Source organism: Methylobacillus arboreus (assembly GCF_020532725.1).
GTDB classification, from domain to species: Bacteria; Pseudomonadota; Gammaproteobacteria; order Burkholderiales; family Methylophilaceae; genus Methylobacillus; species Methylobacillus arboreus.
In genome coordinates this window covers 1-408299 of record NZ_JAJAVC010000011.1, presented here as the reverse complement: position 1 = coordinate 408299, position 408299 = coordinate 1, and the positions used below count along the sequence as shown (strand labels likewise).

Sequence of the window (408299 nt, the reverse complement as noted above, 5' to 3'; positions counted from 1 at the left end):
GACTGGAAACTTTGCACCGCATCATTGCACGTGACGCCAATGCACGTCTGATCATTTTCAGCATGCATAACGACAACATCTATGCTGCTCGCGCCATGCAGGCTGGCGCCAAGGGATATGTCGTCAAGACAGACGCGCCGGAAGTATTACTGGAAGCCGTGAAGCAAGTCCTGCGTGGCGGGCGCTACATCGGCCATGAATTGGCACAACATCTTGCCATGGACCGATTCATCCCTACCGAGAATCCACTGGAAAAGCTCTCTCCGCGCGAGTTTGAAGTGTTCCGCCGTATTGCAGAGGGAGTTTCATTGAGCGGCATCGCCGAACAGCTGCATATTGGTTATAAAACAGCGGCCAATATACAGACCCAGGTACGACAAAAACTCAATGTGCAAACCACAGGCCAGTTAGTGCATATGGCCATCCGCTTTGGCATCACCCAGCAGCGCGATTAAGGCACAAAAAAAAACCAGGTGATCGCCTGGTTTTGACTAAACCTTAGTGGTATGGAGTTGAACAACAGGCTTGATGGGGAAACCGCTATCTACAAAATACCAAGCTGTTGATTAACATCGTATGCCTAAGCCCATAAACCATCTATACATTAATTCCCCAAAATATCTGGGATTTATTCCCGACAAGGATAAAGTCTGCCGATTTTCGGGAAATTACATCTACAAATCCTGGAATCCTGCTTCACCCTTCAATGACGCCATGCTTAATTGCTAAACGTACCAGTTCGATCGGACTGGTGATGCCTAGCTTTTGTTTTAACAAGGTCTGGTAATTGGCCACTGTTTTCTGACTGATTTTCAGTATCGTGGCAATTTCCTCTATTCCCTTCCCTGCGGCCAATAGGCGGAATACTTCAAACTCGCGTGCAGACAACAGGCGCGTCGGATCATCACTGCCGGAAAGTGTTTGCAATGCGATCTGTTGGGCAATGCCAGGACTCAGATAACCCTTGCCTTGCGCGACTTCGCGTACGGCCTGAACCAAGTCGTCGGCAGCACCCGATTTAGCAACATAGGCTCTTGCCCCTGCCCCCAGGGCCTGTGATGCAAAAGCTGCATTTTCATGCATGGAAAAAATAATGATGCGTGCCTGCGGGTAACGCGCAATAATGCGCCGCAAGGCTTCCAGCCCACCCATGCCAGGCATGGACATATCCATCACGACCACATCGGGCAAATGCTCGCCGTAAAACTGGTATGCCTGCTCACCACTATCCGCTTCAGCAATGACTTCCACCCCCTCATTCTGCTCAAGCAGGCGTCGCAAACCAGAGCGGACGACTTCATGGTCATCCACCAGCATGACGCTAATATTGGCACTCATTGCTTTCCCTCTATTGATTCTTGTAATGGCAATTCAACATTAATCCGTACTCCCGCCGCCAAGGCGCTTTCCAGCGAGAAGCGTCCTCCCAGGCCTTCCACGCGCTCACGCATGCCAGCAAGCCCGAAGCCCGATGGCAACTGTGCGGTATTAAACCCCCGACCATCATCCATCACCGCGATGCTGAGCATAGCATTCTCGATACTGATCCGTATACCTACCCTGCTCGCATGAGAATGCCGGGTCACATTGGTCAGGCATTCCTGCACAATGCGATACACCGCAATGGCTGTGGTTTCATCCTGCACGTCATCCAGGTCTTCCTGGATATCCAGATCAACTTCCACCTGCTGGTTCCGCTGCTTCCAGGTATTCACGAGATCGGTCACGGCAGTGGTAAGGCCGAAGGCATCCAGGCCGGACGGGCGCAATTTCTGCAACATGTCATGCACAATATCCATCATTTGCCGCGCCACAACGCTGATCGCCTTGGCACTCTCCTTCGCACCCTCTATGTTTTTGGCATTGAGGATGGCAGAGGCGTCAACATGGACAGCGGTCAGGTACTGGCCGATTTCGTCGTGGAGGTCGCGTGCGAGATTCTTGCGTTCATCCTCCTGCAGCCGGATCATCTGCTGGGTGAGCTTATGGTTGTTGTGGATGCTTTTCTCCAGCGTTTCTGCCATGGCATTGAATTTTCGGCTGATTCCAGCCAGCTCGGGCAACTCAAACTCAGGCAGCCTGGCTTTCAAGTTTCCCTGTTCCAGCTCGTTCAAGGCTGTCATGACGCTATCCACTGGCCGCATCGCACGGCCAACAGCCCAATACACCAATGCATTCACGGCCACAAAAAAGACTGCCACCAGCATTAGCAGCCCCATGATGTCACCCAGCACTTCCTGGATTTCATAAGTTGGGTCAGGCGTGACCACCAGCTCGCCAATCATGCGACCATTGGCAAAAATCTTACGGCGGATTTCCGGCATTGACGGGGAGATGAACCCCATCGTGCGGACGAGCCAGGATACGGGCTCCTGCTTGTCATCCTCGATATTGCTGTCACGCAGGCGGCCATGCGCATCAAAGAACTCAATGCGAAGATGGCGGACATTACCGAGGCTATGCAAACGGAACATCGAGTTGGAATTCTGACCGTCGGTTTCACGCAACCAGCCGAAATCAGAGGTGTAATGCAATATTTCCGCATCCAGCAAATGCATGGCCAGCGTGGCAGTGGATTGCACTTCGGCACGCACGTCATCGCGCGCATTGTGGATCATCAATGCGGCAGCAAGTACCAATACCAATGCCAGCAGCAGGGTAATGATCAGGTTAAGACGTAACTTAAGATTCATCGGTGAACTGGACCGGGCAGGCGGTTGCGAGTGATTGCGCAATTTAAATCAGTTCTCCGAAAACAGAAACGGGAAAAAGTCCCGACACTCATATATCCAACACGAAATCTTAATGAACATTTCCCCTATTCCAAATGACACATTCCTACAGCCACCTGCCAGCCCACCCTCTAGAATGTATCTCAGAAGTTAAGAGTTCACTCCATGTTCTTTGCAACTTCTCCATAGTGTAACGCCAGCGTGGAAACCCACGCTGGCTTTTTTTCTTTTATAAACCCGCCTCGCGATTGGCAGCTATCAGCTGCACTTCAGCATCAATCTTTTAGATCATCGACCTTTAGGCGTTTTCAATGCATCCGTCAGATGCGGAGCCAGGGTTTGCAGCATCTGGGCAAACACCTTGGGATTGGCTGCCACGATATTGCCGCTTTCCAGGAAGCCCTCATTACCCTCAAAGTCCCCGACCAATCCACCCGCCTCATGCACCAGCAAGGCCCCTGCAGCAATATCCCAGGTAGAAAGGCCAATTTCCCAGAAACCGTCAAACCAGCCGGCAGCAACGTAAGCCAGGTCTAGGGCGGCAGAGCCGGGACGGCGCAGGCCAGCAGTCTTTTTCACCATATCCTTGAACATGCCCAGATAGGTTTCGAGATGGCTAAAGTCGCGGAACGGAAAGCCTGTACCAATCAGGGAGTCCTGCAATTTGGGACGATTGGTGACACGGATGCGCTTGTTATTGAGGAAGGCGCCGCCGCCGCGGATCGCAGTAAACAAGTCATTACGGCTCGGGTCATAAACCACGGCGCGCGTGATCTGGCCCTTCTGCCGCAGGGCAATGGATACTGAATACTGTTGAAAACCGTGCAGAAAGTTGGTTGTTCCATCCAGAGGGTCAATAATCCAGACATTCTCCGCATCGTCGCCCTGACGTCCGCTTTCCTCGCCAAAGAAGCCATGGTCAGGATAAGCATGCTTGAGGATGTCGATGATCGCCGCCTCTGCAGCATGGTCGACCTCGCTGACAAAATCATTGTAATCCTTGCTGCGTACAGTCAACGCGCCAATATCCAGAGAGGCGCGATTAATAATATCGCCAGCACGGCGGGCGGCCTTGACCGCATTATTCAACAAATGCATAGATTCTTTCCGTTATGATATCCCGGTGACCGGGCGGGTTAAAGAGCAGGAGAGATACGGACATGCCCGACTTCACGAGCATACATCCCGAAACTGGTAAAATGACATTTTAATGCCTTATTGCCATGACATCCAAACCTAACCTGCTTGAACAAATCCGCATTGTGCTCTGCCAAACCAGCCATCCTGGCAATATAGGCGCAGCTGCCCGGGCAATGAAGACCATGGGCCTGTCTCAGCTCATGCTGGTCAAACCAAAATCTTTCCCGCATGCCGATGCCGTTGCCATGGCATCGGGAGCGTCTGACATCCTGGAAAGCGCCCAAATATCCGAAACCCTGGCCGAGGCGCTGCATGGCACCACATTGGCAATTGGCATGAGCGCGCGCAGGCGCGAACTTTCGCATGAACTGGTCTCGGCACGCATAGGCGTGCAACGCGCCATTAGCACAGCCCACCATGCACCAGTAGCGATTGTATTTGGCACGGAAATGAGCGGACTATCCAACGAGGAACTTGGCCACTGCCAACTGCTCGCCATGATTCCAGCCAACCCCGAATACTCCTCTCTCAATCTTGCCGCTGCCGTACAAGTAATCAGCTATGAATTACGCATGGCTGCGCTGGACAATCCACAACCCGCAGGCTTGGAAGCTGTGCCATTGGCAGCCAGCGAAGATGTGGAACGCTTCTATTCCCACCTGGAGCAAGTCCTGGTTGAAATCGGCTTTCTCAATCCGGCACAGCCCAAGCGCCTGATGCAACGCTTGCGCCGCCTGTACGGGCGTACCAAGCTGGAAAAAGAAGAAGTCAATATCCTGCGCGGTATCTTGAGCGCTACCCAGGCCCCGCGCCCACCGGAGCCCCCAAGCTCCTGAAACATGCTGTTTAAGTTAATTCAGAGTAAAATACTCGGATGTTCAGCCACATCAAAGAAGACATCAGCGTGGTGTTTGAGCGCGACCCTGCCGCTCGTACCCGCTGGGAAATCCTGACTACCTATCCAGGTGTACATGCCCTGCTAATCCATAGAGCCTCCCATTCGCTCTGGAAAATACATTTTTACTGGCTGGCAAGGCTCTGCTCCCATATCGCGCGCTGGTTCACCGGTATTGAAATCCATCCAGGGGCCGTCATTGGCCGCCGCGTATTCATCGACCATGGCATGGGAGTCGTCATCGGCGAAACCGCCGTCATCGGCAACAACTGCACCCTGTATCACGGTGTCACCCTTGGCGGCACTTCATGGAACAAAGGCAAACGCCATCCCACCCTGCTGGAAGGGGTCGTGATCGGTGCAGGTGCAAAAGTACTTGGCCCGATCACCATTGGCGCCAACGCCAAGATTGGCTCCAACGCAGTGGTCGTCAAGGATATTCCGGACAGTGCCACCGCAGTCGGCATCCCTGCACGGATTGTAGACCAGGAAAAACCGCACCAACAGGATAGTACGGAAGAAAACATCGGATTCGCCGCCTATGCCGTCAGCGAGAATATGAATGACCCCATGGCCAAGGCGATCCACGCCCTGATCGAGCATATCGTCCATCAAGATACCCAGCTGCAGGAAGTCAAGCAACAGCTTGCAAAGCTAGGCGCAGACGTCGAAACAGACGCCGAGGTAGGCCATGCTTTTGATGTGAACTACATCAACAAAATAGTTGACTAAAGTGTTCAAGTATTCTAGAATTCCATCCTAGAATCATGCTATGCGAAAGCTGCGCCAAACCCAATAGTGGCGCGTTATCCGAACAACTTTAGGAACTAAACATGCGATTAACCACAAAAGGCCGTTTTGCAGTTACTGCAATGTTGGATCTGGCCCTCAATGAAGAGGAAAAGCCGGTCACCCTCGCGGGCATCAGTGAGCGCCAGGGCATTTCCCTCTCCTATCTGGAACAGCTTTTCAGCCGCCTCCGTCGCAACGGCCTGGTCAAGAGCGTACGCGGACCAGGTGGCGGTTATCGACTGGCAAAAAGCCATAACGATATTTCCGTTTCGGACATCATTACTGCCGTCGATGAACTGATAGATGCAACGCAATGCGGCGGCAAGGAAAACTGCCACGAAGGCAAGCCCTGCATGACGCACGACCTTTGGTCCAGCCTGAACAGCAAGATACTGGAATACCTCTCTGGTGTTGCGCTTGCAGACCTGGTGGCTTCTCAACGCGAAGGCAAGGAAATTCGCTTTACTGTGCGCCGTGAAAACTCGCGCGCCCCGGTACAAGCCGCAGCCTAACTTCAGGATTGCAGAATGAATCGCTCTGTTTACTTCGACAACAACGGCACTACCGCCCTTCACCCCAAGGTGTTGCAGGCAATGCTGCCCTATTTGTCGGAGCAACAAGGCAATGCAACCAGTCGGCATATCTTTGGCCGCGCAGCCCGTAATGCCATAGACCAGGCACGTGAGCAAGTCGCCGAGGCAGTAGGCGCGCATCCATCGCAAGTGATTTTTACCAGTGGCGGTACCGAGTCAGACAATCTTGCCATCACCGGTGTGGCAAATGCCCTGGGGGCAGGCCGGATTGCCGTCAGCAGGATAGAGCATCCTGCTGTTTCCAGGCCGGCTGAAGCATTGAAATGGCAGGGTTGGAAGTTAGATCGAATTGGCAGCAATCGGCATGGTCAGGTTGAAAAAACCTCCTTGGAAACCATATTGGAAAATAAAACCGACATGGTGTCGGTCATGCTGGCAAATAACGAAACCGGTGTCATCCAGGATGTTGCAGTCCTGGGAGAGCTTGCCCGCCGGCACAAGGCTTACATGCACACGGATGCGGTGCAGGCCCTGGGCAAGATTGATGTGGATTTCGCCAGTCTGAATATTCATGCGATGAGTTTGTCCTCGCACAAGATCAACGGCCCACAGGGCGCCGGTGCATTGATTTTGGACAAGCGCATTGATATCCAGCCACTCCTCTATGGCGGTGGTCAGGAAAAAGGACTGAGAAGCGGTAGCGAAAATATCGCGGCAATTGTCGGCTTTGGTGCCGCCTGCAACCTGGCAGCGACCGAGGCGCGTAATCGTCAAAGTAAGCTGATTTCCTTGCGTACGCGCCTTGAACAAGGCATTCAGAAGCTGGACGCCATTATTTTCGGTGCGGAAGCAGAACGCTTGCCCAACACCAGCTTTTTTGCCTTTGACGGCATTGAGGGCGAAACCCTGGTGATGGCACTGGACAAACAAGGGTTTGCTGTTGCCAGCGGCTCTGCCTGCTCCAGCGATAACACAGAGCCTAGCCATGTCTTGCTGGCAATGGGTATTCACCCGGATATCGCGCGCGGTGCGATCAGAGTAAGTCTGGGCAACAATAATGAAGCACAAGAGGTAGACGCCTTCCTGCAAGCGCTGGAACGCGAGCTCTCACGATTGAGAAAGTTAACTGCAATCGCAGTTTAGGAAAACGGAAAATGACAGTACGTACGCCAATTTATCTGGATTATTCAGCCACCACCCCGGTTGACCCGCGTGTGGCGGAAAAAATGATTCCTTACATCACCGAGCATTTCGGCAACCCGGCCTCACGCAGCCATGCCTTCGGCTGGACCGCGGAAAAGGCCGTGGAGAATGCCCGTGAGGAAGTGGCCAAGCTGGTCAATGCCGACCCGCGTGAAATTGTCTGGACTTCGGGTGCGACCGAGTCCAACAACCTGGCCATCAAGGGAGCAGCGAATTTTTACAGCCCCAACAAGGGCAGGCATATCGTCACCGTGCAGACTGAGCACAAGGCCGTGATTGATACGGTGCGCGAACTGGAACGCCTTGGTTATGAAGCCACTTACCTGATACCGGAACCCGACGGCCTGGTAGACCTGGAGAAATTCAGGGCCGCCCTGCGCCCGGATACTGTGCTGGCTTCTGTCATGCTGGTGAATAACGAAATCGGCGTGATTCAGGATATTGAGGCACTAGGCAACATCTGCCGCGAACAGGGCGTGATCTTCCATGTGGATGCGGCACAGGCGACCGGCAAGGTGCATATTGACCTGCAAAAGCTTCCTGTGGACTTGATGAGTTTCTCTGCGCACAAGACCTACGGCCCCAAAGGTATCGGCGCCCTGTATGTGCGTCGCAAACCACGCGTACGCATTGAAGCGCAAATGCATGGCGGCGGCCATGAGCGCGGCATGCGCTCTGGCACCCTGGCGACACACCAGATTGTCGGCATGGGTGAAGCCTTCCGCATAGCACGTGAAGAAATGGACAGCGAAAACCTGCGGATTCGCCAGTTGCGCGACCGCTTGCTCAAGGGCCTGGAAGAGATCGACGAGGTGTATGTCAATGGTGACCTTGAACACCGCGTGGCGCACAATCTGAACATTAGCTTCAACTTTGTTGAAGGCGAATCGCTGATCATGGCTGTCAAGGATATTGCGGTATCCAGCGGTTCCGCCTGCACTTCGGCAAGCCTGGAGCCCTCTTATGTCCTGCGTGCGCTTGGTCGGTCGGACGAGCTTGCTCACAGTTCCATCCGTTTCTCGATCGGGCGTTTCACGACAGAAGAGGATATTGATTACACCATAGAGCTCATGAAGAGCAAGATCGGCAAGTTGCGTGAATTATCCCCACTCTGGGAGATGCATCTGGACGGAGTGGATTTGAACACCTTGCAATGGGCAGCGCACTAACAGCCGCCCACCTTAACCAAGGCTTGTGACTACTGAAGTTAGCAAAATAGTTATAGGCACCTGCAACTGCCGCGCAGGTACAACCCAAGCAGCGGCATGTGTTGCACACATTTGAGGAGTAGAAAAATGGCTTATTCAGACAAAGTACTCGATCACTACGAAAATCCACGTAATGTGGGTTCCCTGGACAAGAACGACCCATCTGTCGGCACCGGCATGGTGGGCGCCCCAGCCTGCGGCGACGTCATGAAGCTGCAAATCAAGGTCAATGAGCAAGGCATCATTGAGGATGCCAAGTTCAAAACCTATGGCTGCGGTTCGGCCATTGCTTCCAGTTCACTGGTAACTGAGTGGATCAAGGGCAAGTCGCTTGACCAGGTCATGGAAATCAAGAACTCCGACATTGCAGAAGAGCTGGCCTTACCTCCCGTCAAGATCCATTGCTCGGTGCTGGCAGAAGATGCAATCCGCGCAGCGGTTGCCGACCTCAAGGCCAAGCAGGGCACCAAGGACGAACACGAACAGGCAGCGTAAAGGGTTTTCATATGGCAATCTCGCTCACCGAAACTGCAGCTCAACGTGTGCAGAAGTTTCTTGCCAATCGCGGCAAGGGCGTAGGCCTGCGCCTTGGCGTCAAGACCACCGGCTGTTCCGGCATGGCGTATACCCTGGAATTTGTCGATGAAATCAACACAGAGGACCTCGTGTTTGAAAGTCATGACGTCAAGGTCATCGTCGATCCCAAAAGCCTGGTCTATATTGATGGCACCGAGCTGGATTTTGCCAAGGAAGGCATCAATGAAGGGTTTAAGTTCAACAACCCGAATGTCAAGGACGAGTGCGGCTGCGGCGAAAGTTTTACCGTCTAGCTTGCTCACGCTCATTCCCGGTAGCTGGGGATAACCCGGCTGCCCGCCCCTGTTTAACCGCCGCCCTTTTATGTCTGACCTACAAAAGAATCATTTTGAGCTCCTTGGCATGCCTGCACAGTTCGCACTGGATATGGCGTTGCTGGATCAACACTATCGCAAGTTGCAAGCAGAGGTTCACCCGGATCGTTTTGCAGCTGCGTCTCCCGGTGAACGCATGCAATCCATGCAATGGGCAACCCAGGCTAACGAAGCCTACCGCACCCTCAAGCATCCCACTACAAGGGCTCGCTACCTGCTGGCACTGCATGGTGTGGACACCGAAGAGGAAAACAACACCGCCATGCCAGCCGACTTTCTGATGCTGCAGATGGAATGGCGTGAAACCGTGGAAGAAGCCTATGACGAGCGAAATATTGCCGCACTGGACGCATCGCTCAAGCAGATGCGCGAGCAGGCGCAAGCGCTGGAGCAAAAGCTCGTTGCCATCCTTGATCAGCAACAGGCATGGCAGGAAGCTGCCGGCATCGTGCGTAAATTGAGTTTCATCGACAAGATACGTGCAGATGTCGAACACAAAATAAGCAAACTGGAAGACGAATAAAATCAAGTTATGGCTTTATTACAGATATCAGAACCCGGCATGAGCACCGCCCCCCACCAGCACCGCTTGGCGGTGGGCATAGACCTGGGCACGACCAACTCGCTGGTGGCCACCGTACGCAGCGGCCTGAGCACCGTGTTGCTTGATGAAACCGGGCATGCATTGCTGCCTTCTGTCGTCCATTACACTGCCGACAATCAAATTGAAGTCGGTTATCCAGCCCAATTACAGCAAAGCCAGGATCCGCAAAATACCATTGTTTCGGTCAAGCGCTTCTTGGGTCGCGGACTCAATGATATCGGCGATACCAGCCATCTGCCTTATCGCTTTGTTGAATCGCCAGGCATGGTGCAAATTCAAACCCGTGCAGGCATCAAGAGCCCGGTGGAGGTTTCTGCGGAAATCCTGAAAACGCTCAAGGCGCGTGCAGAACAGGCGCTGGGCGGAGAGCTGACCGGTGCCGTCATTACCGTGCCCGCCTATTTTGACGATGCGCAACGTCAAGCCACCAAGGATGCCGCCCGCCTTGCCGGCCTCAATGTGCTGCGCCTGCTGAACGAACCCACGGCCGCCGCAGTCGCCTATGGCCTGGACAATGCATCGGAAGGCATTTACGTCATTTATGACCTGGGTGGAGGCACCTTTGATATTTCCATCCTGCGCTTGGCCAAAGGCGTATTTGAAGTACTCGCCACCAATGGCGATTCTGCCCTGGGAGGCGATGACTTTGACCGCCGCATTTTCTGCTGGATATTGGAACAGGCCAGCCTACAACCACTTAGTCCGGCCGACACGCGCCTACTGATGACCAAGGCCCGTGAAGCCAAGGAGTGGCTCACTGAACATGCCAGTGCCAGCATTACCGCAGTATTGAGCCAAGGGGACATCATTAACCTCAACCTGAGCCAAGCCGAATTTCACGCTTTAAGCCAGCAGCTCATCAACCGCACATTAAACCCAATCCGCAAGGCATTGCGCGATGCCGAGCTTTCAATAGAGGAAATCAAGGGCGTTGTGCTGGTAGGGGGTGCCACGCGCATGCCGCAGGTACGCAAGGCCGTCGCCAGCTTTTTTGGCCAGGCGCCCCTGACTAACCTGGATCCCGACCAGGTCGTCGCGCTCGGCGCTGCCATCCAGGCCAATATTCTTGCCGGCAACCGCAGCGACGATGACCTGCTGTTGCTGGATGTCATCCCGCTTTCCCTTGGCCTGGAAACCATGGGCGGCCTGGTGGAAAAAGTCATTCCCCGCAACTCCACCCTGCCGATTGCGCGCGCGCAGGACTTCACCACCTTCAAGGACGGCCAGACCGCCATGAGCATCCACGTGCTGCAGGGCGAACGCGAACTGGTGACGGACTGCCGCTCGCTGGGCCGCTTCGAGCTGCGTGGCATCCCGCCTATGGCTGCTGGCGCTGCACGTATCCGCGTGACTTTCCAGGTGGATGCCGACGGCTTGCTCTCGGTTTCTGCCCAGGAACAAACCAGTGGCGCTCACGCCAATATCGTGGTCAAACCCTCTTATGGCCTGAGCGAAGACCAGATCACCCACATGCTGCAAACCTCCTTCAATTCTGCCGAAGCAGACAAGCATGCCCGCGCAGTGCAGGAAGTCCGGGTGGATGCTGCGCGATTGCTGGAAGCCATTGATGCTGCCTTGCGCCAGGACGGCGACAAGCTATTGAATACCGAAGAAAAAGCCGCCATCACAGCAGAAATGGAAAACCTGCGCCAGCTCGCACAACAAGACGACAGCGATGCGATCCAGAAGGCGGTCGATGCGCTCAACCACGCTACCGAAGCCTTTGCGGCACGCCGTATGGATGCCTCGGTCAGGCAAGCGCTTGCCGGGCAAACCTTGAATACACTGGAACTTTAGGTCATGGCAAAAATTACCGTTCTTCCTCATCCGGAATACTGTCCTGAAGGCAAGACATTTGAAGCACAACCGGACCGCTCAATCTGCCATAACCTGCACAAGCAGCATATCGATATTGACAGCGCGTGTGGCGGTGTTTGTGCATGCACCACTTGCCATGTCTACATCCAGAAGGGTTACAACTCCTTACCGGAACCAGATGAGAACGAGGAAGACATGCTGGACCAGGCCTGGGGCCTGAAACCCAATTCCCGCCTTTCCTGCCAGGCCATTGTGGGAGACGAGGATATTGTGGTGGAAATCCCAACCTACTCACTCAACCTTGCCAAGGAACCACCTCACTAGTCTGGCGCTGGCTAAGCTCCGGCCATCCCAACTTCGGCAAGCCGCAAACCACGCACATGGGTACGCCCAGCACGTTTTGCAGTATCAAAACGCAGCATGCCGATAAAATCGTCCGCGCTCAGCGGGCGGCTAAAGATATAGCCCTGCAACTGGTCACATCTTTGCGCACGCAGAAAATCAAGCTGCGCCTGGGTTTCGACCCCCTCAGCCACAACCTTGATCTTGAGGCTGTGCGCCATGGCGATAATGGCCTGCGTGATTGCCATATCATCGCTATCCTGCGGAATGTCCCGCACAAAGGAACGGTCGATTTTCAGCGAATCAATCGGGAAGTGTTTGAGATAGCCCAATGACGAGTAGCCAGTACCAAAGTCATCAATCAGCACATGACTGCCCAAATTACGGAAATGCTGCAGCATTTGGCTTGCACGTTCCGCATTCTGCATGATCATGCTTTCAGTGATTTCCAGCTCCAGACAATCAGGCGTCAGGCCACTTTGCGCCAATGCATCGCTGATTGCCTCATGCAGGCTATCCTCGCGGAATTGGCGGGCTGAAAGATTCACCGCCACCCGGACTGGCCTGCCCGCTATTGCCTGCCAATGGTAAGCATCCCGGCATGCCTGATTCAGCACCCACTCACCAATATCAATAATCAGCCCGGTTTCTTCTGCAATCGGGATAAAATCTTGTGGCGACACCATGCCAAGCTCGGCGCTATGCCAGCGAATTAACGCCTCGGCGCCAATGATGCTCTGGTCGGCCAAATCAAGCTTCGCCTGGTACAGCAGCGTGAACTCCTCCCGCTCCAAGGCACGGCGCAAGCTATTCTCCAACGTAAGGCGGCTGACACTGTTGGCATTGCTCTCTGCAGAATAAAAATGAAAGGTATTCTTGCCGTTATCCTTGGCACGATACATGGCCATATCGGCATTCTTGAGCAGCGAGAAAATTTCTACCCCATCCTCGGGATAGACGCTGATCCCAATGCTTGCACTGATGTATAACTCCTGCTGCATCAGGATGAAAGGCTGGGCCAGCGTATCCATGATCTTGCGTGCGACCTTCACCAGGTATTGCTGCTCGGTAAAATCTTCCACCAGCACCACAAACTCGTCACCGCCCTGGCGGGCAACCGTATCAGTTTGACGCAGGCACTCCCTGAGCCGCCCCGCGGCCTCCTGCAACAGCAGATCGCCAGCCTGGTGCCCCAAGGTGTCGTTAATGATCTTGAACCGGTCCAGATCAATGAAAAGCACGCCTATCCGCTGCTGATAGCGCTGTGCCCGCAACAAGCCCAGCTCCATACGCTCCTGTAGCAACGCACGATTGGGAAGGCCAGTCAGGCCATCATGCGTGGCGAGGAACTGCAAGCGTTCTTCAGATTGCTTGCGCTGGCTGATATCAGTGAGCACCACGACATAGTTCTGCAGAATGCCATTGTTGTCATGCACGGTGCTGATCGACACCCATTCCGGATAATATTCGCCGCTCTTTTTGCGTGCGAGCAATTCTCCCATCCATTTCCCGTGCTGTTGCACCAGATTTCCAATGACCTGATCGCCCTCGCTGATTTCGTCGAGCAGAGATAACCGTGTACCGATGCAGTCTTCGCGTGTATAGCCGGTCATTGCCAGATAGGCCTCGTTTACCTCCAGGACATGACGATTCCGGTCCGCAATCAGGATGGCCTCGCTCGTATTGTCGAACACCTGTTTGGAAAGATTGAGGCCGGTCTCGGCTACCTTGCGCGCGGTAATATCCAGCATCACGCCCAGCAGCTCTTGGGGATTGCCGAAACGATCCGGAATGACACGCACAATATCTTGCAGCCAAACTACCCTGCCATCAGCAGCCAGCATCCTGTATTCGAATACATGGTCCTTGAGCTGTTTCGATTCCCGGGCGCAGAAATCAACGACCCACTCCCGATCATCCGCATGCATCTTTTCCATCCAGAATTTCGGGTTGTCGGTCCACTCTTCCAACGGATATCCAAGCAGGCTCTCCGCTTCCTGGCTGACAAAGGTAAATGCCGTGTCCGGCTTCGCCCGCCATACCACGGCATGCACAGACTCCACCAACTCGCGATATTCGGCACGGCTTTGCAACAAAGCCTCTTCCGCCTGCTTGCGGCTGCTGATATCGATGATCAATACCACGACTCTTTCGCTGCCATCACGATAGTTGGCGGCAGCCACCTCGATCGGGATCGGTTTTCCCGCCTTGCTGATCGCGGTCGCTTCATATCGGCTGGGAGCGTATTCCCCATGCATCCGGTGTGCATAATGTTGCGCCACACGCTCCCGGTCACTGGGATGAATCAAGGTAAGAAAATTCGAGCCCATGGGAATATCGCGCGCATCATATCCTCCTATCTCCCATACAGCCTCGTTGGCATAGATGATCTTGCCATGTTCGATCACCATCACGCCCTCTCCTGCATCGGACTGGGCATTGCTCAAGGCGTTATAAAATCCTAGCCGGCGTTTCAGCTGCTCATCGGCGCGCAAGCGCCCAACATACAAACCCGACAGGCCAACGCCTATAGACACCGTCACCAGTGCAAACAACCAATAATTGAAAAGATCCGCGCTACTAATCCCCATGCTGAAATAACCGCGATATCCCCCGCCGCCCCACAAGGCAGCGATCGCAATCACCAGGGAAGCAATGGCGGCTCCGCGCTGATGAAAGCTCAACGCAGCCCAGATCACCAGTGGAAATACGAGAAAAGCCTTGGCTTCCAGTTCGGCCAACGTTTGAGACAAGACGCCATTAACTGCCAGCAGGACCAGGCCAAGCAGAAGCGCGCCTAATACGATAGCCTCAAGTATCTTGGCACGTGTCCAGCGCACAGGCTCGTAGTGAAAGCAAGCCAATATTGCAGGGGTCAGGAGAATGATGCCCAAGGCATCCCCCATCCACCATTGCAGCCAGATTTCATATAATGCGGGGCCTTGCACAACACCAAACGACTTCAGGCTCAAACACCCGAAAGTAGCGCTTAGCAAAGGGCTAAGAATCGCACCCGTCAGTATCATGCCCAACAGATCGCGCAGGCGGGTCATCGCTGCTTCAAACTTGATATACCGGGTCAGTATGTAATATCCGAAAGCGGCACTGGCAATGCTGCTAAACGCAATAGTGACTGCGCCCAAAACAGGCAAATTCGCACTGTATTGCGTCATCACCGCCCCCACCAGCAAACCAGGCAGCATACGCAGGCCGCCAAGGATCAAGACCGCCAGGGCAAACCCGGCAGGCGGCCATATGAAGGTGGCAAAGGTCTCGGGAATTCCGAGCTGCATGGTGCTATGCCCAAGCAGAAAATAACCCAAGGCTATCGCAATTGAGATCAGCAGATATCGAATCGGCCTGGCTTTTTGGGCAGACTGGTGGCTTGATATGTACATAATCTGGGATTGTAGTAGCAAATTCCTACAATTGCGGATAAAAATCCCTTAAGCAATAAAAAGCCCGCTCGAAGCGGGCTCAAATCACTGCTAGACCAGTTTAGAAATTGTATTGCAACTGAAAGCGCAGAATATCGGTGTTGTATTTTGAATAAGGCGCTGTTGCGAGATTGTTGCGATCCAGCTTGGAGTAATACGCCGTAAACTCGATCTCAGGCACCGGCTGCCACTCAAAGCCAGCTTCCCAGTCGTTGACATTGTTTTGCGGCGCATTGGTTTCAAACTTCTGTGCGCCGTCAAAATATTGCCACTTCACAAAAGGCGTCATGATGCCATACCCATAGAAATCCTTGATGCGGTACATGGCCTGGATATAACCGCCATTAAGCGAGCTTTCCTCGATCATCGTTCCTGCATCGTTAAGCGAAGGTCCTTTACCCCAGTTCCATTCCGCCTGTAGACCGAAAGGCTGTGGATAAAGCACGGCATGCAGGCCTACGCGCTGGTCCTTGAAACCGTCCGTCTTGGAGTCGGCAACGACAGCGCCGCTCGTGCTTGGCTTAAACGTACCGTAAATCCCCTGAATGCCAGCTTCGAAAATCTGGCCATTCTCGAACTTGACCGGATAAGTGAAACGCGACACCAGGTGCAGGTTATCGTTGTTCTCCGAACGGTTCGCACCAGTACCGTTATAGGCACCGAAAGCAAAGACACCGTAGTTGCCTGAACCCTTGAGTCCGCTATCCACCAGATACTTGAACATTTCCTGCTGGTCTTTTGGTGTGTAGTAGTAGAACACACCCAAGTCACGCTCGTCCTTACAACAGCTGTTCAACGCATCGTTACGGTCCAGCGCGATACGGTTCTGGCTCGACTGCAAGTTTTCAAAGCTGTATGGAATCTTGGATTGACCAACACGCAAACGGTGCACCCTGTCCTTGGTCAGGTAGACATCGCCGTAGGCATCGCGCAACTGCGCAAGGTTGCCGGTACCATCGCCGCTCCGGCTGGCAAAATCCGGCTGAATGTAATAAGAAAGACGCTCACCGATATCGCCGTAAAAAATCAGGCGCATACGGCGAATGAGGAAATTAGTATTGTCCCCAATGGAACGGTCAGCCTGGTGGGCAATCTGCTTGTCACCGCCAACAATGGGATTACTGCGGAGCTGCATATAACCACGTACCTTCATGGTGTCAGCCCAATTTTTGCTAGAACTGGCCGGCTTGGGTGCCGGGGCCATGGCGATCTTGTCGAGCTTTTCTTCCAGTTCACGCTGCTTGAGCTCCAGCTCCTGCCTCATTTCGACCAGGTCTACGCTGGCAGGATTCTCGCTTTTGGCTTCAGCAGCGCTATCAACAGATTTGAAAGTTCCCATTTTCACCCGGTTAGGCCCGGGCTCGGCAAAAATTTGCTTGGTAGTGGAATCCACATATAACTCTAGGACTTGTGCATCTGCCATTGCAGTAGCAGATGCGGTGGCAAGAATAACAGCTGCCACTATGGCTTTGGGGGTCATCTTCCCTGTTGTCATCGCAATCACTTTTAAATATGCACTTATTAAGATGTGTACCAATATTGGTACTTGCCAATTGGCGGTGTAGCCGCCTATTACTTAAGGAAGAACTAGTCCCGTAAGTAATATGGTGTGCAGTATGTGCATGCAATGTGACTGAATGATGTACTGAAAATGACACTTTTATGACAACCATATAAAGTGCAGCATCAAAAAAGAACTAGAAACCTGTGACCCCTTCGATTATTTTCATGAAGCCGTCATGATTTAACTCCATGATGCATTGAATTTTTTGCCAAATCCTTGCAAAACCTTACATTTACTTACAATATGTTTTTTATAGAAATAATGAGAATTGCCTATAATAATCATATTTATACGGAACGAAATGATTCTTCTCCTGTCTTTTTTAAGACCGTTTATTTCGGAAACCATCTATAAATATGCTGATTTTTAACTTATTAGGGGAAGCTAGAATATGTACAAACATCCGCTAAAAGATCGTGAGAAGATGTCGCCACAAGAGGCCTTGGCCATCTTGCTGGAGGGCAATGAACGTTTTACCCAGAACATCTCCGCCCATCGCGATTTGCTCAATGTGGTCAACATCACCAAGGATAAACAACATCCTTTTGCCGCCATCCTGAGTTGTAGCGACTCCCGCACTTCCACGGAACTGATCTTCGATCAGGGCCTGGGTGATCTTTTCAGTGTACGCCTGGCTGGCAACATCGCTTCCCGCAAGGCCATTGGCAGCCTGGAATATTCATGCAAATACCTCGGAAGCAAACTGATCGTGGTACTGGGCCATTCCAATTGCGGTGCCGTCAAAGCGGCTTGTGACGGCTTTTCCGGCGGTCATATCGGCGAAATTACCAAGATGATCTTCCCTGCCGTGGAAGCCGAAACCACCACCAAGGAAAACCGCTCCTCGTCAAATGATGTTTTTGTAAACCATGTATGTGAACTCAACGTCAAGACTCAAATCGACGCCATCTGGAACTCCAGTGAAATCCTGCGTGAACTTTTGAACAAGAGCGAAATCGGCATTGTAGGTGGCGTTTACGATCTGGCAACTGCCACAGTGTCATTCCCTGAGCACTACCAGATTTTCAGCTCAGACCATCCCATGGTGCAGAACTAGCATCCTCAGGATGAAACCCTCTCAGGACAAATTAGCATGACAACTCAAACCACCACAGATGCTGTGAAAACTGGCAGCTTCAGCAAAGATTTCTTTGCCTCCATTGTTGTATTCCTGGTGGCAGTGCCGCTATGCCTGGGCATTGCAATTGCCTCAGGCTTGCCGCCAACGGCCGGCATCATTACAGGCATTATCGGCGGCTTGATTGTAGGCGCGATTTCAGGCTCCCCATTGACAGTGAGCGGCCCTGCGGCCGGCCTGGTCGTGATCGTGGCCGATATTGTGGCCGAATTCGGCATTGCCATTTATGGCGTCATCGTATTGCTGGCAGGCCTGGTGCAGGTGCTCGCTGGCGTATTCAAGCTGGGCGTATGGTTCCGCGCCATCTCGCCTGCCGTGATCCACGGCATGCTGGGCGGCATCGGCATTCTGATCATAGGCTCGCAATTCCATATCATGCTTGATCGGGATCCGCTATCCAGCGGCATCAAAAATCTGCTGGACATCCCCAATGCGCTGATCGAGATATTTTCATCACATGATGGCGCCAATATCTATGCCGCGGTTACTGGCCTGCTTACCATCGCCTCCATTGTGCTCTGGACTCGCTATGCCCCGGCCAAATTCAAACTGATTCCGGGTGCATTGATCGGCGTAGTGCTGGCAGTGATTATTGCCAACCTGTTTGGCTTCGATATCAAATACCTGACCGACCTGTTTGACGGCCCAACCAACCTGCAGAACATTCTGGGCACGATCATCACGCCAACACTGAGTACAGTAGAGGCCTCCATGACGGTCGGCGTGCTGCTGGCCGTTGTTTCACTCGCATTCATTGCCAGTGCCGAGTCGCTACTGTCTTGCGCAGCCGTGGACCAGATGCATCAAGGAGTACGCACCAAGTACGACCGCGAACTGATGGCGCAAGGCGCAGGTAACGCCATTTGCGGCTTCTTGAGCGCATTGCCGATGACAGGTGTTATCGTGCGTTCCAGCGCCAACGTGGAAGCAGGTGCCACCACTCGCGCCTCCACCATCTTGCATGGCCTTTGGTTGCTGCTGTTCATCAGCGTATTCCTGTTCACACTGGAATACATCCCGGTCGCCACCCTGGCCGGCGTATTGGTCTATACCGGCTACAAGCTGGCTTACCCCAAAGTGGCCAAGGAACTACTGTCCTACGGCAAGGCTGAACTGGCAATCTACATCATCACCATCGTCACTATTGTCAGCTTCAACCTGCTGGCCGGCGTTGTGACTGGCTTGTTATTGTCTATCGCCAAGCTACTGTATGTGTTCTCCCATGTTTCCATCAAGGCCGAGCATAAACCCAACAGCAAGAACACAACCCTGCATCTCAAGGGTTCTGCCACGCAGCTTGGCATCCCCAAGCTGGTTGCCGTGCTGGACAATTTGGAATCGGGCCGTGACGTCCATGTGCAATTCAATGACCTGGAATACATCGACCATGCTTGCATTGAGCTATTGAGTGGCTGGCAAAAGCAATACCAGATGACAGGCGGCAATGTCACCATTGAATGGGATAGCCTGATCAGCAAGTACCACACCAAGGGAGCAGCTGCCGCCAGCGGCACTTGATCCCTGTTGCCAGTAGTTTGCAGCAATAAAAAAGCCCCATCCGGGGCTTTTTTATTTAGCCAAAGTCATTACTTTATGCTGACTGAATACGCTTCACTTTGCTGCTACCCTCTTCAACAGAGAGTGAGGCAATATCGCCAGAAAGCTCTCCACCTTCTTCAATGAGGATCTTGCCATAGCGGATTTTCCCGCTGACGCGGCCGGTAGAGTGAATGATCAATTGGCTGCGCGCAGTCAGCTCACCTTCAAAATTGCCATGCACCTCGGCTACATCAATGCCGACCTTGCCAGAAAACGAGCCGTGCTCTGCGATCTGGATCACGCGGCTATCCATCGTCGCCTCTACACGCCCTTCCACGACAAGAATGTCACAATCCTGGATCTCGGCACCCTTCAGCTTGACGTCAGGCCCAACAATCAGACGGCTGCCAGTCTGGCTATCAGCATGCACGCCTGCATTGGCTGTCGTTTCGTTTTTCGCGGCAGTGGTATTGCTTGCTGCGGCTACGTGATGTGATACAGGGGTTGGTTCAGGCTTGCTATTCAAAGGAGAAGAAGACACTGGATTGACACTACTACCTTGAGGACTGGGAGTACGGCTGAATAAACCTTGCTTGTTTAACATGAATCGAACCTCTCGTTTGATATGACAAATAGACCCATTCTGGGAATGAGCCGAGACCACCGAGAGTCAGCAAAGTGTGTGCCATCTAGAATTAATGATTAAAAATCATGATATTGAAAAAATAATTTCATAATCAACACGAGATTCCCAAGAAAAACGTCGCCTATCTACGACGCAACACATTGACTCCTCCAATTACTCAGCCCTACAAGTCATCAATAAACAAAGCATGCAGCCTTCAAACAATGCGATATCAGGCATACAGCAGAGGCCATCAAAATACGTCATCCACTCCTACAGGAAAAACGCTTGTCGCCTACAAGCAACAATCGCAAAAGTATGCACATAAATAAAAAAAGCTGGGAAAACCCAGCCTTGGCCTTACAGAGACTTAATGTTCTGGCCGCATATGCGGGAACAGAATCACGTCCCGGATGCTTGGACTATCCGTCAATAACATGACCAGGCGATCGATACCGATGCCGCATCCACCAGTCGGCGGCAGGCCGTATTCCAGCGCACGGATGAAGTCCGCATCGTAATACATGGCCTCATCATCGCCTGCCTCCTTGGCAGCTACCTGGGCATGGAAGCGTGCCGCCTGATCTTCGGCATCGTTCAACTCGGAGAAACCATTGGCAATTTCACGGCCTGTAATAAACAGCTCGTAACGCTCAGTGATTTCTGGGTTGCTATCTGAAGCACGCGCAAGTGGCGAAACCTCTACCGGGTAATCAATGATATAGGTGGGGTTCCAGAGCTGGCTTTCCGCAGTTTCTTCAAACAGGGCCAGTTGCAACGCACCCAGGCCCAGATGGGCAAAGGCCTCCACGCCAAACTTCTTGAGTTCCTGGCGCAGGAAGGCTTGGTCATTGAGCTGCTCGAGCGTGTATTGCGGCGCATATTTCTGGATGGCGCCGACAATGGTCAAGCGCTCAAACGGCTTGCCCAGGTCAAGCTCGCGTCCCTGGTACTGCACCACGGCAGAACCACAGGCGGCAATTGCCGCTGCGCGGATGCAACTCTCGGTAAAGTCCATCAGCCACTTGTAGTCAGTGTAAGCCGCATAGAATTCCATCATGGTGAACTCGGGGTTATGGCGTACGCTCAAGCCCTCGTTACGGAAATTGCGGTTAATCTCGAACACGCGGTCAAACCCGCCCACGACCAGGCGCTTCAAATAGAGCTCGGGCGCAATGCGCATATACATCTGCATATCCAGCGCATTGTGATGCGTGATGAACGGCTTGGCAGAAGCGCCGCCTGGAATCGGGTGCAACATAGGAGTTTCAACTTCAAGAAACTCGTTGCTGAGCATGAAAGCCCGTATGGCCGCCACGATTTTACTACGTGCGATAAAGGTCTTGCGGGTCTCGTCGGAAACAATCAGGTCAACATAACGCTGACGGTACTTGGTCTCCTGATCGGCCAGGCCATGAAACTTTTCCGGCAGCGGACGTAAAGACTTGGTCAGCAAACGCAGCTCATTCACCTTAACGGACAACTCGCCAGTCTTGGTCTTGAACAGCACGCCGCGTGCCGCAACGATGTCACCCAAGTCCCATTTCTTGAATGCGTCATACAGCTCTTCGCCAATATTTTCCCTGGTGACAAACACCTGGAGACGGCCACTCTTGTCCTGCACGGTCGCAAAACTGGCCTTGCCCATCACGCGCTTCAACATCATGCGCCCGGCAATGGATACCTGTACGGCCTGCGCATCCAGCGCTTCGCCCTCCTGGGCATCGTAGAGGTCATGCAGGCTTTGGGCGGCATGCTCGGGTCTGAAGTCATTGGGGAAAGCAACACCTTTTTCACGAATCGCCTTGAGCTTCTCGCGACGCTCGGCGATCACGTGGTTTTCGTCCTGCTGCACACTGGCTGCCTCATTAATAGGCTTGGAATTTTGTGCGTCACTCACCCTTACACTCCCTGCTTCAAACTTTCAGAAATAAACGGATCCAGGTCGCCATCCAGCACACCCTGGGTATTGCCGACCTCAACATTGGTACGCAAATCCTTGATGCGCGACTGGTCGAGCACGTAGGAGCGGATCTGGTGGCCCCAGCCGATGTCGGTCTTGGCATCTTCCATCGCCTGCTTTTCTTCATTGCGTTTGCGCAATTCCAGTGCATACAACTGCGCCTTCAGCATGTTCATCGCCTCATCCTTGTTGCGATGTTGCGAACGGTCATTCTGGCACTGCACCACAGTATTGGTCGGCAAATGGGTAATACGCACCGCGGAATCGGTCTTGTTGATGTGCTGCCCGCCTGCGCCGGAGGCACGGTAGGTATCAATGCGCAGATCAGCCGGGTTGATCTCCACGACGATGGAGTCATCTACCTCGGGATAGACGAACACGCTGGCGAACGAGGTATGCCGGCGATTGCCGGAATCAAATGGCGACTTGCGCACCAGGCGATGCACGCCGCTCTCGGTGCGCAGATAGCCATAGGCGTAATCGCCGGAAATCTTGAGCGATGCGCTCTTGATACCGGCCACGTCGCCTTCCGATTCTTCCAGCACCTCGACTTTCAGGCCCCGGCGCTCGCAATAGCGCAAATACATGCGCAACAGCATGGAGGCCCAATCCTGCGCCTCGGTCCCGCCAGAGCCGGACTGTATGTCAAGGAAACAGTTGTTCGGATCCATCGGATGGGCAAACATACGGCGGAACTCCATTTCCGCCACGACCTTTTCCAGTGCCTGGGTGTCGCTGTCTATGCTTTGCAATGTATCGTCATCGTTTTCCTCGCGTGCCATCTCGAACAGCTCGCGGCTATCGCGCACGCCGTTATCAACCTCAACCAGGGACTTGACGATAAACTCCAGCTCGCGACGCTCCTTGCCTAGCTTTTGCGAGCGCTCGTTGTCATTCCAGATGTTGGGGTCTTCCAGCAGTTGCGAGACTTCTTCTAGGCGCTGTTGCTTGGTTTCGAAGTCAAAGATACCCCCGAAGGGCCTGCTGACGCTCGATAAGGTCATCCAGGCGATTGGCAATTAGATTGAGTTGTTCCGCTTCCATGAAATGTCCGAACCTGCTGAATTCAAAGCCGGTAATTATACATTAATGCCTTGCTGGCCGCTGTTCACAATACCCAGACAAGGCCTTATGTATTCCAGCACTCGGGTTTTATGTAGAATAATTCTCATTTATATAAAATCGGAGTCAGCTATGCGTCATTCAAACCTCGGCCGCATATTGTTACTTGCAGGCATGCTATCCAGCACACCTGTATTTGCCCTGGTTGGTAGCACTCCAACCACCGATTTCGGCATGGTCGGCCAGATTATTGGAGGCGTTGATGGCGTACTGATCGCGCCCAACTGGGTGCTGACCGCAGGACATGCAGCCACCACGAACAAACTGTTTTCTTCCGGCCAGGGCGAAGCGATGATAGATGCGCAATTCATACTGCCCGGCTACCGCTTCCCAGGCAACGACCTGGCATTGCTGCACCTTGCCACGCCAATCGAGGCAGATAGCTACACTTCGCTCAACCTGACCTATATCGACGCCAGCAATCTCGGCCAATACGATACGGTTACCCTTGCCAATGCCAGCGGCAGTGGTAACGGACACTATGTTGAAACCACGCTGGTCGACAGTTCGGCCCGCTATGGCAGCCAGATTGTCCACTGGATACTCACCGACAGGTCACCCACAGGCAGCGCAATCGTGCAAGGTGGCGACAGTGGCAGCGGTCTGTTCATGGACCCGGCCAGTATGGAAAACCTGGTATTGGGGGGCATTGCCTCCGCCATCTGCCGCGCCAATAATTCTTGCTATGTGCAGCCGACGGCCTACCGCGACTGGATAGATATCACCATGTTGCTATACGTCCCGACCGATCCGGATGAAGTACGAAGGCAGCTCCCGACCTGGATAGACACTGCCACCAGCGAAGGTCTTACCCTGGGCACCGCTATTGGCAATGTTAGTGCCGTACCTGAGCCCGGCCTGTCGGCATTACTCGCATCAGGCCTGCTTTTGCTGGCAGGACTGGGCGCAGGGCCTGATTCCCGGTTTGCCCAACACGCCTGGCATCCATGGTTTGCATCAGGCAAAATGGCGTTTTTGCTGAATTGTCACAAACCTGCAACATTTCATCTTTATATTTGCCACGTTGCCATCAAAGCGGAGCTGGACTTCAGATGCGAGGCAACACCAGACCAATCACGGAGCCCATATGCCATCCCACTTTGTTCCAAACCAGTTACTGAAGGCAGCAGGCGTTGCTGCCCTCGTTGCCGTTGCATTTTCCATGCCACAAGCCAATGCAGCCGCAAACAAGAATGACATTATCCGCATCGACGGCTCCAGCACTGTTTACCCCATTACCGAGGCTGTGGCCGAGGAATTCCAGAAGGCAAAACGCATCAAGGTGACCGTGGGCATTTCCGGCACCGGCGGCGGCTTCAAGAAGTTCTGTCGCGGTGAAACAGACATCTCCGAAGCTTCACGCCCCATCCTGACCAAGGAGATGGAAGCCTGTAAGGCAGCAGGGATTGATTACATCGAATTGCCGGTTGCCTATGACGCCCTCACTGTTGTGGTCAACCCCAAAAACACCTTTATCAAAAGCTTTACCGTTGAAGAACTGAAGAAGCTGTGGGGGCCGGAAGCCCAAGGCAAGGTCAAGACCTGGAAACAAGTCAACCCAACCTGGCCTGATACACCTGTGAAGCTGTTTGGCGCAGGCTCAGACTCCGGTACATTTGATTACTTTACTGAGGCCATCGTCGGCAAGGCCAAGTCAAGCCGCGGCGACTTTACCGCATCGGAAGACGACAACGTCCTGGTGCAAGGCGTTGCCAGCGATGTCGCCGCCACCGGCTATTTCGGCTTTGCCTACTATGAAGAGAACAGCAAGCGCGTCAGGGCTGTACCTATCGTCGCCAAGGCTGGGGCGCCTGCTGTGCTGCCATCGCGTGAAACGGTGATGAACGGTACCTACCAGCCCTTGTCACGCCCATTGTTCATCTATGTCAGCGCCAACGCTGCCAAGAACAATCCCAACGTCAAGGCATTCATCGACTTTTACCTGGCAAACAGCAAGGAACTGGTAGAAGAGGTGAAGTATGTCGCCCTGCCCGCGCATGAATATGCAGCAGTGGCTGAACACTGGAAAGCACAGAAGGTAGGCACTGGTTTTGGCGGCGAGCCTGAAGTTGGCGTCAAGATCACTGACCTGTTGAAACGTATCAAGTAATCCCTTAGTGACGGGAAGCCAGGCTTTTTTCAGGCTTCCCGTCATCGCCCGCATAACTGCATTCCGTTACAATGCACGAATCATTAATGTGATCATGGTCTCTCAAGTGTTACAAAAACCTGCAGAACTTCCCATCAGTGCCCGCCTGGCCAAGAATGTGCGCCGCCACATCCTGGAGCGCGTCATTGAGTTCATCCTGATGCTGGCAGCGCTTTCTGCCGTTGCTACCACCATTTCGATTGTCGTGATTCTGCTCTACGAGTCCTACACCTTCTTTGAACATGTATCACTGTTCGACTTCCTCACTGACACAGAGTGGACGCCATTATTCGAGAATGCCCACTACGGCATTCTGCCGCTGGTTTCCGGCACATTGACGACATCGGCGATTGCGCTGGCTGTGGCAATCCCGCTTGGCACCATAGGCGCGATCTACCTCTCGGAATTCGCCTCTCACCGCACCAGGGAAATCGTCAAGCCCATCCTTGAACTGCTGGTTGGCGTGCCGACCGTGGTATTCGGCTATTTCGCGCTGTTGTTCGTGACACCACTGCTGCAGAAAATTTTCCCTGAACTGCCTGGTTTCAATATGCTGGGGCCCGGCATCGTCATGGGCATCATGATCATCCCGTATATCAGCTCCATGGCGGAAGACGCCATGCGCGCCGTTCCGATGAGCATGCGCGAAGGCTCCTACGCCATGGGTGCGACCCGCTTCCAGACTGCCATCCGCGTCGTCACGCCAGCGGCAATCTCCGGCATCATCGCCGCCTATATCCTGGGCATCTCGCGTGCTGTAGGTGAAACCATGGTGGTAGCGCTGGCGGCCGGCCAGCAACCTAACCTCACATTCAACCCGATGGAAAGCGCCGCCACGATTACGGCCTACATCGTACAAGTCGCCATGGGCGACTTGCCGCACGGCAGCATCGGCTATCAAAGTATTTTTGCGGCCGGCCTGGTGCTGATGCTGATGACGCTGACCTTCAACATCATCGGCCACCTCACCCGCAAGAGATTCCGCGAGGTATATTGATCATGACAACACAAGCATCCGTACTGGAAAACCTCGCCGAAGTGCGGGCAATGATCCGCAAGCACAAGCGCAACGACTTTATCTTTTCGATTGTCGGTTTGCTGGCATTAATGATCGGCCTGCTCACCCTGCTCACCCTGTTTATCGATTTGGTGATAGATGGCTATCCCCGTTTCAACCTAGACTTCCTGACCAATTACCCTTCACGTCGCGCCGCCAGCGCTGGCCTGCTATCCGCCTGGGTAGGCTCATTGCTGGTCATGCTGGTCACCTTCTTCTCTGCCGTGCCCATGGGAGTTGCAGCCGGTGTCTATCTGGAAGAGTACGCCCCCAAGAACTGGTTCTCCGACCTCATTGAGATCAACGTCACAAACCTGGCTGGCGTACCTTCGATTGTCTATGGCCTGCTCGCGCTCGGCCTGTTCGTCTACGGATTGAATCTTGGTGAAAGCATCCTGACCGCAGGCCTCACGCTGGGCCTGCTCATCCTGCCTATCGTCATCGTGACGACACGCGAATCCATACGCGGCATTCCGGTTTCAATCCGTGAGGCAGCTTATGCAGTAGGCGCCACCAAATGGCAGGTCGTGTTCCACCATGTATTGCATTACTCCTCCGGCGGTATCCTGACTGGCATCATTATCGGCATGGCACGCGCACTGGGTGAAACCGCGCCTATCATCACTATTGGCGCACTCACATTTATTGCCTTCCTGCCGCCATCTCCAGTGAGCGATGTCGCGCCATTCATCAATTTCGAATGGCTGGAATCCGGCTTCACTGTGCTGCCCATCCAGATGTTCAACTGGCTATCACGCCCGGATCATGCCTTCCATATCAATGCCGCCGCCACTGGCGCCTTGATCATCGTCGTGACCTTGCTCATGAACGGCACCGCCATCTGGCTGCGTTACCGCATCCGCAAGAACATCAAGTGGTAAGCCGCTTATCAAGTAGAACAAACCAGAATCAGGATATTTAAATCATGGTGACAACAACTAGCCCGGTCAAAGCCGAATCACGCGACCTGAATTTTTATTACAACGGCGGTCACAAAGCGCTCAAAGGCATCACCATGCCACTGTACGAGAAGCGCATCACCGCCCTGATCGGCCCATCCGGCTGTGGCAAGTCCACGTTCCTGCGTTGCTTCAACCGCATGCACGACCTCTACCCGGGCAACAAGTACGATGGCCAGATCGTCATGCATCCCGACAACACCAATATTCTCGACAACGGCGTAGACCCGATCGAAGTGCGTATGCGCATCAGCATGGTGTTCCAGAAGCCCAACCCATTCCCCAAGTCCATTTACGAGAATGTCGCCTACGGCCTGCGCGTGCGCGGCGAACGCAGCAAGCGCGTGGTGGACGACAAGGTGGAAGAAGCGCTCAAGGGCGCTGCCCTTTGGGACGAGGTAAAAAACCGCCTACACGACCTGGCTTTCAACCTGTCCGGCGGTCAGCAACAGCGTCTGTGCATTGCACGTGCACTGGCTACTGATCCGGAAATCATGCTGTTCGATGAACCAACCTCTGCACTGGACCCCATTGCCACCGCCAACATCGAAGAATTGATGTCTGAACTGCGCAACAAGCTCACTATCCTGGTGGTGACCCACAATATGCAACAGGCAGCACGGGTCTCCGATTACACCGCTTACATGTACCTGGGTGAATTGATCGAGTATGACGATACCGATAGGATTTTTACCAACCCCAGCCGCAAGGAAACTGAAGACTACATTACCGGGAAATTCGGTTAAGTATTTTTAAGTATTTGCTGCATCAATAAAAAGCCGGAGCAATCCGGCTTTTTATTGAATAGTCTTCTCCTTATCCGCTGTAACGACTGATCCCAAGATCATCATGCTGAATATCGCTTTCACGTCCGGAAATGATATCTGTCAGCAACTTCGCAGAACCACAAGCCATGGTCCAGCCCAGAGTGCCATGACCGGTATTCAGGTACAGGTTGCGCAGATGAGTCCCGCCTACGATAGGCGTACCATCGGGGGTCATGGGGCGCAGGCCGGTCCAGAAGCTGGTTTGGCTCAAGTCAGCAGCCCCGGGAAACAGATCATCAACAATCATCCGCAAGGTAGTTTCCCGGCTTGAACTCAGGCTGCGGTCAAATCCGACGAGTTCAGCCATGCCGCCAACCCGGATGCGGTTGTCGAAGCGTGTAACCGCAGTTTTGTAGGTTTCATCCAGCACGGTGGATACTGGTGCATTGGCTTCTTCAATAATCGGCACGGTAATCGAGTATCCCTTGACCGGGTAGACTGGCAGATCAACGATACCTTTTAACAAATCACCCGAATACGCTGCCAGCGCAACGATATAGGCATCCGCCTGCAGGCATTGTCCATTCACCACCACGCCCGCAACCCTGCCGCTCTCAATCTGCAGTTGGCTAACCTCCTGCCCATAGAGAAACTGCACGCCCTTGGGAGCCGCCATTTCCGCCAAACGGGTAGTGAAAAGATGGCAATCGCCGGTCTCATCATGCGGCAGCCATAATCCGCCGGTCAGCCTGTGCTTTACATGCGCCAAGGCGGGCTCTGCCTTGGTCAGCAATGAGCTTGGCAGTAGTTCGAATGGCACATGCGCAAAGCGCAGGACTTCAATATCGCGCAAGGCACCATCGAGTTGTTCCTGGGTACGGAAAAGCTGCAGGGTGCCGCGCTGCCGCCCTTCATATTCGATACCGGTATCTGAACGGAGCTGATCAAGGCAATCGCGGCTGTATTCAGCCAGCCGCACCATACGCGCCTTGTTTTGCTCGTAACGTGCGGCAGTACAGTTTTGCAGTAATTGCCACATCCAGCGCAACTGCTGCCACGTGCCGTCCGGCTTGATGAACAGCGGCGCGTGGCGTCGCAGCATCCATTTGATTGCCTTGAGAGGAACGCCCGGCGCGGCCCAGGGGCTTGAATAGCCAGGGGAAACTTGTCCGGCATTGGCAAAACTGGTTTCCAGTGCCGGGCCGGGCTGGCGATCCAGCACAGTGACTGCATGACCTGCCTGTGCAAGATACCAGGCAGTGGTAACACCAATGACGCCACTGCCCATGACGATGATATGCACATTGAGTCCTCATCAAACGAGATGAGCTTAGCTTAGCATCAAGCCGACATATTGGGTGAGGCTGGCTGATTAACCGTTCTTGGCATTGAGGTTATTCATGCTGAGCACATGGAATGCACTACGGCTTTGCACACGCTGGTAAAACTGCAGCATGCGCTCTGCCTGCAGACGGGAAGTCCAGTGCTTGGCTGCATAGCGCCGGGCTGTCTCTCCCAGATTTGTACGTCGGCTCGGATTGGCAAACAGGCTGAATACTTTGGCGGCAAAGATGCGCTCGTCTTCAGGCGCAATCATGGCGCCTTCTCCCTCAATGAGGATAGACTCGGTGCCGAGCTCGGCCAATGCAACCACCGGGACGCCTTGCGCCATGGCTTCCAGCAGTACCAAGCCCTGGGTCTCGGTCTTGGAGGAGAATACAAACACATCGGCCGCCTTGTAGCAGGCATTCAACTCGGTATTGCGATCCAGATAGCCGATAAATTTGATGTTATCTCCCAACGCAAGCTCCTCGCTGACGGCCTCAAGATGTTTTTGCGCAGGACCTTCTCCGGCAATCACGAGCAACATATCGGGCTGCTGGCGCCTCAACTCGTTGGCCATGCGCAGCAGGAAATCAATGTTTTTTTCATGCGCCACGCGGCCGACAAACAATGCCACGGGGCGCAAGCGCGAGATACCGTATTTATCGCGGAAAGCCTCACCGTCAGCTTCGTGAAAACTACTGTCCTGCAAGCCCGTGGGAATCACTTCAGCGCTGGCCTTGACGCCATAGTTGCGCAAGGCATTGAGCATAGGCTGCGAAGGCGCAATCACAGCACTGACCGCATTGCACTGGCGCCTGGAGATGCTGATGGCCATCTTGCGTGCCATTGATTGCGGCATCCATGGCAAGTAATGATGCATGTAATCTTCGAAGAAGGTGTGATAAGTCTCCAGGCAGGGAATATCCAGCATGCGCGCAAGCTTGAGACCCAGGTAATGGGCAACAAAAGGCGTATGGATATGGATCACGTCATAATTCTCGTCACGCAACTCGGGTAGCAACTTCAGTGCCTCACCGTACCGCATCAGCTTGTCTTCAGGATCGAAATAAATACTGCGCGCCGGGATACGCTTGATCCAGGCCTCGTCTTCAGTGGCGATACCATAATCGGGTGCAATCAGGTGCACTTCATGCCCGAGAGACTGCATCTGGGCCGCAAAAGTGCGAATCGATGTTGAAACCCCGTTAACACGGGGAAAGTACACATCCGAGATGAATAATATCTTCACGCGATTCCTCTCCAGTCTTGAGAATACACAGCAATGAAGATACCTGCGGATTATGACGCTTCAATGAATTGCCATGCGCACGTCACATTTTTTGGCTAGACTTGTCCCATGGTAAACATCCGTTCCTTACTGTTATTGCTACCCGCACTGCTGCCGTCCGTCGCACTGGCTGCCCGCCCCATGATCACCGACGATGCACGTGTTGTGGATCCGCAAAGCTGCCAGCTCGAATCGTGGGCCAAGCGCAACCGGGACAGTACTGAGTATTGGGCGCTACCGGGGTGTAGCCCGACGGAGAATCTGGAGCTCACATTAGGCGGTGCCATGACGCGTGAAGATCGCGCCTCGCAGAATACCGACCTGATGATGCAGGCAAAGGCACTATTCAAGCCGCTGGAAACCAATGGCTATGGTTATGGCCTGGTGCTAGGCTATGCCCAGCATCCGAGGCTGGATAACAATTCCAGCATGGTAGGCAGTACCTATGCCTATATGCCGGTCAGCGCTTCTTTCTTCAGCGACAAACTGATCCTGCACACTAACTTGGGAGCATTGCACGATAAGGAAAAACGCCGTACCGACCTTACATGGGGACTAGGTTCGGAAATCCCGCTTTCAAACACCGTGGAACTGATTGCGGAAACCTATGGCGACCATCGCTCACGTCCTTACTACCAGGCAGGTGTACGCTACTGGGTTGTACGGGACCGGATACAGATAGACACCACCTACGGCAACCGCATGCACAACAGCGAGGACCGCTGGTTCAGCATCGGCTTGCGCCTGCTGTCTGCGCCGCTCTGGTAAAAAAACACTACCCGAATATCAGCAGCCCCCAGACCACGACCAGGTTGATCAAGGTCAGCAGCACAGCAGCACTGCCAATATCCTTGGCACGTTTGGCAAGCTGGTGGTTTTCCAGCGAGATGCGGTCCACAGTGGCTTCAATTGCAGAATTAAGCAGCTCGACGATGATCACAAGCAACACACTGCCTATCATGAGCGCCCTGGCAACTGCGTCATTGCCCAGATAGAGCGCCAGGGGAATAAGGACGATTGCCATCAGTACTTCTTGGCGGAAAGCGTCCTCATTTCGATAGGCCGCCTTAATGCCATCGACCGAGTAGCCAAACGCATTGATCAAGCGGCGCAAGCCGGTCTTGCCCTTGTATGGACTTTCCATGAATTCCCCAGAACGGTACGTTTGCAATTGAGCGCGGCAGTATAGCAAATCCCCTGCAGCCACTGCCATTGTCACAATAAAATCACGGATTTGCCACAAACCATTCATCGCCAGCCCGCACATTATGCGGCATGGAAACCGGCAAACTGCTCAAGCACATACTATGGCTGATTCCGCTGACCAGCTACAGCGCAGATGCCCAGGCCTGGGGCCTGGTCACCCATGTCTACTTTGCCCACTCCCTGCTCTGGGCCATGCCCTTGCTCGACCCGCGCCTGCAACGCGCCATCCGCCGCTTCCCGCAACTCGTCATGGCAGGTGCCTGCCTGCCGGACCTTGCCATCGTCTCGCGCCGCTTCAGCCATAGCCACTACTGGGAAAACGCCCACCAAATGCTCGCCAGCGCACAAGATGATGAAGAAACTGCTATCGCCATCGGTTACGCCAGCCACTTATACATAGACGTCATCGCCCACAACCACTTTGTTCCGGCACATGAGGCCATGTGGCTGGAAAACAGCATAATCACGCACATAGGCGCCGAATGGGCCATGGATGCCTACCTCGCACCCTTGCTGGAAAGCTCCCCTACGCAATTGCTACTTAAGCACCGGCATTGCCTGGGCCGTTTTATCGCGCCCTACTTCAACTGTCGTCCAACTGAAGCGATCCAGGCAATCTCAAGGCTAGGGCATGCCGACCGCGTATTGCGCTTATCGCGCCTGCCCGGAATGATCTACCATGGCATGCGGTTCATGGATAAGCGCCTATTTCGTAATTTCAGCTTCTACATCGCCAGAACCCAGACAGCGCTTTCCCATATCGGTACATTATTGCAGGGAGGCCGTCCACACTGGGAACCAGAGCTAAACCATATTTCTGGTGAACAAATGCAACGCTGGCGTAAACGCTGCCTTACCGACCTCAAACGGCGGTTGAATAGCCCGATTGAATATTTTTACTAAGCCCGCTCCGCAGCCCCCCCCCAAATCAAGGGCGAGCGCAGCGATGCCAAGTCCGGGTTTGACCTTCGCTCCCATGTGACCGCGCCGAGCAGCGGAGCTTGTAGCGGAAACAGGCTGGCAGCTGTTTGAGCGACGCGAGTTCTGTCAGCCCCGCTATAAGCGAGCAGCGCAGGGGATGTCGCGGGCAGTTGGGGAACCTAAGGTCAAAAGCAACTTGGCTTTGCTACGCTCGCCCTTAAATTAAGAGGTGCCATCCTGACCTTAAATCGGTTGGTAATGCTCAGGATGATTGCAAAAGCGATGCAGAATATGAAAGATGCCGGGAAGCCCAGCATGACATATCAACTAGACCAGCATGAAAGACATCGAAGCGATCAGGGCGCCAATTCCTGCCCCGGCAAGCACATCACTTGGATAGTGGAGTCCCAGCACCACACGCGACATCGCCACCAGGGCAGCAAACGGCAGGATCAACAAGTTGAGTTCAGGATAATAACTTAGCGCAACCACGCTGAATGCGACGGCATGCAATGTATGGCCGGAAGGAAAGCTGAATTTGTCGAGTGGTTTGCCCGCAAGCCAGATATCCTGGTGGACGGCATATGGCCTGGGGCGCAACGTCTTGCCTTTGAGCCATTTGTAGATAAGCGTGCCGGTGAGGCCGACGGCAATCATATGCAGGCAAGGGACAACGCCTGCCTCCCCCTGTGTCAATATGATCCCGAGCATGACGGCATACCAGAACACGCCATCGCCCAGCCGACTCACCAAACGGAAGCTCCAGCGCACCAGCCGGTAATGGCTGCTGCGGTTGGCCTTGATGCACAGGGCGCTGTCGAGCGCACAGATACGGTCAAGATAAGTTGTCAGCGGACGGTTTTGCATGCGTGCAGATTCGCACGCCTCGATGACAAAACCGTGTCACTCCGCTGAATTTATGATGACAGCATTTAGCCTCCAGCCACTTGCTGCACCACCGCGGCAATGTCTTCGGCAAGGCGCTGCACCAATGCTCTATCCTGGCCTTCGACCATGACGCGGATCTTGGGCTCAGTACCGGAAGCACGCAACAGCACCCGGCCGCTGCCGTTCAATGTATCTTCTGCAGATTTAACCGCAGCCTGTAGCTGGGGATGTTCATCCAGTGCGATGCGTTCCGCCACCTTGACGTTGATGAGCACCTGTGGATAAAGCGGCAAGCGCTTGCCCCAGTCCGCCAGTGTCAGGCTGGATGCCCGCAAGGCATGCAGCACCTGCAAGGCAGCAATGATGCCGTCGCCGCTGCTGTGCTTGTCCAGACAGAGGATATGCCCGGAGTTCTCCCCACCCAGTTGCCAGTTGTTGGCATTGAGCAGCTCCAGAACGTAACGGTCACCCACCTTGGCACGCTGGAACAGAATACCGGCTTTGCCGAGGGCATGCTCCAGCGCGAGGTTGGTCATCAGGGTGCCAACTACGCCACCCTCAAGCTGGCCGCGCTCATACCGATGGCTGGCAATGATATAAAGCAGTTGGTCGCCATCCAGCAACTGGCCATCGCCATCCACCATGAGCACGCGGTCACCATCACCGTCGAATGCAATGCCGAGGTCGGCCTGGTTTTCCACCACGGCCTTTTGCAATGTCTCTGGGTGTGTGGAACCCACATTGAGGTTGATATTAAGGCCATTCGGGTTCGTGCCTATGCTGATCACTTCTGCGCCCAACTCGTGGAACACCGGTGGTGCCACGTGATAAGTCGCGCCGTGGGCACAATCGAGCACGATCTTGAGGCCGCGCAAATCCAGCGCATTAGGAAATGTGCTTTTGCAGAATTCAATATAACGCCCCGCGGCATCATCAATACGCTTGACCCTGCCTATTTGCTCAGCCGGAACCAGTTCCATGGGTTGATCCAATTCAGCCTCGATTGCCAGTTCCACTTCATCAGGCAGTTTGGTGCCCTGTGCCGAGAAGAATTTGATGCCATTGTCATCAAACGGGTTATGCGATGCGGAAATGACAATGCCCGCCTGCGCACGCTGCGCACGGGTGACATGGGCAATGGCCGGCGTCGGCAACGGCCCAGTGATGCGGACATTAACACCGCCGGCACATAGGCCCGAGACCAGTGCAGTCTCGAACATGTAGCCCGAGATGCGGGTATCTTTACCAATAATTACCAACGGCTTGGTGCCTGGCGCCAGGTGATGGTCCATGCGTGTCAGCACGCGCCCGGCAGCATAACCGAGCCGCATGACAAAATCCGGAGTGATAGGGAATGTCCCTACCTTGCCGCGCACACCATCGGTACCAAAATACTTTCTGCTCATCATTCACTCTTTTTCTTTTATAAGCCGCGCTCAGGCATTGACCACGGCATCCACCACCTTGAGCGCATCAACGGTCGCCTTCACATCATGCACACGGACAATCCGAGCACCTTTCATGACAGAAACCACGGAGGCTGCGAGGCTGCCATGCAACCGCTGGTCGACATCACTGCCGAGAATCTGCCCGAGTACCGATTTGCGTGACAATCCCACAAGCAAGGGACGCCCCAAACTCAACACCTCGGGAAGGCCGTTTAACAAGGCAATATTATGCACAGTACGCTTGCCGAAACCAAAGCCCGGGTCGAGGACGATACGCTCGGCAGCAATACCCGCAGCCTGGCTTGCCTGCAAACGCTCCTCTAGAAAGGCTTTTACCTCCTGCACGACATCCCCATAAGTTGGGTTTTGCTGCATGGTTTGCGGCGTGCCCTGCATATGCATCAAACAAACTCCGGCATTGCCTTCAGCCGCGGCGTCCAACGCCCCCGGCGCTTGCAAGCCACAAATATCGTTAATGATGGCAGCGCCTGCATTGACCGCCTCGCGCATCACTTCCGGCTTATAGGTATCAATCGACAGCGGCACTTCCACCTCTCGCACCAAACGTTCTATCACCGGAATCACCCGGCTCAACTCCTCATCCAGGCTGACAGGCGTGGCATTGGGCCGGGTGGATTCGCCGCCGATATCGAGGATATCGGCGCCCTCGGCCACTAGTTGCAACGCGTGCGCCACTGCAAGTTCTGCCGAGGCATAACGGCCCCCATCGGAAAAGGAGTCCGGTGTGACATTGACAATGCCCATGACGTGCGGGCGCATGAGGTCAAGCTGAAACTTGCCGCAAATGAATTGATTGGAGTTATGCATACATTGATTAAAAAACGGAAATAATAAAGGCCACAAGTCCCGAAGTCATTGCTTTCGAGTGGCTTGTGGCCTTGGAACTTGAATCAGATTTAGGTTTTAGCGGCAGGCTGCGGTGCAGGCTCTGTCGTAGTGCCGCCGCCGCTATCATTATCTGCGGCAGGCTTGTTGCTTGGCGGCGCAGGCTTAGGCGGACGGGGCTGGTTGCCTTTCATGATGTCCTGGATCTGCTCGGCATCGATGGTTTCCCATTCCAGCAAAGCTGCCGTCATGACTTCCACCTTGTCACGGTTTTCTTCCAACAACCTGCGTGCCACGGCATATTGCTCATCCAGGATACGTCGGATTTCCGCATCCACCTTCTGCTGGGTCGCCTCGGACACAGTCTTGGAAGACATGCTGCCGAAGAACGAATCCTGCTCGCTACCCGCATACACCATGGTACCCAATACATCGGACATGCCGTATTTGGTCACCATGTCGCGCGCGATCTTGGTGGCCCGCTCAAAGTCGTTAGAAGCACCGGTGGACATCTGGTGCATGAAGATTTCTTCCGCAATACGACCGCCGAACAGGATGGAAATTTCTTCCAGCATCTTGTCCTTGTAGTTGCTGATGCGGTCATGCTCGGGCAATTGCCAGGTCAGGCCCAGCGCCCAGCCGCGAGGCATGATGGTCACCTTGTGCACAGGATCGGCATGCGGCAGCAGGGCAGCCACGACGGCATGGCCAGATTCGTGGTAAGCCGTGTTGCGGCGCTCTTCCTCGCGCATGATCATGGATTTGCGCTCAGGCCCCATGAATATCTTGTCCTTGGCATCCTCGAAATCTTGCATATCGACAGTGCGCTTGTTGCGGCGTGCCGCAAACAATGCAGCCTCGTTCACTAGGTTGGCCAAGTCGGCACCAGAGAAACCTGGCGTACCGCGCGCAAGGATATCGGCCTTGACGTCGGCATCAATCGGCACCTTGCGCATATGCACCTTGAGAATCTGCTCACGACCACGGATATCGGGCAGGCCGACCATCACTTGGCGGTCAAAACGCCCAGGACGCAGCAGCGCCTTGTCCAGCACATCAGCACGGTTGGTAGCAGCAATGACAATGACGCCGGAATTGGCCTCGAAGCCATCCATTTCCACCAGCATCTGGTTGAGCGTCTGCTCACGCTCATCATTACCACCGCCAGTACCAGCACCACGATGACGGCCTACAGCATCAATTTCATCAATAAAGATGATGCAAGGCGCATTTTTCTTGGCCTGTTCAAACATGTCGCGCACACGGGCTGCACCCACGCCAACGAACATTTCAACGAAGTCGGAACCGGAAATCGTAAAGAAAGGCACCTTGGCTTCGCCGGCAATCGCCTTGGCAAGCAGGGTTTTACCTGTACCGGGAGGGCCAACCATCAATACGCCGCGTGGAATGCGTCCACCCAGCTTCTGGAACTTGGTCGGGTCACGCAGGAATTCCACCAGCTCGGAAACCTCTTCCTTGGCTTCGTCGCAACCGGCGACATCGGCAAAGGTCGTGTGGTTGGAATTTTCATCCAGTTGGCGCGCCTTGCTCTTGCCGAACGAGAACGCACCGCCCTTGCCGCCACCTTGCATCTGGCGCATGAAGAATACCCAGACGCCGATCAGCAACAGCATAGGGAACCATGAGACAAAAATACTCATGAGGAGAGAAGGCTCTTCGTCTGGCTTGGCTTCCACGGTCACGTTGTGCTTGAGGAGATCGGATACCAACCATGGATCAGACGGCGCATAAGTATTGAATTTACGGCCTTCATTGGTAACACCCCGTAGCACGCGGCCGTCTATCGTGACCTTGGCGATCCTGCCGTCTTTCACCTCATTGATGAACTGGGAGTACACCACCTGGCTTTCCGAAGAACCCTTGGGGCCGAACTGGTTGAAAACCGTCATGAGCACCAGAGCCACAATCAGCCAGATAGCAATGTTCTTTACGATGTTATTCAAAGTCCCGATCCTTATTCATATGGGAATTTACTGCTTTATTCTAAACCTATTTTAGCTGCCCTGCCCCAATATTCAGGCATTCTTGCGTTTCAGGCCGAGAAGATAAACCTCACTGCTACGGTCGCGGGAAGCCTTGGGTTTGCGCGTTACCACCTTTTCAAAACTGTCGCGCATGGCAAGCACAATCTCGTCAAATCCGGAACCGATGAACACTTTGACCAGGAAATTGCCGCCCGGTTTCAACCAATCGCGGCTGAATTCAAGTGCCAACTCGGTCAAATGCGCCGCATTGGCTTGATCAACTACACTGATGCCACTGATATTGGGGGCCATATCGGCAATTACAAGGTCTACCGGCTTTCCATCCAGACTTTTTTCCAGCTGGGCCAATACCGCATCTTCACGGAAGTCCCCCTGAATGAACTCCACGCCGGGAACCGGCGGCATTTCAAGAATATCCAGCGCAATCACGCGTCCTTTACCTCCAAGGCGGTGCATGGCGACCTGCGACCAGCTTCCCGGGGCTGATCCCAGATCAACGATGGTCATGCCCGGCTTGATCAGTTGATCCTTTTCATCAATTTCAATTAGTTTGTAAGCTGCGCGTGCGCGGTAACCATCCCGCTGCGCACGCTTGACGAACTCGTCATTCACGTGCTCTTGCAGCCAAGCTTTACTGGTAGGTCGGCGCTTCATCTGCTAAACTGCGAGCCTTTTCGAATCAACAAGATAAATCAATTGAATTCCAAACAAATCAGTTTTCTGCGTGGCTTGGGCCACGATCTGAACCCAGTCGTGATGATTGGTAATAACGGCCTGACAGAACAGGTTCTGAAGGAAATCGACGTCAGCCTGAAATCCCATGAATTGATCAAGATCAAGGTATTCGGCGACGATCGCGCAGCCCGTACTGCAATGTTGCAGGAAATATGCGAGAAGACCAACGCCATTCCTGTGCACCATATCGGCAAGCAGCTGGTTATCTACCGCCGGGCAGAACAACCCAAGATTATAATTCCCAAATAAATATTCTTAGAAAAGAAGCCGCAACCTTGGCCAGCTAGGCTTGAGTGCGGCTTTTCTTTATTGCCTGCCCTTGAAAATCAGGACCAATCCCAGCAGGCTCTGAACCAGATAGCCTACGCTGGCGATACCATGGATAAGGCTGAATTGATCCGCAAAGTCGCTATGCATTACATCTGAAGGCAAAGCTTGCGCCTTCAGATCCGCCATCATCGGCTGTATGCCGAACTGCCCAGCAATCGCGATCAGGAGCATGATGACCACGGCCCAGAAAAAGCCCTGCTTCAATGCAAAAATCCCTGAACGCAGCAAGCGGTGTAGCAACAAGTAGGCCGCGCTTGCAAAGCCTATATAGGCCACCAGCTCGAACAAACGCCCGGCAAGGTTGCCGGCCAATGGCTTATCTGCTGCCAGTTGGCTGAACAGGCTGGGCGCCACGACATAGCCAACGACCCACAAGGCCCCTACCCACAAGGTAATGACGATCAATGCCAACCTGTCCGACCATGCGTTCATACCGGGACCTCGTTAGATATACTGCACATTGAGCACTTCATAGGAACGCAAGCCGCCGGGGGCTACTACTTCTGCAATATCCCCTTCGACCTTGCCGATCAATGCACGGGCAATCGGCGAACCGATTGAAATCTTGCCGCCTTTGATATCGGCCTCATCATCCCCCACAATCTGGTAAGTGGCAATATCGCCGCTATCCAGATCCTCAACCTCAACCGTGGCACCGAATACACAACGGCCATCCGCATTAAGGGTCTTCGGGTCGATCACCATGGCATTGGAAAGCTTGGCCTCGACTTCGGCAATCCGGCCCTCGATAAAGCTCTGGCGCTCCTTGGCGGCATCATATTCCGCATTTTCAGAAAGATCACCCTGCGCGCGCGCTTCCGCAATCGCCTGGATCACTGCTGGCCGGTCTACGCTACGCAGGCGTTGCAGTTCGGCTTTGAGGAGTTCGGCGCCTTTGACTGTAATTGGAATTTGATTCATTTGCTATTCCCTGGAATTCCACAACTTGCTAATTTAAAGATGCACCATCACCGGGCCCCTAGCCACGGACATGCATGCCATGAATAAAAATAAAAACCACACCTGTAACACAGGCGTGGTCTGGTTAACGACTATATTATTACTTAGGAAGCTGCTTGTGCAAGCTTTGCAGGGACTGTACTTCCAGCTCCTGCATATGCGCCATGCCAATACAGGCCGCCTTGGCCCCAGCCAGCGTCGTGTAGTACGTCACCTTCTGCTGCAGGGCGCTGCGCCGGATTTCATAGGAGTCCGCCACGGCGCGCTTGTCTTCCGTGACATTGACAATAAAACTGATCTCGCCGTTCTTGATCATGTCCACAATATGCGGACGCCCTTCGGCAACCTTATTGACAGGGGTAACGCTCAGGCCAGCCTCAGTCAGAGCGCCGGCAGTACCCCGGGTAGCAACAAGCTGGAAGCCAAGATCAGCCAGTGCCTGGGCAATTTCCACCACCCGCTCGCGATCCTCGCGCCGCACGCTGATGAATGCCCTGCCGCTCTTGGGCAGCTTGGTGCCGGAACCCAGCTGTGACTTCACAAAGGCTTCGGCAAACGTCTTGCCTACCCCCATGACCTCGCCCGTGGATTTCATTTCCGGGCCAAGAATGGTGTCGACACCCGGGAACTTGATAAAGGGGAACACCGCCTCCTTCACCGAGTAGTAAGGCGGCACGATTTCATGCGTGACACCCTGCTCCTTGAGTGTGCGGCCCGTCATGCAGCGTGCAGCAATCTTGGCAAGCTGCAAGCCACAGGCCTTGGAAACGAATGGCACAGTGCGCGAGGCACGAGGGTTCACTTCCAGCACGTAAACAGTATTCCCCTGAATGGCGAACTGCACATTCATGAGCCCGACCACGCCCAGCGCCTTGGCCATCTTCACGGTCTGCTCGCGCAATTCATCCTGCATCGCGGCAGTCAGGCTGTAAGGCGGCAAGGAACAGGCAGAGTCTCCAGAGTGTACGCCGGCCTGCTCCACGTGCTCCATGATGCCGCCAATGATGACATCCTCGCCATCAGAAAGTGCATCAACATCCACCTCGAGCGCATCATTGAGGAAGCGGTCCAGCAACACGGGAGACTCGTTCGACACCTTGACTGCCTCGCGCATGTAGCGCTCAAGCTGAGCCTGTTCATGCACGATTTCCATCGCACGACCGCCCAGCACATAGGATGGACGCACGACCAGCGGATAACCAATTTCCTGCGCCAGGCGAATCGCTTCTTCAGGTGTACGTGCGGTGCGGTTTGGCGGCTGCTTCAGCTCCAGTTCCTGCAACATCTTCTGGAAGCGTTCTCGGTCTTCCGCACGGTCAATCGCATCCGGGCTGGTGCCAATGATAGGCACGCCGGCCTTTTCCAGATCGCGTGCCAGCTTGAGTGGCGTCTGCCCGCCATACTGCACGATCACGCCTTCCGGCTTTTCCAACGCGACGATTTCGAGCACATCTTCGAGTGTCAGCGGCTCGAAGTAGAGGCGGTCGGAAGTATCGTAATCCGTAGAAACGGTTTCCGGGTTACAGTTGACCATGATGGTCTCGTAACCATCTTCGCGCATGGCAAATGCCGCGTGCACGCAGCAATAGTCAAACTCGATGCCCTGGCCAATACGGTTGGGGCCGCCGCCGAGCACCATGATCTTTTTCCTGTTGGTGGGCTGCGCCTCGCACTCTTCCTCATAGGTGGAGTACATATAGGCAGTGTCGGTAGAAAACTCGGCAGCACAGGTATCGACACGCTTGTAAACCGGACGTACATTCAATGCCTGACGATAGGCGCGCACGGCATGCTGGTCGGTACCCAGCAGCTTGGCCAATCGCTTGTCGGAGAAACCACGGCGCTTGAGCTGGAACAGGGCGTCGCGGTCAAGATCGGCGAGATGGCGGCCCTTGAGTGCCTGCTCGCGCTTGATAATGTCCTCGATCTGCACCAGGAACCAGCGGTCGATCTTGGAAAAATCAAACACCTGGTCGACACTAAGACCAGCGCGGAAAGCATCGCCAACGTACCAAATACGTTCAGGGCCGGGCTCACCCAACTCCTTTTGAATTTCATCGATGTCAGTGGTTTTCTCGTCCAGACCGTCAACACCGACTTCCAGGCCGCGCAGGGCTTTCTGGAAAGATTCTTGGAAGGTGCGGCCAATCGCCATCACCTCGCCCACCGATTTCATTTGCGTCGTCAGGCGTGAATCGGCCTGCGGGAATTTCTCGAACGCAAAGCGTGGAATCTTGGTAACGACATAGTCAATCGTAGGCTCGAAGGACGCAGGCGTTGCGCCGCCAGTAATCTCATTACGCAGTTCATCCAGGGTAAAGCCCACTGCCAACTTGGCTGCCACCTTGGCAATCGGGAAACCAGTCGCCTTGGAAGCCAGCGCTGAGGAACGCGACACGCGCGGATTCATCTCGATCACGATCATGCGGCCGTCATCCGGGTTGATCGCAAACTGCACATTGGAACCGCCAGTATCGACGCCAATCTCGCGCAGTACCGCGAGAGAGGCATTGCGCATGATCTGGTATTCCTTGTCCGTTAGGGTCTGCGCTGGTGCCACGGTGATGGAGTCGCCAGTATGCACCCCCATTGGGTCAAGATTCTCGATCGAGCAGATGATGATGCAGTTGTCCTTGCTGTCGCGGACAACTTCCATCTCGTATTCTTTCCAGCCGAGCAGGGACTCTTCAATCAGCAGTTCGCTGGTAGGCGAAGCCTCCAGGCCGCGCTCGCAGATGGTGATGAATTCCTCGCGGTTGTAGGCGATACCGCCACCACTGCCGCCCATGGTGAATGATGGGCGGATAATTGCGGGATAGCCTATGGAAGCTTGTACCTGCAAGGCTTCTTCCATGCTGTGGGCAACTGCTGAGCGCGCAGAGCCAAGGCCAATCTTGGTCATGGCAGTCTTGAACTTCTCGCGGTCCTCGGCCTTGTCGATTGCTTCCTTGGAAGCACCGATCAGCTCGACATTGTATTTTTCCAGCACGCCATGCTTGGCGAGATCCAGCGCACAGTTAAGCGCAGTCTGGCCACCCATGGTCGGCAATAAGGCGTCCGGACGTTCGATGTCGATGATCTTCTCGACGATCTGCCAGGTCACAGGTTCGATGTAGGTAGCATCTGCCATATCCGGATCGGTCATGATAGTCGCCGGATTGGAGTTGACCAGAATGACGCGGTAACCTTCCTCGCGTAGCGCCTTACAGGCCTGGGCGCCAGAATAGTCGAACTCACAGGCCTGGCCGATCACGATCGGGCCCGCGCCTATGATGAGAATGGATTTGATATCGGTACGTTTTGCCATGGTAATTATTGCTTTTGCTGTTCCATCAGGTTGATGAAGCGGTCAAACAGATAGCTCATCTCGTTCGGGCCAGGGCTGGCTTCCGGGTGACCCTGGAAGCTGAATGCAGGCTTGTCGGTGCGGGCAATGCCTTGCAGGCTGCCATCAAACAGTGAAACATGGGTAGATTTGACATTGGCCGGCAGGCTGTCAGGATCAACCGCAAACCCATGGTTCTGGCTGGTAATGAAAACGCGCTTGTCGTCCAGGTCCTGCACCGGATGATTGGCACCGTGATGGCCGAACTTCATTTTGACCGTTTTGGCACCGCTGGCAAGGGCCAACAATTGATGGCCGAGGCAAATCCCAAATACAGGAATGCCAGTATCCACAAGGGTGCTGATTGCATTGGTCGCATAATCACATGGCTCCGGGTCACCAGGGCCATTGGACAGGAAGATACCGTCAGGATTCAGCGCCAGCGCATCCTCAGCGGTTGCCTGCGCCGGCAGGATCGTCACCTGGCAGCCGCGTTCCACCAGCATACGCAGAATGTTGTTTTTGACACCGTAGTCGAATGCCACCACATTGAACCTGGCATGATCCGGCGCGGCATAACCTTCACCTAGCTTCCACTCTCCCAGGTCGAAGGTACCAACCTCTTTGCGGCTCACCACCTTGGCGAGGTCCATGCCAGCAAGGCCCGGGAAGCCGCGCGCCAATTCCAGCGCACTTTCTTCATCCACCTCGCCGGCGATGATACAGCCGGCCTGCGCGCCTTTTTCACGCAGGATACGGGTCAGCTTGCGAGTATCGATATCGGCAATCGCAACCACGTTATTTTCGGCAAGGTAATCGGAGAGGGATTTTTCACTACGCCAGTTGCTGCTGAGCAGCGGCAAATCACGAATCACGAGGCCGCTTGCATAGACACGCTCAGACTCGACATCCTCGACATTCACGCCGACATTGCCGATGTGCGGATATGTCAGCGTGACGATTTGCTTGGTATAGGATGGATCGGTAAGAATTTCCTGGTAACCGGTAATCGAGGTGTTGAACACCACCTCGCCCACAGTCTGACCCAAGGCACCGATTGAAATGCCCCTGAACACTGTCCCGTCTGCGAGTACAAGTACGGCTGGGCTTTGCGGCAATTCTAACTCCTTGTAACTGTTTGATATTCCGCCCCCTGGCAGGCACGGAAAGCGGATGTGCAAAGCGGGACGAGCTTCCGCTCATCCCGCTTGAAATTTTGTGGAATTATAGCCTAAAGCGGTATCGCCTTCAACGCGCGCTTTAAACAATTTTCGCATCACGGTCATTCTGCATGACCGTACTGCCACCAGCCAACTATTTTTTCAGGCCAAGCACATCCTGCATATCATACAAGCCACGCTGGTGCGCCGCGAGGAACTTGGCTGCCCGCAACGCTCCCAGTGCGAAAGTGGCACGGCTTGATGCCTTGTGTGTCAACTCCACACGCTCGCCCGTACCGGCAAACAACACAGTATGGTCACCCACCACATCGCCTCCACGTACGGTGGCAAAGCCGATAGTATTGGCATCACGCTCTCCTGTCACACCCTCACGACCGTATACCGCGCATTCTTCAAGATTGCGCCCCAACGCTTCCGCGGCGGCCTCACCCAGGCGCAATGCGGTGCCGGATGGCGCATCCACCTTGAAACGGTGATGCGCCTCAATGATTTCCACATCGTAGCCCTGGTCAAGCACCTTGGCTGCAGCCTGTACCAGATTGATCAGCAAGGTCACGCCCACACTCATATTAGGTGCAAACACAATTGCGACATCCTGTGCCGCACGTTCTATCTGCTGCTTCTGTTCAGCACTGAAACCCGTCGTGCCGATCACCAGCTTCACGCCCGCCTGGCGGCAAGCTTCCAGGTATTCCAGGCTTGGCTCAGGGCGCGTAAAGTCCACCAGCACATCTGCGCCGCTAATGGCGGCGGCCACATCCGCGGTTATCTTGACACCGGTCTCGCGGCCAAACTGCTCACCGGCATCGCGGCCTATCTGCGGACTGCCTTCGCGATCCAACGCACCATGCAATACCAGTTCAGCGTCTGCAAACACACCCTCAAGCAGGGTATGGCCCATACGGCCGGAGCAACCGGCAATCACAATTTTTTGCATCTTCAAACCATATTCATCAATTGATTAAACCAGCAGCACATGCTTTAGAAGCCGATTTTTTCCAGCATGCGCTCGAAATAGCCGGGTTCGTCTTCTGGCGGCAAGTCATCATCTTCATCCTCGTCCGCATCTGGTGCCGACTGGCTGGCAGCAGCGCCCAACCCTTCCTGTGCCGCTGGCCTGGCTTGCGCAGGCTGACTGGATTGAGGTGTGGTTGGCTGGGACTGGGCAGGAACTGCCGCTGGCGCAGCAGGCGACACCAACTCAGGCACCACCTTGCTTGGCGCCTTGGGATCATCCTTAGCCAATGGCACGACGGGCTTGGTATCATAATATTCGGCACCCGTAGCAGGCTGGTCTTTATCGCTCTTCCAGAATTTCAGACGGTCAAGCACACCCTTCTTTTCCGGCGCCTTGGGTTCCACCACGATAGGCGCGGCAGGAGGAGCCTCGATTGCTGTATCGCCTGGCGCCGCAGGAATGACATCGCCACGCACACGCTTCAAGGCGTCATTTTCAAATTCCATGATCACGCGGCGCTGCTCTAATATCTTGCCATCCTTGCGCATCTGGTAGAAATAATCCCAGCGATCGCGATGGAAACTATCTTGGATCAAGGGCGTACCCATGATGAAGCGCACCTGGGACTTGGTCATGCCTGGCCGCAATTGCAACATCATCTTGGATGTCACGACATTGCCTTGCTGGATGTCCATCTTGTAAGGCTTGAAGGAAGGCAGCGCAGAACTGCAGGCCACGCACAGCAACGCAGCTAAAAGGATTATATGACGCATCACACCACGACTTTGGCAGGAAATTGCGTAATATACCACGACATTAAAGTCGCCTTTCACGCATATTCACGCTGTCCCCGATTTTAATGCGCAAAACGACAAGAGTTGGTTGCAATGCAAGCTCAAGCACTTGCGGCCAGCATCTCACTGGCATGCTGCAACGTAGTGTCGGTGATCTCAACCCCGCCCAACATGCGGGCCACCTCGTCCACCCGCTGTTCGTGGCTCAAGGCATCAATCCGGCTCAATGTCTGCCCATCCTGCAAGTGCTTGCTGACACGCAAGTGCTGGCGGCCTTGCGCCGCCACTTGCGGCAGATGGGTGATGACCAGCACCTGGCGCTGATGCCCCAGGGTCTTGAGCAATTGCCCCACCACCTCGGCCACGCCGCCGCCAATCCCGACATCGACCTCGTCGAAAATCATGGTTGGCACATCGCCCTGCTGGGCAGTGACGACACGAATCGCCAGGCTGATACGCGACAACTCGCCGCCCGAAGCCACCTTGGACAAAGGCCGCGGCGCCACGCCCGCATGGCCTGCCACCAGGAATTCCACCTGCTCATTGCCACTCGCAGCAGGCTCCTGCGCATTGAGCGCAACAGCAAATCGTCCGCCGCTCAATGACAAGCGCTGCATCTCGGTACTGATTTTCTCACTCAGGCTTTCTGCCGCCTGCTCGCGTCCCGCACTTAGGCGCTGCGCCAACGCATCATATTCTGCACGCGCTTGCGCCTCGTCCTGCTGCAACTGTCCGTTATCGTGGGCAGACTCAAGCTCTTGCATGCGCAACTGCCAGGATCCAAGCAATACAGCAAGCTCCTCAGGTCGCGCCCTGTATTTGCGTGCAGTTGCATGCAAGGCATGAATACGGGCTTCTACCTCTTGCAGGCGCTCAGGATCAAGGTCGGCACGCTGCAAATACCGGTTGAGAAAACGATCGGTTTCCTCCAGCTGGATCACGGCGCTATCCAGCGTGTCCAATGCCTCCTGCAAACCACTGTCATACACTGCAAGCTCCTGCAATTTATGCTGAACCCGGCTCAATTGCCGGACAGCCGCCAGCTCGCCTTCGCTCAACAGTTCACGGCACTCTTCGCCACCGGCAAGAATGCTGGCGCCATGCGAAAGGCGCACGTGCTCCTGCTGCAAGGGCTCCCACTCATCGCTGCTTGGTGCAAGTGCTGCGAGTTCACGCACCTGGTCCCGCAGTTCGGCAAGCTCCACAGCATAGGCTTCCGCATTCCGTTCGGCATCCACACGCTTGCGGTACAGCAATTGCCAGGCCTGGTAGGCATTGGCAACCTCTTCCGCAAGGCCCTGCAAACCGGCATATGCATCCAGCACCTGCCGCTGGGATGCCGCTTTCAGCAAAGAGTGATGGGCATGCTGGCTGTAGATATCGACGAGAAATTCACCGATTTCACGCAACTGCTGGATGGTGGCAGGCGAACCATTGATAAAGGCACGCGAGCGGCCATCGGCATAAATCACGCGGCGTAACAGCAGCTGTGATTCATCCAGGTCAATCTCGTTTTCCCTCAGCCATACCTGTAAGCCGGATAATGCCGCAATATCGAATACGGCATTGATCTCCGCCTTCTCGCAACCAACACGCGTAATGCCGCCTTCGCCGCGCGCGCCCAGCACCAGGGACAACGCATCGATCAGGATGGACTTGCCTGCGCCCGTCTCTCCGGTCAATACGGTAAAGCCGGACTCAAAATCGAGCTCTAACTTATCGACGATGACAAAATCACGGATGGAAAGTGTTTGCAGCATGTTAGGGTCTGTTCATAGTAAATTCACGCCCTAGCCCCAGTGCAGCTTTTCGCGCAGGACGTCATAATGATTATGTCCGGACGGATGTAACAGTGTGATGGTGTTTTTTGCACGCCTGACTTGCACGCGATCACCTGGCTGCAATGCCATTTTCATTTGTCCATCCAGATGCACGCTGGCATCCTCGGCATGCACGATCTGGATCAGCACCTCGCTTGCGCTATTGATGGCAATCGGACGGTTGCTCAAGGTGTGTGGGCAAATGGGCACCAGCGCTATCGCATCCAATGTGGGATGCAGAATAGGGCCGCCGGCAGACAATGAATATGCGGTAGTGCCAGTAGGCGTCGCCACGATCAGGCCGTCCGAGCGCTGCCTCTGCACAAATTGTCCATCAATGTGAATTTCAAGCTCGATCAGGCGCGCCAAGCCATTCTTGTTCACCACCACGTCATTCAGCGCATAGCCCTGCCCAACCGTCTTGCCATCGCGCACAATGCATGCCTCGAGCAGGATGCGCTGTTCGGTGTCGTATTTACCGTCAAGAATGCCCGCAACCCCTTCCAGCATATGGTCAGAATTGATATCAGTGAGAAACCCGAAACGGCCACGATTGACGCCGACAAGCGGAATCTTGTAATCCACCAGGGCGCGCGCCACTGTCAACATGGTGCCGTCGCCGCCAAGCACGATCGCCAGATCGGCATAAGCACCGATGGCATTCATCTGCAGCGTGGTATAACGCTTGATATTGGAGTGCTGGGCAGTTTTCTCTTCAATAAACACGCCTACCTGGCGCTCGGCAAGAAAACGCGCCAAGGCAAGTATCTGCTCCCGGGTTTCCGGGTTCATATACTTGCCGATCAATGCCACTGTCTGAAATGCGCTTTGCATGGCAGGCATTAAATCATAGAAGATTGAGGTATAAAACCCTTGCCGTGTGTCAAATCAATTATCGAGATCAATAATAGATTGCGCGAGATTGGCCGGTATCGGATAATTTTTTCATCCAGGATCAGAGTCATCAAGCATATATTGAATTAGAAATGCCATATCCCCACCTATAAGACTATGCTAGATAAACGCGCCCAGATATTGCTCAAGACCCTGATTGAACATTACATCAGCGACGGCCAGCCTGTAGGCTCGCGCACGCTTTCTGTGGCTTCGGGGCTCGACCTCAGCCCCGCATCGATCCGCAATATCATGTCAGAACTCGAGGAGCATGGCTTCATCGCCAGCCCCCATACCTCGGCCGGACGCGTCCCCACGCAGCGCGGCTACCGCCTGTTCGTAGACAGCTTGCTCACGGTACAACCACTGCAAAGCCAGGAAATCCGCCAGCTTAAAAACGAGCTTTCTTCGCCAGACCCTCAGGAACTGATCAACTCCACTGCGGAACTGCTATCCAACCTCACCCATTTTGCTGGCCTGGTCATGATCCCCAAGCGCCAGAGTATCGCATTCCGCCACCTGGAATTCCTGCCCCTGTCGGAAAAGCGCATACTGGTGATTATCGTCAGTACAGACGGTAATGTGCAGAACCGTATCATCCTGGCAGACAAGCCCTATAACGCATCTGAACTCACCCAGGCCAGCAACTTCTTCAACCAGCACTATGCCGGCAATACCTTCGATGAGGTCAAGCAGAAACTGCATGAGGAATTGAAGCAAATGCAGTCGGATATGACGCGTCTGATGGCCGCTGCACTGGAAGCCAGCAGCAAGACGGCGGAAAACAGCAAGGATGGCGTGGTGATCGCCGGGGAACGCAATCTGCTCAATGTGCAGGATCTTTCCTCGAATGTGAGCTCCCTGCGCAAGCTGTTCGAGATGTTCGAGCGCCGCACTTCGCTTATGCAATTGCTGGATAACAGCCAGCGCGCCGCTGGCGTACAGATTTTCATCGGCGGTGAGTCCGGCTACCTGCCACTTGATGAATGCAGCATGGTCACAGCCCCTTACGAAGCAAATGGTCAGACACTGGGCACATTGGGCGTGATTGGCCCAACCCGTATGGCCTATGAACGGGTAATCCCGATTGTGGACATCACCGCCAGACTGCTGTCCAATGCCCTATCCAACAATTAACCACAACCCGGCATACATAAGAGCAGCTAACAAAACTCAGCAAAGCAATCCTGGCTAGGCGCTTTGCCGCAGGCAGTACAAGTAGTTTGACAAGGCAAAGCAACAGCGCCGGGAGAGTTTTGTTAGCCGCTCTAAACGCCACTTGAGGAGAATGAATGTCTTTTTACCTGAAAGAACCCAGCATTCCCGAACAGGAAGCGGAACATACCGGTATTCTGGTCATGAACCTGGGCACGCCGACTGCGCCGACTGCCAAGGCGCTACGCCCCTACCTGCGCCAATTCCTCAGTGACCGTCGCGTGATCGAGATTCCGCGCACCATCTGGTGGTTCATTCTCAACCTTTTCATTCTCCCGTTGCGTCCGCGGCAGTCTGCCCACAAATATGCCCAGATATGGCAACCTGAAGGGTCGCCACTGATGGTGAATAGCCAAAAACAGGCCAAATTGCTGGCAGGCTACCTGCATGAGCGCATTGCCTCACCTTATGCCGTTGAGCTTGGCATGCGCTACGGCCAACCCTCGATTGGTTCGGCCATTGCAAAACTCAAGGCAAGGAACTGTAACCGCATCCTTCTATTCCCGCTTTACCCGCAATATGCTGCCAGCAGCAGCGCCTCGGCCATTGACGATGCCATGCGTACCCTGCTGCGCACGCGCAACATGCCTGAAATACGCACCATACGCGACTATCACGCCCACCCGGCTTATATCTCCGCAGTAGCAGAAAGCATCCGGCTCTATTGGCAGGAGCACGGCAAACCGGAAAAACTGGTGCTGAGCTTTCACGGCGTGCCACGACGCACACGCGACCTGGGCGATCCCTACCATGGGCAGTGCCTGGTAAGCGGCAGATTGATTGCAGAAGCGCTGGGCTTAAGCACAGACCAATATTTGATCGCGTTCCAGTCCCGCTTTGGCGCAGCCGAATGGTTGCAGCCTTATTTCGCGCCCAGCATTGAAGAGCTAGGACGACAGAAATTGCGCCGGGTCGATGTGGTTTGCCCCGGCTTTTCCAGCGACTGCCTGGAAACCCTGGAAGAAATCGCCATGGAGGGCAAAAGCCTGTTCCTGGAGGCAGGCGGCGGTGAGTACCACTACATTCCCGCCCTCAATGACCGTGATACCTGGATCAAGGCCATGTGCGAGATCGCAATCGACAATCTGCAAGGCTGGGTTACACCTCGCTAAACAGCGTAAAGCCCACGCCCAAGCGGTGGGCATTTGATATAATCCCGAATTAGCTATAAACGGACTCAAGCAATGATAGTCATCACCGGCGGCGCAGGCATGATAGGCAGCATGATGGCCTGGCATCTCAATACCGTGCATCAACGCGACGATATTGTGATCGTGGACAGCCTCTCACATCCTGACCAGTGGCAGAACCTGTGCCACAGGCGTTATGCCAATTACTTGGATAAGGACGAGCTCCTAGGCTGGCTGCCCAAGATAGGCAAAATAGACGCCATCATCCACATGGGCGCCATCAGTGCGACCACCGAACGAGACTTCAACAAACTGGTTCAGGACAACATTCGCTACAGCCAATTGCTGTGGGGCTGGTGTGCCGAGAACGAGGTGCCTTTTCTCTATGCCAGTTCGGCAGCCACTTACGGCGGCGGAGAATTTGGCTATGACGACGAAGAATCCGCCATCGACCAGTTGCGCCCCCTCAACGGCTACGGCTATTCCAAGCAGTTCTTCGACCAATGGGCGCTGCGGCAGTGCTCTGAAGGATTGGCCACGCCGCCGCAATGGTGCGGCTTCAAGTTCTTCAACGTCTACGGCCCCAACGAATACCACAAGGAGCGTATGGCCAGTGTCGCCTTCCATACCTTCAACCAGGTCCGCGACCAAGGACATGTCAAGCTGTTCAAGAGCCACAAACCCGGCTTTGAGGATGGCATGCAGTTGCGCGACTTTGTTTACGTCAAGGATGCGGTTGCCGTGATGGCACATTTCCTTGAGCAACCGCAACATTCCGGCCTGTTCAATATCGGTACGGGCGAGGCGCGAGCTTTCAAGGACCTGGCCACTGCGGTGATGACCAGCATGGGCCGTGAGCCCGCCATCGAATACATCAACATGCCGCAAGACCTCATGGGCAAGTATCAATACTTCACCGAGGCCAATATCAGCAAGCTAAGACATACTGGCTATAACACACCGTTCCATACCCTGGAACAAGGCGTGCAGGATTATGTCCAGCAATACCTTCTGCAAGCAGACCCTTATTGCTGAGCCTATCCAGGAGAACATCATGAGCGCTGTTGACACACTGAAACAAGCCATTAGCGAACACCAGGCCGTGATTGCGGCGCTGGAACCGCTGCTGCCCGAAATTGCCGCCGTGGCCGAGGCCATGCGCGCCTGCCTGGCGCGCGGCGGCAAAATCCTGCTGTTCGGCAACGGCGGCAGCGCGGCAGACAGCCAGCATATCGCCGCCGAGATCGTAGGCCGCTACAAAAAGGAGCGCCGTGGCCTGCCAGCCATTGCACTGACCACCGACACATCCATCCTCACTTCGGTAGGCAATGACTATGGCTTCGATTTCATTTTCTCGCGCCAGGTCGAGGCGCTCTGTACGCCGCATGACCTCGTCATTGGTTTTTCCACTTCTGGCAACAGCAAGAACGTGGTGGCAGGCATTGAAAAAGCCCGTGAAATCGGTGCAGTGACTATAGGCATGACAGGCGGCACCGGCGGCAAGCTAGCCGGCCTGTGCGACCAGGTATTGATCATGCCGACCAGTGACACGCCCCGCATCCAGGAAGCGCACATCCTGATCGGGCACAGCCTGTGTGACCTGGTTGAAGCTGACTAAAATATTTTGACATGACGACACTCAATACACGCGAGTCTTTCCTCAATACTATTCAACATCATTTTGGTCACGATCCCGTGTGGGTCCTGGTCGTTGGCGACCTTATGCTGGATCGCTACCTGTTCGGCGATGTACAACGTATCTCGCCTGAAGCGCCTGTTCCGGTTGTGCTCCTCACGTCGCAGGACGAACGGGCTGGCGGCGCTGCCAATGTAGCGGCAAACCTGGTCGGCCTGGGCATCAAGACTAAAATTGCGGGGGTGATAGGTGAAGACAATGAGGCCGCAACCCTGCTCAGCCTGATGAAGCACATTGACGTGGATACGCAATATATCCATCACAGCCGGCAAAGACCGACCATCACCAAGACGCGCATTCTGGGTGGACACCAGCAAATGATGCGCCTAGATCAAGAAGATGCTTCGGCACTCACGGCAGAAGAGCATTCTGCCCTACAAGCGACCATTGCCACTGCGCTTGCAGAGCGCCCGGCAGCCATTATCCTATCCGACTATGCCAAAGGCGTCCTCAGTGAAACGCTGAGCCAGTTTGTGATTCATCAGGCGCGTGAAGCCGGCATTCCCGTCCTGGTTGACCCGAAAGGGCGCGATTACAGCAAATATCGAGGCGCAACTGGCCTCACTCCCAATAAACGTGAAACCACTGAAGCCTGCAATCTGTCGATCACTGACAACGCCACCCTGCTCGCTTCGGCAGAGCAGTTACGTAAGACGCTCAACCTCGAATTCCTGGCCGTCACACGCGGTGAGGAAGGGATCAGCGTGCTGGATAACCACGGCAGCGCCCATCTGGCAGCCACGGCTCGCCAGGTATACGACGTTTCTGGCGCTGGCGATACCGTGATCGCCACCCTGACCGCAGGCTTGGCCCATGGCCTCCCATTGCATGACGCCATTGAACTCGCTAATATCGCTGCCGGCATCGTGGTGGGCAAGGTCGGCACCGTGCCCATCAGCAAGGCCGAACTTGAAAGCGAGCTGCATTCGCAGCAGTCCGCAGCCCAGGCAGACAAAGTCTGCCCCACGCTGGAAACCCTGCTCGCCCGAGTGAAAACCTGGCGTCAGCAGGGTGAACGCATCGTCTTCACCAATGGTTGTTTCGACCTTCTGCACGCAGGCCACGTCACCTACCTGGAAGCCGCACACAAAACCGGTGACCGCTTGGTGCTGGGCCTCAATACCGACCGCTCAGTCGGCGCGCTCAAGGGACCAAGCCGTCCCGTCATCCACGAATCCGACCGCGCACGGGTGCTGGCCGCGCTGGAGTCCGTGGATGCAGTCATCCTGTTTGATGAAGACACACCGATGGAGCTGATCAAGGCCGTGCGTCCGGATGTTATCGTCAAGGGCAGCGACTATACCGAAGATCAGGTAGTGGGCGGCGCAGAAGTCAAGTCATGGGGCGGCAAGGTCGCCCTGATCGATGTCGTACCCGGCCGCAGCACCAGCAACATCATCCAGAAACTCGCATCCTGATGGCAGAGGCCCATAAAGATAAAATTCTGGTCATGGGCCCTTCCTGGGTAGGCGATATGGTGCTTGCGCAAAGCCTGTTCAAAACCCTGAAACAGCAAAACCCCGATTGCGAGATTGAGGTTGCCGCTCCGGCCTGGACGCTACCGCTGCTGGACCGCATGCCTGAGGTTAGTGCAGGCATCGCCCTGCCCTTCAAGCATGGTGAGCTTGCACTGAAGGAGCGCATCCGCTTTGGGCGCAGCCTGAAAGAGCGCCACTACACCCAATCCATCATGCTTACCAACTCCTTGAAATCCGCGATACTGCCTGCCGCAACCGGTATCAAGCAGCGCACGGGTTTCCTGGGTGAAATGCGTTATGGCCTGCTCAATGACATTCGTCCCCTGGATAAAACTAAGCTGCCCCGCACTGTAGACCGCTTCGTTGCACTGGGAATGACGAAACATACCGCATCTACCAGTCCGATCCCGAACCCAAGTTTGGTTGCCAACCGTGACAATGCCGTTGCTTGCTTGCAAAAACTAGGCATATCCCAACCGCAAACGCCGATCCTCGGGCTTTGCCCAGGGGCAGAATATGGCGAGGCCAAACGCTGGCCAATCGAATATTATGCCGAGGTTGCAAGGGCTGCGCATGCCAGGGGCTGGGCAGTCTGGCTGTTTGGTTCTGAGAAGGATGTCCCTTTCACCGCCCAAATCAATCGTCTGAGCAATATGATTTGCCTGGACTTGGGTGGAAGAACCAAGCTCGGAGATGCCATCGACCTGATGTCGCTCTGCGATGCCGTGGTCAGCAATGACTCCGGCCTAATGCATGTCGCAGCCGCATTGGATAAAAAATTAGTGGCCATTTACGGCTCCTCAGACCCGCACCACACACCGCCAATGACCAGCAAGGCTGTGATCGAATATCTCGGGTTGGAATGCAGCCCATGCTTTCAGCGCAAATGTCCGTTGGGGCATTTGAATTGCTTAAAACAAATTCTGCCTCAAGTAGTTATTTCAGAACTGCTATCTTCAACACCTTCCGGCCAATGAAACAACGAATAAAAGTTTTACAGCTTCATCCAGATTACAACGTCAAAACAAACGATGTTTCCGACCTTGGGGAGCAAATTGTCAAAAGCCTGCCAACAGACCAATTTGAGGTCACTTGTGCTTATCTCTCGGGGAAACCTACAGGGAGCCAACCACACAGTATTGCCGAGCATGAGCACTATTTTGAACTTCCCGACACAAAGATGCACGGGCTCAGGCTCAGCGCTCTTTGGCAACTCTACAAGTTCTGCAAGGCAAACCAATTTGATGTCGTCATCTGCAACCGTTTCAAAGTGGTTAGCATGGTGCTGCAACTTAATAAAATACTGCATATCCCATTGTGCGTTGGGGTCTCACATGTTCTGAATGAGTATCACCGTCCCTACCGCAGGTTCCAAGTCAGACTGCTGACTGACAAACACTGGCATTTTGTCGGTGTATCCGATGCTGTAAAGAATTGCTTGATAGCGTATAAAAGCGGATTCAATGAACATAATACGCATGCAATCCCCAATGCGATCGACATCACCAAAGCTGAAGCATCCCAATTGGACAAACAAGGTGCACGGCAAGCACTCAACCTTCCTCAAGACAAACTCATTGTTGGTGCTATTGGGCAGCTTTTTGCACGGAAGGGTCATCGTTTCCTGATTGCGGCATTAGCAAACATTCAGCACCAATTTCCTGATCTGCACATTGGCATCATCGGCAAAGGCCCGGAAGAGCAAAACCTAAGAAATCAGATCGCATCTCTGGGACTAAATGACAAAGTCCACTTGCTTGGATTTCGAGAAAATGCCTTGCAATACGTTAGAGCCTTCGATATTTGGGCAATGCCATCATTAAAAGAAGGGCTGCCACTCGCGCTGATGGAAGGCATCAGTGGCCACCTGCCGGTTATCGCTTCAGACATTCCTGAAATGCACGATGTGATCGTTGGCGCTGGAGGAATAACGGTAGCGCCTGAGGATATTGATGCGTTAACACAAGCACTCACAGAATATGCGACGCTTGATGCATCCGAGTTAGAGAACAAGGGACAACAAGCATTTCGGTTCCTTTCAAATCATCACAGTATTGACACTTACCGCTTCAACTACCGTACATTGATTGAAAGCCACTTAAAGAAAAATATGAGCTAATGAAATTTATTGAATTTTTACGCAGCCCTACTTTTGCCTTATACGCAGTAGGTGTCTGGATGATCAGCTTTTTAGTGGTCTCAGGCTCCCAAGCGCACAACAATGTAAGTTACCTGATTTTATTCCTTCCCGCCTTGATCTCATTGCGCTTCAGCGACATCAAGAGGCTATTCAGCAATCGACTGGCGCAAGGTTTACTGTTCGTCATCCTGAGCTTGGTACTGGCTGCATTCCTAGGTAGCGGTGATCCGCTCCGGCAAGCCAAATTCAGCCTGATTGTCCTGCTGTTCTTCATTGCCGTCGCAAGGTTGCCAGAAATCAATGACCGCACTGCTTACATCGCCTCCTGGGGATATTTGGGCCTGATCATTGCATATGTAATTTTCAATATGCTTTGGCAATACCATCAAGGAAGATGGATCCCGGGAGATCGCCTGGGAGACCTTAGTTCAAAACTGGAAAATGTCATCTATGCCACCAATGCCATGGGAGGCATGCTCGCAATCATTACACTACTGGGTATGCAAGCAAAAAAATATCGCAGCGTATTGCTTGCTCATATATTGGTATTAGGCGTTAGCCTCACCCTCCTGCAAACTCGCAGCATCCTGGTCATCTGGGCTGTCATCAGCCTAATAACCTATATCAGCCTTTATCGGCATCACCTCAATTCCCGCCAGACCCAGCTTGCTATTGCAGGGACCAGTTTGGCTGCACTGCTCGCCGTTGTGTGCTTATTTGCATTTACTTCTATCGGCGACAGCCTGCTATCCCGGAATGTCTATCGTCCAGAGATTTGGACAGGATATATTACAGAAACCTTGCGCTGCGGCCTCTTGCTGGGATGCGGGCCTGATCACGCATTCCAGTACATTTCGCATGATGGTTTCACAATGGTGCACCCGCACAGTGTATTTGTGACCCAGTTTTATAAGGCAGGCCTTATTGGCCTCATTCCTTTAGTCATGCTTACCTTCTGGGCTGCCATCAAGGGCTATCAAACCCAGTCATGGGCTGCTTGGTATTTTATTGCGGGTGTGGCAGGACTCTGTTTTGACGGCAGCAGCCTGGTTCACAGCCCTAACCAGCGCTGGCTGGTATTCCACCTGCCACTGGCATTACTGATTTCACAGCAATTACACCAAGCAGCCAGGGCAAAGTTAACGCAACCTTAAAGGTTCATACACATCAAGACTGCATGGTTTCCAGCATCGCTCGCGCCCGATGCTCCCAGGAAAAATGCTTGAGAAATGCTTCATGACCATGCTTGGCAATTTGCATTCTTTGCTCGGGGTGGTCCAGATAAAAACGCACTTTTTCCTGCAATTCCACTGGCCCATTAAAGGTTTCGATTTCTTCGCCCGGTTTGAATAACCCAGCGATCTCATCGCAATAATCGGTCATGAGAAAACAACCTGCGGCCAAAGCCTCAAAGATTCGTAAATTAATCCCTGTCCCTGCCGCATAATAAGGACCGCGAGTAATATTCAGCACAATCTTGGCACTGGTCAACAATTTATACAGCTCATCCCCCCATACAGGACGGTCATCCACTCGCTCAATCAGCACCTTGGACATTAACGGGAAATTGCGTTTCCACCGATTCCCAAAAATCGACACATGCTCACGAATGCTCTCCAGCACCAGGATTCTACGCAAATCACCACTTCCAACGAACACAACATCTTGGGCCTTGTTATCATCTGATGTTGTTGGAGATGCAATAAAATTCGAGCCAAATGGGGCAAAACTTGCATCCAGTTTCCTGGTTTTCTTGAAAAAATCAGCGGTCACTTTCGAACATGAGAATATCTTTTTATACACCGGCAGTTCACGCTCGAGGAAGAAAACAAACTCTCGACGCTTGGTGTACAAATTACAACTATCGGTATCATACAAATACAAATCTGCGTGATGCTGGTCTGCCAATGAGCGTAGTACTGCTGGATCAATGAATTTGTATAGAAAACCAACTACCAGAATTACATCGGGCCTGCTTTCCTGTATCAGTCGCTCAATCGTTTTCTGATCCCCTTTGGGCAGATAGAAAAACGTATCCCCGCTTTTATCCTGCATTCTGTTCGCCAATTTAGCGAGTCCGGATTTAACGCCATAAAGCGCAATCCGCGGTATTTTTGCCAAATCATAATATTCAGCATTGATGCCTATATTTAGAAAAGCACGTTTCAAATCCCCGCCCAAGGGTACCCCTGAGATACCATCAAGAATCAATAGTTTTTTCATGGCTAGACCTTTACTTTGGTGAGCATCTATTTTTTCTGGATCAACTCTTGTAAAGCACGCAATACATCAACAGGACGAATGAAAGGACGCCAAATATCTTCTCCTAACCATGGCAATACAAACCGCGGGGTTACAACGATCCCTTTACCCCAACTTGGACGCCATAAAAACTCACGGTTACGCTTGCGATAAACGGTCACTACCGGAACACGCAGGATTGAAGCAAGATGCCCGCTGCCCGAGTCATTGCAAATGAGAGCCCCTGATTCATAAATAAACGAAGCAAGCTCATTAATATTGCTGAACTTTGCATGCATGAATTCGCCCTGAAGAATTTCGTCCCAACGCTGATGATTGAGCGGCGCGACAGTGAATACTGGTTGATACCCATGTGCCTGCAATAATCTTGCAGTTTTCACGAAAGACGATGGCATCCAGTCTTTTTTTTCCGGCCAGGCAGAATCCGGACTAATGACCACGCGCTGAGGATGGCGCCTATATATCAGGTGTTCCGGCGCATGCAAGCTGACATCTCTCGTTGCATGCTGCAACCCCAGCCTCTCTCGCATAAAGGCTACACAGACATCAACTAGAGAGCTGCCTCGGGGAAATTTCCTGAAGCGAATCGACGACCCGCAAGCCAGCATTGGCTCAAGCTGGGAAAACACGCTTGCGGGAAGTTTTTGCTTGAGGTCTTGGATTAAATGATCATAGCACCATGCCTGCGGCGCTTTCTGGCATAGCAAAAGCCATTTTCTCTTGGCCTGTTCCAGATACTCCCCAGATAAAACTCTACGAAGCGAATTGGGCGGGCTCATGATGACATGATGATATTGGCTCATGGCAACATCAAACTTACCATCAACCGGGTATGGCCTGACTTTTAAGTGAGGCATCCAATCGCGTAACTGGTAGGCAATGTCTCCATACAAAGTAATGTCATATCCATGTTGCCGTAGATTCTCTGCCAGCATGTAATAGACCAACCCATCACCTAAGGAACTGAATGATACCAGCGCAATACGGGCAGTTATCGTTTTTTGTCGATCATCCATGATGTATTGATTAACTGAAAGAATCTAACTCTTGCCGCATCGTCCGAAAACTTACTCGACAATATCTCAGATGACGTCTTTAGCGGATACTCGTCAATGGCTGTCACAACCTCCACCATTGCTTTGGACAGCGATTCCTCATTGCCCAATGTAAAAAATTTGGCAAAATCCCTAACTACCTCGGCCCCTCCTCCGCTATCGCTACAGATGATAGGCAATTCAGCCGCCATGGCCTCAAGCAAGACCATGCCGAAGGGCTCGTGATCCGAGGCCAATACAAACAAGTCGAATGCCTTGAAATAACGTCTGGCATCCGGCACCTGTCCTGCGAACCTGACCTTTTCAGCAATCTCCAGTGTCTTGGCTAGTGCCTTAAGCTCCTGCTCAAGCGGCCCTTTACCCAAAATGAGGAGCAATGCATTTGCAGGCAAACTAGGCAATGCCTGCGAAAATCCGCGCAGCAAGGTGGCTTGATCCTTGTCCCGATGCAAGCGCCCGACATTGGCAATGACATAGGCATCATCATCCAACTCAAGAACCTGACGCGCCTGCCCTCTTGGCAACAAGGACTGCTTTACCGCATCAAGGTCGATACGGTTATACAACGTCTGGATTTGCTCGGCAGGCCAATGCCTGAGATGTCGGCGCATTTCATCACGGACAGAGTTTGATACACAGAGCATCAATAAGCGTTTCCGGCAAAGATTGACCAACAGGCGACGCGAAACACGTCCGAAGTCATTGTAGTTGTGGTGTACGCTCACCACTGGCAAATTGGTCGCCAGCAAAGCCACATAGGTTGGTTTGGCGCGGTGGGCAATACAAAATGCAAAGTTCCGACTTTTTACCAGCTTACGGATACGCGCAATCGCCCCCAGTTTGAGTCCTCTCACTTGCTTGCTGCTATATCCGAGGAAAATCACTTCATCAGAGGCACTACCCCGCTCGACTTCGGGATCAGGCCTGCCGGTAAGATAGACGGTTACAACCTTGTAAGGGCTATCTTTGAACAAGGCAGCATATTGACGGGCGCAATCAAGAAAAGGCGGGTAATAGCTGTGACAGATGTGCAGAACGTACATATCAACCGCCGGACAAGAATTGAAATTCGGCCTGAGGATGGATTCCATCTTGGCCGGTAATTGACTGGTTGAGAAATAGCTGTCTGCAAACGCTTTCCGGCTAGCAATCGGCAATACCATCCAGTCGTCGCGATAGCGCTGCAAATGGCGGAAGTTACGGGCGCGCTGCGATTCAGTTAGGCTATACCGATACGCATTGAGGTCAGCGATATCAATCAGGCCAAACTCCCCTTGTGGGGTTCTCACCACATTGCCGAAATGCAGGGAACGGAAATATATGCCATCTTGATGCAAGCGCGCGACAAAGCGGCCAAAATCCTGCATCAATTCCAGACTCAACAAGCTAGACATACTGAGTTGACGCAAGGTATGTCCAGGCAAAGGCTTGTAGAGTACGGCGGTATCACTGGTTTCCTCGAAATGGAACAGCTGCATGACTTCAACAGTAGGTATTGCCAGCGTCTTGAGCCGATCCGCATTGTGACAGAACTGGCGCGCATAGGAATATACCCGGGCAAGGCTAAAGATATGGCGCACACGAAATACCTTGAAGATATGCCCGTTCTCCAGTTGCAGTACCTTGATACCGCGCTCATCCTGCTCTAGTACCTCGGCATTCATGCACAATTGTGCAAAGTTCTCCCGAGACAGGATCTGGCTACTGCGGATATTCCAACCGGGTATCAATTGCATGCTTGTGTTAGCAAGGTGTTGATATCGGGGAGCACTTTGATGTCATGGCTGGAGCAATACGCCTGCCAATCAGGGAAATCTGTCCAGGCATACAGGAAGACAAAATCAAGCCCGGCACGGCTTGAGGATTCATGATCATAGCGGCTATCCCCGATAAACATTGCACGCTGACGGATATTATCATGTCCGATCTCGCGTGCCATGATCTGGTCCTTGTTATCTGGACTGCCGAAAATGCCACCATCAAAAAGTGACATTAGATTACGTTCGGCAAAAATCGCCCGTAACTCCTCCTGGTCACCACCGGAAATCACCAGCCAATTGCTTGCAGCCGTCTTTTCACGCAATTGCTCAAGCCCCGGTGCAATCTCACAAGTAGCCAGGCGCTTGCGCACTTCACGGCCAAAATCCTCCAGCAAAAAATCCACATCCGCCTGCGTTGATGGTTTTTTCAGGATTTCATTGAGGAAATACTCGAATTTGACGAAGCGGGAAATACCGCCCAGCTTGATATGGTAGTCAACCAGCGCCTGGGCCGCCTGATCACTCGCGCCAAAGTTCTTGGCGGTGGCAAAGTAGGCCTCAATTTTCAGATGATTGGAATTGAGGATGACGCCATCACAATCAAACACCAAGGTACGATATTGGTCGAGATTCAGCATATAACTACCTGAGGTTCAGATGACACCCGCTAAGCGCGACCACAGACTCTGGCCGCATTGATGTAATACACACGCCCCATCGGGGCCTGTAATACATTAAGACTAAGCTGCCTTGATTGCGCTGGCTTCACGTGCCAGCTTGGTGATGTGCGCCCAATCCTTGCGTGCCACGGCATCTGCCGGCGTCAACCACGTGCCACCGCAAACCACCACGTTAGGCAATGCAAGAAATTGCGGAGCAGAATCCACCGTCACCCCGCCAGTCGGGCAGAATTTCACGTCGCCGAACGGGCCGGCAAAGCCCTTGAGCAGGTTGATACCGCCCACGGCAACGGCTGGGAACAATTTGAGGAAGTAATAATCATCGGCATTGGCCTGCATGATTTCACTGCCGGTAGACACGCCCGGCAACAATGGCAAGCCGATTTCACGTGCAGCGCGACCCAACTCACTAATATAGCCAGGGCTGACCGCAAACTGACAGCCCACATCCTTGCTGGCCTGGGCATCCTTGATGCTGCGTACCGTACCGGCACCGAGAATAGCATCCGGCACAGCCTTGGCAATGGCTTCCATCGCTTGCAGGGCCACTGGGGTACGCAAGGTCACTTCCAGCACCTTGATGCCGCCTTCAAGCAAGGCTTCTGCCATAGGCACAGCATCTTCCACCTTGTTGATGACGATGACCGGGATTACGGGGCCATGGTTGGCTAAATCTAGTGTGCTCATATTCAATACCTATGGGTTAATTATTAAAAAGCTGCGAATGTTGTTCAACATCGTTGAGACCGGAATATCTGAATAAATCTGTAGTTACGTCAATTCTGAAGCAGAAATACAGGCCATTTCAAAATCGCGGCGGACGAGGCGTTTGAGCGCAGACAGTACGTTAGTACGGCAAGCGAAAAACAACGAAGTCCCCCGCGTATTTTCAAATGGCTTACAACCAGGTGACGGCGCCTTCTTCGGCCGAATGTACATTCCTGCGCATCCCGCCAAACAGCTCACGGCCAATGCCATGGCCATTGTTATTGCGTTGCGCCTCAGTCATGACGGCCACAGAACGGGCCTGCCATTCTTCGTCATCCACCAGGGCATTCAGGGTGCCGACAATCGCATTGAGGCGGATCAGGTCGCCAGTGCGAATCTTGCCGATTGCCCCACCAGCCAAGGCCTCGGGGCTCAAGTGGATCGCGGCGGGCACTTTGCCAGAAGCGCCACTCATACGGCCATCAGTCACAATGGCAACACGGTAGCCCTTGCCTTGCAACACGGACAACGGAGGTGTCAATTTATGCAACTCCGGCATGCCATTGGCACGCGGGCCTTGGAAGCGAACGACAGCGATAAAGTCTTTTTCTAGCTCGCCACGCTCAAACGCAGCCAGCAGTTCTTCCTGGCCATTGAAAACAATCGCAGGCGCTTCAATGATCTGCCGATCTTCCGGCACAGCAGAACTCTTGATCACGGACCGGCCCAGGTTGCCGGTCAGCAAGCGCAGGCCGCCGGATTCGCTGAATGGCTTGGAGGTATTGCGCACAATGGTTTCGTCCGGGCTTTCCTTGGGCAAGTCTACCCAGATCAGGCCATCGTCGGACTTGACCGGCTTCTTGCCGAAATCACGCAAGCCGCCGATTACCACTGAATTCACATCGCCGTGCATATAGCCAGCATCAACCAGCTCACGGATCACGAAGCTGGGGCCGCCTGCAGTCTGGAACTGGTTCACGTCTGCAGTACCATTAGGGTAAACACGCGCCAGCAATGGCGTATTTTGCGACAGCTTGGAGAAGTCAGACCAGTCGATGATGATACCGGCCGCACGCGCCACCGCGACCCAGTGGATCAGGTGATTGGTACTGCCGCCGGTAGCCAGCAGCGCCACGATGGCATTGACGATGACACGTTCATCCACCATCTTGCCAATTGGCGTGAAACGCTGTCCCTTGGTGATGGATAGCACCGTCTTGACCGATTCACGGGTCAATAATTCACGCATGTCGTCATGCGGGTGAACAAAGGCAGCGCCAGGCACATGCAGGCCCATGGCTTCGATCAGCATCTGGTTGCTGTTGGCAGTGCCGAAGAAAGTACAGGTGCCAGCGCCGTGATAGGCCGCAGACTCGGAGGCAAGCAACTCTTCACGGCCCACCAGGCCCTGGGCGTATTTCTCGCGCACCTTGGACTTGGTAGTGTTATCAATCCCTGTTGCCATCGGGCCGGCAGGGACAAACACACAGGGCAGATGACCGAAATGCAACGCACCGATAAGCAAGCCGGGCACAATCTTGTCACAGATGCCCAGTAGCAAAGCCGCATCGAATACATCATGAGACAGGGAAATTGCCGTACTCATGGCAATGGTATCGCGGGAGAACAAGCTGAGTTCCATGCCCGGCTCCCCTTGCGTAATGCCATCACACATGGCAGGAACACCGCCCGCAACCTGTACCGTTGCACCATATTTGCGAGCTTCATCACGAATAATGGCAGGGTAGGTTTCATAAGGCTGGTGCGCCGACAACATATCGTTGTAAGCCGTGACAATGCCGATATGCGGCGCTTTTTCTGCCACAACTCGGAATTTGTCGTTATTGGGCATGGCAGCGAAAGCGTGCGCCACATTCGCACAGCCGAGACGATCAGCGCCGCGTGTGCGGTTGATGATCTGGTCTATGCGTTGCAGGTAGGCCTTACGGGTGGGCGCACTGCGCTCACGAATGCGCTCAGTGACTTCTATCAGGGTTTGTGTCATTAATTTTATGCTGCTGGAAAGTTGAGTTTAGCCAGGAATTATCGCTGAAAGCGCTAGGCATCGTCAAATTAACCACGACTGGGATAAGGTAAAAAAACCATGGGTTTGCAGCGGACAAACCCCCACTGCAAACCTTATCCGGCCTAACCCTTAGTTACAAGGACATCTTCCATGAGGAGATATTCGAGATCGCAACCGTAAAACATATTGAGTGCGTCTGTAGGACTGCAAATCATGGGCTCGCCACGGCGGTTAAGTGAGGTGTTGAGTATCACAGGCACATTGCGCAGGCGTTCCAATTCTTCAATCAACGCGTAGTAGCGTGGATTGGTGTCCTTGCTGACGATCTGCGCGCGCGCCGTGCCGTCTTCATGCACCACTTCGGGAATACGCGGCTTCCAGTGTTCGGCCACATCAAAAGTGAATGTCATGTAAGGCGCGGGGTGATCCGTCTGCAGGATATCCGCCGCCACACGGTCCAGCATGCTGGGGCAGAATGGCCGCCAGCGCTCGCGGTACTTGATCTGGGCGTTGATGCGGTCTGCCACGCCCGGATGGCTGGGGTCACCGAGGATGCTGCGGCAGCCCAATGCGCGCGGGCCGAACTCCATGCGTCCCTGGAACCAGGCAAGCGGATTGCCCTGGGAAAGAATCTCAGCACCCTTCTGCGGCGCATTTTCCACACGCTGGAACTTGGGCTTGGCAGGATGCGCCTCACAGGCTGCAATACATTCCTCAGTGGTAAAGGACGGGCCAAGGTAGGCATGACGCATCGGCTCCAACGGCTCGCCCGACTCAGCAGCCACATAGCTTGCCGCACCGAGTGACGTGCCGTTATCGCCTGAGGCGGGCTGCACGAACAGCTCCTTCACATGCGGCAAGCCGATGATGCGCTGGTTGAGCTTGACGTTGAGCGCCACGCCACCCGCCATGGCAATGCGGCCCGTCTCGCGGATGATGTCGCCGAGGTAATACTCGATCATCTCCAGCGCAATGTCTTCGAGCAACTGCTGTATGGAGGCTGCGTAGTGGATATAGGGGTCGTCAATCTCGTCGCCCTGGCGCTTGGGCCCTAGCCATTCCACCAGTTTGGGCGTGAAGTAATACCCTTTGCCCTTCTCCTTGTAGCGGCGCAGGCCCACCACATTGACGTAATCGGTATTGATCTTGAGTTCGCCATTCTCGAACTTGGCCAGGCGCGACAAGTCGTAACGCTTGGGATCGCCATACGGCGCCATGCCCATCACCTTGAACTCGCCGTCCAGCATCTCGAAACCAAGGTACTCGGTAATCGCGCCATACATGCCGCCCAGGGAATCCGGATCGTAGAATTCCTTGATCTTGTGAATCTTGCCATTCTCGCCATAGCCGAAGAATGTAGTGGCATACTCTCCCTTGCCGTCAATGCCAACAATCGCGGTTTTTTCCTTGAACCCGCTTAAGTGATAGGCGCTACTTGCATGGGCCAGGTGGTGTTCCACTGGCACGAAGCGCGCCTTGGTCAGGCCCAGCTCGCGCATCAGGGCAAGCGATTTGTCACGATTTCGGCGGAAGCGGCGGTTGCCATTGAACAAGGCATCCAATGCACGGTCAGGCGCATACCAGTAGCGCTTGGCATAATGCCAGCGCGCGCCACTGCTCAAGGGAATCTCGCCATAGGGGAACGCGACGATATCAACCTGTTCAGGCCGCACGCCGGCCTCGCGCAAGCAGTAGCGGGCAGCTTCCAGCGGAAACTTGTTCTTGGCATGCTTGTCGCGGATGAAGCGCTCTTCCTCTGCCGCCGCCACGATTTTTCCATCGACAATAATAGCGGCCGAGGCATCATGCCCCAACGCGCCTGATAAACCTAGAATGATCATTCGTCTTTCGCTTTACTTAATACCAGCTTTGTCCAACAAGCCTTGGTCTGTATAAACCGCCCTGAACGCCTTACTGAGAAGATGACGGGTAGCCTCGTCAGATTGCCAGTTCTTCATGAACCGCCGCAGGTCCCGCACATGCCTGCGCCGGAAGCACTTGACGCAGCCATGCTGCTTCATGCTGTCGAGGTCGATCAGCACCGGCTGCAAGCTCTGCACCAGCAGATTGGTCGCCTTGAAGTCCCCATGCTCCAGCTGCAGGCAGCAAAGTTGGTAAAACAACCGGGCAACAGCCGTGGCAACCTGCTGTCTTGCAGTCGCATCCAGGGTTGCATCGGCAAAAAACGCCACGGCATCGCGCGCCTCAACAAACTCGGCGAGTAAATACGCCTCGCGGCGCACTCCCCAAACCCGGCGCTCCAGCACCGCAGTCACAGCAGGCGTGGCAATGCCCTTCAATTGCAGGCGGAAGGCATTGGCCCAGGCTTGCACCGCCCTTGAAGGCCGCCACGCACGGCCCAGCCCATGCCAAAAACTCTTGATATTGTACCGTTTGATCACCAGTTTGCGCTGATCAATTTGCACCGCGGCCACCGTGCAGGTATTGCCACTCTTGAGTCGCTCCGCTTCCGGCAGTGAAAACAGCAGGTCTGGCGACTTCAATGCATGGCGCAGGCCAGCGCTGTCATAGGGGCGGTTGATTGCAGTAAAAGTACGGGAACTATGCCATGCCACAACATCACTGCAGGTGCGCTGTACTTTCTCGGCATACTGTCGCATCTCGTATTGCCAGTGCCGCGTAATGCGCTGCTGCATGGCAGCCAAGTCAGGCGATTCATCCTCTTCCAGGATTTCCGCGTAATGCTGCAACAAGCCGGGCAGCCAGGCCTGAACAGCATTCACATCGAACTTGGAAATCAGGCGGGCAAGGTTATCCAGCCGCTGGCGGCTTTTACCCCAATAGCGCTCGCGGCGTATGCCATCACCATCCAGGGTATATACCGTGCCCGCATCGACCAAAAAGTTTTTCAGGTATAAATCAGTTTGCAGCAACCCTGCCCGGTGATGCCGTGCCACCTCGGCCACCAGCCGTTTTGACAAAGCATGTCTGGCTTCCTTATCCAATTCTTGCCAAGCATACTCCGCATTGTCCGCAGCAATTGCCGCATACAACAACACTTGGCTGCCCTGCGTCGCCACGCTGGATTCCAGCAGCAATGCAGGAGTGGCAATGCCGGCAGCTGCCAGCCACTTGCTACCACGCCTGTCACGCGCAGCATATTTTCCGGCTTGGCTGCCGATAAAAAATTTGGCATAGATTGCCTGTTCGCCCCAAAACCCGCGACAGACAATGCGCTTGCCCGGTACTCGCCGCACAATTTCTAGCGCATGCAAGCGGTTGCCGTCATCCAGCACCACGTTGAATGGCGAAGCAACAGCCTCGCGGGAATATTGCTGCAAGTCTGGTACGACAATCCCGCCGGGATTACTCATGGGCATGCAGGTCCAATGTGCGGATAGTGCTTGGCTCGTACGGGTCGCCTATCAGCAATGGATGCTCCTTGAACTGGGAATTGACCAGACTTAGCGTAGGGTCAAAACCGTCAAAACTCAAGCCTACGAGATCGGCCCAGGTATGGATGAAATGCGCATTGCTGTAAGGGCGATCCATCATGCCGTCGAAATGCACATCATGATTGACCTTCCATTGCTCGGAGGTCCAGATAATAAAAGGCACAGCATACATGGGCAGGGTTGGCTTGCCCTCATTGCGCCCCAGCATGTTGTGGCCGGGCGCGTCATAGACATCCTCGCCATGGTCGGAGAAATAGACCATCAGGCTGTTTGGAGCATGCTCGCGCAAATTGCCGATCAAGGTAGACATGACATAGTCATTGTAACGCACGGCATTGTCGTAATTGTTGTAGACCTGCACCTGATCATGGTTCAACACGGCAGGGACACCCTCACGGTCCTTGAAATAATCGAACTCGGCCGGATAGCGGTATTCATATTTCATATGCGTGCCAAGCAAATGGACGACAATGAATTTCCTTGGCGCGGGATCACGCAATGCCTCTTCAAACGGGGCAAACACATTGGCATCGTATTCGCGCGAATTCTGCGCCCGGCTGTTGTTCATATAGAACTGCTCATCGGTCTGCTTGGAGAAATTCGCCAGCATCGTATTGCGCTTGGTGATGGTCTGGTGGTTGGTGATCCAGTAAGACTTGTATCCAGCCTGATGCATCATGTTCATGAGCGATGGCTTGGTGAGGTACAGGTCGGGATGCTCCTGGTCGGCAAAGGTCAACACCTGCATCAGGGATTCGATCGTATGCGGGCGCGAGGAGACTACATTCTGGAATACGCTCAGCTCGCCACGTATCGCATCGAGATTGGGCGTGGTATTGCGCTGATAGCCATACAGGCTCATGCGCTGGCGGTTGGTTGACTCGCCAATCACCAGGACCAGCGTTGCGGGTTGGCCGGCATTGGCATCCTGGAGGTTGGCAAGCGGGGGAATCCTGCTGTTTTGCTCCAGCAGCGCTTCCATGTTCGCAAGCTGTTTGCGGTAGTGCGCATAGCCTATTACCATCTGCCACGGCACAGCAGGCTCCATGCGGTCATGCAGTTTTTCCACGGCGTGATCCAGGCTTGCGCCATTGATCACCAGTTGCTTGAACATCGGCTGCACAAACAACAAGACCAGAATAAGTGCCGTGACTGCCCAAGCTGCCCGCTGGCTGATGGCCAGTCTGCCCAGCCGACGCCACAACCAATAGGCCGCCAGGCTATGCAACAACAAGACCGGGATCATCCACCAGACAAAGTAATGGGCAATGAACTCGCTCGACTCCACGGCATTGGACTCGAAAATGGTAAACAGCACGCCTTGCGAGAACTCCTGCCCATAAATACAGAAATAGCCGAGGGTAACGAGGGAGAAAGCCCAGAGCACAATGCCGATTACCGCTGCGATCTGGCGGGCAAAGCGTGGCACCAGCATGACCGGAATCAGCCACAACAGGCTCATCACGATGGCCTGGCGCATGCCGACAAAGATGGTCGTGCCGCTTATTTGCAGCAGGATATGGGTGATGCCGGAAAAATAGAAGAAAAACAGGTAGTAACTGAACAAGGCGCCCCAGTCCGAGCGCCTCCATGAAAGCTTGAATGGTAATTGCATAAATATCCCGGCTGTAGGCCGGCCTGCCACAACTTAGGCGATGATGCCGCCAAGTTGGCGCAGGCTGGGCGCAACCTTGTGTAATTTGATATAAAGCTTGATGGCACGGGCTTGCACCTGACGCCAAAACTCACGCTCGTCCTGCATAAGCTGCCTGATCGGCTTGCCCCGGTACCGGCGCAGGAAGCGCAGGTAATCCCGCTGTGTCAGCCCCGCATCCATCGCGGAAAAATACAATGCCGCCATATCCTTCATGCGGTCACGGGGGCGAATTGTCTCACGAATTCCGACGCGATGCAGGTCTATCAAATACAAGTGGATATCGCCCTGCCGCAGCCTGGGCAGATCAAGACAGATATGGCAGATATAGAAATCGCGGTGGTTGAGGCCATTGTCATGCAACCGTGCAGCCAGCGCCGCCACCTCAAGCAGCAAATGCCGCTTGAATACCGCATCGGGCGGGGTTTTCCCCCACTGCTCCGCCAGAGTTTCCAGCGAAACAATCTCGCCAAGGTCACGCGTAATGAGAAAAGACTGACGCCGGGCCGGATTACAGCCCCTGCTGCCAAACCCGGCAAGCGGTGTGGTCGCAATACCAATCTCTCCCAGCTTTTCTATCGCCTGTTTTTCCGTGCGCGCACTGACCACAGGCACCTTGAATGCCAGCAAATTCTTGAAAATCTCCCCCCAGCCGACACCGAAATGCTGCTTGATGAAATAGGGCTGTCCGGCAAGCTGCACGCGTACGGTCTTGCGGCCCGGTACATCGCGGAACACCTCGCCCTCAAGCGACATCACACGGTCAAAGGCCTCTCCAGCGCCCAGCGCTCGGCTGATTTCGCCCGGCAGTTGTACTTGATTGCAGGCCATTACGTCCTCTCCTGCTTTTGCTGGGCCAGGCGCTGCATAATCAGCGCCTCCGCACTGCCATCATTGGCCACCATCAGCCCGCGGGTGTAATGCAGGCCATTGTCGCGCCAGGCATCAAGCTGCGCGTCTCGCCCTTGAACTAGGGACAGCATCTCCTGCAGCATACGGTTGAGCGTCGCCTGCTCAAACGGCACCGGCACTACGCTCCCGGCCTCTGCCGCCTGGACATGCAAGGCATAGCCGCAGCTCGCCGTCGCCAGCACCGGCAGGCCGCTTGCCATGGCTTCAAGAATCACCAGGCCGGTATTTTCTCGGTAGGCAGGATGCAGGTAAAAATCCGCGCCTTGCATCAGTTGTGGAATATCCGGGCGGCCGCGGGAAATAATCAGGTTATCGCCCACACCCAGCTTGCGCGCCATGTTGATAAAAGGTCCGGGCTTGTCCTGCCCGATGGCAATCAGCTTGAAGTGCTTGCGCATGGCTTCAGGCAGGCTTGCCAGGGCCTGCACCGCCCGGTCCAGGCCTTTCATATAAAAGCCCGACCCTACCAGCAAGGCCAGGATAGTATCCTGCGGCAAGTCGAAGGCATTGCGTAAATAAGCACGCATTTCAGCACGGTCATGCAATTGCAACCGCTCGGTGGAAAGATAAGGCGGAATATAGTGGAAACGATCATCCTGGGTTTGGTACCAACGCTGGAATACGGCTTTCTCCGCCATATCGACCATCAGTATCTGGGTATCCGCCTGCGGCGAGAAAATCGCCTGTTCGATACCCTGAAACCACCGATACCGCGGCGTCAGGCGATACAACCAGCTACGCTGCCTGTGAGCGCGCTCGATGAAACAGGGGTCGGCAGCAAAATACACATCCAGCCCACCCATGCGGTTATAGCCCACCACCAGGTCGAACTTGAACTCATGCGCTATGCGAGTTTGAACTTGCCTGATGAAGTCCTGATATTTCTGGAAATTGAACCACCCGGAACCCGGCAGGATATGCACCTGGATATTGCCCTGAGGTACTTCCCCGTCCCACGACATCGCAAAAATGTCGACCGTATGCCCGGCCGCAGCCAGCCGGCTGGCAGTACGCGCCATGTCACGCTGCATACCGCCATAAGGAAAATACTTGAAGATCAGGAAGGCAAACTTCAATGCGACCACTTTCAATTGGGAAAAGAAGCTGAATTGTATGCGAAAATGCCGCCCATGCCTCGTTTGCTCATGATCAAAACCACTTCGCTTGGCGATGTCATCCACAACCTGCCGGTGATCACCGACATCAAGGCCGCATTTCCGAACATGGAGATCGACTGGGTTGTCGAGGAAAGTTTTGCCGATATTCCACGCCTGCATCCCGGTGTAGACCAAGTCATTACCGTTGCAGTTCGGCGCTGGCGCAAGCATCTATTTCAGGCCAGCACCTGGCGGGAAATCCGCAACCTGCGCCACCACCTGCGTGCACGCCCCTATAACTACATCATCGACACGCAAGGCTTGCTGAAAAGTGCATTGATCGGCTGGCAGGCAACAGGCGCCTATCATGGGCAAGACAGCGCTTCTGCACGTGAGTCATGGGCCGCAGCCTTTTATCAGCACAGGCATCCGGTCGCACGCAACCAGCACGCCGTCACCCGCAACCGCGAGCTTACAGCACATGCGCTCGGCTACACAATTCCATCCTCTGCTCCGGATTACGGCATTACCGCAAGCAGCCCTGATCCAGCTTTAAGGCTACCGGCACATTATGTCGTCGGCCTGCATGCCACCAGCCGGGATTCCAAGCTCTGGCCGGAAGAAAACTGGATAACGCTGGGCAATACATTGCATCAGCAGGGTTTTACACTAGCGCTCCCCTGGGGCAACGCCAATGAGCAAGCACGGGCGCAACGCATTGCCAGCGCCATTCCTGCCGGCATGGTGCTGCCGCGGCTTTCGCTGAATGCACTTGCTGCAGTGATTGCCCATGGCCATGCCGCCATCGGCGTGGATACCGGCCTGGTCCATCTTGCCGCCGCACTAAACCTGCCAACCGTGGCGATTTACACCGACACCGACCCAAAACTCACTGGCGTATTTGCCCATGACAAAAACAAAGTGCGCAACCTCGGCGGCCAAGGCCAAATACCCGACGTGGAAACCGTTTTGAAGGCATTGGCACAAATCACCAGTAAAAAATAATCAATAAAATCAAATTTATAAAATAATACCGTTGCACCCTCGAATTAAAATCCCACACGTCCTCTTGTAATTTCCGCATATACCCCCATTTGCTTCGTTGTTACATCATTACCAACAGGGACTATCATGCAGCAAGAAGACAAGACGCCAGAAACCGACCTGACCGGAAATATAGAGGCAGCGCCACAAGAAGCGGGTGCTGCGGGTTCGATTGATGACAGGATTGCCGAGCTGGAAGCCCAATTGGCCGAGCAACAGGCCGCGGTGCTTTATGCCAAGGCCGAGGGCGAAAACATCCGCCGCCGAGCGGCAGATGATATCGACAAGGCACGCAAGTTTGCGCTGGAAAAATTCTCCAATGAACTCCTCTCCGTCAAGGACAGCCTGGATGCTGCCCTCAGCGTAGGCTCGGCCACACTGGAAAGCTACCGTGATGGCGTGGAGCTCACCGCCAAGCAGCTGACCTCCGTATTCGAAAAATTCAGCATTGTCGAAATCAACCCGGTGGGCGAGAAATTCGATCCCAACAAACACCAGGCGATCGGCACTGTGGAAAGCAATCAAGAAGCCAACACCGTCGTCACTGTCCTGCAAAAGGGCTACACGCTGAATGAGCGCGTATTGCGCCCGGCACTGGTCATGGTGGCCAAGTAAGCAATTCAATCTGCCACCGGGGTTTTGCAGAACATTTTTGCAAATCAGGCTTGAAATCGACTCGCCTATCCCCACTTTGGCAACATAGTTATCCACTTTGAGTCATTTAAAGAACACAAGGAATCAAGACAATGGGAAAAATTATTGGTATCGACTTGGGCACCACCAACTCCTGCGTAGCTGTCATGGAAGGTGGCAAGCCACGCGTGATTGAAAACGCAGAAGGTACACGCACCACACCATCCATCATCGCCTACCAGGAAGATGGCGAAATCCTGGTTGGTGCGCCAGCCAAGCGTCAGGCTGTGACCAACCCAAAGAACACATTGTATGCAGTTAAGCGCCTGATCGGCCGTCGCTTTGAAGAAAAGGAAGTGCAAAAGGACATCGGCCTGATGCCCTACACCATTACCAAGGCTGACAATGGCGACGCCTGGGTGGAAGTGCGCAACGAAAAACTGGCACCACCGCAAATCTCCGCAGAAGTGCTGCGCAAGATGAAGAAGACTGCCGAAGACTACCTGGGTGAAGAAGTCACCGAGGCGGTGATCACCGTGCCGGCCTATTTCAACGACAGCCAGCGCCAAGCCACCAAGGATGCAGGCCGCATTGCCGGCCTGGAAGTCAAGCGCATCATCAACGAGCCTACCGCTGCTGCACTGGCATTCGGCCTGGACAAGCAGGAAGGTGACCGCAAGATTGCGGTGTATGACTTGGGCGGTGGTACCTTCGACATCTCCATCATCGAAATCTCCGAGATCGATGGCGAACACCAGTTTGAAGTGCTCTCCACCAACGGTGACACCTTCCTTGGCGGCGAAGACTTCGACAACCGCTTGATCGACTTCCTAGCTGACGAGTTCAAGAAGGAAAACGGCCTCGACCTGCGCAATGACCTGCTGGCCAAGCAGCGCCTGAAGGAAGCTGCCGAAAAGGCCAAGATCGAGTTGTCCTCTAGCACCCAGACTGAAGTCAACCTGCCTTACATCACAGCAGATGCCTCTGGCCCCAAGCACTTGGTCGTGAAGATCACCCGTGCCAAGTTCGAAAGCCTGGTGGAAGACCTGATCGAACGCTCCATCAAGCCTTGCGAAACCGCACTCAAGGATGCCGGCGTCAAGATTTCCGACATTCAGGACGTCATCCTGGTGGGCGGCCAGACCCGCATGCCCAAGGTGCAGGAAAAGGTGAAGGAATTCTTCGGCAAGGAACCACGTAAGGATGTAAACCCAGATGAAGCCGTGGCTGTAGGTGCTTCCATCCAGGGCGGCGTGCTGCAAGGCGATGTGAAGGATGTGCTGCTGCTGGACGTGACACCATTGTCCCTGGGTATTGAAACCCTGGGTGGCGTGATGACCAAGCTGATCCAGAAAAACACCACGATCCCGACCAAGGCATCGCAAGTGTTCTCGACCGCTGACGACAACCAGTCCGCCGTGACCATCCACGTGCTGCAGGGCGAGCGCGAAGTCGCTTCCGGCAACAAGAGCCTGGGCCAGTTCAACCTGTCCGACATTCCGCCGGCACCACGCGGCGCACCGCAGATCGAAGTGACCTTTGACATCGATGCCAACGGCATCCTGCACGTATCCGCCAAGGACAAGGCGACCGGCAAGGAAAACAAGATCACCATCAAGGCCAACTCCGGTTTGTCTGATGAGGAAATCCAGCGCATGGAAGAAGATGCGGCCAAGTACGCAGATGAAGACAAGAAAGTGCGTGAACTGGTTGAAGCCCGTAACAGTGCTGACGGTGCCGTCCACAACGTGAAGAAATCCCTGGCTGACCATGGCGACAAACTGGATGCCAGTGAAAAGGAAAGCATCGAAAACGCCATCAAGGACCTGGAAGACGTCATCAAGGGCGACGACAAGGAAGCCATTGAGAGCAAAACCAACGCCCTCATTGAAGCCTCCCAGAAGCTGGGCGAGAAGGTTTACGCTGCCAGCCAGGCTGAAGCCAATACCGAACAAGGCGAACCGCAGGAAAAGACTGTGGATGCCGAAGTGGTGGACGCCGAGTTTGAGGAAGTCAAGGATGATAAAAAGTAAGTCCTTTTCCATGTAACATCATGAGGCGCACAGGGAAATTCCCTGTTGTGCCTTATTTATTTTTAGCAGAAGAAAATGGCAAAAAGAGATTATTACGAGATACTTGGCGTCAATCGCGATGCGTCGGATGATGAAATCAAGAAGGCTTACCGCAAGCTGGCAATGAAATACCATCCGGACCGCAACCCGGACAACCCCAAGGCCGAAGAAAGCTTCAAGGAAGCCAAGGAAGCTTACGAAGTTCTTTCCGATGACCAGAAACGCGGCGCTTACGACCAGTATGGCCATGCGGGCGTTGACCCGAGTGCAGGCGCAGGTGCCGCGGGTGCCGGATTCGGCAACTTTGCCGATGCATTTGGCGACATTTTTGGCGATATTTTCGGTGGCGGAGGCGGCGGTGGCCGTCGCTCCAACGTCTATCGTGGTGCAGACCTGCGCTACAACATGGAAATATCGCTGGAAGACGCAGCGCGCGGCACAGAAACCAAGATCCGCATCCCCGTCATGGCCGAATGCGAAACCTGCCACGGCTCCGGCGCACGTCCCGGTACACAACCCGTCACCTGCACCACTTGCGGCGGCCACGGCCAGGTGCGCATGCAGCAAGGCTTCTTCTCGGTACAGCAAACCTGCCCGAAATGTCATGGCTCCGGCAAGATGGTCAAGGAACCCTGCCCGACCTGCCACGGCGGCGGCCGCGTCAAGCAGCACAAGACCCTTTCAGTCAAGATTCCGGCTGGTGTGGATGAAGGCGACCGTATCCGCCTATCCGGCGAGGGCGAAGCCGGCGTCAATGGCGGACCATCGGGTGACCTCTACGTTGTCGTGCATATCAAACAGCACGAAATCTTCCAACGCGAAGGCGCCAACCTGCATTGCGAAATGCCGATCAGCTTCACGACGGCAGCCCTGGGCGGCGAAATCGAAATCCCGACCCTCGATGGCCATGCCAAGATGAAAGTGCCGCCAGAAACCCAGACCGGCGCCGTGTTCCGCCTGCGCGGCAAAGGCATCAAGCCACTGCGCAGCAGCGAGCTGGGCGACCTCATGTGCCACGTCGTGGTGGAAACGCCGGTCAAGCTCACCGAGCGTCAGAAGGAACTGTTGCGTGAGATGGAAGATATCAATCAACAGGATTCAGGGAAACACAGTCCTCGGGCTAAATCCTGGATGACGAAGGTGAAGGATTTCTTTCAGTAAACTCAACATAGCAGGCTCGTTTATCCAGCCTGCTATGTTCTAAAAGAACACTTCTACTATCAATCAATTGTTTGTTTGGATGCGTTTTATATTATTTATTTACGGAGAAGTATAGTTCTAAGCTTTTCAATTGATACCCATGGACGCTTTCTATGTAGCATGCGATGACAATTAGCACAAACAAAAGTGAAATCTTCGACTTGAGTATCCCGCACTTCCCCTTCATCCAAATCACTTAACGGAAGAGTATGATGTGCCTCAATATATGAGGCTCCAAGTTCGCCATATCTTTCGGAAAAGTCAAACCCACAAACCTCGCACGGCAACACGCCGCCATTTCGCTCTGCATAAGTCTTTTTTGCTTGACGAACTATTTGAGAATCCCTTTCTCTATACTTATGTAACCTTTCAATTCTTCTGCCCTCTGGGAAAGATGAGCGAGTAACCTCCCTCTTAAGCACAGTTTCATCAAGATCATCTGCAGCCATTCGATAGAAAGCAAGGTTAAAAATATCATCTAAGAAATCTTCAAGCGATACCAACGCGCTAGGCAACGATACGATATAGTCAATACTACCAACCGCCTCCACAAACGCACGTTTTCTCAAAGCGTTTTGTTCATCCCTTTTGCGAGGACTATATGTCCAAATCAAATCGACTGAGTCACGATTATTTTGCTGATCATGCAATTCAGCTATTGGAGCCAGATTGTGATTTTCTGGATATATGACTATGTAATAGTTTCCACTATCCTTCCAATCAATCACTAATAACCAAAGTTTCAAGCCTTTCTCTGAGGCACGCCCAATCTTAAACGCCCCTAAACAAGGTTTACCATTAGCAAATGTATGAAATCCTTCTAGAGGAAGCTTTTCCTTGCGTTCTATCACCTGAAACTCAGTACAGTTTTCAAGCTGGCCAATCAAAATATTTCCAACGTCGATAGCAGTTTTTTTGTTCATATGTAGCTTCCATAGCGATAACACTGAATTAAACAATAATAGTTGAATCTACATCAAGAAACCTCACCAATCCATTTATCTCTATCCGCAGCATATTCTGTGCAACTCAACCTAGACGCGTTAATATTGAACCTTAAAAAACTGCAACTTTTCATGAAAAAAAACAACAGCGTCCCGCCCTCCACTCTATCCCTACTTAGCGGCTGGCTGCTCCTACTAGGCGCCCTCACCGGCCTCGCACCGCTATCCATCGACATGTACCTGCCGGGCTTTCCCGCGATTGAGAAAAGCCTGTTGGCACATGCGGGCAGTGCAGAACTGACGCTCGCAAGCTATTTCGTCGGGCTAGCGTTGGGACAGTTGTTTTATGGACCGCTCAGCGACCGATTCGGGCGCCGCCTGCCGTTGATGGTAGGGTTGGTGATTTACATCATCGCCTCAATTGGGTGTGCTTTCACAGGCAGCATCCCCGAACTGATTATCTGGCGTTTTTTGCAGGCATTAGGCGGTTGTGCGGGCATGGTGATAACGCTGGCAATCATTCGCGACCGATGTAGTGCCAATGATGCTGCACGGGCTCTATCCATGCTGATGTTGGTCATGGGCCTGGCCCCCATCCTGGCGCCGCTGGTTGGTGGCTGGATTGTGACGGTATTCGACTGGCGCGCCCTCTTCATCACATTGGCCATTGCGGGCAGCGTGGGGCTGGTTGCCGTGTATTTTCACCTGGAAGAAACCCATGACGTCCGCAACGAGCCACCATTGGTATTCACCCGCATATTGCGCGATTACGGCAGGCTGCTGATTGATCGCAGTTTTATCGGCTACACATTGAGCGGCGGCTTTGCCCGCGCCGGCATGTTTGCCTATATCGCCGGCTCGCCTTTTGTCTTTATCGAGTATTACCAGATTCCTGCCCAGCATTACGGTTGGATTTTCGGCGCCAATGCTGCGGGGTTGATCCTGTTCAGCCAGATCAATGCCTGGCGCCTGAAAAAGCACGATGCCACCGTGCTGCTTTCGCGTGCTTTGTGGCTGCCGGGTGGCATTGGCATCGCCCTGCTCGCCCTGTCACTGACAGGGCACATCACCCTGCCTTTGCTGCTGACCGGCATTTTCTGCTTTGTCGCCAGCATCGGCTATATCGGCCCCAATTCCAGCGCAGCCACGCTCGCCACCCATGGTCAGCAGGCTGGCACAGCATCCGCGCTCATGGGCTCGCTACAGTTCTGCCTGGCTACCCTCGCAGGCGGATTGGTCAACCTGCTGCATGACGGCAGCACCTTCCCGATGGCGATGGTAATGGCTGGCTGCGGCATAGGTGCCTGGCTGAGTCACCGCCTGATTATTACCACCCTCAGGTAAACCAACAAAAAAGCCCACGAGCATCGGCTCGTGGGCTGCTTTCAATCCCTCAATTGCTTAACAGGACAGGAATGCTTGCCGCTCGGACGCTTCCAAGCGATGATACAAGCGGTTGATGCCACTGATTACGGCCAGGATGGAAGCAGTAACGAGGTTGTCATGAATACCAGCGCCATAGACAGTGCCTGGCTGGTCACCCTTGCCCAGTTCGGCAAATGCCACTGCTTTCGCGCCTGCCCCGGCCCCCATCGCACGTTCTTCATAGTCATGGATAGTGAATTTCCGGCCAAATGCCTGTACCAGCGCATCAATGGGGCCATTGCCAGTGCCTTCAAGCACGGTCTCCACCCCATGAATCCGGGCCGTCAGCTTGATATGTTGTATATCATCACGTTCATCCAGTTCATGATCGACATAATGCACCGGCTCATCCGCCGCAATATATTCGTCATTGAACAATTGCCAGATACCCTCTGCGCTGACCTCTTGCCCGCTACTGTCAGTAAGTCGCTGCACGGCGCCGCTGAACTCCACCTGCATGCGGCGCGGCATGGCGAGGCCGTAGCCGGTTTCAAGCAAGTAGGCAATGCCACCCTTGCCTGACTGACTGTTGACACGGATGATGGAGTCGTAAGTGCGGCCCACATCATGCGGGTCTATCGGCAGGTAGGGCACTTCCCAGACAGCGTCCGGATCCTGCACCGCAAAGCCTTTCTTGATTGCATCCTGGTGCGAGCCGGAAAATGCAGTGAATACCAGATCGCCGGCATAAGGGTAGCGTGGGTGCACCGGCAATTGGGTACAGTCCTCCACAGTGCGCGCAATGGTATTGATATGGGAGAAATCCAGACCCGGGTCCACGCCCTGGGTGTACAGGTTAAGCGCAAGCGTGACCAGGTCTACATTGCCGGTGCGTTCACCATGGCCGAACAGGCAACCCTCGATACGATCGGCACCGGCCATCACCGCAAGCTCGGCAGCGGCCACGGCCGTGCCGCGGTCATTGTGCGGATGCACGCTGATGATGATGCTATCGCGGCGTTCGAGATTGGTATGCATCCATTCGATCTGGTCGGCATAGTAATTGGGCGTGCCCACTTCGACCGTCGCCGGCAGGTTGAGAATCACCTTGCGTTCGGGGGTGGCTTGCCAGATTTCCGTCACGGAATCGCAAACCTCCTTGGCAAAATCAAGTTCGGTCGCGGTAAAAGTCTCCGGGCTGTACTGAAATACCCACTCCGTTTCGGGTTGCTCGTCGGCCAATTGCTTCATCAGGCGCGCACTATCCGTCGCAATTTTCTTGACGCCGGCCTTGTCGGTCTTGAACACCGTCTTGCGGAACGCGGGCGATGTTGCATTGTACACATGCACAATGGCCCGGCGCGCGCCGCGCAGGGATTCAAACGTGCGGCGGATCAGGTCTTCGCGTGCCTGGGTCAATACTTCAATGGTCACATCAGCGGGAATATGGCCGTTCTCAATCAGGTTGCGCACAAAGTCAAAATCCGTCTGTGACGCCGAGGGAAATGCCACCTCGATTTCCTTGAAGCCGATTTCCACCAGCATCTTGAACATGCGCAGCTTGCGCTCGGCATTCATCGGCTCGAACAAGGCCTGGTTGCCATCGCGCAGGTCGGTGCTCATCCAGATCGGCGCATGTGTGATGGTACGCGTCGGCCACTGACGGCTGGGTAAATCAATCGGTGTAAATGGGCGGTATTTGCTGCTGGGATTTTTCAACATCATGTTCTCTCAAATTATCAATTCAATTGCCGGCATCGAAGGCTGGCAGGCTGCCGTTCACGCAAGGCCTGCCAACCGCAGGGCAGTCGAAACTGGCTGAAAAAACATGGTTCGCTGTACATCATGCAGAATGCTCTTTTGGAAAATGGATAAAACATATTGCCCTTGGCAAACAAGGGCAATCAACTAAAACCGGCAGGAGGGAAGTAGATTAGATGCGCGCGAAGCGCAGCAGCAGGCCGAGGCTCAGGAGAGCCTTGGAGGATAATAGCAATGTGGTCTGCTGGATAGCCATAATGAGGCAATCATAAACAGAAGACACCGTCCGTGTCAATCCAGGAAAGCTTGGCGGCCAGGTGGATGCACAGCAAGATGCCGGATCAAAATCCGGCCTGACATGCATAGGCGAAAGTTGGATCATTCTGGGCAAGGCCCGGAATCTTGTGGCACACAGGAATATAAGCTGTTTTATATCCCTGCCCTAGACTAGATATGTTTCCGTATCTCGCCCGCAGCCTGCATGATCGCCGCATGCACCTGCGGCGCCTTTGCCAGCGGGTTGAGCAGGCCGAAATCGTGAATCGCGCCAAGGTAGCGCGTGCAGGTCACATCGACCCCGGCATCAGTCAGCAAGTGCGCATAGGCTTCCGCTTCATCGCGCAATACGTCGAATTCCGCGGTCTGGATCAAGGCCGGCGGCAAGTCGCTCAATTGTTCCAACTCGGCACCGCCGGGCGAGGCATAGAGGTCGTTGCGCACATCATCATTTTCCAGGTATTGGTCCCAGAACCATTTCATCATATTGCGGGTGAGGAAATAGCCGTCGGCATAATCGTCATAGGACCCGGTATCGAAATGCCCATTGGTCACCGGCCAGAACAAAGTCTGGTGGCGGATGAACGGTTCGCGCTTGTCTTTGGCCATCAGACAGACCACGGTGGCCATATTGCCGCCTGCACTGTTACCGGCAACCGCAAGACGCGCGCCATCCACGCCAATCTCGGTGCCATTCTGCGCCACCCACTTGGTGGCAAGGTAGCATTCGTTCACCGCAGTCGGGTATTTGGCCTCGGGGGAGCGGGTGTAATCCACGAACACAACGGCGCAATTGGAGGCGACAGATAGGTCGCGCACCAAACGTTCGTGGGTGGGGAAATCCCCCAGCACCCAGCCCCCGCCATGAAAGAACACGATCACGGGGGGATCACTGGCAATATCCTCGGGCTTGACGATCACAAGACGGATGGAATGCCCCTCGATTGCCACTTCTTTCTCTTCAACCGTGACACCGGCAATATCGACCTCGATACTGGCCTGCAAATCGCTCAGGACTCCTCTCGCCTCATCAGGACTCAGCTCCTCCACAGGCTTGCTGTCAGAGGCCGCCAGCTCCTCAAGGAATGCCCTGGTGCGAGGCTCTACTCCACTATATTGAGTATTGTCGGAAGCAAAGGTGTTAAGGATAGGATCCAGGATATTCACGATACATCTCCCATGCAGGTGGTAGTGAACCCTGATTCTGCATGAACGATGTATCGCAGTCTGTCAGCCTGCTGCTGACAGACTTGTAGGAGTCTAGGGTCTGTTCCCGTTATATTCGAGTCCGCGCCGGTGCCGGTTTTAGTGCGGAGCAAGGCATGAGGAGTGATGTTTGGCTATTCCAAATGAACGACGAATAACGCAGCACCGTGCGAAAACCGGCACCGGCCCTTCGGGTTGCAATGGCAAATGGCCCCATGCTGCGTTGCGGGACTTGGCAATGGAATCACCATTACCTGCGTCCCGCGCCTTGCCTGGCACCATTTGCCACTGCAACGCGGACTCGAATATAACGGGAACAGACCCTGGCTAATCCTGCGCAGGCAAGCCTTCCCATCCCCCGCCCAGCGCCGCGATCAGCTGCACACTGCTGATCAGGCGGCTTTGCTGCAAGGTCAGCAAGGTGCGCTCGGTGTTGAGGGCCGTGGTTTGCGCGGTCACGACATCAAGGAAACCAATCAGGCCAACGCGGTATTGGTTGGTGTATTGCCTGAGTGCCTGCTTGGCGGCTGCCACTGACTCCTCCCGCAACGCCGACTCTTCACCCAGGGTATGCAATGTCACCAAGTAATCCTCCACCTCGCGAAAGGCGGCCAATACCGTCTGGCGGTAGCCGGCCACTGCCGCATCGTAACTGGCCTCCGACTGCACAACGTTGTACTTATTCTGCAAACCGTCAAACAAGGTCATGGCAAGCTGCGGCCCAACCGACCAATAGCGGTTAGGCATGGTCATCCAGTCGTTGAAGGTGCTGCTTCTATAGCCGCCACTGGCAGAAAGGCTCAGGCTGGGATAATAGGCCGACTTGGCAACCCCGATATTGGCATTTGCCGCCATGACGGAGCGCTCGGCAGCCGCTACATCCGGCCTGCGCTCAAGCAGCTGGCTGGGGACGGCAGCAGGAACTACCGGCAAGTTTGGCACCTTGTCACTCTCAGCCAGGTTGAAATTGGCGGGCGCCTCACCCATCAACACGGCAATGGCATTTTCGAGCTGGGCGCGCTGCCATACCAAATCCACCAGGTCGGCTTCCGCATTCTTGAGTTGGGTGGTCGCCGCTGCCACATCGGCACTGGCCACCACACCGCGTTTATATTGGCTTTCAGTGAGCTGCACCACGCGCCGGTAGGTCTCGACGGTTTCAGTCAGCAGCCGCTTTTGCTGATCCAGCACGCGTATCTGCAGATAGTTCTGCACCAGCTCGGACTGCATGCTGAGGCGCATGGCCGCCAGGGTTGCGAAACTGGCATCGGCATTGGCCCGGTTTGCCTCCAGCGTGCGCCGCAGGCGGCCCCAGATGTCGATTTCCCAACTCGCATTGAGTGCAGCATTGTAGGTTGTGCGGATGCCGCTCACCTGCACGGCCTGGCTGGAAGTGGAACTGCCCGCCCCTTGGCCCGCGCGGGTCTTGCCCATCGTCGCATTTAATTGCGGCCATAGGGCGCCGCGGGCACTTTGCGCCAGGGCAAAGGCCTGGCGATATTGGGCTTCATACTGCGCGACAGTCAGGTTACCGTTGTTAAGCTTGTCAACGAGCTGGTTGAGTTCCTGGTCGCCATAGCGCTCCCACCACTCCCCTTTGGGGGCCTCATCTGCAGGCGCCGCGATACTCCAGCCTTGCTCATGCTTGAATGTAGCAGGCACCGCGGTCTGTGGCCGGTGGTAATCCGGCCCCACCATGCAGGCAGACAATAGTAAGGGCAAGCTGATAATGCCAAGCTTGGCAAATGCTCTCATTCCATTTTCTCCAACATTGCGCCTCGGGGCTTGTGCCGATTGAGGGCCCAAAGGCGTAAACGATCCAGATAAAGATAGACCACAGGTGTGGTGTAAAGCGTCAGCAGCTGGCTCAGCAGCAAACCGCCTACAATCGCAATCCCGAGCGGACGGCGCAGGGGAGCGTCACCATCCGTGCCCATAATCAGCGGCAAGGCACCAAGCAATGCCGCCATGGTGGTCATGAGGATAGGGCGCAGGCGCTGCTGGCAAGCCTCCATGATGGCCTCCTTTGAGGACAAGCCGCGCTCGCGTTCGGCCACCAGCGCAAAATCGATCATGAGAATGGCATTCTTCTTCACGATGCCGATCAGCAGGATGATGCCGATCAGGGCGATCAGGGTCAGCGGCGTATCGAACAGGATCAATGCCAGCAATGCCCCCACACCGGCGGATGGCAAGGTCGAGAGGATGGTCAGCGGATGGACATAGCTCTCGTACAACATGCCGAGCACGATATACACAGAAACCAGCGCTGCCAGGATCAGCCATGGCATCTGCTTCAATACCTTATCCTGGGCACTGGCCGTGCCGGCAAAAGTCGCCTGCACATTGAGCGGCATCTTGAGGTCGGCTAGCGCATGCCTGATCTGCTGCTTGGCATTTTCGAGATTACCGCCTTCGGGCAGGTTAAAGGAATAGGTAATGGAAGCGAACTGCCCTTCATGCTGCACCGAGGCCGGCGCCGTGTTGTACCCCAGTGTCACGAAGTTGGATAACGGCACACGGGCGCCGCTACCCGTCAGGACATACAAACTGGAAAGAATGTCAGGGCTTTGCATGTATTGGTCGGCCACCCCCATCACGACACGATACTGATTCTGCTCCTGGTAGATCGTGGAAATCTGGCGCTGGGCATAGGAGTTGTTCAACAGTGCAATCACCATTTCCACATCTATCCCCAAACGCTTGGCTGCATCGCGGTCTATGTTGAGGTACACCTGCACCGCGCGGCTGCGTCCACCGCCACCCACATCCACAATCTCCGGCACGGACTGCAAGGTTTCCAATACCTTGTTTTCCCAAGTGCGCAAGTCTTTTATGTCGTCGCTTTTCAGCGTCATCTGGTAGTTGGAATCAGCGGAGCGCCCACCTACGCGCAAGTCCTGCATATTGACGAGAAACATCGAGGCGCCAGGCACCTGCGCCAGCTTGGGTCGCAACCGTGCAATGATCGTTTCTGCCGGTTCACGCTCGCGGATATCCTTGAGAATAATAATAAAATTACCGGAATTGCTGGAGGCGCCAGGCCCGCGTCCGCTGCCAGACATCCCCATCACCTGGTCCACAGCCGGGTCGGTCAGCAGGATGCTGCGGAACGCTTCCAGCTTCTTCTGTAATTCGGTGAATGAAACCCCCTGGTCAGCTCGTGCATTGCCGAACAGACGACCAGTGTCCTGGTCCGGGAACATCCCCTTGGGAATCGCGGTATAGAGATACACATTGACGGCAATCGTGAACAGCAGGATCGCCAGCATCAATGCGGAGTGATCAAGCGCCCAGGCCAGGCTCTTGCGGTATCCATGCTGCACGCGCTGGAAAATCCCCAGCTTGGCCTGCCCTGCTACAGCCTCGCCTTCCACCGCCTGGGCATCCTTGCGTCTGAGCAGATAGGCGCAGAGCATAGGTGTCAGCGTCAATGAGACAAACAGTGAAATCAGGATGGCAACCGAGAGTGTCACCGCAAACTCGCGGAACAGGCGGCCCGTAATATCCCCCATAAACAGCAGCGGGATAAATACCGCCACCAGCGACAGGCTCATGGAGATGACGGTAAACCCGACTTCGCGCGCACCGCGCAACGACGCCTTCAAGGGGGGCTCGCCCTGCTCGATGCGCTTGCCGATGTGCTCCACGACGACAATCGCATCATCGACGACAAAACCGGTAGAAATGATCAAGGCCATCAAGGTCAGGTTATTGAGCGAATAATCACAAAGATACATCGCGGCAAAAGTGGCAACCAGCGACACCGGCACGGCAAGCGCGGGAATCAAGGTGGCGCGGCCGTTCCTGAGGAAGAGGAACACCACGAGGATGACCAGTGCCACCGCAATCGCCAGCGTCAACTCAGCCTCATGCAGCGAGGCGCGGATATTTGGGCTCCTGTCTTCCACCACCGTAAGCTTGATGTCGTCTCCCAGGCTGCTTTGAATGCTGGGCAGCTCCGCACGGATGCGGTCTATCATTTCGATGATATTGGCACCCGGCTCGCGACTGACCATGAGCAGGATGGCGCGCTGGTTATTGTGGAAACCGACATTACGGATATCTTCCACCGAGTCATACACACGGGCGACATCGCTCAGGCGCGTCACCGCACCATTGTTGCTGGCGATGATGAGCGAGCGGTAATCCTTGGCGCGCAACAAGCGGTCATCTGCATCCAGTTGCCAGCTATATTCATCACTTTGCAAATAGCCTTTTGGCCCACTGCCATTGGCGGCATTGATAACGTTGCGCACATCATCAAGTGACAGGCCTTGCTGCACCAAGGCATCCGGATTGATATCCACACGCACCGCAGGCAGGGAACTGCCTGCCACATTCACCTGGCTGACGCCCTGCACCTGCGAAATCTTGCGTGACACCATATTGGATCCCAGGTCGTACAACTCCCCCATGCTCTTGGTTCGAGAGGTCATGGTGAGCACCAGGCTGGGCATATTGGCCGGGTTCATCTTGCGGTAGCTGGGCCGGTTGGGCATGCCGCTGGGCAGCATGCCTGCCGCAGCATTGATCGCCGCCTGCACTTCACGCGCCGCCACGTCGATATCCTTATCGAGGTCAAATTGCAGGGTGATGGAAGTGCTACCCTGCGAACTCGAAGAGGTCATTTCGCTGATGCCGGAAATACGCCCCAGGCTGCGCTCCAGCGGCGTCGCCACCGAGGAAGCCATGGTTTCCGGACTGGCGCCCGCCAAGCTGGCAGTAACATTAATGGTCGGGAAATCCACTTGCGGCAGCGGCGCGATCGGCAGCAAGCCGAACGCCAGCCAGCCAGCCAGCATCATGCCCATTGAAACCAGCAAGGTCATCACCGGCCGCAGGATGAACAGCGACGCAGGCCCCCGCTCACTCGGCTTCAACTGGGACCAGGACAGCATCCGCTTCATGGCTTGCCGCGCTCCCGCATCAGGCCAGTTCCTCATCTGCATCGCTGATGCGGGCCTTGATCCTGGCACGGCGACGCGTCAGGCGGTCAAACAACAGGTAAATCACCGGCGTGGTAAAAATGGTCAGCAGTTGGGAAAGCAATAAGCCCCCCACCATCGTAATACCCAATGGCTGCCGCAATTCCGCCCCCGCCCCACTGGCAAACATGAGCGGCAAGGCGCCAAACAATGCCGCCATGGTCGTCATCAGGATGGGACGGAAACGCAACAGGCAAGCCTGATAGATGGCATCCACCGGCTTGAGCCCCTGCTCCCGCTCAGCGGCAAGCGCAAAGTCGATCATCATGATCGCGTTTTTCTTCACAATACCGATCAGGAGAATGATGCCGATAATGGCCACCATGCCCACTTCGTGCCCGTAAAACCACAAGGCAAGCAAGGCCCCGACCGTTGCCGACGGCAAGGTCGAGAGGATGGTGACCGGATGGATGAAGCTTTCATAGAGGATGCCAAGCACGATATACATGCAAAGCAAGGCAGCCAGGATCAGGTAAAGGGTATTCGACAGCGAAGCCTCAAACGCCAGTGCCGCGCCCTGGAAGCGTGTCTGCACGCTGCCAGGCAGTTGCAGTTCCCCCACAGACTCGCGAATGGCCGCCACGGCATCACCCAACGCGACATTGTCAGCCAGGTTGAACGACACCGTGGCGGCCGGGAACTGGCTGATATGGTTGATCGTCAGCAAGGTATTGCGCTCTTCCACCCGCACCAGGGAGTTGAGCGGCACCTGCGTCGTGACGGTATTGCCTGCACTATCGACGCTGCTGCCCGGCACATAGAGATTCGACAACGCTGCCGGACTATTGCGGTAGTTGGGCGGCACTTCCATCACCACGCGATATTGGCTGGCCTGGGTATAAATCGTGGAAATCAGGCGCTGGCCAAAGGCGTTATAAAGCGCGGCATTGATGCTGGAGACAGTCACGCCGAGGCGTGCAGCATTGTCGCGGTCTATCACCAGATAGGCCTGCAAGCCCTTGTCCTGCAAGTCGCTCGCCACATCGGTCAGTTGCGGGAGCTGGCGCAGCTTTTCCATCACGCGCGGCATGGCCGATTGCAGCACAGCAATATCGGGGTCGGTGAGCAGGAAGCGGTATTGCGTACGGCTGGTCTTGTCCTCGATCGTCAGGTCCTGCACGGGCTGCAGATAGAGCTTCAAATCAGGGATATCCGCCGTTGCCTGTTTCAGGCGTGCAATCACCTGGTTGGCGGTCACGTCGCGTTCCGCATGCGGCTTGAGGTTGATCAGGAGGCGCCCGGTATTGAGCGCTTCGTTGGTACCATCGACACCGATGTAGGATGAGACGCTATCCACTGCCGGGTCACGCTTGATGACCCTGGCAAGCACCTCCTGCTTCCTTGACATCGCCGCAAACGAGACCGACTGCGGCGCCTCGCTGATGCCCTGGATCAGGCCGGTATCCTGGCTTGGGAAGAAACCCTTGGGCAGGTAGAGATAAAGCAATACCGTAATCACCAGGGTAAACACCGTGGCGGCCAGCGTCAGCCCCTGGTGCGCCAGCACCCATTTCAAGGCGCGTCCATAACGCTCAATCAGCCCCTGTATCATGCGGCCGCCGGTCTTGGCGAACCGGCTTTTCTCGGTATTTGGCACATGCTTGAGCCACAATGCGCACAGCATGGGCGTCAATGTCAGCGAAATCAGCATGGAGACCAGGATGGCAATCGCCAGCGTCAAGGCAAACTCCCGGAACAACCGGCCCGCAATATCGCTCATGAACAATAGCGGAATCAGCACCGCAACCAGTGAAATGGTCAGTGAGATAATGGTGAAGCTGATCTGCTTGGAGCCTTTCAAAGCCGCCTGCAGTGGATGGTCGCCTTGCTCTATGTAGCGCTCGATGTTCTCGAGCATCACGATCGCATCATCAATCACAAAACCGGTCGCAATGGTCAGCGCCATCAAGGTCAGGTTGTTGATGGAAAAACCGGCGATGTACATGACGCCAAAAGTGCCGATCAGCGACAATGGCACAGCAATCGACGGAATCAGGGTCGCGCGCGCGTCCTGCAAGAAGAGGAAAGTCACGAGCACCACCAGCCCGATGGCGAGCAAAAGCTCGATCTGGGTATCCTTGACTGAAGCCTGGATGGTATGGCTGCGGTCGCTCAGGACGGAAACCTGGACGTTCTCCGGCAGGCTTTCTTCCAGGTCAGGTAATAGGTCTCGAATGCGCTCGACCACGTCGATCACGTTGGCGCCGGGCTGGCGCTGGATATTGACGATCACGGCAGGCTTGTCGTCGGCCCAGGCGGCAAGGTACTCGTTCTCCGCGCCGTCGTAAGCTCGCGCCACATCCTTGAGGCGTACCGGCGCGCCGTTCTGGTAGCTCACGATCAGCTCACGGTATTCATCCGCACTGCGCATCTGGTCGTTGGCATCAATGGTGGTGGAACGTGTTGCGCCATTGAAGCTGCCCTTGGAACCATTGAGGTTGTTGCTGGCAATTGCCGTGCGTATGGATTCCAGGCTAAGGCCATAGGAGGCCAGGGCGGTGGAATTGGCGCTCACGCGCACGGCAGGGCGCTGCCCGCCGCTGATGCTCACCATGCCCACGCCAGAAATCTGCGCTATTTTCTGCGCAAGCCGCGTATCCACCAGGTCTTGCACCTTGGGCAGCGGCAATGCGTCAGAAGTCACCGCCAGGGTCAGGATAGGCACATCTGCGGGATTGACCTTGCTATAGACCGGCTGGCTGGGAAGGTCATTAGGCAATAAGTTGGACGCGGTATTAATCGCTGCCTGCACACCCTGCTCGGCAATGCCCAGGCTGGTATCCAGGTTGAAACGCAAGGTAATGACCGACGCTCCGCCTGCACTGCTGGATGACATTTCATCCAAGCCGGCGATTCTGCCTAGCTGGCTTTCCAGCGGCGCGGTGATCATGGAATTGATCACTTCCGGACTCGCGCCCGGGTACAAGGTCTTGACCTGGATTGTCGGGTATTCCACCTCCGGCAGCGATGCCACCGGCAACAGCCGGTAGGCCAGGATGCCGGAAATAAGCAAGGCCAGCATCAGCAGCGTAGTCGCCACCGGCCTTTCGATGAAAATCCGCGAGGGATTCATGAACGCGGGCCCCGACCCTGATCTGTCCTGCCCTGCCCTGCCTGGCCATTCTGCTGCTGCCAGGCCCCGCGCCTGCCTTCACCCGAATCACCAGCCGCTGGCTGGATGTTCTCCTCGCCTGCAACACGTACCACCATGCCGTCCGACAGCCTGTCCGCGCCATCGATCACGATACGCTGGCCGGCATTCAGGCCCTTACGGATTTCCACCTGTTCAGCCTGGCTGATGCCTACCGTAACACGCTGCTTGGATACTTTCTTTTCCCCGTCAATCGTATAGACATAGGTTCCCTCATCGTCACGCTGCAAGGCGCCGCTTGGTATCAGCAAGGCTTTGCTGACCTCGGCGGCATGTAGGCGCACATTGACGAACTGGTTCGGGTACAGGCTATCGTCAGCATTGTCGAAGCGCGCGCGCAACTTGAATGTACCTGTGGTCGTATCGATCTGGTTGTCTATACTTGCCACTTTGCCTGTGGCAAGGCGCACCTGGCGCTGGCGGTCAAGCGCTTCAACCACCAGCTTGTCGGGATTGCGCTTGAGTTGCTGACGAACCGTGGATAGCTGCTGCTCAGGCAGGCTGAATACCACACTGATTGGCCGCGTTTGCGTCAGCACCGTGATCGGCGTGGTGGCATTCACCGACACCTGGTTGCCCATATCCACCTGGCGCAGGCCAATGCGCCCGTTGATGGGCGCACGCACCTTGGTGAACTCCAGGTTAAGCTTGGCAGCCTCGAGCTGGCCCAGCGCATTTTCCAGGTTGCCCTGATACTGGCGCACCAAGGCTGTCTGGGTATCCAGCGTCTGGATTGCAATAGAGTCCTCATCGCGCAGTTCCTGGTAGCGCGCTAGGTCGATTTCGGCATTCCTGAGCTGCGCACGGTACTGGCTCACCACGCCTTCCACCTGCTTGAGGGCGGCCTGGTAAGGCCGGGGGTCAATTTCGGCCAGCACATCGCCCTGCTTGACTTCCTGCCCTTCCGTGAACAGGATCTTGCTTAATTGCCCTTCCACGCGTGCCGTGACATTCACAGTATTAAGCGAAGTCACCGTGCCGACAGCCTCCAATTGCACAGAGAGCGGCGCTTCCGTCACTGAGCCCACACTCACCAGCATGCTTTCCCCAAACATGCCGCGACGCCCGCCGGGAAAACCTCCGCCTCCCGGCGGCCCTGGCCTGCCGGCTCCTGGTCCGCCTGGGCCACCGGGAGGCATGCCCTGTCCCATGCCGGGAGGCCCCTGGTTAGCGCCTGAAGAGGATAATGGCACGTATTTCCACAGCACATAAGCCACGATTGCCAGGAGGGCAAGCAGGATGAGCCAGGGACGTAGGGTTCTTAATATTGAACTGGACATAGGATATGGTGCATATGAATTGGAAAATTAAATCAGCTTCGCATGCCCTGCCGGCAGACGCAAACCTGCCAAGGGGGCACTAACCGTGAGAACAATATTATTGTTCAGAATGAATCGCCGCAAACTAATTTACACAACCCTACATAGTTCACGGCTTACCTCTATGACCGTTTACAAAGCCTTACAATCCGTCCTGCTTTGCTTGTAACAATGCCTGGGTATGGTGCGCTGCCATCCACTCCTCATTAGTGAAAGCAACAGCTGCCATTACCTGGCTTTCTGCAAGCGAAATCACTCGCGCGTGCGCCTGGTTTGCCGCCTCATCCAGCTTCAGGCCAAGAAAGCCCAGCCCCTGGATCACGCGCTGACGGATATCGGCATTGTGCTCGCCTATGCCCGCCGTGAATACGAGCAGCTCAAGCCCGCCCAGCACAGCCACCAGCGAGCCTATCTCACGCACGATTCGCCTGACATATAAATCCAGCGCCAGCCGGGCGCGCGGCTCATCGGCTTCCCGCTGCAACAATACCCTGGGGTCGGAAGAAATCCCCGAAACCCCCAACAGCCCGGATTCATGGTAAAGCATTTCCCCCACCCTGGCCGGGCTCAGGTGCTCCACTTCCATCATGTGCAGCAGCACGCCCGGGTCGAGCGCGCCGCAGCGTGTCCCCATCATCAGGCCGTCCAGCGCAGAAAAGCTCATGGTGGTGGCAACGCTTTGCAAGCCTTGCATGCCGCAGAGGCTGGCGCCGCTGCCGAGGTGCGCGACGATAGTGCGGCCTTTTGCCTGCTCGCCGAAAAGCTCGGGCAGGTGCAGGGCCATATACTCGTAGGACAAGCCATGAAAACCGTAACGGCGGATGCCGCGCTCGAAAGCCGCATAGGGCAATGGCAATACTTGCTCAACTTCAGGCAGGGTATGGTGGAAAGCCGTATCAAAGCACGCCACCTGGGGCAGCGCTGGGTCGAAGCGCAACAAGCGCTCTATCGCCTCCAGTGCAAACGGTTGGTGCAAGGGTGCCAACGGGATATAGCTGCGCAAATCACGCAACACTTCCGCATCAACACGCACCGGCTTGAAGTATTGGCTGCCACCATGCACGACGCGATGCGCGATCGCCACCAGCGTGCCGCCGTGCAACTGCTGCTGCGTTTGGTCAATGATCTGGCGCAAAGCATCCGAATAGGGATGCTCGCTGCCAAGTGCAATTGGGTGCGGCTCAGTGAGACTGTCACCATAGGTAGGATTGCTGCCGAGTATGCCGTCCACCTTGCCGTTCCATCGCGGTTTGCGCGGGATTTCGGCCTTGCTGATGTCAAACAGGCCGAACTTGATGCTGGAGGAGCCGCAATTCAATACCAACACCAGCTTGCTCATGGCGGATTATCCTTGTAGTGCTGGGCGAGGATGGCAGCGACCGCGCAGGAAGCAAGACGGCTCTGCTTGGGGTCTGCCCGGCTGGTCAGCACTACAGGCACCTTGGCTCCGAGCACGATACCTGCGCTCTGCGCATTGCCAAGATATTCAAGCTGCTTGGCAAGCATATTGCCGCTTTCAAGGTCAGGCGCCACCAGGATATCGGCAGCCCCTGCCACTTCCGAGCGTATGCCTTTGATCTTCGCCGCTTCGATGGAAATGGCGTTATCAAACGCAAGCGGCCCATCGAGCACGCCGCCGCTGATCTGCCCACGATCCGCCATCTTGCAGAGAATGGCGGCATCCAGCGTGGCAGGCATATGCGTCGACACCGTCTCCACAGCTGCCAGCAGCGCCACCCTGGGAGACTCCAGGCCAAGCACCGCGGCAAGGTCTATCGCATTCTGCACGATATCTGCCTTGGCCAGCAGGTCGGGCGCGATATTGATAGCGGCATCCGTGATAATGAATGCACGCGGGTAAGTCAGCACCTGCATGATAAAGCAATGCGAAACCCGGCGCTTCGTCCGCAGGCCGGCTGCGGAAGGCAGGATAGCCGACATCAGCTCATCGGTATGCAGACTGCCCTTCATGATCGCATGCACCTCGCCAGCCGCGGCAAGCTCCGCACCCTTGGCCGCGGCAGCATGGCTGTGCGGCACATCAATGATCTCAATGCCGTCAAGTGCCAGGCCTTCCTGCCCGGCAACTGCCTCAATGCGTGCGCGAGGCCCGATCAGCAAAGGGTCGATCAAGTTCAAGCTTCTGGCCTCAAGCGCCGCACCCAGGCTTACCGCATCACAAGGATGCACCACGCCCGTGCGCACCGTCGGCAGGGTTTGCGCATAGGCAATCAGGTCTTGCAGCAAATTCAGAGACTTCCCCGGGCGGACCAGGGGCAGGGCTTGTGACATCGGTTGCTCCTTCAGGAATTCATTCGACTGACGTTTACCGCATGGCCGGCTCATGCATGACATGTAAGGCTCTAACCATCAAGACCAGCAAAACAGGCAAATAATTCAAGCGGTCTCAAGCAGGCGTCCAGGTACCCTTCTGGATAAATTCCACCTTGTATCCATCCGGGTCTTCAATGAAGGCAATCACGGTAGTACCGTGCATCATAGGCCCAGCCTCGCGCACCACCTTTCCGCCCGCCTGCTTGACCGCCTCGCAGGCAGCATAGGCATCTTCTACCTCGATGGCGATATGCCCGTAGGCATTGCCCTTGTCATAGCTGGCGGTATCCCAGTTATAGGTAAGCTCAATCACGGCCTGGTCGCGCTCGCTGCCATAACCAACAAACGCCAGCGTGAATTTTCCCTCTGGATACTCATGGCGGCGCAACAGCTTCATCCCAAGCACATTGGTATAAAACGCCAGCGACTTTTCCAGGTCACCGACACGTAACATGGTATGCAATATCCGCACGGCTCACTCCTTGAACGATGAAAGGGAAGAAAGCCATTATAGCTTTAAGGAATTATCTGCGTGCAGGCTCCCAATGGCATGAATACTAATGTACCCACCACCGAAACTGACTAGGATTCTTTTACCAGCATAATCTGAAGATATTTCTGGTAAAGCTGATCATGGGTTTCCACGCGGTTGGGATCATGCGGAATGCAGGCGACTGGGCAAACATCCTGGCACTGCGGATTATTGAAATGGCCTACGCACTCGGTGCACAAGCTGGGGTTGATCTCGTAGATTTCCTCGCCTTGGTAGATCGCACCGTTCGGGCATTCCGGCTCGCAAACATCGCAGTTGATGCATTCGTCGGTGATCATCAAGGCCATGGCTGATTCCCCGCCGCGCTCAAGCCAGCTTGAGCGCAATGCGCTCCTGCACCAGGGGCGAGACAAACTGGCTGACATCGCCCTTGAGCTGGGCGATCTCGCGCACCAGGCTTGCCGAGACGAACATATACTGCTCGGCTGGGGTGAGGAAAATGGTTTCCATCTCGGGAAATAACTGGCGGTTCATGCCTGCAAGTTGGAATTCGTACTCGAAGTCGGACACCGCACGCAGTCCACGCACCACGGCACGCGCGCCTTGCTCGCGCACAAACTGCATCAATAATCCTGAAAATCCCTGCACCTGCACATTAGGACAATCCGCAAGCACGCTGGAAGCCAGTTCCACGCGTTCTTCAAGCGAAAACATCGGGTGCTTGCCCGGGCTGCGGGCAACCGCGACGATCACATGGTCGAACAACCCGGCGGCACGGCGCACGATATCCTCGTGACCGCGCGTAATCGGGTCGAAGGTGCCTGGGTATACGACTTTCAGCTGGCTCAAATAAACAATCCTTGCAAGGCGAAGCAGGCACGCAGCCTGTCAATCGGTTGATCTATCTGCCAATTTTAACAGGTGATAGAAAACATTGCCCGCCTTGCCATGCTTGATGACCTGCCAAGGCAGCTCATCATCGAGGGCAAACTCGGCCTCCACATAGACTACGCCGTCCTCAGCCAGATGCCCTTGCAGATGGGGCAGAAGCTTGGGCAGCCAGCCCTGCTGGTAGGGCGGGTCAAGAAAGATCACGTCGAAGCGTTCGCGGTTCTGCGCAAGGAATTGCACGGCGTCCTGCTGCAATATGCGCGCGGCGCCAGCATTGAGCAAGGACTGGTTCTGCTGCAGGGATTTGGTGGCAGGCGTGGATTTCTCCACCAGCACCACGGCGCTCGCGCCGCGCGACAATGCCTCGAACCCCATCGCGCCGGTGCCAGCAAACAGGTCGAGACAGCGCCGCCCATACATGTCCTGCCCCAGCCAGTTGAACACAGTCTGGCGCACCCGGTCTGGCGTGGGGCGCAAACCGGGCACATCGGGAAAGCTTAAGAGGCGGCTGCGCCATTCACCGCCGCTGATGCGTACACGGTTAGTTGCTGCCACCCACCACCACCGTCACCAGCTTGTCCGGGTCTATGCGGCGGCTGAAAGCATCCTTGATCTGCGCTGCCGTCACTGCGTCCACCTTGCCATTGAACTCCTCAAGATAGGTAAGCGGCAGCTTGTAAAAGCCGATCACGGCAAGGTAATCCAAGATCCTGCTGTTGCTGTCGATGCGCAACGGAAAACCACCGATGATGTTCTGCTTGGCCGCCTTGAGCTCGGCCTCGGTCACGCCCTTGCTGATGAAGTTGGCCAGGGTTTCCCTCACCAGCTTGAGCGCATCCTCGGCCTGGTCGCGCTTGGTTTGCAGGCCCACCTGAAACTGGCCCAGCTGCTGCATCGGCAGGAAATAACTGTAAACGCTGTACGCCAAGCCACGCTTCTCGCGCACCTCTTCCGTCAGACGTGACACGAAACCGCCGCCGCCCAGGATGTAATTGCCGACATACAGTGCGAAGTAGTCAGGATCGCCGCGCTTGGCACCAGGATAGCCGAGCATGATGTGGGACTGGCTGGCCGGATGCGCAATACGCCGCTCAACCGCCGCCTGTGGATAGCCTACCTCGGGCAGAGCCGCCGCCGCGGGGCTATCAGGCAGGCCTGAGGAAATCCGCTCGGCAATCGTGCGCGCCTGCTCCGGGGTCAAGTCCCCCATCAGCGCGATGACCGCATTTTTTGCGCCGTAATACTGATGGTAGAACTGTTGCAGGTCGTCACGCACCAGAGCATTGACCGATTCCGGCTCCCCATCCTCCTCTACCGCATAGGGATGATTGCCGTACAAAGCCTTGAGGAAAGCCCGGTTCGCAATGCTCGCAGGCTGGGTGGCCGCTTCCTTGAGGCCGGCAATAATACGTGCTTTTTCCCGCGTCAGGGTAGCTTCGGGGAAATCCGGCTGATGCAGTATCTTGGTATAGATATCCAGCGCCGCCTTTTGCTCGCGCTCGCTGCTCAGGGTGCGCAGCTTGAGCGCGGCACGGTCTGCATCAAGCTCACCCCCCAATATTGCACCGACATCGGCGATGCCGTTGGAAATCTGCTGGTCGGTCAGGCCGCCTGCCCCCAGCGTCATGAGATAACGGGTAATGCCGGAAAGCCCGGACTTGTCGCCATCACGCGCGCCTCCTGCGGCGAAGTTGGTACTGATATCAATGATCGGCAGGTCGTGGTTTTCCACGAAATAGACAGCGCTGCCCTTGCTGGTTTGCCAATGTTGGATATTAAGAGCTGCCTGTGCCTGCACGGCCAGTAACAGCCCGGTCGCAATGACGAGCGCCTGCTGCGCGCGCCGGACAAAAGAAAGATTAATGCGCATGTGGCTTGCCTTTTGGTTTTGCATTTGGGTCTATGGGTTGCGGATCGAGAATTGCCACGCTCAGGCTGTCCTTGACCAGGTATTTACGGGCAACATCCTGTACCTGCTGTGGCGTTACGGCCTTCAGCTTGGCTGGATAGCTTTCCAGCGTGCGCCATGAAAAACCGGTGGTTTCCAGGCGGCCAATCCGCATTGCCTGATAAAACACGGAGTCGCGCTGGTAAACATCTGCCGCAATGACTTGCGCCTTGACGCGCTGCAACTCCTCTTCAGTCACCCCTTCCTGTTTGATGTGCTCGATCTCATTCAACAAGGCGGTTTCCAGCTCGGCCACGGTCTTGCCTTCGCTAGGCGTGCCCTCAAGCTCGAACAGCCCAACCTGCCCGCGCTGGATCAGGTCGTAGCCTGCCCCGACATCCACAGCCAGTTGCTGCTGGCGCACCAGGTTCTGGTTAAGCCGTGCGGACGCATTGCCGTCGAGCACGCCTGCGAGGATTTCAAGCGCGTAAGGCTCCCAGTCTTTTTCCGCATCCTGCAGCACAGGCACATGGAAGCCCAGTCGTACATAAGGCAGCTCAGCCGGCACTTTCACCACTGTGCGGCGCTCGCCTATCTGCTTGGGCTCCAGTTGCGGTTTGCGCGCTGGTAATGCATGCGGCTTGATCACGCCAAAATGATGCTCGGCCAGCTTGAGGACGGCCTGGGGATCGACATCCCCTGCCACCACCAGAATCGCGTTGCTTGGTGTGTACCAGGTCTGGTACCACTCGCGTGCATCCTCCACCGTCATGTTTTCCAGGTCGTTCATCCAGCCGACGATAGGCCGGCCATAAGGATGGGCCTGGAAGGCAATCGCATTGAATTGCTCGTTGAGCATACCTTGCGGCTTGTCATCCGTACGCCAGCGGCGTTCTTCCATCACTACGCGGATTTCCTTGGAGAATTCTTCTTTGGTCAATTGGAGATTGGCCATGCGGTCGGCTTCCAACTTGATCGCCAATGGCAGTTGTGACTTTTCCAGTTGCTGGTAATAACCCGTGTAATCATTGCCGGTAAAGGCATTCTCACGCCCACCCGCAGCGGCAATTAGCCGCGAAAACTGGCCAGGAGGAACAGTCTTGGTGCCTTTGAACATCATGTGCTCGAGCACATGGGCGACACCGGTCTTGCCATTGACTTCATCCACACTGCCAGCGCGGTACCATACCTGTGACACCACCACCGGCGCCCGGTGGTCTTCCTGTACGATCACCCGCAAGCCATTGTCCAGCTTGAACTCATGCGTACCTGCTGCTTGGGCTGCCATCGGCATCAATGCCAGGGCCAGCCACACTCCTCGAATAAACACCTTGTGATTCTCCTTTAGCCGCATTATTCATGCATTATAGCGGTAGTTTAATGCTGAATTGCCGCCACCACGCTGTTGTCTGACCGCACCCGGATGGCAAATATCAATTCAACGATGCTCTGACAGAACCATTTCAAAATTAGTTCTTATGATTGAGGCAGATATATGCCTGGGATATATAGCCACTATTTCGTCTCCTGGTGAAAATACGTTGAAGATATGCACAGATATCCTGCTTGAGCCGCGGCAAGCGCTTTGTTTTGCTTTAAAATATCTGCTTACTGGTAAAAACACACCCCATGTTCGATTTTTTCAAAAAAGATAAGTCCCCACCGGCTGCTATTCCTGAACCGGAACAAGCAGCGCCTGTCACGCCCCAGGTGCCGACCCAGGAAAAACCGACCCTGAGCTGGGCCGAGCGGCTCAAGCGCGGCCTGGCGAAGACCCGTAGCCAGCTTGGCCTGCAATTGGCCAGCCTGTTCGGTGGTGGCAAGATTGATGAGGATGTATACGAGGAGCTGGAAACCATCCTGCTCACCTCGGATGTCGGTATCGCTGCAACGCAGGCCCTGCTCGAACAGATCCGCACCCGCGTGAAGCGCCAGAACCTCAGCGATACCACCCAGCTCAAGGATGCGCTCAAGCAATCCTTGCTCGAGTTGCTCGCCCCACTGGAAAAACCGCTGGACACCTCCACGGCCCAGCCCTTCGTTATCATGCTGGCTGGGGTCAATGGCGCTGGTAAAACCACCACCATCGGCAAGCTCGCCAACCTGTTCCAGTCGCAGGGCAAGTCGGTACTGATTGCAGCAGGCGACACCTTCCGCGCTGCCGCGCGTGAGCAGTTGCAAGCCTGGGGCGAGCGTAACAATGTGCACGTCGTTGCCCAGGAAAGCGGTGATCCTGCTGCCGTCATCTTCGATGCAGTGAATTCGGCCAAGGCGCGTGGCATTGATATCGTCCTGGCCGATACTGCTGGCCGCCTGCCCACCCAGCTCAACCTCATGGAAGAAATCCGCAAGGTGCAACGGGTAATCGACAAGGCATTGCCTGGCGCACCTCATGAGGTGTTGCTGGTACTCGATTCCAACACCGGCCAGAACGCCGTCACCCAGGTCAAGGCGTTCGACGATGCACTGGGCGTGACAGGCCTGGTGCTCAGCAAACTGGATGGTACCGCCAAGGGCGGTGTGATTGCCGCAATTGCCCAAGCGCGCCCCGTCCCCATCCGCTTCATCGGCGTGGGCGAATCCATAGATGACTTGCGTGCGTTCAAAACCAGCGAGTTTGTTGATGCATTGTTTGAATAAGGAATCGCGCCGCGCATGATACGTTTCGACCAGGTCATCAAGCGCTACCGCGGCAGCGACGAGATTTTGCGCAACGTTTCCTTCGAGATCGCCGCAGGCGAGCTGGCGTTCGTCACCGGTCACTCCGGCGCGGGCAAGAGCACCCTGCTCAAGCTCATGGCAGGCATAGAACGGCCAAGCAGCGGCACGGTGCTGATCGGCAACCAGAACGTCAGCAAGCTGCGCCCGCGCATGCTGCCTTACCTCAGGCGCAAGTTCGGCCTGGTGTTCCAGGACCACAAACTGCTGTACGACCGCAACTGCTTCGAAAACGTGGCTTTGCCGCTCTACATCAATGGCGTCACCGGTCAGGAAGCCGCCAGGCGCATCCGCGCCGCGCTGGACAAGGTTGGCCTGCTCGGCAAGGAAAAAGCCATGCCGATCACGCTCTCAGGCGGCGAGCAGCAACGACTGGCCATCGCCCGCGCAGTTGTCAGCCGGCCTGCCATCCTGATTGCGGACGAGCCGACAGGCAACCTGGACGAGGAATATGCCACAGACATCATGCGCCTGTTCCATGCCTTTCAGCAGGTCGGCGTCACCGTCATCATCGCCACCCATGATGCCCACGGCATCCAGAGCATACCGGCCAAGCTGCTGCACCTCGACCATGGGAAACTCACCGCATCATGAAACATTGGATCAACCAGCATACCCTGGTCTGGCGCCTTGTCCTCTCGCGCATTCTGCGGGCCAAGCTATCTACCCTGATGATCTGGAGCGTGATTGGTATTGCCCTGAGCCTGCCAGCCATCCTTTATGTAGTCATCGACAATCTCAACCAGTTGGCCGGACAGGTCAAGAATGAGCCGCAGGTCAGCGTGTTCATGAAACTGGATGCCGAACCGGCGACCGTTGAGGCATTCAGGAAAAACCTGGAGCAGCACAAGGGCATCGCAAAACAGCAATTTGTCAGCAAGGAAGTCGCCTGGCAGGAAATGCAGGAACTAAGCCAGAATGTTGCCAGCCAATTGGACCGCAACCCGCTGCCTGATGCCTTCTTCATCGAGCCCAAGGATCATTCACCTGAGGCCATCTCCCAACTGCAACGTGAAATTGAAGGCTGGCCAGGCGTAGAGCATGTGCTGGCCGATGCCGACTGGGCAAAACGACTCTATGCCTTGCTGCAGCTGGGCCAGAAAGCCGTCCTGGTGCTTTCCGGCCTACTCGGCTTTGCCCTGGTGGCAGTCATCGGCAATACCATACGCCTGCAAATTGCGACCCAGCGCGAGGAAATCGAAGTCAGCAAACTGATCGGCGCCACCGATGGTTTCATCCGCCGGCCGTTCCTGTACGCAGGCACCCTGTATGGCCTGGGCGGCAGCCTGATCGCCCTGCTGTTCGTCAACGGCATTCTTACAATCTTTAACCTCTCGGTTGCTGATTTGGCAGAACTTTATGGCAGCAGCTTCATCTTAACTTTACCGGGCTGGGAAATCAGCCTGGGGGTAATCGCATGCGCTGTTACATTGGGTTGGATAGGCTCCTATATCGCCGTCAACCGCTCACTGGCGCGCCTCAATCCCAACTAATCAAAACCAACAATGCCGGACTAATTAACCGTGGCTGCACCGCGTCTGTTTCGCCATATCATCGCATTCATCGCGAGCCACCTCGGCCAGGCACGTCCACAGCCAGACGCGTCCGACCTTCCTTGGCAGCCGCCTGCGTACCACGAGCAATATATCGAGTTCCGTATCAGCCGCCGCACGCTGTATGCGCTTATCTTTTCATTGATTCTGCACTTGATCCTGTTCTTCGGCTTTATCATGCCTACCTTGGACCAGGGAGAGGAATCAGGCAGCGAAGGCGGCCAAAAAGAACTGGTCGTTAGCCTGGCCCAACCAGAGAAAAAACCACAACCGGAAATGGCACCGCCACCAGCGGCAGCGCCGCCACCGCCTCCGGCAGCCCGCAAACCGACCCCACAGCCACGCAGGCAAAGCACGCCCACTCCGCCCGTGGTCACAGGCAAGGATAAGCCGGTACCCCAGCCCGAACAAAAACCTGAGCCACGTCCTGCGCCAGCGCCGACGCCTGCACCACCAAGACCACAGGAGCCAGATCCATCTCAGTATTCAGACATGTCTTCCTACATGAATGCCATGCGTGAATACCGCAGTTCCACCGACAACAACTATGCCGCAATGATGGAAAACCAGCGCGCCCAGCGCGAATCCGGCAACCGTTCGCTGTCAGATGAAGAAAAGCGTGATGAAACCATCAAGAAAAACCTGTCATCCGGCGCGAGCGGCGTATTCCGCATCATGAGCTTAAGCACCTACACCTCCACCTTCGAGTTCCGCGGCTGGGTCAACGACTTCAGCACCGCCAAGCGCGAAGTGTTCCAGATCGAAGCCAAAGCCGGCGAAGACATTCACCGCGCCACCGTGCGCAAGATGATTGAGCTAATACGCCGCCACTACAGCGGCGACTTCAACTGGGAATCACGGCAACTGGGGCGGGTGGTGGTATTGTCTGCACGCACGGAAGACAGCGCGGGCCTGGAGGATTTCTTGATCAAGGAATTCTTCGGAGATGGCGACATGCGCTACCTGGATACGCAGCGCCGTAGGCCGCCACCGGGGCCGCCGAGGTATCCGGTGCCTTAAGTCACCTTTATTTATAATAACTTAACGAGTTTAAAAACGACGTGGCCGCGGTAATTGTTGAACAAATTACTTGGTTTGGTATTCAAGAGCTAGACTCTAAACCACCAGGCTATGCTGATATTATTTTTGCATATCCAATTTAGCGAAGCTTTTCTAATCCTTGAGTTAAAAGTCGTACAAAATCTTTCGCGTCAGAAAAGTAGTTTTTAAATGCCATTCTTATTTCTTCATTAGTATCTGCTTTCACCAACACAATATCCAAACCTGGATGTTCATTTTCTAGTTTGAACAACTCCTTTAAAGCATCGGTTGCCTCTCGGAAACTTCTTACTTCTAGTTCACCAGAAGGAGAAAATATCAAAATGGCATTCCGATTATTAGTCGCGGCCGACTCTGCAGAATTTAGGCCACTGAGAGTCCTAACCAAATTCAGATCATTATTTAATGCGTCAAAATTCTCAATCAGCTCTTGATCTGAAAGGTTTGGATAAGGTCCTTTAAGACCCTCGTGAGTCCTAGCAAGAATTTCACTAGCCAGAGCCATACAATGCTCATAACGCTTATCTCCTTGCTGAAACTTTGGCTGACTCTCAGTAATAAAACCAATCACTTCGACTGCTGTAGCCCATGCATGCTGAACTAATGTTCGGTATTGAATTTCAACTTGAAGCCCCTTGAAGTCTTTACCCGCTATTGAATTAACATCATATGAATACACATCATGTATCCCCCGATATCCTGTTACCTTTGGATTCGCAATATAATCATATTTTGTAGATTCATTTCGCCGCTTATGCTTAAAACGGGCTTTATGAAAATCTCGTCTAAAATTATTTAACTCATCAATAGATTTAAAAATAAGTCGGCAACCAGCCACATCATCCATACGCGCCAGCTCCATTGAAGGCAGCCTTTTTAATTTATTAAAAATAGTATTACGACGCTTATGTCTTTGCGCTACTACAATTTCTGTTAACTTTGTTCTGTTTCTCAAGCTAGCCTGAAATGTATTTAAAACTGCCCGGTGTGCAGCTCGCCACTCCTCAATTACAGCTAGATCTTCTTTCGTCGCCACTTCATTTCTAATATTATTTCCAGCGCGATTCACCCTCGATTTTGACCCACCAGGAAATTTACTCTCGTACACTATAATTCCTTCCAATTGAAGCGTCATGAAAATGTCATTGCTCATGTAAATAATATATATTACAAAATAAAAAAAGCTGGCATATCAAATATGCCAGCTTTTATTCAATATACACTTATAAGTTTACTTCTCGGCAAACGCCCGCTCAATCACATAATCTCCCACATCACCAATCCGCTCAGACACCTTGAGACCAGCGGCATCAAGAATCTTGCAGGTATCAATCAACATTTGCGGGCTACCGCACAACATGGCACGGTCTGTTTCGGGACTAAGTGGTGGCAGGCCAATATCCTCATACAGCTTGCCGTTTTCCATCAAGTCGGTCAGGCGGCCCTGATAGCGGAATTCTTCACGCGTCACGGTAGGGTAATAGATCAATTGGTTCTTCACCTGCTCACCGAAGAATTCGTTCTCGGGCAACTCCTTGGTGATGAAGTCTTCATAAGCCAGGTCATTCACGCGGCGTACGCCATGCACCAGGATCACTTTTTCGAAGCGCTCATAGATTTCAGGATCCTGGATCAGGCTGATGAACGGGGCAAGGCCGGTGCCGGTAGACAGTAGGTACAGGTTCTTGCCGGGCTTGAGGTCGGACAGCAGCAGCGTGCCAGTGGGCTTGCGGCTCACCAGCAAGTCGTCGCCGACCTTCAGGTGTTGTAAACGGGAAGTCAGCGGGCCATTGGGCACCTTGATGCTGAAGAACTCCAGGTTCTCGGCATAGTTGGCGCTGGCGATACTGTAAGCACGCATCAACGGCTTGCCGTCGACTTGCAGGCCGATCATGACAAACTGGCCGTTTTCAAAGCGCAACGCTTCGTTGCGGGTGGTGGTGAAGCTGAACAAGCTGTCGTTCCAGTGCCTGACGCTCAACACTTTCTCGGTATTAAATGCACTCATTTAGATTCTATTCTCTTTAAGATTTTGAATTATTGGTTCAGGGCTGTGGTCAGCTCAGGCACTGCATCAAACAGGTTGGCTACCAGGCCGAAATCCGCATGCTGGAAGATAGGGGCATCAGGATCATGGTTGATCGCGACGATGATCTTGCTGTCCTTCATCCCGGCCAAGTGCTGCATCGCGCCGGAGATGCCAATCGCGAAATACAGCTCAGGCGCAACGATGGTGCCGGTCTGGCCGACCTGGATATCGTTTGGAGCAAAACCGGCATCCACAGCCGCACGGGTTGCGCCCAGTGCACCGCCAAAGCGATGTGCCAAAGGCTCCAGCAGTTCGTCGAAACGCTCAGCCAGACTACGACCACCAGAGACTACAACGCGTGCAGAAGACAGTTCGGGACGGTCAGAAACAGTCTTGTCTTCCTTGATCCAACGGCTCAAGCCACTGCTTGCGGGCGCACTCACCGTAGCCACTTCTGCGCTGCCGCCAGCTGCGGCTGCAGCGAATGAAGTGGCACGAATGGTGACCACCTGGATGGCATCGCTGCTTTCAACGGTGGAAAGCACGTTACCTGCATAGATAGGGCGCACATAAGTCGCGGGCGCGGTGATGCTGACAGCATCGGACACCATGCCGACGTCAAGCAAGGCGGCTACGCGGGGCAATACGCTCTTGCTGAATGCAGTGTGGGCGGACAAGATAACCTTGTAGTCAGCGCCCAGTTGCACCAGCAATGCGGCCACATCTTCTGCCAGGGGATGCTCGAAATGCGCCGCATCTGCATGCAGCACCTTGGCAACGCTAGCGATTTCCGAGGCTTCCCGGGCAATGTCTGCGCTATTGGCGCCTGTCACTACCAAGTGGATGGGCAGTTGCCATGCACCGGCAGCGGCCACTGCCTGGCGGGTGGATTGCTTGATATGTTTGCCGTCGTGTTCGGCCAGAATCAGGATACTCATTACAGGACTTCCGCAAGACGTAGTTTTTCGACAAGTTCAGCAACATTGGCAACCTTGATGCCGGGCTTGCGCGGCTCGGGGTCGGCGACCTTGAGTTGCTTCAGGCGCGGGCTGATGTCGATGCCGAGATCAGCCGCCTTGATAGTCTCGATCGGCTTCTTCTTCGCCATCATGAGGTTAGGCAGCTTGATGAAGCGCGGCTCGTTAAGGCGCAGGTCGGTAGTGACTACTGCAGGCAGCTTGAGCGCAACCACATCGGTACCGCCATCGATTTCGCGGGTCACTTCAATTTCGTCGCCCTTGATGTCGATCACGGAAGCAAACGTGCCCTGGCCAACATTAGCCAATGCGGCGAGCATCTGGCCGGTCTGGCCAAGGTCGTCGTCAATGGCCTGCTTGCCAAGTATGATCAGGCTGGGCTGCTCGCGCTCGACCACGTACTTCAGCAACTTGGCAACGCCCAAGGGCTGCAACTCGACATCGGTTTCAATCAACACGGCCTTGTCCACACCCATGGCCAATGCATGGCGCAAGCTGTCCTGGCTGTTGGTCTTGCCGATGGTCACGGCAATCACTTCGGTGGCAACACCACGCTCCTTGAGACGCACCGCTTCTTCAACGGCAATCTCATCGAACGGGTTGATGCTCAGCTTGACACCGGCGATATCCACATCAGAACCATCGGGCTTTACACGTGGCTTGATGTTGTAATCAACCACATGTTTGACAGCAACTAAAACTTTCATATTCGCGATCTCACTCCATCATTTGCCGCGTATTTTAATCGGCGGTAAAATATCTGTTAAATCAATTATTACTATATCACATATCTATCACATCGATATGAGAATCATTCTCAGGTGAAGCACACATTAAGACAACTGGAAGTATTTGTTGCCATTGCACGCCTGGAGAATGTGTCACGAGCGGCCGAGGCATTGTCGTTGTCACAATCTGCCGCGAGCACCGCACTTGCCGAACTGGAACGACAGTTTGACTGCAAACTGTTTGACCGCATGGGTAAAGTGCTGAAACTCAACGAACTCGGGCGCAGCCTGCTGCCGATGGCAGCAGCCTTGCTTGACCGGGCCGCTGAAATAGAGAGCATTTTACAGGGAAAATCCGCCTTTGGCTTGCTAAAAGTGGGTGCAACACTCACCATCGGCAATTACCTCGCCACCCTGCTCATCGGCTCGTTCATGAAGCAGCACAAGGATTGCCAGGTGCAACTGCATGTGCAGAACACCAATTCCGTGATGCACCAGGTGGCGCAATATGACCTCGACCTGGGCTTGATCGAGGGCGACTGCCATCATACGGAGCTTGAGGTAGAGCCGTGGATAGAAGATGAACTCACGGTTTTCTGCACACCGCAACATCCACTGGCAAAGCAGAAAAAAGCTACATTGGAAGACCTGTTCAAGGAAAGCTGGGTATTGCGTGAACACGGTTCCGGCACGCGTGAAACCTTCGACCATGCCTTGCGCCACCATCATACCCGCCTCAATGTAAAACTGGTGCTGGAGCATACCGAAGCCATCAAGCGGGCAGTAGAATCCGGGCTGGGACTTGGGTGCGTCTCGCGACTGGCACTCAAGGATGATATTGCCCGTGGCCACCTGGTGGCGATTGAAACCCCCGAACTGGATTTAAAGCGCCAGTTCATGTTTGTCTGGCACAAAAAGAAATACCAGACTGCCGCCGTACGTGAATTCCTCAACCATTGTCGGCTGCTGACCCGCAACGTGCGGCGCAGCGACGAAATCAACATACCGTATATCCCATGAAAGCTTTAGCATGCAACGCGATGTAATGAATTATGACGTACTGATCGTCGGTGCCGGCCCGTCCGGCCTGTCTGCGGCGATCCGCATCAAGCAACTGGCCTTGGAGCAGGAGCGCGAGATCAATGTATGCGTGCTGGAAAAAGGCGCCGAAGTCGGTGCGCATATCCTGTCTGGCGCCGTCATCGACCCAATCGCGCTCAACGAACTGATCCCGGACTGGAAGGAAAAAGGCGCCCCGCTCAATACCCCGGTGACTGATGACCAGTTCCTGGTACTCGGCAAGGAAAAAAGCTTCAATATCCCAACCAAGCTTATGCCGCCGCTCATGAACAACCACGGCAACTACATAGTCAGCCTGGGCGACGTCTGCCGCTGGCTGGGCGAGCAGGCAGAAGCGCTAGGGGTGGAAATCTATCCCGGCTTCAGCGCTGCCGAGGTGATCTACGATGAAGCTGGCGTGGTGCAAGGCGTGATCACGGGCGACATGGGCCGCGACAAGGAGGGCAACGAAAAATCGGGATTTGCCCTGGGCATGGAACTGCGCGCGCACTATACCCTGTTTGCCGAGGGCGCCCGCGGCTCCCTCACCAAGGACTTGACTGAGCACTTCCAGCTGCGCGCGCTGGCCGAGCCGCAAAAATACGGCATTGGTTTCAAGGAAATCTGGCAGATTGCGCCTGAGCAGTCCAAGCCGGGCCTGGTGCAGCATTCGCAGGGCTGGCCGCTGGACAACAGCACCGGCGGCGGCTCGTTTATCTACCACCTTAAGGAAAACATCCTTGTCATCGGCTTTGTCGTGCACCTCAACTACAGCAATCCGCACCTGAGCCCGTTCGACGAATTCCAGCGTTTCAAGACCCATCCGGCCATCCGCCCGCTGCTGGAAAACGGCAAGCGCCTGAGCTATGGCGCCCGCGCGCTGACCGAAGGCGGCCTGCAATCCATCCCGAGGCTGGTGTTCCCGGGCGGCCTGCTGATCGGCTGCACCGCCGGCTTCATGAATGTGCCGCGCATCAAGGGGTCGCACAACGCCATGAAATCCGGCATGCTCGCAGCAGAAACCGTGGTGGAAGCCCTAGCCAAGGAAACCTTTGGCGCCACGCTGGAAGCTTATCCGCAGAAAATTCGCGATTCGTGGATATGGAAGGACCTGTATGCCGTGCGCAACATCAAGCCCGCCCTCTCCCGCTTCGGCAACCTGCTGGGCAGCATTTATGGCGGCACGGAAATGTGGCTAACCTCTTTCGGCATCAACGTGCCCTGGACCCTGAAGCATGGCAAGGCCGACCACGAGACTTTGAAGAAGGTCAGCGAATCGAGAAAGATAGACTACCCCAAGCCAGATGGCGTTGTGAGCTTCGACAAGCTGTCGTCGGTCTACCTCACTAACGTTTATCACGAGGAAGACCAGCCCTGCCACCTCGTGCTGCGCGACCAGAGCATCCCGGTCGACATCAACCTGCCCCAATACGACGCACCGGAACAACGCTATTGCCCGGCCGGGGTATACGAAATCGTCACCACCGAAGGCAACCCGCGCCTGCAGATCAACGCTTCCAACTGCATCCACTGCAAGACCTGCGATATTAAGGATCCCTTGCAGAACATTAATTGGCGCACGCCAGAAGGTAGCGGCGGGCCAAACTATGTAGGTATGTAAATGAAAACTTCCACCAAAACCAAGGGCGAGCGTAGCAAAGCCAAGTCGCCATGGTTTTTCCTCCCGTCTGGCTGCGCCGAGTAGCACAGCTTTTAATGGAAAGAGGACTGGCGTCTGTCTGAGCGTCAGCGAGTTCAGCCAGTCCCCATTAAAAGCGAGCAACGCAGGTTGCCCGGAGCGCAGCGTAGGGACGCAGACAATCGGGTCGCCTTTTCTTTCGTCTATTTTCTTTTGGCGAGACAAAAGAAATGGACTCGCCCGGCGGGGCGAAACCCGTCCTCTCGCAATTCACAGTATGGATGACTATTACAATCTTTGATTTGTGAATGTAAGCCATATCTGCGGCATGACTTGATGGTCTTGACTACTTGCCGTTAGAGATTGGATCGTTGCCTTTCGCTTGCCAGCGAGTATCTTTCTTTTGCGTCGCCAAAAGAAAGATACCAAAGAAAAGGCGACCCTGGAGTCTGCGCCGGGAGCTGTGCTCCCGGTTCCCTGCGTTGCTCAATCTGTCTGGGAGCTTGCTGAACTCGCTACGCTCAAACAGACGCAAGCTCCCAGACAGATTTGTGCTACTCGGCGCAGCCAGACGGGGAATCTAAGGTCAAAAAGGTCAAACCCGTACTTGGCATCGCTGCGCTCGCCCTAATAAAAAAGCACACTCGAAAGTGTGCTTTTTGGCCTGACTAGAACGACAGCGCACTTTAGAGCGGCTAACAGAGCTCAACGAAGCGCTCCTGGCTAGGCGCTTTGCTGCAGGCAGTACAAGTAAACGCCAGGAGAGTTTTGTTAGCCGCTCTTAGTACAATACCCGCGTCCTGATCGTCCCCTCAACCGTCTGCAACGCCTCAATCGCCGCATCGGAAGCAGAAGCCTCCACATCCATGATCATGTAGCCGATGTCGCCTCTGGTCAGCATGCTTTGCGCGGAGATATTGATGTTATTGCGCGCGAACAGGCTGTTCACTGCAGACAATACACCCGGCACATTGCGGTGGATATGCAGCAGGCGGTGGGTGCCAGGCTGCTGTGGAATCGCGACTTCTGGGAAGTTGACAGCAGTAATCGTAGAACCGGCATCGGAGTAACGCACAAATTTCTCGCCCACTTCAATCCCGATATTGGCTTGCGCCTCCTGCGTCGACCCCCCGATATGCGGCGTGAGGATGACGTTCTCGAACGCGCGCAGTGGGGAAATGAACTCCTCATCGTTCCCCTTGGGCTCGACAGGGAATACATCAATCGCCGCACCGCTCAGATGTTTTGAGCCAAGCGCATCGGCTAATGCATCGATATCCACGCACGTGCCTCGCGCCGCATTGATGAAAATGGCGCCCTTCTTCATTTTGGCAAAGTCTTCGGCGCGCATCATGTTCTTGGTGGATGGCAACTCCGGCACATGCAGGGACACCACGTCAGCCTCTGCCAGCAGCTCGTCCATACTGGCTACCTGGCGGGCATTGCCCAAAGGCAGCTTGGCAATCACGTCGAAGTAGATCACCTTCATGCCCAGGCTTTCCGCCAGCACTGACAACTGGGAGCCAATCGAGCCATAACCCACAATTCCCAGGGTCTTGCCGCGCGCCTCATATGACCCCTCGGCCGACTTTGTCCAGCCCCCCTTATGCACCAGCGCATTTTTTTCGGGGATGCCGCGCAACAGCAGGATAGTCTGCGCCAGCACCAGCTCGGCAACAGAACGGGTATTGGAATAAGGCGCATTGAACACGGGAATGCCGCGCTCCAGCGCACCGTCAAGGTCAACCTGGTTGGTACCGATGCAGAAGCAGCCAATCGCCGTCAGTTTGTTGGCTGCGTCCAGCACGCGGCTGGTGATCTGGGTACGCGAGCGTATGCCAATGAAATGCACATCCTTGATCGCTTCAACCAGGACATCTTCATCCAATGCGGTCTTGCGGTAGTCGATATTGCGATAGCCAGCAGCATTCAGTACATCAACAGCGTTTTGGTGCACGCCTTCAAGCAGCAAAAAGCGAATCTTGTCCTTTGGCAGGGAAAGTTGTTGGGTCATTACAGCTCCGGAAAAGGCCAAAAATCAGTGATCGTAGCATACCGGCAAACTTATTAAACCCCTATTAAATCAGGGGTACGCACATAATAAAGCTTGAACACAGGTGACACGAGCAGACTGAGATCAGGAATCAATATCAATTGTAAAAACTGCTAGAATAACCGATTCGGTCGCTTGACCGTTGACTATTTCGCACTGGACATCCGGTGCTATTTTTACAGGTAAATGTTTGATGAATGCACCCGCCAGCCTCCCCTCAGCCCTCTTGGAACAATTGCAGTCCATTGTGGGTGAACAACGCGTCAAGACCGATGAGGACAGCCTCAAGACCTGGGGCGTAGACTGGACCAAGCATTTCGAGCCCAGGCCGTCTGTGATTGTCTTCCCGGCCAGCACCGAGGAAGTGCAGGCTGTCGTTAAGCTGGCCAACGAGCACAGCATTCCGGTGACACCAAGCGGCGGCCGCACCGGACTTTCTGCCGGGGCGGTCGCCGCCAATGGCGAGATCGTCATCAGCCTGGACCGCATGAACAAGGTCTTGTCTTTCCTGCATGCCGATCGTTTGGTGCGCATCCAGGCCGGCGTGGTAACCGAGCAATTGCAGCAATATGCCGAGCAGCAGGGCCTCTACTATCCGGTGGATTTTGCCGCTGCGGGCTCCAGCCAGATGGGCGGCAATATCGGCACCAATGCCGGCGGCATCAAGGTCATCCACTACGGCATGACGCGCGAATGGGTGCTGGGCCTCACTGTCGTCACCGGCAAGGGCGACATCCTTCACCTCAACAAGGGCATGGTCAAGAATGCCACCGGCTACGCCCTGCACCAGTTATTCATCGGCTCGGAAGGCACCCTGGGCATCGTCACCGAAGCGGAAATCAAGCTCACGCGGCAACCGCAGGACCTCAAGGTATTGGTGCTGAGCGTGCCCGACTTTGCCGCGGTCATGCCTATCCTTCACGCGTTCCAGCAGCGCATCGACCTCACCGCATTCGAGTTCTTCAACCAGGTGGCGCTGGAGAAAGTATTGGCGCATGGTCACGCAACACGCCCGTTCGAGACCGAATCTCCGCTCTACGTACTGCTGGAGTTCGAGGGCCGCTTCGAAGCGGTCGTTGATGATGCCATGAACATCTTCGAGCACTGTATGGAGCAAGGCTGGATACTGGATGGCGTCATGAGCCAGTCTCAGGCGCAAGCCGAAGCGCTATGGCACTTGCGTGAAGGCATTTCCGAGACGATTGCCCCATTCACGCCATACAAGAACGACATTTCGGTATTGATTACCCATGTGCCAGCCTTCATTGCCGATATTGATGCGATCGTCGCCGCAAACTACCCGGACTTCGAAATCTGCTGGTTTGGCCATATCGGCGATGGCAACCTGCACCTCAATATCCTCAAGCCTGCCGACCTGACCAAGGATGAATTCTTCGAGAAATGCAAGGTGGTCAACCAGTCCGTCTTTGAAACCGTGCAGAAATACAATGGCTCCATCTCGGCGGAACACGGCGTCGGTATGACCAAAAAGGATTACCTTGGCTACACCCGCGATGCGGTGGAAATCGGCTATATGCGCGAACTCAAGAAGGTATTCGACCCGAATGGGATCATGAATCCAGGCAAGATCTTCGACCTGTAGCACAATCAGCCCCAGCATGGGCTGCATCTGGCATGTAGCGCCGGGTTGCGGCCCAAAACACCAATGCCAGCAGGCTGACCGTCGCGCCCAGGATGCACACGCCTTGCCAGCCCGCATGGACATAGGTCGCGGTCGTGCCGATCGCCCCCAGCCCGCTGCCGACTGCATAGAACAGCATATAAAGGCCGACCAATCGGCTATGCGCTTCCGGACGGGTGCGCAGAATCATGCTTTGGTTGGTGACATGCAGCGCCTGGCCGCCGAGGTCCAGCAGCACAATACCGATGACCAACGCCCACAACGACCATTCCATCAACGACAGCGGCCACCAAGCCAACAGCAGCAGCACCAACGCGGCGGCACTGGTGCGCTGACCAAATCCACGGTCTGCCCATTGCCCGGCACGAGCAGCAGCAAGGGCCCCCGCTACGCCAACCAGCGCGAAAGCACCGATCACGATATGCGAGAAACCGTAAGGCGGCATGCTCAACGGCAGTACTATTGCAGCCCAGAAGATGTTGAAAGCAGCGAACATCAGCAGCGCGAGCATGCCGCGGATTTGCAGCACCCGCTCCTCCCGCAGCAAAACCAGCATTGAGGCAATCAGGCGCGGGTAACTCATGGCATCTGGATTGACCGTAAACCTCGGCAACATCCGCCACAACGGCAGCGCGATTGCCAACATCAACGCCGCAGAACAGAAATACACACCACGCCAGCCGAGCAGGTCGCTAACGCCGCCAGCGAATACGCGGGCCAGCAACAAGCCGATAAATACGCCGCTTTGCGCCGCGCCGACCACGCGCCCTTGCTCATGCGGCGCAGAGGCAGAAGCCGCATAGGCAATCAGTCCCTGCGTCATCGCCGTGCCCAGCAGACCGACGCCAAGCACTCCAACCAGCAGCATCACGGTGGATTGCGCCAGTCCCACTATCCCGAGCATAACGGCCAGTACCATTAGCTGCGTCAGCATCAGGCGGCGGCGGTCCAGGCGGTCACCCAGCGGCACCAGCAGCAGCAAAGCCAGTGCGCATCCCACTTGAGTAGCCATGATAACACCGCCAATAGCCGCATGGCCGATGCCAAAATCCAGGGATAGCGCATCCAGCAGCGGCTGGGCGTAATAGACATTGGCCACGCTCAACCCGCTGGCAGCAGCGAACAGCAGCACCAGGCCGGGAGGCATGTTCGCTTGCGGCTCAACCGCATTGCCATGGTACAACGATGCAGATGCAAAACAGGGAGTTCTCATTATTATCAATCCAGTTTTAAAATAAAACCAATTGAATCATAGGCAATCTAGTTTTAAAATGCAACCAATAACTGCCGAACCTGACCAGAAGGGAACACCATGCCCCGCCGCAACCCAATGCACGATGAAACCTGTCCCGTAGCGCGCTCCGTCGATGTAGTTGGCGATCGATGGTCGCTGCTTATCGTGCGCGATGCTTTCGATGGTATGCACCGTTTCGGCGATTTCCAGCGCAGCCTGGGTGTGGCCCGCAACATCCTGTCCGACCGTTTGCGCCGGTTGGTTGATGCCGGCATCCTGGAAACCCAACCAGCCTCAGATGGCACTGCTTATCAGGAATACGTGCTGACAGCCAAGGGAGAAAGTCTGTTTCCCGTTGTGGTAGCTTTGCGGCAATGGGGGGAACGCCATTTGTTTGCACGCGATGAACATCACTCGTTACTGATTGAGAAGAAAACGAAGAAGCCTGTATCTTTTATGGCCCCACAGGCCAACAATGGCAATCCCCTGACTCCCGGTGAAACAGTGGTCAAGAAGCTGTAACACCAGCCCCATGCCTCATGAAAATGATGCCGCAGACAATTTCAAACCATTGCTGAATTTTTCTGTCTTATTTTTACACGGGCAGGTATAGCAACCCTAACGGGTGATTTTCACGACCAAACGCTTGGATATTCTCAATTGTTGCCCTGAAAACCGTTATTTATGGCTATAAATAGCCCTACTCTGCATAGTAGTTTTTATTGTGAGCCCGTGTACAATTCGGTATATAGTTCGTACTATAAGCAAAGCAAGCATAATAACAACGTAGTCTGTAGTTAGTATGGATTCGAGGAGAAAGTAATGCATGACCAACAGGCACGCATTAAATCGCATATCGAATCTCATCGACATATGGCCGGTGCGTTAATGCCTTTGTTGCATGCGATTCAGGACGATTTAGGCTATATCCCGGAAGAGTGCTACAACCTAGTTGCCAAGGCGCTCAACCTTTCTATCGCAGAAGTGCACGGCGTGGTGACATTTTATCACCACTTCCGTACCAAGCCGCCAGGGCGCCATGTCCTGCAGGTATGCCGTGCGGAATCCTGCCAGGCCATGGGTTGCACCGCGCTGGAAACCCATGTGAAGTCCGCCCTGGGTATCGACTACCACGAAACCACCAGCGACGGCACCATTACCTTGGAGCCGGTCTACTGCCTTGGCAACTGTGCCTGTTCCCCCGCCATCATGTTGGATGACCAGGTCTACGGACGCGTCAGCCCGCAGCAAGTCGAGCACCTGCTGGCCAGTGCCAGGGAGGTGTCATGAACACTGTATACATCCCTCGCGACTCAAGCGCGCTCTCGCTGGGCGCCAACCAGGTTGCCGCAGCCATCGCCAAGAAAGCGGCAGCGCGCCACTTGCCGATCCAGATTGCGCGCAATGGCTCTCGCGGCATGTTCTGGCTGGAGCCACTGGTCGAGGTTGCCACCCCGCATGGACGTATGGCCTATGGCCCCGTCACACCTGAGCAGGTGAGCTCCCTGTTTGACGCTGGTTTTCTTGATGGTGGGGATCATGCCCTCTGTCTTGGGTTGACAGACGAACTGCCTTGGATGAAACACCAGGAGCGCCTGACGTTCGCCCGCGTTGGCATCACCGACCCGGTTTCATTGCAGGACTATATTGCCCACGACGGCTACAAGGGGCTGCGCAATGCCATCGCCATGGCGCCGCAGGATATCGTGCAGCAAGTCACCGACTCCGGGTTGCGCGGACGCGGCGGCGCGGCCTTCCCGACCGGCATCAAGTGGAAGACCGTGCTCGAGGCGACTGCAGAACAAAAATATATTGTCTGCAATGCAGATGAAGGCGACTCCGGCACTTTCTCTGACCGCATGATCATGGAAGGCGATCCCTTTGTCCTGATCGAGGGCATGACGATTGCCGGTATCGCAGTTGGCGCCACGCAGGGATATATCTATGTGCGTTCGGAATATCCGCACTCCATTGCCGCACTCAACCTCGCCATCAAGAGCGCTTATGAAGCAGGCTACCTTGGCCGGGGAATACTGGGCAGCCAACTTGATTTTTACCTGGAAGTCAGGCGTGCCGCGGGCGCCTATGTCTGCGGTGAAGAAACCGCCCTGCTGGAAAGCCTCGAAGGCAAGCGTGGCCTGGTCAGGTTCAAGCCGCCACTGCCGGCAATCTCAGGGCTGTTCGGCAAGCCGACCGTCATCAACAACGTTATCTCGCTCGCCACCGTACCCATCATCCTGGACAAGGGCAGTGCCTATTACCGCGATTACGGCATGGGCCGCTCGCGCGGCACCCTGCCTATTCAATTGGCTGGCAATATCAAGCACGGTGGCCTGGTAGAAAAAGCGTTCGGCATTACCCTGCGCGAACTGTTATACGACTATGGCGGCGGCTCAGCCACAGGCAGGCCGATCAAGGCAGTGCAGGTGGGCGGTCCGCTCGGCGCTTATTTGCCCGAGTCGCAATTCGACACGCCACTTGATTACGAGGAATTCAGCAAACTGTGGGCAGTGCTTGGCCACGGCGGCATCGTCGCCTTTGACGACACCGTGGACATGGCGCATATGGCGCGTTATGCCTTCGAGTTCTGCGCCATCGAATCGTGCGGCAAATGCACGCCCTGCCGCATAGGTTCCACGCGCGGCGTGGAAGTCATGGACAAGATTATCGCAGGCACAGAGCATGCGCAAAGTGTCGCGCTGGTGCGCGACCTCAGCGACACCATGCTCAACGGGTCGCTCTGTGCGCTGGGCGGCATGACGCCCTACCCGGTGTTGAGCGCGCTCAACCATTTTCCCGAGGATTTCGGTTTACTCAAGAAAGAACAGGCAGCATGAATTAGCAGCAATTGAAAACCGGCAGGACACCTGCATAGCGCTCATATAAAAATGCAGGGTCCTGCCTCAAGGAAGCAAGAGGAGAAAGTGATGGACAAGCAAGCAGACTACGGCACCCCAGCGAGCCGCGTAACTGATAGGCAAGTCACGCTGGAAATTGACGGTAAAAGCATCACCGTTGCCGCAGGCACATCGATCATGCATGCCGCTGTCGAGGCCGGTATCAGCATCCCCAAACTGTGCGCCACCGACAGCCTGGAGCCTTTCGGTTCCTGCCGCCTCTGCCTGGTGGAGGTTGAAGGCAGGCGCGGTTATCCCGCCTCTTGCACCACGCCGGTCGATGAGGGGCTCAAGGTGCATACGCAAACCCCCAAGCTGGCCGATATACGCCGCGGCGTGATGGAGCTTTATATCTCCGACCACCCGCTGGACTGCCTCACCTGCTCAGCCAATGGCGATTGCGAACTACAGGACATGGCGGGCGCCGTAGGCCTGCGCGAGGTACGCTACGGCTATGACGGCAGCAACCACCTGGATGCAGAAAAAGATGTCTCCAACCCCTATTTCCAGTTCGATGCCTCCAAGTGCATCGTCTGCTCACGCTGCGTGCGTGCCTGCGAGGAAACCCAGGGCACGTTTGCGCTCACCATTTCCGGGCGCGGCTTTGATTCAAAGGTAGCTGCCGGCAACTTCGACAACTTCCTTGAGTCGGAATGCGTGTCATGCGGTGCCTGCGTTGCCGCCTGCCCTACCGCAACCCTCATGGAAAAAACCGTCATAGATCATGGCCAGCCCGAGCACAGCGTCATCACCACCTGCGCCTATTGCGGTGTGGGCTGCTCGTTCCGCGCCGAAATGAAGGGCGAACAGGTGGTGCGCATGGTGCCGGACAAGAATGGCGGCGCCAACCACGGCCACTCCTGCGTCAAGGGGCGTTTTGCCTGGGGCTATGCCACCCACAGGGACCGCATCACCACCCCCATGATCCGCAAGAGCATCAAGGACCCCTGGCAGGAAGTCTCCTGGGAGGAGGCCATCAGCTACGCCGCCAGCGAGCTCAAGCGCATCCAGGCCAAGCACGGCCGCAACTCCATCGGCGCCATCACTTCATCGCGCTGCACCAACGAGGAAACGTATCTGGTACAGAAACTGGTACGCGCTGCTTTCGGCAACAACAATGTGGATACCTGCGCCCGCGTCTGCCACTCGCCCACCGGCTACGGCCTCAAGCAGACCCTGGGCGAATCCGCGGGCACCCAGACCTTTGACTCGGTGATGAAGTCGGACGTTATCATGGTCATAGGCGCCAATCCCACTGACGGCCACCCGGTATTCGGCTCGCAGATGAAGCGCCGTCTGCGTGAAGGCGCCAAGCTGATTATCGCCGACCCCAGGGAAATCGACCTGGTATCCGGCCCGCACGTCCAGGCCGATTACCACCTCAAGCTGCGCCCAGGCACCAACGTGGCGCTGATTACCGCCATGGCGCACGTAGTCGTTACGGAAGGCCTGGTGGACGAGGAGTTTGTCCGCAGCCGCTGCGAGTGGGATTCCTTTGAATACTGGAGCGAATTTGTCGCTCAGCCCGAGCATTCACCGGAAGCAATGCAAGCAGCCACCGGCGTGCCTGCGGCCGATGTGCGTGCGGCAGCCCGCCTGTTTGCCACCGACGGCAATGCCGCCATCTACTACGGCCTGGGCGTCACCGAGCACAGCCAGGGCTCCACCATGGTCATGGGCATCGCCAACCTCGCCATGGCCACCGGCAACATAGGCCGCGAAGGCGTGGGCGTAAACCCACTGCGCGGACAGAACAACGTTCAAGGCTCATGCGACATGGGTTCCTTCCCGCATGAATTCCCCGGCTACCGACACGTATCGGACGATGCCACCCGCGCCTTGTTCGAAGCTGCCTGGGGCAGGCCGTTGGACAACGAGCCGGGACTGCGCATCCCCAATATGCTGGACTTTGCGATCGACGGCAGCTTCAAGGCGCTGTACTGCGAAGGCGAGGATATTGCACAATCCGACCCCAACACGCAGCATGTCACCCATGCGCTGTCGTCCATGGAGTGCGTGATCGTGCAGGACTTGTTCCTCAACGAAACCGCGATGTATGCGCATGTATTCTTGCCCGGATGCTCCTTCCTGGAGAAAAGCGGCACCTTCACCAATGCCGAGCGCCGCATTTCGCCGGTAAGGCGCGTGATGACCCCCAAGAACGGCTACGAGGACTGGCAGGTGACCGCCATGCTGTCCGAGGCGCTGGGCTACCCCATGCCTTACCGGCATGCCTCCGAGATCATGGACGAGATCGCCCGCCTCACACCGACCTTCCATGGCGTCAGCTTCAAGCGCCTGGAAGAACTGGGCAGCATACAGTGGCCATGCAACGAACAGCATCCCACCGGCACCCCGATCATGCATGTGGACGAGTTCGTGCGCGGCAAGGGCCGATTCATGGTCACCGAATACGTGCCCACCTCGGAAAAAGTCAACGCCAAGTACCCGCTCATCCTCACCACCGGGCGTATACTGTCGCAATACAACGTTGGCGCGCAGACACGGCGAACTGATAACGTGGCATGGCATCCGGAAGACCAGGTGGAAATCCATCCGCACGATGCCGAGGACCGGGGTATACAGGACGGAGACTGGGTAGGCATCACCAGCCGCGCAGGCAATACGGTGCAGCGTGCCAGGATATCGGAACGCGTGCAGCCTGGCGTAATCTACACCACCTTCCACCATCCGGAGTCCGGCGCCAACGTGATTACCACCGACAACTCGGACTGGGCAACCAACTGCCCTGAATTCAAGGTGACTGCGGTTGAGGTCACCCGGGTAACGCAGCTTTCCGAATGGCAGCGCAACTACCAGGAATTCAGCGACGAGCAGATTGCCCTGGCCCAACAGCGGGATGAAGCCCGCGTGGAATAGCGATGAAGCAGACGGAATTCTTGATAGAAAGCGAGGCCACTGACAGTGCGATCACCGCCCTCAAGTATGAGGACGGGCAATTGCGCGAGGTTGAGGACAGGGTAGCAGAGGAAGTCCCGGTTGCCATGATCTACAACGGCATTTCACATGCCGTCATGCTGGCAACCCCCGACGACCTGGCCGACTTCGCATTGGGATTCTCACTGTGCGAAGGCATACTCTCCAGCGCCAGGGATCTGTATGACATGGAAATCGTGCACAGGGTCAACGGCATAGAGCTGCAGATGGAGATCGCCTCCGAAAATTTCCTGCACTTGAAGGAACGCCGACGCAGCATGGCCGGCCGTACCGGTTGCGGCCTCTGCGGCTCGGAAAGCCTGGACCAGGCCATCCGCATTCCCAACCGCATACAGGCGCATGATATCCACTTCGACGCCGAGGCCATCTACCTGGCCCAGCGCAACATGCAGACATTGCAGGCATTACAAGGCCGCACTGGCGCTACACATGCCTGCGCCTGGGTCAACCCGGAAGGCGAAGTACTCATGGTACGTGAAGATGTCGGGCGCCATAATGCACTGGACAAGCTGATAGGCGCGCGTGCGCGGCAACAGCAGCAAACAGCAGGGTTTGTGCTGACATCCAGCCGGGCCAGCTATGAAATGGTGCAAAAAGCCGCCAGCGCCGATATTCCCATGCTGGTCGCAATCTCTGCCCCCACCGGGCTGGCGATCCGCATGGCGCAAGGCTGCGGTGTTACCTTGGTGGGCTTTGCACGCAAACAGCAACATGTGGTTTACAGTTGTCCAGAACGCCTATTGCACAAGGAATTGGCATGAACATAGAACACCTGGTGAAGATGGCCAACCAGATCGGCGACTTCTTCCGCTCCTATCCTGACCATGAGCAGGCCAAGAAAGATATCGCCAGCCACCTCACACGTTTCTGGGCACCGCAAATGCGCCAGCAGATTCTCGACTACGTTGCCGAAACGCCTGATACCGGACTACATCCGCTGGTATTGAGCGCAATCAGGGAGTATGTGAAAGTAAAGTCGGCAAAGAGTGAAGCTTAAGGGCGGCTAACAAAACTCTCCTGGCGTTTTTGCTCTGCCTTGTCGTACCACCGGTTTTGCCTTCAAGCGTAGAACAAGGCGACCCAACGCGGTTATGCGCTTGAAGGCAAAACCGCATCACTCCTTCCAGCCTCCTCCCAATACCTTGTACAAGCTGAACTGATTGGCGGCATCCGCCAGTTGCAGGCTGATCAGGTTTTGCTGGGCAATATACATGGTGCGCTGGGAGTCCAGCACTGTCAGGTAGCTGTCCACCCCGTTCCTGAAGCGGGCATCGGATAACTCAAACGCCTCGGTCGAGGCTTGCAGCAGCGATTGCTGCGCCTCTATCTGCTCCCCCAGGTTTTGCCTCACCGCCAGCACATCTGCCACTTCACGGAAGGCAATCTGTATTGATTGCTCGTATTGCGCAAGCAGGATATCGCGGTCGATCTTAGCCACCTCAAGGTTGGCTCGGTTACGCCCGGCGTTGAAGATAGGTACATTGATGGAAGGCGCAAATGACCAGACGCGCGACCCTGGGCCGAACAGGCCGGAAAGCTCGGTGCTGGCGCTGCCAAAACTGGAAGTCAGGCTGACGAGGGGAAAGAAAGCGGCACGTGCCGCGCCTATATTGGCATTGGCCGCCTGCAAGGCATGTTCGGCCTGCAACACGTCGGGACGCTGCTGCAGGACTTCCGAGTTGAGATTGGCAGGCACCTGGTAGCGGCTTACCGGCTGGTCATGGCTGCCCGCCAGGGGCAACAGCTCATCGGCCACCGGCTTGCCCGCCAGCAGGTCCAATGCGTTCCTGTCCAGCGTCACCTGACTTTTATAGGTGGCCACGTCCACACGTGCGCTATCCACGCTGGTCTGGATCTGGCGCAAGGCCAGTGCTGAACTCACGCCCAGTTCAAAGCTGCGTTTGCTCAGTTCATACGTCTGCTGCTGGCTTTGCAGGGTTTCCTGCGCCACTTTGAGCCTGGCCTGGTCGGCGGCCAGCGTGGCCCAGGCGGTTGCCACCTCGGCCACCAGCGAAATCTGCGTGCTGCGACGCGCCTCCTCAGTAGCGAAGAAGGTTTGCAGCGCCTGCTCGTTCAGGCTGCGTATGCGGCCAAACACGTCAAGCTCATAAGCGCTGAAACCCACCGTGGCACGATAACTGTGTGAAACGCCGGCAGCCTGCTGGCTTACGCCTACCGCTGCCACATTACCGCTGGTCTGCTGGGCAGTACTGCTCATGATGGCGTTGATTGTGGGAAACAGGTTGGAGCGCTGCACCTGGTATTGAGCACGGGCGCGTTCAATGTTGAGGGCGGCCACCCGCAGGTCGCGGTTATTATCCAGGGTTTGGGCAATCAGTTGCTGCAGGCGCGTATCTAGGAAGAACTCGTGCCAACCTATCTCGGCAAGCGGATAGTCCTCTATCCCCTGCGCCAAGCCCTGCCAATTTTGCGCCACTGGGGAAGCGGGACGCTGATAGCCGGGCATCAGGCTGCAAGCGGACAATGCCGAACCCAGCCATAGCATGCACAGGATGGTTCGGGCCGCAGGCCATTTCATCTGTTTCATGGCTGCGACTCCTGCTTTGCTGGCTGGAGATCATGCCGATATGGAAACCAGCTGCGTATCATGACGAAAAACACCGGCACAAAGAAAATGCCCAGGAAGGTTGCAGTCAGCATGCCGCCCAATACGCCGGTGCCTATGGCCTGGCGTCCCGCAGCGCCAGCACCGGTGCTGAATGCCAAAGGCAACACACCGAACACGAAGGCGAGCGAAGTCATGATGATGGGGCGCAAACGCAACCTGACTGCCTGCAAAGTAGCTTCCAACAGCGGCAAGCCTTGCTCCTGCATATGCTTGGCGAACTCGACGATCAGTATGGCGTTCTTGGCGGCAAGCCCTACCGTGGTCAGCAAGCCCACCTGGAAATAAACATCGCCAGACAAGCCGCGCAGGCTGGTCGTCAATACCGCGCCAATAACGCCCAGCGGCACCACCAGAATCACCGAGAACGGCACTGCCCAGCTTTCATAGAGCGCCGCCAGGCACAGGAAGACGAATACGATGGATACCGCATACAGCAGCGGCGCCTGGGCGCCCGAGAGACGTTCCTGGTAGGATTGCCCGCTCCATTCCAGGCCTATGCCCTCGGGCAATTGCCCGACGATGGCTTCCGCTATATCCATGGCAGTACCGGAGCTGACGCCCGGGGCCGGCTCGCCGGAAATCTCGATCGACGGCATGCCATTGTAACGTTCCAGCAGTGGCGAACCGTAATCCCAGCGGCTGCTGGAGAAAGAGGAAAACGGCACCATCTCGCCATTGGCATTGCGCACAAACCAGCGATTGATGTCTTCCGGCAGCATGCGGTAAGGTGCATCGCCCTGCATGTAGACGCGCTTGATACGGCCCTTGTCGAGAAAGTCGTTCACATAGGTGCCGCCCATGGCTACCGAAAGGGTCTGGTTGATGTCGCTGGCGGCAAGGTTGTAGGGACCGGTCTTTTCATCATCGATATCAATGCGGAAGATAGGCGTATCGCTCAGACCGATGGCCCGTACCTTGGTTAGGCGCGGATCGGCCGAGGCCAGCGCGAGGAACTGATCCCTGGCCTCGACCAGTGCATCATGGCCCAGCCCGCCAAGGTCCTTGATGCGCAGGTTGAAGCCGGTGCTCTGTCCCAGCCCGTTGACAGTGGGCGGCTGGGTGACAAATACCTTGGCGTCGCGAATCTGGGCAAAGGCACGAGTCGCCTGGCGCGCAATCGCCGCGGCAGACTGGTCCGGGCCAGTACGCTCCGACCAGTCGCGCAGGCGGATGAAGACCCGTCCCGAGTTCTGGCTGGTGCCTCCGCCCTGCCCGAGCCCTGAAAGGGTGACGAACTGCGACACAACGTCGTTACGTGACAGCAGGTATTGTTCCACCTGTCCCATCACCTCCTGCATGCGCGCATCGGTAGCGCCGGTCGGCAACTCTACCTGCGCCTGCAATATGCCCTGATCTTCATCAGGCAGGAAAGAAGTGGGCAGCCGCGCGAACAGCCATACCAGCAGCGCGGCGACCAACACGTATATCACCATCGCCAGGGCCTTCCTCCGCAGCAAGCCGCTGACCGATCGCTGATAACCACCGGCAGCGCGCTGGAAGCTACGGTTGAACCAGTCAAAAAAACCTTGCAGCCATTTGCCATGCCTAGCGCCATGGCTTTCCGGCTTGAGCAGCGTGGCGCACAACGCCGGAGTCAGGGTCAGCGCAACGACCACGGACAACAGCATGGACGAAACAATGGTGATGGAGAACTGCCGGTAAATCACGCCGGTCGAGCCACCAAAAAACGCCATCGGCACAAACACCGCAGACAGAACCAGGGCAATGCCTACCAATGCGCCGGTGATCTCCCCCATGGATTTGCGCGTTGCCTCGCGCGGGCTGAGGCCTTCCTCGCTCATCACCCGCTCAACGTTTTCCACTACCACGATCGCGTCGTCCACCAGCAGGCCTATGGCGAGCACCAGGCCGAACATGGTCAGGGTATTGATGGAAAATCCGAACACGGCCAGCACGCCGAATGTTCCCAGCAATACCACGGGCACCGCAATGGCGGGGATCAGGGTGGCGCGCCAGCTCTGCAGGAAGACATACATGATGAGCACGACAAGTAGCACAGCTTCTATCATGGTCTTGACCACTTCGCGGATGGAAACCCGCACAAAGGGCGTGGTGTCGTTAGGCACCTCGACGCTGAGCTGCATGTCCTGCGGGAAATAGGGCTTGATTTCCTCCAGCTTCTGCATCACGGCCTTGGCAGTATCGAGCGCATTGGCGCCTGATGCCAGCCGGATGCCCATGCCTGCGGAAGTGCGGCCGTTGTAATTGGTGGTCGGCGAATAGCTTTCCGCGCCCAGCTCCACCCGGGCAACATCGCGCAGGCGCACAACGGCGCCGTCGGTGGTGGACCTGACCACGATATTTTCGAACTGTGCCACGCTCTCCAGGCGGGTGCGGGTCGTAATCGTGGCATTTAGCTGCTGGCCTTCGACAATCGGCAGGGCACCAATCTGGCCCGACGACACATCCGCATTCTGCGCCTGGATCGCCGCATCGATGTCAGAAGGCATGAGGCCATAATTCTGCAGCTTGGCCGGATCCAGCCAGACACGCATGGCATAGCCCGAGCCCAGGGTCTGCACATCGCCCACGCCATCCACCCGGCTGATTTGGTCTACCACCGTGCTGGTGATGTAATCGCCGATATCCACCGACTTTACCTCCGGATTGTCGGAGATAAAGGAAATCACCATGAAGAAATCGATGCTGGACTTGTTGGCAGTCACGCCCAGGCTCTGCACGATTTGCGGCAAGCGCGGCATAGCCTGCTGCAGCTTGTTCTGCACTTGCATTTGCGCCACGTCGGGATCGGCGCCGGCGTCAAACGTGAGCGAGATGCGCGCAGTGCCTGCCGAGGTGCTGTTGGAGGAAATATAAATGAGGTTGTCCAGCCCCTTCATGTACTGCTCGATTACCTGCGTCACCGAGTTTTCCACGGTCTGCGCGGAGGCGCCGGTATAGTTGGCATAGATCGAGATGCGCGGGGGCGCGATATCCGGATACTGCTCAAGCGCCAGGCGATTGATGGCGCCTATGCCGGCCAGCATGATGACGATGGCGATGACCCAGGCAAAGATGGGACGGTCGATGAAAAAGCCTGCCATGCGCCGCCTATTTCCCGCCGCTTGCTACAGGGGCGGATACCGTATCCTGCCAAGGCACAGGACGCACACTGTCACCTACTCTCACCTTCTGCAGGCCGTCGACAATCACGCGCTCCCCTTCCGCCAGCCCTTCATTCACCAGCCAGTTCTGGCCTACGGTGCGGCTTAAGGCGATGGTCTTGATCTGCACCTGGTCATTGCCGTCCACAACCAGCACCGTGGCTTCACCACGGGTATTGCGGCTGACGCCGCGCTGCGGCACCAGGATGGCGTCCTCATCCACGCCCTCGTCCAACAAGGCATGCACATACATACCTGGCATCAGCAGGCCATCGGGGTTGGGAACCACGGCGCGCAAGGTCACGGCGCCGGTCGTCGGGTTGACGCTGACCCCGTGCACCTTGAGGCGGCCCGGGTGAGGATAATGCTGGCCATTTTCCAGCACCACGCGGATCGGGGTTTCCATATTGTTGATGCGCTTGATGTTGCCCTGCGCCAGTTCATGCTTGAGCCGCAGTAGCTCGCTGCTGGGCTGCACCACATCGACATAGATAGGGTCCAGCTGCTGCACGCGGGTCAGCGCGGTTTCCTGGTTGGCGGTCACCAGCGCGCCCGGGGTGACGGCAGAGGCAGCGGTCAATCCGGAAATGGGGGCGGTGATGCGGGTAAAGCCCAGGTTGATGCGTGCAGTGTCCAGCGCCGCCTTTGCCAACGCCAGGTCGGCTTCCGCCTGCTTGAACAGCGCCTGGTTGTCATCGTTATCCTGGCGGCTCACGGCATTGATCTTGGCCAATTCGGCATAGCGCTCCGCCTTGAGACGTACCGACACCAAGTTGGCCTCCGCCTTTTGCACCGAGGCAGCGGCACTGTCATACACAGCCTGGAATGGCGCGGGCTCTATCTGGTACAACAGGTCGCCCGCTTTGACCACCGCACCCTCGACAAATGCACGCTGCTTGATAATACCGCCGACCTGCGGCCTGATCTCCGACACCAGGTAGGCAGTGGTTCGCCCGGGCAGGTCTGTGCTGATGACCTGTGAGGTCTTGCTGACTGTGAAGACTGCGACTTCCATCCGCTCCTTGGCCTTTTCCGGCGCGGAAGTCTGGCTACAGCCTAGCGCAAGGCTAATAGCCCCCAACATGAAAAACCTGCCTAACATACTGTCCCTTGCTCTCCTGGCTGAATTATCCCGCCAGTTATTATAATTTTTTATTGCCAATAAAAAATAAATACCCAGGGGGTTTAAAAATCCCCTGGGTATTTACCTTAGAACATTACGCCTTGCCGGCGTGTTTGGCTTTTACTTTGGATTCAAACTCTGCCCACTTTTGCTTCTGCTCCGGCGTCAACACCTGGTAGACCTCATGCATGGTATTGGTACGCAGCACAATCAGGTCCGCCTGTATCTTGGCCTGCTCGCCTGCGAGTTGCTGCACGCTTTTTTCGTCATAGCTCTCGCTGCCGGAAGCGGCTGCCAGCGCCTTGTGGGAATCATGGATAGCCTGGCGCTTCTCGGCAAACACAGGCTTCTGTTTTTCCACGATCTGTTTCACTTGCGCCTGCTGCTCGCTACTCAGGTTGAGCGGGCGCAGTTTGTGGGCAAGAAACCTGCCCTCGGAGAACCCGTGCCGCCCATCAAATGAGGCGTGCTTTTTATCCTTGTCGCATTTCTTGTCGCCAGAGTCCGCATAACTGGTCGCTATATTCAGCGCCAGCAGGGAAGAGGCCAGAATGGCGGAAGATACCAATAATTTACGTGCCTTGAACATTTTGATGCTCCTTATAGAGTAACCTTAAAATGGCGAACACATCTGATTGTGCTGCCTGAATGTTACGAGTCCTATTCTCGTCCGTTGTTTGTATGCTTGCGTCTGGTCGGTGTAATACTTGGTAAAAGTTTGTAATATGCGATTTTTGCAGTGCTTTCATGCGACAAAATTACCACCTGTTATTTTTTAGAAGGGCAACATACCGTGCTACGTGTACTGCTCATTGACGACGATGTCGAGCTTTGTCAGATGATGGAAGAGTATCTGGGCGCCGAGGATTTCACCCTGACAACGGCTCATGACGGCGAACAGGGTGCACGTATGGCATTGTCAGGCGATTTTGACCTCGTGGTGCTCGATGTCATGATGCCGCGCTTCAATGGCTTTGACACCTTGCGCCTGATTCGCGCCAGCAGCCAGATTCCGGTCATCATGCTTACCGCCAAGGGAGATGAGATTGACCGCATCGTCGGGCTGGAGCTGGGCGCCGACGATTACCTGTCCAAGCCATTCAACCCGCGGGAACTCGTTGCGCGCCTGCGGGCCATCCAGCGCCGTGTCGTTATCCGCGACGAAACCCTGCAAAACCAGCACACCCCTAATATCACGCGCGTAGGCAAGATCGCGATTTACCCGTCCGAGCGCATTATTGAGTGGAAAGGCGAATCACTGGACATCACCACCAGCGAATACGCCCTGCTGGAAGTGCTTGCGCGCAATGCGGGGCGCGTAGTGAGCAAGGCAGACCTCTTCGCCCAAGCGCTAGGACGGCCAGAAACCCGCTATGACCGCAGCATTGACGTGCATGTCAGCAACCTGCGCCAGAAACTGGGACTTCTTGAGGACGGCCGCTCCCCGATCCAGACCGTGCGCGGTGTGGGCTACCAGTTTATTGCTGGCTGATCATTTCAGGAACTCCATATGGGCAAGCTGTTCTGGAAAATATTTCTAGGTTTCTCCCTTACCCTGCTTGTCAGTGTCGCAGGCGTGGGCGGTGCCATTTACCTGAATGAAAGGTCTGCCACCGGGGAGGAAGGCTTCCTGCGCGATCGCAGGGCTGACTTCGTTGTCGGCATTGCTGCCAATGCATTGCAATATGGCGGTGAGGCCGGGGCCAAGGCACTGTTTGAAACATGGCCTGGGCAGAGAACCCCGACTGTCCTGGTAATTGATCAGCATAATCAGGATATTCTGGGCCGCACTGTCAAGCCTGACACCTTGCGCCAGGCCATCGAGGCGCTAGAGCACATACCGCCTATCCCTAGTGTGCGTCGCGTCCAGGCCAGCAATGGCAACGAATACACCCTTTTCGTTCCGGCCACCAGCGCAGATTCTGCCGGCCCTCCCCGCTACAACCTGCAGTTGCAGATATTCATTGCCCTGCTCGCCAGCCTGCTCTTCAGTGCAGGGTTCGCAGTCTATTTGAGCCGTCCGATCAAACTGTTGAGAAAAGCCAGTCGCAAACTTGCTGAGGGCGACTTGAGCACACGCGTTAGCCCGGAATTGAATCGCCGCAATGACGAGCTGACCGAGCTGGGTGAGGATTTTGATTACATGGCGACCCGCCTGCAGACCCTGCTCGACGCCCAGCGCCTGCTCCTGCATGACGTATCCCATGAGCTGCGTTCCCCGGTCGCCCGCATGCGCCTGGCAGTCGGTCTGGCACAACAGCAGCCTGACAAGCTGGCCTCGGCGCTCAGTCGAATCGAACGCGAAACTGAAAGGCTGGATGAACTCCTGGGACAGATGCTCACGCTTTCGCGCCTGGAATCCGGCATTGGTAGCGAAGGCAGCGAAAATCTCAACCTGAACGACCTGCTGGCCACCATTGTCCAGGATGCCAATTTCGAAGCCCAATCCATGGGTAGCAGCATTCAGTTCCACGCCCCGCAGGAAATCATGCTGCAAGGTCATTATGAGCTGCTCAGGCGGGCATTCGAGAACATCATTCGCAATGCGCTCAAATACAACAAGGCAGGCGAGACGATAGAAGTTTCAATCAAAAAAGACGACAAATCGCTGATAGTGGAAGTCCGCGACCATGGCCCGGGTTTGCCTGAAGCCGAGATTGCGAATGTGTTCCAGCCGTTTTATCGCGTCGCTGGCACAGACAAACCGGGCAGCATGGGATACGGCCTTGGGCTGGCGATTGCCAAGCGAGCTATTGAACGCCACCAGGGCAGCATAGAGCTCAGCAACTGCAGCGACGGCGGCTTGTGCGTACGCTGCCTGTTTCCTGCCAGTACCTGAACAATTGGGCCTCATCTCTAGCGGCAGCCTTTAAGAGCCTTTTCAAAGTCTTTTCATAGGGCACGTTGCCCCGGCAGGGTAGTCGAAGCAAGGCGCAAACCGCAGGCAGGCTTATTGCCCGGCGAGGATTTGCAACGCAGCAGCGGCTGCACTGCCGGGGCAACCCGAAGGGCATGGCTTCAAAACGCGCCCGCTCTGCGTTGCAGTCCTTGGCAAGGCAATGAGCATTACCTGCAGACTGCGCCTTGACCGGACACGTTTTGATAGCCATGCGTACCCTATGAAAAGACTTTGAACAGGCTCTAAGCCATACGCAAGTGTATGAAACTCAGCAAGCCCAGCACCAGCAAAAACAGGAACAGGCTGGTGCAGCGCCAGAACAGCAGAGGATCGCGCTCAAGCCAGGGGATATGGTTGCGCGTCTCCCGGCGCGGATGACGCAAGGCATGGATAAACTCGGATAAAGCCTCATAACGCTTGTCTGGCAATGGATGTACCGCTTTTCGCAACACAGCGTCCAGCCAGCCTGGCACCAGGACTCCCTCGTTATCCAGGGAGCGATAACGCAGGTTTTGCAACGCAGCGCGGCTCCTGACCCTCACCAGCTGGGTCCCATAGGGCAAATGCCCGCTCACCATCTGGTAAGCGATCACGCCAAGGGAAAATACTTCAGAACGCAGCGAAGCCGGCTCACCCAGCAGGCACTCGGGTGCCGCATATTGCATGGTGCCCGGCCAACCTTCCGCAGACAAGGAATCCGCCAGTCCGGCCACTTGCGTCGAAGCAAGATCAATCAGCTTGATGCTGCCATGCTGGTCTATCATGAGGTTTTCAGGCCGTAGATCCTGATACAGCATTTCCAGGTGATGGAAGGCCTGCAAAGCCTTGGCGGTTTGCTCCACGATGCTGCGCACTTGCTCCAAGCTAGGATTGGGATGATCGCGCATCCATTGCGCCAGTGTCTGCCCTTCAATGAACTCAAGCGCGACATAAAGATAGGCTCGCTTGCGTGTCAAGCAAGTAGATCGCACCACATGCGGATGATGCAGACGGCGCGCCACCCAGTCCTCAAGTACAAAGCGATCCAGATAATCACTGTCCGCGCTCATATCCACAGACGGGGTCTTGATGACGACCTGTTCTCCGCTTTCCTGATCGCTTGCAAGGTAGAGATGGCTACGGCTACTGCGATGCAGGTCGCGCAATATCTTGTAGCCATCAAACAGCATGCCTGCCTCCAGCATTGGTGGCAATGGCAGCTCAATGCGCTGCTGCTGGATTTCTCCAATACCCTGCTCCGGCAGTTGCTCTATACGCACGATCTGCAGGGTCTGGTTATCCCGGCTGCCGCGACGCCCGGCTTCCTCAACGATACGCTGCGCCGCCAGATTGAGGTCGTCAGCATGTTCCCGCAGCATGCGGCCCACAAATACGCCATCCATATGCTCGTGAACACCGTCCGAGCTCAGCAGCAAGCACTCCCCTACCTCCAGGCCCCAGGACTGGTAATCGATCTCCAATTGTGGCGCCATGCCCAAGGCGCGCCCGAGGTAACTCTCCCCGCCGCCCACAGAAACCCGATGGTCGGTCGTCAGTTGCTCAAGCGCCGTACCGTGCAGGCGGTACACCCGGGTATCGCCGACGTGCAGCAGGTGCGCGCGCGTGGATTTGATGACCAGGGCACTAAAGGTACAAACGTAGCCCTTGTCTCGCTCAAAGCGGTATTGGCTACGCTGGCTCTGGGCATATAGCCAGGAGTTGGTTGCCAGCAAAACGGTTTGTGCCGAGCGGCTCACGCTCCAGGCATCGGAAGTGCAATAGTAGTCATCCAGAAAGCTGCGTACCGCCATGGCACTCGCTTCCTGGCTGACCATGCTGCTGCTGATGCCATCCGCAATGGCCACTACGGCACCCTTGCGGCTGAGCAGCGGCTCTGCGGGGACGATGGCTGCATGAAAATCCTGATTGACTGGCTTGGCTCCGCAAGCAGAATATTGCCCCAGCGCGATTTCCAGCCTTGCGCCCATGCCTGGCAGCTCCTTCGGTAGATTAACGCACGCTGCGCTTGGCGGCGGTGCGTATATGGGTGGCATACAGTGTCAGGCCGGTAAACGCCAGGCCGCCCACCAGGTTGCCCAGCACCACCGGCAATTCGTTCCAGATAATGTAATCCATGATGGAAAAATCACCCCCCATCAACATGGCGGAGGGAAACAGGAACATATTAACAATGGAGTGCTCGAACGTCATACCGAAGAACACCATGATCGGCATCCACATCGCCACCACCTTGCCGGTCACGCTGGTGGAAATCATGGCGCCGACCACGCCGGTGGACACCATCCAGTTGCACAACATCCCGCGCACAAACACCGTCAGCATGCCTGCCGCGCCGTACTGGGCATAGCCAAGCGTACGCTTCTCGCCAATTCCCGCAATGATGCTACCCACCTTGTCAGGCTCTGTCGAAAAGCCAAAAGTAAAGACGATCGCCATCAATAGTGCCACGGTAAACGCCCCGAGGAAGTTGCCGGCGAACACCAATCCCCAGTTGCGCAACACGCCCTTCAATGTCACGCCGGGACGCTTGTCGATCAAGGCCAGCGGAGTCAGCACAAATACGCCGGTCAAAAGATCAAAGCCCAACAGGTATAGCATGCAAAAACCGACAGGGAACAGGATTGCGCCGATGATCGGATAACCGGTTTGTACCGTGACCGTCACGGCGAATACTGCTGCGAGCGCCAGGATGGCACCTGCCATATAAGCGCGAATCACTGTATCCCGGGTGGACATCAGCACCTTGGACTCGCCGGCATCCACCATTTTTGTGACGAATTCCGAGGGTAAAAGATAAGCCATAACAGCTCCTATATTGAGTAAGTAAATGAACAAAAAAAAGCCCACCCCCGGCTACCCGTTTACGGGAGCCAGGGATGGACTTCGTTATCCAGAATATGTCTGCCAAATGCGTCGTTGCTATTGGCCTTGATTTTCAAGCAACAAGTACGCCAGAAAGCAAAAACCCGCATCCAGGCTTCAATTCATTGCAATAGGCAACCTTCTTCCGGCCGCATCTCGCTCAAAATTAGTGCCAATCCCTGAAGGCAACGCCCTATTGGGGCGCATGGCTGCCCCCGCACCTCCTGGATATGGGCTATCCACCCGTCACGTTATCACTGTTGAGTGCGACCGAAGTGATAGCAGGATTACTGTTTGCACAGTTGACGGCACGTTCGCCCGACCACAGGCCATGGCTGATAATCGCCATATTATTGGCAATCAGTGGGTTGCTCTGTCTTGCAACCAAGTCCGGCACACGCCTGGCTGGGCGTCGTGCTGGCAGGATGTGGCGTACGCGCATTGTTCCCGCTGAGCCTGATCGTATGGATAGATCACTTGCCTGACCCGCATGCCTCCGGCGTACTAACGGCACGCGTGCAAGGCATCGGCTATCTCCTCGCGGGCACCATGCCCATGATCGCAGGTCTTCTGCGCGACCATCTGCAAACCTTCAACATCACATGGGGATTGCTGGCAGGGCTATTTGTGTTGCTCCTGCCCTTGGCGGCGAGCTTCAATCCGCGCCACTATGCGGAACGTATTGTGCGCCGCATAGTGGTTACAGGGAAATTAACGTGTAAAGAACAGCTTGGCGCGGCGGTAGAGTCGACCAATCAAGGTGCCGTCGAGCTGGTAATGCTTGCGCAAAGGTTGCTTGACCTCCCAGGTGCAGCGCAGCCCGGCAGGGAAGGTCACCAGATCACCCTTGCGGAAAGTGACAGGCGCGCTGCCGTCATCAGGCGTAATCACCACTTCACCGTCCAGCACATAAGCAATCTCCTGCTCCGGGAATACCCAGGGAAAAGTGGAAACCTCCTTGGACCAGGTTGGCCATTTAGTCACTCCCAAAGAATCAAGGCGCGACGCAGCGGGATTGCTTTCAACAATAATCTTGCTCATACCAAACTTTCAGTTTTGCACTAAGGCGTTACAATTCAGGATATCCGGCGGGGCTAAGGCCTTGCCAGCGAAAGGCGTATGGTACCGGCAGCAGCCGCAGAAGACCAGCCGCCCACCAATTTAACGCACACCGAACAGGATACATGTCGACACCCACGCCCATTCACTGGCCGGCACTCATTCAATATCCAGGTGATGACGAGCTGGAATACCTGCATGACCAGACAGCCTGGGATGCCTGGAAACCCGGACTATCCAGCGCGAAACTGATTGATAGTAATGGCGTTCTATACCAGCTTGCACCAGCCAAGGCATTGACAGAGCAAGGCAAGGTTTCCTTGGCAGAGGTCCTCAACTTGATAAGAGCGCATGCAGCACAAGAGGGCGTCTGCTGCACCCCCAAGATAGGGGCCGTCAGTATCTCATCGGCGATCCGGCTACTTGAAAACCTGTAAGAGAAATAACCCCATGCAAACAAAAGACCTCGAACTCCTGGTTACCCGCACCATGCCCTATGGCAAATACAAAGGCAGGCTGATTGCCGACTTGCCGGGCAACTATCTCAACTGGTTTGCGCGCAATGGCTTTCCGCCGGGCGAAATAGGAAGGTTGCTGACCTTGATGCAAGAGCTGGATCACAATGGCCTCAAGCCATTATTGGATCCATTGCGACAAACATCAACTTGATGCTGCTACGCGCGCACAAGGCAAAATAGAAATAAAAACGCCGGGCATAAAGCCCGGCGTTGGATTTTGAGTCTTCCGCCAGGGGGGGATGGCTTGGACTCGTAAAGCAGCCCTATTAACGGGCTTGTACTTCAGCTCATATAAAGCACTCTTCATGCCAATTATTATAAATTATTGATTTATATATACTTTAAACCAATCCATCTGATATTCCCAAACCTTAATCTGTCTCAAATTTGAGACACCAATTCTCACCACTTTATGAGAAATTTTAACTAACCTATTGTTTTTTAAATTAATTAAACCGTCTCCATAAAGAGACATTTATCTCCTTATCAAGAATATTATGCAACGTCACCCTTTCCTCCTGCTTCCCAGCCAGCATCAACAAAAAAGCAAAAACTCAGAGTGCTCCGTTAATTGACAGAGGTTCTATTCGCCAAGTGTGCGTTTTGCACCAGCCACTGTTTCTCCTGCTCACGCACTTGCGCCACACGCTCACGCCACTCACTTAATTGTTCATCCTCGATTTCTAGCTGTATTGCCATGATCTGCACCGGCGAATAGCCCTCCTGCATCAGCTGGGCATGCAAATGGACACTCATGCGCGACATCAAGCGTTCCGCTTTTTTGTCACTCAATTCCCGGGCCTTTTCCAGATACTGCGCATTGCATGTATGAAATTTCACGACAATCCTCCTTGATTAAATTCAACGTCCCATTACGGACCAATCTGTAGGAAAATTAACTCAGCTACATGTCACTGGCATGACAGAAATATGTCACGAGCACTAGTCTCATTATCTCCAACAGCTTTACTCAAGCACAAGCGAGAATCGCAGGTACAACACCATCCTCATTATGGAGCAATGAAGGCAACAGTACAGGCGTGGATCTCGGTAATCAAAAATCCCAAACTAAAGCGCTTCACTCTTGCTCGGCTTGGTCAATCCTGTCCTTAAGCGCTTGCGCCAGCTTTTTCCCCATATTGATAGTCGTACCCTTGTCAGTCCAGGAGCTTTCGAGCTGGGCTGATTTCGACATCATGACTTTTCCAGTATTGACATCAACCAGGAGCAATCGCGGATATACAAAGAGATAAGTAGGCTTGAAAGCCACCGCAATAATCAAATACTTCACCCCGGAGGCTTTTGCTGTTGAAGCAGCCAGATCAGGATGGTCATACAGATAATTAGAAGATTGACTGGCGATGATATTTTTGAGCTCATCATTGGCAGGGATTACCTTCACACCCTTTTCAGCAAGCATTTGCTCAAAAGTCTCAGTCAAGAGCTGAATACGTGCAAGCTCTTCCGGAGGGTCAGGCAGACCAGTGCGATCATCAAGCTGAAATTCGGTAAACATGACAGAGGGAAGCCCTTCCCCTGCTGCTGCAGGGACGACCATATTGATGCAAAAAAGAAATACAATAAATCTCAAGAACAAGCGATACATAACAGCACTACCTTGCAATATACAGACTTGTATATGCTACACCTTTATCTCTTCAGCCGCGCCGATTACAAGAAAATAACGACAAGGAGCAGTTTGACGAGAAAGGCACCCTTTTCTCTCCCACCGACCCTTGGCAATAATTCCCACCTGGCTATCGCAACATCACCTTTAAGACAAGGTCAGCCAAAGTTCCAAAAGGCGGCTTCAGTAAATTGCTCATATTCCATCGTCTGAACACTAGCGTTCCTTTTGCATGGCTCATGGATTTAAATCCTTCAACCCCATGATATGCGCCGATGCCGCTCGGCCCCACTCCGCCGAACGGCAAATCATCCAGCGCATAATGCAATATGGTGGTATTGATCGTGAGATTTCCAGAGGTTGTTCGTGTCATGACTTTTTGCCGGTCATCATTGTCGTCACCAAAATAGTAGAGCGCCAAAGGTCGCGGGCGGGCATTGACAAAGGCAATTGCGCCCTCGATATCTTGGTAAGTCACCACAGGCAAGAGCGGCCCGAAGATTTCCTCCTGCATGATACTCATCTCATCAGACACATCCAGCACAACCACCGGCGGGAGGCTATGGGGACGTTGTACTGCCTCATGTGGGTTTATGCCTACTTCGACAACTCTCGCTTTCTTGTCGCGGGCATCGTCGACCAGGCTGGAAAGCCGCCTGAAGTGATGCTCGTTGATGATGGAGGTGTATTGATCCGATAAGGGTCCTGCCGGATAAAACTTGCGAACGGCATGATCATAGGCTTGCAAGAATTGATCGGCCTGGCTTTCATGCACCATCACGTAATCTGGAGCAATGCATGTTTGTCCGCAGTTGGCCAACTTTCCCTGCGCAATTTCCCTGGCGGCATGCTCCAGCGGATGATTGGGCGCAATAATGACAGGTGATTTTCCGCCAAGCTCAAGCGTGACAGGCACCAAATTTTCGCTGGCGGCTTTCATGACCATACGGCCAACTTGGGTGCTACCAGTAAAGAATAGGTGATCGAAAGCAAGTTTTGAAAAAGCCGCTCCTACTGTTGCATCGCCGGTAAACACCGCCACTTCCTCCACCGTGAAAATCTCGCCCAGCATCTGGGTTATCAAGGAGCTGGAAACAGGCGTCATTTCAGATGGCTTGATCATCGCGCGATTTCCCGCTGCAATGGCAGTCGCCAGCGGCATGAGCGCCAACGCGATGGGATAATTCCAGGGAGACATGATACCGATGACCCCCAATGGCTGATAGGCGACATAAGCATTCGCCGGCTGGAAAGGCAGCGGCACGTGCCTTTTTTGCGGACGCATGAAGCGTCGTAGATTGGCATGAAGATAATCAATTCCCTGAATCATCGTCATGACCTCCATGATGGCCGTTTCATGGGATGCGCGATTGCCGAAATCAGCGATCAAGGCCCTCTCGATCTCGGGCTTGCGGGCAAGAATGGCGCCCCGCAATTTCTTTAGCTTGGCCCGACGTTCGGCCAACGTGGGAGGGCTTTCTTTCAAAAACGCGGCCCGTTGCCTTAGTAGGCAATCATTCAAAAGCCCAACTTCAGGCTGCAGATCAGTAGGAAAGCTCATTTCCATTCTCCTTAATTCAAAAATGATTTCAGTGAATTACTCAGAGCACATAAGGACATTCAATGTTTCTCATGTAAACATAGAACATTGTACGCCATATGTTTACACTGTCAACTATGTTTTCAATGAAAACATATGGCAGGATGCGTATAATTCAAGAAGACAGTCGGGCAAAGATTATTCAAAACTTTCAAGGAAGCTGTGCAGCATGTCTGAAATGAATGAGATAAAGCGCCCCTATCATCATGGAGACCTGAAGAGAACCATTATTGAAACGGCGCTTCAGATGCTGAGAGAAAGCGAGGGATGGCAATTCACATTACGCGAAATAGCCAGGCGGGCCGAGGTCAGCCATGCCGCACCATACAAGCACTTCCCGGACAAGAGTGCCTTGCTGGCGGAACTGGCATTAATCGGGTTCGACCAACTACGGGCAGACCTGGAAAATTCAATCGCCCCTTTTCCGGACTCGCCCATCAAGCAGCTATCTTCAGCATCGAGGGCTTATATCCAGTTCGGCGAAACAAATCCTTCACATTACAAATTAATGTTTAGCTCAGATGCGGGCGTCAAACCCAACCAGGTGCACTTAAACGAAAGAGCAATGTCAACGTTAGGTGTGTTGCTTGATATTTTGAGGCGCGGGCAAATTGTGGGAGCCTTCAAGAAAAAGCCTGTAGAGGCACAAGCAGCTGCGTGCTGGGCACAAGTGCATGGACTTACCCTACTTTCCATTGATGGGCTGTTACTTAAGGAAAAGGTAGGCGAAAATGCAGCTGAGGCCGCCCTTAGAACGTTGCTGGAAGGGCTACAGCAGTAAATTGGATTTAAGAACTTTCATGTCACGGAATATTATCCAACTCCGGCAGCGAAACTTTTTTACGCTAGCACTCTCAAAGAGTGAGTGCTAGAATCATTTTCATGAGAGAGGTTTCAAACATGACCAACACCATGACATTACCAGCAATATCATCTGACAGCCTTGATCAATACATGCGTATGATCAAGAGCTTCCCCCTGCTCAGCGCAGAAGAAGAATACAAGTTGGCAACCCGCCTCAACAAGGAAAACGACCTTGATGCGGCCAAGACACTGGTCGTCTCACACTTGCGCCTGGTTGCCAGCATCGCCCGCAACTATTCAGGCTATGGCCTGCCGCAGTCGGACCTGATCCAGGAAGGTAATATCGGTCTCATGAAAGCTGTACGCCGCTTTGACCCTGAGCGTGGCGTACGCCTGGTTTCATTCGCGATGCACTGGATCAAAGCCGAGATTCATGAATACATCGTGCGCAACTGGCGTCTGGTCAAGGTTGCCACCACCAAGGCACAACGCAAGCTGTTCTTCAACTTGCGCAGCATGAAGAGTGGACAATCCGCCAGCCTGCAATCAGAGGAAGTGGCCCATATTGCCCGTGAGCTTAACGTCAAGCCCGAGGAAGTGCTGGAGATGGAGTCGCGCATGTCCGGGCATGAGATTTCCCTCGAAGGCAATGCGGATGACGACAACGAGGATGTGTTCAGCCCAATCTCCTATTTACAGGCATCGCATGCCGAACCTTCCGAGATTCTGGCCGAGCAGGAAAGCGAGCAGTTGCAGGCCTCGGGCTTGTCCACAGCACTTGCCAAGCTGGATGACCGCAGCCGCCGCATCGTAGAGGCGCGCTGGCTTCAGGAAGGCAGCGGTGCCACCCTGCATGACTTGGCAGAAGAGTTTGGCGTATCCGCGGAGCGTATCCGTCAGATCGAGCAAAAGGCAATGAAGCAGATGAAAGGCTTTTTACGCCCGGCCTAAAGCTCAAACCCACGCAATAAAAAAGGCTGCAATTGCAGCCTTTTTTATTGAAATAGTGTCTGTCCGCTTAACCGAAAAAGATCACCGATAATGCGCTCAACCAAGACATGGCAATCAAACCAATCGTGATCGTCAGCGGAAAGTTCTCGAAAGTGAAATAAGACTTGATCCCTTCATCTGCCTGATTTGTAGTACCCATTAAAATTCCCCAGCAAGTTATTTGCCGATTTTATTCGGATTAGCCCCAGGCTTCAAGTGGTTAAATGGAATCATGGGGTCATCGTCGTCCATCAGGATGCGCTGCGCAGGGCCTTCAAGGTCGTCGTACTGACCACTCTTGATCGCCCATAGAATCCCTACTGCGGCAAAACCGATAAAAACAAACGTCAGGCCGAGCTGCAACAGTAGGCTTGATAGGTTCATGCCGCCACTTCCTCCGTTATCTCTTCAAAAATCAGGGCGTTGTGCATATGCTGGCGCAGCACCTTGAGGTCTGCCATCTGGCCCTTGATACTTTTCTCAATCGCCTCCAGCTCACCGATGCGGTCTTCGAGGGTGTCGGTTGCCTTATAGATGCGCTTGATGCTTTCAAGCCGCCGCCGCAATTGCAGCTGATGTTCGCGCACCTGCGACTCCATCGGCGCAATCACCGCCTTGAGCCAATTCTCCACATCGTGGTTCGCTACTTCGTATACATGAATCACGCGGCTCGCCAGTGTCTCAAAGAATTTAGACGTCAATGTCATCTTTTCGTTCGTAATCATGTTCAATGCGGTATTGAACTGTTCACGATAGGCGCGCTCGAGCTTGCCTAGCTCCTTCTGATAGCGCAGAGTGGAAAATGCAGGCGGCTCGGCCTTGCGCAAACCATGTTCCAAGGCGAACTTTTCATACATGGCATCCATCATGCGCTTGATCTCGTCAATCTGCGTCTCGGATTTCACCAGACGATCTCGCAGATCGGCAAAAAAGCCATCCATCGCACTGCGTATACTCTTGGTAAAGCTAGCGTTAATCATGGTACTGCGGGTGTTGGTCACCTGCACGCGCAGCGCCTCCATCCCTAAGAGGGTGAACAACTTGTTGGTCTGCTGCGAGAATACGCTACGCAACGCCTGAAAGCGCTGCAAGCCCTTCTCGAAAATTTCCTTGTCCGCCTTGACCTTGTTCATCATGTGCTCAATGACGTCCTCGTTCTTGCCACGCAAGCCGCGCAGTTCTTCCAGCTGCTCGTTGAGGCTGGCAAGACGGGCATCCAGGATCAGGCTGGAATTTTTCACCAGGTCGTTGATCTCGCTCATGGTGTTGTCGCGAACGATTTCGCGCTTGGAAGGAATCAACTCTTCGGAAAGCGCCTTCTCCAGGGCTGGCAAACCGCTACGCGTCAGCAAGGCATCGTCCCCTGCAATCTTGGCCAACAGGCCTTTCTGTGCAGAAATCGGGAAAATCTGGGCCTGCTCAAGACCAAGCAGCTCGGCGCTGGAGTATATTTGCTTGGCAATCTCGCGGCCGATTTCAGCCTCATTGCGCAGCTCATCCCACAGCCCATCGATCTTGTTCAATACCGCCAGCCTGCCCTTTTGCTTCCAGCGCGTTCCGCTGATGTACTGGCGCCAGACATCAATCTCCGACTTGGTCACCCCGGTATCGGCCGCCAGGATAAACAGCACGGCATGCGCATTCGGCAACATGTTGAGGGTGAGCTCCGGCTCGGTACCAATGGCATTGAGCCCGGGCGTATCCAGAATCACCAGGCCCTGCTCCAGCAAGGGGTGCGGAAAATTGATGACCGCATAGCGCCAGCAGGGAATATCCACGGTACCATCGGAATTGATGGCCAGTGCATCATCTGCACTATTGGTATCAAACAGGCCATAACGTTCCGCCTCTTCCACCGTCACACGCTTGGTGCGGCTGACTTCCTTGAATACCTCGACCATGTTGTCGCTATCGGCGACATCAAACGGCAGGATGGTCCACTCATCAGGGTAGCGCTTATATTCTGTCGTGGTGGCATCCGAAGTCCGGGTTTCCACCGGCAGAAGCTGGAGGGAGGTTGGCTTGGAGGGGTCGTACAACAACTCCGTAGGACACATGGTTGTGCGCCCTGCGCTGGATGGCAGCAGACGCTGCCCGTAAGCCGAAAAGAAAATGGCGTTGATCAACTCTGATTTGCCACGGGAAAATTCAGCCACGAATGCAACATTGAGTTTGTCCTCACGCAAGCGTTCCAACAGTTGCTGCAGGCGCAGGTCGATTTGCGCATCATTGAGTTCCTGCTCGTTCAGCCAGTTGCGATAGTCACAGATCGTTTCTACCAAGGCCTTACGCCATTCGGTATATGCCTGGAAATGACGTTCGAGCTTATTGTTAGTCATAGCACCCCCCGATGCTTATTATTCAAGCGCTACTCTAGCATGCTTATGTAAATTATCAAATGAATCAGCCGACTAAGAACGGCTAACAAAACTCAGCGAAACGATCCTCGCTGAAATACGCATCAGAACATCATGCATCACAATAATGACGGTATTTTGAAGCCCGCTTGCACATTCTGCTATCATCGCTTTTTGAGTAAATTCCGGCATTTGGCACATGAGCGGCTTGACTCCAGACTCTCCACGCCCCACAGATATCCGCCTGCACCAGGTTTCGCGCAAGCTGGAAATTGCCTTCGACAATGGCGTCAGCGGTATATTGCCGTGCGAATTCCTACGGGTGCACTCCCCTTCGGCAGAGGTACAAGGGCATGGCAACCCGGTGTTGCAAACGGGCAAGCGGGACGTGAATATCACCGCCATCGAGCCTGTCGGCCACTACGCCGTGAAACTGAGCTTCAGCGATGGTCACAATACCGGTCTTTACTCGTGGGATTATTTATATGAATTGCTACAGCAACAGGACACCCTGTGGCAAAAATACCTGGACCGCCTCGCCGAAGCGGGCGCGAGCCGGGATGCTGACAATTAGGACAAGACAAACATCATGAGCGACGACACTAAAACACACTTCGGCTTCCAGACCGTGGACGAGAGCGAGAAAGCGCGCAAGGTAGGCGAAGTGTTCCACTCGGTGGCCCGCAAGTACGACCTCATGAACGATGTCATGTCCGCCGGCCTGCACCGCGCCTGGAAGCGCTTCACCGTGGAAGTCAGCGGCGTGAGGCCGGGCGACCGTGTGCTGGACGTCGCCGGCGGCAGCGGCGACCTTTCGCGCCTGTTCTCGAACAAGGTCGGCCCGACAGGCCAGGTGGTCCTCACCGACATCAATGCCTCCATGCTTGCCGTCGGGCGCGACCGCCTGATCGATGATGGCAAGGCTGTGCCTGCCCTGCAATGCGATGCCGAGAAACTGCCGTTTCCCGACCAATATTTCGATTGTGTCATCGTCGCCTTCGGCCTGCGCAACATGACGCACAAGGACAAGGCGCTAGCCGAGATGCAGCGCGTGCTCAAACCCGGCGGCCGCCTTCTGGTGCTGGAGTTCTCCCAGGTATGGAAGCCGCTGGCTCCGCTCTATGATGCCTACTCCTTCAAGCTGCTCCCCATCATGGGCAAGCTGTTTGCCAATGATGCAGACAGCTATCGCTACCTGGCCGAATCAATCCGCATGCACCCGGATCAGGAAACCCTGAAGCAGATGATGCTGGATGCGGGCTTAAGCAAGGTGGACTACTACAATCTGGCTGCAGGCGTTGTCGCCCTGCACAAAGGCTGGAAAACCTGATCAGAACTTGCCCAACCCGCCGGAATTGAAGTCATCATGCTAAAGCCGCTCCTCCCCCGACTGCTAAACCACCTTCTCGCCCAGAACAGCTGGGCAGCCCCCCTGCTGCAACCTTTTGGCGGTAAGCATGCCCGCCTGATCCTGCCTCCCTTTAGCGCCACGATTACAGTGCTTGAGGATGGCGGGCTGGCGCTTGCCGGCGAAACAGCCAGCGCAGATGCCACCATTACGGTCCCTCCATCCGTGGCATTGCGGCTTCTCGCTGGTGACGAGGCAGCAGGCGCTGCGGCTTCTGTCACGGGCGATACCGAGTTCGCCAGCGCATTGGCAAAGGTACTGCAAGGCATCTCCTGGGAATATGAGGAAGACCTGAGCCGGATGGTGGGCGATGCGCCTGCGCATGAGATTGCCAGGTTCGGCCGCGCCGCAGTCAATGAAGCCAGGCGTAAAACCTTGAGCGTGGCGGGCATGTTTGCGGAATACTGGCAGGAAGAGCAGCCGCTGATCGCGAAAAAGCGCCATGTCGAGCAATTCGTGCGCGACGTCGATACGCTGCGCGAGGATGCAGAGAGGCTGCAAAAACGTATCGAAAAGCTGAAAACCCGCCTGCAGGCGGATCACTGAGAAAGAATCCTGAATGCATTGGTTGCGCCTGCTGAAAATCATCTTTGTCACCCTGCGCTTCGGCCTGGATGAATTCGTCCTCGGTCACACCCGCCTGCGGCCCCTACAACGGCCGGTGCAACTCATCCTGTTCTGGCGCAACACCTCTCGGCCACGCGGCGAGCGGCTACGGCTGGCGCTGGAGTCGCTGGGGCCTATCTTCGTCAAGTTCGGCCAGATGCTGTCTACACGACGCGACCTCATTCCACTCGACCTTGCCGACGAACTCGCCAAGCTGCAAGACCGGGTGCCCGCGTTTCCCTATGAAGATGTCGAAACCATCCTGATCAAAGCCTATGGCAAACCTGTAATTGAAGTATTCGAGAGTTTCGATGTTGAGCCGGTGGCAAGCGCCTCGGTCGCCCAGGTGCATTTTGCGCAACTGCCTGGGGGAACGCCTGTCGCAGTGAAGATCCTGCGTCCAGGCATAGCCACCGTGATCGAGAAAGACCTCAAGCTGCTTGACGGCGCGGCATGGCTACTGCAAACACTTTCTTCGGACGGCAAGCGCCTCAAGCCGCGCGAAGTGGTCGCCGAATTCGCACGCCATATCCACAGCGAGCTGGACCTCATGCTCGAAGCCGCCAACTGCAGCCTGCTTGGCCGCAACTTTGCCGATAAAACACTATTGCTGGTGCCTGAAGTCCATTGGGACTGGTGCCATGAGCAAGTAATGGTGATGGAGCGCATGAACGGCACGCCCATTAGCCAAGTCGCCTATCTGCGAGAAATCGGCGTCGACATCCCCAAGCTTGCGCGCGACGGCGTGGAGATATTTTTCACCCAGGTTTTCCGCGACGGTTTCTTTCATGCCGACATGCATCCGGGCAATGTGCAGGTGGCCGATGACGGCCGATATGTAGCATTGGATTTCGGCATCATGGGCACGCTCAACGAAGAGGATAAGCAATACCTCGCGCGCAACTTCCTAGCCTTCTTCCGCCGCGACTACAGAGAGGTGGCGCGCGCGCACATCGAATCCGGCTGGGCGCCCAAGGACACGCCGGTAGACGAATTCGAGACCGCGATCCGCGCCGTATGCGAACCGATCTTCGACAAGCCTCTCAAGGAAATCTCGTTCGGCAAGGTATTGCTGCGCCTGTTCCAGACCTCGCGCCGCTTCGGCGTGGAAATCCAGCCCCAGCTCGCCATGCTGCAGAAAACCCTGCTCAATGTCGAAGGGCTAGGCCGCGACCTCGACCCCAACCTTGACCTATGGAAGACCGCGCGCCCCTATTTGGAGCGCTGGATGTCGGAACAGGTCGGCTGGCGCAGTGCGCTGGACAACCTGAAAGCTGAGCTACCTTACTGGGGCAAGATATTGCCGCAGATGCCGCGCCTGATCCACCAGCAGCTTGAGCGCGGCCTGCAACTCCCGCCCACCAATGCCGAACTGCAGCTAATGCTCAACGAGCACCAGCGCCAGACGCGCTGGCTGCGCCTGATTTCCGTGGCATTGATCTTGCTGGTGCTATTGCAAAGCGCCGCAATATTGTTCTGGTGGCTAAGTCGAAACTGATACGCCATCAAAACATTCCGCCAAACCCATTGATTTTCAGCGATTAAAACCTGTTGCATGGATAAGTTTTTGCTAAAATCTGCCTGCCTTTGAACAGGCAAGACATTTTTTCATCTTCATTCACAGTAAAGGGCCGGTTTAGTGCTGATCTGGTTTGTCATTCTCTACGTCATGGTGTCCATCAGCATCGGCCTGTTTGCCGCCACCAGGGTCAAGACAACAAAGGATTATGCCGTGGCCGGCCGCCACCTGCCCTTGCCTGTGGTCATGGCAACCGTTTTTGCCACCTGGTTCGGTGCAGAGGCAGTATTCGGCGTCTCCGCCACTTTCGTCAAGGACGGCCTCAACGGCATTGTCGCCGACCCATTTGGCTCCAGCATGTGCCTGGTCATCGCAGGGTTCTTTTTTGCCACCCAGCTCTACAAGCTCAACATCATCACCCTGGGTGATTTCTACCGCATGCGCTACAACCGCACTGTGGAAGTCCTCACCACCATCGCCATCGTCATTTCCTACCTGGGTTGGGTTGCCGCGCAGATCAAGGCGCTGGGACTGATTTTCCACATCATTACGGATGGTGCTGTGAGCGAGGAAATCGGCATGATCCTGGGCACCGCCATTGTGCTCACCTACACCACGCTGGGCGGCATGCTCTCGGTGGCAATCCTTGATTTCGTGCAGATGAGCGTGATTATCGGCGGCATGCTTTATATCGGCTATATGGTGTCCGACATGACAGGCGGCGTGGCGCCGGTGATAGAACATGCGCGCCTTGCCGGCAAGCTCGACTTCTTCCCCCCGGCCGACCCCTGGCTCTGGCTCACTTTCATCGGCGCCTGGATGACCATGATGCTGGGCTCCATCCCGCAGCAGGATGTATTTCAGCGTATCACCTCGGCCAAGAGCGCGAAAGTGGCAATTTGGGGTTCCGTGCTGGGCGCCTCGATTTATTTCTGCTTCACCTTCGTGCCGATGTTCATTGCCTATTCGGCCACCATCATCGATCCGGCCTTCTTTAACAACCTGATCGACCAGGATTCACAGCGCGTACTGCCTACTCTTGTGTTGCAACATATGCCGGTTGCGGCCCAGGTGATCTTCTTCGGTGCGGTATTATCCGCCATCATGAGCTGCTCTTCCGCCACCCTGCTCGCGCCATCGGTCTCCTTTGCAGAAAACATCGTGCGCGCTTACTTCCCGCACCTGGATGACAGGGGCTTCCTCAAGGTCATGCGCATCTGCCTGGTCGGCTTTGCCGGCTGCGTGCTGTTGTACGCCCTCAATACCGAGCTATCCATCTTCCGCATGGTTGAATCCGCCTATAAGATCACCCTGGCTGGCGCGTTCGTCCCCTTGTTCTTCGGCGTATTCTGGAAGCGTGCCACCAACCAGGGCGCGCTTGCCGCCATTATCGGCGGCATCGGCGCCTGGGTGCTGGTTGAGGTGTTGGTCGGGGAGGAAGGACTGATCCCGCCACAATTGATAGGGCTGGGCGTCAGCATCATCGGCATGGTGGCAGGCTCGCTATTGCCGCAGAAGATTGCGCACAACCGCCACGATCAGCCCAGCTACCTGCACCGCCATGCAGCGCATGGCCATGTGCCGCATAAATAAAAATCAGGCCGCTTGTGACTTCCGCCACTGGCGGATATATGGCCAGTAGGCTGCAGGGATCAATGCCAGGGCCAGCGACAGGTATAGCCAGCGCACCGAGTAGGCAGTGACAAAACTGGCCGCCGGCTTCTGCTTTTGCACAAAGGCGTAAAACTCCGGCCTGTCGTCGCCATGCACATACTGGCCGCCGATCTCCTCTGCAAGCTCCTTCAAGTATCCCTCCTCTAGCTTGGAGAGATAGCGGTCATAATCCGCAGAGGCCACCACCGGGTCAGGATCGTCGCGGCTGGTATCGTTGTAGGTCACGCCCACCGCCCCCGCGGAATTCTCCTTGGCATCCGACGACCAGTAACCTACCCACTGGTTGCTCGAGTTGTAGCGCGGAATAGGCACATCCTCGCTGCCGCCCACGCCCACAAAAACCATATGCTCGCCGATCTGGACATCGTCGAGGTTGAGCTTATTGATGGCGTTCACCTTGGGCGCTTCGTCGCCATCGGTGAAAAACAGCAGGCGTGCCGGCGCATTCAATGAGTCAAAGGCTTTCGCAGCCCCTTTGACGCCGAAACTGATGCGGCTGTTGCCGCGCCAGGACATGCGCCACTCAAGATGCGCGATCGCATCGACGATCACATCGTAATTGGCGCAGACCTCGAGCGGCATGAACAACAACGCGACGTCCTCGGCCGAGAACACGCCCAGGCTGAAATAGGTACCGCAAGCGGAACTCTCGACCAGACGGCGCATAAGGTGGCGCGTATACTCCATACGGCTCACCTGTTTGCCGTTGAGGCTCACGTCCTCCGCATTCATGCTTTGCGAGACATCCGCGATCAGCAGGGTGTTGTGCACCTGTTGCTTGAGCTGGATTTGCGGCTTGAAGACGGCAAGCAACAGCAGCAATACTACCGCGAGATACAGCCAGGCTTCATAACGATCCTTGACCCAGCGCCAGGCATGGCGCCATCGAACCACCCGCCTCATGGCAGGCCTACCGGTATATTGCTGAGCTCCATGCCTTCCTGTTCCTTTTTCAGCCCGTCGATCCCATTCGGTTGCACCAGCAGCATGAGGCTGAGGTTGAACTTGGCCTGGCGGAATCCCGGATCGAGCCGCAAGGCCTGTTCATAGGCAATACGGGCCTGCGACAAATCGTACTTTGCCTCGTCCTTGAGGCTGCCGTCGTCGTTCAGGCGTCGCATCAGCCCGGATTGCAGGAGGTTATTGCCGATGTTGTACTGCACCAGCGCTTGCTGCGGCTGGGCCAGGCCGGTTTCCAGCAATTGGCTGTAGCTTTGCACCGCGTGCTTATGGTCGCCCGATTCGCCCAGCTTGTATGCCGCCATGAATTTCTGTTCAAACATGTAGGCATCGCTACGCACCAACTCCCCGGCCTTGATCTGCCGGTTGACATCATGTCGCTGCAACAGCGCGCTGCCTTCATAGATGCTGCCAGCCAGGCCGGCCACTGCCAGCAGGCCAAACAGCAGGTTGAGGCCTTTTATGCGGATTCCCATGGTTGTACCCTGAAATTTTTAATGACAAGCATGCCCATGCTCAACACCAGGGCCGCCACGATCAAGTCGCGCGCATAATCGTGCCCCGGCACGGTAATGGCATACTGGATAATGTTCTTCTCGCGGCTGTCGATATCCTGGATCGCAGTCTGCAAGGCCACAGGATTGTCAGCCTCATACGCCTTGTAGGTAATCTTGAGCGACTTGAAGAAACGGTCGAGCTGGATCGCTGCGGGGCCGCGGTCTTCCTCGAACACGCGGTCGCCGAAAATGCTCACGTCGTCCGGCTCGCGCAGCACGATCCAGTAGAGCTTGATATCCTTTTCCTTGAGCTCCTCACTGATCCTCGCCTTGACCCGGGGGCTCAGTTTGCCCGCGCCGTCCGACAACAGGATGATGGCGCGTGAGCCGGAGCTCTGGATATTGTCGAACAGGCTGGCCGCCTGGGTAATACCCGCGCCGATGTTGGTCTGGTTGATGCCGGAACTGGTAGCGGCGTTGATCGCGGCATGGATGGCGTCGCGGTTGGAGGTGATCTTGACGCCATACAATGCGGAATTGGTAAAGGCGACCACGCCCATCATGTCATCTGGCCGCGAATCGATGAACTGGGAAATCAAGCGCCGGGCGGCACCGGACTTGATTTCCCCGGCGCGCCCGCTGGTGGCGTCGCCGGCAAAAGGATGATCCATGCTCACGCTGCGGTCTATCACCATCACGGTTTGCGCGCCCTTGCCCACGCGGTTGACCACCTTGTCGCTGCCTTGCGGGGCGGCCAGCGCCAGGACGATGCAGGCAATGATGAGCGCGGTGACGATCTTGAGCGAACGTACAATGTTGTCCGAGAAGGGATCGTCCGGCACCATTTCCAGCCAGGAATAACGCTGCCCCTGCAAGCTCTTGAGCCAGAATGGCAGGAGCGCCAGTGGCAACAGCAGCAATGCCCATGGATTTAGGAAGCTCATGCGATTTTCCGCTCGCAGTCGCGCAGGCGGCGGCAAAGCTGCTGCAAGTCCTTGATCAGAGCGGCGCTATCCGCATTTCCATGCGCAAACAGCAGCGCTTCGGAACGCTGGAAGAAACCGTCTATTTCCCCAGCCAGGGACTGATATTGCGGATGCTGCGCAAGAAACTCCCCCAGCTGTCGGCGGAACAATGCACGCCCGTACACCCGGTTGAAGGCTTGGTGCAAATATCCCAGCGCCTGGGCATTGCTCCCCGCTTGCGGCGGTAATCTGCGCAATTTGCGGTAGGCCTGGGCAAAGCTGCCGCCCATCCAGGGCAGCCAGCGCCGGTCGGCATTGATATAGACCAGCCCGCCCAAGCCAAGCAGCAGCACAGCCAACGTAAGCCCCAAGGGCTCCATGCCGGTATCCAGCAGCGCAGGCTTGCGTTGCGGTTGCGCATTGCTGCGTGCCGTATGGATATTCCCCGCCACCAGCGGCGAATACCAGAAATGCCAGGCAGGAATGCTCACCTCGACCGGTGTGTTGCCGCCAGCCAGGTTGAGCGTTGCCGCCGGCAGCCGCATCACGCGCGGTTTGTCCGATGCCGCGAATACCTGGTAGCTCAGCTTGACCTGGTACCGATGGCCGTCGCCTGCCTTTTCGCTTTGCAACGACACATCCATTACCTCGATGCCATCCACCCGCTCCCCCTTGAGCGGCAGGGCCGATGCGGGTAATTCGTATGGTGATTTGGCCTCGATCACCAGCTTGCGTTCCAGTACATCGCCTATTGCTATGCCTGTGCTCACACGCGGGTTTTCAAGTGCTACCAGGGTCGCTTCCGCCGCATTGGCTGCGGTTGCGCTCAACAGGCATATGCAGAATAAAATCGTCGCTTTTTTCATGCTGTCATAGTTTTTCAAAATAATGCGTCATCGACTCAGCCTCGAATGTCCCGCTGACAAAATGCGGCGGGCTTTCAAATGCCAGGAGCAGGTCTTCGAGCGCGGCCTTGCGCTGCTCGAATGCAGTAATGAACTTGGCGCGGATGGACTCGCGGAAAAAGATGGTGCGGTCACGCCCGGTTTCCGGGTCCAGCATCGTGCCCAGCCCGAAGCGCGGCAGACGGCGGTATTCCTCTTCCTCCCAAAGCACGACAGGCACGACCTGGTGCCGGGAAAGCATGTTCATGGTCTGGATGATGGTGTCGAACGGCAAATGGAAATCCGATATCCAGAACACCAATCCCCTGTTCTGGCTCAATAAAGGCGCCACTTCGAGGATGCCTGCCGAACTGCGGCCCAAGGTTTCTATCCCGGCAAAGGCATCGATACGCTCCAATGCCTCGTGCACCTGGTAGCTGAGCGGCAGCACATAGTCGTCCAGCACATGCCGGTCGTAACCTATGAGCCCGAATACGTCGTTTTCCACCGAAACCGAATAGGCCACCGACGCGGCCACTTCCTGTACCAGCTCGATCTTGCGGCGCGCGCCCTTGTATTGCATGGAGCTGGAGAGGTCGCATACGGCATAGATTGGCGTAATCGAGTCATGGTTGAACAGACGCACCTGCACCTGCTCATAGGGATCGCGCAGGCTCTGGCGCAGGTCCATACGGCGCAGGTCGGGGTAGTCGATCAGTGAGGTATTGCCCTTGTACTCGAACCCCAGCCCGCGCTGCACGCCAAGGTGGTCTCCTGCATGCACGCTGGAGGACTTCCACGGAATCTGGTAAGAGAACGGCTTGATATAAGACGGCAGCATGGTTTAAAGCATGCTCCTAAGCCGGCACGGCCACCGTTTGCAGGATTTTTGCCGTCAGCTCGCGTGCAAGCACGGTGCGGCGGCTCTCGTACATCGAGTTGAACACCAGGCGGTGGGCGATTACCTCATGGAATACCGCATGAATATCCTCCGGGTAGAGGTAGTCGCGCTCCATGAGCCAGGCATGCACGCGCGCAGCCTTGAGCAGCATGCCCATGCCGCGCGGGCTTGCACCGGCCTGGATCAGGCGCTGCATGTCCACGCCTTCGAGCGTAATGCCGAAATCCTGCGGCTTTTGCGTGGCATCCCAGAGGTCAATGACGTAATCCTCCAGGGCTGGGGAGGATTGCACATGGTTCTGCACGACATCAGAAAAATCATTGAGCATATTGAACGGCAGCAAACCCGACTCCACGCGGCGCGCCAGTTGCTCCGCATGCTGGAAGCGCGTGTCGAACACCAGTGATTTACGCAGGGTCTTGTCTTCCGGCACATGGATCGGGATTTCCATCATGAAGCGGTCGCGTGCAGCAGCAGGAATCTCAAAGGTTTCGTTCTTCTCCACCTGGTTGCGGTCAGCAAACACTATCATGTGCGGCAAGCGGTATTCGCGCTTGAAGGCATGCAGATGACGCTCCGCCATCACGCGCAACATCAGGGCATGCACTTGCGGACGGGCGCGGTTGATTTCATTGAAAAAGAATACGGAAAGATTTTCCCCAGCACGCAGCAAAGGCCCCTCGTCTATCTGCGGGCGGCCTTCAGGCCCAAGGAATGTGTGGTAGACCAGGTCATTGGGCATCAGGTCCACCGTCCCCTCTATCCGCTCATAAGCGCCGCCGATGCCGCGCGCCACCGATTGCAGCAACGTGGTCTTGCCGACGCCGACTCCGCCTTCCAGCATGACATGCCCGCGTGCGAAGATCGCAATATTGATCAAGCGTATGGCCGCATCCTGGCCTACAATCACGCTCTTGACCTCTTCTTCGAGCTTCAAGGCGCGCATTCTCCAGTCCGCTAACTGGCCATCCGTTGCTGTACTTGCCATATCCATCCTCAACCCGCGTCAATAAATATACAGATCTGTATATTCTGAGGATTAAATTAACTTTTGGCAATGTTTTTTAGAAAAATTCCCAGGTCGCGTGATCAAAAAATTTCAGCGTTTCCGCCCAGGAAATACCGCTAATCAACTGAAGTAAAAAGGCATATAGCCGACCAAAACACTATTTAAACGCCAAGCTGCAAGCTGAAGTGATACCCAATAAAAAAGGCTCTTTCGAGCCTTTTTTATTCATGCAGGATTGATCCAGGTTATTTGCGTTTGCGCCTTGCAGCGACTCCTAGCAATCCCAATCCTGCCAATAGCATTGCAAGGTTTGCCGGTTCAGGTACTGCTGAGACAGTCACAACAAAATCGTTATAGTCAGAGCCACCGTAAATCCAATCTTCATAGGCCAATGCATAAGTGCCGCTCGCACTCAACCAGACTTGCAAATCTCCTGCATCTCCCCCTGGAGCCAGTTGGTCAGCATTGATACTGGAATTAAACAGGATCCGGCTAGCGACGCTTTCCAACGTCACGGTCAACGTGGCGCCAGGAACATCCGCACCACTGAAGATCACCGAAGAATATCCATAAGGGTCAGGCGTAAAGGTTGCATCCAACCAGAATTCCTGGGTTGCTGCATGTGCAGTGTGCTCAGCCACAAACGTGAAAGTCAGCTGCTGGCCGACCTGGTTCCAGCTGCCACCGATAAAATCTGCGTAATCTATTTGGGTCCAGCTAGTCGCCTCTACTCCCTGCAAAATATCAGCCAATGTCGGCTCTGCCGCTTGAGCCGAAGGCGCTGCAATCCCCGCTACTACAAGAAGAGGTACCAATTTCGCGACCATTGCTCTCATGATGACTCCCTTTTGATGAATGGATTTCCATCATAAGCAATAAAGATATATCCAAATATAGTCCAAACAGACTAATTTACTTGAAAGTTTAAAATTAATTATATCAATATTATTTCTGGCAAGAAGCGCAGTAAAAGGTGGAGCGCTGGCCCAGGCGCAATGTTTCAACCGGTTTCTTGCATACCCGGCAAGGTTCGCCGGTACGGGCATAGACAAAATAGGTTTGTTGGAAATAGCCAGGGTTGCCATCTGCGCCAAAGAAATCGCGCAAACTGCTGCCCCCTGCCTGCAGGGCATCCTGCAAAGTAGCCTTGATTTCCTGCACCAAACGCTCGCATTGCACTAGGCTAAGTGCACGTGCAGGTGTCTGCGGATGAATGCCGGCACGGAACAAGGACTCGCTGGCGTAGATATTGCCCACGCCCACCACCAGGTGGCTATCCATGATCACGGTCTTGATCGGAGATGATCGAGTGCGTATGGCGCGGCGGAGAAATTCACCATTGAAAGACTCATCAAGCGGCTCGGGGCCCAGCACACTGAGCAGGCTATGCGCCTCCGGGTGTTCACCTGCCCACAAAACCGCGCCAAAGCGGCGCGGATCACGCAAGCGCATCACACGGCCATCGGCAAAATGCAGGTCGAAGTGGTCATGCTTTTCGGGTGGCGTATCTCGCTCCAGCAGGCATAGACGCCCTGACATGCCCAGGTGCAGGATCAGGCAGCCGCTCTCAAAGCGGGCAATGATGTATTTCCCGCGGCGCTTGAGTTCAAGCAATTTGATATTTTGCAAGGTTTGCGGCAGATGGGATGGAATCGGCCAGCGCATGGATGGCTGGCGTATCACCACCCGGGTTACTGTCGCGCCCCGCAACGGTTCCAGCCCGCGGCGCGTTACCTCAACTTCTGGTAATTCTGGCATCAGTCACAGCCGGGCAACATGGCTACTTGCCCACCCCTGCTGGCGGGTTGAGCAAGCTAAAGCCTACATCTGCCGGGAAGATATAACGCATACCTTCGTCCGGCCGGCCCAGGATGAGCTGAGGGGACTCCTGCAGCTTGTCAAAATGTACTTGCTTGCCGTCCTTGAGCTTGACTGAAAATGAAGGATAACTGGCATTGCGTTCCGGCGTGTACGGCTCCACTGAACTCGCGCGCACCTTCTCCCAAAAACTATCGAACCATTCATTGATTTCTTCCTGCTGCGGCTTGGCATTAGGGACTGACACCTGCCATTTGCCCTGCTCATTCAGGATGAGCTGCAAACGTACCTCTTCCCACTGTTCCAAACGGGAAAAGTCAAAACCCGCAATCTGTTCTCCGGGCTTCAACGGGCTCTTGTCCAGCATTTCCAGTATCTGGGTTGAGGCGGTTTCGGAATACAGCCTGGACAACAGGAATACTGAATCCTTGTACGCCACATACTGCTCAGAAGTCACCGGGTTGTAGATGCCAAAGGTGAACTCTTCATCATTGAGCTTGATCTTCAAGCGTGGATTATCCAGGCCGAAGCGCGCCGGGTCGTCAGCAGGGAATTTCTCGTGGCTGCTGGCAGCCACAATGGAGACGATACGTTGCATCGTGACTTGGTCGGCCCTGGCGGCATAAGGCTGCGCCAGGTACCAGTAACCGTCTTTTTTCTCAAACACCACTGGCGCCTTGGCGGGAAACTCTATACTGAGCTTGTCGAAATCCGCCAGCTTGAGGGTGGACACCTCATATTCCGGCACTGCCTCCTGCTCATCCGCAGGTTTAAGGTAAAGGAATGCCACAATCCCTGCCACCAGTATCAGCAGCAGCAGGTTAACCAGCCATCTCGCCTTCATGCCTTGCGACGCCTCCACCAGATCACCACGCCAATCACGATCAGGCCAAGCGGCAGGATGCGGCTGAAGCCGATAAACACCAACTGGGCCAACAGGTTGGACAAGCCCTCGGATGGAATAACGACATTAATATCCTTGCGTGGCTTGGGCTGGATGGTGATGAGCTTGTCATCGCCCGCCAGCCAGTTGATGATATTCAGGCCAAGATCAAGGTTGCCGCCATTGGAGAGGAAGGTGTTCGCAAGGAAATTACCATTACCCACCACCACAACACGCTGGCCTTTTTCATCATATTTACGTTCCAGCGCCACGGCAATATTGATTGGGCCGGGCAAGTCCTTCTTGCTGTCGAAACTGACGTTATCATCCACCTTGCCAGTCTCTAGCCAGCCATTCGGCGCAACCTCGACCAGGTTGGAAACCCGCCAGCCGTTTTCGTAGGAATCCTCGGCATGCACCATGCGTGCCTCGGGGAACAGGGTACGCAGCATGAAGTTCTGGGTAATGGCATGCACGCCATACTGGTTGGCAAAGGCCACCTTGGAATCCGCACCATAGCGCGTTGCTGAGAGATCAACCACCATGCCAGGGGTCAGTTGCAGACCCAGGTATTCGGCAATCGGCTGCAAGCCACGCAGGTTGACCTCGTCATCGATCAGCCACAGCAGGTTGCCGCCCTTTTCCAGGTATTGCTTGATCTTCTGGACCTCAACCTCGGTCACCTCCACTTGCGGGCTTGCAATCACCAGCATGGAGCCATTGCTCGGCACCTCCTGCGCAAGCAGCAAATCAGGATTGGAAAGCTTAAAGCCTTTCTTCTCCAAATGCCGCCCAAAATCGCCCAAGTCGTGGTTCTTGACCCCCATCAGGCTGCGCTCGCCATGGCCGTCGAGGAACATGATGGCATTCTGGTTGGTACGCGACAGGCGCACCAGCAGGTTGGTCATCTCCTGCTCGGCAAACGCCTGCGGCGGCACAATATGCTCGGTACGCTGGTTATATTCCACCACCAGCTCGATCTCGGCCTTCACCCCGGCGTCCTGGGTCGCCTTCGGCTCCTCGGTCGGGCTGATGAAGCTCAAGTGGATATCCGGCTTGACGCGCTGATAGCGCTCGACAAACTTGTTGATGTACTTGCGAGTTTCGTTATCCTTCACCACATAGGCCGTGATATTGATCGGCCCTTCCATCTGCTTCAGGACATTGACACTGCCCTCGGTCAGCGTATTGCGGCCGCCTTGCGTCACGTCACGGCTGACATGGTATTGATAGGTCAGGAAGCCAAGCAGGAATACCAGCACCAGGAACAGCAGCACAAAGAAGCTGTTCTGCACGAACAATTGAAAGCGTAGTTTGCGATTGGTTTTCATAGAGTCTCTCGATCAGCCACGCAAGCGATCTGCATCCAGCCGACGGATAGTCAGGGTCAGAAAGGTAATGATGAACAACAGGAAATAAGCAATATCGCGCGTATCCAGAAGACCTCGCGAGAGCGGCTCGAAGTGGCGCATCAGGGACAGGGTAGCCACCGTGTTGCTTGGATCTCCCGCGAGAAAATACTCAATCAACTGCAGGGCAAGCAATGCCACAAAGGTGATGATGGCGGCCACCACCGGCTGTTGCGTGGTGCTCGAAACATACGTCCCCAAGGCACAGTAGCTCGCGAGCAGCAGGAAAAGGCCTAGCAGATTGGAAAGCGCATAACCGAAGTCGATATCGGCCCACAAATTGAGCGAGAATACCATGACACCGATCAGCAACACGCTGACGCCAAGGAAAACCAGCAGGCCGAGAAACTTGCCGAGCACGATTTCAGTCAGCGACAATGGCGCGCTGAACAGGAAAGGCAGGGTCTGCTGGCGACGTTCTTCACTAATCAGGCGCATCGAGAGCAAAGGCACGGCAAACAGCATGATGAAAGGCGCAATGCCGAATACGCTGCCACCGACAAACTCGGTCACACCGATGCGCTGATCCGGCCTGATGGAGCCGGACATGGTCAGGAAGTATTGATCTACCCCCATCAGGAAAAACGTGGCAAAGACAAACTGCAACAGGGCAAGGATCACCCAGCCCATGGGCGAGGAAAACAGCCCTTTCAGTTCTTTTCTGGCTATATTGACGATCATGAGGGAATCACCTTCAAACGCATGCTGTCCGCGATCAGGCGGCAACTGCTTCCTGGAATGTTAGCTGGACGAAAACCTCTTCAAGCGAGGTCTGGTCAGGATTGATCTGGAACAGGCCCCAGTTCTGGCTTACCGCCGCCTGCACCAAGGCTTCTGACGGTGTTGCACCAGGCGTGTGGTGGATGCGCAGCAAGTTATCCCCCAGCGCTTCCACGCTTTCAACGCCAGGAATACTCAACAAGGCGTCATGCGCAGGAGGCTGCCTGAGCCCCAGCAACAAACGGTTACCATGGCGCTGCTGCTTCAGCACATCAATGCCGCCATTGAATACCAACGAGCCCTTATGGATGATCTGTACGCGATCACACACCATCTCCACCTCTGGCAGGATATGGGTGGAAAGAATGACGCTATGCTCGCCACCCAGCTCCTTGATCAGCGCCCGGATATCCCGGATCTGGATCGGGTCAAGGCCAACTGTCGGCTCGTCCAGAATGACAACCATGGGGTTATGGATAATGGCCTGGGCAATGCCCACACGCTGTTGGTAGCCTTTTGACAGGTTCTCAATCAGGCGTTTGCCCATCTCGGTCAGGCCACAGCGTTGCTTGGCAACGTCGACAGCTTTCTTGATGTGCTGGCGGCTGACCCGATGCAAACGCGCGGCGATGGTGAGGAACTCGTCCACAGTCAATTCGCGGTACAAAGGCGGCTGCTCGGGCAGGTAGCCGATCAATGCCTTGGCATCCTTGGGCCTTTCCATCATATCGATGCCGCAAATCTTCACCGAACCGTTGCTGGGTGCCAGGTTGCCTGTCAGCATCTTCATAGTGGTGGATTTTCCAGCGCCATTGGGGCCGAGGAAACCTAACACTTCGCCCTTGTTCAGGGTAAAACTGACATCATTGACCGCTGCACGACCACCATACTTGCGGGTTAACTCTGATGCCTCTACGGTAATAGTCGTCATAAGTTGAACTGGATTATCCGGTTTTAAGGGGTGCTACGTTAAAAAAACACCACTCACCTGTCAAGTTTGTAACATCCCCACACCACTGCGAAGGGAACAAAATTCGACGCTGATTCTATTGAAATATCGCGCTCAAACCAGCTATAGTCGAACTGAAAACATCAATGGAAAGCATACAGGTATGTAAACCTCCTGCAATCCATTTTTTAGCATCGCGCATTATGGGTGAACTTGCAAACGCTGTCACTGACTAAGAAACAGGAACAGACCCTAAGGTGCAAAATGATGCAAAACTTGCATTTGCCCCATTGAAAACGGGCGCGGCAGGCCTCAATATGCCATTTATCAACCTGAATGAGATTTCCTTGAAAATGCCTATCAGCAAAAAAATCGCAATCGCAGTTGCCTGCGCAGCACTGTCAGTGGGCATGGGAAACGCCGCCACCGCAGCGACCAAGGGTGAAACAAGTCCGCCTCAACCTGCACTCACCGGCGAATTTGTCTATAAATACCTGATTGGAGAAATTGCAGGGCAGCGCGGCCAGTTTGACCTCGCAAGCGCCCTGTTCCTTGACCTGGCCAAGCTTAACCAGGATTCCCGCCTTGCCGAGCGCGCCGCTAAAACCGCCGTCCTGGGCAATGATGGCCGCACCGCGATTGATGCGGCAAATCTCTGGTCGCAGCTTGACCCAGGCTCTACCGAGGCACACCAGGCATTGACCCAGATGTTGATCAACACAGGGCAATTCAATGCAGCCAAGCCCCATCTCAAGCACCTGCTCGCCAATGAAGAAGGCCGTGCCAGCGGCTTCATGTTCCTGAACAACCTGCTCTCGCGCCAGCAAGACAAGGGCGCGGTACTGAGCCTGGTGCAAGAGCTTGCGCGCGACTATCCCGAGCTTCCCGAGGCGCATTTTGCGATTGCCCATGCAGCCTGGAATGCCGGCAACACCGAGCTTTCCCTCGCGGAACTCAACCAGGCCAACAAGCTACGCCCGGGCTGGGAAATGGCAGCGCTGATGCAAGGGCAGGTGCTGCTTGGAAAATCGCCCGAGGAAGCAGTGAGTTTCTATCGCAGCTTCCTGGCCCAGCACAACAGCGCCAATGAAGTCAGGCTTGCCCTGGCGCGCATCCTGGCTGGACAAAAGAAGTTCGATGAAGCCAAGAACGAGTTCATCAAACTGATTGAAGCCTCCAACGGCAATCCGGAAATCCTCGTCGTCGTCGGCCTGCTATCTTTACAGGCCAATGAGCTGCCAGATGCCGAGAAATACTTCAAGGAGGCGCTGGGCAAGGGATTCAAGGATAAAGACCAGGTTTATATCTACCTGGGCCAGATCGCGGAGAAAAAGCAGAACGACAATGAAGCCCTGCAATGGTATAGCAAGGTATCCCCAGGCGAAGTCCGCTATGTGGATGCCCAGCTCGGTGTAGCCAATGTGATATCACGCCGAGAAGGCATTGACGCTGCCATCCAGTCCCTGGAAAAGCTGCCTGACCTGACAGACGCACAGCGCGCCGCGGTCGTTCACGCGCAAGCCAACGTGCTGACCCAGGCCAGACGCCACGAGGAAGCATACTCCCGCCTGGAAAACGCGATCAACACACTGCCGAATTCACCTGAACTGGTTTACGATTTCGCCATGGCCGCAGAACGGGTCAACAAACTGGATGTCATGGAGCGCGAGTTACGCAAGCTGATCAAGATACAGCCCGAGTTCTCCCAGGCCTACAATGCCCTTGGCTATTCCCTGGCCGACCGTGACATCCGCCTGGACGAAGCCAAGACTCTCATCGAGAAGGCCCATGAGTTGAGCCCCGATGACCATTATATTCTCGACAGCCTGGGCTGGGTGCATTACCGCCTGGGCAACCTGGACCAGGCGCTTGACTACCTGAGCCGCGCATACTCCCAGCAGCCAGACCCGGAAATTGCTGCCCACCTGGGCGAAGTGCTCTGGAAACAAGGCAAGCGGGATGAAGCCGTCAAAACCTGGGAAGCAGCGCTTTCCGCCTTTCCTGAAAATGAAGTCCTGATCAGCACCAACAGGAAGTTCAACCGTTAAGATGCAGGTTGTGAAATGCTGGCTGCTGGGCGCCACCCTGGCGCTTGCCGGCTGCGCCAGCCTTCCTCCCGCTGTCAGCCCAAGCACAGCGGAAGTACACCAACAACACCTGACCAGCCTGGCCGGCATTGACAGCTTCGGCCTCAAGGGCCGCATTGGCATGCAAACCGAAGCCAAGGGCTTTTCCGGCTCCACGCAGTGGCAGCACAGCCAGGCGCAAGATGACATCTCCTTGTTTTCGCCCCTGGGCAGCCAAGTGGCGTCCATCAACCGCACAGCTGATGGCGTCAGCCTCGTCACCAGCGATAACAAACGCTACGAAGCCGCAGATGCAGAAACGCTTACCGAGCAAAACCTGGGCTGGCGCCTGCCTATGAGTGGACTATCCGACTGGGTGCTGGGCCGGCCGAATCAACATGCAATCGAGGCAGCACAATGGGATGAGGCCGGACGGCTCATCAAGCTCAAACAGGATGGCTGGGATATCGAATACGGCCAATACATCACGACAAGCGCTTACCAATTGCCAACCAGGATTACGCTGCGCAATGCAAGCAGGCTTACGCTCAAACTTATCGTGCAGCAATGGCAGATAGACTAAGAAAATTAACTCACAACGCCATTTTACGGTTTTGTATTCAAGCGTAGAATAAGGCGGGTTGCCGCAGACAGTGCTGATACACGGCAAAGCGACCCAACGCAATTATACGTTTGAAGACAAAGCCGCATTACATTCATGCAAGACTTCCAGCCCTACCCCGCTCCTGCCAAGATCAACCTATTCCTGCACATCACAGGCAGGCGTCCAGATGGCTATCACCTGCTGCAGAGCGTGTTCCGGCTGCTGGATCATGGCGATACCGTGCATATCCGCCCGCGGCTGGATGGCCTCATCCGCCGCACAGAAGATATTCCCGGCGTGCCAGAGGCTGAAGACCTGTGCATACGTGCAGCAAGACTGCTCAAGCAACATACTGCCAGCCCGCTGGGTGCCGATATTTATGTCACCAAGCGAACCCCCATGGGCGGCGGACTGGGCGGCGGCAGCTCGGATGCCGCCACCGTCCTGCTGGCCTTGAACCGCCTATGGAACCTCAACCTGAGCCGTGAGAAACTGATTGCACTGGGATTGGCACTGGGGGCAGATGTGCCTTTTTTCATTTTTGGCGAAAATGCCTGGGTAGAGGGAATTGGTGAGAAACTCAAATCAATTCAGCTGCCTCCCGCCAATTACCTGGTCATCACGCCTCAAATCCATATCTCGACCGCAGAAATTTTTGCATCAAAGCAATTGACAAGGGACACGAATCCCACGACAATAGCGGCCTTTCTGAGGGACTTGGTTCACAACGATCTCGAAACCGTGGTTAGCCGGCAATACCCGGAAGTTGCAAAAAGCCTGGATTGGTTATCGCAATTTTCCAAAGCTCGCATGAGTGGTTCTGGCGCTTCGGTATTCGCAGCATTCGAGAACCGGGAAAAAGCAGAGGCTGTACTGGCAAGACTGAATACAACATGCGAGCTGCAACAAGCCGCAGGGTGTGAGATTTCAGGATTCTATGCAGCAGGGTTGAATAAACACCCCTTACACAGCTACGCAACCTGAAGAATATAACGATCAATTGGGGAGTCGCCAAGCTGGTTAAGGCACCGGATTTTGATTCCGGCATGCGAAGGTTCGAATCCTTCCTCCCCAGCCAGAATGAAAGCGTGTAACTTAAAAAATTACACGCTTTTGTTTTTTGCACGCGATTTATGCAGTTTACTTAGACATAAGGATTCCAACTGTGGCCAGGGGCGACATGATGGTATTTACCGGCAACGCCAACCGTGCGCTTGCCGAAGAAGTAGTAGGCCACCTGGGCATTGAGCTGGGCAGGGCCACAGTTGACCGCTTCAGTGACGGCGAAGTCATGATCGAGTTGCTGGACAATGTCCGTGGCAAGGATGTCTTCATCCTGCAATCCACCTGCATGCCCACCAATGACAACCTGATGGAAGTCATGGTCATGGTGGATGCCTTGCGTCGCTCATCTGCTGGCCGCATCACCGCCGCCATCCCTTATTTCGGTTATGCCCGCCAGGACAGGCGCCCGCGTTCCGCCCGCGTCGCGATCACTGCCAAGGTCATTGCCAACATGCTCACCACAGTGGGCGTCAACCGTCTGCTGACCATGGACTTGCACTCAGACCAGATCCAGGGCTTCTTTGATATTCCAGTCGATAACATCTACGCCACCCCTATACTGCTGCACGATCTGGCGCAACAGAAACACGATAACCTCGTAGTTGTGTCGCCTGATGTCGGCGGCGTGGTGCGCGCCCGTGCCGCAGCCAAGCATTTGAATGTAGACCTGGCGATTATCGACAAGCGCCGCCCCAAGCCCAATGTCGCCAAGGTGATGAACATCATTGGTGATGTCTCAGGCCGCACCTGTGTGCTCATGGATGACATGGTGGATACCGCCAACACATTGTGCGAGGCAGCCATCGCCCTGAAGCAGCAAGGTGCGCTCAAGGTCGTGGCCTACTGTACCCACCCCGTACTTTCGGGTGAGGCAGTCTCACGCATTACCAATTCCGAACTGGACGAACTAGTCGTCACCAACACAATCCCGTTGCGTCCCAATGCGCAGCAATCGCCGAAGATTCGCGTGGTCAGCGCAGGCGAGCTGTTTGCGGAAACCATACGCCGCATCAGCAATGAAGATTCAGTCAGTTCCCTGTTTGTAGAATAAACAGGGGCATAGTTCCGGCGGATGCACAAGCATCCGCCCTTTCTGTTATCTGGTCGCGGATAACAGGCAAACCCAAGGCCGGTTGGCCTTTTTTAGGAGTAGTAAAATGGCAATTGTAATTAAAGCAACCACGCGCGAAGGCAAAGGTACGGGTGCGAGCCGCCGTCTCCGTCGCGCTGGTAACGTTCCCGGTGTTGTTTACGGTGGCGATAAAGAAGCGGTAAGCCTTGAATTCAACCACAAGGAACTGTTCCTGGAGTTTCGTCATGAAACATTCCACGCTTCCATCCTGAACCTGGAAGTGGACGGCAAGAAGGAACAAGTCGTTCTGCGTGACTACCAACTGCACCCAGTCCGCAACACCATTCAGCACATCGACTTCCAGCGCGTAAGCGCCAGCGAGAAGGTGCACGTGAAGGTGCCTCTGCACTTCGTCAATGCTGACGTTGCACCTGGCGTCAAACTGGGTGGCGGTATTGTGACTCACATCCTGACAGAAGCAGACGTAAGCTGCCTGCCTAAGGACCTGCCTGAGTTCATTGAAGTTGACCTGAGCAACCTGGAAACCGGCCAATCCATCCACCTGTCCGAAATCAAGCTGCCTAAGGGCGTTGAGTTCGTACAACTGGCGCATGACAACGATGCCGCTGTTGCATCGGTCACCAAGCCACGTGGCGCCGCCGCAGCTGAAGGCGAAGCTGAAGCAGGTGAAGGCGAAGCTGCCGAGTAATCCTGGCCGTTAGAGCTTGAACGCGCGCTTCGGGTAACCGGGGCGCGCGTATTCATTTTAAAGAGTCACAATATGAACGGTATCCGGCTTTTTGTTGGCTTGGGCAATCCCGGCGCCCAATATGAAGACACCCGCCACAATGCAGGCTTCTGGTGGATAGACCAGGTCTGCGTGCAAACTGCCAGCAAGACCAGCCCAGAAGCCAAGTTCTTCGGCCTAAGTGGACGGCTCAATGGCCATACCGATACCTGGCTGCTCAAGCCCACGACTTTTATGAATGCCAGCGGGCGTGCCGTTGCAGCATTGGCACGTTTTTACAAGATTTCAGCAGAAGAAATCCTGGTCATCCATGACGAGTTGGATTTACCCCCTGGTGCTGCCCGCCTCAAGAAAGGCGGCGGCCATGGCGGCCATAACGGCCTCAAGGACATCTCCGCACAACTGGGCACTAACGATTTCTGGCGCCTGCGGCTGGGCATTGGTCATCCCGGTGACCGCAGCGCAGTGGTCAATTATGTGCTGCACGCACCGTTGCGCGATGAATTGCAACAAATAGAATATGCCATCGACGGCAGCACCCTGGTGTTGCCACAATTGCTGGACGGCAAGTTTGAGGAAGCCATGCTCAAACTGCACACCAAACCGAAACAGAATTAACCCTTAACCAAGAACAGGCAGATCATCATGAAATGCGGAATTGTTGGCCTACCCAATGTAGGCAAATCCACCCTCTTCAATGCGATTACCCGCGCAGGTATCGAAGCTGCCAATTACCCGTTCTGCACCATAGAACCCAATGTCGGCATCGTTGAAGTCCCAGACCCGCGCCTCAAACCGCTCATCGAGATCGTCAACCCGCAGAAAATCCAGCCTGCGATCGTCGAGTTCGTCGATATCGCCGGCCTGGTGGCCGGCGCCTCCAAGGGCGAAGGCCTGGGCAACAAGTTCCTCGCCAACATCCGCGAAACGGATGCAATCGCCCATGTAGTGCGCTGCTTTGACGATGGCAACATCGTCCATGTCGCAGGCAAGGTAGACCCGCTTGCCGATGTCGAGACCATCAACACCGAGCTGGCGCTTGCCGACATGGAAACCGTGGAAAAGACCTTCCAGCGCGAAAGCAAGAAAGCAAAGTCCGGCGACAAGGAAGCCATCGCGCTGTGCAACGTACTGGAAAAAGTGCAGAAACACCTCGACCAGGGCCATCCCGTGCGCACCCTGGGGCTGGACGAAGACCAGCTCAAGCTGATCAAGCCGCTTTGTCTCATCACCGTCAAGCCCGTGATGTACCTCGCCAATGTCGATGAAGGCGGCTTCGAGAACAATCCGCTGCTGGAAAAGGTGGCAGAACTTGGCAAAAAAGAAGGCGCTCCCGTCGTTGCCATTTGTGCCAAGATCGAAAGCGAAATCGCCGACCTGGAAGACGAAGACAAGGCCATGTTCCTATCGGAACTAGGCCTGGAAGAACCCGGCCTGGACCGTGTCATCCGCGCCGCCTACGATCTGCTAGGCTTGCAGACCTACTTCACCGCCGGCGTGAAGGAAGTGCGGGCCTGGACCGTGCGCAAAGGCTCAACCGCCCCGCAAGCTGCCGGTGTCATCCATACCGACTTCGAGCGCGGCTTCATCCGTGCAGAAGTAATTGCCTATGCCGAATACGTCAAGCACAAAGGCGAGAAAGGCTCACAGGAAGCCGGCAAGATGCGCCTGGAAGGCAAGGACTACATTGTGCAGGACGGTGATGTCATGCATTTCAGGTTTAACGTCTGATCTTCTGCCTGGATCACACCACAAACAAGAGTTGTGATCTTTCCCTTTTAAAATCCGCGTGTCTACGCGGATTTTTATTTCTGCAAGCAAGCGCCATCCTTCAAGCAGAAAGTCGGATAACACTGATCCGACCATCAGGCTCCAATCGCATTTCCTTGACTTCATCCATGTGCTCCAGCCCTTCCTCACGCAGCTTGGACATCAACTCCTCCTTGGTGATCCACTCCCGACGCAGGTTGCGCCACTGTATCTCGCCATTGCTCACCAGCATCATGCTGGATGACTCGGTGAAGCGCCTTACTATGGGGAATCGGTAGCCTAGATAGTCGAATAGCAGATTCCAGCCTAACAGGGTCGCCACCAGCAATGCACCATCCAGAAAAGTTTTGGCATCGCCACTCATAGCGTTCTGCGACGCATCGGCCACAATTACCACAAACAGGAAATCTCCTATTCCGAGGTTGCCGACATCGCGGCGCAATACAAAACGGAAGATGCAAAACAGCAGCAAGAACACGAGTGATCCGCGCAATATGATTTCCCATGGGGAAACGCTGAAGCTAAACAGGGCCATTGCAGCCTTTCATGTCACGATGACAGCCAGAATATAAGCGCATAGCGCGACAGTTGCCTGTAGTCCAACCACGCAAAAGATTGTAGGAAAATAACTAAAGCCGCCCCTCCCTGTCTATCGCCCGTCAGTTTTGTAGCAGCTGCTCCTACATTAAAATCAGCATTCTCTGATTCTCGATATAAATCGTTTGCCTGCATCATGCAAGATCCAAGGTTAACTGGAGCCCAACAATGAGTTCTCAAGTTGAACAATGGTTGCGTGTGCAATCGCCAAGCCTGCTGGCGCTATTGCTGATCGCCTTGCCCATGTTTGTCATCGACTCCATGGCGGCAGAAAGCCTTTCTGCACGGGATCAAGGATATCTCAAGGATATTGGTCGGCTGAATGTGCTGCAAATAGAAGCCAGTGAGCTTGCCGTAGTTAAATCCAGCAATGAAAATGTACGCGAATTTGCGCGTGAAGTGGTCAAGGAGCACATGCAGTTGGGTGAGGAGCTCAAACTGTTGGCCCAGCACAAACATGCCAAGTTGCCGAAAGAGCCATCGTTATGGCAAAAAGCCAAGTTCAGGAACTTATCATCCAAAGATGGGGCTGAGTTTGATCAGTCCTATGCCAAAAGCATAGGCGTCAAGACACAGGAAGAAACTGTGAAATTGCTAGAGAAGGTTGCCAGCCGTGCTGATGATCCGGACCTTAAGGCTTTTGCCTTGCAACATTTGCCTTCGCCGGAATCCAGCCTGGAAACAGCAAAAGCACTGCTCGCAGTCATCCAGGCGACGGAAGACGAATAAGCTACAGCCCTCTCTCCAGCTGTTGAGTTTTCTTACATTCATATGAGACAGTGGCTTATAAACAGATTACCTGCCCGCGCCAATAATGAACTTACTTTCCTTTCCAACGGAGAGAGCAGTTGCGGGTCAGCTGCTTCATTCCAACAACTTGTAATGGAGGTTTATCATGGTACGACAAACTGCAAATCCGCGTGGTTTTGCCGCAATGAGTCCTGAGAAACAACGCCAGATTGCCAGCATGGGCGGCAAGGCAGCGCATGCCAAAGGAACAGCCCACGAATTTGACTCAAACTCTGCCCGGCTGGCAGGCCGCAAAGGTGGGCAGGCAGCACATGCCAAAGGCACGGCACATCAATTCACATCCAAGGAGGCCCGTGCCGCAGGCCGCAAGGGCGGCCGCCGCAGTTCATAACTCTCGTTAAGAGATTGCCAAAAGCAAAAAAGCCAGGAAATCCTCATTTCCTGGCTTTTATTACATCCATCATCAATTCATATCTGATCTCGCATCAGGAAAAAAGCATAATGCTGTGAATAAAGCTCGCTACCCTTGTCCAGAATGGATTTATACACTCTGGCAGCCTTCAAGCCTTCCTGCGTATGATGCACCAAGGGGGACATAAGCCGAATCATGCACTCCATAATTTCCGTTTGACCGCTGGCCTCATCCACGCCATCAAGATGAGTCTGACGGATTTCGATATTTTCCATGGCTGGTGCAGCGGGATAGTTCAAGACTGAAGCATCCGCATATCGCAAACGCTTACCATACTCCTGGCTATAGCCCAACCAATCTACCAGCACCTGTTGCTGGTAACCTTGCGGCAACAAATGACCACGCTCCAGGACCTGCCACAAACGCGTCTGTCCTTCCTCACCCGGCTGCATCCACCCTTGATTGCATAACCGCTGCAGCAACGAAGCTAGAGGCAGGCTATCCGGCCAGCGACCGCGAATACCACGCTCCATGCAATCGATACGGTAGACCCGCTCAAGATAAGCCGCGCAGGGTTGCATCACGGCAAGAAAAGCTTGCTGCAAATCAAACGCCGCGACGATTCCCGGAATATCCAGGCCCAGCCGATGCAGTTTGTAACCATTATTGACGCGCTGCAACAACGCCTGTTTTTCTGCATCGTTGTTTGCCGCAGCAAGCAATGGCTGCAGCAACTTGATAGCACTGGCAATGCAGGCATCATCCTCTGTCGCATGCAAAGTAAAATAATGTGGCTGAACTTCAAGCTCGCTCAGCTCATAAGCCGCAATCAGCATCGGCAATGAGGCCTGCTCATAACCCAGGTTAAAACCAATAATTTCCGGCAAGTACTGGTCTACGTCATGCCCCAATGCCAGCCTGATAGCACCCTGGATATAATACTTATCATCCAGATTGCGCCAGTCAGCGCATCCATTGTGATCAAGCAGCTTTTGGTATAACCTGACCTGGTTGAAACATTCATCTCCATCACCCAGGTTCTTAAGATAAATCCTGCACAAGGGCGCGAACCTGGCTTCCCGCCAGTGCCTGAGAAAACCATAAAGCCAAGCGCCTTCGACCATACGGCTAGGGGCAATGGATTGCAAAAAATGTAAGGCATGCGACTTGCAAGTGAAATATCGTGGCTTCTGCCCATCATGCCGATCAGCCAAATAAGCACGGTAATCACATCTCACCTGAGCACAACGCTGCTCCAACCACGACGGTAGCTTTTCTATATCCTGAGGCAAGTCACTTTCACGCGATGCTACCTCGCCCAAACGTGCATCCAGAAAAGTCCGGGCCAGATTACGTGAGTCTTCGATATCACCCGGTCGTGCCAAGGCATAATATAAATCGCGAGCGGGCGTAGAAATAGGCAGTGGCAACGGAGGCTTGTTGCGCTTGAAGATAATAGAGGAAACATCACGCTTGAACATCAGGCTTGGAACAGGCCCCAATCCAAAATTCCGACCTAGCGTAATCTCTTTCATGACGCACCCCCGTTTTGCACATCAGCGATAATGGAGAATTGTGTATAAAATTAGAGACGTTTACCGTCGGACAGTTTCCCTCCCCCTCGTAGGAAAATCATCACAAATCCAGAATAAATATCTATTTCACATTAATAACAAATAGTTAAGATTTTTTATGAAAAAATCCTGACATCGTCAGGAACCGATATCGCTGATAACGCACTCCTCATGAGCCACAAAACCCTACATTGGCTTTGACATTCAGCAAGCAAGAAAATAGAATAGCGGGCTTGGTTGAATCCATTGGGTTCTGGTGATGTAGCTCAGCTGGTTAGAGCACAGGATTCATAATCCTGGGGTCGAGGGTTCAAGTCCCCCCATCACCACCATCTCCCTTCTTAAGTCTTTTCCAACAAAGACTTATAGAAACATCAATAGGTTACAGTCAGCATCTTCCCGATGGGTGTTACACTTTTGTTATGGAAGAGACGATGTGTAACTATTTAACCAAGCGTGGCGGTACCTATTATTTTCGCCGTAAAACACCTCTCGACCTTATCGAGCAGTACGGCAAAGAAATCATCTTTTCCCTTCGCACTAAAAAGCTGTAAAGCGTTGCCGCCTTGAAGCAGTGAGGTTAGACAACAAATTTGATGCATTTAGATGCCGCTCAAACTGTTGAGCCAATACTCAATGCCTCCAAAATCGCCTATTGCTCCAATAGACATTAATACCGACATTCAGTTGATGATGGGAGTAGCGCAGCAAATATAACAAATGAGTAAGTATTGAAACGCATGCTTATCAAGTCTGGAGTCATCCGCATAGCTCATGACATCGAGTATGTTTCTTTGCCTTGCTTTTTATACGAGTAAAAACTAATATCGCCGCGTACGGTTCTGTGCCAGTTCACGCTGGTCAGATTAATAGGGAATCCGGTGAAGACATAATGATCTAAATCCGGAACTGTCCCCGCAACTGTAATCGACGAGTCTTGAAATCATACATGCCACTGGATTATTCCGGGAAGGTTGCTTCAAGATGATGACCCGAGAGTCAGGAGACCTGCCGTATACAGTACGTTGAAGCAAAGGGCGGGGTGCCCCTGGAATCGGCGATCTATTCGCATTTTTTCATTGATGCAGTGAACAAGATATTGGTATTCCCGATTCTTTTGGGGCTGCCTATAGATACCGCCTGTCATCAAACTGCCCCGCACTTATACTTAACGTGACATTTCATATACGTTTTTGCACCTTTCCTTTGGTGCTGGGGAATACTCATGAAACATCAATATCGGCTCTTGGCAGCCGCCCTATCCATTATGTTTGCTTCTGGAGCATTGGCTGAAGATGCTGTTCTGGACGAAGTGGAGGTCAAGGCACAAGCCGAGAAGAACAAGGCACTACAATTGTCCAAGCAAACTAGTACTGCCAACCGGGTCGGACTAACCGTACAAGAAACACCAGCAAGCATTGAAATCCTGGATACCGATACGATCCGTCGCCGTGGTGATATTTCATTGCGTGAAGCAGTGAGCAGAACCACCGGTCTAACGGACATCAGCACGCCTAATGTTGGCCAAGCTTTCTCGCTTCGTGGTTTAACCGGTAACAACTCTGTAGGACAGGCTGAAGACGGCGTACGCCAAACACCTGGGCTTGGAACAAGCAACTATCCAGCTGATACTTGGGGCTATGAGCAGATTGAGGTATTGAGGGGGCCTGCTTCTGTCATGTTTGGTGACGGAACCTCAGGTGGCATTATCAATAGCGTTCGCAAGCAGCCTAAGCGTGAAACTTCTGCCGAAGCTGTGATTGGTGCTGGCTCCTATGGTGCTTATCGTGCAGGCATTGGTGGTACAGGTGCAATTGGCGAAATTGGGGCATTCCGTATCGATGTGTCTACTCTCGGGGGCAATAGCTATATTTCTAAAGGTGATTACGAAAGCACCAAGCTGATGACCTCTTTGCTTTTCACACCAACTGACTCACTCAAAGTTGGCTTTACCCTAGACTATTCTGATAACTCTCCATCGGCCAATTACGGTGTGCCTGTGATCAATGGAAAGCTACTGAAGTCTCTACGCAACAAGAACTACAACGTTAGCAACAACAAGCTGAACTTCATCGATACGCGCTTCAGGAACAAGATCGAATGGGATATTACGTCTACTCTCAAGTTGAAGAATGAAGCCTATTGGTTCAAATCTAAGCGCGATTGGCGTAATGCTGAAGAATTGACTTATGACACAGGTACAGGACTTGTAGATCGTTTTTCTCTGGCAATCAATCATGACCAGAAGCAATATGGCAACAGGCTGGAGTTGATTTCTACCAGTGATATCTTTGATCATCAAAACCGTTTTGCTGCTGGTATTGAACTAAGTCGTACTACTTTCAGGCGTAGCAATGGTAATGTAAACAGTGCCTCCGTCCCGCTCTTGGGCTTCACTGCAGGTCAATTGCAATACACCAGCCCCATTACGCCTGACTTTGACTCTGAACTGACTCAACGTATTTTCTTCGTTGAAGATGCTTTTAGTGTCACGGACCGGTGGAAATTGATTGCAGGCATTCGCAAGGAGTTGCTGGACACCGAGCGTCAATTACTGCGTACCAGTAACGAGATCGAGAAGGATTTTTCTCCGACCACCTGGCGTGTTGGCACCGTATTCGATGTCACACCTGACACCAGCCTTTACGTTCAGGTCAGTCGGGGAACTGATCCAGTTTCAACTTTGCTGGAGCTGAATGTTCTGACCTCTGACATGAAACTCACTCGTTCCCGCCAGGCAGAGGTTGGGATCAAGCACAAATTGCCAGATACCAAGGGGGAAGTATCAGTAGCACTCTTTCACATCGCTAAAGATGACATCATTACCTACACTGGCCTGTTCCAGGCAGTACAAGGCGGTAAGCTTTCTTCTCGCGGTATCGAGTTAACAACTACCCTGTTCCCTACACCAAACTGGCGAGTTGATTTCAATGCAACAGCACTTAACGCCCGTTATGATGACCTGGCTGATGTATTCGGTACCTCAATGAGAGGAAATACCCCACCCAATGTGCCTGAACATACAGCGAATGCTTGGGTTTCTTATCAGCAGCCACAATGGGATGCCGGGATTGGTGCCAGGTATGTTGGAAAACGTTATGTATATGGGGATTTTAACCGTGACGACGATATCCAACTGGGTAGCTACACGGTGTTTGATGCAAGTGCTGCCTGGCATGTGAACAAGCAAATGACGTTACGTGCCAATATCCGCAACCTCACCGACAAGTTCTACGGAGCATTTGCTTATTCAGCAACCCAGCAAATAGTGGGGGCTCCAAGGCAGATTGAATTAACGGCTGAGTTCCGATACTAAATGTGGTATTAGGGAAGGGTTCAAACATTGGCTCTCTGAGCTCTTTCCTTAATGTCTAAATTCCACATCAGGATTAACACGTATTGCATAGTTGGATATGCCGCTACTGTTTGAAAACCAAGCTCATCTGCCTCCTGCTGACATTCCCACTATGAATAAAGGAATATCTAAAGCAAAGCTAGACGATGAGCTTACCTTCGTATACATACATAGAACGTGGCTCCAACATCAGCTCCCCTCCCTGCTGATTGGGAATGGGCTTGAGCGGGGTGTCTATGAGTAGTTTCCAGTCGTACGTTTCGCAATAGGGCAGGCGCGCGGGTACTGTGACATGCGAGGCATTGAGCAGGACCAGCACTGCGCTCTCGCTCTTGATCGGCGGCACGAACTTTACTGCCATGGCTTTGTTGTGCGGATCACTCCATTGCTCATTGCTCATGGGTTCACCGTTGACATTGAACCAGGCCACATCTGAATTGCCATGCTCATTGAGCTTGCCGGTGACAAACTCGGCGCGTGAGATGGCGCTATGGCTTTTGCGTAGCTCAGCCAGCCGGCCTACTAAGTCGATCAGGGTATCATCGCTATGTTCCCAGTCTGTCCAGCCCAGTGGGTTGTCCTGACAATAGGTATTGTTGTTGCCTTGCTGGCTGTTGTTGAGCTCATCGCCCGCGAGCAGCATGGGAATGCCTTGTGACAGGAACAGGGTAGTGAGAAAGTTGCGTTTTTGCTGCGCGCGCAATGCCAATATATCTTCCTGATCGGTCTCCCCTTCATGGCCGCAGTTCCAGCTACGATTATCATTGGCACCGTCTTGGTTGTCCTCGCCATTGGCCTCATTGTGCTTTTCGTTGTACGAAACCAGGTCGTGCAGCGTGAAGCCGTCATGTGCGGTAATGAAGTTAACGCTGGACCAAGGACGCCGGTGCTGTTCGTTGAATAGGTCGCTGGAAGCGGCAAAGCGGCTGGCAAAGCGGGGCAGCATGCCATCGTGCCCGGCCCAGAACTCGCGCGTAACGTCGCGGTAATCGCCATTCCATTCGGAGAATCCCGGGGGAAAGGAGCCGAGCTGGAAACCGCCAGGGCCGACATCCCAGGGTTCGGCAATCAGTTTGCAACGTGTCAGTATTGGATCTTGCAACATAGCGTGAAGCAATGCGTGATCACGATTGAAGCCGTTTTCATTCCTGCCCAGCGTCAGGGCGAGGTCAAAGCGGAAGCCATCTATGCCATAGACCGAGGCCCACAGCCGCAAGCTGTCCATGATCATCTGCATGACCTTGGGGTGAGAGGTATTGAGCGCATTGCCGCAACCGGTCAAGTTGTCGTAGTAACGCGGGTTGCCGGGCAGTTCCTTGTAATAGCTGAGGTTGTCTATGCCTTTCCAGCACAGCGTAGGGCCCAGATGATTGCCCTCGCAAGTGTGGTTGTAGACCACGTCGAGTATTACCTCTATTCCGGCTTCGTGCAGGGCATCTACCGTTTTGGCAATTTCTTCCAGCGCACCCGAACTAAGATAGGATGGCTCGGGGGCAAAATAGGCCAGTGTGTTATAGCCCCAATAGTTGGATAGCTTGCGCTCCAGGAGATAGCGATCCTGGGTAAAAGCATGGATGGGCATGAGCTCAATGGCGGTAATGCCTATGCGTTGCAGGTGGCTGATGACGGCGGAGTCGCTCAGGGCCGCAAAGGTACCGCGGATATCGTCCTGGATCAGCGGGTGCTTCATCGTCAGGCCGCGGACATGGGCTTCGTAAATGATGGTCTTGGGCCAGCGGATGTCGGGCTTGGCGGACTTGACCAGGATATCGGAGCCGACCACGATGGCCTTGGGCATGAATTTGGCGCTATCGCGCTCATCCATATGCAGGTCTGCATCTGGATCGTCACTGATGGTATAACCATACAGCGCATCATCCCATTGGATACTCCCCGAAAGCTTGCGCGCATATGGGTCCAGCAACAGCTTGTTGGCATTGAACCTCAAGCCCTCAAGAGGCGCCCATGTACCGTCCACCCGGTAACCATAGTGTTGACCAGGCTTTATGCCTTCAAGATAGCCATGCCAGACGCCATTGGTGCACTCCTTGAGTACAATCCGCTCGGTTTCCGATTCGCCATGCTGGTCAAACAGGCACAGCGTGACACTGCGAGCATGATCAGAAAACAGCGCAAAGTTCGTTCCTTTGCCATCAAAATGGGCACCACGGGGATAAGGCCTGCCTTCTTTGAGAATGCTCATGATGTCGTCACCTGGTTACTATGCTTTCAATTTAGATAAAGTAGCTCATCCGTACTATCAGCGGTTTAACCGTCCTGGTGTCAGAAATTCTTTACATTGGTCGACGCTGAATTATTTTTGCATGTCCCAATAATGCGTTGCAGATACGCCCTCTCATCGCTCCACTATTCTCTGCTAAAGTCCCAACTGGTTTTCCTGATCATATTGAAGCCAGACTGAGTACTTTGGCACAGCTTACAATTTCACGGAATTTCTGGTGTCAGGAGTTGATGAAGCGGCATCCTGGATATGCACAGTGGTAACTGGCAATGCAAACTTAACTCCAAGGCGTTGAAATTCATGCATCAAATATAGATTGATCGCTTGCTGCGTGTCCATATACAAATTGAAATCACTGGAATTAATAAAATAGACCACTTCAAAATCCAACGAGCTCGAGCCAAACTCCTTAAAATGAGCCCTATCAAATCGGGTAACCTTAGGCTCTTCAATTGCAGCCTGCACAACTTTTGGCAGCTCCCTTAATGTCTCCGGAGGCGTATCGTAAGTTACTCCAAATTTAAACACCACTCGTCGTTCAGACATGCGCTTGTAATTGTGAATGGTATTTTTTAGAAGCTCGGTATTGCTGCAAACAATTTGCTCACCACTGATACTTCTAATATGTGTGGTTTTTAGCCCAATCCTTTCAATGCTTCCTGCAACTTCTCCAAATACAATAAAATCACCTATGACAAAAGGCTTGTCTAATCCAATTGCAAGAGAAGCAAACAGGTCGCTCAGAATATTCTGAACAGCTAACGCAACCGCAACCCCTCCCACCCCCAGGCTAGCCACAAAAGCAGTAATATTCACACCTATATTTGAAAGCACAGCCAATATAACGATCGACCAGACAGTGATCTTCAGAATCCAGCTCAGCATAGATGTGATAACGGGATTCGGGACTGAGTTCTCCTTTTCCAGCAGCTGCATCCTGGACCAAATCGTGATGCCCTTACTCAGCCATATCGCGATCTGAACACCAATGACGAGAAATGTTAAATTAGTTAGCCTGACTTCCCATTTAAGAGGAATATCCAGGAATTTTAGACCGATCAACAAAGCAATGAAAACCAAAGTCAACTTTTGTGTACTTTGCAGAACATCAACAAATATATCATTGAATTTACTATTACTTTTCAATGTAATTTTTGATAGTTTTTTGATAATAATCTGAAAAATGTTGACCAATATCAGATATACAAAAATCGTGATAATCGCTACCATCACCCATGCATTCGAAAGTAGTTCTGATAAAGAATTATTTTCCAATAAACCACCCATCCAATCCTCCTGTTCCTGACATACAGCAAGAAATATTGCGAACAATCACCTCGTGTACTTTTATCCTACCCCATAAATTCCACAATTTTAACCTTAACTATATTCTCCATTCAGATTCGTTCCTTCCTGATTCTAATGTGAATAGAAATTCAATAAGGCGAACTCCTATTTTTATGTCAGAGATAATTAACAAAAACATTCCCATCAAGTTAAAACACCTGCATATTGTGGAACAGCGCTTCATCAATAAAATTCCAACAACTTACATTTAATTACATTGAGTCATTTTTTAAAATTTATTTGAAACTTAATTTCTAAAATTCCTACCAACAGATAAATATTTTCCTGCCAACTGCTACACAAATTCACAAAAAAAGGAAACTTGCAGTGCACAACTACCAAGGATTTTTCCTTTATCCGGGATTATTGCTAACCAGTCTTTTTGCAGCTTCCTGTAGCCAGGATAGTGATCAAGCAGCCCCTGCAAGCACAGCCTCCGAAACAGAAGCTGCAAGTTATCCGCATAACAAGTCGAAACCTCCATCCTGGTTACAGGCAGAAGAAGACGGACAATGGACCATGCCCGCCAAGAATTACGCCAGCACCCGATACAGCGGCCTGGAGCAGATCAACCGCGACAACGTGAAGGACCTGAAGCTGGCCTGGACATTCTCGACCGGCCTCACGCCTGGGCATGAAGCAGCACCGGTGTTCGTGGACGATACCTTGTACGTGGTCACGCCTTACCCGAACACGGTGTATGCACTATCACTCGACGGCAGCAAGAAATGGGAATACAAACCCGACACGCACCAGGAATCCCAGGGGATGGCATGCTGCGACGTAGTGAACCGCGGCCTGGTCCATGTGGATGGCAAGCTGTTCTTCAATACCCTGGACAACCATGCCATTGCCCTGGACGCAGCCACGGGCAAGGAGCTGTGGAAAACCAGGGTCGGCGACCTCAAGCGCGGGGAAACCATGACCATGGCGCCGCTGGTGGTCAAAGGAAAAATGCTGGTCGGCAATAGCGGCGGCGAGATGGGCGTGCGCGGTTGGCTGAAGGCATTGGATACCGAGACGGGCGAGCTGCTCTGGACTGCCTACAGCACCGGCCCGGACAAGGAGGTATTGATCGGCGAGGATTTCAAGCCATTTTACCCGCAGGACCAAGGGCAAGACCTCGGTGCCAGCAGTTGGCCGCCGGAAATGTGGAAAATCGGCGGGGGAACGGTATGGGGCTGGCTCTCGTACGACCCGGAACTGGACCTAGTCTATTACGGTACAGGCAACCCCGGCCCGTGGAACCCGGATTTCCGGCCTGGCGACAACAAGTGGACCCTGACGGTGTTCGCGCGCCGTCCGGACGACGGCAGCGCCATCTGGGCCTACCAGATAGAACCGCACGACCTGTATGACTATGACGGCGTTAACGAAAGCCTGCTGCTCGACCTGCCCGTCAACGGCGAACAACGCAAGGTGCTGGTCAGGCCGGAACGCAACGGCCATGTCTATGTCATGGACCGCGCCAGCGGCGAGGTGCTGTCCGCCAACACTTATGTGCCGGTCAACGTCACGGAAGGCGTCGACCTCAAGACTGGCCATTTGCGCAAAGTAAAGGACAAGCAGCCCGGCACCAACAAGACCGTGCACAACATCTGCCCTGCCGCCCCGGGCGGCAAGGATTGGCAGCCGTCCGCCTACTCGCCTAGGACTGGGCTCATCTACATGCCGCACAACAACCTCTGCATGGACATGCACGGCACACAGGCCAACTATATCGCAGGGACACCTTATGTGGGCTCGGATGTAAAGATGTTTGCAGGCCCGGGCGGGCACCGTGGCGTCTACACGGCCTGGGATCCGGTCGCAGGCGGCAAGGTATGGAGCATTGAGGAAAGCTTCCCGGTCTGGAGCGGCACGGTGGCGACCGCTGGCGACATCGTGTTCTACGGCACTATGGACCGCTGGTTCAAGGCTGTGGACGCCAAGACCGGCAAGCTGCTTTGGAAATACCGCGTCGGGTCAGGCATTGTCGGACAACCAGTCACCTTTAAGGACAAGAACGGCAAGCAGTACGTGGCCATCTTCTCGGGCGTGGGCGGCTGGTCCGGTGCCATTGTCTCCGGCGGCCTCGATGCTCGCGACGGCACGGCTGCCCTGGGGTTTGCCAACGCCATGAAGGACCTGCCGCAACACACCGACAAGGGAGGGCAATTGTATGTTTTCTCCCTTTAGCAAACTTGCTGCGGGCCTTGTCCTCCTGCTACTGTTGAGCGGCTGCGAGGATCAGGCCGCCCTGCGCAATGCAGAAAACCCACCCTCGCCGCCCGCGGCCAGGATGACGGAGTTCGGCCCCGGCACCGAGGATGCTGCCGTCAAGCAGCACCCTTACATGAACAACCGCCATGCGATCAACGAGGGCAAGCGGCTCTATAGCTGGTTCAACTGTGTCGGATGCCATGCCAACGGCGGTGGCGGCATGGGCCCGCCGCTCATTGACAAACACTGGATATATGGCAGCGAACCCCAACATATTTTCGCCTCCATCATGGAGGGGCGTCCCAACGGCATGCCTGCCTTCCACGGAAAAATCCCCGAACAGGAGGCATGGAAGATTGTCGCCTATGTACGCTCGCTAGGCGGCCTGGACAAGGACCTGCCCGCTGGCGCCAGCAGCAGGCCGTTGCAAGACCAGGCGGAATCAGACCTGCGTGAGGGCGAAACTCAATGAGCCCGCCGCAGAAAAACGCTATATCGCCAAAATCCATACTGCCAGGCATTGTTGCAGCAATCATCTGGCTCGTATCTGCTTTTTCCCCGGCGTATGCGAGCCAATCCGCTCTAGAGCCCGGAGGTCCGCTGGCAGCGGCGATTGCCAACCTGTTCTGGGGTATGGTGGTCATTGGCGGCATCATCCTTTTCATTGTGTTGGCCATGCTGGCCGTGGCATTACTGAGGGCAAGGAATAAAACCGAGTCCAAGCCCCTGACCTTTACGCAGAGCCGCAACCTGGTCTTTATCTCGGGGGTTGTGATCCCTGCCTTGATATTGACCGTCTTCGTCATCTCCAGCGCAGCGGTCAACCGTGAGATCGTCGCGCCCATGCCGAAAAATGCCCTGACCATCAAGGTCACGGGCCACCAATGGTGGTGGGAAGTCGATTACCTCGACACAGAAGGCAATCACATCGCGAAAACCGCCAACGAGATACGCATTCCCGTCGGCAAGCCCGTGCGCATCGCGCTTGAGGCCAGCGACGTCATCCATAGTTTCTGGATTCCGCAATTGAACGGCAAGACGGACATGGTGCCGGGCAAAAGCAACCTGACCTGGGTCAAGGCAGACCGACCTGGAAGCTATCGCGGCCAGTGCACCGAGTTCTGCGGCAAGCAGCACGCGAAGATGGCCTTTATCGTCGATGCCGTGCCTGAAGAGGATTTCGAAGCATGGCTGCAGCGGCAGGCGCAGCCAGCGCGCGAACCTGTCACCGAAACTGAGAACAAGGGCAGGCAGGTGTTCCTGCGCTCAAGCTGCGCCATGTGCCACGCAATCCGCGGCACTAGCGCCCTCGCCAGCGTTGCGCCGGACCTGACGCATATCGGCTCGCGCAAAACATTGGCGGCGGGCTCGCTGGAAAACATGCCCGGAACGCTGTCTTCCTGGATTCTTTCCCCGCAGAGCTTCAAGCCCGGCAGCCACATGCCGGCGACCGTGCTCGTGGGAGAGGACCTTGGCAACCTTGTCGAATACTTGCTCAGCCTGGAGTAGCGGAATGACCGATTTAGCATCTATTCACCACGACGAGGAAACGCAGCAACTAGAGCGCACCTGGTCGTCCCCGCCTGGGTTCTTCGCCTGGTTCACCCATGTCAACCAGACCAATATCGGCATGCGCTTCATCGTCACCGGGTTCGTCTTCTTTATCCTGGGCGTGATATTGGCGCTGTTGATGCGCCTGCAGCTTGCGGTGCCCGATAACGACTTCATGGACCCGGAAACCTATAACCAGGTATTCTCCATGCACGGCATCACGATGATGTTCCTGTTCGCGATCCCGGTCATGGAAGGCTTCGCGGTCTACATCATTCCCCTCATGCTGGGCACGCGCGACATGACGTTCCCGCGGCTCAACGCCTTCGGCTACTACATCTACCTCATCGCCGGCGTCATGATGTACGCTGCGCTGCTGCTGAAAATCGCGCCCGACGCGGGCTGGTTCAGCTATCCCCCGCTTGCCGGCGCCGGCTTCTCGCCCGGCCTGGGGCTGGATTTCTACACGACGGTGATCACCTTCATGGAAATCTCGGCGCTGGTGGCGGCGATCGAGATCATTGCCACCATATTCAAGTGCAAGGTGCCCGGCATGTCGCTCAACCGCATGCCGATCTTCGTCTGGGCCATGCTGGTAATGTCCTTCATGATCGTATTCGCCCTGCCACCGTTGGTGATCGCGAGCCTGATGCTCGCGCTGGACCGCATGGCCGGCATGCATTTCTTTACCGCGGCCTCGGGCGACCCTATCCTGTGGCAGCATCTGTTCTGGTTCTTCGGCCACCCCGAGGTCTACATCATCTTCATCCCGGCCCTGGGCATGATCTCCAGCATCATCATCACCTTCACCCAGCGGCCCATCTTCGGCTACATCCCCATCGTGCTCTCGATCGTCGCCATCGGTTTCATCGGCTTCGGACTCTGGGTACACCACATGTTCACGGCGGGTCTGCCCCAGCTCGGCTCCAACTTCTTCACGGCATCCAGCGCCATGATCGCCATCCCGAGCGGCGTGCAGATATTCTGCTGGATCGCCACGCTCTGGGGCAGCAAACCCAAGCTGGACACGCCTTTGCTGCACGTGCTGGGCTTTTTCCTCATTTTCATCATCGGCGGACTCAGCGGCGTGATGGTGGCTTCGGTGCCGTTCGACATGCAGGCGCATGACACCTATTTCGTCGTCGCACACTTTCACTATGTATTGATTGGCGGCGCGGTGTTCCCTCTGCTTGGCGGGCTGTACTACTGGTATCCCAAGTTTACCGGCCGCATGATGAACGAGCGCCTCGGCAAGATTGGTTTCTGGGTCACCTTCGCGGGCTTTAACCTCACCTTCTTCCCGATGCACAAGCTCGGGTTGGACGGCATGCCCAGGCGCGTCTACACCTATCTCGACGGCCTCGGCTGGAACGAGGCCAACCTCTTCATCAGCATCAGTTCCGCCGTGCTTGCGCTGGGCTTCCTGCTGACCTTGGCCAATGCATTAATCAGCCTCAAGCGCGGCAAAACCGCCGGGGACAATCCATGGAATGCGGACACTCTGGAATGGGCCACCAGCTCCCCTCCTCCTTCGTACAATTTCCGCCACATCAGGATCGTGGACAGCCGCTACCCGTTATGGTCGGGCACCGGCGGACTCGAGCAGAACCCGGTGGTCACCGGCATCCGCAGCGACCGGCGCGAAATCCTGCTCACCTCTATTCTCGAGTCGCACCCGGAAGCGCGGCAGCCGCTGCCCGGCCCGTCGCCCTGGCCTTTCTGGCTCGCGATTGCCACCGCCCTCACCTTTGCCGGCCTGATGGTACATATGGCCATCCCCCTGCTGGGCTTTCTGCTTTGCTTTATTGCCATTACCGGCTGGATATGGCCTAAACAACTGGGAGCGGCAAAATGAGCCTGCATGCCGATATCGACGCCAGCAAACTGCCGGATTTCAGCTATGAATTCAGGTCCCCGTTGTGGTGGGGCATCGTCGGGCTCATGACAGTGGAAGGCACGGTGGTCGCCACCCTGATCGCGAGCTTCTTCTACCTGCAAGGCAACCATGCCGCTTGGCCGCCCGCAGGCACCAGCCCGCCGGAACTGCTGCTGCCCACCTTGTCCACCGTGGTCCTGCTCGCCAGCATGGTGCCGGTCTACCTCACCGACAAGGCCTTCAAGCGCGGTGACCCCAAGCCGCTGGCATGGATGCCGCTGGTGAGCATCGCCCTGGCGCTGGTGTTCCTCGGGATCAAGGCCTATGAGTATGCCAGCCATGTCGATTTCCGTTGGGACACCCATGCCTACGGTTCGATAGTATGGCTCATGATCGGCTTTCATAGCGCTCACGTCATTGCGGTGATTTTAAAAACGCTGGTGATTCTTTACCTTGCGCGCAGGCGTTACTTCACGCCGGAAAAAAGGATCGCCGTCACCGTGAACGGGCTCTATTGGTATTTCGTCGCGGCGGCCTGGATACCGCTTTACCTGACCATTTACCTGGGCTCCCGTATCTGGAGCTGAGGCGTTGACTGAACAAAGGAATCATCAGCATGCGTGACCCGATCAAAATCGCGGAACACAATCCCAGCTTTGCACTAGCATTGCTCTGGATATGCATCTTGGCGGGGCCCGTCAGTTGGAGCCTGCAGTTGAGCGTAGCTTATCCCATCCTTGACTGGTCCTGCCGGGAAGAGCAATTGATCCCGGTGCATATCGCGACCCTCGTGGCTTTTTTGCTCAGCGCAACAAGCGCCTACCTGAGCTGGCACAACCTGCAACTGCACAAGACCCTGGCCCGCATCAACGAGAACCCGCAATCGCACAAGCGCGGCAGCGAGAGCGAAAGCGAAATGCCGCCACGGCAATTCATGGCATTGGCAGGCTTCATGCTCAGCCTGTTCTTCCTGTTGGTGATCGTGATCCAGTGGTTGCCCGTCCTGGTGCTGGATCCATGCATATGAAGCGGCTTGTCGTCTTCATTGCCTGCCTCCATGCCGCACAGGCGTGGGCCCACCCGATTGGCGGCCACCATCATGCCAATCCCTGGCTGCAACTGCTACAGGATTACTGGGTGGCGCTCCCGGTCGGGCTGGCGCTTGTCCTCTACCTCGCCGGCCTCTACCGCATGATGCGCAAGGCAGGCAGGCCGACCAACTACGCGCCCATGCGCGTCAAGGCGCTCCTGCTTGCCTGGGCCACGCTCGTGGCGGCCTTGTTTTCCCCCGTGGATACCTTGGGCAATGCCTATTTCTCCATGCACATGGTGCAGCATGAGTTGTTGATGATCATCGCCGCGCCGCTTTTCGTCATTGCCCGGCCCCTTTCGATATGGGCATGGGCTTTCCCCGGCGCGGCGGCAAAAGTCGGCAAGGTGACTTCCAGTAGCAGTTTCTCGCGCTTCTGGCGAATGCTGACTAACCCGCTCTGCGCATGGACAATACATGCAGGAGTGCTCTGGGGATGGCATATCCCGGAATTTTTCGAGGCCGCATTGCATTACCCGCTGGTGCATGACCTCCAGCACCTCAGCTTCTTTTTTTCCGCATTGCTGTTCTGGTGGTCGCTCATGAGCCAGAGCAGCACGCGCAGCCCAGCCGTATCGGGCCTGGTTTCTCTGTTCACCACCGCGCTTCATACCGCCTTGCTCGGCGCCCTGCTGACATTCTCGAGCAGAGTCTGGTACCACAGCTACATTGTGCCGGCAGGCAGCCTGGAACTGGCCTTGCAGGACCAGCAGCTGGGCGGGCTCATCATGTGGATCCCGGGCGGACTTGCCTACCTAGTGGTAGCGCTGGCGATCTGCTATCGCCTGCTCAGCATGGAAAGCAGGAGCCGGCCTGCAACAAAACAGGCCAGCGGATGACTGACAGCCTGTTTTAAATAAGCGAAATTAACCAGCACGACCTATTCTTTACCAACCACCGAGGAGAAGTATCATGCATGTCACAATAGAACAAGCCAGGAACATTATCGAGCAGGCCACGCGCAAGGCCGAGGCCATTGGCGTGAAAAGCTGTATCGCAGTGCTCGACTCGGGCGCCAACCTCAAGGCGTTTTCGCGCATGGATGACGCCTGGGTAGGCAGCATCGACGTCGCGGTCAAGAAAGCCAAGACCGCCTGCTTTTTCGCCATGCCTTCCGGCGAAATCGGCAAATTGTCGCAACCCGGCCAACCCCTGTACGGCATAGAACATTCCAACCAGGGCCTTATCACCTTTCCAGGTGGATTGCCTATCGTGGACGACGAGGGAGTATTGGTGGGTGCCATTGGTGTCAGCGGCGACACGGTAGAGAATGACCATATTGTTGCCAAGGCCGGTGCGGAGGCGGCCGGCAGTTGCGACCTGCCTAAGCACCCATGGCGGACTTGAACGTCAACACCCGCAAGCGCCAGTCAGGCGCCTGCGGGCCGGTTGTACACAAATAGCGGAGGGGTATTGGCCTTAACGGCGCTCTTGCCCTGAACGGGGCTGATCGCTGCGCTGATCATTGTGATGGCGTTTGATATTGGGATCTGCCTGCTGGTCAGTCGCATTTTCCACAGCTTTCTGTTTTCCATCCGTACTCGCCTTTTTTTCCTGTCCCTTGTGGGTATTGGCGTCATCTAGTGCGCGCGGGTTGATTTCCTCGGCATAGGCCGGCGCCAGGCCAAGGCCGAGACTCAAGGCAATCGTGCATAATACGGATTTCATGGTGTGTTCCTTTCAGATGAATGAAAGGTCAGCCTAACCGACGGTTTCAATACAGAATGTAGGTCATATGCTGAAACATCTCTGGAATATATCGCCTGGCTTTGTCTGAAAACCCAACGGCCACAAATACGGAAAAACCCAAGCCGAGCAAGGGATCAACACCGTACCAGCTGGCTTCAAACTTGGGGGATTATCTTGCCTGAAACAACGACTTGGCCTTTTCTGTAATGCGGTGATGCTGGTCTATCGCAGGCAGGATCAGTTCCTGCGCAACAAGGAAGTCGCGCAAGCCATCGGCAATTTCTGCCGCGTGCCCTTGCTGTTCGGCTTCACGCACTTTATCCAGTGCTTTCCATTGTAGGCGTGTCAATTCATTAGCTTGCATAGTTCTTCTCCAAATTTGCCGCAATCAATGCGGGCTTGATAATGAATCCACTTGGCGGCAAGGCCGGGATGCTGCCGAGATTCAACTGCAAATCCTGTTCCGGCACCGTGTACTCCAACTCATGCACCAGCACCTGGGTGATGGTTTTCATAAGTGCAATCGTCACCCACTCGCCCGGACAACGGTGATGATAGTCATAAGTAGCGCCGCCGTTGGCGATCAATCCAAAACTGTTGCCATCCCAACTTTTAAAGCGTTCCGGCATAAACTGGTCCGGATATTGCCAAAGACTGGGATCTCGATGCGTACCATAAATATCCAACAGCACACGTTGTCCTTGCTTGAAATCGATGCCCTCCCAATGGAAATCATGACTCACTATTGCAGCAAGAAAGGGAAAGAAAGGATAAAAGCGCCTGACTTCGAGCACGAACCAATCCAGATAATGTGCATCGCCCTGCTGCAGCTTCTGCCTACAGGCGGGAAACTCATGCAATGCCATAGCGCTCAATACAGCAAGTTGCGCGACTGCGACCGTGGGACGCAATATATTGATCAACTCCACGGCCGCGATATGCTGTGGCAGTAGTTTTCCCTGTTCATCATGATGCCAGGCCACCGCCTGCAATATGCTGCTTGCTTCTTCCCGTTTGCCATAGTGGCGAATATCCTCGATCAGTTGACCGATCCAGCGCTCGCAGGACTTGCGTGCCTTTCTACCTCGCCAATGGTGTAGCCCCAGCCTTGCGCCACTGTCTATCATGTAGCCGAACTCGCGTGCCCGCCAGCTAAGGTCTCTCTCCGCCAGAGGCACGCCCGCCCAGGCACAAACACTTTTGCATAGCAGCCTTTGTGCTTCTTGAAACAGCACAATCTGCCTGGCCGGACTCCACTGTTGTATTGCTTCGCGCCAATACTCGTGATGCAAAACGACAAGCTGGCTGATATGGTCATGGGACATCAATTCACGGATAAACATCTGTTTACGGTGACGATGCGCCTGGCCATCCAACCCCTGCACGCCCCCTATTCCCACTAATGTTTTTTGCGCACGCGCTGGCATTGCGCCTGCCCGCAGAAATTTATCGTTATCGTAAAAAAGCCGGGCCGCGGCTTCACCTTTCATGCAGATAGTTGGCTGCAGTAGCAAGCGGGTCTTGAAGGCATTTACTCCAAGCGTATCGCAAGTATTGCCAATAAAGGTATATCCCTTTTTCCAGAGCGCATAGCTGCTTTCGAGCGGAGGGCTAGTCGCGCCACTAGTCATGAATACTCCATTGGTAAGATTCAAGATGGATAGGCAAACAATTGAGCGCGATTGTTAAACATACTCATCATGACAAATACAGGAACTTGTCGGATTCTCATGTAAGAGGACATTACCGTGCCATGTATGGACCGTGCCATGCATACACAATGTAATGGAATTCTTACAACGCTATCAGCAAAGGGCGGATGAACCTATATTCCGTACTTTGGCTAGCATGGGATATGTTTTTCCCCGTCCGACATGAGAGATATAGGTGACTGACTCATCCGGTTTTTACTCGGCAGGTATGGACATGCTGTCTTAACCACGTAACTAAAAGGAGTTTCTAATGCGTGCCCTTACATACCATGGTAGTAAAGATGTCCGGATCGAAACAGTGCCCGACCCTATCCTGCAAGCACCTGACGATGTCATCATCCGCGTAACTTCTACTGCCATTTGTGGATCGGACTTGCACCTTTACCGCGGCAAAATTCCGCAGTTGCACGATGGCGATATCCTTGGGCATGAATTCATGGGGATTGTCGAAGATACGGGCCAAGCTGTCACCCAGGTGAAAAAAGGCGACCGCGTGATTATTCCTTTCGTGATTGCATGCGGTCACTGCTATTTTTGCGACCAGCAGCAATTCGCCGCCTGTGAAACCACCAATCCCGGCACTGGTGCCAGCCTGAACAAGAAAAGCGGTACGCCGCCTGCAGCCTTGTTTGGCTATAGCCACCTATATGGCGGCATTCCTGGCGGGCAGGCCGAGCTGGTACGCGTGCCGCAAGGTAATGTAGGGCCTTTCAAGATCAATGGCAGCCTGGCAGACGAGCAGGTGTTGTTTCTGACCGACATCCTGCCTACAGGTTATCAGGCCGTACTCAATGCAGATATCGGGGCAGGCAGCAGCGTCGCCATTTTCGGTGCTGGTCCGGTCGGGCTGATGGCCGCCGCCTGTGCCCGCATGCTCGGAGCCGAGACTATTTTCATGATTGATGACCTGCAATACCGGTTGGATTTCGCCCAGGCCCAATACAATACGATCAGCATCAATCTGGACGAAATCGAAGACCCAGCCGAGTACATTCTGGAACATACTGCGCACCGCGGCGTGGACGCCTCAATCGACGCCGTGGGATTTGAGGCCAAAGGCAGCGTGGTGGAAACCGCCCTGACGACGTTGAAGCTGGAAACCAGCAGCGGCAAAGTGATCCGCCAATGTATTGCCGCCACCAGGCGTGGCGGCACAGTCAGTATCCCCGGCGTATATGCAGGCTTTATCCACGGCTTCCTTCTTGGGGATGCCTTCGACAAAGGTTTGACGTTTAAGATGGGCCAGACCCATGTGCACCGCTTCCTGCCTGAACTGCTGGAATTCATTGAAAACGGCGACCTGCATCCTGCCGATATCATCACCCATCGCATGTCGTTGGAAGATGCGCCGTTGGGCTACCGCATTTTCAATGATGCGGAAGAAAGCTGCCGCAAGGTTGTGCTGACGCCAGGCCTGCATTGACTTCCGAATACCGCCTTGTCTTCCATTACATTATAGAAAGAAGCAATCATGGCAAACATAAGCGAGTTCAAGACATCTTCCCCCCTGCATCTCGCTGAAGACATTCCTGAAGGCCAGGGGTTCGTGATCAAGCCTGTTGATGACTCTTTCGCCGCGCTGGAGGATTTTCAGAAAATCGTCGTGGCAGTCTTAGGGACTATAGGAAGCGATTATGGTATCGAAACCAACAGATCAGCCAATGGCATGATAGACAAGATAGTCTGCCGCCCGATTACCTATTAGGCACGGTTTACGCCTGCCGGTTGACGGCTGAGCTTCTGCCTGGCGAGGCCCAACGCAAAAGCGGCATATACAACAAGCAGCGACATGCGCGAGAGGCGCATTTCATATCCCGGCCTAAGACGGTGGGGCGTCAGGTGGTAATCGACAAAACACGCCAAGGCGGAGATGACAGCCGCATCGGCATATAACTGCACGGCATTGCCGACTGGCCGCGATTTGGTGGCATGCTCGTAGATGATGGCCCAGAAAGTGGCGGAGGCATGATGAATGCCGTAGCCGACCAGGGTATGGCGCAAGTCTGCCTTGTCGTGCCGGGCAGCGTCATCACCCCATATCCAGTGACTGATCGCATTGATAGGAGCCGCATATGCCTTATTTTCGAGTTTTCCTGCCATCGCCAGCGCCAATGCCGAACTTATGCTGGCATATGTCCCTGACCTCAACCCTCGCTTGCATAATACTGTCGGCATGAGGCGTCTCACTGTCTGGTTGAATAAGTTTGCTTCAAGCGTTTCGGGCTCTTTACATAGAGCCCTGGCACGGCACACAAGTTCAACACCGTCAGCACCTGACCTGTCACCCGTGGAAGCCAGAGCAACCAAGACTGTACTGGTACTGGGTGCAAACGGTTTTTTCGGGCGCCACCTCGTGCCGGCGCTGCGCCAGCAAGGTCATGATGTCATTGCCGGAGTGCGCAAGCTGCCTGCAGGCCATGATCCTGATGTGCGCTATATCGAGACCGATTTCACCCAGGGAAAAGAGACACGGGACTGGCTGCCGGTACTCGACGGTGTGGAGGTCGTGATCAATGCCGTAGGCTTGCTGCGCGAGCATGGCAGCCAGACATTCCGCACAGTGCACGAGCAGACTCCCATTGCCTTGTTCCAGGCATGTCAGCAGGCGGGAGTGGGGCTGGTTATCCAGTTTTCCGCACTGGGGGCGGACGAGGCCGCTGCCAACGCCTATCACCTGAGCAAGAAAGCCGCTGATGACGCACTCAGGGCCTTGGACATGCCAGCCTTCATATTGCAGCCTTCTCTGGTCTTCGGACCGGATGGTACCAGTGCACGCCTGTTCACGACACTTTCAAGCCTGCCGTTGCTGCCATTGCCAGGCGGAGGCGGCCAGTATGTACAACCGGTCCACATTCGTGATGTTGCCAGCCTGGTCCAGGCCCTGGTTCCGCTCAATCCAGCGGGGCCTATCACCATTCCTGTCGTCGGCCCGGAGGCTGTCACCATGCATGAATACTGCGCAGCCCTGCGGCGGCAGATGGAGCTTGGCCGACTTAGGATGCTCAGTGTGCATCGCGCGGTTACAGGGCTTGCAGCGCGTATAGGACAATGGCTGCCATCCAGCCTGCTTACACCGGATACATTGGCAATGCTGGAACGCGGCAACACCGCAGAGGCGGACAATATGCATTTTTTCCTCGGCCGGGATGCCACACCGGTCGAGTCATTCATCAGCCCGGCGGAGGCCGAAGGCTTTCGTGCGGTTGCGTTGCTGGGATGGCTGCTGCCCTTGCTCAGGTTCAGCATTGCATTGGTATGGATCGTCACCGGCGTACTGTCGCTGGGTATTTACCCGGTACAGGAGAGCTATGCGCTGCTGGCGCAGGTGGGGCTGACCGGCCTGGCAGCGAGCATTGCGCTTTATGGCGCGGCTTGCATGGACATCGCGCTGGGCATCGCCACCTTATTACTGCGCAAGCGCCGCCTGCTCTGGAAACTGCAAATTGCAGTCATCGTAGGCTATACCTTGATCCTGAGCTGGTTTGTCCCGGCTTTCTGGCTGCATCCTTTCGGCCCGTTGCTCAAGAACCTGCCTATGCTTGCCCTGATCTTCGCATTACTGAAGCTGGAGCGCGATGATGGACTACCTCACCGTTAAGTGGCTGCATATCGTCTCTTCCACCATATTGTTCGGCACCGGTATTGGGTCGGCCTTCTATATGCTTGCCACCAGCCTGTCTGCCGATGCAAGAACGACTGCCAATGTAGTGCGACTGGTCGTATTGGCCGACTGGATATTCACGACGCCCGCCATCATCTTGCAGCCTCTCACCGGCTTCTACCTGATCCATCTCGCCGGGTATCCCCTTACGCAGGGCTGGATTGCCTGGTCCATCGCGCTTTACCTGCTCGCGGGTGCCTGCTGGTTGCCGGTAGTATGGCTGCAGATCCGTATGCACAGGATGGCAGCCCAGGCAGCAGACGGCCATCAGCGGTTACCTGCGCTTTACTGGCGCTACCTGCGCTATTGGATACTGCTGGGCATTCCGGCATTCATTTCCTTGTTATGCGTGTTCTACCTGATGACGGTAAAGCCGCTTAATACTGTGATTATTTAATATCCCTCCTACCCATTAATCCTTTCGACAGCAAAAACAGGTATGGTCTCATGAAGCCTGCCTTCCCTGCTTCTTAGATTGACCATTCCGATTCACTAAAACCGGGTTCTTCGATACGCAAAGGAGAACGTCATGTTCTCCCACAATAAGCATTTGCAATAAGACGCCATGGCGCGGGGTCCAATCCTGAGGCTAGTCCGCTGATCGATGCCGGATTGGTATGGGAAAACACTACTGCCCACGTAACACAGCAACCAACCATCAGCTCTTCCGAGAAGCCTTCTGCACGAGGCTTTCGCCTACCTTTCTCCATCAGCCCATTGGCAAGATGTTGTTTTATCCGACATTGCTTTCGGAAAAGCGAGGACTGGCAGCGGTACAGGTTCACCTTTATAAAGTCATTTCATTGAGTATGGTTTTTACCCATCAACAGGAACTGGAATGCTTGCCAATTCGTTTGTCATCATCTTGCTTAGCCTTGCAGTGGGAATCCCTCCCTTAATCTTCTTGTTCATGGCCCTGACCTCCGGACAATTCGACCATGTCGACGCAATGGCTGACTCCATTTTCGAGGCGGACGAGATGCGTTACTTCCGTCCTTGGGAAAACCGCAAGCAGGCCCAGCAACGGCTAGAGCAGCATGGAGGGTTATTAAACAATCCCAATCGTGAATGGGAGCGCTGGCTATGACAGAAACCGTTGCCTCGCCGCGCACGCAGCAGGACAGTACACTGGAACACAGCAAGATCAGGGTAAGCGCGGATGAAGTCGCCGCCTATGACCACTCCGGCAGGCAACCGGTACTACTTGGCTTCTTTATCGCCGTAGTATGGCTGCTGGTGGGTACAGTGCTGGGGGATATCAGCAGTTTCAAGTTCGATCGTCCCGACCTTCTCTCCGAGCAAGCCTACCTCACGTTCGGCCGTATCCGGCCCGCCCATCTCAACGTCATGGTTTACGGCTGGGCCTCCACCGCGATGTTCTCGATTTCGCTCTGGTTGATGCCCAGGCTCTGCCGCACCCGACTGCGTTGGGCTACAGCCGCCACAGCCGGCATCCTTATCTGGACCTTGGGACTGGCGGTAGGCACCGTGCTATTGATCGCCGGTTATAGCGATGGCCTTGAATGGCTGGAACTGGACGGCCAATGGGCAGACCCCTTACTGGTGGCGGGTGCAGCGCTTGTGGGTGCCTCGATTTGGCGGACACTGGCAGCACGCCGGGTACATCATTTGTATGTTTCGGTTTGGTATGTCGCAGCTTCTTACCCTTGGTTTCTCATCATCTTCATTGCGGGCAATTTGCCTATCTACCAAGGCGTGGAGTCTGCCGCGGTCAACTGGTTCTATGCCCACAATGCCCTCGGATTATGGCTCACCACCATCAACCTCGGGCTGATTTATTACTTGCTGCCCAAGATCATCGGCCGCCCGATCTACTCATACTGGCTGTCGCTGGTCGGGTTCTGGGGCCTGGCCCTGTTTTATGCGCTCAACGGCATGCATCACCTGATCGGCGGGCCGCTGCCATCATGGATGATCGCCACCTCGATCACCGCCAGCATCATGATGATCATCCCAGTGGTCGCCGTGGGCATCAATCAGCACATGACGGTGGTCGGCCGCTTTGGCGCCATGCGCTATTCGCCTGCGCTGACGTTGGCGGTGATCGCCGCCATGTCCTATACCGCAGTATCGCTGCAAGGCATTCTCACGGCGCTGGTCAGCGTCAACCGCATCACCCACTTCACGCATTGGACTATTGCCCATTCACACCTCGGGCTTTACATGTTCGTGACGCTGTCCCTGTTCGGCGGCATGTATTACATCCTGCCGCGCGTGCTGAAAAAGGAATGGCCGAGCACGCGGCTGGTACGCGCGCATATTCTGCTTGTGGGCGGCGGCATGATACTTTATGTGGTGGCGCTGGGTATAGGCGGAGTATTGCAGGGCTTGAGCCTGCTTGCGCCAAGCGAAGGCTTCGAGGTGTCCGTGACAAGCACGCGGCCGTGGCTGCTTATGCGCAGCGTTGCCGCTGTCATCATTTCAGCCGGCCATATCGTTTTTGCCTACCATGCCTACCTGCTGGCTTTCACGCACCGTGGCAGCTTGACGCGCCAACCGCCTTTCTTTGAACTCAAGCCCGTGCTTGTGAAAAAGAGGGCGCCATGACCCGCTTGCTCGTATTGATCATGGGGGCAATGGCGACCGTGATATTCGCCCTGGTTGTCCTGGTGATCCTGCCCAAGAGCATGCTGTCACAGTTGCAGGCGCCACCGCAGCTCAAGCCGCCGAGCGAGCAGGAACTTGCCGGGCGCAGCCTCTATATCAGCAACGGCTGCATCTATTGCCATACCCAGCAGGTCCGCGATCCCAGCTTTACCGCCGACATCAGCAAGGGCCTAGGGTCGAGGCCTTCCGTGCCGGAGGATTACATTCATGATAAACCTCACCTCCTCGGCACCATGCGCACCGGGCCTGACCTTTTCAACGTAGGCGCGCGCCTGCCGGACCGCAATTGGCACTTGCTGCACCTATACCAGCCGCGTGCATTGGTGCCCTGGTCCATCATGCCTGCCTTTCCTTTCCTGTTCCGGCATAAGCCCAAGGCGGATCCGGGCGACAAGGTGCTGGAGGTACCCAAGCCTTTTGCGCCCGGCAATGGCGTAGTGGTAGTCAGTGAAGAGGCTGAGGCCCTGGTGGACTATCTCATCAGCTTGCGGCACGACTATCCCGCCCCCTCCAATGAAGATCAAAAGGAAGTGCAGCCATGAATGATGAGACTCGTCAGCACGACCAACCTATCCAGTCGGAGAAAAACGAAGTATCCACCCTGGCCTTGCATGACGAAGCCATGCACGAAACTGCAGAACCTTTCGAAGATACGATCAAGGGGCCTACCTGGTTTTATATTTTTGTCGTGTTGGCTTTGGTAGTCGGCGCCTTCTATCTTGGCCGGCATATGGGCAGGCTGGATAATGCCGCGCATATCGGCTTTCTCCATGACGGTGGCTCCAAGGATCAAGCCCAGGAAAATACCCAGGCTTCGACAGTGTCCGGCGCATCTGTTTTCGGCAGCCGCTGCGCCAGTTGCCATCAGGCCAACGGCCAGGGCGTTCCGGGCGCATTTCCGCCGCTGGCAGGTGCGGAATATGTGCTGGGGGACCCTGAAGTGCTGGTGCGCATCGTGCTGCACGGGCTGCAAGGAGAAATCAAGGTGGCCGGGCAAACCTACAACGGCATCATGCCGCCCTGGGAATCGCAACTGGGGGATGAGGAAATTGCAGCGGTCATCAACCACATACGCACCGAGTTGGGCGAAAACCAGGCAGACAAGATAGATGCAGCCCTGGTAAAGAAAATCCGGGAACAGACCAAGGATCGGCAAACGCCCTGGACGGCTTCCGAGCTGGAGGCGCTGGGAACATGAAACCGCATGCAAAACTCAAGGAATCCCTCACCGTCTCGGGATTTTTCACGGATCAGCGCCAAGTGGATAACGTTCTGTCGGATTGCCTGCGGCTGGGCATACCGCGCGACCTGATCGATGTCGCCCTGTCGGAAGAAGCTGCTGCAAAATTCCCCGCCCTCAAGGCAAGAAAAAATACCGACAGCTGGTTTGCCTGGACCGGCAAGGGCGCATTGGCCGGTTTGCTGATCAGCTCTGCGCTGACCTTGGTCATTATCCTGCTTGCAGGATATGAGGTGACAAACTCATTGGCGCTGGTGCAGTTGTTAGGGCCGGATATCGGCATTATCGTGGGGGCAGCGCTCGGGGCATTGTATGGCTGGCTGCGCGAGAGCGATACCAATACGCTGATGCAGCGTGCCACGCAACGGAACGACGCAATGCTACTGCTGGTGTATCTGCAACCGCCGGAGGAAGCCGCACGTATCGCGCGGATATTCACCCTCCATGGCGGAGAGGAAATCGCTTCCGACCAGGCACCGCTCACCCTGGCAGAAGCTGGGTAAGCAACGCGGTGAACAAGAGCAGCGTGAGGGCAAAAAAGAATTCCAGGCTCAGGCCGTTATCATAACGTGCCATGCTGAAACCGGGCCGCTGCAGCAAACGTCTCAAGAACCACGCGCAAACCGCCACTGCCGTTACGGCAGCCAGCTTGAGTATAAGCATGGCCGCATATGTCAAAACTAGCCCGCCCTCCTCCATGTATTGCAGCACGGCTCTTGTTAGTCCGCTGGCCAAGGTTACTGCAAACAAAGGCAAGGCCACGCTGGAAAAGAAACTGAACTCAACAGGAGAAATCCATTCACTGCCAGAAAGCCTGAACACCAGCATAAGGGTCAACCCACCTAACCACAGCAATGCACAGGCCATATGTACAAGATCAATCCAGAACACCCAGTGCATCATGCCCAACTCTCCGGCATGTGAAGCAAACACCAATGCCCCCAGCATGACCAGCGCGCATATCCAGCCCAGCCGCTGCCCTGGATTTACAGCCGCGAGCAATAAAAAAAGCCAGTACACCAGCCAGGCCCGCCCGAAGGCGCTATGTATCAGGAGTTCGGCCATATCCCCAATGCCGGCGACAGCCATCGCCTCTGCATTGAAGTAATCCTCTCCATTCGACGCAGCACTGTTGAGAGCGAGCAGCAAAGCAATTGTGCCGAGCGCGAGTGCACTCCAACGGAAATAACCCTCCCAGACCAGCGGCCGCCGAAAACGCAATTCCCATAACCCAATGCCGCCGATCATAGCCAAGGCCATATACGCCCCTGCCCGCGCCAGCGCGCCATCAAGCAAGTGGACATGGTCAAATAAGAATGGCATGCCTATTGAATGGAAAAGCGCAACATTCCCTGCTGGCGGTGACCGTCGCGTGCCATCACGCTCCAGCGGATGCGGTATTCATGCATGGTGCCAGCATCCTGCATCTTGATAACCAGCGCTCTTGGCCCAGCCTCTGAAGCCAAGGCAACCCAGGCAGTGCCTTGTTGCAGTTCGGCTTGATGGAAACGCGGCTCTATCGGTTTACTAAAATGCAAGGTCACCGTTTCTGGAGGCGCACTCAGGACAGCCCCATCCTCAGGCTCGGTGGAAACCAGCTTGCTATGACTCCACGCAAAAAGAGGAAGCAGCAATAAACCAAGCATGAGGTACCGCTGCAAAATCCTGCTTTTACCGCACATTATCACTTGTCAGCCTCCAGCTATCAGCTCTGCTGCACATGCACTTTGCGCTTGCCCTCATCAAGCTGAGGATCGCCCACTTGTTCCGATACCCCGATACCATGCCGGAATGTCATTTCACCACCAAGCCAGCCTGAAACGCCCAGCATGGCACCTGTCACCAGTGACAACCCTAGGCCAAATGGCAGAATCGCCTGTATATCGTTTGAACGCAACCAGATATTGGCAAATGTCACTCCCAGCACGCCGAGATTGATCAACCCATGCAGCCAGGCCATCGGCAGCCTACGGGCCCGTCTCACTCCCAGCAATTCGATGATGCCGGTGATCCCGGCTAGTATCCCGCCGGCCACGCCCGCTATCAACAACCAGAATGAAGCCTCAGCCCAGAATGGGTTTTCGAGAACGGCAAACGCAATATCGCTTGCCAATGCTCCGATCAGGAACCCTATCGGCAAAGAAACCAGCATGGGGTGTAAGGGATGACGCCTGAATGCTGCTTTCGTGCCACTGCCGGCAGAATAAACGGGGTCCATCGTGTTTCTCCTTATCTGGTTGAGGATAGGCCGAACTAAAGGGAATCTAGCTCCTACTTGCCCAATCGTGGGAGCAGACAATCCTGAATTTCATGACAGAAACCGCTGACAAGCCGTCCTTTCTTTCCTCACGCCTGAACCCCATCCATACCCAGTCAAGCCAGAGTTGAGGATCACCGTGCTTGTTTCATGATTCTCACAGGAAAATAGGACGTATTAGGATGAAACTCCCGCTTCTATCCCCCTAGGATAAATCCACTTTTAATGGTTCTTTGAATTGACACCTTCCTCTAACCAAAAGGAGAACGACATGACACTGGATTACAATCCCGAAAAAGACCATCGCGATATCGACCAGCCCGCCCAGCATCAGCGCCAGCAGCCCGGAGTTGAGACGCAAATGGAACCACGGCCGCAATATATCGACCCAGCCTACCGGGGCAGCGGGAAACTTGAAGGCAAGGTTGCGCTCATTACAGGCGGAGACAGCGGAATCGGCAGGGCCGTTGCCGTTCATTTTGCAATAGAGGGCGCCGATGTCGTCATCAACTACCTGAGCGACGATGAAACAGAGGATGCGGAAAAGACCTTAGCGTTGATCCGCGAACAAGGCGGCAAGGGAATTGCCATCCAGGGCGACGTGGGCGACCCGCAGTTTGCTGCAGAACTGATAGCAAAGACCCTGCAGGAATTGGGCCAACTCGATATCCTGGTGAATAATGCCGCCCAGCAATATCCACAAGCCAGTCTCGCGGATATTACTCCAGCTCAACTGGAACATACATTCCGCACCAATATTTTTTCCGTTTTCTACCTGACCCAGGCGGCCCTGCCCTTCCTGAAAAAAGGCGCTAGGATCATCAATACTGCCTCGGTCACCGCTTATAAGGGCCACCCCGCTCTGCTTGACTATTCCGCCACCAAAGGCGCGATTGTCTCCTTCACGCGTTCGCTTGCTGTAGACCTGGGCGAAAGGGGCATCACCGTTAATGCGGTGGCACCTGGTCCGATCTGGACACCATTGATTCCAGCCAGTTTCAGTGCCGAGCAAGTAGAGGAGTTTGGCCACGATACCGTGCTGCAACGGCCCGGGCAACCCAGTGAGGTTGCTCCTGCCTATGTGCTGTTTGCCTCCAATGATGGTTCTTACTTGACCGGGCAAGTCATCCATCCCAATGGCGGATCAGTTGTAAATGGATAGAGCAATGAGCCAATATGTCGACCTTGCCATATGTATTGTCCTGCTTATTGTGCTTACGGGGTTTACTGCCAACCTCCTAACCCGGCTGCTTATCCGGCTGGGCGTAGGAGGTGGCTGAAACCTGCGCAAGCAGGATCGGCCAGGCACTTCCCCGCCGGATTCATAAACGGCAATAACGTCTCTTAAGCTGTCAAGAACACCGGCGGGGCATTGAACATCACTCCCCTAGCAAAGCGTAGTCGTATCGACTATTCAGTTTTCTCTGTCCCGGCAGTGGGAGGGGCACTTTTGCATACGCCCCGGATATTCATGATAGCCAAGCCAAACTGCAGGAGAATCAGGGCATATGCCTGCGCATGCCACCCCCAAGCTACCCAGAGCAAGTTACTCAGAATGAATACCCAGAAACCCCAATTGCGCCGGTATTTGGAAGCTGACCCCACCAGCCATGCGGCGGCGATGGTGACAATCATCGCGGGCCATTGCAACCAATCAAGATAATCCATACTGACTCCTTGCGCCATGCAGGCATGAGGTATTGAAATTGATTCTATCTACGCTTTTTTCATCAAATGCCTGCACTTCAATATTCAAGTTCCACCACTAAGGGCAAATGATCCGATAAACGCCTGATTCCCTCACCTGGCAACCGGTGAGCCGTGACCTTGATGCCCGGCGCATCATGCCAGACCCGATCCAGCCGGAATATCGGGCAGATCGAAGGAAATGTCGGCTTGCAGGGCAAAGGCGTGAGCTGCCGGTTGAGATAGCGCAACAGGGACGACGGCACCTGCCATTCATTGATATCCCCCATCAGCAGGATAGGGCTACGCTCTTCCTCTTCCACCGCCTGCATCAACCTCATCAGATTGCGCGCCTCGGACCTGCGCTCAAAAATAGAAAGCGAGAGATGAGTGCCAATTACCCTCAGTTTCCCCAATGGGCCTTGTATCAATGCATCGGCCGCATGGCGCGGCTCAAGGCTGGGATGCGTCTCCAGGTTATGCAACAGCCCACGGATGATGGGGTAGCGGCTGACGATCAGGTTGCCATACCAGCCCTCTCCCTCCTCCATGCTGGGACAGGCCAGGCGGTAAGGACGCTCCGGGCCCGCCAGTGTCTCCACGTCCGTGACCAGGCCGCCGTGCGAATGACGGGTTTCCATTTCCTGGAAAACACCGATATCGATATCCAGCCTTTGCATCAGGCCATGAATGCGGCTCAGATCCCGCCTGCCATCCAGGCTGCGCCCTCCGTGAATATTGAAACAAAGTAGTCTTATTCTTTGCATGCATGATCGCTTTGAGACAGTAAGAATTCTTAATCCTGAGGCAGATTTTTCTGCCAGCGCCGAGCGATAAAATGAGTCCCGGCAATCACTAGGCCCCAGAGCAACAGGCCGGCGCCCACTAAGGCAAAATTACCGACATCAGGATTTTTGAAAAGCGCCAGTGCGGACTGGCCGATAAATACCGAGACCAGCGTGCCAGGCAGCAGGCCCAGCAAGGTGGCGATCAGGAGCGTGATGTAAGGCACCTTCATCATCCCCAGCGCCAGGTTGACCGCAGTGAATGGCGCCACCGGCAGCAATCTCAGCAGGGTCAGGCCCATCACGCCGCCATCCCTGGCGTATTGCGATATTTTCCCGGCATATTTGCCCAGCATGGCCCGCAATGACTTTTGCCCAAGTCCCAAGCCGGCCGCCCAGCCAATACTGACGCTGATCAACGACCCCAGCATGGCGACCAGAAATGCTTCAACCGGGGCAAAGACGATCACAACCGTCCCCGTCATAACCACATGAGGCAGAAAAATCAATGTGCCCACCACATAGGCGGCTATGCCGGCAGGAAACGCCCATGCCGTGTTTTGCAACTGTTCCAGGAGCGGGACTATCTTTTCCGGCGTAGCAAACTCGGACAAAGGCGTCACTTTCCAGGACAAAGCAATTGCCGCCACCAGCGTAATGGCAATGATGAGACGGAAAGGAATTTGCCGTTTCATGCCGCTGAATACACGCCGCGAGGTAAGCAGGCCTGGCAATATGGGGCGGGAAGGGTCGGCAAAACGCCTGGCAAGCCGGGTGAAACGCTCCCGGCGGTAACGCTCATCGTTGATCCTGCGCAAATGCTGGCGGCTATGCGGCAACTGCACAAGAAATTCTGCAACCCGCACATCCAGGCTCACGATGCGCTCGATTTCGGCCAGCTCCAGCCCTGTATGTTCGCGAATCAGGTCATTGCGCATGGCTGCAACCTGCTGACGCTGCACATCGCTCTCGGCCTCGATGACAATATCGCATTCGCTATCCAGGGACATGGAGCGGTTATTGATATTGCTGGAGCCGATGCGCATATACCGGTCATCCACCACCATGAGCTTGGAATGGATGCGTACGGGTATTTCCTCACCGTTTTCACAGCTAACAGGATAAGCCAGGGCCACCTGGTCGGCCACGCCGTGAGCTTCGACAAGCTGCCGGAAAATCACCCGGGCGTGGAACATGGCCTTGCGCTCCATGATGCCTTGCGCATTGTAGCAACTGACAAGCAATACCTTGAGCCTGGGATTCTCCCGCAGTCTTTGATTCAAGGCCTGGGCGATTCGCCTCTGCGTAAAAAACTGGTTTTCCATGTAGATGAAAAACTCCGCCTGGGCAATCATGTCCAGGTACAGCCGCTCAATCTGGCGAATCTGCGGTTGCCGGTGGAAATGCGGCATGGTCAATGCCACGCCCAGCCCCACCTGTTGCATGACCGGTTTGACGCTGGCCGGCCAACTGGCAGGCAATTCATCGCCTTGCAGTGGGCGCATGGCCACGGCTCGCTTGCCACGGGAAAAATGCCAGCGGTAGCGCACCAACCGCGCCAACACGGCAGCAGCAGGCCCTGCCACGAGAACCTGCACATCATGATAAGGATTAAAGCGCTTTTCCATGCCCATTTTCAGGCTGCCATCCGGGTCGGCACGATCTGGGTTATGCGGGTGGTGGTGGCGGTTATCCCAACGGGCTATCGCCACATCCATGCCACCGCAAAATGCCAGCTCATCGTCAATCACCACCACTTTCTGATGATGACTGGCGCCTAGCGGCAATTGATCATCAAAGAGAAAATGCAGGTTGTCCGGCCCGCTCAACTTCCATTTTGCCTCTGAAAAGCTTTCCCTTTCCGCCGCCAGGAAAACCGAGTAATTCCAGCGATTGAGGTAAATCCGGATGTCTGGCGTCTGTTTTGCCTTCCACTGCAGCAACTCGAACAATGTGGTTGGACAGGATTGCACCTCCGCCTCGGTACCACGGATCAGGTCAATCCGGCTGTCTATATCCCACCCCAGGATAAAAATGGAATGCCGCGCGCAGCAAATGGCCTCATGCAGGGCACGGTAATAATTGGCACAATCAATGACGGGCGCCATGTGGCTGGCACGGGCATGCTTCCAGCAATTGTGTCCCACCCGGAACAATGCCGTGGCAAGGGGTGGGTCTGAGGCTGAAGTACGCTGCATCGGTTTCTCCTGGATAAGGGCCTCTAACAAAATTCTCCTGGCGTTGTTGCTTCTGCCTTGTCGTACCACTGGCTAGCCATGGCCGCTTCGCTGAGTATTGTCAGCCGCCCTAAACCCACGCTATCTGGATATCCCGCAGCAGGCATAGCTATTTCTTGTTCTTGGGTATTTTTCTATCTTCAATATCCGGCGTCCTGGTGCGAGGGTCGTTGGGCAATCCCTCGGCTGGCACTTCAGGCGGGACAATCACACTTTCGCGCTCGCCTGGCATGGGAGGGGGAACCTTCACGCTATCTGAATCGGTTTTGCAGTCCGGTTTGTCGGTCGCGGCAGAGTCATCACAGGGCGGAACCACGTTGTCTACCGGCGCAGGATCAGCCTGCGCGCTCATGGCAAGCATAGCCGCCGTAAAAAAGGCGGCGATGGATATTCGGCATTTGCTCATTTCCTCTCCTCCAGTGCCTGATTCATAACTGTCACTTGTGGAAACAGCGTCGATGGGGCAATCCCCCTTATCGGCATATTGCCAATGAAACCGCTAAAACCAATTGCTTGCAACACAGCACAAAATCAGCAATAACCATTCAACACACTGATTTAAATAAAAAAATATCCACCACGTAGAATAAATCCTACAAGTAAATCAGTAGCTTACTTATCGGTAACAGCTTGCCCTCATTCTTATGATGAGCTCACTGGCTTGGCGTTTTCATGCATCTACAGCGTTCGCCATGGCCTGTCCTTCTACCAACCCAAGCAGAAAGCATTGACTATGGTGAGAGTCGTCGCGTGCACGCCCGTACAACACCAACATTCAGATAGATTGCAAAAGACCTGTCATTCCGTTCCCATGCAAGTGATTGACCACTATCGCCAGATAGCAGCAATCACATGCGCCAGCAAGCAATCTCCCGCGCCGTCCGGCGAATCAGCGTGAAGGGACAGCTCCCATGACCAAGGAGCAATTGCAGAAGAAAACCAGGGCTGAAAAAAACCTGCGCTTCAACGACGATCCCTTGTGGTACAAGGATGCCGTCATCTACCAGGTGCATATCAAGTCGTTCTTTGATGCCAACAATGACGGCATCGGCGATTTTGCCGGGCTGATCCGCAAGCTGGACTATATTGCCGAACTTGGCGTCAACACCATCTGGCTGCTGCCCTTCTATCCATCTCCTCGGCGGGACGATGGCTACGATATTGCAGAATATCGCGGCGTCCATGCCGACTACGGCATCCTGTCCGATGCCAAGCGCTTTATTGCCGAAGCGCATAAGCGCAACCTGCGGGTCATCACGGAGCTCATCATCAACCACACCTCGGACCAGCACCCATGGTTTCAGCGTGCGCGCCATGCCAAGCCTGGGTCGGCTGCACGCAATTTCTATGTCTGGTCGGATACGGATACTGCCTACAGCGAGACCCGCATCATTTTCACCGATACGGAGAAATCGAACTGGGCCTGGGACCCTGTGGCGGGTGCCTATTACTGGCACCGGTTCTTCTCGCACCAGCCCGACCTGAACTTCGACAATCCTCAGGTATTGAAATCCATCATCAATATCATGCGCTTCTGGCTGGACCTGGGCGTGGATGGCCTCAGGCTGGATGCCGTGCCTTACCTGATCGAGCGGGAAGGCACCTCCAATGAAAACCTGCCCGAAACGCATGACATCCTCAAGCGCATCCGGCGGGAAATAGACCAGAACTACCCTGACCGCATGCTGCTGGCCGAAGCGAACATGTGGCCGGAAGACGTTCAGCAATATTTCGGCAATGGCGAAGACGAATGCCACATGGCGTTCCACTTTCCCTTGATGCCGCGCATCTACCTGGCACTGGCGCAGCAAGACCGCTTCCCTATTACCGACATTCTCAGGCAGACCCCCGATATTCCGCCGACCTGCCAGTGGGCCATATTCCTGCGCAACCACGACGAGCTGACCCTGGAAATGGTCACCGACAATGAGCGCGCCTACATGCTCAACTTCTATGCCGCGGAAAGCCGTGCCAGGCTCAATGTCGGCATACGCCGCCGATTAGCGCCCCTGTTGCAGCGGGACAGGCGGCGCCTGGAGCTGCTCAACAGCCTGCTGCTATCCATGCCCGGCACCCCCGTCATCTATTACGGCGATGAAATCGGCATGGGCGACAACATCCACCTCGGAGATCGCGACGGCGTGCGCACGCCGATGCAGTGGAGCCCGGACCGTAACGGCGGATTCTCCAACGCCGACCCGGCGCGCCTGGTGCTCCCTCCCATCATGGATACGCAATATGGCTATCACGCAATCAATGTGGAGTCGCAAAACAGCGACCCGCACTCCCTGCTCAACTGGATGCGCCACTTGCTGGCGGTCCGCAGGCAATATCACGCCTTTGGCCGTGGCAGCATGCGCCTGCTTTATCCCGGCAACCGCAAGATACTGAGTTATTTGCGCATTCACACCCCCGGTGGAGAGAATGCGGGAAAGAACGCGGATGATGAGCAGGTAATCCTGTGCGTGGCCAATATCTCCAGCACCGCACAGGCAGTGGAGCTCAACTTGGCGGAATTTTCCGGGTATGAGCCGGTGGAAATGCTGGGCGGGTCGGTGTTCCCCAGAATCGGGCAGCAGCCCTATATATTGACCCTGGCCGCCTACGACTTTTACTGGTTCCTCCTTACCAGGAGCAAACAGCCCCTCGATGCAGCCAGCAGCAACGAGGCGGCATTGCCGGAATACCTGACCCTAGTGCTCAACAGGGACTTGTCCAGCCTGTTCGGCTCCCAATTGCGCCAGACCATGGAGCAAGACATCCTTCCCGCCTACCTGCCCCATCGACGCTGGTACTCCGGCAAACAGGAGCATGCTCCGCCAGCAATAAAATTGGTGCTGCTGGGCATATTGGAACCGCTCGCGTCCGGCGACTCGCCCGTGCTGCTCACCCAGGCGGATACCAGTTCCGACATTGGGCAGGAGTCCTATTTCCTGCCCATGGGAATTTTCTCCGATGACCAGGAAATGCCGGACCTGGCGCGGAAACTGGCATTTGCCCGCGTACGCCAGGGGCCGCGGATCGGCGTGCTGACAGACGCATTTGCACTGGGCAGTTTCATCCGCACCCTGGTGCACCACCTGCGGCACAACAGCGTGCTTGATGCCGAAACAGGCAGCATCCACTTCAACAGTACAAAGGCATTCCACGAGATTGATTGGAAGCCCGGGCTGGAAACCAGGCGCACAGACGAAGAACAATCCAACAGCTCACTGATCATCGGCGATATTGCGGTCATCAAGCTATTGCGGCGCGTCCGGCCGGGCATCAACCCGGCACTGGAAATGGCCCGCCACCTGGGCAAGATCGGCCACGCCAATACGCCACAGTTGCTGGGAGACATGACATTCATCAATGCTGTTGGCATCCCCCACACCCAAGTCATCATGCAGGCTTTTATGCATAACCAGGGGAATGCCTGGCAATGGACACTGGACAGGCTGGGCCATGTATTGCATGACAATAGCTCCGCTGACTTGGCGAAGCAGGCATTGGCAGTCGATGATCCTAGCCCGCTGAAAGAGCTGACTACCTTCGCCGGCATACTGGGGCAGCGCCTAGCTGAATTGCACAATGCCTTGGGCAGCCCTTCAGCCGACCCGGACTTCAACCCGGAAATCTTTTCCAGCGCACAGGTCGAAGTCTGGCAGCGCAATCTCCGGACACAGCTAGATGCAGCACTGGAACTGCTCGAGCATAGCCCATGGCCCGACGAGATGGATGCCACGCACGCTGCCGCCATACTGGCAAGACAGGAGCAGTTGGCGGCCGTGATAGACAGGCTGGCGCAACAAGTACCCGGCCAGCGCCGGTTCCGCATCCATGGCGACTTTCATCTGGGCCAGGTACTGATGATGTCAGGCGATGTAATGATCATCGATTTCGAAGGTGATCCTGCACGCAGCCTGGCGCAATGCCGCCAGAAAGACCATCCGCTGCGCGACGTGGCAGGCCTGTTGCGCTCATTCTCCCATGCCGCGGCCCAGGTGGAAAAAAGCGACATAAACCAGCCTGCAAGCGACGGTGCGCAACATCGCCAGGAATTGCTGCAAAACTACGAGGCTTGCTCGAAGCAGGTATTCATGCAGGCTTACTGCCTGCATCATCGCGCCCCCGAAAAACCACGCGGCATTGAAAACTACCAGTACCTGCCTCCAGATGAGCAAGCCGTGCTGGATTTATGCCTGCTGGAAAAAATGCTCCATGAAATCGCATCCGAGGCTGCAAACCGGCCAGCCTGGACAGGCATTCCACTGCGCGGCCTGCTGGGATTGTTGAATGAGTTGAATCCGGATGCGCCATAGCCTGGACCTGACCAATTTTTTGTGCATTTACGTTGTTGAGGATACAAACCCATGACCTTATACCTGCAAGCCGATGCAATGCCGAAAGCCAGGAGACAGGATACCCATATGCGCCTGCTGCCCGCCGGGGCCCACATCCTGGAACCAGGCAAGGTCAGGTTCAGGCTATGGGCGCCCAATGCGGAAAAAGTCTGGGTGGTACTGCCGGGCGGGGAAGAGCATGCCCTGGTGGCTGAAGCCGGTGCCAGCTGGTTCAGCCTGGAACTCGCCGCCGATGCAGGCGCCCAGTACCGTTACCGGGTCCGCAACAAGCAGGGCCAGGAACTCCTCGTGCCCGACCCATGGTCACGCGCCCAGGCGGATGGCGTGCATGGCAGCAGCCTGGTGATCGATCCGCAGGCTTATCTCTGGCGCAATCAGGATTGGGCGGGCAGGCCTTGGCATGAAAGCATCATCCTGGAAGTCCATGCCGGCGCACTGGGAGGATACCAGGGCGTGCGTGCGCAATTGCCGCAATGGGCTGCCATGGGCTTTACCGCCATCGAGCTCATGCCGGTTGCCAGCTTTCCCGGAAACCGCAACTGGGGATATGACGGCGTGCTGCAATTTGCCCCGCAATATTCCTACGGCTCTCCCGATGAGCTGAAAGCGCTGATTGATGATGCCCATGGCTTGGGAATCAGCGTTTACCTAGACGTGGTCTATAACCACTTCGGACCGGATGGCAACTACCTGCATCACTATGCTCCGCAATTCTTCTGCCATCAGCACCAGACGCCCTGGGGGGATGCGATCGACTTCGCCCAGCCGGAGGTATTGGAGTTTTACACCGAGAATGCGCTTTACTGGCTGGAGGAATTCCAGTTCGACGGCCTGCGGCTCGATGCCTGCCATGCGATCTGGGACCAGGCCTTCCTGCTGGATATTGCAGCGCGGATACGCCAAGAGTTCGATGGCCGCCGCCATATCCACTTGATGGCCGAGAATGACCATAATTCGGTCACGCTGCTGCAAAACGGCTACGACGCCCAATGGAACGATGATAGCCATCATGTGCTGCATGTGCTGCTTACCGGTGAAACCGGCGGTTATTACGCAGACTACGCGGAACATACCATGGACAAGCTTGCGCGTTGCCTGGGCGAAGGCTTTGTCTATCAGGGCGAAATCTCGGCGCATCGCCACAACCAGCCGCGGGGCGAGCCAAGCAGCGGGCTTACGCTATCCAGCTTCATCATTTTCCTGCAGAACCACGACCAGATCGGCAATCGTGCGTTCGGCGAGCGTCTGGCAGCCCTGGCACCAGAACCTGCGCTCAAGGTCGCAAGCGCATTATTGCTGTTGAGCCCCCATGTGCCGCTGATGTTCATGGGAGAAGAATATGGCGCGACGGAACCCTTTCTCTATTTCACCAACCATGAAGACCCTGCGCTGGCCAACGCTGTGCGTGAAGGACGCCGCGCCGAGTTTGCCACTTTTCCCCAATTCCAGGATACCTCGCTGGCCGAGCGCATTCCCGATCCCAATGCAGAAGCCAGCTTCGAGCAATCCATCCCCCATGACCATCAAACGCCTGCACAAATAGCATGGCGCGAATGGATCAGCCATTTGTTGCAACTACGCCACCTGCACCTGCTCCCCCACCTGGAGCAATGCCGGGCCCTGCGTTATGCCGCCTTTGGTCCGGCCGCCGTCTATGCGCAATGGCAGTTGGGCAATGGCGCCATTCTCACCCTGGCAGTCAACCTGGGCGCGGAAACCGCCGGCAAACACCTGGATGAACTGGTATCAGGCCCGGCGCAGGTATTGCTGAATCACGGCAATGCCCATGCCGCGCTGGCCACAGGGGAAATGCCCGCCTACAGCGTCCTGGCCTGCCTTGAACCTCCGCTTGCATTGGCCGACCATGCCTAGGTCAGACATTACCGCGACCATACGCCTGCAATTCCATCAGGACTTCACCTTTGATGATGCGCTGGAGCGCATCCCCTACTTTGCCAAGCTGGGCATCAGCCATATCTACTCCTCCCCCATCCTGACCGCCCGCAGCAACTCAATGCATGGTTACGATATTGTCGACCCCACTCAAATCAGCGCGGAACTCGGCGGTGAACAGGGCCTGAGACGCCTCGTAGAGGGCTTGCGCGCTACGGGGATGGGCTTGATTGTGGACATCGTGCCCAACCACATGGGAGTGGGCGGCGCTGAAAACCCCTGGTGGCAGCATGTCTTCGAATGGGGGCGGAACAGCCCTTACGCCACCTGGTTCGACATAGACTGGGATTCCACAGACCCGGCGTTGCATGGCAAAATCCTGGCCCCCTTCCTGGGGGATCCTTACGGAGAAGTGCTGGACAAGGGCGAGCTGAAGCTGGCTTATCAGCAGGACACAGGGCAGATTGTCGTGGCCTACTTCGACAACCATTTCCCCGTTTCACTGTTTGATTATCCCGCCATCTTGCGGCAAGCAGACAGCAAGCTGTTGCAGCCATTGATAGCACAGTTGGAGAAACTGGACCCGCAGCAGCCCTTCCTCAAGCAGGAAAAAACCGTCATACACGCCAGGAAGATTCTGCATGACATTGCCCATCATCCTCAAGGCAAGGCAGCGCTGGAGTCGGCCCTGGCTTTTTACAACCAGGACGACACTGACAGCCGGATGCAGCTTCACCTGTTATTGGATAGGCAGCACTATCGCCTCACCTGGTGGATCAATGCGGCAGACGAGATCAATTGGCGCCGCTTCTTTGAAGTCAGTGAACTGGCCGGCATCCGCGTCGAGATAGATGAAGTATTCGAAGCCACGCACTCACTGCTCTTCAACCTTTATCGCGAAGGCCTTGTGGATGGCGTAAGGCTGGATCATATCGATGGCCTGGCTCATCCGCAGGAATACTGCCTCAAGCTGCAGAAAAGGTTGAAACAACTGGTCAGGCACAGGCCCAAACACTTGCAGCAAGCGCCCTACATCATTGCGGAAAAGATTCTTGCCCCTGGCGAATGGTTGCGCGACGATTGGCATATCGACGGCACGACCGGTTATGAGTTCATGGACCAGGCAAGTGCCGTCCTGCATGACCCACGCGGCGCCCGGCCGCTTACCGCCTTATGGCAGAAACATACGGGGGACCAATACGATTTTGCCCGTCATGTACGCAGTGCGCGCTATCAATTGTTGTCAGAAAACCTGGTCGGCGAGTTCAATGCCACGGCCGCCGCCTTGCACCATATTGCCCGGGCGGAATTGCGCAGCCGGGATTACTCCCTGGCCGCAATCAAGCGCGTGCTGGCAGAAATCCTCGTCCACTTCCCGGTCTATCGCAGCTATGTGGGCAAAACCGGCCCCGACCAGATAGACCGCGACATCTTCCAGGACACTGCCAACCACGCCAGGCGCACCCTGGGCCAGGTGGACAAGGCATTGGTGGATATCGTGCTGGGCTGGCTGAGTGCCGAACTGGTCATTGCGGATCCCGACAGTCAACTTTCAGACTTGTCGCAACGCGCCATGACACGCTTCCAGCAGCTCATGCCGCCATTAGCTGCAAAATCCATGGAGGATACCGCGTTCTATCGTTTTGGACGCCTGCTGTCCCGCAACGAAGTGGGCAGCAATCCGGATATTTTTGCCCTGGCCCCGGCAGACTTCCACCAGGCGTGCACCCAACGCCGGAAAGGCTACCCCAACACCATGCTGGGTACCGCCACGCATGACCACAAACGCGGCGAGGACACCCGCATGCGGATTGCCGTCCTGAGCCAGATACCCCAGCACTGGGAAGCGCAGGTAGAAGAGTGGCTCACCATGAACGCGCGCTTCCACCAGAACATCCATCCCGAGGAAAACCTCATCGTCAGTTACAGCGCCCCGCGTCCCCAGCATGAACTCATGCTCTATCAAACGCTCATCGGCGCCTGGCCCTATGAGCTGAAGATGGATGATAAAGCAGGCCTGAAAGCCTATGCCGAGCGCCTCAATCAATGGATGATCAAGAGCATACGTGAAGCAAAACGCCTCTCTGGCTGGATGCAGGTCAATGAAGAATATGAAAATGCATGCAGCCATTTGCTGTTCAGCATTCTGGATCACGAGCAAAGCAGCTCGTTCCTTCAATCGGCTTATGCCTTCGTACAGGAAATTTCCGCAACCGGCGCTGTCAACAGCCTGTCCCAGACGCTATTGCGCCTGACCACGCCAGGCATCCCCGACCTATACCAGGGAACGGAGCTGTGGGACCTCAGCCTGCTGGACCCTGATAACCGGCGCAGCGTGGACTTTAATCATAGGGAACAGCTACTGGAAGCCCGCATTCCTTTGCAGGACAAAATAGCGGGTTGGCAGGATGGGGCGATCAAACAGCATGTCATCCGGACTCTGCTGCAACACCGCAGACAACAGCCCGGCCTGTTCAGTGGCGGTGACTATGCGGCACTTGAAGTGCGCGGGCCGCAGGCCGCACATGTATTGGCATTCATGAGAAGCTTGCATGACCAGGCCATCGTTGTCGTGGTGCCAAGGTTGACGGCCTCTTTCATGCGAAAAAGGCATCAACTGGGCCTCGATACAGATACGTGGAAAGACACCATTGTCCATCTGCCAGGCAAACTCAATTCAGAAGCGCGGGACATCATTTCCGACCAGCCATGCCATATTTACATAGGCCAGATCAAACTAGATGAGGTCTTTTCGATCTTGCCTTTGGCAGCGATTGCTGTCGATATCCGAATCTGAAAACCAAGGAGTAGGCTTTGTCATTTGACATGGGAAACTAAAACTTTCCCCAACTCTATGCCCAACATTCTGATAGAAGGAAATGTATTAAGTTGCAATATTAATTTGAATAATTATGAGGTACAGCCTTTGTCCCAGAATCCTGTTCAAGGTCTTCCGTGAGTCGCTTTTCCAATTCCTCAGCCTTGGTCTCAAGCTCATGGTGGGCCTGATCTGTGAGCGGAGGGTTGGGGCCTATAAGTTTATACACAACCAATCCTGCAATCACAGCAAGAAGGAGATAGAAAATATTTTTTTGCGTTGCTGTGAAACGATGGTTAAATTTTTTCTTCATTCCATGTCTATGACTAATTGGAAACCAGATCAATCAGGTTTCTGGCATAATCAGCGCCCTTCAACTTGGCCTCTGCCCAGCTGACATTGAACTCAGTACCTGGATAATGCTCTATACGGTCAATAATGACAGAGAAAACAATTCCCGCAGAATCATGGGTTCTGCCAATGATTCTGACTTTTCTATCCATGTAGTCAAATTCTTCTATCATATTGACCTCTATCAAGGCATATTGAAATAATAAATCTTGAACTATTCTGATCGAATACAGGAACTTTAAGGATCAGATAACTCTGATAATACCGTCAGAATAATTAACAATGATGTGCGAATCGTTCTCCACTCATTTAGACGAACAGAAATTATCAAATCATTGATGACAATAGTGATGAACCAAATAAGTGTCGCGAATTGTCTGCTGCAATCTATGAAAATCCCGCCCTTTTCTCAGAAAACGGTTACGTATCCATATGTGCGATACCAGAGCCGTGACGTAGCGACCTCCTGATAATCAAGCCCGCTTCTCAGCATATATTCCTACATGGCTTTAAGAAAACTCCTGACTATCATGTTTGCCAGCCTTATTTAAAATGAAGCTTCATCGACTTAAGGCAAGGAGATCATCATGCGACAACCTGGTATCGCACATGTGTTCACCATGGCAATCATATGGGGGTTTCTCCAGCTTGCTTCTTCCGCACAGGCAGGCGGTATACATCCCACCCATGATGGGATAGACCCGGTAACGGGTCAGCCATATTCCCCAGGTGCCACCTCACAGCCTGTACCTCCTCCTGCTACGCCTAGCGGCAATACAGGAGTTACTACCACCCCAGGCACTGGCGCTACCACACAGCCTCCGGTACGGGAATACAATGGCAACATCAGCGCACCAGGCGCACAGGGCCAGGGAGCCAATGCGCCGGGAGTGACAAATGGAACACCAGGTGCCAATCCGGGCGTATCGCCGAGCACTTCGCCGCCTACCAGCACAGGAACAAATCCATAAAACGCCAAGGCGGGACAGGATAAATACCTTCCTGCCCCGCAAAAATAAAGTTGATGGTTGATGGATATATTGCATGAATTCTTAGGTTCACTGCCATGCTAAATTGTGTTGGCTCATGCATAGAAGTATGGCTGCCAAGCGATTTGTGATAGCCTGCTGAACTATACAAATCCATACAAAACCTGAACCTGGAAACATATGCAACAACTATTGCTGGTAGCGCTTGGAGGCGCAATTGGTTCGGTCGCCCGGTTCAAACTATCAGGTTTTATTCTGCATCAGGCGATACATCTGAAATTCCCCCTTGGCACATTCGTCGTCAATATTGTCGGATGCCTGATTATTGGCATGCTCGCAGGGCTTGGCGAACGATGGGGTGGGTTTCCAGCCGCATGGAAAGTTTTTCTGTTTACTGGTGTAGTGGGCGGCTTTACGACATTTTCTGCTTTTGGACTGGAAACTATGCTATTGCTGAAAAGCGGAGAATTATTGATTGCACTGCTTTATGTCACGTTGAGCATTGTGGTCGGCCTAGTACTTATGTATGGCAGCTTCCTGCTTTTCCGTTAAGAGAATTGATCATAATCATCAATTTGTTTTTCTGGATAAATTTAATATAATCTCGAAATCAATTGAATTATTCTGGGTTTGGTTGGGAGATAAAATACCCACATTTTCCCATTGATTAATATTGATTAATTATGTTGAATTCTTTCATTACTCATTTAAATAACAGGATCTATTAATGGCAACGACTGATGCAAAGAGGGAAAAGCTAAAGCAAAAAATTTCTGCGCTTACCCAGCAACTTGAAGCACTTGAGCAGAAACCGTCACAACTGACCCGTCAAAGTGAAGGTTTTCCAGAGCTGATCGCAGCATTTGATACCGTTGTGAAAACACACAAGGTTGCATCTGTAGACGTATTTGAAATATTGCTGAAAGCCAAAAGAACTGGCCTTACCTTAGTCAAAAAAGACTAAGTCTCCACGACGCTGCAAAAGGCGGACTTGTTCCGCCTTTTTTCTTTCCATCATCTCAAAAGTTTATTATCCCAACAGGCTTCATGACGCACTAATAACATGCGTATGGCGAGCGCTTCATAAAAGCCAGTCAATCGGAAGTACGGACAATACCCTGACGAGAAAACGTTGCAACAGCGTAGTGCCTGGGTCTACTTTATAACGCTGCTCAACACCATCCTGATAAGAAACCCAATATAAGCGCTCACTCTCATCAAGCCGCACTTCATATGAACTTTGTGGCACATCGGACTTGAAGGCTTCTTCCACTCTTTTCGCCAGCGCAGGACTTTCAATCACAAAACCAAGCTCGGTATTAAGCCGCGCCGAACGCGGATCAAAATTGAAAGAGCCGATAAACACGCGGGAAGCATCGACGGTAAAGGTCTTGGCATGCAAGCTGGAACCGGAACTGCCAAACGGCCCCAGGTAATCCGACATATTGTTCATATTCCCCTGGCTGCGCATTTCATATAGCTGGATACCGGCTTGCAATAAAGGTTTGCGCCACTTGGCGTAGCCAGCATGAACAGCCGCTACATCGGTAGATTCCAGCGCATTGGTCAGGATACGGATATTGACGCCGCGTTTGGCCAGTGCCGACAGGCCATCTACCCCGGCCTGGGTAGGGACAAAATACGGAGAAACAAGGTCCACACTAGACTTGGGATCACGCAGGATGCGCGCGAGGCTGAAAATAAGCATATCCTCCTCCTCGGCATCTCCGGTGATTTTTTGCGGACTATCGCTGATTAGCTCTACCTTTGCCCAGTCAAATTCCTGTTGTCCATCGAGAAAGTCGCGGATGAACTGGCTGTCCCTCAACGCTTTAAGATAACCTTCCCCAGTCACTGTTTTTTCCGCATTGGCGGCGGCTTGGCTTAAATTCTGCAGCGCGCTTTCTTCGGACTTTGGCAAGAGCACGCTGACGGGATACGCCGAAGCGCTTGCCCAATAGCGGTCAAAGTCTTGGGAAGTATCGTCCACCACACTGCCGATCGCCATGACATCCAGGTCAGAAAACAACACGCCATCGGTGGCACCAAAATATTCGTCCCCGACATTGCGGCCGCCTATGATGGTGACCAGGTTATCGGCAATGAACGACTTGTTGTGCATGCGACGGTTGAGGCGTGAAAAATCCGTGAGAAACCCCAGCGGCTTGAATGTGCGGAAAGGAAAAGGGTTGAAAAGACGCACCTGTATCAACGGATGGCTGTCCAGCGCGGCCAGTCTGGTATCCATATCGCGGCCAGTGATGCCGTTGTCGTCCAGCAACAGGCGCACCCTGACACCACGCTCTGCCGCTTTGCGCAAGCCTTCCAGCAAGAGAATGCCGGTATTGTCATTGCGCCAGATGTAATACTGCACATCGAGGGTCTTCTGTGCAGAATTGGTCAATAACATTCGCGCCGCAAATGCGCTATACGCATCCAGTAACGGCATGATGCCGGACTCGCCAGGATGCGCATCCTTGAGTGGCCGCATTGCCTTGCCCAGCATGGTGTCGGCCACTTCATCAGGCTTGAGCGCAAAAGAAGGCGGCTTGTCGCTATCCCGTACCTGGGGCAGGCCGCACGCTACCAATGGCATCACCAGCACAATCACTATGCACCGGGCCCACCAGCCGGTGAATAACAACCTGCCCAATGATACGACCTGGGATCCCCGTGCGCTCACGTGATACTCATTTCTGCTCCGGCAAACGAAACACAAGCTGGAATATCCCCATGAAAAACATTGAACAGGCTCTAAGCCGGAATCACTACTATCTGATCACGCCGCAAGCTACCCGGCCCGCGCCACCGCCCAGTTTTTCAGGATGATCCGAATGGTTATCCCCGCCTGCATGAATGATCAGTGCATGCCCGCTCACATCCTTGAGCTTGAGCCGGGGCGCCAGGACAGGCTGGCTGGCAGCCCCATTGGCATCGATATACAATGGCGGCAGATCGCCCAGGTGCCCATCTCCCCACGGCGTACCATGCTTGTTCGCATTGGCCGGATCAAGGTGAGCGCCTGCTGCTCCCGCAGGCACGCGCTTGCCGTCTTGCTCATTGGTATCGCAGCTCGGGTTCTGGTGCAGGTGGAACCCATGCAAGCCAGGGGTCAGCCCCTTGAGCGCTGGCGTGAACACAACCCCATATTTGCTCTCGGTCACCAGCACCTGGCCAATATCCTTGCCCGCGCCTGCTTCATCAACCAGGTGGACAGGGACAGCAATATCCGCGAATGCAACACCACTTGATAACAATAACGATAGTGCCAATATCTGTTTCATAAATTCTCCTTTAGAATGGGCTGAGCGCATTGCAATCGGACAAATTAATAACCCGCAGGTTCTAACCAGCAACCGCGATCAAGAACAATATCCGAACCAACTTGAGCAATCTTGTCAGACTATAATCAATGCATAATACAAAAACCAGCATTCTTACGATCAATGGGAAGAGGAGAACCACATCATGACCAGCCGTATTCAGCAATGGGGTAGGCAAGCCTGGCTTTGGCTATTTATATTGGTGTTGATCGGCGCAGCCTTGCTTTACTATATCTTCGGTACATCACCAGTGCCCGATAGCCAGGAACAACGCAACGATCGCGCCGCAATCAAGGATTGCTGGCAACGGCATGCAAATTCGCCGCTGTCGCCCACCGAATTGAAGTATGTCGCAGAAGCATGCGAGTTCATGGAAAACGAATTCATCCTGAAATACCGGCAGGATCCCTGAGGCTGGATCTGACAAGCATAATAAAAACAATCACTAAAATATCGGGGAAACTCAGGAATGGCGGGGTAAGCCATTCACCTGGATGACATATTCAGGTCTATAACAAGGGAAAATAACAATGCCCGGCGCGTTTGCCCATCTCACTTTCATCAACCATTTACGTGCAACACCCAGACTGGAAGCTGCAGCCGGATTTCCCCGCCAGGTCATCCCCTGGCTGCTCAGGCACTTCAAGTTTGCAGAGCTTGGCGCCATCAGCCCAGACTATCCCTATCTTGCCATCCGTGACAAGGCCTCACTGGCTTGGGCAGATGACATGCATTATGTCCGTACCGGCGACGTCATCCATGCCGGCATCCAGACGCTCAGGCAATGGCAAGGCATACAACGTGAAAAAGGCGTAGCCTGGTTGTTGGGTTACGTTTCACATGTGATCATGGATGTCACCATTCATCCGGTGGTCGAACTCAAGGTCGGCCCTTATGCAAGCAACAAGCGCCATCACCGTGAATGTGAGATGCACCAGGATGCCCATATTTTCCAGCGCCTGAATCTGGGCGGTTTTGGCCTGTCAGAACATCTTGAATCCGGCATATGGGCCTGCCGCGAGCCTGGCACAAAAAAACTGGATAAAGACATCCACATGCTATGGTCCGGCATGCTGCAACAGGTTTATCCGCAGGCATATGCAACCAATCCTCCTGCTATCGACAAATGGCACCGCAGCTTCAATCGCATGGTCAACAAGATCGCGGAGGAAGGCAACAGGCTGCTGCCATTCGCGCGCCACCTCGGCGTGCGTGCAGGCCTCACCTATCCCAACCCGAATGAGATTGACAGGCAATACATCCAGCAACTCCAAGTGCCCGATGGAACCATGGACTACGATGCGCTATTTGAATATGCGCTATCCAACACACTGCGCATCTGGACAGCGGTTGCCAATGCGGTCGTTAACCGCGACAACGCATACCAAACCGCTATCCGGAATTGGAATCTAGATACAGGAAAGGATGAACATGGACAGTTCGGTTTCTGGGCTTAAGACCTTGCCTGTGCTTCGTCTTGCTTCTTCTGGTGAGCGGGTGCAGCTCCATACGCACCACACATGAAGAAACCATGTTAATTGAGGCATCTGCACTGACCAAGCTCAGCAGTGCAGTGGAAGCCTACGTCAGGTACGACTCGGACGGCACCGTAACCAGCGATCAGCAGTTGCTGCAAACGGCCACGGCACATGATCCTGACCTGCTACGCCCGTTCCAGCATCGTTTGATCAAGGTAAACACCGAGGATCGCCATGCAATCCTGTTGGTCTGTACCCAAGATGGTCTCCGGGGTTTGCTGGAAGATGCAGGATGCAGCGCCCCGATGGATCGACATTTATGGCAAGAATCCAGGCCGTGTCAGTTTACCTTACAAGCGGCTGAAGTCTGCCGTACAGAAAAATAGGCCGAAACCACCAGGCATGCGCCGAGGCTTGGCAGAGACCCGGCATTGTATGCAACATGAATAAAGGCGTAGCATATCGCCATAACAACCCATAACTACTAAAGATATGGTTTATTGCATCGGGGAATTACAGCATCCTGAAAGAGGTAACGATGGAAAGAATCCCATTATTGCAAGCACAGGTTAAAGACATGGCTATGCAACTGAACCAGCGCACACTGGAAAGCCTGGAATACCGCATCCTGATGAAGGCCGTGGTGGAATCCCATCCCGACAAGGCGGCATTATCCACATCCATTCAACAGCAGCGTGACAAGCTGATTGAACAAGGTGTAATCGGGAATATCGTGGAAGGTGATCGCGAGTATCTCAATGAATATATAAGCAAATGGCTGGCCTTGTGCCAAGAGTGATTTTTCATAGGTGCTTCAGCTTACCCACCTTATTGAAGAACACTTTCCCATACTTGCCTCGTGCGCTCTCAGCAGGCTCGGCCACAACTTTATAGTCACCTTCAGCGTAGCGGATGGCCTCTTCCGCTATGGGCTGAAAATCTTCCAGTGCGCTCACGCTCTCGTCCAGCGGACATATGGTAAAACCATGTGCCTCCATTTTCACCTGATGGTGGGGCGAAGGGGTTTTGAGTTTGGTAATCAGGCTTTCCATATCCACCCTCTCATTTCTCTACATAAGCCGAAGTCGCCTCAATACTGACTTGCTCATGCGCAAGGTCAGGCCATTCTGTCTCAAACTGGGCCTTGCCAATCCGATAAGCCTCCTCGATACTGGCTGCGCTAATCGAATTGCTCCATAGCGGTGACTCGCTGGACAAACTGTGCTTAGCCCGGACATATACTTGAAACAGCGCCATTTTCCATTACCTCGCAGCAGAACATTATTCCAGGACATTAAGCGCCATTGCCTGCATGCAACAGTCGGCACCGTCCTAAAAGCCTGTCGGAAAACTCAATCAAGATAAGGCTACTGCCTCACATCAATTTCATATAAAGAGTTGCGTACTGACATATTCTTGAGTTAATTTCCAATAGCCCTATTGGCTGTGCGGCAAAGCCACAGCCATGGCTCAGGAAAATTAATCTCTCCAAAGTTGAAAGGTCCCCCCCGGATGGAGCACACGCCGTTAATTGCCACCATAGTTGGAGGACTGGTTCTGGCTTTTGTTTTCGGCATGCTGGCCAACCGTCTGCGCATGCCGCCACTGGTAGGCTACCTGATTGCTGGCGTGGTGGTCGGGCCCCACACCCCGGGGTTTGTTGCGGATGCCAGCCTGGCGCATGAACTTTCCGAAATCGGCGTCATCCTGCTCATGTTCGGAGTCGGCCTGCACTTCTCGCTGCGGGACCTGCTCTCGGTCAAGGCCATTGCCATTCCTGGGGCCATCGTCCAAATTGCAATCGCCACGCTACTGGGCCTTTCCCTCGCGCTCGCAATTGGCTGGCCGCCAGGGGAAGGCCTGATATTCGGCCTTGCCCTCTCCACTGCAAGCACGGTTGTTTTGCTCACCGCCTTGCAGGAAAGGCGCATTCTTGAAACCAAGCGCGGCCAGATTGCCATTGGCTGGCTGATCGTCGAGGATATTGCCATGGTGCTCACCCTGGTGATGGTGCCCGCCCTGAGTGGCATGCTTGGCGGCACAGGGGCCAGCCTCGATGGCGGCGAACTGTTCAATACCATGGCACTTACGATAGGCAAGGTCATTGCCTTTGTGGCGGTCATGCTGCTGGTGGGGCGCCGCCTCATCCCATGGCTGCTTGCACGCACGGCAGCCACCGGCTCGCGCGAACTGTTCCGGCTTGCGGTGCTGGCAATTGCCCTCGGGTTTGCGCTGGGCGCCACTTATATTTTCGGCGTGTCGTTTGCGCTGGGCGCCTTCTTTGCCGGCATGATACTGAGCGAATCCGAACTCAGCCACCGCGCTGCGGAAGAATCCCTGCCACTGCGCGATGCGTTTGCAGTCCTGTTCTTCGTCTCGGTAGGCATGCTGTTTGACCCTTCCATCCTGATCCGTGAGCCCTGGCTCATCCTCGCCACCTTGTTCATTATCGTGGTTGGCAAATCCCTGGCGGCATTTGCCATCGTGCTTGCCTTCCGCCATCCATTGGGCACCGCGCTGACCATTTCTGCCAGCCTGGCGCAGATTGGCGAGTTCTCATTCATTCTGGCTTCGCTTGGCGTCTCGCTCGGCTTGCTGTCAGATACCGGCCGCGACCTCATCCTGAGCGGCGCGATTCTTTCCATACTTCTCAACCCGCTGCTGTTTGTCGGGCTGGATCGCCTGAAACCCTGGTTACTCAATCGCGAAGAAAAAAAGCCGCTGAAAGGCGAAAGCGGCACGCGTACCATTTCCTACCCTCACCTCCATGCCCATGCAGTGCTGGTCGGTTATGGACGCGTTGGCAAACTGGTAGGCGCTTCACTGCATTTGCAGGATCAACCGTTTATCGTGCTGGAAGACCAGCCTGAACTAGTCCAGGCATTACGCGAGCAGGGAACCCCTGCCTTGTGCGGCAACGCCGCCGCGCCCGGCATGATGGAAGCCGCCAACCTCAAATCGGCGCGCTGGCTGCTGGTTGCAATCCCAGACGCGCTGGAAGCTGGGCAAGTTATTGAACACGCCCGCAAGATCAACCCCCAGATTGAGGTGGTCGCCCGCGCCCATTCCGATGCCCAGATCGAACATCTGGAAAAACATGGCGCCTCCTACACCATCATGGGCGAACGGGAAATTGCCAAGGGCATGGCCAACTGGGTACGTGCCGGCGTGGAATGGTAAGCGCGAAATCTAGTCAGACTTCCGATATGGCGCCCGCTCATCCAGTTCTTGCTGGTAGTGGCTGATACCGACTTCCTCACGCGCCACGAAGCGCCTGACCGCCGCCTCAAAATCCGGATGGGCAATCTGGTGGAATGAACAGGTTTCCCGCGGCGTAAAGCCACGGGCAAGCTTATGCTCACCTTGGGCCCCCCCCTCAAAAAAGTTGATTCCAGCCTCTATGCAGAACTCCTGTGCCTGGTAATAGCAAAGTTCAAAATGTAGATTGGGTACATAGCCCAATGCTCCCCAATACCGTCCATACAGGCAATGGTCATCATAAAGGTTGAGCGCTGCACCCAGGCGCCGCCCATCGCGCTCTGCCAATACCAGCATGATATTGTCCGGGAGACGCTCACCCAGCTCATGAAAGAATGCCTGGGTAAGATAGGGGCTGGAGCGATGTTCAAGATAAGTGTTGATATAACACTTGTAGAAAAAGTCCCATTCGCGCGGAGTGATCTCGGCCCCGCGCAAACGCCGGCAAGTCACGCCTGCAGAAGCCACCTTCTTGCGCTCCTGGCGAATTTTCTTGCGCTTGTCATGCGTAAGCGTCATGAGGAATTCATCAAAGCTGGAGAAACCCGGATTCTGCCAGCGGAATTGCACGCCCTGGCGCCTGATCCAACCCTGGTTCAGCAAAGGCTCGGCGCTGGGGAGATCAGGAAACAGCACATGAACGGAAGATAGCTGCAAACGATGTATCGTCTCGCGCAAGACATCCGCCATGCCTAGCCGTAGTGCGAGATCGGGTGATAACAGCCTGGCGCCAGTGATCGGAGTGAACGGCACTGCTGCCACCAATTTTGGATAGTATTCCAGGCCATACTGGGCATAAGCCTCTGCCCACGACCAGTCAAACACATACTCCCCATACGAGTGATGCTTGAGGTATAGCGGCACAGCGCCCACCAGCCTGCCATCCTGCTTGAATACCAGGGGCATCGGTTCCCAACCAGTGCCCTCTCCCACCGAACCACTATGCTCCAGGGCACTGAGAAAAGCATGGCTGAGAAGCGGTGAGCCATCCGTCAGGGCATTCCACTGCGCGCTATCCAACTCGCTTACGCTGCCGACAATTTCCACCTCTATCTTCATACAGTCTCAATTGTCATGAACCACATCCTGCATCTCACACCCCCAGGGTCTGTTCCTGTTATGTTCGCGAACCGCGTTGCTCTGAAAATAGTACCAGGCAACATGCGGGTCCGCAGGCAATGGTGATTCCATTGCCCAGTGATGTAAGGGTATCAGGATAGTGCGACAGTAACAGATGAAAAAACACCACTATACAGTGGCGATAATGCGAAAGATCGCTGAAATATCGAGGGTATCGTGATGTCGCAAGATTGCGACATCACGATAAATTGAGGCTATTTGCGCTTCCCTGCAGAATCCACACCATGGCCAATGACACCACCAATAGCAGCACCGCCCACGGTGCCAAACGAACTTCCGCCGGTGAGCACTGCGCCGGCAACGCCACCAATGGCCGCGCCTGTGGCTGCATTCTTCTGGCGTGTAGATAACCCCGAGCAGCCGCTTAACATCACAACCAACAATACACCTGCGATTGTTTTATTCATTGCATTTTCCTCACAAGTTTCCAGGTTTTCACCTGCTCATTAGCTACATCGCAAAAAGCAGGCCAATAACAATTATCAATATAAAATCAATGAGATATAAAAATACAAGACCGCCAGAGACAAGAAAATCGTCGCTGATCAAAGACAAAAGAAAAGCACTGTCCCGGCAAGGCAGTGCTTAGAGGTTTCACAAGGAAGATTTATTATTGGAATTCAGTCAAAGTGCGCGCTTGGTAGCGGTCGCATTTACATCCTTTACATGTATCGGTGCAGGCTCACCAACCTCCTGCAACTCTTTGTCTTTTTTATCGAGCGCCTTATGCTGACGCTCGGCAATGCGTGCCTGCATCGTTTCCAGCTCATTCAAAGTCAGCATGCCGTCACCGTTCAGGTCGAACTGCATGAAATGGCGTGCCACCTGCGGTATCATTTCCATCGCCTCTTCGCGTGAAATGACCCCGTTACCGTCTTTGTCAGCCTCTTGAAAACGCTCCAGAATCCGCTGGCGCATCACACGTCGACGCTCTTCAATCTGGGCATGGGCAGCATCTACGCTACGGGAATATTCATCAAGATCGCGCCTTAAGCGCTGGCGATCTTCACCAGAAATTTTTGCATCCAGAGTTTGATGGATATGGGCGGTAGATAGTTCCTGTATTTCGCCTTCAACCGTCAATGCATCATTGGCATCACGCAGGCTCGCAGCGCTCGCCAAACTGGCAAACCCCAGCATTGCCGCCGCCAACAACAGCTTATGATGGGAAACAAGATCACTGGTTACCATCAACATAAAGCTAAACCGTACACTTGCAAGATCATATGATTCGCTCGCCTCTGTTTTAAGCTTACTGTTTCCATGCCTGCCGTTCAAATTGCACAGACAAGAAACCATTCAATTTAATCACTCGTGAGCCATTGAATGAGGCGACATCATCCCCCATTGATGTAAACTGAGTGTTTCATATTGGCTTACCATTGTAAAAAATTGTAACAACATTCCGGCATCAGATTAATGACTTCGCGCAAACCATGTGCAGGCAATGGGAAAAGCAGATGCCTTGTAAATAATACTTTTCATCAACCCCCATTTCCGCAGAAAATATGACTATGCAAACGCCTTCGAAAAAAATACTAATGGTGGACGACGACCTGCGCATGCGCGAGTTGTTGCAACGTTATCTCGGCGAACAGGGTTTCACTGTCAAAGCCGTATCCGATGCCGGAGAAATGGATCAGGTGCTCGCGCATGAACATGTGGATTTACTGGTACTCGACCTGATGCTGCCCGGTGAGGATGGACTTGCCATCTGCCGCCGCCTGCGCGCCAATGGCAGTACGATCCCGGTCATCATGCTCACAGCGCGCGGTGATGAGATCGACCGCATCATCGGCCTGGAAATGGGTGCCGACGACTACCTGCCCAAGCCATTCAACCCGCGGGAACTGCTAGCCCGTATCAATGCCGTCATGCGCCGCCACAACCGCCTGCCGCCCGGAACACCTGTGGCTGAAGCAGAAAATATCAGCTTTGGCGAGTTTGTCTTTGATCCATCCACACGCACCCTGACCAAGAATGGCGAACCTGTCACCATCACCAGTGGGGAGTTTGCCCTTCTCAAGGTATTTGTCGACCATCCGCGCCAGCCATTGTCGCGTGACCGCTTGATGCAGCTTGCCCGTGGCCGCGAGCTTGACGTGTTCGACCGCAGTATCGACGTGCAAGTATCCCGCCTGCGCCGCCTGATCGAGCCGGATCCATCACATCCGCGCTACCTGCAGACCATGTGGGGGTTCGGCTATGTCTTCGTGCCCGATGGCGAAACCCAGAAGAACTAGTGTCGCCACGCCGTGAGCCTGCTACCCCGCACCCTGCTGGCACGCGTGATGCTGCTGATTGCCCTGCTGCTCGCAGTGGGGCAATTTGCAGCATTAAAACTGTTTGACTACTTTGAAAGCGAGCCGCGCGCCATGGCGGCCGCCTTACAGGCCATCACTGTCGTCAACTATACGCGTGCCTCATTACTCGCAGCTCATGAAAACCGCCGCCTGGCGCTGCTTTCTGAACTATCCGGGCGTGAAGGCGTGCGGATTTACGCAGCCGACTTGCTGGAAGAAATCGAGCCGCTTCCCAATGACCACCTGATCCGCCTGATTGCCGAGAAAATCCGCGAACGCCTGGGCAAGGACACGCTGGTCGTCCTCAATCACTTCGGCATTCCCGGCCTGTGGGTCAGTTTCAACCTGGGACAGGATGACTATTGGGTGGTCATTCCGCGCATTCAGGTAGACCGCCCGTTTCCCTGGCAGTGGCTGGGCTGGGGCGCCCTGGTCATCATGCTTTCATTGCTTGGCGCCTACTTGATTGCCTCGAATATCCACCACCCGCTGCGTTTGCTGGTGAAAGCCGCCGGGCGGCTTAGCAGCGGGGAATACCCACCGCCGCTACCGGAAGAAGGCGCGCACGAACTGCGAGAAGTCAGCCGCACCTTCAATGAAATGACCCAGGCGCTGGTTCGCCTGGACAATGAAAGAACCCTGTTGCTGGCGGGCATTTCCCATGACTTGCGCACGCCGCTCGCCCGTTTGCGGCTATCCGTGGAAATGCTGCCCGATGAGTATTGCGCCAGCCTCAAGGTCGGCATGATCCAGGACATTGGCGACATGGACAGCATCATCCACCAGTTCCTGGACTTTGTCCGCGGCATTGAAGGCGAACCCACGCAGATGATGGACCTCAATGCCTTGCTGACCTCCATCGCAGACCGGCATATCCGCGCCGGGCGCAAATTGACAATGTCACTCGCCCCCACCCACCTGATCCCCTTGCGGCCGCTCGCCATGCAGCGCCTGCTCACCAACCTCATCGACAACGCCTTTGCCTATGGCGGTGGTGAAGTCACCGTCAGCACCCGCATCACTGCAGGCAACATCATTCTCAGCGTACTGGATAACGGCCCGGGCATCCCTGCCTCACAGATGGAGCGCCTGCTGCGGCCGTTCGAGCGCCTGGACACTGCGCGCGGCAACAAGAGCGGCAGCGGCCTGGGATTGGCAATCTCCGACCGCATTGCCAAGCTGCACAATGGCCAGCTCAGCCTGCTCAACCGCCCGCAAGGCGGCCTTGAGGCCCGGCTTACCTTGCCTATACAGCCCCAGGTGACGGCTCAAACCAAGCAAGCTTTTCGCGTAAACGCACAACCTCGCCGACAATAATCAGGCAAGGCGCGCGCAGGCCGGCATTCTCGACCTGGCCCGGCAAGGTTGCCAATGTACCGGCGACCACCCGCTGCCGCTGTGTCGTGCCTTGTTGCACGATGGCAATCGGCAGGCCCTGTTCAGCGCCGTGTGCGATCAGCTGGCGGCAGATTTCCGGCAAGCCCACCAGCCCCATGTAAATCACCACCGTCTGTTTCGGGCGCACCAATGCGGCCCAGTCCAGGTTGACAGTGCCATCCTTGAGATGCCCGGTGGTAAACAGGCATGACTGGGCATAATCCCTGTGGGTCAGCGGAATGCCGGCATAACTGGAAACGCCATTGGCTGCCGTAACGCCAGGCACCACCTGGAACGGCACGTTGTTTTCCATGAGTGTCTCGATTTCCTCGCCGCCACGGCCAAAAATGAAGGGGTCGCCGCCCTTTAGCCGCAATACGCGCTTGCCTTCCTTGGCCAGTCGCACCAGCAGGTGATTGATGTCCTCCTGCGGCAGGGTATGCTGGTCTCGTGACTTGCCGACATAGATCAGCTCGGCATCGCGCCGTACCAGTTCCATCACTTCCTTGCTCACCAATTTGTCATACACGCAGACATCGACCTGCTGCATGAGGCGCAAGGCACGGAAAGTCAACAGGTCAGGATCGCCCGGCCCGCCGCCGACCAGGTAGACCTCGCCGTGGTTAAGCTCGCCGCTGCCGGCCAGCACCTGCGCCATGGCATGGCGCGCAGCAGGCTCCTGCCCGGACAATACCTGCTCCCCTATCGCGCCATGAAACACATCCTCCCAGAAAATCCGCCGCTGCTGCCCGTTACTGAAACGGCGCTTCACGGCCTCACGGAACTCGGCGGCAAATGCCGCCAGCCTGCCATAGCTGGCGGGAATCATGGTTTCTATGCGGGTACGCAACATGCGCGCAAGCACAGGCGCCGCCCCGCCGCTGGACACCGCCACCAGCAACGGCGAACGGTCGACGATGGAAGGCACGATAAACGTGCATAGTTCAGGCGCATCCACGACATTCACGGGGATATTCCGCGCCTGCGCTGCCAGGGAAACCGCGCGGTTCACTTCCTCATCATCCGTCGCCGCAATCACTACGGCAGCGCCTTCCAGGCATGCAGGCTCAAACGTCGTAGCAAGATGGCGGATCTGTCCATCGGCAAGCAATGCCTCAAGCACGGGGTGCAATTCCGGCGCCACCACCGTCACCCGGGCACCCGCCTTTTGCAGCAGGTTGACTTTTCGGCTGGCGACATCGCCGCCGCCAATCACCAGGCAGGGGCGATTGCGGACTTTCATGAAGATAGGCAGGGTTTCCATGCCTGGCATTTTATTCCATTTCCAATTTAATACGAGACTAGGCGTGACGACGCAGACAGTGCAATTGCACGGCAAGGAGAAACAACAGCGTATCGGATTAAATTGGAAATGGAATGACTCTGCGATTGGCTTTCCGCAACAGCTAAGCTAAAATGAACCCTTACCCTACTGTTTTTCTTACGCTATTTTGCAGCCTGCAACGTCCATCTCTCATTCCTCCTGCACTTCTAGTGCAATCCAGCCTGCTGTATGAATCCGCCGAAAAAAGTCTTTATCAAAACCTTTGGCTGCCAGATGAACGAGTATGACTCGTCGCGCATGCTGGATATGCTGCATGCGGCTGAAGGCATGCAGACGACCGAGAACCCGGAAGAAGCCGATGTAATCCTGCTCAATACCTGCTCGGTGCGCGAAAAGGCGCAGGAGAAGGTGTTCAGCCACCTGGGCCGTTTTGGCCCGCTCAAGGAAAAGAACCCCAACTTGGTCATCGGCGTAGGCGGCTGCGTCGCCAGCCAGGAAGGCGAGAGCATTGTCGCCCGTGCGCCTTATGTCGACGTGGTATTCGGGCCACAAACCCTGCACCGCCTGCCGGAAATGATCCGTTCGCGACGTAAAACCGGCATATCGCAGGTGGATATCAGCTTCCCTGAGGTGGAAAAGTTCGACCACCTGCCGCCGCCACGCGTTGAAGGCGCTGCCGCCTTCCTTTCCATCATGGAGGGGTGCAGCAAATACTGCACGTTCTGCGTGGTGCCCTATACCCGCGGCGACGAGGTATCGCGTCCGTTTGACGACATCCTCACCGAGGCCATCCAGCTTGCCGAGCAAGGCGTCAAGGAAATCACCTTGCTTGGGCAGAACGTCAATGGCTACCGCAGTGAAACCACGGAAGGCGAAACAGCCGACCTGGCGCTGCTGATCGAATACCTGGCCGAGATTCCAGAAATCGAGCGTATCCGCTATACCACCTCGCACCCGAATGAAATGACACCCACGCTGATCGATTGCTATGCACGCATCCCCAAGCTAGTGTCGCATCTGCACCTGCCAGTGCAGGCCGGGTCGGACCGCGTACTCATGGGCATGAAGCGCAACTACACAGTCCTGCAATACAAATCCATCATCCGCAAACTGCGCGCGGCGCGGCCTGACATTTGCATTACTTCGGACTTCATCATCGGCTTCCCTGGCGAAACCGAGCAGGATTTCGAAGCCACCATGAAATTGATGCGCGATGTCGGTTTTGACTTCAGCTTCAGCTTCACTTACAGCCCGCGCCCCGGCACGCCGGCCTCGTATCTGCCCGATGATTGCACGGCAGAAGAAAAACAGGTGCGCCTGGTGCGCCTGCAGGCCCTCAATGAGGCGCAGGGCAAGGCCATCAGCCAGTCTATGGTCGGCAGCGTGCAGCGCGTGCTGATTGAAAGCGTTTCTGCCAAGAGCGCCAGCGAACTTGCCGGGCGCACTGACAACAACCGCATCGTCAACTTCCCCGGCGATGCCAAACTGATCAACCAGTTCGTCAACGTCAGGATCACCGAGGCTGCGTCGCACACCTTGCGTGGCGAACTTATATAGGACCGCTTGTGGAGCTCACCTTACAACCAGAAGACAATCTGCGGCTTGCCAACCTCTGCGGTACGCTGGACGAAAACCTCAAGCAGATCGAGGATGCGCTTGACGTGGGCATCTCGCGGCGCGGCGCCCAGTTCCGCTTTTCCGGCGGGCAGGACAACACCCGGCTCGCCGCCCAGCTCGTCGAGAACTACTACGCCCGCGCCACCAAGCCGATCAGCCTGGAAGAAATCCAGCTCGGCCTGGTAGAGCTTGAACGCCTGGCGCCTGAACAGGTGAGCACGGCTATGCCCGCACTCATGACCCGGCGACAAGATCTGCATGGCCGCACGCCGCGCCAGGTCAGCTATTTGCAGCAGATCCAGGATTTCGACATCACGTTCGGCATCGGGCCTGCGGGTACCGGCAAAACCTATCTCGCCGTTGCCAGCGCCATCGACGCCATGACGCGAGACCGCGTCAAGCGCATCGTGCTGGTGCGTCCAGCCGTCGAGGCTGGCGAGCGTTTGGGCTTCCTGCCCGGCGACCTTTCGCAGAAAGTGGACCCTTACTTGCGTCCGCTCTATGACGCGCTGTATGACCTTGCGGGCTATGATTCCGTCAACAAGATGTTCGAGCGCGGCGCCATCGAGGTAGCCCCGCTTGCCTACATGCGCGGCCGCACGCTGAACCAGAGCTTCATCATCCTAGACGAGGCGCAGAACACCACGCCCGAGCAGATGAAGATGTTCCTCACCCGCATCGGTTTCGGCACCAAGGCCGTCATCACCGGCGACGTTACTCAGATCGACCTGGGCCGCGGCCAGAAAAGCGGCCTGGTGGAAGCACAAAAAATACTCAAGGATGTACGCGGCATTGCCTTTACCCAGTTCCTTTCCGAGGACGTGGTACGCCACCCGCTGGTGCAAAAGATCATCAACGCCTACGAGCGCTACGACAGCGAGCGGCATGCGCAGCCGAATGCGGCCAAGCCCGAGGCCGGCAAGGAATAGGCAGGATGCCCAGGCTGGCCATGAGCGTGCAATACGCCGCTGAAAGCGAGAGTCTCCCCAGCGAGAGGCAATTCCGCAAATGGGCCCGCGCCGCCCTGCGCGTGGATACCGAGGCAACGTTGCGCATTGTGGATGAGGAAGAAGGCCGCACGCTCAACCGCGACTACCGCGGCAAGGATTACGCCACCAATGTGCTGACCTTCCCCTTGACGGAAGAACCCTGGCTGATCGGCGACATCATTCTCTGCGCCCCGGTGGTCGCCAGGGAAGCGAATGAACAGGGCATTACACTGGAAGCGCACTACGCGCACCTCACCGTGCATGGCATACTGCACATGCACGGCTATGATCACGAAGAGGAACACCAGGCCGAACTGATGGAATCGATAGAATCCGCCACCATGGTCCGGCTTGGCTATGCAGACCCTTATTTATCAGAAAAACGGAAGCCTTAATCTACCATCATGGCAGAACCCGACAAACGTAGCGCCAACGACAAACCCCACTGGCTGGAACGCCTGACCAACTTCCTGCTGCGCGAGCCTGAAGACCGCGAACAGCTCATCGAACAACTCCACACCGCCTACGCGAACAGCGTCCTCGATGCCGATGCGCTAGCCATGATAGAAGGCGTATTGCAGGTTTCTGAAATGCAGGTGCGCGACATCATGATCCCGCGCTCGCAAATGGACGTCATCGACATTACCGACCCGCCCGAGAAATTCATCCCCTTCGTCATCGAAGCCGCACACTCCCGCTTTCCCGTCATCGACGAAAACAAGGACGACGTCATCGGCATCCTGCTTGCCAAGGACTTATTGCAGTTCTATAGCGGCAAGGACTTCAACGTGCGCGAGATGCTGCGCCCTGCCGTGTTCATTCCCGAATCCAAGCGCCTCAATGTCTTGCTCAAGGAGTTCCGCAGCAACCGCAACCATATCGCGATTGTCGTCGATGAATATGGCGGCGTGGCCGGCATGGTCACCATCGAGGACGTCCTAGAGCAGATTGTCGGCGACATCGAGGACGAGTTTGACGAAGACGACAACGAAGACAACATCATCCAGGACGCGCATGGCCGCTACCGCGTCAAGGCGCTCACGGAAATTGCCGATTTCAACGAGGCTTTGGGTACCGAGTTCAGCGATGAGGAATTTTCCACTATTGGCGGCCTGGTGGTGAGCAAGTTCCAGCACATGCCCAAGCGTGGGGAAGAAGTCAGCTTCGACAACCTCAATGTTACGGTATTGCGCGCCGACAGCCGCCGCGTTTACTCTCTATTGATCGAAATCGTTCCGCCAATACAGAATGAAAGCGAGCTGTAACAAGAGAGCCCCTCACTAGAAAAAACCCAATAACCCATTGTTGCAACAGGAACTTCAGATCAAAATTTTTATCAAACCAATCTGACACCTTCGATGGGGAGTTACGTGATGCGTATCGTGTGGTTTACCCTGTTATTGTCCCTGTTCTCCGGCCCGCTCCCGGCTGAAGAAAGCCAGCAGCCATCAGAGGCCGCCATTCCAACCGCTGAAACCGAGTTTGTCCAGAACATCCATCAGTTCGACAAGGCCAGCATTGTGGCCCAATTCGGAGAGCCTGCCAGCAAGCAGGACTATCACCGGCCGGGCACGGATGAACTCATGACCTCGGTCTGGCAATACCATTACATCAATACCGATCTTGAGGGCAGTTATTATCAGACCACCGAGCTAGATTTCGTCGGTGACAATGTCGTCATGGTGGTATTCATGAATCATGATGGCAAGAATAAACCCGAGGCCGCTCCCAATTCCTTTACTCCCGATTTATAAGCCGCTCCCGTCGAAGTAAAAAAGCCGGAATTTATCCGGCTTTTTTTACTTGCTGCACTTAAATACGGCATACCAATCCAATGATTGGCAATGATAGCAGCCTAAGCTACTTCTTGAGCGAGTCCCGGATTTCACGCAATAGCAGGACATCCTCTGGCGTAGCGGCTGGCTCAGGCACTTCGGCAGTCTTTAGCTTGTTGATGGCCCGGATCAGCAGGAACACGGCAAACGCCACAATCAAGAAACTCACCACCGCATTGATGAACAAGCCGTAATTGAGTGTCACTGCGCCAGCCGCATGCGCAGCCGCAACAGAAGCATAGGGCGGAGCCACTTCAGCGCCATCCTTAAGCACGATGAAAAGGTTGCTAAAATCCACATTGCCGAGCAGCAAGCCAATCGGCGGCATGATTACATCATCGACCAAGGATTTCACGATGGAGCCAAATGCTGCCCCAATGATAATACCCACCGCCATGTCGACCACATTGCCGCGCATCGCAAACGCTTTGAATTCCTTAAACATTATTATCTCCCATCAAAAACGGCTAATTGAGTAGCGCATGCAGCCTGCATGCCAGTCCAAGCCGCTATAATGCAATAAAGATTAAGCTGCCGTCTACTTTCCAACCCCGAGGATCCCTTGAAATTTCCCCATTTAGGCCTACCCCACCTTGCCGCTCTCCTGGCCGGCGCGTTCAGCGTTACCGGCTTTGCCCCGTTTTACTGGTGTCCCGCCACCATCCTCGGGCTGGGCAGCCTGATCTATCTCTGGCACAAGGCTGAAACTCCGTCTCAGGCATGGTGGCTGGGCCTGAGCTTCGGGCTGGGGCTGTTCGGCGTTGGAATCTACTGGATATATATCAGCCTGCATGACTTTGGCGGCATGCCAGCTGCCATGGCGGTATTTGCTACCTTCGCATTGAGCGCCTTCCTGGCCCTGTTTCCCGCTACTGCAGGCTGGGCAGGCCGCAAGCTCGGCAATATCTGGCTCAGCATACCAGTGCTGTGGGTACTCAGCGAATGGGTGCGTAGCTGGATATTCACCGGATTCCCCTGGCTGCTGGCAGGATACTCGCAAATCCCGGGCAGCCCGCTTGCCGGGTTTGCGCCGGTACTCGGAATCCATGGCGTATCCCTTGCTACAGTGCTCAGCGCCAGCCTGCTGGCAGCATTGGCACTACATTGGCGCAATGCTGCTGCCGTACGACGCAGCCTCCTGTTATTGGCCGTGCTATGGCTGGCTGGTGGCCTGCTCAAGCTCAACCAGTGGAGCATGCCTACAGGCGAGCCGGTGTCGGTCGCCTTGCTGCAAGGCAATATCACACAAGACCTCAAGTGGGAAAACCAGACGCTGTTCCAGACCTTGCAGCAGTATCTGGACATGACGCTGCAAACCAAGGCCAAGCTGATCATTTTGCCGGAAACCGCCTTTCCGCTGATTTCCAGCCAGATCCCGCAAGACTATCTGCAACGGCTTGCAGACCATGCCAAAAACAACGGCGGTGATATCCTGATTGGCACGGTGGAGCATGAGGGCGGACTTTACTACAACAGCATGCTGAGCCTGGGCAGTTCCCCGGAACAGGCTTACCGCAAGACCCACCTGGTGCCTTTCGGCGAATTCATTCCCCTGAAGAAGGTATTTGGATGGGTTTATGAAAATTGGCTCGACATCCCACTCACCGACCTGGCGCGCGGTGGATTCCAGCAAAGGCCCATGCAGGTGGCAGGCCAGGCTGTGGCCATCAATATCTGCTACGAGGATGTCTTTGGCGAGGAAATCATCCTGCAACTCCCGGAAGCCAGCATCCTCGTGAACACCAGCAACGATGCCTGGTACGGGGAGTCGTTTGCCGCCTACCAGCATTTGCAGATTGCACAGGCCCGATCAATGGAGACTGCGCGCATGATGCTGCGCTCCACCAACACCGGCGCCACCGCCATCATCAACCCGGACGGCAGCCTGGCAGCCCACGCGCCGCATTTCCAGGCCACCACCCTTGAAGGCGAGGCCCAGGGTTACCAAGGCACGACGCCTTATGTGCGTTGGGGCAACTGGCCGATCCTGATCGCGCTCTTTACGGCACTTGGCCTTTTGTGGCGCCGTAAAAAGAAGTAAAATCAAGCCCTTTTTGCATGATGTCGACTACACGATCAACCACGACACCCCGTGTGGCGCCAATAGGCAAATAAACCAATCCGGACAAACAATTAACCACACCATGCTGACTTTTCAACAGATCATCCTGACCCTGCAGCAATACTGGGACAAACAAGGCTGTGCATTGCTACAGCCTTATGACATGGAAGTGGGAGCTGGCACTTCGCACACTGCCACCTTCCTGCGCGCGCTCGGCCCCGAACCCTGGAAAGCCGCCTATGTGCAGCCCAGCCGCCGTCCCAAGGATGGCCGTTATGGCGACAATCCCAACCGATTGCAGCACTACTACCAGTTCCAGGTCGTGCTCAAGCCGGCACCTGACAATATCCTGGAGCTATATCTCGGCTCGCTGGAGGCGTTGGGCTTCGACCTGAAGAAAAACGACATCCGCTTCGTCGAGGACGACTGGGAAAACCCTACCCTGGGCGCCTGGGGCCTGGGCTGGGAAGTCTGGCTCAACGGCATGGAAGTCACGCAGTTCACCTACTTCCAGCAGGTAGGCGGCATCAATTGCCGCCCGATCACCGGGGAAATCACCTACGGCCTGGAACGCCTGGCGATGTACCTGCAAGGCGTGGAAAATGTCTACGACCTCGTGTATTCCAAGGGTATCAACGGTGCGCCTGACCTCAAATACGGCGACGTATTCCACCAGAACGAGGTCGAGCAATCCACCTATAACTTCGAGCACAGCGATGCTGATTTTCTCTTCACCGCCTTCAATGCCCACGAGAAAAAAGCGCAGGAGCTGATGGAGCACAGGCTGGCCCTGCCAGCCTACGAACAAGTGCTCAAGGCTGCGCACACCTTCAACTTGCTCGACGCCCGTGGCGCCATTTCCGTCACAGAGCGCGCTGCCTACATCGGCCGTATCCGCAACCTGGCCCGTGCTGTCGCCGCGAGCTATCTCGACAGCCGCGCCCGCCTGGGCTTCCCGATGGCGCCCAGGGCCTGGGCAGATGAAGTATTGGCAGAACTGGCAAAGAAAGCAGCAGCATGAGCAACCTACTCGTAGAATTATTCGTTGAAGAGCTGCCGCCCAAGGCATTGAACAAACTGGGCCAGGCATTTTCTTCTGCCTTGTTTGATAGCCTGAAGGCCCAAGGCCTGACAGCCGCAGATTCCAGCGTTACGCCTTATGCATCGCCACGACGCCTTGCTGCGCATATCACCAGCGTCGCCGCCAAGGCAGATGACAAGGCTGTTGCGCAAAAACTCATGCCGGTGAGCGTGGGCCTGGATGCCGATGGCAATGCCACCCCGGCATTGCAAAAGAAACTGTCGGCGCTGGGCGCCGATGCCAGCGTCGTCAGCCAGCTCAAGCGCGAGCATGACGGCAAGGCGGAAGTGCTGTTCCTTGACCTCACCGTTGCAGGCGCCACGCTGGCGGAAGGCTTGCAAAAAGCCCTGGATGAAGCGATCGCCAAATTGCCCATCCCCAAGGTCATGACCTACCAGTTGCAGGACGGCTGGAGCAACGTCAATTTCGTGCGCCCGGCCCATGGCCTGGTGGCGCTGCATGGCAGCGCTATCGTCGCTATCAGCACACTGGGGCTGACCGCCTCCAACCAGACGCAAGGCCATCGCTTCGAAGCTACGCAGAACCCCATCGTGCTGCGCGATGCCGACAGCTACGCTAAGCAATTGCAGCAGGACGGCGCCGTGATTCCCGGCTTCAAGGAGCGCCGGGACGAGATTGCCAGCCAGTTGCAAGCGGCTGCGAGCAAGCTCGGCCTACGCCCGATTGAGGACGAAGCCTTGTTGGATGAAGTCACTGCGCTGGTCGAGCGTCCCAACGTGTTGGTCGGCCAGTTTGAGGCAGAATTCCTTGCCGTGCCGCAGGAATGCCTGATCCTCACCATGAAGGCCAACCAGAAATACTTTCCGCTACTGGATGCAGAGGGAAAGCTCACCAACCAGTTCCTCATCGTTTCCAATATCAGCCCGGCAGACCCGAGCGCCGTGATCGGCGGCAACGAGCGCGTAGTGCGCCCGCGGCTTGCCGACGCCAAGTTCTTCTTCGAACAGGATCGCAAGAAAACCCTGGAATCGCGCATTCCCGGCCTGGCCAGGGTGGTGTACCACAACAAGCTGGGCTCGCAGGGCGAGCGTATTGCGCGCGTCAGCGCCATTGCCAACCTGGTGGCAACTGCATTAGGCGATCAAACACTGGCAGCCCAGGCCTCACAGGCTGCACAGCTGGCCAAGGCCGACCTCGTCACCGACATGGTGGGCGAGTTCCCCGAACTGCAAGGCATTATGGGCCGCTATTATGCGCAACATGAGGGCTTGAGCGATGACATTGCCTATGCCATCGAGGATCATTACCGCCCCCGCTTTGCGGGCGACGAACTGCCGCGCAACCGTGTTGGCCTGGTGGTCGCACTGGCAGACAAGCTCGAAACCCTGGTGGGGATGTTCAGCATTGGTGAAAAGCCAACCGGTGAGAAGGACCCATTCGCGCTGCGCCGCCATGCCATCGGCATCCTGCGCATCCTGAACGAGGGTGATATTCCGTTGGGACTCAACACCCTGCTTGAGCAGGCATTATCGGTATTCCAGCACGATTTTGACCAGACGGCAGTATTGCAGGCACTGGACGAGTTCATCTATGACCGCCTGGCAAGCAGCCTGCGTGAAGATGGCTACAGTGCGCAGGAAATCGACGCTGTGCTGGCATTAAAGCCGCAATTGATCTCCGACATCCGGAGCCGCCTGTCCGCTGTCCGTGCATTTGCCGCATTGGCAGAGGCACCCAGCCTGGCTGCGGCCAACAAGCGCGTGGGCAATATCCTCAAGAAATCCGAAAGCACCATCGAAGCAAGGATCAATCCTGCCTTGCTGCAGGAAGACGCGGAAAAAGCGCTGGCACAATCGCTCGAGCAAGTACGCCCAGAGGCGCAAAAGGCGTTCGCAGCGGGGGACTACACCAGCTCACTCAAGGCACTTGCCGCGCTCAGGACGCCAGTGGATGACTTCTTCGACCATGTGATGGTGAATGCCGATGACCCTGCATTGAAGGCCAACCGCCTGGCATTGCTGGCAATATTGCACCAGGCCATGAACCAGGTAGCCGACTTGTCCAGGCTCGCGGCATAATAGTTACCTCTCAGCCTGCCCGGAAACCGCTATGAAACTTGTCATTCTCGACCGTGATGGAGTGATCAACCAGGATAGTGCGCAATTCATCAAGAGCCCGGACGAATGGAAACCGATCGAAGGCAGCCTGGAAGCCATCGCCCTGCTCAACCAGAGCGGCTACCGCGTGGCATTGGCGACCAACCAGTCCGGCATCGGGCGCGGCCTGTTTGACATGGCCACCCTGAATGCCATCCACGACAAGATGCACAAGGCACTGGCGCAATTTGGCGGGCGCATTGACGCCCTGTTTTATTGTCCGCATGCGGCCGATGCGAACTGCAATTGCCGCAAGCCCAAGCCCGGCATGATAGAAGAAATCAGCAAACGCTTTGGCACGGACCTCAAGGGCGTGCCCAGCGTGGGCGACTCCCTGCGTGACTTGCAAGCCAGCGCCGTCTTTGGCGCCCAGACTATCCTGGTGCGCACAGGCAAGGGCGAGAAGACTCTGGCAGCAGGCAACCTGCCCGAAAACACCTGGGTATGCAGCGATCTCGCCGAGGCAGCACGCCGTATCATCACAGAAGCCAGCTAACCCATGATTTATTTACGTTCATCGCTTTACCTGTTGGGCATGTGGATTTTCACGCCCATCTTCACCACCCTCTCCCTGCTCACCTTCCCCTTGCCGCGCAGGACACGCTACATCCTGATCTCTGGCTGGGCGCGCAGCATGCTTTGGTGGCTGCGTGTCACCTGCGACCTGCGCTACCGCGTGATTGGGCGCGAGCATATTCCCGACCATCCCAGCGTGATCCTCTGCAAGCACCAATCTGCCTGGGAAACCCTGGCCTTGCAGCAGATATTCCCGCCACAGGTCTGGGTACTGAAGCGCGAATTGTTGTGGATTCCCTTCTTCGGCTGGGGCCTGGCTTTGACTTCGCCTATTGCGATCAACCGTACGGCAGGCCGCGAAGCACTCAAGCAACTGGTCGCCAAGGGAAAGGAGCGCCTCAAGCAGGGCTTTTTTGTCGTGATCTTTCCCGAAGGGACACGTACAACCCCCGGCACCCGCGGCAAGTACCACATCGGCGGCGCATGGCTGGCGACCCACACAAAGAGCACAGTCGTGCCTGTAGCCCACAATGCGGGCGAATACTGGGGCAAGAACTCATTCCTCAAACGCCCTGGTACCATCACGCTCAGCATCGGTCGGCCGATCGAGGCCGCTGGCCTCAAGGCGGATGAGCTCAACCAGCGCGTCGAGGCGTGGATTGAGCAGGAAATGCTACTGCTGGACCGCAAATAATGCACCAGGTACTGGCCCTGCCCGATGGGGAGGAAATACCTTATCTTCTTGAACGCCGGGCGCGGCGTACGATAGGCATGAAAATTACAGTGGATGGCCTGGTCGTACATGCGCCATTGCGCATTCGCCAAGCCGACCTTGAAGCCTTGCTGCGCAGCAAGGCGCGCTGGATCACCAGCAAGCTCAAGGCAAGGCAGGCCGCGACCATCCCGGAATTCGAGTGGCGCGATGGCGCTGAATTGCGATTATTGGGCCAGCCTTTGACATTGAGCATCGCGCAATCCCCCCGCAACCGCAGTCCCAGACTGGAAGGCAATACGTTAAGGCTTGCAACGACCGACATTCATGACCAAGCCGTGATTGCGCGCAAGGTAATCCAATGGTTCCAGAAGGAGGCAAAGCTGGATTTCGCCAGACGCCTGCCAATCCTCTCAGCCCGCCTGGGCGAACCGACACCCTCCCTGTTTCTGTCCAATGCCAAGACCCGCTGGGGCAGCTGCAACTCCAGGCGCGAGGTCAGGCTCAACTGGCGCCTGATCCAGGCGCAACCTGCCCTGGTCAATTACGTCATTGCACACGAACTCGCCCATTTGCGCGAAATGAACCATTCGGCACGATTCTGGGCAGTCGTCGCCAGCATCTACCCCGACTACCGCACCGCGGAACAAGCGCTGAAAGCCTGCTCGCAACAACTTTACCAAATCGGTTAAGCTCCTCCGGTTTGTTGGCAGTACAAGCCAATTGTTGCATACAAAAATAAACAATCATATACTGCGCAACATGCAACTCACCAAATTCACCGATCTCGGCCTGCGCGTTCTGATGTATGTCTCGCAGCATGAACGCGAAAAACCGATTACCATCAGCGAAATTGCCACCCAGTTCAATATCCCGCGCAACCACCTAATTAAAGTCGTCACATTCCTGAACAAGACCAGCTGGATTCAGACCACCCGCGGCCCCAATGGCGGGCTGCGCCTTGGCACCGATCCGGCCTCGCTACGCCTGGGACACGTAATCCGCGTCCTTGAAGGCAGCGTTTCCCTCGTAAACTGCCAGGATCCGCCCTGCCCGCTGGGAGGACAATGCGGACTCAGGCATGCACTGGATCAAGGGCTCAATGCATTCTATGCGCATATGGACTCTTACACGCTGCAGGATGTCATCCACAACCGCACTGCCAACATTATCATCAGGCTGCAGCAAAGCCATTTGGCTGGAGTGCATTAGGATGCCTGGAAAAAATCTTGCAGGTATCTGCATTTTTTTATGCATTAATTGTTTCATTTAAAATACAACATAAGGAGCCAATATGCTTTCTGCCACCGCCCGTCCCTATATTGAAGCCAGTGTGCCCGTGCTGCGAGAACACGGCCTGAACATCACGCGCACTTTCTACCAGAACATGCTGGGCGCCCATCCCGAACTTAAGAACCTATTCAACATGGGCAACCAGGCCAGCGGCATTCAACAGCAATCGCTGGCCTCTGCCGTGTTTGCCTATGCAGCCAATATCGACAACCCTGCGGCACTGGCGCCTGTGGTCAAGCGCATCGTGCACAAGCATGCTGCGGTGGGTATCAAGCCGGAACATTATCCCATTGTGGGCAAGCATCTGCTGGATGCCATCAAGCAGGTGCTGGGCGATGCCGCAAGCGACGAACTGCTCGCAGCATGGGGAGAAGCCTACTGGCTATTAGCTGACCTGCTGATTGAAGAGGAAAAGGTATTGTATGCCGCCACTGCAACCACGGCCGGCGCATTGATGCCGCTCAAGGTAGCGCGCAAGGTATTCGAATCCGAACATATTGTCTCGTTTTACCTGCAACATCCCGATGGCCGCAAACCAGGTGATTTCCTGCCTGGACAATATATCAGCGTAGAGATGCAGTTTGACGGAGGCAGGAGCCGCCAGCTTAGGCAATATAGCCTGTCGGACTCAAGCGCCGCTCCATGGTGGCGCATTTCCATCAAACGTGAAGAAGAAACCGATCAACCTCAAGGCAGGGTCTCCAATTGGCTGCATGATGAAGTGAAGGTTGGCGACCTGATCCAGGCCACGCCAGCATTCGGTGACTTCGTGTTAAACCCAGTCATCAGCGAGCAACCATTGCTGTTGCTTTCTGCAGGCGTGGGCATCACACCGCTATTGTCCATGCTCAATTCAGTACGCGACCTTGCTCCGCAGCGCAAAGTCTTCTTCGCTTATGCAGCGCGCAGCCCGGCCTGGCAAAGCCATAGCCTGGACTTGCAGGAAGCGAGAGGCCGCATGTCCAATCTCACCACGGCCCTGTTCTACGAAAGCCTGGAAGGCGCGTATGGCAGCATAGGCGGGGTACGCCAAGGACTGATGGATGTCACCACTTTGTGGCCGGAAGCACTGGAAAATGCGGATATTTATATGTGCGGCCCACTGGGCTTCATGCAGGCACAAAGGGAACAGTTATTGAAAGCAGGCGTAACGGCAGATCAAATTCATCGCGAGGTATTCGGCCCTGACTTGCTGGACCATCTGCTGTGAAAAAGATTGGCTAGGGAGAACTGCAAGCCGGTGGGCAAACGCTCACCGGTATATGGAAAATGCTTTAAGCAAAGCTGATTGGCATGGCGATGTCGCCATCCTGGTGCGCCTCGCGCAAGCACTGCTTGGCACAGCTGGCACATTGACCGCACTCGGTAGCCACACCCAACTCACGCCTCAAATCCTTGAGACTGCTAGCTCCTGCTCGCGCGGCCTGGAGAATTTGGCGATCAGTTATAGCGCGACAAACACAGACATACATATCAAGCGCCCAGTTGCCTTTTCTTGCAAATGCAAAAAACCAAGTTGATTGAACAAACCATTGAGATATAAAACAAACGATAACTATTATCGTTTTTAACCCAATTACTTGTCAATAGCATTCCCATATGCATATAAAAATAAAAGGCCTAAAGCACCTCGCTAGCGTAAGAGAGGATTGTAAAAACATGGCTGAAACCTGTTTATAGGCCTTAGAGCCTGTTTAAAGCATCCATGAGCCTTGACATCTGATGCGAGTGCGGTGATCTACCCTACCTTACACGTAGCGCTCCGCTGGAGTCTGAATCAAATTACTTATCAAGCAGCTCCTGACGGCGCAGCCGTAGTGCGTTGCCCACCACCGAAGCCGAGCTCAGGCTCATCGCCAGCGCGGCGAACATCGGCGACAGCAGCCAGCCGGTCAGCGGGTAAAGCAGGCCGGCGGCCAGCGGCACGCCGAGGCCGTTGTAGACCAGCGCGAACCACAGGTTCTGCTTCATGTTGGCCACGGTCGCCTGGGACAGGGTGCGGGCCACGGCGATGCCGCGCAGGTCGCCCTTGACCAGCGTGACCTGGGCGCTGTTCATCGCCACGTCGGTGCCGGTGCCCATGGCGATGCCGACGTCGGCGCGGGCCAGCGCCGGCGCGTCGTTGATGCCGTCACCGGCCATCGCCACCACCCGGCCTTCGGCCTGCAGGCGCTCGACCAGCGCCAGCTTGTCCTCGGGCTTGACCTCGCCGTGCACCTCGTCGATCCCCAGGCGCGCGGCCACCGAGCGGGCCGTGGTCGCGCCGTCGCCAGTGGCCATGACGATGCGCAGGCCGGCCGCGTGCAGCGCCGCCAGCGCCTCGGGAGTGCTGGCCTTGACCGGGTCGGACACCGCCAGCAGCCCGGCCAGGGCACCGTCCACGGCCAGAACCATGACGCTGGCGCCTTCCTGTCGCAGCGCCTCGGCCTGCGCCGCCAGCGCCTCGACGGACACGCCGGCCTGCGCCATCAGCACCGTGTTGCCCAGCGCCAGTTGGCGGCCGTCGACGCGACCGCGCACGCCGATGCCGGAGCCGGATTCGAACTCCTCCACCGCCGCCAGCGCGATGCCCTGCTCGCGCGCCTGGCGCACGATGGCGTCGGCCAACGGGTGTTCGCTGCCCTGGTCCAGGCTGGCGGCCAGGCGCAGCACCTCGTCGGCGGCGAAGCCTGCGGCCGGCACCACCCGATCGAAGGCGGGGCGGCCTTCGGTCAGGGTGCCGGTCTTGTCAACGATCAGCGTATCCACCTTGCGCAGGTTCTCGATCGCCGCCGCGTCGCGAAACAGGATGCCCTGGGTCGCTCCGCGCCCGGTGGCGACCATGATCGACATCGGCGTGGCCAGCCCCAGTGCGCAGGGGCAGGCGATGATCAGCACCGATACGGCGTTGATCAGGCCGAACACCCAGCCCTGCTCCGGGCCGAACAAGCCCCAGGCGAAGAACGCCAGCACCGCGACGACCACCACTGCGATCACGAACCAGCCGGCCACGCCGTCGGCCATGCGCTGCAGCGGCGCCCGCGAGCGCTGCGCCTGGGCCACCATCTGCACGATCTGCGACAGCGTGGTGTCGGCGCCGACGCGCTCGCAGCGCATCAGCAGCGCGCCGCTGGTGTTGAGCGTGGCGCCGATCAGCTTGTCGCCTACCCGCTTGCTCACCGGCACCGGTTCGCCGGTGAGCATCGACTCGTCGACCGAACTGCCGCCTTCGAGCACCACGCCGTCGACTGGCACCTTCTCGCCGGGGCGCACGCGCAGGCGGTCGCCGACGTGCACGTGGGCCAGCGGAATGTCCTCCTCGCCGCCGTCCTCGCACACGCGCCGCGCGGTCTTGGGCGACAGGCCCAGCAGCGACTTGAGCGCCGCCGAAGTCTGCGAGCGCGCGCGCAGCTCCAGCATCTGCCCGAGCAGGGTCAGCGAGATGATCACCGCCGCCGCCTCGAAATAGACGTTGACCCGGCCCATCGACACGAAGGAATCGGGGAACACCTCCGGCGCCAGGGTGGCGACCACGCTGTAGACGAAGGCCGCTCCGGTGCCCAGGCTGATCAGGGTCCACATGTTAGGGCTGCGGTTGAACAGCGACTGCCAGCCACGCTGGAAGAACGGCGCGCCGGCCCAGAGCACCACCGGCGCGGTCAGCAGCAGTTCCACCCAGGTCTGGGTCGCCATGTCCATCAGGTGCAGCTGGTGGCCGAACATCGCCAGCAGCATGGCCACGACCGACAGCGGCAGCGTCCACCAGAAGCGCCACGTGAAGTCCTTGAGCTCGCGGTTGTCCTCCTCCTCCAGGCTCGGCAGTTCGGGCTCCAGTGCCATGCCGCACTTGGGGCAGGTGCCGGGGTGGTCCTGGCGGATATCTGGGTGCATCGGGCAGGTATAGATCGTGCTGGCGGGCGCGGTGGCAGGGATGGCTGGGGCAGCCTCAGCAGGAGAATGGTTGTATGAGTGGCCATGGGAATGTTCCAGGTCATGGCCTGCCTGATGGTGAACCTGTCCGACGTGGTATTGATCCGCCGGCTCGCCAGTATAGCGTTGCGGGTTCGTCAGGAACTTGTCGCGGCAGTGTGCGCTGCAGAACAGGAAGGTATGGCCTTCATGCTCGGTACGGTGCTCGGCGTTAGCGCTGACCGTCATGCCGCAGACCGGGTCGCGGTATGAACCTTCAATCTCTTTGGCGGCAGGGCTGCCGTCTGCACCAGTAACTGAATGTGAATGCGATGTCGGATGATGCACTAGAACGACCCCTTGCAACAGGTTGAGCCGGGTTGACCAAGCTTTACATGATAGTACCAGATCGCTCTTGCGCTTATCTTTCTCACAGCAGGGAGGGCCAGACATGAAGCAGCTGTTTAAATAAAAAAACCGCAGTAAAAACTGCGGTTTTTTGTCTACTGAACCTTAGTTAGTCTGCAGTTTCGATATGCGCCTGCAGGTAATTGGGCAGAGTCACGTCGATAATCAGGCTCTGCTGGGTCTCCAGCCAGTCAATCGCGGCCTCGCTTTTCTCCAGCAACTCTTCCAGCAGGTCGCGGCTGACATAATCCTGCAACTCTTCACTCAAGGCAATCGCTTCAATCAGCAGAGGACGGTGAATCTCTTTTTCATACTTGAGGTCACCTTGCAGGCATTCCATCACATTCTCGCCAATCAGCAGTTTGCCCAGGTTCTGCAGGTTAGGCAGGCCATCGAGGAACAAAATACGCTCGATCAGCTCATCCGCCTCCTTCATCACGCGAATGGATTGCCTGTACTGGTAGTCATTGAGCTTTTCCAATCCCCAGTTGCGGAACATGCGCGCATGCAGGAAATACTGGTTGATCGAAGTCAGCTCGTTCTTCAACACCCTGTTGAGGATGTCGATAATCTTCTTGTCGCCTTTCATCATATGCTCCTTATCAAACTGCTGCGTCAGACTTCATCTGGCTTTGCAGGTAGTTTTCCAGGCCGATCAGGCCGATCAGGCGCAGTTGCTTTTCAATCCAGTAGGCATGGTCCATTTCAGTGTCATCCAACTGAACCAGCAGCATGTCTCGCGTCACATAATCACCGGTTTTTTCGCATTGGGCCATGGCGGCTTTGAGGTCGCCAACAACCTGGTATTCAAGCGCCAGGTCTGCCTTGAGCATTTCCGGCACGGTTTTGCCCACACCTAGCGGATTACGCTTTTCCAGGTTGGGCTTGCCCTCCAGGAACAAGATACGCTGGATGATGGCGCGCGCGTGCTGGCGCTCATGGTCAGACTCATGCAAGCTCTTCTGCGCCAGTTGATGCAGGCCAAAATCCGCATACATCTCACCGTGAATCAAGTATTGGTCAACCGCAGTCAGCTCCCCTGCCAGCAATTCATTCAGGGTCTCAATGATTTTTTTATCGCCTTTCATAGCGCCTCCACGGAGTTATTTGTTCAGTTGGATGCATGATACTAAAACCCGCAATAAATAGATAGAAATATTTAATATAAATTATTGATTTTTAATGATTTTATGAAGAAAAATACCAACGAGAATCATTCTTTCTATTACGTAGAAACAGGCGTTTTTTAGTGAAAAAAGACACTCCCGGAGCGGGAATATGGAATGAAGCTGCGCCTAGCGCAGGCGCAAGGCATTGATGAGGACAATAAGCGAGCTGACGGACATGCCAATCGCCGCCATCCATGGTGCAATTAGGCCCACGGCCGCAAACGGCAATGCAACGGCATTGTAGGCCAATGCCCATGTGAAGTTCTGCCGCACCACGCTGACGGTAAAGCGCCCGGTGGCAATCGCATGGTCGATTTCCTGCAGGTTTTCTCCCAACAGCACGATATCACCGGAGGCTCGTGCCATTTGCGTGCCATTCCCCATGGCAAACGATACCTGCGCACCGGCCAGGACAGGCGCATCATTCACCCCGTCGCCCACCATGGCCACCACGCGGCCTTGCTGCTGCATTTCACGTAACGCAGCCAGCTTGCCTTCCGGGGTCAGGCTGGCCTGCCAGTCCGTAATCCCTGCGACCGCAGCAAAATGCTGCACGCTGGAGGCGCTGTCGCCACTCAGGATGGATACTGTAATATGGCGTTTCCTCAGGTTATCCATCAGCTCCGTCACGCCTGGACGGATGGCATCTGCCAGCACAAATGCGGCAAGCACCTCGCGTGCGCTGCTCAACCAAACGAGGCTGGCGCCGGGTTCCAGGCAAGGTGGCTCCGGATAGGTTACATCCGGGTTCAGCGCGACATTACCGATGTAATATCGCTCGCCGTCAATTTCTCCGCTGATGCCCTTGCCGGGCTGATTACTGGCAGCTTGCATGGGCAAGCGCTCGCCTGCCGCCACCATGTCGGTAAAACTGCGGGCCAAGGGGTGCTCGGAAGCTTGTTCCAGGCTGGCCGCAATGCGCAACAAAGCTTCAACCTGATTGCCATGATAGGGAATGGTTGCCGTAATACGTGGCCGCCCCATGGTCAAGGTACCGGTTTTATCGAAGACCACATGATTGACCCGCGCAAGAGACTCCAGCGCGTGACCGCGCGTCAGCAGCACACCACGCCCGACCAAATGGGATCCTGCCGCTGCAAATGCAGCCGGGGCCGCCAGTGAGAGCGCACACGGGCAACTTACCACCAACACGGCCAGCACAATCTCAAAGCAACGCTCAGGCGCAATCCACCACCATGCCAGCCCAATGATCACGACCGCAATCAAGAGGATGGAGGTGAAATACATCGCAACATGGTCGGCAACCCTGGCCAGGCGCGGCTTTTCCGCTTGCGCACGATCCAGCAGGCGGGCGATCCCGGCAATCACGGTCTGCTCTCCTACGCCGCTTACCTTTACTTTCAGCGGACTCTCATAATTGACGCTACCCGCGTAGACGTAAGCGCCAGGCAACTTGGATACGGGACGGCTTTCCCCTGTCAGCAGCGCTTCATCCACCTGACTTGTGCCTTGCGTCACCACGCCGTCGCCTGCAATAGTCTCACCTGGTTTTACCAGCAGGATGTCCCCCGCCTTAAGCTCGTGCAATGGCACCATTTGCGCTTGCTGCTTTTCGTCCAGCCTGGTTGCCAAGGCCGGTATCAGGCGATGCAGGTTTTCTGCCGCTTCCACAGATTTCTCTCGCGCATTCCTTTCAAGATAGCGCGTGGCAAGCAGGAAGAAAATCAACATGGTCAAGGTGTCGTAATACACGATGCCCTCACCGGAAAATGTCACCCAGACACTGCCGATAAAACCGGTAATCAATCCCAGGCTAATCGGCACATCCATACCGATGCGGCGATTAACGATGCTGCGCCATGCCGCCTGGTAGAACGGCCAGGCCGAGTAGATCATGGCGGGAACGGTCATAACCAGGCTGAACCAACGCAGCAATTGCTCGGTAGCGGGTTCCAGGCCTTGCGCCGGCCCGGCGTAGAACGCCACCGCGACCATCATCACCTGTGCCGCGGAAAGGCCGGCAATGGCAAGGCGGCGGAAATCCTGCCGGCGCTGCTGCTCGCGCACGGCTTCCTGCTGTTGCGCACTGAAGGGATGCGCGTGATAGCCAAGTTTACGGATTTCGGCCAGGATCTGGCTCAGGCGGATTTTATTGTCGTCCCAGCGGACGCGGGCACGATGCGAGGAATAATTGATAGAGGCAGAGACAACGCCTTCAAGCTGTTGCAAGTGACGCTCATTGAGCCAGATGCACGCAGCGCAGGTAATACCCTCCAGAATCAGCGAGGCTTCGAGCAAATCCCCGGCTTCGTCATGGACAAAGCTTTTTTGCACTTCGGGATGATCATACAGCTGCAGCTGGCGCAGTTCTTCCGGCACCAGCTCCTCAGCCGTCTTGGGCAGCTCAGTACGGTGCTGGTAATAACCTTCCAGCCCATTCTCGACAATAGACTCCGCCACAGCCTGGCAGCCATGGCAGCACATCCGGCGGCGCTGCCCCAGGATAGTGGTGTGGAAATCGCTGCTGGCCGGAACTGGCAATCCGCAATGGTAGCAGGATGCATCCATTGCCAGCTTGCTATTCATCACCGATGAACAGCGACTCCTGCTTGCGGTAGCGTTTGTCGCCCTGCTTGACCAGCACCTCGGCCACCCAGCGCCCGGAGTCCGGCAGAATCACATCAGCGGCATACTGGCCTGCATCCTGCTCTTCCAGCATATAAACCCTGTCGTCACGGCTGTTCGCCATGCGCCAGAAATTGAGCGTCACCTCTGCTTGCGTCACCGCATCGCCGTTTTCGTCTTTAATTTGCGCCACAATCCCTTGCAATTTGCCGGGATGCAACTCATCTACCCCATGCAACTTGAGATGCCATCCCAAGACCTGTTGCTGTTCGATCTGTTCGAGATGCGGCTGGTAGCTCTTGTTACGGTCATGCGGCATGACACCGGGAAACCCGGTATGCACACGCTGGTTTTCAGGATTCGGCAGGAAGATGGAAGTCAAGCCTTGCGGCAGGCCCCGGCCTGCAATTGAAAGCAGGATCGCATTGGAAATCACCAGAAAGATGAAAAAGCCGATGATGATTTTTGGCCCCCAATGCATGGCCTGCTTTTTCTGCTTCATGCTGCCGAATACGCCCAACAAGCCGGCATTGGCCAGGAACACGGCAAAGTGGATGGCCAGCACATCTCCGCCCGCCCAGTGCTGTGTGCTGTAGACAATATAAAACACAAATGGGATAGCGCCGCTCAATACTGCCGCCCAGAAATTGGACACGCTCACGGCACGCAACAGGAAATAAAGCCCAATTGCAAAGATCAGGCCGCCAAACAGAGTTTCGGCAATGCTCAGGGATGGAATCAGATTAAGCATGAATCAATGGCTGTTGAAATGGGTCTTGACCACCACCGGCTCGGCATCGGCAATGGTGGGGATAATCACAAAAGAAAACTCCTTGGTATTACGCGCGACATCACTTGCCAGGTCAACCTTGGCATTGATACTCAGGCTTTTGCCTGCACGCACACGGATTTCCGGGATATTGCCAATATCCAGTGCGGCAGCGGGTATGCCCTGCACCCTGAGCTCATAGCGCTGCTCATGCTCGGTCTTGTTGGCAATGTTGACCTGATAGCGATTACGCACACTGCCATCAGACAACATGACAAATAAGGGCTGTCTTACTTGCTGGACATTGGCTTCGGTATCGTTTCGCGTCCCGATGTTGTAGAACAGGATCGCGGTGGCCACCACCAGCGCAGAGGCATAACCAAGCACCTTGGGGCGCTTCCATTCCAGGCGCGGCTTGTGCGGTGCCGGGCTGGCAATGTTTTGCTCTGAATCATAGCGGATCAGGCCTCGTGGGAATCCGACTGAGTCCATGATGTTGTTACATGCATCAATACACAAGCCGCAGGAAATGCATTGGTACTGCAAACCTTCACGAATATCAATGCCGGTTGGGCATACCTGCACACAAAAGCCGCAATCAATACAATCCCCGTGACCGGCAGCCTGCCGCTCCTCCCGGGTGCGCAGTCCCTTCGCAGGCACCTTGCGTCCTGCCGCGCCCTCACCACGGTTCACGTCGTAAGCAACGGCCAGCGTGTCCGTCTCGTACATCACCCCTTGGAAGCGGGCATAAGGGCAGGCAAGCGTGCAAATATGCTCACGCGACAATCCTGCCGCGACGTAGGTGGTAATGGTCAACACAATGACAGTGATATAGCCCGCCTCAGCCGCTGCGCCGGTAAACAGCCTGGGCACAAAGTCAGGGGCATAGGTAAAGTAGCAGGCAAACGTTACCCCGGTCCAGAATGAGATGAGCACCATGAGGCCATGCGAAGCTCCCATCTTGAAGATCTTTTCAGCATTCCAGGGCTGCTTCAACAGCCTGAGGCGCGCAGGGCGTTCCCCCTGGATCAGGCGCTCGATCATGATGAAGAGATCAGTCCACAAGGTCTGGAAACAGAAATAACCGCACCACGCACGGCCAATCAGGCCGGTAGTAAAAAACAACAATGCGGCTGCGATGAACAACAGCATTGCAAGCCAGAAGATATCCTGTGGATAGACAATCAGATTGAAGATAAAGAAGCGGCGTGACTCCAGGTCAAACAAGATGGCCTGGCTTGCCGCGCTATTGCGCTCCCAGGGTAGCCAAGGCAGCAGGAAGTAGACGGAGTAGGCAATCACCATCACCGCCGTCTTGAACGTGCGGAACTTGCCTTTGACCGAACGCGTGACAATGGGTATTTGCCGGTTTAGAAGCGGGGATTTCTTAATGCTGTTGGCAGAACTGGTTGCTTCCATAGTACTGATTAAATCACCATCCCCCTGAAAAAGAAATGCTGCAGCTCAAGAAATAAAGGCCCACACAAGTGGGCCTTTACTCAAAATGAGTACGGTTTAGCGACCGCCACCCAAAGTATCATGAACATAGACAGTCAGAAGCTTGATTTGTTCTGGTTTCAGGCGGCCTTCCCAAGTAGGCATCACGCCACGGTTTACACCGCCGGCAATGATACGTTTCACTTCGGCAACCTTGGCTTCCTGTCCGGTCGTGCCGACAATATCGGCCCATAGCCAGATCTTGTCTGTCAGATTAGCGGAACCCATTGCAGTATTACCCTTGGCGTCTGGGCCATGGCATGTGAAACATATACCGGCGCCAGTGAATAATGTCTTGCCCGTCGCAGCCAGCGCCGGATTATGCGGCTCTCCAGACAAGCTCAATACATAATGTGCAAGCTGGGTGATTTGATCATCTTCCAGAGTGTCCTGGAACGGTGGCATCACACCATTGCGGCCCTCTGCAATAGTCTCGTGAATTTCATCATAGGTACCGCCAAACTGCCAATGGTCATCGGTCAGATTAGGCGCCATGCCAATCTTCCCCTGACCGCCCGCCTGGTGGCATGGTGCGCAGTTGTCAGAGAACAGGGTTTTGCCAGCCGAATTCACGAACTGCATGAGTTCTGCATCCGCGGACACGTCCTCAAAAGACGTGGCAGCCACCTTGTCAAACCACTGTTTCTGGTCGGCCTGATGCTCATTCATTTCATGCATGAACTTGGCACGCATGTTCCAGTGCGTCGTTTTTTCCACTTCCTTGCCATCCGCAGTCTTGGCTGTGTAAGTGATGGTGTGCAGTCCTGGAATACCCTTGGTGAACTTGTCCCCAATCGGCCAGGCCGGATAGAGCAGCCAGTAAACCACAGTGAAGATGAATGTAATGTAAAAACCCCAAATCCACCACGTTGGCAACGGGTTGGTATATTCCTCAATACCGTCCCAGTTATGGCCCGTGGTTTTTGGTGTTGTTGTCGCAGCCTTATCCTGACTCATAATGCTTTCCTAACTAAATTTCGTCATCTTGCAGCGGGATGTTCTTATAGCTTTCCAGCTTCTCGCCGCGCTTTTTGCTTCCGAAGACGTAGAACAGGATGCCGCAGAACACGAGGAAAAAAATCACCAGTGACAAAGGCTTGGTGTTTTCAAAACGAGTGAACCAGAGCAGCCATTCCATCGTCTTTACCTCCTAACGGAATTTGACGAAATAATCGTCGTCATACTTCTTGAAATCAACCATAGTGCCTAGTACCTGCAGGTAGGCAACCAGCGCGTCCATTTCCGTGATATTGCTTGGATCAGTATCGTAATTACCCGACTGAGCCTGCGCCTCCAGGTTTTTCTGGGCATCAGGAATATGTAAGGTTTTGGCAACATCTTCACCAAACTCCTCCACATTGCGCTGATATTCAGCCTGGCTGTTGGAGTACGGCACGCCGACGCGGCGCAGAGACTTCAGGCGGTCCTGAATATCGTCGTACTTCAGCTCTGTTGTAGCCAGCCATGGGTAGTTGGGCATGACAGATTGCGGCACCAGCGAGCGTGGCGCGATCAAATGCTGGGTATGCCAGTCGTTTGAATACTTGCCGCCGACACGGGCCAGATCAGGGCCCGTACGCTTGGAACCCCACTGGAATGGGTGATCGTACTTGGACTCTGCCGCTAGCGAATAGTGGCCATAACGCAGTGCCTCGTCACGGAAAGGACGGATCATCTGGGAATGGCACAGATAGCAACCTTCACGCGTGTAAATATCTCGGCCACGCTGTTCCAATGGCGTATAAGGACGCACGCCTTCCACTTTTTCCACGGTTTCCTTGATGAAGAACAGCGGAATGATCTCAACCATACCACCGGCACTGATTGCCAGCATGGTAAACACCAGCAATATGCCTAGGTTGCGCTCAATTTTGTCATGCTTCATGAATAACTCCAGTAACTCGTCTTTACAATCAAGCGCCGATTAGGCTGCCGCCACATTCAGACCGGCATGGGCCTCAGTACTGCCCTGGCGAATGGTCTTATACATGTTGTAGCACATCAGAATCATGCCTGCGAGGAAGAAAGCCCCGCCGACAGCACGCATAACATAGAACGGATGCGCAGCGGCCACAGACTCAACGAAGGAATACTGCAAGTTGCCGAAGTCATCAAAAGCACGCCACATCAGACCCTGCATGATGCCGGAAATCCACATAGCAGTGATGTAGAGCAACACACCAATGGTTGCAAGCCAGAAATGGACATTAATCAGGCGCACGCTGTACATCTGGGTATTCCAAACACGCGGCACCAGGTGATACATACTGCCGAAAGTAATCATTGCTACCCAGCCCAGCGCACCGGAATGCACGTGACCAATAGTCCAATCAGTATAGTGGGACAGCGCATTGACGTCCTTGAGCGACATCATCGGACCTTCAAACGTAGACATGCCGTAGAAGGACAGCGCCACGATCAGGAAGCGGATCACGGGGTCGGTACGCAACTTGTCCCATGCGCCGGACAAGGTCATGATGCCGTTGATCATGCCGCCCCAGGATGGCAGTAACAACATGATGGAGAAGGTGGCAGCCAGTGTGCCAGTCCAGTCAGGCAGCGCAGTCCAGTGCAGGTGGTGCGCGCCGGCCCACATATACAGGAAGATAATTGCCCAGAAGTGCAGGATGGACAGGCGGTAGGAGTAAACCGGACGGCCTGCCTGCTTGGGAACGAAGTAGTACATCATGCCGAGGAAGGCAGCCGTGAGAAAGAAACCCACCGCGTTGTGACCGTACCACCATTGCGTCATCGCATCCTGGGTACCTGAGAACAGGCTGTAGGACTCAAGGGAGAACAGCTTTACCGGCACTTGCAGGTTGTTGAAAATGTGCAACAAAGCGGTTGCAAGAATAAAGGCAAGATAGAACCAGTTGGCAACATAGATATGTGGCTGCTTGCGCTTGAGCAAGGTGCCAACGTAAATGGCAAGGTAAGCCACCCAGACAAACAGGATCAACAGGTCAACCGGCCATGTCATTTCAGCGTATTCACGCGCCTGGGTATACCCAAACATATAGCCCAGTGCGGAAAGCGCAACCGCTGCCTGCCAGCCCCAGAACGTAAAATTGGCAAGCCCCTCACCACCAAACAGGCGAGCCTGACAGGTACGCTGCACGACATAGTAAGAAGTGGCGAACAGCGCACTGCCGCCAAAACCAAAAATTACGCCACTGGTATGGACTGGACGCAGGCGGCCAAATGTAATGTATGGATTATCGAAATTTAGGAACGGATAGGCCAGTTCAGAGGCGATATAAACGCCAACGAACATACCGATCGCCCCCCAAATAAAGGTCATGATGGCGAACTTGCGAATAATATCGTAATTATATTGTTCGCTAGTACCAACACCAGCAGTCGCGATGCTTGCCGTTGCCATTACTATCTCCTCACACAAAATCTAGCTTAAAAAATCGAAAAATTATATTCCGTATCCAATCGATTGGACAAGAAAAACCCTAAAAAAATTGGGTAATATCATGTGCCAATTGCTCCGGCGTTTCGTCATGCCGCAAATAGGCACGAATTTTTCCTTCCCGGTCAAACACATACACCCCGGCACTATGATCAACGGTATATGAGCTACCATCTTGCGTCTGTTGCTTGGCGTATACCACCTTGTAATTTCTTGCTGCTTGCTTCAGCTGTTCTGCCGCTCCATAAAGACCGATAAAACCTGGGTAAAAGGACGGGACATACTGTGCAAGGATATCCTGTGTATCCCGCTCAGGGTCTACGGTAATAAACAACACCTGCACATCTTGCGCCTTATCCCCCATCAGCACCATGGCATTTGCCATAGACAACATGGTGGTCGGGCATACATCCGGACACCGCGTATAGCCAAAAAATACCGCCACTACCTTGCCCTTGAAATCCTCAAGCTGTCGCTGCCTGCCTTCATGGTCGGTCAACGTGAATGCCCCGGTAATTTCGGCGCCAGTCACATCCGTACCATACAACTCCAATAATTCCTGTCGGCCTTGTCCGCATGCAACCAAGCATAAAAGCAGCGCCAACAGGATTAACAAATATTTCAGCACACCCCACCTCGCAAAACCAATTATCCAAACCCGGATTATCGGCCACCAGCGGCCTGACGCCAACCTAGGCAGTCAGGGCATGCTGCATTTCTACTTAAAACCGCTTACCGAAACCGAAGCCAAGCACCCAGGGATTGATATCCAGGCTGTCGATCTTGGGACCGTTCTTGAGCTTAACGTCAGTATCAATCCACAAGTACTTGACGTCGGCATTCACCAACCAGCCATCACCCAGGTTGAAATCAAAGCCGGCTTGCAGCGCAGGACCCCAGCTGTTGCGCTCAACGCGGATATCCTGATTCAACTGGGCAGAATGCAAACCGTTATCCATGAAACGGGTGTAGTTCACGCCGACACCGACATAAGGATCAAACGTCTTGTCTGGACGGAAGTGCCATTGCGCCGTCAGTGTTGGCGGCAGCAGGTTCACCGAGCCCAGGTCTTCACTGGCAACGCCATTGGCACCCTTGATGCTCACGTCATGACGCGTACCCAATGCTAATACCAATTCCAAGGCAATATTCTTAGTGACATAGTAGGAAATATCGAGTTCCGGAATGACTTGATCGCCCACTTCCAGTTTGGATCCAGCCCCTGCACCCAGCAAGGAATTGGTGTAATCGCCCAGCTTGCTATCCTCATTCGGGCTCACGTTCACAGCACGTGCACGTATCACCCAATCTCCTGCCTCAGCCATTGCCGCAGCAGGCGCCAGCAGGGCACAAGCCAACAATACACTTTGCTTTAATTTCATTTTTTGCTCTCTCTTCATTTGATTACTACAAACTAAATACAACGCTTGGTTCTACCCCTATTTTTAATTCTACACCTATTAACCATAACTTAAAAGTGGTTAATAACCCAGCAAAACAGTCAACATTATTACGGCACCATATTATAAGTTCCAAACCGATTTAATTCCGTGCCGAAATCCTGCCGTCCATCACAACAAATTAAGAAAACCAGCTATTCAAATACAAGGCCTTGCGCGTACAATTAGCGTTTTTGACAGCACTTGGTAACGGAGAAGCAAAGATGTCGATGGCCGACCGCGATGGTCTGATTTGGTATGACGGAAAAATGGTGCCCTGGCGCGATGCCACCACCCATGTACTCACCCACACATTGCATTACGGCATGGGGGTGTTTGAAGGCGTGCGTGCCTACAAGACCGATAAGGGAACTGCCATTTTCCGGTTGCAGGACCATACTGACCGCCTGTTCCGCTCGGCTCATATCCTTGGCATGAAAATGCCATTTGACAAAGCCACGCTGCTGGAAGCGCAAAAAGCCGCTATTCGCGAAAACAATCTCGAATCCGGCTACATGCGCCCAATGGCATTTTACGGCGCCGAAGCCATGGGCATCTCTGCCAAGACACTTTCAACCCATGTTATTGTTGCCGCCTGGAAATGGGGCGCATACATGGGCGACGAGGCAATCAAGCATGGCATTCGCGTCAAGACATCCTCCTTCGCGCGCCACCATGTCAACATCCACATGTGTAAGGCCAAGGCCAACGGCAACTACCTGAACTCCATCCTGGCTCACCAGGAAGCCGCGCATGATGGCTATGACGAAGCGCTGCTCTTGGATGTGGACGGCTTTGTTGCCGAAGGTTCTGGTGAAAATATTTTCATCATCCGCAACAACAAGATCTACACCCCTGATCTCACCAGCGCCTTGGAAGGGATTACCCGAGATACGGTAGTACAGCTTGCTACCGAGTTTGGCTACCAGATCATCGAGAAGCGCATTACACGCGATGAGGTCTATTCAGCAGATGAAGCCTTCTTCACCGGTACTGCGGCTGAAGTCACTCCGATCCGTGAACTGGACAATCGTGCCATTGGCGCCGGAACTCGCGGCCCCATCACCGAAAAACTGCAATCCAAGTATTTCGACGTAGTACATGGTCGCTCGCCGGAACACATCGGCTGGCTCACCCTGATTAAATAGCAAGAGGACACCATGGCAACTGAAATCAAGGAAATCGAAGTTAGTGCAAAAGACTTACCCTTGCACTGCCCAACCAATGAGGTTGCATTGTGGTGTTCTCACCCGCGGGTTTTCCTCGATATTGCTGCCAATGGACATGCAGCCTGCCCTTACTGCGGCACCAAGTACAAATTGAAAGCTGGCGAAACCGTCAGCCATCACTAAACAATAAAGCCGGGGAAACCCGGCTTTATTGTTTAAATTCCCTCAATCTGTCCAGCCTCATCCAGAACAACCTCCACAACCACATCCTCCCCAACCAAGTGCTTTATCAACTGCTGCGCTTCTTTTTCAGGACTGTTGCTCCAGCATATTGTCGTCCCCTGCAAGCGATTTTCGCTTAACAATCCGTCCTCCTGAAGGCGATGCCTCAACTGCCTCGCAACAGCACTCCCGGTATCAATCAGTACAACTTCTTCGCCTGCGATCTCGGCAATCAGCGGTTTGACAAAAGGATAATGCGTGCAACCAAGCACAATGGTATCAGCGCCCGCTTCCATCAACGGGATAACATACTGCGCCACCAGCGCACGTGTTGCGCCAGCACTCAAGTCGCCACGCTCTATGCACTCCACCAAGCCTACGCAAGCCTGGGTCTCCACCTTAATATTTTTACCGTAATTTTCCAGCAAGGCTGCAAACTGGGCGCTTTGCAGGGTTCCGGTGGTTGCCAGAACGCCGACAACACCACTGCGGGTTGCCGCCGCTGCGGGTTTAACGGCTGGCTCCATACCGATGATGGGAATATGGAACTCTTGCCGCAAAGCGTGAATAGCCGCTGCAGTTGCGGTATTGCAGGCAACCACTATCGCCTTAGCTCCCTGTGCCAGCAGAAAATGGGTGATCTCGCGCGACCGGTCAATAATATACGCCTGCGATTTAGCGCCATACGGCGCATGCCGGGAGTCTGCAAAATAAAGTAGATTCTCATGCGGCAGCAGCCCACGGATATGCCGCAATACAGAGAGGCCACCGACACCGGAATCAAACACTCCAATGGCAGCAGACGCGGACTCTTTAGGCAAATGGGCAGATATGTTATGCACAGTGGACAAGATAAACGGAAACCGGAGCAGTTTACCCAAGCCCGCGCTTGTGAGCCAGTCTATGCTTTGGTTTAAAATGAAATGAATCACATTGAATTAAAAGGATTCAGCATGGGCCACCGTTTAAGCAAGATATACACGCGCACTGGCGACGATGGCACTACCGGCCTGGGCGATGGCAGCCGCGTTGAGAAAGACAGCGCACGCGTGGAAGCGCTAGGCTGCGTGGACGAGCTCAATGCATTGCTGGGCGTATTGCTCACAGAACCCATGTCGGAACAAATCTCGCAGTGCCTCACTGCAATACAGCATGACCTTTTCGACCTGGGCGGCGAACTTTCCATCCCCGGACACCAGCTTTTACAAGCTCACCGCGTTGAAGCATTGGAGCAAGTATTGGATGACCTCAATGCCACCCTCAGCCCTCTGCGCGAATTCATTCTGCCTGGCGGCACCCGCGCCGCCGCATTGTGCCATTTGGCCCGCACCGTATGCCGCCGCGCAGAGCGGGTTTTGATTGCATTGCATCGCCAACAAGCCACGCCACCCATTGCATTGCCTTACCTCAACCGCCTGTCTGATCTGCTATTTGTCATAGCTCGCCACCTCAACCATAGCTCAGGCGCTCCAGACGTGCTGTGGAATCATCAGAAGTGATTATTGCCGAGCATTAAATGCTGATATTCCCACACACTATATTAATAGAATAAATAAATATTTTTACTCTTCAATATTCATTGTTAAAGTTCACGCATCTTGTTTGATAGCGTTATAAAGAAACCCCAGATTATGTCGATACCATCCTCAGGTTTTACACTAGGTATTATCTTCGCGCTGGGAGTCTCTCGCCTCGTTCCTCCGGCTCAGCTGCAACATGACAGCAGTATCTCTTGTTGCCACCTCTAGCCAACCCCAACACCTACTGTATTACCAGCGGTTCAACATCAACACTTGTCAACAAGCAAGGCTTGCTTTCCAGTCAACTGGAAGGGACATTCGATCAGGGAGATCTATCTTGTTTAAAAAAACTGGAATCATCCAGCTATTGGTTGCTGGAGGCTTTGCACTCAGTACCGGCTTGATACATGCAGCCGAAGAGGCTACGAACGCTCCGCTTAGCGCAGAAGAACCTGACCAGCAGGAACGCATCAAAGCCCGCAAAGCAGAACTTGCTGCCGAAGCCGCCCTGGCAAAAAAGGCAGAAAAAGGCTATTGGGTTGCGCCTCGCTCTTACGGCACCACGAGGGAAGCCGAACCACCCCGGTTCACAAAGCCAATCAATCAGACCTGGCTCAAGGAATATACCGACATCGACTGGCTGGATGTAGGGGCGGATTACCGTTTCCGTTATGAAAGGCGTGAGAACGATTTCCGCCGCAACGTTAATGTCACCGACGAGCCATTCCTGCTGCGCTCCCGTATTTACCTTGCAGTGCGTAACAAGTTCGACCCATTCCGCTTTACGGTAGAACTTGAAGATGCCCGCCGCAACCACAGCCATTTCGAGCGCGACAATCGTGACGTCGACCTGGCAGAACCTATCCAGGCTTATGGCGAACTCTATTTTCAGGATTTCCTCGGCAAGGATGATCTGGGTAACGCCCGCCCCGTGAGCATCAAAGCTGGGCGCATGGCATTCGAACAGCTCGAGCGCCGCCTGATCGCCCGTAATGAATGGCGCAACACCACCAACACCTTCCAAGGTTTCCGCGCCACCATCGGCCAACACAAGAACGACTGGGAACTTGATCTGTTTGCCTTGCAGCCTATCGTGCGCTTTACCGAACAGCTCAATCAGCGCGACAGAGGCCAGTGGTTCTATGGCGCTGTGTTCGATTGGCGCAAATGGTCGGATATCGTCACGATTTCCCCATCCTACTTCTACCTCAAGCAGGATGGTGACCAGGTGAAATACAACGCCAATGGCGCCAGGGTCACCAATGCGAATGACCGGGAAATCCACACTGCAGGCCTGCGCGGCTATGGCGTGATCGGCAAGACTGGCTTTGACTACGACCTCAACTATTACAAACAGTGGGGCGAGGACGGCACGCGCGACCACAGGGCATATTCCTATATTGCCGAATTTGGCTACACTGTAGAACAACATCCATGGAAGCCCCGCTTCAGCGCCAATTATGGCGTAGCAACTGGCGACAAAGGATCAAGCACCGGCACCAGCGAACGTTTTGACCGCCTGTTCGGCTTTGCGCGTCCTTGGTCGAGCAATGATTACATCCAGATGGAAAATATCAATTCCACCAAGATCCGTGCCGAGTTCAGCCCATTCACCAGCGTGAACATCGACACCGGATATAGCTGGTACAAGCTGGATAGCGCCACTGACCGCTGGAATGCGGGTGCCAACCTGCGCGACCAAACCGGCAACAGTGGCCGTGACCTCGGCGAGGAGTGGGATATTCGCGTACGTTTCCCACTGCACAAACACGTAGCAGCCAATGTGGGCTATGCCTATTTCAAGGGTGGGGATTTTGTAAAGAACGTGTATGGAGACCGCAAGGACACCTCTAACTTCCTCTATGTGGAATTGACTGTCAGCGCATTCTAGTCTCTCGCAATCTGTACACCTCCATTTACACCGGGATAGCCAGAGGCTTTCCCGGTTTTTTCATCCCATTCAATATTCCAATAAACGATAAAAATATACAAACAAATTATTTTTAACTATTTAAAAATCTTGCTACAGTGCACTAATCGGATTGAAACTGCCAAAGGCACATGTATGTCACAAGAAACAAAAATAAAAACCAGCAACGAAGTGATCCAGGAAATTCTGCGTTCCATTGAGCTGCTGCGCTTCGGTTCTGTCGAAATCACGGTTCACGATGGCCGCGTTACCCAGATCGAGCGCCGGGAGAAAGTGCGCTTTAACCATGAAAACCAAAAAAACAAAACAACGCTGAACAGTGTTGCCAACCACTAAACAATTACCCAAATAAAGGATTTTGTTGCATGAAACACTTGTTCCCTGGCCTTTCCAGCCTGATCGTTGCCGCTGTATTGGCAACCCCCTTGTCCACCCTAGCTGCCGACATTACCCTGCTTAATGTTTCTTACGATCCCACCCGCGAACTTTATCAGGAGTACAACAGCGTATTCGCCAAGCAATGGCAAGCCAAGACTGGCGACAAGGTCACTATCAAGACATCTCATGGCGGTTCAGGCAAGCAGGCCCGTTCGGTCATTGACGGCCTGCAAGCGGATGTCGTTACCCTGGCACTTGCTTACGACGTGGATGCGCTCTACGAAAAAGGCAAGCTGATCAACAAGGACTGGATCAAGCGCCTACCAGACAACAGTTCGCCCTATACCTCCACCATCGTATTCCTTGTGCGCAAGGGCAACCCCAAGAACATCAAGGATTGGGATGATCTGGCCAAGCCTGGCATCAAAGTGATCACCCCCAACCCCAAGACTTCCGGCGGGGCACGCTGGAACTACCTGGCCGCATGGGCTTACGGCCAAAAGAAGTTCAACAACGACGAGACCAAGACCCGCGAGCTCATCGGCAAGATTCTCAAGAACGTGCCAGTGCTTGACTCTGGCGCTCGAGGCTCTACAACGACCTTTGTCGAACGCGGCATAGGCGATGTGCTGCTGGCATGGGAAAACGAAGCGTTCCTGGCGCAAAAGGAACTGGGACCCGACAAGTTCGAGATTGTGGCGCCATCCCTTTCCATCCTGGCCGAGCCTTCCGTTTCTGTCGTGGATAAGGTAGTAGACAAGCGCGGCACCCGCAAGGCAGCGGAAGCCTATCTCGAATATCTATACAGCGAAGCTGGCCAGGAAATTGCCGCGAAGAATTACTACCGCCCGCGCCTGGAATCCGTCGCAAAGAAATATGAGAAGACTTTCCCGAAACTGACCTTGGTCACTATTGATTCTGCGTTTGGCGGTTGGCAAAAGGCACAGAAATTACACTTTTCCGACGGCGGAACCTTTGACCAGATATACCAGCAATAAAACCCATCATTATTGATTAACAGGCAGCGCCAGGCACAATTTGGCGCCGCCAGCAGCTAAAGGAGACTCTCACCATGAGTACTGCGTTAATTGTCGGCGGCGACCAGATTGAAGGCATCAAGCAAGAGCTATCCAATTTTGGCATCACCCATATCAACCACTGGTCAGGCCGCAAGGTAGGCGATGGCAAGAAAGTCATCCCCCACGATACCGACCTGATCGTGTTGGTGACGGACTGGATCAGCCATACATTCACCCACAAGATCAAGCAAAGCGCAGCCAAGCGCGGCGTAAGGATTGTATATACCCCCAATGGCCCGACTGCCTTGCGAACGCGGTTAAGGCAGCTCAACCCCGACTATGTCGTGGAGGAGGAATGTAGCGAAGATGCCCAAAACCGCCAGCAGTGGCAAGGTCGCTCACTGAATTAACGCTTACTCAAGTATAGATGCAGCAAAAGGAGTTTTATCATGGCAATTCATGCAATCAATGTCCGTAACCAGTTCCGTGGCCGGATCAAGGAAATCGTGCTCGGCCCTGTGGTTTCCGAAATCGATGTAGAAACCCCAGTCGGCATCGTCACCTCCGTGATCACCACGCGCTCAGTCAATGAGCTGAACCTGCAAGTCGGCACCGAAGTGCTGGCCTTGATCAAGGCAACCGAGGTTTCCCTCGCCAAGGTGTAATCCATCATAAAAATATAAAGCCGGGATAAACATCCGGCTTTTGTTTTGCCCACATACACGCAAAAGGCCAGGAAATTTATTTCTGGCCTTTTGCGTTTGCTACTACTTCAGTCACTCAGCTAGCGCTTGGCAGACGCCAATTTAAGCAGCACGCCTTGCAAGATATCAACCTCAGCATAAGTGTTATAGAAAGCCAGGGATGGCCGTACTGTGGTTTCTACCCCGAAACGCCGCAAAATCGGCTGCGCGCAATGGTGGCCGGAACGAACGGCTATGCCTTCCTGATTCAATGCCGCACCAACCTCTTCGCTCTTGTAGCCATGCAGGTTGAATGACAGTACGCTGGCCTTGTTCTGCGCAGTGCCGATCAGGCGTAAGCCAGGCACCTTGTTGAGTGCGGCTGTCGCATAGACCAACAGCTCATGCTCGTAGCGCGCAATGTTTTCTATCCCCAGACGCTCCACATACTCAAGCGCTGCCCCCATGCCCACAGCATCGGCGATATTGCCGGTACCGGCCTCGAACCTGGCTGGAGCGCCGTGATACACGGTTTTCTCGAAGGTAACATCCTGGATCATATTGCCGCCGCCTTGCCAGGCTGGCATATCATCCAGTACTTCAGGCTTGCCGTACAAAGCGCCGATACCAGTCGGACCGAATATCTTGTGCCCAGAGAACACTAGGAAATCGCAATCCAGCGCCTGCACATCAGTACGCATGTGCGAGACGGATTGAGCTCCATCCAGCAGCACTTTTGCACCGGCGGCATGCGCCATTGCAATCATTTCATGTGCTGGCGTCACGGTACCCAGGGCATTGGATACTTGCGTGAAAGATACAAGCTTGGTGCGCGAAGTCAGCAGTTTCTGATATTCATCCAGCAAAACCTGCCCACTGTCGTCCACCGGCACTACCTTGAGCTTGGCCCCAGTTTCCTGGCAAAGCTGCTGCCAAGGCACGATATTGGCATGGTGCTCAAGATTGGTGACAATGATCTCGTCACCCTCGCCCAGGTGCTTCTTGCCCCAGCTTTTTGCCACAAGGTTGATCGCCTCTGTCGTTCCTCGCACGAATACGATATTTTCCACCGCAGGCGCATTGATGAAGCGACGTACTGTTTCACGCGCTCCTTCATAGGCATCGGTAGCGCGTGCCGCCAACTCGTGTGCGGCACGGTGGATATTCGAGTTCTCGTGCTGATAGAAATAGGACAGGCGATCGATCACCACTTGCGGTTTCTGCGTGGTTGCTGCGTTATCCAGCCAGATCAACGGCCTGCCATTCACGAGCTCACGCAGGATAGGAAAATCCTTGCGCACCAAGTTGGCATCAAACGGCGGATGGGCCGAAGTTGAAACCTCCGGCACTCCAGGCGTCTCAGCCAGGAAGTAATAAGGCGAGGCCTTGCTTCCCGCTGATTTTCCCGAGCCGGCAGCACTGCTGTTCGGCGATGTCAGCAAACTTTGTAAATCCACGGGATAGGGAATATCAGAACCGCCCAACAGGCTGCTGATATCAAGCCCGGGGAAGCGTGGCACAGCCCCTACCGCATCCACACGCTCCTGGCTGAATTCCGGCGGCAGATCCGATGGGGATATGCCGAAACTGGGCGCACTTACCGGCACGGTTTCCGCCCCCGGCACCACATTGGTCGCAGCAGGCAACCCGGCAGGCACTGCAGAAATCGCCGAAGGAGCTGGCGGCACCTGAGCACCGATAGTAGGACTGCCCGCAGCGTAAGGCGCTGCAGCATCGGTCAGCGAAGCTGCCGATGGAAAATCCTGTTGTGGACGAGGGAACCCTTCAGCGTAAATCTCGTTTGCAATACGGGTGAGTTCGTCTATATCCAAGTGGCCGCCTGCCTGCGCTTCCCGCCCTACTGCCAATGCCGCAGCCATACGAGGATGCTCGCCTGGCAACGCGCTAAGAATGGCTTCGGGCTCGAAGGAAGACAAATCGTTAAGGTTACTTGTAGTCATAGTAGTTGCCTACGTCTACATTCTCCAACACGGCAATCGCATCTTCGGTCAACACCGCCAGCGAACAATAAAGGGAAACCAGGTATGAAGCGATCGCCTTGTGGTTGATGCCCATGAAACGCACGGAAAGCCCCATGCTTTGCTGGCCTGGCAGATTCGGCTGGTAGAGGCCAACCACGCCTTGACGGCTTTCACCAGTACGCAGCAATAGAATGTTGGTCTTACCTTTGGTGACGCGCAGCTTGTCACATGGGATCAGCGGGATGCCACGCCAGGTAATGAATTGTGAGCCAAACAGGCTGACGGTTGGCGGTGGCACGCCACGACGTGTACATTCGCGGCCGAATGCTGCAATTGCTTGAGGGTGAGCCAGGAAGAACGCTGGCTCTTTCCAGACGCGGGAAATCAGCTCATCGAAATCATCCGGTGTTGGGGAGCCGGTACGGGACTTCACTTTTTGTCCGGCTGCAATATTATGCAGCAGGCCGTATTCCTTGTTATTGACCAGCTCGCTTTCCTGGCGCTCCTTGACGGTTTCTATGGTCAGGCGCAACTGTTCACGGATCTGGTTGTGCGGGCTGCTGTAGAGATCAGAAATCCGGGTATGCACGTCCACCACGGTATTGACGGCATTCAGCACATATTCGCGGCCCCACTCTTCATAATCGACAAATGTCGCGGGCAGCTCACGTTCATCCTTGTTGGAGCAATCCACTTCGACATGATGGTTGTCCTTTACCTTGTTGACGCGGTAGATACCGGCCTCGACTGGCACCCATTGCAAAAGGTGTACCAGCCAGCGCGGGGTGATGGCGCCCAGCATGGGCACGGTTTTGGTGGCATTGGCCAGCGTGCGGGCCGCAACATCGCCCAGTGCGGTATGGCCTTGATGGATATCAGACATGTAGCGCTCTCCTTTAAAAATCTACTAACTAAAAATATCGACTAACTAATAAGTTGCGGCTGCAAAGGCCGCTCTCCTTTATTGATGAGTCGCAGTACCGTTATGCTGGCCTGCGGGCGCGCCTTCCCTCATCTGCGCCTGGCTAATATTGCTGTTGGCCGGCACGCCATGCGTGAGCCAGACATTGCCGCCGATCACCGATCCGCGGCCAATCGTGATCCGGCCGAGTATCGTGGCACCTGCATAGATCACGACATCATCCTCTACGATGGGATGACGTGCATTGCCCTTGACCAGACTGCCATCGGCATCCACAGGGAAACGCTTGGCTCCCAGGGTTACCGCCTGGTAAAGCCTGACGCGGCGGCCAATAATGCAGGTTTCGCCAATCACGACACCGGTGCCGTGGTCGATAAAAAACCCCTCTCCGATATGCGCGCCGGGATGGATATCAATACCGGTCGCGGAATGGGCAATTTCGGTGATCATGCGGGCAATCAACGGTACGCCCAGTTGATGCAGCACATGGGCGATACGGTAATGGATAATGGCATTGATACCGGGATAGCACACCAATACCTCATCCACACTCCGGGCTGCAGGGTCCCCTTCATAGGCAGCCCGGATATCGCTGTCGAGCAATTGCCTGACGGCCGGCAACTGCGCCGCAAAGCCCCTTACCAGCGATGTTGCACGCGCTCGAACATCTTCCGCCTGCCCAGCAACTTCGCCTGCAAGGCTCAGCTCCAACCGGACTTGAACCACCAGTTCGCGCAATGCCACATCCAAGGTATGGCCGACAAAATAATCAATGCCTTCCTCACGCAGATCAGGCAAACCAAGCCGGTTGGGAAACAAGGCAGCCCCCAGTCCCTCCACTACTCCAGCCAGCGCCTTGCGGGCAGGCAACTTGGGGGGACGGTTAAGGCGATTACGGTGTTCAAGCGCTGTCAGCCTGACCTCACGTAGCTCATTTACGATCTGACTGATGCCCAGTTCATCACCAACCTCAGCATTTTTTTCACTTTGACTCATCAGGCGCTACCCAGAGTGGGATCCACAAAAACAAAAAAGCCAGTGTACCCTGAAGGACGCACTGACTTCCGGCTGTCCGGTCAGCTAAACGCTCACGATTCAACTTAAATATGGCATGAAACTTAAAACGCGCCATCGTTTACAATGTCTGCTGTCCATATTGAGGATGGTGCAACAAACTCTTGCATAATGGAAGATTATCACATATTCCAATTAATTCTATATTTATAATTAAAAATTATATAAGAAGGGGGAGAGTTTCAAAAGATGATTTAGGCTTAAATATATTCAACTATATTCTTTTACATTATTTTTGGAAAAACCTATAGTACAGTTCACTCTGTATCAATCCCTCTGAGGTCTAGATGCTAAAAAAAATACTGGCGATCAGCCTATTAGCCGCTACAGGGCTCGCACATGCTGACACCAGCTTGCTCAATGTATCTTATGACGTCACGCGAGAGTTCTATAAGGACTTCAATCCTGCTTTCAGCAAGTACTGGAAACAAAAAACCGGGGAAGCCGTCACCATCAACCAATCCCATGGCGGTTCCAGCAAACAGGCCCGCTCCGTTGCTGATGGCCTGCAAGCCGATATCATTTCCATGAACCAGAGCAATGATATTGATATCCTGTTCGAGCGCGGCAAGCTGATTCCCGCCGACTGGCAAAAACGCCTGCCTAACGCAAGCTCACCCACCACGTCCACCACCGTCTTTCTCGTCCGCAAGGGCAACCCCAAGCACATCAAGGACTGGGATGACTTGGTAAAACCGGGAGTAGGCGTCGTGATTCCCAACCCCAAAACCTCGGGAAACGGGCGGTATAGCTACCTCGCAGCCTGGGGCGCCGTGATCAAAAAGGGCGGCGATGAAGCCAAGGCCCGCGACTTTGTGGCTCGCCTGTTCAAGAATGTGCCTGTCCTGGATGCAGGAGGGCGCGGTGCCACCACCACCTTTGTACAACGCGGCATCGGGGATGTGTTGCTGACATTTGAAAATGAAGTATTCCTCATCAATAAAGAACTGGGCAATAGCAATTTTGATGTGGTCTACCCTTCTGCCAGCATACTCGCCGAAAACCCCATTGCCCTCGTCGACAAAGTCGTGGACAAGCGCAAGACACGCCAGGTAGCCCAGGCTTACCTTGAATTCCATTACTCACAAGAAGGCCAGGAAATCGCAGCGCGCCATTATCTGCGCCCGCGCTCTGCCGACGTATTGGCCGCACACAAGGCAAGCTTCAAGCCACTGGCGCTTTTCACTGTTGATGAGACATTTGGCGGGTGGCAAAAAGCACAACAAACCCATTTTGCCGATGGCGGGACTTTCGACCAGATTTACGCTAACAAATAAGCAACCGAACATGAGCAAAAAACAAACAGCTACCACATCAGCCGCCATTGAGCAGTTAAAGTCTCAATTGCGCGAGTCCTTATATCTGGACCTTGATGAATATGGCCTGGAAGAACAATCATCAGGAGAGTTCAACAGTACTTTCCTGGGGCTGCAGCTGAACAGCGCTTTCCAGCCCATCTATGATAGTGAGGCTGGGGACTTGTGCGGCCATGAGGCTTTTATCCGCCCATCGCTTGGAGGCCAGCAGGCAATCAGCCCTGAGTTCGCCTTCAGCTTTGCGGCACAAGTAGGCAAGCTGGTTAAGTTTGATCGTGTGGTACGCACGCTCCATGTGCTGAATTTCCGCCAGATTTATGCTGAAAATGGCCTGTTGTTCCTGAACGTCCATCCCAACCTGCTCATGAGCGTTAATGCGCATGGCAAAGTGTTCGAACGTATATTGCATTCCAATTCCGTACCGACCAATCGCGTGGTGATTGAGATACAGGAAAGTGTCGTCGAACATGAAAACCAGCTGGCAGATGCCATTGAGAACTACACCGAGCGCGGCTATCGCATCGCCATTGGCAACTTCGGCAACAAGCACTCGCATCTGGAGCGGCTATGGAAACTTTCGCCCGAATTTGTGAAGCTGGACATCAGCCTGATCAAGGAAGCCGAACGCAATGCGCGCGTGCGCAAAATATTGCCCCGACTGATCCAGCTTGTGCACGACATTGGCGCCCAGCCCGTGATTACGGGTATAGAGTCCCAAGCCGGCCTTGAGATCGCCATTGAATCAGGCAGCACCTTGCTGCAAGGGTACTTCCTCGGCAAACCGGTGACTGCAAAGGAATTGCAACCTACAGATGCCTTGAAGCCAACCTTGAGATTGAACAAGCGCGCAGCAGCATAATGTATGGGAAGAATAATATCCGGATATATCATTATAAAAACATATTATTTTTTCCAACGTAAAGCTTCTGCTACATTGCACCTGCCCAGCCAAACAAACAGAATTCACAAATATGGCCAAAAAACACAAACCGAATAATGTGCTCCCCGGATTCAATCTCTCACTGGGCTATACCCTGCTATATCTCAGCCTGATTGTATTGATTCCGCTGTCCGCGGCGTTTTTCAAGACGACTGAATTGAGCTTTGCCGAGTTCTGGCACACCGTCACCACGCCACGCGTTGTGGCCTCATACAAGCTGACATTCGGCGCATCCTTGTTTGCCGCAGTCATCAATGCGATCTTTGGCCTACTCACCGCCTGGGTGCTGACTCGCTATACTTTTCCAGGCAAAAAACTGGTGGATGCCCTGGTCGACCTGCCTTTTGCACTGCCAACCGCAGTGGCAGGCATCGCCCTGACTGCGGTCTATTCAACCAATGGCTGGATTGGCAGCCTGCTGGAACCCCTTGGGGTCAAGGTGGCATTCACCCCATTGGGCGTTGTAGTGGCCCTTACATTCATCGGCCTGCCTTTTGTAGTGCGTACGGTGCAACCCGTGCTTGAGGATCTTGAAGCCGAAACCGAGGAAGCCGCAGCCAGCCTGGGGGCCAATCGCTGGCAGACATTCAGCCGTGTCATCCTGCCTGCGCTCTGGCCCGCCCTGCTCACCGGCTTTGCCCTGGCATTTGCCCGCGCCATTGGCGAATATGGCTCTGTGATCTTCATTGCAGGCAATATGCCCATGGTGTCCGAAATCACGCCACTGATCATCATCACCAAGCTGGAGCAATATGATTACACCGGCGCTACCGCAGTAGCCGTCGTGATGCTGATCATCTCCTTCCTGCTATTGTTCGCCATCAATGGCCTGCAATGGTGGAGCAGCCGCCGCAACAGCGCATCGCGAGGAACATAACAATATGTCTGCAATCGTTTCCCAACTCGCCCATTACAATGCCAAGGTAGCCCGTAGCCGCGCGACTTCCGAGCCGACATGGGTACGCTGGACCTTGATTATCTCGGCCCTGCTGTTCCTCAGCCTGTTCCTGTTCATTCCGCTTGCCGCAGTGTTTACCGAAGCCTTGCGAAAAGGCTTTGAAACCTACATTGCAGCATTGGTGGAACCTGATGCGGTATCCGCCATCCAGCTCACGCTGATTGCTGCCGCCATTTCCCTGCCTCTCAATCTGGTATTCGGGATAGCTGCCGCCTGGGCAATTGCCAAATTTGAATTCAAAGGCAAAAGCATACTGATTACCCTGATTGACCTGCCTTTTGCCGTGTCCCCGGTCATTGCCGGTTTGATCTTTGTCCTGATTTTTGGGTTGCAGGGCTGGTTTGGCGAATGGCTGATCGACAATGACTTCAAGGTCATTTTTGCGATTCCGGGTATCGTGCTGGCCACAGTATTCGTGACTTTCCCGTTTATCGCACGCGAGCTGATCCCGCTCATGCAGGCCCAGGGCAAAGAAGAGGAAGAAGCCGGCCTGGTACTGGGTGCTTCCGGCTGGCAAATTCTCTGGCACATTACCCTGCCCAACATCAAATGGGGGCTGCTGTATGGCGTGATACTCACCAATGCGCGCGCCATGGGTGAATTCGGCGCAGTATCCGTGGTGTCCGGCCATATCCGTGGCCTCACCAATACCATGCCGCTACATGTGGAAATCCTCTATAACGAGTACAACTATGCTGCTGCTTTTGCAGTGGCATCGCTACTGGCGTTCCTGGCATTGGTTACACTGGGGCTCAAGTCCTATATTGAATGGCAAAGCGGGCGCACTGCCAGCGCAAACGAAAAAGCTTCTGACCAATAACGTATTTACAGCATACCTGTCACAAGGATGGCATCATGAGTATTGAAATCCGCAACATCAAAAAAGAATTTGGCAGATTCACCGCACTGGGGGATGTCAGCCTCGACGTGCCCAGCGGTGAGCTGGTCGCCCTGCTAGGCCCGTCCGGATGCGGAAAAACCACACTGCTACGCATCATTGCCGGGCTGGAATCCCCTGATTCCGGCAGTATCCACTTTCATGGCGAGGAAGCCACGGATCGCGATGTGCGTGAACGCCAGGTCGGCTTTGTCTTCCAGCACTACGCCCTGTTCCGCCACATGACCGTGTTTGAAAATGTCGCGTTTGGTTTGCGTGTCAGATCGAAAAAGACTCGTCCTAGCGAGGCCGAAATTCACCGCCGCGTGCATCAGCTGCTAAGCTTGGTGCAACTGGACTGGCTGGCTGACCGCTACCCGCCACAACTTTCAGGCGGCCAACGCCAGCGTATTGCACTGGCACGCGCACTGGCGGTAGAACCCAAGGTATTGCTCCTGGACGAACCTTTTGGCGCACTGGATGCAAAAGTACGCAAGGACTTGCGCCGTTGGCTGCGCCGCCTGCATGACGAATTGCACATCACCAGCGTGTTCGTCACCCACGACCAGGAAGAAGCCCTGGAAGTCGCTGACCGTATCGTCGTCATGAACCAGGGAAAGATTGAGCAAATAGGTTCGCCGCAAGATGTATACGACAACCCAGCTTCGCCGTTTGTCTACAAGTTCCTCGGCAACGTCAACCAGTTCCATAGCCGCGTCAACCAAGGCCAGGCCCATATTGGCGACATCACCCTCAGCCTCAATGACCACCATGGAGTACAGGACAGCGACGCCCTTGCCTATGTGCGCCCGCATGACATCGACATCTTCACCGAGCAAAACGGCCACCCGACCTTGCATGCTGTCGTCAGCTATATTCATGCAGCCGGCCCGTTGGTAAGGCTCGAGCTGCAACCCGTGAACGATGCCGACATTATCGAAGCCGAAATCACACGCGAGCGTTTCCGTGAACTTGCCCTGAACCAAGGCAGCCATGTCTATCTCAAACCACGCAGCGTGCAGGTGTTCCTGGAAACGAAATAACAGACCTAACGCAAGCCTAGTCAGGCCAACCTGACCACAGGAGGCCAGTGTGATGTTTGCATCACACTGGCCTTTTTTATTTGGACTCTAGTAAGGAGAAAGACACCATGAAGAAAGCACAAGACTTCACATATACAGGGTTGGCAATTTTACTCATGGCCTTGTGGGCTGCAGATAATGCATATGCGACTGATGGTTATTTTTCCCATGGATATGGGGTAAGGGCACAAGGCGCAGGTGGTGTCGGCATTGCCCTGCCGCAAGACAGCCTGGTAGCGGCCAGCAATCCAGCCGGCTTATCACTTGTCGGCGACCGGCTGGATATAGGGGCTTCGTGGTTCCGCCCCCAACGCGAAGCTGAAATCGAAAACAGCCCAGCCCCCTCAGCGAATGGCAAATATTCCGGCGATGAACGCGAACACTTTATCATTCCAGAAATCGGTTACAGCAAACGCGTCAGCGACGTAACGACCGCAGGCATCAGCGTCTATGGCAACGGCGGCATGAACACCTCTTATGACCGTGCCATTCCCCTGCTGGGCAATACGCGTGCCGGAGTCGACTTGATCCAGGTATTCGTTAAACCGACATTATCATGGCAATTAAGCCCCACGCAATACGTCGGCCTCGGGCTCAATATTGCCTATCAACGTTTCGAAGCCAAAGGCTTGCAGAATTTTGATGCCCCTGGATTCTCCCAGGCACCTGGAAACGTCACCAACCGTGGCCATGACTCATCCTATGGTGTAGGGCTACACCTGGGTTGGCTTGGTCAATTTTTTGATGAACGCCTCACTCTTGGCGCAAGCTACCAAAGCAAGATATCCACGACACGCTTTGACAAATATCGCGGCCTGTTTGCTGAGGATGGAGATTTCGATATCCCCGAAAATTACGGCGTTGGCGTGGCATTCAAGATCAACCCATCATGGACAATTGCCAGCGACATCCAACGCATCCGCTACAGCAACGTAGACTCAATCGGAAATTCGCTCAGCAAGTTCGCCGTAGAAGGAAACGCCTTAGGCTCTGACCAAGGTCCAGGATTTGGCTGGCGTGATGTCACCGTATATAAACTGGGCACCGTGTTTGCTGTGAATAGCCAACTCACATTACGCGCCGGCTACAACCATACAACGCAACCAATCCCACGTGGTGAAACCTTGTTCAACATCCTGGCTCCCGCTGTAGTACAAGATCACCTGACCTTGGGTGCCTCCTGGAAACTCGCCAATAATGACGAAATTTCATTCAGCTACGTCCATGCTTTTGAAAACAAGGTAAATGGCAACAACTCCATCCCTGCTGCATTTGGCGGAGGAGACGTGAACCTTAAAATGCACCAAGATACTCTCGGGATTGCTTACAGTTGGATCCTATAGCACCACACTGCCATCCTTCATATCTGGAACCTGGGAGCTATGGCATCGCTCCCTCTCTCACCCCGGATGACTTACAATTATTTTCCCAATTAATGGCAACTAGAGCATGTTGTAGCTCCCTCTCTCACCCCGGATGACTTACAATTCAGGCGGGCATGAATGGCAATGCTAATCGGTTGTAGCTCCCTCTCTCACCCCGGATGACTTACAATAATGTTGTTGCGTAATACCGCAGGAATCGCGTTGTAGCTCCCTCTCTCACCCCGGATGACTTACAATCAGTTTAAGCGGCTGCCTTCTCCCGCTCCTGTTGTAGCTCCCTCTCTCACCCCGGATGACTTACAATGTAGGTGCTCGGGTGCAATACCATCCCCACGTTGTAGCTCCCTCTCTCACCCCGGATGACTTACAATCTAAAGGGTTAATGGAGCTACCACGCCAAAGTTGTAGCTCCCTCTCTCACCCCGGATGACTTACAATTACTAGGTATCCACTAAGGACAAAGGTGAAGTTGTAGCTCCCTCTCTCACCCCGGATGACTTACAATCTATGGACTGATCTACAGAAGCAGTAGAGAGTTGTAGCTCCCTCTCTCACCCCGGATGACTTACAATGGTTTCCCGGGATTGAGCGAGCATTTGAAGGTTGTAGCTCCCTCTCTCACCCCGGATGACTTACAATCCATCGTAGTCAATGAGTATCATACCACTCGTTGTAGCTCCCTCTCTCACCCCGGATGACTTACAATGCGCATCACGCACGGCATCCTGGTCGTCGGGTTGTAGCTCCCTCTCTCACCCCGGATGACTTACAATTATCAGACGCGGTGTTAGTGCTGGGATACGGTTGTAGCTCCCTCTCTCACCCCGGATGACTTACAATTTATGTCTTCACCTCTCACGAGGCGCAGGAGTTGTAGCTCCCTCTCTCACCCCGGATGACTTACAATCTGCTCTTGAGAACTACCTGCGAGGATTCGGTTGTAGCTCCCTCTCTCACCCCGGATGACTTACAATCGTTAGGACTATCATGGCAACTACATTAGAGTTGTAGCTCCCTCTCTCACCCCGGATGACTTACAATTGCTGACGTTATCGATACTGCCCTGTACAGGTTGTAGCTCCCTCTCTCACCCCGGATGACTTACAATTTCTTGCAGCTTGCGAGGGTCGTCAATACGGTTGTAGCTCCCTCTCTCACCCCGGATGACTTACAATTACCGAGGTAGTAGGTAATCCGTATGCAGTGTTGTAGCTCCCTCTCTCACCCCGGATGACTTACAATCAGGCATAATGCCTAGTAAATCAGATGTAGGTTGTAGCTCCCTCTCTCACCCCGGATGACTTACAATACTCTATTGAGTGGGTCTTGCCACCTTGCTGTTGTAGCTCCCTCTCTCACCCCGGATGACTTACAATAGTGTCATGATATCCCTCAGCGTTGGATTGGTTGTAGCTCCCTCTCTCACCCCGGATGACTTACAATAGGCTCTCACCTAAGCCCCACCCAGCAAAACTGGGCGGGGCTTTTTATTTTCAAAAGGCTGTTAAAACAAAATCATTTGACTGGCCTTGATCGCTTTTTCCTGAAAAAGCGGCAGACCAACCAGCAGCTTCATGCTGGCATATTGTTTCTCTGTCACGGTTAATACGCGGACAGAGCCATCAGGGGGAAGATTGGATACTAGGCGCTGCATATGTTTTGCTTCTGCATCTCGCCCATTCAAAATACGACCATATACAGAAAACTGAATCATATCAAAGCCGTCATTTAGCAAATAACGGCGAAACACGGTATAAGCCCTGCGCTCGGCTTTAGTCACTACAGGCAGATCAAAAAACACGAGCATGCGCATATATCGTCGTGTCTCCCCGCTCATGACTTACATTTCAAAGACATGCTGGCGCAAGCCTATTAGAGTAGGCAACTCCAAGGCACTTTCATTAGCTCCATCAAACAATCGCACTAAAGACTCAGTTGCTTGCTCGATGCTAGAAAGTACGCTCATATTGCCACGTGGCATTTGTACATCCACATTGAGTAACCCTACCAGCGCCACTTTATCAGTGGGCGTTAAATCAGCCTCTGGCAGCGCATGAGGATTAATGTTCTGGAATACGTGCAAATCCACCAAAGCACGATAAGGCTCAATGAGATCATCAGCTAGGTTGAAAGCATTTTGCTCGCTGCGATGAAACAGCCCAATATTGGGCTGAAAACCATGTGCCACCAGTGCGCGCGTGACAGCACCCCGAATAATCGCATAACCATAATCCAGTGCTGCATTTATCCAGCAATCTTTAGCGCGATGAAAACCAGCACCAAATATCTGAGGAAAGTAATAGCTACTGGCCTGCGCTTCCATATTTTCAGAATCGCCTGATCGCACACGGTTAGCGTAAGACTCAAGGCGCTCAACATCACCTCGCTTGAGAAGCTTCAAGCATTTCGCCTGATTTCTGATTTTGACTTTTACAATCTCCGCCCAGGCTCGCTTAGCTTGCGGCCTATCAATACTTAACTGAAACCGCATCATGCGCGTGGCACGACTATGGCTTAGAAATGGCAGAAACACGCCATTGGGCTGATGATTATCGCCAGTAGAATAAAGCCCGATACCATATTCACCACAAGCAGATAGAACAGGATGTGTAATCGTAATCTCACGGTTATTGAGCACGATCACTGCTATATCTTCAAATGGTATTCGGGCAGATTGTTGTTGCTCAATCACGAGCGAAAAATGCTCGCGTTTGAGCTTGGCAGGCTGGGAGATAACAACGCTACGCCAGACCACGTCGCTCTTCTTTCAATACGGGGTATATATTACCGAGGACATCAACATTGAACTTTTCAATTGATAATGCAGTTTTAACACCTATACCTTCAATAATCCCACCTTTACCTATTTCTTGATTTCGATCGTGCGACCAGATATTGAGATTTCCAGTACCTCGATGACAACTACTGTAATATCCACTAACTGGAGATTTTCCTTTTTGTGAAATCTTAACAAAGTCATTCGGATACAGCGAAAAACAAAATGCAAAACTCTCATCAATCAGAGTCCACTCATCCTCATCTTTAAATGCCACAATTGCCCGGCTAGGTAAGTGCTTTGCAACAGCATGATGCACATACACAGGCACCAAGTGAAATTTATTGGCTTTGGTAAATACATCTACTCGCAGCATGGTGTCATTTTTAGCAACACCATGACGAATAGAGATACCAGACAATTTATCAATCACCATCGTGACAGTACGCACTATGGGGCCAATCGAACCGTCGTTCATGGGTTTGCGAGGTAATGCTCGTAGGCGTTCAATTTCAGCCTTTTCATCTACGGTGAGGGCTCGCTTTTCTTTACCGCGCCCAGCGCCAGCTTCTATCTCTTTCGCACGTTTTTCACGGTCGTCTTTGCCTTGCAGCCAAATAGCGATGGCAGCGTAGAGTTTTTCGTTGCGATGCGGATCTATGAGCTTACAATTCACACGCTCGCCATCAATCACCTCACCAAGATCTTTGAGAGACATGCTAGCCACAGCCACTTTCTGTGTCACGCTCCCTGTCTTTTTCAGGCGCTCAGTCTGGCCATAAATAGTTTCCTTATGGGCTGCCCCACTGTTACGCCGCTGCGGAGCACGCGAGACAAACAAGGGCTTAACACTATCCAACTCCTCCTCTGAGTAAGTGCCCAGATTCGCCAATTCGGCTTTCATCAATGGCAAATCATCCACCAACCGTCTTGCCTCCAGCTCCCGCCTGAAATGTGGCCAAGGGTCTGGAAAGTGTTCTTTCAACTGTCGATCCATTGCAATGTTGGCGACTTCACCTGTTGTCACATCAATAAAACCTTCACTAACTTTTTCCAATTCTTTGCGGCGTGAATAATCAGACAAGCGCTTCACCATGCCATGGCTGCAAGCCGCCACCACGGCCGCATCCAATGCATGATGGCGATCGCTATCGGTTCGCACTTTGGTTAGCCCCCATCGCGCGCGCAAAAAGGCTGTCATTTGCCCACTCAGGACTATGCATCGCTTGGATTCACTCGTTTCAGCCAACCGCAGAAACTGCTCGACATAGTTTTTGAAAAAACGGCAAATATATCGGGTGTCGTTGAGATTACGATCACGAAACTCAGCAGACTCTTTTTCACCAAATTCCTTACGCAACAACCGACTGCGCTTGGCTTGGCGATAAGCTTTATTGGTATTCACAGACACTTCAAATTGATGCCAGCGCTCACTGTTATTTTTGCCATCAAGATATTCGTAAGGCGTCAGATTGCCTTTGTTGCGGTTTTCTCTTGCCAATACCAGCACGCGATTATTTTTGCTGTCATCAAAACTGCGAGAATATGGCAGAGCATGATCAATTTCCACATAGCCCATTTCAAACAGCCTATGTATATCTAGCGGTTCTCGTGAGTAAGCACATTTGCATTCCTGCTCCTCATACAACTGCCATTTCTCAAAATCACGACCTTTTAAGTCACCCGCAGTATTAAATGTTTCATTAAATTTATCGCGGGAAATTTTATTGCGATCCCTGAACTCTTCCTGTGCATCCTTTATTTTGCGGCGCTCATCAAAAGGCCTGGATAAGTCTCGCGCCATCTCAATATTAACCTGGTGTGGAGACCCATACTTTTTAATCAGGGCGTTCATCACCTTGCGTGCCTGATTCAATGCACGAAGCACCACCGGATTACGCGGAACATCAATATTTTCATTGCAAATCAGCTTGCCTGTTTTATCGCGGGCACTATAAAACGGCGGCAGATAGTGTAGTTTTTCATCGTCTGGCTTGACGAGTTGACTGTGGTGATATCCTGCCTTGATGCAGGCTTCGTCATAACGCAAGCCACGCTCCATATGCGGAACAATATTGCGTAAGGCTTTGAGAGATAAATTACTGAACTTATCAAATCGTATGTTTTGTAAGACATCAACCATATTGGTTTTACTAGGCAAACTCAGCGCTTTCAACTCACGCTCAACTTCGTCGTCATCTTTATAGATACTTAATACCCATGCAATTTGATCCAGCAAACTAGCATCACCAGACATGGCAGCGTTAACCATGCCTTGCCATTCAGTTTCCAAACCTGCCTCTTTCAATGCTTTGCGCAGCTCTTGAAAAGCGGGGATTTTTACCAACGTGGCAGATTCTGGATCTTTGGCTTTGCCATCCTTTACCTGATTCTGACTCGGATAGCTTAATCCAGTGAAGCGTACAGCTTCTGACCAGAAGCCTTGCTTCACCAGCGCAGCTTTGAGTTGTTTGTAGCTAAGATCACTTGCCTGGTTGTATGGCAGCGGCAAAACAAATTGTCGCTCTTCCTGACTGAGCGGGCGGGTAACACCATCCATCACCACGCGCAAATTGTTGAGTCGCGTCAGCCAGACATGGCGCTCGGCGGAAAAGCTGGCTTTGGGTGCACGGTATTCGTCTTTCTCGCCGGTCATTTTCTTTCGCTCAAAAGTACAATAGCCCAACATTTCAAGCAACTTTTCACCAGACAAAGCAGGCTTCTGCGCCCAAAACAATCCCGTTTTTCGATCTAGCAATTTGCTTTCTAACTCAAGGCTAGCATGGGGATTATTAAATGCCCGCTGGACAGCAAACAGCGTGGAGAACTCCTCGCTCAATAGAGAACGGCTCAAGGCTTTGCTGTATTCGCCCTGTTTATTCCGTTGTGCTTGCGGAAACTCCGCCAGCACCATCTCAGCAGCGGTACGATAGCCTTTTTCTTTCATCAACCTGGCGGTTGCGGCAAGCCCCTGCTTCACCTTGCCGCCCTCACCCGAGGTATCTGCCTCGGCTTTTTTCTCTTCGGCCTTACTCACCCAGTGAAAACCACGGTGCTTGCATAAGTGATAAATGACACGTGCCCACTCCTCTGCATTCAGTGGACGATCCAATGCCTGTTTACGCAGCTCCCATAATGAAAAAGTAAAAGGATGCTCAGGCTTGAATATCGTGACATCGTTAATTAAGCCATGCCTTTTCAGGAGGCGTGCCACTTTAGTTAATCGCCATGCTCTACGTCGTAAACGACGACGCATCAAGCGTGCAGTGCGTCTTGCTAGATTAAGGGATTCGCCTTCTTTCGCCGTCTCGGCTTTATCAAAAGCCCGTACTCCCAAATCCACAATCCGCCGTTCATTCAAGACGGCCCAGCCAACAGAGGCAATGCCAATATCAAAACCAAAGGTCAATTGGCCGAAATTTTTATTGTTGTTCACGATGAATTCCCCTATCATTTCCGCTGTTGTAGTCATCCGGGGTGAGAGCCGTTGCTACAATAAGAACTTAATTGTTCGTATCCGCCCGGCGTAGCAATACGCCGGGCTTTCTATTTTTAATCATGAATATAACCAAAATCATCCACGTTGCATACTCATCCTGAACAATGACGGATGAACCTATAAAGGCGACATACGATATAATTCCTACATTCTGATACCCAACTAGATGCTCAGGCTCTACCTCTAATGATCAAAAAACTGCTGCAACGCGTTTTTACATCCTCAAAAAAACCCGCCCCTTCCAATAAAGCCGCTTCTCCGGGCAAAACCGCACGCATTTCTGCCAAGGTGCATGGTATTGACCGCAAGCTCATCAGCAACGCGGCGATCAAGACCACTGAAGGCTTGCAGAAGGCAGGGTTCGAGGCCTTTATTGTGGGTGGCGCGGTGCGTGACCTTTTGCTCAAGCAACGTCCCAAGGATTTTGACGTAGCGACCAATGCCACGCCTGAGCAGGTGAACCGTATTTTCCGCCGCTCGCGCATTATTGGGCGGCGTTTCCGCCTGGTGCATGTGATGTTCGGTGATGAGACCATTGAGGTCTCCACTTTCCGTGGCAGCCACTTGAATGAAACTGGGGACTCCAAGGTCGCCGACAGCGGCCGTATCTTGCGCGACAACGTATTCGGCAACCAGGAAGAGGATGCCGTGCGCCGTGACTTTACTGCCAATGCGCTCTATTACGACCCGGCCAGCGAGGAAGTACTGGACTTTCACCATGGGGTAGCCGACCTTCAGGCGGGGGTATTGCGCATGATCGGCGACCCGTTGACGCGCTACCGTGAAGACCCGGTGCGCATGCTGCGCGCGGTGCGGCTTTCTGCCAAGCTTGGCCTTAAGATTGCGCCTGATACGGAAAAGCCAATATCCGAGCTTGCTGATTTATTGCACGACGTGCCGCCTTCGCGCCTGTTTGACGAGATGCTCAAGCTGTTCCTCTCGGGCCATGCCCTGGAAAGCGCAAGCGCCTTGCGTCAGCATGGCCTGCATCATGGCTTGCTGCCGCTGCTGGATGTAGTGCTGGAACAACCAATGGGCGAGCGTTTCGTCAAGCTTGCCCTTAGGAACACCGATGAACGCGTACTGGCGGACAAACCTGTTTCTCCGGGTTTCCTGTTTGCCACCCTGCTCTGGCATGAGGTGCTGCTGGCCTGGAAAAAGTACGAGCAGCAAGGCAACAAGCCTATTCCGGCATTGCATATGGCAATGGATGAAGTCTGTGACCTGCAGGCCGAGAAAATGGCGATTCACAAACGCTTCAGCGCCACCATGCGCGAAATCTGGGGTTTGCAGCCACGCTTTGAAATCCGCGCGGGTAGACGCCCCTACAGCTTGCTGGAAAACCCACGCTACCGTGCTGCTTACGACTTTCTGCTATTGCGCTGCGAATCAGGTGAACTGCCCGCCGAAATCGGCCAGTGGTGGACGGAATTTGCCAATGCGGATGGCGAAAGACGCCAGGCCATGCTGCTGCCTGACACCACGCCTCGCAAACGCAAGCGTCGCCGCAGCCCGAAGAAACCTTCACCGACCTCCGAATAAATGACGCACCGTGCTTTTATAGCCCTGGGCAGCAACCTGCGTGACCCTGCCGATGAGGTTACCCGTGCTTTTGCAGAACTAAATACATTGGCGGATACCCGGCTGATCCGCCGCTCCTCGCTGTACCGCACAGCACCGGTGGGCTACGATAACCAGCCGGATTTCATCAATGCCGTTGCCGAGGTTGAAACCAGCCTGAGTCCGCTTGCGCTTTTGCGCGCGATCCTGCACCTGGAAAACCTGCATGGGCGCGAGCGCCCCTTCCCCAATGCGCCGCGCGTGCTCGACCTTGACCTGCTGCTGTATGATCAGTTGTCCGTCAACTCGGTTGAACTGACCCTGCCGCACCCACGCATGCATGAGCGCGGATTTGTCCTGTTGCCCTTGGCAGAAATTGCCCCGGACCTGGAAATTCCAGGCCATGGCCTGGTTGCCAACCTCGCGCAACACTGTATAGACCAGGGCGTTGTTTTACTGGAAGAACCCAGCGCATGAGTATTTTTGACCGTTTTCACTACATCGTCATTGAAGGCCCGATCGGCAGCGGCAAGACCACGCTGGCGCGCAAGCTGGCCGACTTGTTTCCCGTCAACCTGCTGCTGGAAAACGCCGGCGCCAACCCTTTCCTGCCCAAGTTTTACCAAGATGCGCCGCGCTATGCCCTGCCCACGCAGATGTTCTTTTTGTTCCAGCGTGTGGAGCAGATCCGAGACCTCAGCCAGCGCGATATGTTCAACCATGCGACAATTGCCGACTTTTTCCTGGAAAAAGATCCGCTGTTTGCGCAAATGAACCTCAATGATGAGGAATATGCGCTCTATCGCCAGATGTACAAGCACTTGCATGTGCAGGTGCCTACTCCCGATCTCGTGATCTACCTGCAGTCCTCCGTGGATACGCTGCATGAACGGGTGAATCAGCGCGGCACTGCTTATGAACAGGAAATTCCGCGCGAATACCTTGCGCGGCTCTCGGATGCGTACAGCAATTTCTTCCACCAGTATGATGGCGCGCCGGTACTTATCGTCAATAATGAAAAACTCGACATCACGGAAAAAGACGCCGCAATGAATATGCTGCTGGAACGCATCATGCAGATCCGCAGCCGCCGCGAGTTCTTCAACCCCAACCTGGAATAGGAGCCTGCTCAATATGAACCTCCTGGCATTGCAGCAGATGAAGGCACAGGGCGAAAAAATCGCCGTGCTGACCAGTTATGACGCCAGCTTTGCCGCGCTATCCGACAAGGCAGGCGTGGAAGTGTTGCTGGTGGGCGATTCGCTGGGCATGACGATTCAGGGCCACAGCAGCACGCTGCCAGTATCTTTGCGAGATATGGAATACCACACCCGATGTGTCGCCAATGGCGCTAAAAATGCCTTTATCGTCACCGATATGCCATTCGGCAGCTATCAAAAAACCCCGGAACAGGCATTCGAGAATGCGGCCCTGCTCATGGCAGCCGGTGCGCAAATGGTGAAAATCGAAGGCGGCGCCATCATGCTGGATACCGTGCGCTTTCTGGTAGAGCGTGGCATTCCCGTTTGCGGCCATTTGGGGCTCACGCCGCAATCCGTACACCAGCTTGGCGGTTATCGCGTGCAGGCCAAGGATGAAGCCACAGCCCGCCGATTGCTTGAGGACGCAAAAGCCCTGGCGCAGGCAGGCTCAGGCATGCTGGTGCTGGAAATGGTGCCCGCCGCTCTCGCAGCGGCTGTGAGCCAGGCCGTCCACATCCCTGTCATCGGCATTGGCGCCGGCAAATATTGTGACGGCCAGGTGTTGGTGGTGCAGGACATGCTGGGCATTTATGCAGGCAAGTCACCGCGCTTCGTGCGCAACTTCATGCAAGGCGCCGCCAACATAGAACAGGCAATTACCGACTATGTCGCCGCAGTCAAGGCACAAACCTTCCCGGCAGTTGAGCACAGCTTCGAGTAGGAATATGGCACTGGAAACCATCTCTGACATCGCCAGCCTGCGCGCGCGCCTGGCACAGGAAAACTATATTGCGTTCGTGCCCACCATGGGCAACCTGCATGCCGGACATATCCACCTGGTGAAGCTGGCACGTGAGAAAGGACAATGCGTAGTAGCCAGCATCTTCGTCAACCCACTGCAATTTGGTGCCAATGAAGACCTGGCCAGCTACCCGCGCACGCTAGAGGCAGACTGCGAAAAACTGGACGCGGCAGGCGCGGATATTGTCTTCACGCCATCCGCCAGCGAAATATACCCTGCCGAGCAAACCATGCGCATCAGCGCTCCGCCGATTGCCAACGAGCTTTGCGGCGCAGCCCGGCCCGGCCATTTCGATGGCGTGGCAACTGTGGTCATGAAGCTCTTCAATATCGTGCGGCCTAGTGTTGCCGTCTTCGGCAAAAAGGATTTCCAGCAACTGTTCATCATTCGCGAACTAGTGCGCCAGTTCAACCTGCCCATTGAGATTGTGGCAGGTGAAACCCAGCGTGAAGCAAGTGGACTGGCCTTAAGCTCGCGCAATGGCTATCTCAATGCCAGTCAGAGACTCGAAGCCCAGCGCCTCTACCGCACATTGCAACTGATTGTAGAGAATGTGCAGAAAGGCAACCGCGATTACTCCGCGATTGAAACGCAAAGCAGCCAATACCTCACCCAGCTTGGCTGGATTGTCGACTATATTTCTATTCGCTCTGCAGCCACGCTGGCGCCTGCCACACCACAGGATAGTGACCTGGTCGCCCTCGCGGCAGCCAGGCAAGGCAGAACCCGGCTCATCGACAACATCGAGTTCAGCATCAGCGCATAACTCCGGCATTTGTGAATGGCAAGCATTCTCGACTAGAATATGCAATTGTCATTCAACCATCGCGCAAAACCAGCCTGCTGCCTCGATCCCATGCAAGAGTCATCCACTTCACCGCCCTCGCTGATTGCCTCTCTCACCCGTCATTATGACGACTTGGTGGATTACGTCCGGCGGCGCTTTGGCTGCAAATTGTTTGCGCGTGAGATCGTGCATGACGTCTGTGTTCACCTTCTGGAAAAACCAGCAATCGAAGCCAGGCAGCCGATTGCCCTGCTCAAGCGCATCTCGCACAACATGGCCGTCAATGAATGCCGCTCAGAGAACGTGCGCAAGCGCTTGATCGAATCCATGGCCGAGTTGCCGGACAACGCCAGCATTCCCGATCATGCTGCTACTCTGGATGCCCAGCGCGAAGTGCAACTGCTCGCCCAAGCCATCGAAAACCTGCCGCCGCGCTGCAAACAGGTGTTCATCATGCACAAGGTTCATGGCTTGCCCCAATCCGAAGTTGCCGCGCAACTCGGCATTTCCGTCAAAATGGTGGAGCGCCACACCCGGCTGGGCCTGGCTGCCTGCAAAAAGCAACTTGGACGCGACTGAAGCCATGAAGCAGCGGACATCGTCTTCCGACAAGGACAAAGCCAACGCGGAAGATGTCATTAAGCAGCACCGCGAAACGCTGAAAGAGCTTTTCCCGCTGCCGGAACTCAAAAAACCGCGCAAGAAAAAAACCGCCACGAATGCAACGTTGTTTGTCGCGCTTGTTGCCGCTGGCGTGCTCTGGCTGGACCCGGCTTACAGGAGCGAGCAACATGCCACCGTCATCGGGCAGCGTGGCGAAATTGCGCTGGCGGACGGCAGCAAGCTCACGCTCAACACCGATACGCAACTTGAGGTTTCCTGGCACCTGCGCTCGCGCCGGCTTGCATTGCACCAAGGCCAGGCATTGTTCAATGTATCCAAGGCCACGTACCGACCATTCATAGTGGCGGCGGGCACAGCAAACATTAAGGTAGTTGGCACTGTGTTCGATGTCTACCGCCATCCCGGCCATGTCACCATCACCGTGGAAGAAGGCAAGGTGCAGGTCACGAGCAAGTCGGCCAGCGGCTATATGCGCAGCATACTCACCGCCAACCAGCAGATCACCATGTCGGCAGACGGCGCCTTGCAACCCGCACATGACATTAACCCTGTTAGCAGCTTCGCCTGGCGCGACGGTAAACTGGTGTTCGAGCAAACACCACTCAGCCAGGCCATCGCGGAAATCCAGCGCTACCGCCGTGAGCCTATCCGCCTGCAATCCGCGGCGCTGGGCAAACTCCGGTTCTCCGGCGTATTCGCCATCGACAATAGCGACAAGCTACTGCAACTGCTGCCGGATATCCTGCCGGTCAAGGTAACGCAGCAAAAAGATGGCAGTTTGCTGATTAGCGAAAAATAATCAAAAAAATTCTCATTCCCAGGTTGGGGCAAGTCTCCTGCCAAACGGCTAACTCCCTGTAGGTCATTAAAATCGTTTTACAGAAGGGGAGTTTTACCGTGTCACATCACCACTCACTCAAGCAGGCTGCCATCGCCGTCGGCCTGCTATTGGCCACATACGTCCATGCAGATACAGGCAAGCTGTCATTCGACATCCCGGCAGAACCGCTGGAACAAGCCGTTAACCGCATCGCCAAGCAAGCAAATGTGCAAGTACTGCTTGCCAGCCGCCTGGTTAACGGCAAGACCAGCCCAGTCCTCAAGGGCGAATACACCGCCCGCGAAGCGCTGGAGAAACTGCTGGCAGGCTCTGGCCTGACCATCCAGGACAAGGGAGACAACAGCTTCATCATCACGGCCGAGCCACAGAAAGACTCACGCTTACCCGAGGTCAATGTAACAGTAAGCAAAGATAATACTAATAATAACCTGACAGAAAACACCGGCTTATATACCGTGCAACAGGCCACAGTAGGTGGCAAAATGGGAGAGTCGCTCAGGGAAACTCCGCGATCAATTTCAGTGATCACTCGGCAGCAGTTGGATGACCAGCGTATGCTGAATTTCTATGACGCTATCATCCAATTACCCGGAGTCACCAGCTCAGTCGGCACATTAAATCGAGAGGAAAATCAGTTCTTCTCACGCGGCAACCGCTTGGATAACATTATGGCTGATGGACTGAGCATTTCTACGCGCAGCATGACCGACGGGGATGCGCGAGGGGGTGGCACCAACACTGGGATGGCCAAATTTGACAGTGTGCAGTTGCTGAGAGGCCCAGATGCATTGTTCTCCGGCAATGGACAACCTTCCGGCAGCATCAATCTGGTTCGTAAGCACCCTACAAATGAACTGCAGATTAAGACCGCACTATCGGGCGGCTCCTGGAATAACTATGCGGGCGAATTCGACCTGAGTAGTCCGTTGACCGAAACAGGAAATATTCGCGGACGCCTCGTAGCAGCACGCAACACAAGTGATCATTTCTATGAGAGCGCCAATAGTCGCAAAACTATGGTCTACGGCATTGTCGATGCCGATTTAACCCCCAACACTTTGCTCAGCGTTGGCGCTAGCAAGGATACTTCACATGGCGCTCCAGATTTACCTCCTGGATTTCCACGCTACACCACCGGTGAGGCATTGAAGATCAGCCGCAGCACAGGCTATCCCAGCTGGGCAAAACGCGATCTAGATACTGAAAACTATTTCGCCACGTTAGAACAAAAATTAGGAGATAACTGGAAATTGAAAACAGGCATTTCTGATACTAAGAACGATGGGGAGAGCTGGGTTCCTTATTACAATGGAGCAGTCGACCCCAGCACACTACTGAGCAAAGCCTCATCAGGTCATGTTTCCTGGAAAAGCGAGGTTCAGGCATTTGATATAAACCTGACTGGCATATTCTCACTCTTTGAACGTCAACATAAACTTGCCATTGGTTTTGATCAAAGCAAAGCGAAACAACACAGCTTGGTTTATACAGCCCCTACAGGAATTGCTGTCACTCGAGATATCAGTTATTCAGATTTTGATGAAGACAATATAGTGTCTTATAACTATGTACCTTCGTGGGAAAACGCAAGCAAATACCAGCAATCTGGGTTGTATGCATACGGACAATTTGAACTCATTAAAGATATAAAACTTATATTGGGTGGCCGCTATGCTAGCTTTAAAGCTTGGAGTAATGGCTTTAATTATGATCTAACTCATCGAGCTGCTTATGACAAGGTTCAGGACACTAGTGGGATTTTCACACCTTATTACGCACTGATGTGGAATCTAACAACGGAGTGGACTAGTTACATTTCAATGACAGAGAGCTATGAAGATCAAAGTCGATATTTCAATGCATCACAACAGGCGCTGAATCCTACCACTGGACGTAGTTGGGAAATTGGACTCAAGGGGGAACACTTTAATGGACACTTGAATTCCAGTGTTGCTATCTATCGCAGCCTTAGAAAGAACTACGCAGTCTATCTTAATGGCGATCCCAGCTTTTCTCTACCAGGCCGCAACTGTTGCTATGCCGGAGATGGCAAGTTTTTATCTCAAGGCCTAGAACTTGAGATAAGCGGGGCATTGACTCATAACTGGCAGATCAATGCTGGCTATACCTACGATGACAATACAACAGAATATGGAACTGATGCTGGCAATCGATATGCCAGCTACACACCGAAACACATGTTGAAATTGTGGAGCAGCTATCAACTGAGTGGCTCCCTGTCCTCACTTCGAGTGGGAGGTGGCGTCCAAGCGCAATCTAGTTCGTATCGTAGTGGCTCAGTCAATACGTGGAATCCTACAGGCGGATTATCAGGCACAGGTGCCTTTGATGGGCCAACAGTACCCTATGACTTCATGGCATCAGGCAGAGCCATCTGGAATGCATTTGCTGAGTATAAGTTCGATGAACATTGGGCTGCAGCATTAAATATTAACAACGCTTTCGACAAACGCTATCACCAAACGGTATATGACACGAATGGCAATAACTTTTATGGTGTGCCACGCAGCATGATGCTGACACTGCGTGGGACTTTCTAGAGCAATTTACCTCGATTAACAACCAAGACGTGCCCAAGCCTCTACAATCTGGCGTACCGCAATCGCATTAAAGGAACCAGCATGTTACGCAAAAGCTTTCTGTTAATCGTCATTTCCGCCATGCTGCTTGGCGGCTGCTGTGGCTTCGGCCCGCATGGCGGCCCTGGCGGAGGCCCGGGTAACTCCGAGCGAGGACAGGGCGGCGACAGACCGGCGCCTGGACGTTGAGCGACTAGTCACAAAGAAAAAGCCGGCAGTTGCCGGCTTTTTCCCATTGGTTATTCAGTAGAGTTTTGTTGCAATTAATGGTAATCCGATTCCCTCTGATGTCGCACGGCAAGGATAGTCACGATTTCACCGGGCTCAATCTCGAATAGCGCCACGTAGCCGGATGAACCGAAAGAGATGATCAATTCACGCAAGTAAGGATTTTCGGCAGTTACCTTACGACAGTTGAATGGAAACCGCTTCAGCGATTCAACTGCCAGCGCAATACTTTCCAACGCACGCTCTGCGGGACCAATGTCATGTGGACTGCACTCGATGAGGTGGTCATATAGGCGCAATAGGTCGATCTCAGCCTCTTCAGTAAAACGGACGCTATAACTCATTTCCCGCCGTGCTGGTCCTTTGCGGACTGCAAACGTGCCTGCAGTTTGCCAAGCACAGTGTCAGCATCCACATAACGGCCAGCCTGGCGGGCATTGTCACGGGATGCGAGGCCTCGAGCCAGAAATTCGATATTGGCCTTGCGCAGGGCAACCTGGCTGCGCACGGCGTTTTCCATGAATTGCGACAAGGTTTCGCCTTCGAGCAGGACACTTTCGGTTTCCTGGCGCAATTGCGGGTCAACCCGCAGAGAGGGAAAAGATGCGGTTTTCATTCCAGCCCTTTGCGTTGCAATTGCGATGCATCATAACATGAGCAATTTATAAAGGCTACCCGGCTCTATCAAAGCCAGCAAAATCCTGACACTCGTCATTATCCCTTGCTGAAAGTATCGCAGGCTTCCACCTTCCCGCCTTTATAACCTGTATTAAACCATTGCATACGCTGCGCACTGCTGCCATGGGTGAAGCTTTCCGGCACCACGTAACCCTGCCCGCGCTTTTGCAGATTGTCATCGCCAATCTGCGCGGCCGCGTTCAACGCGGATTCGATATCCCCGGTTTCCATGATGCGGTACTGTGCGTCGGCATGGTGCGCCCATACGCCCGCCAGGCAATCGGCCTGCAGCTCCTGCAATACGGAAAGCCGGTTGGCCTCCGCTTCGCTGGCGCGGGCGCGCAATTGATCCACCTTGGGAAGCACGCCAAGCAGGTTCTGCACGTGGTGCCCCACCTCGTGCGCGATCACGTAGGCCCGCGCGAACTCACCCGGCGCGCCGAGCTGCCTTTCCAGCGTTTCATAGAAGCCGAGGTCGATATAGACGGTATTGTCCAGGGAGCAATAGAACGGCCCCATGGCGCTCTGCCCTACGCCGCAACCGGTCTGCGTGGTGTTGGTGCCGCCGCCGAACAGCACCAGCCTGGGTTCCTGGTAGGTCCGGTCCGCTTCGCTGAACAGCTTGCCCCACACGTCCTCGGTGTTCGCCAGCACCGCGGACACAAACATGGCTTGCCTATCGTCTGCGGGCGGCGCCGTGCCCTGTTGCGTTGCCGGCGCATTGGCGCGGTCGAGCAAGCCGAGGATAGTCAGCGGATTCACGCCGAATATCCAGCTAGCCACCAGCGCCACAAGCACGGCGCCCAGGCCGAGGCCGCCCTTGCCGCCGCGCCCGCGCCTGTCTTCCACGTTGCCCGAACGCCTTAATCCATCCCATTTCATGATCGATTTCTCCCTGAATACTCACCCCCAACACAAAAAGATGTTGAACAGGCCCTTAAGACTGTTACCTACTCCTCCAATACTTCGTACTTCATATCACCAATCCACAGATCCTGCCACTGCGAAGGCTTGATGGAAAAGCCTAACTGATCAAGCGCTCCCGTTACGTCTTTTTGCGTCAGCCAGTTTGAGCGCTGACCTTGCAGCCGCCCAGCAACACGCCATTTCCCATTATCAAGACTGAATATCCGGCTCTGGTAACCATCCAGCAATACCAGTTCATTTTCACCATCAGCATTCAAATCAACCGACAATACCGGACAGGGTTTCTTGGCACTGCAGTTGAGATAAATGCTCCCGGCATTGCGTTGCTCCAGCAGTAAATCAACAAATTCGGCATCAAGCTCAACCCCGTGAGGATATGGGGCCAGATGGCCGGACAGCTGCTCACGCGTTAACAGCCCACGCCCCTTGTCATGGAAAGTACGGTATTTCACCCTCAACGCAGCTTCGGCTTTTTGCCTGACCAGATCGGCATTGGCATGGTCGTTGTTTTTACTCAGGTCCTGCAATACCTGATTCCCATATCGTCCACCTTGAAGGCGTAGATATTCAAAATCGAAATCGCTGACTGGTGTGAGTCCATCCATTAACCTGGCAACCTGGCTGCCAACAGCAATCCTGGCGGGATCAAGCACTGGCGTCACGGTCAGTATCAGCAACGCCACCGTGAACAGGGCGGCTGCAATATTGACCTGTCTTGCGCCTGCCATCCATATGGCCTGCCGCCTGATCACGACAAAAGCGTAACCCAGCGCATAAATAGCCATGGTCATAATCGCCAAAGCGGCCCAGATGCGATCTATCGTCCAACCATATTGCGCGACCCGCAAGGCGAGGGAGTAGGCGCACAGGCCGGTATAAACCGGCATTGCCAGCAGGCCGACACCGATAAACCGCAACAGCCACTTGGGGAAACGCTGCTCTCCCGAAGCATCCTGCCAGGCGGCATTGAACAGGAACACTGTCCATGCCAACAAGCACAGCATCAGGCTGGTGGCATAGCCCGTTTTCCAGAGCAAGGCCAGGCCCTGAAATGGCAAAGCCAGCAGGAACAAGATGAGGATAAAGCTCACGACAGGCAGCAACCAGCCCAGGATATTCAGGCTAGCACGGTAAATCCCCACCAATGCCTCCTCCTTTGCCGCGTAAAGGGAGAGCCCTATCCCGAAGGCAATGGCGGTGACTGGATAGGCAAATATCCTGCTGGTGAACAGGCCCATGAGGAAATTGACATTGAGCACCTTGAACAGGCCCGCGAGCAGGAACAACAATGCCCAGAACAAGCCGGCAAACACGGCGGCCAGCAGCAGCTTGACCAGATTGCGCCAAGCGGCGGAAAACAGCAGTGAGTAATCGCTGAACCAGCTATTCAGTCTCAACCTGTGTTCGGCAAACGGGAGCAAGACGAACCAGCTTGCCGCAGTAATGACGCCCAGCGTAAAACCAAGCTCCCCGGTTTTGCTGAAGGGCAAATCCGCAACCCATGCCTGGTGGCCGACATAAGCCGCGGCACCAGCCATCAGCAGAGAAAATCCAGACGCCATCCACCACAAGCGCTTCTGCTGACGATAGCCGGAGAGCACCATCTGGCTGAGCGGCAAGGTGAGAATCAATACATACAAAGGCCAGATCAGGCTGAAATACTGCCCCGGCGCCGCGAGTCTCAGGAGCCACTCGTGCAGCAGCCACAAGCCGACCCCTTGCAGGGTTGCCCAGGCAATAATCCAGCTTCGCTCCTGTCTATTCATGACCTTATCTCGCTCCCGGCAGTAAAACTTCATTTATTCAGCGTATTGTTTACACTATAATAGCCGGTCTTATTTTTACATTACAATTGGTAGGCCATGCAAAGAACTATGCTCAAATCCAAGCTACATCGCGTGCGTGTAACGCACTCGGAGCTGGACTATGAGGGATCCTGCGCCATTGATGAAGCATTGCTGGAAGCAGCGGACATCCGCGAATACCAGCAAATCGACATCTACAATATCAATAACGGTGAACGTTTCACGACCTACGCCATCCGCGCCCAGCGCAATTCCGGCACAATTTCGGTCAATGGGGCTGCTGCGCGTAAGGCAAGCCCTGGCGACCTGTTGATTATTGCGACCTACGCTGGCTATAGCGAAGTCGAACTCGCCCAATTCAAACCCCAACTGGTGTATGTCGATGCTGAAAACCGCATCAAGGACCAACGCCAGCACATCCCGGTACAAGCCGCCTAATGCTAGATCTAGAAGAAATGAAACTGGCCGTCGTCGACGCGCTGGAAGATATCAAAGCCTTTGATATTACCGTCATGGATGTGCGCAAGCTCACCTCCATGACCAATTACATGATTGTTGCCAGCGCCAATTCCACGCGCCAGGCCAAGGCGGTTGCCGACAATGTGCGCGAAAAGCTCAAGGAAAAAGGTGCCAACATTCAAGGCACAGAAGGCGAGAAAGAAGGCGAATGGGTGCTGGTCGACCTCGGAGACATCGTCGTTCACGTCATGGTGCCTGCCACCCGCGCCTACTATAACCTGGAGCAACTCTGGGGTGAGGCTGAAAGCCGCCGAGGCCACATCAAAGCCACGGAGTAGCCAGGGCCTGTTAATACTAATCAAGGGGATCGCGTTGGAGCGAGAAAAGGTTGGGCGCAAGACGCCAAGCACAGCAAGGCTGGGTGCCTTGCGAGCATTGGTAACGCCGCGGACGGCCTTTTCTCGCTCCAACGCGATCCCCTTGATTAGTATTAACAGGCCCTAATCCTCCTTGAAACTGCGGATTATTTCTGTCGGTCATAAAATGCCGGACTGGGTGCAATCCGCATGCACCGAATACATTAAGCGCATGCCGCGCGAGATGAGCGTGGAAATCGTCGAAATCAAGCCCGACAAGCGCGCCTCCGGCAAGAATGCCGAAGTTGTGCAGGAAGCCGAAGCCAAGCGCATCCTCGAAGCGACAGGCCGCGATTACTTGATTGCGCTTGATGAGCGGGGCCAGGAGGTCACGACCCTGCAATTGGCGGATAAAATGCGGCAATGGATGGAGAGTGGCCGCGATGTCAGCCTGGTCGTCGGGGGGGCGGATGGCTTGCATGAAAGCCTGAAACAAAAGGCGGACTGGCTCTGGAGCCTGTCGCGCCTCACCATGCCGCATGGCATGGTGCGCGTGATGTTGAGCGAGCAACTCTATCGCGGATTGAGTGTCATCAACAATCATCCTTATCACCGCGAATAACTCATGACCCAATCCCTGGTGTGGTTCCGCCGCGACCTGCGCGACTATGACCATGCAGCGCTGTACCACGCCCTTAAAGAATCTGACCAAGTTGTGTGCGTATTCGTTTTCGATACCGACATCCTGGATACCCTCCCCGACCGGCAAGACCGCAGGGTCGAGTTCATCTGGGAAAGCGTGCATGAGCTCAAGCTGGCACTGCAACAACGCGGCAGCGACCTGTTGGTGCTGCATGGCAAAGCCATTGCAGAAATCCCCCGGCTGGCCGCATCACTCAAGGTGGAATACGTCTATTGCAATCGCGACTACGAGCCAGCCGCCATCGCACGCGATCAATCCGTCGAGCAAACCCTGGCAAGCCATGACATCGCATTCAGGAGCTTCAAGGACCAGGTCATTTTCGAGCGTGACGAGATCCTGACCAAGTCCGGAACATCATTCAGCGTGTTCACTCCCTACAAGAACGCTTGCCTTAAGGCCTTGAATGACTTCTACCTCAAGGCCTATCCGGTCGACCGCTACATAGCACATTTGGCACAACGCTCGCCCACGCCCATGCCATCCCTGGAAAGCATAGGGTTTGAACGCAGTAACCTGCAGCAACTCAAGCTGCCGACCGGCATGTCGGGAGGCCGCGCATTATTCGAGGATTTCTGTTCGCGCATACCACATTACCGGGATGCGCGTGACTTTCCTGCAGTCAAAGGCCCATCCTACCTATCCGTGCACCTGCGATTCGGCACCGTCTCGATCCGTCACCTGGCAAGAACCGCCTGGCAGCAAGGCGGGGCAGGTGCGGAAACCTGGTTCAATGAACTCTTGTGGCGCGATTTCTATTTTCAGGTACTGCACCATCACCCGCAGGTGGCCGCAGGGAAAAGTTTCAAGCCTGAATTCGAGCATATCCCGTTCCCGAATGATGACAGCCTGTTCAAGGCGTGGTGCGAAGGTCGCACGGGCTACCCGCTGGTCGACGCTGCCATGCGCCAGATCAACCAGACCGGCTACATGCACAACCGCTTGCGCATGGTTGCGGCCAGTTTCCTGGTCAAGGACTTGCTGATTGACTGGCGCTGGGGCGAGCGCTACTTTGCCGAGAAACTCCTAGATTTCGACCTCGCCGCCAACAACGGCGGCTGGCAGTGGGCAGCCTCTACCGGCTGCGACGCCCAGCCTTGGTTTCGCATCTTCAACCCGGTGACACAGTCGGAGAGATTCGATCCTGAAGGCAGGTTCATCCGCAAGTATGTGCCCGAATTGAATAGCTGCGACAACAAGGAAATCCACACGCCATGGCTGATTCCGCCATTACGCCAGCAGACGCTTGGCCTGGTCATCGGCAAGGATTACCCTGCCCCCGTGGTCAATCACGCCATGCGCCGTGAGCAAGTGCTGGCGCTTTATAAACAGGCCGGCGCAACACCGGCAACAGGTCAGGCGGTTGGATCAGTGAAGGAGTGATATTGCTGCAAGCGTTCTACTTCTTCGCGTGCGCCAAGAATCACGGCAATGCGCTGATGCAGGCTTGTCGGCTCAATCTCAAGAATATTCCTGTGCCCGGTGCTAGTCAGCCCGCCAGCCTGCTCCACCAGCCAGCCCATGGGATTGGCCTCGTATAACAGGCGCAAGCGCCCGCCGCGGCCAACAGTGCGATTATCCAGCGGATAAAGAAAAATACCTCCGCGAATCAGCAATCTATGCACTTCCGCCACCAGGGTAGCAACCCAGCGCATGTTGAAATCCTTGCCGCGAGGGCCACTGCTGCCAGCCAGGCATTCATCAATATAGCGTTGCACTGGCGGCTGCCAGAATCGCTGATTCGACATGTTGATGGCAAATTCCTGCGTGCTGGGCGCAATTCTCAGGTCAGGATGCGTCAGATGGAATTCGCCGCTCTCAGGATCAAGGGTAAATCCATGTACCCCATGCCCCAGGGTCAGCACCAGCATGGTGGATGTGCCATAAAGCGCATAGCCTGCGGCAATTTGCCGGGCACCCGCTTGCAGAAAGGATTGCTCCTCAACCTCACCCGGCGGTGCTGAAAGTATGGAGAAGATGCTGCCCACAGAAAGATTGAGGTTGACGTTGGACGAGCCATCCAGGGGATCAAATACAAGCAGATACTCCGCATTTTTTCCGGCAAACACCTGCGCATGCTCCATTTCCTCGGAAGCAACCCCGGCGACATGGGGGTTTTGCGTTGCCATGCGGAGGAAAATATCGTTGCTGACCAGGTCCAGCGTCTTTTGCTGCTCGCCCTGGATATTCTCGCTACCCGCATCCCCCATGTTGCCACGCAATGCGCCATGGCTGACTTCCCGCGCCACCTGCCTGCAGGTATGCGCAAGATCATCGACAAGCGACAACAAACTGTTAGCCAGACCAAACTTTCTTCCCTGCTCAGCAAGAAAGTGTGCAAGATTCAAAATAGACATAGACTTCCCTTCAATCGTGAAAGAACGATGCCACCAACTGCGAATCCATCATGTCCGCCGATGACAAGGTGTTTCATTTTTACAACTATACTCTCCAGGCAGATTTCACATCCGCTGAATTCGATGGACAACTAAAAACTGCTCGGTTAAAGTGGATTCCGTTTGTGTCAAATTAGAGACACTCAATAATAATTAGGATAGATGTATGCGCGTTAACATTTCCGGGATTGCGATCAGTATTGCCCTTGCAGTCTCCCTGACCGGCTGTGCAACCCAAGCCAACAAAGACCCGCTGGAAAGTATGAACCGCGGGATTTACAAATTCAATGATACTGCTGATAAGGCTGTCATCAAACCAATCGCAGGCGCATACAAGGCAGTCCTGCCCAGCCCAATCCGCACCGGGGTCAACAACTTCTTCACCAACCTGGGCACATTCACTTCGCTGGTCAACAACATCCTGCAGCTCGAACTGGGCAAGGCCATGGATAATGCCGGCCGCCTGGTCATCAACTCCACCATCGGTATCGGCGGCCTGGTGGATGTCGCCTCCATGGATGGAGTACCCAGGCACAGGGCCGACTTTGGCCAGACATTGGGCAAATGGGGCGTGGGCAGCGGCGCCTATCTGGTATTGCCATTCCTCGGCCCAAGCACATTCCGTGATACGGCTGGCCTGACTGTGGACACTTTGTACTTTGATCCTATCCAGTACACCAACGAGATACGTACGCGTAACCAGTTGCGCCTGCTCCAGTTTGTCGACTTGCGTTCGCAATACCTGCCCGCCAGCGACCTGATTGACGAAGCGGCCCTTGATCCCTACAGCTTCACACGTGATGCCTACCTGCAACGCCGTGAACAATTCGTGACCGGCAAGGTAGCCAGCGATGCATACTATGACGACCTGGACGAAGACGACGAAGAAGAAGTCAAGTAATCCCCAGGATCAAACCAAACAAAAAGCCACGCATTGCGTGGCTTTTTTTATTCATACGGTTTTGCTATTCAAGCACGGAAAAAACGACTACTCCTCGCCACTAGCGACTGTCATGCGCTCAATCAGAATGGATCCCGTCTGTTTTGAGCCTTGCACCAGCACATCACTGCCGACAGCGACAATATTCATGAACATCTCCGCTAGGTTGCCCGCAATGGTGATTTCTTCCACTGGATAGGCAATCACGCCGTTCTCTACCCAGAAACCCGCTGCGCCACGCGAATAATCGCCTGTCACCAGGTTGATACCATGCCCCAGCAGCTCAGTCACCAACAACCCCGTGCCCATGGTCTTGAGCAGGCCAGCCTGGTCCAGCTCGCCATGCTGGATGACCAGGTTATGGTTGCCACCTGCATTGCCAGTGCTCTGCATGCCGAGCTTGCGTGCGGAATAACTGCCGAGCATATAGCCTTCAAGCACGCCGTTCTTAACCAGTGTACGGCTGTGGGTTGCCACGCCTTCATTGTCAAATGGCGAACTGGCAAGTCCGCGTGGCACATGAGGCAGTTCCTCAATATTCATCAGGGGGGACATCACTTGCTTGCCAAGGCTATCGAGCAGGAAGGATGATTTGCGGTACAGACTGCCTCCCGAAATCGCCGAAATCAGGTGGGAAACCAGGCCGGAGGCCAGCGGTGCCTCGAACAGCACCGGCACCTGGCAAGTCTTGACCCTGCCGGGGTTCAAACGTCGCGCTGCCCGCTCGCCAGCGCGTAGCCCAACCGCGCGTGCAGAATCCAGTTCACCGGCATGACGCGCGCTGGTGTACCAATAGTCGCGCTGCATGCTCTCGCCGGCTTCGGCAATCACCGAGCAGCTCAAACCATGACGGGAACTGGGATAGCCCGCATTGAAGCCATTGCTGTTGGCGTAGGAGAACAGGCCCTCATAGGTAGAAACTGAAGCGCCTTCAGAATTGGCAATCCTGGGGTCGGCACCCCGCGCGGCCTGTTCACATTCCACAGCCAACGCCAAGGCGTCATCCACACTGATATCCCACGGGTGGTACAAGTCAAGATCAGGAATATCCCGCGCCAGCAAGGCAGGGTCGGCAAGGCCGCAGAATTCATCCTGTGCGGTATAGCGTGCGATATTGCAGGCGGCGGCTACCGTATCTTTCAGCGCCTGCAAGCTGAGGTCTGAAGTGCTGGCATGGCCTTTCTGCTGCCCGAAATAAACCGTCACCGACATACCCTTGTCACGGTTGTACTCTATAGTTTCGGTTTCGCCCATGCGCACTGAGACGTTCTGGCCGATACCCAGACTGACCTCGGCTTCGGCTGAGCTTGCCCCCGCGGCCTTAGCCAGGCTCAATACTTCCTCGCTCAAGCCCTTCAGCTCATCTAGCGTGTATGAAAAGCGCGAACCACGCTCTGTCAGGTCATTCACAGGAGTCTCTTTGCAAAAAACTGTTATCATACATCAGCATGAAACCGAACAAGACAGAAAACACCGAACACAGCATTGAGCCTGTCAGCAAAACCAAACGCAAGGCCGAAGCTGATGCACTACAAGACATCGGCGTCATCCTCGTCGGGCTACCCAAGGACAAGCTCACCAAGCTGGAACTACCTGAAGCCTTGCTGGACGCCGTCAACGAAGCCAAGCGCATCACATCCAATGGTGCACTGCGTCGCCAGATGCAATACCTTGGCCGTCTGATGCGGGATGTCGATACCGCACCAATCGTTGAACAACTGCAACGCTGGGAAGGCTCCCACAATGAAGAAAACGCACGCTTCCACAGGCTGGAGCAATGGCGCAGCCGCCTGATTGACGATGAGTCTTCATTGGCGGAATTCATTACCGAATATCCGCAAACCGAGGCACAACAGGTCCGTAACCTGATCCGTAATGCACGCCGTGAACAGGCCGCAGGCAAACCGCCCAAGAGCAGCCGTGAACTGTTCAAGTTGCTACGCAGCATTACGGAAAATATTACGGCAGAGACTGAACTCGACACTGATTAAACTATCAGTGTCGTAACGACAGGTGATAGACATTGCCCGCCAATAAAGCCCTCCGGAAGTTTCCGGCTGTGCCGAATGACCAGGTGCACATGCTACCCGCCAGCAAGACTGGCCGGGATAACACAAACTTTAACGACTAAATTAATACTACATGGGCTTAGCGTTTTTAACACTGATACCTTTTATCGGGGCGATTTTTACCAAACTCAGCACCAGGCTGGGGCGGTACTCTTCCGCCTGGGTTGCCATTCTTTCTGCGCTGCTTTCAATCAGCCTGCTCTGGCCGCTGGCGCAGCAGGTCTGGCGAGGAGAAACGGTCATCCAGCGCGTTACCCCCTGGATGCCGGAGCTTGGCATCAGCTTATCATTTCGGCTGGACGGACTATCGCTGCTATTCAGCTTGATGATCCTGCTGGTCGGCCTGATCGTGATCATCTATGCCCGTTACTACCTTTCACCCCGCGACAGCATGGGACGTTTCTACGCCTATCTCCTGCTGTTCATGGGCTCGATGCTGGGCGTCGTGCTCTCGGAAAATATTATCCAGCTCCTGATGTTCTGGGAGCTCACCAGCCTCTCCTCCTTCCTGCTCATCAGCTATTGGCAACAACGGGAAGAAGCCAGCCGCGGCGCACGCATGGCGCTCACGATCACGGGCGGCGGCGGGCTGGCAATGCTGGGCGGCTTTCTCCTGCTCGGCAAAATCGCGGGCAGTTATGAGCTGAGCGATATCCTGCTGGCAGGCGATATCATCCGCAGCCACGCGCTCTACCCTTTCATGCTGGTGCTGATCCTGCTGGGCGTATTCACCAAGTCCGCGCAATTCCCGTTCCACTTCTGGCTACCCAATGCCATGGCAGCACCTACCCCGGTCTCCGCCTATCTGCATTCCGCCACCATGGTAAAGGCAGGCATTTTCATACTGGCACGCTTCTTCCCTGCGCTGTCCGGCACGCCTGAATGGACCTGGATCGTTTCCGGCATCGGCATTACCACGTTCATTACCGGCAGCTATATCGCCCTGTTCAAGCACGACATGAAGGCTTTGCTTGCCTATTCAACCATCAGCCATCTCGGCCTCATTGTCACGCTGTTTGGCATAGGAACGCCTCTGGCTGTGGTCGCCGGCGTATTCCATATCATCAACCACGCCACGTTCAAGGCATCCCTCTTCATGCTGGCGGGGATTGTCGACCATGAAACCGGCACCCGCGACATGCGCCAGTTACGTGGCCTCAGGCGCTACATGCCTTACAGCGCCACGCTCATGGTGATTGCCGCCGCTGCAATGGCAGGCATTCCCGGCCTCAACGGCTTTATTTCCAAGGAAATGTTCCTTGCCGAAATCGTAAGCCATGGCAATGCACTCAGCCCGCACTGGCTGCTGCCAGCTATCGTCACGGCTGGCGCAGTTTTTTCTGCGGCTTATTCTATCCGTATCGCGCACAACGTATTCTTTGGCGGCGAACCAGCCGACTTACCCAAGACGCCGCATGAACCTTCGCGTGGCATGCAGATTCCAGTAGCCATCCTGGTCATCGCCTGCATTGTCGTCGGCCTGTTCCCCCATATCGCCCAACCACTGGTGGCATTGGTTGTCGGCAGTACTCTGCAAGGGGCAATACCTGAGTTCCATCTCGCCATCTGGCATGGCTTCACGCCTGAACTGCTCATGAGCGCAATCGCGCTTGCCGGTGGCATTCTGGTCTATAGAAAACGGGAATCATTTTTCTCGCTGCAGACCCGCGTCGATGGCAGGATCGACGCCAAGATTCTCTATAACGGTGCAATGCGCAGACTGTTTGCATTGTCCAACGCCATCACCATGAACGCGGACAACCTCTCACAAAAACGCATGCTGTGGGTGTTGTTCGTCACGGCGATTGTGTTGGGTGGCTATGGTTTCATCTCTGGCGGCAGCAGCCTCGCAGGCAACCGCCCGCTGCTGCCGGTAGACCCCATGAGTGCCATGGTTGCCATCATCATGATCGCGGCAGCAACTGCAACCGTCATCATGCACCAGCAACGATTCACTGCACTCGTCCTGGTGAGCGCGGTTGGCCTGGGCGTGGCACTGACATTCGTGAAATTCTCCGCACCTGATCTGGCGCTGACACAACTCGCAGTCGAATTCATCACTGCCGTCCTGCTGCTACTGGCCTTGTTCTTCCTGCCGCAGAGCACACCAGATGAACAGGACCGCCTGCGCCAAGGCCGCGATATTGTGATCGCGCTATTCGCCGGCATCGGCATTGCCGCACTGAGTTATGCCGTACTCACGCGTGATTACCACAGTATTGCCGATTACTTCATCGCCAACAGCGTCAGCGGTGGCGGTGGCGCCAATGTGGTGAATGTGCTGCTGGTAGACTTCCGCGGCTTCGACACCATGGGTGAAATCACCGTGCTGGCCCTGGCCGGACTGGGGATATACGCCATGCTGGACCAGCTCAAGCTGTTAAGCCCCAAGCAGGATGCCGAAGGCCGTCCGTGGAACCCGGATACGCATCCGCTCATTCTCGCGACATTCAGCCGCATCCTGCTGCCGCTCGCATTGCTGGTGGCGATATTCATCCTGTTGCGTGGGCATAACCTGCCTGGCGGAGGCTTCATTGCCGGCCTCATCACCTCGGCAGCCCTGATCGTGCAGTATCTCGCCAATGGCGTGGAATGGACGCGCAGCAAACTGCCCGCCAACACCCATCCGCTTATCGGTTATGGCCTGCTGATTGCCGCCAGCACCGGCATCGCCAGCTGGTATTTTGGTTACCCGTTCCTCACCTCGACCTTTGACCACCTGCATATTCCTATACTGGGCGAACTGGAACTGGCTTCCGCCATGGCCTTTGACCTTGGCGTATACCTGGTAGTGGTAGGCACTTCCTTGTTGATCCTCATCAACCTGGGCATGATTCATCAGGTGAGCTACCTGCCGCGCGCCAATAAGAACCCCGGCAGCAAGGATGCAAAACCGGGGCGTGCAGCGCCCGACACCAGCGGGTCACAAGCCATCAATGAGGCTGGAAAACTTAAAACAAGCACAATCGAACAAGGTACGTCATGGAAGCGTTGATCTCCATCCTGATCGGCATACTCACTGCAGGAGGTGTCTACCTCTGCCTGCGTAGCCATACTTTCCCCGTGGTTCTTGGCCTGACCCTGCTGTCCTATGCCGTCAATTTGTTCCTGTTCATGATGGGGCGCCTGGTGATCGGCAAACCGCCCATCATCAGCGACCAGGCAAGCACATATGCAGACCCGCTGCCGCAGGCACTGGTACTCACCGCGATCGTGATCAGCTTCGCCATGACGGCCTACATCATCGTGCTGGCACTAAAAGCCCGCACGGAAATGGGCAACGACCATGTCGATGGAAAGGAAGTACGTTGAGCCACCTTGCCATCATTCCCCTGTTGTTGCCGCTGTTTACCGGCATTTTCCTGCTGCTGTTGCGCGAGCAGCGCATCTACGTCAAACGCACCATTTCCGGCATCAGCAGCCTGGCGCTCATCGCTGTTGCAGCGAAGCTACTGTGTACTGTCAGCGATGGCACCATCACGGTCTATGCGCTCAGCGACTGGCCTGCGCCTTTCGGCATTGTCCTCATGGCAGACAGGCTGGCAGCCTTGCTTGTGCTCACGACATCGCTGCTGGCACTGTTTGCGCTGATATACGCCATGGGTGGTACCGACAGGCAAGGACGCCAGTTCCACATCCTGTTCCAGCTGCAACTGTTCGGCCTCAATGGCGCGTTCCTGACCGGGGACCTGTTCAACCTGTTCGTATTTTTTGAGGTGCTGTTGCTTGCTTCATACAGCCTGCTGCTGCACGGTGGCGGGCGCAAGCGCGTCCGCTCCGGACTGCACTTTGTCGTCATCAACGTAGTCGGTTCATCGCTTTTCCTGTTTGCCGCCGGCACCCTGTACGGCGTACTGGGCACGCTCAATATGGCAGACCTTGCCGTCAAGGTCGCCAATGTCAGCCCTGAGAACATCGGCCTGGTGAAAACCGCGGGCTTGCTGCTGTTTGTCGTATTCGCCCTCAAGGCCGCCTTGCTGCCGCTCTATCTCTGGCTGCCATCGGCCTATTCGCAAACCAGCGCGCCTGCAGCAGCGCTGTTTGCCATCATGACCAAGGTAGGGGCCTACAGCATCCTGCGCGTCTATACCTTGATTTTCGGCAATGAAGCAGGCCCGCTCGCCAACCTGCTTGATGGCTGGCTATTGCCTATGGCATTGACCACTATCATCATCGGCAGCTTTGGATTGCTGGGCAGCATACGCCTGCGCCAGCAGGTGGCTTACCTGGTGGTAATTTCTGCAGGTACCCTGCTCACCAGCTTCAGCCTGAATTCCGTGGCGGGCATTGCTGCCGGACTTTATTATTTGCCGCACACCACTTTTGCCACAGCCGCGCTGTTCCTGCTTGCGGACCTGATCATCAAGCGCCGTGAACAAATGGAGGACCGGCTCGAAGCCGGCTTCGTGATTACCCAGCAAAAACTCCTGGGGGCGATATTTTTTGCGCTGGCGATCCTCGCATCGGGCTTGCCTCCGCTGTCAGGCTTCCTCGGCAAGTTCATGGTGCTGCGCGCCGCGCTTGAGCATCCTGCCGTGCCTTACATCATGCTGATTGTACTGACCAATGGCCTGCTGACCGTGATTGCCATGGCCCGCTCAGGCAGCCTGTTCTTCTACGAGGCACACGCGGTGGACAGGTCAACCAATACCTATACCAAACAAGGCCCTGCCGAACCTTTGCGTGTTCGTGAACTGTTGCCAATTCTTTCACTATTGGGCCTGTGCATCGTCATGACCTTCTGGGCAGGCCCAATCAACAACTTCAGCCTGGAAGCTGCCAGCCAGTTGCTGGATACGCCCGCCTATATCAATGCCGTGCTCGGCCAAGGAGCCCAGTAATGCAACGATTACTGCCCCACCCACTGCTCACCATCATCCTCGCCATCATCTGGTTGCTGCTCAGCAATAGCATTGCGCTTGGCCAGGCCGCCCTCGGCCTGCTTTTGGGCTGGGCCATCCCGTTTTTTGCCCTGCAGTTCTGGCCGGACAAGCTGAAGGTCCATAAGCCGCTGACATTGCTGAAATTCAGCTATATCCTGCTGCATGACATTGTGGAAGCCAATTTCATTGTTGCCTTGCGCATTCTCGGCAAGCCGGAGAAGCTGCGCCCGGCGTTTATCGTTGTCCCTATCGACCTGAATTCCGACTTTGGGATGAGCATCCTCGCCAACACATCCTGCCTGACGCCCGGTTCACTCTCAGCCCTGCTTGCACCGGACCGCAAGAGCATTCTCATGCACGCCATGGATGTAGAGGATGTGGATGCCTTCATCCATACCGTCAAGACGCGCTACGAAAAGCCTCTCAAGGAGATTTTTGAAGAATGATAGAAGTTGCCATTCATATTGCCTTTGTCCTGGTCTCAGCGGCACTTGCACTCAATGCCTGGCGCCTGCTCAAGGGCCCGAGTGCGCCGGACCGCATCCTGGCGCTGGACACCCTCTATATCAACACGATTGCGCTGCTGGTTTTATTCGGCATCCACATCCAGAACGGCGTTTATTTTGAGGCTGCGCTGCTGATTGCGCTCATGGGGTTTGTCGGCACGGTCGCCATGTGCAAATACCTGTTACGGGGAGACATCATCGAATGAACATCGTGCTCGAAGTCCTGCTGTCGGTGCTGATTGTCACCGGCGCCCTGTTCACTTTCATCGGCTCGCTCGGCCTTGCACGCCTACGGGATTTTTACACGCGCCTGCACGGCCCGACCAAAGGCACTACCCTGGGCGTCGGCTGCCTGCTGATTGCCTCGTCCATTTTCTTCAGCTCTCAGGGTGATGGGCTGAGTCTGCATGAAGTGCTGATTACGTTGTTCCTCTTCATCACCGCGCCGATCAGCGCCCACCTGCTGGCAAAGTCCGCATTGCACCTCAAGGTGGAGTCGCTGGTACCCTTGCCAGACGAGGCCATTGCCCGCAAGAACAGCCAGCACAAGCCTTACCAGACCCTGGACTAGGCTTCACTCAATGCGCCTGCGGCTTGTCAGTCCTGGCGGGATCATCAACGATGGCCTCTGCTTGCAAAGGTTCAGCCGCCGGTACTTCACGTTTGGGCGGCAGCAGGAACAAGGCCGGATTCTGGATAAAGCGCTTGGCCAGTGTCCTGAGCAATAAGCGCCACTGGGCAAAAGTCACCTTGCGTGATTTCATCGCCACATAGAGCGCCAGGCTGAAACTCACGACCAGGTTGGTCGTTCCGATCAGCCATATTCCCAGAACAGCCGTCACCAATACCTGCCAGGAAAACATGAAATCCAGCGCGACGAACGAGTAGCCTGTGAAGGCCGAAGCAAAAGCGATATGCCGGATATCAATCGGCGCGCCGAGCAACACGCCCAGTCCTGACATCCCGCCCAGCATACAGCCAAAGTAAAAGTTGCCCGCCAGGGCACCCAGGTTATTTTCAACATACCGTGCTACCCGGTCCAGGCGGGCGGGACCAATCAACCACTCCAGCCAGCCCAGCGCTCGCAAGCGCTGCGGAATCTTGTTATAAACCGCAAGGTTATCGTGGTATCCGGCAATCAGGCCGGCAAGGAACAGGCATACCCCGGCAATGGCAGCATAAAACACCGCACCGCTATGGAAAGGATCATTGGCATCCAGCAACTGGTGGGCTTTTTCCGGCGTGATGAAATGCGCGCCGGTCATCGTCAGGATCAACCATCCTACCAACATCGCCACGGGGACGGCCATCATCACATTGCCAAGAATCGCGATGGTCTGGCTTCTGAAGGTCTGCGCAACAATCATCACCAGCTTGTCGAGATTCTTGTTCTTGCGGTCGCCGGCATCGATACTGGCCGCAATCGCCGCCGCCGTCATGGCCGGCTGCTTGGTAGCGACCGTGAAGTGCAGGATATGAATCAGGGCAAAACCAAGGCCATAGTTCAGGCTGAACAGAATGGCTTCTGTCAGCGGCGCGTAATGATGCTTGCCTGCAATAATCTTCAGCATGGTCATGAGCGCAATGATCACGCCCGCTCCCATGGCCGAACGCATCAAACGGAAATACTCGCTGCGCGTTTCAGTGATGTAATGCTCGCCAGTACGGCTGGCATTCTCTGTCACGCGCAGCGCCATCAGCTCCACATTCTCGCGAAAATGCTGCCTGACATCGTTCTTGTGTCGCTCTGAAGAAACCAGTGTCTTGAACAACTGCACCATCGCCGCACCCGCATCAGATTCGCTACGCACCAGCTTGATGATGCCCAGCAGGTGCTCCAGGCGGCGAGCTTGCTGGCTCATACGCTGCAACAAAAAAGTGAGGCGCACACTAGTGCCGGTTTGCGAGCTGTTGCGCCGGATCTTGGCGATCACTTCGCGACACTGGTCCAGCATCACCAGAATGTGGCCGACATCGTGCTGCTTCTCCAGCGGCATTGCCAGCAAGGCTTGCAATTCGACACTCTGGGTAATAAACGGCGAGTCGTGATATTCGATCTCGGGGTGGTTGCGGATGAGTTCCGGCTCCAGCCCGGAGGCCGCAAGCCGATACGAGAGCACCTGGGCCGAGTCCAGCAGGCTTTTCTGGCACTCGGCAACTTGTCCGGGAGGCACCTCATGAAATCGCAAGGCATGCACAAGTTGCAGCCAGATTTCGTCCGGAACCGCAGCAATCCAGTTCTCGTCGCCATGCTTGGAGAAAATCTGGACAAACAAATCCTTGAGATAGGCCGGGTTGATCGCATCAGGCAGCAATTTATGGCCAATGCGCCGCCATAACTCGGTAAAAAACCCGCTATTGGGCTGGATTCCAGAATCGACATACAGCGAAATTGGCTTGCGGCCTCCCAGCATGCTCACTATGGCATCACGCAACAATCCCGCCTTATCTGGGTCGCTAGTCAGCACATGGCACAGCGCCTGGATTGCATAAACAGCATGGTCGGTATCCCCCGCCTGGCGCGGACGAATTTGCGCCACCAGGTCAGTAATCAACCGTGCAGCATCGGTATTGTGTTGTGCGTAATCGCGCAGGGCATCTTCCATCATCATCATTTCTATTTCTAGTGTTTACTGAATCCCAGCCAGATCACGACAAATCCAACTTCCTTAAGCATACCGTCTTTCGAAGTGACTACTGCAAGTTCCGGGCACATCTGGCTACAACGCAGCGCCCAGTGTCAGGCGCACGCGCTTTTCGGCGTTGACGCGGCGAAACAAAAGCTCGACTTCTTGTCCCGCGTGCTGATGACTGACAGCCTGCAACTCTTGAGCCGAAGATAGCCTCTCCCCTGCCAAACTCAGCAAGACATCCCCAACCACCAAGCCTGCCTGCGCGGCAGGAGACCCGGTGATCACAGCCAGCACCGTCAACCCCGGTTCAGGATCATCCTCCCTGCGCTGCATCACATGCACACCCAAGAATGGCGGCGCCAGCTTGGCCCAGTAGGTTGCAAAATAACTATAGACCTCTCCCGTGCCGGCTGCGGCCCCTGAATCGCTGGACTGCGCCTTGATGCGCTGGATTTTCATCGCAGCGCCAGGCCCGGCAAGCAATTTTGTGTAAAGCACGACAGCATCTGCCTTGACTTTGGCTGCCTGAGCGACAGCACGGGAAGGCGGCACATCTGTTGCCTCAAAATTCGAGTAACCAAGCATTTCATAGCCATCATTGAGCATGCGCTGGTAATCGTCCGTTTCTGTTACCCCTGTATATATTTTTGGCTCGCCCGCTCCCGGGCTGAGTTTAACGCCATGCAACCGGCGCGCGACATAATGCAGGGCATAGGGGTTATCCTCCGCGGGCAACTCCACTTTCGGCTCTGCCACAACCGGCCTTTCCGGCACGGGTTCCCTGACTACCGGTTTGCTACAGGCTGCCACCATTGCAAGCAACAGCAGTATTAAATATGGGCGCATGTCCCCTCCACTCGTTTTTACTGACGACAATGGTATGATGAAACCAGTTTTTTTTCATTGCCTGCGTACAATAATGCGCCGGCATCACTTTTACTTAAACCCAGAATCTTTACCTTATGGCAACAGACATTCTCCGCATCGGGCTGGTTTCCATCAGCGACCGCGCATTTACCGGTGTATACGAAGACAAGGGCATCCCGTCCTTGCAGGAATGGCTTGACCGCGCACTCACCACTTCCTGGGAAAGCACGCTGCGCGTGATTCCCGATGAACAGCCAGAGATCGAATCCACCCTGTGCGACCTGGTGGATTTTGACGGCTGCAACCTGGTGCTGACAACCGGCGGCACCGGCCCGGCCATACGGGATGTCACGCCTGAAGCCACCCTCGCGGTTGCAGACAAGATAATGCCTGGCTTTGGTGAACAGATGCGCCAGATCAGCCTGAATTTCGTCCCCACCGCCATCCTTTCGCGCCAGGTGGCCGTGATTCGCAAGCGTTGCCTCATTATCAACCTGCCTGGGCAACCCAAGGCTATTGCACAAACCCTGGAAGGCCTGAAGGATGAAACCGGCAAAACTATTGTGCCCGGTATTTTTGCCGCAGTGCCCTACTGCCTGGATCTGATCGAGGCCCCCTATATTGAAACCAATGCAGAGATCGTGCAGGCCTTCCGTCCAAAGTCGGCACCAAAACCGGCCTGAACCATGGCCTCGGAATTTGACCTGATCAAGCGTTACTTCAATCGCCCCCACGAAGCTGCCATCCTGGGTGTAGGCGATGATGCGGCCTTGATAAAAGTATCGGCAGGGATGGAACTTGCCATCTCTGCCGACATGATGATAGCAAACACTCACTTTTACCCAGATACCTCTCCATGGCTAATCGGCTGGAAATCGCTGGCAGTGAATATATCCGATATGGCAGCAATGGGCGCACAGCCACGCTGGGCAACCCTGGCGATTGCCCTGCCAAGGTCAGATGAAAACTGGGTGGCAAAATTTGCGGAAGGCTTCTTTGCCTGCGCCGACCGATTTGGTGTCGCCCTTATCGGCGGCGACACCACGCGCGGCCCGCTGGCCATCAGCGTGCAGATCATGGGTGAAACACCGCCTGGCGCTTCGCTACTACGCAGCAATGCGCAACCCGGGGATAACATCTGGGTATCCGGCCCGCTAGGAGATGCCGCCCTGGCCTTGGCTGCCATCCAGGGACATTATCGGCTCACCCATGACGAACTCGCCGACTGCAGCAAGGCCCTGCACCAACCCCAGCCCAGGGTGCACTTGGGCCTTGCGTTGCGGGGACTCGCACACAGTGCGCTAGATATCTCGGATGGCCTGCTGGCTGATCTCGGGCATATTCTGGAACGTTCCACGGTAGGGGCAGAAATATGGCTCCAGCAAATCCCCACCTCAGAAACTGTAAGCGCCTACTCTCATGAACCTCTAGTCCAAAAGCTCATCCTGACCGGCGGAGATGATTACGAGCTATGTTTTACCGCGTCGGCCAATCACCGGGACCGTATTACACACATCACCCGTGGGCTGGGCTTGAATGCCGCGGTGATTGGCAACATCACCCAGGAACAGCAACTCATCGTCAGAGGCATGGACAACAAGCCTCTTACACTCAAGGAGCATGGTTTTGACCACTTTGCCTGACAAACGCTTTTTACTCAGCCACCCAGCGCATTTTTTCGCGCTCGGCTTTGGTAGCGGCCTGGTACCCAAAGGACCAGGTACCAGTGGCACCCTCGTCGCCATTCCCCTGTTTGGCCTGCTGCTATTGCTGCCGGAATCCATCCATCTTGTCATTCTGGCCCTATTGTTCGTGATCGGCATCCCGCTTTGCGGCATTACAGGGCGCAACCTCGGTGTCGACGATCACGGCGGCATTGTCTGGGACGAGATCGTCGCCTTCATGCTGGTGCTGGAGTTCACGCCCAAGGCTTGGGAATGGTGGCTATATGCCTTTCTGCTATTCCGCCTGTTCGATATCTGGAAACCCTTCCCTATCCGCACGCTGGACCGCAAAGTGCATGGCGGTTTTGGCGTCATGCTGGATGACCTGCTCGCGGCGGTATATGCCATCGCCGCATTGAAAGGATTGCAATGGTGGATGATGCAGAGCTCCTGACACTGGCGCAGCGTTTGGGCGAATCATTGCAAGCCAAAGGCTGGGTGCTGGCGCTGGCCGAATCCTGCACCGGCGGCTGGGCAGCGCAATCCATTACCGCGATAGCAGGCAGTTCAACCTGGTTTGACCGTGGCTTCGTCACTTACAGCAATATTGCCAAGCAACAGATGCTCGGCGTGGGTGCCGAAACGCTGCAGCAATATGGTGCCGTCAGCGAGGAAACCGCGCAGGAAATGGCGCTGGGCGCGCTCGCCTACAGCACGGCAGACATCAGCGCCGCCATTACCGGCATTGCCGGGCCGGACGGCGGCAGCCGGGAAAAACCAGTGGGTACCGTCTGCTTCGGCTGGAGCAGCAAGGATGGCCATATCTTGACGCACCGGGAGGTGTTTTCAGGAGATCGTGAAGCCGTACGCAAACAGTCTGTGAAAACCGCTTTAACGGGCTTGTTAAAACTTACCTTAGGCACTGATTTATGAAATAATTGCAGGCTTTAGCAGGCAACTCGAAAAGGTACTCAACTGATGGATGAAAATAGAAGCAAAGCGCTGGCCGCGGCACTCTCGCAAATCGAGAAACAGTTCGGCAAAGGTTCCATCATGCGCATGGGCGACACCGATGTTGCCGCTGACATCCAGGCAGTCTCTACCGGCTCCCTGGGCCTCGACATTGCCCTGGGCATAGGCGGCCTCCCTCGCGGCCGTATCGTGGAAATCTACGGCCCTGAATCTTCAGGCAAAACCACGCTGACATTATCCGTGATCGCACAAATGCAAAAGATCGGCGGCACCGCGGCCTTTATCGATGCAGAGCACGCGCTGGACCCGCAGTATGCGCAAAAACTGGGCGTTAATGTCTCAGAGCTGCTGATCTCCCAGCCAGATACCGGCGAACAGGCGCTGGAAATCGCCGACATGCTGGTACGTTCGGGCTCTGTCGACATCGTAGTCGTTGACTCTGTGGCAGCGCTGACACCGAAAGCCGAAATCGAAGGCGAGATGGGCGACTCCCATATGGGCCTGCAAGCCCGCCTCATGTCCCAGGCGTTGCGCAAGTTGACTGCCAACATCAAGCGCACCAATACGCTAGTGATCTTCATCAACCAGATCCGCATGAAGATCGGCGTGATGTTCGGCAACCCGGAAACCACCACCGGCGGCAATGCACTCAAGTTCTACGCTTCCGTACGCCTGGATATCCGCCGTACCGGCGCGATCAAGAAAGGCGACGAAGTCACCGGTTCCGAAACCCGCGTCAAGGTCGTCAAGAACAAGGTATCCCCTCCGTTCAAGCAGGCTGAGTTCGACATCCTCTATGGCGAGGGCATCTCCCGCGAGGGCGAGATCATCGAGCTTGGCGTCAACCTCAAGCTGGTGGAAAAAGCCGGCGCCTGGTACAGCTACAACGGCGAGAAAATCGGCCAGGGCAAGGACAATGCCCGCGAATTCCTGCGCGAGCATCCGCAAATCGCCAATGAAATCGACGCCAAGATACGCGCCCAATCAAACCTGGCCAACGCCCGCATCACCACGGCGCCGGATGAAGACGACGAAGAAGACTAAACCTGCCATCAGCCTGCGCGAGCGGGCTTTGGCTTATCTGACACGGCGGGAATATTCTTACCAGGAACTACAGCAGAAACTGCGCGCCTATGCCGGCGAAGATGACGACGTGCCAGCATTGCTGAATGACTTCAAGAATCGCGGCTGGCTATCCGATACAAGGTATACCGAGCAGATCGTGCATGCGCGCAAAGGCCGCTTTGGCAGCTTGCGCATAGCCCATGAGCTCAGGGAACATGGCATAGCGGATGAACTGATCGGCAAGGCCGTGGCTGAAGTGCAAGCCGGAGAACTGGAAACAGCACTTACGGTTTATCGCAAGAAATTCACCAGCCCGCCGCAAAATCGGGAGGAATGGGCAAAACAGGCCAGGTTCCTCCAAGGTCGCGGATTTGGTTTTGAGATTATCCGGCAAGTGCTGCGCCACAACCCAGATGAAGATTAAATTTGAATAGCGCCAAACCCGTTTTGGCAAGCATTTTGATAACAACATTGAGCAAGAAAACAGGTACATGAAGAGCAACCAAATCCGCCAGGCCTTCCTGGATTACTTCGCCTCCAAGGGTCACCAAATTGTCAGTTCCAGCTCCCTGGTTCCGGCTGGCGATCCCACCCTGCTTTTCACCAATGCCGGGATGAACCAGTTCAAGGACGTGTTCCTTGGCTTCGACAAGCGTCCCTATACCCGCGCCACCTCATCGCAAAAGTGTGTGCGTGCCGGCGGCAAGCACAATGACCTGGAAAACGTCGGCTATACCGCTCGCCACCATACCTTTTTCGAGATGCTAGGCAACTTCAGCTTTGGCGATTACTTCAAGCGCGATGCCATCCATTTTGCCTGGGAACTGCTGACCAAAGTTTTCAAGCTGCCCAAGGAAAAGCTCACCGTCACCGTTTATGCCGAAGACGACGAAGCCTACGACATCTGGGCCAAGGAAATCGGCGTACCTGTCGAACGCATCATCCGCATCGGCGACAACAAGGGCGCACGCTATGCCTCAGACAATTTCTGGATGATGGGCGACACCGGCCCCTGTGGCCCTTGCAGCGAGATTTTCTACGACCACGGCGAACACATCTGGGGCGGCCCTCCAGGCAGTGCGGAAGAAGACGGCGACCGCTTCATCGAAATCTGGAACAACGTGTTCATGCAGTTCAACCGCGACGAAGCAGGCGTCATGCATCCGCTGCCAAAGCCAAGCGTGGATACCGGCATGGGCCTGGAGCGTATCGCCGCCGTCCTGCAAGGTGTGCACAGCAACTACGAGATCGATCTGTTCCAGAGCCTGATCAAGGCTGCGGCACGCGTCACTAACAGCCAGTACCTCGACAGCCCTTCGCTCAAGGTGCTGGCAGACCATATCCGCGCCTGTAGTTTCCTGATTGCCGATGGCGTCATCCCCGGCAATGAAGGCCGCGGCTATGTGTTGCGCCGCATCATCCGCCGCGCCATCCGTCACGGTTACAAGCTGGGCGCGCGAGCCGCATTCTTCCATAAGATGGTGGCAGACCTTATTGAGGAGATGGGCGACGCCTATCCCGAACTCAAGACCGGCGAGCAACGCATTACCGACATCCTGCGGCAGGAAGAAGAACGTTTCTTTGAGACCATTGAGCACGGCATGGCTATCCTGGAAACCGAGCTTGCTGAAATGGCCAAGAACGGCAACACGGTTTTCAATGGCGAAACCGCTTTCAAGCTGCATGACACTTTCGGCTTCCCGCTCGACCTTATCGCCGACGTATGCCGCGAGCGGGAAGTAAGCGTCGACTCCGCTGCCTTTGATGCCGCAATGGCTCGCCAGAAAGAACAGGCACGCGCGGCAGGCAAGTTCAAGATGGCAACCAATCTTGAATACGAAGGAGCACCAACGTCCTTCAAAGGCTACGATACGCTGGAATCCCAGGCAAAGGTGCTTGCACTCTACAAGGATGGCGCTGCAGTCGATACGCTGAATGAAGGCGATCTCGGCGTGGTCGTCCTGGACAACACCCCGTTCTATGCGGAATCCGGCGGCCAAGTGGGCGACCAGGGCCTGCTCAAGGGTCCGGACGGCATCTTCCAAGTAGAAGACACCCAAAAAATCCAAGCCAATGTCTTTGGCCACCATGGCGTGCTCAGCACCGGCAAACTCAGCGTGGGCGCTGAAGTCAGCGCACGGGTAGACCTGGCTGCGCGCCATAGAACCATGCGCCACCATTCTGCCACCCACCTCATGCACAAAGCCCTGCGCGAAGTCCTGGGCACCCATGTACAGCAGAAAGGCTCGCTGGTTGACCCGGACAAAACCCGCTTCGACTTCTCGCACAATGCGCCAGTCAGCGCTGAAGAAATCCGCCGCATAGAAACCATCGTCAACGCCGAGGTCCTCGCCAATACGCCCACGCTGGCACGCGTCATGGATATTGAATCCGCACAGAAAACCGGCGCCATGATGCTGTTCGGCGAGAAATACGGCGACGAAGTGCGCGTGATCGATATCGGCAGCAGCCGTGAGCTCTGTGGCGGCACCCATGTCAGCCGCACCGGCGACATTGGCCTGTTCAAGGTCGTGTCCGAATCCGGCGTGGCTGCCGGCGTGCGCCGCATTGAAGCCGCTACCGGCGATGTCGCCCTGCAACACATACAGCAGCAGCAGCATTTTTTAACTGATGCAGCTGCCGCCTTCAAGGCGCCAGCCGTTGAGCTGGCTAGCAAAATCAACCAGACGCTGGAACAGGTAAAGTCGCTTGAAAAGGAATTGGCAAGGCTCAAATCCAAGCTCGCCTCGTCGCAAGGGGATGAACTGGCTGAGCAGGCAGTGGACATCAATGGCGTCAAGGTACTCGCTGCTACGCTCGAAGGCGCCGATGCCAACACCCTGCGCGAAACCATGGACAAACTCAAGGACAAGCTGAAAACCGCCGCTATCGTGCTTGCCAGCGTCAATGCGGGCAAGGTCAGCGTTGCCGCAGGCGTGACGGCAGACACCATCGCCAGGATCAAGGCGGGGGAACTGGTGAATTTTGTCGCAAACCAGGTAGGCGGCAAGGGCGGCGGCAAACCGGATATGGCAATGGCAGGCGGTACCGATGCCAGCCAGCTGCCGGTTGCGCTCGCCAGCGTCGCCGGCTGGGTTAAGGAAAAACTGAATTAAGCCGCCAATAGAGGCACATTCCTCATCCTCTATTCGTGTTCATTGATGCTTCACACTTGATACAGATATAAATATGGCACTCATCGTACAAAAATACGGCGGCACCTCTGTCGCCAATCCGGAACGCATCGGTAACGTGGCACGCCGCGTCGCCAGGCACAAGGCACTGGGCCAGCAGGTCGTGGTAGTAGTTTCCGCCATGTCCGGCGAAACCAACCGCCTAATCGGACTGGCCAGGGAAGTCATGCCCAACCCGAACCCGCGTGAACTGGACGTGCTGGTTTCCACCGGAGAGCAAGTCACCATTGCCCTGCTTTCCATGGCATTACAGGAACTGGGCGTAAAGGCAAAAAGCTATACCGGCGGCCAGGTAAGCATCCTGACAGACAACGCGCACACCAAAGCCCGCATCCTCAAGATTGATGAAAAACGCATGCGGGAGGACCTGGACAATGGCTATGTAGTCGTCGTTGCCGGTTTCCAGGGCGTCGATGAAGAAGGCAACATCACCACGCTCGGCCGTGGCGGTTCAGACACCACCGGCGTCGCGCTGGCAGCTGCCCTGAAGGCTGACGAATGCCAGATATACACCGATGTAGACGGCGTCTATACCACAGACCCGCGCGTCGTGCCGGAAGCACGCCGCCTGAAATCCGTCACTTTCGAGGAAATGCTGGAAATGGCCAGCCTGGGCTCCAAGGTGCTGCAAATCCGCTCGGTCGAGTTTGCAGGGAAATACAAGGTCAAACTGCGCGTGCTTTCCAGCTTCGAGGAAGAAGGCGAAGGCACGCTGATTACTTTTGAGGACGACAACAACATGGAACAACCCATCATCTCCGGTATCGCCTTCAACCGCGACGAAGCCAAAATCACCGTGCTGGGCGCACCAGACCGCCCAGGCATTGCCTATCAGATATTGGGGCCGGTCGCCGATGCCAACATCGATGTCGACATCATCATCCAAAACGTAGGCGCAGACGGCACCACCGACTTCACCTTCACCGTCCACAAGAACGACCTGCAAAAGGCCCTTGAAATCCTGCGCGACAAAGTACAGGGCCATATCGGCGCGCGCGAGATCATCGGTGACGACAAGACCGCCAAGGTTTCAGTCGTTGGCGTCGGCATGCGCTCACACGTCGGCATCGCCAGCCAGATGTTCCGCACCCTGGCGGAAGAAGGGATCAACATCCAGATGATTTCCACCTCCGAGATCAAGATTTCCGTCGTCATCGACGAGAAATATATGGAGCTCGCGGTGCGCGTTCTGCACAAGGCATTCGGGCTAGAAGAAGTTTAAAAGAATAAGCCGGTTCAGCGTTGATTTTTACGGCGTATTCAAGTATTGTTACGCCCTCGTGCGGAGAGCTGGCCGAGTGGTCGAAGGCACTTCCCTGCTAAGGAAGCATACGGGCTTAAACCTGTATCGAGGGTTCGAATCCCTCGCTCTCCGCCACCTTGATAGTGTGCAAAACGAAATGAATTTTTGCTGGCATAAAAATCATCTTCACGTATAATGCACGCCTCACGCGCCCGTAGCTCAGCTGGATAGAGTACTTGGCTACGAACCAAGGGGTCAGGAGTTCGAATCTCTTCGGGCGCACCAAATTTTAGTACTAAGATCAGCCGGTTACGCTATATTTAGCTAACCGGCTTTTCTTTTTCAGAATGCCCTGCACGACTTCACCATTCACTACCCTCAACAACGTTCTAGTTCGGCCATATTGCATTCCAGCACCTGGCCCAAGGCTGTATTTTGTCGCTCACCAATAAATGTCTAAGCAAAGAAAGTCCGCTCCAGCTTGTGAATTTCCCCATGCCCATTCCTGAATGTTTCAAATATGTATTTCACACTGCTGCTACCGACATTTCTTCGATCAGACATGGTCTTACCCTCTGGCATTCACCTTGACTATTGTTAAGACATGCAGAATGAAATTGCATTTTTGGTGTCGAATCATGCATGTGCAATCAACAAAACTAGATCATGGATTTAGTCATAGCGCGACCGGAAGGCTTATATTGCCCCCCCGGGGATTTTTATATCGACCCCTGGCGCCAAGTAGAGCGCGCCGTGATCACGCACGGACATGGCGATCACGCACGCACCGGTCACCAGCACTACCTGTCAGCAGCAGCCGGGGAAGGTATATTACGCAAGCGCCTAGGTGCAGATATTGATCTGCTTTCGCTGGAATATGGCGAAAGCATCAACCATCATGGCGTCAACCTGAGCTTGCATCCCGCCGGCCATGTTCTGGGCTCGGCCCAGGTGCGCTTGGAATACAAAGGCGAAGTGTGGGTGGCTTCAGGCGATTATAAAGTGGAGGCTGACGGCACCTGCGCGCCCTTTGAAAGCGTGCGCTGCCACACTTTTATTACCGAATCCACCTTTGGCCTGCCAATTTACCAGTGGCAGCCGCAGAACGAAATTTTTGCCGACATCAACCAGTGGTGGCAAAGCAATGCCGATAACAATCGCGCCAGCGTGCTGTTTTGCTATGCCTTTGGTAAAGCGCAACGGGTACTGTCGGGGTTAAACCCGCATATTGGCCCGATTCTGGTCCATGGCGCGGTAGAGCCCTTAAACCAAGTTTATCGCGAAGCTGGCGTCAATTTGCCTGCCACGCAATATGTCAGCGGAATGCAGGATAAATCACAGATAGGCAAAAGCCTGGTGCTGGCGCCGCCTTCGGCGCAAGGCACGCCGTGGATGAAACGCTTCGGCGATTACTCAGATGCATTTGCCAGCGGCTGGATGCAGTTACGCGGCACACGTAGGCGCCGGGGCGTAGACCGCGGCTTTATCATGTCCGACCATGCCGATTGGCCCGGCTTGCAGAAGGCTATCCAGGCCACCGGCGCAGAACGCGTGTTTGTCACGCACGGACAAATACACCCCATGGTGCGTTGGTTGTGCGAACAAGGCCTGGATGCACAGGCATTTGTCACCGAGTACGGTGAAGAGGCAGCTGAGGCGGAAGCGAACTTGTCAGCTGAAACTGAAGGCAGCCCCATATGACAATGGCAAAGGCGACCGTTTGAAAGCGTTTGCCGATCTTTATAACAGGCTGGACGCCACTACCAGTAGCAATGCCAAACTGGCCGCATTGCGCGATTATTTTTTTGCAGTCTCTCCTGAAGACGCCGCATGGGCCGTGTATTTCCTGGCGGGTGGGCGGCCGCGCCAATTAGTACCCACAAAATTACTACGTGAACTAACACTCACGGTCGCCATTCTGCCGGAATGGCTCTTTGAAGAAAGCTATCATGCAGTGGGTGATCTGGCAGAAACCATGGCCTTGCTGTTGCCTGAATCCATCCATACTTCAGAAGAAGGGCTGGCCGCGTGGGTGGAAACCAAATTGTTGCCACTACGCGGCCTGGCACCCGAAATTTTAACGCTTCAATTAATACCGTTATTACAGCAACTGGATAAGCGGAGCAAGCTGGTTTGCATCAAGCTCATTACCGGCAGTTTCCGCGTCGGCGTTTCGCGCCTGCTGGTCACGCGCGCCCTGGCTGCCGTGGCAGGCATAGACGCAAAGCGTGTTGCCCAGCGCCTGGTCGGCTATACCGACCTTTCCGCCCGCCCGACTGCAGCGCATTACCTGAAACTGATTGCGCCGGTGAATGAAGAGGGTGACGAGCGTAGCGAAGGCCAGCCCTACCCGTTTTTTCTGGCACATCCCTTACAGCTATCTACCGACCAGTTTGCAGCGGCTATTGGCAGTCCCGAGCAATGGCAGGTGGAATGGAAATGGGATGGCATCCGCGCGCAACTGGTCAAGCGCGACGGCCAGCTATGGGTGTGGTCGCGCGGCGAGGAGTTGGTGACCGACCATTTTCCCGAACTCAATGTGCTGACGGATTGTTTAGCGGATGGCATGGTAATCGACGGCGAACTGGTGGTATGGAATCACGGCGCTGTTAATGCCACCGGGCAAGAAGAGTTAAAACAGGTGCAACCCTATGCCTTGCTGCAACAACGCATAGGCCGCAAAACCTTAAACAGCAAAATCCTGGGAAACCTGCCGGTGGTGATACTGGCTTACGACCTGCTGGAATGGCAGGGTGAAGACTGGCGCGAGCAACCGCAATCCGCCCGGCGCGAACAACTGGAAAAAATTGTTCTCGCCTGCAAGCAGCCGCAACTGCAAATATCGCCCTTGATCACCGGCGAGAGTTGGCAAGACCTGGATCGCCAGCGTGAAGCATCGCGCAGCCTGGGGGTGGAAGGGTTTATGCTCAAACGCAAGGATGCGCGCTACGGCGTCGGCCGCACCAAGGATGTCGGCGTATGGTGGAAATGGAAGATTGATCCCTATACAGCGGATGCGGTGCTTATTTACGCGCAGACCGGCCATGGCCGCCGCGCCAGCCTGTATACCGACTATACCTTCGCGGTGTGGGACAGTCCTGAGGACAACCCTAATCGCAAACTGGTGCCATTTGCCAAGGCTTACTCAGGCTTGACCGATGCCGAAATGCGCGAGGTCGATGCCATTATCCGTAAAACCACAGTCGAAAAATTCGGCCCGGTGCGCAGCGTGACGCCGACCATGGTGTTTGAATTGGGTTTTGAAGGCATAGCTTTAAGCTCACGCCACAAAAGCGGTATCGCCGTGCGCTTCCCCCGCATGCTGCGCTGGCGGCAGGATAAACCGGTGGCCGAAGCCGACACGCTGCAGACTTTGCAGGCATTGTTGCCGCAGGCTTCGCGCCCTGCCAATAAGGATGTGGCTTAGCCATGACCTTGCAAACTGTCCCAAAGTTGCCGTTGTCGCCTGATGCGGCTGAAACGCCAGACCGCAACGACTTCCAGTTAAGCCGCAACTGGTTTTCCGCTCACCAATGGCAGCCTTTTCCGTTCCAGCAGCAGGTATGGCAAGCGGTGGCTAGCGGTCAATCCGGCATGCTGCACGCGACTACCGGCGCCGGCAAAACCTATGCGGTGTGGATGGCGGCGATCGAGCGTTTTGCCTTAAAAAAGCCGACCGCAGCATCCGCGAAAAAATCAGGCATCGCTATTGCTGAAAAACCTGCCAAGCGCAAAGCCGTGACGCAGCCGTTGACGGTGTTGTGGATCACGCCCATGCGCGCCCTGGCTGCAGATACCGAACGCGCATTAATCGCACCGGTCAATGAATTAAACCTGGATTGGAGCATCGCTTTACGTACGGGCGATACCAATAGTGCGGAGCGTTCGCGGCAGTCCAAACGCCTGCCGACCGCGCTGATTACCACACCGGAAAGCCTGACGCTGTTGCTGACGCGGCCGGACGCCGCCGACACCTTTGCCAGCCTGCAGATGGTGGTGGTGGATGAATGGCACGAACTGATAGGCAACAAGCGCGGCGTCCAACTACAGCTGGCCTTGGCGCGGCTACGCCGCTGGCGACCGCAACTGATTACCTGGGGTTTATCGGCTACGCTGGGTAATTTGCAGCATGCCATGGAGGTGTTGATTCCAACTGCATCTAAGCCGGTACTGGTGCAAGGCAAGCTGGAGAAACACCTGTTGATCGACACCCTGTTACCGCCTGGCATTGAACGTTTCCCCTGGGCCGGTCACCTGGGTTTGCGCATGCTGCCGCAGGTGGTTGAGCAGATCGAATCCAGTCCCAATAGCCTCATATTTACCAACACCCGCTCGCAATGCGAGATCTGGTACCAGGCCTTGCTGGAAGCGCGTCCTGACTGGGCGGGTTTGATCGCGCTGCATCACGGCTCATTGGATAGGAATGTACGCGAATGGGTAGAAACCGGCCTGAAAGAAGGCACTCTCAAGGCGGTGGTCTGCACATCCAGCCTGGACCTCGGCGTGGACTTCTTGCCGGTGGAACGCGTATTGCAGATCGGCTCGCCCAAGGGCGTAGCGCGGTTAATGCAACGCGCCGGACGTTCCGGCCATGCGCCTGGCCGCGCTTCGCGCCTGACCGTGGTGCCTACGCATAGCCTGGAGCTGATCGAATCGGTGGCCGCACAAGATGCGATTGCCGCACGCAATGTCGAGCCGCGCGAATCACCGCAAAAACCGTTGGACGTATTGGTGCAGCACCTGGTGACGATTGCGCTTGGCGGCGGATTTATCGCGGACGACTTACTGGCGGAAGTGCGCAGCTGTTATGCCTACCGGCATTTAACCGATGAAGAATGGCACTGGGCCCTGACGTTTGTGCGGCACGGTGGCGAATCCCTGACCGCCTACCCGGATTACCGCCGCGCCATTCCCGATGAACAGGGTGTTTGGCATGTCCCGGATGCACACCTGGCCCGGCGGCACCGCATGAGCATCGGCACCATCGTCAGCGATTCCAGCATGGTGGTTAAATTCTGGAGTAAAGGGGCATCGGGCAAGAGTTTAGGTTCGGTGGAGGAAAACTTTATCGCCAGGCTCAAACCCGGTGACCATTTCCTGTTTGGCGGACGCCTGCTGGAGCTGGTGCGCGTGCATGAAATGACCGCTTTTGTGCGCAAAGCGACCGGCAAAAAAGCCGCAGTGCCGCGCTGGAATGGCGGGCGCCTGCCGCTTTCCACCGAACTTGCCAATGCCATGGTGGCACGCATGGATGCGGCGGCGCACGGCCATTTTGACGGCCCGGAAATGCAAATGATCAAACCTTTACTACAAGTGCAAAGCGACTGGTCTGCGCTGCCAACCAATGCCAACTTGCTGGCCGAATCGTTGCACTCGCGCGAAGGCTGGCATCTGTTCCTTTACCCTTATGCCGGGCGCAGCGTACACCTGGGTTTGGCCAGTTTATTGGCTTGGCGCGCCGGCAAGCACCTGCCGAACACGTTTTCCATCGCCGTCAATGATTACGGCCTGGAACTGCTTTCCGCCACGCCGGTGGATTGGGCAACGATCTTTGAACAGGATGTTTTCAGCACCGAAAACCTGCTGGTCGACGTGATCGGCAGCCTGAATGCGGGCGAGCTGGCGCAAAGGCGTTTTCGCGAAATCGCGCGTATTTCCGGGCTGGTGTTTGCTGGCTTTCCCAGTGCGCATAAAAGCGCTAGGCAAGTGCAGGCTTCATCCAGCCTGTTTTATGACGTATTCCGTAAATACGATCCCAATAATTTATTGCTGACGCAAGCGCAGGAAGAGGTGCTGCAACAAGAACTGGAAATCGCGCGCCTGTCCGCCACATTGCAACATCTGCAAACCAAGCAAATACAATTAATGCACATCAAAAGGCCGACGCCGTTTGCATTTCCTTTGCTGGTCGAACGTTTCCGCGAAAGCAGCAGTTCGGAAAAACTGGCCGACCGCATCGCACGCATGGTGGCCGACCTGGAAAAAGCCGCCGGCGCCGGCGCTTATATACCGCAAGACACCGCAAACGCGCAGGCAAAGTTCAATGTGCAGGAAAAAGTGTATAAAAACCGTGAACGCAAACGTAAAACCGGCTTACCTAGTGATACATCAAATGAAAACACAACCAATGCTAAACGGCGACGTAGCAGGATTATTTCGCCTAAACCGCGCCACGGGTTTTGAGGAAGAACATGATAAAAAGCGGGTTATATAAAGCGTCACTAAAATAATTTCCAATGAGACATGAATACCCTTTAAACATCGGCGCTAACACTTTGCTGTTACTTGCCGACAAAGCCATCTACTGGCCGCAACAAAAGGCACTGTTGATCGCAGATGCGCATTTCGGCAAGGCAGCGGCCTATCGCGCTTCGGGCCAGCCTGTACCGCAGGGGACCACCAGCCATAACCTGCAGCGCCTGAACGTTTTGCTATCCGGATATCCGACCGAACAACTGATTTTCCTGGGCGATTTCCTGCATGCGCCCAAGTCCCATGCACCGGCCACATTGGCAGCTTTACGCCACTGGCGCGCGCAACATACCTCCATGAAATGCATTCTGGTTCGCGGTAATCATGATAAGCATGCGGGCGATCCGCCAGCAGATTTGAATATTGAATCGGTGGATGAGCCTTACCTCATTGGGGATTTCGCCTTGCAACACATTCCCGCACCGCATGCCACCCATCACGTCCTCGCCGGGCATATCCACCCTGTTTTCCGCTTGCTGGGCAAAGGCCGGCAACGCCTAATCTTGCCATGTTTTTATCACCAGGCTGACATGACCTTGCTGCCTTCTTTCGGCGATTTTACTGGCGGCTTTGTGATGGAAAATGAGCACGATACCTTTATTTGCGTAACAGACGGTCAATGCGTCTGGCCGGTAACAGCTTCAGCATGAACGGATCTATCGCTGGAATGTGGGAGGCTCATAGCAAAAAGACATTCGATGTTGTTGCCCCCCAGCGGCCATGCCAGCCCCGGCACTTGATACATCTGCGCGACTTAGTCTTCCCTATAGGCTGGTTGATTGCAAGGAATGCCCCTAACTTATTGATTATTAATAATGCCACTGCTGCCCCAGAAAACCACGAAAAGGGGTCAGGAGTTCGAATCATTTCAGGCGCACCAAATACGACGGCTTCCACAAGGAAGCCGTTCTCATTTTTAGTCATTGACTCATCAGTCCTCATCGCACACTCACATGTATTTTATTGCCGCAATATCCGCGCGATCTTTTCCCAACCACCAGCAATGGCTGTTGGCGTAAAAGCTGCAAACCCCATCACCAAACCACTCGCAGGCTTTTTCGCAATGCCGTAGAAAGACAAAGGACGCGCTTCGATTCCGCTCGCGCTCAATTGACGGGCGACATCGGCATCATCAAGCTCTCCTGGCAAAAACACACAGGCGTCCAGGCCTGTGGTGATTGGGTTGACGTGGAATTCGCCACCCAGCTTTTCACGGCATGCATACTCAAATGCCTGGGCACGCTCTTGATAGATCATTTTCATGCGTCTTAGATGCCGTGCGTAATGGCCGCCTGCCATGAATTCACTCAAGATCATTTGCGGATGAAGGCCCAGGTAGCGGCAAGTCAGGCTCACGGCTGACAGGAACGGATCGGTCAACCAGTCAGGCAACACGACATAGGCGAGCCTGATGCCCGGGTAGAGTAGCTTGCTGAACGTGCCCATGTAGATTACGCGGCCTGAAGAATCCAGGCTTTTGATCGGGGCAAGGGGGATGCCGTCAAAACGGTATTCACTGTCGTAGTCATCTTCCAGAATGGTCGCCTGGTTTTGTTCGGCCCATGCCAATAATGCCAGCCGGCGCTCCAGTGACAAGGTCACCCCCAAGGGAGACTGATGCGCGGCCGTGATGTAGGCCATTTTGGCATGCGGCGCCATCTCAATGGCCCGCTCAACGTTCATCCCCGCCTTATCCACGGCAACAGGAATAACATGGGCCTCATTGCCGGCAAAAATACGGTTGGCTCCCGGATAGCCCGGATCTTCCATCCATACTTGATCGCCCACATCCAGAAGCAATCGCGTGCACAGATCCAGCGCCTGCTGTGCGCTGCCCAGGATCACGACCTGCTCCAGGGTACATTGGATACGTTGTGCGTATTTGAGGTGTTCAGCGATTGATTCGCGCAGCGGCAAATATCCGCCAGGGTCCAGATCCCCCATATTCCTATCCCTGAGCGCATTCGCCCGCTTGGAGGCGATGCGGTTCCAGATATTAAACGGGAAATGCTCAACATCAGGCTGGTTGGGCCTGAACGGAATAGGGTCTGTTTGCCTTGACTCCTGGTAAAACGGGCTCTGCGCCAACATCGCTCCACGCCGCGATAAAGTGCCATGCTTCGGTGATAGCGATGGCCTCGATGCTGGCCTGACGGCAAGGTCATGCGGCAGTGTTTTGCTCACAAATGTGCCCCGGCCAGTGTACGAACACAAATAACCCTCTGCGATGAGTTGCTCATACGCTGTTACCACCGACCCCCTGGAGACCTGATTCTGCAAGGCGAAGTCGCGCGTCGTTGGCAGGCGGACATCAGGCTTGAGCCTGCCACTCAGAATGGCGGCGCGAATCTCGGAATAAATCCAGTCATGTATCGTCAGGTGGTCCGGCTTGGGATGGATCGCAAGTTCTATATGCTCGGCCTGCCTCATGATGTTTCCCGCTCAAATTGGTCTAGCCATTTTTTCACTTATTGGTAATTTTGTTAATCCATTTAATGATGAAAAATAGCCTTACCGTTATTTATTACTCGACAAGGAAATCAGCATGACCAAGCGGTTTGACTATAACTCTGTTGGCTATAAGGCCATGTTAGGCGTAAATCAATATATTCAGGACTGTGGTCTGGACCACGGATTGTTGGAGCTTATCCGGCTCAGGGTATCCCAGATCAATGGCTGCGCATTCTGCATCAATATGCATGTGCCGCTGGCCAAGCAGGGCGGTATCAGTGATGACAAGATTCATCTGGTTGCCGTGTGGAAAGAGGCTGGCAGCGTCTTTTCCGAGCAAGAGCGTGCCGCCATTGCATGGGCAGAGGCAGTGACATGGCTGCGTGATGCCGATGTACCGGATGCGGCATATCAATCTGTCAAGCAGCACTTTACCGACCAGGAGCTTTCCGATCTGACATTCGCCGTGGTTGAAATCAATGCATGGAACCGGCTCATGGTCGCTTCCAGGACGCCTCCGGCAATCAAGCAAGACGCGTCATGATGCGCAACGCTCTTGTCCTGCTGTGCAGCCCCCATGCAAAAGCCAGTTCCGGCTGGCCAGTGGTTGCATCATGCCTGGCACAACTCGAACTTGATAATCCAGGCATCGAGATACGCTACAGAACATTGTCCGCGCCTGGCCTTCCGCTTCCGTCAGCCGCCTATGCCAACGCCATCATGGCCGGGTCACCCATGGATGACCCGGCATTTGACCTGTCGGGAACATTAATCCGGGAGCTTGAAGAAAGCGACATGCTCATCATTGCAACGCCCATGCATAACTTCACAATCCCTGCCTGCCTGAAGATCTGGATGGATTATGTGTTAAGAATTCACAGAACATTCACCCCAACCCCTGCAGGCAAGGTGGGGAAACTGCGCGATATTCCGACGCTGGTCGTCGTTGCCTCCGGTGGGTTCCATCACGGCCCTCGTGCAAACCAGCCCGATTTCCTCAGCCCATACCTAAGTTTCGCGCTGAATACTATCGGCATTCAGTCGATTCAATATGTCTATCTTCAAGGCCTCGCATATGGTCAAGACTCGGTTCAGTATGCCCTGAATCAGACAAACGATGAGACCGTGGCAGCCTATAGCGCCCTGCTTGCTGTAACCGGAAATTGAACATTCGCCATAGGGCTAAACACCGGCCTTATGGTTCACGACGCTTGGTGGCGTTGCTCCAATCCTATCTTCCGTGCTTACTACTTCCCGCATTTAGGCAGACGTAAAACAGCAAGCCTGCGGCAATTTGTCACATTATCGTGCGCATTCGATGTTGCTATAGTGCCTCACTTTCTACCAGCCAACTCCTAGTAATCCGCTTTTCATGCAATTGCGGATGATGAATGCAGCATGGCTAGTTAATCGTTTTAAGCGACAGCATTCTCATGACAAAACAACAATCACACATAATCAAGACTTTGGTCGCTGGTGTTTTTTCCGCGACTATCGGTAGCCCGGTTTCCTACGCGAAGGAAACCAGTCGATCAGCGGACAAGCAGGACGACATCCACCAACTGGAAACCCTGCTCGTCAAGACAAGCTCCATCAAGGACCAAAAAGGCCTGAACATCGACACGCCTTCTGAAGCCGGTTCCAGGCTGGGCCTGACAATCCGGGAAAACCCTGCCTCAGTGGCTGTGGCTGACCGGCAGAAGATGGAGGAAATCGGCGCGCGCAATTTCCAGGATGCCGCCAACAGCCTGCCTGGGGTCAATGCTTCCGCGCCTCCTGGCCATGGTGGTTTTGTTGCTTATCGCGGCTTCACCGGGGCCCAGGTCAATCAATTGTTCAACGGCATCAGCCTGCAATACAACAGTGCCAACCGGCCTGTCGATGCCTGGGTATATGACCATGTAGAGCTGGTGGGCGGCCCATCGTCGTTTTTATATGGCAGCGGCTCCATCGGCGGCAGCCTTAACTATGTCACCAAACTCGCCACGCGCGATGAGGAAATCAGGGAAGCCCACGTCAGCCATGCCAGATACGACACCATGGAAACTGCCGTCGGCATCAACCACGCCTTGAATGAAACCAACTGGGTGCGCCTGGATTTCAGCCGCAACACCAGCAATGGCTATATCGACCGCCAGGAACGGCAGGCCAGTAGCCTGGCAGTGTCATGGCTGGCCGACCTCACCCCGCGCCTGTCGCACACGCTGGCACTGGAACATCATGTTGAGCGCGAGGATAGCCCTTACTGGGGAACGCCTACGCTGCAACCCCAAAGCGGCACACTGAAAATCGACAAGTCCAACCGTTTTAAGAATTACAACGTCAGGGACGGCAGATACGAACAGCGGGTGACATGGGCCCGCTCGATCACCGATTACAAGATCAGCGACCAGACTTCTCTGCGCAATACGTTCTACCATTACCGCGGACAACGTGACTTCCGCAATCTGGAGGTATATGGCTATAACGCCAGCAATACCCTGGTTACCCGCTCGGATGCCTACATGCAGCGCCACAACCAGGAATTGAATGGAAACCGTATTGAATTACGACACAATGGCGAGTTGTTTGACTTGAGAAGTGACTGGTCATTTGGCGCGGACTACAGCGTTAACCAACAGACGGTGTACCCGACCTCCGGCTTAGCCAGAAGCCAAGGGCTTTTCCTTGATGTCGTCACGCCGGGCAACTTCGAGCCTGATTACTTTGCTGATATTCCCGGCATGAACAACGGCCTGCAAAAAGGCCGCAGTACGGAGGTCAAGACACTCGCGGCATTTATTGAAAACCGTCAGTATTTAAGCCGACGCCTGTCCCTAGTGACTGGTCTGCGTTACGACCATATCGACTTCCATCTCGATAACGGAAGCGCAACGCCAAGCACCGTCAACCGTCGCTGGGATACATTGACTGGCCGTGCGGGGATGGTGTTTGACATCACGGACGAAGCCAATATTTATGCGCAATACAGCACCTCGGCAGAACCGCCGGGCGGCACCCTGACCAGTGCCAGCGCCGGCCAGGTGAATAACGACTTCAAGCTATCCACTGGCTACCAGTTTGAAGTGGGAAGCAAGTTCAATTATCTGGATGGCCGTGGCACAGCCACCATTGCGGCATACCATATCGTCCGCAGGGATTTTCCGGTCACCGATCCGCAAAACCGCCTGAATACCATCCTCGCAGGCCAGCAAACCTCCAATGGCATAGAGCTGGCCTCATCCTTGCAGATCACGCCCAGGCTGCGTGCGGAAGGTAATATCGCCTGGATTGACGCCGAGTTTGATGATTTCAATGAAACCGTAGGCACCGCTGTGGCCTCCCGCAAGGGCAAAACCCCGGTCAATGTCCCCGACCAGGTCGCAAACCTGCGGTTCAACTATGACATCACGCCAGACTGGCAGGCAGGGATTGGCGCACGTTACGTATCTTCCGTCTACGCCAACAATGCCAATACCATGTGGATTCCCTCATACACCTTGTTTGATATGCATACGAAATACCGCGTGGGCAAGAATGCAGACTTGACCGCCCGTATCCGCAACCTGACCGATCAAACTTATGCGCGCTTCATCCACCAGAGCAACGCACAGTATTACGTGGGTGAACCACGCAGCCTTGAGGTCGCCTTGCATATCCGTTTCTGATGAAACATCAACTTGCATCATGCATGCATGCGATGGAGAATTTTTGCATCGCCAGCGAATTGACATGGAGAGATAGCCTGTAAGAAAAATCCTACATCAACATCAGCACTGCCCTATAAGCAATCATGCCGTTGATCCCTAAAATCCAGGCTATCTATCCATTCCGTTATCAGGAGCTGCAATGTTTGGTCAGAACATCGAACAATCCATCTACGATACCCAGCAAAGCATTCATATATTGAAAACGCTTAAGGGAGATATTGAAACCTATGCACATGCGTTGACGGTAGAAGATGTGCTGGACCTGATAGAGCAGCAGATCAGGGCCGCCAACCAGAAGCAACGCTCCTTCATGCTTGCCAAAAAGCTGGACTTGCACCTGCCCGATACTGCGAGAGCTGCATTAATCAACACCTAGAGCTACTCATCCCAATAAAAAGCCGGCAAATGCCGGCTTTTTATTGCATCACATATCGCTTACCTGATTGGCAATGATACCAATTCGCCCGCCTTCATGTCGGGGATGAGGATAGAGCGCCCATCCGCCGACAAGGCAATATCGGCAGCAGATTGATGTCCCTCGCTGACCAATTGCGGCGTGGCGCGTGGCTCTGCCAATTGCCAGACCTTGCCGCCTGCCCAGTCACTGATATAAAGCACGCCATCCGTATCCCGCACCAAGCCATCTGCACCACCGAAACCCTGGTTGAGCAAGGTGACTGTGGATTTCTTGCCAGCGTAATTCACCTGAAATAATTTGCCGTTGCCAAAATCTGCCACCAGCAGTTTGCCGGGGCCGTCCAGCAATAATCCATTCGGGCGCTTGATGCCTGCCTTGTCATTGATAAGCTGACTCACCTTGCCTTCCGGCGAGATCTGATAGATCGCGCCATGCTTGCCATTGTCGTCGCCACTGTCCGAAACATAGACATTGCCCAGGCCGTCAATCTCAATGTCATTGAGGAAGACCGGCTTTTCCTGGAAGTCTGACGGTTTTGCAATGACGGCCTTGCTGCCATCAAGGCCGATCTTCACCACATGGTCAACGTCGGCCACGTAGAGCTGATTATTGAAGAGGTCGATGCCCTTAGGATCGTTCAGGCCGTCGGCCAGGGTCTGGCGGCTGCCATCCTTGTTGATCACGGTAATCTTGCCATCGCCGTTTTTGCCAAACTCGCCGATCTCGCTGACAAATACGCGGCCGTCAGGATGCGCAACGACAGATTCGGGCATCTGCAGGCCAGTGACCTTGAGATTGGCGCCCTTGCCGCCGGCAGCCGCAGATGTTTCACCATAGCTGATGCGGTAAATCACGCCGCTGTAATCGTCCGAAACCAACAAGGAACCATCGTTGAGCTGCAGGACATCGGTAGGACGGCCCCAGGCTGCGCCATCGTTGAGCCAGCCATCGATAAAGACTTCGGTGGACTTCACCTTGTGGTTCTCATCAAACACCACGCGCACCAGTTGATAACCTACCGGCGAACTGCGATTCCATGATCCATGCTGCGCGACAATAGCATTGCCCTGATATTCGCTCGGGAACTGCTTGCCGGTATAGAACTTGAAGCCGAGGTTGGCACTATGTGCCTGGAACTCCACCACCGGTGGCGTCAATGCCTGCGGCGGCTTCTTGTTTTGCCAATCCTTGGGGCGCGCATCGCGGCCGATCACATAGGGAAAGCCGAAATGCAGGCCCGCCTGTGGCGCGGCGTTGAGTTCATCTGGCGGTACATCGTCACCCATCATGTCGACGCCGTTATCAGTGAAATGCACCACGCCGGTGCCAGGCTGGAAATCCAGGCCGACCGAGTTTCTCACTCCCTTGGCAAACACTTCCACATTTTTGCCATCTGCATCCAACCGCAAGATAGAAGCCTCGACGCCTTGCGGATCGCACACGTTGCAAGGCGCGCCTACCGTCACATAGAGCTTCTTGTCCGGGCCATAGGCAAGATAGCGCCAGCCGTGGTGCGCCTTATTGGGCAGCTTGTCATAAATCACTTCGCGCATCTGCTTGAATGGCAGGTTAAGGTCAAAGTCCGGTGCCGCATAGCGCGTGATACGGTGCTGCTCGGCGACATAAAGGTTACCGTCAATCATGGCGACGCCGTTGCCAACAGAAAGATCATCCAGGATGGTAATCACCTGGTCTGCCTTGTAATCCTTGTTCTTATCAACCACAGCATAAACCTTGTTGCCGCGCGTGCCGACATAGACTGTGCCGGAAGTCCCCAGCGTCATTTGCCGCGCACCCGGCACTTCTGCATACACCTCCACCTTGAATCCTTCCGGAACCTTGAGCCGGCTGAGATTGGCTTCTACATCGGCTGCATCTGCATGCGCAAGCCCCATCCAGCCAAGCCCTATCATTATGCTCATCACATTTTTTGCTGTTTTCATCATGGTGTTGGTTCCTTATTAAAATAATCTAAACAGTATGCCAAAAGCATTGATTTCAATATATAGAAATATATCGACTACACAATTCCATATTCAGGAACAACGAGTGCCTTATTTTTTCCAAATGCAATCAATCAGTAGCCTATGCTGTACCTGTCATATCATAGATATCATCACTCACTTTTGGCATTCAGGCAGTCTAGGAAAATTCCTACACTAGGATAAGAGAAATCAGGCTTATGCACCTTCATCAATTCTTAATACGATTGCCCTAGAATAATTTCAATTAGATTGAGGACGACATCATGTGCAGAGGCATCAAATTAACTGACCATAGCGGTATTGAAAAACGCATCGAGTTTCCCCATCCCCATGCAGCCCTACCGATCAAGAGTGCTGAAGGCAAGACCAAGTGGCTGCGCTGGGGCAACAACCTGGAAGAAAAGGAAGGCGGGTTCTTTATTGGCGGCTGGGCGCGTCAGGCATCCTTGGAACAAGGCAAGTGGGACAAGCTCAAGCCTGAACCTGTAGACTTGCTCGCAGATGAGTTTTTAAGCCGTGATCTCGAGCGCAAGGCCCATTGGATCGATATTCCAGCAGGCCATGCCATCAAGGGAATTATTGCCACACACCACGATGAGCGCAGGGTTTATGTCATCACTACCGAACCTCCAGAGGAGTATGCCTGGATGAATGACCGCTGGCCCTTGATTGCTCCGGCGGCCAATTAATTAGCTCCTGGAATATTAAAAAGCCCTGCATAGCAGGGCTTTTTAATATCTCTAGTGCACTTAACGCTTGCCAGGCAAATTGCAATATTGTGCAATTTCATCTGGAGAGTCGCTGAATCTCGATGCTTCACTCTCCTCCACCTCTACAACAAAATTCACAAGTTCACCGTAATTTCCCTCTTCATCCTTAGTGCTATATTGCCCACAGACAAACGTTTTCCCACCATGCTGGATTTCCTCCAAGTTCTCCAACTTCGCGGTTTCGGGGTTGGGAATCTCTTTCAAGGCAACTGATTTTGCAGTATCAATTGCCTTGCCATCCAACATGCGTACCTGTGTAAATACGACCCATGCCAGAACCACTACTACTACGGCAATAAACAATTTCGACTTGGCTATATTCATATTTTTTTCCTTTTATGCTGAAAGTAGTAATAGCGTGCAACAGATGAGGCAGGAGCTTGCCGTGGAATCCAGCAATGACGGACCGCAAACAACCATTACATTTTGACGGTGCTTTGATTGAAGCCACTCGCCTTGTAATGGCAAGCGCCCTTATCAATAAGAATAGGTTTCTGATAACGCTCAAACCCCTTGGATTTGGCAGCTTGCAGCGATTTGGCTTCAGCACGCTCCATGCCTGGCTGACCCTTGATTCTCAGCATGCCCATCTTACTCATCTGAATGGGAAGGGCCTGCTGCGATTCGCTAGAACACAATTCTGCTGCCCAGACGGCGCTCCCTGTCGTATTGCTTAGCAAGATAGCTAATACAATTATTATCATGCGGGATTTTTTGTTCATCCTCGTCTCTCCTTAACAGTCATTGCCGTGACACTGTTTGATTGGGGTATTCCGGGCAAATGATTCGTTTCCCAAACGCAACTTAACTTGCCGGACGTTGCCATAGGTAATATGTCTCCATCATAGCTAACGCGGCAGTCACTCCCCATAGGACAGCCAAGACACTTTTTGTCAGAAAAAACTGACACACCTATCAGCCATACGAAATAGCAGGCAATGAAAAAGCCTCATGCGTAAGCATGAGGCTTTTCCGTTTTCACATTGTCAGCTACTTAGAAAAGCAGCCAGATCAGCACCAGGACCGTAATGGGTACACCGAGCAACCAGGCAATGATATAAGGCATTTCTCTCTCCTATTAATATGGGTTCTTGACTGCGGAATTTGCAAGGTTTCGCGCAGTACCTGAGCCGGCTACGACTGCTGCAACCAGGCTCAACAAGAAGCCCAATGTCGCCCACAGCGAGAAATGCGCTGCAGCTTCGGCAGCTTGGTCAGCTGCCTGCTTGGCTTTTTCCTTGCCTGCGGCATAAGCATCCTCAAGCTTGCGGATCTCTTCATCTGCCTGCTCTCTGGAAACGCCGGCTGCGTCTGCCAAGGTAGCCACTACACGCTCACGGTCAATTGCCCGGCTCGCATCATCGGTATTGGTCAGATAGCGGGTCAATGCGTTCCAGTATGCGCCACCATGGCCTTGTCCGCGACGGCCCTGGCCCTGCTGGCCTTCCTCCTGCACTTGTTGATCGACGCTGGCCCGTGCGTTGCGGAAAAACTCATCAATGCTTTGCTTGAGCTCGCCGCCGATATCCGGACCATCGTTAGTCGCAAGCAACGCGCCACCTGCAACGGCACCGCTGCCGGCCAGGCCGATTGCGCTGGCTGTGGTCTTGAACGCGCCGCCAGCCAAGTTGGTGAATACTAAAGCACCGGCAATGGTTGCAAGCGCCCAAATGACAATACCTAGCAAGGCGCCACGGCAACGGGTGATTTCAGCGGAGGCATATACCGCCACTATAGTGCCGGCGGTCAAGGATAATATCCATGAAACAATCCACCATAAAGACGCTCCGATGCCGAATGCTTTGGCCGATGGAGTAGCCCCAGCTTCGGTAGGCTCTACAAAACTGAACCCGACCCCTGTACCCAGCAGGCTCAATATCAGTTGAATGGCGATTGCCACTGCAAGCCCGGCCAAGATAGCCCGCCATGAGATCGGCAACACAAGCCAATCTCCCTCCCTACCTCTTACTTCATTATGCACAGTTGCCATTTCCGCCTCCTAATATTTAGTGTTAGTGGTTTTGCTAAGCCTGAAATAGACTTGCATGCAGATTAGGAGAAAGCAGAACAGTATCGGCATAGGCAAAGTGCTGGAATCGATGTAAGAACGCTCCTACGAACAAAAGCAGAACCAAAAAACGCTCAGCTTTTCCTACAGGAATCTACTGTGTAGTCCTACATTACCAATTCCACATCGAGGGTAGCATATTTCTTCTATTCATTGCCCTTAGCGCGCCATGAAAAAAATTGCATTAATCGGCCAAGACAGCCTGGTCAATTACTCGCTCAGCCACCTGATTTCTCAACACAAAGCATTGCAGATCAAGCATGTCTTTGCAGGGATTGATGAGGGAGTGGTGAGAAAATTGCTAGCGAGACGCCAGTACCACCTGGTGATTATCAGCGTGTCGCCGTGTAAGACAGACGGGCTGGAGCTGCTGTCGAATTTGCGCAGCATTGCGCCACGCATACCAGTGCTGTTGCTCAGCAATAACGAGGATGAGGATTTTCTGCTCAATTTTATTCGTTGCGGTTGTAGAGGCTATCTGGACAAGCATGCGAGCGCGGAAGATTTGCTTGATGCAATTGAGGAAGTTTGCGCGGGACGGCATTACCTGCCAGACAGGCTCAAGGCACAGCACGCGCCACTCCCGCATGAACAGCTATCCAGGCGTGAATTCCAGGTATTCCTGAAATTTATCCAACGGAAACCAATTTCCACTGTCGCCCGCGAGCTTAACGTGACCACAAGCGCTGTCAGCGTTTTCCGTAGCAGGGTACTGAAAAAACTCAACTTTAAAAGCAATGCAGATTTTATTTTTTATGCGTTGCAACACCACTTGCTGACGTTGCCTGGCAACCAGCCACAACATTTCCCAGGATAATGGATGACTCAAGGCAACCAGGGAAATCCCCGGTTGCCGGCCAGCCTACTCCATCCAGAGGAACTGGTCGCTATCGGTTTTCATGAAGAACCGGCCGTTCTTGTCTATCTTGAGTACGCGGATGCGATACTCATGTAATACCGGCTCGGCATACACCAGGCGCTCACCTTCCTTACGCATATAAAGCAGGCTGTTGGCCGCCATGCCTGCGACAAAAAAGCCTTCTTCCCAATATTCGTTCTTGCCAGTCTTGGGATATTTGGCAATCGCCCCCACACCCGGCGATGGAGTGAACACAAATGCCGGCTTCTCAAAGTTTTCGTGCGAGTTGTACTTGTTGCCGTAATAGTTGCCCATCCCCTCGCGCTCATACAAGGTGCCATAGCTCACCACAGGCCAGCCATAATTCCTGCCTTGCTTGATGAGGTTGATTTCATCGCCGCCCTTGGGGCCATGCTCGGTTTCCCACAGCTCATTGCTTTCACGGTCAAAATACAAGCCGCCGGAAGGAGAACGCAATCCTGAGGCGTATATCTCGGCACTGAAATCCCTCAGGTTAATCTTGATCATCTTGCCCAGTGCGGTAGATGGGTCCTGCACGCCATCCGGCTTGGAGAAATCACCAACACTCAGGAACATGGTGTCGTCATCGGCCCCCAGCACCAGCTTTCCTCCGACCTGGTGACCAAGGAAAGGCTCCTTGATCGCAGGATAGGTCAGAAAGACATCCCGTCGGAAAGCCAGCTCGGCGTTATCCTGGTCAAGTTCAAAAGCCGACACCGCCAGCCTTGCGCCATTGGCTTCATGATCCCAGGTGGTATAGGCCACATACAGGGTATTGCCAACCAGCAATGAATCCTTGACGCCCGCAAGCTCCTTGCAATAAACCAGCCCGTCGTAATCCTCGCCCTTGCTTTCCTCGCGCTGCTCTAGCCCTGGTTTGGTCAGGGGGTCAGCATGCTTGGTGATCTCGATCTCGCTGGATTCATTAATGCGGGTGAAATAGACTTCCCCACACTTGGTGATGAACAAGAATTGCTTATTGCCCAGCATCTCGAATGGACCGGTCGGATATTGATCGCTGAACGGCAACTCGCGCACTTCAAGATCTTCCGTGCCAAAAATCGAGGAAATCTTGGCTTGCCGCGGTTCAGGAACAATCTCATCCACATCAACATTGGCGAAATAGCCTTCGCCGAATGGCCACCATTGCATATGGTATTGATTGGCGCCGGCAAAAAATAAAATGATACCGGCAAAAATAATCAGTAATGCCAGAGAAAACTTCTTATACCTTTTAAAAATACTCATGTACGCTGCCTTATTGATATTGATTTATATAGGAATTTTCTGCAGCAGAACTCCCTCTAAAATGACAAGCGCATCAATAAAAAGTTGCTGATACCTCAAGTTGCACTGTCATATTCATCTAAGCTGGCAACATGCCAGCGGTTGCGACCTGCCAATTTTGCCTCATACATAGCCTGGTCAGCCAGCCTAAGTAAAGCATCTTCACTCATCTGCCCACCTGGACTCAAGGCAATGCCGATACTCGCGGAAATATGCAAACCACCTTCAACCGGGCGGGAAAGCTCAACCACCAACTTCTCCGCAATCCGTACCGCATCTTCGGTGCCATGGGTATCTTCCAGCACCACGACAAACTCGTCGCCTCCCAAGCGGGCAGTCACATCGCTGACACGCGTCACTTTACGTAACCGTGCCGCCACCACTTGCAATACCAGGTCGCCGGCCGCATGGCCATAAGAGTCATTGACCTCCTTGAACCCGTCCAGGTCGATCAGCAGTACGGCAACCAGGCTATTGTCGCGCCCGGCACGCGCGAGCGCGCGCTTGAGGCTGTCATTCATGAGCGTGCGGTTGGCCAGCCCCGTCAAGGCATCATGCAGCGCCATGTACCGCAGTTCGCGCTCCTTGTGCCGCAACTGGGTGTTGACCGCTTCAATCTCCTTGGTGCGCAATGCTACCCGCTCCTCCAGCTCCTGCTCCGTCTTGATCAATGCATCCACCAGCTCCTGCTTGGCATTCAGGGTATCGCGCTGCGCCTGTTCCTTTTCCTTGCGCATGATCGTAATGCGATCCGCCAGGGCAAAAGACAGCATCAACATTTCAATGGCCGAACCGATCTGCATGGAATAGATGGTGAAAGCATTGGTGGGCACCCAGCCAAGATTGCGCAACCCGAGAATCACGACACCGGCCAACACCGCGCTCCATGCAAGCAGAAAGTAGAATGCTCCCGGGTTCTTGTGCAAGTAGGAGCTGACAGCCACTGAGGTGACAAATAGCGAAAACACAATCCCAGCCACGGACACCAGCAGCGCCGAAGCTTGATACGGGATGAACAATGGAGATACAAAAATAAAGAGAAACAGCCCGGCAAAAGCCAGCATGAAGCGGTCAAGGCGCGGGAAGTTAATCCGCGTATTGAGGAAAATACGGCTAAAAAATACCCCGAAGAAACCCGTCGCCGCCATGCCGCAAGGCAAGGCGACATTTCCCCAGACGGGCCAGGAGGGCCATAAAAATTGGTTACCCACGCCGTTCAACGATGCCTGTGCAACCACCATGCTGCCAACAAAGGCGACATAAAACAGGAATACTGTCTCGCGCGTGGAAATATAGATCAGGAAATTATAGAAAAACAGTGCCAGCAAGGCACCATAATAAAGACTGAGCAATGAGTAAGCATACTGGTCATGCTCATGCATCGCTTCAACCTGCCAAAGATTGATCGGCACGGTCAGCGTTCCCTGCGAACGCACCTTGATATAAATGGGGTAATCCCCGGCAGGCAGCTGTAGCGGGAACACCAGGTTGCGATGCGGGTAAGGGCGTTGATTGAATGGATATAAATCGCCGGAGAATTGCCGCTGGTACTGCCCATCATCGCCCGGACTATAGACCTCGACATGATCCAGTGAAGAAAATGCAATCTCCAGCAGTCGATCTTCCCTATGCTGTGCCACAGAAACCGGCAGGGCAAGCCAATAAGTCGAGCTTGAATACCCCAGGTTGACATTGCCCCTGTCATTAAGCGCAGGTTTCCATGGACCGCGGCTATCCGGCTGTAACGGCGGCAAATCTGCCAGGGCAAGCTGATGCGCCGGGTCTTCAAGATACTGCAGGAAAGGGGCAGCATGAACCACTGCATGACTGGCATCCAGGCGCAATGCTGTTGGTTGCGCCCATGCTTCGACATGGCAGCTTAAAAGCAGAACCAGAACGATTAGCTTGAGCAAACCCCCTCCCTTTTTTAGCATGATGATTCTATACCATCACGACGACAATACCTCCTGGTAACGGGAAACAAACTCCATGACTTTGTCTGCCGGCAGGGGTTTACTGAAATAATAGCCTTGAGCACTATCGCACCCCTGGGCATGAAGATATTCCAATTGCGCTTCGGTTTCCACGCCCTCCGCGACCAGGCCCAAACCCAGAATACGCGCCAGCGCGATAGTAGCGGCACAAATCGCCGCATCATTCGGGTCAGTTTCAATATCCTTGACAAAGGACCGGTCTATCTTCAGGCGGGTCAACGGCAACAGCTTGAGATAACTCAGGGAGGAATACCCTGTGCCAAAGTCATCAATCGCCAACGCCACGCCTTTATTCTTGAGTTTTTTCATGCGGGGGATGGTTTGTTCAGGGTCATCCATCGCCACGCTTTCCGTGATTTCAAGCTCAAGCATCCCCGGCTTGATATTATGCGCCGAAATCAATTCATCAATCAGGCGGAACAAATGCCGTGATTTTAATTGACGTGCAGAAATATTCACAGAAATACAAATATCCTCCAGCCCTTGATCACGCCATTGGGTCATTTGCCGGCAGGCCTCCTGCAACACCCACTCTCCTAGGGGAATCACCAGGTTGCACTCTTCGGCAACCTTAATGAATTTGTCCGGATACACCATGCCCCATTCCGGATGATTCCAACGCACAAGGGCCTCCATGCCGATGATACGCCCACTCGCGAGCTCCACCTGTGGCTGGTAATGCAGCTCGAACTCCTGACGCAACAATGCCTGCCTCAAGTGGTTTTCCATATACAGGCGCTCGTTGATTTCCTCGCGCATCTTTTCGGTAAAGAACTTGTAGTTATTCTTGCCGTGCGACTTGGCTTCATACATGGCAGTGTCTACATTCTTCAACAAGCTATGGGCATCATCACCATCCCGCGGAGAAATACCAACCCCAATGCTTGAGGATGAATGCAGCTCATATCCTTCAATCAGATAGGGCTGGGCCAATCGCTGCAACACCTGCTCTGCCAGGCGGCCAGCCGACTGCGATGCCTGTGCATTATCCAGCACAATGACGAACTCATCCCCGCCCAGCCGCGCGACAATGCCTTCCTGGGCGACACAGGAGACCAGGCGCCTGGCCACCTCCACCAGCAACTGGTCGCCCACATGGTGTCCCAGCGTATCGTTGATAATCTTGAAATTATCAAGATCCAGAATCATCACCCCCAGTTGCAACCCTCTGGAAAGCGTTTCGTCCAGCCTGCTGTACAAGCTCATCCGGTTGGGCAGCCCGGTCAAGGTATCCGTGCGCGCCAAGTCATGAATGCGCGCCTCATTGGCCTTGCGTTCGCTGATATCGCTAAAGGTATTGATATAGCAATCAGCCCGGCCATCCTGGCCGCTGACCGTGGTGATTGTCAGGGCCACAGGGAACACATGCCCTTGCTTGTGCCGCATCATGGTTTCGCCTTGCCAGACGCCTTTCTTGTTGACGGAAAAATAGGCCTGCTGCCTGCTCTCCGGCACCACATGCTCGGCAGCCAGAAAACTGACCGGCATCCCCAATAACTCCTGCGGCGAATAGCCGGTCAATGCCGTCACAGCGGGGTTTATGCCGATCACTTCATCATTCGGGCTTGCAATCAACATCCCTTCGCTGGAGGACGTGAACACACTGCTTGCAAGGCGTGTCTCCGCATCGCGTCGACGCAATTGCTGGATCGTCCGCAACCAGACATAGGCAAGCACTGCCAACGTCAGGGCCAATAGCGCGCCAATCCAGAAAATCCAGTTAGCAGGCTGGGCAAGGTATCCCCAACCCTTGGTAGGCACGCTAGCCAGTTGCCAATAGGAATGTCCATCAAGGCTGATATCAAGCAAGACCGGGTTGCGGCTGAACAAGGCACTATCCCCGGCAATCATTTCTGCTTTGCCATGATGATCCAGGCGCCGCAAGGCGTAACTCATGACAGGGCCATGTACTTGCAAGCCCGTAGCCTGCAACAGAGACTCAATATCCAGCGTGACAGCCGCAGCACCCCAATAATATTCTTTACCGGCATTATCAAATGCGAAAATCGGCAAACGATGCACCATCCCGCGCCCGCCCTGCACCAGGTCAATCGGCCCGATCAGCTCTGGGTGGCGAGACTCTTCCAATGAAATTTCCTGATCGAAGGGCTGGTCCTGGTAGCGCAAGCCAATCAATTTTTCATTCCCCGCCAACGGATACACATAGCGCACCACATTGCCTGGTGCTATCGCAATCGTCTTGAGATGGCGGCCGTAATGTACCAGGGTTGCCACTACCCGGTTGAAACTCTGGGCATTGAATTGTGGATTGGCCGCGACATAGGTCGACAAGCCCAATCCAAGATGTATCGAGCTGTTCAACTCGCCTTCGATGCGTGCACGCACACCTGCCGCGAGCGTCGTCACATAATGCTGCTCTTCCTGCGCATTGGCTTCATGATCGATGGCTTGGATATAAAACGCCACGCCAAGCAAGGAAACGCCAATCAATAGCGCAATGACCAAGGGGGAGTGCAGTTGCCAGCCCCTTTGCGCAATACTGAATTGACCACCCTTGTCAGAGAACATGGAATTTCTTAGATAATTTACTGGAGATGACAGCTAAAAATGGCTTGTCTTGCCGCATTGCTTAACCGACAAGACAGTTGGGAATCAAATAGCCTTGATTAATTAACGGCTTTATCTTGGAAATATTGAAAACTTTTTGATGAGCTCAATCCATGCCTACACTAAAACATTATCAGCCATAGATAGATCACCATGTTTGCCCGCCCTGCTATGCCAGCAATTGATAATCAACTGCTGGCATACAAAGCGGTTACGCGATGATATTGATTGGTCGAACTATTACTGCCAGACATAGCCGAGGTTGAAAATCAGCGCGCTATCCGTGCTCTTGCGCCCGTCTGCCGGCTCACCTGCCCAATCCAGGTTGTACTGGATAGAAGCATTGAAGTTGTTGATGATAGGGAAGCGCAAGCCGGTTTTGGTAAAGGCCAGCGCATTGCTCGCATTGTCCAGGCCCAGCAATACTTCGTGCTCATGGAAAAACTGGGTACCGCCACCGAAAAGGCGACGGTCATATTTCACCGCCCAGCGTGCGCCTGGATAGCTTTCATTCTCGGCATCATAATAATTAACCGTGACATAGTTCAAACCGCCTTCGATAAAGAGGTTATGGTCTGGCTGCTCATACACCTGATAACCACTACCAAGACCTGTTGTCGTACGCAGCTTGATATCACGAAAGCGATCGTTCTCCAGCGTGTTATTGGCATATACATACCACTTGTTGCTGATAAAGCGATCCAGCTTGATGGATGAGCGATTATTGAACTGGGTATTTTCCCCATTGTTGGTGGCACGGTTCACCACGGCTGCCACAGTCAGACGATGATTGAGCGTACGTGCAATCGATTCGCCATCCAGACGGATGGTAGTGGTATCAGTGTTCCCCTGCGTCACTGAGCCACCGAGATTGACACGACCGCTCCAATTGACGCCTACCCCGGAAAGCTCTGGTGTCGGGTTGATGTAAAGCAAATCAGACAGGGGAATTTCTTTCTCCTGATACTGCTTCTCTTCATCACTATCGTCATCCTCGAGCTTTGCCAGCTTGACCGTCGCCTTGCCGCTATCGTAGCTTTCCAATGGCGTCTTGAGATTGGTACGGTCGGTCAATGTGACCGCAAGCGCCTCATCTGTCTTGATGGTTTCAATCTGAGACCAGGTCACCTGGATATCGCCGGCATAAGAGGTGTTGAACACAACCTTGTCATTAAATTTTCTCACCACCTTGCCGGTAATCACATCCCCATTCTTCAGGCGTATCTCATCGGCACCCGCAGATAAGGACAACATGCCAAAACCTGTCGCCAATAAACTGGCAACGGTTAGATTTTTAAACACAGTGCGATACAAGATTTATCCTTTCCGGCCATATTCCCAAAGGAATCTGGCCTGCAGTTCAGCACATTTCTATTAATAAAGTTCAGATACGGAGATAAGCCACACATTCAAAAATCGTGCCCAGTTTACTGCAACACGCCTTTAGCAAATGTTCAATTTCCCGGCTCGCAGGATTTTCCCTGATAATTTCCCCGAATAGACTCGCCCATCAGACAGCCTGATAGGGAGGATGAAATACATTAATACGGTTTTGCCTTCATACGTATAAAGACCTGATGCCCGTAATCGTGATTATTTTATTATTCAACCCTGGCCCAGGGCAAACCAATAGAAGTTAAGAGCAAAGCGCCTTAAAAGAGTTCAAAGGTACATCCTCCCTACGAGCACAATCATGAGTTGTGCGAGAATAGCCGGCAAAACAACACGTGTTATTTAGGATAATCCGCATGAAAAATCTTATCTCCCTGATGTTTGCCACACTCATGTTCCATGGCGCCACTGCTTTTGCAGTATGCAAGGACTATGGCAACTTCAAGCCGGAAAGTGGTAATCCGGTAGTCGGCGGTGTGGTATTTGCCGACTATAAGCAGGACAAGATAGATGCGTATTTTTATGGCGAAATGTGTTGGACTGCCTCCGAGATCGCCGAAGAAGGCAACCGCCGTATTTTCTACAAACTGATTTCCAGTCACGATGCCAACGGCCGCATTGCGGGTTATGTACCGCTTGCGGAATCCGCCTCCACCATGTTCACCTGTCCGCAGGGCACTGTGCAGGCTGCCGCAGACGGCTATTTTGACCATATCGATGGGGCAAAGCCAGGCTTTCATACCTTGGTATGCAAAACTGCCAATACATTGCCATCACCTTGACATCCGCAACCGGCATCATGCTCAATCCTGATACAAACTCAGGCATGAATACCTGCATAAAGATATAATAATCAACTTTTTTAAAGATGAAACGCCGTGCCAAGCCTGGTTACCCACTAGGCGACGGCAATAGAAGAATGAGCCCATACCAGAAAATTGCGACTGACGATGTTCGCATCAAGGAAATCAAGGAGCTGAGATTACCGTCAGAGCTGCTTGAGGAGCTGCCGGCAAGTACCGCCACGACCGATAATATTGTGGTCACCCGCAGCGCCATTCACAAAATCCTGCACAGTGCCGACGACAGGCTGCTGGTCATCATCGGCCCCTGCTCCATTCACGATTACGATGCCGGGCTGGAATATGCCCGCCGCCTGGTTGAACTGCGCGCGCGCTTCGAGCACGAACTGCTGCTTGTGATGCGGGTGTATTTCGAGAAACCGCGTACCACCGTGGGCTGGAAGGGCCTGATCAACGACCCATACTTGGATGGCAGCTACCGCATCAACGAGGGCCTGGAACTGGCCCGCCGCTTCCTGCTGGATGTCAATGATCTCGGCATGCCTGCCGGCACCGAGTTCCTTGACGTGATCACACCGCAGTACACGGCCGACCTCGTCAGTTGGGGAGCCATCGGCGCACGCACGACGGAATCGCAGATTCACCGCGAGCTTGCCTCCGGCCTCTCCTGCCCAGTCGGGTTCAAGAATGGCACCGACGGCAATATCCGTATTGCCGTGGATGCCATCAAGGCGGCAGCCAGCCCTCACCATTTTTTGTCAGTCACCAAGGAAGGCCGCTCAGCGATCATCTCCACCAGCGGCAATGAAGATTGCCATGTGATCCTGCGTGGCGGCAAAACGCCTAATTACGATGCCGCCAGCGTGGAAGATGCCACGCGCGAACTTGCCAATGCCGGATTGGCCGCCAAGGTCATGATCGACTGTTCCCATGCCAACAGCCTCAAGCAATTCAAGCGCCAGATTGATGTGGTAGCGGACGTGACCAGCCAGATCGCCAGTGGCGACGACCGCATTGTCGGGGTCATGATAGAGTCACATTTGCATGAAGGCAGGCAGGACTTGATTCCGGGATGTCAACTGGAATACGGCAAATCCATCACCGATGGCTGCCTGGGTTGGGAAGACTCCATTACATTGCTCGATACCCTGGCCGAAAGTGTGCGCCTGCGGCGCAAGCACCAAGAGGAAGCCGAGTAGCAATCCCTTAGAGCCTGTTCATGATCTTAAGCATGCACGCCACCGCATCATGGCGGCCAATGCAGTCTGGCGACCTGCCGGCGATCATGCAGATTGCCGCGCAGGTGCATCCAGGCTATCCCGAAGATCCAGATGTCTTCGCTGAGCGTCAACAGATATACCCGCAAGGTTGCTGGGTGCGCCAGCGGGGAAACCGTCTTGGCGGTTACCTGATCAGCCACCCCTGGCTGCTGGGCAAACCTCCCGCACTCAACAGCATGCTGTGTACATTGCCCGGCAACCCCAGCACTTATTATCTCCATGATATTGCCCTGCTGCCAGAAGCACGCGGTTCCAACGCAGCCAGCCAAATACTCTCGCAACTATGCACGCAAGCTGAATGCGCAGGCTTGAACACCCTCTCGCTGATCGCCGTCAACCACTCATCCGCTTTCTGGCAACGGCAGCAATTCCAGCATGCCAACCATCTCGTCAGCGCTGAAAAACTGCAAAGCTACGACAGGGCCGCATGTTACATGGTGCGCCCACTGGCACCCATCAGGAATCCCACATAAAAAAGCCCGGCATTGCCGGGCAAAGAGAAACGAAACAGGGAATCAGCGTAGCTTATGCCGCCGACACCTGACGGCGCCTCCATACTACAAGGCCTGCCAGCCCCACCAGCAACATGGCCCAGGTATCTGCTTCAGGCACTGCCGCAGCAATGCGCGAGTCAAACGCCTCGTCATACTGTGCCTGGGTAATGCCAGCCGACTTGAACAGCACATGGAATGGATCAGAATCAATATATTTCTGCTCGCCGTTTTCGGTGGCTGGCGACCATAGCTGCAAGGTCAGAAGATAAGCACCCGCCGGAGCTGAATCAGAAAGTTTCCAGTCCAGGTGAGAATGGAAGGTGCCATTTCTGTTTGCAGCATCAACCGCAGCTGTCTGCGGCCCGCTGATGCCATCAGCACCATAGACGGTGCCTCCTGCGTAGTAGTTGTATTCTGCCGCATAGGCCGCATTGCCTGGATTCAACATGTAATTGATCCAGACATTTGCCGGGATTGCGCCATAGAGGGTTACTGTCGCGCTACTCGCAGCATCGCCCCAGGCGCCGGTATTGGGGTCCCAGTATGAAAGTGCCCCAACGGCCCTGAAATGTACCTCCTCGCCATACAGGAATGCATTGGAGAAAGATTGAAAGCCGGGATCATCAGTCATGCGCGGTCCGCCTTCCAGGTCGTCAAAATATCCAGGGAATATCTTGTAGCCGGTTTGGGTGTCTACCGGCAATTTTCCAGCCAGGTCGTAATCGCCATAAAAATCGATTTCCAGCTTGCTGCCGGCAACGGCACCGTTGCTGGTGCCAACCTGCACATCGTAATGCACGGCCTGGGCAAACGTGGCATAGCCCAGCATGGCAAATGCCAATATAGAAGACCTTATCATTTTTTGCTCCTCAATCGTAACTCAAAGAAAAACACCCCTGAGGGTGCTTTTCTTGCAGACTTAAGCCTGTTGACGACGGCGCAATTGCCATCCCATCAGACCCAGACCAGCCAGGAACATGGCATAGGTGCTTGGCTCAGGAACAGCAGCAATCAGATTGTCTTCCAAACCATGAACAGCAGTGTGGAAAGCAGCGTCGCTCAGGCCGCTATTGAAGACCAGATAGAATGGATCGGAACTGAGATAACCGTTGTCGGAAATTACCAGGCTGCCGGTGGCATCAAACTCAAGAGAAACCAGTTGCAGGGTGATAAAGTAAGCGCCATCTGTTGGCAAGCCAGAAGCAGCATTAATCGCCCAATCCAGATGAGAATGGATGTTACCGGCAGATCCGGCCTGGCCGATTGCACCAAAAGTATCGCCGCTAATGCCATCTACGCCCCAAGCGGTGCTCTCGCCCGCAGCGCCAGCAAGGCTGATGGTTTCACCATTATTCACGACATTGGTCCAAACATCGCCTGTCCATGACCATAATGAACCAACAGCCTGGTAGCCGACGATGTCGCCTGATGCGAAAGTGTTGGCATGGCTATCAAAGCCCGGGTCTCTTGTACCATAAGGACCAGCGGCGAAATCACGGAAATCCGCTTCGAAAATGGCATAGCCCGTTCCTTCTTGGCTATGTCCTGCACCATGAACCTCAAATTTTCCATCATGCAATTCAACTTCAATATCACCATCATGCAGATGATCCTCTGCAAATACTGCCCCGCTGAATAAGCTGGCGCTTACAAACATTGTCGCAATCAAATGACGCATGGTATTACTCCCTTTATAAACAAGAAGATATAAATTCCTGTTCAGATCCACTATCTGAACACCTACGGATCATAATACAACAATGTTGCGTGTTGCAACATTGTTGTATTATGAAATAGTGTTGCATTACAATATCCCCTTGTTCAAGGAATTGAATTCCTCAATATTATTGGCCTGGATGTGAGCTCAACTATCAAACCAACCCAATTCAGTCACAACCTGTGGCGGCTGGCTCTCGCATTTTCAGGGGTCTGTTCATCTGCATTCGCAGCAGAAAACTCATCTGCGGAAGGTGCTCCTATCGTATTGGATGCCATAGAGGTACAGGCCACGCCAGAAGAACTGACCAACTCGCTTGACCCTTCCAGCACGCTGTCGGGCAAAGACCTGATGCTCAAGAGCGCCGCAACACTGGGCGCCACGCTGCAGGATGAGCTGGGGGTGGCCAATGCCACATTCGGCCCCAATGTCGGCCTGCCGCTGATCCGCGGCCAGCATGGCCCGCGCACCCGCGTCATGGTCAATGGCGTAGGCACGCACGATGCCTCCGCCATGAGCCCGGACCATGGCACCACTGTCGAATCCCTGTTGGCAAAGGAAATCAAGGTGTTGCGCGGCCCAGCCACCATCCGCAATGGCGGTGGCGCCATTGGCGGCGCGGTGGAAATCACTGATGGCCGCATTCCTGAACGTTTGCCGACCAAGACCAAGGTCACTACGCAGTTACGTTTTAATACCAACCATGATGAGCGCATCATGGCGACGGAACTGCTCACCAAGGCTGGCCAGGTGGCGTTTCATGCCGATGTGCATGGACGGGAAAGCAACAATATTCACGTGCCGGGCATGGCGATTGACCAGGATACGATTACCCAGTTGTTTGGCGGGGAGCTACCGACCAACACGCGTGGATATGTCGACAATACCAATGCCCGCAGCAAAGGCGGCAGTGTCGGCGCCAGTGTATTTGGCGAGATGGGCTATATCGGCATTTCGCTCAGCCACTATGCCAACAACTATGGTATCCCCATGGGGCCATCACATAGCCACGGCGGCGGCCCGGTCGAGCAAGCAGAACGTGTGCGCATCGACATGCAGCAAGACCGCATTGACCTCAAGGGAGAATTGTTTTTGCCATCGGAATGGCTGGAAAGCATCGCGTTGCGCATCGGCAAATCCCGCTACCATCACGATGAACTCAGCAATGGCGTGCAGCAGACACGTTTCAGCAATGATGTCATTGAACACCGGCTGGAATTCAACCATAGGCTATTCCCCAACCTATCAGGCACCTTGGGCTTTCATGGCATCAACCGCGATTTTTCCGCCTTGGGTATGGAGGCATTTGTGCCGGAATCGAAGATAAACTCCAAAGGCATCTACCTGATTGAAACCCTAGACTTCAATCCCTGGCAACTGGAATTTGGTTTCCGCCACGAGAAAAATAGAACCGATGCTGGCGCCCAGACTGTCTGGATCACGCCGCGGGACATTCCTATGCCTGTTTCCTACGTTATTCCGGCAGAAAAAAAGGATTTCAGTCCTGAAAGCTATTCGCTGGCACTAAAACGCGCTTATAAGACCGGCAGCATCACCATAAACCGCTGGATTGCCAGACGTGCGCCGGATATTCAGGAACTTGCCGCATATGGCCCCCACCTTGCGACCAGGACATATGATATCGGCGCAAGAAACCTTGATATAGAAACGCTGAATGGCTGGGATATCCGCCTACAACAAAAGCTCGGCAAGCTGGATGCCAACCTTAACTTGTTCAAATATTCTGCCAAAAATTATATCTACCAACAGAATGCAGGCGTCATCAAAATGAATTCCATTATTTTGAGACCACAAGCCATTGGTACTTGCGGGCTGCAAGATCAATGTCTAATCACAATGCAATATCGCCAGCAGGATGCCAGCTTCCATGGCTATGAAGCTGAAATTGGTTTGCCCCTGCAAATCCCCGGCATGCGCAAGTTCCGCGCCAGTGTGTTTGCCGACCAGGTGAGGGGCATGTTGGATGACAACACCCATGTCCCGCGCCTGGCCCCTGCACGCCATGGATTGCTGATACAAGCCGGCATAGGCAAATGGGACGGCGACATCCGCTTCACCCATATGCGTGCGCAAAATCGCACCGGCACCATGCCAGTGGGAGACGAAATGTTGCCGGAACCCGGCACCGACAGCTACAACAAGGTGGATATCGCGTTGCGCCGCAGCATTGAAGTATCCAACTGGCTCACCGGCGATTTCTTCATCAGCATGCGCAACATCACCAATGCAGACATCCGCAACAGCACCTCATTCCTGCGCTATTACACGCCGGAACTAGGCCGCAATATTGAAGTTGGCTTGCGGCTGGATATCTAACCGATTCAATGCATACCGCCAGCATGCTTGCTGCCAAGCGCGGCTGACAAAACTCAGCGAAGCGCTCCTGGCTAGGCGCCCGGCCGCAGGCAGTACAAGGAGTACGGCAAGGCAGGGCAACAACGCCAGGAGAGTTTTGTCAGCCGCGCTTGGGCTCGCGCATCAAAAGTAGGGCCAGGCCTGCACCAATGCCTGCCATCGTTGCACCGAGCAGGAAAGCGAGCTGGTAACCTGACAATAATGCAGCAGGCAATGCCTGGCCCTGCGCAAGCAATTGCTGGCTCACCAGGGCAGCCAGGCTGGCCAGCACGGCGAGGCCCACGGCGCCTCCCATCATGAATGCCGTATTCACCACGCCGGATGCCAGGCCGGAATCCTCAGGCGCCACGTCGTTCATCGCCGCAAGCAGCAAGGGATTGAATGCAATACCGCCACCCAGCCCGAGCAACACCATGGAAGGAAAAATATCCACCCAGAAATGGCCATCCAGCGGCGCCCGCGCAAACCATCCCAGGCCCAATGCAGCAAGCGCAAGCCCCAGTGCCAGTGAAGCACGAATCCCTATACGCATCACCAGCCAGGCGGAAATTCCCAGCGAAAACAGCGCCATCACGATATTGGCAGGCAAAAATGCAAACCCCACATGCAGCGCGTCATACTTCAGCACAAACTGCATATACAGCGCTGCCATGAAAAACCAGGCAAACAGCGCTGCCGCCCATAACACAGCCACCACATTGGCTACCGCCACATTGCGCTGCCGGAACAAACTTAGCGGCATCAAAGGCACCGCCACCCGTAATTGCAGGACAATAAACAGTACAAACAGCAAACCCGCTACGGCAAACAAGCCCAAAGTCTGTACGGAAAACCAGCCAGCCTCGTTGCCGTTCACAATCGCATACACCGCCAATATCATGGAAGCCGTAATGCTTACCGCGCCGCCGACATCAAGCTTCTGCGGACGCACCTCCGCACCGTGCGCAGGCAATAGCTTGAGACACAAGACATACACCACGACGCCAATCGGCAGGTTCACCAGGAAAATCCAGTGCCAGCTCAAGGTGCTGGTCAGCACACCGCCCAACAACACGCCCAGGCTGCCGCCACCCGCACAGACAAAGCCGTACACCCCCATGGCCTTGGCACGCTCGCCCTGCTCGGTGAACAAGTTCATGATCAATGACAGCGCCACCGCCGACACTACCGCACCACCCAGGCCTTGCAATGCACGCGCCCACACCAGCTGCTGCTGGGTCACCGCCATGCCGCAGACCAGCGATGCGACGGTGAATGATGCAATCCCTACCAGAAACAAGCGCCGCTGCCCGAAAAAATCCCCGAGCCTGCCGCCCAGCAGCAGGAAACCGCCGAAGGTGAGCATATAGGCGTTCACCACCCATACCAACGATGTCTCGCTGAAATCAAGATCGGCCCGGATAGAAGGCAGGGCCACGTTCACAATCGTGGTATCGAGCACGATCATGAGCACGCCGAAACATAAAACAATCAACGCCAGCCAGCGGCTGCGCGACTCTTGAGAGTCAACTTGCATGTAGGGATTCCCGGGAGGTAAAGATAAATGCCCGCTCAACCGCAGGCTGAACAAAGCGGGCTGATGGTACCGTAAAAATGCAATGCACGCAGTAGCGCCTGCCATCGCTTGCATATTGCCAGGCAATCAGGCGGCATTGGAATTGCTCCCTTGAAATTGAAAACACCCCTGATGCCGAAACATCCAGGGGTGAGGATTGTGTGTCAATTGCTCCCAGCCGTTAACCGATAAAGTGCTTTACCTTGAGATTCTTGGGCAATGCCACATAAACCAGTTTCTTGCCATCGGGATGCTGCGTGTCCAGCGCCGCGGCATCGACATGGCTGAAATTGAAATGGCGGCTGAAATGGGGATGGTTGTCTTCCGCCTGCGCGAACGACACCCAGCCCGAAGCTAATGCGACTGCCATAACGAAAACTGCCTTTTTCATGATGATCTCCAAAAATTGATATTGTTAAATAACAAAATTCACGAACAAAAACCGCTTATCTCCACCCGCCTCCAAGGGCCTTGTACAGATTGACCACAGCAGCAACCTGCTTCTGCTTCGTTTCTATCAAATCCATTTTTGCCTCAAGCGCATCCCGTTGCGTCAGCAACACTTCCATGTAGTCCGCGCGGGCGGATTTGAACAGTTGATTGGAAACGTCGATGGAATGGTTCAGCGCCTCAACCTGGTTGCTTTTAAGCTGGTAGTTCTTCTCAAGGTTGTCGATGCCGGATAGCTGGTTCGCCACTTCGCCGTAGGCGCCAATGATGGTTTTTTCATACTCATAGGCGGCCTCGACCTGCGCGGCATTGGCATTCTTATAGTCCGCAATAATGGCGTTGCGGTTAATCAAGGGCGCCATAAAATCCCCGCCCAATGAAAGCGCCAGAGATTCGGGCGTCCTCAGCAAATAACGCGGGTTGAATGCCTGGAACCCCACACCGGCCTTGATGGAAAACGAGGGATAGAAACTGGCCTTTGCCACTTCGATATTCAAGTCGGCAGCGGCAAGTTCAAGCTGGGCCTTCCTGATGTCGGGACGGTTTTCCAGGAGTTCGGAAGGAATGCCGGCCTCTATTATTTTCGGCCTTATGTCCATGAAACCGCCAGATGCCCTTTGAATCGGTTGCGGCGTGCGGCCCAGGAGCAAGTTGATGCGGTTCTCGGTTTCGACAATCTGCTGCTTGAGGACATAGCGCTGGCTCTGGTTCTTGTTGACCTCGGCCTCGAAGCGGCTGACGGCAAGCGAGGTCGCCCTGGCATATTGCTGCAGTTCTTTCACCACCTCGAATGCATGCTGCTGTATCTGGATATTGCTATCCAGCGTCTCCAGCTCATTGTCCAGCGCGACAAGCTCATAGTAAGCATTGGCGACCTCCGCCACCAGGTTGGTCACGAGGAAATTCCTGCCTTCTACCGAGGCCATATATTCCATGGTGGCTACCTTGGTCGCATTCCTCAACTTCTTCCAGACATCCAGCTCCCAGGAGGAATAGAGGCCGAACTGGTAATTGCCGAGATATTTGGGAAACGATTTCCCCTCCTTGATTTCCAGGCTTTCCTCGACCGCGCCGTTGCGCGTGTAGCGGCCGACCTTCTCCACATCGGCGGCACCGCCCACGCCAACGAAGGGCAGGTATTCCCCCTTCCTCGCCAGGATTTCGTTCTCGGCCATGCTGATGCGCTGCATGAGCATATTGACCTCCTGGTTGTTGGCGATCGCGGTATCGATCAATCCCGGCAAGTAAGGATCGTCGAAGAATTCCTTCCAGTTGACGCTCGCAACACTCGATTGCTTGTGCACCGCGTTGGCATAGTTTTCAGGAAGGCTGACCTCGGGTTTCCTGGTGGCCACTGTCGGGATCGAGCACGCCTGCACCGTCATCGCCATGCACGCAACGGCCACCATCTGCATTGATTTATTCTTGATCATCATCATTCTTACTGTAGTGATAGATTTCAGTTAAAGGCTCGAACTGCTCGTTCCTGATCAGCGCCTTGCCCTCGGACATCTTGGCAAAGATGTAATACAGGCCTGGGATCAGGATGACGCCAAAAATGGTGCCGAACAGCATGCCGCCCAACGCCGATGTACCGATGGTTCTGTTGCCGACCGCGCCCGCGCCTGTTGCAAGCACCAGGGGAATCAGGCCGGCAATAAAGGCGAACGAGGTCATGAGGATAGGACGGAAACGCACCTTGGCGCTCTCGATGGCAGCATCCTTGATCGACATGCCCTGTTCGTGCTTCTGCACGGCGTACTCGACGATCAACACTGCATTCTTGCCGAGCAGGCCGACCAGCATGACCAGCCCGACCTGGGCATAAATATCGTTAGCCAGCCCCAGCATTTTCAGCAGGAAGAAAGAACCGAATACACCCGCAGGCAGCGACAGCACGACAACGAAAGGCAGGATGAAACTCTCATACTGCGCCGCCAGCACCATGTACACGAACGCCAGCACCACGATGAAAATCACCACGGCCTCATTGCCCCGGCTGGCCTCATCGAACGACAGGCCTTCCCAGCCAACGTCGTAGCCGCGGGGCAATGTGGCACGCGCAACTTCCTGCACCACCTTGATGGCATCGTCGGTGGTATATCCCTCGGCCGGCATCGCCCTGATCGCTGCGGAGTTGTAGAGGTTGTAGCGGGTGATCTCGTTCGGCCCCTGCATCTTCTTCATCTTCATGAAAGCCGAGTAAGGCACCATTTCACCCTCCTCGTTTTTCACGTAGTAACTCAGGATATCGCTGGGATACCTGCGGAACTCGGGATCGGCCTGGGTATAGACCTTGAAAAAGTTGTTGAAACGGATGAAGCCCTGCTCGTAGGTACTTCCGATCAGGATGTCCAGGTTGTCCATGGCCTTGGCGATGGATACCTTCTTCTGCATTGCCAGCTTGTTGTCTATCTGCAATTCGTATTGCGGATAATTGGCGGCATAGAAAGTAAACAGTCCGGTCAGCTCCTTGCGCTTGCCTAGGGCGGCCATGAAGTCCTGGTTGATCTTGTCGAACTCGTGGTAATCGGTATTGTCAGTCTTGTCCAGCAAGCGCAATGCCAGGCCGGACGCAGCGCCGTATCCCGGCACGGCCGGCGGCTCGAAGAACTCGATGACGGCGCCGAACTCCCGGGTTTTCTCCTCCAGCTCCTCGATGATTTCATGCACCGAGCGCTTGCGTTGCGACCAATCCTTGAGGTTGATGATACAAGTACCCGCATTGGATCCGCGCCCCTCGGTCAGCACCTCGTAGCCCGCAAGGGAAGATACGGACTGGATGCCCTCGATCTTGGATGCAATGCCCTGCAACTCGCGCGCCACCTTGTTCGTCATTTCCAACGTGGAGCCGGGCGGCGTCTGGATGATCGCATACACCATGCCCTGATCCTCCCCGGGAATGAAGCCCGCAGGCAGGGATTTATTGACGACAAAGGTGCCGAATGCAAAAGCGCCCAACAGGAGCAGCGTGATCACCCTCCTGGTCACCACCACATTGAGCAAATCGGTGTAGCGCCCGGTGACCTTCTCGAACAGGCGGTTGAACGCATTAAGCGCCATGCTGACCGGGGTTCTTCTTTTCGGCTCGCCATGGTTGTTCTTCAGCAACATCGCGCACAGCACGGGCGTCAGCGACAATGCCACGATGCCTGAAATGACGATCGACGAAGCCATGGTGATGGAAAACTGCCGGTAGAACACGCCGACCGGCCCGGTCATGAACGCAACGGGGATGAACACCGCCGTCATCACCAGCGTGATCGCGACGATGGCGCCGCCGATCTCGCCGAGCACCTTTTGCGTGGCGCGGTATGGCGTCAAGTGCTCCGCCTCCATCTTGGCATGCACGGCTTCCACCACCACGATGGCGTTATCCACCACGATCCCGATCGCCAGCACCAGGGCAAACAGCGTGATGAGGTTGATGGAGATGCCGAACATCTGCATGCAGGCGAACGTGCCGATCAGCGACACCGGCACCGCCAGGATCGGGATCAGCGTCGAGCGCCAGTCGCCGAGAAAGATGAATACCACCAGCGCCACCAGCACGAAAGCCTCGATCAAGGTATGGATCACCTTCTCAATCGACGCGTCGAGGAACCTGGAAACATCGTAGTTGATTTCATATTCCATGCCTCCGGGAAACGAGCCCTTCAACTCCTCCATGCGCTCCTTGACCTTCTCGATCACGTCGCTGGCATTGCTGCCGTAGTTCTGCTTGAGCACGATCGCCGCGGAGGGATAGCCGTCCTTGTTCGAGTAGATGTCGTAAAACTCGCTGCTCAGCTCGACCTTGGCGATATCCTTGAGCTTGAGCACCTCGCCTTCGGCATCCGCGCGGATGATGATGTCTTCGTACTGCTCCGGCTTGTTGTACCTGCCCTGGTAGATCAGCACGTATTCCTTGGATTGCGCCGAGATGCCCGAGCTTTGCCCTAGGCGACCGGGACGGCCGATGATGCTCTGGTTGTTGATCGCCTCCATCACCTCGTCGGTCGAGACCTTGTAGGCGCGCATGCGGTCCGGGTTGAGCCAGATGCGCATGGCATATTGCCGACTGCCCAGAATCTTGGCCTGCGCAATACCGTTGACGCGCTGGATCTCGGGGATCACGTTGACATTGGCATAGTTGAACAGAAACTTCTCGTCGGCGTTCTTATCCTTGCTGTACAAGTTGATGTACATGAGCATGCTGGGCTGCACGCGCTCGACCACCACCCCTTCCATCTGCACCAGTTCCGGCAGGCGGCTCATGACCTGGTCCAGGCGCGTCTTGACGTTGATCATGGCCTGGTTCGGGTCGGTACCCAGCTCGAAGATCACCTGGATGGTAGCCTCGCCGGCGCTGGTCGCATCGGACATGATGTACTTCATGCCCGGCACGCCGTTGATCGCCCGCTCAATCGTGATCAGCGACGACTGCACCAGCACATCTGCGCTGGCGCCGGGATAGGCCAGGGAGACAATCACGCGCGGCGGCGCGATATCGGGAAACTGCGAAGTTGGCAGGGTCTTGATGGACAAGAACCCGAGAAACACGATAAGCAGCGACAGCACGATCGCCATCACCGGCCTTTTGATAAAGATATTCAGCATATGGTTACCTGTCCCGGCTATTCAGCGTGAAGATTCAAGTCTGAAACGATTTTTTCAGGCGACTGGTAGCTCACCTCTATCTGCTGGCCGTTGCTGACCCGCCGCAAGCCCTCGAGGAGTATCTTTTCACCGTCCTGCAAACCATCCTTGACGATATACAAATGCGGAAGCTCGGCATCGATATGCACTAGCCGCTGCTCGAGCTTGTTATCCTTGTTCACGACGTACACATAGACCTTGTCGAGAATCTCGAACGTCGCCTTTTGCGGGATGAGCATGGCATTGGGATAGGGAATCTCCATCAGGATATTGCCGGTCTGGCCATGCCTGAGGAGCTTGTTAGGATTGGGAAAGGTGGCCCGGAACTCGATATTGCCGGTCTTGTTGTCAAAATCCGCCTCAACCGTCTCGACATAGCCGTCCTGGTCAAACACCTTGCCGTTGGCCATTTTCAGCCTGACCTTGACCGGAGACTGGCCGCTCTTGCTTTCAACATAGTCCAGGTATTCGGCTTCCGGCACATTGAAATACACCCACATCTTGCTGACATCCGACAATGTCGTCAGCAGGTCTCCCTCGTCGACCAGGCTGCCGTTCCTCACATTAAGGTGGTCCATGATCCCGGGAAACGGCGCCTTGATATTAGTGAAGCTCAAATGCGTTTCCGCAAGGTTCACCTCGGCATTGGCCTTGTCCAGCTTCGCTTTTGCCACTGCCAACTCATTCGGGGAGACGATATTCTTCTCCGTCAACGCCTTGGTATTCTGATACTCGATTAGCACCATGTCGGCCTCGGCTTTCGATTTCAGCAACTCTGCCTGGTAGATATTCGGCATGATCTTGAACATGGGCTGCCCCTCGGAGACTTTCTGCCCTTCGTCCACATAGATATTTTGCAAATAGCCCCGCTCAAGGGCCCTTATCTCGATATGCCGGATGGCATGTATCTGGGAAACGTACTCCCTGGTAATGGAAGTATCCCTGCGCAGGGGACTGGTCACTTCAAGCTTGAGAGCCTCTTCATGCTTGGACTCTTCCTGCTGGTGGCAACCACTTAACAGCACTACTAAAACACTGACGACGACAGAAAATTTATTGGCCATGGGATTAATACTTCTCAAGTAAAGGAAAATCTTTTTACTTTCCAGGCATCCAGCATGAATCCGGAAGCCAGCCTCAAGGACTGGAGAGCGAGACCATTAGGGACGACAGGAAAGGCGACTTCGCCTTGAGCTTCTGCCAATCGTTGCGAGTATTTTTGGAAATGCGATCTCTAGCCAGGTTGCCGCGTCGAATTCAAGAGCGCACGACCCACCATTGGCTAAAGGTAAATAGCCAACCGATGTTATGAATAACGAGGAACTAGAGAAAGCGGATATCCAATATCGCAACCACAAGTAACCAAGCGGAAACCGCTTGAATACTGTTGAAAAGCAGCGTGCTTAAAGCGATATGGATTAAAGCGAAGGTGGAGAACGCGGACGGACGTGAGAAAAGAAGGTAGGGCGGGACCTGACCTCATTGCGGACAGGCGCCAATATTGCCGGCACCGGCATAAACAGCATGAATAACGCGCTGAACAACAGCGCGTCTAAAGGAATATCGGCTTGCCAGGGCGGCTCTGCGCCGCCAGAAGAACTCTCTACCTTCGCGATGCGGATAGGGTCCGAACCGTCATAGTATGAAGGACTATCAGAGAACTGCGATGAGAATGCAAATCCAAGTACGGCAAGCAAAACTGTCAGAAACAACAGCTTAGCCTGCAAAGTGACCAATCTTGAATTAGATGCCATAACCAGATGAAATTAAATAAGTTTCAATAAATCTTTGCTATAAAAAATCTATGCCCAACTCGCTTTTTCATACTAGCATGGATGGATTCATGCCCACAATGATGAGTTAGATATGAAGTCAGGCAAAAGTTTCACCGCATATCATAAAAATTTATGAGTCCAGTAATCTTTATTCTAAATGGGCAGAAAATGATAGGTATGGCGATATACGATAAGTCTTTGAGATCGGGCAAATATAAGGTACTCAGGCAAGTTACCCAAAATCACCCCAACAAATAAAAACGCGGCACCTAAATTGCTCTAGGAACCGCGTGGGTATTTGGTGGGCTGTGCGGGGCTCGAACCTGCGACAAACGGATTAAAAGTCCGCTGCTCTACCAACTGAGCTAACAGCCCGGAGATGAATGCTCATCTCGGAAAGCGCGCAATTATGAAGAAAACTGCGCCTGGCGTCAATTGCAGACTGTTAATTTCTTTACTCGGCAATGACTCTGCCCGTAAACATCCATTGATCAACTGCATGAATTGATTAAGTTTCAAACCTCACCGCATGCCAGGAAAACGCCCCTGCATGGCGCGCATCATCTTGCTCATGCCGCCCTTGGAAAACATTTTCATCATTTTCTGCACTTCCTCGAACTGGTTGAGCAAGCGGTTGACTTCCTGCACCTGCACGCCCGAGCCGGCAGCGATGCGGCGCTTGCGGGTAGCCTTGATGATTTCCGGCTTGCGGCGCTCCAGCGGTGTCATGGCGTTGATGATGCCTTCTATGCGACGCAGGGCCTTGTCGCCCGCTTCGTTATTCACCTGGCCGGCCATACCGGCAAGCTGGGCCGGCATTTTATCCATGAGTGCCCCCATGCCGCCCATTTTGCGCATTTGCAGCATCTGCGCCTTGAAGTCGTCAAGGTCGAAGTTTTTACCAGATTTGACCTTGTCTGCCAGTTTCTTGGCTTCATCCAGGTCAACGTTCTTTTGCGCCTGCTCGATCAGTGAGAGCACATCTCCCATGCCCAGCACTCGCGATGCCATGCGTTCCGGGTGGAACAATTCGATGCCATCGACCTTTTCACTGACGCCGATGAACTTGATCGGCTTGCCGGTGACATGACGCACTGACAACGCTGCACCGCCACGTGCATCGCCGTCCAGCTTGGTCAGTACAACGCCGGTAAGCGGCAGGGTTTCGCCAAAGGCGCGCGCGGTGTTGACAGCGTCCTGGCCCTGCATGGCATCGACAACGAACAGGGTTTCTATCGGGTTGAGCAAGCCGTGCAACTGCTGGATTTCCGCCATCATGGCTTCATCAATGCCCAGCCGGCCTGCGGTATCGAAGATCAATACGTCATAGAAGTGGCGCTTGGCGAAATCGAGCGCCTGCGCGGCAATATCGACCGGCTTTTGCGTGGCATTGGAGTCAAAACAGTCCACGTCCAGGCTCTTGGCCAGGGTTTTCAACTGCTCGATCGCGGCAGGACGGTAGACGTCGGCACTGGCAAGCAGGATTTTTTTCTTTTCAGCCTTAAGCAAACGTGCAAGCTTGGCAGAAGTCGTGGTTTTACCCGAACCCTGCAAACCCGCCATCAACACGACCGCCGGGGGATTGGTGGCAAGGTTGAGGCCGGTGTTCTGCTCGCCCATGAGGCGCGTGAGTTCTTCATGCACTACCTGGATCACGGCCTGGCCCGGGGTCAGGCTTTGCAGCACCTCGCGGCCCTGGGCACGCTCCTTGACCTGGTTGATGAACTCCTTGACCACAGGCAAGGCCACATCCGCCTCAAGAAGCGCCATCCGCACTTCGCGCATGGCGTCAGCGATGTTTTCTTCCGTGAGGCGCGCGTGGCCGCGCAGGGTTTTGACGACTTGTTGTAATCTACTACTGAGGTTTTCAAACATGATGAATAGCCGATTAAGCCGCCATGGATATAACGCATGAGTCAGGCGGCTGCATGTTATAGTGTTGTGAATATATGAATTCTAACCCAAGTCATCCCGTATGATTGCGTTTCTGCCTTTTATTACCGCATTGATTTACTTGTTGGTCGCCACCAATTACTGGCGCAGCACCAAGACGCACGGCTCAACCACACAGCCAAGTGCATACTGGCAATCCGGCCTCATCGCTGTCGGGCTAATCCTGCATGGCCTGTCGCTCTATTGCACGCTGTTTTCCCAGGGGCTCAATCTCAGCTTCCCCAATGCGCTTTCAGCCATTTTATGGCTCACGGTGCTGATTTACTGGATCACCAACCTCAGGCACCATTTGCACAGCCTGCAAGCCTTTGTGCTACCTCCCGCGGCATTCTTTGTGCTGCTGCAAGCCTGGCAACCAGAGGCGCATGTCATTCCTTATGCCGAGCAGCCCCTGTTTGTCGCGCATATGGTGATTGCAATGCTGGCCTACAGCCTGCTTACCTTTGCTGCGCTGCACGCATTACTCATGACAGCCGCAGAACGCAAGCTGCACCAGAAGTCCAGCTGGCTCAAGCTGCCGGACTTTCCGCCGCTCATGACCATGGAGACCCTGCTGTTCCGCATCATTACGCTGGGGTTTGCCCTGCTGACACTCACACTGATCAGCGGCATGATGTTTTCCGAGCTGTTGTTCAACCAGCCCATGCAGTTCACACACAAAAATGTGTTCACCATACTTTCGTGGCTGATCTTCGGCGGGCTGCTGTTTGGGCGCTACCGCTATGGCTGGCGCGGCCGCACTGCAGTGCGCTGGACATTGAGCGGTTTTGTGCTGTTGCTGCTGGCTTACGCGGGCAGCAAGTTCGTGCTTGAAGTCCTGCTGCACCGTTAACCGGCCTTAGCGCAGGCTGATCACCGGCCAGCCTGCTTCTTCAGCGTATGTCTTGAGTGTGGCATCAGGATCCACCGCCACTGGCTGGTCCACCAGTTTCATGAGCGGCAGGTCATTGTGCGAGTCGCTGTAGAACCATGTGCTCTCGAAATCATCCAGGGTTTTTCCACGCTCGGCCAGCCATTCATTGAGACGCGTAATCTTCCCCGCCTGGAAACTTGGCGTCCCCACCACCTTGCCCGTAAACTCGCCATCAATTGCCTCTGGCGTGGTACCAATCAGGTGATCAATACCGAACTCTCGCGCAATCGGGCCGGTCACAAAACTATTGGTTGCAGTAATGATCATGAGCAGGTCGCCGTTCTGGCGGTGTTTTTCCACCAGCGCCCGCGCCTTGTCGGTGATCATGGGACGGATTTTCTGCTCCATATATTCGTTATGTAAGGTATCCAGCTCGCTACGCTTATGCTCACTTAATGGTTTTAGCTGAAAATCAAGGAAAGCATAGATATCCAGCCTGCCGGCCTTGTAATCTTCATAAAAAGCAACATTCTTGGCCAGATGCTCATGTTCATTGAGCAGGCCCTTGGCAATCAGGAACTGGCCCCACTGGAAATCACTATCACCAGCCAGAAGGGTGTTATCAAGGTCAAACAGTGCGAGTTGCAAAATGTTTCTCCATCTACGACAAAATTGTTAGAGTCTAGCTTATGAACCTAAAGTACGCGACCTCAAGCATCTTACCGCCCAAGGCATTGCAAAGAAATGAATCTGCCTGACTACCTGATTCCAGCTAGCTGGCAGTGGATTGCCAATGCACTGGCATTGGCGCTGCTTGCCTATGCCGCGATCAGGGCACCCTGGAAGCATTTGAGCAACCCGGCATTGCAGCATGTATTCCTGGGTTCCATCGTTGGCCTCATGGTAATCTGGAGCATCAAGGCCGGCATACGTCCCGGCCTTACCATCCACCTCCTGGGTGCGACAGCACTGGGGCTCATGTTCCGCTGGCAATTAGCACTGCTAGCGCTTGCCGTCGTCCTTGTCAGCATCACGGCATTCGGCATGGCAGGCTGGCAGGCGCTGGGCATCAATTTCCTCATCATGGGCGCCATCCCGGTAGCCTTCAGCTACAACCTGTTCCGCCTGGTAGACAGCAAACTGCCCAATCACTTGATCATCTACATCTTCGTCTGCGGCTTCCTCTGCGCCGGGCTTGCCATCAGCCTGAGTGGGCTGAGCGCAGTGCTGGCCTTAAGCGGCATGCAAGCCTACCCTGCTGATTACCTGCTCAGCAATTATCTGCCTTATTTCATCCTCATCGCTTGGTCCGAAGCTTTACTCACCGGCATGGCAGTCACACTGATGACCGCATTCCGCCCTCACTGGTTGATCACCTTCAGCGACAAACGCTACCTCAAGACCGGGCACTGAAAATGCCAAGCGCATCGAACTGTGCATCACCATTACGAGCAAACGCCCTTGTCCTGACTCCTGATCGTCTTGAGGCAATAAAAAAGGCGCCCTTATTTAAAGAGGCGCCTTGCTGAACCAAACCGTATTAAAGGTGGAAGTCCCCAGCCGCCTCGGGCTGGTAATCAATCTTCAGGATCTTGTACTGTCGCACACCGCGAGGCATGGCCCAGTCAATCACATCGCCGACACGGTAGCCCAGAATAGCGGTTCCCAAGGGAGCCACGACGGAAACACGGTTGGACGAGGCATCGGCATCGGCCGGGAACACTAGGGTGCAATGCATTTCATGGCCGTTCGCCTCGTCGCGCAGCAATACGCGCGAATTCATGGTCACGACATCAGGCGCAACCTCTTCCGAGGCCACCTCATCGCTTCGGGCAAGTTCCTCCTCCAGCTTGGCAAGATTCGTGGTTTCAGGGAAGCCATTCTTGCGTAGCGTTTCTATCATGGCAAACAGACGGTTCATGTCAAAACTCGTGACCTGGATTGCACCTTGCAACATAGGAATTCCTTTACCTTGATTACATTCAATAATTTGGATTAAAGCATTACACCTGCGGGTGGGCCCGCTCGGCATTGGCATGCAGTTTATTGAGGCCGTTCAGATAAGCCTTGGCCGAGGCAATCACAATATCCGTATCCGCCCCCTGGCCATTGACGATGCGCCCGCCCTTGGACAGGCGCACGGTCACCTCGCCCTGCGCGTCGGTACCGCTGGTGATGTTATTGACCGAATAAAGCAGCAACTCGGCACCGCTCGTCACGATCTTTTCTATCGCCTTGAAGGCGGCATCGACCGGTCCGCCGCCATCAGCCTCAGAACGTCGCTCTGTGCCGTTCTCGGTCACAGTGATGATTGCATGCGGAGTCTCGCCTGTTTGCGAAGCGACTTGCAAGTAGGCCAGCTTGAAGCGCTCCTCATTAATAATGTTGTCACCCACCAAAGCCTGGATGTCTTCGTCGAATATTTCGGATTTTTTGTCCGCCAATTCCTTGAAGCGGGCAAATGCGGCATTTAGCGCATCTTCGCTATCCAACGTAATTCCCAGTTCAGTCAGGCGGGTACGGAAGGCGTTACGGCCAGAGAGTTTGCCCAGCGTCAGCTTGTTGGCGCCCCAGCCCACATCCTCCGCCCGCATGATTTCATAGGTTTCGCGGTGCTTGAGCACGCCATCCTGGTGGATGCCGGACTCATGGGCAAAAGCATTGGCGCCGACAATCGCCTTATTCGGCTGCACCGGATAGCCGGTGATGGTCGAAACTAGCTTGGACGTGGTCACAATCTGCGCGGTATCGATGCTGGTATCCAGCTGGAACACATCACGGCGCGTCTTGACCGCCATCACGATCTCTTCCAGGCTGGCATTGCCCGCGCGCTCGCCGAGTCCGTTGATGGTACATTCCACCTGGCGCGCCCCCCCCAATACGGCAGAAAGCGAGTTGGCAACGGCCATACCGAGGTCGTTGTGACAGTGGGTAGACCACACCACCTTATCGGAATTCTTCACGCGCGCGATCAGCTGCGCCATGCGCTCGCCCCATTGCTGCGGCACGGAATAGCCCACGGTATCCGGTACATTAATAGTCGTGGCCCCAGCCTCGATCACGGCATCGAAGACCTGCACCAAAAAATCCATTTCCGAACGCACGGCATCCTCGGCAGAGAATTCCACATCATCGGTATATTCTAGCGCCCACTTCACGGCCTGCACGGCACGCTCCAACACCTGCTCCGGCGTCATGCGCAGTTTGTTCTGCATATGAATCGGGCTGGTGGCAATGAATGTATGGATACGGCGTTTCTTGGCCGGGCTGATCGCCTCGCCCGCACGGCGGATGTCATTCTCGTTGGCGCGCGCCAGGGAACAGACCGTTGATTCGGTAATCACCTCGGCAATGCCGCGAATGGCATCAAAATCCCCAGGGCTTGCCGCTGCAAACCCGGCCTCGATCACATTCACACCCAGCTTTTCCAGCTGGCGCGCAATCCTCAGCTTCTCGTCCTTGGTCATGGCCGCGCCCGGGCTTTGCTCGCCGTCGCGTAAGGTGGTATCGAAAATGATGAGCTGATTCTGTGTCATGGCCTGGATTCCATCAACGTTTTGGGTTTCAAGAGCGGAAGCGTCTCAGTGGAGGTAAATAAACTTTGGGTAGGAAAAAACTAGCGCGGATCGCGCAGCAACAGGCCTGCCATGGCCAGACTGGCCACAGCAACAGGAAAAACCGGATTGTGCCTGAGGGTTTGCATACGTGGTTGAATATAATTCTTTTCCCCCGACAAGGCAAGCCAGAGCCTTGGCGGGCGTACGAATTTAAGGCACGATGGCGACAATGACCAGTCACAGCATAAAGACCAGCATGTCCCACGCCCATACATCATTACGCACCTTCTTTATCCGCGGATTACAAAGCGCATTTTTCCAGAGAATCTCAGTCAGCAACCTGCGCATTACACCGCTGCAACTGCTGTTAATGCTCGCAATCACCACCGCAGCCTCCATACTGATGGGACGCCTTGTCATCATTGGCCCGGCGGAATTCTTCCCCAAGGCATTGCTATGGGGCTGGCTAGTCGTCCTGCTATTGCTATGGCTGTGCTGGTATCTCAGCGATCATGCGCGTGAGCGCGGCCTGCCGGTCCAGGCTGCAGCACTGTTTGCCATCGGCACCGGCCAGGCGTTTGCACTCGACGTATTGAGCACCCTCATTTACATCGTACTGATCCAGCCACAAGGTCTGGACGGATCTATCTGGCACTGGGGACTTTATATCGGCGTGACTATGTGGGCGGCCCTGGCCTTCTGGCTGCTGCTCACGCGCGCCACCCAGGTGCGCGGCAGGTTGATCCTGCTGGCCGGCATATTCGCTTTTGGCGCCCCGCTTATTGTGCATTTCGCCCAGGCCCCGATGTACTGGTTGCCGCAGGAAGAAGAAAGCGCCAGCCTGGAAGATAGCCTGCAACTGTCACAGGAAAAGCTGGAAACCCAATTGCAACTTGCCGGCAAGCAGCGTGCTGCACTCAAGCCGGAACGGCCTGGTGTGGTTGACCTGTTCAGCATCAGCTATGCACCCTATGGCGACGATGAAGTCTTCCTGCGCGAGAGCAGCATGGTCAATGCGGTCATTGAAGAGCGTTTTGATGCCGCTGGCCATATGCAGGAACTGGTCAACCATCCCGCCACAGTGGAAAGCCTGCCCTGGGCCAGCCTGGAAAACCTTGAACGGGCCATCAACCGCGCTGCGGACCTCATGAATACGGAAGAAGATGTACTGTTGGTCTACCTCACCTCCCATGGTGCGCAGAATGGCGAACTCAGCGCCACATTGTGGCCGCTGGAAATGAACATGCTGACCCCGCAAACCCTGAACCTCTGGCTGGACAAGGCAGGCATTAAGCACCGTGTCATCGTGGTATCTGCCTGCTATTCCGGCAGCTGGATAGCGCCCTTGCAGAATGACAACACCTTGATCATGACCGCGGCAGACGCCACCCACACATCATTCGGCTGCGGCAGCGGTTCGGATCTCACCTTCTTTGGCCGCGCCGTGTTTGATGAGGCATTGCGCGAGACATACTCCTTTGAAGAGGCATTCCAGCGTGCAGCGCCGGTGATCCGCGAACGTGAAGAAAAAGCGGGCAAGCCGGATGGATTCTCGAACCCGCAGATTTACGTGGGGGAAAAGATACGCCCCGTGCTGCAGGCATTGCAGCACGGTCGCTAAGAGCCTGTTCACGATCTTTTCATAGGGTACGCATGGCTTCAAAACGTATCCGGTCAAGGCGCAGTCCGCAGGTAATGCTCATTGCCTTGCCAAGGACTGCAACGCAGAGCGGGCGCGTTTTGGGGTCATGCCCTTCGGGTTGCCCCATGAAAAGAGCGTGAACAGGCTCTGAGGCTAGGGTCTGTTCCTAGTCAGCAGGCGGGATATTTTTGGGGAGCCTGGCCTTGCGCTTGCCCCATAGCCACAGCACGTAGCCGGAAATGCCATAGACTAGGAACACGGCAAACAATACTTCGGGCGGACTATAGGAAATCAGTACGAATGCCAGAACGATCAGCAGGATCACCACAAACGGCACGCTCCGACGCAGGTTGATGTCCTTGCCGCTGTAGTAGCGCAAGTCGCTCACCATGGAAAGCCCGGCAAACAAGGTAATTATCCAGGCAACCCACTGCATTTTGACAGCGTCAAAAAACACCTCAGTGCCGCTCACGTGGTTTTCATATGACACCCAGACCAGCCCGGCAAGCAAGGCTGCCGCCGCAGGGCTGGGTAATCCCTGGAAATACCGCTTGTCGCTCTCGTCCAGCTTGGTATTGAACCGTGCCAAACGCAATGCGGCGCCTGCACAGTAGATGAATGCGGCAATCCAGCCCAGCTTGCCCAGGGGTTTCAGGGCCCATACATACACCACCAGCGCCGGCGCCACCCCGAATGACACCATATCCGACAAGCTGTCATATTCGGCGCCAAACGCGCTTTGCGTATTGGTCATGCGCGCCACCCGTCCATCGAGGCCATCCATCACCATAGCGATGAAGATAGCCACCGCAGAATGCTCGAACTTGCCGTTCATGGCCTGCACAATGGCGTAAAACCCGGCAAACAATGCTGCCGTGGTAAACAGGTTGGGCAACAGGTAAATACTGCGCTCGCGCAGGCCAGATTCCATAAACGAGCCATGGCGACGCGGACGGTTGGGAATTTCAGCCATTCCAGGATTTCCTCAGGTGAAATGAGCGGGCAGGATATCTGCGCGCAAAACTGCGCACAGTATAACAAAGCGCATAGGCAGCGCTCCATGCTTATGCATTGTATCCAATAAGCTTTCACATCATACAAACCTCCAGTCCGTGATAGTATCGCGGCTTGAAATTTGGTTCGGCATCATGGAATTTACTCTTCACATACAAGACGGTGCAGCCCGTCGCGGCACCGTAGGCCTTGCCCATGGCGAGGTGCAAACCCCTGCATTCATGCCTGTCGGCACTTACGGCTCGGTCAAGTCGCTTTCCCCGGTTGAAGTGCGCGATACCGGTGCGCATATCCTGCTCGGCAATACCTTTCACCTATGGCTGCGGCCTGGCCTGGAAGTGATCGGCAAATTTGGCGGTTTACACGGCTTCATGGGATGGAATGGCCCCATCCTCACCGATTCCGGCGGCTTCCAGGTATGGAGCCTGGGCGACCTGCGCAAGATCACCGAGGAAGGCGTGCGCTTCCGCTCCCCCATCAACGGCGACAGTTGTTTCCTCACGCCGGAGGAGTCCATGCGCATACAAAAAGTGCTGAACTCCGACATTGTCATGATCTTCGACGAATGCACGCCCTATCCCGCAACGCATATCGAGGCGCGCGACTCCATGCGCCTCAGCCTGCGCTGGGCCGCGCGCAGCAAGGCAGCCCACCAGGGCAACCTCAATGCATTGTTCGGCATCATCCAGGGAGGCATGTATGAAGACCTGCGCGATGAGTCGCTCGCAGGCCTGGCGGACATCGGCTTTGACGGCTATGCCATCGGCGGCCTTTCCGTAGGCGAACCCAAGGAGGATATGCTGCGCATCCTCGCCCATACCACGCCACAGATGCCGCAGGACAAACCGCGTTATCTCATGGGGGTAGGCACGCCGGAAGACTTGGTCGCCGCGGTATCGCATGGCGTGGACATGTTCGACTGCGTGATGCCCACGCGCAATGCGCGCAATGGCTGGCTGTTCACGCGCAATGGCGACATCAAGCTGAAGAATGCGCGGCATCGCCAGGACACGCGCCCGCTGGATGAGGATTGCGCCTGCTACACCTGCCGCAACTTCAGCCGCGCCTATTTGCACCACCTGCACCGTACAGGCGAGATTCTCGGCGCCCGCCTCAACACCATCCACAACCTGCATTACTACCAGGAACTGATGGCCGGCATGCGCCAGGCCATTGAACAAGGCCGGTTTGCCGCATTCACCAGCGAGTTCAAGCTAGGCCGGAAAAAATTGCAACAAGCAGCATAATCAAGCGTATATGCCACACTATGTTAGAATTTTGGGCTAATATTTTGCGCTTCAAGTATTTCACTCATTAATAGTAGAAAGGTTTACCCGTGTTAATTGCCTCCGCTTACGCTGCCGATGCAGCTCAAGCCGCTCCAGACTGGACCAGTTTTCTCCCGCTGATCGTCATCTTCGTGCTGTTCTGGTTCATGCTGATCCGCCCGCAAATGAAACAGGCCAAGGAACAACGCAAACTGATCGAAGCCCTGCAAAAAGGTGACGAAGTCACGACCAGTTCGGGTATCGTCGGCCGCATCACCAAGGTTGGCGAAGGCTATGTCAGCCTGGAAATTGCACCGGAAACCGTGATCACCGTGCAAAAGCACACCGTGCAAACCCTGCTGCCCAAGGGCACCATCAAGGCCCTGTAACATACGCGCCATATACTTGACTCACGATCTTTAACATCACTGAAACACTGAAATGCGAGCTGCTTCATGAACCGCTACCCTTTATGGAAGTACCTGATGGTGCTGGTTGTCGTCCTTGTGGGCCTGTTTTATGCAGCCCCCAACCTGTTTGGCGAATCGCCCGCCGTACAAATTACGGCAGCCAAAACCAATACCAAGGTGGATTCGGCACTGCTGGAAAATACGGAAAACATCCTGAAGCAGGAGAACATCCCGTTTGAAGCGCTGTTCCTCGATGCCACCGGTGTCAAGGTGCGCTTCCCTAATACGGATATCCAGCTCCAGGCCAAGGATGCATTGCAAGCGCGCCTGGGCAAGGACTACGTGATTGCACTCAACCTACTTTCCCGTTCCCCGGAATGGCTGCGCAGCATAGGCGCACGCCCGATGTACCTGGGCCTGGACCTGCGTGGCGGGGTTCACTTCCTGCTGCAAGTCGACATGAAAGCCGCACTGGACCAGGCAGCGGAACGCTACGTGGGTGACTTCCGCAGCGCATTGCGTACCGCTCGCCTCAGCTACCTCGGTGTTTCACGCGATGGCCAAGCCGTCAATGTCCGCTTCAAGGACACGGCTGAACTCAGCAAGGGACAAAGAACCCTGGAAAAAGAATATCCAGACCTCACTTTCCGCAGTTCCGACCGCGGTGGCGACAAGGTGCTCACCGCCGTGCTGAGCGAGCCGGCGAAGAAACGCATCCAGGAGTTCGCCCTCAAACAAAATATCCAGACCCTGCATAACCGTATCAACGAACTCGGCGTTGCCGAACCCGTGATCCAGCAACAAGGCCTGGACCGCGTAGTCGTGCAACTGCCAGGCGTGCAGGATACCGCCAAGGCCAAGGAAATCCTCGGCCGCACTGCAACGCTCGAAATCCGCATGGTAGATGAGGACAAGAGCAATGCCATCACCCTGGAAAATGCATCCAAGGGACAGGTTCCCTTTGGCACTGAGTTCTACACCGACCGTAACGGCATCCCGATGCTGGTCAAGAAGAACGTGATACTCACCGGCGACTACATTACTGATGCCGGTCCGGGCATGGACCAGCAAGGCGGAGGGGCCGTGGTGCACGTCACCCTGGATGGCCGCGGCGCGCGCATCTTCAAACAGGCCACGCGTGAAAATGTCGGCAAGCGCATGGCAATCCTGCTGATCGAGAAAGGCCAGGCAGAAGTCATCACTGCCCCGGTGATCCGCGAAGAAATTGGCGGAGGCCGGGTGCAGATTTCCGGCATGGCCAATACCCAGGAAGCCACTGACGTCGCTTTGCTGCTGCGCGCAGGCGCATTGGCTGCGCCAATGGAAATCATCGAGGAACGCACCGTCGGCCCTAGCATGGGTGAAGCCAATATCGAGCGCGGCATGCATTCCACCCTGTGGGGCTTTGTTGCAATTTCCGTATTCATGATTGCCTACTACATGTTGTTCGGCAGTGTTTCCGTGCTGGCACTGAGCATCAACCTGTTGCTACTGGTTGCCCTGCTCTCCATGCTGCAAGCCACGCTCACATTGCCCGGCATCGCGGCGGTCGCACTGACCCTGGGGATGGCGATCGATGCCAACGTGCTGATTAACGAGCGTATCCGCGAGGAACTGCGCAACGGCAATACGCCACAGGCTTCCATCCATGCCGGTTATGAACGTGCTTTCGGCACCATCCTCGATGCCAACGTCACCACCATGATTGCGGGCCTGGCACTGTTCATGTTCGGCACCGGCCCGGTCAAGGGCTTTGCCGTAGTGCACGTGCTGGGCATCCTGACTTCGATGTTCTCGGCAGTGCTGGTTTCCCGTGCGGTAATCAACCTGATCTATGGCTATCGTCGCAAAATCAGCAAGCTGTCCATAGGCTAAATGTCGATCAACAGGTAACACACTAGAGTAAATATCATGGAATTTTTCAGAATCAAAAAAGATATACCGTTCATGAGCTATGGTCGTCTCACGACCACCATCTCGCTCGTGACTTTCCTGTTGTCGGTATTCTTCCTGGCCACCAAGGGTTTGCACCTGGGCGTGGATTTCACCGGCGGCACCATGATGGAAGTCAGCTACCCGCAGGCAGCCAACCTGGACAGCATCCGCAAGTCAGTGGATGAAATCGGCCTCAAGGATGCCACGGTGCAGAACTTCGGCACCAGCCAGGACGTACTGATCCGCCTGCCGATCAAGCCCGGCCTGTCGACAGCACAGCTTTCCGACCAAGTACTGGATGCATTGTCGAAAGCCGAACCTGCGGTCAAGCTGCACCGTGTCGAATTTGTCGGTCCGCAAGTCGGGCAGGAGCTTTATGACAAGGGCGCGCTCGCCATGCTGTTTGTCTGTGTCGGCATCATGGCCTATCTTGCAATGCGCTTTGAATGGCGTTTTGCCGTGGCTGCCGTGATTGCCAACATGCACGACGTGATCATCATTCTCGGCTTCTTTGCCTTCTTCCAGTGGGAATTCAACCTAACCGTGCTCGCCGCGGTACTAGCCGTGCTGGGTTATTCGGTGAACGAATCCGTGGTGGTATTTGACCGCGTACGCGAGAACTTCCGCAAGATGCGCAAGGCCAGCGTACCTGATGTGATCAACAACGCGATCACCCGCACCATGTCGCGCACCATCATTACCCACTTCTCGACCGAACTGATGGTGCTATCCATGCTGTTCTTCGGCGGCGAGGTATTGCATAACTTTGCCCTGGCGCTGACCATCGGCATCCTGTTCGGCATTTACTCCTCGGTCCTGGTGGCCAGCCCGATTGCCATGTACCTGGGCGTATCCCGCGAAAACCTGATCGGCGGTGAAAAGAAACCCGAGGCAGAAGAAGTGCTGCCTTGACAAAGCTGGCGCTTCGCGCCGAAACTAGCGGTATCTATTTCATCGATTGATACCGTTGGACAGTTCCTTACTATGGCAGCTGGGCATTCTTGCCCTGCTGCTGTTTGCTTCCGCTTTTTTCTCCATGGCCGAAACCAGCCTGTTGATGCTCAACCGGCACCGGCTCACCATCCTCGCCAAAGAAGGCCTGCGCAGCGCCAAGTTTGCCACCCGGCTGCTGAATGAACGCGAACAGTTTCTCGGCGCCATCCTGCTCGGCAACACGCTGGCCAATGCCGCCGCCGCGACACTGGCCGCCTTCATCAGCATCCGCCTGTTCAATCTCGGCGAGCTGTTGATGCCGGTTTCCACCGTGCTCATTACCTTTGCCATCCTGGTATTCAGCGAAATCACCCCCAAGGTGATTGCAGCGCGACATGCCGAACCCTTGGCGCTCGCCTTCAGCTATGTGCTGCTGCCTCTTGTTAAACTGGGCTATCCCTTGATCTGGCTAGCCAATCTCTGCGCCAACAGCCTGTTGCGCCTGCTGGGCATGAAGGTGAGCTTCACCGAGAGCAACCACACCACCAGCATAGAAGAACTGCGCAGCATCTTTAGTGAAACGACCAGCCCGATTCCGCAGAAACACCGTGAAGTGCTGCTCAACCTGCTGGAGCTGGAACAGACCACCGTGGATGAAATCATGACGGTGCATACCCAGCTCGAGATCATCGATTTTGAAGCGCCCATGGAGGAAATTCTCCAGCAGGTCACCGATAGCCAGCATTCCCGCCTGCCGGTGCGCAAAGGCCCCAATGAGGAAATCATCGGCATGCTGCGCATCCGTGCCATCATGAATGCCTTGCGCAAACAGGAGCTCAGCCAGCGCCTGTTGATCCAGCATATGGAAGCGCCTTATTTCATCCCTTCGGGAACACCGGTCTATACCCAGATGCAGGAGTTCAAGCAATGCCAGCAACGTATCGCCCTGGTGGTGGATGAATATGGTGAACTCAAGGGCCTGATCACACTCGAAGATATCATCAAGGCCATCATCGGTGATTTCACCAGTGAAACGACGGAACAGCAGCAGAGTTACCGCAAGGAAGATAGAGGCAGTTGGCTGGTGGATGCCAGCAACAGCCTGCGTGATATCAACAAAAAGCTCGGCATTGCACTGCCTGTTGATGGGCCGCGCACACTTAACGGGTTAATTGTCGAATATTTCGAGGATATTCCCGAATCCGGAATAGGCCTGAAAATCGGCGATTGCAAGCTGGAAATCGTTAAAACCCAGGATCGCGCTGTAAAAACTGTAAGAATTCATCCGTAATAGTCATTGCATGGCAAAAATCTTGCATGTAAAACTATGCAGCCGGTAATAACCCTACTCAATTCAGACTTGAAAATTTCTGCATTCGGCTCAAAATAGATCAAACGTATGGCTAGCATCAAACATCAGGACAATATCGTTGAGAAGGTAGGCAACGCAAAAACCAAGCCTCCCTCGATGTACAAGGTCATTCTGCTGAATGATGACTACACGCCCATGGAGTTCGTGGTGGATGTCATGCAGCGCTTTTTTCAGAAAAACCGTGAACAAGCGACGCAAATCATGCTCCAAGTACATACCGAGGGCGCGGGCGTATGCGGTGTATATCCGCACGGCATCGCCGAGACCAAGGTAAACCAAGTTATTAGTTATGCCCGTGAGCACCAGCACCCGCTGCAATGCACGATGGAAGAAGCCTGAAGAAAGCTGAGGAAGCTTAAATGATTGCGCAAGAACTTGAAGTATCTTTACACATGGCATTCATGGATGCCCGGCAGAAGCGCCACGAGCTTATCACCGTGGAGCACCTGCTGCTTGCCATGATCGACAACCCGACCGCGGCGGATGTCCTACGCTCGTGCGGGGCCAACCTCGACAACCTGCGCAGCGAACTCAATAACTACATTGAAGAACACACTCCTACCGTCGAAGGCAGCGAGGAAGTAGACACGCAGCCTACGCTAGGCTTTCAACGCGTCATTCAGCGCGCCATCCTCCATGTGCAGTCTTCCGGCAAAAAGGAAGTCACCGGCGCCAACGTGCTGGTTGCCATTTATGGCGAAAAGGATTCCCACGCGGTATTCTTCCTGCATCAGCAAGGCATTACCCGCCTGGATATCGTCAATTATATTTCCCATGGCGTGGCCAAGGTGGCCGACGGCAGCAGCGCCAAGCGCCCTGAAGCCGAGCAGGAAGCTGAAACCGAGGCTTCTCCGGCAAGCGCCCTGGAAAACTATACGCAGAACCTCAACCAGCAAGTGCTGGCAGGCAAGATCGATCCATTGATCGGCCGTGCCCAGGAACTGGAACGCGTGATCCAGACATTGTGCCGCCGCCGCAAGAACAACCCATTACTGGTTGGCGAAGCCGGCGTTGGCAAGACCGCCATTGCCGAAGGCCTGGCACGCCGCATCGTGGAGGGCAATGTACCCGAGGTGCTTGAAAACGCCGTGATCTATTCGCTGGACATGGGCGCTTTGCTGGCCGGTACCAAATACCGCGGCGACTTCGAGCAACGCCTCAAGGCCGTGATGAAAAAGCTGGCCGAACAGCCGGACGCCGTCCTGTTCATCGATGAAATCCACACCCTGATCGGCGCCGGTGCAGCCAGCGGTGGCACCCTGGACGCCTCCAACCTGTTGAAGCCCGCGCTTTCCAACGGCTCCCTCAAGTGCATAGGCGCGACTACCTACCAGGAATTCCGCGGAATCTTCGAGAAAGATCATGCTTTGTCACGCCGCTTCCAGAAGGTGGATGTGGTCGAGCCCAGCGTCTCCGAAACTGTGGAAATCCTTAAGGGTCTCAAATCACGCTTCGAGAAGCACCACAGCGTGAAATACACCGCGTCCGCGCTGAATACCGCTGCTGAGCTGTCAGCACGCTACATCAATGACCGCCACCTGCCGGACAAGGCCATCGACGTGATCGACGAAGCGGGCGCGGCCCAACGCATACTGCCGAAATCCAAGCAGAAGAAGGTGATCGGCAACAAGGAGATCGAGGACATCATCGCCAAGATAGCGAGAATTCCGCCCAAGAATATCTCCACCGACGACCGCAATGCGCTCAAGACGCTGGAGCGCGACCTCAAGGCCACCGTATTCGGCCAGGACAAGGCCATTGAAGCATTGGCTGCCGCCATCAAGATGGCGCGTAGTGGGCTGGGCAGTGGAAACAAGCCGATCGGCTCTTTCCTGTTCTCAGGCCCGACCGGCGTCGGCAAGACCGAAGTCGCCCGCCAGCTCGCTTATACATTAGGCGTGGAGCTAATCCGTTTCGACATGTCAGAATATATGGAGCGCCATGCGGTATCACGCCTGATCGGCGCGCCTCCGGGTTATGTTGGATTCGAGCAGGGTGGCCTATTGACGGAAGCCATCACCAAGACGCCCTATTGCGTATTGCTACTCGATGAGATCGAGAAGGCCCATCCCGACATCTTCAATATTCTGTTGCAGGTGATGGACCATGGCACGCTGACCGACAACAATGGCCGCAAGGCGGACTTCCGCAACGTCACCATCATCATGACCACCAATGCCGGCGCGGAAGCGATCAACAAGACCAGCATAGGCTTCACGCTGGGTAGCAACTCTGGCGATGAAATGGCCGATATCAAGCGCCTGTTCAGCCCTGAGTTCCGTAACCGCCTGGATGCCACTGTGTCGTTTGCGCCGCTTTCGCAGGACATCATCATGCGCGTGGTGGACAAGTTCCTCATGCAACTCGAAGACCAGTTGCACGAGAAGAAAGTGGAAGCCACCTTCAGCGATGCGCTTAAGGCCTACCTGGGCAAGAAGGGCTTCGACCCGCTCATGGGCGCCCGTCCGATGTCACGACTGATTCAGGACACGATCCGCCGCGCATTGGCTGATGAACTGCTGTTCGGCAAGCTCGCCAACGGCGGCCGCGTCCATGTGGATATCGACAAGGACGACAACATCAAGCTGAGCTTTGATGAAGCTGCCAAGCCAGAGGGCAAACCCACGCTGGAAGCCGACGTAGCCGGCTGAAGTCAAACCAGGCAAGTGCCTCGAAAACGCCGCCTTGCGCGGCGTTTTTTATGTTGGCAACTCTTCGTAGACCGGGTGTTTTTGCATGATGGCGGCAAAGCGCTCGCTCACCAACCATTGTTGCAACCAGGCTCTCAGTTGGGGATAAGGTGCCGCCGCGAACCAGGCTGGATCCACCATGGAAAACTGGCGCACAAACGGGAAAATCGCCACATCGACCAAACTCGCATGGTTGGACACCAAATAGGCCTGCCGCAGCAACCTTGTTTCCAGTGGCTGCAGAAACACCTCCCCTTGCGCACGATAAGCCGCCGGAGGCTGCTCGGGAAAACGGGTTGCATACTTGTATTGATCCAGCGCACGCTTGAATGCGCCGTCATTTAAATCAATCAGGCTTTCTGCCTGGGCCAGTTGCGCGGCATCGCCCAACCAGCCATCGGGATCATGCTGTTGTAACGCCCAGTACATGATGTCCAGGCTCTCATCAATCACCTTGCCATCCGGCAGCACCAATACCGGCACCGTTCCCTTAGGTGCTGCCTGCAACATATGCACAGGCTTTGCCTTGAGCGCAATCTCGCGGATTTCCACCGCAATACCAGCATAGTGCAATGCCATACGCGCACGCATGGCATAAGGACAGCGCCGGTAAGAATAGAGGACAGGCAAGCTCACTGGGTCAGCCCAGCTTGCGGCACACTTCGTCGATCAGCACCGGACCACGATATACCAGGCCGCTGTATAGCTGGACCAGGCTGGCGCCTGCCTCGACCTTGGCTAGAGCATCGTCATCGCTCAAGATGCCGCCGACACCAATGATGGGCAAGGCACCCGCAAGATGCGTTGCCAGGGATTTGATTACCGCCGTGGAGCGATCACGCACCGGCGCACCGGACAAGCCGCCTGCCTCTTCCGCATGCGGCAATCCTTGCACCGCATCGCGCGCAAGCGTGGTATTGGTCGCAACCACACCATCAAACCGGTATTGCATTAACAACCCAGCAATATCGGCAATCTGCGTTTCATCCAGATCGGGAGCAATCTTGAGCGCAATCGGCACATACTTGCCATGCTGGTCTGCCAGCACCTGCTGCTCTGCCTTCAATGCCAGCAACAGTGCCGCCAACGCTTCTTTTTCCTGCAAGGCGCGCAGGTTCTTGGTATTAGGCGAGGAAATATTCACCGTCACATAGTGCGCATGCGCATAGACCTTGCGCAGACAATGCAGGTAGTCATCCACTGCGCGCTCGTTGGGGGTATCAAAGTTCTTACCAATATTAATGCCCAGAATGCCCTGGTATTTCGCCGCCTCGACATTGCGCAACAACGCATCCACGCCCAGGTTGTTGAATCCAAATCGATTGATGATTCCCTGCGCCTCCGGAATGCGGAACATGCGCGGCTTGAGGTTGCCAGGTTGCGGACGTGGCGTAATAGTGCCGATCTCGATGAAACCAAACCCAAGCCCGGCCAACGCATCAATATAAGCACCGTTTTTATCCAACCCGGCTGCCAGTCCTACCGGGTTAGGGAAATCAATGCCCATCACTTGACGCGGACGGCATCTCGATGGCCGTGGATACAGGTTCAGAAGGCCAGAACGCTCCAGCCGCTTTAGGTTCTTGAGGGTAAAGTCATGGGCCCGTTCAGCATCAAGCTTGAAGAGCCAGGGTTTGGCGATGGAATAAAGCATGCATGGATTTTACCGGAAAACCCACGCATACTCACTGACTATGCGGCTGAAAAAGCGCGGCCAACCAATATGGATGCTGCCCAGATAAAGCCAGCCGTGGTCACGATAAAGCTCAATCCGGTGTAGACCTTGACCCACAAGGCTTGCCAGAAATCAGGCTTGAATGCGGCTATTACAAAAACCCCTGGATTGGTGAAGCCGCCAATTGCAATCAGCCAACAGGCCAACACCGGAATTTCCACATTGGCAGCCTTGGCAGCTGCATAAAATCCCAGGCAGTAAAGCGACATCAACACAAAATCAATGTGTGCCTTGATCAGGACGCCATAATCCTTGACGAAACCGCCATCTACACCAGGCACGATGAACCAGCGTGCAAATGTCCCCAGCCAAGCCATCATCAGCACCGCAATGATCATTCCACCTGCTGCTCCCAATAAGACTTCCATGACTTTCTCCTAAAATTTATCTTTATATAAATATACAATTTCGTATATGAATAATTTCAACCTGGCGGCTGTAGGAACTGAAGTATTTCAGCACACTTCTGCTCATCAACCTGATGCCAGATTTTTCCTGCAGGCAACACCCTTGCATTGGGGCCTTTCTGGCAATAGAGCAAACAATTAACCGACTGAACAGAACACTCTAGCCCAGAATCAATTACTAATTGCTGTAGCCTTTCCAACAACAGCTTGCCTCCCTTGGCACCACAACTTTCACCAGGGCCACTCCTATGCATGACGCATACCTGTAATTTATTCATGGCATAAATATATACAGATCTGTATATTAATGTCAACAGATACCCATCAAGTAGAAACTCGCATGAAAGCAATAGGCAACAAAAAAGGCACCCTAAGGTGCCTTTCATAAAGGGCATTGCTACCTGAGCTTCAACATTCCAGCACAACCACCTGTTCAGACAGCCGCACCATACGCTCCACGTTTGTCACCCAGACGATACCGTCACCCACCTGTCCGGTATGGCCGACCTCGACCACCACCTGCAGAATCCCCTCAACCAGCTCATCCGGGCAGACGATTTCTATACGCACCTTGGGGCTATAGTCCGTCAGTTCTTCCCGGATTCCCAGGGTCGGTCGCGCCACATGATGGCCGCACCCTTCCACCTTGCTCACGGTCATACCGGGAAAATCCTTGATATTACGTAGCGCAGAGCGGATTTTGGGCAGGCGCTGCGGAGGTATTATTGCCTTTATCTCTTTCATATCGATTCCTTGCCATCAGGCCTCTATGCGTTTTTCTTCAAATTTCCGATACAGTGTCGGCACCACCACCAGGGTCAGCAGCGTGGAAGTGATCAGGCCACCAATCACCACAATTGCCAGCGGACGCTGGATCTCCGAACCCGGGCCAGTCGCGAACAGGAACGGCACCAGCGCCAGCATGGCGACCGTTGCCGTCATCATGACCGGACGGAAACGCTGGGTGCACCCCTTGATGATGGCGTCGTTCTGGCTCATGCCCTCATCCCGCAGGCTGCGGATATAGGATACCAGCACCACGCCATTCAGCACGGCAATCCCCCACAGCGCGATAAACCCGACCGAGGCTGGCACCGAGAGATATTCGCCGGTCAGGAACAGGGCGATGATCCCGCCAATGGAGGCAAACGGCAGCACCATGATGATCATTGTGGCATAACGCACCGAGTTGAACAGGAGGAACAACAGGAAGAAGATCGCCCCTACCGTGACCGGGATAATCACCATGAGGTGGCCCATCGCACGTTCCATGTTCTGGAACTGGCCGCCAAACTCCAGGTAATAGCCTTCAGGCAGCTTGAGCTGCTTGGTCAGCACCTGCTGCAACTCGGCGACAAAGCCACCCAGGTCCCTGTCCTTGACGTTGATCCCGACCACCACGCGGCGCTTGGCCAGTTCGCGGCTGATCTGCGCAGGGCCATCGCGCACTTCAATATTGGCAAGGTCGCGCAAGGCCACGCGTGAACCATTGGGCGAGGTAATCAGAATGTTGCTGATGGCCTCGATATTGTCGCGGAAACCCTCTGGATAACGCACGGCAGCACTGAAGCGACGCTGTCCTTCATAGATTTCCGTCGCAATCTTGCCGCCAATCGCAGTCTCGATCACGTCATGCACATCCGAGGCATTGATGCCGTGGCGGGCAATGGCATGCCGGTCGACCGTGATGTTCAGGTATTGCTGGCCGGAGACCTTTTCCACCTTGATCTCGGTTGCGCCCTGGACACCGCCGGCAATGCGCGAAATTTCATCCGCCTTGGCCTTGAGCAAGTCCATGTCCTCGCCGAACACCTTGACGGCAACATCTGCGCGCACCCCGGTGAGGAGTTCATCGACCCGGTCAGAGATAGGCTGGGCCATCACGATCTGCACCCCAGGCAAGGACTCTTCCAACACAGTACGCATTTTTTCCGCGATATCGTCCTGGTTCCAGCCTTTGGGCCATTCCTCGCGTGGCTTGAGGCTGATGATGGGGGTTGATTCGTTCTGCGCCTGCGGATCAGCCGGGCTCTCGCCGCGGCCGACGCCGGAAACTGCCGACTTCACGCCAGGCACTTTTTCCATAATGAGGCGCATCGCGTCATTTTCCATCTTGATGGACTCTTCAAGGGAAATGTTGGGAACGCGGTTGATACCCGGCACGATGGAGCCTTCCCTCATTTCAGGAATGAATGAAGTCCCCAGGAAAGGGACGATCAGAATCGTGACAATGAACAATGCCGAGGCGGCAATAATCGTCGTCTTGTCATGATTGAGCGCCCAGTTGAGCATGCGCAGATAAGGCCGCTTGATGGCCTGTATCAGGCGCGTATCTTCACCGCTACCGCCCTTGAGAATGTAGGAACACAGCACAGGCGACAACGTGAGTGAAATCACCAGCGAGATGAACAGCGCAATGGCAATGGTCAACGCCAGCGGTGCGAACATCTTGCCTTCCATGCCCTGCAGCGTCATCAAGGGCAAGAACACAAGAATGATCACCCCGACGCCGAACAGCACAGGCGTCCCCACTTCGGCTGCGGCCTCCAGCACCACGCGCACCTTGCTCTCGCCGGGCCGGTGTCCCAGGTGGTGAAATGCGTTTTCCACCACCACCACCGAGCCATCCACCATAAGGCCGATGGCAATCGCCAGGCCACCCAATGACATCAGGTTGGCGGAAATGCCGTAATGGTTCATGGCCATGAAGGTAATCAATGGCGTCAGGATCAACGTGGACACCACGATCAGGCTGGAGCGCACATCACCCAGGAACAGGAACAGGACGATCACCACTAGGATAATGCCCTCGATCAGCACCTTGGTCACGGTATACAAGGCAGCATCCACCAGCTCGCTGCGGTCATAGTAGGGCACTATCTGCAAACCGCCAGGCAGCATGCCCTGCTCGTTGATTTCCTTGACCCGTTCCTTGACCCGGCTTACCACCTCCTTGGCATTGCCGCCGCGCATCATGATGACAATGCCGCCCACGGATTCGGTATAGCCGTTCTTGACCACCGCGCCCACGCGCACTTCATGGCCGATCTGTACCTCGGCCACGTCGCGCATGTAGACCGGCACACCATTCTGCTCCTTAAGCACGATATTGCGGATATCGTCGAGATCCTGGATCAGGCCGACGCCACGGATCAGGTACTGCTCGGCATAATGCGGCAGCACACCGCCACCGCTATTGGCATTGTTGCGCGCCAGCGCCATGTAGATATCTTGCAACTTGAGGCCGTAATGACTCATGCGGTCGGGATTCACCAAGGCCTGGTATTGCTTGACATACCCGCCCTGCGAGTTGATTTCGGCAATGCCGGGAATACCGCGCAGCAAGGGACGGACCACCCAGTCCTGGATCGAGCGCCGCTCGGTCAGTTCCTCGCGCGACAACTCCTTTTCTCCATCGCTCGGTTTTTCCAATGTGAACTGGTAAACCTCGCCCAGACCGGTTGCCACCGGACCAAGAATAGGCGTCACGCCTTCCGGCATACGCTCCATCACCTCCATCAAACGCTCCATCACCAACTGGCGCGCAAAATAGACATCGGTCTTGTCCGAGAACACCAGCGTGATCAGCGACAAGCCATTGCGGTTCATGGAACGCATTTCTTCCAGCCCGGGCAGGCCGGTCATGGCGATTTCCAGCGGCACGGCAATAAAGCGCTCCACCTCTTCCGGCGAGCGTCCGGGGGCCTGGGTTGCAATCAGCACCTGCACATTGGTGACATCGGGGAATGCATCCACCGAGAGTTTTTTGAGAGCAAATGCCCCCGCAGCCATCAAGGCCAGCGCCACGACAATCACTATCAGGCGCTGCTTGAGGGCAGCTCTAATCAGGGATTCAATCATGGCTATTCCAGTTCCTTGCGCTTACGCTCATTATTGACGTGGAAAGCACCTTCAATAATGATGGTCTCGCCTTCTTCCAAACCGGAAAGCACAGCCACCATTTCGTTGTATTCAGTGCCAAGCTCCACTTCGCGCAAGCGGAATTTGTTCGGCGCAATCTCGACAAACACATGGTCCTTGTTGTTCTCGCGCACCACGGCGCGGCGCGGCACAGCCAGTTGCGCATTTGCCTTGGATTGCACCAGCATGGAAACCAGCATATCCGGCTTAAGTGCCTCGTCGCTGTTCTCCAGGTCGGTGCGCACGGTCACGGTACGGGTCAACGGGTTCACCACATCACCGACAAAAATCAATTTCCCCGTGAACTTGCGGTTGCTCAGCGCCGGCACCTCGATATCCACATCCTCGCCTTCCTGCACCAGTTCCGCCTGTTGCTCGGGCACTTCGGCAACGGCCCATACGCGTGAGAGGTCAGCCACGATGAACAGCTCCTCGGCTGGCTGCACTACCTGCCCAAGGTTGACCTTGCGGCTGATGATGGTCCCTGCGAGACGTGCATCCACATTGCTGTAGGAACGCATCTGGCCGGAACTGGCCAGCTGGGCAATCGACTTGTCCGACATGCCTAGGACATGGAGCTGCTCCTTGGCAGTATAAAGGTCAGCCTGGGCCGCGCTCAATTCTGCCTCGCGGCGCTGCAGCTCGGCAGCCCCGATCACATCCGCCTCAAGCAACTGGCGCGCACGCTCCACTGCCTTGGTCTGCAACTCAATCTGTTGGGATGCCTTGATATAAAGCAACTGATTCTGGGCAAGCTCGGTACTGTTCAGGATGGCAAGCACTTCGCCCTGCTTGACATCCTGTCCCAGCACCGCATTGATGTCGGTAATGCGGCCAGTCACGGAAGCTCCGATACGCGCCACACGCTGGTCATCCACCTGAATGCTGCCAGGCACACGCAGGACTTCACGAATTTCAGCCTTGCTAGCTGGAGCCAGCTTTGCCTGGCTTTGCAGCAACTCGGATAGTTCGACTATGTTCGGGTCCTGAGGCTCGCCTTCTGCCTCACTTTGTGCATCCGCGCCTGGCTTGCAGGCGGAAAGCAACAATGTCAGCACCAGCAGGCAGCTTGGCACCAACACGGAATAATCTTTTTTCATCAGGGAATTCGCAAACATTACGGCTTAACCTCCAGAAGTTCAGTACCAAGCAGCCGCTCTATCTCCAGCATGCTGCTGACATAATCGAATTTTGCGGCAAGGTAGTCCTTACGCACCGCACGGAAAGTACGCTGCGCATCCATGTATTCAAGGATGCCGCGTTCGCCATAACGATAGGCGGCCTCTGCCACCTTGAGCACAGATTCGGCCTGGCTCAGCAAGCCGTTTTCGAATGCGGACAGTTGCTGTTGCGCAATCATGTGGCGCTGATAGGCCGCCTCCATATCCCGACGCAAGCCAAGCTCCTTGTCGTGCAGTATCGCCTGGCGCTGGCGAACCTCTGCACTTGCAGCGGCAATCGGCCCTTGGCGCCGATCCCACAACGGCAAGGGGATGGCCACGCCGAACCGCATTTGCCTGAGATCCGGATCCTGCTCAACACTGGCTTTCAGTGTCAGGCCCGGATTGCGCAAACGCTCCTCCAGCCTGAGTTTGGCCTCGGCCGTCTCGGTATCCGCCCGCACCTGGGATAGTTGTGGGCTTTGCACGACCTGCTCACGCAGCTTGTCCAGCAATGGCAGGCCATATGCCATGGGCAACTCGCCTTCCACCTCATAATCCACCGGAATACTGGAACCCAACAGGCCGCGCAGGTAGGCCTTGCCTTCCGTCACCCGCACCTGTGCAGTCTGGTAATCACGCTCGGCAGCCAGCGCTTCCGTATCAGCCTTGATCAGTTCATATTTCGGTGACTCACCGACATCCACACGCAGCTTGACGCGCTCGCGGATCTGCTGCAGAAGGTTACGGTCTCCTTCTACCAGCCTTAGCACCGCCTGACGCTGCAATACATCGTAGAAGGCATTCTTCACGCGTGCCCGCAATTCAATCCGGATCAGTTCCGCCCCGGCATCGGCAACCTTGGTGCCTGCCTCCGCCGCCTCAATTCTGGCATTACGCACCCAGGGGTAATCCAGCGATTGCGACAAGCCCACGTTCCAGTTGCGGTCGTCTCCCAAGCCACCCGGAGTGCGGTACCGGCTAGGGCCCATCAAAGCCTCTACCTGGGGATTGCTATATGTGCCGGCAGTGGTCACCGCCGCTTCGGCAGCATCTCGCTGTGCCGCCGCAATACCAAGTGCAGGGTGATACTGCATGGCCGTATCTATCATGTCTGGCAGCGTATATGCAGCCAGTACTGGCGTGGCATACCAGCATGCCAGCACCACAGGCAGCACACGCACGATAAAAGTACGCAAGCCAGCTTGTTGCACCAGCAATGCACTATGCCAGCGCATGTCTGAATCTATGTTTGTTTTCATTTCACTCTTGAACTGATTGATAAAACTTGCCCCGACCATAACCGCATTAACGCCATCAGCTATGGCAAGCGTATGCGGAGCGTATTGGCTCGCCCAGCGGGTAGATATCTGCTGGCACCACTACTGCGATGCGTACTCCAGGAATATCCTTAGCAAACCCTGGGCCAGGCCACTCATCAGGTTTTTCCGCGACCGGAATTCATACACATCCGCGATGGGCGCATAAAGCAACGCTGCACCATGACGGACTCCGGGCGCAATCAGGCAATGGGAGGACGGGTAATCAGGAAGAGATCAGGTTGGAGATAAGTCTCGGCCAGAATGGCGAGCTTGAGATCAAAAACAAAGGAAGGACGTACTAATGGCATGTGCATAACCAGAATAGGCTCGCTGACCTCACGGTCATTATCCATCTCTATATGCTGCACATGGGTAAACGTTGGATCATCATAATCCATTGCATACGACTGCTCGGCTTGTTGCGCAAACAAACACATGCAAACAATGACGCTAAGTAACGCAAATAAGCGCTTGGCAAAAGACATGGAATTCATTATAGCCACAAATTCTACAGCTGAGAACCAGTTTACGGCATGGCCCACACATAAGAGCGGCTAACAGAACTCAGCGACGCGCTCTTGGCTAGGCGCTCTGCCACAGGCAGTACAGCAAGGCAGGGCAACAACGCCAGGGGAGTTTTGTCAGTCGCTCTAACTGCGGCGCCAGCTGGTGCCTTGCGCAGTATCCTCGAGAATGACGCCCTGGCCCGCCAATGCCTCACGGATACGGTCAGCCTCGGCAAAATTCTTGCTCCTGCGGGCGGCCAGCCTCGCTTCAATAAGTCGTTCGATTTCATCAGCAAGCGCACCGGCTTCATCGCCGCCCTTGAGAAACTCGTCAGGGTCGCGCTGCAGCAGGCCAAGTTGACAAGCAAGGGCTTTGAGCAGGCCCGCCTGCTCCAGTGAGTCACTGCGGTTTGCCTCACTCGCCAGTTCAAACAGCACGGCAAAAGCCTCCGGCGTATTGAAATCATCGTCCAGTGCCTGCTTGAAGCGGGCAGCATATGGCTGCTGCCAGTCGATCTCGACCTGGGAGACATCCACGCCGCGCAAGGCGGTATAAAGCCTGGTCAATGCCTGCTTGGCATCATTCAGGTGGTGGTCGGAATAATTGAGCGGGCTGCGGTAATGCGCGCGAAGAATGAAAAAGCGCACCACTTCCGCATCGTATTTCTCCAGCACTTCGCGAATGGTGAAGAAATTGCCGAGCGACTTGGACATCTTTTCATCGTCAACACGGATAAACCCGTTATGCATCCAGTAATTGACGAAGGTGCAGTCATGGGCGCCCTCGCTTTGTGCAATCTCGTTCTCATGATGGGGAAACTGCAAATCCTGACCGCCACCGTGAATGTCAAAATGATTCCCCAGGTGGCGCTCGCCCATGGCGGAGCATTCAATATGCCATCCCGGACGGCCTGCTCCCCATGGGGAATCCCAGCTTGGCTCACCAGGCTTGGCGGCTTTCCACAAGACAAAATCCATGGGGTCACGCTTGTGAACATCCACCTCAACACGCTCGCCTGCCCGCAAGTCATCAAGAGACTTGCCTGAGAGCTTGCCGTAATTGGCAAAACTGGCCACGGCATAATAGACATCGCCATTATCGGCAGCATAGGCATGCTGCTTTTCAATCAATGCACTGATCATGACGATCATTTCATGGATATAGTCGGTTGCGCGCGGCTCGATATCCGGGCGCCACACCCCAAGCCGCGCAGCATCTTCATTCATCGCATCAATAAAGCGGCCGGTCAATGCCGTAATGGTTTCGCCATTTTCATTCGCACGCGCAATGATCTTGTCGTCAATATCCGTAATATTGCGCACGTATGTCACCTGGTATCCGGAACTGCGCAACCAGCGGTTGACCATGTCGAATACCACCATGACGCGGGCATGGCCCAGGTGGCAGTAGTCGTAAACCGTCATGCCACAGACATACATGCTGACCTTGCCTGCCACTATTGGTGAAAAAGTCTGCTTCGCGCGCGCAAGGGTATTGTAGATTTTCAGCATAGTCTAATTGCGAGGTAGGGTTTGGAAGTTCGTAATGCAATCGCGTTATCGTCGGATAATGCCTGTTGCGCTACTAGTAGTGCTTATATACGCTTATTGATAGAATTGGGCCACAATAATAGCCGGGAAGTATACCATATGCCTGTATCACGCGCGCTGGGCCATAGCCTGCTGGCTGCCATCTTGCTGCTCTCTCTCAACGGCTGGGCGAGCGAGCTTGATGAAATCAACCAGCTTGCGGAACAAGGGAAGACGGCGCAGGCGCTGCAACGCCTCAACAGTTACCTCGGCAAGCAGCCCAAGGATGCCAAGGCACTGTTCCTCAAGGGCGTACTACTCGCAGAAAGCGAAAAGCAGGACGAAGCCATCAAGGTATTCAGCGAACTGACAGAAAAATATCCCCAGCTACCCGCCCCCTACAACAATCTCGCAGTGCTCTACGCCTATCAGGGCAATTACGACAAGGCAAAGGCCGCGCTGGAAGCGGCCATCCGCACCCACCCCAGTTACGCGACAGCCCACGAAAACCTGGGGGATATCTATGCCCGCATGGCATCGGAATCATATAGCCGCGCCCTGCAACTGGATACAAACAATAGCCGCGCCAAAAGCAAACTGGCACTGATCAAGGATTTATTGCCACCCCCAGGCGAGGCTTCGACCAACCTCGCGCCCAAGGAAACGGTAGCCGCCACTCCAGCAAAGGTTGTTGACAACAAACCATTACCCGCCAAACCGGCAGAAAACAGCAAGCCCGCCACTGAAGCACCCATCGCCAAACCTGCTGAACCTGCAGTCACCGCAGTAGCGCCGGTGCCAACTGTCGAGCAGAAAAAACCGGATCACGCGCAAGCGGTTCGCGATGCCGTAGAAGCCTGGGCAAAGGCATGGTCCAGCCAGAATGTAGAGCAATATCTCGCCAGTTACGCCAAGGATTTCCAGACTCCCAATGGTGAAGCCAGATCAAGCTGGGAAGCCACGCGCAAGGCGCGCGTCAGCAAACCTGCCAGAATTGAAGTGAAACTGCTCAACCTGCGCGTCAATATGGAAAATGAGCATACCGCACGGGCGCATTTCCAGCAGTTTTACCATGCGGATCATTTATCGCAGCGCACTGGCAAACAATTAGTGCTGGTTCGACAGCAAGGGCGCTGGCTGATACAGCAGGAACTGGCCAATCTTTGACCTCATCATGACAAAAGGCTTTATCAAACTATTATCAGGCGTGCTGCTGCTAGGTTGCAGCCTGTTGCCGTGGAATGCTACCGCAGACAAAACCAGCGCCATTCCAGGCGGCAGCCTGCCTGCTTTCAGCGCCAACCAGGCAGAACGCCTGCTGGTGCAAAGCCTGCTCGAAATTAATGAAGGCCGCCTGCGCGAGGCGCTAGGCACCATAGACCAATTGCTGCAAGCCGTGCCCAACTTCCGCCTCGCCCACCTGGTGCGTGGTGACCTGCTGATGGTGTTTGCGCAACAGGCTACAAAACTTGGGGACGATAGCAATGCAGCAGTACTGTCCGACTTCCAGGAAGAAGCCAAGGCGCGCATAGAACGGCATCTGGACAACCCGCATGAAGGCAAGATTCCTGATGTGCTTTGGCGCATGGCGCCCGAACAGCGCTATGCCATCGTCGTCGATGCCGCAAAATCCAGGCTGTACGTTTACCAGAACCGTGACAACCAGCCACACTATCTGGTGGACTACTACATCACCATGGGCAAGAACGGCAGCGAAAAATTCACTGAAGGCGACAAACGCACGCCACTTGGCGTCTATACCGCAGGCAAGAAGCTGGAACGCAAGCTACCCGACTTTTACGGCGAGGCTTCCTACCCTCTCAACTATCCCAACCCATTGGACAGGCAGCAAGGCAGAAAAGGCCACGGCATTTGGCTGCACGGCACGCCCAAGGATGTTTACAGCCGTCCGCCCAAGGCCAGCGACGGCTGTGTCGTGATCGCCAACCCAGACCTGCAGACACTGACCCCTGTGCTGCAACAAGGCACGACACCGGTGATTATCAGCAACTCGTTGCAATGGATCACGCCTGCCGAAGTCAATCGCCGTCAGGCAGCCCTCGACCAGGCCATCGAGCAATGGCGCCACGACTGGGAAACCCAGAATACCGAACACTATCTTGCCCACTATGCCGAAGGCTTTTTCAGCAACCAGGGTGACCTAAAAAACTGGAGTGAGAACAAGCGCCGCATCCAGGCTTCTAAGGCAAAAGTGCAGATCGGCCTATCCAATATCAGTATGTTCCGTTATCCTAATGGCCCAGCATCCATGGTTCAGGTCAGTTTTGATCAGGATTACAAAAGTGACATACTGGCAAACCGCATGAAAAAGCAGCAGTACTGGATATGGGACAATCAGCGCTGGAAAATTATGTATGAGGGTCCCGCATAATGCAGACTTTGATATTGGAGGATATTCTGATGCGCGCAACAACACGTGCTTTATTAGTCCCGTTCTTATACCTTTCCATGCTGTTCGTCAGCCTGCCTGTCCTGGCAGCCGACAACGCACCGCAGCAACTGGAAGTATACACCAATCACGGCAGCTTCATCATTGAGCTCTATCCGGACAAGGCGCCCAAGACGGTAGCCAACTTCATCCAGTACGTCACCAGCGACTTCTACACGGGCACCACCTTCCACCGCACCGTGGACCGTTTCATGGTGCAAGGTGGCGGGCTCACTGCTGACATGAAGGAAAAGTCCACCTTCTCGCCAATTGAAAACGAATCCAACAACGGCCTCAAGAACGAATATGGCTCCATTGCCATGGCGCGCGCGTTTGCGCCGCACTCTGCGACATCGCAGTTCTTCATCAACCTGTCTGACAATAAATTCCTCAACTTCCACAAGCCTGAAGCAGCCTATATCGGCTATGCCGTATTCGGCAAGGTGATCAAAGGCATCGATATTGTCGAAAAAATTGGCAAGAGCCCAACCAGGGTAGTCGGCGCCCATCTCAACGTGCCTGTGGAACCCGTCGTCATCGAACGCGTGGCATTGCTTGACCAGCCAATCAATATTGCTGAACGCCTGGACTACAAGAAACTCAAGACCCTGGCGCAGACAGAAGCTCCAACCAAAAGCAAAGGAAAGAAACCTTGATTAAACTGCATACCAACTTCGGTGAAATCACATTGGAACTCGACGAAGAAAAGGCCCCGATTACTACGGCCAACTTCGTGCAATACGTCAAAGACGGCTTTTACGACAACACTGTCTTTCACCGCGTGATTGATGGCTTCATGATCCAGGGTGGCGGCTTCACGCCCGACATGCAGCAAAAGCCAACCAACCCTGCCATCAAGAACGAAGCCAACAATGGCCTGCAGAACAAGACTTACACCATTGCCATGGCCCGCACGCCTGCGCCGGACTCTGCCAGCAGCCAGTTTTTCATCAATGTGGCTGACAACGACTTCCTCAATTTCACTGCGCCTACTTCGCAAGGCTGGGGCTATGCCGTATTCGGCAAGGTAACTGCAGGTACGGAAGTCATCGACCAGATCAAAAAGGTCAAAACCGGCAGCAAGAATGGTCACCAGGACGTGCCCCTCGAGCCTGTGGTCATTGAACGCGCTGAAATCGTTTAAGTAGTATCCTCAAGCATGGAGCCAGCAGGCCAGAAGCAAACGGCGCATAGCCTGTTTATTTCTGACCTGCACCTATGCGGCTCCAGGCCTGCCATCACCACCCAGTTTCTTGAGTTCCTGCGCCAGCAGGCCGCTCAGGCCGAGGCGCTTTATATTCTGGGCGATTTTTTCGAGTACTGGGCCGGCGACGACGACCTGGCCCAACACCAGCCCATCATCCAGGCCTTGCGTGAGCTATCGAACCAGGGCACACGCATTTATTTCATGCACGGCAACCGCGATTTTCTGATTGGTGAAGCCTTCGCTCAAACTGCCGGCCTCACAATTTTGCCTGACCCAACCTTGCTCACCCTTTATGGCAAACGTGTGCTGCTGAGCCATGGCGATGCATTGTGCACCGACGATGTCGCTTACCAGGACTTCCGCCAGCAGGTGCGTAGCCCCGCCTGGCAGCAAACCTTCTTGCAACAACCGCTCAGTGTTCGCAAGGCACAAATCGAGGCGCTGCGCCAACGTAGCGAACAAGAGAAATCCGGCAAGCAGGAAAGCATCATGGATGTCAATGCAGTGGCCGTTGACGAACTATTACGCCGCTATGAATATCCAGACCTGCTGATCCATGGCCACACCCATCGCCCTGCATTGCATGAGCTGGAGGTTGATGGTCACAAGGTCAAACGCTGGGTATTGGGCGACTGGTATGAACAGGGGAGTTGCCTGTTTGCAGATGAGGCTGGCTTCCGCCACCAGCCTCTTTAGCCCGGCTTATAGCCCGGTATTGCCGACTCATCCACTTCATCAATCTGGTTAGGCCGCAGGTACTGCCTGGCGTACTCCAGATACACCTTTTCCCTGATGAAAATATCGAACAAATCCGGGTCGATATGATGATCCAGCTTCATTTCCCCGAGGATATGCAGCGCCTCTGACAAAGTCTTGGCTTTTTTGTACGGGCGGTCATCCGAAGTCAGGGCTTCAAAAATATCCGCAATACACATCAAACGCGCGGGAATTGAAAGCTCCTCCCCTTTCAGGCCGCGCGGGTATCCCTGCCCGTCCATCCGCTCGTGATGGCCGCCGGCATACTCGGGAACGTGTTGCAGCCCTGGGGGATAGGGCAATGACTCCAGCATGTTTATCGTCACGACAATATGCTGATTGACCACCTGCCGCTCCTCCGGGGTCAAGGTGCCGGAGCTGATGGTTAAATTGTAGACCTCGTCTTCTGTCAGGAAATTGATTGTATTCCCCTGCGCATCCTCCAGCGGATATTGGGCCACCTGGAGTACGCGCGCCTGGTCCTCGGGCAGCATTCCCTCGCTGCCTATGTTAACCCTGCGCAAAAACTCGAGATCATCATCAAGCTGTTTGCTCCAATCCGTATATTCCTGCTCAAGCCTGCCAACATCTGCTTCGCGGCCATTCCGCACACAATCGAGTTGCTGCTGCAGCAAGCGGCATTGCCGCTGTTTCTTCAATAGCGCAAACCGCTGTTCGAGCAAGGCAATGCGGTCGAAAATGGTTGAAAGCTTGGTTGGCTTGTCCATCAGGGCTTCTGGCGTGGTGATCTTGCCGCAATCATGCAACCAGGCCGCAATGCGCAGCTCATCCAGCTCCCCGCCGCCCATATGGAAATCCTTGAGCGCCCCGGACTCAGCACGATTAACCGCAGATGCCAGCATCATCGCAAGCTCCGGCACCCGCCGGCAATGCCCACCGGTATAAGGGGATTTGGCGTCAATCGCCCCCGCGATCAGGCGAATGAATGCCTCGAACAAATTCCTCAGGCCTGCAATCAACTGGTGATTGGTCAGCGCGACTGCGGCCTGTGATGCCAGCGACTCCACCAGCCGCTGGCTGGAGTCGGAAAAAGACACGATCTCCCCCGTGGCTTCATCCTTGGCATTGATCAATTGCAACACGCCAATGATCTGGCCCTCATGATTCTTCATGGGCACGGTCAGGAATGAACGGGAGCGGTAGCCGGTAGTCGCATCAAACTGGCGGGTGCCTGAAAAATCAAACCCCTCGGCCTGGTATGCATCGTCAATATTGACCGTACAATCATTCAGGGCAGCATAGGCCGCAACCATATGATAGTTGGGCTGCCCGCCTTCAAGGTACAAGGGCAATGCTGGAAAAGGAATCGGCACGCCAGTGGTACCACCCATTTTAATACCGAGCGAACTGGTACGCATGATCTCGAACTGCAATGTCTGTTCCTGGGTGACGGTGTACAAAGTGCCAGCGTCAGCATTGGTGAGGCTCTTAGCGCTCATCACGATCATTTCCAGCAGGCGCTGGCTATCATGCTCGGCAGACAGGGCGATGCCGATCGCATTCAGGTCTTCCAGCTGCTTGGTCAATGCACGACGTGGTGTCATCACTCCTCCGGTATGACCATCTTACTCCAAAGAAAATAACATCTTCACTCCAGCAAGCTCGATAACATCTCCATTTGCCAGCACCTGGGCCTGAAGGCCCACGGCATGGCCATTCAACACTGGCCGCCCCTCGCCTTCGACATGGGCAAGAAAATAGCCATGCGGACGCCTGGTAATCACGGCGACCTGCACACCACTCCTGCCAAGTGTTGTCAGCGTTTTCGTCAGCACCAGTTCGCGTCCATTGCTGGTGCCGCTTAATACCTTGACCTTCGCCAGGCCGCCAGCGACCGGCACCGGCGAATTCGCCGCAACATCAGGCTGACTGTTACCGGCTGCATCCGCAACACGGCTGCCAGCAGCCCTGGCCATCATGTCGTTGATCAGCGGCATGACCAGGACTGTCTTTTCAAAACCGCGATCAGCCGCAATATCTTCCTCGCGATATTCAATCTGGTGGCGGCCCAGGCCTATCATGTCACCATCCTGCAATTGATGCCGTGTAATCGCCTGACCATTCACCATGGTGCCATTGGTACTCTGGTTATCCTCGATATAAAACGCATCATCCACTGCCACCACGGCAGCATGTTCGCCGCTGACCGCCAGGTTCTCCAGCCTGATATCACAGTTTGACCGCCGGCCAATGGTCAAACGCTGTTGACCCAATGGGAACTCAGCCAGGAAGTCTCCTTCCAGCGTAAGCACCAGTTTTGCCATGATACAACTCCCTTATCGCCAGGCTGCCGCTCCTTGCCTTCTGTTTTCCCCGAAGCCGGCATGCCTGCTTTAACTTGTTATGGTTATTGTTAAGCCCAATCTTTACAAAGCCTGCACGAGATTACAAGCCCGCCCGTCACAACAATGTATTTTTCATGCCTTTATCCAATCTGCACACCAGGCAAAAAAATAGCCAGCGCACAGGCTGGCTATCACTGAATACACATGAAGGATCATTTCCTGCCGCGCTGGAACTCTTCAGGCCTGGCCTCGGCTGCAATCTTGTCCAGCACGCCATTGACATACTTATGCCCATCGGTACCGCCATAAATCTTAGCCAGCTCCACGCCTTCATTGATGGCAACGCGATAGGGAATGGTGACATCGTGCACCAGCTCATAAGTCGCAATGCACAGGATAGCGTGCTCGATAGGACTCAGCTCGGAGACCTGGCGGTCCAGCGCGCCCACAAGCCGCGCATCCAGCTCATCCATATGCGAGGCCACGCCTTCGAGCAACTGGCGGAAATATTCCTCATCTGCGCGGTCGAAATCCGGGTCATCGGCAAGTTCGCGTATGATGACGCGCACCTCTTTCTGGTTCAGAAGGCCCAGGTAAATACCCTTGAGTACCAGCTCGCGCGACTTACGGCGGCTGCGGGCCGCTTTGGCCGGTTTCTTCGTCTCTACAGGTTTTTTGTCGGTATCGCTCATAGCTGCTTCAGCAGGTTGATCATCTCAACGACCACATCCGCCGCCTCAGCGCCCTTGACTGCGGTGCGGGCTTCAGCCTGCTCGTCGTTTTCAGTGGTAAGGATGGCATTCGCAACCGGAATACCGGTGCTCAACTGCACATCAGAAATGCCGCGTGCAGACTCATTGGAAACCACTTCAAAATGATAGGTTTCGCCACGGATGATCGCGCCCAGTGCAATCAGGCCGTCAAACTGCTCGCTATCCGCCATTTGCAACAGGATAGCAGGCGTTTCCAAAGCACCGGGCACAGTCGCCAGCGTAATGTCGTCATCTGCCACGCCAAGCTTGTGCAACTGGTCCACACAGGCCTTGAGCAGGGCGTCACCGATATTGCTGTTGAAACGGGACAGCACAATACCAATGCGCAAATCCTTGCCATTCAAATCTACTGCGATTTTCTTCATGATTTCGTCCGAACTAGGCGCAACGGGCTGCGCTATTGATTGGGTTCAGCCAACGGCTGGTGAATCCTGTTATTTTAGCACGTTAGGCGGGCTGAACAGCAGTTCAGCATAGCGGAAGCAATCCACGGTATGATCGTTGACCATGCCGATGGCCTGCATAAAAGCGTAGCAGATGGTGGAGCCGACAAACTTGAATCCATGTTGCTGCAAAACCTTGGACATGCGGTCTGAAACCTCGGTACTGGCTGGTATCTCAGCCATGCCAAGCCTGTGGTTGACCTGCGGCTTTCCTTGCACGAACTGCCAGAGAAATGCATCCAGGCTGCCGTATTTCGCCTGCACCCCAAGCGCTGCTCGCGCATTACCGATGGCAGCAGCCACCTTGAGCCGGTTGCGTATGATGCCAGGGTCTGCCAGCAATGCTGCCACCTTGTCCGCATCATAGGCAGCGACCCTGGCAATCTCGAACTGGTCAAACACCTTGCGGTAATGCTCGCGTTTCTTTAAAACCGTGCTCCAACTCAAGCCTGCCTGCGCGCCCTCCAGCACCAGGAACTCGAACAGCAGCCTGTCGTCATGCACAGGCACGCCCCACTCAGTGTCATGATAGACCACATCCAGCGGGCCTTTGGCCCAGCCACAACGACAACGATCGCCCACACTTGCTCCAATCAATCTCAATGAAACAAGATAACGGCTTTCTGCAAAGTATTCCAGATGCCGTAGGCTATCGGAATGCCCACTGCAATCCATACCGCAGCAGCCAATATCGCGCTGCTCTTGTGCACTGCCGCCTGCGTTACCTTTTGTGCCTGCTCATGCGAAACCTTTTTTTCGGCCTCAAGCTCGGCAGCCGTCATATAGTGCTTTTCCGCAACCGGACGCACCAGCAGGTTGCAAACGAATCCCACCAGCAACAATGCGGCCAGCACATACATGATCATATTGTAGGCATGGTCGGCAGGCACGCCATGATCAAGCTGGTAATCGCGCAGATAATTGACAATCACCGGCCCCAACACCCCTGCGGTCGCCCAGGCAGTCAGGAGGCGGCCATGGATCGCTCCTACGTGCTGGGTACCGAAAATATCTGCAAGATAGGCAGGAATCGTGGAAAACCCGCCGCCATACATAGTCAAAATGATGCAGAACAAACCGGCAAACAACGCCACGCTGCCTATGCTGCCCGCCCAAGGCGATAGCACGTAAAGCACAAAACCCAGGGCAAAGAAGATGATGTAGGTCAGTTTGCGGCCGAGAAAATCGGAGCAAGAGGCCCAGCCAATCCGGCCGAGGATATTGAAAAAGGACAATAATCCGGCAAAACCGGCCCCGATAGCCGCCACCTGCAATTTCTGCTCTCCGCTCAACTCGGCAAGCTTGAGCGGCACATCGATCAACAGCCCGCCAAACACTTCCTGCAACATCGGCGACGCCATGCCGATCACGCCTATGCCCGCACTGACATTGAGGCAAAGCACCCACCACAACAGCCAGAACTGCGGCGTCTTGTGTGCCTGGTTCACATGCACATGGTGCGGCGTGATCATGGCCTTGCCATTGTTCGCAGGCGGTTTCCAGCCTTCTGGCTTCCAATCATGCGCCGGCACACGGTAACCCAGCGACCCGATCATCATGGCAATGAAATAGAGCACGCCCATTGTCGCAAAGGTTTCCCACACGCCTACCGAGGTTTCAGTCGCAAAATAATTCATCAGGGTATTGGCGAGAGGCGCGCCTATCATGGCGCCGCCGCCAAACCCCATGATCGCCATGCCGGTGGCCATGCCGCGTCGGTCCGGAAACCACTTGATCAGGGTGGAAACCGGGGAGATGTAGCCCAAGCCAAGCCCGATCCCGCCAATGACGCCCGAGCCCAGCCACATCATCCAGAGTTGGTGGGTATAAACCCCAATGGCTGAAATCAGCAACCCGCCTCCCCAGCACACGGCTGCCACAGCGCCAGCCTTGCGTGGGCCGGCATGCTCCAGCCAGTGCCCGAACACTGCAGCCGATGAGCCCAGAAACACGAAAAACAATGTATACATCCAGCCCAGGTCACTGATCTTCCAATCACAGGTTGTTGTGATGGCACGCATCCAGAAGCCTACGTCTTCACCACAGGCCAGCGGCTCGGAAATCCCCAATGCCTTGGACAATGGCAGCCAGAACACGCTGAAACCGTATGCCATGCCGATTGAAAGATGTACCGCTAGTGCAGCGGGAGGCACCAACCAACGGTTATAACCCGGACCAGCAGTGATGCGCGCCTTGGAAAAAAAACCAGCCATGCCCTCTCCTTAGTTTTATTTGTTTGTCATTACATTGATGAAATGAAACATTTTGTTACAAATCATTATATAAATCGAATAAAACCGCAATGCCTGAATACTTTGACCATGTTCATCAATCTGTCATATTAGCGTCATATATTGCTCGTCATTCAACAAGTGAGGAAACCCGACATGCCAGCTAATATTCTGGTGGTAGAAGACGAACCGGCAATTCAAGAACTGCTTGCCCTCAACCTGACACAAGCAGGCCACAACCCTGTACGTGCCCTGAGCGTTGAGCAGGCGCAAATGCTGATCCGCGAAACCCTGCCAGACCTGATCCTGCTTGACTGGATGTTGCCTGGCATGAGCGGTATTGAGTTTGCCCGCAAGCTCAAGGGCGACGACCTGACCAAGGCCATCCCCATCATCATGCTGACCGCGCGTGGCGAAGAGGCGGACAAGGTACGCGGCCTGGAAGTTGGCGCGGACGACTATGTCACCAAACCATTCAGCCCGCGCGAACTGAATGCACGTATCAAGGCAGTGCTTCGCCGCCGCGCACCGCAAATGACGGACGACCCGCTTGAGGCAGGCGGCCTGCGCCTCGACCCGATGACGCACCGTGTATCAGGCAATGGCAAGACGCTGGAACTGGGTCCCACCGAGTTCCGCCTCTTGCATTACTTGATGTCCAACCCGGAGCGCGTACATTCCCGCACCCAGGTGCTGGACCGTGTCTGGGGCGACCGGGTTTTTGTCGAAGACCGTACCGTAGACGTGCATATCCGCCGCCTGCGCCGTGCGCTTTCCGAGTCAGGCCATGAGGAATTTATCCAGACGGTGCGCGGAGTCGGCTACCGTTTCTCGGCGCAGTAGCTCATAATAGCGGCCTGTCTTAAGACAAGAACGACCTCGTGCAAGATATTCGCTGGAAAGCCTTGTGGCTGGGCCTGGCCACTGTGTTTGCCTGCCTGATCATTTGGGCGGCAACCGATGCCATTACCGCCCTGCTGGCATTCTGTGCCATCGTGCTGCTTTATTTGGCCAGCCACCTCTACTGGCTGCACAAGCTGCTGCAATGGTTCAAGAAGCCCGAACTCAATGCCATGCCAGTGGGTAGCGGTATCTGGGAGGACGTATTCTCCGCCATTTATTACGAGAAGCGCCGCCACAGCCGCAGCCAGGCCCAGATCAGCTCCGCGCTTGACCGGTTCCGCCATGCGGCAAGCGCCCTGCCTGACGGGGTGGTGTTGCTCAATGGCAATGACCAGATCGAATGGTGCAATCCCACGGCAGAACGCCAGCTTGGCCTTTCCATACGCCAGGATACAGGCCACCCCATCAGCTACCTGGTACGTCCTGCGGACTTTATCCAGTACCTGCAACGCCAGGATTACTCCGAACCCATCAAACTCAAATCCTGGCGTGTCAGCGGTGCGACCCTGGAGATCCAGCTGGTGCCATTCGGCGCGAACCAAAAGCTCTTGATCTCGCGCGATATCAGCCAGATGGAAAAGCTGGAAACCATGCGCCGTGACTTTATCGCCAATGTCTCGCATGAATTACGCACGCCACTTACCGTTGTCGGCGGCTTTATCGAGACGTTGACCGACATGGAAGGCGCCGTGCCGGAAAGCACGCGTGGCTATTTCGGCATGATGCAGGAGCAGACCGGCCGCATGCGGCGCCTGATCGAGGACTTGCTGACCTTGTCACAACTGGAGAATAGTCCTGAAGCGCCCCAGGAAACCGAGAATGACCTAAGCACCCTGCTCAATATGCTGCTGCATGAAGGCATAAGCCTGAGCCAAGGTGAACATGACATTACACTGGAGCCAGTAGAACCTGGCTTGTTCATCAAGGGCGCTGCGGAAGAGCTGCATAGCGCACTAGGCAACTTGGTCAGCAATGCCGTGCGCTACACCCCCGAAGGCGGCAAGATCAATCTCAAGTTGTTCCTGCGCGGCACGGAAGTCTTGTTCAGCGTACGCGACACCGGCATCGGCATAGAACAACAGCATATAGACCGCCTGACCGAGCGCTTCTACCGCGTGGACCGCAGCCGCTCACGCGAAACAGGCGGCACCGGCCTCGGCCTCTCCATCGTCAAGCATATCCTGACGCGACATCAGGGATATCTCGAAATTGAATCCGAGGCAGGCAAGGGCAGCATATTCAGCGCAGTATTACCGCAAAGCCGCCTGGTGCGCAAAACACCCCAGCAGGCAGGCATTAACGCCTGATTTCTGTAGATGCGGGTGATGCATACACGCCCTCGTCTTTCCATCCACGACGATAGACACGAATATCCGCCCCCTTCAAGCGCGCCGCATTAAACAGCTTTCTTGCACGCATCGAGTCCAGCCTGATGCCATAAGCGGCATAGACAAAATCTGCCAGTGGTGCGCTACTTTGGCGGAAGAAAGGCCACTGTGGCGAACTGCCGTAAAAGCTTTCAACAAAACTCGTGATGCCTACCACGCCGAAACGCCCCTCGCCAATATCTTCCAACCAGGGTCCACCTGAATCCCCAAGCGTAGGCATAGGCAACGCGGGATCATAACTCCCCATCTCATTAAGGCGGTTGACGGCCAGCAGCGCTTCCAATGCGGAGACAACACTCGCCTTGCTTTCAAACTGCACCTGGTAACGCGCATAAAAAACCGGATCGAGCGCTGCATATGCGTCCGGCACAAACTCGGCAAACGTATCCGTTCCCGCATGCACCTCCTTGTTGGCACAACCCAGGTCAGCCGGCGATGAATCAGCTGCCCCATGACCATAACCGCATAAGAGTACCGAGTGCGCAGGCTGATCAAGTAAAACCGGCGCGACGGCGATAGAGTCGGGCAAACTCATATCGAACACCAGCACTGCCAGATCATCGATGAGATTGCCGCGCACCTTGTCAAACTCCGGGAATATAGCCTGCCTGAGCCGGGCCTTGAGAAATAAAGGATGAGATGCGCGTGCCACACGCACGACAGGCAAACCACTGGCCTGATCCAGGCTGACATCACGAAGGCAATGCGCTGCCGTCAATACAGTCAGTGGCGCACCACCCACCACGACAGCGCTACACTCACTATGATCGACACGCCACTCCTGGCGATACTCGTGCCAGTGACGGTGCTCAAACACCAGTTGCACCGCGGGGGCTTCATTCACAGGCTGGCCATACATCAAGGCCCCTGCCGGAACAGTCCACGCCAGCAATCCAAATGCAACACAAAATCCAGTAACGCTATGCAGCATGCCCATGAGCAACCCCCAATGCGCAAATCTGGATTAACTTTACTCCTTAATTATCGCGCAGAGGAAGAGCTTAGCGTGGGGCAAACATGATGATCGCCATACCCACCAGCGCAACTGCCACACCGACAAAATCCCAGGTGCTGGGCCGAATGCCATCCACCAGCCACAGCCAGCCTAGCGCGACAAAAATGTACACCCCACCATAAGCCGCATAAACCCGTCCTGCCGCCGCCGGGTGCAAGCTCAGCAACCAGGCAAACACTGCCAGACTGACAGCTGCTGGCAGCAACAGCCATACAGAGCCACCTTTCTTCAGCCATAGATAGGGAAGATAACACCCAAGGATCTCGGCCACTGCAGTCACTACAAACAACAAAAATGTTTTCAATACCATCATGCCCGGCGCTACAAATTAATCAGTACTGCCATTATAGGCATATACCCACTTCCCTCCTGTTATTAAGAGTGGCCAACAAAACTCAGCAAACAATCCTGGCCAGGCGCTCTGCCGTAGGCAGTACGCTAAGAATTTTGTTAGTCGCTCTAAACCAGGCAATGCATCTGAAACTCTCTATCAATCAGCATTACCAAGCCCAATACAGACAAAAGACTACAAAGTCGCCAGCCATCCTCTGTCACAAAAAAGTGAATAAATCACGTTATTAATCAAACATATAAAATACATAATCCCAATAAAACAACAAGGCCAGCCAATGCACTGACCAGAACATAAAAATAAATAGGGGAACAATTTGATTTTCTCATGGGGATACGCGGCTATCCTGCGTGCATGCTGGCCAATTGCCATGGCCTTGTACATCAGCAACCCGGTCATGGCAGCGATTGAGCCGATAGATACATCGGCACAGGAACTGCTGATGCAACAGGAACGCATCCGGGCCCTGCGCCAGCAGCAGGAACCGACACCGGACGTTCGCCAGCCAGAAGCTGCAACTCCCGCACCACTTGCCTATCCTGAAGCAGAACTCCCCTGCTTTGCCATCCAGAGCATCAGCCTGGCAGGCAATAATGCTCCGCTGTTCCAGTTTGCCTTGCGCGAGGTCATCGAAACAGGGCTATATCCGGCAATTGGCCGCTGCCTGGGAACACAAGGCATCAACACTGTCATGACGCATGTGCAAAATGCCATTGTGGCCCATGGCTATGTCACGACACGCATCCTCGCTGGTCCACAGGATTTGGGCCAGGGCCATCTCATCCTCACCGTCATCCCCGGCAAGGTCCACCAGATCCGCTTCACCCCGGATTCCAGCCAGTACATCCGCTACGGTAATGCATTGCCGATTGCCCCTGGCGACATCCTCAACCTGCGTAGCATTGAACAAGGCCTGGAAAACCTCAAGCGCTCTCCCACTTCGGATGCCGATATCCAGATCGAACCTGCCGATGGCAACGCCCAGCCCGGCGAGAGCGACCTGGTGATCCGATACCGCCAGGCATTACCCTTTCGCCTCACATTCAGCGCGGATGATGGCGGCTTCGACAGCACAGGCAAATATCAGGGCGGTGTCACGCTCTCTGGCGACAACCTGCTGGGCCTGAGCGACTTGTTTTATATCAATTTCAACCAGGACCTGGGCGGCGGTGACAAGGGCAGCCGCGGCTCGCGCGGCAAGACCCTGCATTATTCCATCCCTTACGGACATTGGCTGCTCAGCGCCACCGGCTCCAGCTACAACTATCACCAGGAAGTCGCCGGGCTCAACCAATCCTACCTCTACAGCGGCCGCACGCAGAATGCCGAGTTCAGGCTCAGCCGCATGGTGTACCGCTCCGCCATCAACAAGACGCAGCTATCCCTGGGAAGCTTTTTCCGCAAATCATTCAACTATGTTGACGACACCGAGGTGGAAGTGCAGCGACGCCGCACTGCCGGATGGACACTGGGCATCAACCAGAGCTGGTACATCGGCCAGTCCGTGCTGGATTACACCTTGTCCTATCGCCGTGGCACCGGCGCGCAACAGGCGCTCAAGGCACCTGAAGAAGCCTTTGGCGAAGGCACTTCGCGCATGGAAATCATCACCGCCGATATCAGCTTCCTGGCTCCGCTTTCCTTCCAGGCGCCATGGGGAACACAGGCCTTACGCTATGCCGCCAATATCCGCGCGCAATCCAACCTTACCCCGCTCACGCCGCAAGACCGCTTTGCCATCGGCAACCGCTATACCGTGCGCGGCTTCGACGGGCAATTGACCTTGAGCGCAGACCGCGGCTGGTTCATCCGCAACGATCTCAGCGCCATGCTGGGACAAAGCGGGCAAGCCGTTTATGTCGGCCTGGATTATGGCGAGGTTGGCGGACAATCCGGCGACCGCCTGATCGGCAGGCAACTGGCAGGTGCAGTCGTGGGCATGCGAGGTGGATACAGGGGATTCAGCTACGACTTATTTTTAGGACAGCCCATCAAAAAGCCGGACGGTTTTGAAACCGCCAAAACGGCAGCCGGGTTCAACCTCAACTGGTCGTTCTAGCAGCAAGCACGTTAAAGGGGAATCAAGATGAACAAACACCGTTATCGCCTGGTATTCAACCGTGTCCGAGGCCTGATGATGGCCGTGGCAGAAAACATATCTGCCCACGGCACCGCTGGCAGCACACCATCCGGCAATGTCCCGCCAATCGCCAGACTTATGCTGGCTGGCATCACACCGCTACAGCTTTCCCTCATGCTGATGCTGGGCTCCGCATTGATCCTTAGCGGGCGAGCCCGTGCCGACATCATTGCAGACCCATCGGCCCCCGCCAACCAGCAGCCCATCATCGGCAATACCGCCAACGGCCTACCGCTGGTCAACATCCAGACACCAAGTGCCGCAGGCGTCTCACGCAATACTTACAGCCAGTTCGATGTCAACGCCCAGGGAGCCATCCTCAACAACAGCAACACCAATGTGCAAACCCAGCTTGGCGGCTGGGTGCAGGGCAACCCTTTTCTGGCAGGCGGCACTGCCCGCGTCATCCTCAACGAAGTCAACAGCAGCAATCCCAGCCTGCTGAATGGCTTTGTCGAGATTGCAGGCAGCCGCGCCCAGCTCGTCATCGCCAACCCGGCCGGCATTAGTTGCAATGGCTGCGGCTTCATCAACGCCAACCGCGCCACCCTGACCACCGGCACCCCCATCATCAATGGCGGCAACCTGCTGGGTTATCGTGTGGGTGGCGGCAGCATCAGCTTCTTAGGCCAAGGCATGGATGCCAGCCATACCGACTACACCGACGTCATCACGCGCGCGGTTAAGGTCAACGCGGGCATCTGGGCCAACCATCTCAACGTAACCACTGGCGCCAATCAGGTCAATATCGACGGCAACGGCAGCCAGACCACCATCAACCCAATCTCGCCCACAAATGCCACTACCCCAGCCTTTGCCGTGGATGTAGCAGCACTAGGCGGCATGTATGCAGGCAAGATCCACCTCATCGGCACCGAAGCCGGGCTGGGTGTGCGCAATGCCGGGCATCTCGGGGCCAGTGTGGGCGAGGTCGTGGTGACTGCTGATGGACACATTACCAACTCCGGTACGCTAGCAGCGCATACCAATATCAACATCACCACCAATCACGACTTGCAGAATGCCGGCACCATCAACGCCAATGCCGCGTTGAGCCTGAATGCAGAGAACATCGACAACCAAGCCACTGGAGATATCTCCTCATCCAGCACCACGCTGTTCAGCCAAGATACGATTATCAACCGCGGTATCATAGACGGGGATACCACGCATATCAGCGCAGACAGGCTGGACAACATCGGGCATGGCAGCATATTCGGTGACCGCCTCAGCATCCAGGCTAGCGAGATCAACAACCTGGCAGAAACCGTGAATGGCATCACTACCGCGGCCATCATGGCTGGGCGCACCCGGCTGGACCTGGCAACAGGCAGCCTCCATAACCGTGACAATGCCATGCTGTTCAGCGGCGAGGATATTGCCATCGGCGGCACCCTCAATGATTCAGGGATAGCCATTGGCAGTGCCGCTTCCGTCATCAACCAGGACGCTACCATTGAAGCGCTGGGCAACCTGGCCATCAGCGCCGATGAGCTGCAAAACCTCAACACCGGCCTGCAAGTGGGAAGGACAGCGGAAACCACCGCAAGCTATGACAAATTCACCCCAGCAGGCCCAGGCCAGGGAGTCATCTGGGATAGCGCAGACTACCCCGGCGCCCAGATTGGCAATGTCCATGTGGAATGGCGCTCCGCCGGGCCATATACATTCCGCGAATACACGCGCTACCAGGGCACCAGCTATACTTCGCACACTGAAATACTCGCCTCCACTCCCGGCAAAATCCTCTCTGGCGGCGATATGCAGATCACCGGCAATGTATTGAATAGCGATAGCCAGATCATCGCTGGCGCTGCGCTGGACATCAGCGGCGCTACCATTCAAAACCTCAACACCGAAGGCCAGAGTATTGTCCGTCACAGCGGCAGCGCTTGGTATTACGACTGGGATGGCAATGATGATGATTACGACATCGACTACCTGGGCAACCACAGTCCCGGCAACATCGTCACCACCTACAACCTGGCCACTACACGCCTTGAAGGCAATGCCGCGCCACCGGCCAGCAGTACCGTGGTCAGCAGCAACTCAAGCACAGTCAACAACAACGCATTATTCCAGGCGCTGCCCGATGCTTCAGCAGACTACCTGATAGAAACCAACCCTCGCTTCACCAATTACCGCACCTGGCTCAGTTCGGACTACATGGTGCAGCAACTCTCATTCGACCCTGCCATCACGCAAAAGCGCCTGGGGGATGGTTTTTATGAACAGCGCCTGGTGCGTGAACAAGTGGCGGAACTGACTGGCAGACGCTTCCTTGATGGTTACGCCAGTGATGAAGCGCAATATCAAGCCCTCATGAACGCAGGGCTTACTGTGGCAAGCCAGATCCAGCTGATTCCAGGTATTGCCTTGTCAGCGGAACAAATAGCCCAACTTACATCCGACATCGTCTGGCTGGTAGAACAGGAAATCACTCTGCCCGACGGCACGGTCACAAAAGCCCTTGTTCCACAGGTATACGTGCGCCTGCAGGATGGCGACCTGAGCCCCACGACCGGCATCATGGCGGGCAACAGCATCAACATCAATGCCACAGACACCATCACCAACGGCGGCACCATGGCAGGGCGAACCCTGGCCGTGCTCAATGCGGACAACATCCAGAACCTGGGCGGCAACATCAGTGCTGATGTCACGGCCTTGAAGGCCACTGGCGACATCGACAACATCGGTGGCACCATCATGGCAAAAGATGCCTTGGTACTGGAAGCCGGCAACAACATCAACATCGAAAGCACCACGCAGAGCCATGCCCAGACCATAGGCGCCAGCAGTTTCAGCCGCACCAACCTTGACAGGGTTGCCGGCTTGTACGTCAGCAACCCGGATGCCATCCTCGTCGCCAGTGCAGGCAACGACCTCAACCTCATGGCCGCCAGCATTGCCAATAGCGGCGTAGACGGTCAAACAGTGCTATCCGCCGGTCGCGACATCAACCTCGGCACCGTGCAGATCGCCGAGCAAAACAACAGTGTGCGCAATGCCAAGAATCGTGTTTCCTACGGTAGCACGCAAGATATCGGCACTGCCATCCAGGCCGCTGGCGACATCATCCTGCAAGCAGGCAATGATGCCAACCTGAGAGCAGCCAATATCAATAGTCAACATGGCGAGCTGAGCATCACGGCAGTCAAAGACATCAACATCACCGCAGGCGAAGCCACCAGCAACTTCGACCAAGCGCGCAAAACCAAGCGCAGCAGCGGTTTAAACAGCACCACAAAAACCTACCGCAACACCTTTGAAGACAGTCAGGCCATTGGCAGCACCCTCAGTGCAGACACCATCGCCCTTCGGGCAGGTAGCGCAGCCAGCGAAACAGCAGCAGCCATTGCGGGCAATATCAATATCGAGGGCAGCCAGGTGGTCAGCGACAACGGCACCCTGTTGCAAGCCAGTGGCGACATTACACTCGCCACCGCTGAAAACACCAGCTACACCTTCAACCAGAAAACCACCAAGAAATCAGGCTTCTCCGCCGGCGGCTCCAGCATCGGCTACGGCACCAGCAACCTGAGCCAAAAGCAAACCGGCACCACCATCACCCAGACCGGCAGCACCATTGGCAGTGTAGAAGGCAATGTCACCATCCAGGCAGGCAATACCTACACCCAAACCGGCAGCGAGGTACTCACCCCACAAGGTGATATTGACATCAAGGCTCAGCAAGTCAACATTACGGCTGGCAACAACACATCGACCCAAACTACCGAGACCAAGTTCAAGCAGAGCGGGCTGACATTAGCGATCACCAGCCCAGTGATCTCGGCCATCCAGACTGCCGAGCAAATGAAGCAGGCCGCTAACAATACTTCCGATGGCCGCATGCAGGCATTGGCCGCAGGTACTACAGCATTGGCTGCGAAGAACGCTTTCGATTCCACCCAGCAGGCATTATTTGCGGCACCGACAGACAATGGCGTCACCAATGCCGCCAATCAGGCAGGCGGCGTCAACATTAGTCTTTCCATCGGCACCAGCAAAAGCAGCAGCACCTCCACGCAAACCAGCAGCACGGTTCAAGGCAGCAATGTGATGGCGGGCGGCAATATTGCCATCCAGGCCACAGGGGCTGGCGAGCAATCTGATATTAACGTCATCGGCAGCACAATCAAGGCAGGCGGAGATGTCAACCTGAAAGCGGATGATAAGGTGAACCTGATCGCTGCGCAGAACACGGAAACACTTAACAGCAAGAATAAAAACAGCAGTGCCAGTGTCGGCATCAGCATCGGTTCCAACGGGCTTGCCATTACCGCCAGCGCATCACAGGGTAAAGGCAAGGCCAATGGGTCGGATGTCACGTGGACAGAAAGCGTGGTACAGGCTGGCAACAAGGTCAGCCTGGAAAGTGGCACGGATACCAATATCATCGGTTCGCAAGTCAAGGGCGATCAGGTAGTAGCCAACGTCGGCACTTCGGGCAAGGGCAATCTCAATATCCAGAGTTTGCAGGACTCCAGCACCTACGACAGCAAGCAGAAAAGCGCCGGCATCAGCGTCAGTGTGCCGGTTGGCGCGGGCATGGCCGGCGGGTCGTTCAGTTCGTCCAGCAGCAAGATCAATAGCGACTATGCCTCGGTCAACGAGCAGGCGGGTATATTTGCGGGAGATGGCGGCTTCCAGGTCAATGTCAACGGCAATACCGACCTCAAGGGGGCAGTGATTGCATCGACTGAAACAGCGATTGCGGAGAATAGGAACAGCCTGACTACGGAGACGCTCACGGTTTCGGACATTCAGAATCGAGCAGAATATGCAGCCGACAGTAGTAGCATGAGCTTAAGTATGTCTTATAACTCTAACCAATCCATCACCAAAAATATTGGTAATAATTTAGTCAATCTTCCTGGTACATTGACACCCGACCTAAATCAGTCAGGCACAGACTCCAGTGTTACGCATAGCGCGGTAAGTACAGCACAAATTGCCATTACTGATGATGCAAAGCAAACTGCATTGACTGGTAAAAATGCCGAAACAACCATCGCTACCTTAAACCGGGATACTGACACAGCCAACAATGATGTATTGACTAAACCTGACATCACAGCCATTCAAAATGAAATAGCGGCGAATGCAAGCATTGTCAGCGCAGCCACCCAGCAAGTGACTACGGCCATCAATTCGTATTACGTCAAAAGAATGGCGGAATATGATCAGCAATATAATGACAAGCTCAACCTCGCCAGAGACAAAGAAGCAGAGGCGGCTATTCTGAATGCTAGCGGTAAAACAAGCGAAGCAGCTAGTTTAATAGCCGAAGCGCAAACACTACGTTATCAAGCGATTGATATTCGCAATGAACGTGACAAACCAAGCCTATCGCAAGGCTTAGCACTCACTTTGGGTAATATCCTGGTCGGTAGTTTGGCTGGTGAAATTGATATCGGGAATGCCGCCACCAGTTATGCGGTTGGGACGCTGGGCAATGCCTTCTTGTTAACTGCACAAAAACGCGATAGCGACATCACGCAAGGATTTATTGCCACTTGTAAAAAATCACCGCCTGAATGCGCACAAGCCGCCTCTGGGCTAGGCGACACCATTAACAATGCAGACTTGCCGCTAGAAGAACGCATCAAGGCCTTAACTGATTTAAAAAGCCCAACAGACAATGCACCGCTATTCGAGATTAAAGCGGTAGATAGCAATAGTGAAGGTCACTTTAATATTGCCGTGAATGGTATTCTGAATGAACCAGACCGCGCCTTGGTGCTGGGCATCGGGCATCTGCGTGATGGAGAAGCTATTGAACAATCCATTTACCTGTCCTACAACGATACCCAGGGCAGCCTGGCTGATTTACTCAATGCCGCAATCGACAAATACGCTCAAGCGACTTCCAATACTTCAGAAGCCATCGTGCAAGCCTTGATCGCTTCTCACGGCAATCAACTGGCCCACGGTGAAACCAATCTCCTTGCCCACAGCGGCGGCACGCTCTCCAGCAACATTGCCTTGAATGATTATGCCGCACAAGGCAATGCAAACCCGAATCTGCATATTGATTATTTTGGGCCCGCGTCCTCAACAGGCGCAGCAGTGGCTGCCACACTTAATGCCGCAGGTTTGGCAGGCGCAACGCCTGAACAGCAAGCTAATTGGTTAGCCTATGGCAATGTTAATGGTCCAACCGATAATGGCATTAACGGCCTCGGTTACTATAATCACGCCAATGACCCTGTTGCCACGGTTGTAGGTGGTAATTTAGGCCAAACCAATCAATATAATGACCCCAATTCAGCCACACATCTACAAGGAGTTGCGCTAGGCAATCTATTGCAATCGGTATTGGAACTGAAGGCTTTATTCACCACGAGCGATAGCGCACATTCCACCTATCGCTGGAATGACCCTTCCACTTGGCCAACCACAACGGTTGCGCCTGTTTCCAGCAACCCACCAAGGTAAACCATGTATAAATCCATGATCAAGCTCCTATTCATCAGCGCCACAGGTATAGCCGCACTCAGCGCTTGCAGCATGGCGGGCTATCAGAAAATAGAAGAAATGTCGCTGCCACGCTATCAAACAGGCACGCCGGTGATGAGCGACATAAAAGTCATGTGCCGTGCGCAGGTCATTGTGAAACCCGACCATGACAGGCACATGGTGGATTATACCCCGCGCCGCCAGCGCGAGACGGCGCTGACCGACAAAGGCAGACTCGCGGTAGATGATCGCATCGGAAGCGCATATTTCCTCTCTCAAAACGCCAAAGAGATACCTGCCACAGATTACACGCATCCGCCTTTGGACTTTATGGTGACTTATGACCGCATCTGGGATGTCACGGTTTATCCGACCCCCCCCCGTATCCCACCGAAATACCCACAACAACTATGCCAAAACGGTACTTCTACCCAGGTTATCACTACTCCTGGCATAGGCAGTTTATTTACTCAATTGGAACCCGATTACAAATATGATGTGCGCCTCCGTTATAACTTGGACCCTAGCAAAGGCGCAGTGCGGGTATGGAGATTGCCTAATGTGAGTATGGATGGCTTGAATTACCGGGCCACCATGGTGGGTTTTATGCCAATGATTATTGAAGGGGACAAATTACCAACGGGGAGTAATTTTAAAGAGTTTACTAACCCTCACACCCAAAAAGAAATCATCACCATTAACGGACGGGAATGGCAGCACATGACTCTTCAGGTGATCAGTGGAAGAGATGTTCCCGCACGGGAGGATTTCAAAGCAGGAGAATCCTCAACCGTTCATGAACTTTATACCACCAAGGTAGGCAACTATATATTTGCGATGGTTGCAATTTATGACAGGAATCTGGCAACACACGCCCCCGACTGGCTGGCCCAACGCCAAGCATTTTTAAGGCACTGGCTGGAATCATTCAAGTTTGAGCCAATCTCGCCTAACGTTGAGTAGCTCCCGTTAAAACAATAATAGGGGACGTAAAAATGTGGCCCCATATCTTTAAGATAAATCTCATGAACTCTCGAAATCACCTGCTTTTTATGATTGTTATCAGCATGCTGACTGCATGCGCAGGCCCCAAGGTACTAGATGCCTCTTCAGAACACGGACCTGTTGCCCGGATGCGCATACTCACCACAGGGGCATTCGTTTATCTTCATCCCAACAAGTCTTGTTATACCTTGTACGATAAAGCAACGATTCCTGCTTTTTCTGGTGGAAAAGATTATGGTCTTTTTTATGGTTTGTCCCAGTTAAGCAAAAACAGAAAGATCGGGATGCCTATAACAGATGACATCACTTGGGCGTACAACGAGTTTATCGTGCAAGCAAGTCAGCCAATAACCATCTATTCCACCTATGTCGCCAATGGAGAAGTCGGTGGACAATGGAGGCACGCTAGTTGTGGCCCTTTTACAGGAAGCTTTAGCCCTGAACCCGGAAAAGATTATGATGCTGCACTTCTTTTGGAAGGCGGCCGATGCAATCTAAGAGTTCGGGAACTAGTCGCTGATGATATTACAGGGGAAATTAATCCAATCGAGATAAAACTCCAGCCCGCGCCTCCATGTAAATAGCATTTAAATAAAATCAAGCAATTCAAATTAATTAAAGGGTAAGAGTAACCGGCTGGCAGTATTGGAAGCCTCGGGAATGACGCTGGAATCAGCTCAAGCGATACTAAATGACCCACAAGCCAAATCTAATTATGAGAACTGGAATGGCAATGGTAATTACCGCAGGGCTGCGAATATCATCATCGCTGCGATAGGCGGCAGCTCTACCGAACTTACTTCTGCTATAACCAAGGAGTCTCTTTCCTGGGCTGCTGATGTGATGCGGCAGAAAATGATCGAGGACTCAAAGAAATTCAAAAATCTTTGTGCCAGCGAAAACGATTGTATTAATAATGCTTCAGGAGTAAGTGTTGGTGTTAATGGAGATAATTTCAAACTAGCGGGCGGACGGATTGTACTGGAAAAATGGTGTGAAGTTGCCGGTGCTGGTGCATGCCAAGCCGACCTATCTACAAAAAGTGGATACGCAGAAAACTCTGATGGCACAGTTATTTTTAAACCAAAAGATGCACAAGGAAATGATATAACAATTAACGATTTTATTGCACAAAATCAGGATTTAAGAAGTCCACTCGGTGGAGTGCAAGGCAGTAATGGTCAAATGGCATTAGGGGTACAATTTGAATACTCTACCGGAGATTTTGGGATAGATTAGCAGAGGCTTACTCCGGCACTCATGATACTCTCAATAGCTTTATCTGGTATGACAAGATCGGAAATGGAAAACAATTAGACAACACTTTACGAGGTAACATCGGAGAGGCTTCGAATAAATTAAATGTTCTAATTTCAACACCATTTTCGGCTAGCGTCCTACTTCCTCCAGAAGTATTTAGTACCATTCTCCAATCATTAAAAAATATAAAATATCAATATACTCATCAGGATGAAAATATGAAGAAAATTTTGAAAAAAACATTTAGCGTATTAGGAATTATTATTCTAGTTTTTGTCACTTGTTCATGTGCTGTCAATGGATATAAAGGAGGATGGTAATACATCACAGAAATGAAAATAATGAATAATAGGGGATAGCCCAGTCTGTCCCCTATTGTTGCTATTAATCCAACCACTGGGAAGATAGTTTCCGTTAATCCTCTTTCCCGACTTGGAGTCAATTGAGAATTGCCATGTCCGATAAAATAACAGTTCAATTAAATACAGAACAAATCAAAGGGGTCAGACTCGATTGATTCTTTCTTAAATCAGCGGTTATGCTGAGGACAGTGTCTTTTGGAGAGACTCGAATGGTTCGCCTACCACGCTTTGTACTGACGGGACACCCACAACATATCATCATCCGCGGCAATAACCGTGAACCGGTTTTTTCTGCGGAAGAAGACTATCACTTCTTCCTGGACAAACTGTCGCAAGCTGCCAAGAAACATCAATGTGATATTCATGCCTATGTCTTGATGACCAACCATGTACATTTATTGGTCACGCCTCATCAAGAGAATAGCATTGCGAAGATGATGCAAAGTGTGGGCCGACATTACGTGCAATATTACAACGTTACCTATCGACGTACCGGCACCCTTTGGGAAGGCCGCTACAAAGCCAGCCTGATTGATAGTGAAACCTATGCCCTACTCTGTTATCGCTATATTGAACTGAATCCAGTCAGAGCCAACATGGTGCAACTCCCTGCTGAATATCCATGGAGTAGCTATCGTGCCAATGCACTGGGACAAGCTGATCCATTGGTGACCCCTCATACGATGTATCACAGGCTGGGCAATGACGAAACATCCAGGCAGGTGCATTATCGGTGCTTGTTTGAAGCGCATATTGATGAACTGAGCCTGCATCAGCTAAGAGAAGCTACCAACAAAGCTTGGGTACTGGGAAGCGAATATTTCAAGCAAAAGATTGCTCAACAACTCAACCGTAGAATAGACAAGCTACCTAGAGGTGGAGACAGGAAGTCAGAGGCTTTTCGTCGTCAACGATAATTATGGATCAATCGAGTCTGACCCCTTTGATTTTATAGAAGCCTTCGGTGGAACCCACGACTATCTCGGAGGGCAGATCACGGGCTTGTATGACGAACAGGGTAATACAAAGCGCGGCATGGAGAGCACAGAACGAATTATTCGAGATCGGGTATCCGAATTGGCAATTCTACCGTCTACCCCATTTGCAATGGCAGAGTTACTACCTCCTGAGGTTTGGACTGCCATTTCCATTTTATTGAAAGGCGCTAAATGAGAATAATCAGATTATGTGTCGTACTAGGATTAACAACTAGTCTTTCCGGGTGCTTTTGTTGGGGGTGCTTTGTTCCTCTATCACCCCCTCCCCCTTCAAAACCTCGGATAGAAAATTGGGAGAGAGCTGAAACCTCTGCAGAAACTCGCCTGGCTGACTGGCAAGCGTGTGGTGGAGATAAGACTGGAAATTTTTCAAGAGATCCAAAGGACTCCATTGAAGGGGAGGATATTCTCCAAGCCAATAAGCGGCAAAGCGCTGAACACCAACGATGCCTGATTCGTAAAGGCTATCGTTATATTGGAGAATGCTGGAATGACTATTGGAAATCTATGCCAGCTTGTGGTGCGCCATAGCCTGTGGAAGGGTTCATCAGCCACAATCGAAATAATAGGGGACAGACCACGATTAATGGCAGTATTTAGGTCAATCTCTTATTAAGATGCCCCGCCGCCCTCGAATTATTTTGCCCAATGTTCCGCAACACATTATCCAGCGCGGGAATAACCGATCTGTGTGTTTCTATGCAGATGAAGATTACATTAAATATCTGGAT

At 54.7% G+C, this 408299-nt stretch carries 368 protein-coding genes, 5 tRNA genes, 1 CRISPR repeat array and 1 riboswitch; of the genes, 197 read left to right on the top strand and 176 right to left on the bottom strand.

Annotated elements, in window-relative coordinates; all coding sequences use genetic code 11:
- The coding region (locus LG198_RS12920) for a LuxR C-terminal-related transcriptional regulator (RefSeq protein ID WP_230343593.1) at positions 1 to 455 on the top strand (455 nt) is incomplete at its 5' end.
- A gap of 241 nt (positions 456 to 696) precedes the next feature.
- Here the strand turns inward: LG198_RS12920 and LG198_RS12915 are convergent.
- From LG198_RS12915 to LG198_RS12905, 3 genes are all read right to left on the bottom strand, one after another.
- Positions 697 to 1338: a response regulator gene (locus LG198_RS12915; RefSeq protein WP_230343592.1), complete on the bottom strand. Its 642-nt coding sequence runs from the start codon at positions 1336 to 1338 to the stop codon at positions 697 to 699.
- Positions 1335 to 2693, bottom strand: coding sequence for an ATP-binding protein (locus LG198_RS12910; RefSeq protein ID WP_230343591.1), 1359 nt, complete (start codon positions 2691 to 2693; stop codon positions 1335 to 1337). The genes LG198_RS12915 and LG198_RS12910 overlap by 4 nt, the downstream gene beginning before the upstream one ends.
- Before the next feature lie 327 nt (positions 2694 to 3020).
- Positions 3021 to 3830, bottom strand: a complete 810-nt coding sequence (locus tag LG198_RS12905; RefSeq protein ID WP_230343590.1) for an inositol monophosphatase family protein — start codon at positions 3828 to 3830, stop codon at positions 3021 to 3023.
- A 125-nt stretch (positions 3831 to 3955) separates the two neighbouring features.
- Between LG198_RS12905 and LG198_RS12900 the strand changes: the two genes are divergently transcribed.
- The 10 genes from LG198_RS12900 (at position 3956) to fdx (ending at position 12160) form a co-directional block, all read left to right on the top strand.
- The gene (locus LG198_RS12900) at positions 3956 to 4708 is read left to right on the top strand and encodes an RNA methyltransferase (protein ID WP_230343589.1); all 753 of its coding nucleotides are present in this window, start codon (positions 3956 to 3958) and stop codon (positions 4706 to 4708) included.
- 38 nt (positions 4709 to 4746) lie between these two features.
- Positions 4747 to 5499: a serine O-acetyltransferase gene (cysE, locus tag LG198_RS12895; RefSeq protein ID WP_230343588.1), complete on the top strand. Its 753-nt coding sequence runs from the start codon at positions 4747 to 4749 to the stop codon at positions 5497 to 5499.
- Positions 5500 to 5600: 101 nt separating this feature from the next.
- A complete protein-coding gene (gene iscR, locus LG198_RS12890; protein ID WP_230343587.1) occupies positions 5601 to 6071 on the top strand; it encodes a Fe-S cluster assembly transcriptional regulator IscR in 471 nt (156 codons plus the stop codon).
- A 15-nt stretch (positions 6072 to 6086) separates the two neighbouring features.
- Complete coding sequence (locus LG198_RS12885) at positions 6087 to 7235, top strand: cysteine desulfurase family protein (RefSeq protein WP_230343586.1); 1149 nt, start codon at positions 6087 to 6089, stop codon at positions 7233 to 7235.
- Positions 7236 to 7246: 11 nt separating this feature from the next.
- Positions 7247 to 8464 (top strand): IscS subfamily cysteine desulfurase, encoded by a 1218-nt coding sequence (locus tag LG198_RS12880; RefSeq protein ID WP_230343585.1) that lies wholly within the window; start codon positions 7247 to 7249, stop codon positions 8462 to 8464.
- 126 nt (positions 8465 to 8590) lie between these two features.
- Positions 8591 to 8998, top strand: a complete 408-nt coding sequence (gene iscU, locus LG198_RS12875; protein WP_230343584.1) for a Fe-S cluster assembly scaffold IscU — start codon at positions 8591 to 8593, stop codon at positions 8996 to 8998.
- An 11-nt stretch (positions 8999 to 9009) separates the two neighbouring features.
- Positions 9010 to 9333 (top strand): iron-sulfur cluster assembly protein IscA, encoded by a 324-nt coding sequence (gene iscA, locus LG198_RS12870; protein ID WP_230343583.1) that lies wholly within the window; start codon positions 9010 to 9012, stop codon positions 9331 to 9333.
- Between the two features lie 70 nt (positions 9334 to 9403).
- On the top strand, positions 9404 to 9937 hold the full coding sequence (hscB, locus tag LG198_RS12865) for a Fe-S protein assembly co-chaperone HscB (protein ID WP_268866868.1): 534 nt from the start codon (positions 9404 to 9406) through the stop codon (positions 9935 to 9937).
- A gap of 9 nt (positions 9938 to 9946) precedes the next feature.
- Entirely contained in the window at positions 9947 to 11815 is a 1869-nt protein-coding gene (gene hscA / locus LG198_RS12860; RefSeq protein ID WP_230343581.1) for a Fe-S protein assembly chaperone HscA, read from the top strand.
- Between the two features lie 3 nt (positions 11816 to 11818).
- Positions 11819 to 12160, top strand: a complete 342-nt coding sequence (gene fdx / locus LG198_RS12855; protein ID WP_230343580.1) for an ISC system 2Fe-2S type ferredoxin — start codon at positions 11819 to 11821, stop codon at positions 12158 to 12160.
- An 11-nt stretch (positions 12161 to 12171) separates the two neighbouring features.
- On the opposite strand, the gene LG198_RS12850 is transcribed toward fdx, so the two are convergent.
- On the bottom strand, positions 12172 to 15576 hold the full coding sequence (locus LG198_RS12850) for a bifunctional diguanylate cyclase/phosphodiesterase (protein WP_268866867.1): 3405 nt from the start codon (positions 15574 to 15576) through the stop codon (positions 12172 to 12174).
- Positions 15577 to 15676: 100 nt separating this feature from the next.
- Positions 15677 to 17095, bottom strand: a complete 1419-nt coding sequence (locus LG198_RS12845; RefSeq protein WP_230343578.1) for a porin — start codon at positions 17093 to 17095, stop codon at positions 15677 to 15679.
- A gap of 475 nt (positions 17096 to 17570) precedes the next feature.
- Here LG198_RS12845 and LG198_RS12840 point away from each other — a divergent pair, with 475 nt between their 5' ends.
- Together LG198_RS12840 and LG198_RS12835 are read left to right on the top strand one after the other, a co-directional pair.
- Complete coding sequence (locus LG198_RS12840) at positions 17571 to 18236, top strand: carbonic anhydrase (protein WP_230343577.1); 666 nt, start codon at positions 17571 to 17573, stop codon at positions 18234 to 18236.
- 36 nt (positions 18237 to 18272) lie between these two features.
- Positions 18273 to 19835: a SulP family inorganic anion transporter gene (locus tag LG198_RS12835; protein ID WP_230343576.1), complete on the top strand. Its 1563-nt coding sequence runs from the start codon at positions 18273 to 18275 to the stop codon at positions 19833 to 19835.
- Between the two features lie 73 nt (positions 19836 to 19908).
- Here the strand turns inward: LG198_RS12835 and LG198_RS12830 are convergent, their stop codons facing one another.
- The 3 genes from LG198_RS12830 to prfB form a co-directional block, all read right to left on the bottom strand.
- Positions 19909 to 20460, bottom strand: a complete 552-nt coding sequence (locus LG198_RS12830; RefSeq protein ID WP_230343575.1) for a bactofilin family protein — start codon at positions 20458 to 20460, stop codon at positions 19909 to 19911.
- A 391-nt stretch (positions 20461 to 20851) separates the two neighbouring features.
- On the bottom strand, positions 20852 to 22381 hold the full coding sequence (gene lysS, locus LG198_RS12825; RefSeq protein WP_230343574.1) for a lysine--tRNA ligase: 1530 nt from the start codon (positions 22379 to 22381) through the stop codon (positions 20852 to 20854).
- Positions 22382 to 22383: 2 nt separating this feature from the next.
- Positions 22384 to 23488, bottom strand: a protein-coding gene (prfB, locus tag LG198_RS12820) for a peptide chain release factor 2 (RefSeq protein ID WP_230343573.1) whose coding sequence is annotated in 2 segments (ribosomal slippage) — positions 22384 to 23406 and positions 23408 to 23488 — 1104 coding nt in all. Because the reading frame shifts where the segments join, the coding sequence is not laid out codon by codon here.
- Positions 23489 to 23638: 150 nt separating this feature from the next.
- On the opposite strand from prfB, the gene LG198_RS12815 reads away from it, so the two are divergent.
- The 5 genes from LG198_RS12815 (at position 23639) to pstB (ending at position 28477) form a co-directional block, all read left to right on the top strand.
- Positions 23639 to 24763 (top strand): trypsin-like serine protease, encoded by a 1125-nt coding sequence (locus LG198_RS12815; protein WP_230343572.1) that lies wholly within the window; start codon positions 23639 to 23641, stop codon positions 24761 to 24763.
- The gene (locus LG198_RS12810; RefSeq protein WP_407659198.1) at positions 24654 to 25676 is read left to right on the top strand and encodes a PstS family phosphate ABC transporter substrate-binding protein; all 1023 of its coding nucleotides are present in this window, start codon (positions 24654 to 24656) and stop codon (positions 25674 to 25676) included. The genes LG198_RS12815 and LG198_RS12810 overlap by 110 nt, the downstream gene beginning before the upstream one ends.
- Before the next feature lie 94 nt (positions 25677 to 25770).
- Positions 25771 to 26712 carry a phosphate ABC transporter permease subunit PstC gene (gene pstC / locus LG198_RS12805; RefSeq protein ID WP_230343570.1) on the top strand — a complete coding sequence of 314 codons (942 nt, stop codon included), beginning with the start codon at positions 25771 to 25773 and terminating at the stop codon, positions 26710 to 26712.
- Between the two features lie 2 nt (positions 26713 to 26714).
- Positions 26715 to 27653 (top strand): phosphate ABC transporter permease PstA, encoded by a 939-nt coding sequence (gene pstA / locus LG198_RS12800; protein ID WP_230343569.1) that lies wholly within the window; start codon positions 26715 to 26717, stop codon positions 27651 to 27653.
- 44 nt (positions 27654 to 27697) lie between these two features.
- Positions 27698 to 28477 carry a phosphate ABC transporter ATP-binding protein PstB gene (gene pstB / locus LG198_RS12795; protein ID WP_230343568.1) on the top strand — a complete coding sequence of 260 codons (780 nt, stop codon included), beginning with the start codon at positions 27698 to 27700 and terminating at the stop codon, positions 28475 to 28477.
- A 70-nt stretch (positions 28478 to 28547) separates the two neighbouring features.
- Here pstB and LG198_RS12790 read toward each other — a convergent pair whose 3' ends face one another.
- Both LG198_RS12790 and LG198_RS12785 read right to left on the bottom strand, forming a co-directional pair.
- A complete protein-coding gene (locus LG198_RS12790; RefSeq protein WP_230343567.1) occupies positions 28548 to 29801 on the bottom strand; it encodes a D-amino acid dehydrogenase in 1254 nt (417 codons plus the stop codon).
- 69 nt (positions 29802 to 29870) lie between these two features.
- Entirely contained in the window at positions 29871 to 31073 is a 1203-nt protein-coding gene (locus tag LG198_RS12785) for a glycosyltransferase (RefSeq protein WP_230343566.1), read from the bottom strand.
- A gap of 108 nt (positions 31074 to 31181) precedes the next feature.
- Between LG198_RS12785 and LG198_RS12780 the strand changes: the two genes are divergently transcribed.
- A complete protein-coding gene (locus tag LG198_RS12780; RefSeq protein ID WP_230343565.1) occupies positions 31182 to 31880 on the top strand; it encodes a hypothetical protein in 699 nt (232 codons plus the stop codon).
- A 7-nt stretch (positions 31881 to 31887) separates the two neighbouring features.
- On the opposite strand, the gene LG198_RS12775 is transcribed toward LG198_RS12780, so the two are convergent.
- Entirely contained in the window at positions 31888 to 32256 is a 369-nt protein-coding gene (locus LG198_RS12775) for a diacylglycerol kinase (RefSeq protein WP_230343564.1), read from the bottom strand.
- 131 nt (positions 32257 to 32387) lie between these two features.
- Between LG198_RS12775 and LG198_RS12770 the strand changes: the two genes are divergently transcribed.
- Positions 32388 to 33221, top strand: a complete 834-nt coding sequence (locus tag LG198_RS12770; RefSeq protein ID WP_230343563.1) for a zinc dependent phospholipase C family protein — start codon at positions 32388 to 32390, stop codon at positions 33219 to 33221.
- Between the two features lie 345 nt (positions 33222 to 33566).
- Here LG198_RS12770 and LG198_RS12765 read toward each other — a convergent pair whose 3' ends face one another.
- From LG198_RS12765 to LG198_RS12745, 5 genes are all read right to left on the bottom strand, one after another.
- Positions 33567 to 34106, bottom strand: a complete 540-nt coding sequence (locus tag LG198_RS12765; RefSeq protein WP_230343562.1) for a phosphatase PAP2 family protein — start codon at positions 34104 to 34106, stop codon at positions 33567 to 33569.
- Between the two features lie 65 nt (positions 34107 to 34171).
- A complete protein-coding gene (gene glmM / locus LG198_RS12760; RefSeq protein ID WP_230343817.1) occupies positions 34172 to 35533 on the bottom strand; it encodes a phosphoglucosamine mutase in 1362 nt (453 codons plus the stop codon).
- A gap of 30 nt (positions 35534 to 35563) precedes the next feature.
- Complete coding sequence (gene folP, locus LG198_RS12755) at positions 35564 to 36403, bottom strand: dihydropteroate synthase (RefSeq protein ID WP_230343561.1); 840 nt, start codon at positions 36401 to 36403, stop codon at positions 35564 to 35566.
- Positions 36404 to 36492: 89 nt separating this feature from the next.
- A complete protein-coding gene (gene ftsH / locus LG198_RS12750) occupies positions 36493 to 38385 on the bottom strand; it encodes an ATP-dependent zinc metalloprotease FtsH (RefSeq protein WP_230343560.1) in 1893 nt (630 codons plus the stop codon).
- 72 nt (positions 38386 to 38457) lie between these two features.
- Positions 38458 to 39081 carry an RlmE family RNA methyltransferase gene (locus LG198_RS12745; RefSeq protein ID WP_230343559.1) on the bottom strand — a complete coding sequence of 208 codons (624 nt, stop codon included), beginning with the start codon at positions 39079 to 39081 and terminating at the stop codon, positions 38458 to 38460.
- 42 nt (positions 39082 to 39123) lie between these two features.
- Between LG198_RS12745 and yhbY the strand changes: the two genes are divergently transcribed.
- A complete protein-coding gene (gene yhbY, locus LG198_RS12740; protein ID WP_268866866.1) occupies positions 39124 to 39411 on the top strand; it encodes a ribosome assembly RNA-binding protein YhbY in 288 nt (95 codons plus the stop codon).
- A 57-nt stretch (positions 39412 to 39468) separates the two neighbouring features.
- On the opposite strand, the gene LG198_RS12735 is transcribed toward yhbY, so the two are convergent.
- The 8 genes from LG198_RS12735 to LG198_RS12700 all read right to left on the bottom strand — a co-directional run bounded on the left by LG198_RS12735 (position 39469) and on the right by LG198_RS12700 (position 49364).
- Complete coding sequence (locus LG198_RS12735; protein ID WP_230343558.1) at positions 39469 to 39924, bottom strand: DUF4149 domain-containing protein; 456 nt, start codon at positions 39922 to 39924, stop codon at positions 39469 to 39471.
- Between the two features lie 12 nt (positions 39925 to 39936).
- Positions 39937 to 40413 (bottom strand): transcription elongation factor GreA, encoded by a 477-nt coding sequence (gene greA, locus LG198_RS12730; protein ID WP_230343557.1) that lies wholly within the window; start codon positions 40411 to 40413, stop codon positions 39937 to 39939.
- A 139-nt stretch (positions 40414 to 40552) separates the two neighbouring features.
- Positions 40553 to 43759, bottom strand: a complete 3207-nt coding sequence (gene carB, locus LG198_RS12725) for a carbamoyl-phosphate synthase large subunit (protein ID WP_230343556.1) — start codon at positions 43757 to 43759, stop codon at positions 40553 to 40555.
- A gap of 5 nt (positions 43760 to 43764) precedes the next feature.
- The gene (gene carA, locus LG198_RS12720; RefSeq protein ID WP_230343555.1) at positions 43765 to 44895 is read right to left on the bottom strand and encodes a glutamine-hydrolyzing carbamoyl-phosphate synthase small subunit; all 1131 of its coding nucleotides are present in this window, start codon (positions 44893 to 44895) and stop codon (positions 43765 to 43767) included.
- Between the two features lie 196 nt (positions 44896 to 45091).
- Entirely contained in the window at positions 45092 to 45895 is an 804-nt protein-coding gene (gene dapB, locus LG198_RS12715; protein ID WP_230343554.1) for a 4-hydroxy-tetrahydrodipicolinate reductase, read from the bottom strand.
- 44 nt (positions 45896 to 45939) lie between these two features.
- A complete protein-coding gene (locus LG198_RS12710) occupies positions 45940 to 46689 on the bottom strand; it encodes an outer membrane protein assembly factor BamE (RefSeq protein ID WP_230343553.1) in 750 nt (249 codons plus the stop codon).
- A gap of 122 nt (positions 46690 to 46811) precedes the next feature.
- The gene (gene recN / locus LG198_RS12705) at positions 46812 to 48470 is read right to left on the bottom strand and encodes a DNA repair protein RecN (protein WP_230343552.1); all 1659 of its coding nucleotides are present in this window, start codon (positions 48468 to 48470) and stop codon (positions 46812 to 46814) included.
- A 30-nt stretch (positions 48471 to 48500) separates the two neighbouring features.
- The gene (locus LG198_RS12700; RefSeq protein WP_230343551.1) at positions 48501 to 49364 is read right to left on the bottom strand and encodes an NAD kinase; all 864 of its coding nucleotides are present in this window, start codon (positions 49362 to 49364) and stop codon (positions 48501 to 48503) included.
- Between the two features lie 177 nt (positions 49365 to 49541).
- On the opposite strand from LG198_RS12700, the gene hrcA reads away from it, so the two are divergent.
- From hrcA to LG198_RS12660, 8 genes are all read left to right on the top strand, one after another.
- Positions 49542 to 50561: a heat-inducible transcriptional repressor HrcA gene (gene hrcA / locus LG198_RS12695; RefSeq protein WP_230343550.1), complete on the top strand. Its 1020-nt coding sequence runs from the start codon at positions 49542 to 49544 to the stop codon at positions 50559 to 50561.
- A gap of 155 nt (positions 50562 to 50716) precedes the next feature.
- Positions 50717 to 51751, top strand: a complete 1035-nt coding sequence (gene hemH / locus LG198_RS12690) for a ferrochelatase (protein ID WP_230343549.1) — start codon at positions 50717 to 50719, stop codon at positions 51749 to 51751.
- A gap of 72 nt (positions 51752 to 51823) precedes the next feature.
- Positions 51824 to 52804, top strand: coding sequence for an ADP-glyceromanno-heptose 6-epimerase (gene rfaD / locus LG198_RS12685; RefSeq protein ID WP_230343548.1), 981 nt, complete (start codon positions 51824 to 51826; stop codon positions 52802 to 52804).
- Between the two features lie 19 nt (positions 52805 to 52823).
- Positions 52824 to 53387, top strand: a complete 564-nt coding sequence (locus LG198_RS12680) for a D-sedoheptulose 7-phosphate isomerase (RefSeq protein WP_230343547.1) — start codon at positions 52824 to 52826, stop codon at positions 53385 to 53387.
- Between the two features lie 11 nt (positions 53388 to 53398).
- The gene (gene hldE / locus LG198_RS12675; RefSeq protein ID WP_230343546.1) at positions 53399 to 54883 is read left to right on the top strand and encodes a bifunctional D-glycero-beta-D-manno-heptose-7-phosphate kinase/D-glycero-beta-D-manno-heptose 1-phosphate adenylyltransferase HldE; all 1485 of its coding nucleotides are present in this window, start codon (positions 53399 to 53401) and stop codon (positions 54881 to 54883) included.
- Positions 54883 to 55920, top strand: a complete 1038-nt coding sequence (waaF, locus tag LG198_RS12670) for a lipopolysaccharide heptosyltransferase II (protein ID WP_230343545.1) — start codon at positions 54883 to 54885, stop codon at positions 55918 to 55920. The genes hldE and waaF overlap by 1 nt, the downstream gene beginning before the upstream one ends.
- The gene (locus tag LG198_RS12665; protein ID WP_230343544.1) at positions 55815 to 57062 is read left to right on the top strand and encodes a glycosyltransferase family 4 protein; all 1248 of its coding nucleotides are present in this window, start codon (positions 55815 to 55817) and stop codon (positions 57060 to 57062) included. The genes waaF and LG198_RS12665 overlap by 106 nt, the downstream gene beginning before the upstream one ends.
- Positions 57063 to 57121: 59 nt before the next feature.
- Positions 57122 to 58237: a hypothetical protein gene (locus LG198_RS12660; RefSeq protein ID WP_230343543.1), complete on the top strand. Its 1116-nt coding sequence runs from the start codon at positions 57122 to 57124 to the stop codon at positions 58235 to 58237.
- A gap of 13 nt (positions 58238 to 58250) precedes the next feature.
- On the opposite strand, the gene LG198_RS12655 is transcribed toward LG198_RS12660, so the two are convergent.
- The 11 genes from LG198_RS12655 to LG198_RS12605 all read right to left on the bottom strand — a co-directional run bounded on the left by LG198_RS12655 (position 58251) and on the right by LG198_RS12605 (position 72632).
- A complete protein-coding gene (locus LG198_RS12655) occupies positions 58251 to 59306 on the bottom strand; it encodes a CgeB family protein (RefSeq protein ID WP_230343542.1) in 1056 nt (351 codons plus the stop codon).
- 26 nt (positions 59307 to 59332) lie between these two features.
- Positions 59333 to 60361: a glycosyltransferase family 9 protein gene (locus tag LG198_RS12650; RefSeq protein WP_230343541.1), complete on the bottom strand. Its 1029-nt coding sequence runs from the start codon at positions 60359 to 60361 to the stop codon at positions 59333 to 59335.
- Entirely contained in the window at positions 60337 to 62136 is a 1800-nt protein-coding gene (locus tag LG198_RS12645; RefSeq protein ID WP_230343540.1) for a glycosyltransferase, read from the bottom strand. The genes LG198_RS12650 and LG198_RS12645 overlap by 25 nt, the downstream gene beginning before the upstream one ends.
- Positions 62127 to 62798, bottom strand: coding sequence for an HAD family hydrolase (locus tag LG198_RS12640; RefSeq protein ID WP_230343539.1), 672 nt, complete (start codon positions 62796 to 62798; stop codon positions 62127 to 62129). The genes LG198_RS12645 and LG198_RS12640 overlap by 10 nt, the downstream gene beginning before the upstream one ends.
- Positions 62799 to 62900: 102 nt before the next feature.
- Positions 62901 to 63527, bottom strand: coding sequence for a bifunctional 4-hydroxy-2-oxoglutarate aldolase/2-dehydro-3-deoxy-phosphogluconate aldolase (gene eda / locus LG198_RS12635; protein WP_230343538.1), 627 nt, complete (start codon positions 63525 to 63527; stop codon positions 62901 to 62903).
- Positions 63528 to 63738: 211 nt separating this feature from the next.
- Positions 63739 to 65553 carry a phosphogluconate dehydratase gene (edd, locus tag LG198_RS12630; RefSeq protein WP_230343537.1) on the bottom strand — a complete coding sequence of 605 codons (1815 nt, stop codon included), beginning with the start codon at positions 65551 to 65553 and terminating at the stop codon, positions 63739 to 63741.
- Positions 65554 to 65696: 143 nt separating this feature from the next.
- Positions 65697 to 67415, bottom strand: a complete 1719-nt coding sequence (locus LG198_RS12625) for a carbamoyltransferase family protein (RefSeq protein ID WP_230343536.1) — start codon at positions 67413 to 67415, stop codon at positions 65697 to 65699.
- A 12-nt stretch (positions 67416 to 67427) separates the two neighbouring features.
- Complete coding sequence (locus tag LG198_RS12620) at positions 67428 to 68909, bottom strand: lipopolysaccharide kinase InaA family protein (protein ID WP_230343535.1); 1482 nt, start codon at positions 68907 to 68909, stop codon at positions 67428 to 67430.
- A complete protein-coding gene (cptA, locus tag LG198_RS12615; protein WP_230343534.1) occupies positions 68902 to 70605 on the bottom strand; it encodes a phosphoethanolamine transferase CptA in 1704 nt (567 codons plus the stop codon). Before cptA ends, LG198_RS12620 begins: the two co-directional genes overlap by 8 nt.
- A 33-nt stretch (positions 70606 to 70638) precedes the next feature.
- On the bottom strand, positions 70639 to 71475 hold the full coding sequence (rfaP, locus tag LG198_RS12610; RefSeq protein ID WP_230343533.1) for a lipopolysaccharide core heptose(I) kinase RfaP: 837 nt from the start codon (positions 71473 to 71475) through the stop codon (positions 70639 to 70641).
- Positions 71475 to 72632, bottom strand: a complete 1158-nt coding sequence (locus LG198_RS12605) for a glycosyltransferase family 4 protein (protein WP_230343532.1) — start codon at positions 72630 to 72632, stop codon at positions 71475 to 71477. The genes rfaP and LG198_RS12605 overlap by 1 nt, the downstream gene beginning before the upstream one ends.
- A gap of 54 nt (positions 72633 to 72686) precedes the next feature.
- Here LG198_RS12605 and waaC point away from each other — a divergent pair, with 54 nt between their 5' ends.
- The 4 genes from waaC (at position 72687) to dnaJ (ending at position 77563) form a co-directional block, all read left to right on the top strand.
- Positions 72687 to 73658, top strand: coding sequence for a lipopolysaccharide heptosyltransferase I (gene waaC, locus LG198_RS12600; protein ID WP_328485600.1), 972 nt, complete (start codon positions 72687 to 72689; stop codon positions 73656 to 73658).
- A 126-nt stretch (positions 73659 to 73784) separates the two neighbouring features.
- Positions 73785 to 74312 (top strand): nucleotide exchange factor GrpE, encoded by a 528-nt coding sequence (gene grpE, locus LG198_RS12595; protein WP_230343531.1) that lies wholly within the window; start codon positions 73785 to 73787, stop codon positions 74310 to 74312.
- 131 nt (positions 74313 to 74443) lie between these two features.
- Entirely contained in the window at positions 74444 to 76363 is a 1920-nt protein-coding gene (gene dnaK / locus LG198_RS12590) for a molecular chaperone DnaK (RefSeq protein WP_230343530.1), read from the top strand.
- Positions 76364 to 76438: 75 nt separating this feature from the next.
- The gene (dnaJ, locus tag LG198_RS12585; RefSeq protein ID WP_230343529.1) at positions 76439 to 77563 is read left to right on the top strand and encodes a molecular chaperone DnaJ; all 1125 of its coding nucleotides are present in this window, start codon (positions 76439 to 76441) and stop codon (positions 77561 to 77563) included.
- Between the two features lie 95 nt (positions 77564 to 77658).
- Here the strand turns inward: dnaJ and LG198_RS12580 are convergent, their stop codons facing one another.
- Complete coding sequence (locus LG198_RS12580; protein ID WP_230343528.1) at positions 77659 to 78525, bottom strand: HNH endonuclease; 867 nt, start codon at positions 78523 to 78525, stop codon at positions 77659 to 77661.
- A 153-nt stretch (positions 78526 to 78678) separates the two neighbouring features.
- On the opposite strand from LG198_RS12580, the gene LG198_RS12575 reads away from it, so the two are divergent.
- On the top strand, positions 78679 to 79890 hold the full coding sequence (locus LG198_RS12575; RefSeq protein ID WP_230343527.1) for a Bcr/CflA family multidrug efflux MFS transporter: 1212 nt from the start codon (positions 78679 to 78681) through the stop codon (positions 79888 to 79890).
- Between the two features lie 57 nt (positions 79891 to 79947).
- On the opposite strand, the gene leuA is transcribed toward LG198_RS12575, so the two are convergent.
- The 14 genes from leuA to LG198_RS12505 form a co-directional block, all read right to left on the bottom strand.
- On the bottom strand, positions 79948 to 81633 hold the full coding sequence (gene leuA / locus LG198_RS12570) for a 2-isopropylmalate synthase (RefSeq protein ID WP_230343814.1): 1686 nt from the start codon (positions 81631 to 81633) through the stop codon (positions 79948 to 79950).
- 486 nt (positions 81634 to 82119) lie between these two features.
- Positions 82120 to 83115, bottom strand: a complete 996-nt coding sequence (locus LG198_RS12565; RefSeq protein WP_230343526.1) for an alpha/beta hydrolase — start codon at positions 83113 to 83115, stop codon at positions 82120 to 82122.
- Positions 83116 to 83481: 366 nt separating this feature from the next.
- Positions 83482 to 84909 carry an efflux transporter outer membrane subunit gene (locus LG198_RS12560; RefSeq protein ID WP_230343525.1) on the bottom strand — a complete coding sequence of 476 codons (1428 nt, stop codon included), beginning with the start codon at positions 84907 to 84909 and terminating at the stop codon, positions 83482 to 83484.
- Positions 84906 to 88100 (bottom strand): multidrug efflux RND transporter permease subunit, encoded by a 3195-nt coding sequence (locus LG198_RS12555; RefSeq protein WP_328485591.1) that lies wholly within the window; start codon positions 88098 to 88100, stop codon positions 84906 to 84908. Before LG198_RS12555 ends, LG198_RS12560 begins: the two co-directional genes overlap by 4 nt.
- Positions 88084 to 91215: an MdtB/MuxB family multidrug efflux RND transporter permease subunit gene (locus tag LG198_RS12550; RefSeq protein WP_230343524.1), complete on the bottom strand. Its 3132-nt coding sequence runs from the start codon at positions 91213 to 91215 to the stop codon at positions 88084 to 88086. The genes LG198_RS12555 and LG198_RS12550 overlap by 17 nt, the downstream gene beginning before the upstream one ends.
- Complete coding sequence (locus LG198_RS12545; RefSeq protein ID WP_230343523.1) at positions 91212 to 92573, bottom strand: MdtA/MuxA family multidrug efflux RND transporter periplasmic adaptor subunit; 1362 nt, start codon at positions 92571 to 92573, stop codon at positions 91212 to 91214. The genes LG198_RS12550 and LG198_RS12545 overlap by 4 nt, the downstream gene beginning before the upstream one ends.
- A gap of 181 nt (positions 92574 to 92754) precedes the next feature.
- Positions 92755 to 93951: an acetate/propionate family kinase gene (locus LG198_RS12540; RefSeq protein ID WP_230343522.1), complete on the bottom strand. Its 1197-nt coding sequence runs from the start codon at positions 93949 to 93951 to the stop codon at positions 92755 to 92757.
- Positions 93948 to 94904, bottom strand: a complete 957-nt coding sequence (locus tag LG198_RS12535; RefSeq protein WP_230343521.1) for a bifunctional enoyl-CoA hydratase/phosphate acetyltransferase — start codon at positions 94902 to 94904, stop codon at positions 93948 to 93950. The genes LG198_RS12540 and LG198_RS12535 overlap by 4 nt, the downstream gene beginning before the upstream one ends.
- Positions 94905 to 95019: 115 nt before the next feature.
- Positions 95020 to 95418, bottom strand: coding sequence for a lactoylglutathione lyase (gene gloA / locus LG198_RS12530; protein WP_230343520.1), 399 nt, complete (start codon positions 95416 to 95418; stop codon positions 95020 to 95022).
- A 110-nt stretch (positions 95419 to 95528) separates the two neighbouring features.
- Positions 95529 to 95786, bottom strand: coding sequence for a YfhL family 4Fe-4S dicluster ferredoxin (locus tag LG198_RS12525; RefSeq protein ID WP_230343519.1), 258 nt, complete (start codon positions 95784 to 95786; stop codon positions 95529 to 95531).
- Positions 95787 to 95805: 19 nt separating this feature from the next.
- On the bottom strand, positions 95806 to 96288 hold the full coding sequence (coaD, locus tag LG198_RS12520) for a pantetheine-phosphate adenylyltransferase (protein WP_230343518.1): 483 nt from the start codon (positions 96286 to 96288) through the stop codon (positions 95806 to 95808).
- 39 nt (positions 96289 to 96327) lie between these two features.
- Positions 96328 to 96885: a 16S rRNA (guanine(966)-N(2))-methyltransferase RsmD gene (gene rsmD / locus LG198_RS12515; protein ID WP_230343517.1), complete on the bottom strand. Its 558-nt coding sequence runs from the start codon at positions 96883 to 96885 to the stop codon at positions 96328 to 96330.
- A complete protein-coding gene (locus LG198_RS12510) occupies positions 96872 to 98200 on the bottom strand; it encodes a M16 family metallopeptidase (RefSeq protein WP_230343516.1) in 1329 nt (442 codons plus the stop codon). The genes rsmD and LG198_RS12510 overlap by 14 nt, the downstream gene beginning before the upstream one ends.
- A complete protein-coding gene (locus LG198_RS12505; RefSeq protein ID WP_230343812.1) occupies positions 98190 to 99512 on the bottom strand; it encodes a M16 family metallopeptidase in 1323 nt (440 codons plus the stop codon). Before LG198_RS12505 ends, LG198_RS12510 begins: the two co-directional genes overlap by 11 nt.
- A 335-nt stretch (positions 99513 to 99847) precedes the next feature.
- On the opposite strand from LG198_RS12505, the gene ftsY reads away from it, so the two are divergent.
- From ftsY to LG198_RS12485, 4 genes are read left to right on the top strand one after another with little or no spacing between them, the layout of a single operon-like run.
- Entirely contained in the window at positions 99848 to 100858 is a 1011-nt protein-coding gene (ftsY, locus tag LG198_RS12500) for a signal recognition particle-docking protein FtsY (RefSeq protein ID WP_230343515.1), read from the top strand.
- 15 nt (positions 100859 to 100873) lie between these two features.
- A complete protein-coding gene (ftsE, locus tag LG198_RS12495; RefSeq protein ID WP_230343514.1) occupies positions 100874 to 101530 on the top strand; it encodes a cell division ATP-binding protein FtsE in 657 nt (218 codons plus the stop codon).
- Positions 101527 to 102429 carry a permease-like cell division protein FtsX gene (ftsX, locus tag LG198_RS12490; protein ID WP_230343513.1) on the top strand — a complete coding sequence of 301 codons (903 nt, stop codon included), beginning with the start codon at positions 101527 to 101529 and terminating at the stop codon, positions 102427 to 102429. The genes ftsE and ftsX overlap by 4 nt, the downstream gene beginning before the upstream one ends.
- Before the next feature lie 30 nt (positions 102430 to 102459).
- A complete protein-coding gene (locus LG198_RS12485) occupies positions 102460 to 103509 on the top strand; it encodes a hypothetical protein (RefSeq protein ID WP_230343512.1) in 1050 nt (349 codons plus the stop codon).
- 139 nt (positions 103510 to 103648) lie between these two features.
- Here LG198_RS12485 and LG198_RS12480 read toward each other — a convergent pair whose 3' ends face one another.
- From LG198_RS12480 to LG198_RS12465, 4 genes are all read right to left on the bottom strand, one after another.
- Positions 103649 to 104683, bottom strand: a complete 1035-nt coding sequence (locus tag LG198_RS12480; RefSeq protein WP_230343511.1) for a RelA/SpoT domain-containing protein — start codon at positions 104681 to 104683, stop codon at positions 103649 to 103651.
- 96 nt (positions 104684 to 104779) lie between these two features.
- On the bottom strand, positions 104780 to 105556 hold the full coding sequence (locus LG198_RS12475) for a ferredoxin--NADP reductase (protein WP_230343510.1): 777 nt from the start codon (positions 105554 to 105556) through the stop codon (positions 104780 to 104782).
- Positions 105557 to 105585: 29 nt separating this feature from the next.
- Positions 105586 to 106515, bottom strand: coding sequence for an electron transfer flavoprotein subunit alpha/FixB family protein (locus LG198_RS12470; protein WP_230343509.1), 930 nt, complete (start codon positions 106513 to 106515; stop codon positions 105586 to 105588).
- Complete coding sequence (locus LG198_RS12465; RefSeq protein ID WP_230343508.1) at positions 106515 to 107261, bottom strand: electron transfer flavoprotein subunit beta/FixA family protein; 747 nt, start codon at positions 107259 to 107261, stop codon at positions 106515 to 106517. The genes LG198_RS12470 and LG198_RS12465 overlap by 1 nt, the downstream gene beginning before the upstream one ends.
- Positions 107262 to 107375: 114 nt before the next feature.
- Here LG198_RS12465 and LG198_RS12460 point away from each other — a divergent pair, with 114 nt between their 5' ends.
- Together LG198_RS12460 and LG198_RS12455 are read left to right on the top strand one after the other, a co-directional pair.
- A complete protein-coding gene (locus LG198_RS12460; protein ID WP_230343507.1) occupies positions 107376 to 108302 on the top strand; it encodes a LysR family transcriptional regulator in 927 nt (308 codons plus the stop codon).
- Between the two features lie 10 nt (positions 108303 to 108312).
- On the top strand, positions 108313 to 109962 hold the full coding sequence (locus tag LG198_RS12455; RefSeq protein ID WP_230343506.1) for an electron transfer flavoprotein-ubiquinone oxidoreductase: 1650 nt from the start codon (positions 108313 to 108315) through the stop codon (positions 109960 to 109962).
- A gap of 799 nt (positions 109963 to 110761) precedes the next feature.
- On the opposite strand, the gene serA is transcribed toward LG198_RS12455, so the two are convergent.
- Positions 110762 to 111994: a phosphoglycerate dehydrogenase gene (gene serA, locus LG198_RS12450; protein WP_230343505.1), complete on the bottom strand. Its 1233-nt coding sequence runs from the start codon at positions 111992 to 111994 to the stop codon at positions 110762 to 110764.
- Positions 111995 to 112226: 232 nt separating this feature from the next.
- Between serA and LG198_RS12445 the strand changes: the two genes are divergently transcribed.
- The gene (locus tag LG198_RS12445; protein WP_230343504.1) at positions 112227 to 113636 is read left to right on the top strand and encodes an FAD-binding oxidoreductase; all 1410 of its coding nucleotides are present in this window, start codon (positions 112227 to 112229) and stop codon (positions 113634 to 113636) included.
- Here LG198_RS12445 and LG198_RS12440 read toward each other — a convergent pair.
- Positions 113605 to 114888, bottom strand: a complete 1284-nt coding sequence (locus tag LG198_RS12440; protein WP_230343503.1) for an MFS transporter — start codon at positions 114886 to 114888, stop codon at positions 113605 to 113607. The genes LG198_RS12445 and LG198_RS12440 overlap by 32 nt on opposite strands.
- A 99-nt stretch (positions 114889 to 114987) precedes the next feature.
- Here LG198_RS12440 and LG198_RS12435 point away from each other — a divergent pair, with 99 nt between their 5' ends.
- The 6 genes from LG198_RS12435 to LG198_RS12410 all read left to right on the top strand — a co-directional run bounded on the left by LG198_RS12435 (position 114988) and on the right by LG198_RS12410 (position 121761).
- On the top strand, positions 114988 to 115431 hold the full coding sequence (locus LG198_RS12435; protein ID WP_230343502.1) for a winged helix-turn-helix transcriptional regulator: 444 nt from the start codon (positions 114988 to 114990) through the stop codon (positions 115429 to 115431).
- 300 nt (positions 115432 to 115731) lie between these two features.
- Positions 115732 to 116199, top strand: a complete 468-nt coding sequence (locus tag LG198_RS12430; RefSeq protein WP_230343501.1) for a formate dehydrogenase subunit gamma — start codon at positions 115732 to 115734, stop codon at positions 116197 to 116199.
- Entirely contained in the window at positions 116196 to 117746 is a 1551-nt protein-coding gene (locus LG198_RS12425) for a formate dehydrogenase beta subunit (protein WP_230343500.1), read from the top strand. Before LG198_RS12430 ends, LG198_RS12425 begins: the two co-directional genes overlap by 4 nt.
- 90 nt (positions 117747 to 117836) lie before the next feature.
- Positions 117837 to 120686, top strand: coding sequence for a formate dehydrogenase subunit alpha (gene fdhF, locus LG198_RS12420; RefSeq protein ID WP_230343499.1), 2850 nt, complete (start codon positions 117837 to 117839; stop codon positions 120684 to 120686).
- Positions 120687 to 120688: 2 nt separating this feature from the next.
- A complete protein-coding gene (gene fdhD / locus LG198_RS12415) occupies positions 120689 to 121525 on the top strand; it encodes a formate dehydrogenase accessory sulfurtransferase FdhD (protein WP_230343498.1) in 837 nt (278 codons plus the stop codon).
- Positions 121522 to 121761, top strand: coding sequence for a formate dehydrogenase subunit delta (locus tag LG198_RS12410; RefSeq protein WP_230343497.1), 240 nt, complete (start codon positions 121522 to 121524; stop codon positions 121759 to 121761). The genes fdhD and LG198_RS12410 overlap by 4 nt, the downstream gene beginning before the upstream one ends.
- Positions 121762 to 121878: 117 nt before the next feature.
- Here the strand turns inward: LG198_RS12410 and LG198_RS12405 are convergent, their stop codons facing one another.
- From LG198_RS12405 to LG198_RS12390, 4 genes are all read right to left on the bottom strand, one after another.
- Positions 121879 to 123312 carry an efflux transporter outer membrane subunit gene (locus tag LG198_RS12405; RefSeq protein ID WP_328485579.1) on the bottom strand — a complete coding sequence of 478 codons (1434 nt, stop codon included), beginning with the start codon at positions 123310 to 123312 and terminating at the stop codon, positions 121879 to 121881.
- Positions 123309 to 126458, bottom strand: a complete 3150-nt coding sequence (locus LG198_RS12400; protein WP_230343496.1) for an efflux RND transporter permease subunit — start codon at positions 126456 to 126458, stop codon at positions 123309 to 123311. The genes LG198_RS12405 and LG198_RS12400 overlap by 4 nt, the downstream gene beginning before the upstream one ends.
- Positions 126459 to 126465: 7 nt before the next feature.
- Positions 126466 to 127602 (bottom strand): efflux RND transporter periplasmic adaptor subunit, encoded by a 1137-nt coding sequence (locus LG198_RS12395; RefSeq protein WP_230343495.1) that lies wholly within the window; start codon positions 127600 to 127602, stop codon positions 126466 to 126468.
- A 133-nt stretch (positions 127603 to 127735) separates the two neighbouring features.
- Positions 127736 to 128230 carry a Spy/CpxP family protein refolding chaperone gene (locus LG198_RS12390; protein ID WP_230343494.1) on the bottom strand — a complete coding sequence of 165 codons (495 nt, stop codon included), beginning with the start codon at positions 128228 to 128230 and terminating at the stop codon, positions 127736 to 127738.
- 204 nt (positions 128231 to 128434) lie between these two features.
- Here LG198_RS12390 and LG198_RS12385 point away from each other — a divergent pair, with 204 nt between their 5' ends.
- Together LG198_RS12385 and LG198_RS12380 are read left to right on the top strand one after the other, a co-directional pair.
- The gene (locus LG198_RS12385) at positions 128435 to 129133 is read left to right on the top strand and encodes a response regulator (RefSeq protein WP_230343493.1); all 699 of its coding nucleotides are present in this window, start codon (positions 128435 to 128437) and stop codon (positions 129131 to 129133) included.
- Between the two features lie 18 nt (positions 129134 to 129151).
- Positions 129152 to 130480 (top strand): ATP-binding protein, encoded by a 1329-nt coding sequence (locus LG198_RS12380; RefSeq protein WP_230343492.1) that lies wholly within the window; start codon positions 129152 to 129154, stop codon positions 130478 to 130480.
- A gap of 302 nt (positions 130481 to 130782) precedes the next feature.
- On the opposite strand, the gene LG198_RS12375 is transcribed toward LG198_RS12380, so the two are convergent.
- The 4 genes from LG198_RS12375 to LG198_RS12360 all read right to left on the bottom strand — a co-directional run bounded on the left by LG198_RS12375 (position 130783) and on the right by LG198_RS12360 (position 134443).
- Positions 130783 to 132507: a bifunctional protein-serine/threonine kinase/phosphatase gene (locus LG198_RS12375; RefSeq protein ID WP_230343491.1), complete on the bottom strand. Its 1725-nt coding sequence runs from the start codon at positions 132505 to 132507 to the stop codon at positions 130783 to 130785.
- A gap of 22 nt (positions 132508 to 132529) precedes the next feature.
- Entirely contained in the window at positions 132530 to 133342 is an 813-nt protein-coding gene (locus LG198_RS12370; protein WP_230343490.1) for a formate/nitrite transporter family protein, read from the bottom strand.
- Positions 133343 to 133637: 295 nt separating this feature from the next.
- The gene (locus LG198_RS12365; protein ID WP_230343489.1) at positions 133638 to 133844 is read right to left on the bottom strand and encodes a hypothetical protein; all 207 of its coding nucleotides are present in this window, start codon (positions 133842 to 133844) and stop codon (positions 133638 to 133640) included.
- Positions 133845 to 134113: 269 nt separating this feature from the next.
- Positions 134114 to 134443, bottom strand: a complete 330-nt coding sequence (locus tag LG198_RS12360; RefSeq protein WP_230343488.1) for a cupin domain-containing protein — start codon at positions 134441 to 134443, stop codon at positions 134114 to 134116.
- A gap of 143 nt (positions 134444 to 134586) precedes the next feature.
- On the opposite strand from LG198_RS12360, the gene LG198_RS12355 reads away from it, so the two are divergent.
- Together LG198_RS12355 and LG198_RS12350 are read left to right on the top strand one after the other, a co-directional pair.
- Positions 134587 to 134898, top strand: a complete 312-nt coding sequence (locus tag LG198_RS12355) for a DUF4144 domain-containing protein (protein WP_230343487.1) — start codon at positions 134587 to 134589, stop codon at positions 134896 to 134898.
- Between the two features lie 13 nt (positions 134899 to 134911).
- Positions 134912 to 135130, top strand: a complete 219-nt coding sequence (locus tag LG198_RS12350; RefSeq protein ID WP_230343486.1) for a DUF3820 family protein — start codon at positions 134912 to 134914, stop codon at positions 135128 to 135130.
- A gap of 416 nt (positions 135131 to 135546) precedes the next feature.
- On the opposite strand, the gene LG198_RS12345 is transcribed toward LG198_RS12350, so the two are convergent.
- The 3 genes from LG198_RS12345 to LG198_RS12335 form a co-directional block, all read right to left on the bottom strand.
- On the bottom strand, positions 135547 to 135819 hold the full coding sequence (locus LG198_RS12345) for a hypothetical protein (RefSeq protein ID WP_230343485.1): 273 nt from the start codon (positions 135817 to 135819) through the stop codon (positions 135547 to 135549).
- A 238-nt stretch (positions 135820 to 136057) separates the two neighbouring features.
- The gene (locus LG198_RS12340) at positions 136058 to 136585 is read right to left on the bottom strand and encodes a DUF2380 domain-containing protein (RefSeq protein ID WP_230343484.1); all 528 of its coding nucleotides are present in this window, start codon (positions 136583 to 136585) and stop codon (positions 136058 to 136060) included.
- 151 nt (positions 136586 to 136736) lie between these two features.
- Entirely contained in the window at positions 136737 to 138167 is a 1431-nt protein-coding gene (locus tag LG198_RS12335) for a coniferyl aldehyde dehydrogenase (RefSeq protein ID WP_230343483.1), read from the bottom strand.
- Positions 138168 to 138375: 208 nt separating this feature from the next.
- On the opposite strand from LG198_RS12335, the gene LG198_RS12330 reads away from it, so the two are divergent.
- Together LG198_RS12330 and rpoH are read left to right on the top strand one after the other, a co-directional pair.
- Positions 138376 to 138987: a TetR/AcrR family transcriptional regulator gene (locus tag LG198_RS12330; RefSeq protein WP_230343482.1), complete on the top strand. Its 612-nt coding sequence runs from the start codon at positions 138376 to 138378 to the stop codon at positions 138985 to 138987.
- Positions 138988 to 139106: 119 nt separating this feature from the next.
- On the top strand, positions 139107 to 139961 hold the full coding sequence (gene rpoH, locus LG198_RS12325; protein ID WP_230343481.1) for an RNA polymerase sigma factor RpoH: 855 nt from the start codon (positions 139107 to 139109) through the stop codon (positions 139959 to 139961).
- 67 nt (positions 139962 to 140028) lie between these two features.
- Here rpoH and LG198_RS14345 read toward each other — a convergent pair whose 3' ends face one another.
- Genes LG198_RS14345 through LG198_RS12315 form a run of 3 tightly spaced genes read right to left on the bottom strand, consistent with a single transcriptional unit; the run spans position 140029 to position 142339 of the window.
- Entirely contained in the window at positions 140029 to 140160 is a 132-nt protein-coding gene (locus LG198_RS14345; protein WP_268866865.1) for a hypothetical protein, read from the bottom strand.
- Between the two features lie 17 nt (positions 140161 to 140177).
- On the bottom strand, positions 140178 to 140384 hold the full coding sequence (ccoS, locus tag LG198_RS12320; RefSeq protein WP_230343480.1) for a cbb3-type cytochrome oxidase assembly protein CcoS: 207 nt from the start codon (positions 140382 to 140384) through the stop codon (positions 140178 to 140180).
- The gene (locus LG198_RS12315; protein WP_230343479.1) at positions 140381 to 142339 is read right to left on the bottom strand and encodes a dynamin family protein; all 1959 of its coding nucleotides are present in this window, start codon (positions 142337 to 142339) and stop codon (positions 140381 to 140383) included. The genes ccoS (LG198_RS12320) and LG198_RS12315 overlap by 4 nt, the downstream gene beginning before the upstream one ends.
- Positions 142340 to 142556: 217 nt before the next feature.
- Here LG198_RS12315 and LG198_RS12310 point away from each other — a divergent pair, with 217 nt between their 5' ends.
- From LG198_RS12310 to LG198_RS12290, 5 genes are all read left to right on the top strand, one after another.
- On the top strand, positions 142557 to 142931 hold the full coding sequence (locus LG198_RS12310) for a gamma-butyrobetaine hydroxylase-like domain-containing protein (RefSeq protein ID WP_230343478.1): 375 nt from the start codon (positions 142557 to 142559) through the stop codon (positions 142929 to 142931).
- 15 nt (positions 142932 to 142946) lie between these two features.
- On the top strand, positions 142947 to 143687 hold the full coding sequence (gene ubiE, locus LG198_RS12305) for a bifunctional demethylmenaquinone methyltransferase/2-methoxy-6-polyprenyl-1,4-benzoquinol methylase UbiE (RefSeq protein ID WP_230343477.1): 741 nt from the start codon (positions 142947 to 142949) through the stop codon (positions 143685 to 143687).
- A 36-nt stretch (positions 143688 to 143723) separates the two neighbouring features.
- Entirely contained in the window at positions 143724 to 144311 is a 588-nt protein-coding gene (locus tag LG198_RS12300) for a ubiquinone biosynthesis accessory factor UbiJ (protein WP_230343476.1), read from the top strand.
- Positions 144312 to 144324: 13 nt separating this feature from the next.
- A complete protein-coding gene (gene ubiB / locus LG198_RS12295; protein WP_230343475.1) occupies positions 144325 to 145869 on the top strand; it encodes a ubiquinone biosynthesis regulatory protein kinase UbiB in 1545 nt (514 codons plus the stop codon).
- Between the two features lie 141 nt (positions 145870 to 146010).
- A complete protein-coding gene (locus LG198_RS12290; RefSeq protein ID WP_230343474.1) occupies positions 146011 to 147483 on the top strand; it encodes a sodium:solute symporter family protein in 1473 nt (490 codons plus the stop codon).
- A 3-nt stretch (positions 147484 to 147486) separates the two neighbouring features.
- Here the strand turns inward: LG198_RS12290 and LG198_RS12285 are convergent, their stop codons facing one another.
- From LG198_RS12285 to LG198_RS12230, 12 genes are all read right to left on the bottom strand, one after another.
- Positions 147487 to 148467 (bottom strand): vWA domain-containing protein, encoded by a 981-nt coding sequence (locus LG198_RS12285; RefSeq protein WP_230343473.1) that lies wholly within the window; start codon positions 148465 to 148467, stop codon positions 147487 to 147489.
- Positions 148464 to 149000, bottom strand: coding sequence for a hypothetical protein (locus LG198_RS12280; RefSeq protein ID WP_230343472.1), 537 nt, complete (start codon positions 148998 to 149000; stop codon positions 148464 to 148466). The genes LG198_RS12285 and LG198_RS12280 overlap by 4 nt, the downstream gene beginning before the upstream one ends.
- On the bottom strand, positions 148985 to 149965 hold the full coding sequence (locus LG198_RS12275) for a vWA domain-containing protein (protein WP_230343471.1): 981 nt from the start codon (positions 149963 to 149965) through the stop codon (positions 148985 to 148987). The genes LG198_RS12280 and LG198_RS12275 overlap by 16 nt, the downstream gene beginning before the upstream one ends.
- Positions 149962 to 150816 carry a nonribosomal peptide synthetase MxaA gene (locus LG198_RS12270; RefSeq protein ID WP_230343470.1) on the bottom strand — a complete coding sequence of 285 codons (855 nt, stop codon included), beginning with the start codon at positions 150814 to 150816 and terminating at the stop codon, positions 149962 to 149964. The genes LG198_RS12275 and LG198_RS12270 overlap by 4 nt, the downstream gene beginning before the upstream one ends.
- Before the next feature lie 40 nt (positions 150817 to 150856).
- Positions 150857 to 151711 carry a DUF58 domain-containing protein gene (locus LG198_RS12265; protein ID WP_230343469.1) on the bottom strand — a complete coding sequence of 285 codons (855 nt, stop codon included), beginning with the start codon at positions 151709 to 151711 and terminating at the stop codon, positions 150857 to 150859.
- A 16-nt stretch (positions 151712 to 151727) separates the two neighbouring features.
- A complete protein-coding gene (locus LG198_RS12260; protein WP_407659196.1) occupies positions 151728 to 152759 on the bottom strand; it encodes an AAA family ATPase in 1032 nt (343 codons plus the stop codon).
- Positions 152760 to 153025: 266 nt separating this feature from the next.
- Positions 153026 to 153616, bottom strand: coding sequence for a PEP-CTERM sorting domain-containing protein (locus LG198_RS12255; protein WP_230343467.1), 591 nt, complete (start codon positions 153614 to 153616; stop codon positions 153026 to 153028).
- Between the two features lie 109 nt (positions 153617 to 153725).
- On the bottom strand, positions 153726 to 154538 hold the full coding sequence (mutM, locus tag LG198_RS12250; RefSeq protein ID WP_230343466.1) for a bifunctional DNA-formamidopyrimidine glycosylase/DNA-(apurinic or apyrimidinic site) lyase: 813 nt from the start codon (positions 154536 to 154538) through the stop codon (positions 153726 to 153728).
- Between the two features lie 22 nt (positions 154539 to 154560).
- Positions 154561 to 155442: a DUF4340 domain-containing protein gene (locus tag LG198_RS12245; protein ID WP_230343465.1), complete on the bottom strand. Its 882-nt coding sequence runs from the start codon at positions 155440 to 155442 to the stop codon at positions 154561 to 154563.
- Entirely contained in the window at positions 155439 to 156812 is a 1374-nt protein-coding gene (locus LG198_RS12240; protein WP_230343464.1) for a GldG family protein, read from the bottom strand. Before LG198_RS12240 ends, LG198_RS12245 begins: the two co-directional genes overlap by 4 nt.
- Positions 156813 to 156824: 12 nt before the next feature.
- The gene (locus LG198_RS12235) at positions 156825 to 157571 is read right to left on the bottom strand and encodes an ABC transporter permease subunit (protein ID WP_230343463.1); all 747 of its coding nucleotides are present in this window, start codon (positions 157569 to 157571) and stop codon (positions 156825 to 156827) included.
- 34 nt (positions 157572 to 157605) lie between these two features.
- Positions 157606 to 158541 (bottom strand): ABC transporter ATP-binding protein, encoded by a 936-nt coding sequence (locus LG198_RS12230; protein WP_230343462.1) that lies wholly within the window; start codon positions 158539 to 158541, stop codon positions 157606 to 157608.
- A 275-nt stretch (positions 158542 to 158816) separates the two neighbouring features.
- On the opposite strand from LG198_RS12230, the gene LG198_RS12225 reads away from it, so the two are divergent.
- From LG198_RS12225 to ychF, 8 genes are all read left to right on the top strand, one after another.
- Positions 158817 to 160607, top strand: coding sequence for a tetratricopeptide repeat protein (locus LG198_RS12225; RefSeq protein ID WP_328485566.1), 1791 nt, complete (start codon positions 158817 to 158819; stop codon positions 160605 to 160607).
- Between the two features lie 10 nt (positions 160608 to 160617).
- Positions 160618 to 161208, top strand: coding sequence for a lipoprotein insertase outer membrane protein LolB (gene lolB, locus LG198_RS12220; RefSeq protein WP_407659195.1), 591 nt, complete (start codon positions 160618 to 160620; stop codon positions 161206 to 161208).
- 135 nt (positions 161209 to 161343) lie between these two features.
- Positions 161344 to 162213 carry a 4-(cytidine 5'-diphospho)-2-C-methyl-D-erythritol kinase gene (gene ispE, locus LG198_RS12215; protein ID WP_230343460.1) on the top strand — a complete coding sequence of 290 codons (870 nt, stop codon included), beginning with the start codon at positions 161344 to 161346 and terminating at the stop codon, positions 162211 to 162213.
- Positions 162214 to 162230: 17 nt separating this feature from the next.
- Positions 162231 to 162307, top strand: a tRNA-Gln gene (locus LG198_RS12210).
- 102 nt (positions 162308 to 162409) lie between these two features.
- Positions 162410 to 163345, top strand: coding sequence for a ribose-phosphate pyrophosphokinase (locus LG198_RS12205; protein ID WP_230343459.1), 936 nt, complete (start codon positions 162410 to 162412; stop codon positions 163343 to 163345).
- A 106-nt stretch (positions 163346 to 163451) separates the two neighbouring features.
- Positions 163452 to 164075, top strand: a complete 624-nt coding sequence (locus LG198_RS12200) for a 50S ribosomal protein L25/general stress protein Ctc (protein WP_230343458.1) — start codon at positions 163452 to 163454, stop codon at positions 164073 to 164075.
- Between the two features lie 72 nt (positions 164076 to 164147).
- Positions 164148 to 164732 carry an aminoacyl-tRNA hydrolase gene (gene pth / locus LG198_RS12195; protein ID WP_230343457.1) on the top strand — a complete coding sequence of 195 codons (585 nt, stop codon included), beginning with the start codon at positions 164148 to 164150 and terminating at the stop codon, positions 164730 to 164732.
- Between the two features lie 27 nt (positions 164733 to 164759).
- A complete protein-coding gene (ychF, locus tag LG198_RS12190; protein ID WP_230343456.1) occupies positions 164760 to 165845 on the top strand; it encodes a redox-regulated ATPase YchF in 1086 nt (361 codons plus the stop codon).
- A 100-nt stretch (positions 165846 to 165945) separates the two neighbouring features.
- Here the strand turns inward: ychF and LG198_RS12185 are convergent, their stop codons facing one another.
- Positions 165946 to 166419, bottom strand: coding sequence for a DUF421 domain-containing protein (locus LG198_RS12185; RefSeq protein WP_230343455.1), 474 nt, complete (start codon positions 166417 to 166419; stop codon positions 165946 to 165948).
- Positions 166420 to 166649: 230 nt separating this feature from the next.
- Between LG198_RS12185 and LG198_RS12180 the strand changes: the two genes are divergently transcribed.
- Positions 166650 to 167210, top strand: coding sequence for a DUF4142 domain-containing protein (locus LG198_RS12180; RefSeq protein WP_230343454.1), 561 nt, complete (start codon positions 166650 to 166652; stop codon positions 167208 to 167210).
- 166 nt (positions 167211 to 167376) lie between these two features.
- Complete coding sequence (locus tag LG198_RS12175; protein WP_230343453.1) at positions 167377 to 167622, top strand: KGG domain-containing protein; 246 nt, start codon at positions 167377 to 167379, stop codon at positions 167620 to 167622.
- 77 nt (positions 167623 to 167699) lie between these two features.
- Here LG198_RS12175 and LG198_RS12170 read toward each other — a convergent pair whose 3' ends face one another.
- Positions 167700 to 169178: an iron-containing redox enzyme family protein gene (locus tag LG198_RS12170; protein ID WP_230343452.1), complete on the bottom strand. Its 1479-nt coding sequence runs from the start codon at positions 169176 to 169178 to the stop codon at positions 167700 to 167702.
- A 294-nt stretch (positions 169179 to 169472) separates the two neighbouring features.
- On the opposite strand from LG198_RS12170, the gene LG198_RS12165 reads away from it, so the two are divergent.
- The 3 genes from LG198_RS12165 to LG198_RS12160 all read left to right on the top strand — a co-directional run bounded on the left by LG198_RS12165 (position 169473) and on the right by LG198_RS12160 (position 172533).
- Positions 169473 to 169549: transfer RNA gene (locus LG198_RS12165), tRNA-Met, on the top strand.
- Positions 169550 to 169639: 90 nt separating this feature from the next.
- Positions 169640 to 169771 carry a DUF6538 domain-containing protein gene (locus tag LG198_RS14395; RefSeq protein WP_328485560.1) on the top strand — a complete coding sequence of 44 codons (132 nt, stop codon included), beginning with the start codon at positions 169640 to 169642 and terminating at the stop codon, positions 169769 to 169771.
- Between the two features lie 266 nt (positions 169772 to 170037).
- A riboswitch (cobalamin riboswitch) is annotated at positions 170038 to 170247 on the top strand.
- Positions 170248 to 170442: 195 nt separating this feature from the next.
- Entirely contained in the window at positions 170443 to 172533 is a 2091-nt protein-coding gene (locus LG198_RS12160) for a TonB-dependent receptor (RefSeq protein ID WP_230343451.1), read from the top strand.
- Positions 172534 to 172711: 178 nt separating this feature from the next.
- Here the strand turns inward: LG198_RS12160 and glgX are convergent, their stop codons facing one another.
- Complete coding sequence (glgX, locus tag LG198_RS12155; protein ID WP_230343450.1) at positions 172712 to 174775, bottom strand: glycogen debranching protein GlgX; 2064 nt, start codon at positions 174773 to 174775, stop codon at positions 172712 to 172714.
- A gap of 234 nt (positions 174776 to 175009) precedes the next feature.
- The gene (locus LG198_RS12150) at positions 175010 to 176101 is read right to left on the bottom strand and encodes a mechanosensitive ion channel family protein (RefSeq protein WP_230343449.1); all 1092 of its coding nucleotides are present in this window, start codon (positions 176099 to 176101) and stop codon (positions 175010 to 175012) included.
- A gap of 387 nt (positions 176102 to 176488) precedes the next feature.
- Here LG198_RS12150 and LG198_RS12145 point away from each other — a divergent pair, with 387 nt between their 5' ends.
- The 8 genes from LG198_RS12145 (at position 176489) to LG198_RS12110 (ending at position 184227) form a co-directional block, all read left to right on the top strand.
- The gene (locus tag LG198_RS12145; protein ID WP_230343448.1) at positions 176489 to 178339 is read left to right on the top strand and encodes a methanol/ethanol family PQQ-dependent dehydrogenase; all 1851 of its coding nucleotides are present in this window, start codon (positions 176489 to 176491) and stop codon (positions 178337 to 178339) included.
- Complete coding sequence (locus tag LG198_RS12140; protein WP_230343447.1) at positions 178323 to 178835, top strand: c-type cytochrome; 513 nt, start codon at positions 178323 to 178325, stop codon at positions 178833 to 178835. The genes LG198_RS12145 and LG198_RS12140 overlap by 17 nt, the downstream gene beginning before the upstream one ends.
- On the top strand, positions 178832 to 179872 hold the full coding sequence (gene coxB, locus LG198_RS12135; protein WP_230343446.1) for a cytochrome c oxidase subunit II: 1041 nt from the start codon (positions 178832 to 178834) through the stop codon (positions 179870 to 179872). Before LG198_RS12140 ends, coxB begins: the two co-directional genes overlap by 4 nt.
- A 4-nt stretch (positions 179873 to 179876) precedes the next feature.
- Positions 179877 to 181769: a cytochrome c oxidase subunit I gene (ctaD, locus tag LG198_RS12130; protein WP_230343445.1), complete on the top strand. Its 1893-nt coding sequence runs from the start codon at positions 179877 to 179879 to the stop codon at positions 181767 to 181769.
- Positions 181766 to 182377, top strand: coding sequence for a cytochrome c oxidase subunit 3 (locus tag LG198_RS12125; protein WP_230343444.1), 612 nt, complete (start codon positions 181766 to 181768; stop codon positions 182375 to 182377). The genes ctaD and LG198_RS12125 overlap by 4 nt, the downstream gene beginning before the upstream one ends.
- Positions 182378 to 182406: 29 nt before the next feature.
- Entirely contained in the window at positions 182407 to 182817 is a 411-nt protein-coding gene (locus tag LG198_RS12120; protein ID WP_230343443.1) for a hypothetical protein, read from the top strand.
- On the top strand, positions 182814 to 183719 hold the full coding sequence (locus tag LG198_RS12115; RefSeq protein WP_230343442.1) for a cytochrome c oxidase assembly protein: 906 nt from the start codon (positions 182814 to 182816) through the stop codon (positions 183717 to 183719). The genes LG198_RS12120 and LG198_RS12115 overlap by 4 nt, the downstream gene beginning before the upstream one ends.
- 73 nt (positions 183720 to 183792) lie before the next feature.
- Complete coding sequence (locus tag LG198_RS12110) at positions 183793 to 184227, top strand: GlcG/HbpS family heme-binding protein (RefSeq protein ID WP_230343441.1); 435 nt, start codon at positions 183793 to 183795, stop codon at positions 184225 to 184227.
- A 72-nt stretch (positions 184228 to 184299) separates the two neighbouring features.
- Here the strand turns inward: LG198_RS12110 and LG198_RS12105 are convergent, their stop codons facing one another.
- The 3 genes from LG198_RS12105 to LG198_RS12095 all read right to left on the bottom strand — a co-directional run bounded on the left by LG198_RS12105 (position 184300) and on the right by LG198_RS12095 (position 186200).
- Positions 184300 to 184548 carry a hypothetical protein gene (locus LG198_RS12105; RefSeq protein WP_230343440.1) on the bottom strand — a complete coding sequence of 83 codons (249 nt, stop codon included), beginning with the start codon at positions 184546 to 184548 and terminating at the stop codon, positions 184300 to 184302.
- A gap of 190 nt (positions 184549 to 184738) precedes the next feature.
- On the bottom strand, positions 184739 to 184933 hold the full coding sequence (locus tag LG198_RS12100; protein WP_230343439.1) for a hypothetical protein: 195 nt from the start codon (positions 184931 to 184933) through the stop codon (positions 184739 to 184741).
- Positions 184923 to 186200: a cytochrome P450 gene (locus LG198_RS12095; RefSeq protein WP_230343438.1), complete on the bottom strand. Its 1278-nt coding sequence runs from the start codon at positions 186198 to 186200 to the stop codon at positions 184923 to 184925. The genes LG198_RS12100 and LG198_RS12095 overlap by 11 nt, the downstream gene beginning before the upstream one ends.
- 331 nt (positions 186201 to 186531) lie before the next feature.
- Between LG198_RS12095 and LG198_RS12090 the strand changes: the two genes are divergently transcribed.
- Positions 186532 to 187704 carry a zinc-dependent alcohol dehydrogenase gene (locus LG198_RS12090; protein WP_230343437.1) on the top strand — a complete coding sequence of 391 codons (1173 nt, stop codon included), beginning with the start codon at positions 186532 to 186534 and terminating at the stop codon, positions 187702 to 187704.
- Positions 187705 to 187752: 48 nt separating this feature from the next.
- A complete protein-coding gene (locus tag LG198_RS12085; RefSeq protein WP_230343436.1) occupies positions 187753 to 187986 on the top strand; it encodes a hypothetical protein in 234 nt (77 codons plus the stop codon).
- Here LG198_RS12085 and LG198_RS12080 read toward each other — a convergent pair.
- Positions 187983 to 188381: a hypothetical protein gene (locus LG198_RS12080; RefSeq protein ID WP_230343435.1), complete on the bottom strand. Its 399-nt coding sequence runs from the start codon at positions 188379 to 188381 to the stop codon at positions 187983 to 187985. The two genes, LG198_RS12085 and LG198_RS12080, sit on opposite strands and share 4 nt — an antisense overlap.
- Before the next feature lie 187 nt (positions 188382 to 188568).
- Here LG198_RS12080 and LG198_RS12075 point away from each other — a divergent pair, with 187 nt between their 5' ends.
- From LG198_RS12075 to LG198_RS12045, 7 genes are all read left to right on the top strand, one after another.
- Entirely contained in the window at positions 188569 to 189879 is a 1311-nt protein-coding gene (locus LG198_RS12075) for an SDR family oxidoreductase (protein ID WP_230343434.1), read from the top strand.
- Positions 189857 to 190339: a DUF2269 family protein gene (locus LG198_RS12070; protein WP_230343433.1), complete on the top strand. Its 483-nt coding sequence runs from the start codon at positions 189857 to 189859 to the stop codon at positions 190337 to 190339. The genes LG198_RS12075 and LG198_RS12070 overlap by 23 nt, the downstream gene beginning before the upstream one ends.
- A gap of 441 nt (positions 190340 to 190780) precedes the next feature.
- Positions 190781 to 191029 carry a cbb3-type cytochrome oxidase assembly protein CcoS gene (gene ccoS, locus LG198_RS12065; protein ID WP_230343432.1) on the top strand — a complete coding sequence of 83 codons (249 nt, stop codon included), beginning with the start codon at positions 190781 to 190783 and terminating at the stop codon, positions 191027 to 191029.
- The gene (locus tag LG198_RS12060) at positions 191026 to 192510 is read left to right on the top strand and encodes a cbb3-type cytochrome c oxidase subunit I (RefSeq protein ID WP_230343431.1); all 1485 of its coding nucleotides are present in this window, start codon (positions 191026 to 191028) and stop codon (positions 192508 to 192510) included. Before ccoS (LG198_RS12065) ends, LG198_RS12060 begins: the two co-directional genes overlap by 4 nt.
- On the top strand, positions 192507 to 193112 hold the full coding sequence (locus tag LG198_RS12055) for a cbb3-type cytochrome c oxidase subunit II (RefSeq protein WP_230343430.1): 606 nt from the start codon (positions 192507 to 192509) through the stop codon (positions 193110 to 193112). Before LG198_RS12060 ends, LG198_RS12055 begins: the two co-directional genes overlap by 4 nt.
- Positions 193109 to 193768, top strand: a complete 660-nt coding sequence (locus LG198_RS12050) for a c-type cytochrome (RefSeq protein ID WP_230343429.1) — start codon at positions 193109 to 193111, stop codon at positions 193766 to 193768. Before LG198_RS12055 ends, LG198_RS12050 begins: the two co-directional genes overlap by 4 nt.
- The gene (locus tag LG198_RS12045) at positions 193765 to 194313 is read left to right on the top strand and encodes a hypothetical protein (RefSeq protein WP_230343428.1); all 549 of its coding nucleotides are present in this window, start codon (positions 193765 to 193767) and stop codon (positions 194311 to 194313) included. The genes LG198_RS12050 and LG198_RS12045 overlap by 4 nt, the downstream gene beginning before the upstream one ends.
- Here the strand turns inward: LG198_RS12045 and LG198_RS12040 are convergent.
- From LG198_RS12040 to LG198_RS12030, 3 genes are read right to left on the bottom strand one after another with little or no spacing between them, the layout of a single operon-like run.
- Positions 194291 to 195133 (bottom strand): CopD family protein, encoded by an 843-nt coding sequence (locus tag LG198_RS12040; RefSeq protein WP_230343427.1) that lies wholly within the window; start codon positions 195131 to 195133, stop codon positions 194291 to 194293. The two genes, LG198_RS12045 and LG198_RS12040, sit on opposite strands and share 23 nt — an antisense overlap.
- Before the next feature lie 2 nt (positions 195134 to 195135).
- Positions 195136 to 195456, bottom strand: coding sequence for a copper resistance CopC family protein (locus LG198_RS12035; protein ID WP_230343426.1), 321 nt, complete (start codon positions 195454 to 195456; stop codon positions 195136 to 195138).
- A gap of 59 nt (positions 195457 to 195515) precedes the next feature.
- Positions 195516 to 196028 (bottom strand): DUF2231 domain-containing protein, encoded by a 513-nt coding sequence (locus tag LG198_RS12030; RefSeq protein ID WP_230343425.1) that lies wholly within the window; start codon positions 196026 to 196028, stop codon positions 195516 to 195518.
- Between the two features lie 310 nt (positions 196029 to 196338).
- Between LG198_RS12030 and LG198_RS12025 the strand changes: the two genes are divergently transcribed.
- On the top strand, positions 196339 to 197229 hold the full coding sequence (locus LG198_RS12025; RefSeq protein WP_230343424.1) for an SDR family oxidoreductase: 891 nt from the start codon (positions 196339 to 196341) through the stop codon (positions 197227 to 197229).
- Between the two features lie 248 nt (positions 197230 to 197477).
- Here LG198_RS12025 and LG198_RS12020 read toward each other — a convergent pair whose 3' ends face one another.
- The 4 genes from LG198_RS12020 to LG198_RS12005 form a co-directional block, all read right to left on the bottom strand.
- A complete protein-coding gene (locus LG198_RS12020) occupies positions 197478 to 197735 on the bottom strand; it encodes a hypothetical protein (RefSeq protein WP_230343423.1) in 258 nt (85 codons plus the stop codon).
- A gap of 77 nt (positions 197736 to 197812) precedes the next feature.
- Positions 197813 to 198520 carry an endonuclease/exonuclease/phosphatase family protein gene (locus LG198_RS12015; protein WP_230343422.1) on the bottom strand — a complete coding sequence of 236 codons (708 nt, stop codon included), beginning with the start codon at positions 198518 to 198520 and terminating at the stop codon, positions 197813 to 197815.
- A 29-nt stretch (positions 198521 to 198549) separates the two neighbouring features.
- The gene (locus LG198_RS12010) at positions 198550 to 200736 is read right to left on the bottom strand and encodes a VTT domain-containing protein (RefSeq protein ID WP_230343421.1); all 2187 of its coding nucleotides are present in this window, start codon (positions 200734 to 200736) and stop codon (positions 198550 to 198552) included.
- 148 nt (positions 200737 to 200884) lie between these two features.
- Complete coding sequence (locus LG198_RS12005) at positions 200885 to 201181, bottom strand: hypothetical protein (RefSeq protein WP_230343420.1); 297 nt, start codon at positions 201179 to 201181, stop codon at positions 200885 to 200887.
- Between the two features lie 505 nt (positions 201182 to 201686).
- Here LG198_RS12005 and treS point away from each other — a divergent pair.
- The 3 genes from treS to treY are packed head-to-tail and all read left to right on the top strand — an operon-like array spanning position 201687 to position 209811.
- Entirely contained in the window at positions 201687 to 205079 is a 3393-nt protein-coding gene (gene treS, locus LG198_RS12000; protein ID WP_230343419.1) for a maltose alpha-D-glucosyltransferase, read from the top strand.
- A gap of 51 nt (positions 205080 to 205130) precedes the next feature.
- Entirely contained in the window at positions 205131 to 206993 is a 1863-nt protein-coding gene (treZ, locus tag LG198_RS11995; protein WP_230343418.1) for a malto-oligosyltrehalose trehalohydrolase, read from the top strand.
- A complete protein-coding gene (treY, locus tag LG198_RS11990) occupies positions 206986 to 209811 on the top strand; it encodes a malto-oligosyltrehalose synthase (protein WP_230343417.1) in 2826 nt (941 codons plus the stop codon). Before treZ ends, treY begins: the two co-directional genes overlap by 8 nt.
- 100 nt (positions 209812 to 209911) lie before the next feature.
- Here treY and LG198_RS11985 read toward each other — a convergent pair whose 3' ends face one another.
- Together LG198_RS11985 and LG198_RS11980 are read right to left on the bottom strand one after the other, a co-directional pair.
- Positions 209912 to 210145 (bottom strand): hypothetical protein, encoded by a 234-nt coding sequence (locus tag LG198_RS11985; protein WP_230343416.1) that lies wholly within the window; start codon positions 210143 to 210145, stop codon positions 209912 to 209914.
- A gap of 13 nt (positions 210146 to 210158) precedes the next feature.
- Positions 210159 to 210356 carry a hypothetical protein gene (locus LG198_RS11980; protein WP_230343415.1) on the bottom strand — a complete coding sequence of 66 codons (198 nt, stop codon included), beginning with the start codon at positions 210354 to 210356 and terminating at the stop codon, positions 210159 to 210161.
- 414 nt (positions 210357 to 210770) lie between these two features.
- Here LG198_RS11980 and LG198_RS11975 point away from each other — a divergent pair, with 414 nt between their 5' ends.
- From LG198_RS11975 to LG198_RS11965, 3 genes are all read left to right on the top strand, one after another.
- The gene (locus tag LG198_RS11975; protein ID WP_230343414.1) at positions 210771 to 211154 is read left to right on the top strand and encodes a hypothetical protein; all 384 of its coding nucleotides are present in this window, start codon (positions 210771 to 210773) and stop codon (positions 211152 to 211154) included.
- 198 nt (positions 211155 to 211352) lie between these two features.
- Positions 211353 to 211724: a fluoride efflux transporter CrcB gene (gene crcB, locus LG198_RS11970; RefSeq protein ID WP_230343413.1), complete on the top strand. Its 372-nt coding sequence runs from the start codon at positions 211353 to 211355 to the stop codon at positions 211722 to 211724.
- A 175-nt stretch (positions 211725 to 211899) separates the two neighbouring features.
- Positions 211900 to 212136 carry a hypothetical protein gene (locus LG198_RS11965; protein WP_230343412.1) on the top strand — a complete coding sequence of 79 codons (237 nt, stop codon included), beginning with the start codon at positions 211900 to 211902 and terminating at the stop codon, positions 212134 to 212136.
- Positions 212137 to 212253: 117 nt separating this feature from the next.
- Here LG198_RS11965 and LG198_RS11960 read toward each other — a convergent pair whose 3' ends face one another.
- Together LG198_RS11960 and sodC are read right to left on the bottom strand one after the other, a co-directional pair.
- Positions 212254 to 213855, bottom strand: coding sequence for a phospholipase D family protein (locus LG198_RS11960; RefSeq protein WP_230343411.1), 1602 nt, complete (start codon positions 213853 to 213855; stop codon positions 212254 to 212256).
- Positions 213856 to 213943: 88 nt separating this feature from the next.
- Positions 213944 to 214456, bottom strand: a complete 513-nt coding sequence (sodC, locus tag LG198_RS11955) for a superoxide dismutase family protein (RefSeq protein WP_230343410.1) — start codon at positions 214454 to 214456, stop codon at positions 213944 to 213946.
- A gap of 184 nt (positions 214457 to 214640) precedes the next feature.
- Here sodC and LG198_RS11950 point away from each other — a divergent pair, with 184 nt between their 5' ends.
- The 4 genes from LG198_RS11950 (at position 214641) to LG198_RS11935 (ending at position 216772) form a co-directional block, all read left to right on the top strand.
- Positions 214641 to 214907, top strand: coding sequence for a hypothetical protein (locus LG198_RS11950; protein ID WP_230343409.1), 267 nt, complete (start codon positions 214641 to 214643; stop codon positions 214905 to 214907).
- Positions 214908 to 215025: 118 nt separating this feature from the next.
- Entirely contained in the window at positions 215026 to 215952 is a 927-nt protein-coding gene (locus LG198_RS11945; protein WP_230343408.1) for a zinc dependent phospholipase C family protein, read from the top strand.
- Between the two features lie 74 nt (positions 215953 to 216026).
- Positions 216027 to 216359 (top strand): hypothetical protein, encoded by a 333-nt coding sequence (locus LG198_RS11940; protein ID WP_230343407.1) that lies wholly within the window; start codon positions 216027 to 216029, stop codon positions 216357 to 216359.
- Between the two features lie 191 nt (positions 216360 to 216550).
- On the top strand, positions 216551 to 216772 hold the full coding sequence (locus LG198_RS11935) for a hypothetical protein (protein ID WP_230343406.1): 222 nt from the start codon (positions 216551 to 216553) through the stop codon (positions 216770 to 216772).
- Positions 216773 to 216776: 4 nt separating this feature from the next.
- On the opposite strand, the gene LG198_RS11930 is transcribed toward LG198_RS11935, so the two are convergent.
- Together LG198_RS11930 and LG198_RS11925 are read right to left on the bottom strand one after the other, a co-directional pair.
- A complete protein-coding gene (locus LG198_RS11930) occupies positions 216777 to 217025 on the bottom strand; it encodes a hypothetical protein (RefSeq protein ID WP_230343405.1) in 249 nt (82 codons plus the stop codon).
- A gap of 10 nt (positions 217026 to 217035) precedes the next feature.
- Positions 217036 to 217230, bottom strand: a complete 195-nt coding sequence (locus tag LG198_RS11925; protein WP_230343404.1) for a hypothetical protein — start codon at positions 217228 to 217230, stop codon at positions 217036 to 217038.
- A gap of 255 nt (positions 217231 to 217485) precedes the next feature.
- On the opposite strand from LG198_RS11925, the gene ybaL reads away from it, so the two are divergent.
- Positions 217486 to 219153, top strand: coding sequence for a YbaL family putative K(+) efflux transporter (ybaL, locus tag LG198_RS11920; protein WP_230343403.1), 1668 nt, complete (start codon positions 217486 to 217488; stop codon positions 219151 to 219153).
- A gap of 9 nt (positions 219154 to 219162) precedes the next feature.
- Here the strand turns inward: ybaL and LG198_RS11915 are convergent, their stop codons facing one another.
- The 3 genes from LG198_RS11915 to LG198_RS11905 all read right to left on the bottom strand — a co-directional run bounded on the left by LG198_RS11915 (position 219163) and on the right by LG198_RS11905 (position 221568).
- Positions 219163 to 220290 (bottom strand): GNAT family N-acetyltransferase, encoded by a 1128-nt coding sequence (locus LG198_RS11915; RefSeq protein ID WP_230343402.1) that lies wholly within the window; start codon positions 220288 to 220290, stop codon positions 219163 to 219165.
- A gap of 275 nt (positions 220291 to 220565) precedes the next feature.
- Positions 220566 to 220778 (bottom strand): osmotically-inducible lipoprotein B, encoded by a 213-nt coding sequence (locus LG198_RS11910; RefSeq protein ID WP_230343401.1) that lies wholly within the window; start codon positions 220776 to 220778, stop codon positions 220566 to 220568.
- A gap of 217 nt (positions 220779 to 220995) precedes the next feature.
- Positions 220996 to 221568 (bottom strand): EF-hand domain-containing protein, encoded by a 573-nt coding sequence (locus LG198_RS11905; protein WP_230343400.1) that lies wholly within the window; start codon positions 221566 to 221568, stop codon positions 220996 to 220998.
- A 311-nt stretch (positions 221569 to 221879) separates the two neighbouring features.
- On the opposite strand from LG198_RS11905, the gene ompR reads away from it, so the two are divergent.
- Together ompR and LG198_RS11895 are read left to right on the top strand one after the other, a co-directional pair.
- Positions 221880 to 222614: an osmolarity response regulator transcription factor OmpR gene (ompR, locus tag LG198_RS11900; protein ID WP_230343399.1), complete on the top strand. Its 735-nt coding sequence runs from the start codon at positions 221880 to 221882 to the stop codon at positions 222612 to 222614.
- Positions 222615 to 222626: 12 nt separating this feature from the next.
- The gene (locus tag LG198_RS11895; protein WP_328485538.1) at positions 222627 to 223991 is read left to right on the top strand and encodes an ATP-binding protein; all 1365 of its coding nucleotides are present in this window, start codon (positions 222627 to 222629) and stop codon (positions 223989 to 223991) included.
- On the opposite strand, the gene cysG is transcribed toward LG198_RS11895, so the two are convergent.
- Complete coding sequence (gene cysG / locus LG198_RS11890; RefSeq protein ID WP_230343808.1) at positions 223921 to 225315, bottom strand: siroheme synthase CysG; 1395 nt, start codon at positions 225313 to 225315, stop codon at positions 223921 to 223923. The two genes, LG198_RS11895 and cysG, sit on opposite strands and share 71 nt — an antisense overlap.
- Before the next feature lie 249 nt (positions 225316 to 225564).
- On the opposite strand from cysG, the gene miaB reads away from it, so the two are divergent.
- The 5 genes from miaB (at position 225565) to LG198_RS11865 (ending at position 229696) form a co-directional block, all read left to right on the top strand.
- Positions 225565 to 226893 (top strand): tRNA (N6-isopentenyl adenosine(37)-C2)-methylthiotransferase MiaB, encoded by a 1329-nt coding sequence (miaB, locus tag LG198_RS11885; protein WP_230343398.1) that lies wholly within the window; start codon positions 225565 to 225567, stop codon positions 226891 to 226893.
- A gap of 8 nt (positions 226894 to 226901) precedes the next feature.
- On the top strand, positions 226902 to 227882 hold the full coding sequence (locus LG198_RS11880) for a PhoH family protein (protein WP_230343397.1): 981 nt from the start codon (positions 226902 to 226904) through the stop codon (positions 227880 to 227882).
- 5 nt (positions 227883 to 227887) lie between these two features.
- Positions 227888 to 228337, top strand: a complete 450-nt coding sequence (ybeY, locus tag LG198_RS11875; RefSeq protein ID WP_230343396.1) for an rRNA maturation RNase YbeY — start codon at positions 227888 to 227890, stop codon at positions 228335 to 228337.
- 9 nt (positions 228338 to 228346) lie between these two features.
- The gene (locus LG198_RS11870; RefSeq protein WP_230343395.1) at positions 228347 to 229207 is read left to right on the top strand and encodes an HlyC/CorC family transporter; all 861 of its coding nucleotides are present in this window, start codon (positions 228347 to 228349) and stop codon (positions 229205 to 229207) included.
- Positions 229208 to 229315: 108 nt separating this feature from the next.
- A complete protein-coding gene (locus LG198_RS11865; RefSeq protein WP_230343394.1) occupies positions 229316 to 229696 on the top strand; it encodes a hypothetical protein in 381 nt (126 codons plus the stop codon).
- Between the two features lie 106 nt (positions 229697 to 229802).
- On the opposite strand, the gene mscL is transcribed toward LG198_RS11865, so the two are convergent.
- Entirely contained in the window at positions 229803 to 230222 is a 420-nt protein-coding gene (gene mscL / locus LG198_RS11860; RefSeq protein WP_268866864.1) for a large conductance mechanosensitive channel protein MscL, read from the bottom strand.
- Between the two features lie 117 nt (positions 230223 to 230339).
- On the opposite strand from mscL, the gene lnt reads away from it, so the two are divergent.
- The 8 genes from lnt (at position 230340) to hmpA (ending at position 238768) form a co-directional block, all read left to right on the top strand.
- Positions 230340 to 231818: an apolipoprotein N-acyltransferase gene (lnt, locus tag LG198_RS11855; protein WP_230343393.1), complete on the top strand. Its 1479-nt coding sequence runs from the start codon at positions 230340 to 230342 to the stop codon at positions 231816 to 231818.
- Between the two features lie 103 nt (positions 231819 to 231921).
- Complete coding sequence (gene glyQ / locus LG198_RS11850; RefSeq protein ID WP_230343392.1) at positions 231922 to 232860, top strand: glycine--tRNA ligase subunit alpha; 939 nt, start codon at positions 231922 to 231924, stop codon at positions 232858 to 232860.
- Positions 232857 to 234959, top strand: a complete 2103-nt coding sequence (gene glyS / locus LG198_RS11845; RefSeq protein ID WP_230343391.1) for a glycine--tRNA ligase subunit beta — start codon at positions 232857 to 232859, stop codon at positions 234957 to 234959. Before glyQ ends, glyS begins: the two co-directional genes overlap by 4 nt.
- A gap of 31 nt (positions 234960 to 234990) precedes the next feature.
- Positions 234991 to 235533 carry a D-glycero-beta-D-manno-heptose 1,7-bisphosphate 7-phosphatase gene (gene gmhB / locus LG198_RS11840; RefSeq protein ID WP_230343390.1) on the top strand — a complete coding sequence of 181 codons (543 nt, stop codon included), beginning with the start codon at positions 234991 to 234993 and terminating at the stop codon, positions 235531 to 235533.
- Between the two features lie 3 nt (positions 235534 to 235536).
- The gene (locus LG198_RS11835; RefSeq protein ID WP_230343389.1) at positions 235537 to 236247 is read left to right on the top strand and encodes a lysophospholipid acyltransferase family protein; all 711 of its coding nucleotides are present in this window, start codon (positions 235537 to 235539) and stop codon (positions 236245 to 236247) included.
- A complete protein-coding gene (locus tag LG198_RS11830) occupies positions 236247 to 236957 on the top strand; it encodes a M48 family metallopeptidase (protein WP_230343388.1) in 711 nt (236 codons plus the stop codon). The genes LG198_RS11835 and LG198_RS11830 overlap by 1 nt, the downstream gene beginning before the upstream one ends.
- Positions 236958 to 237027: 70 nt before the next feature.
- Positions 237028 to 237477 (top strand): RrF2 family transcriptional regulator, encoded by a 450-nt coding sequence (locus LG198_RS11825; RefSeq protein WP_230343387.1) that lies wholly within the window; start codon positions 237028 to 237030, stop codon positions 237475 to 237477.
- 82 nt (positions 237478 to 237559) lie between these two features.
- Positions 237560 to 238768 carry an NO-inducible flavohemoprotein gene (hmpA, locus tag LG198_RS11820; protein ID WP_230343386.1) on the top strand — a complete coding sequence of 403 codons (1209 nt, stop codon included), beginning with the start codon at positions 237560 to 237562 and terminating at the stop codon, positions 238766 to 238768.
- 64 nt (positions 238769 to 238832) lie between these two features.
- On the opposite strand, the gene LG198_RS11815 is transcribed toward hmpA, so the two are convergent.
- The 13 genes from LG198_RS11815 to LG198_RS11755 form a co-directional block, all read right to left on the bottom strand.
- Positions 238833 to 239030 carry a (2Fe-2S)-binding protein gene (locus LG198_RS11815; protein ID WP_230343385.1) on the bottom strand — a complete coding sequence of 66 codons (198 nt, stop codon included), beginning with the start codon at positions 239028 to 239030 and terminating at the stop codon, positions 238833 to 238835.
- A gap of 310 nt (positions 239031 to 239340) precedes the next feature.
- Positions 239341 to 241728 (bottom strand): heavy metal translocating P-type ATPase, encoded by a 2388-nt coding sequence (locus tag LG198_RS11810; RefSeq protein ID WP_328485705.1) that lies wholly within the window; start codon positions 241726 to 241728, stop codon positions 239341 to 239343.
- Between the two features lie 235 nt (positions 241729 to 241963).
- Entirely contained in the window at positions 241964 to 242443 is a 480-nt protein-coding gene (gene bfr / locus LG198_RS11805; RefSeq protein ID WP_230343806.1) for a bacterioferritin, read from the bottom strand.
- A gap of 13 nt (positions 242444 to 242456) precedes the next feature.
- A complete protein-coding gene (gene bfr, locus LG198_RS11800; protein WP_230343383.1) occupies positions 242457 to 242942 on the bottom strand; it encodes a bacterioferritin in 486 nt (161 codons plus the stop codon).
- A 207-nt stretch (positions 242943 to 243149) separates the two neighbouring features.
- Entirely contained in the window at positions 243150 to 245570 is a 2421-nt protein-coding gene (locus LG198_RS11795) for a heavy metal translocating P-type ATPase (RefSeq protein ID WP_230343805.1), read from the bottom strand.
- Complete coding sequence (locus LG198_RS11790) at positions 245563 to 246360, bottom strand: FixH family protein (protein WP_230343382.1); 798 nt, start codon at positions 246358 to 246360, stop codon at positions 245563 to 245565. Before LG198_RS11790 ends, LG198_RS11795 begins: the two co-directional genes overlap by 8 nt.
- A 3-nt stretch (positions 246361 to 246363) precedes the next feature.
- Positions 246364 to 247800, bottom strand: a complete 1437-nt coding sequence (gene ccoG, locus LG198_RS11785) for a cytochrome c oxidase accessory protein CcoG (RefSeq protein WP_230343381.1) — start codon at positions 247798 to 247800, stop codon at positions 246364 to 246366.
- Between the two features lie 96 nt (positions 247801 to 247896).
- Positions 247897 to 248835: a cytochrome-c oxidase, cbb3-type subunit III gene (gene ccoP, locus LG198_RS11780; RefSeq protein WP_230343380.1), complete on the bottom strand. Its 939-nt coding sequence runs from the start codon at positions 248833 to 248835 to the stop codon at positions 247897 to 247899.
- 13 nt (positions 248836 to 248848) lie between these two features.
- Positions 248849 to 249016: a cbb3-type cytochrome c oxidase subunit 3 gene (locus tag LG198_RS11775; protein ID WP_230343379.1), complete on the bottom strand. Its 168-nt coding sequence runs from the start codon at positions 249014 to 249016 to the stop codon at positions 248849 to 248851.
- Between the two features lie 12 nt (positions 249017 to 249028).
- A complete protein-coding gene (gene ccoO, locus LG198_RS11770) occupies positions 249029 to 249763 on the bottom strand; it encodes a cytochrome-c oxidase, cbb3-type subunit II (protein WP_230343378.1) in 735 nt (244 codons plus the stop codon).
- A 39-nt stretch (positions 249764 to 249802) separates the two neighbouring features.
- Positions 249803 to 251260: a cytochrome-c oxidase, cbb3-type subunit I gene (ccoN, locus tag LG198_RS11765; RefSeq protein WP_230343377.1), complete on the bottom strand. Its 1458-nt coding sequence runs from the start codon at positions 251258 to 251260 to the stop codon at positions 249803 to 249805.
- 79 nt (positions 251261 to 251339) lie between these two features.
- Positions 251340 to 251828 (bottom strand): SCO family protein, encoded by a 489-nt coding sequence (locus tag LG198_RS11760; RefSeq protein ID WP_328485525.1) that lies wholly within the window; start codon positions 251826 to 251828, stop codon positions 251340 to 251342.
- A 190-nt stretch (positions 251829 to 252018) separates the two neighbouring features.
- Complete coding sequence (locus LG198_RS11755) at positions 252019 to 252678, bottom strand: OmpW/AlkL family protein (protein ID WP_230343375.1); 660 nt, start codon at positions 252676 to 252678, stop codon at positions 252019 to 252021.
- 281 nt (positions 252679 to 252959) lie between these two features.
- Here LG198_RS11755 and LG198_RS11750 point away from each other — a divergent pair, with 281 nt between their 5' ends.
- A complete protein-coding gene (locus LG198_RS11750; RefSeq protein ID WP_230343374.1) occupies positions 252960 to 253883 on the top strand; it encodes a branched-chain amino acid transaminase in 924 nt (307 codons plus the stop codon).
- Between the two features lie 12 nt (positions 253884 to 253895).
- The gene (locus tag LG198_RS11745; RefSeq protein ID WP_230343373.1) at positions 253896 to 254087 is read left to right on the top strand and encodes a zinc-finger domain-containing protein; all 192 of its coding nucleotides are present in this window, start codon (positions 253896 to 253898) and stop codon (positions 254085 to 254087) included.
- Positions 254088 to 254119: 32 nt separating this feature from the next.
- On the opposite strand, the gene murI is transcribed toward LG198_RS11745, so the two are convergent.
- Positions 254120 to 254959, bottom strand: coding sequence for a glutamate racemase (gene murI, locus LG198_RS11740; RefSeq protein ID WP_407659203.1), 840 nt, complete (start codon positions 254957 to 254959; stop codon positions 254120 to 254122).
- Positions 254960 to 255079: 120 nt separating this feature from the next.
- On the opposite strand from murI, the gene LG198_RS11735 reads away from it, so the two are divergent.
- The 6 genes from LG198_RS11735 to LG198_RS11710 all read left to right on the top strand — a co-directional run bounded on the left by LG198_RS11735 (position 255080) and on the right by LG198_RS11710 (position 259638).
- Positions 255080 to 255625 carry a cob(I)yrinic acid a,c-diamide adenosyltransferase gene (locus LG198_RS11735; protein ID WP_230343372.1) on the top strand — a complete coding sequence of 182 codons (546 nt, stop codon included), beginning with the start codon at positions 255080 to 255082 and terminating at the stop codon, positions 255623 to 255625.
- Between the two features lie 355 nt (positions 255626 to 255980).
- On the top strand, positions 255981 to 257537 hold the full coding sequence (locus tag LG198_RS11730) for an alginate export family protein (RefSeq protein ID WP_407659202.1): 1557 nt from the start codon (positions 255981 to 255983) through the stop codon (positions 257535 to 257537).
- 174 nt (positions 257538 to 257711) lie between these two features.
- Positions 257712 to 257912, top strand: a complete 201-nt coding sequence (locus LG198_RS11725) for a YezD family protein (RefSeq protein WP_230343370.1) — start codon at positions 257712 to 257714, stop codon at positions 257910 to 257912.
- A gap of 29 nt (positions 257913 to 257941) precedes the next feature.
- Complete coding sequence (locus LG198_RS11720; RefSeq protein WP_230343369.1) at positions 257942 to 258952, top strand: sulfate ABC transporter substrate-binding protein; 1011 nt, start codon at positions 257942 to 257944, stop codon at positions 258950 to 258952.
- Between the two features lie 74 nt (positions 258953 to 259026).
- Positions 259027 to 259383: a DUF2325 domain-containing protein gene (locus LG198_RS11715; RefSeq protein ID WP_230343368.1), complete on the top strand. Its 357-nt coding sequence runs from the start codon at positions 259027 to 259029 to the stop codon at positions 259381 to 259383.
- Between the two features lie 39 nt (positions 259384 to 259422).
- Positions 259423 to 259638 (top strand): TOBE domain-containing protein, encoded by a 216-nt coding sequence (locus tag LG198_RS11710; RefSeq protein ID WP_230343367.1) that lies wholly within the window; start codon positions 259423 to 259425, stop codon positions 259636 to 259638.
- Positions 259639 to 259757: 119 nt separating this feature from the next.
- On the opposite strand, the gene LG198_RS11705 is transcribed toward LG198_RS11710, so the two are convergent.
- The 3 genes from LG198_RS11705 to epsC form a co-directional block, all read right to left on the bottom strand.
- Complete coding sequence (locus tag LG198_RS11705) at positions 259758 to 261617, bottom strand: family 2A encapsulin nanocompartment cargo protein cysteine desulfurase (RefSeq protein WP_230343366.1); 1860 nt, start codon at positions 261615 to 261617, stop codon at positions 259758 to 259760.
- Positions 261604 to 262521 carry a family 2A encapsulin nanocompartment shell protein gene (locus tag LG198_RS11700; protein ID WP_230343365.1) on the bottom strand — a complete coding sequence of 306 codons (918 nt, stop codon included), beginning with the start codon at positions 262519 to 262521 and terminating at the stop codon, positions 261604 to 261606. Before LG198_RS11700 ends, LG198_RS11705 begins: the two co-directional genes overlap by 14 nt.
- A gap of 78 nt (positions 262522 to 262599) precedes the next feature.
- Positions 262600 to 263556 (bottom strand): serine O-acetyltransferase EpsC, encoded by a 957-nt coding sequence (gene epsC, locus LG198_RS11695; RefSeq protein ID WP_230343364.1) that lies wholly within the window; start codon positions 263554 to 263556, stop codon positions 262600 to 262602.
- A 365-nt stretch (positions 263557 to 263921) separates the two neighbouring features.
- Here epsC and LG198_RS11690 point away from each other — a divergent pair, with 365 nt between their 5' ends.
- From LG198_RS11690 to LG198_RS11665, 6 genes are all read left to right on the top strand, one after another.
- On the top strand, positions 263922 to 264911 hold the full coding sequence (locus LG198_RS11690; RefSeq protein WP_230343363.1) for a sulfate ABC transporter substrate-binding protein: 990 nt from the start codon (positions 263922 to 263924) through the stop codon (positions 264909 to 264911).
- Between the two features lie 10 nt (positions 264912 to 264921).
- Positions 264922 to 265809, top strand: coding sequence for an EAL domain-containing protein (locus tag LG198_RS11685; protein WP_230343362.1), 888 nt, complete (start codon positions 264922 to 264924; stop codon positions 265807 to 265809).
- A gap of 112 nt (positions 265810 to 265921) precedes the next feature.
- Entirely contained in the window at positions 265922 to 266767 is an 846-nt protein-coding gene (cysT, locus tag LG198_RS11680) for a sulfate ABC transporter permease subunit CysT (protein ID WP_230343361.1), read from the top strand.
- Positions 266768 to 266771: 4 nt separating this feature from the next.
- The gene (gene cysW / locus LG198_RS11675; protein ID WP_230343360.1) at positions 266772 to 267668 is read left to right on the top strand and encodes a sulfate ABC transporter permease subunit CysW; all 897 of its coding nucleotides are present in this window, start codon (positions 266772 to 266774) and stop codon (positions 267666 to 267668) included.
- Between the two features lie 35 nt (positions 267669 to 267703).
- Positions 267704 to 268768, top strand: coding sequence for a sulfate/molybdate ABC transporter ATP-binding protein (locus LG198_RS11670; protein WP_230343359.1), 1065 nt, complete (start codon positions 267704 to 267706; stop codon positions 268766 to 268768).
- Between the two features lie 107 nt (positions 268769 to 268875).
- Entirely contained in the window at positions 268876 to 270150 is a 1275-nt protein-coding gene (locus LG198_RS11665; protein ID WP_230343358.1) for an OmpP1/FadL family transporter, read from the top strand.
- Positions 270151 to 270191: 41 nt separating this feature from the next.
- Positions 270192 to 271635: a CRISPR direct-repeat array (repeat unit 37 nt; unit sequence GTTGTAGCTCCCTCTCTCACCCCGGATGACTTACAAT).
- Between the two features lie 61 nt (positions 271636 to 271696).
- On the opposite strand, the gene cas2 is transcribed toward LG198_RS11665, so the two are convergent.
- From cas2 to cas9, 3 genes are read right to left on the bottom strand one after another with little or no spacing between them, the layout of a single operon-like run.
- On the bottom strand, positions 271697 to 272029 hold the full coding sequence (gene cas2 / locus LG198_RS11660) for a CRISPR-associated endonuclease Cas2 (protein ID WP_230343357.1): 333 nt from the start codon (positions 272027 to 272029) through the stop codon (positions 271697 to 271699).
- A 3-nt stretch (positions 272030 to 272032) separates the two neighbouring features.
- Positions 272033 to 272947, bottom strand: coding sequence for a type II CRISPR-associated endonuclease Cas1 (gene cas1, locus LG198_RS11655; protein WP_230343356.1), 915 nt, complete (start codon positions 272945 to 272947; stop codon positions 272033 to 272035).
- Positions 272934 to 276404, bottom strand: a complete 3471-nt coding sequence (gene cas9 / locus LG198_RS11650) for a type II CRISPR RNA-guided endonuclease Cas9 (RefSeq protein WP_230343355.1) — start codon at positions 276402 to 276404, stop codon at positions 272934 to 272936. Before cas9 ends, cas1 begins: the two co-directional genes overlap by 14 nt.
- Positions 276405 to 276653: 249 nt before the next feature.
- Here cas9 and pcnB point away from each other — a divergent pair, with 249 nt between their 5' ends.
- From pcnB to LG198_RS11605, 9 genes are all read left to right on the top strand, one after another.
- Positions 276654 to 278009 carry a polynucleotide adenylyltransferase PcnB gene (pcnB, locus tag LG198_RS11645; RefSeq protein WP_230343354.1) on the top strand — a complete coding sequence of 452 codons (1356 nt, stop codon included), beginning with the start codon at positions 276654 to 276656 and terminating at the stop codon, positions 278007 to 278009.
- Entirely contained in the window at positions 278010 to 278504 is a 495-nt protein-coding gene (gene folK, locus LG198_RS11640; RefSeq protein WP_230343353.1) for a 2-amino-4-hydroxy-6-hydroxymethyldihydropteridine diphosphokinase, read from the top strand. It abuts the gene before it with no gap.
- Entirely contained in the window at positions 278501 to 279148 is a 648-nt protein-coding gene (locus LG198_RS11635) for a deoxynucleoside kinase (RefSeq protein ID WP_230343352.1), read from the top strand. Before folK ends, LG198_RS11635 begins: the two co-directional genes overlap by 4 nt.
- Before the next feature lie 13 nt (positions 279149 to 279161).
- Entirely contained in the window at positions 279162 to 279950 is a 789-nt protein-coding gene (gene panB, locus LG198_RS11630; RefSeq protein ID WP_230343351.1) for a 3-methyl-2-oxobutanoate hydroxymethyltransferase, read from the top strand.
- A 4-nt stretch (positions 279951 to 279954) separates the two neighbouring features.
- Positions 279955 to 280797: a pantoate--beta-alanine ligase gene (panC, locus tag LG198_RS11625; protein WP_230343350.1), complete on the top strand. Its 843-nt coding sequence runs from the start codon at positions 279955 to 279957 to the stop codon at positions 280795 to 280797.
- Positions 280798 to 280887: 90 nt separating this feature from the next.
- A complete protein-coding gene (locus LG198_RS11620; protein WP_230343349.1) occupies positions 280888 to 281397 on the top strand; it encodes an RNA polymerase sigma factor in 510 nt (169 codons plus the stop codon).
- Positions 281384 to 282241 carry a FecR family protein gene (locus tag LG198_RS11615; protein WP_230343348.1) on the top strand — a complete coding sequence of 286 codons (858 nt, stop codon included), beginning with the start codon at positions 281384 to 281386 and terminating at the stop codon, positions 282239 to 282241. Before LG198_RS11620 ends, LG198_RS11615 begins: the two co-directional genes overlap by 14 nt.
- 98 nt (positions 282242 to 282339) lie before the next feature.
- A complete protein-coding gene (locus LG198_RS11610; protein ID WP_230343347.1) occupies positions 282340 to 284844 on the top strand; it encodes a TonB-dependent siderophore receptor in 2505 nt (834 codons plus the stop codon).
- Between the two features lie 81 nt (positions 284845 to 284925).
- Complete coding sequence (locus LG198_RS11605) at positions 284926 to 285072, top strand: hypothetical protein (RefSeq protein ID WP_230343346.1); 147 nt, start codon at positions 284926 to 284928, stop codon at positions 285070 to 285072.
- 74 nt (positions 285073 to 285146) lie between these two features.
- Here LG198_RS11605 and LG198_RS11600 read toward each other — a convergent pair whose 3' ends face one another.
- The 4 genes from LG198_RS11600 to LG198_RS11585 form a co-directional block, all read right to left on the bottom strand.
- Entirely contained in the window at positions 285147 to 285455 is a 309-nt protein-coding gene (locus LG198_RS11600) for a type II toxin-antitoxin system RelE/ParE family toxin (RefSeq protein WP_230343345.1), read from the bottom strand.
- Complete coding sequence (locus LG198_RS11595; RefSeq protein ID WP_230343344.1) at positions 285452 to 285727, bottom strand: YlcI/YnfO family protein; 276 nt, start codon at positions 285725 to 285727, stop codon at positions 285452 to 285454. Before LG198_RS11595 ends, LG198_RS11600 begins: the two co-directional genes overlap by 4 nt.
- Before the next feature lie 98 nt (positions 285728 to 285825).
- Positions 285826 to 286671 (bottom strand): KPN_02809 family neutral zinc metallopeptidase, encoded by an 846-nt coding sequence (gene ypfJ / locus LG198_RS11590; protein WP_230343343.1) that lies wholly within the window; start codon positions 286669 to 286671, stop codon positions 285826 to 285828.
- A 68-nt stretch (positions 286672 to 286739) separates the two neighbouring features.
- Positions 286740 to 288482, bottom strand: coding sequence for a DUF4153 domain-containing protein (locus LG198_RS11585; RefSeq protein WP_230343342.1), 1743 nt, complete (start codon positions 288480 to 288482; stop codon positions 286740 to 286742).
- Positions 288483 to 288578: 96 nt separating this feature from the next.
- Between LG198_RS11585 and panD the strand changes: the two genes are divergently transcribed.
- The 4 genes from panD to LG198_RS11565 all read left to right on the top strand — a co-directional run bounded on the left by panD (position 288579) and on the right by LG198_RS11565 (position 291419).
- Complete coding sequence (gene panD, locus LG198_RS11580; RefSeq protein ID WP_230343341.1) at positions 288579 to 288959, top strand: aspartate 1-decarboxylase; 381 nt, start codon at positions 288579 to 288581, stop codon at positions 288957 to 288959.
- Positions 288959 to 289318, top strand: a complete 360-nt coding sequence (gene rsfS, locus LG198_RS11575) for a ribosome silencing factor (protein ID WP_230343340.1) — start codon at positions 288959 to 288961, stop codon at positions 289316 to 289318. The genes panD and rsfS overlap by 1 nt, the downstream gene beginning before the upstream one ends.
- Positions 289319 to 289490: 172 nt before the next feature.
- Positions 289491 to 289958: a 23S rRNA (pseudouridine(1915)-N(3))-methyltransferase RlmH gene (rlmH, locus tag LG198_RS11570; protein ID WP_230343339.1), complete on the top strand. Its 468-nt coding sequence runs from the start codon at positions 289491 to 289493 to the stop codon at positions 289956 to 289958.
- 3 nt (positions 289959 to 289961) lie between these two features.
- Entirely contained in the window at positions 289962 to 291419 is a 1458-nt protein-coding gene (locus LG198_RS11565) for a cryptochrome/photolyase family protein (protein ID WP_230343338.1), read from the top strand.
- On the opposite strand, the gene LG198_RS11560 is transcribed toward LG198_RS11565, so the two are convergent.
- Positions 291392 to 292393 carry a class 1 fructose-bisphosphatase gene (locus tag LG198_RS11560; RefSeq protein ID WP_230343337.1) on the bottom strand — a complete coding sequence of 334 codons (1002 nt, stop codon included), beginning with the start codon at positions 292391 to 292393 and terminating at the stop codon, positions 291392 to 291394. The two genes, LG198_RS11565 and LG198_RS11560, sit on opposite strands and share 28 nt — an antisense overlap.
- Positions 292394 to 292598: 205 nt before the next feature.
- On the opposite strand from LG198_RS11560, the gene LG198_RS11555 reads away from it, so the two are divergent.
- The gene (locus LG198_RS11555) at positions 292599 to 293333 is read left to right on the top strand and encodes an MlaA family lipoprotein (protein WP_230343336.1); all 735 of its coding nucleotides are present in this window, start codon (positions 292599 to 292601) and stop codon (positions 293331 to 293333) included.
- An 87-nt stretch (positions 293334 to 293420) separates the two neighbouring features.
- Here the strand turns inward: LG198_RS11555 and pmbA are convergent, their stop codons facing one another.
- The gene (gene pmbA / locus LG198_RS11550; RefSeq protein WP_230343335.1) at positions 293421 to 294782 is read right to left on the bottom strand and encodes a metalloprotease PmbA; all 1362 of its coding nucleotides are present in this window, start codon (positions 294780 to 294782) and stop codon (positions 293421 to 293423) included.
- A gap of 38 nt (positions 294783 to 294820) precedes the next feature.
- On the opposite strand from pmbA, the gene yjgA reads away from it, so the two are divergent.
- From yjgA to LG198_RS11515, 7 genes are all read left to right on the top strand, one after another.
- The gene (gene yjgA / locus LG198_RS11545) at positions 294821 to 295363 is read left to right on the top strand and encodes a ribosome biogenesis factor YjgA (protein ID WP_230343334.1); all 543 of its coding nucleotides are present in this window, start codon (positions 294821 to 294823) and stop codon (positions 295361 to 295363) included.
- Positions 295364 to 295514: 151 nt separating this feature from the next.
- A complete protein-coding gene (locus tag LG198_RS11540) occupies positions 295515 to 298436 on the top strand; it encodes a monovalent cation/H+ antiporter subunit A (protein WP_230343333.1) in 2922 nt (973 codons plus the stop codon).
- Complete coding sequence (locus LG198_RS11535) at positions 298424 to 298753, top strand: Na+/H+ antiporter subunit C (protein ID WP_230343332.1); 330 nt, start codon at positions 298424 to 298426, stop codon at positions 298751 to 298753. The genes LG198_RS11540 and LG198_RS11535 overlap by 13 nt, the downstream gene beginning before the upstream one ends.
- Positions 298750 to 300282 carry a monovalent cation/H+ antiporter subunit D gene (locus LG198_RS11530; protein WP_230343331.1) on the top strand — a complete coding sequence of 511 codons (1533 nt, stop codon included), beginning with the start codon at positions 298750 to 298752 and terminating at the stop codon, positions 300280 to 300282. Before LG198_RS11535 ends, LG198_RS11530 begins: the two co-directional genes overlap by 4 nt.
- Positions 300282 to 300770, top strand: coding sequence for a Na+/H+ antiporter subunit E (locus LG198_RS11525; RefSeq protein ID WP_230343330.1), 489 nt, complete (start codon positions 300282 to 300284; stop codon positions 300768 to 300770). The genes LG198_RS11530 and LG198_RS11525 overlap by 1 nt, the downstream gene beginning before the upstream one ends.
- Positions 300767 to 301036 carry a K+/H+ antiporter subunit F gene (locus LG198_RS11520; protein WP_230343329.1) on the top strand — a complete coding sequence of 90 codons (270 nt, stop codon included), beginning with the start codon at positions 300767 to 300769 and terminating at the stop codon, positions 301034 to 301036. The genes LG198_RS11525 and LG198_RS11520 overlap by 4 nt, the downstream gene beginning before the upstream one ends.
- On the top strand, positions 301033 to 301401 hold the full coding sequence (locus tag LG198_RS11515) for a Na+/H+ antiporter subunit G (protein WP_230343328.1): 369 nt from the start codon (positions 301033 to 301035) through the stop codon (positions 301399 to 301401). The genes LG198_RS11520 and LG198_RS11515 overlap by 4 nt, the downstream gene beginning before the upstream one ends.
- Positions 301402 to 301408: 7 nt before the next feature.
- Here the strand turns inward: LG198_RS11515 and LG198_RS11510 are convergent, their stop codons facing one another.
- Complete coding sequence (locus LG198_RS11510) at positions 301409 to 303439, bottom strand: site-specific recombinase (protein ID WP_230343803.1); 2031 nt, start codon at positions 303437 to 303439, stop codon at positions 301409 to 301411.
- A 111-nt stretch (positions 303440 to 303550) separates the two neighbouring features.
- Positions 303551 to 304309, bottom strand: a complete 759-nt coding sequence (locus tag LG198_RS11505) for a PDZ domain-containing protein (RefSeq protein ID WP_230343327.1) — start codon at positions 304307 to 304309, stop codon at positions 303551 to 303553.
- A 116-nt stretch (positions 304310 to 304425) separates the two neighbouring features.
- On the opposite strand from LG198_RS11505, the gene mog reads away from it, so the two are divergent.
- The 14 genes from mog to pdeM all read left to right on the top strand — a co-directional run bounded on the left by mog (position 304426) and on the right by pdeM (position 319370).
- On the top strand, positions 304426 to 305013 hold the full coding sequence (gene mog / locus LG198_RS11500) for a molybdopterin adenylyltransferase (protein WP_230343326.1): 588 nt from the start codon (positions 304426 to 304428) through the stop codon (positions 305011 to 305013).
- Positions 305014 to 305016: 3 nt separating this feature from the next.
- Complete coding sequence (gene thiL / locus LG198_RS11495) at positions 305017 to 305973, top strand: thiamine-phosphate kinase (protein ID WP_230343325.1); 957 nt, start codon at positions 305017 to 305019, stop codon at positions 305971 to 305973.
- The gene (locus tag LG198_RS11490) at positions 305951 to 306448 is read left to right on the top strand and encodes a phosphatidylglycerophosphatase A family protein (RefSeq protein ID WP_230343324.1); all 498 of its coding nucleotides are present in this window, start codon (positions 305951 to 305953) and stop codon (positions 306446 to 306448) included. The genes thiL and LG198_RS11490 overlap by 23 nt, the downstream gene beginning before the upstream one ends.
- The gene (gene pncC, locus LG198_RS11485) at positions 306424 to 306927 is read left to right on the top strand and encodes a nicotinamide-nucleotide amidase (RefSeq protein WP_268866863.1); all 504 of its coding nucleotides are present in this window, start codon (positions 306424 to 306426) and stop codon (positions 306925 to 306927) included. Before LG198_RS11490 ends, pncC begins: the two co-directional genes overlap by 25 nt.
- 45 nt (positions 306928 to 306972) lie before the next feature.
- Positions 306973 to 308010, top strand: a complete 1038-nt coding sequence (recA, locus tag LG198_RS11480) for a recombinase RecA (protein WP_230343323.1) — start codon at positions 306973 to 306975, stop codon at positions 308008 to 308010.
- Complete coding sequence (gene recX / locus LG198_RS11475) at positions 307988 to 308455, top strand: recombination regulator RecX (protein WP_230343322.1); 468 nt, start codon at positions 307988 to 307990, stop codon at positions 308453 to 308455. Before recA ends, recX begins: the two co-directional genes overlap by 23 nt.
- A 67-nt stretch (positions 308456 to 308522) precedes the next feature.
- Positions 308523 to 311147: an alanine--tRNA ligase gene (gene alaS / locus LG198_RS11470; protein ID WP_230343321.1), complete on the top strand. Its 2625-nt coding sequence runs from the start codon at positions 308523 to 308525 to the stop codon at positions 311145 to 311147.
- Positions 311148 to 311220: 73 nt separating this feature from the next.
- Entirely contained in the window at positions 311221 to 312447 is a 1227-nt protein-coding gene (locus LG198_RS11465) for an aspartate kinase (RefSeq protein WP_230343320.1), read from the top strand.
- Between the two features lie 62 nt (positions 312448 to 312509).
- Positions 312510 to 312603, top strand: a tRNA-Ser gene (locus tag LG198_RS11460).
- A 73-nt stretch (positions 312604 to 312676) separates the two neighbouring features.
- Positions 312677 to 312753 (top strand) — tRNA-Arg (locus LG198_RS11455).
- 381 nt (positions 312754 to 313134) lie between these two features.
- The gene (locus LG198_RS11450) at positions 313135 to 314169 is read left to right on the top strand and encodes a ligase-associated DNA damage response exonuclease (RefSeq protein ID WP_230343319.1); all 1035 of its coding nucleotides are present in this window, start codon (positions 313135 to 313137) and stop codon (positions 314167 to 314169) included.
- Positions 314170 to 314188: 19 nt separating this feature from the next.
- A complete protein-coding gene (locus tag LG198_RS11445) occupies positions 314189 to 315895 on the top strand; it encodes an ATP-dependent DNA ligase (RefSeq protein ID WP_230343318.1) in 1707 nt (568 codons plus the stop codon).
- 2 nt (positions 315896 to 315897) lie between these two features.
- Positions 315898 to 318651 (top strand): ligase-associated DNA damage response DEXH box helicase, encoded by a 2754-nt coding sequence (locus LG198_RS11440; RefSeq protein ID WP_230343317.1) that lies wholly within the window; start codon positions 315898 to 315900, stop codon positions 318649 to 318651.
- A 53-nt stretch (positions 318652 to 318704) separates the two neighbouring features.
- Positions 318705 to 319370, top strand: coding sequence for a ligase-associated DNA damage response endonuclease PdeM (gene pdeM, locus LG198_RS11435; protein WP_230343316.1), 666 nt, complete (start codon positions 318705 to 318707; stop codon positions 319368 to 319370).
- A 310-nt stretch (positions 319371 to 319680) separates the two neighbouring features.
- On the opposite strand, the gene pdxR is transcribed toward pdeM, so the two are convergent.
- Positions 319681 to 321150, bottom strand: coding sequence for a MocR-like pyridoxine biosynthesis transcription factor PdxR (gene pdxR, locus LG198_RS11430; RefSeq protein WP_230343315.1), 1470 nt, complete (start codon positions 321148 to 321150; stop codon positions 319681 to 319683).
- 115 nt (positions 321151 to 321265) lie between these two features.
- Between pdxR and LG198_RS11425 the strand changes: the two genes are divergently transcribed.
- The 4 genes from LG198_RS11425 (at position 321266) to LG198_RS11410 (ending at position 325236) form a co-directional block, all read left to right on the top strand.
- Positions 321266 to 321715, top strand: coding sequence for a carboxymuconolactone decarboxylase family protein (locus LG198_RS11425; RefSeq protein WP_230343314.1), 450 nt, complete (start codon positions 321266 to 321268; stop codon positions 321713 to 321715).
- The gene (locus LG198_RS11420; protein WP_230343313.1) at positions 321712 to 322338 is read left to right on the top strand and encodes an FMN-dependent NADH-azoreductase; all 627 of its coding nucleotides are present in this window, start codon (positions 321712 to 321714) and stop codon (positions 322336 to 322338) included. Before LG198_RS11425 ends, LG198_RS11420 begins: the two co-directional genes overlap by 4 nt.
- A 266-nt stretch (positions 322339 to 322604) precedes the next feature.
- Complete coding sequence (locus LG198_RS11415) at positions 322605 to 324818, top strand: TonB-dependent receptor (protein WP_230343312.1); 2214 nt, start codon at positions 322605 to 322607, stop codon at positions 324816 to 324818.
- Positions 324819 to 324999: 181 nt separating this feature from the next.
- Positions 325000 to 325236 (top strand): hypothetical protein, encoded by a 237-nt coding sequence (locus LG198_RS11410; protein ID WP_230343311.1) that lies wholly within the window; start codon positions 325000 to 325002, stop codon positions 325234 to 325236.
- A gap of 59 nt (positions 325237 to 325295) precedes the next feature.
- On the opposite strand, the gene LG198_RS11405 is transcribed toward LG198_RS11410, so the two are convergent.
- Positions 325296 to 327200 (bottom strand): SMP-30/gluconolactonase/LRE family protein, encoded by a 1905-nt coding sequence (locus tag LG198_RS11405; RefSeq protein WP_230343310.1) that lies wholly within the window; start codon positions 327198 to 327200, stop codon positions 325296 to 325298.
- Positions 327201 to 327526: 326 nt separating this feature from the next.
- Here LG198_RS11405 and LG198_RS11400 point away from each other — a divergent pair, with 326 nt between their 5' ends.
- On the top strand, positions 327527 to 327952 hold the full coding sequence (locus tag LG198_RS11400; RefSeq protein WP_230343309.1) for a hypothetical protein: 426 nt from the start codon (positions 327527 to 327529) through the stop codon (positions 327950 to 327952).
- A gap of 60 nt (positions 327953 to 328012) precedes the next feature.
- On the opposite strand, the gene LG198_RS11395 is transcribed toward LG198_RS11400, so the two are convergent.
- From LG198_RS11395 to LG198_RS11385, 3 genes are all read right to left on the bottom strand, one after another.
- Entirely contained in the window at positions 328013 to 328357 is a 345-nt protein-coding gene (locus LG198_RS11395) for a hypothetical protein (protein WP_230343308.1), read from the bottom strand.
- Between the two features lie 95 nt (positions 328358 to 328452).
- Complete coding sequence (locus tag LG198_RS11390) at positions 328453 to 328755, bottom strand: hypothetical protein (RefSeq protein ID WP_230343307.1); 303 nt, start codon at positions 328753 to 328755, stop codon at positions 328453 to 328455.
- Between the two features lie 356 nt (positions 328756 to 329111).
- Positions 329112 to 330023, bottom strand: a complete 912-nt coding sequence (locus LG198_RS11385) for a hypothetical protein (protein ID WP_230343306.1) — start codon at positions 330021 to 330023, stop codon at positions 329112 to 329114.
- 247 nt (positions 330024 to 330270) lie between these two features.
- On the opposite strand from LG198_RS11385, the gene LG198_RS11380 reads away from it, so the two are divergent.
- Positions 330271 to 330918, top strand: coding sequence for a response regulator transcription factor (locus LG198_RS11380; protein ID WP_230343305.1), 648 nt, complete (start codon positions 330271 to 330273; stop codon positions 330916 to 330918).
- Between the two features lie 45 nt (positions 330919 to 330963).
- Here LG198_RS11380 and LG198_RS11375 read toward each other — a convergent pair whose 3' ends face one another.
- The 4 genes from LG198_RS11375 to LG198_RS11360 form a co-directional block, all read right to left on the bottom strand.
- Positions 330964 to 332229 (bottom strand): PQQ-dependent sugar dehydrogenase, encoded by a 1266-nt coding sequence (locus tag LG198_RS11375; protein ID WP_230343304.1) that lies wholly within the window; start codon positions 332227 to 332229, stop codon positions 330964 to 330966.
- Positions 332230 to 332324: 95 nt separating this feature from the next.
- Complete coding sequence (locus LG198_RS11370; RefSeq protein ID WP_230343303.1) at positions 332325 to 334202, bottom strand: diguanylate cyclase; 1878 nt, start codon at positions 334200 to 334202, stop codon at positions 332325 to 332327.
- A 15-nt stretch (positions 334203 to 334217) separates the two neighbouring features.
- Positions 334218 to 336791, bottom strand: coding sequence for a bifunctional diguanylate cyclase/phosphodiesterase (locus tag LG198_RS11365; RefSeq protein ID WP_230343302.1), 2574 nt, complete (start codon positions 336789 to 336791; stop codon positions 334218 to 334220).
- A gap of 279 nt (positions 336792 to 337070) precedes the next feature.
- Positions 337071 to 338084 (bottom strand): DUF481 domain-containing protein, encoded by a 1014-nt coding sequence (locus LG198_RS11360; RefSeq protein ID WP_230343301.1) that lies wholly within the window; start codon positions 338082 to 338084, stop codon positions 337071 to 337073.
- A 494-nt stretch (positions 338085 to 338578) separates the two neighbouring features.
- Between LG198_RS11360 and LG198_RS11355 the strand changes: the two genes are divergently transcribed.
- The 3 genes from LG198_RS11355 (at position 338579) to LG198_RS11345 (ending at position 340778) form a co-directional block, all read left to right on the top strand.
- Positions 338579 to 339004, top strand: coding sequence for a hypothetical protein (locus tag LG198_RS11355; protein WP_230343300.1), 426 nt, complete (start codon positions 338579 to 338581; stop codon positions 339002 to 339004).
- Between the two features lie 137 nt (positions 339005 to 339141).
- Entirely contained in the window at positions 339142 to 340224 is a 1083-nt protein-coding gene (gene aroG, locus LG198_RS11350) for a 3-deoxy-7-phosphoheptulonate synthase AroG (RefSeq protein ID WP_230343299.1), read from the top strand.
- A gap of 20 nt (positions 340225 to 340244) precedes the next feature.
- Positions 340245 to 340778 carry a GNAT family N-acetyltransferase gene (locus tag LG198_RS11345; RefSeq protein ID WP_230343298.1) on the top strand — a complete coding sequence of 178 codons (534 nt, stop codon included), beginning with the start codon at positions 340245 to 340247 and terminating at the stop codon, positions 340776 to 340778.
- 52 nt (positions 340779 to 340830) lie between these two features.
- On the opposite strand, the gene LG198_RS11340 is transcribed toward LG198_RS11345, so the two are convergent.
- Both LG198_RS11340 and LG198_RS11335 read right to left on the bottom strand, forming a co-directional pair.
- A complete protein-coding gene (locus LG198_RS11340) occupies positions 340831 to 341658 on the bottom strand; it encodes a PEP-CTERM sorting domain-containing protein (RefSeq protein WP_230343297.1) in 828 nt (275 codons plus the stop codon).
- A 60-nt stretch (positions 341659 to 341718) separates the two neighbouring features.
- Positions 341719 to 342528 carry a PEP-CTERM sorting domain-containing protein gene (locus tag LG198_RS11335; protein ID WP_230343296.1) on the bottom strand — a complete coding sequence of 270 codons (810 nt, stop codon included), beginning with the start codon at positions 342526 to 342528 and terminating at the stop codon, positions 341719 to 341721.
- 255 nt (positions 342529 to 342783) lie between these two features.
- Between LG198_RS11335 and LG198_RS11330 the strand changes: the two genes are divergently transcribed.
- Positions 342784 to 344853 (top strand): TonB-dependent receptor, encoded by a 2070-nt coding sequence (locus tag LG198_RS11330; protein ID WP_230343295.1) that lies wholly within the window; start codon positions 342784 to 342786, stop codon positions 344851 to 344853.
- 139 nt (positions 344854 to 344992) lie between these two features.
- On the opposite strand, the gene LG198_RS11325 is transcribed toward LG198_RS11330, so the two are convergent.
- The 8 genes from LG198_RS11325 to ffh form a co-directional block, all read right to left on the bottom strand.
- Positions 344993 to 346408 (bottom strand): MFS transporter, encoded by a 1416-nt coding sequence (locus tag LG198_RS11325; RefSeq protein ID WP_230343294.1) that lies wholly within the window; start codon positions 346406 to 346408, stop codon positions 344993 to 344995.
- Between the two features lie 220 nt (positions 346409 to 346628).
- A complete protein-coding gene (locus LG198_RS11320) occupies positions 346629 to 346838 on the bottom strand; it encodes a hypothetical protein (protein ID WP_230343293.1) in 210 nt (69 codons plus the stop codon).
- Positions 346839 to 346893: 55 nt separating this feature from the next.
- A complete protein-coding gene (locus LG198_RS11315; RefSeq protein WP_230343292.1) occupies positions 346894 to 348312 on the bottom strand; it encodes a TolC family protein in 1419 nt (472 codons plus the stop codon).
- 4 nt (positions 348313 to 348316) lie between these two features.
- Complete coding sequence (locus LG198_RS11310; RefSeq protein ID WP_230343291.1) at positions 348317 to 351496, bottom strand: efflux RND transporter permease subunit; 3180 nt, start codon at positions 351494 to 351496, stop codon at positions 348317 to 348319.
- Between the two features lie 17 nt (positions 351497 to 351513).
- Positions 351514 to 352599, bottom strand: a complete 1086-nt coding sequence (locus LG198_RS11305; RefSeq protein WP_230343290.1) for an efflux RND transporter periplasmic adaptor subunit — start codon at positions 352597 to 352599, stop codon at positions 351514 to 351516.
- A gap of 354 nt (positions 352600 to 352953) precedes the next feature.
- Positions 352954 to 353247, bottom strand: a complete 294-nt coding sequence (locus LG198_RS11300) for a hypothetical protein (RefSeq protein WP_230343289.1) — start codon at positions 353245 to 353247, stop codon at positions 352954 to 352956.
- Between the two features lie 362 nt (positions 353248 to 353609).
- Positions 353610 to 353685 (bottom strand) — tRNA-Lys (locus tag LG198_RS11295).
- Positions 353686 to 353832: 147 nt separating this feature from the next.
- Positions 353833 to 355185, bottom strand: a complete 1353-nt coding sequence (gene ffh / locus LG198_RS11290; RefSeq protein WP_230343288.1) for a signal recognition particle protein — start codon at positions 355183 to 355185, stop codon at positions 353833 to 353835.
- A gap of 100 nt (positions 355186 to 355285) precedes the next feature.
- On the opposite strand from ffh, the gene LG198_RS11285 reads away from it, so the two are divergent.
- Complete coding sequence (locus LG198_RS11285) at positions 355286 to 356095, top strand: cytochrome C assembly family protein (protein ID WP_230343287.1); 810 nt, start codon at positions 355286 to 355288, stop codon at positions 356093 to 356095.
- Positions 356096 to 356101: 6 nt separating this feature from the next.
- On the opposite strand, the gene LG198_RS11280 is transcribed toward LG198_RS11285, so the two are convergent.
- Positions 356102 to 356764, bottom strand: a complete 663-nt coding sequence (locus LG198_RS11280; protein ID WP_230343286.1) for a histidinol-phosphatase — start codon at positions 356762 to 356764, stop codon at positions 356102 to 356104.
- Between the two features lie 96 nt (positions 356765 to 356860).
- Here LG198_RS11280 and LG198_RS11275 point away from each other — a divergent pair, with 96 nt between their 5' ends.
- Positions 356861 to 357529 carry an energy-coupling factor ABC transporter permease gene (locus tag LG198_RS11275; protein WP_230343285.1) on the top strand — a complete coding sequence of 223 codons (669 nt, stop codon included), beginning with the start codon at positions 356861 to 356863 and terminating at the stop codon, positions 357527 to 357529.
- Between the two features lie 127 nt (positions 357530 to 357656).
- Here LG198_RS11275 and rnk read toward each other — a convergent pair whose 3' ends face one another.
- Positions 357657 to 358073, bottom strand: coding sequence for a nucleoside diphosphate kinase regulator (gene rnk, locus LG198_RS11270; RefSeq protein WP_230343284.1), 417 nt, complete (start codon positions 358071 to 358073; stop codon positions 357657 to 357659).
- A 46-nt stretch (positions 358074 to 358119) separates the two neighbouring features.
- Positions 358120 to 359652, bottom strand: coding sequence for a 2-isopropylmalate synthase (locus tag LG198_RS11265; RefSeq protein WP_230343283.1), 1533 nt, complete (start codon positions 359650 to 359652; stop codon positions 358120 to 358122).
- A gap of 277 nt (positions 359653 to 359929) precedes the next feature.
- Here LG198_RS11265 and LG198_RS11260 point away from each other — a divergent pair, with 277 nt between their 5' ends.
- The gene (locus LG198_RS11260) at positions 359930 to 361294 is read left to right on the top strand and encodes a C13 family peptidase (RefSeq protein WP_230343282.1); all 1365 of its coding nucleotides are present in this window, start codon (positions 359930 to 359932) and stop codon (positions 361292 to 361294) included.
- 187 nt (positions 361295 to 361481) lie between these two features.
- On the opposite strand, the gene pssA is transcribed toward LG198_RS11260, so the two are convergent.
- Positions 361482 to 362288, bottom strand: a complete 807-nt coding sequence (pssA, locus tag LG198_RS11255) for a CDP-diacylglycerol--serine O-phosphatidyltransferase (RefSeq protein WP_230343281.1) — start codon at positions 362286 to 362288, stop codon at positions 361482 to 361484.
- Between the two features lie 175 nt (positions 362289 to 362463).
- On the opposite strand from pssA, the gene tgt reads away from it, so the two are divergent.
- From tgt to clpA, 7 genes are all read left to right on the top strand, one after another.
- Positions 362464 to 363576 carry a tRNA guanosine(34) transglycosylase Tgt gene (gene tgt, locus LG198_RS11250; RefSeq protein WP_230343280.1) on the top strand — a complete coding sequence of 371 codons (1113 nt, stop codon included), beginning with the start codon at positions 362464 to 362466 and terminating at the stop codon, positions 363574 to 363576.
- 89 nt (positions 363577 to 363665) lie between these two features.
- Positions 363666 to 363986, top strand: coding sequence for a preprotein translocase subunit YajC (yajC, locus tag LG198_RS11245; protein WP_230343279.1), 321 nt, complete (start codon positions 363666 to 363668; stop codon positions 363984 to 363986).
- 66 nt (positions 363987 to 364052) lie between these two features.
- Positions 364053 to 365882, top strand: a complete 1830-nt coding sequence (gene secD, locus LG198_RS11240; RefSeq protein ID WP_230343278.1) for a protein translocase subunit SecD — start codon at positions 364053 to 364055, stop codon at positions 365880 to 365882.
- A 36-nt stretch (positions 365883 to 365918) separates the two neighbouring features.
- Positions 365919 to 366854, top strand: a complete 936-nt coding sequence (secF, locus tag LG198_RS11235; protein ID WP_230343277.1) for a protein translocase subunit SecF — start codon at positions 365919 to 365921, stop codon at positions 366852 to 366854.
- Between the two features lie 46 nt (positions 366855 to 366900).
- Positions 366901 to 368166, top strand: a complete 1266-nt coding sequence (locus LG198_RS11230; protein ID WP_407659192.1) for an HlyC/CorC family transporter — start codon at positions 366901 to 366903, stop codon at positions 368164 to 368166.
- Between the two features lie 108 nt (positions 368167 to 368274).
- Positions 368275 to 368586 carry an ATP-dependent Clp protease adapter ClpS gene (clpS, locus tag LG198_RS11225; protein WP_230343275.1) on the top strand — a complete coding sequence of 104 codons (312 nt, stop codon included), beginning with the start codon at positions 368275 to 368277 and terminating at the stop codon, positions 368584 to 368586.
- Positions 368587 to 368606: 20 nt separating this feature from the next.
- A complete protein-coding gene (clpA, locus tag LG198_RS11220) occupies positions 368607 to 370898 on the top strand; it encodes an ATP-dependent Clp protease ATP-binding subunit ClpA (RefSeq protein ID WP_230343274.1) in 2292 nt (763 codons plus the stop codon).
- A 48-nt stretch (positions 370899 to 370946) separates the two neighbouring features.
- On the opposite strand, the gene LG198_RS11215 is transcribed toward clpA, so the two are convergent.
- From LG198_RS11215 to cysS, 9 genes are all read right to left on the bottom strand, one after another.
- On the bottom strand, positions 370947 to 371573 hold the full coding sequence (locus tag LG198_RS11215; RefSeq protein ID WP_230343273.1) for a glutathione S-transferase: 627 nt from the start codon (positions 371571 to 371573) through the stop codon (positions 370947 to 370949).
- Between the two features lie 4 nt (positions 371574 to 371577).
- Complete coding sequence (locus LG198_RS11210) at positions 371578 to 372591, bottom strand: quinone-dependent dihydroorotate dehydrogenase (RefSeq protein ID WP_230343272.1); 1014 nt, start codon at positions 372589 to 372591, stop codon at positions 371578 to 371580.
- A gap of 38 nt (positions 372592 to 372629) precedes the next feature.
- Positions 372630 to 373040, bottom strand: coding sequence for a hypothetical protein (locus tag LG198_RS11205; RefSeq protein WP_230343271.1), 411 nt, complete (start codon positions 373038 to 373040; stop codon positions 372630 to 372632).
- Between the two features lie 447 nt (positions 373041 to 373487).
- The gene (locus LG198_RS11200) at positions 373488 to 373823 is read right to left on the bottom strand and encodes a P-II family nitrogen regulator (RefSeq protein ID WP_230343270.1); all 336 of its coding nucleotides are present in this window, start codon (positions 373821 to 373823) and stop codon (positions 373488 to 373490) included.
- A 15-nt stretch (positions 373824 to 373838) separates the two neighbouring features.
- A complete protein-coding gene (locus LG198_RS11195; RefSeq protein ID WP_230343269.1) occupies positions 373839 to 376940 on the bottom strand; it encodes an efflux RND transporter permease subunit in 3102 nt (1033 codons plus the stop codon).
- A 2-nt stretch (positions 376941 to 376942) separates the two neighbouring features.
- A complete protein-coding gene (locus tag LG198_RS11190) occupies positions 376943 to 378118 on the bottom strand; it encodes an efflux RND transporter periplasmic adaptor subunit (RefSeq protein WP_230343268.1) in 1176 nt (391 codons plus the stop codon).
- Positions 378118 to 379422, bottom strand: coding sequence for a TolC family protein (locus tag LG198_RS11185; RefSeq protein ID WP_230343267.1), 1305 nt, complete (start codon positions 379420 to 379422; stop codon positions 378118 to 378120). Before LG198_RS11185 ends, LG198_RS11190 begins: the two co-directional genes overlap by 1 nt.
- Positions 379423 to 379682: 260 nt before the next feature.
- Positions 379683 to 379967, bottom strand: a complete 285-nt coding sequence (locus tag LG198_RS11180; RefSeq protein WP_230343266.1) for a hypothetical protein — start codon at positions 379965 to 379967, stop codon at positions 379683 to 379685.
- Positions 379968 to 380132: 165 nt separating this feature from the next.
- Positions 380133 to 381500, bottom strand: a complete 1368-nt coding sequence (gene cysS / locus LG198_RS11175) for a cysteine--tRNA ligase (protein WP_230343265.1) — start codon at positions 381498 to 381500, stop codon at positions 380133 to 380135.
- A 138-nt stretch (positions 381501 to 381638) separates the two neighbouring features.
- On the opposite strand from cysS, the gene LG198_RS11170 reads away from it, so the two are divergent.
- From LG198_RS11170 to LG198_RS11150, 5 genes are read left to right on the top strand one after another with little or no spacing between them, the layout of a single operon-like run.
- Positions 381639 to 382685 carry a nuclear transport factor 2 family protein gene (locus tag LG198_RS11170; RefSeq protein ID WP_230343264.1) on the top strand — a complete coding sequence of 349 codons (1047 nt, stop codon included), beginning with the start codon at positions 381639 to 381641 and terminating at the stop codon, positions 382683 to 382685.
- A 7-nt stretch (positions 382686 to 382692) separates the two neighbouring features.
- The gene (locus LG198_RS11165; RefSeq protein ID WP_230343263.1) at positions 382693 to 383910 is read left to right on the top strand and encodes a L,D-transpeptidase family protein; all 1218 of its coding nucleotides are present in this window, start codon (positions 382693 to 382695) and stop codon (positions 383908 to 383910) included.
- Positions 383911 to 383939: 29 nt separating this feature from the next.
- A complete protein-coding gene (locus LG198_RS11160) occupies positions 383940 to 384623 on the top strand; it encodes a peptidylprolyl isomerase (RefSeq protein WP_230343262.1) in 684 nt (227 codons plus the stop codon).
- Positions 384620 to 385111, top strand: coding sequence for a peptidylprolyl isomerase (locus LG198_RS11155; RefSeq protein ID WP_230343261.1), 492 nt, complete (start codon positions 384620 to 384622; stop codon positions 385109 to 385111). Before LG198_RS11160 ends, LG198_RS11155 begins: the two co-directional genes overlap by 4 nt.
- 15 nt (positions 385112 to 385126) lie before the next feature.
- A complete protein-coding gene (locus LG198_RS11150) occupies positions 385127 to 385870 on the top strand; it encodes a UDP-2,3-diacylglucosamine diphosphatase (RefSeq protein WP_230343260.1) in 744 nt (247 codons plus the stop codon).
- Here the strand turns inward: LG198_RS11150 and LG198_RS11145 are convergent.
- The 6 genes from LG198_RS11145 to LG198_RS11120 form a co-directional block, all read right to left on the bottom strand.
- Positions 385867 to 387495 (bottom strand): HD family phosphohydrolase, encoded by a 1629-nt coding sequence (locus tag LG198_RS11145; protein ID WP_230343259.1) that lies wholly within the window; start codon positions 387493 to 387495, stop codon positions 385867 to 385869. The two genes, LG198_RS11150 and LG198_RS11145, sit on opposite strands and share 4 nt — an antisense overlap.
- A gap of 21 nt (positions 387496 to 387516) precedes the next feature.
- On the bottom strand, positions 387517 to 388215 hold the full coding sequence (locus LG198_RS11140; protein ID WP_230343258.1) for an FHA domain-containing protein: 699 nt from the start codon (positions 388213 to 388215) through the stop codon (positions 387517 to 387519).
- A gap of 233 nt (positions 388216 to 388448) precedes the next feature.
- Positions 388449 to 388928, bottom strand: a complete 480-nt coding sequence (gene nusB / locus LG198_RS11135) for a transcription antitermination factor NusB (protein WP_230343257.1) — start codon at positions 388926 to 388928, stop codon at positions 388449 to 388451.
- Positions 388925 to 389374, bottom strand: coding sequence for a 6,7-dimethyl-8-ribityllumazine synthase (ribH, locus tag LG198_RS11130; protein ID WP_230343256.1), 450 nt, complete (start codon positions 389372 to 389374; stop codon positions 388925 to 388927). The genes nusB and ribH overlap by 4 nt, the downstream gene beginning before the upstream one ends.
- A 69-nt stretch (positions 389375 to 389443) precedes the next feature.
- Positions 389444 to 390034, bottom strand: coding sequence for a DNA-3-methyladenine glycosylase I (locus tag LG198_RS11125; RefSeq protein WP_230343255.1), 591 nt, complete (start codon positions 390032 to 390034; stop codon positions 389444 to 389446).
- A 17-nt stretch (positions 390035 to 390051) separates the two neighbouring features.
- Positions 390052 to 391665, bottom strand: a complete 1614-nt coding sequence (locus LG198_RS11120; protein ID WP_230343254.1) for an OFA family MFS transporter — start codon at positions 391663 to 391665, stop codon at positions 390052 to 390054.
- A 174-nt stretch (positions 391666 to 391839) separates the two neighbouring features.
- On the opposite strand from LG198_RS11120, the gene phoB reads away from it, so the two are divergent.
- Complete coding sequence (gene phoB, locus LG198_RS11115; RefSeq protein ID WP_230343253.1) at positions 391840 to 392526, top strand: phosphate regulon transcriptional regulator PhoB; 687 nt, start codon at positions 391840 to 391842, stop codon at positions 392524 to 392526.
- 38 nt (positions 392527 to 392564) lie between these two features.
- Positions 392565 to 393893 (top strand): phosphate regulon sensor histidine kinase PhoR, encoded by a 1329-nt coding sequence (gene phoR, locus LG198_RS11110; protein ID WP_230343252.1) that lies wholly within the window; start codon positions 392565 to 392567, stop codon positions 393891 to 393893.
- Here the strand turns inward: phoR and LG198_RS11105 are convergent.
- Positions 393883 to 394911, bottom strand: a complete 1029-nt coding sequence (locus LG198_RS11105; protein WP_230343251.1) for a S1 family peptidase — start codon at positions 394909 to 394911, stop codon at positions 393883 to 393885. The genes phoR and LG198_RS11105 overlap by 11 nt on opposite strands.
- A gap of 64 nt (positions 394912 to 394975) precedes the next feature.
- Complete coding sequence (locus LG198_RS11100) at positions 394976 to 395302, bottom strand: YnfA family protein (protein WP_230343250.1); 327 nt, start codon at positions 395300 to 395302, stop codon at positions 394976 to 394978.
- 355 nt (positions 395303 to 395657) lie between these two features.
- Here LG198_RS11100 and LG198_RS11095 point away from each other — a divergent pair, with 355 nt between their 5' ends.
- From LG198_RS11095 to LG198_RS11070, 6 genes are all read left to right on the top strand, one after another.
- Positions 395658 to 397400: a ShlB/FhaC/HecB family hemolysin secretion/activation protein gene (locus tag LG198_RS11095; protein WP_230343249.1), complete on the top strand. Its 1743-nt coding sequence runs from the start codon at positions 395658 to 395660 to the stop codon at positions 397398 to 397400.
- Between the two features lie 27 nt (positions 397401 to 397427).
- Complete coding sequence (locus LG198_RS11090) at positions 397428 to 403922, top strand: two-partner secretion domain-containing protein (protein WP_230343248.1); 6495 nt, start codon at positions 397428 to 397430, stop codon at positions 403920 to 403922.
- 3 nt (positions 403923 to 403925) lie between these two features.
- On the top strand, positions 403926 to 404906 hold the full coding sequence (locus tag LG198_RS11085) for a hypothetical protein (protein WP_230343247.1): 981 nt from the start codon (positions 403926 to 403928) through the stop codon (positions 404904 to 404906).
- A gap of 62 nt (positions 404907 to 404968) precedes the next feature.
- Complete coding sequence (locus tag LG198_RS11080) at positions 404969 to 405532, top strand: hypothetical protein (protein ID WP_230343246.1); 564 nt, start codon at positions 404969 to 404971, stop codon at positions 405530 to 405532.
- Between the two features lie 76 nt (positions 405533 to 405608).
- Positions 405609 to 406187 carry a hypothetical protein gene (locus LG198_RS11075; protein ID WP_230343245.1) on the top strand — a complete coding sequence of 193 codons (579 nt, stop codon included), beginning with the start codon at positions 405609 to 405611 and terminating at the stop codon, positions 406185 to 406187.
- Between the two features lie 592 nt (positions 406188 to 406779).
- Complete coding sequence (locus LG198_RS11070) at positions 406780 to 407487, top strand: transposase (protein WP_226756111.1); 708 nt, start codon at positions 406780 to 406782, stop codon at positions 407485 to 407487.
- Positions 407488 to 408299: the final 812 nt, after the last annotated feature.

Coding starts and splice junctions, on each gene's coding strand:
- LG198_RS12915 (WP_230343592.1), bottom strand. CDS start 1,338: ATGAGTGCCAATATTAGCGTCATGCTGGTGGATGACCATGAAGTCGTC.
- LG198_RS12910 (WP_230343591.1), bottom strand. CDS start 2,693: ATGAATCTTAAGTTACGTCTTAACCTGATCATTACCCTGCTGCTGGCA.
- LG198_RS12905 (WP_230343590.1), bottom strand. CDS start 3,830: ATGCATTTGTTGAATAATGCGGTCAAGGCCGCCCGCCGTGCTGGCGAT.
- LG198_RS12900 (WP_230343589.1), top strand. CDS start 3,956: ATGACATCCAAACCTAACCTGCTTGAACAAATCCGCATTGTGCTCTGC.
- cysE (WP_230343588.1), top strand. CDS start 4,747: ATGTTCAGCCACATCAAAGAAGACATCAGCGTGGTGTTTGAGCGCGAC.
- iscR (WP_230343587.1), top strand. CDS start 5,601: ATGCGATTAACCACAAAAGGCCGTTTTGCAGTTACTGCAATGTTGGAT.
- LG198_RS12885 (WP_230343586.1), top strand. CDS start 6,087: ATGAATCGCTCTGTTTACTTCGACAACAACGGCACTACCGCCCTTCAC.
- LG198_RS12880 (WP_230343585.1), top strand. CDS start 7,247: ATGACAGTACGTACGCCAATTTATCTGGATTATTCAGCCACCACCCCG.
- iscU (WP_230343584.1), top strand. CDS start 8,591: ATGGCTTATTCAGACAAAGTACTCGATCACTACGAAAATCCACGTAAT.
- iscA (WP_230343583.1), top strand. CDS start 9,010: ATGGCAATCTCGCTCACCGAAACTGCAGCTCAACGTGTGCAGAAGTTT.
- hscB (WP_268866868.1), top strand. CDS start 9,404: ATGTCTGACCTACAAAAGAATCATTTTGAGCTCCTTGGCATGCCTGCA.
- hscA (WP_230343581.1), top strand. CDS start 9,947: ATGGCTTTATTACAGATATCAGAACCCGGCATGAGCACCGCCCCCCAC.
- fdx (WP_230343580.1), top strand. CDS start 11,819: ATGGCAAAAATTACCGTTCTTCCTCATCCGGAATACTGTCCTGAAGGC.
- LG198_RS12850 (WP_268866867.1), bottom strand. CDS start 15,576: ATGTACATATCAAGCCACCAGTCTGCCCAAAAAGCCAGGCCGATTCGA.
- LG198_RS12845 (WP_230343578.1), bottom strand. CDS start 17,095: ATGACCCCCAAAGCCATAGTGGCAGCTGTTATTCTTGCCACCGCATCT.
- LG198_RS12840 (WP_230343577.1), top strand. CDS start 17,571: ATGTACAAACATCCGCTAAAAGATCGTGAGAAGATGTCGCCACAAGAG.
- LG198_RS12835 (WP_230343576.1), top strand. CDS start 18,273: ATGACAACTCAAACCACCACAGATGCTGTGAAAACTGGCAGCTTCAGC.
- LG198_RS12830 (WP_230343575.1), bottom strand. CDS start 20,460: ATGTTAAACAAGCAAGGTTTATTCAGCCGTACTCCCAGTCCTCAAGGT.
- LG198_RS12815 (WP_230343572.1), top strand. CDS start 23,639: ATGCGTCATTCAAACCTCGGCCGCATATTGTTACTTGCAGGCATGCTA.
- LG198_RS12810 (WP_407659198.1), top strand. CDS start 24,654: ATGCCATCCCACTTTGTTCCAAACCAGTTACTGAAGGCAGCAGGCGTT.
- pstC (WP_230343570.1), top strand. CDS start 25,771: ATGGTCTCTCAAGTGTTACAAAAACCTGCAGAACTTCCCATCAGTGCC.
- pstA (WP_230343569.1), top strand. CDS start 26,715: ATGACAACACAAGCATCCGTACTGGAAAACCTCGCCGAAGTGCGGGCA.
- pstB (WP_230343568.1), top strand. CDS start 27,698: ATGGTGACAACAACTAGCCCGGTCAAAGCCGAATCACGCGACCTGAAT.
- LG198_RS12780 (WP_230343565.1), top strand. CDS start 31,182: ATGGTAAACATCCGTTCCTTACTGTTATTGCTACCCGCACTGCTGCCG.
- LG198_RS12775 (WP_230343564.1), bottom strand. CDS start 32,256: ATGGAAAGTCCATACAAGGGCAAGACCGGCTTGCGCCGCTTGATCAAT.
- LG198_RS12770 (WP_230343563.1), top strand. CDS start 32,388: ATGGAAACCGGCAAACTGCTCAAGCACATACTATGGCTGATTCCGCTG.
- LG198_RS12765 (WP_230343562.1), bottom strand. CDS start 34,106: ATGCAAAACCGTCCGCTGACAACTTATCTTGACCGTATCTGTGCGCTC.
- glmM (WP_230343817.1), bottom strand. CDS start 35,533: ATGAGCAGAAAGTATTTTGGTACCGATGGTGTGCGCGGCAAGGTAGGG.
- folP (WP_230343561.1), bottom strand. CDS start 36,403: ATGCATAACTCCAATCAATTCATTTGCGGCAAGTTTCAGCTTGACCTC.
- LG198_RS12745 (WP_230343559.1), bottom strand. CDS start 39,081: ATGAAGCGCCGACCTACCAGTAAAGCTTGGCTGCAAGAGCACGTGAAT.
- LG198_RS12735 (WP_230343558.1), bottom strand. CDS start 39,924: ATGAACGCATGGTCGGACAGGTTGGCATTGATCGTCATTACCTTGTGG.
- greA (WP_230343557.1), bottom strand. CDS start 40,413: ATGAATCAAATTCCAATTACAGTCAAAGGCGCCGAACTCCTCAAAGCC.
- carB (WP_230343556.1), bottom strand. CDS start 43,759: ATGGCAAAACGTACCGATATCAAATCCATTCTCATCATAGGCGCGGGC.
- dapB (WP_230343554.1), bottom strand. CDS start 45,895: ATGCAAAAAATTGTGATTGCCGGTTGCTCCGGCCGTATGGGCCATACC.
- LG198_RS12710 (WP_230343553.1), bottom strand. CDS start 46,689: ATGCGTCATATAATCCTTTTAGCTGCGTTGCTGTGCGTGGCCTGCAGT.
- recN (WP_230343552.1), bottom strand. CDS start 48,470: ATGCTGCAAACACTTTCCATCCGTGATTTTGTCATCGTCGATAAGTTA.
- LG198_RS12700 (WP_230343551.1), bottom strand. CDS start 49,364: ATGCAAAGCGCATTTCAGACAGTGGCATTGATCGGCAAGTATATGAAC.
- hrcA (WP_230343550.1), top strand. CDS start 49,542: ATGCTAGATAAACGCGCCCAGATATTGCTCAAGACCCTGATTGAACAT.
- hemH (WP_230343549.1), top strand. CDS start 50,717: ATGTCTTTTTACCTGAAAGAACCCAGCATTCCCGAACAGGAAGCGGAA.
- rfaD (WP_230343548.1), top strand. CDS start 51,824: ATGATAGTCATCACCGGCGGCGCAGGCATGATAGGCAGCATGATGGCC.
- LG198_RS12680 (WP_230343547.1), top strand. CDS start 52,824: ATGAGCGCTGTTGACACACTGAAACAAGCCATTAGCGAACACCAGGCC.
- hldE (WP_230343546.1), top strand. CDS start 53,399: ATGACGACACTCAATACACGCGAGTCTTTCCTCAATACTATTCAACAT.
- waaF (WP_230343545.1), top strand. CDS start 54,883: ATGGCAGAGGCCCATAAAGATAAAATTCTGGTCATGGGCCCTTCCTGG.
- LG198_RS12665 (WP_230343544.1), top strand. CDS start 55,815: ATGCTTTCAGCGCAAATGTCCGTTGGGGCATTTGAATTGCTTAAAACA.
- LG198_RS12660 (WP_230343543.1), top strand. CDS start 57,122: ATGATCAGCTTTTTAGTGGTCTCAGGCTCCCAAGCGCACAACAATGTA.
- LG198_RS12655 (WP_230343542.1), bottom strand. CDS start 59,306: ATGAAAAAACTATTGATTCTTGATGGTATCTCAGGGGTACCCTTGGGC.
- LG198_RS12650 (WP_230343541.1), bottom strand. CDS start 60,361: ATGGATGATCGACAAAAAACGATAACTGCCCGTATTGCGCTGGTATCA.
- LG198_RS12645 (WP_230343540.1), bottom strand. CDS start 62,136: ATGCAATTGATACCCGGTTGGAATATCCGCAGTAGCCAGATCCTGTCT.
- LG198_RS12640 (WP_230343539.1), bottom strand. CDS start 62,798: ATGCTGAATCTCGACCAATATCGTACCTTGGTGTTTGATTGTGATGGC.
- eda (WP_230343538.1), bottom strand. CDS start 63,527: ATGAGCACACTAGATTTAGCCAACCATGGCCCCGTAATCCCGGTCATC.
- edd (WP_230343537.1), bottom strand. CDS start 65,553: ATGACACAAACCCTGATAGAAGTCACTGAGCGCATTCGTGAGCGCAGT.
- LG198_RS12625 (WP_230343536.1), bottom strand. CDS start 67,415: ATGATCATTCTAGGTTTATCAGGCGCGTTGGGGCATGATGCCTCGGCC.
- LG198_RS12620 (WP_230343535.1), bottom strand. CDS start 68,909: ATGAGTAATCCCGGCGGGATTGTCGTACCAGACTTGCAGCAATATTCC.
- cptA (WP_230343534.1), bottom strand. CDS start 70,605: ATGCAATTACCATTCAAGCTTTCATGGAGGCGCTCGGACTGGGGCGCC.
- rfaP (WP_230343533.1), bottom strand. CDS start 71,475: ATGGCCTGCAATCAAGTACAACTGCCGGGCGAAATCAGCCGAGCGCTG.
- waaC (WP_328485600.1), top strand. CDS start 72,687: ATGCCTCGTTTGCTCATGATCAAAACCACTTCGCTTGGCGATGTCATC.
- grpE (WP_230343531.1), top strand. CDS start 73,785: ATGCAGCAAGAAGACAAGACGCCAGAAACCGACCTGACCGGAAATATA.
- dnaK (WP_230343530.1), top strand. CDS start 74,444: ATGGGAAAAATTATTGGTATCGACTTGGGCACCACCAACTCCTGCGTA.
- dnaJ (WP_230343529.1), top strand. CDS start 76,439: ATGGCAAAAAGAGATTATTACGAGATACTTGGCGTCAATCGCGATGCG.
- LG198_RS12580 (WP_230343528.1), bottom strand. CDS start 78,525: ATGAACAAAAAAACTGCTATCGACGTTGGAAATATTTTGATTGGCCAG.
- LG198_RS12575 (WP_230343527.1), top strand. CDS start 78,679: ATGAAAAAAAACAACAGCGTCCCGCCCTCCACTCTATCCCTACTTAGC.
- leuA (WP_230343814.1), bottom strand. CDS start 81,633: ATGTTGAAAAATCCCAGCAGCAAATACCGCCCATTTACACCGATTGAT.
- LG198_RS12560 (WP_230343525.1), bottom strand. CDS start 84,909: ATGAGAGCATTTGCCAAGCTTGGCATTATCAGCTTGCCCTTACTATTG.
- LG198_RS12555 (WP_328485591.1), bottom strand. CDS start 88,100: ATGAGGAACTGGCCTGATGCGGGAGCGCGGCAAGCCATGAAGCGGATG.
- LG198_RS12550 (WP_230343524.1), bottom strand. CDS start 91,215: ATGAATCCCTCGCGGATTTTCATCGAAAGGCCGGTGGCGACTACGCTG.
- LG198_RS12545 (WP_230343523.1), bottom strand. CDS start 92,573: ATGTCCAGTTCAATATTAAGAACCCTACGTCCCTGGCTCATCCTGCTT.
- LG198_RS12540 (WP_230343522.1), bottom strand. CDS start 93,951: ATGAGCAAGCTGGTGTTGGTATTGAATTGCGGCTCCTCCAGCATCAAG.
- LG198_RS12535 (WP_230343521.1), bottom strand. CDS start 94,904: ATGTCACAAGCCCTGCCCCTGGTCCGCCCGGGGAAGTCTCTGAATTTG.
- LG198_RS12525 (WP_230343519.1), bottom strand. CDS start 95,786: ATGGCCTTGATGATCACCGACGAATGCATCAACTGCGATGTTTGCGAG.
- LG198_RS12510 (WP_230343516.1), bottom strand. CDS start 98,200: ATGCGCATTAATCTTTCTTTTGTCCGGCGCGCGCAGCAGGCGCTCGTC.
- LG198_RS12505 (WP_230343812.1), bottom strand. CDS start 99,512: ATGCCGATGGCAGCCCAAGCAGCAGGTACGCATGAGTTCAAGCTGGAC.
- ftsY (WP_230343515.1), top strand. CDS start 99,848: ATGTTCGATTTTTTCAAAAAAGATAAGTCCCCACCGGCTGCTATTCCT.
- ftsE (WP_230343514.1), top strand. CDS start 100,874: ATGATACGTTTCGACCAGGTCATCAAGCGCTACCGCGGCAGCGACGAG.
- ftsX (WP_230343513.1), top strand. CDS start 101,527: ATGAAACATTGGATCAACCAGCATACCCTGGTCTGGCGCCTTGTCCTC.
- LG198_RS12480 (WP_230343511.1), bottom strand. CDS start 104,683: ATGACGCTTCAATTGGAAGGAATTATAGTGTACGAGAGTAAATTTCCT.
- LG198_RS12475 (WP_230343510.1), bottom strand. CDS start 105,556: ATGAGTGCATTTAATACCGAGAAAGTGTTGAGCGTCAGGCACTGGAAC.
- LG198_RS12470 (WP_230343509.1), bottom strand. CDS start 106,515: ATGAGTATCCTGATTCTGGCCGAACACGACGGCAAACATATCAAGCAA.
- LG198_RS12465 (WP_230343508.1), bottom strand. CDS start 107,261: ATGAAAGTTTTAGTTGCTGTCAAACATGTGGTTGATTACAACATCAAG.
- LG198_RS12455 (WP_230343506.1), top strand. CDS start 108,313: ATGCAACGCGATGTAATGAATTATGACGTACTGATCGTCGGTGCCGGC.
- serA (WP_230343505.1), bottom strand. CDS start 111,994: ATGACCCAACAACTTTCCCTGCCAAAGGACAAGATTCGCTTTTTGCTG.
- LG198_RS12445 (WP_230343504.1), top strand. CDS start 112,227: ATGAATGCACCCGCCAGCCTCCCCTCAGCCCTCTTGGAACAATTGCAG.
- LG198_RS12440 (WP_230343503.1), bottom strand. CDS start 114,888: ATGAGAACTCCCTGTTTTGCATCTGCATCGTTGTACCATGGCAATGCG.
- LG198_RS12435 (WP_230343502.1), top strand. CDS start 114,988: ATGCCCCGCCGCAACCCAATGCACGATGAAACCTGTCCCGTAGCGCGC.
- LG198_RS12430 (WP_230343501.1), top strand. CDS start 115,732: ATGCATGACCAACAGGCACGCATTAAATCGCATATCGAATCTCATCGA.
- LG198_RS12425 (WP_230343500.1), top strand. CDS start 116,196: ATGAACACTGTATACATCCCTCGCGACTCAAGCGCGCTCTCGCTGGGC.
- fdhF (WP_230343499.1), top strand. CDS start 117,837: ATGGACAAGCAAGCAGACTACGGCACCCCAGCGAGCCGCGTAACTGAT.
- fdhD (WP_230343498.1), top strand. CDS start 120,689: ATGAAGCAGACGGAATTCTTGATAGAAAGCGAGGCCACTGACAGTGCG.
- LG198_RS12410 (WP_230343497.1), top strand. CDS start 121,522: ATGAACATAGAACACCTGGTGAAGATGGCCAACCAGATCGGCGACTTC.
- LG198_RS12405 (WP_328485579.1), bottom strand. CDS start 123,312: ATGAAACAGATGAAATGGCCTGCGGCCCGAACCATCCTGTGCATGCTA.
- LG198_RS12400 (WP_230343496.1), bottom strand. CDS start 126,458: ATGGCAGGCTTTTTCATCGACCGTCCCATCTTTGCCTGGGTCATCGCC.
- LG198_RS12395 (WP_230343495.1), bottom strand. CDS start 127,602: ATGTTGGGGGCTATTAGCCTTGCGCTAGGCTGTAGCCAGACTTCCGCG.
- LG198_RS12390 (WP_230343494.1), bottom strand. CDS start 128,230: ATGTTCAAGGCACGTAAATTATTGGTATCTTCCGCCATTCTGGCCTCT.
- LG198_RS12380 (WP_230343492.1), top strand. CDS start 129,152: ATGGGCAAGCTGTTCTGGAAAATATTTCTAGGTTTCTCCCTTACCCTG.
- LG198_RS12375 (WP_230343491.1), bottom strand. CDS start 132,507: ATGGGCGCAAGGCTGGAAATCGCGCTGGGGCAATATTCTGCTTGCGGA.
- LG198_RS12370 (WP_230343490.1), bottom strand. CDS start 133,342: ATGGCTTATCTTTTACCCTCGGAATTCGTCACAAAAATGGTGGATGCC.
- LG198_RS12365 (WP_230343489.1), bottom strand. CDS start 133,844: ATGCGCGTACGCCACATCCTGCCAGCACGACGCCCAGCCAGGCGTGTG.
- LG198_RS12360 (WP_230343488.1), bottom strand. CDS start 134,443: ATGAGCAAGATTATTGTTGAAAGCAATCCCGCTGCGTCGCGCCTTGAT.
- LG198_RS12355 (WP_230343487.1), top strand. CDS start 134,587: ATGTCGACACCCACGCCCATTCACTGGCCGGCACTCATTCAATATCCA.
- LG198_RS12350 (WP_230343486.1), top strand. CDS start 134,912: ATGCAAACAAAAGACCTCGAACTCCTGGTTACCCGCACCATGCCCTAT.
- LG198_RS12340 (WP_230343484.1), bottom strand. CDS start 136,585: ATGTATCGCTTGTTCTTGAGATTTATTGTATTTCTTTTTTGCATCAAT.
- LG198_RS12335 (WP_230343483.1), bottom strand. CDS start 138,167: ATGAGCTTTCCTACTGATCTGCAGCCTGAAGTTGGGCTTTTGAATGAT.
- LG198_RS12330 (WP_230343482.1), top strand. CDS start 138,376: ATGTCTGAAATGAATGAGATAAAGCGCCCCTATCATCATGGAGACCTG.
- rpoH (WP_230343481.1), top strand. CDS start 139,107: ATGACCAACACCATGACATTACCAGCAATATCATCTGACAGCCTTGAT.
- LG198_RS14345 (WP_268866865.1), bottom strand. CDS start 140,160: ATGGGTACTACAAATCAGGCAGATGAAGGGATCAAGTCTTATTTCACT.
- ccoS (WP_230343480.1), bottom strand. CDS start 140,384: ATGAACCTATCAAGCCTACTGTTGCAGCTCGGCCTGACGTTTGTTTTT.
- LG198_RS12315 (WP_230343479.1), bottom strand. CDS start 142,339: ATGACTAACAATAAGCTCGAACGTCATTTCCAGGCATATACCGAATGG.
- LG198_RS12310 (WP_230343478.1), top strand. CDS start 142,557: ATGAGCGGCTTGACTCCAGACTCTCCACGCCCCACAGATATCCGCCTG.
- ubiE (WP_230343477.1), top strand. CDS start 142,947: ATGAGCGACGACACTAAAACACACTTCGGCTTCCAGACCGTGGACGAG.
- LG198_RS12300 (WP_230343476.1), top strand. CDS start 143,724: ATGCTAAAGCCGCTCCTCCCCCGACTGCTAAACCACCTTCTCGCCCAG.
- ubiB (WP_230343475.1), top strand. CDS start 144,325: ATGCATTGGTTGCGCCTGCTGAAAATCATCTTTGTCACCCTGCGCTTC.
- LG198_RS12285 (WP_230343473.1), bottom strand. CDS start 148,467: ATGAGGCGGGTGGTTCGATGGCGCCATGCCTGGCGCTGGGTCAAGGAT.
- LG198_RS12280 (WP_230343472.1), bottom strand. CDS start 149,000: ATGGGAATCCGCATAAAAGGCCTCAACCTGCTGTTTGGCCTGCTGGCA.
- LG198_RS12275 (WP_230343471.1), bottom strand. CDS start 149,965: ATGAGCTTCCTAAATCCATGGGCATTGCTGCTGTTGCCACTGGCGCTC.
- LG198_RS12265 (WP_230343469.1), bottom strand. CDS start 151,711: ATGCTGCCGTCTTATATCAAGCCGTTCTCTTACCAGATTCCGTGGAAG.
- LG198_RS12260 (WP_407659196.1), bottom strand. CDS start 152,759: ATGGCAAGTACAGCAACGGATGGCCAGTTAGCGGACTGGAGAATGCGC.
- LG198_RS12255 (WP_230343467.1), bottom strand. CDS start 153,616: ATGAGAGCAATGGTCGCGAAATTGGTACCTCTTCTTGTAGTAGCGGGG.
- mutM (WP_230343466.1), bottom strand. CDS start 154,538: ATGCCAGAATTACCAGAAGTTGAGGTAACGCGCCGCGGGCTGGAACCG.
- LG198_RS12245 (WP_230343465.1), bottom strand. CDS start 155,442: ATGAAGGCGAGATGGCTGGTTAACCTGCTGCTGCTGATACTGGTGGCA.
- LG198_RS12240 (WP_230343464.1), bottom strand. CDS start 156,812: ATGAAAACCAATCGCAAACTACGCTTTCAATTGTTCGTGCAGAACAGC.
- LG198_RS12235 (WP_230343463.1), bottom strand. CDS start 157,571: ATGATCGTCAATATAGCCAGAAAAGAACTGAAAGGGCTGTTTTCCTCG.
- LG198_RS12230 (WP_230343462.1), bottom strand. CDS start 158,541: ATGACGACTATTACCGTAGAGGCATCAGAGTTAACCCGCAAGTATGGT.
- ispE (WP_230343460.1), top strand. CDS start 161,344: ATGCAAGACTTCCAGCCCTACCCCGCTCCTGCCAAGATCAACCTATTC.
- LG198_RS12205 (WP_230343459.1), top strand. CDS start 162,410: ATGATGGTATTTACCGGCAACGCCAACCGTGCGCTTGCCGAAGAAGTA.
- LG198_RS12200 (WP_230343458.1), top strand. CDS start 163,452: ATGGCAATTGTAATTAAAGCAACCACGCGCGAAGGCAAAGGTACGGGT.
- pth (WP_230343457.1), top strand. CDS start 164,148: ATGAACGGTATCCGGCTTTTTGTTGGCTTGGGCAATCCCGGCGCCCAA.
- ychF (WP_230343456.1), top strand. CDS start 164,760: ATGAAATGCGGAATTGTTGGCCTACCCAATGTAGGCAAATCCACCCTC.
- LG198_RS12185 (WP_230343455.1), bottom strand. CDS start 166,419: ATGGCCCTGTTTAGCTTCAGCGTTTCCCCATGGGAAATCATATTGCGC.
- LG198_RS12180 (WP_230343454.1), top strand. CDS start 166,650: ATGAGTTCTCAAGTTGAACAATGGTTGCGTGTGCAATCGCCAAGCCTG.
- LG198_RS12175 (WP_230343453.1), top strand. CDS start 167,377: ATGGTACGACAAACTGCAAATCCGCGTGGTTTTGCCGCAATGAGTCCT.
- LG198_RS12170 (WP_230343452.1), bottom strand. CDS start 169,178: ATGAAAGAGATTACGCTAGGTCGGAATTTTGGATTGGGGCCTGTTCCA.
- LG198_RS14395 (WP_328485560.1), top strand. CDS start 169,640: ATGGAAGAGACGATGTGTAACTATTTAACCAAGCGTGGCGGTACCTAT.
- LG198_RS12160 (WP_230343451.1), top strand. CDS start 170,443: ATGAAACATCAATATCGGCTCTTGGCAGCCGCCCTATCCATTATGTTT.
- glgX (WP_230343450.1), bottom strand. CDS start 174,775: ATGAGCATTCTCAAAGAAGGCAGGCCTTATCCCCGTGGTGCCCATTTT.
- LG198_RS12150 (WP_230343449.1), bottom strand. CDS start 176,101: ATGGGTGGTTTATTGGAAAATAATTCTTTATCAGAACTACTTTCGAAT.
- LG198_RS12140 (WP_230343447.1), top strand. CDS start 178,323: ATGTTTTCTCCCTTTAGCAAACTTGCTGCGGGCCTTGTCCTCCTGCTA.
- coxB (WP_230343446.1), top strand. CDS start 178,832: ATGAGCCCGCCGCAGAAAAACGCTATATCGCCAAAATCCATACTGCCA.
- ctaD (WP_230343445.1), top strand. CDS start 179,877: ATGACCGATTTAGCATCTATTCACCACGACGAGGAAACGCAGCAACTA.
- LG198_RS12125 (WP_230343444.1), top strand. CDS start 181,766: ATGAGCCTGCATGCCGATATCGACGCCAGCAAACTGCCGGATTTCAGC.
- LG198_RS12120 (WP_230343443.1), top strand. CDS start 182,407: ATGCGTGACCCGATCAAAATCGCGGAACACAATCCCAGCTTTGCACTA.
- LG198_RS12115 (WP_230343442.1), top strand. CDS start 182,814: ATGAAGCGGCTTGTCGTCTTCATTGCCTGCCTCCATGCCGCACAGGCG.
- LG198_RS12110 (WP_230343441.1), top strand. CDS start 183,793: ATGCATGTCACAATAGAACAAGCCAGGAACATTATCGAGCAGGCCACG.
- LG198_RS12105 (WP_230343440.1), bottom strand. CDS start 184,548: ATGAAATCCGTATTATGCACGATTGCCTTGAGTCTCGGCCTTGGCCTG.
- LG198_RS12100 (WP_230343439.1), bottom strand. CDS start 184,933: ATGCAAGCTAATGAATTGACACGCCTACAATGGAAAGCACTGGATAAA.
- LG198_RS12095 (WP_230343438.1), bottom strand. CDS start 186,200: ATGACTAGTGGCGCGACTAGCCCTCCGCTCGAAAGCAGCTATGCGCTC.
- LG198_RS12090 (WP_230343437.1), top strand. CDS start 186,532: ATGCGTGCCCTTACATACCATGGTAGTAAAGATGTCCGGATCGAAACA.
- LG198_RS12085 (WP_230343436.1), top strand. CDS start 187,753: ATGGCAAACATAAGCGAGTTCAAGACATCTTCCCCCCTGCATCTCGCT.
- LG198_RS12080 (WP_230343435.1), bottom strand. CDS start 188,381: ATGGCAGGAAAACTCGAAAATAAGGCATATGCGGCTCCTATCAATGCG.
- LG198_RS12070 (WP_230343433.1), top strand. CDS start 189,857: ATGATGGACTACCTCACCGTTAAGTGGCTGCATATCGTCTCTTCCACC.
- ccoS (WP_230343432.1), top strand. CDS start 190,781: ATGCTTGCCAATTCGTTTGTCATCATCTTGCTTAGCCTTGCAGTGGGA.
- LG198_RS12060 (WP_230343431.1), top strand. CDS start 191,026: ATGACAGAAACCGTTGCCTCGCCGCGCACGCAGCAGGACAGTACACTG.
- LG198_RS12055 (WP_230343430.1), top strand. CDS start 192,507: ATGACCCGCTTGCTCGTATTGATCATGGGGGCAATGGCGACCGTGATA.
- LG198_RS12050 (WP_230343429.1), top strand. CDS start 193,109: ATGAATGATGAGACTCGTCAGCACGACCAACCTATCCAGTCGGAGAAA.
- LG198_RS12045 (WP_230343428.1), top strand. CDS start 193,765: ATGAAACCGCATGCAAAACTCAAGGAATCCCTCACCGTCTCGGGATTT.
- LG198_RS12040 (WP_230343427.1), bottom strand. CDS start 195,133: ATGCCATTCTTATTTGACCATGTCCACTTGCTTGATGGCGCGCTGGCG.
- LG198_RS12035 (WP_230343426.1), bottom strand. CDS start 195,456: ATGCTTGGTTTATTGCTGCTTCCTCTTTTTGCGTGGAGTCATAGCAAG.
- LG198_RS12030 (WP_230343425.1), bottom strand. CDS start 196,028: ATGGACCCCGTTTATTCTGCCGGCAGTGGCACGAAAGCAGCATTCAGG.
- LG198_RS12025 (WP_230343424.1), top strand. CDS start 196,339: ATGACACTGGATTACAATCCCGAAAAAGACCATCGCGATATCGACCAG.
- LG198_RS12020 (WP_230343423.1), bottom strand. CDS start 197,735: ATGGATTATCTTGATTGGTTGCAATGGCCCGCGATGATTGTCACCATC.
- LG198_RS12015 (WP_230343422.1), bottom strand. CDS start 198,520: ATGCAAAGAATAAGACTACTTTGTTTCAATATTCACGGAGGGCGCAGC.
- LG198_RS12010 (WP_230343421.1), bottom strand. CDS start 200,736: ATGCAGCGTACTTCAGCCTCAGACCCACCCCTTGCCACGGCATTGTTC.
- LG198_RS12005 (WP_230343420.1), bottom strand. CDS start 201,181: ATGAGCAAATGCCGAATATCCATCGCCGCCTTTTTTACGGCGGCTATG.
- treS (WP_230343419.1), top strand. CDS start 201,687: ATGACCAAGGAGCAATTGCAGAAGAAAACCAGGGCTGAAAAAAACCTG.
- treZ (WP_230343418.1), top strand. CDS start 205,131: ATGACCTTATACCTGCAAGCCGATGCAATGCCGAAAGCCAGGAGACAG.
- treY (WP_230343417.1), top strand. CDS start 206,986: ATGCCTAGGTCAGACATTACCGCGACCATACGCCTGCAATTCCATCAG.
- LG198_RS11985 (WP_230343416.1), bottom strand. CDS start 210,145: ATGAAGAAAAAATTTAACCATCGTTTCACAGCAACGCAAAAAAATATT.
- LG198_RS11980 (WP_230343415.1), bottom strand. CDS start 210,356: ATGATAGAAGAATTTGACTACATGGATAGAAAAGTCAGAATCATTGGC.
- LG198_RS11975 (WP_230343414.1), top strand. CDS start 210,771: ATGCGACAACCTGGTATCGCACATGTGTTCACCATGGCAATCATATGG.
- crcB (WP_230343413.1), top strand. CDS start 211,353: ATGCAACAACTATTGCTGGTAGCGCTTGGAGGCGCAATTGGTTCGGTC.
- LG198_RS11965 (WP_230343412.1), top strand. CDS start 211,900: ATGGCAACGACTGATGCAAAGAGGGAAAAGCTAAAGCAAAAAATTTCT.
- sodC (WP_230343410.1), bottom strand. CDS start 214,456: ATGAAACAGATATTGGCACTATCGTTATTGTTATCAAGTGGTGTTGCA.
- LG198_RS11950 (WP_230343409.1), top strand. CDS start 214,641: ATGACCAGCCGTATTCAGCAATGGGGTAGGCAAGCCTGGCTTTGGCTA.
- LG198_RS11945 (WP_230343408.1), top strand. CDS start 215,026: ATGCCCGGCGCGTTTGCCCATCTCACTTTCATCAACCATTTACGTGCA.
- LG198_RS11940 (WP_230343407.1), top strand. CDS start 216,027: ATGTTAATTGAGGCATCTGCACTGACCAAGCTCAGCAGTGCAGTGGAA.
- LG198_RS11935 (WP_230343406.1), top strand. CDS start 216,551: ATGGCTATGCAACTGAACCAGCGCACACTGGAAAGCCTGGAATACCGC.
- LG198_RS11930 (WP_230343405.1), bottom strand. CDS start 217,025: ATGGAAAGCCTGATTACCAAACTCAAAACCCCTTCGCCCCACCATCAG.
- LG198_RS11925 (WP_230343404.1), bottom strand. CDS start 217,230: ATGGCGCTGTTTCAAGTATATGTCCGGGCTAAGCACAGTTTGTCCAGC.
- ybaL (WP_230343403.1), top strand. CDS start 217,486: ATGGAGCACACGCCGTTAATTGCCACCATAGTTGGAGGACTGGTTCTG.
- LG198_RS11915 (WP_230343402.1), bottom strand. CDS start 220,290: ATGAAGATAGAGGTGGAAATTGTCGGCAGCGTAAGCGAGTTGGATAGC.
- LG198_RS11910 (WP_230343401.1), bottom strand. CDS start 220,778: ATGAATAAAACAATCGCAGGTGTATTGTTGGTTGTGATGTTAAGCGGC.
- LG198_RS11905 (WP_230343400.1), bottom strand. CDS start 221,568: ATGTTGATGGTAACCAGTGATCTTGTTTCCCATCATAAGCTGTTGTTG.
- ompR (WP_230343399.1), top strand. CDS start 221,880: ATGACTATGCAAACGCCTTCGAAAAAAATACTAATGGTGGACGACGAC.
- cysG (WP_230343808.1), bottom strand. CDS start 225,315: ATGGAAACCCTGCCTATCTTCATGAAAGTCCGCAATCGCCCCTGCCTG.
- miaB (WP_230343398.1), top strand. CDS start 225,565: ATGAATCCGCCGAAAAAAGTCTTTATCAAAACCTTTGGCTGCCAGATG.
- ybeY (WP_230343396.1), top strand. CDS start 227,888: ATGCCCAGGCTGGCCATGAGCGTGCAATACGCCGCTGAAAGCGAGAGT.
- LG198_RS11870 (WP_230343395.1), top strand. CDS start 228,347: ATGGCAGAACCCGACAAACGTAGCGCCAACGACAAACCCCACTGGCTG.
- LG198_RS11865 (WP_230343394.1), top strand. CDS start 229,316: ATGCGTATCGTGTGGTTTACCCTGTTATTGTCCCTGTTCTCCGGCCCG.
- mscL (WP_268866864.1), bottom strand. CDS start 230,222: ATGTTTAAGGAATTCAAAGCGTTTGCGATGCGCGGCAATGTGGTCGAC.
- glyQ (WP_230343392.1), top strand. CDS start 231,922: ATGCTGACTTTTCAACAGATCATCCTGACCCTGCAGCAATACTGGGAC.
- glyS (WP_230343391.1), top strand. CDS start 232,857: ATGAGCAACCTACTCGTAGAATTATTCGTTGAAGAGCTGCCGCCCAAG.
- gmhB (WP_230343390.1), top strand. CDS start 234,991: ATGAAACTTGTCATTCTCGACCGTGATGGAGTGATCAACCAGGATAGT.
- LG198_RS11835 (WP_230343389.1), top strand. CDS start 235,537: ATGATTTATTTACGTTCATCGCTTTACCTGTTGGGCATGTGGATTTTC.
- LG198_RS11830 (WP_230343388.1), top strand. CDS start 236,247: ATGCACCAGGTACTGGCCCTGCCCGATGGGGAGGAAATACCTTATCTT.
- LG198_RS11825 (WP_230343387.1), top strand. CDS start 237,028: ATGCAACTCACCAAATTCACCGATCTCGGCCTGCGCGTTCTGATGTAT.
- hmpA (WP_230343386.1), top strand. CDS start 237,560: ATGCTTTCTGCCACCGCCCGTCCCTATATTGAAGCCAGTGTGCCCGTG.
- LG198_RS11815 (WP_230343385.1), bottom strand. CDS start 239,030: ATGTATGTCTGTGTTTGTCGCGCTATAACTGATCGCCAAATTCTCCAG.
- bfr (WP_230343806.1), bottom strand. CDS start 242,443: ATGAAAGGCGACAAGAAGATTATCGACATCCTCAACAGGGTGTTGAAG.
- bfr (WP_230343383.1), bottom strand. CDS start 242,942: ATGAAAGGCGATAAAAAAATCATTGAGACCCTGAATGAATTGCTGGCA.
- LG198_RS11795 (WP_230343805.1), bottom strand. CDS start 245,570: ATGAATAGCAAGCTGGCAATGGATGCATCCTGCTACCATTGCGGATTG.
- LG198_RS11790 (WP_230343382.1), bottom strand. CDS start 246,360: ATGCTTAATCTGATTCCATCCCTGAGCATTGCCGAAACTCTGTTTGGC.
- ccoG (WP_230343381.1), bottom strand. CDS start 247,800: ATGGAAGCAACCAGTTCTGCCAACAGCATTAAGAAATCCCCGCTTCTA.
- ccoP (WP_230343380.1), bottom strand. CDS start 248,835: ATGAGTCAGGATAAGGCTGCGACAACAACACCAAAAACCACGGGCCAT.
- LG198_RS11775 (WP_230343379.1), bottom strand. CDS start 249,016: ATGGAATGGCTGCTCTGGTTCACTCGTTTTGAAAACACCAAGCCTTTG.
- ccoO (WP_230343378.1), bottom strand. CDS start 249,763: ATGAAGCATGACAAAATTGAGCGCAACCTAGGCATATTGCTGGTGTTT.
- ccoN (WP_230343377.1), bottom strand. CDS start 251,260: ATGGCAACGGCAAGCATCGCGACTGCTGGTGTTGGTACTAGCGAACAA.
- LG198_RS11755 (WP_230343375.1), bottom strand. CDS start 252,678: ATGAAATTAAAGCAAAGTGTATTGTTGGCTTGTGCCCTGCTGGCGCCT.
- LG198_RS11750 (WP_230343374.1), top strand. CDS start 252,960: ATGTCGATGGCCGACCGCGATGGTCTGATTTGGTATGACGGAAAAATG.
- LG198_RS11745 (WP_230343373.1), top strand. CDS start 253,896: ATGGCAACTGAAATCAAGGAAATCGAAGTTAGTGCAAAAGACTTACCC.
- LG198_RS11735 (WP_230343372.1), top strand. CDS start 255,080: ATGGGCCACCGTTTAAGCAAGATATACACGCGCACTGGCGACGATGGC.
- LG198_RS11725 (WP_230343370.1), top strand. CDS start 257,712: ATGTCACAAGAAACAAAAATAAAAACCAGCAACGAAGTGATCCAGGAA.
- LG198_RS11720 (WP_230343369.1), top strand. CDS start 257,942: ATGAAACACTTGTTCCCTGGCCTTTCCAGCCTGATCGTTGCCGCTGTA.
- LG198_RS11715 (WP_230343368.1), top strand. CDS start 259,027: ATGAGTACTGCGTTAATTGTCGGCGGCGACCAGATTGAAGGCATCAAG.
- LG198_RS11710 (WP_230343367.1), top strand. CDS start 259,423: ATGGCAATTCATGCAATCAATGTCCGTAACCAGTTCCGTGGCCGGATC.
- LG198_RS11705 (WP_230343366.1), bottom strand. CDS start 261,617: ATGACTACAAGTAACCTTAACGATTTGTCTTCCTTCGAGCCCGAAGCC.
- LG198_RS11700 (WP_230343365.1), bottom strand. CDS start 262,521: ATGTCTGATATCCATCAAGGCCATACCGCACTGGGCGATGTTGCGGCC.
- epsC (WP_230343364.1), bottom strand. CDS start 263,556: ATGAGTCAAAGTGAAAAAAATGCTGAGGTTGGTGATGAACTGGGCATC.
- LG198_RS11690 (WP_230343363.1), top strand. CDS start 263,922: ATGCTAAAAAAAATACTGGCGATCAGCCTATTAGCCGCTACAGGGCTC.
- LG198_RS11685 (WP_230343362.1), top strand. CDS start 264,922: ATGAGCAAAAAACAAACAGCTACCACATCAGCCGCCATTGAGCAGTTA.
- cysT (WP_230343361.1), top strand. CDS start 265,922: ATGGCCAAAAAACACAAACCGAATAATGTGCTCCCCGGATTCAATCTC.
- cysW (WP_230343360.1), top strand. CDS start 266,772: ATGTCTGCAATCGTTTCCCAACTCGCCCATTACAATGCCAAGGTAGCC.
- LG198_RS11670 (WP_230343359.1), top strand. CDS start 267,704: ATGAGTATTGAAATCCGCAACATCAAAAAAGAATTTGGCAGATTCACC.
- LG198_RS11665 (WP_230343358.1), top strand. CDS start 268,876: ATGAAGAAAGCACAAGACTTCACATATACAGGGTTGGCAATTTTACTC.
- cas2 (WP_230343357.1), bottom strand. CDS start 272,029: ATGAGCGGGGAGACACGACGATATATGCGCATGCTCGTGTTTTTTGAT.
- pcnB (WP_230343354.1), top strand. CDS start 276,654: ATGATCAAAAAACTGCTGCAACGCGTTTTTACATCCTCAAAAAAACCC.
- folK (WP_230343353.1), top strand. CDS start 278,010: ATGACGCACCGTGCTTTTATAGCCCTGGGCAGCAACCTGCGTGACCCT.
- LG198_RS11635 (WP_230343352.1), top strand. CDS start 278,501: ATGAGTATTTTTGACCGTTTTCACTACATCGTCATTGAAGGCCCGATC.
- panB (WP_230343351.1), top strand. CDS start 279,162: ATGAACCTCCTGGCATTGCAGCAGATGAAGGCACAGGGCGAAAAAATC.
- panC (WP_230343350.1), top strand. CDS start 279,955: ATGGCACTGGAAACCATCTCTGACATCGCCAGCCTGCGCGCGCGCCTG.
- LG198_RS11620 (WP_230343349.1), top strand. CDS start 280,888: ATGCAAGAGTCATCCACTTCACCGCCCTCGCTGATTGCCTCTCTCACC.
- LG198_RS11605 (WP_230343346.1), top strand. CDS start 284,926: ATGTTACGCAAAAGCTTTCTGTTAATCGTCATTTCCGCCATGCTGCTT.
- LG198_RS11600 (WP_230343345.1), bottom strand. CDS start 285,455: ATGAGTTATAGCGTCCGTTTTACTGAAGAGGCTGAGATCGACCTATTG.
- LG198_RS11595 (WP_230343344.1), bottom strand. CDS start 285,727: ATGAAAACCGCATCTTTTCCCTCTCTGCGGGTTGACCCGCAATTGCGC.
- ypfJ (WP_230343343.1), bottom strand. CDS start 286,671: ATGAAATGGGATGGATTAAGGCGTTCGGGCAACGTGGAAGACAGGCGC.
- LG198_RS11585 (WP_230343342.1), bottom strand. CDS start 288,482: ATGAATAGACAGGAGCGAAGCTGGATTATTGCCTGGGCAACCCTGCAA.
- panD (WP_230343341.1), top strand. CDS start 288,579: ATGCAAAGAACTATGCTCAAATCCAAGCTACATCGCGTGCGTGTAACG.
- rsfS (WP_230343340.1), top strand. CDS start 288,959: ATGCTAGATCTAGAAGAAATGAAACTGGCCGTCGTCGACGCGCTGGAA.
- LG198_RS11565 (WP_230343338.1), top strand. CDS start 289,962: ATGACCCAATCCCTGGTGTGGTTCCGCCGCGACCTGCGCGACTATGAC.
- LG198_RS11560 (WP_230343337.1), bottom strand. CDS start 292,393: ATGTCTATTTTGAATCTTGCACACTTTCTTGCTGAGCAGGGAAGAAAG.
- LG198_RS11555 (WP_230343336.1), top strand. CDS start 292,599: ATGCGCGTTAACATTTCCGGGATTGCGATCAGTATTGCCCTTGCAGTC.
- yjgA (WP_230343334.1), top strand. CDS start 294,821: ATGAAACCGAACAAGACAGAAAACACCGAACACAGCATTGAGCCTGTC.
- LG198_RS11540 (WP_230343333.1), top strand. CDS start 295,515: ATGGGCTTAGCGTTTTTAACACTGATACCTTTTATCGGGGCGATTTTT.
- LG198_RS11535 (WP_230343332.1), top strand. CDS start 298,424: ATGGAAGCGTTGATCTCCATCCTGATCGGCATACTCACTGCAGGAGGT.
- LG198_RS11525 (WP_230343330.1), top strand. CDS start 300,282: ATGCAACGATTACTGCCCCACCCACTGCTCACCATCATCCTCGCCATC.
- LG198_RS11520 (WP_230343329.1), top strand. CDS start 300,767: ATGATAGAAGTTGCCATTCATATTGCCTTTGTCCTGGTCTCAGCGGCA.
- LG198_RS11515 (WP_230343328.1), top strand. CDS start 301,033: ATGAACATCGTGCTCGAAGTCCTGCTGTCGGTGCTGATTGTCACCGGC.
- LG198_RS11510 (WP_230343803.1), bottom strand. CDS start 303,439: ATGATGGAAGATGCCCTGCGCGATTACGCACAACACAATACCGATGCT.
- LG198_RS11505 (WP_230343327.1), bottom strand. CDS start 304,309: ATGCGCCCATATTTAATACTGCTGTTGCTTGCAATGGTGGCAGCCTGT.
- mog (WP_230343326.1), top strand. CDS start 304,426: ATGGCAACAGACATTCTCCGCATCGGGCTGGTTTCCATCAGCGACCGC.
- thiL (WP_230343325.1), top strand. CDS start 305,017: ATGGCCTCGGAATTTGACCTGATCAAGCGTTACTTCAATCGCCCCCAC.
- LG198_RS11490 (WP_230343324.1), top strand. CDS start 305,951: ATGGTTTTGACCACTTTGCCTGACAAACGCTTTTTACTCAGCCACCCA.
- pncC (WP_268866863.1), top strand. CDS start 306,424: ATGGTGGATGATGCAGAGCTCCTGACACTGGCGCAGCGTTTGGGCGAA.
- recA (WP_230343323.1), top strand. CDS start 306,973: ATGGATGAAAATAGAAGCAAAGCGCTGGCCGCGGCACTCTCGCAAATC.
- recX (WP_230343322.1), top strand. CDS start 307,988: ATGAAGACGACGAAGAAGACTAAACCTGCCATCAGCCTGCGCGAGCGG.
- alaS (WP_230343321.1), top strand. CDS start 308,523: ATGAAGAGCAACCAAATCCGCCAGGCCTTCCTGGATTACTTCGCCTCC.
- LG198_RS11465 (WP_230343320.1), top strand. CDS start 311,221: ATGGCACTCATCGTACAAAAATACGGCGGCACCTCTGTCGCCAATCCG.
- LG198_RS11450 (WP_230343319.1), top strand. CDS start 313,135: ATGGATTTAGTCATAGCGCGACCGGAAGGCTTATATTGCCCCCCCGGG.
- LG198_RS11440 (WP_230343317.1), top strand. CDS start 315,898: ATGACCTTGCAAACTGTCCCAAAGTTGCCGTTGTCGCCTGATGCGGCT.
- pdeM (WP_230343316.1), top strand. CDS start 318,705: ATGAGACATGAATACCCTTTAAACATCGGCGCTAACACTTTGCTGTTA.
- pdxR (WP_230343315.1), bottom strand. CDS start 321,150: ATGAGGCAGGCCGAGCATATAGAACTTGCGATCCATCCCAAGCCGGAC.
- LG198_RS11425 (WP_230343314.1), top strand. CDS start 321,266: ATGACCAAGCGGTTTGACTATAACTCTGTTGGCTATAAGGCCATGTTA.
- LG198_RS11420 (WP_230343313.1), top strand. CDS start 321,712: ATGATGCGCAACGCTCTTGTCCTGCTGTGCAGCCCCCATGCAAAAGCC.
- LG198_RS11415 (WP_230343312.1), top strand. CDS start 322,605: ATGACAAAACAACAATCACACATAATCAAGACTTTGGTCGCTGGTGTT.
- LG198_RS11410 (WP_230343311.1), top strand. CDS start 325,000: ATGTTTGGTCAGAACATCGAACAATCCATCTACGATACCCAGCAAAGC.
- LG198_RS11405 (WP_230343310.1), bottom strand. CDS start 327,200: ATGAGCATAATGATAGGGCTTGGCTGGATGGGGCTTGCGCATGCAGAT.
- LG198_RS11400 (WP_230343309.1), top strand. CDS start 327,527: ATGTGCAGAGGCATCAAATTAACTGACCATAGCGGTATTGAAAAACGC.
- LG198_RS11395 (WP_230343308.1), bottom strand. CDS start 328,357: ATGAATATAGCCAAGTCGAAATTGTTTATTGCCGTAGTAGTAGTGGTT.
- LG198_RS11390 (WP_230343307.1), bottom strand. CDS start 328,755: ATGAACAAAAAATCCCGCATGATAATAATTGTATTAGCTATCTTGCTA.
- LG198_RS11385 (WP_230343306.1), bottom strand. CDS start 330,023: ATGGCAACTGTGCATAATGAAGTAAGAGGTAGGGAGGGAGATTGGCTT.
- LG198_RS11380 (WP_230343305.1), top strand. CDS start 330,271: ATGAAAAAAATTGCATTAATCGGCCAAGACAGCCTGGTCAATTACTCG.
- LG198_RS11375 (WP_230343304.1), bottom strand. CDS start 332,229: ATGAGTATTTTTAAAAGGTATAAGAAGTTTTCTCTGGCATTACTGATT.
- LG198_RS11370 (WP_230343303.1), bottom strand. CDS start 334,202: ATGCTAAAAAAGGGAGGGGGTTTGCTCAAGCTAATCGTTCTGGTTCTG.
- LG198_RS11365 (WP_230343302.1), bottom strand. CDS start 336,791: ATGTTCTCTGACAAGGGTGGTCAATTCAGTATTGCGCAAAGGGGCTGG.
- LG198_RS11360 (WP_230343301.1), bottom strand. CDS start 338,084: ATGTTGTCCTTATCTGCGGGTGCCGATGAGATACGCCTGAAGAATGGG.
- LG198_RS11355 (WP_230343300.1), top strand. CDS start 338,579: ATGAAAAATCTTATCTCCCTGATGTTTGCCACACTCATGTTCCATGGC.
- aroG (WP_230343299.1), top strand. CDS start 339,142: ATGAGCCCATACCAGAAAATTGCGACTGACGATGTTCGCATCAAGGAA.
- LG198_RS11345 (WP_230343298.1), top strand. CDS start 340,245: ATGATCTTAAGCATGCACGCCACCGCATCATGGCGGCCAATGCAGTCT.
- LG198_RS11340 (WP_230343297.1), bottom strand. CDS start 341,658: ATGATAAGGTCTTCTATATTGGCATTTGCCATGCTGGGCTATGCCACG.
- LG198_RS11325 (WP_230343294.1), bottom strand. CDS start 346,408: ATGCAAGTTGACTCTCAAGAGTCGCGCAGCCGCTGGCTGGCGTTGATT.
- LG198_RS11320 (WP_230343293.1), bottom strand. CDS start 346,838: ATGAAAAAGGCAGTTTTCGTTATGGCAGTCGCATTAGCTTCGGGCTGG.
- LG198_RS11315 (WP_230343292.1), bottom strand. CDS start 348,312: ATGCAGATGGTGGCCGTTGCGTGCATGGCGATGACGGTGCAGGCGTGC.
- LG198_RS11310 (WP_230343291.1), bottom strand. CDS start 351,496: ATGCTGAATATCTTTATCAAAAGGCCGGTGATGGCGATCGTGCTGTCG.
- LG198_RS11305 (WP_230343290.1), bottom strand. CDS start 352,599: ATGGCCAATAAATTTTCTGTCGTCGTCAGTGTTTTAGTAGTGCTGTTA.
- ffh (WP_230343288.1), bottom strand. CDS start 355,185: ATGTTTGAAAACCTCAGTAGTAGATTACAACAAGTCGTCAAAACCCTG.
- LG198_RS11285 (WP_230343287.1), top strand. CDS start 355,286: ATGATTGCGTTTCTGCCTTTTATTACCGCATTGATTTACTTGTTGGTC.
- LG198_RS11275 (WP_230343285.1), top strand. CDS start 356,861: ATGAATCTGCCTGACTACCTGATTCCAGCTAGCTGGCAGTGGATTGCC.
- rnk (WP_230343284.1), bottom strand. CDS start 358,073: ATGTTGCAAGGTGCAATCCAGGTCACGAGTTTTGACATGAACCGTCTG.
- LG198_RS11265 (WP_230343283.1), bottom strand. CDS start 359,652: ATGACACAGAATCAGCTCATCATTTTCGATACCACCTTACGCGACGGC.
- LG198_RS11260 (WP_230343282.1), top strand. CDS start 359,930: ATGTCCCACGCCCATACATCATTACGCACCTTCTTTATCCGCGGATTA.
- pssA (WP_230343281.1), bottom strand. CDS start 362,288: ATGGCTGAAATTCCCAACCGTCCGCGTCGCCATGGCTCGTTTATGGAA.
- tgt (WP_230343280.1), top strand. CDS start 362,464: ATGGAATTTACTCTTCACATACAAGACGGTGCAGCCCGTCGCGGCACC.
- secD (WP_230343278.1), top strand. CDS start 364,053: ATGAACCGCTACCCTTTATGGAAGTACCTGATGGTGCTGGTTGTCGTC.
- secF (WP_230343277.1), top strand. CDS start 365,919: ATGGAATTTTTCAGAATCAAAAAAGATATACCGTTCATGAGCTATGGT.
- clpS (WP_230343275.1), top strand. CDS start 368,275: ATGGCTAGCATCAAACATCAGGACAATATCGTTGAGAAGGTAGGCAAC.
- clpA (WP_230343274.1), top strand. CDS start 368,607: ATGATTGCGCAAGAACTTGAAGTATCTTTACACATGGCATTCATGGAT.
- LG198_RS11210 (WP_230343272.1), bottom strand. CDS start 372,591: ATGCTTTATTCCATCGCCAAACCCTGGCTCTTCAAGCTTGATGCTGAA.
- LG198_RS11205 (WP_230343271.1), bottom strand. CDS start 373,040: ATGGAAGTCTTATTGGGAGCAGCAGGTGGAATGATCATTGCGGTGCTG.
- LG198_RS11200 (WP_230343270.1), bottom strand. CDS start 373,823: ATGAAAGAGATAAAGGCAATAATACCTCCGCAGCGCCTGCCCAAAATC.
- LG198_RS11195 (WP_230343269.1), bottom strand. CDS start 376,940: ATGATTGAATCCCTGATTAGAGCTGCCCTCAAGCAGCGCCTGATAGTG.
- LG198_RS11190 (WP_230343268.1), bottom strand. CDS start 378,118: ATGTTTGCGAATTCCCTGATGAAAAAAGATTATTCCGTGTTGGTGCCA.
- LG198_RS11185 (WP_230343267.1), bottom strand. CDS start 379,422: ATGAAAACAAACATAGATTCAGACATGCGCTGGCATAGTGCATTGCTG.
- LG198_RS11180 (WP_230343266.1), bottom strand. CDS start 379,967: ATGTCTTTTGCCAAGCGCTTATTTGCGTTACTTAGCGTCATTGTTTGC.
- cysS (WP_230343265.1), bottom strand. CDS start 381,500: ATGCTGAAAATCTACAATACCCTTGCGCGCGCGAAGCAGACTTTTTCA.
- LG198_RS11170 (WP_230343264.1), top strand. CDS start 381,639: ATGCCTGTATCACGCGCGCTGGGCCATAGCCTGCTGGCTGCCATCTTG.
- LG198_RS11165 (WP_230343263.1), top strand. CDS start 382,693: ATGACAAAAGGCTTTATCAAACTATTATCAGGCGTGCTGCTGCTAGGT.
- LG198_RS11160 (WP_230343262.1), top strand. CDS start 383,940: ATGCGCGCAACAACACGTGCTTTATTAGTCCCGTTCTTATACCTTTCC.
- LG198_RS11150 (WP_230343260.1), top strand. CDS start 385,127: ATGGAGCCAGCAGGCCAGAAGCAAACGGCGCATAGCCTGTTTATTTCT.
- LG198_RS11145 (WP_230343259.1), bottom strand. CDS start 387,495: ATGACACCACGTCGTGCATTGACCAAGCAGCTGGAAGACCTGAATGCG.
- LG198_RS11140 (WP_230343258.1), bottom strand. CDS start 388,215: ATGGCAAAACTGGTGCTTACGCTGGAAGGAGACTTCCTGGCTGAGTTC.
- nusB (WP_230343257.1), bottom strand. CDS start 388,928: ATGAGCGATACCGACAAAAAACCTGTAGAGACGAAGAAACCGGCCAAA.
- ribH (WP_230343256.1), bottom strand. CDS start 389,374: ATGAAGAAAATCGCAGTAGATTTGAATGGCAAGGATTTGCGCATTGGT.
- LG198_RS11120 (WP_230343254.1), bottom strand. CDS start 391,665: ATGGCTGGTTTTTTTTCCAAGGCGCGCATCACTGCTGGTCCGGGTTAT.
- phoB (WP_230343253.1), top strand. CDS start 391,840: ATGCCAGCTAATATTCTGGTGGTAGAAGACGAACCGGCAATTCAAGAA.
- LG198_RS11105 (WP_230343251.1), bottom strand. CDS start 394,911: ATGGGCATGCTGCATAGCGTTACTGGATTTTGTGTTGCATTTGGATTG.
- LG198_RS11100 (WP_230343250.1), bottom strand. CDS start 395,302: ATGATGGTATTGAAAACATTTTTGTTGTTTGTAGTGACTGCAGTGGCC.
- LG198_RS11090 (WP_230343248.1), top strand. CDS start 397,428: ATGAACAAACACCGTTATCGCCTGGTATTCAACCGTGTCCGAGGCCTG.
- LG198_RS11085 (WP_230343247.1), top strand. CDS start 403,926: ATGTATAAATCCATGATCAAGCTCCTATTCATCAGCGCCACAGGTATA.
- LG198_RS11080 (WP_230343246.1), top strand. CDS start 404,969: ATGAACTCTCGAAATCACCTGCTTTTTATGATTGTTATCAGCATGCTG.
- LG198_RS11075 (WP_230343245.1), top strand. CDS start 405,609: ATGACGCTGGAATCAGCTCAAGCGATACTAAATGACCCACAAGCCAAA.
- LG198_RS11070 (WP_226756111.1), top strand. CDS start 406,780: ATGGTTCGCCTACCACGCTTTGTACTGACGGGACACCCACAACATATC.